This is a genomic window from Alicyclobacillus tolerans (assembly GCF_048984885.1).
GTDB lineage: Bacteria > Bacillota > Bacilli > Alicyclobacillales > Alicyclobacillaceae > Alicyclobacillus_I > Alicyclobacillus_I tolerans.
In genome coordinates this window covers 1,908,596-2,369,968 of the sequence record NZ_JBMGNK010000002.1, presented here as the reverse complement: position 1 = coordinate 2,369,968, position 461,373 = coordinate 1,908,596, and the positions used below count along the sequence as shown (strand labels likewise).

The window sequence follows — 461,373 nt, the reverse complement described above, 5'->3', positions numbered from 1 at the left end:
ATTCTAGACGTTACTAGAGAACATAAGGCAACGATTTTACTTACTTTTAATGCGGCCAAAAATTTAGTTGAAACTTTATCCAAGTTTTTGGATGGTGAAACAAAATGAAAGAAGTTACTAGTTCTCACAAGTCAAGAGATCGATATAGTGGATTTCAGCCTAATGATTGGGTAAGAGTGGAAGGAACAGTGGAGTTTTTGTATCGACTTCAAGGTGAGAGAGAAAATGGAGTTAGAGAAATTTTTGCCGGGAAATTAGTACAAGATGTAGGATTTAATCTTAAAGAATACGGACATAATGCCTCTCATATTACTGTTGAAAAACAGAATGTGGGTGAAGATATGTCAAAAAAATATCAAGTGATCCTTCACAAATGCGATGATGGATATACGGTGGAATGCCCTGAAATACCAGGATGTTTTTCGGAAGGCGATACAGAGGAAGAAGCGTTAGAGAATATCAAAGAAGCGATTAAAGGCTGTTTGGATGCAAGGGAACAATTAGGATATGAGGATAGGTTAATTGTTAAAACAATTGAGGTATAGGCATCATGCCAGAATACAGACAATTATCAGGCAAGGAAGTTTTTAATACTCTCTGCAAAAATGGTTGGAATCATATTCGCACGGAAGGTTCACACCATATCGTTTTCAAACATGGTTCTGGACCACCTTTTTCAATACCTATACACGGAAATAAAGAATTGAAAGTGGGTACTTTAAATAACATAATTAAAAGCACTGGACTTTCGAAAGAAGATTTTTATAAGTTTTTTGAATCCTAACCACCTTCGGGTGGTTTTTTTATTACACAGAAAGGTGGTGACAAGCATGGAGTACGCATTGCCAGGCGACATCCTTTTTTATGATCGCCATCCTGACTGGATTGACGATCTCATCATCACAGGGGAACGTCTTGAAGATGGATTGCACCGTATCGAAGCCTACCATGTCGCCGTAGCGCTCGACTCATATCAATGTGTAGCGGCTTTGGCACGAGGCGTATCAGTAACACCGATTGACTACGGGGTCATCACCATTTGCCGCCCGTTAAGTCAAAACGCCCAGACCCATCAGGCGCTTATGTGGGCTGAGTCCAAAGTCGGCACACCGTATGGGTGGCTAGGTATAGTGGATCAAGCGCTAAGGGATGTTTCGCACAACCTCATACATCTGCCGGATGCCTTGATCGAATGGTCGAATCAGAAATGGCCTTACTGCTCGATCTTTGCAACCGACTTTTTACAACGTGCAGGGTATGAGGAATTGCGTGATTTTCCACCGCCAAGCCCCGAAGACTTGTGGTTGGAGCTAAAGCAATTTCGCGTGGGGTAGGTGGTATGGGTGACAATTAGCGTGGAACAAGAGGGGCAGATGAGAAGAATGTCCGATGTAGAAAGGCTTGCCACGGTAGAAACGGAGATCAAGAGTGTACATGCTGCACTGCAAAAACTTCAAGAAAGCAACATTCGCATAGAAAACAAACTCGATAATTGGACAGAGTTGTTTTTGCCGAGGCGCGAATCAGAAGATAAATTTCGGATTCGTGACGAGCAAATCGCTCAAAACAAGTCAGAATTGGTACGTGTGGAGACAGAAACCAAAGCCGACTTGAATAAGTTAGAGACTCGCATTGAAACAGAAATTGCGCGTGTAGACAAAGACCTTGAAAACTTCAAGAGAGAAGTAGCGGAGAAGGCAGAGGATGATCGGATTGATAGACGAAGAAACCGCCCTCATTGGTTTTTGGTCGGTATCGGTTTAGGTTCTCTTGCCGTTTCGATGGGAGCCTTAATATACGCCCTTATCAAGGGGTGATAAAAAAAGGGGAGAAATCGCCGATGAAGACCTTTGTGGAAGCAAAATGCGTCTATGACTCGATCACGGATCGGATGCGTGAACTGAGCGTGGCACAGATAGAAGCCCTTCGAGAGATGCAGGAACTCTGCCCGCACGCAAACACCACTGTCATTCGAGACAGCGACTTTTTGCCTGACTTCCTTCGAGATGAAGACGAGGAACCTGTTCTCAAATGTAAGGATTGCGGAAAGGTTCTTCGACAATACAATTGACCAAAAGCTGTGTCGTTAAATTCAACAAAATTTCTATCACTGTTTCCGGCAACGCCAAGGAGATGATTGGAAGTGAACTTCATACGTAGAGTCAATGACTGGATAGCTCTCCGCATGACATTGATTTTTGGAACGATGTGGATGACCTATCTGTTTTTTATCTATGGTTTTTTACCACTTCTATTCCCGCAGCAAGAAGTCAATCTCCTTTACTGGAGTAATACCGTTCAGTTATGGAGTTTGCCACTTTTGATGGTCGGGACAAACCTTTTGGGTAAAAAATCAGAAGAACGTGCTCAACAGGATCATGAAATGATTAAGTCTGAATTTGAAGCTATCCGTAATCTCAATACAGCACTGCTAGAAGAACTAGCCGAAACCAAAGCCATGCACCAAGAACTCCACACCAAGCACACAGCCCTGTTGCATGCGGTTCAAGCCTTGATTGAAGGCGGTGAACAATTTGACTGATGTAGCGGAACATTTGCAAAAACGCAGCCTGCATGAAGTGGTCATCACTCCTGAACATGTACAAAGAACAGAATCCGAAGAATTTAGAAAGAATAAAGAGCGTCTAAAGCAAGACGGTCACTATCGCTGCTATGTATGTGGCACAGACCGAAATATTCAAATTCACCACCACGCCGTAGAGTGGAGCCTTGCATCTGTCGCGGACTGGGAAAAAGTAAAAGCCTATTGTGAGGAATTCGATCCTTTAGGGTATGGAAAACTCTTGCGAAACAAACCTATGTCTAGTCCTGATGACATTCGGAATTTGCTTCCGTTGTGTCAAGAGCATCATACAGGTGTGGATCATGCAGATGGGAACAGTGGTACAGGCATCCATTCGCTCACGTACCCTGTTTTTTTGATCCAGAAGCTTGCGAAAGAAAATGCCAATCCCGTTCCGCAGGATGGGGAAACAGCAGAAAAAGTTTTGGCTGATGTAAAAGAGGTGACTTCTTAATATGGCATGGCAAACTTATAAAAACACTGGCAAACCGTTGCCAACTTCACAATTTAACTTACGTTCTCAATTCGGTTCAATAGAAAACCAAGGACAAATAGGAGCATGTACAGCTTTCGCGACATTGCAATGTTTTGCAGCTATGAGGAAGAAACAAGGGTATCCGTGGGAAATTTTTAGTCCTTTAGCTGAATGGTACATGAGCAAGCAACTGTACGGTCAAAAGCACAACATCACCAACTATGTCGATGAAAACCAAGGTGTAACAGAGAATGATGCTCTAGAAGTTTTGTGTGTCGATGGCGTAATGCCGATGCAAGATGACCCGTGGAATGCTCAGGTGATGCAAGGGAACTGGGTGCAAGCGTTTCAAACACCACCACCTGCTGGAGATTGGATAACATCCATCAAACTACGACGCTCAGAAGTATATGAAATCCCTATTCCACTAAATTCACAACAGCCTTTATTGGATGTGCGAGACGCTTTAGCAAACGGGAATGCTGTTTTACTCTCAACGCTTGTTTGGGACAACTGGTTCAACCTCCCGCCCGATGGTATTATCCCTATGCCACCTGCCAATCAAGCAGCAGCGGGAGGGCATGAAATCAATATCATAGGTGATGACCCTGGCAATCAACGATTACTGATACTGAACCAATGGGGTGTAAATTGGGGTATTCAAGACGAGTTTGAGTTGTATGGTTGCGCATGGTTGCCGTATGAATACTTCTTGCAGTACACGGAAGCCCTCTATGTATTGATACCCGATGCAAGTGTTCCACCTGCGCCTACTCCGAAACCGTCGCCTAATCCCACGCCGAAACCGAATCCAACACCAACGCCTGACACGAATTATCTCCAAGGTGCAGACGTTTCGCAGTTTCAAGGTAACATCGACTGGAACCAAGTATCTAAGCACATTGACTTTGCGCTAATTCGAGCGCAGGTTGGACGTACCAATGTGGATGCAAATTTTGCTACAAATTACGCAAATGCCAAGCGAAACGGCGTGGTCAGAGGCGCATATCAATTTGCTTATCCCATCTACGACACAGCAACCGAATCTTACGCTGCCTATAAAGCAACTGTGCTTGCCAACGGCGGGTTTGAATTTCCTCCTATTGTGGATGTTGAGCAATCAGGCTGTGGAAATTTGACAAAACAGCAAGTAACACAATGGGCATGCGAATGGCTTACACAAGCCATCAGTGACTATGGACGCACTATCCTCTACAGCGATACAGATTTTTTCCAAAGTCATATAGACGTCACCCAATTACCAAAGGGCACACTGCTGTGGGTAGCGGAGTACGGCGTAGACAAGCCGTCTATTGAGCCTTGGACATTCTGGCAACATACAGATACAGGTACGATTGACGGAATTAGCGGAAATGTTGACCTAGACGCTTTCAACGGCAGTTTAGATGACTTGAAAAAAATCTGTGTGAAAGGAGAGAATCCAATGACTTTACAAACCGTGCATATCCAACTAAACAGCAAAGACTATGCCCTCGATGGTTACATGGTGAATGGGAATACGTGTGTCCCTTGGATGGTTCTGAAAGAGTTTTTGCCCGACCTCCAAGTCGAGTTTATCAACGCCACACCCTACAAAACTGACTATGCGGTTAATTTTGTGGCACAACCGCCTAAACCCGTAGACGAAAAGCCTGTAAAGGCAACCGTCACTTTAACATACGCAGATGGCTCTACTCAAACTCTCTAAAAATTGAAAGGGTGTATCAAATATGATATTCAATGGAACCGATTGGACAACCGTTATTAGTGTGGCAGCAGGTGCAGTTGTCACCATCTCATCTCTATGGAAAAAACTCGAACATAAAGACCCAAAACTAGCGCAAGATGTACCCCATGCCTTGAAAACCGTCCTTGATGATGGCGAAAAAATTGTAGCGGATTTGCTCAAGTCACCTTGGTTTGCTTCGGAAGCAGCGAAAGGAAAATTGGAACTGCATCACATCACCGACAAACTCAAAAATGCCGTAGTTGCTCAATATGCAGCACAGGGATTAGCAGCTTTTGGGGTTGAATTAAAAGATTTAAGTAATATCCAACGGGCCTCATTGCTCAGTTTCGTGCAGTCGCGATTGAAGGCTATCGGTGTAGATGTGACGCCAAGCGAAGCCAACGCTGCCCTGGAGATTGTGCAAACGGCGATTAATGCAACCCGTTCGTCGGTTGTGAAGTCGGCGGCTGAATTGGATCAGGCGTTGAAGGGTACGGAGAAGAAAGACGAAAAAGCGGTATCCTGAGTTGTCATGCTCCCATCTCACTACGAGATGGGGGCTGTTTAGGGAATCCGTCTACTATTTCTACTCAATCGTCATCATCAACTGGCCACAAATCCTCGATGTTCAACTCCGCAAATCCAGCTTCGCGCAAAGCCCTCACGATTCGGATAGCAACTCTTAGTGTAGGATAGTACCTCCCGTTTACAATCCGATTCATGGCCTCATTTTTCATTCCCACCTTTTCTGCAAGCCACGTCTGCTTGATGCCTCTATCGGTCAGAAACTGTTTCAAGTTAGTTTTCACTTCCATCCCACCACCACCTTACTGCAAGTATATTTCGTTTTTTTGTTGTCTATCAGTGCTTGTCAGGAATTTATATTGAACTTTTTTATCAATGGACAGGCAATTTTTGGGCAATAGCCCATATGCTTTACCATCAACAGCGCTAAGTTACGCTACGATGCGCAGGAAGGATGATTGTATGGCGGGTGAGCGGAAGTTTGTCTGGTTCAATACAGCGACGGAGTCTGACTTGTACGAGGAGGCGAATCGTATCCAATTCAGCACAGAAGTAAAGAAGTGGCTGCGTCAAAGAATTTTAGAACGCAAGAAAAGTGATCTTGAAAAATCTGAATCCTGCCAAAGGAATTGAACAGACGGGAGATGGTTGGATTTGTTGGAAAACCGTTTTGTATATTTCTTGCTTGAAAGAATAGAGGAGAGAGTCAATGGTCTGTCCGAAGATAGAGAGTTGACTATGTACGTCCAAGAACTAAGACTTGCACTAGATACTATCCTTGGCACAACAGAGGATCAACACCGCATACGTGGTGTAAAGAAGCCCAAGCGTAATGCAAGTACAAAAAGGAACGAACAACCTCGTTTTGATTCTGAAATAGAGGTGAATTTATGAAAACTAAAACAGCCGCCTTGATTGTTGGCGGCATCGTGGCAGGAACCATTACTGTCGGTGTTGTATCGCTGATGTGTTGGTCGATTGTACCCATGAGTATATGGGGCATCAGTTGTGGAGTCGTCGGTAGTCAGACAATGAATGTGTTGCGCTTTAGGTCGGGTCAACTACAGCCAGCCGTTCGTGCGATTACAGAATCATCCGAAAAAGTGATAGAGATGGCTCCCTATCGTAGAACCGACAGCACCACAGCACAATCCAGCAATCATGTTGAAAAGTAGAGGCATAGTATCATCTCCTTTAGTGGTTTTAACTTAGTCTCTCGGAATGAACGAGAAATATACACCGTGTGTGGAGGTGGGAGGAAGTTGAAAGAACCCAAAAGGCTAGATTGGACTGCATTCATGCGCGGCAAAGTGATGAGTCCTGAAAGTTATCTCGTCCAATCGTCCATTAAAGAAGGTCTGGTGATGATAGCAGCTATAGCTCCGCTTGTGGCCGCTGAACACCCAATGGTCGTCGAAGCTGCAACCATTGATAATCAAGTGAACAATATTAAATATTCAGAAGATGCGTCATGGGCAGACTACATTGTGCCGCTCATCAAACACCAGGCGCTCCCGTTAACCATTACGATGATATGCTGGGCTGGCCTGGAAATGATCATACGCAAACCAGCAAGTGCCTTGGATCGGGCGAAATGGGCCATCATTGGTTACGCAGGTATGCAATTTGTGATTCCGTTTGTGAAAGGTCTCGGACATAAGTTTGGTGATGTTTAATGCAGTGGAAAAATGTAACTGCTTGGTTCGGAAGTATCGATAACGCCCATCACAAGCCACACAACGGCATCGATATGGCAATGCCCACGGACACCCCAGTATACAGCATGGTGTCCGGAACGGTAGACCATGTTTTGCATGAAGGAAAAAAATCTTTTGGAAACAGTGTATGGATACGCGAACCAAACGGATACCGTGTCGTGTTTGGTCACCTAGATCGCGCGACTGTACATCCTGGAGAGCGTATCCATACGGGGGACTTGGTAGGACTATCAGGGAATACAGGTCAAAGCACAGGGCCTCATCTACACGTTGGCGTCATGGACGATCACGGCCGTTGGGTTGACCCAAAAAAATATTTTAGCGCATGGAACTGGGGACAACTCACAGCTAACAAGATAAAAAACGCCGAAGAGGATCAAGTGCTGGATCTGATTCATGATATTTTTTTGGCACTAGGAGAGGAAATCATGCACCTCATTGCTCCAGTTGCATTCATCTTATGTGCAATTTCCATGCTGTTTGTCATTCTTGGTTCTAAAAAGGCTCGGAGATGGTCACTATACAGCGGTCTTATTGCTGGGATCGTCTATAGGCAAGGGTGGTGAGTGGAATGACGTTGTTCCACGTCTCCAAGAACGACATGACATTATATCGCATCAAACCGGATCGAACAGTACGAAATATCCAAGGTCACACGTTCGCCAACGCCATGCATGATCTGTTTGAAATTTGGCACAAGCGAATCGGCTTTGGTCTGAAAAAGGGTATCACATATCAAGAATCGTGCCGTTTTTGGTGGATAACGGATATGTCTCTCCAAGGAATACGTTTTTATGCTGCTGCTCCCTCCGGAGAGATGTCGACCTATATGATGCACAGACTAGAAAGATACTATCCTCATGCGACTGTTGAAGCAGGCAATTGGCTTCCCGTGGATTCTGAACATACAGAATCAATGCAGTTGTCACTCGAACGGCACAATATCTTTTCGCTAGCCTATAAAATGAGTGAGGATACCGTCCCAATATCCGATGTTCTCAGTGTCATTCATGACTTTCGCGAAGATGATCGCGCGGTGATATCCTGTTGCTTTGAGCCTTATGATCGGATGGCTTGGTCGGATATCGCCAATCACGCTTACCAAGAATGGGAATCCGGCAAAACCCCCAAGCGTTTTACTTTCAAGGGAAGATTTCAACCTATGCAACTCTTGGAATGGGCGAACAACGTCCTGTACGAAGCTCATGAAGTGGTCTTAGGGATTGATGATAGCAGCGAAGAAGCAAGAAGAAAAGACAGAGAAAGAAATCGGAAACCACAAAAAGTTTCCGAAGTACACCATATTGAAAAAGTCGATGACACCACTCGCTCAAAAAGATCGCAGGCAACTTTCAAGGCTTGGATCAGGGTGTACGTTGCATGCAAAAACAAGGAACGCCGAAAGGTTCTGATGCGTGCTTTTGCGAATGCTTACACTGGGATGTCAGGCGACAATCGATTTGTAGCATCTAGATTGAATGCTTCCTCCATCCAAGAGGTCAATCACCTAAGACTGAATACAGCGACACTGATGCGTCTTGATCAAACTGTGCTCAGTGCAGGTGAAGTAGGCAAATTCATACAACTTCCGACGGCTCAGCTGCAAGACGAATACACAGAATATTTAGATTCGGTTGAACATCGTGAGGTGCAATTGTCGGGGGCACTTTTTGATCCATCCGGTATCTACATGGGGTGCACGACATTCAAAGGAGATACTAAATATGTTTATTTCCCGATTAGAGATCATGATGAACTTTGCCTGCCTCGTATCGTGATAGGAGGTATGGGGCAGGGGAAAACCAAGGGTACAGGTGCTAATTTTGCAGTGGAATGTGTGAAGAAAGGATACACCGTTTTTGCCATTGATGCGGCGAAAGGAGAATTAGGCGATCAAGTAGAGGGATGGTGCTCTAAAAATGGATATCAGGACTCTATTGTACGAATAAAATTCGGGCAACAACCAGTCGGATTGGACTGGTGTGAAATCAGCAACAGTAAACGTGCTGCGAATCAATTTTCGCAAGAAGTATTAGCCTTTTTTGATCGGCAAGGCGCGGATCCTGGCTTGGAAACAAAACGCTATATTCGGTTGGCTGCCAAGACGGTTGCGAGTATTGGAGGAAGCAGATTATCCGACATCACGAAGCTTTTTAACGATAAAGATCACTTGGCGATTATTATGAAAAAACTGCGCGAAGTCGGACGCGAAGACTTGGCTGACGAGTGGTTGCCGTTTGTGAAATTGACAGAGGGCATGCGAGGAAAAGTACTAGAACCTGTGCTGAATCGTCTTGATATTTTACTCGGCGATGACTACCTCAAATCTTGCATGGACTCTAAAAACTCTCTTGATATGCGCAAATGGATCGACGGAGGCTACGCTGTCATACTCGATGTTCCGAAAAACGAACTAGGGGAAGATGCGACAGATGTTTTATGCGCTTTGCTCGTCGCAAAAATTTGGTTAGCCACACTGAACCGAAAAGAGTCGAATGCCAATCCATCCTTTCTCATCATGGATGAACCGCATGTGTATATGTCGAGTGCTAAGCACTGGCGTTCTATGGTGGTCGAAAGCCGCAAATGGCGCTTAGGACTCATGTGGATGTTTCACGCTTGGGAACAGATACCGCGTGACCTGGCAGAGATTATCAAAGCCGCCGGCCCTCATTACACTCTGTATCAACCAAGTAAAAGGACTTTTCAAAGCTTAGCTGAAGAATCATCACCTTTCACACTAGAGGAAGCACTGAAAATACCTCGCCACTACGCCATCAATATCTGGCGAACCGGAGGGAAAATTGAGACGCCATTTTTGGCACAAATGCCTAAGCCTCCACTTGAAAATTAAGTAGGTATCGCACGCGTTGGACTGGCATTTTCTGACATACCTAAGCATATGCTGTGGGCAGGTGTAGCTGCTCCACAAGAACAAAGCTAGGGAAGTGTGCCTGTGTCTGACTTTGAACATCGATTAATGGAAGCTGCCGACCGTGTAAAGCAAGTCGAAACCGCGTATTATCGAGCGGTAACTGAATGGGAAGAAGCCAAGATGAATTGTGCTATTCGCGAGGCAGAGTTGATCGAGTGCGGAAAAATTAATATGAAAAATCCTGACACAAGAAACGCTGATCTGTGGAAGTATGCAAAAGAAGAAAGAAAGATGGTGCGTATTAAAGAGACTAAAGTGGATTCGCTCAAAAGTGAATTGCACTACAGGCAATCCGTCTTAAACATACTTTTAGTGTCTGCGAAACTGCACGGAGGTGTGGAATCAAAATGTTTGGAGCAATCTTAAAAATTACTCAATGGGCAACCAAGTTTCGGCCTGACGATCCGAATGTTTTGGAAAACTTACATGATCTATCGGATATTTTAGATGCCATAAGGCAGTCGATGGGGTGGTAAAGTGGGTATCATAAAAATGGCTGTGTATGATGGAATCAAAAAAGGGTTGCGACCTTTAGGAAGCAAAGCTGCAAATAAAACTGAGGAAGATGCAACCTTGAAAATCCTTCATGATGTCATGCAGCAGGCGAAAGCAAACAATGAGCAACTTATCCGCCAGGTCGACCATTTGATGCAGGCGCATGCAGATATCGCGAAAGTATTGCTGGAAGTTTTCAAAGAGATGCACGGGATGATGTAGGCGGTTCTACAAGTGATCTACAAGTGATCTACAAAACATCTACAAACTCTAATTGAACGCAACATCATGAACTAACTAAAAAACTGCATATATCAAAAATTTTTACAAATCCTGTTCTCTATTGATACTACGCATAGGATATATATAGTACAATAACGTCAATCCCTAATATATTTTCAATCTTACATGTCAAATGTTCTGTTGTAAGATTTGATGGATAGAAAGCAGGTGAATCATCCATGATTCACAAATCACTCAAGCTATTTTCCAGTCTAGCTTGGTTAGTGGGTATAGTGGGTATTCTGATGGCTATTCTTATGAGCGGTAATCTATTTAGGGTAGATCCTCTGCCTTTTTTGGTACTTGTGGTACTCTCTGTTTTTTTGGAGATGTGGCCAGTACAAATGGGAGATGTTCTCTCTTCGTTAATTATGGCTGTACCTCTTGGTATGGTTGCAGCTTTTAACGGGAGTTACGCCATCTGGATACCTGCAGTAGCTTTTTTCATTTCTGCTGTAGCCGTGCAACGACGTTCATCGAGTTGGCACGTGATTGTCTTTAATGTAGGGCAATATTGTCTCTCCAGTCTTGCGCTCGTGAAAGTGTTTCATGCCCTCATGCAAACCAATGAAGCGCCGCGTTCGCTAAATCTTCATGTTGCGTATGCTATGGCCATAGCTGGTATTGTGTTTATTCTGGTGAATCATCTTTTGCTCAATTTGTTGAGCAGCGCGATTCGTAAATTTTCTATTCGTTCAGCTTTGAAAATCATTGGCATTGATATCTTAAATTTAGCATTTGTGTATCCGTTTTCTATTTTTATGGTGCTTCTCCGTCCGCTGGGTAGCTGGCTTACAGTTGTCGCATTGATCCCTCTCGTGGTATTAGCTTATACACTGCGTACCCTGCGCATTTTAAAAGATATGCAAATGGTTCATGAGACAACTATACGTTTGACCAGCGAATTTGACTTGACAGAAATCGGTAAAGAAACTGCCCACGTTATCAAAAAATTATGTAACGCAGATGAAGTCGTTGTGTTTCAACTCAACATGCAGACGAATGTATTGGTTCCAATTGCGGTAAATCCAGAGCATCGCTTTCACAATTATATTGCTGTGGAGGAAAGTTCAACTGGCATCCCGCAAAGTTCTGGTGGTTTGATTTGGAGTGTACTGAATAGCCGTCAGCCTGTTTATGTACCTGATACTCGTAAAGATCAGCGTGTTCGCTGGATTGGTAATGATGGGCAACAGTTATTAAGTATGCTGGTGGTTCCTTTACATAGTCATGGCAAAGCACAGGGCGCTATTGTTCTTTATTCCAAAAGAACGTTCGCCTTTAAAAGTTCAATGGATTATGCTACGGCTCTCGGTGCACAGGTGTCGGTATTGATGGAGAACGCTCGCCTCTATCAAGAATTGAATGAGCGCTCAATTCATGACGAAGCCACTGGGCTTTATAACTACAGATATTTTTATCAACAACTCGAAAAACGTATGGCGTATGCTGTCAGTTCAAAAACTCCTCTATGTGTTTCTATATTAGATATTGATTTCTTTAAAAAATTTAATGATACTTACGGTCATTTGGCTGGAGATGTTGTGCTGCGTGAAGTAGGAAAGAAAATCGAAGAAATTGTTGGAGAATCCGCGCTTGTAGCCAGATATGGAGGCGAAGAATTTGCGCTTGTTTTACCTATGCCTTTGGCCGAAGCTTTTGAACTCATAGAGAAGATTCGTCGCGCTGTTGCAGGAATTGTTGTTGAGTATGGTGATTTTCAATTACAAGGGATTACCGTTTCCATTGGGTTGGCAGCCTATCCGGAACATAGTTCGTACGATCGCGATTTGTTGAGCAAAGCGGATTCAGCGATGTACTGGGGTGCAAAAAAGCGCGGTCGGAATCGTTCAGCTATTTATCTTCCTGAATTTGATAATCCGAATAATATCGATGGTTTAACGGGGCTTTATAAACATCATTTTATCAATATGCGTGTCAGTGAAATGATTGCGCAAGGAATTGTCCGCTGGGGCTTAGTTTGCATTGACATTAAAGATTTTAACTCGGTCAATACTCGGTTTGGATTTTCCACAGGAAATCAGGTACTCTATGATTTTGCTCAAAGGTTGCGCGATACTGTCCGCCACGGGGAATTGGCTTGTCGTTATGGCGGGGATGAATTTCTTCTATTGGTTCCTGACGCACAAATGAATGAAATGGAATCAATTGCTAACCGATTGGAAAATGTATTAACGCACGCTACTTTTGATGTTGCAGGCAATGTGGCTCTTCGATTGAAAATTAGTATGGCTTACCAATATATGAGTTCTCTTCATGAGTCCACTGAATTATTTGACGAAGTGGGTAGACAGTTTGCGCTCATCAGCAGTCATCTTCCTCTGGTGGGGGAGAGGTAAAATCGATTCGATCCCATAAAATCGTTCAGTCTTGCCATGAACTTACCCTTTCTCGGTCATACTAAAGGCTGGGGGGTAGTTTTTTGTGATGATAATGCCGATTTGGTTACTCATTGTACGAGTGGTCATTCTTTATTTTTTTGTTATGATTGCGCTTCGCATTATGGGTAAGCGTGAGATTGGTCAACTTTCAGTTTTTGATTTTGTTGTTTCGGTGATGATTGCTGAAGCATCCACATTGCCTATTGAAGACGGGAAAATTCCTTTATGGCACAGTCTCTTTGCAATTGCCCTTTTGGTGGCTTTGCAAATATCTGTTGCTTTTTTGCAATTATATAGTCATCGGTTTCGGCATTGGGTTGATGGAGAGCCTGCCATATTAATTAAACGTGGAGAAATTAATGATCAAGAAATGAAAAAAACAAGGTATACCATGCACGATTTACTCACACAACTGCGACAAAAAGGATATTTTAGCCCTTCGGATGTAGAGTTTGCCATTCTAGAAACTTCAGGAGAATTATCCGTTTATCCTAAACCGCATGCTCGACCAGTCACTCCAGCGGATTTGAAGGTTATAGGAGCAGAAGGCGGTGTACCTGTACCACTTGTAGTGGATGGACAAATAGTGGACAAGTCTTTGCAAACCTTATGTGTTGATGCCTCATGGGTGAAACAGGAATTAAAAAAAAGGGGTTTTTCGAAATTGGAAGAAGTCTTTTTTGCTGAGATTATGCAAGATGGCACTTGGTATATTGATGCTGCTTATTCCCAGGTCCCCTTAGACAGAAAAGGGAACCCAGGAGACTATCGTAGCTAATAATTGACCGATTTTTGGCAAACGTTTTACATTGTCGGTAGTGACAACACGCATGCCGCAAAGTAGAAGAAAATAGAGCAAAAATCCAGCAAATATCGCTAGCCAGAGCTTTCCGCCGACAGCGGTTGTGGTTCTTTTAGTGATGATTTCTAAGAATCCGTAAATGATCAACGAAGCGAAAATGGTTTTGAGCAAACTTTCTAGTCGCACTGGAAAACCAATTCTCCTGCCGACGCTGATCATATGCAGAATGGTGGTTACTACAATGGAAATGGTAACTGCGTATGCAACACCCATAATATTGAGATGGGGTTGACGAGCTAGAAAATAGATCATTCCGAGCCGTAAAATGCCCCCTATAATCGAGTTTCGCATAGCAATTCCAGCGTGATCGAGACCTTGTAAAATTCCGGTTAAGGGGGCTTGTAGATACAAAAAGAATCCAGCTGGTGCCATGACAGCAAGAATTTTTCCAACTTCTGCTTGGTGATAGATAGAAGCGCATAACGGTGTTGCAAACAACGCCAGCATGACAGAAGACGGAAAACCAACAATAGCAGTGGCTAAGAAACTTTGTGAAAGGCGCACGCGAACTCGTCTTAAATTTGAACCAGCAATAGCTTCGGAGACATTGGGGACTAAATTGGTTGCCAATGACCAAGTGAATACGGTAGGAAATAACAAGAGTGGAATAGCCATTCCGCTGTATTCCCCATATGCTGAGGTTGCTGCATGTGTTGTCATGCCTGCTTTCAAGAGTGCCCGGGTTACCAAAATAGGTTCCAAGGCAAAGATTGCCGAGGAAATGAGTCGACTTAATGTGACAGGAGCGGCAATTGCCGCCAATGAGCGCAGTGTTTGACGGACAGTCTCGCTGCTTCTGGCAGGAGCGTTTGGTAAAATTTGATTGATTCTTGCTCTTTTTTTCTGCTGAAAGATGAGATAGAGCAATCCTGACAATTCTCCGAATACCATTCCCATCATGGCTGCTGCAGCAGCAAATGGCAGGGAGAAACGAATAAAATAAGCAGCCAGTCCCCAAATGGTTAAAATACGAACAGTTTGTTCAATGATGGAGGCTACTGCAGTAGGAGTCATATCTTGAATTCCCTGGAAGTAACCGCGATAGATCGTTGCTATAGCAATGATGCTGACAATAGGAATCATGGCTAAATAAGATGGGTAAGCACGTGGGTCGGATAGCCAATGATGGAGTATGAAGTGTCTGGCAAACCACATGATGGCAGTAAAAATAATAGCCAGCACACCGATAACCCAGGAACTGACACGAATGATGCGTAAAATCCGAACGCGATCGCCCGCTGCTACAGCTTCAGCAACAAGTTTGGAAATGGCTATGGGCAAACCAGCGGTTACAAAGGTAAGGACCAGATTAAGCAACGGAAAAACGAGCTGAAAGAGGCCCATTCCAGATGCACCAATGAGACGCGTAAGAAAGATTCGATAGACGAATCCCATAATACGTGTCACCAAACTAGCTGCCATAAGCACGAGTGCGCCGTGCACAAATGTTTGGCGTTTCATGTTGTCGGCCTCCTTTGGCCTGCCCATGGAACGGTCGTTCATAGACAGAATATCGATACAAGCGTATGCCTGTCTGTTGACGGTTAGTCCAAGTGAATGTTCAGATGATTTGTTTGGTAGGAAATTTCACGGGAACGGAGAATCTAGCTGTGTGATAGCCTTTAGAAAATGGTCAGGATGGAGGTACAATGGGTGAATGAACAGGATGTGGATAGAGATGATTTTACAGCAGAAATTCAGTCCATTTGTCAAGTGAAGGTAGAGGAATTTACAGCCCTTGGCTATGAAAGTGTAAAAGTCAGAGATATTTGGCGTTGTGCAAAATGGCTGACGCGAGGAACGAATCGCCTGTATGCCTTGGTAGATGCTATTTTATCTATGCGCATAGACCAATTTATGAATTTTCAAATGGCGAATGCCTATCGAGGCATGTTGGATGAAAATGACGAAGAACACAACGAATCAAATAAACCGATGGTTTGACGATATTTAACAACCGCCATTATACTAAGGTCTGGAACTTTTGGCTCATCGCGAGGAGGACAAGCAATGAAATGGAGCCGTTTTGGCTCGTTTCTGCTGATTGCTGTAATAATTATTGGCCTGGCAGCAGGAACAACCATGAAACTGTGGCGGCAGATTCCACTTGGACTTGATTTAAAAGGTGGCATCAGTCTGCTCTATAAGATTGAACCTGTCAATAATGAACCACTGACACAAGCAGGTATTGAAGCAGCTTTACAAGCGGTGGAAACGAGAGTGAATTCTCTCGGTGTCAGTTCACCGCAAATTAATCTGGAAAACGGCAATGAAATTAGTGTCCAATTGGCGGGAGCTTTCAACCAGGCTCAGGCTGAGCAAATTATTGGCGAGACAGCAGTTTTGCAGATTTATGGAAACATTAAAATGGGCAAGGACAATAAGCCCGTTCCGGTGCCGGGGACGTTGCTCATCACTGGTAGAGATATGGAAAGCAATGCTACAGCCGGATTGGATAGCACAACAGGTCAACCTGTTGTAGACGTAACCTTTAAAAATAAAGCGTTATGGGCTAAAATTACTAAAGAATATCTTGGAAAAACAGTTTATACTTTCTTGAACGGAAACTTGATACAATCGGCAACCGTACAGAGTGTCATTGAAAACGGTCAAACACAAATTTCTGGTGTTGGAAGTATGCAACAAGCGCAACAATTGGCTAAAGAATTAAATGCAGGTTCACTTCCATATCCCTTAAAACAGATTGCCTCAACAAATGTGGGACCGCAATTGGGGGCTGCCTCTTTACGAGCAACCTTATATGCAGGCTTAGTTGCTATTGTCCTTATCTTCCTCTTCATGATTGCGATTTACCGGTTGGCTGGTCTGATTGCTGACATTGCGATTATTGCTTACGCTTATCTGACTTTACTTGTATTTGCTGGATTCCCAATTACTTTGACGCTACCCGGACTCGCGGCGTTGATACTTGGGATGGGTATTGCAGTCGACGCCAATATTATTACGTATGAGCGGATTAAAGATGAAGTGAGAAATGGTAGAAGTTTACAATCGGCTACCATTGCGGGTAGCAAGCGTGCTTTACGGACCATTCTCGACTCCAATGCAACAACTTTCATAGCAGGTCTTGTGATGTTCTGGTTCGGTCAAGGAGATGTTCGTGGTTTTGCCATTGCCTTAATGGTCAGTATCATTGTATCGCTATTAACGGCTGTTTTCTTGTCACGTACCATGTTGTTGCAATTGACAAAATCCAACCTCTTTAGAAACCCTGCTTGGTACGGCGCGCGCAAAGGAGGCGCTGGAAAATGAATGTGAAGTTTGATATTGTCCGCCGGCGCGCTTGGTTTTTTACGCTTTCTTCGTTGATTACAGTTGCAGGACTGATTGTGTTTCTCGTCTCCGGATTTAATCTTGGCACGGATTTTAAAGCTGGCTCGCAGGTGCAAATTCAATTGAATGAAAAAGTTCATACGGCAAAAGTGGATGAATGGCTGTCAGATGCTGGTCTACCGGTCGCTTCAAGCAATGTTACTGTAGCTGGCTTAAATGGAGAAACAGCGATTATTCGTTTTCCAGAGGTACTGACAAACCAGCAAATTAATACTCTTACGAATGACGTCACAAAAGTTTTTCCCAATGCTTTGCAGCCCCAAGTGAATACAGTCGATCCGTTTGTTGCCAATCAAACCTCTCGAAAAGCTGTTTGGGCTGTTTTACTGGCCTCGCTCTTTATAGTCATATATGTTGCGATTCGCTTTGAATATCGTTTTGCTCTTGCTGGAATTGTGGCTTTGCTGCATGATGCTTTTATAGTCATGTCAGTCTTTGCTTTATTTCGCGTAGAAGTTAATTTGACTTTTGTAGCGGCAGTTTTAACCATTGTTGGATATTCGATTAATGATACCATCGTTATCTTCGACCGAATCCGTGAGAACATGAAATTAACTCCGCCTAAAAGCTACGAAGAATTACAAGATCTGGTTAATCAAAGCCTTTGGCAGACTATGACTCGTTCGATTAATACGGTAGCGACTGTCTTAATAGCAGCGCTCATGTTGTTCTTCTTTGGTGGGCAGTCGATTCATGATTTTACGCTCGCGTTAATCGTAGGCTTGATAAGTGGTGCCTATAGCTCCATCTTTATTGCTGCACCACTTTGGGTCGTATGGCGAGGACGGAGTTATATTCGTAAGACACAGGTGGAATCTGCTTGAGTGGGACTACAGCAAGAATAGCGTGGATCAATACCCTGCTCAATATCTTGTTGACCTTTGGTAAAGGTATAGTTGGAGTCATTACAGGTAATGAAGCCATCATCGCCGACGCTGTTCATTCAGGTGCAGATGTAGTTGGCAGTGTAGCAGTCGTAGTAGGCTTGCGAATTGCTCGTAAACCGCCCGATGATGATCATCCGTATGGTCACGGAAAAGCGGAGTTAATTGCAGCTTCCATTGTTGCGGGCTTTTTGATAGCCGCTGCTTTGGAGGTTGCCTACTCCTCTTTGCGTTCCCTCTTTTTCCCTCCTATTCAACCAGATTGGTTAGCTGCTTGGACAGCGTTTATCTCCATGCTCGTTAAAGAAGCGATGTTCCAAGTCAATATCCGTATAGCTAAGAAAAAACGAAGTCAAAGTCTGATGGCCAGCGCTTATGACAATCGCTCCGATGTCTATTCATCTCTGGCCGCTCTGTTGGGTATTCTCCTTTCACTGTTGGGCCGCTATCTTCATTGGGTCTGGCTGATGCAAATGGATGGAGTGGCAGGAGCAGTTGTCGCGATTTTAGTTGTCAAAATGGCTTTGAAAATCGCTCGTGACTCCTTACAACCTTTAATGGATCGCGTGGTTCTTGAGGATGCCGATTTAACACCTTATCGGGAGTCGATAGAAAATTCAAGTGGGGTCTGCCATATTGACGATTTGCGTGTGCGCGATCACGGTTCATATGTGGTTGTAGATGTTGAGATTAGCGTGGATGCAAATCTCACAGTGGCTGAAGGGCATCAAATTGCCGCCAGTTTGCGTCAATCTATGAAAGCAAATTTTCCACGTATTTTGGATGTATTTGTCCATGTGAACCCGTATGTGGAAGGAGAAGAGGAACATGGACAGACTCATGATTGATGTTTATCAAGAAGTGAATGACAGAGAAGACAAGCTACTTTGGGTCAATAGTTCTGCTGATTCTGAAGAAATAGACAGGATTGCAGAACATTTTTCTGTACCGCATTTGCTCGTCGAACTATTGTGGAAACGTGGATTTCATACTTTATCGGAAATAGCTGAATTTCTTGCTGAATCTCCTTCCTACTCACCACCGGATGATTTTCTGGACATGAATTTAGCTTGTCAAATCATTGCTGAATGTATATCTAGTCATCAACCCATTGTGGTGGTTGGAGATTACGATGTGGACGGCGTAACAGCCTCGACTATACTGACCGATGCTCTAGAACGTCTTGGCGCAAAAGTGGTTTGTTGGATTCCGCATCGTGTAGAAGATGGATACGGTTTGCAAGTTAAGCATGTAGAGAAAGCTGTGCAATTGGAGGCATCGCTGCTTATTACTGTAGACAATGGAATAAGAGCAATAGAAGCTGTGAAAACAGCGAGATTATATCACTTGCCAGTCATTGTTACGGATCATCACGAACACGGTGAGGAACTACCCATAGCTCATGCTATAGTGCATTATATCCGGCATAGAAATGCCATAGTTGCCAAACGATTATCAGGAGCAGGTGTAGCATTAAAATTAGCTGCTGCATTACACAACGGCCATATCGAAAACGAATGGATCGCTTTAGCTTCACTCGGCGCACTTGCGGATGTAATGCCAATGCTTGGAGAGAACCGACGATTGATAAAGGATGGCTTACAGGTACTCTCTCAATGGTCTCATGCGGGTTGGCGTGCACTTCTGCATGTTGCAGGATTACCTGAAGGTGAGTCAATCACTCTCCAACAATTGCTTTGGCGAATGATTCCTCGTCTCAATGCAGCAGGTAGAATGGATTCAGCCGATATTGCATTTCGTTTGTTGCATCGACCAAGTTCAGAAGAAGCGAAGTCACTGGCGGAAACTATAGAGTCATTAAACCGAGAACGAAAGTCTTGGACAGAGATAGCTACCGCTGCGGCCATTGAGCAATACCAAAACCAACTGGAAAATGCTCGGGGCATTGTTGTGTGGGGAGAATGGCCGCTTGGAGTGGTAGGGATTGTGGCTGCTCGTCTTGCGGAAAAATTCCAATCACCAGCTATTGTATTTGCCAATAACGGCCAACATCTCTTGCGCGGATCCGGTCGTTCTTATGGAAATGATTCGCTGCTTGCCATTCTGGAATCCTGTCAGGAAACATTGCACCATTTTGGGGGACATGACTACGCTGTAGGCTGTGCTGTAGAACGCCATCAATTAGAGGCATTTCGGAGACAGTTTCAATCAACTGTAAAAAACCAGGCAAAAGATAGACATGATGTGCATTTCCCACTGACTAGTGATGGAAATCTTATGTTTCGTGAAGCAACGCCTGAACTTGCGCATTGGTTAACAAGGCTCCAACCCTATGGAAACGGTTTTAAATCTTTTTGTTTTTATATGGGACCTGTAGAGTTAATCGACATGCAGTGGATTGGTAAAGAACAGAATCATTTAAGATTTACAGTCCGTGATGAGGAAGCGACAATCGGTCAATGGATTTGGTTTCAAGCTCCTAAAATTTGCAATTCATGGCATACTGGTGATTGTCTGGGGGCTATCGTTGAAATTGTGGAAAATCAATGGCAAGGACAGAAGCGGGTACAAATACACGTTAAAAATGCTTGGCGTCATTTGCACCCTCTTCGTCGACAAGAAATCTCAAAATATTATCATTGGTTTTCTCAACAATCTCAGATTGACAAGCAAAATCTGCATCATTGGCAAAAAAAATTACCGCGTCTAAATCTTCTTATGTCTATCTTTTGCGAATTGGGATTTGCTGTTGAGGATGCGACTGCGTATTATAAGGTGCAAGTAGAGTCTGCTCGAAAAATCCGCGACTCGTTCATTTACCAACAACATCTCATCGAAAATATGGAGATTGTTGCTGATACAAGTAGTCTTTCATCTGCTAGATAATCAGGAAGACATTCGTTACCAAGTTTATGATTTTGGAGAGGGTATTATGCGATTTCGTGAAATGATTCGGGACATCCCTGATTTTCCAAAAAAAGGTATATTGTTTCGGGATATTACGCCTCTATTGGCTAATGGTTTGTTATATCAACAATCGATACAAACTCTGGCTGAGTTTTGCAACCAGTGTCAAGCGCAAATGGTTGTAGGTCCGGAGGCTCGAGGCTATGTCATAGGAGCTCCCCTTGCCGTCGTAACTGGTTGTGGATTTGCGCCTGTAAGAAAAAAAGGGAAATTGCCATATAAAACGAGATCGGCCAGTTATGCACTTGAATATGGAGAGGATACGTTGGAAATTCATGAAGATGCCATCATGCAGGGTCAACGCGTTTTAGTAGCGGATGACTTGTTGGCCACTGGTGGGACAATGAGCGCAACTATTGATTTGGTTCAACAATTAGGCGGTATTGTGGTTGGAGCGGCGTTTTTGATAGAACTAAAAGAACTTGGTGGACGGCAAGTTCTTTTGGACAAAATTCCTCAGTTGCCTATTCAGACATTGGTTCAGTACGATTGAAAGGGACAAATGGCAACGAGTCACCTGTAGACTCGCAAAGCGAGGAGGTTTCGGTGGATGGTAAGCGAAGAACGTTCACTGGACGATCTCTGTCATATTGTGTCGGCGTATAGTGAGGCGGATGAAGTTGAGACGATTCGTCGCGCTTACGAATTAGCGCGTAAAGCCCATGAAGGACAATTTCGCAAATCAGGAGAACCTTACATCACGCACCCGTTGGCGGTTGCAAACATATTAGCTGATTTAAAATTGGATGCAACTACAATTGTGGCGGGCCTGCTTCATGATGTCGTGGAAGACACACAAGTAACAGATGCAGATTTAGTGCAGCATTTTGGTGCGGACGTTGCAGCGCTAGTTGACGGTGTTACGAAACTGAAGCGGATTAAATTTGATTCTCGTGAAGAACAGCAGGCAGAGAATTTACGCAAGATGTTTCTAGCTATGGCACGTGATATTCGTGTACTGATTATTAAATTAGCCGATCGATTGCATAACATGCGCACACTTAAGTATCAACCTCCAGACAAACAGCTGCGTACAGCTCGTGAAACTTTAGAAATTTTTGCACCTCTTGCTCATAGATTGGGGATTTACACGGTTAAATGGGAACTTGAAGATATTGCTTTTCGATATTTAAATCCAGAGCAGTATTACAATATCGTGGAACTGATGGCGCAAAAACGTCAAGAGCGCGAACGATTTATTAATGAAGTGATAGACGTATTAAAACATAAGTTGGACGATCTCGATTTGAATGCTGAAGTTTCCGGACGGGCAAAACATATTTATAGTATCTATCGAAAAATGATTACCCAGAATAAAGAGTTTAACGAGATTTATGATCTGTTTGCTGTACGAGTAACGGTGGAAAGTATCAAGGATTGTTACGGCGTCTTGGGGCTGGTTCATACAATGTGGAAGCCAATGCCAGGCCGTTTTAAAGATTATATTGCCATGCCGAAAGCGAATATGTACCAAAGCCTTCATACAACGGTGATTGGTCCTCGGGGAGAACCGTTGGAAATTCAGATTCGCACATGGGAAATGCATCAGACAGCTGAGTATGGAATTGCGGCTCACTGGGTTTATAAAGAAGGAAGCGCCAGAGCGGAAGGCAAATTTGCTCAAAAATTAGCGTGGTTTCGTGAAGTGTTGGAGTGGCAGCAAGATTTTCGGGATGCTCAAGAATTTATGGAGACCCTTAAGATTGACTTGTTTGCTGACGAAGTGTTTGTTTTTACTCCTAAAGGGGACGTGTTTGATTTACCAGCTGGAAGTGTACCTATTGATTTTGCCTATCGTGTTCATACGGATATTGGCAATCGATGCATTGGAGCGCGTGTTAACGGGAAAATGGTTCCTCTTGACTATCGATTGCGTACTGGTGATATTGTAGAAATTTTGACCGCTAAAACAGGCTATGGTCCGAGCAGAGACTGGCTAAAAATCGTCAAATCTTCACAGGCGAAAAGTAAAATCCGGCAATGGTTCAAACGTGAGAAACGTGAAGAAAATATTGCTCGCGGGCGTGAAGCGATTGAGCGTGAATTAATTCGTCAGAGATTGGACGTCTCCTTATTAAATGGCTCATATTTAACGGATATCCTGCAAAAATTTTCATTTACTCGTGAGGAAGATCTCTATGCCGCAGTGGGCTATGGCGGACTGAGTGCAGGACATGTAGTTTCTCGCATCCTTGAGAAATTTCGTCGTGAACAACAGAGTAAAGATGTGGATTCTCTCACATTGGAGCGAAAAAATCGTGAACTTGTGAGTGAAATGGGAGTTCGAGTTAAAGGAATTGACAATTTGCTGATTCGCTTTGCAAGATGTTGTCATCCTGTACCGGGCGATGAAATTGTCGGTTTTATCACACGTGGTCGCGGAGTATCGGTACATCGTAAAGATTGTCCTAATGTACAACCGTTAGTTGCAGATGGTAATCGCATGCTCGAAGTCGAATGGGCATCAAGCCGAGATTGGTTTTATCATGTAGAACTTGAAGTCACGGCTATGGACAGGCATGGCTTGATTAATGAAATGATGAATGCTATAGCAGAAACCAAAACGGATATTATGGGCGTGAATGCTCGTGTAGACAAGAAAAAAATCGCTCATGTACATTTGGATTTAAGAATACGCAATCTTGATCATTTGCGTTCTGTTTCGGAACGTTTGAAAAGACTCAAAGATACGCTCTCTGTTGAACGTGTTACTCAGTAGAGAATTCAGGCAGGTGAGGAAAATTCAATGCGCATAGTCGTTCAAAGAAGCCGGGAAGCATGGGTGGATGTAAATAAAAATACAGTGGGGAGAATTCCTTTTGGCTTGGTTTTGTTAGTGGGTATTAAATCTGGAGATAGTGCTAAGGATGCAGACTATTTAGCTGAAAAAATTGTACATTTGCGCATATTTGAAGATGATGAGGGAAAAATGAATCGCAGTGTTTTAGATGTGGGCGGCGCTATTTTATCTGTATCACAGTTCACACTCTTTGGTGATGTTCGTAAAGGAAGACGTCCGAATTTTATGGCAGCGGCACAGCCGGATGAAGCCCAATCACTCTGGTTTTATTTTAACGAATTGCTGAAAGAATATGGGCTGCTCGTGGAAACGGGGCAATTCGGAGCCATGATGGATGTGCACCTTTGTAATGACGGTCCTGTCACTTTGTTGCTTGATAGTGAAAAATTATTTTAAAGAAGAGGCTAGGCTGTTGGTTTGTTTGAATGTATCCATGTATCGGGTTGATTTGGGTAAATGATGTCAAACAATTTCCACAACTTCGCCAAGCGTTGACAAGATTCGACTTTGTTCCATATAATAGAGCCATGATAACCTCTACAGTTCAGCAGGGGTAGCTCTAAAATTTGAGCTGCACCTTGTGGGGACTGTAGATTTTATTTTTTTAAGAAGGTATGATGAAGTCACTTTGATTATCATTGTTTTTTATATTAATGATGGGATGTACCAAGGGTGGATAGGAAGGTTGGCGAAAGATGAATCGTTGCGCCGTATTTATGGATGGTGGCTATATTGACAGTATACATAAGGGACTTGGCAGCCCGCAGATTGATTTTGTGCAACTGATTGAACGGACAACAGAAGATTGTCAATTATTAAGAGTATACTATTATAACTGTTTACCCTATCAAACTCAAAATCCGAGTCCAGCAGAAAAGAGTCTCGTCTCAAGTAAGCAAAGATTTTTTGCTGCTGTCAGCAAGCTTCCCTATTTCACAGTCCGTGAAGGAAAACTTGCTTATCGTGGGCAAGATAAAGACGGTCATCCCATACTTGAACAGAAGCGTGTGGATGTGATGTTGGCCACTGATTTGGTCATGCATTCAACGAAACATTTAATTACACATGCCATTTTAATCGCTGGTGACAGTGACTTTATACCTGCAGTTGAAATTGCCAAAAACGAAGGTGTGAGTATTCACTTATTTTCTGTTGGTGGTGTAAGCGCTCGCCCTCATGATGAATTGATTATGGCTTGTGATCGCCATACCATCTTGGCAAAGGAAGAGTATCTATCATTTGAGCGTCAGTCAGGCATTAAAAGTTGCTAGCTAGGGAACAGCTTTGCTATTCTTCCAAGCTCTGAGATTTTTCATTTGTATCAGATTGAACGTGTAGTGATGATTCAATTTTCTTATGAATCAGTCGATAACCATAAATACCTATTCCTATCACAATCAAGGCTGGCAATAAATAAATTTTCCAGTGTAAGCGAACCAGATTCCACAAGAAATCAATAACACTTCCGGCGGCTAGAAATGTAGTCGTCCAAACAATGGATGTAAGAAGAACCGCTGGAATAAAAACTCGCAGGCGAACTTTTTGAATACCGGCAATATAAGGTATAATATCACGCGCCACAGCAATAAAGCGTGATAGGATCAGAGTTGGCAACGTATAACGGCGAAACAGTGCTTCACTTTGCTCAAATCGTTTGGGGGTGATCAAGACATATTTTCCGTATTTCAAAATGACGGGTCTGCCCAGTATTCTGCCAATAGCGTAGGCAATCATCGATCCGCTGAATGTGCCCATTGTGGCTGCTACAATCATCCAGGGCAACTGTAAATGCAGAGCTCCGCTTTTCCATAAGGCACCGCTTGTAGTTAAAGTGGTCTCACCAGGAATAATCAATACCAAATATTCGAGCAACAACATGACGTAAAGAGCAAAGTAGCCGTATGTGTGAAGAAAATAAATAATTTCATGCAAAATTATAAAACCGCCTCTCAGGGTGATTCAAGAACTTTCTATCTCAGTATAGGATGGTTAAGAGATACCCACAATGCGTAAAATCAACAGTTTATAGACAACACGATAGTTGGAGGCTTTCACTCAATATAGTATCATGGGGTAAAGATAATTGTTCGAAAGGAGCTATTTCTTTGCATTCTTATTGGTTCCATATAGGTGCTTTTCCGGTACGCTCTTACAGTACCATTTTTGCTGCAGCATTTTTGCTTGGATTCGGCGTGACATTGTATTTTGTCAAAGCTAAAGGCGAACCGGGTGATGTGGAACATTGGTGGAATCTTGCACCGATTTGTTTGTTGGGCGGAATTATTGGTGCTCGTTTTTGGCAAGTCTTCTTCTTTGATTTCCCGTATTATGCTGCTCATCCTGGACAAATTCCACTTATCTGGCATGGGGGACTGTCGATTCAGGGCGGTATTGTAGGTGCTGTTCTTGCCGCCATGGTTTATCTGAAAAGATATCGATTGAATTTCTGGCGATTTGCCGATCTCGCTGCGCCTGGTATTCTTCTTGGACAGAGCATCGGTCGTGACGCTGATTTTATGAACGGGAGTGCCTATGGGGCACCAACTCACCAAGGATTTGGCATCGTTTTTCCGCCTGGAACTTTAGCTCACGATCAGTATGGAGCACAGCCTCTCTGGCCGGCTGTTATATGGGAAGGACAAGCTGATATTTTCCTTTTTGCCATTTTGTTGATTCTCTGGCAACGTAAAAAAGGGTGGCCACAGGGATTCTCGATTGCTTATTATTTGGTAACCTATAATATTGTACGCTTTTTTATGGAAATGTTGCGTGGTGATTCTCCAAGATATGCTCTTCATTGGGATGCGGCGCAATATACAGCCATACCCATGGTGGTCATTGGATTAGCCATTTGGATTTACGGATTTATGAAAAATCGCAAGCAGAAACAAAATGTCGAAGTCTAGAGTTGAAGTTTGAGTGTGGAGGAGGGGCTGAATTTTATGGATGCTTCGTCCCAGCCAAGTGGAGAACATTTGGATATCGTGAAAGATGAGCGCTATGTGTTCATGCTGTTGGAGGAACTGAAAAATTATGAATGGCTGGAGCGCTGTACACAAGTCGCTCTGGAAAGTAAGAGTATTATCGATATGATGCAACGTATCAAGGACTTGTTTTTTGAAAGATTTGAGTTTGACCGGTTTGGTATATTACTAGGGGCATTTCATCATCGTTATTGCGTCATTCATGAAGTGGTAACAAGAAACGGTTTACAGGCTCTTCCCTCGGGCTCGCTCATGATTGTGAAAAACACAGGATTAGAATGGGTTTATCAACAAAAGAAATTGCATTATAACCCAGATTTAATGGAGAATCAACAATTTATTGAAGATGAAACAATGTACAAATTAGGATTGCGGAGTATGGTCCGTATTCCCCTCATGTTTCAACAAGAAGTTTTTGGTGTCATGACCTTAAAAATTCAGTATCCCAACTTTTACTCACCCACAGAGTTGACATTAATGAACAAAGTAGCCCAACGTTTGAGTGGTATTTTATATTCAGCGCAACTTTATTACCAGATCCGTCGACAAGCTTACACTGATGCACTAACAGGATGTTATAATCGGCATTTTCTTACAGAACTTGAAACCTATACGACTCAACCACTCAATCCAAATGAAATTACTGATTACCTGGAAGAAAAAGTTGGAGTGGTGTTTCCTCCTTCAGAAAAACTGTCGCTTCTATTCATAGATGTCGATAGATTTAAAGATTATAATGACCGATTTGGGCACGCGGCGGGGGATGAATTATTGCGCCATCTTATCAGTGCCGTAAATCATTGGCTTGCCGATCGCGGTTTTACGATTCGTTTTGGTGGAGACGAATTTTTAGTTCTGCTACCTGGTTTAAATTTGGAGGATGTTTTGGATGATATTTCACGTTTACATGAGAATATTAACAATATAAGATGCATTCCAGATCTTCCTCTGCATGCTCAGCAAACGTCTCTTTCCATTGGCGGTACAGAAGGGGAATGGATGCGTTTAAAGGATTTAGTCAATGAAGCCGATCAACATATGTATGAACAGAAAAAAATCTCTCACAGGAATTTTCGTGATGAAAATATGGACGTTAATTGGGAATCACTATAAAAAATTTTTCAATGTCAAAGTGCATGACCTTATAGTGATTCCTCTAATTTATGCTTTGCTTTAAATTGATTAACTGCTCCGCATTCTGGGCATTGTAATTGTACACCTATTGGCAGATAGCCCTGTTCATCCAGATCTCCCGCAACTGTGAGGGTGGCGTGAATATCACGACCATGTCCTACGGTCCACTCACCACACAAATTCCCTACCCAGGCAATTGGATGCCTGCAAACATAGCAGGTGTGAAATGCGTGAATATCTCTCACTGTTTGTGATTCTCCTTCTCCTGATTTAATTTGTATCCTATTGCATCTGAATCCAATAAGGATGCAATGTATGGACTTCAAGGCAACTTTATAGGCTAATTTGCCCTACTAGGGGCAGAGATTATACCTTTTTTTTAACATGCAGGTATCTTACACTTTGGATTCAATTCGATTTTGCATGGTGCTCACAAATATCACAGGTGAAATTAATGCTGTAATGGCTGCAACTAGCACAATAGAATCAGCCACAGCGTGTGTGAGTTGATGGACAGTCACACCAATTTGTGCTGCTGCTGCAATCAGAGAGAGCCTAGCACAAAGCAGGCTTCCACCAGCTATCATATTGCGCCAGCCATAAGGTTTAACTAACCAAAGAGCAGGAATAATTTTGCTGGAAAATGCTAGAAACAGGAGTGTGGGCAAGAAAAGTAGTGCTGAAGAAGAATGGAACGTATCGAGATCAAAATCTAAACCTACGGATAAAAAAAATATAGGAATTAAAAAACCGTATCCAATACCGTGACTGTAGTCACGAATTTTGTCTTTATCACGACTTGGAAGAGCAGATACAAGCATCCCTACAAGAAAACTCGCCAATATAGGTTCTGCTCCTGTGGCTGTAGCAATAATACAAAGCAGGGCAAGTATTGCGAGTATTGCGCGTAAGCGATTTTTGGCATCACCAGCATATTTTCGAATATATGGTAGGCGTTGAATAACACGTAGTATTAGATACATCACCAAAGTCATGGGGAGTATAGCAAGCGTCATGAGGGTAGAAAATGCTCCATCTCCGGATAGTCTGCCAAGATATAAGGAAAGAATGACCATGGTCAGAAAGTCGGACAAGAGTGCACTCATGAGAATCGATTGTCCGAAATCTGTGTGAATCAGTTCACTTTCTTCCAAGATGGGCAATATGATACCTAGCGAAGTTGTTGAAAATAATAGGCAGAGAAAGTATGGATTGGCATTCATATGAAACCACTGAACCATACTTAAACACAACAAGTAAGAAAGTAACAAAGTTGAACAGTAGATGAGGATTCCTAATAGCATTGGATTGTTCTTTTGATTGTCCACTTTTGAGGGGAATTGCAAAAGACGCATATCCACTTCCATTCCAGAGATATACATCAGAAACAATAAACCAAAGTCGGCTAAATGATTGAGCCATTGCACATCATCTTCTGAGAGTGGTATCCATTGAGTTTGTAAAATAATCCCGAATATTAAATAAGATACAGTTACGGGAATGCGTAGTATGGGTAGACGACTGCTCAGCTGACTGAAGAGATAAGCAAAAAGTAAAATAATCAGAAATGAGTATAGTGTATGGTTCATAACTTGCCTCCTCAAGGAACAAGTTGAGAAAATCTATTCTCAATTCGGGTTCCATTATAGAGGTATGACAAGCTTTCTCATTTCATCACGAAGAAAATTTTACAAATGGTATGGGTGGGATGATCAGTTATTTAAAACTCTGTTTTTTATGAGTGAGGATGAGACAAGATACTCCATAGTTGTTGAACAATCATGCTACAAGTCATGAGAATAAATACAGGTCGAATGTATTTTACACCGTAACGGATGGCGATTTGAGAACCTGTCAGAGCACCGGCGATCATGCCTATACCTAATAAAAGCCCCCAACTATAAACAACAGTATGGGCATATGAAAAAAAAGCGAGAGCACCAGCATTGGAAGCAAGGTTAACTGATTTCGCATTTCCGGAGGCAGGCACATATTGAAACCCAAGTAAGACAAAACTAAGGATAAGAAAAGAACCGGTTCCCGGTCCAAAAAAGCCATCATAGGCGCCAATGATTAGAGAAGCGAGACATGCACCAAGAAAAGCGAATTTCTTTCCGTCTATATAGCTGTGAATGGAGCCAGCTTGGGGTTTGAAAAGAGTGTAAAGTGTTACAGCAATTAAAAGGATAATGACAAGTGGTCGTAAAAAATGTGGAGATATTTGATGTATAGCTGCAGCACCAAGCAGTGATCCAACAAATCCAAGAGGCATGAGCCACCGGACAAGTCTGAAATGGATATTACCGGTACGGGCATAATTACTAAAGCTGGTAATTGATGATAAAGTGCCAGCCAATTTATTTGTGCCAAGCGCTAAAGTAGGCGGCAATCCCAACACAATCAATGCAGGTAAGGAAATAAGTCCGCCTCCTCCGACTGAGGAGTCGATGAATGCGGCACAAAAACCGGCAAAGAGTAGTAACAGTGCATGAAAAAGAAAAAGATGCAAGGCCATCCTTCCTTCTTGTCGATTAACTTCAATTTTCTTTTATATCCTCTTTATTCTACTGATCTTGTCAATCTGTTGTGTAAAATAGCGTATGATTAAATTAAACGGAAAGGATTGATATTGAATGGGAAAAGATTGGTATTCAATGCTTGCGAGTTATTTTCCAGATGAAGAAATGAAGAAGAGAGCTCAATTTGAAGATTTGCTTGCTGAACACGATGCGTATTTTAAAAAGGAAACAGATGAGTACGTAGTTATATACGCTGAATTTAGAGATTTTATCTTTATCGATTATTTACTGGTTAAACCAAATATTCGTAGTAAGGGAGTGGGCAGTAAAGTTTTACAGGCATTTAAAAAGAAGCAGAAAATGATTTTACTTGAAGTGGAGCCTGAGAATGCAGAAGATGCTGACACGCTTAAACGAATACGGTTTTATGAAAAAAATGGTTTTCAAAAAGCAGAAAATATCGAGTATGTAAGAGAAACGGCAGATGGTAAACCCTTATATATGGATATCTATTATTGGAGTCCAGAATCACTTGACGAAAGAGAAATTCTTAATGCTATGACACGAATTTACAAGGAAATTCATAATTTCAAGTCCCACAAATACCAGCGTCGACCACAATTGGATCCTTCCGATGTATTGATCTGGAAAGAAGAAAATGGTTCGGAAATCCAGAAAAATCAGCTTTCTTAATCTTTTTGCTCTATAATATTTAAGATAGAACAAGGATTTCGTTTGAACGGGGGCGCTGGTTGCTTTGGCGGAATCAGAATTAACCATGCAGGAGACAAACCAAGCAGCTGCTGTTATTGACGCAGTTTGCAAACGAATTATAGGTCAGAAGCAAGTTGTCAAGGAAGCTTTTGCAGCCATTTTGGTCTCAGGTCATATTTTATTCGAAGATATACCTGGTACAGGAAAAACCACTTTAGCTAATACAATTGCCCGCGTTCTTGGTCTTTCTTTTCAGAGAATCCAGGGAACACCTGATTTACTTCCCAGTGATATTACTGGAACATTGGTACTCAACCCAACCCAAGGTGATTTTAGTTTTCGTAAGGGGCCAATTTTTACACAACTATTGCTGATGGATGAAATTAATCGCGCAACCCCGCGTACGCAATCTGCGTTACTAGAAGCTATGGCAGAAAGACAGGTTTCTGTGGATGGAGTGACCTACGCATTAGAGGCTCCTTTTTGCGTAATGGCTACAGCCAATCCGATTGAGTCACAAGGTGTTTTCCCTCTTCCAGAAGCTCAATTAGACAGATTTTTAGTTCAACTCAAACTTGGTTACGTAACTGCGGATGAAGAATTGGAAATGGTATTCCGTCATACTGTCCCACCTGTCATGCCTGAACCCATTCTATCAGCTATGGATTTACTAGAACTGCAAAATAAAGTTCAGAAAGTGAAAATTCACAGTGATGTACTTACTTATTTAGTTCATCTTTGTCGAGCAACACGGGAAGATTCTGAGGTGCTGCTTGGTGCCAGTCCGCGAGCAATTGTAGCGCTTTCGCATTTTGTGCGAGCTATGGCTTGGATAGAGGGCAGGGATTTTGTTACTCCAGATGATGTTCAAACTGCGATTAAGCCTATCCTTCGTCACCGGATTGTGTTTCGAAATTGGTCTTCCACAGATTCCGAAGAGCAATTCCAACAGTTTATCGACCGCATTGTCGACCATGTGCCTGTACCTACAGAATGGGAATATTCGGAGTGAGGTGGAAGGATGGTCTGGTACTGGATTCTTCCCATTCTTTTGCTCATTGCGCCATTGGTATGGCCTGGAATATGGTTTCGCAGGGTGCAATCCTCAATAGAATCCACTGCATCCATTACAAAGCGAGAATGTGCTGTGGGCGAATTTGTCCAGTTAGAAATCTGTATCCAACAACATCGAGGTTTACCGATTCCTTATTTGCACCTTACCTTACATGCACCAGAAGGAACGGCTTTTAATAAAGAAGGGGATATGCGGTATTTAGAATGGACTTCTTACCTTTTGCCAGGTCAACAGATCTCTTTTGTCTGCCAGCTGTATGCTATGCGACGAGGTCCTAAATCGTTACGAGATATCTGTTCTATAGAAATACATGAAGGTTTTGGACTGCGAAGATTTCGTTTGTCGCCCCATTTCCCGGAACAGCTTGGCGTATATCCTGATGCTGCTTCATCGCAGACGCTTCATTCCATATGGCAGGCGCTCACTGGAACTCGTATGACGCAGCGCTGGATACTGCCTGACGAGTCCCTGTTTAAAGATGTTCGTCCCTATGTTGCGGGTGATCCGCCCAAGTACTTTGCTTGGAAAACCATTGCTCGTACTGGAGATTGGTGGGTAAAGCAGTTTGAAACCACAACTTCAGAAGAATGGGTGGTTATCTTAAATGCTCAAATGCAGAATCCATATTGGATGGAGGCAGATACTCCTACCTTTGATAGACTCTGTGCATTATTGCTTGCCACTGTCTCTCAATGGCAGAGAGGAGAGCGTGGAAATTCTCTATTCTTCGCAAGTAATGCACTTCTGTCAAATTACCCTCAAAAACATTGGTATGGTTCTGTGACATATGGTCGATTACGCAGTCTGTTAGCTGTTCTTGAATCTTATCCTACCTGTTCCTTGATAGACGTTCTTCAGGAAGCTCGACGATTTTCAACTTCTCCGCGCACGCCTTGGCTGATTGTGGGTGCGTTTTTTTCTGCCGAACAGGAGCAATGGATGGAGGCTGAAAAGCGTCGCGGACGCCCCATCGAAATTATTAAATTACCAAGATGGAAAGAAGAGGTGGAAAATGATACGCCCATCACTGCGGAAAGATAGAATAGAGCAAAGAGGGAATGATTGTTTGCGAGAATCGAAGCAGGATCGATTGTCACAAGATCCATTTCGTTTTTCATGGTATTGGTGTTTGGTTTCTTTTATATTCCCAGCTATTTTAATTTATGTGATTTCTGAACAGTTTCATCATCAAGATTTGATCTTGTCATCCACTTTGTGGTTGTTTGGATTTTTATTGGTACTCGCTTGGACTAAGTTTTTGGCACCTCGTTCTATGCTGCCGATATTTTTAGTATTTGTTCTCGTTGCTTGCTTGATAGCTATTGTCAAAGATGTCTGGCTATCAATTGTATGGAATATTCTCCTGTTCTCTTTAGCTATTTTTCGTTATCGCCTTTCCATGACTACACGAGATTTACTTCGTCATAATCTTATACAATATTGGATAGATGCTGTGGCTAGCTTTTCAGTGCTTATATATGGATTGTCATTCCTCTCTTCTGTGTGGGCTATTCGCTGGCTGACGGCCATGATTGTTTTTCTTTTGCTGATGCGGCTAGTTCTTTCATGGAAATTGGCAGGGAGTTACTCAGAGAAACGATTTTTCATGTTAAAAACACTACTGCTCCTTGTTGTGGGTTGTGTATTCGTAATGGTTGTATTACCATTTGCGTTACTTTTTGTGATTGGCGGTTTGGGAGAAGCGACGCTCTATCTGCTGAGTCCATTATTAGAATCATTATTAGGAAAAATCTTCGAGATTTTTGGATTATTGGATCGTTTGAAAAGACATGCGTCTGTTTCGGAGCAGAACGCTCATCAAGCAAATAGCGTGATACATCCAACAGCTGCTTCTCCGTTATCGGAATGGACAGGAATTCTACTGCTTCTTCTTATTGCCATTTTTGCAATATGGCAGATTCGTAGATTTCTTCGTAAGCGTAAAGTTCCTCGTGAAAAAGTGCTTCCTGGTATGGTAATTACCAGAAGCTTGATTGACAAAGAGCGCCATCCCATGCCACGTTTTATGTCTACACAAGATAAACTCAGACTAGAACTTCAAAAGGCTATGAAATTGTATTTGCGCAAAAAGAGAAGATTTTCTTATTCTTGGACAGCGGCAAATTGGTATAAGGTACTCGGTGAAAGTGAAGAAAATTTTCAACTGCCCGATTTACAAGCTTACGAAAAACAACGCTATGATACTACTGGAGAGCCTTCCAATGAAAGCAAAAACCGTTTTACTTCCAATCCTCCGCTGTAACCGCCAAGTTTACCTTGAACAGCGATGACGCGGTGACAGGGAATGAAGATAGGCAATGGATTCGCTCCATTTGCTCTGCCGACTGCTCTATAGGCGCGAGGATGACCAATATTATGGGCAAGTTTTTGATAGGACCAAGTGTGACCATAAGGAATTTTCAGAAGGGTTTGCCATACTGATTTTTGAAAAAGAGTACCGTGCAAATCGTAATCGAGATCGAACACTACTCTTTTTTTATTAAAGTATTCTTTTAATTGTGTTTTGTATTTGTCAATAGGAAGACTATCATGTACCCATTCTGTTTTCCCCCAAATTTTTTCACAATACTCGTGAGCAGTGCTTTCTGCATCGGCTGGCAGGCATACGTAGCATAGTCCCTGTTGGGTAGCGTAGAGACGTATATCTCCTATGGGCGTATCAATGGTATCCCAATATATGGTGGTCTCCTTGGAACTCATGATGTTATTCACCTTTTTTGCTCTCCTTTCTGGGCAATCGATTCAGAAGCCATCAATATCGTTCGATAGACTTTATACCATTGTAAAAATAGAAAAGAAATCAAACTTGTTACGATGAATAAAATAATGGAAAAAAGAATGATTCTCTGAAATTGGCTTCCTGATAGTTGCAATGAGGTAATCAATAAAATATAACGCTCAGCAAACAGTAAAAGGGGAAGAATGGCTGATCCGCTTAGAAAATAAAGCGCCAACTTTCTCTGAACTTGGGGATAAAGGTGACTGAGTCTATCAAGTGCTAAACTTCCACTCACAACTAGCCGTATCCAGTAAGCGAACAATAATAACATGGCTGCCAGTCCAAGATAGAATGGCCATAGTGAAAGGTGGAGTGGTGAACGCTGTGAAAATGTTGAATCGTTCCATTTAGATAAATCGAGCACAAATGTATCTGGATTCGGATTTCCTAAGCCTTGACCAGGTCTCCATCTTGCATCTTTAAAGGCAGTATTTTTTACGGATATAGATGAAAAAGCGTGAGGGTCTTGAAGTGCTAGGTGATAAAGCAACGCATTGGCGTTTTTGGGCAAGTGGCGACCAGTATTTTCAACGTGTGCTGCATCGGCTAAAGCAAAGAGAGCTGCAAAAGTTGGCGTAGCCAACGATGTTCCTTCAACTCCCCCTAAAAAACCCCGTGAATCCGAGAGAATGACACCCGGGTTACCACCGAACCACACAACATCCGGTGTTTGTCGATACAGAAAAGGTTGTTTTGCAGCTTCTCGTTGCAAAGAGGATGCAAATGCAGTCCAAACTGCTGGACCAGCACCCTCCCAAGGTGCTACTTGCCATGTATGGTGTACAAACTGACTAGCGCCGACAATGACCATTTGTGGCGCAAAAACAGTTTCTGAAACATGTCCCGGCTGATCTCCAGAAGCTTGAAAAAACGGATAATGACTAGCGATCCATTGTAATACTTGTCGACTGCCAAATGTCCTTTCTTGAAGCAACGGGTTATGCGTCATCAGAGGCTGCAATCCCTGTTCTATAGATGAACTCACTACAGTCACATGTAACTTTTTAAATAAACTTTGCATAGTTGACAAGGTGAGTGGATGTTGAATGCCGGACTGGTGAATATCTACGATAAGTAATCGAGCTTTGGGGGCTACAACATGAGCCCATTCCGTATCTAAAAGTGTCTCTGCATTTGGGCGGATAATTTGTGATGAACGGTTTAAGTGAAGGAGCTTTCCATCTGTCCAAACATCAATCTGATTAGGGTATAGCAAGGATGGATCGGTAGAAGCAAAACTTTTACAGAAAGAGAGGTAAGAAGGCATGCTGAAATAACCATTGGTTTCAAATAAGGCAATGGTTTCACCTTTTCCAAAGTTACCAAGTTGCTGTGCCTTCTTCAAATGAACCAGTTGTATCCATTCGCTTGGTGTTAGACTGTTTTCATAAAATTGATTATGCTTCGCACCAGCAGCAGTTGGATAAGAAGGTGCTGCACTTACCCCTGTCCCTCCGCCGAAAACGCTTGGATTCCATAAATTGAGTCCATCGCCAAGAGCGCTGAAAATCCCAAAGCAAATCAGTACAACCAGATAAAATACACGCCATCGAGGAAACTTTCTCATTTCCGCCCTCCTGGGTCTGTTTCCTAAACTTTGTCCCAGCTTACTTCTCTATATTATAGCGTATCCAGAAGGTGGCTCAGGTTAGTCCATATTCATGACTTTTTCCATCTTGCAGAAGTGAAAGGACTACTTTTTTGCGGATTAAGGTAGGAAATACGCATTTTATGTCGAATTAGGCGTGCAGACCAAAAGGTCAGGAAGATATGAAGAGAAGATAGGAGTTGTGGTGTGTTTGCGTCGAGTGTCTCGCATTCTCTGCTCGGCGGTGGCAGTTCTGGCAATGTCCTTTTCAGCGCAAAAAATTGCCCAGGCTTCCTCGTTGACGCAGGAAAAAACGTTGTTGCAGGAGCTTCAGCAGCAATCCAATCAAACCTATCAACAAATTGCAAAGGAGAAAGTGAAAGAAACCGTACTCCAAAATAAACTCAGTGAATACAAAGATTCGTTACAGAATGTCCAGCAGGCTATTCTTCTCAATCAGCAGCAAATGAAAGATTTGCAGACAGAATTAATCAGTTTACAAAAACAAATCCATCAGAATGATATCAAGCTGAATACGTTTAAAAGCGACTTATACGCTAGATTGCGTTTGATGTATGAGAATGGCAACGTTCAGTATTTATCCGTTCTTTTACATGCAACAAGTTTTCAAGATCTGTTAAATCGATTACATGGATTAGAAGTAATTTCTCAAGAAAACCATGTGCTTTTGCAAGAAGTACAGACGATTGAAGCACGCTTGGCTGCCCAAAACGTTCAAAAATCTGAGAAACTCCACCAGTTAGTTCACAAACATGATGAATTGCTGACTCTGCAGCATACAGACGCGGTTCTTGCAGCAGATGAATCCACACTGTTGCATCAGACACAGAACCAGGTTCAGCAAGAAGAACAACAGCGAGGCTTGCTGGAGAGCCAGATTCATCTTACCCAGTCGCAAATTCAGCAGATTGAATTGCAAACAGAGGAAGCCAATCTGCTCATGCAAAATAAAAGTTATATTAATACAACCATTTCTAATATGCCTACGGGCAATGCAAGTGCGATTATTTCTTTTGCTGAACAGTTTTTAGGTGTCCCCTATGTATGGGGAGGCACTTCGCCAAGTGGCTTTGATTGTTCTGGATTTACTCAATATGTGTTGGCTCATTTTGGCATTCAAATAGAGCGCACTTCTGAAGAACAGTTTGCTGAAGGTATTCCGGTTTCTGAAAATAATTTGCAACCTGGAGACTTGGTGTTTTTTAGCACATATGCCCCTGGTGCCTCGCATGTAGGCATTTATATCGGCAACGGGTTGATGATTGATGCTCAAGATATGGGTGTTAGTATTGATAGTGTATTTAATTCCTATTGGGGACCCAAGTATCTTGGTGCCCGACAAATGTTTAAGTCATAGATTCAACCTTCAAAATAAGTATCAGCAACTTGTGTCCTCTATAATGATTAGACGAAGCAGCGGGAGAAAATGTTACATTCTCCCGCTTGCTTTTTGAATGAAACTGCCAGTTTTTTAAAACAGAAAGGAGCAAGGTGAGTTTATCGAAAGATTTCAGTATGCATGTACATCCAAGCATCAGTTGCGGTTTTTTGTCCTTGTAAAACACAATCTGGAATACCTACACCGCCATCGTAAGAAGCACCAGCTACCAGAAATCCTGGTGTATGAGTTGCTATGTGTTGCTTAAATGTGCGAATTCTCTCGCGATGCCCGACCAGATATTGTGGCATCGCTTCTTGCCAACGAGTTATATGTGTAAAGTATGGTGACGCCTGAATCCCCATTAAATCCTCTAAATCTCTGCGCACTTTTTGTAAGATTTGTTTGTCATCTAGTTCTAGAATTTCCTGTTGACCGCTTCTTCCCACATAACAGCGAATCAATGAAAATCGTCCTTGAGTAGTATGAGGCCATTTGCTAGATGTCCAAGTGGCAGCCGTAATCGCTCTATTTTCTAAACGTGGAACAACAAAACCAGAACCATCTAAAGAATGATTAAGTTGATCGGGTGTGTAGCCAAGTAAGATGGTAGCTGTGGAAACAGCAGGGACATTTAGCCATTGGTTGCTGCCGACTGGAAGTAGTTTGTTTGCCGCTTTGAGAAGATTTTGAGTATCCGTTGTCCATAAAACGCAATCAAATGAAAAATGTTCATAAGCAGTGGACAGTTCATAGCCACCTGTTTCTAGACGCTGAATTTCAAGAATCGGAGTACGGAGATGAAATTGAGCGCTGTCGGAAAGTACCTCGGAGAGCCTGTCAATTAAGGATTGTAAGCCGCCGCGTAACGTGATAAAGGCACTTCTTCCACTTGTCGAAGCAGTGGTAGGGTGAGCAGTTTTACGTAATCCTAAAATAACACTTCGATATTTTTTTTCTAGATCTGCAAACTGGGGAAAAGTAGCTTGTAAACTCAAATCGTCAACTCTTCCTGCATAAATACCTGCTAAAAGAGGCTCGCAAAGCGAGTCTGTCAATTCATCGCCAAACCTGCGTCGAAGAAAGTGACCTAGTGATTCGTCTGATGGGTCCTCGCGTTTAGGTAAAACGAGATCGGAAAAAACACGTGTTTTCCCGGCGGCAGACAGCAGAGGGGTTTCAAGGAAAGGTGTGAAATGAATAGGTATGCCCATTTGTGTGCCGCCTGGCATATGTACCAATTGTCCGTTTTTGACAATATAGGTTTGGCGAGCGTTTGGATTTTGTTCAATAATCTCGGATTCTAGCCCTAGGTCACGAATGAGCTGAACACCCGCTGGTTTCCGGGCCAACATGGAATCAGGACCGGCTTCGAGAACAAGATTTTGTTCACGATAGGTGAGAATTTTGCCTCCTAGTCGTGAAGAAGCCTCAAAAATATGACAATCTATTTCCTCTTTCGCCGCGTCCGCCAGCTTGAGCAGTTGGTAAGCGGCCGTCAGGCCGGTGATTCCACCGCCAACAATTGCAATTTTGCGGCGCATCAGGCTGTTTCATCTCCTTTATTTTCGCGTTCGCGCACGACTGCTGCCAGAGCTTTTAAAAATTCTCTATCATCGTTCATTTGATGAGTGCGTTCCAGTCGAATACCGAGTTGCGCAGCGAGTTGTTTGGCTTCAATGTCAATGTCGTAAAGTACTTCTAAATGATCGGCGACAAAACCTTGTGAGCAGGAGAGAACATTACGACAACCTGCTTTGGCAAGTTCGCGCAACTTGTCCAGAATATCCGGTCCAAGCCATGGTTCGCCAGTTTGACCGGCACTTTGCCAGGCAAACGTATAATGTTTGAGTTGTAACATACGTGCTACTGCTTCACCTGATTCTTTCAGTTGATCTGGATATGGGTCTCCGATTTGAAGGATTTTTTCAGGTAACGAATGAGCGGAAAAAATAGTGGTTACTTCTGCGTTGGAAGAAAATTTTTGCAACCCTTCGGCAACCCGGTTGGCTAAAACTTGCAAAAAAAGTGGGTGCATATGCCATGAATCAATAAGCCATAATTTTGGGCCACCCAGCGACGCGGAGGCTGTCAGGGCTGTTTTTTGGTATGAGCCGATGCTCATTGTTGAATAGTGAGGAGCTAGGACTATTCCCACGGCTTCTTCAATACCATCATGGTTCATAGCTTTCACGGCATCTTCAATAAAGGGAGACGTGTGTTTCAGGCCAATATAAGGTCGGACCTTTCGCCCACCATCAGCATTGAGTATCTCCGCTAAGCCATACGCTTGGCGTTCTGTTATGGCTGCTAACGGTGAAACGCCGCCTATGGCTTGGTAACGTCTTGTCAAATCATCTAACTGTTCTTGACTGGGTGGTCGACCGCGGCGAATGTGCGTATAATAGGGTAAAATCTCTTCTGCCGATCGCGGTGTTCCATAGGCCATTACCAACAAGCCTAACGCTTCATTTTTAGCCATTCGTGCCAACTCCTCTACTATTTTTTCTATTGAGAAGAAGATGTCAATTGTTGAGCAAGCCATTCCTCACTATAAGTGTGAACAAATTCTGTGAGTCTTTTTAAAATTTGTATGTCTACTGAAGGTCGCACACCATGTCCTAAGTTGAAAATATAGCCGGGGTGTCGTAAGCCTTCTTCCAGAAGTTTACGAGTTTCTGCTTCGAGTACGTTCCATGGCGCCTGCAATAGAGCAGGATCAAGATTTCCCTGCAGAGCAATTTTCGTTCCGAGTCTCTCACGAGCTCTACGAATAGGAACTCTCCAGTCTACACCAATGACAGACGCACCCGCATGTTGAAACTGAGTCAGCAATTCGCCTGTTGTGACACCAAATAGAATTAACGGTACACCAAGCGGACGTAATTCATCAAAAATGTGTTTCATGGTTGGGTATACATAAGTTTCATAAGCATCGGGAGACAGTGAACCGACCCAGGAATCAAATAACTGAAGAGCCTGCGCTCCTGCTTTGACTTGCGCCTTACCATAAAGGATGATCATCTCGCCAAGCTTGTCCATCAGCATTTTCCAAACATCCGGTTGGCTATACATGAGCCGCTTGGTTTCAATGTATTCACGCGATGGACCGCCTTCTATCATATAACTTGCCAATGTAAAAGGGGCACCTGTAAATCCAATCAGAGGAACATGTAATTGATGACGAAGTCGTTCAATGGTTTCCAATACATACCAAAGATCTTGGCCGGGTTCAAACAGACGTAAACGATTGATATCTTCCTTACTGCGAATCGGGGTTTCAATGACAGGACCAATATTTTCTTTGATTTCAAAATCTAATCCCATGGCACCAATCGGGATCATGATATCAGAAAACAAAATGGCAGCATCAACGCCCAATTTTTCAACAGGCATCCGTGTAACATCAGCACAAATTTGCGGACGTTGACAAATTTCTACTAGTGAGTATTGTTTGCGAATTTCTCGATAGTCGGCATCATAACGGCCAGCTTGGCGCATATACCAAACGGGTGCGCGTGAAACTGGTTCACGTACGCAGGCTTTGAGAAAAATAGAATTTGAGATAGACATCGAATTTTAGCTCCTCTAAAGAATTCCTCTTTTCGTTATACCGTTTGTAAGCAATGCTCCGCAACTTAAGGTATCTGACTTTATTCGTTTCCTCATCTGGTTTCGTCAAACTGTCATCTTTGTCTGGAGTGAATCCATCCAATCTTTTTACTTGCAGTTCTTTAGGAGATAAAAAAACATTTGCAGTCTGCAGCGGGCATTCTATAATAAAGGAAGAGGTTATCAGGCAAATTGTCTGAAGCATTCTGGTCATGATCCGGTGTGCCTACTTGAGGGCCCGCAAAGCGAGGAGGATTCCTATGAGTTTGGAATTGGATTTTTATGCAATGATGGTGCAGCCGATGCGGGATGAATTGACGCAGCTTGGCTTTCAAGAGCTTCGCAACGCACAAGAAGTGGACGAAGCTATGAAGGATAAACAGGGTACCATGTTGGTGGTGGTCAATTCTATTTGCGGATGTGCGGGTGGAATTGCTCGTCCAGCCGTTGCCCTAGCTTTGCAGAATGATAAAAAACCTGATCGTCTGGTGACGGTATTTGCTGGACAAGACAAAGACGCAACAGCACGTGCCCGTGAATATTTTGAAGGAATGCCACCATCATCACCGTCTATGTTTCTCTTCAAGGACGGAAAGTTAGTAGGAGTTTTACACCGCAGTAATATTGAAGGCAGCGATGCACATCATGTTGCAGCTCACTTAGTGGCTTTGTTTGACGAATATTGTGCCTGACACAACTTGAGCTTTCTCCATACCCATTGATATCCGATAGGGCGGCAGTTATGCCGCCTTTTTCTGTTGAGTGGTTTGGATAATGATTGGACAATTCCCTTCTATTGAACGTAAACTATAGGAAAAACAATGAGGTGACTATCAGTCTATGCGCGTTCTGGTCGCACCAGACTCTTATAAAGGTACTTTATCAGCCGTCACTGCAGCTGAACTAATGGCAAAAGCGCTGAAACGTGTGCAAAAAACAATGGAAGTTGATCTTGCACCCATGGCTGATGGCGGTGAAGGAACGCTGGAAGTTTTACAAAAAAAACTTCATGCTCAAGTCATTCGAATTCATGCAATGGATGCATTTGGAGAACCACACAGCTCGTATTATCTGATACAGGATCACACGGCCTACATTGAACTTGCCAATATCTGTGGTTATGTTCCTCTGAAGGGAAGTGAAAAAAGCAAATTAGAACGTGCCCTGCAGGCCAATACTTATGGGTTGGGCCAGGTCATTCTTGATGCCTTGATGCGTGGAATCACAGAGATTGTGCTCGCGCTTGGAGGAAGTGCATCGACGGATGGAGGTTATGGGTTGCTTGCGGCGCTCGGGGCGCAGTATCTAGATGATACTGATGATCGGCTTTCTGGTAAAGACGCACGAGAGCTTGAACGAGTACGAACCATTTCGCTCCAGGGAGTTCATCCGGCTGTCTACCATGTGAATTTCACAGTATTGGCCGATGTGCAAAATCCGTTGACAGGTATCAACGGTTCAGCTACTGTCTATGGCCCACAAAAAGGTCTTACTTCGCCTGAAGCGATTCAAAAAAGAGATATGGAATTGTCACGTTTTGCTAGTTTGTTGGAAAATAGTCTACATATCTCGCCGTTAGCGCAAGAACCTGGCATGGGTGCTGCTGGTGGAGCAGCTTTACCGTTATTTGCCTTCGGCAAGGCTACTCGTGTTGCAGGAGCGAATTATGTGGCAGAAAAACTGGAGATTCCTGATAGAATAATGAATGCGGATTTTGTGATTACAGGAGAAGGACAAGTAGACGCCTCTACCAGAGAAGGCAAAGTGCCTGCCTATATGGGACAGCTAGCCAGCCAAATGAATAAAAGTTGTGCTGTGGTTGCAGGACGTTTTGGAGAGGGGCATGAACGCCTTTTTGAATGCGGCGTCAGTTATATGGTAGAAGCTGCACCCACTCATAGTGAAGATGATTCCCCGGCGCTTCGCCTGCAACAAGCAGTCATTCAGGTAGCTCAAGAAATGATACGTGAGCTGGAACATAGTCAGCGCACTAAGAAAGGAGACCTCACACATGAGTAATGCACCGGTTACCTTGGATGGTTGGTATGTATTGCATGATTTTCGGAGTATTGACATTGCAAGATGGCAAGCGGCTTCTGCTGCTGAGAGAGTCAACGCATTAACTGGGTTTCATTCACTTATCCAGGAGTATGAGCGTGTCAATGAATCACAGACTGGAAGTTTTGGCATGTTTCGTGTTGCTGGGCATAAGGCAGATATACTACTATTGCATTTTCGCCCAACCATTGAAGAAATGATAGAAACAAAGGAACATTTGCAGCAAACCGCCATTGCCTCCTATCTTGAACCTGTTCATTCCTACTTATCAGTGGTTGAGCTAGGAGGGTATCTGGCCAAACCTGGGGTTGATGTAGAGACAGATCCCTATCTGCAGAGCAGGCTGAAACCAGCCATGCCAGACATGCCCTACCTTTGCTTCTATCCTATGTCGAAAAAACGTGAAGGACAAGATAATTGGTATACTCTTGACAATGAGGAACGTGTCCGCTTGATGCGAAGCCATGGCCAAATTGGCCGCGAATACGCGAATAAAATTAAGCAAATCATCAGTGGTTCTATGGGTTTCGACGATTGGGAGTGGGGTGTAACTTTATTTGCCCATGATCCGCTTGAGTTTAAGAAGATTGTTCAAGAGATGCGTTTTGATGAAGTCAGTGCAAAATACGCAGAGTTTGGACCCTTTTGGGTGGGGAAACGTACCGATGCTCCGACCATGGTCCAGGTATGGAGAAATATGCCGCAACGCATGATGGGTCGAAAAAATTTTGAATAAGGTAGATGATTTGCGTGAACCGTGTCATCCATTGGGAACAACCTTGGTTAAAAGTTGAGGATGCTCTGGGGCAGATTAAAAATATCTTCTGTGTAGGCAGAAATTATGTCGATCACGCAAAAGAACTCGGCAATGACGTGCCTGAACAACCCATGATTTTCGCCAAATCGACACATGCTCTGCATAGTGCCCACGAGCTTTTGCAGTTGCCTACAGATATGGGAAGTGTTCATCATGAGCTGGAGTGGGTGTTGTGGATTGATTCAGATATTCACTCGGCTGCAGATTTTCCTTCCGCTATTGGTGGTGTTGCGCTTGGACTTGATTTAACTTTGCGCGATGTTCAGAGTCGCTTGAAAGCGGCAGGACATCCTTGGGAGTTAGCTAAAAGTTTCCCACAATCAGCTGTGCTGACAGATTTTTATCAAGTGGAAGATTGGCAAGAATTGTTGCATACCTCTTTTTCATTAGTGCGTCAGGGTCAAATTCTGCAGCAAGGAAAAGCTGAGGATATGATCTTTGATTTTCCGACTCTGCTTGAGTACGTGGCCAGGTATTTTGGGCTGGCAAAGGGAGATATTCTGTTTACAGGTACACCAGCAGGCGTGGGGCCAGTGCAGCCTGGTGACGAATTGGAATGGCGTATCGCAGAGAAAACGATTGCCAAGACGAAGGTGCAAGAGAGGTAGTTCATGAGCAGAACACGGGGAATAGAATCGTATTTAGAGGCTGTATATATTTTGGAGAGCGAAGGAGAGGAACCTTTACCGTCCAAAGTAGCTGACTATTTGTCTGTAGCCAGGCCAACTGTCACGCAGACCATGCAACGGTTGACCGCTCTTGGATTGGTAGAAGCGGGGGACGGTAAGCCAATTTCTCTCACGGAAGAAGGTCGTCGACGGGCAGAGGCGATGGTTCGCCGTCATCGCCTTTTAGAACGTTGGTTAACCGATCATTTAGGTCTCGATTGGGCTGATGCTCATGTAGAAGCAGAGCGCTTGGAACATTCTATCTCTCCAATGGTGGAAACACGTCTTTTTGAATTACTTGGACGTCCGACTACTTGTCCACATGGAAATTTGATTCCAGGTACGGGTGCATCTAAAGTAGCAGGGATCCCCATTACAGATTTGGAGCCTGGAGAAGAGGCTGTTGTTGTAAGAATCATGGAACTTGCTGAAGAAGATCTTAATTTGCTGCGATATTTTCATCAATCAGGCGTTGTTCCTGGCGCGTTGGTGACTATGGAGCAGCCAGCCAGTCCTTATGACGTGGGAATTACTTTGGTCACTCGTCAACATCCAGGTGCCACTCCACAATACGCTTCTTTAAATCCGCAGGTTGCAAGACGAGTCATGGTGAAAAAGCAAACAGCCGAATAAGTTTTATGTTTTTCGCAAATGCTCCTCTCGTCTACAGTTGCGAGGGAGTGTCGGTATGAGAATTTATAAAGATCATCGCAAAATTGGTTGGCTAAGGCGGTTTGTTGCCGCCTTTAGCCTCATGATTTTTGCTCTCTTTTCATCAGGATTTTTATCTTCTTCTCAATACGCTGTTCATTCATCGTTGGTTCAAGCTGCCTCGCGTCAAGCGCGTGCAGAACGATTGCGCCCCCCCCATGTGAATGCGCGTGCAGCAATTGTTTACGATGCAACAGACGGACAAATTCTGTATGCTAAATCGGCTGACCATCCGTATTATCCGGCAAGTACAACCAAGTTGATGACGGCCATTCTCTTGGTCACGCATACACAGCCGGACGATCCGATTTATCTTGGTCCTAAAGCGGCTCGACAAGCCAAAGTGCGGCTTGGTGTCAAACCAGGCACCACCATGACATCTGATGAAGCGTTGCGAGCTATTTTGATGAAAAGCGCGAATGATGTGGCCTATGCTATTGCTGAGACAGTTGGTGGTTCTCAGGAAGGTTTTGCTCGCATGATGAATCTCAAGGCGCGCTTGATTGGCTGCCGTAACACCTCTTTTGTAACTCCAAACGGATTGCATGATGATGATCATCGTTCTTCAGCGCATGATATCGCTCTGATTTTAGCGGAAGCTATCCGTTATCCAAGAATTATCAATGCTATGCAAACCACGCATTGCACAGTAGCAGGGAAATCGGTGCAAAATGGAAATCGTCTAATATATGTAAAACAAGCTCCCTTTGGTGAAATCATTGGTGGTAAAACGGGATTTACTTCAAAAGCGATGTACTGCCTTGCTTTTGCAGTTCGTCAGCACGGCCATGTGCGAATTTCTGTGGTTCTTGGCGCTCCCCGTAAGAGCCTTATGTATTCAGAAACTCGACGTCTTTTGACTTGGTCTAATAAAATATTGCCATCTCCCAGTCGTTCATAGGGAATCGAGACAGGCTAAGAACACATACGCTTTGCTAAAGGCGCACTTGAACATTCGGGAATGGAGGTTCAGCATGTGCAGCGTTCAGTGGCAATTGCGTACGTGTTGTGGTTTTTTCTTGGATATTTAGGAATTCATCGGATTTATTGTGGAAGAGTTGGCAGCGGAGTCACGATGTTGATACTCTCAGTTTTGGGTACACTTACGGTAGGAGTTGGTATAGGTAGATTTTTACTTTTTATCGTAGGTGTGTGGTGGCTCATTGATTTATTTCTTACAGCGGGAATGGCTATGTCCTACCGAAAATAGAAATGGAGAGGCTGATGGCCGAGGGCAAGCTTTGACATACTGGCAACATAAGCTTGCCCTTCAAACATGAATTTGCTAATCTACAACACGGTAGTCTTCGTTGGAAAGGAGGCGTTACCGTGCTGAAAATTAGAGATGTTCAACTGGACAATCCTGTTATTCTTGCCCCCATGGCTGGTGTGTGCAATCCGGCTTTTCGCATATTGGCCAAGGAACTAGGAGCAGGGATGGTTTGTGCGGAGATGGTCAGTGATAAAGCGTTAGTTCATGGAAATCAAAAAAGCCAAAAAATGTTGACCATATTGCCAGATGAGCATCCTGTCTCTCTACAACTGGTAGGTTATGACAAGGAGTCAATGGTAAAGGCGGCTGAAATGGTTGGCGAAACGAATGCAGATATCATTGATATCAATATGGGTTGCCCAGTTTTGAAAATTTATAAAAACGGATCGGGCGCAGCATTAGCGCGTAATCCTGAATATGCCGCATCCATTGTCAAGGAAGTTGTGGAGCGGGTAAACAAGCCTGTAACAGTAAAGTTTCGCAAAGGTTGGGATGATGACCACGTCAATGCTGTGGAAGTTGCACTGGCTGTAGTTGAGGCTGGGGCGTGTGCGGTTACTTTGCATGGTCGCACTGCTAAACAGATGTATACAGGTTATGCAGATTGGTCTATTATTGCCAGTGTCAAACAGGCTGTCAATGTACCGGTTATTGGTAACGGAGATATTGCTTCGCCAGAAGACGCCTATCGTATGATGATGGAAACTGGATGCGATGGAGTCATGGTCGGTCGAGCTGCGCTTGGTAATCCGTGGATATTTAGAGAAATTGCACATTTTTTAGAAACTGGTCAAAAAATTGAAAAACCTGGGGTGGATGAACGCATAACAGTTGCCTTGCGCCATTTAGAATTGCTAGTGGCTGAAAAAGGTGAAGTTGTGGGTGTCAAAGAGATGCGTAAGCATGCTGCTTGGTATATCAAAGGTCTGCCCGGCTGTGCAGAAATGCGTAATTTTATTAATGAACAGACAACTTTAGCAGGCATGCGCAATACCTTATTGTCCTATCGACAGGAAATTCTGGCGGTAAGTTGAGTTGCTGATTTGCACATAAGGAAACCGCGACTCTTAAGAACTGCGGTTTTTTGTCAGTACGCCCTGCATTGGCGGGAATCTAGTGGTGTGAGAGGTTGGGGGGCTATGCGCCCCCTCCTACTCGATAGTCTTAATATACAACGCCAGGCGCAGTGGTTGCTGCAGCTGCAGCTGTGTAACCAGGAACCAAAAGGAAGAAGAGAACAAAGATAATCAAAAATACGACTGCCCATTGTGTATAACCACCAAATGCTCCATACATACTGATATCATCCTTTCTAAGTTTAGGTTTGAGGGTGAACAGCGACTCTGTGAAGAACTTTGGCGTTTACAAAGTATTCTTCGTTGTCGCAGAGTCTGGTATATAGTATGGAGAAGGTGTAGAGTTGGAGTGGGCGACGGCCTGCATCAGTTTAATTTCTACTCGTCGAGAGCTTTTCCCCTTGTTTCCCGGCCAAAGAACAGTACAATCAAAAAACCAAACAACGTCACTAGGAAGAACAACCCAAAGATATTCTCAAACGTAACGTGGGTGGCGAGCAGATAACCTGTCAAGAAGGGAGCCACTACCCCACCCAGTCGTCCGAAACCAGCTGCCCAACCCATTCCGGAAGCACGGGCGCGAACAGGAAACTGTTCAACAGTAAACACATAGGTACCGGCGAAGGCGGCCAGCATAAAAAAGGATAACAGTAATCCAAACAGAATTAACATGGCCGTTGATTGAGCAAAACCAAAACCGAGCGCAGATAGAGCAGCGAGCAACATAGCAGGCAATAATGTCCATTTTCTCCCGATTTTTTCGACAAGCCAAGCAGCGGTGAGATAGCCGGGAACTTGAGCAAGTGTCATAATAAGTACATATCCAATCGAGTGGACCAGCGAATAACCATGTAAGGCCATGACGGATGGCAGCCAAAGAAACATACCATAATAGGCAAAGTTCATGACAGCCCAGAGGATCCATGTGACCATGGACTGTTTGGCTAGATGTCCGCTCCAAATAAGACGAAATGTTTGTCTAATGTTTAGACGTTTTTCTAATTTTTGATATTTCGAGGTTTCTGGAAGCGCTCGGCGTAAAACAAGTGTGTAAAGTGCGGGAAGTGCTCCAAGTGCAAATACAATGCGCCATCCGAGTGTGGGTAAGACAAAAAAAGACAAGAGAGCAGCTACCAATGAGCCGACAGCCCAAAATGTTTCCAAATAAACCGCTCGACGAGCGCGTACTGATTCAGGAGACATTTCTACGACATACGTCGTCGCCACTGGTAATTCACCACCGAGGCCAAGGCCAACAAAAAAGCGTAGTACAAGAAAGATGCCAACTCCCATAGCCAAGGCAGAAAGTCCTGTAGCAAGACTGTAGATCAGCAAAGTAATCATAAAAAGCGATTTTCTTCCAAATCGATCAGCCATTGCTCCAGCCAATGCAGAACCTATTGCCATACCAATTAAGGACATACTGCCGAGTAATCCGGACATCGTTGGGGCCAAGTGCCAATTTTTCTCCAATGAGAGTAGAACATAGGAGAGCAGGCCAACGTCCATGGCGTCAAACAGCATACCAAGTCCAGAGACAGTAATCATTTTTCGAGCCGAAATGTTTGGAACGGCCAATCTTTCTGCCATATCCAGCATCTCCTTTCTGTAGTTTTCCGTCCCAACCGTTGGTCTATTACAGCGCATTTTGGCAAACGCATTGGGGGATATACCGTCATATGAATATTGGCTGAGAAACGTGATTTCTGCCTAAAGATAAAAATGCTGCACATGGTTGATAAGTAAGACGAAAAATGGTCGGAGATAAAGGAATGGATTCTTATGACTACAATTGAGTTGTGGATTGGCCCGGCCGGATCGGGCAAAACAGAAGAACTTGCAAGAGTTGCGGCTGAACAGCAGAACCAATTTCCGTTCGGTCCGCCTGTATACTGGATTACACCAACAGCAGTGGCCTTTGTGGCGGAGCAGCAGTTATTGTCCACAGTCAAAGCTGCAACGCGTGTCCAGGTATTGCCATGGGAGCGTTTTGTGGAGACATTATTTTTGCGATCCGGCAAAAAACCACCACGTTTCAATCAAACTGGACGACGGCTATTGCTGAGGCAGGTTTATGAGCAGGTAGCACCTTCGCTTCATCTGCTCCGTCGTGTGCAACCTTCTATTTCCTATCTTGATGCCATACTTGCAGTTTTTGAAGAGTTGACAGCATACGGCGCTCCATTGCATCGAATGGATGGCTGGTTAGAGTCGGCAGCGACTGAACTGGCATCTGTAAGTCATCGAGGTATGCGTCAACGAGGTCAATTGTTGCTTGATAAATTGCGTGAATTGACGATTCTCTATCGTGGATATCAGTCGGCTCTAAATCATTTGGGGGAAACTCAATTTTCAGAAGTGATTCCCTTAATAAAGGAAGCATCGTGGATACAAGGAGGAAAATTTTATTTTGACGGGTTTCTGGAATGGACACCAGCCATGCTGGCAGTGCTTCAGGAATTAGCGGAAAAAGCGGATGATATAGTCATCACCTTGCAAGGAGATGAACGTTTTTTCCTATCCAAAGAGGTACAAGCAGAGCTTGACAAAGTACGCAAAGGAGAAATTCCGCTGCACTCTCTGATGGATACCTTGCTTTCTATGCCAGAAGAAACAGCATGGCAATGGTTAAATCTACGTTCTTTGCTTTTAATGGAGGATGCCTTTACGGCAGAACGGGTGCGTTTTCGGTTTTTTTCTGATAAAGCTGAAAATCGTTTGGGTGAAGTGATGAGTTATAACAGCGTCGCAGAGGAATTGTACGCTGTAGCAGGTCGAATTTTACAACTTGCGGTGGAGAAGGACGCAAATTTTTCTGACATTGCCGTAGTTTTACCAAGAATGGATGAATATCAAGCGCAACTTGAAAGAATTTTTTCTTTGTTCCAGATCCCATACAACTTAGATGTTTTTTCTAAACTTTCTTCCCATCCTCTCGTACGCTATCTCATTTCATCTTTGCAATGCTTTCAATACGATTTCTCTTATGAATCCATGTTGAATTGGGGACCTGCTGAATTTTCCGGGATGAGTGACGAGATGCTGGATAGGCTCAAGAGTTACATCGAAACTTATCGTGTTTCTGGACAGGACATTTGGTTTTGTTCAGAACCTTGGCGGTTTGCATCCTTTCGAGAAAGTGTGAATAGAGAAGATTTTGCGGCTCAAGAAGATGCACGAATGGACGAGTTGCGCCGTAGAGTGGTTGAGAGGCTGACGCCGCTTGCCGTATTTCGTCAGGCTGAACTCACGCCACATCAAGCTGCGCTTGCCATTTGGGATTTTCTGAATACTTCTGGTGCAGGATCTGTGATGGCGCAATGGATTACGGAACCGAAAAGTACGGAAGAATTACAAGTTGCTAGCCAGCACGAACAAGCATGGGACAAGCTGATATCCTTATTGGATAATCTTCACGTTCTATCGACGGAACATCCAATTTCCAATTCAAGCTTGCAAACGATTCTCTTGACTCATTTGCAAGAAGAGCCTTTGGCTGGCATCCCTGCTGGGCTGAACCGTGTATTGGTCACAACATATGAGCGGGCACGTTCTTGGCGCAAACCCTATGTATTTGTACTTGGATGCCATCAAAAAAATCTACCTGCACAGCGAGATAAGCAAAAATTATTGCAAGATGAAGATCGTTTGCTCTTTTATCAACTCTTCCATCATTCGCTTGGCTGGACAAGTAAAGAACAAAGAATGGCAAGTCAGGAAGAAGCTTATCAATTGATGACCCGTGCGAGTTGCAAAACCACTTTTACATGGTCTCGTTTTACAGAGGATGGAAGTGAGACGAGCCTATCCAATTATCTTCATCCAGCATTCTGTAAAGCTTATTGTCATCTACAAATCGGCGTGACAAAAGCTGAAAAAGAACATGCGGATGTTGTTCAAACCATCTGGTTGACACCTAATGCCGCTCAAGAAAGATTGTTTCGTGAATTGAGTGCTGCGTCGCACGGAGAGTCTATAGGCAGTTTGCCGTCGCTTCTGGAATGGTATATTCAGCAATCTCCCGATGGAGAAACCGAAAAATGGCAGGGCTTTCGATTTCAACTGGCATCCAAAAACTTACCTGAGGAACTTATGGAAAAACTTTGCGGCAGTGTTTTGGAGACTAACGCTCACGCGATTGAAAGCTATTATGCTTGTCCCTATCAACACTTTTCTCGTTTTATTTTGCGACTTCCAGAACCTCGCCTTTCGCTATCACGGGATGCGCGCGAGCGGGGCAATCTGTTGCATGAAGTGCTTTCTGTATATACTCAAAAATTCACAAAGAGTCCGGAGTTGTGGCAATCACTGACCCGTGAACAATCCTTGTTTTTTATGGAAGAGACGTTACAACAAGTGTTGCATACCGCTCTTTATTCGGTATGGGAAAGTGAGCCGTTGAAGCAGGCAAACTTGCCGCATATTCGAAAGGTTTTAGAACTTGTTGCTGAATTGCAGTCTGAGGCTTCAAAGTACAGCTCTTTTAGACCGGTGTTGAGTGAAGCTTCGTTTGGTATGCCAAACGAAGCTGGAAGCATCATTTCTCCTTTACAAATTGTCGATGAGCAAGGTAGATTGACGAAAATTCGTGGTCGGGTCGATCGCGTTGAAGTAGATCCAGCACGTCAACTGTTTCGGGTTATCGATTTTAAAACCGGAAAGAAAAAAATGGATTTTAATTTATTTTTTCATGGTTTGCAATTACAGTTGCCACTTTATGGTCTGGTCTTGGAAAAAGCTAGTCAGGACTGGTGGAGTGAACCGCTTAGCTTGGCAGCCTTACATTATCAGCCACTTCATGTTGAGAGTAAATTATTGTGGGTTCCAGAAGATACGGCAAAAGCACGGCAGTCTGTGATTCAATCTTTGCGCAGTTCTGGTTGGATTAAAGGTGATAAAAAAGTAGTAGAAGCTCTTGACCGACGTTTGATGCAAGGTGCTGCTACCCCGCTGTTTACAAAAGTTATGACTAAAAAAGAAGAATTTGATCAACGTGCACCGATCTTTTTGGAAAATATGTGGGATTGGATGAAAGAGCATGCCATTGAGAAGGTCAGCGCTTTTTCTCGTGAAGTGCGGCAAGGGAGTGTGGCTGTGACGCCTTATCGTCTTCCTGGTGGTCAAATGGCATGTCGCTATTGCAATTTCCAGCCGCTTTGTCATTTTGAACCTCATCATCACGGAAATGTAGTGCGACGTTTAAGTCAAGTGACGAAATCTTCATTTTTCCTAGACGAAAATCAACAGGTCCTTGGGAAAGAGAGTGAAGCGGATTGAATTCCTGGTTACTGCCGTCTTTTACCACCCGTCAACTGCAAGCCATCACAGCTAAAGAAGGCGATACCCTGGTTTTTGCGGGAGCCGGATCGGGCAAAACTTCGGCGCTAGTGGAGCGAGTGCTTTATATGTTACTGAACGAACCGGAGATGAGTATGGAGAGAATGCTGCTCGTGACTTTTACAGAAGCAGCAGCGGAACAGATGAAGGCACGAATTGGCAAACGTCTGCAGGATTGTCTGCAAGGACCATTGACAACAAGTGAACGCCGCAAAGTCTTGCTCGCCTTGCGGCAGTTACCGTATGCGCAAATCTCCACTCTTCATGCTTTTTGTAACGAAGTCGTCAAGAAAAATTTTTTATTACTTGGTATTAGCCCTGATGTACGTTTGATGGACGAAGCTGAGCAACGTTATGTGTGGCATCAGACGGCGAATGTTGTGGTGGAAGACCAGTTGCAGAATCCGCCGGTGCAACTCCTCATAGAGTCTCTAGGTCTTCAAGCGGATAAGCTTGCTGAAGTCTTAATGGATTTGTATCGTTTGGCGGTCAGTCAACCTGAACCTATCGCTTGGTTGACGCGAATTCAAGAACAATTCGCTGCAGGTGAACAATTGGTAGATGAACCTTGGTTTAAAGATTTTTTTCAATGGGTAGCTGATGGTGTGGAAGAAGCTGGTATTTATTTACGCAAAGCATGCGATTTGGCGTCTATGGATGAATCTTTGCAGCGTTATCATGATTCTCTTGAGCAAATGCTCCTGCTTTGGCCCTCCTTGTCGAAGGCGCTTGCTGACAGGAAGATAGAGGACGTTTCTGCGTCTATCGAGGAAATGCTCAACCGTACTGGAAGACCGGCTGTCAGAGGAAGTGCGCCTTATATTGAAGAGATAAAACTGTTGCGCAATGAAGCTATGAGCTTATTGAAAAATCGTCTGGAATTGTTGAAGCGAGGCAGTATCGCACTTCATAGTGATCTGATGATTTTAAAACCAGCCGTAGACCAGTTGATCGATTTGACAAAGTTGTATGCTGAACGGCTTTGGAAAGAAAAGTTGATCTTGAATGTATTGGATTTCCATGATTTAGAACAATTAGCGTATCAGGTTTTAAGCAAATCGGATACCGCTGAGCGCCATCTTCTCCAGGAACAGTTTATTGCCGTGTTTATTGACGAATATCAAGACACGAGTCCTATACAAAATCAGATTCTCCAAGCGATTCGTCGGCCTGATGGCAACCTTTTTATGGTTGGAGATATTAAACAGAGCATATATCGATTTCGTATGGCAGAACCGAGTTTATTTCTGGAAGCTTTCACTGAAATGCGTCGTGATCGACCGTCGTCAGTGGTTTATTTGCAAGAAAATTTTCGCAGTCGAGTGGAAGTTGTAGAATTTGTGAACTGGTTGTTTCGTCATTTATTTCAAGAAGATACCGTAGGTTTTGTTTATGACGAACAGGCCGAGATGCGAGCGGCAGGTCAATATCCGGATGGTCAAGGTAGTGTAGAAATACATTTGATTGAAAATACTCATCAGCCAGAAGATCGAGAGGCAGACCAAGATGATGAAGAGGGATCTGCAGATTGGCAAGATCTTTTGAACTTTGAGAAGGAAGCTCATTATGTGGCTTGGCAAATTGCTGCCATGATTGGCAAAATCCCTGGACAAATGCCTTATAAAGTTTGGGACGGCGAACAGCAGCAGTTGCGAACAGCGCTTGCTTCAGATGTTGCCATTTTACTGCGTTCACCAAAGGGACGAACGGGCGCGCTGGTCGATGCGTTATTCAAATATGGCATTGCTGCACAAAGTGACGAACAAGAAAGTCAAAAAACTGGACTTGAGATTGTCTGGTTACATGCTTTAATGGCAGTTCTGGTCAATGCTCGCCGCGAGTTTGATCTCGCTGTACTCTTGAAATCGCCGTTTGTACGTTTACAGGATCAACAATTAGCGGAAATCAGGACGTTACCATTTCGCCATCTGACAGAAGCAGTTCGTCTGGCAGCTTCGGCGCAGGAATTGCCTGACGGTAGTCTAATCAGCGAGCAGACACGAAGTGACCTCAGGCGTTTTCTGAGTCAATTACAATCATGGCGTCATGCTTTAAAGGAACGTCCCTTTTCTAACGTACTTCGTCAAATTGTTGCCGAGACCAACTATCTCGAATATGTCCTTGGAATGCCTGATGGTACTTTTCGTGCTCAGCATGTGGAGGCTTTTCTGAAACGTGCTGATAAATTTGTTGAGGGGCATGCCGATCATCTTAGTGATTTTTTGGCTGTAGAGGAGCGTCTGCAAGGCATGGCTTCTCCATCGGTGACACAGATGGGTGAAGGAGAAAACAATGCGGTACGCATTCTCTCTATCCACAAAAGTAAAGGACTAGAGTTTCCAATTGTTTGGATTGCTGGGCTAGGCTCTGGTTTTAACCGTAAAGATTTAAAACGATCGCTGTTTTTGCACCGACACTATGGGATTGGTCCGCAGATGCGCGATATATTATCGATGCAACGCTGGAAAACAGCCGTCCATTTGGCTATGGAGCATCGAGAAGAGGCCGAGATGATGGCTGAAGAAGCGCGTATTTTATACGTTGCTATGACAAGGGCAAAAGAGCATTTGCGTATTTCTGGTTATTTACCTAAAAGTGAGAATCGTATAGCAGAGTTGTTGCTGCAATCTGAATCTAGCAGTTTCTCCTCCGCTTTTCGCCACGCAGCAAATATGGGGGAATGGTTTCTTTTAGCCTTTTGTCGAACTGCTTCCTTGCGAAATCTTGTCGAGAGGCAATTGGAACAATCAGGAGAAGCTAAGAGCATGCAGTGGGAGAATTTTAGAGTTAAGGTGATTCCACAGTCCTCTCTGGAATCCATGTTTGTCCATCAGATTGAAGAAGAAGGAAAAAATTCCAACCCGTCGTTGCGACTGAAGGATTCAGAGTCAGTGAGTGATTGGTTGCACCGCTTGAAAAGTCAGTTCACTGATAGGAATTCATTGACCGTTCGAGTGGTTGAACCGCCCCAATCGTTTGATTTTGCAGCCAAAATTTCCGCCACGGAGCTGCGGAGGTTGGTCCGACAGCAAGAACAAACACTTTCGAGTGGGAGAGCAGAGCAACTTTTAGCCAAACCCATTTTTGCTATGGATGGCACTATAAGTGGGCGCCATCGCGGTACAGCATTCCATCAAGTCATGTTGCATTTACCGTTTGCTGAAAAACTGTCAGAAGAGAAGTTGTGTGAAGTTTTAAATGATCTGGTGGTCGAGGGTAAAATCACAGAAGACGTACGTTTATCTGTAGATCTTTCGTCCATTCAACAGTGGTTGAACAGTGAATTGGCAACTCGGTTGCGTCACGCTGAAATCGTATTACGAGAGCAACCGTTTTTCGGCAAATTATCTCTTTTCTCTCAAGGCACTTCAGATGTAGATCCGTTTGTCATTATTCAGGGCGTGATGGATGTGTTGGCAAAAGATAAACGGGGTTGGTTTGTGGTGGATTATAAGACCGATCGCGTTCAAAAACAGGGTATACAACACTTGCTGAAAGACTATCAACCGCAGATTGAAGTTTATCGACGGATCGCCCAAAATGTAGTTGGTGAAGATGTTCAAGCTTATCTGTATTTCGTGGATGCAGCTGTTACATGGGAGGTACTGCCTATTTCACTGGAGCAGATGCTAGGAAGTGTTATTCTGAGAGAGGATATTTAGGTAAAACAGAGGACGACATCACATAAAATAGGGCAGACATGAAAAGTCCGCCCTATCCGTTCGTTGTCCTACGAGATGTTTGTGAGCCTCGGTTTAAGAAGAAGCAAGTTTTGTGCGCAACATCTCATTTGTAGAAATTTTGTCCTTTAAATCAGAAAGCAGACTTTCGGCAAGAGAAGGAACAGCCATAGCGAAGGATAGATTCGCGCGCAACCATCCTTCCAGGTTGCCAATATCGTGGCGAGTGCCCAGAAAAGGATAAGCTTCAACCAAATTTTTTTGCGCCAGAGTTTCAATGGCGTCTGTGAGTTGAAGTTCCCCTCCCAGTCCAAGCGGTGTCTCTTCAAGGATGTCAAAAATACTGGGTGGCAAGACATATCGTCCTAGTACAGCCAAATTAGATGGGGCATTATCGGAGTTTGGTTTCTCGATCACAGATTGCACGGCGAAAGTACCACTGGAAGGGTTGACGACTCCAGATGGTTTGACGATTCCGTATTTGGATACATCTTTCGCTGGCACTTGTTGCACACCAAGCAATGCCTTGTCGCCCTGTGTATAGTTAGATATCAATTGGGCAGTGACAGGCACTTCTGCCTGAATAATATCGTCTCCGAGGAGAACAGCAAACGGCTCTTGCCCAATGAATGATTTGGCGCAAAGAATAGCGTGTCCCAGCCCGAGTGGAGTTTTTTGACGCACATAATGGATGTCCACCATGTCTGAAATTTTTTTGACCTCTGTCAGCATGCTGGATTTTCGGCTTTGTTCTAAATGAAATTCCAATTCAGGAGAACGATCAAAATGGTCTTCAATAGCTTTTTTCGCTCTGCCAGTAATCAGCAGGATTTCTTCAATACCTGCGTAAACAGCTTCTTCAACAATATATTGAATGCATGGTTTATTCAGGATGGGCAACATCTCTTTTGGAACAGCTTTCGTTGCTGGCAACATGCGAGTTCCAAATCCGGCAGCAGGAATGACTGCTTTCCGCACTTTCATGCCCGCACACCTCCTTCGCGCATTAAAAAAATGAAGAAATTAATCCATGGATTGGTTGTTCATTTTGATATTCACTGAGCATCATTATACTGCACCAAAGACGTAACAGCTAATTCTAGGCACTTCGACATGATTGTGGAGAATCCTGCAATGGTAGTTTTTCATTCAATTCAATGGATACTCTGCGAGTTTTCAATTTTGAACTTCCATCAAAGGAGACAAAATAATGTCTGAATGGACATGGTTGCATCAATATTTTCCTATTGCTGATATAGAGTTGATGGGTCCACCCATTCCTGCCAAAGCGGCTAATGTTTTAGTCCGAACGGTACGACTAGTGAGTTCAGGGGAGGAACGTACATTTACAGTTCGTGTGGCCCCGCATCCAGTCGCTCCATTTCAACATCATCCCTGGATACAGTCATTTTCAGAAAATGAATTGTTATTCCCCGGAAATGCAGTGCGGGATTTTCGCATAAATATCTATAAAGATTTGAAGGAATTGCCGCCTTTTCGAAAATAATCAATCACAAATAGATAAATGTGACCTATAATATGATATAAATACTGGATCGACACGATATATTGTGTCATAATTAAATTGAGAAACAAATAGAACCATTGATGAATCAGGAAGGTGTGGATGCGCTCAATGAGGACGCAGCAATTGCAACCCGCTCAATTGGTGGAAGAGGCCATTCGCAGAAATGAAGGTGTACTTTTGTCGAATGGTGCACTATGCGCAGAAACTGGTCAATTTACCGGAAGATCGCCGAAGGATAAATATTTTGTCTCTTCTCCAGGTTTTAGTGCTCCTCCGGATATGCATCGGTGGTTATCTGAAGAGGTTTTTGAAAGTCTATTGCAACGAGCCATTCTTCACCTTGAAAATACAGGTGCGTATCAATTTGATGCGATTGTCAATCAGCATCCTAAATATGCGGTACCCATTCGCTTCTATACAGAATTTGCTTGGCATAATCTGTTTGTCCAAAATCTATTTTTGCCGGGTCAACCAGATGCGGAACCAGTCTATACGGTTTATGGTGTACCCAATATGAAAGCCAATCCAGAATCAGACGGTACTCAGTCTTCCACATTTATTGTGATTCATCCAGGTAAAAGAATTGTTTTAATTGGTGGTACAGAGTATGCTGGAGAATTGAAAAAATCCATTTTTACACTAATGCATCATGATTTGGTAAGCCGTGATGTACTTCCTATGCATTGTAGCGCATCGTTAGGTCAACATGGAGATGTAGCACTCTTTTTTGGTTTGTCGGGTACTGGAAAAACAACACTCTCCGCTCATCCTGAGCGCTCGTTGATTGGCGATGATGAGCATGGCTGGGGAGACGATGGTGTATTTAATATGGAAAATGGCTGCTATGCTAAGTGTATTGGATTGTCAGAAGAGAAGGAGCCGGATATTTACCGCGCCATTCGTTTTGGAACTGTACTTGAAAATGTGGTTTACGACGAATATCGCCATCCGCTCTATCATGATGATTCAAAGACGGAAAATACGCGCGCAGCCTATCCACTAGAATTTATCGAAAAATCTATTCCCGAACCGAGAGCAGGCCATCCAAGCGCTATTGTTTTCCTTTCTGCTGATGCAACGGGTGTGCTTCCCACAGTTGCTCGTTTGCAACCCGAAGATGTGAAACGCCATTTCTTGCTCGGATATACAAGTAAATTAGCAGGAACGGAGCGGGGGGTTACGGCTCCGGAACCTACCTTCTCTGCTTGCTTTGCAGCTCCCTTTATTACAGATTCTCCTAGTCGATATGCGCAAATGCTGATGGAACGTGTGCAACAGCACCAGGTTCCTGTTTATCTATTGAATACAGGCTGGCCTGGTGGCGGCATTGCACGCACAGGCAGAATGCCTCTCGTCAGTACACGCGCTATAGTGGATATGATCCTGAGCGGACAGTTAGCAAATGTGGAATACCGCCGAGACGATGATTTGATGATGGATATCCCTGTTGCTCTCGACGGTATTGAGTCGCGCTATTTACATCCTGAGGAAGGGTTTACAGATAGTGACGCCTACATGAAGGAAAAAACGAAGCTTGTTCAAGCGTTTCAATCTCGATTACAAACGCTATTGCCGAAAGGGACGGGAGAATGGACAGAGACAGGGCAATTGGCGTCTATCAAAGCTTAAATTTTGGCGGCTGAGAAACCTTGCATCACATGGAAATCCAGACCTGACAGCTTGGTTAGCTGCTGGTCTGGATTTTTCATTCAGTGTGCTATATTTCAGTGAGTGATTTTAGGAAAAGGCAAGAGGAAGAATTTGTATATTTACCCAACTTTCTTTCTTTAGCTGAGATTCTTGACTTTTCATGATAGCTTGACAGTCAGCTAAACCACGTACTAAGCCTGGTGACTGTTGTTCACTTGGCCAAACATGCCATACTCCGTCTATGATGCGTGCTTTAGAACGCAAAAAACGCACATGTGGAACAGATTTTAAATGAATATCTTCGGCCAGTCGCGCACGTGTTTCAAAAAGGTGGATTTGTTCGCTTTGGCTGTACAAAATGGCCGGACGAAGAAGCACATGGTACTGGATATACATAGCAGATGGATTGCCAGAAAGACCAATCAGTTTACACTGGTTCACTTTTCCTGCTACAAAGGGTCCACCTGGACGCATAAGCACACGAGAAATCGATAATTTGCCTGCTATATTTTCTAGAATGCTTGGTACAAAGTCAAAATCGCCTTTGGAAACACCGCCTGTTAGAATAACCCAATCTGACGTATGGGCGGCATTTTCAATCGCCTCTTGCAATTTTTCACGCTGGTCGGGAATGTGAGCGTGTCTTACAATGTGTGCACCGTCGGCCCGCAAAGCGTTTTCCAAAAACATGCCATTAGAGCCATAAATCTTTCCTGGTAGAAGCGGCGTTCCAGGTGAAATAAGTTCAGATCCGGTAGTGAGAATACTGACACGGGGCTTATGGAAAACTCTTACCCGTTCTTGACCAAAGGCTGAAAGAATGGCTAAGTGCTCAGCGTATAGGCGAGTGCGTGCCGGAATTAACAGTTCTCCAGGTTTGCCGTCCATCCCCGCGTTTTGAATGGATTCACCGCGAGCTGCAATCTCCAGTATACGAATCATATTTCCCTGTTCAAGCACTTCACACCATTCATGACGAACTACAGCAGCTGTTCCTTCAGGTATAGGTGCACCCGTCATAATTTTATAGCAAGTACCAGGTTGCAACTTCTCCGCCGGCCAGTCTCCTGCCGCCAATCGCCCCATCACTTTCAAAGGTTGATTGCCTTGTCGATCCGCTTCTGTGACTGCATAACCGTCCATCATAGCGCGGTGGAATGGAGGTACATGGGTCTGCGAGAAAACTTCTTCTGCTGTAATTCGCCCTAAAGCTTGAGCAATAGGTAGAGATTCCGCCTCATTTTGGCTGGAAGCTGCAAGTTCCAATATACGTTGTAAAGCTTCCTCATAGTCTATGGGAACCATTTTTGACATATCTATTCGTCCCCGAATTCAGTTGGATAAAATCTCTTCAATTCTCTCCAATGCGTCCGTTGGCAGAGTGCGTCCAACGGCTTTAACATTTTCTACAATCTGTTCAGGGCGCGACGCACCAATTAAAGCAGAACTTACGCTTGGTAAGCGCAGTACCCAAGCAATCGCTAATTGTGCTAAAGACATGCCCAGATCATTGGCGACCTGAATCAAAGACTCAATTTTCGCCAATTTATCCTCAGTTAAGTAGCGTTCTACAAAATGGCTCACTCGTTCCGTTGTGGCTCTTGAACCAGAAGGCAATGGCTGTCCTTTTCGATATTTTCCGGTCAATACTCCTTGGGCAAGTGGAGAAAAGACAACTTGTCCAATACCCGCTTCATCACAAACTGGAATGACATCAGATTCGATGTATCTCTGGAACATGTTGTAGACAGGCTGGCTCGCAGCTAGCTTATGTAAGCCGAGTTCTTTTTGGATGCGGCGTGCGTTTGCGATTTCCACGACGGGCCATTCACTGATACCAGCATAGCGGACTTTACCTGCTATAACGAGATCGTCCAGAGCACGAAGCGTTTCTTCTAAATCAGTGTTAGGGTCGAAACGATGGCAATACAAAATATCGACATAATCAACACCGAGAGACTTTAAGCTTTCATCGATTTGAGCCATAATATGCTTGCGGGACAATCCACTTTCGTTAGGGCGTTTGCCAATTGGAAAATAAACTTTGGTTGTGAGTACATAACTTTCTCTTGGATAAGGTCGCAACGCCTCACCCAGTACAACTTCTGCGGCGTGTGGCACAGAGCCGTAAACATTTGCGCAGTCAAAATGGTTAATCCCCTGCTCGTAGGCTTCTTTCACACAGGCCATAGATGCTTCACGTTCGGTGACAGTTCCGTATGTGAGCCAACTGCCAAGCGCAATTTCTGACACTTGCAAACCTGATTTTCCTAATCTGCGATACAGCAACGCTGACATCCCTCACTTTTGGGGTCAAACATGCTCAATGAGCGCTCGAACCCTCTTTTGAATAGGTCTCTATTTTAGGTATGAAAAAAGACCTTGTACTTATTTTAGCGAAGTTATGTAAGCAGGCGCAAACAAAAAACAGACTTCGCAACGGATTGGCACTTTGCGCATCAGCATGCCCTGTGGTAGTGTACTGGTGAAAAGAGGTAATCTACAAAAGGAGACAGGATAAATGGCTTCATCTTATCAACAACCACCAGCAATGCAACTTCAAGATGGCTCTCGATATGAAGCTCTCGTTAAAACGAATAAAGGTGAATTTACCATTGAGTTGTTTGCTTCGAAAACTCCTTTAACTGTGAATAATTTTGTTGCTTTGGCGCGGGACGGATATTATAATGGAGTAATTTTTCACAGAATCATTCGTGAATTTATGGTGCAAACAGGTGATCCGACAGGTACGGGAGCTGGTGGTCCAGGCTATCGCTTTCGAGACGAGTTGCCGCCTGTAGAACCTTATGGCCCAGGAATAGTGGCGATGGCCAATGCTGGTCCAAATACAAATGGCTCGCAATTTTTTATTTGTACCGGCTCTCAATGTCAACATTTAAACCGCCAACCGAATTATACGGTATTTGGCAAAGTCGTTCATGGCATGGATGTAGTGCTGAAAATAGCGGCTACACCTGTAAGACGATCTCGTTCAGGTGAAATGAGTGAACCGGAAGAAAAAGTCATGATGGAATCAGTGGAGATTTTGCAGTACGACGCTTGATGGGTTGCTTCTCACGCGACACCCTATGCGCAAGGTAGGAAACGTGAAGAGCAAGGAGATGAGGTAATCTGAGCAGAGTCGCATTTGTGACAAGCGGCGGCAAGGGTTTAGGTCATGCAACAGTTCGCTGTCTGTTACGGGCTGGTTTTGATGTCGCTTTTACATATGGCAAGAGTCGTAAACAAGCAGAAGAACTTGTTGCAGAAGCTGAATCTCTTGGCCGGCGGGCAATGATGATAGAAACGGATCTGTTTAGTCGAGCAGAGACGGTAGTAGCGGTACACAAAGCTATTCAGGCGTTTGACAGGATCGATGCCTTGGTTCACAATTTTGGTCCTTTTGTTTTTGAACGAATTCCCCTCTCTGATTATTCGGATGAGAGCTGGCAAAAGTTGCTCGATGGCAACTTGAGTAATTTTTTGTGGATTTATCGTGAGGTATTGCCTGGCATGCGGAGTCGAGGTTTTGGACGCATCGTCACGATTGGCTTTGCCGGTGCTAAAGATGCAGTGGGATGGCGTTATCGAGCGCCCTATGCGGCCATAAAGGCAGGTTTGGCATCACTGACACAATCGATTGCTCGAGAAGAACGACAAAATGGCATTACTGCCAACATGGTTTGTCCCGGAGATATTCGTGGGGCCAATAAAAGTAAGCTGATTGAAGAAGTGTTCGAATCAGATAATCCTTTAGCCCGACCGCCTGTGGGAGAAGATGTGGCACGTGTGATTGCTTTCCTTTGCGCAGATGAGAGTGCGCAAATCAACGGCACCATTACAGAAGTAACCGGAGGCTACGATATACTTGCCTATGATGATGGCACGGATGTAGTTACCGAAACCATTCAATATATCGAAGGAGATAAGGTTTGGGTGGTTCCTTGGCAGAAAACTGCCCATATAGAAGAAGTGATTAAGATTCCCAATCGCCTTACTACTTACAAACTGAAGTCAGCAGAGGGGATGTCTGGACAGTTTACAGCATACCAATTGCAGCCCGTGTAGAGATCCATTTCTGTGCAACGGCCATGCTGTCTTCGGCGAAAGCATCTTAAACATGAAGCAAATTCCCGAAAAGGCAAAGACTTTTTCGGAGCACCTGAAAAGAGGTGGCAACGATGGCCCATGCGGATACTCTACGGCGCTATTTTCCGGCTGTTCAGCAACAAGTCTATTTGAATACAGGCTCCAATGGCGCTCTGCCGGAAAGCAGCATACAGGCTATGCAGTCGGTGCTTGAATATTTGTTGCACAATGGTCGAAAGAATACGGTTTATACTCGTGAAGTACAGCGGGTTTCAAGTACCATTAAAGAAATGCTCGGTCAAATGTTGGATGTGCCGAGTCATAGTCTCGCTTTAACGGAGAGTACTACACATGGTATCAACATTATTCTTTGGGGCATAGCGCTGCAACCAGGCGATGAGATCATTGTGAGCGATTTAGAACATGAAGGTGTTCTGCTGCCACTCTTTGTCCAGCGGGATAGGCGTGGAGTGGTTATCAAACGCTTTTCAACTGCAGGAAGAAAAGAAGATTGGCTTCCATCGCTGACTCGTATGATTACTCCACGTACGCGAATGATAGTTGTTTCACATGTTACCCATCTGATGGGAAAGCGCTTGCCGGTTGAAGAAATTTCCAAAATTGCGCACGATCACGGTATCTATTTGTTGGTAGATGGTGCGCAGGGAGTAGGGGCAGAGAGAGTCTCCCTGCGTCAGATGGGCTGCGATTTCTATGTGTTTCCTGGGCATAAATGGTTGTGTGGTCCTGATGCAACAGGAGCCTTGTATATCCGACCTGACTTGCAAATTGAGATGTTTCAAACGTTTGTCAGTTCCTCGTCTTTGGCAGGCTCTTCGGCACAATCTTTTTCAGCTGACGGAAGCTATCTATGGGCAGAAGGGGCGGCGCGTTTTGAGCACTTGCATGCAGATTTACTTCGTTTGTCTGGGTTGCTAGAGAGTCTAAAAGTCATTCATATTCAAGCAGGACTCGATTTTATTCAAGCTCGCATTGCTGGATTGACATCTCGATTCATGGATGGATTATTGGAGCTCCCTGAATGGCAGATTCTTACCCCCAGAGATGCTCGAGCTGGATTGATTCACGTCCGGTTACCCAGAAATGTTTCTTTGGACGCTTTGCAACAGATGTTTCATCAGCGCGATATCGATGTCAAACTGTATGCGAAAGAACGAGTTTTGCGTGTAGCACCGTCTTTTTACAACAATGAAGACGATGTGGATCGATTCTTACATGCACTGTTTGAATTTACGGAAAGTAAATAAGACCATGTTTTTAGATGGCTACTCGTGAGAGAATTTTTTCTTACCTCGTTAGGCAGGTAAAGGACTGTGGGGGCTATTACCTGCCATTTGCGTCATTTTAAACGAACACATATTTCGTAGATTATTTTCGTCCCGGGTTGGATATCGAACTAAGTGCAATTGAACCGTTGTTTGTGCGACAGAAAATTTCTGTATGTGAAGAAGTATCGGATATTAGACGTTGAAAACGTACAGAGTTTTTAAACGCTCCTAGCTCTCTCTCAGCTGTAAATTCGGTTTCATCAAGTTGGATAGAACCTACAGATGTGCGCAGAGTGCCTGACACTTTGCCTTGATGATGTATACCTGAAATCTCTATTTTGCCGTTTTTGGTATTTGCAGTAAGATGTTCTGTTTTGGAATGAATGGAATCAAACAACTGGATACGACCATTAAAACTCTCCAATCGAATCTGTTCTGCATTTACACCCTGCAGTATAATCGCCCCGTTTAAAGTTTCTACATGCATGGTCTTTACATCGGTATTTAGCGCATCAATTGCACCGTTATGAGAGTGAATACGCAAATGCATTTCCACGTTTTTAGGTACAAAAATATCGATATGAGCACGTAAAAGTAAATTTTTATCACGAGTGTTGGCTAAACGCAATCGGCTAGAACTCTCTGTTTGAGTATTTTCCAGGCACTCTGCAAGATATGTTTTGGCATCTTCTTGAGTTGCCTGGCGCATAGTAGCATGGATATAGACACGCGAGTACGGCTCTGACCACCCCTCCACATGCACTTCTCCATTTTGCAGAGAGAAAGAGAGATCTTTTATGGATGGCGGCAGATGTAACTCATGAACGGCTTTGACGGTGTTTTGCCAAAATAGCCATTCTTCGCCCTGTTGTTCGATATTTCGCCGCAAGTCGGTCATAGAATCGGCAAGAATGGTTTTCAGTTGGGAACCCCACTGTTTCCATTCCTGTGTTGCCTTATCAATGTGTGTACTAAGAGGCGGCAGTGTGAAAGTGCGGACAGTTTTTTGATCGATTGCTTGCAGTAGACGATGTGCTTCATCGGCGTTGATTTTACCACTTTCGAGCATCTCGAGAATTTTCATGCGTTCTGAGTCGTGTTGAGCCATGTTCAGTTGTCTCTCCTCTCAGTTCTTCCAACGCTTCTTCAACAGTAACTTCACCGGCCTCCAGGCGTTCTAGAACAGATATGGTTTCTGTGGCCGGAAACGTTTGTTCTGAGGTCCAACCGAGATCTTTAAGAATTTGATCTAATCGTGATCGGACTGTTGGGTAAGAAATGTTTAATGATTTTTCTACTTCTCGTATGTTGCCACGACAGCGGAGAAATGTTTCCACAAAATGCAGTTGTTCTTCACGCAGGTTCCACAAAGGAGAGGCGTAAAAGTCTCCTTGAATGCGGGTTGCGCAATGAGGACAGGCGAGTTCTGTCACACGCAAACTGCCATGGCAGGCGGGACAGGATTTCGGCAAAGTGTACGGCATAGAATCCCTCCTGAAGAGATATTAACAATGTATTTAATAATATTCAATATCGTCATTGAATTTGTTTATAAATGACCCTGTTTAAAGTTTGTTTTTAAATGAATAAAAGCCAATTCGTCTAATTTGCCATAGTACAGTACAATGGAGAAGTAAATGATTGAAATTGAGTGAAAAAAGAGGGATAACTATGAGCGGTCAAAGAAACGTTTGGATTCTTAACGGAATGCGTACGCCGTTTGGCTCGTTTGGCGGCTCGTTAGCCACCGTGCGCGCTACTCAACTAGGTGTCATCGCAGCCAAAGCAGCATTGGAAAAAGCGAATGTGGAGCCGCAAGATGTGGATAACGTTGTCTTTGGCAGCGTTATTCAAACGGATGGTGGTTCAGCTTACCTAGCTCGCCATATTGGATTAGACGTTGGGGTTAAACAAACTGTACCTGCTTTAACGGTCAATCGTCTCTGTGGTTCAGGTTTGCAAGCGGTTGTTTCCGCAGCAGCGAGTATTCAGCTAGGCGAGAGTGAAGTAGCGCTTTGCGGCGGTGCAGAGTCCATGAGCCAGTCACCTTACGTCTTACGCCAGGCTCGTTTTGGTTATCGTATGGGTGATGCGAAAGCAGTCGATATGCTGTCGGAAATTTTGACAGATTGTCGAGGAGATTTACCTATGGGCATTACAGCTGAGAATCTTGCTGAGGACTATGGGATTACACGTGCAGAACAAGATGAATTTGCTCTTTTAAGTCAGGCAAGAGCTGCGCAAGCACAAGCAACAGGGCGTTTGGCTCAAGAAATTGTCGGTGTACCAGTTCATACGCGTAAAGGCGAGATGATAGTGGATCAGGATGAGCATATCCGTCCCGATACGACACTTGAGGCTCTTGGAAAATTGCGTCCTGCCTTCCGAACGGACGGTACGGTTACAGCGGGTAATGCTTCCGGCATTAATGACGGTGCAGCTGCTCTTTTAATCGCTTCAGATACGGCGGTGGATGCCCACGGATATCAACCGTTAGCCAGACTGGTAAGTACGGCAGTTGTGGGGGTCGATCCGTCACGCATGGGTATTGGTCCTGTGCCTGCCATTCAGCTTGCTCTGGAACGTGCAGAGTGGAGTTTGTCGGATGTTGATTTATTTGAGGTTAATGAAGCTTTCGCTGCTCAGTATTTAGCAGTCGAGAAAGCTTTACAACTTCCGCGTGACAAAACCAATGTAAACGGTGGTGCGATTGCATTGGGACATCCTGTAGGAGCGAGTGGGGCACGCGTATTGTTGACACTTATCCGTGAGCTTCAGCTTCGCGGACTCAAGCGTGGTGTTGCATCGCTTTGTATAGGCGGTGGGCAAGGGATTGCCGTAACTGTTGAACGCGTATAGAAGAAATTAGCCGTTTAGTACCCGGCGTAATCCTTTTGGATACAAATTGTTAAGTCGCCCCGGTACAGCCTTGGCAAAACCAAGGGGTACGGTATCAAGCCAGGTTAAAAGCAGGTACCCCCTTTGATTTGTAGAGATAGCCATGGCCTCTCCGCGTAAATAAGCCAGAGCTTCTTGCCCCGGTAAATCTAGAGACTTTGCAAATGCGCTAGGATGTGCGCCGCTTGCAAGAGCTTGGTGAGGTATAAGCTTTCCCTCTCGAAGATGCGCCAGGGCAAGACCGGGGCGCAAGGTTTTGACAGGGACTAAGGGTTTCGGCAATGGAGATTGGGAAAAGAGTACATTTCCCTGTTGGATGGGGAATCTCCATTCATCAGGTATGGATGCTTGCCAAGTTTCGTTAAGAAAGTCGAGCCATAGATGAGTCGAGTCCTTTGGGTTCGACTTTGTTTTTTCTCTTTGCGGTGATTTCTTTATAGAATGATTGAATGATGTAGTTTGAGACGGAGCTACTTTTTCTAAAAGAGCAATAAAATGTCCTTCTCCTGCTAGCAAATGAGGCCAGCATCGACGTACATGTTTGACAATGTCCGGATGAATACCGGGAATATCAAGCCCCAAACTCCAATTGGGTAAGTTGTTAATCGGCAATAAGCGTAAGGGAAAGTGTTTCAATAGCCAGTCTATCATCCACTCGTTTTCTATAGGGTTCAGAGTACATGTGGAGTAAACAAGTCGTCCACCAGGTTTGAGCAGTTTGACTGCTTCATGGAGGATGTTTTTTTGTCGTTCGGCGCATTTGGCAGGTAGTTCTGGATTCCATTCTTGGCGTGCCTCCGCAGATTTGCGAAACATTCCTTCACCAGAACAAGGTGCATCTACCAGAATAGCATCGAATATTTCTGGCCAAGCAGCAGCAAGAATCGAAGGATCGGATTGGGTAACGGTTGCCTGAACGCCACATCTTTCTAAATTTTCTGCGAGTACCGTGACACGTTCAGGATGTATTTCATTAGCGACTAACCAGCCACTCCCGTGCAATTTTTTTCCTATTGCTGTGGATTTACCACCAGGAGCTGCACACAGATCGAGAATCCATTCGCCTGGCTTAGGCTGCAGAACTTCAACAACGCCCATGGCTGACGGTTCTTGGACATAGAAGCAGCCAGTTTGGTGAACGAGGGTCTGACCTATCTTTACTTCTTCGGGGAGATAAAATCCATCTTTACACCAAGGAACCTGATTTTGTAGCCATGTTGTCAATTCGTCTGGTAAAGTCGGTAATTTTTCCATGGCATATATAGGGATTTGCTGATTTCCTAATGGCTTCTCAGCAGTTTCGATTTCAAACCGTTGCAAACGTGCTCCGCGAATGCGCGGCATATATAAACTTTGCGTAAAATCTTTGAGAAAATTCAGGGAAACATAAGGAGCTAACGTTTTTGTAAACGTTTGGATAACATCGTCCATTCTTAGTGGGAACCAACCTTTCTTTGGCTTGAGTATTTGTAGAAGACCTATTCTATCTCGTGAAAAACGACTTGTCTTCACCAAATGTGGCGTGTATCATGTTGCGGTAGATTTTAATACGCACCAATATGTACAAAGATTGTACACTTTCAAGATGAGTGAAATTGTTATCTTGTCGTCCGGAACGCTTTGTGAGAGGAGAATGCAGTATGTTGACTCAACCAACGCGTGAACTGGTTGTGGTTCCTAATCCACATCCAACGCGTGTTTATACGGTAGAAATGGACTGCCCGGAATTTACTACGCTTTGTCCTATGACAGGACAACCTGATTTTGCAACCATCTATATTCAATATCAACCTGGAGAACATCTGGTTGAACTCAAGTCGCTTAAACTTTATCTTTGGTCATTTCGAAATGAAGCTCACTATCACGAGGACGTGACCAACCTCATTCTAAACGACTTCGTGGCTGCTGCCAAACCGCGCTATGCCAAAGTGGTAGCAGATTTCACAGTGCGCGGGGGAATTCATACAAAAGTAACTGTGGAGTATTCAGAAACAAATTGATTGATATTGGGATGAATGAAAAAATTGGCCCCGATTCATCTGCTAAACGACTGAATCGGGGTTAAATTCATAGTTTTTACCTATCGATAAAGTACATGTTCAGTTCTCTTGCGGAGCATCAAGACTATACTCAGGTGGCCATGGATGATGGCGGACTATTGATTGAATGTGGTTCTGCTCATCAACAAAAACGACTTTGGCCTCCAGTGAATCCCATTCTTCATCGGAAATCCATGCTGTAGAAAGCACGATAATCGTATCACCCGGTTGAAAATGCCGAGCCGGAGGACCATTGAGGCAGACAGTACCAGCGCCTTCTGTACCTGGTATGGCATAAGTGTGCCAGATAGTTCCGTTTTGCAAATTAGTAATCTGAACCATTTCATGTGGGCGAATGTCGGCCGCTTTCATTAACAGCGGATCGAGCGTAATAGAGCCCATATAATTTAAATCCGCCTGTGTGACGGTAATTCGGTGTAGCTTGCCTTTGCAGACATGACGAAGCATGAAAATCCTCCTTAAAAAATAGGTTCACCGACAAAGTTGGCTTCTATTTACTGACTCTCCTCAACAACACTCCTCTGCATATACTGTGGCGATGTGACGGCTACGGTACGAAACGGAGTGTGGGTTCTCAATGCTCAACAATCAACCGGTGATTGGCGTTGCCACCACCACAGGATGCAGAAAACAAGCAGATGGTCACATTCGCCCCGCCTCTTTTTATTGTCAAATAGCTGAGCGGGCAGCCGAATATGGAACACAAGTTTGTTTGTTCGATCCGGCTCAAGCGTATTGGAAAGCAGAAAAAATGGAAGCTTATTTTCCTGTTTCAAAACGTGCACCCTATGGACATTGGAGCAAAAAAGAGGTTTCGTTGCCTAGTGTAATTTATGAAAATATCTTTGTCCACTTGAATATTCGCGGATATTCAGATGAACTGAGACGTCAGGCAACTTTGCGGGGGATACCTCTTTTTAATCCAGTATTGCCAGGCAAGTGGCGTATGGCGGAGTGGATGCGGTCGTCTGGTTTAGACAAATACATTCCAGAAACAGAAAAGTTGAAATCGACTGAACAATTGCTGGATCGTTTGCGGCATTGGGATACAGTTTACATCAAGCCGACAGGTGGATATGGGGGGGTTGGAGTCACTCGTGTCCGCAAATTGGGACACAATAGATTTGCCGTAGCTTGGGATCGTTCACAAGGAAGTATTGCGCAAGTGCGTAAAGAGATGGATGAACGCAAATTACGGGATTGGGTCACAACCCGACTTCGACGACCGCATCTGTTGCAGGAAGGAATTAATCTGTTAACGATTGAGCAACGGAAAGTTGATTTCCGTGTGGTTTTGCAGCGTAACTTGCAGGGGGAATGGAAATTGGTCGGTATCGTACCTAAGTGGGCGGCAAAGGATGGAGTGGTCACAAACGTCATTGCTGGCGGCGAACGCGTGTCTTTGCTTCAAATCCAAAATGCAGCACATGCAGAAGGAAAAGAAATTTCAATCCAACCTATGCAGCAGGCTGCCTTTGAAATTGCTCGGATGATGGAGAGAAAAAAACCTTTTATCGGCTTGGTAGGTTTTGATATGGGAATAGACGAAAAAGGAAATCCTTTGATGATTGAAATGAATCCCAAGCCTGCGCGTAGCTTGCTGGATTCAGGCATGCGGCGCAAAGCGGCGTTTCTTGCAGCGGAATTCGCCATTTATTTGAATAACCAGAAATGATTTATAAGTGAAATGGTTCGTAGGAAAGTCAAAACGTTGCTATAAGTTGTTATAATGAGTGAGCGCCAAACGGGCTCACTTTTTTGATACCCATTCTAGCGGTTAATGGAATCTGTAGGGACTTATGATTCAAATTGGGAGAATCGATTTTATGGACAATCGTCAGGCAACTTTACGATGGAAACAAGCGGTTCCTCGCGAATCGTATACGTTTGTAGCAGCGAGTCTTGTCAATTCTATTGGCTCATCGCTACTCTGGCCACTGATAACGATATACGTTCATAATGTGCTGCATCGCAACTATGCTGAAGCTGGCTTTGCTCTACTTTTGCAAGCGCTGATGGGGGTATTAGGCCAGTTTGTTGGTGGGGCGCTTTATGAAAAAGTTGGACCCAAACGTCTGATTGTAGGTTCACTTCTGATGACCGGTTTCGCCCAGTTTAGCCTGATATTTGCCAAGGCTTGGGTTCCTTATCTGATTGCGATGATGATCATAGGTTTTTTGAATCAGACAACGATGCCAGCCGTCAATGCGTTTGTTGGATTCCGTTGGCCACAGCATCGTAACCAGCTGTTTAACCTGATGTATGTGAGCAACAATATAGGAGTAGCAGTAGGTACTTCTCTGGCGGGCCTCCTTGCTTCTATTTCGTTTAATTTAACCTTTCTTTTCAATGGGCTTACTACCATTTTTTTTGCTTTATTTTTTTATCAATATCTACGCAAGCTTGGGCTTTCGCTCGATCAATTCATACCGTTCTCTGGGCAAGCTGGTGAACAAAGCAGTCTTTTCAGTTTGCTCTTAAACATGCGTCTCTATCTCTTTTTGGCTATTGGCAGTCTTTTGACGTATTTAGCCACATCTGCCTGGAATTCTGGTGCTGCTCCATATCTCAATCAACATGGGCAACCACCGAGTATGTATAGTTGGCTGTGGACTGTCAACGGATTGGTTATTCTTTTAGGTCAGCCCTTTACGTCCATGTTGAATCGTTGGCTCACCAAGTCACTGAATTCGCGACTGATTGCAAGCGCTCTATTTTACGCTTGCGGGTTTTCTGTCATATGGATAAGGCACTCTCCTTATATTTGGCTTATGATGGGGATGATTATAGCCACTTTTGGAGAAATGCTCATGAGTCCTGTTGTGCCTGCCATCATCACCCAGACGACTGGTCGCAATGCTGCTTTTTATCTTGGAGTAGTAGGTAGTGTGGGAACGGTTGGACGCTTGGTTGGACCGCCGTATTTTGGCTATTTGTTTGATCAAAAAGGAATTTCACCAATCCTTTTGGCGGCGACAGTCAGTTCATTGCTTGCCGCTTTCTCTTTTATAGTTTTTTCCTGGTGGCTAAAGCAGGGAACATATGCTGGCGAAGAGCAAAATATCCCGCAATCCATGTGAGTCATATCTAAAAGCAACGTATTTTTTGTCACAGAGAAGATGCTTCAAATCTGGGTTTTAGATTTACACTTTTATAAAGTATAGAAAAAAGGACAGAATGCTATCAAAATTGAACTATTTATTGCAAACAGTTTGAGCAACGTGATATAGCTTTGGCAATGGCTGGAGTAGTGATGACTCAGCAAATGGATTGGGTGCGTTAGGATGGTTTATCAATTTTGGAAACAAAACGTTGGATTTTGGAGACACAAGGTTCTTGTCTCTTTTTTGCTGTTTTTTGCAGTCGTCATTACGACGTTTTCTGTGCGTATTCCTGTTGCTTTGGCGGCAAATGGCACAAGCCTTTCAGCATCGGTGGGGTTTTCTGGTTATTTTGCAGAAGACGACTGGGTTCCTGTCACATTGCGCATTTCTCATCAAGGTCCTGCTGAATCAGCGGTATTAAAAGTGAGTATCAACCAATCTATGGGAAACAACACCAACGCTATAGGTACATTTCAATGGCCGATTGAATTACCGGCCAATCAGAACGTGATCAAACAAATCAGCCTGCCGGGAGATGTAGTCAATGGAGCTGAGGTCGATCTCGTTTTATACAACGGCAATCGTATCGCTTCCACGTTTTTAAGTGGAAATGCGCTCGGACATGTAGCTCTGGTCTCTGTAATCTCAGATTCTCTGCAAACTGCTGCTTATTGGACAGGCAGTAGCGATGGCGTGAATCCTGTACAGCCGGTTGTCGTCTCCCTTTCTACTTTTCCGGAAACTGCTGGCGCGCTAGGCGGAATTCGAGCTGTGGCTGCTTCCCCTGACTTATTGGCTAAACTTTCACAGGCTCAAACAGAGGCTTTGATTACATGGGTGCAACTCGGTGGACTATTGGTAGTGACTGGGACCCACGGTACCGCTTCAGACTGGCGAGGAATTTTACCCATTAAACCCGGAAAGGAAGAAAAAGTATCTGCGGATGGTCTGGGAGCTTTCACCAACACTATACCTCCTTCTGGGAATTTGACGGTTGCTGCGAATGGCATTTCTCGTTCAGCAGAGGAATGGGCGAGTGAAGGCAACACACCGCTTATTGCCAGTCGATTATTGGGACGTGGTGAGATTTGGCAGACTTCCTTTTCTCCCAATGAAGGAACTTTGCTCGCTTGGTCAGGGAATCCGGCACTTTGGACGACGATTTTACGCAACAGTACTCTTCCTGGGCAATCTGCTTTGGTGAAGCCTTTAAGTCCGAATGGAGTCTTGTCACTGACTTCAGTACGCGACGCTTTGTCGCCTATGCGCGTACCCTCGCTCAAATTTTGGGCTATGGTTTTTTTGCTTTATTTGTTGGTCATTGGCCCACTTCTCTTCACCTGGCTAAGAAAATCTGGAAGAGCAGCTTGGGCTTGGTTTTTTCTACCCTCTATTGCATTAGTTGTGACAGTTGGTATGTACACGTTTGGTTTGGCGATTCGTCCACCAGGATTGTTAAATGAGGCTGTTGGGGTGTTAGAGTTAACAGGTAATGGGATTGGGCAGGCGTATAGTATGCAAGCATTGATGTCGCCCTTTCGTAATCAGATGACCTTTGCTTTGCCGCCTGGGACTTTTGCGCTTACATTGGAACCGAGCAATAGTACGAATCTCAATACAAATTTGATCACGCACGAAGCAAATCATACTCTCGTAAGTTTTGGAACTTCACCTCGTTGGAGCGTGCGTTATCTTTATGCGGTAGATACACTTTCTAAACAAGGTAGTTTGAGCTGTACTTTATCTTCTTCCTTTGGACTGCTACTTGGAGCAGTAACCAATAATACCCCTTATCCATTACATGATGTCGCGCTTTTTTGGCAAGGCAGATTGTATAATCTGGGGAATTTTTCGCCCGGGCAGACCAAGAGTGTGGACCGCGCTGTAGAATCGGCACAAAATTACAGTAATTGGTTATTTGCTTATAGTAATTACAACCATACCATTACTCACAGTATTGGCAGGAGCCTGATTCAATTTGTCAGTTCTGAAAATTGGACAGACGATGATAGTTCGGGCAATATGGCTATGCTTATTGCCAGTACGAGTGCACGTATTCCTACATTGCCAATGGTGTCTAATCGACAGAAAGTGGCTTCAGCAGAAACACTTGTGCTCATTCGTCAATACACCACGGTTTCCACAGATTCGGGGGGGCCGTTTGTATGATACAAACCCAACATTTGACCAAGAAATTTGGCCGATTTACAGCGGTAGATAAGTTGAATTTATATGTACCAGAGGGAACAGTTTTTGGGTTGGTTGGTGAAAATGGCGCAGGTAAAACGACAACCTTATCTATGTTGGCTACATTGTCTACGCCAACATCAGGTAAGGCGGTTATCAACGGTTACGATGTGGTTCGCCATCCTTCGGATGTCCGCCGTTCCATCGGGTTTATGCCGGACAGCTTTGGTGTATATGACGATTTAAGTGTAGATGAGTATTTGGAATTTTATGCGGATTGTTACGCTGTACCGCGTGCTGTCATGCAAAAACGTCGGCAGGATTTATTAGAGCGAGTACAGCTTGTGGACAAGCGGCACACTTATGTCAACGCCTTGTCACGAGGTATGCAGCAAAGATTGGAAATTGCTAGATGCTTAATGCACAATCCACCCGTTTTAATTTTAGACGAACCTGCCTCAGGGCTTGATCCACGATCGCGTATTGAATTGCGCAGCGTACTCAAGGAACTAAAAGCATTGAAAAAAACGGTTGTTATTTCTTCTCATATTTTGTATGAATTAGCGGAGTTTGCGGATGAAATTGGTATTTTGCGACGTGGTCAAATTGCTGCAGTTGCGTCTGTGTCTGTCATGCTTCAACACAGTAGTTCACAACGTACGTTATGGATTGCCACCAAGTCCTCACAGCATGTACTTGAACAGGCTTTGCGCGATGTGCCAGAGGTGAGTTCGGTTACCTACTTTCCTGAAGGAGTAGAAGTTATCTACCAAGGTACACTTGAAGAGCAATCAGAATTGTTGCTTAAACTGTTGCGAAGGGGCGTCAGGGTAAGTCAATTTGCAGAACGGCCAACTGACATTGAGGCGTTATTTTTACGCCTCACCAGTGAACGGGAAGAAGGGGGGAGCGCATGAAAAATCCGATATTGCTGAAAGAGTTTCGACAACGTATGCGAACTTCCAGGGCGCCTATTGTAGTTACAGGATATGTGGCCAGTATGGGCATACTAACTTTTTTTCTTCTATACGAGAATGTACAGGGGCAGCTCTATCTTTTTCAGCCAGCGCGAAGTCAACAAGTCTTTACGATTCTCTCACTGATTCAGATGATTATTGTCGCTTTTCTAACGCCCGCTTTTTCGGCAGGGACAATAAGCGGTGAACGAGAAAGGAGAACATTGGCTGTTTTGTTGACCACGCCGCTTTCTCCTTTTTCCATTTTATTCGGAAAAATTATTGCTTCGAGCGCGCTTCAATATCTTCTTTTGCTGGCTTCTCTACCACTGTACAGTTTAGTTTTCCTGTTTGGTGGTGCTGTTCCGCAAGAAGTCCTGGCAGTGCTTGTTTTTCAATTGTTTACGATTTTTATAATTGCGACGATCTCGGTCATGTGGTCTACGGTTGCTTTGCGTTCTGGTTGGAGTACGGTGTTGTCCTATGCTACGGTCTCCTTTATGATTTTTATCACAGGCTCCATTGGCTTAGGGCTTCAATCTCTTGCTTCGAATCCGGTGGACGCTGATGTCGCTCGCTACGGACAGTTTTTTTTGTCGCTCAATCCGCTCTGGATTGAAGCTGAATTAGAGAATGCTGTACATTCTGGAAATGCAGAATGGGTGTTGTTTGTGATTTTTTATTTTGCTGTTGCCTGTTGTTTATTACCTTTTTGCATATGGCGCTTACGTCCTCAGTGGCTATGGCGTATTCCAGGCTTGACGAGGGTCAACGAAAGAAATTACCAATAAGAAGGAACCGTGATTAACTGCAGATTGATGAGTTCAAAAAGGTCTTTTTGTGATTCAAACCATCTGCTTCGGGAGGTTTAAGAATGCACAACCTGTTGGGGTGGATTTTGGGAATTATCGTCTTGCTTGTGTTGGTACTTGGTGTTGTCAATTTATCCATATGGCGTCAACGCGATACCCAACAAAAGCGTTCATCAGCGCGAGCGTACCCGTTAGAACATTCAATCAACAACGGAAATGTATGGCAGGAAAAATATTCAGTCCATCTTAACAAGGAAAAATCCAAAGATGAGCAAGGTATACATGCGGTATTACAAGCGGAGAAATTGTCGCCTGCAACGGTCATTGAAGAATCGGGCGACCTGGATGAATCCGCTTTAGTGTGCAAAAAATTGGCACGCATACCGGGCGTGTTAGGGTGGGTAATGGTTCGCAATCAGCGTGTCGTTGCATCCGATCGTCCTTATGATGATGCGCTGATGACCACACTTCGTCAGTATTGGATGGCGGCTCGACAATTGCGGAGAGAGTTGGGTGTCAGTATGTCCATGGAAGCCAGTTTGTTTGGTGCAGAAGGTGGCGTTCGTATTTTCTCAAAAGACAATCAGTGGATTGCTGTCATCGTTGAACCGGAGGTCGCATTGGATGATTGGCTATTTAAGGATTGGAATCGTTTGTCCTAAATCACGAATATCTTTGGTCTAGTTTGGTTCCTCCCCACGTAAAAATAATTGGGACAGGGCGTGGGGAGGGGAAAAAGTGACTGCAGTAACCACTCTGTTTGCGCTGGCGATGATATTGTTTGGGGCAGAACTGTTTACCAACGCGATTGAGTGGCTAGGCGTTAAACTTCAGCTTGGCCAAGGCGCAGTCGGCAGTGTATTGGCAGCCATAGGTACTGCTCTTCCTGAGACGGCAGTGCCTGTGACAGCCATTTTGTTTGGCACATCGAAAGAAGCGGCGGATGTAGGAATTGGCGGCATTCTTGGTGCACCATTCTTGCTCTCAACCTTAGGCTCCTTAGTCATGGCACTCGCTTTGCTCAGTTCCCGTAACCGAACTATTCGTTTACCCCTTTCGATTGAACAGAAATCGTTTATGCGTGACATGGGCTTTTTTATTTGTGCCTATATTTGCGCTATGGTTGCGGGATGTGTGCCGATTGTATGGGTACATCATCTGAGCGCGCTCTTGCTCGTGTTTCTATATGCTCTGTTTGTCTGGCGAACTTTGCGTGACAAACCCATAGCGTCCGAAGAAGAGCCTGATCTACACGCTTTGTACCTATCTTTTTCTAAAGATGAACCGAAACTTTCACATATTGTTCTTCAGGTATTTTTATCAATTGCTTGCATAGTGGGCGGTGCCCATTTTTTGACCAACGCGGTAGAACACATGGCAAGCGTCTGGAGATTACCCGCATTTGTTGTATCTGCTCTCTTGATTCCGCTTGCTACAGAGTTGCCGGAAACTTTGAACAGTGTGATGTGGATTCGCCGATCGCGAGATAGTTTGGCAGTAGGCAATATCACAGGTGCTATGGTCTTTCAATCCACTTGGGTGCCAGCACTGGGCATTTGGATGACACCATGGTCGCTAACAACAGACGCTCTTCTGACAGGTTCACTGACCTTGGCGGCTGCCGCTTTCTTATATGGCATGTATCGACTTTATGGCGGACTTTACGCCTGGATGCTCTGGATTGCCTCTATTTTCTATTTTGTCATGCCACTGCTGTCGATCCCGGTAGTACGTCATAGCCCGCACTGGTTCTTTATATTTGTCTTCATCATCATCTTCTTGCTCTTTTTGGCGTATGTTTCTTTTCGCAGGTCTACCAATCAGGAGATCGTGTAGTAAACTGAACATAAGGATACAAAAATGCGGCCTCAATGACGCATTTTATAAAGAATCGCATTTTATAAAGAATATTAAAAGAATGGCTAAAATGATTGTTCGCGAAGTGAGGGGTTCATTGTTTGACAGAGTTACACTGTATTACCTCGGAAAACGTGTCTGTCTTGGCGGTTAAGCATAGTCATCTTTTTTTATTGGCTGACGCTGATTGGTGTGAAGCGTCACAACTGTTTCGAAAAGTAGTGGACGAAGTTAGAAAAGAGTGTCCGGACCAATTTTTTTGGGCCCGCATTCAGGCGGATAAAGAGGAAGATTTTTGCAATCGCTACGGTGTTCAAGCTGTTCCAAGTCTACTGATCTTTCTTCAAGGTTCATTATTTCGCCGTATGGTTGGCTATAAAAGCAAAGAAGATTTGATTTCTCAACTTGCAGATGTCTGGATTCAATAAAAGGGCTGTTTACCATTAGGTGCACAGCCCATTCCCAGCATAAATAAAATCATTGTGTATTTTGCATAGCATGAAAGCTTTCATCCACCGCTTGCAATGTTTCTTCAATATCGGTTTCTGTATGGACAGCAGAAACAAACCAAGCCTCGTATTTTGAAGGAGCAATAAAAATTCCTCTTTGAATCAATTCGTGAAAAAATTGGGCAAATTTTACGCCGTCCGTCGCTTCAGCGTCTGCATACTGGCGAACAGGTTGAGAACCAAAAAAGATGGTAAAGGCTCCCCCCACACGATTGATTGTAATTGTTTCATGATAGTGATGGGCTAGTTCAAGAATACCTTGAGTCAATCGTTTGGCTAGGTCTTCCATTCTTTCGTAGATGCCTGGTGTTTTTAACACACTCAAACAAGCTAGACCCGCTTTCATGGATAAAGGATTACCTGCCATAGTACCTGCTTGATAAGCTGGACCGAGTGGAGCTACTTGATTCATGATATCGAGTTTGCCCCCATACGCGCCAATTGGCAGTCCGCCGCCAATAATTTTACCAAGTGCGTAGAGGTCAGCGTGAACCCCATAAAGTTGCGCTGCTGAACCGTAGTGGAAACGAAAACCTGTAATCACCTCGTCAAAAATAACCAAAGCGCCGTGTTGGTGTGATATGTCAATCACTTTTTGTAAATAATTTTCAGATTCAGGAGCTACAATACCAAAATTCCCTACAATGGGTTCCACTAAAACGGCAGCAATTTCCATTCCATGGCATGCAAGTGCTTTTTCCAGAGATGATAAGTCATTAAAAGGAACCGTAATAATTTCGGCCGCCGTATTTGCGGTTACGCCTGCACTATCCGGCACGCCTATAGAAGATGGGCCGCTTCCAGCAGCAACAAGCATAGCGTCAGAGTGTCCATGGTAACATCCAGCAAATTTGATAATTTTAGTTCTTCCCGTTACAGCCCGTGCTACACGAATGGTGGTCATGACTGCTTCTGTTCCGGAATTGACAAATCTCAGACGTTCTAAATCAGGAATCGCTTGACGCAGTGTTTCTGCAAATTCTACTTCTGCCGGGCAAGGTGTTCCATAAAGTATGCCGTCTTGAGTAGCTTTACGAATGGCGTCCATGACGACGGGATGAGCGTGACCTAGAATAGAAGGTCCGTAGGCAGCAAGGTAATCAATATACTCCTGTCCGTCAACATCGATAAAACGACTACCGTTACCCTTTTGCATGACAATAGGTGTTCCACCACCAACTGACTTAAAGGAACGCGATGGACTGTTAACACCGCCAAGAATACTTGCCGTTGCTCGTTCAAACCAAAATTTTGTCTGTGCTCGTTCGCGAGTAAGATGTGACACAATGATCCTCCCCAAAACAATTTACCAGCCCTCAGGCTATCACAATTTGCGGAGTTTGGGCAGACGATTTTATTGTTGTAACTTTCGTATGGCAATTTGCCGACTAGGTAAAACTTTTCTCAACCATACTTGGAATGGAGGAGGAGATGGTGACGAGAAAACTCGACAGCAAATGGCAGCAAGGTTTTCACGCCGCTGCAGAATGGAAGATGCAGACCTCCGATGAGCAGATGCAGAATCTTTCCTTTGGATTTTGTCAAAATATTCACGACAAAACAACAGAAGGAAGAGTGATGAAAAAATTAACAGCGATGACTATTCGTTGACCTTTGGAAACATTGACACAAGTATACTCGGATTCGTATAATCCCTTCAGACAACGTCCAGTAGGCGAGACGTTCACATGGATTTGCAACGAATGGCGGACGTGAACGCGGAAAACTTCAGGCCTTTTCGTCCCTGAACCATGTGTTCAGTCGATGGGAGGCTTTTTGTTGTTTTTCGCCTATCCAAAATACGTGAGAAGTCTTTTTCCCTGCAGGGCTCGTATTGCAAAATGAGGAGGCCGACCCATGCAAATTCAAAAACCACGCGGAACGTATGACTTGCTGCCTGGCGAAATTGAACTCTGGCAAGCATTTGAAAAAAATGTTCGTCGTCATTTTCATGTCGCTCATTACACAGAAATTCGTACGCCCATTTTTGAACATACCGAGTTATTTGTTCGCGGCGTGGGTGAAACAACAGACATCGTAGAAAAAGAAATGTATAATTTTGTCGATCGTGGTAATCGTTCTTTGACATTGCGTCCTGAAGGTACAGCGGGCGTAGTGCGGGCATATGTGGAGAATAAGCGTTATGGCAAGGTAGATTTGGACAAGCTGTATTACCTTGGCCCCATGTTTCGCTACGAGCGCCCACAAGGGGGCAGAACAAGGCAATTTTACCAGTATGGATGTGAAGTGCTTGGTTCAAACGCGCCAGAATTGGACGCGGAAGTGGTGCAATTGTCATACCGTATTCTGGCGGATTTTGGACTGCAGCATTTGCAAGTCGAATTAAATTCTGTCGGTTGTTCTGTCTGCCGACCACTGCATCGTGATGAGATGTTGGCCTTGGTGTTACCGCGACAGGAAGAATTTTGTTCGGACTGTCAGCGTCGTATGGAAAAAAATCCTTTGCGCATGTTTGACTGTAAACACGAAAATTGTCAACGGTTATTGACAGAACTTCAGGTACCTAGTATTGCCGAACGGTTATGTGCAGAATGTGCAGAGCATTTTACCACCGTACAAGAACATTTGACGGCTATGTCGGTCCCATATCAACTCAATGGAAAATTGGTGCGCGGTCTTGATTATTATACACGCACAGCTTGGGAAGTAACGACTGAAGGTAGCAGTACATTGGCTGGCGGTGGGCGCTACAACGGTTTGATTAAAGAACTAGGCGGGCCTGATATACCTGGAATCGGTTTTGCTGGCGGTATGGAGAGAGTCATTCAATTGGCTGTTGAGCAACAGGTATATGTGCCTGTGTCAGATTCGATAGATGTCTACGTTGCGGTTGCTGATGCTTCTGCCTCCCTGCCTGCTACCGAGCTTGTAGCTGCTTTGCGTGCTGAGGGCATTGCAACGGAAAGAGACTTCAACGGTAAAAGCTTGAAATCACAATTGAAAACAGCAGATCGGCTCCACGCTCAGTGGGTTCTGTTGCTTGGCGAACAAGAAGTGGCGAAAGGTGTAGTTGGGATGAAATCGCTCGCCAGCGGTGAGCAGATGGATGTGCCCGCAGACAAGGTTGTAGCGACAATCATCAACAGCCTGAAAAAGGAGAGGGCAAGCCAATGATTTCATCATCACCAGTAGAACGTACAGATTTTCCTCAAAGGACGCATTTTATAGAAGATTTGTTAGAAACTGTTGGCCAAACAGTTAAAGTAGCGGGTTGGGTTTCGCGCCGCCGGGATTTAGGAAGTGTCATTTTTATCGATTTGCGTGATCGAACAGGTACACTTCAACTTGTTTTCAATCGCGACTTAGGAACGCCCGAAGAAATGATGCAGTTAGCCGATACACTGCGCAATGAATTTGTTATTGCGGTTACAGGTTGCTTGGTAGAGCGTGACAAGCAGACCATCAATCCTAAAATCGCTACAGGCCATATTGAACTTGTTGTAAAAGAGGTACAACTGGTCAACCGCGCTAAGAATCCTCCTTTCTATATTCAAGAAGGTATTGAAGTTGATGAGCAGGTTCGCCTTAAGTATCGCTACCTGGATTTGCGCCGGCCTGAGATGCAGCGTACTTTACGCTTGCGCCACCATGTATTCAGCGCTTTTCGGGAATTTTTAAACCAACATGATTTTCTTGAAATTGAGACGCCTATGTTGACTCGCAGCACACCCGAAGGTGCGCGTGATTACATTGTGCCAAGTCGTTTGCAACATGGAGAGTTTTATGCTCTTCCACAGTCACCACAAATTTTTAAACAGCTTTTGATGGTGGCTGGGTATGAACGTTATTATCAAATTGCCCGTTGTTTCCGTGACGAGGATTTGCGTGCCGACAGACAACCGGAATTTACACAATTAGATATTGAAACTTCATTTTTACCCATGGACGATTTACTCAAAATGATGGAAGAGATGTTCGCCTATGTCTTTGCCAAGGTACTTGGTGTCAATTTAACCTTGCCGATGAAAAGACTTACTTATGCAGACGCCATGCGCCTTTATGGCTCGGATAAACCAGATCTGCGCTTTTCCATGGCTATGGTTGACGTTGAAACGTTTGCTCGAGAAAGCAGTTTGGAACCTTTCCACAAGGCCTTGGACAATGGCGGGATAGTTACTGCGTTGGTTGTTCCTGGCTGTGCTGCTTATTCGCGTAAGCAATTGGATGAATTGACGCAGTTTGTTAAAGACTATGGGCTTAGTGGGCTGGCTACCGTGGCTTGGCAGTCAGAAGGAATCAAATCGTCGATTCAAAAGTTTGTCACACCTGAACAATTGACCCGGCTCATGGATACGGTTCAAGCTAAGCAGGGCGATCTCGTTCTCATTGCAGCTGGTAAGGAGAAAACAGTACGTCAAGCAATGGGAGCGTTACGTCTTAAGCTTGGCCGTGATTTGTCGTTGATAGATGAGGGAGCTTATTGCTTCCTCTGGGTAGTGGATTTCCCGCTGTTCAGTTATGACGAAGAACTGGGTAGATACGTAGCCGAACACCATCCATTCACCATGCCTAAACGAGAGGACTTGCACCTTTTGGAAAATCATCCTGAGCACGTGCGAGCGCAGGCTTACGATTTAGTGCTGAACGGTTACGAATTATCTTCTGGATCCATGCGTATTTATCAAAGAGATTTGCAAGAACGTATGTTTCGGGCACTAGGATTTAGTGAGGATGAAGCGAGAAAACAGTTTGGCTTTTTGTTGGATGCTTTTGAATACGGTACCCCGCCGCACGGAGGAATCGCCTTTGGCCTAGACAGACTGGTTATGCTCATGGCAGGTGGTAAATCCTTGCGTGACTGCATTGCTTTTCCTAAAACCGCCAGTGCCACTGATTTGATGATGGATGCTCCGTCGCCTGCTACACCTGAACAGTTAGCAACACTTGGTATTTCTTTACGTAAAACTGTGAAGTAGATTAAAATTTACGTTAATCGGTTGCAAGCCCAACAGCTTCGTGTTAACATAAATCCACAATCGATATTGCCCTGCGGTGTACGTGATGCCCATTGTGTTTTGTTCCAACACTTTTTTAAACGGGAGTTCGGCGTCTCTACCGTAGTAATGCCTGCCTGCTGGTTCAGGACGCATGATGCGGATGAGCAGGACACCCACCTGCGAGAGCAGGATCAAAACCTCGGGTGACACGGCAGTTGCGGGGCGGATGACAGATACCATCAGCGAGACCGCTTGGTCTCGCTTTATATTATGTTTCATTACTGTTTACAGTTTTCAGATTGACGTCAGTTTAAGAAAAGGTATAAAGTTGACTTAATTACTAGGAATTTGTTTTCAGAAGTGGGGGAATTCAGTTCGTGATGGCAACCATTATTGATTTGCGCAGCGATACGGTGACAAAACCGACTGACGAGATGCGTGAAGCTATGTTGCGCGCAGAAGTGGGTGACGATGTCTATGGCGAGGATCCAACGGTAACTCAATTACAAGAAATGGCTGCGGAGATGCTGGGGAAAGAGGCGGCTTTATTTGTGACCAGTGGGACACAAGGCAATCAGGTTGCTATTGCGGCACAAGCAGGTCGAGGTGAAGAAATTATTGCCGAAGCAGAGTCTCACATTTTTTATTATGAAGCTGGGGCTGTAGCTGCAATAGCTGGAGCACAGTTGCGCCAATTGCCAGGTACGAGAGGTTCTTTGCTTCCGGAAAGTGTGGAGGCGGCCGTTCGTCCCCTGGACATTCATCAACCGCCAACACGCTTAATCTGCTTGGAAAATACGCATAATCGTGCTGGTGGAGCGATTTTGCCACTGGCTCATCTGCAGGGTGTGGCGAAAGTAGCTGAACGATATGGAATATCCGTACATATGGATGGAGCACGTTTGTTTAACGCCGCTGTAGCACTGGGGATACCTATACGGGAGATTGCTCAATATGCCGATACGGTGCAAGTTTGTCTATCCAAAGGTTTGGCTGCCCCCATTGGTTCAATCGTTGCTGGATCGACAAAATTTATAGAGGAAGCCCGTGTTTGGAGGAAACGGCTTGGTGGTGGTATGCGTCAAGCAGGCGTCATTGCAGCACCTGGTATGATAGCGTTACAGACGATGGTTGAAAGATTGGCTGTTGATCATGAAAATGCAAAGCGATTGGCGAATGGTCTGAAGAATTTGCCTGGATTGCGTGTGGATGTGGAAAGTGTAGAGACGAATATCGTATTGGTACAAGTTGAAGAGCATTTTCCTATCTCTGCGGAAGAACTCATTCGGAAATTAGCTGCTCTCGGCGTGCGTGTTTCTCAATTTGGGGCACAAACGATACGTATGGTTACGCATAAAGATGTTCTTGAAGAAGATATTGAAGACGTGATTGAACGCGTAACGAACTGTTTGGGAGCGATTTCTCCATGAATGATTTGTTTGCCATGGCCAGTGCTTCTTCAGCAAATCGAGAAGCACCGCTTGCCTATCGCATGCGCCCCCGCTCACTCGATGAAATTTATGGACAGCCAGAACTCACAAACAAAGAGGGTATTTTAGCAAAAGCGATTCGTGCAGATCGATTGATGTCGGTAATTTTGCATGGACCCCCTGGAACAGGAAAAACCTCCATTGCCCATGTGATTGCCAAATCGACTCGGTCTTCTTTTACTGAATTAAACGCTGTTTCTTCGGGTGTTCAGGATATTCGTCGAATTGTCGAGGAAGCTAAAGAAAATCGAGAACTTTATCAAAAGCGCACTTTGGTCTTCATAGATGAAATCCATCGTTTTAATCGAAGCCAGCAGGATGCTTTGCTGCCACATGTTGAGAGTGGCTTATTAGTTTTGGTAGGAGCGACTACAGAGAACCCTGCATTTGCAGTTAATGCTGCACTCCTTTCACGTTCCTTACTTTTTCAATTACGGCCGCTGGCAGAGAAAGATATGGAGCATTTGATTGATCAAGCACTTAAAGATGAAGAACGTGGGTTAGGCAGTTTGGGGATACGTATGGACAAAAAAGCGCAATCTATTTTAATTCGACTCGCCCACGGCGATGCTAGACGGGCTCTCAATACTCTGGAAATGGCAGCCGTTTCAGCTCATATGGATGAAGATGGTTTCGCAACGATTCGTGAATCGGATATTTTATCTGTGATGCAAGCTCCTGTCGTACTCTACGACCGCGCTGGAGATGAGCATTACGATACGATTTCTGCCTTTATCAAGTCAGTACGAGGCTCTGACGTGGATGCTGCAATGGTTTGGTTGGCTAAAATGATTGTCGCAGGGGAAGACCCTCTATTTATTGCACGGAGATTGATCATACTAGCTGTGGAAGATATTGGGGATGGAGATCCGTCTGCGCTTACTGTTGCAGTATCAGGATTGCATGCTCTGGAAGCTATTGGGATGCCGGAAGGACGGATTGTCTTAGCGCAGGTGACAGCTCATTTGGCTAAAGCTCCTAAATCCAATAGAGCTTATCGGGCTATTCAAGCCGCAATTGCTGATGTGAAAGCAGGTATACCGTTAGCAGTTCCTACACATCTGCGTGGTACAAGTTATGCAGGGGCGAAACGGCTTGGGCGGGGAGAAGGTTATCTTTATCCGCACGATTATCCGGGTCACTACGTCGAACAAAACTATTGGCCAGAAGGAATGTCCAAAAAAACTTATTATCCTGAATAAACCTTTTGCTCGAGGTAAATCGGCAGAGAATAGCGAGGCGAATCAAAAAGTGAAGATTTCTACCAAGGGTCGCTACGGGCTTATGTTGATGGTTGATTTGGCCGTTCATGATGATGGTCAACCTGTTTCCTTAAAATCAGTAGCCGAGCGACAAGGGCTGTCCGAACACTATTTAGAGCAACTGATTTTACCGCTGCGCAATGCTGGCTTTGTCCGTAGTGTGCGTGGCGCTTATGGTGGCTATCAATTGACCAAAGCCGCTAGCGATATTTCTGTTCTGGATTTATTTTCTCTATTGGAAGGACCTTTACAGTTTGCGGAAAAAGACATTGAGGATGGGCTGGGGCAGCTTTGGACGCGAATGGAACAAGCGTTGCAATCAGTTCTTGGCTCTCTTTCTTTGGCCGATCTCGTTTCTTTCCGGCAATCGGACGAGCACGGTTACATGTTTTATATATAAAAGCTCATTGATAGTGATATCTTATGGAGTGAGACGGAAATATGATTTATTTGGACAATGCAGCCTCTACCCCTATGCATCCTCATGTTATAGCCGCTATGCAATCAGCTATGGATTCACTGGCTGGTAATCCTTCGAGTGTTCATCAAATGGGACGCCAAGTGAAAATGCGCCTGACAGAAGCGAGAGAGCGGTTGGCCGATTGGCTTCATTGTCAGTCTACGGAAATCGTATTTACAAGCGGAGGAACGGAAGCCAATCATATGGCATTATTCAGCGCTTTTCTAGCTGGACGGAAAAGAACGGATCGACCTCATTTTCTAACGACAGCTATAGAACACCATGCGGTACTGGAAAGTTTGGAACTGATACAAGAGTTGGGGGCGGATATAACACTTTTGCCGGCCAGTTTGGGTGGTAGAATATCTGTAGATGCGCTTTTAGATGCCATACGCCCACAAACAGTTTGTGTCAGTTTAATGATGGTGAACAATGAATTAGGCAGCCGCTTGCCGGTAGAAGAAGCGGTTCAGAGAATCAAGTCGATTCGACCAGATATTCATTTGCACACAGACGCTGTCCAAGCGTTGCCCAATTTGCGTCTATCCCTATCTTCTCTTGGAGTAGATAGCGCTGCTTTCTCAGCACATAAGATTCACGGTCCCAAAGGAATTGGGGCGCTCTATATTCGCAAGGGACAACCCTTTTTTAGCAGTTTGCGCGGTGGGCAGCAAGAACGTAAGAGACGTGCGGGGACGGAAAATATTCTTGGGATTATTGGTTTTGCGGAGGCGGTGAAGATGCTTCGCGAAGAATGGGAGATTCGCCAGGAGAAATTATACCGTTTAAACCGACTCATGCGTTCTGTATTCCAACAAATTCCTGATTGTGAAGTTCTCAGTCCGGACGATGCTGTGCCTAGTATTTTATCTACAGCGTTCTCTGGTACAAGCAGTTCGACGATGCTCATGCAACTGGATTTGGCCGGTTTTGCAGCCTCCGCAGGATCAGCTTGTACAGCGGGAGTTATAGCGCAAAGTCATGTTTTATCTGCCTGCGGATACCCCGAGAACATTAGAAAAAGCGCCATCCGATGGAGTTTGTCTGCCATGAACACGGAATCTGAAATCGAAAAATTAAAAGATTGGTTGCAAGGACACTTTAAATCAAGTTGATTTTTCTATGAGTGCAAAATTTGCATTGCTTCCTGTGGCCAAGAAGTGTATGATAGTCATCGGGTTATCAATCGTTACTTTATATATATTTCGTGTATAGCAATTTTCATGGTTTGTATGTCTTTTTTAAAATTTCTGATTTTATTCTGTTTGCCTTGCGGATTTCTTGGTTATCTTGAGAAGTACATAAGGTAAAACGGGTTGGTAAATTTGACAGTTTCTGAAAAGGGGACCTGTTGGATGAGATGTCCACACTGTCATTGTAGAGATATTGGGAAAATTGGAGCTAGCCAATTTTATTGTTGGAATTGTTTTAAAGAGTTTAATGTATCCGGTGAAGAAGTCAAAGTATATGATGTCGCGGAGGATGGTTCGCTCGTCTCTGTTGAAGAAGCACTTGCGGAAGAGCTAGAGTATGGAACAGGCGCCTGAAAGGCGCCTGTTTGATTCAGATGGAATGGAAACATGCTGTTTCCGAATTACCTGCCGGATAGACCAATTCCGTACAAACCGAGTGCCGCTGCGGCTAGTCCAAAGAGCAATGAGCTGAAAACGTACAGGGTTGCTGCTCCATAACGCTCTTCACGGAGCATTGCGAGTGTTTCGTATGTAAACGTGGAAAATGTAGTATATGCCCCACACATGCCTACTCCTAGTATGAGCATAGGAATATCGCCAGCTTGTGGGAAATAGGCGTTTAACGACGAAGTAAACCAACCGAGCAAAAATGAGCCGCTTACATTGATGAAAAGTGTAGGATAAGGGAAGGTCAGGGTCCATCTCTCATTCATAACTGTAGCAATCCAGTAACGAAGCAATGCCCCTATGATGCCTCCAAAGCCCACATATAAAGCGTTCAAGCGTTTGTTCTTCCTTTCTTCTGTTGCCATTCTGCTAAAGCAAAACCAGCAAAAGCAAGTGCTGTACCGAGCAAGATAGAGAGCGCCACATAGAGCACCGATTCAAGCCATAAATCAGCAGTCCAAAGCGACCAAAAATTAATACAAAAAGTGGAGAATGTTGTAAAAGCTCCTACGATGCCTGTCCCTACACCCAGTCGGATTGACGCAGGGAAATGAACCTTACCGCTTGTCCATGTATAAAACCAAGCAAGAAAAAAACTGCCAACCAAATTAATGATTAAAACGTCTGCTGGGAAACCGTGTATGGTGCCCATCCATTCAGAGATTCCATAGCGCAGAATAGCGCCAATAAATCCACCTGCAGCAACTGCCAGAAAATTCAATTCTATTCACCCGCCCAGCTTGTCCCAATAGCTTACTCAGTTAGTATAGTGCAGAGCTTTCTTACGTACAAATAGTGCAGGACAAGGTTGCATATACTGAATAGTAGCTTCGTCTGTATGGGAAGGAGTATGCAGTTGAAAATTCGCCTGTCCCGATATACGCAAGGAGCATTAGCGGTATTGCTCACTCTGCTTTGTCTGTATCTATTAGGCCAATTACGTGGGTTTTTTAACGATATTTGGCTGGTTTTGCGAGCAGTTCTGTTTCCATTTCTGGCAGCATTGATTATTACTTATATTTTGCAACCTGTTGTGGGACTTTTAACAAGACGCAGGGTTCCCAAAAGTATGGCCATTTTAATTATTTATTTGTTCGCGACTATGCTGATTGTAGTGGCATTGTTGCATGCGGTACCAGCTGTAACTCGTCAAGCCAATCAATTAATGAACAATTTGCCCAGTATGATGAACAATGCGAATAGCTGGATTGATGAGATTATGCGGAGAAAGCAGTATTTACCGGATGCTTTGCGAGTAGGTATGGAAAATGCGTTAAATCAGGTGGAATCACGTGTGGCAAGCTGGTTCAGCAGTCTCTTTACGGTAGTCAGCGGCGTGGTCAGTACGGTATTTTCGCTCTTTCTTGTGCCGTTTCTCGTTTTTTATATGCTTAAAGACGGGCGGGGTATGGGGCGAGCCATTGTGAATCTTTGGCCGAAGGAAAAACGTGAGGAAGTACGTGAGCTGCTTGTGCGTGTGGATGAAACGCTGGGTCGCTACATACGCGGTCAGTTACTGGTTATGCTTGCAGTAGGGATTCTCACTTATATAGGCTATCTGATTGTGGGTATGCCCTATGCACTGATGTTGGCACTGTTTTTGGCCATTGCCGATATGATACCGTATATTGGTCCGTTTATTGGTGCTGCACCGACGATTTTGCTTGCTCTGCCGCTTGGCTGGCCCATGGTGCTCAAAGTGTTGCTTGTCAATGTCATTGTTCAGCAATGTGAAGGCAATTTTTTGTCCCCGCAAATCATGGGCAGAACGCTTTCCTTGCATCCCATGTCGATTGTGGCTGCTTTGCTTCTTGGCGGCGAACTCGGTGGTGTGTTAGGACTGATTGCGGCTGTACCGTTGCTTGCGGTAGGAAAAGTCATTTGGATGCAACTGCGGCCCCAACATTGACAGTACTCCCCAAAGTTCGTTACAATTTCGCCAATCTGATTTATCTGTGTGTCCTACTGGGGCAACCGCTAGATCCAATGATGATAAATGGTGAGCGATGCGGAAGAATCGATGGAAGCTTTGAGATTTGGTTCAGAGAGGACGTCCTTTTGGCTGTAAGTCGTCCCCAAATCGCTTCATCGTGCCACTTCCAAGCGCGTTAAAACGCCGGGTGCGCCCGTTATTGCGCGTATGAGTGACAGTGGAGCAGACAATATTTTGTTCACTGTAAGCAGGGTGGTACCGCGAGCGCCTCTCGTCCCTGACGGGTAAGGGCGCTTTGTCTATTTTATTGAAGGGTTAAAGGAGTGTTTGTATGAAGCCGTTGAGTGGGCAAACCATTCGCCAAATGTACAAGCAGTTTTTTGCGGAGCGCGGCCATCAGGTGATGCCAAGCGCCAGTTTAGTACCTTATGATGACCCAACACTGCTTTGGATTAACGCAGGTATGGCTCCTCTCAAACCCTACTTCGATGGAAGAGAGATACCAGAAAATCCACGTATTGTTTCATCACAAAAGTGCATTCGAACCAACGACATTGAAGAAGTCGGAAAAACAGCACGTCATCAAACTTTTTTTGAAATGCTCGGAAATTTTTCCTTTGGCGACTATTTCAAAACGGAAGCCATCACATGGGCCTGGGAATTTCTAACCCAACATTTAGATCTCGATCCTCAATTATTATCAGTCACTATTCATGTCGAAGATGAAGAAGCTTTTTCAGTCTGGCATGAAACTGTAGGACTGCCCACGGAACGAATTTATCGTGGCGAGGAGGATAACTTCTGGGAAATCGGCGAAGGCCCATGCGGACCTTGTTCAGAAATTTTTTACGATCGCGGTAAAGAATTTGGCTGTGGCTCTCCCGATTGTAAGCCTGGATGTGATTGTGATCGCTTTCTTGAAATTTGGAATCTTGTTTTTACACAGTACAACAAGGAATCAGACGGCAGCTATACGCCGCTTCCGAAAAAAAATATAGATACAGGCAGCGGTCTGGAGCGCTTAGCATCTGTATTGCAGCAAGTTCCCAATAATTTTGAAACGGATTTATTTAAACCGCTTCTCGACGCTACGAGTAAAATCGCCAATCGTGTTTACGGATCTGATCATGCTGCAGATGTGCATTTTAAAATTATTGCCGATCATGTACGTACCGTTTCCTTTGCTATAGCTGATGGCGTACTGCCAGGTAATGAAGGCCGTTCGTACATCATCCGCAGGCTATTGCGTCGAGCGGTGCGTAGTGGCCGCAGACTTGGGGTTGAACGTCCTTTTCTTTACCAATTGGCCAACGTTGTAGCTGACATTATGGGCGAGGACTATCCTGAAGTGCGTGATAAGCTCGACTTCATCATACGTGTGATTCGCACTGAAGAAGAGCGGTTTCTTGAAACACTCAGTGAAGGAGAAGCATTACTGGCAGATAAAGTGAAACAACTGGAAACCTCTGGAGAAACAGAACTGCCAGGAGAAGATGCTTTCATGCTCTACGATACGTTTGGATTTCCAATTGATTTGACGATAGAAATTGCAGCTGAACGAGGCATAACGGTCAACCGTGCAGCGTTTGAAGCTCTGTTAGAGGAACAGCGCGAGCGTGCACGTAACGCACGTCAGCAAACAGAGGGTATGCAGAGCGAACGAACCGAGATCGAACAAATTACTGAAGCGTCTCAATTTGTTGGTTACCAAACTCTGCGCGCGGAAGGTTCAGTTTTTGCTTTGCTTGCCAATGGCAGGCGTGTTGAACGGTTGGAAGCTGGGATGGAAGGATTGCTCTTTCTCAGCGTAACTCCTTTTTATGCTGAAAGCGGCGGCCAGGTGGCAGATGAAGGCACCATTACCACTACTACAGGCGCTGCACAAGTTGTAGCGGTAGCTAAAGCTCCGCATGGGCAGCATGTGCATACTGTTCGGGTGTTGACTGGCAGTTTGCAGATAGGTCAGTTGGCAATTGCCCAGGTCGATGAAGAGAGACGGCGCGAAACCGTCAAAAACCATACAGCTACGCATCTTCTGCACAAGGCTCTACGCCGCGTGCTGGGAACGCATGTCGCGCAGGCAGGTTCCCTAGTAGCTCCCGATCGATTGCGCTTTGATTTTTCTCATTTCGGGGCTATGACAGCTGAAGAAATAGAGATGGTTCAAGATTTGGTCAACCGCGATATTCAAGCGGATGGTATGGTTCATATTGAGGAAATGGATATTGAAGCAGCTAAAGCCAAGGGAGCTATGGCTCTGTTTGGTGAAAAATACGGTCAGCGTGTAAGGGTTGTCAGTGCGCTGGACAGTATTGAACTGTGCGGTGGTTGCCATGTGGCAAGGACAGGACTTATTGGTCAATTTATCATTCTGAATGAATCAGGTATTGGTTCAGGAGTACGCCGCATCGAGGCAGTCACTGGAAAGGCTGCTTATGAAGAGTTTAAACGTCAATCCAATCAATTGGATTATATTGCAAGTCTGTTAAAAGCAGGACGTCATGAATTGGTCGATCGCGTTTCGCGCATGCTCGAAGAGAAACGCAAGGATGAACGCGAACTGGAGTCGCTTCGAGCAAAATTGAGTCAAAATCAGGCGCAAGATTTATTGGCTGTGGTGAAACAGGTCGCTGGCGTACCTCTGTTAGCTGCGGCTGTGGAAAATAGCGATGGTGAAGCGTTGCGTCAAATGGTGGATTCTCTTAAAGAAAAAATGGATTCCTATGTGATTGTATTAGCTTCGGCACAAGGCGCTGATAAAGTGCATTGGGTTGCAGCGGTGTCTAAGGATTTGCAAACTCAGGGAGTGCATGCTGGTAAGCTTGTCAAGTCGGTAGCTCAAATTACAGAAGGCTCTGGTGGAGGGCGTCCTGATTTTGCCCAGGCTGGCGGCAAGAACGCGAGCAAGATAAGTACCGCATTGTCTAAAGTATCATCAATCCTTGAGGAGATGAAGGGAATTCGCGCTTAACAGTCGAATTGCTTAGACAAATCCTGCTGCTGATCAGTACGAGGGGGCTGGTCGGGCTAAAGAGTAGTGAGGTGTTGGTAGGTGGACGGGCAATTGGATGAAACCATGCGATTCCCCACCAAACGGGTGAACGCTGAGGCGCGTTCGGCGTTTCAGTTGGCATATCGAGCGTTGATTGAAAAAGGGTATAATCCAATATATCAAATATCTGGTTATTTAATTTCGGGAGATCCTGCGTATATCACCAGCCATCTTGGCGCTCGCAACGCTATTCGACGCATGGAGCGAGATGACTTGATTGAAGAATTGGTGCGCGCGTATGCGGAGATGGTTCAAGATGAGAGCACTCGGGATTGATTATGGTACAGAACGGATTGGACTTTCGCTCTCTGATCCAAGCGGTTTGATTGCCCAAGCTCATAGTGTATTGCAAAAACTTACTGACAAGGAAGCTATCTCCGCCATTGTCCAGCTTGTCCATGCTGAGCAGGTCGAGACGGCTGTGCTCGGCCTGCCTAGAAATATGAATGGCAGCGAAGGTGAATGGACCAAGAAGGTGCGCCAGTTTGGCCACCTTTTAGAACAGAATCTGTCAATCCCGCTCGTCTATATCGATGAGCGGTTAACCACTGTAGCGGCTGAAAGGACCTTGTTGGAAGCCAACATCAGCCGCAAACGCCGTCGCCAGGTGGTAGACGCTTTGGCAGCCACCCTTTTGCTGCAACAATATCTAGATTTTCGGTCAAGAAACGTTTAGTACGTTTTGTAGAAGGTTTTGCAACCTTCCAGAACTGACCTCTGGTAAGGAGAGTATGTAGTGAAAAAGAAACTGTCGTCCCGACTGCAACTGGCGGATATGAAGAAAAACCGACGACGTGCGGGGATGATTTTCTTGTTGCTTTTCGTCTTATTGCTGGCAGGCTATATTTGGATGCGTGAACAATTAGCCCCCGTCACGGTGACAAGCTCGCAGAAAAGAGTGTTTTTTCAGGTGAAACAGGGTGAGAGCCTGTCTCAAGTTGCCTTGCAACTTGAAAAATTGCATTTGATTCGCAATGCTTCCGCCTTGCTTTGGTATGTACGGCTATTTCAGCGAGATATGAATATTCAAGCAGGACAATATGCACTGGCTCCTTCTATGGGGAGTTTGCGCATTTTGACCCTATTGGAACAAGGCCAAATTACATTGCAGGTAGTCAAAGTTACTTTTCCAGAAGGGTTTACGGCTCGCCAGATGGCTGAACGACTCCAGGAAGATGGGATATGTTCGGCAAAAGCATTCATGCAGGCAGCCAATTCAAGTCAATATTCCGAATGGTTTGTGCGCTATATACCGAATAACCCGGAAGTTCATACACACTTAGAAGGATATCTGTATCCGAATACTTATGATTTTTATAAAGGTGAGCCAGCGCATCAAATTGTCAATGAATTGCTGCAGGAGTTTGGACGCGTGGTTACACCTGCCATGTATCAAGAAATCATTAAAGAAGGACAGACGTTGCCAGCGATTATTACAGAAGCATCATTAATTGAGAAAGAAGCCTATTTGGAATCGGATAAGCCTTTAATAGCCAGCGTGATCGACAACCGACTCAAACGAGGCATGCCTCTGCAAATTGACGCCACACTGGAATATGTTCTTGGTTATCGACAGCAGCTTACGGTAACTGATGAAAATGCACCTAGTCCTTACAATACTTATCTTCATAAAGGGTTACCACCTGGTCCTATTGCCAATCCAGGTATTGAATCCATTGAGGCTGCCATACATCCGGCGCATACCAATTATTATTATTATGTCGCAAAATTTAATGGTACAGGTGGTTCTTATTTTGCTAGCACATATGCTCAGCAATTAGCTAACGAGAAAAAAAGTCAAGAAAATTATCAGAAGTATATGGAGCATCATCAGTAGTCTACAAGGATTCATTGCATGAAAAGCTTGACGCTAGTTAGGACAATGCCAGCAGGCAGGTTTATTGTCCATTTCGCATAAGCTTGCACTGTGAGCGAATGCGGAGGTGACCATATGCCGGGAGTCATTGCTTTGCTGGCATTTCTTTTAAAAGATGTCTCACTGTTTGTTTCTCATGTCAAGAATCATACATTTCCCCAGCCCCTTTCTGCAGAGCAAGAGGCAGAGTTCATTAGGCGTATGGAAAATGGTGACGGAGAAGCAAGGAATCTGTTAATTGAACACAATTTGCGTTTGGTTGCCCATGTCGCAAAAAAATTTACAACGCGCCAAGAAGACGCGGATGATTTTATTTCCATAGGCACAATTGGTTTGATTAAAGCAGTGGAAAGTTACCATTCGGGTAAAGGAACCAAACTAGCCACGTATGCTGCTCGATGTATTGAAAATGAGATTCTTATGCATTTACGTTCTGTCAAACGGCACAGAAAGGATGCTTATCTCTCGGATCCAATCGGAACAGACAAAGATGGTAATGAATTGACCATTGCAGATTTGCTTGGCTCAGATCCAGATGCAGTGGTCGACCACGTTGATCTCACTTGGGAGAAACAAAAAATGTTCGAATTAATGCCAACCTTGCCCGAGCGTGAACGTGAAGTGCTTTGCAAGCGCTATGGTTTGCCGTATGGAGAAGAGAGGACTCAGAGAGAGATTGCACAAGAATTAGGAATCTCCCGTTCGTACGTGTCTCGAATTGAACATCGAGCTTTGACCAAATTGCATGAACGGATGCGGGGGAGCAAGACGAGGATCGAATAAACTCTGTTCTCATAAAGGAGGTTTTTCTCCTGTTAGAAAGTTTCAAGCCGGACGAATGGATTTCGTCCGTCTATGAATTAAATTTGGACAAACTACGAAAAAATGGGCGTCGACTTTTATTGTTTGATCTCGATAACACGCTTGTGCCTTGGAATCATCCTGATCTTCCAGAACCATTGATGCAGTGGCTTGAGTTAGCACGGAAACATGGTTTTGAGATTTGTATTCTCTCAAATAATAGCGGACCTAGGGTGAGGGAATTTGCAAAACGGGCTGGTGTGGCTTACATTGCAGATGCGGGAAAGCCGCAGACTGCTGCCTACTATGAAGCTATGAACAAGTTTTCCGCTTCGCCTGAGGAGACTGTGATGGTTGGCGATCAGTTGCTGACAGATATTCATGGTGGTAGAAAAGCTGGCGTCTATACCGTTCTCGTGTTGCCTATAGCTAAAAGTGAGTGGTGGGGAACACGGATCAATCGTCAAGTGGAAAAACTGATTCTCTACATGCTACACCGAAAATTTCGATTTTCATCACCTGTACAAAAAAAGGAGTTTCATGAATGAAAATATGCAGTGGCTGTGGGGCAGAATTGCAAATTCAGGATGAAAATGCGCCCGGTTACGTTACTTCATCTGCCTTTACGCGTGAGAATCCACTTTGTCGACGCTGTTTTCGCCTTCGGCATTACGGTGAATTTATTCGTGTTCAGTTGGGGGCAGACGATTATCGACAAGAAGTTTCGCGTATTCGGGAAGTTCCTGGACGAGTTTTGTATGTGTTGGATGTATTCGATCTGTCGGGTTCTATGATACCTGGTGCTGCGGATATTTTACGTTCATGCGAGGTTGATCTCGTTGTGAATAAAATCGATCTTTTGCCTCGTGAAGTAGTACCTGCACGTTTAGAGCACTGGATTCGCAGAGAAGTTGAAAAAACGGGAGTACAAGTGAACGGCGTCTTTTTTGTTTCAGCAGAAACTGGCAAAGGAATGAAAGAGATAAAAGAACATTTGGCACGAGTCCCAGAATCTATTATTTATGCTTTAGGGACAGCCAATGTAGGCAAATCAACTTTGCTCAATCGACTGATTCGAAATTCAAGAGAAGAATCCGTATTTACTACATCACGTGTACCAGGAACTACTTTGCGAATGGTAGGCCAAAAAGTTGAGATCGAAGGAAATACAAAACAAATTATGGATACGCCAGGACTTTTGCAAGGAACAAGAATCAGCGAATGGCTGTGTCCGAAATGTTTGAAGATTGCTGTGCCGCGTGCGCAACTGCGGCCCAGAATTTATCAATTAAGGCCAGCTCAGACGATTTTTCTTGGTGGGTTAGTACGATTTGATTTTGTATCGGGTGCGCCGCAGTCCGTGGTGTTTTATGTCAGTAATGAGTTGCCCGTTCATCGTACCAAGTTGGAAAGAGCCCCAGAGATTCAAGAACATCGGCATCAGGAAATTTTGAAAATTCCTTGTCGGGATTGTCAGGAGAATTATCCTTCGCTTCTCCCCCACAAGTTGGCTACACGTCGTATAGTTTCTGCGCTTTCATCCAATGTTCAAGTTTTGGATGTGCATGGAGTTGATCTGGTGTTGCCTGGTCTGGGATGGATTACTCTTTTTGGATCCCGCTTTGAAGGTACTCTCTGGTTGCCGGAAGGTGTGCCGCTCACGATTCGTCGCCGTTTCATTGGTGATATTAGCCGATTGCCCATTGAGAGGCGGAGCCAGCTTTCTCTACATCGTCAAAAAACCTTTACGTCGGCAACAGAAACTACTTTTCGCTCAGAAAGGATTCAAACACAAAGAAGAGATACGAGGAACAAGGCAGAGATTCGAAACAGATCGTTGAAACGAGGGAGAGACCACTGAACAAAAATCAAGAATATGCTTCAGCAGCTCGACTATTTGGCCTCATCGGTTATCCAGTAGCACACTCTGTTTCTCCACAAATGATGTCAGCTGCTTTTACCGCTATGAGTATAAAGGCGTATTATGTTCCGTATCCAGTTCATCCGGAGCGACTTGAAGATGCACTAAAAGGTTTGGCGGCTGCAGGATGCTTGGGACTCAATGTTACCATTCCGCATAAAGAAAGTGTTTTTGCCAGGGTTTCTGAAAGAACTGAAATTGCTCAAAAGGCTGGAGCAGTCAATACACTTCTTTGGGATGGTATGCAATGGATAGGTCATAACACGGATGTCGACGGTTGGTGGTCTTCGGTAAAGTCTGATTTTTCTATACAGGAAACGAAACGTGTGCTTTTACTTGGAGCAGGCGGTGCTGCGCGTGCGATTGTAACAGCTTTAGCGAAATATGCACCTGGAACGCGTGTGCAAATTACTTCTCCTTCTGGAAAAGCTGTAAACTGGATACACCCATTTTCTCGTCATTTAGAAGTAAACTTCGTTTCGTGGGCCAATCGCCATCAAGATTTAGACAGTTACGAATGGATTATTAATGCTACGCCTGTTGGGATGTGGCCCAATATAGATGAAAGCCCACTCGAACAGATAGATGGACTTCATGCTGGACAAATCGTGCAAGATATTGTCTATCGTCCGTTGCAAACGAAGTTTTTGCTGGACGCCAAGAAGCAAGGAGCCAAAGTTCTTGATGGCGTAACTATGTTGGCTGGTCAAGGGGCGGAGTCTTTGCAGTTTTGGCTGAGTGCTCCTGCACCATTATTGGAAATGGAAACAGCAGCGCGGCAAGCACTTTTATCAGACAATAGTCGTTCATCTAAATGATGATTTTTTGCGTATGTTATACTGAAGCGGAAAGAGGAGAGTCTTGTCAATGCTTGAAAAAAATCAGATAAAGTTTTTAAGAACGCTTGCGCAATCCTACAAACCAGTGGTTCAAGTAGGGAAAGGTGGAATTACCACAGGTGTGCTAGAACAAGTGGAAATGGCTTTGGAGGCACACGAATTGGTCAAAGTCACGTTGTTAGAAACAAGTCCTATTGAGCGGAACGAGGCGGCAGATGCTATAGCGGAAGCGACCGGATCGGAAAAAGTGCAAGTCATTGGCAGAACGTTTGTCTTGTATCGGAAATCTGACAAAGAACGTATTCTGTTGCCAAAGAACTAATGTCAAAGCGGATTGTTTTATTTGGTGGTACATTTGATCCGCCCCACATTGGACATCTGCTGATGGCTACGCTTGCCGCCGAGCAGACAGAGGCAGACGTTTGGTTTATGCCCGCTCCAGTTCCTCCGCATAAACAGGGGCAGGTTATGGCGTCTTTGGCGGATCGAAAAGATATGATTCGTCAATTGATTTCTCGATCGACAGGCTTATCTATCTGTGATATAGAGGAGTCATTGCGCGCTCCTTCTTATACAGTGGATACTTTACGCGTTCTGAGAGATAAGTATCCTGCGTATTCGTTCAGCTTTTTGATGGGAGCCGATAGTCTGGAGAATATACAGACTTGGAAAGAATGGGAAACCGTTTTGGCGATGACAGACTTTCTGGTGGCTGCTCGGGAAGGACATGATTTAACGCCTGTTTTTTCTGAATTAAGACGAGCTAGCTCTCATTTTCAATATTCGTTGCTGCGAATGCCTTTGGTGGATGTTTCTTCCACGTGGATTAGACAGCGTGTGATTGAAAAACTGCCGCTTTGTGGTTTGGTACCCTTCGCACTTGAAGAAAAGCTAAGAGAAATATATGTAAAATGATAAATTGGGATTTTATCTTTTGATGTGTTTACGCAAAGAGGCAAGAAGAAATGAGGGACGAAATATGACAGAGTTGGCGTTGCAACTCCAGCGCGCAGCACGGAAAGCGTTGAGCGATAGGCGCTTTCGTCATGTGCAAGGTGTGGTGGAGACGGCTGTCACTCTGGCAAGGCACTATCATTTGCCTGAAGAGAAGGCAGAATTAGCGGGTTGGCTGCATGATTTGGCAAGAGAATGGCCAGCTGAGAGACTTGCCCAAGAAGCAGAACAAATTGAAGTACCAAGTGGATTTGCAACAATTCCCATGTTGTTGCACGGACCTGTGGCTGCACATATGGGAAGGGTAGAATATGGAATTTTGGATGAAGATGTTTTGAATGCTGTCATCTATCATACGAGTGGTCGCATGGCGATGAGTGAATTGGAGAAAATTTTATTCATTGCCGATGCCGTCGAACCTGGTCGTTCTTATCCGGGAGTAGATTCTATTCGACAGTTAGCTTTTTCCGATCTCGATAGCGCTGTTCTGCGCTGCTTGGAGAGTTCCATTTTATATCTCTTGGAGCGTGGGGAACCTATTTTTCCTCTAACTGTCATGGCACGCAATGAGTATCTCATGTACACAAATAGTAAACCAAAAACTACAGCCGCAATGCCAAAACAGGGTGCTGTGGAGTGAAAATGAATGAAGGGAGATCATCCATGACCCATATGATGTTGTCCGAATTGGCTATGCAAGCTGCTCAAGCTGCGTCTGATAAAAAAGCGAAAGATGTTCTAATTCTTGATATTCACGAATTAACTCCTATGGCAGATTATTTTGTTATCTGTTCGGCCAATTCGGGAACGCAAATTCAAGCGGTCTCTAAAGCAATCAAAGATAAAATGGGTGAAAACGGTGTTTATTGTAAGGGTATGGAAGGTCTCGAAGATGCACGCTGGGTTTTAATGGATTTTGGGGATATTGTAGTTCATATCTTTCGTCCAGAAGATCGCGAGTTTTACCACTTGGAAAGATTGTGGGGCGATGCACCTGTTCTGAGCCTGGAAACAGAAGCGGAGTGATCGTCTTGGACGACAAAAGATTTTCTGTAGATTCCAGTCCATACACAGGGCTAGCTAATGTGTATGATGAGTTAACCGAAGATGATTTACCTGACAAATGGATAGGCTTTTTGGCACAGCAGCAACTTCTGCCAAATCCACCTGTCAGTTTGGGTGACTTAGGATGTGGTACGGGTGTTCTGGCTGTGCGGTTAGCTCAGCGAGGTTACCATGTAGTGGGTGTCGATAACTCATCTTCGATGCTTACATTCGCTCACCAACGAGCTATGGAAGAAAAAGTAAAAGTGCGGTGGTTGAATCAGGATATGCGTTATTTGCGTTGGCCACAAGGCCTTCCTGCCCCTGCTGGATTTCTGTGCACGCGCGATGCGTTGAATTATATGCCTAGTTGTGAAGATTTGCTTAAGCTATGTCATTGTGTGTATGGTTTGCTGGATAAGAATGGATGGTTTGCCTTTGATGTCCTTGGACCGATGCGTATCCAACAGCTGCAAGCAGGAGCATGGCATGTGGTTGATGATGAAATGGCCATTATTCATGCTACAGAAGTGGATGTAACTGGGAAAATATATCATGATGTTACAGGATTTCAAAGACTTCAAGGCAATAACTATCAGCGTTTTGATGAGCATCACATACAAATGTTTTATCCACAAAACGATATTGAAGGACTTCTTAAAGAAGCTGGATTCGCCAAAATTCTTGCTTTTGGAGATTTTGGTGAGTCTGAAATATCATTATCCGATCGTATGACGTTTGTTGCGATTAAAAAATAAGCGGATTATTTACAAAATTAATACCAATTCATACAAAACGAAACAGGAGCCACTGTTAACTCCTCGAATTCTAAACATGTAGTTTGTTCGGTATTTTTACGAAACCAGCGAACTACTAAAGAGATGGATAGTGGGGATAGCATGACAGCATCCTCACAGCGAGGAGGACAAACAGTGAGCAATCCATATGATTCATGGAATCAGGAAGATTCTCAATTCGATTGGCAAGTGTTGAAAAATCAATTATATCCAAATGAAGATTTATCTTTTACGCAAACAGAAACAGAATCCTCCGCAGTTCCTCTGCAGACTTCTTTGATTAAAAATTCTTATCCATCCCAAAAACATATTTGGTTGAAAAGAATATTTTGGATAGGTTTTCCGGTTGTTCTACTTTTTTTGGGATTCTGTATTTTACTGTCCAAACATTTAAATCAATATGGGGCTTTAGATGAATCATCAGCAATGAGTACAGCCGAGTCGTCTCCTACGAGTGCCATGATGGCTCGTCCAAACGAAGTAAATCCGCTGATGAAAATTGATGTCACAGGAGATGTCCGTCATCCAGGTGTTTATTCATTGCCATCCAGTGCCAGAGTAGAGGATGCTGTGAAGGCTGCGGGTGGATTTCTCCATCCGCAGGATTCGTCAATGCTCAATCTTGCAGAACAGTTAAGTGATGGTGAAGAAGTATTCGTACCTTCACCAAATGGACAGGGATTCGCTGGACAGCCATCCACTGCCTTTGTTGGAAACGCCCAAGTCCGTGTGCAGTCGATGGATAACTCAACGGTTGCTATTCATACTTCTCACAAAAAAATAGCTTTACCTGAGAATCCAGTTGATTTAAATACTGCAAGTGCAGCCTCACTGGAAACTGTTCCGGGTATTGGACCTACTCGAGCGCAAAGAATCATTGCATATAGACAGTTACATGGTGGTTTTAAAAATGTTTCCGATTTAAAAAATATAAAAGGAATTGGTGAAAAAACTTATGAAAAAATTGCTGAGTTCTTTAGTGTTCAATAATCATGTCTTTACGAATGACTCTCATGGATTGGCGATTAAGAGCAGGTTGGTTCGCTTTGATAAGTTCAGTTCTAGGAAGCGTCCTTGGGATACTTCATATCGTTCCTCTCCTTTATAGGTCTCTATTTGTCATCATGGCGTGCTTGTTGTTGATTATGATTCTGGCGTGGAAGTCAGGCTGGATGAATTCATTACCATGGTTGGCCTTAGCTTTCCTTTCTCTGTTCTTTTTTTCTGCAGGCGATTGGAGAGCGGAGCAAGTTTACTTACGATTTCCTACTACTTTATATGGAGAAAAAATAAGTTTCTTGGCTACTGTTCATCAACTCGAGGTTAAACGAAATTGGGAAATCATACATTTAATAGTTACGAATATTTCTAATTCAAATCGTGTTCAACGCGCATATTTTCAAGCAGTTTGGATTCCGAATCGAGAGGATAGACAACCTTATCAGATAGGTGAACAATTGCAGTTAGAGGGTACATGCTTTCCTGATAGAATAAGTTCAAAAGTAAAGTCAACCTTTCCTTCCAACGTGCTTGTCCAATTTTTGTATCCGCAATATGAACTACAGGCCACATTGGTACAATCACTAAGTATGAACCCTAAGCGTAACTTAGGTGTATCAATATTACAAAAATTGCAAAGTCTTTTCTATAACAATAGTCCACCCGCTATGCGTCCACAAGCTCGTATTTTGTTGGCGATGTTGGTCGGTTCACAAAATCTGTCCAAAAGTGAAAAAAATATATTTTTAACAGCAGGAATACCACATGTTATATCAGCAAACGGCATGAACGTGAAATTTTTAGTTCAAGTTTTATCGTTGTTGGAGAAATGGCTACTTCGCTTCATTCTTGTTCCTGTTTCTATCCGAATTATCGCGTTACTCTGCAGCGTTTGGATTTATACGATTATTTGCGGCAGCACAGCTTCTATGGTTCGATATTCCTTGATGGAAACTTATCGATTAAGTGGTGTTTGGGTTCATCGACAACCTTCTTCTACAGTGTCTTTTGTGCTTTCCTCCTGTTTTTTGATATGGATTTGCCCCAGTGTGGCATTTTCAAGCTCCTCGCTATTGTCATTTGCAGCATCTTATGGGATTCAAAAAGCTGTTCTGTTTTTCCCGAAACGTTATTCTAAAAAGAGAATTGGGCGTTTTAGAATCATGCATTATATTTATTGCAGCTTTTTGCTCGATCTTTTTGCTGAATTATATATTGACCCGCTCTGCTTAGAATTGTTTGGACAGTGGACTCCTTACGCATTATTGAGTAATTTGCTGCTCGTTCCCGTACTCCTCTGGTTTTTGCCCGTTTTGTATGCATGGATAGGAGTTTGTCTTTTAGCCTCCATCATGCCATTCTTTCATTCGGTTGCCTATGGTATGGGCTGTATACTCACTAAAGGTACACAGAAAATCTTACAAGTCATCAGCGTTTTTGGAAATGCACCTCATGCCATGATGCAGTTGCCAAGTTGGCCATTTTATGATTTATGTGCCTATTACCTGGCTCTTGAATGGTTGTTTATCATTTTGAGAAAAATTTTTCTGTCACCTCGTTAAGTTCATATCATTCTTGCCGGTTTTTATGTAGACGGTTGCGTCATGCATCTTCTGAGAAGCTCATGCCCTTAGGTATGGGGAGTGGTCACAAAATTGTAATGGTTTACAAACAACAGAGCATACTGCAAATGAAAGATGTATGCATTGTCGTATCGTCATCATTGCTCTTCACAGAATGAATTGTGATATAGTAGCTAATGGAGCATAACATAACTTTCTTTAATAAAGGGTAAGTTGGATATCCAGAATGGAGTTGTCTGAAGAATTATTGCTTCAAGGGTGAGTCTGACTTTGAGGAATTTGCTTTTTAGGCAGTGTCCTTTGGAGAAAAAATCATTTTTCAGATGACTCAACTCGGCAATCGAGATATCCTAGTTTTTGGTGTGCCAAAGAAGCGCACGCAGTCGGATGGAGGAGACAGAATGGCCAAAATTGTAATTTTGGGCGGCGGTTACGCAGGAATGATGGCAGCAACACATTTGGAACAATTAGGTGAGAGTTTCACTCTAGTGAATGCTCATGAATACCACTATCTCACCACGCTTTTACATGAAGCAGCGGGTGGACGTAGCGACGTCCATAACTATTGCATCCCAATTCGTGATATTCTTACGAAACGTACTTCTGAACTTGTAGTTGACAAAGTGAAAACTATCAATCGAGAAAATCGCACTGTTACACTGGAAAACGGCGAATTATCCTATGATTACCTTGTGTATGCGATAGGTTGGGTGCCTGAGTTTTTTGGAATTCCTGGGTTAGCAGAATATAGTTTGGGTATTCGTGACTTGGAAAGTGCTAAAGAAATTCGTCAACACATCGAAGAACGTTTCAAGAAATACAAAGAAACTCAAGATAGTCGAGATCTGCGAATTGTTGTTGGCGGAGCTGGATTGACAGGAATAGAATTACTTGGAGAATTGATGGAATTTTTGCCACAACTATGCCAACAGCTAGATATTGACTTCAGCTTAGTGGATGTTCAATGTATTGAGGCCATGCCTTCCATTTTGCCGCAAGTTGCACCGCCGTTACGTGATGTCGCAGCCAAAACGCTGACGGATAAAGGAGCTAAATTGCGCATTGGCATCAAAATTTTAAAAGTAGAGCCGAATAAAGTCATACTTGAAGGGGCCGATCCAGTAGAAGCTTCGACGATTATCTGGACAGGTGGAGTTCGTGCTAACCCGCTTCTTCAGGAACTTGGTTTTACCTGTGATCGCAGAGGCCGCGCTAAAGTGACGCCGTATTTACAATCAGTGGATGACGAGCGTATTTTTATCGGCGGTGACAGTGCTTGGTGTGACGATGAGCAAGGTCGCCCGCTGCCTCCGACAGCTCAAGTAGCGACACAAATGGGAACGACGATTGCCAAGAATTTACACGCTCTTGTTCATGGGCACAAAGAGGAAATGAAATCATTCCGTCCATCCCTCAAAGGGACACTGGCGTCTTTAGGTCGAGAAGTTGGCGTAGGTGACATGGGTGGTATTCCTGTTCGCGGAATGGTTGCTAGTTTGGCGAAAGAAGCTACAAAGGTGAAATATTTGTGGGAACTGGGTGGTATGCGACTTACTGCTGAGAAAACGCAGCAGGTTGTACAATTGTAAGTTATCAAGTCTTCGTTAATCATGAAGGAGTGACTGGTCTTGGCCGAGTAGCTGACCAGTCACTTTTCTATTCGTGGAGGGTGACCGGGTATGCGCTTCGGACAGGCTTATCTAGCTTTGGAAAAAGGAGAACTCTCTCCAGTTTATACGCTTTTGGGTCAGGATGGAGCGCTGGTTGATGCTTGGATCGAAAGAGTATATCAAAAATTAACAAAAAAGGATCAAGTTATGCGTTTGGATATCCAATTTGACGAGCAGGGAATCGATGAGATTTTAATGGCTGTTGATTCACCATCGCTTTTTGGAGACAGGACGTTGGCTGTGATTCGCCATTTCACCGGAATGCAGAGCGGGGGGAAAAGCAAGTGGGATTTTACAGAGCTAGAAACCTATCTCGAATCTCCCTCACATCATGCTCATTTAATTTTGTGTGTAGATGCTGATAAATTGGATGAACGTCGCAAATTAAGCAAATTACTCAAGCGCTATCCCATGATTCAATGTTATACGGAGAAAAGTTCGGAAAGGATAGAACTAGCGCGTATACTTGATGAACGGGCCAGACAGCTTGATCATCAAGTTGCACAAGATTTAGCTGAACGCGTGGAATCAGTAGGTCAATTTATTCGAGAATTAGATAAGATCTTTACTTTTTCTCATCATCATCCCATCACAATGGAAATATTGGCTGAATTAGCTGTTCCTCGCCTAGAAGACAACCTATTTGCTTTTGTTTCTGCAGTATGGAGCGGGCATTTATCCAAAGCTTGGGCTATTCGTCAAGAACTCGCACAACGCGGAATCGACGAATTTTCTCTGTTGGGTATGCTGGCTCGACAGATACGATTAATGTGGTATGCCAAAGTCGTGGGAACAAGCAAGAAGGCTGCAACAGAATTGGGTGTTCACCCTTTTGCACTGAGCAAAGCGGGGGAAGAGGCCGTCTATTGGGATCGTAAAAAATTAGAATCTTGCCTTGTCTCTATTGCTGATGCGGAATATTTTGTTAAGTCAGGTAGATGGGAGGCGGAGGGGGCTCTTCTTTGGGTTGTTTCCAGTCTTACTGTAAGTGTTGGGCAGATTAAACAGCCATACAATCGGGCACAGTAAGCATGGAAGGGGGTCTCAAGCATGGCTCGCCGACGTCGTAAACTGTTGGTTCCCGGTGCTCGTGAAGGATTGGAGCGCTGGTTGCAGCAAATGCAAGAACAACAACCCAACGATTTGCCATCTCACGATCACCATTTATCCGGGGCATCGACCAGACCGTCCAAGATTGGACATTCCACAAGAAGAACCACCATTTCAAGTGATAGTATGTTAGAACGGCTCGTTCAAGCGGCCAAAGAAGAGACCAGATTGACCGCAAGTGAAAATTTTGGACGGATGGATTAAAAATGAAAACGACCCTCTACAGGGTCGCCTTTGCGTTTTTTGCTCTTATTACGCCATGTTCTTTTCATAAGTGTTGAAGCGGCGGGTCAATCGCGACTTTTTGCGGCTCGCCGTATTGCGGTGAATAATCCCCTTGGTCGCCGCTTTATCCAGAGCTCGTGTGGCAATGCGCAAAGCTTGACGAGCTTGTTCCACATCGTTTTGCGAGAGTGTCACATCGAACTTTTTCAAAGTCGTGCGAAGGGCGGAACGCAGCGAGGCATTGCGCAAAGTGCGCCGCTTGGTGACGTGCACGCGTTTTTCAGCGGACTTGATGTTCGGCACAATCTCACCTCCTTCGCAACATGCATGCTTACAGACAGTCGTCAGCATACCATAGCCTTTACACTCGCGCAACTGAAGGAGAGAGATTTATGACAAAATCTATCCATAAACGCTTAGGAAGGCCGATATCCATATTGCCCACCAAACAGCGTTTAGCCTATAGTCCAAGGACCGATTTGGCTATTGAGGCACGCGAGATGATGGTTGGTAAACCCGCACCTATTGAAGGACTGGACGAATCAGAAGAACATTTAGAAGGAATAACGATTACACGTGTACATGTGAAAACCAAAGTTGCTGAACGAAAAATCGGAAAAAAAAAGGGTCGATATATTACACTCGAAGCTCCAGGGCTTCGTCGTCGAGATCCAGACTTACAGGAACGGGTAACAGAAGCTTTTGCAAATGAGTTAAAATCTCTCATTCAACTTCCCGAACGAGCTTCCATTCTTGTCATAGGTCTCGGTAACCGCGATGTAACGCCTGATGCACTAGGGCCACAGGTGGTGCAAAAGCTTTTTGTAACTCGGCATTTATTTCACTATATGCCACAAATACTGGGGGATGGCAAAGGATATCGTTCGGTCTCTGCGGTTGCGCCTGGCGTTCTTGGCATTACAGGAATTGAGACGAGCGAAATTGTTCAGGGGCTTGTAGAAAATATGCGCCCGGACGCAGTCATAGTCATTGACGCTCTTGCTGCCCGCTCCTTGTCTCGTGTTAATTCAACCATTCAGATTGCCGATTCTGGTATCCAACCTGGAGCTGGTGTGGGTAATCATCGCAAACCGATTAATCAAGAGACGCTGGGAATTCCAGTATTGGCTATTGGCATTCCTACAGTTGTGGAAGCGGCAACGATTGCTGGAGATACGATAGAATTGGTTTTGGAAGAGTTGCGTAGAAAAGTTCCAGGTAATGCGGCTAACGCCATTTTTGATAGATTTAACACTCGAGAGAAAGTAGATTTAGTTCGAGAAGTTTTAACCCCCGTTGGACACAATTTAGTGGTCACGCCCAAAGAAATTGATGAATTTCTCACAGATATGGCTAAAGTTGTAGCCCAAGGTTTGAACGTTGCCTTGCATCCAGCGATGACGCTTGAGGATGCTGCCCTCTTCATGCATTAATCCTAACTTAAGAAAGTTTTTCAAACCATCTTCATTAAAAAACGGCTCTGAGTGACGGCTGTCGACGCAGCCTTTCAGAGCCGTAGGGATAGAAGGATGGATGATTACAGTTTTTGAAGAATATTAGCAACATAATTTTGTGTCTCTGGAAAGGGTGGGATTCCTCCATAAGAATCAACCGCACCTGGACCTGCATTATAAGCTGCTAGCGCGAGTGCCGTATTCCCATGATATTGTTGCAATAATTGGGACAAGTATTTTGTTCCACCGAATATGTTTTGTTGAGGATTCAGTGGATTTTCTACACCCATTGCAGCAGCAGTGGAGGGCATTAACTGCATCAATCCCAAGGCACCCGCACTGGAAACAGCTGTTGGGTTCATTCCCGACTCCTGTTCAATGACTGCCTGAATCAAATTTGCAGGTACATTGTACATATCTGCAGCAGCTTGAATCGCCTTTTGAATGGATGCAACCGACTCTGATGAATCCAGCGAATCGTTGGCTGGGATAGGGTTGGATGAATTGAGTAAATTGGATATCGCTGCTCCATTGGAAGGAATCGCGGTAGACGCTGTATGACCTGTAGATTCATTCGCCAGCAAAGATTCTTCTATATCTGCCCATAGATTTTCATTGCTCATTTCAGATAACGGATTAGATGCCATCTCTAGGTTATCTATTGAATTGCTCAGTGGATCCAGATTTGTCGACATGACTGAAGTGTCAAGTCCGTACAGGCTGCTGTCTTCTGTGGCAGCATTCAGGGAGTCTTCAGCATTGAGTAGTCCGGGCAACGCATTGAGGTAGGCTTGAATGCTGTCCGTCAAATTGGTGAAAGAGTTTCCGCCGCCATTTTCGTTCATAGGTTGACTCGCATCCAACAACAAGGCTGCCGCATTAAGGCCACTCGAAAGATTGTCTGTAGAATAGCTGTTTTCCTCCATGCTGAGCAGTTCAGAGAGCAGGAGACTGGCAAAATCATTCTTAGCATTGGCAGCAGAATCAGAATTTGTTGGATAGGTATGGAATGAAGACGAATTGATTTTTGGCCTTGGCCGATCTACTGACAAAGGCAAACTGATATTTGACATTCTTTTCCTTCCTTCATTACCTCATAAATGCTTTTCCTACAATGAGTCAAATTTCGCTATTGGGTTCAGGTTTCCTTCTTACTTTTCCGTGACATCAGAAAATCTATGAATCTCGCAAATAGCTTGTCATAACTTTATAGATGTCCGCATACCTTTTTGACAAATGCAAGAGTATCAGGAGGAATCGTAAATGGTATCGGATCCGTCGTGGATAGCTATAAAACGCAAGTTAAAAACGTTAGTGGCAGGCGTTATTTTTACCACAATGTTTGTTGGTGCGGCAACTGCCGCTTTTGCTGGACTTGCGGCTAGCGTATCTGCGCTCGGCGGCGCTGTATCCCAACCGAGCACCTCTGTGACAGCTATGGCTAACCCTGTGCCAGAAACCAGTCCATCGTATGGCGCAAATTCAGGAAGCGATTCATGGGTAACACCTGATTTTTCTTCTTCTGCTCCTGCTTCGGTCAATATCACGCCCAGCAATGGTTCGACGAACTATGGACAAGGCGGTATAGGGTCTGTTGATGGACCTATCAGTCAGGCACTTGACCGCATGCAAAGCCCGCTTGGCAATGCGGTGGACAGTGGCGGAGCCTTTCTTGGCAATCGCGTACAGAACGGATTTGGTCAGATGCTGGCGAGTATTATCAAAACCCTCTTTTTAGAACAACCAGATCCAAGCAGTACACAAATGGGAGGCTGAAATATGGGCAATCATCTACTCCACGAACGCGGTCGCTGGCTGTTGCATGCAGTGCAAATTGAACTACTATCGGTTGGCTGGATAGCCGCAGAAGCAGCTTTATCTGCTGTGGCTGCTCATCAGAGCGGCAGTTTGTCTCTGTCAGCCATCAGTATGGACAGCGCCATTGAACTCATATCCGGTATGATTTTGGTTGTGCGTTTGTGGATAGAACTGCAGACTGGTCAAGTGCGAATCTCCAAGCGTGCGGAGCAAGTGGCCAGCGCTTTAGTCAGTGGTCTACTTTTTTTATTAGCCGCTTATATTGCGATTCGCGCTGGAGAAGATTTACGCACACACGCTAGCATCGAATTTACACCGCTTGGCCTTGCAATTACTGCAGCCTCTTCTGTCATTACACCTTGGTTTGCTGTTCAAAAACGTCGAATGGGCAGAGTGTTATGCAGTACATCACTGATGGGCGATGCAGCTTGTAACGTCGTCTGTACGTATATGAGCTGGATCGTTCTGGCCGATCTCGGTTTGCACTATCTTTTCGGGTGGTGGTTTGTCGATCCGATAGCTGCTCTATTTCTTCTCTACTTTATTGTACGCGAGGGATTGCATGCCGCTGAAGGTATCAAAACGGGTCAGCACGTTCATCATCATTAAATTGCAATCGGATCGGCCAAAACTGCAGGGTGATTGATTGCCATTTGTGCTATACTGTGCCGAGAGACGATGTGCCGCGCGTTGTACGCGGCCTATTTCATGCGGCGCCAAGGGAGGCAATGAATTTCCCATGCACGAACGCCAGTCGCGCATCAGGAATTTTTCTATAATAGCTCATATCGATCACGGTAAATCGACACTTGCCGATCGGATTTTGGAATATACCGGAACTGTTGCTGAACGAGAAATGCAAGATCAATTGCTCGACCAAATGGATCTGGAACGTGAACGCGGTATTACGATTAAGCTTCAGGCGGTTCGCATTGAATATCAGGCGGAAGATGGCAACACTTACGAATTGAACCTGATTGATACGCCAGGTCACGTAGATTTCACTTATGAAGTCTCGCGTTCGCTTGCAGCTTGCGAAGGTGCTCTGTTAGTAGTGGATGCGGCGCAGGGAATTGAGGCGCAGACTTTAGCCAATGTCTATTTGGCGCTCGAAAATAATCTGGAAATCCTCCCTGTGATTAATAAAATTGACTTGCCCAGTGCGGAACCTGAACGAGTTAAGCAGGAAATTGAAGATATTATTGGTTTGGATGCTTCTGAGGCCGTTTTGGCGTCAGCAAAAGCAGGGATTGGTATCCGTGAAATTTTGGAGCAGGTTGTCCAGAAGGTTCCTGCCCCAGCAGGAGATGACAGCCAACCTCTGCAAGCGCTCATATTTGACTCGCATTACGACTCCTACCGCGGTGTGATCGTCTATTTGCGGGTAGTTAACGGTGCGCTGCGAAAAGGGATGCGCGTACGAATGATGGCGACTGGAGCCACTTTTGAAGTCGATGAAGTAGGTGTTTTTCGACCTCGCATGACTCCTGTGGACGAGCTTTTAGCTGGAGAAGTTGGATATTTTGCGGCCAGCATTAAAAATGTTCGCGATACACGTGTAGGCGATACGGTGACGGAGGCTGACCGTCCGGCTAAAGAGCCGTTGCCTGGTTATCGCAAGTCCAATCCCATGGTCTTCTGTGGACTTTATCCTGTCGATTCTGCAGAGTACCAAGATTTGCGTGAAGCGCTAGAGAAATTGGAACTGAATGACGCGGCGTTGACTTATGAACCAGAAACTTCAAGTGCTCTTGGATTTGGTTTTCGTTGCGGGTTTTTAGGGATGTTGCATATGGAGATTGTGCAAGAACGTCTGGAGCGAGAGTACGGACTCACGCTGATTACGACCGCGCCTTCGGTGGTTTATCACGTCTATACTACGGATGGAAATCGCTTGGAAATTGACAATCCGAGTGAAATGCCAACTCCAGATCGGATCGAACGGATTGAAGAACCGTATGTGAAAGCTTCTATAATTGTCCCTAAAGATCATGTCGGGTCGGTTATGGAGTTGTGCCAGGAGAAACGTGGACATTTCAAAGACATGCAATATCTGGATGCTACACGTACCACGTTAATTTATGAACTGCCATTATCTGAAATTGTTTATGATTTTTTTGATCGCCTTAAATCGTCCACCCGGGGCTATGCGTCTTTTGACTATGAACTGAGTGGGTATCAAGCGTCCAATTTGGTGAAAATGGACGTGCTTTTAAATGGTGAAGCCATTGACGCGCTTTCCTTCATTGTTCATCGCGATAAAGCTTATCAGCGGGGGCGTGTGCTCTGCGAGAAATTAAAAGAACTGATTCCGCGTCAAATGTTTGAAGTGCCCATTCAAGCGGCGATCGGTCAGCGTGTGATTGCTAGGGAAACCATTCGCGCCATGAGAAAAAATGTATTGGCGAAATGCTATGGCGGCGATATTACGCGTAAACGCAAATTGCTTGAAAAGCAAAAAGAAGGTAAAAAACGCATGAAACAGGTAGGGAATGTGGAGGTGCCACAAGAGGCATTTATGGCCGTGCTGAAAATGGAGTGATGAACGTGTTTGCCAAGCAGGGACAAAAACGGCGGGATGCGATGTGGAGTGTCTGTCCCACATCTTTATATGTGCACATTCCTTTTTGTCAAAGCCGCTGTTTTTACTGCGACTTCAACACCTATGTAGCGCCACCCTCCCTTATGGAAAGTTATACGGAAGCGCTCGTTCAGGAATTGGCATGGCTGGGTAAAGAAGCTCAGCAACCGTTGCAAACGGTCTTTTTTGGAGGTGGAACGCCTACACGTCTGCCGATACCTTTGCTTAAGAAAGTGCTAGCGGCAGTCCGAGCCTATTTCCCGCTTGCGCCAGACGTTGAGTGGACCGTGGAAGCGAATCCCGGTTCGACGGATGTGGGAAAATTAGAAACATTATTGGAAGCTGGAGTCAATCGCATTTCGTTTGGTGCACAGACTTTCTCCGAACGGTTATTGATGTCGATTGGTCGCATTCATAATGTGGATGATATTGCTTCTAGTGTAGAACGAGCTCAATCTCTGGGCTTCCAACGCATCAATTTGGATTTAATGTTTGGGTTGCCAGAGCAAAGTAAAGCGGACGTTGAAGAATCGGTCAAATGCGCCTTATCACTTCATGTACGGCATATTTCTGCATATTGGCTGAAAGTTGAAGAAGGCACGCCTTTTTTTCAATGGCAAGCTGCCGATCAACTTCCCTTGCCGGGAGAAGATGCTGAAGCTGATATGTATGGACAGGTACGCGAACTATTAGAGTCAGCGTATCTGCGCCAATACGAAATTAGCAATTTTGCTGAACGAGGAGCAGAGGCGCGGCACAACCTGGTCTATTGGCGTAATGAACCTTTTTTTGCTGCAGGCGCGGGCGCGCATGGCAACGTGAATGGTACTCGCTATGAGAATGTTTCATCTCTGCTGGAATATTGCCAAATGGTTGCAAATGGACGTCTCCCGCATGCAAGCGCCATTTCAGAAACTTATGCCGAAGCTGCTGAGACGACGATGATTCTTGGTTTGCGATTGCGTGATGGAATTTCTTTGCGGCGGTTTGAAGAACGGTTTTCTGCAGTTCCACAACAGTTGTTTGGAGAAGTATGGGAATCTCTGTTCCAGCAAGGTTATCTGCAGCAAAAAGGCGATTTTGTTTCTCTACCTCTTCAGTATTGGGCGGTATCTAATGAAATTTTTGAGAAGTTTGTGGCGACGGTCACGGAAGATTGACAGAAGGCATTTACGTTGCTATTGTCAAAGAGTAACTTAGCACTCGAATAAATGGAGTGCTAACAAAGGAGGGTTGGCCATGTTATCACATCGACAGCGTTTAATTTTGCATGCCATTGTCGATGACTACGTGCGGTCGGCTGAACCTGTAGGTTCGCGGACACTCTCCAAACATCATGACATTCAATTTAGTGCTGCCACAATTCGCAACGAAATGGCGGATTTGGAAGAGTTGGGATATTTGGATCAACCGCATACATCGGCAGGCCGCGTGCCATCACAAAAAGGCTATCGTTTTTATGTGGACAATTTGATGGATGAACCGTCTGTTGACAGAAAAACTGTAGCCACATTGCGTTCATTGTTCGAGCAAAAGTTAAGTGAAATGGAACGTTTGATACAGCAGACAGCGCAGGTTGTTTCCCACATTACACAACAGACATCTGTCGTGCTTGGGCCACGTACTCATCAGGAACGTGTGCGAAAAATTGAAATGATACCGATTGCGCCAAGCCGAGCCGTGGTCATACTGGTAACGGACACGGGCCACGTTCAAGACCGACAAGTGCAACTGTCAGATGATGTAGCAGGTGAAGATATCGCTTCGCTTGTCAAGTTACTGAATGACAAGTTGGTTGGCGTACCCATTTCCCGTTTGCGATCTCGATTGCATCGTGTAGCTTCTGCGGAACTGTCCACACTTTTGGCGAGTTATGAGGACGCCTTGGCTTTTCTTGATGAATTGTCTGAAGCGAGCCAACGTTCGCATCAAGTATACATTGGTGGGGCTGCAAACATTCTGGCACAGCCGGAATTTCGCGATGTTGATAAAGTTCGCCCACTGTTTGAACTGTTTGAGCGAACAGAGGAATTGGGGAACTTGTTACCCAACGCGGAGCGTGGCAGTATTGGTGTGCGGATTGGCTCGGAAAACGTTGCGCTGCCTTTACAGGATTGTGCAGTGATTGGCGCTGAGTATAGAATTGGCAACGAGGTAGTCGGCCGTCTGGGTGTGATTGGACCAACGCGAATGGACTATGCAAGAATTGTCAAAGTACTCGATTACGCCGCCAGAGCATTGTCCAAACTGCTTACCGAACGAAATGATTTTGGAGGATAATCTGCACCAATCGTTCACTTGGCTAGCGTATTAAAATAGCAAGGTTGTGGAGGGAAGAGCGTGTCAGAAGAACAACAGCAAAATGACTTCGACGCTAGCGAGGAAAACTCGAATGATGAAAGAGTCGAAACCGCTGATGCTGTCCAATCTTCTTCGGAAGAACCGATAGAGGCGGGAAACGCATCCGGATTGGAAGAGGATTTACGGATAGCAGAAGAACCGGATATGTTGGGGAAATTGCAGTCAGAATTGGAGGAAACTCGCCAGCAGTTACTTCGCACCATGGCGGACTTTGATAATTTTCGTCGACGAGTTCGTCAAGAGCGGGAAGAATTAGTCAAATCAGCAGCCCGCACTTTACTGGCTGAACTCTTGCCAGTGCTTGATAATTTTGACCGCGCGCTTCCTGCTCTTGAGCAGGAAGGAGTTTCAGAGCAGGTTTCCACTGGCATTGGCATGGTTCATCGCCAATTGCAGACACTTTTGCAAAAGCAGGGTGTTGAACGAATGGAACCGTTGCACCAACCATTCAATCCAGAATTTCACGACGCCGTGTTGCAAGAAGCTGCTTCAGAGGAGTATCCGTCCGGAACGGTCGTCGAAGTTCTTCAGGCAGGTTATTTACTAAACGGCAAAGTATTGCGGCCGGCAATGGTTAAAGTAACCATGTAGTTAGACTCTCGACCGCCGCTTTTCTGCCGTTACATACATCAAATATAGTTGTTTATCTACCTTAGAAGAAGTTTAGGGTCATCAGGAGGGGTTTACGAATGGCAAAAGTAATAGGAATAGACTTAGGCACCACCAACTCGTGTGTCGCTGTTATGGAAGGCGGAGAAGCAGTGGTCATTCCGAATGCCGAAGGCAATCGGACAACGCCTTCAGTAGTCAGCTTCACGAAAGAAGGAGAACGCCTGGTTGGAGATGTGGCGAAACGTCAAGCCATCACCAATCCAGATCGAACGATTATCTCTATTAAGCGCCATATGGGTACAGATCATCGTACTGAAATTGACGGCAAATCCTATACACCACAAGAAATTTCAGCCATGATTCTGCAAAAACTGAAAGCAGATGCAGAAGCCTTTTTAGGCGAGAAAGTGAGCCAGGCCGTCATTACGGTGCCTGCCTATTTCAGTGACGCGCAACGTCAGGCAACGCGCGATGCAGGTAAGATTGCTGGTTTGGAAGTTTTGCGTATTGTCAACGAACCGACCGCCGCTGCTCTTGCTTATGGTCTTGATAAAGAAGGCGAACAAACCATTTTGGTTTACGATCTCGGTGGTGGAACGTTTGACGTTTCCATCCTCGAATTGGGGGATGGAGTATTTGAAGTCAAAGCAACCAGTGGTAACAATCGTTTGGGTGGCGATGACTTTGATGAACGGATCATCCAATATCTAGCGGATAGTTTCAAAAAAGAGTACGGCATCGATCTGCGTCAAGACAAGATGGCTTTGCAGCGACTGAAAGATGCAGCTGAAAAAGCCAAAAAAGAGTTGTCTTCGACGCTTACAACAACGATTTCTTTGCCGTTTATCTCAGCGGACGCTACAGGTCCCAAACATTTGGAAGTCAATTTGACACGTGCCAAATTTGAAGAAATAACGGCAGATTTAGTGGAGTCCACGCTCGGCCCAACACGCCAAGCCCTTTCGGATGCGGGTCTTTCGGCAAATGATGTTGATCGTGTGATTTTAGTAGGTGGCTCAACACGTATACCTGCAGTGCAGGAAGCCATCAAAAAATTGATTGGTAAAGAGCCGTCAAAAGGCGTTAACCCTGACGAGGTAGTAGCCGTGGGTGCTGCCATTCAAGCGGGTGTATTGACGGGTGAAGTTAAAGATGTTGTCTTGCTTGATGTAACCCCGCTATCTCTTGGCATTGAAACGCTGGGTGGCGTGTTCACGAGATTGATTGATAGAAACACCACCATTCCGACTTCGAAGAGTCAAATTTTCTCCACTGCGGCCGACAATCAGACATCTGTGGAGATTCATGTGCTCCAGGGTGAGCGGGAAATGGCGCGCGACAACAAGACATTGGGTCGCTTTACATTAACGGATATTCCCCCGGCACCGCGTGGTATTCCGCAAATTGAGGTCACTTTCGATATTGATGCTAATGGTATTGTCCATGTGTCAGCTAAAGACTTGGGAACAGGCAAGAGTCAGCGTATCACCATTACAGCTTCCAGCGGCTTGTCGAAAGACGAGATCGATCGCATGGTGCGTGAAGCGGAAGCCAATGCTGAAGCAGACCGTAAACGCCGTGAGGGAATTGAGAAACGAAACCAAGCGGACAGTTTGCTTTATCAAACCGAAAAGACCCTGAAAGACTTGGGTGACAAAGTTGACAGCGAGTTGAAGTCAGAAGCGGAAACCAAACTGCAAGCTTTGCGGGATGCGTTACAGGGAGAAGACGATGCTGCAGTGGATAAAGCTTCTCAGGAACTGACAGATGTTTTGCATAAACTGTCCACCAAACTCTATGAGCAAGCTGCTCAGTCGCAACAACAGAGTGGACAGGAAGCTGGAGACACTGACAAGAAAGATGACAATGTGGTTGATGCTGAGTACAATGAGGTAGATAACAACAAATAAACTTGTTCACAAATTCGCGTCTTCGCGCGGCCGTGCCTGCCACGCCGCGCGTTTACTTGTGGTTAGGAGAGGGGGTAGGTAGCCAGTGGATAAGCGCGATTATTACGAAGTCTTGGGCGTCTCAAAAACCGCGACAGTTGACGAGATCAAGCGCGCCTACCGCAAATTGGCCCGCCAGAACCACCCTGATGTCAATAAAAATGATCCAAACGCTGCCGAAAAGTTTAAAGAGTTGACGGAGGCTTATCAGGTTTTGTCCGATCCCGATAAAAGGGCGCGTTACGACCAGTTTGGTCATCAGGCTACTTCGGGAAATGGCGGTATGGGAGGATTTTCAGGTGCTGAAAATCCGTTTGGCGATTTTTCGGGTTTTGGCGATATTTTTGACATGTTTTTTGGTGGGCGGACTGCTCGCGGTCCACAGCGCGGAGAAGACTTGGAATATGAATTGGTGATTGATTTCGAGGATGCTGCCTTTGGCGTGGAAGAGGAAATCCAGGTGCCGCGCACAGAGACTTGCGATAACTGCGGAGGTACGGGTGCAAAGCCCGGAACAGAGACGCGGCGCTGCACAGCTTGTAACGGATCGGGCGAACAGCAAAACGTCGTCAATACGCCTTTTGGCCGCATGGTGAATCGTCGACCTTGTCCAGTATGCCACGGACGTGGCGTAATCATTGAACAACTCTGTCGTGAATGTGCGGGGCAGGGACGGAAAAGAGTTCGTCGAGCCATCCATATCAAGGTGCCGCCTGGTGTCGACAACGGCACGCGGTTGCGTATGCCAGGTGCTGGTGAAACGAGTCCGAGTGGCGGACAGCCAGGTGATTTGCATATTGTGATTCGAGTTCGACCTCACGAAGTGTTTGAACGCGATGGAACCAATGTTTATGTAGATGTGCCATTGACTTTTGTTCAAGCGGCGTTGGGCGATGAAATTGAAGTACCGACGCTGGATGGCAAAGTTAAATTGCGTATTCCAGAAGGCACGCAGAATGGTACGTCGTTCAGGCTTCGTGGCAAGGGAATTCCCAAACTGGGTTCACAGACCCAACGCGGTGATGAGCATGTGCGAGTTCATGTGATTACGCCTACAGGACTGAGTGAACGAGGCAAAGAGTTGCTCCGCGAACTGGGTCGAGAATTGGGAGAGTCGCCATCAGAGCAAACTCGCACGTTTGTCGATCGGATGAAAAGTTTTTTGGGTAATTCCTGATTCAATTTTGATGGATGCTCGCTGGGTCAAAGACTGCTAAAGACAGCCCTTGGCTGTTGGCGGGCAGTCTTTTTCTTCACTGATGATAGAGTGGGTGCAGACCTGGGGAAACGAGGGATAAAAATTGAAATGGTGGGAAATCAAGCAAACTGTCTCGCGCAACCAGGCGGATGTCATCAGTGCTCTCTGGTTAGAGATGCAGGATGTTCAAGGTGTGGCGGTAGAAGGTCGAACGGAAGACGAACCGCCCCATCCGGAGTTTGGTGAATGGTTTGATGAATCACTGTTGGAAACCGATCAACAGGTGGTTCGTGTTTATTTTCCGGAAACTTATAAAGAAGCAGATATTGCTGCGCTTGTTGCAGATGTTGAGCGTTCAGTTTTTCAGATTCTTTCTGAAGAAAGAAATGTGTTGAGTGAATGGTCGTTGGTAGATGAAGAAGAGTGGGCCGACGGGTGGAAGCATGAATATGTTCCTGTACCGGTTGGGCGTCGTCTGCTCGTTATTCCGAATTGGGATCAACATGTAGATACACAACGTGTCTCTGTTCGCCTTGAACCGGGAATGGCGTTTGGAACAGGCACACATGAAACCACTCAGCTTGCTATGGAAGCTCTGGAGCGAATTACACTTGCGGACAAGCGAGTGCTTGATGTAGGGTGCGGTACAGCGATATTGGCGATTACAGCTGCGAAGCTTGGCGCGAAAGAAGTTCAAGCTCTGGATGTCGATCCGGTGGCAGTCTCTGTAGCCAAGGAAAACGTGCGATTGAACGAAGTTCATGTAGAGGTTTCGCAAGGCGATTTACTAAAGGGTTTTTCAAAAGAAGTCCGCTATGATGTCATTGTGGCCAACATTTTGCGTGATATTGTCATTGAACTGATACCTGAAGCGCGTTCAAGATTGATGCCAGGCGGTTTGCTGCTTGTCTCGGGATTCGTCGAACAGCATGCTCCACAAGTCGAAGAAGCGCTTCTTCAAAGTGGTTTTCAAACTATCCATCGCTATCAAAAAAATGATTGGATACTGCTGGAGGCTTCTTACACGTGATGCCGCGTATTTTTATGCCTGAACAAGAATTGAAAATGGGACAAGTTTGGATGGTAGATGAGGCTCAAGCTCATCATTTTGTGCGTGTTCTTCGTGTGCGAAATGGCGAGCGTTTAGTTGCGGTTGTCCAAGGGGAGCCGTGGTTGTGCGAAATTGACGAGGCGCAACAGTCGCCGTTGCGATTGACGCTGCGTCCAATCTCCCGTTATCCTGGCCATGAGCCGCACATACGTTTGACTTTAGTACAAGGTGCGGCCAAAGGCGAAAAAATGGATGATATTTTTCAGCACATGACAGAACTGGGTGTCAGTCACTTCATAGCTTATCAAACAGAGCGTTCTGTGATACAACTGACGAAGAAAAGGCAAGAAAAAAGGGACAGATGGCAAAAAATAGTCAATGAAGCGGCTGCTCAGTCGCAAAGAGACATCCAGCCACTAGTAACAGTTGCCTGCTCGCGCAATGAACTGGAGCAACAGTTGCCGGATCGGGCAGAGGCGACATGCTTAGTGTGTGACGAGTTGCCACAGGGAAACAGCTTGGGAAAGGCAGTGGAGCATGAACTGAAATCTGGCAAACGTCATTTTGTCTTGTTTATTGGCCCGGAAGGTGGATTTTCTGACGCTGAACGGCAATGGTTTTACCATCAACTCGGTGCCATTGGTGTGCAGTTAGGACCGAGACAACTTCGCACGGAAACTGCTGGACTGGTAGCTGCGAGTATAGTCCTGCAACTTTCAGGTGACTTGGAGGGAAATTTGTGACAACGGTTGCGTTCCATACCCTCGGGTGCAAAGTGAACTTTTATGATACAGAAGGAATTTGGCATCGTTTTCAACAAGCAGGTTATCAACAAGTTCCGTTTACGGAACCAGCAGATGTGTATGTGATCAACACTTGCACAGTGACTCATCTGGGGGATCGCAAGTCTCGTCAAGCCATTCGCCGAGCGGTGCGCACCAATCCAGATGCTCTTGTGGTTGTGACAGGCTGTTATGCACAGATGGCGGCGAAGGAAATTGCGCAAATTCACGGTGTGGATTTAGTTGTAGGTAATGACCGCAAAATGTCTATTGTTGATCTCGTTGAACAAGTTCGCGCAGGAGATCAGCCGCTGATTGATGTTGGCAATATTTTGAAATCTAAAGAGTTTGAAGAAATGGATGTACCTTTTTTCCACGATCGAACTCGCGCCAATTTAAAGATCCAGGATGGCTGTAATCACTTCTGCACATTTTGTATCATTCCGCATGCTCGTGGGCTCATTCGCAGCCGTCAGCCAGAATCGGTTCTGGCTCAAGCGCGTAAACTGGCTCGTGCGGGGTATCGAGAAATTGTGTTGACGGGCATTCATACAGGCGGCTATGGAGAAGATTTGGACAACTATCGTTTAGCGGACTTGTTGCGGGATTTGGAATGTGAAGAGGATCTTTATCGCCTGCGTATTTCTTCCATTGAGGCCAGCGAGATTGATGATGCTTTGATTGAAGTTTTACAATCGTCGAAAAAAATCTGCAACCATTTGCATATCCCTCTACAGTCAGCAAGTGACACAGTATTGAAGCGCATGAATCGCCACTACCGTATGGCGGAGTATTTGGAGAAACTTGGTCATTTACGCACAGCACTTCCCGACTTGGCTGTTACGACGGACATTATTGTTGGTTTTCCGGGTGAAACCGATGAAGAATTTCAAGAAACCGTCGACTTTTTAACGCACCAGTCGTTCGCCCAGATACATGTTTTTCCTTATTCGCAGCGCAAAGGCACACCTGCAGCAAAATTTGCGCAGCAGGTTAATGAAGATGTGAAAGAAGAGAGAGTGCAGCGTTTAATTCAGCTTTCACGGGAGCTTACACAGAAATACGCGCAGGGTTTGTTAGGTGACTCCTTCGAAGTCATTCCCGAAGAACCGTGGTTGGAAAGCGGTTTGAATGAGAAGGAATTAACGCGCAAGGAAGACGGTCCTATGCTGGTGGGTCATGCAGCGAATTATTTGCGTATGGCCTTTACTGTTCCAGAGGGTATTCGAACGGAATCGCTCATCGGTGAGGTTTGTCGCGTGCGGCTTAGTGAAGCGAGATCGGACATCCAAATGGGACAATTTGAGGCGCAGGTGACTTTTGCGGCCTTGGATAGCGATGAAGAAGGGAGCTGTTCCGCGTGAAGCGTCTTCAACCAATTGAGCGGGCTGCTGGTGGGCTGGTGATTCGCAGAAAGAACGGTGAACGCGAGGTATTGCTGATTGACGACGCCTATGGGCACGTTGCTTTACCTAAGGGGCATTTGGAACCGGGGGAATCCTGGGAGGCGGCTGCGGTTAGAGAGATTGAGGAAGAGACGGGGATTCGCTCCAGACTAGTAGCTAGCCTTGGCCGTGTAGAATATCCAGTGATGCGTCATGGAATGACTATCCATAAAGAAGTGCGAATGTTTCTTTTGGAAGCGGATGATGCGCTTCAGGAACCGAGGCATCAGGCAGAGGAGATTCAATCCGCCTATTATTTGCCATGGGAAGACGCGAAGCAACTTCACGCAGAAAAAGGTTACATGAATTGGCATTGGATCTTTGACAAGGCTAAAGTGTTTCTGGATGGAGGGCAAATGCTTCGTCAGACATGGGACGACACCGAGCCAGACACGCAGTTGCGCGTCCATAAAGTGCGGCCGCTTGTGATTTCGTTGCTTGATTCTGTTGTAGAAGAAATTTCTGCGACTCATCCTGCCATCATGTCTGCTTATCTTCAGCGTGTCCGTCAATCGGTGAGCACTGAGACACCTCAGGATGCGCTGGCTAAAGTTCACCATGTTCTACAATCTTTACCTTATCCCACCGTTTCACGCGATGCGTTAAACACGATGATAGATCACACGTTGCTTCGTCCAGACGCTGGGCTGCTTGATGTACTCACCCTTTGTGAAGAGGCCAAAGAGCATCAGTTTGCAGCTGTTTGTGTTCAGCCCCGCTACGTTCGCGATGCAGTCGAAGCTCTAGCCGGATCGACCGTATCTGTTTGCACAGTGCTTGGATTCCCTCATGGTGCTGTGACTCCCGAGCAACTGGTATTTGAAACGTCACTTGCTTTAGCTTCTGGAGCGGAGGAATTGGATGTAGTTATTCCGTTTGGGGCTATGGTAGAAGATGATGTGCAAGCAGTGATGACTTCTGTCTCTGCCGTTGTCGAGACGGTGAATCGTTTAGCACCGCAGGCGATGGTCAAGGCCATTTTGGAGACGAGCGCTCTGACGGTCGATCGCGTTATGAAAGCTTCTATTGCGGCACTTGCGGCTGGGGTTGATTATATTAAAACATCTACCGGATTTCATACAGCAGGCGCTCATGGTCTTGATGTCTATATCATGCAAGCGTTAGCGTCGCCAGCAGGAGCGCACGTAAAAGCGTCGGGAGGCGTGCGTACCATGGAGGTAGCCAGTATGATGCTCAGTTTAGGTGTCGAACGGATTGGCACTTCTTCAGGAGTTCATTTGGTTCGGCAATAATCGTTCAATGAAACGGGCGTAAGTACGTGTGAATGGCCAAACCAACAGGGTGCTGAAGACATTAAACAGGGTATGGGCATTTGCTACCACTTGTTCCGGATGATGATCTAAACGCACAAGCCAACGGCTGAAGGGATGAATCCAAGGCCAAATTGCCAATACGCCAAATATGTTGAGCAAAACGTGAAACAGCGCAACCTGCACAGCAGCTCGTGACTGCCCAATCGAGGCTATGACCGATGTGAGACAAGTACCAATATTGGCGCCTAGAACAATAGCGATGGCTGATGTAAGTGATATGCTGGAATCGTGGACCAACGCCATGGTGACTAGGGTTGTAGCTGTACTGGATTGAAGTAATGTGCTGGCCAGTATGCCGCAAAGAATAGCACCTTCAAGATGGAAAGTGCTGTTACGTAAAAGTTCGGCAAAATATGGGCTTTTACTGAGGGGTGCTAGTGCGTTTTCCAACGTTTCCAGACCAAGATAGACGGCTGAAAAACCAACGGCGGCTAGAGCCGAGAATCGCCATTTGCGCTCACGCGAGAGTAAACCAAGCAGTCCAACCACGAGAGTAGGGTAGACCAACCAGCGCAGGTTTAACTGCATCATTTGTGGTGTTACTGTCGATCCGACGTTGGCGCCAAGCACGATACCAAGCGCTGAGCGAAAGGTTAAGCTTCCACTGGAAACTAATCCCACGGCGATGGCTGTGACAGCCGCGCTGCTTTGCATGAGAGCAGTGACTATAGTTCCTGTAAAAATACCACGTGTAGGGGTGCGGACGAGCTTTTCTAATAGATCTTCAACACGTTTACTTGCTAATTGGCGCAATCCATATCGCAAAGCCCAAAGGCCGGAGAGAAAGGCGCTAAGAGAAAAAAAGGCCAGCAAGAGATGAGAGATCATTTCTGATGGAGCCACCTCGCTTTTTAGGTCGATGGGCTTGTACCGCACGAGTTGCAGTTGCCGAAGAGACCTATTTTTGGTATCGGTATCAGGGTGGACAAAACGTTCTCTAAGAGAATTATGCTGGCAGATAAACTGTCATGTATTGAATTCGTGTTTGACACTCAAAAAAGCGCTATACTATAATACGCCTGATACGTCATTGCTTCGTGCCGGAGGGAGGGAGAAAGATGTCCGAAGTAAAGGTTCGTAAAAACGAATCGTTGGACAGCGCGCTTCGTCGCTTTAAAAAGGCGACGGCCCGGGACGGTGTCTTGGCGGAAATCCGCAAGCGGAAGCACTATGAAAAGCCGAGTGTGGCCCGCAAAAAGAAGTCTGAAGCCGCTCGTAAGAATCGTCGCAAATCTTATTGAGGAAGTGAAGACGTTCCATGGACTTGTCGGCTCGTCTAGCAGAAGATATGAAACAGGCGATGAAAGACAAGGACAAGGTGCGCCTGTCCGTCATCCGAATGATTCGCTCTGCTGTCAAAAATCGTGAAATTGAGCTGGGCAAAACGCTTGAGGAAAGTGAAGTCCAGGCAGTTATTTCACGTGAATTAAAGCAGCGTAAGGACTCCCTCCAAGCTTTTGAATCAGCTGGTCGAAGCGATTTAGTCGCTGAAGCCGAAGCTGAAATTGCTATTCTGACTGAGTATTTACCTAAACAGCTTTCAGAAGCTGAGATTCGTGAGATAGCAACCCAAGTGATGAACGAAGTTGGTGCCACTGGGAAAGCGGACACGGGTAAAGTGATGGGGCCATTGATGTCCAGGTTGCGTGGTCAGGCGGATGGGAAACTGGTGCAGAGCGTTGTCGCAGAATTGCTTAGTGGCAAAGAAGCCTAAGCTTCTCAAGACGCAGATATTCATCAGCGCCTGAAATTTGAAGAAATACCATAAAAAGAAATCTCTCTATTTTAAACCCGGATGTGTCTATCCGGGTTTTTGTTTTGTCTGTACCACAATAAACACAAGGGCAAGAATTTCTATTTTCTCTCGTCTCTCTGATATTCAAAAAGTGATAGTTAAGTGGACTCGGACATACTTTAAAGAATAGCGTTGCCGAGAAAGGGTGGTACGGTTGTCGCGTTGGACGCAAAAAATGAAGGGTGCTGCAACGGAATGGCTGTCTTTACCACAAGACGTTCTACTCGACGCAAGTAGAGTGACGTGCATCAACGCCTCTGAGATTGTCATTGAACGCCTAGAGTCGCTCCTTCATGTGTCAGCCAACGAGGTATGGTGTGATGTGGGAGATTACCAACTTAAGATTATAGGCAACGATTTCGAAGTGATTTTGCTTACAGCCAGCGAGATTCATATTCGAGGCGATGTTCAGGAAATGAAGTATATCAAAGGTGGCAAAGCAAGATGAAGAAGCCATGGCTAAAATGGTTCCCAGCAGGAAGTGTCATCCTGGAGTTGCGAGGCGAACGTCGTCAAGAAGTCTTGACGCTTCTCCATCGTGCAGGTGTGAAAGTTCGTTCTATTCAATTTTCTACCCATACGTTACGTCTACATCTGGACGTTCGGGAGATTGGTCTTTTATATACATTTTGCAGACGAACACAAGTGAAATTTCGAGTCCTTGAACGTCGTGGGGGAATTTTCATACTGCGCCGTCTTTGGCAAAGACGCGTATTTGCTGGTGGAGCAATTCTCTTTGTCTGCTTGCTCTATGGATTGTCACAAATGGTTTGGCGTGTAGACATTCAGGCTCCGAATGAAGCTATCTATGAATCGGTCCAAGAGGCTGCCCAAGATTCTGGGCTGTATGTAGGCGCATTTCAGCATCATTTGCCGCCACTTCTGCAATTACAGGAAGAGATTCGCCAACAGTCTAAAGATGTAGTGTGGGTTGGAGTGCGAATGGAAGGTTCTGTGGCTAAAATACAGGTCATTCCTAAAATTGAAGCCCCAAAGGCACTGAATCAGACACCTGTGAATATTGTGATTAGTAAACCGGCCGTCATTCTTCATGTATACGCCACACGCGGGCTAACGATGGTGAGGGATGGACAGACTGTTATGCCAGGCCAAGTGGCCATCAGCGGAACCCTGGCCGATGGAGCTGCGCAAGTATCCGCATCTGGAGATGTTCTGGGTGAAGTTTGGTACACCTCAATCGTTCAAGTACCTCTTAAAGTGTCTCAGGGCCGTCTGACAGGAGAATATGTTACTCGCTACTATTTACGGTCCGGTCAGTTTTTGCTGCGTGTATGGGGATTTAGAGAGCCAGACTATCATCATGTGCTCGATGTGCCGAGTCAGACAGATTGGCGCTTGGGTCAATATGTTTTGCCGATTCAATGGGAAACGGTACGTCGTTATGAAGTCTCTCCTAGCCTTCTCCTTAAATCACAGCAGAAAGCAGAAGCTGAAGCATTACAGTTAGCGCGATCGGACGTCGCCACACAAATTGGAGAAGAAGGGCATATTCTTGGTCAGACCGTTTTACACCGAAGAGTCGAGCGTGGTACTCTATATGAGACCATTCTTACAAGAACTGAGGAAAACGTCGGCGTTCCGGCTCCTATACCGCCAGTAACGTCAGGAGAGAATGGTTCTTCACCGTCAACTTCGAGTCATACATAAAGCAAATTGAGGGAGTGGCTCATCGATTGACCTCAGAGACGTCCATACGCAAATGGACATTTGCGAACAATGAAGAAGCTGTTATTGTGCTCGGACCTAATGATTTATTATTGGAACTTATGGCGCAAGCGTTCAAGGCACGAGTGACTACGCGTGGTACGGATATAACCTTTAGCGGCACATCAGAGGAAACAGAACGCATGATTGCCCTGATGCGTACGTTAACTCAACTTTCACATTTAGGAGTTCACTTGACGGACGCTGATTATCGGTATGCTATTGAACTCGCGTTACAGGATGAATTGGAAGAATTGATTCCCATTTACACGACTGAAGTAGCGGTCACTCATAAAGGGAAACCGGTACGTGTGAAGACGCTCGGACAACGGCGTTATGTTGAATATATGAAGCAGCAAGAAATTGTCTTCGGCATAGGACCGGCTGGTACGGGAAAAACCTATCTCGCGGTAGCTATGGCTGTCATGGCATTAAAAAAAGGTGAGGTCAAACGGATTATTCTCACCCGTCCAGCGGTTGAGGCGGGCGAAAAACTCGGATTTTTACCTGGAGATTTGCAGGAAAAGGTCGATCCGTATCTTCGCCCTCTGTACGATGCATTAAATGATGTCTACGGACTTGAACAAGTGCAAAGGGCTATGGAACGAGGTTTAATAGAGGTAGCTCCTCTGGCGTATATGCGAGGTCGGACGCTTGACGACTCCTTTGTCATATTGGATGAAGCACAGAATACGACTGTAGAGCAAATGAAGATGTTTTTGACCCGACTAGGTTTTGGCAGTCGAATGGTGATTACAGGGGATATTACCCAGATTGACTTAGCTGCAGGACGAGAGTCAGGTTTGGTTCAAGCCATTCGTGTTCTATCAGAGGTCAAGGGCATTGCATTTCACTTTTTTAGTCCGTCAGACGTTGTGCGTCACCATTTGGTTCAAAAGATTATTGAAGCCTATGATGCACATGCCAATCTATTGACGAAGACGCAAGGTGTGTAGAATGTCTTGCCAATAATGACTGACTGTTTCAAGATGTACTATAGTAGTCTTTGCGTAACAAGGAGATTGAGTGCATGACCACGTCCAAGTGGTATATGGTTTTGCGACGTATATTGGACAATCCAGATTTTCGAGCGTCCAAACGGATTCGCCTGGCCATTTATATGCTGATGGTCATTTTGGTGTACGCCATTCTTCTCTCTTCAGTGCTGCCTCCTAAATATCATCTCGCTGTGGGACAGGTGAGCCCGGTCACCATTCGTTCTCCCATCACCACAGTCAATACTCAGGCAACAGAAGAGGCGCGCCAAGAAGCTATGGCACACGTGCCCAAACAATATGTACAATCGCCTGCAGTATTAGAACAGGCTTTACAACAGATAGACGAGCTATATAATGCAGCGATTTCTGAATCCACAGATAAATCGCTCAGTCAGGCTCAACGTATCGAGTCGCTTCAATCTATTGCCCCTAAAGGGGTGTCGATGGCTACTTTACAGGCGCTTTCAACATTGTCCTCTCAAGATGTAGGCATCTTGCAGAGTGTTTCGGAACGCATTGTCAAAGAACTACTCGGGGTGCCTTTTTATTCTGACTCGCTTCAGCAGGCCAGTTTGTTGGTTGATCGGCAGATGCTCAATTACGACCTGAATCGTGTATCCCGTTTGATCGTGCAAAATGTAGTGAGCAGTGTGCTTAAACCTAACATGATTTATCAAAAGCAGGCTACCGAAGCTGCGCGTGAGGCAGCTGCCAAAAGTGTTGCCAATATAATGATTCATCAAGGCGATGTCATTGTAGCGAAAAATGGTATAGTCACCAACAGTGTCCAAAGTGAACTGATGGATGTAGGTCTTTACAGTGGTCATCCTAATTACGGCATTGTATTTGGTTTTGCTCTCTACGTTATCCTTTCTGTGGGTTTGCTTGCTGCTTACGTGGAAAGGCGAGATCCGCGTCGCAGGCTGGATAATTTAATGCTTTTGGTTTTACTGATTGTTTTTGTTCTCGTGTCCATTCTGATAGCTTTAACCAAGTCTGTCGTGGACAGCGGTCCTTCAGCAGCTCCTTTTTTGATGCCGATCTCGCTCGGTGCGATGCTGGTATCGGTTATGATGGACGGTTCATTAGCGGGGGTCACGTCATTTTATTTTTCTTTTTTGGTAGCGGCTGCTTTTGGATTTCAATTTGAATATGTGCTGTACAGCTTTATCGGTTCATTGGTAGGAGCCTATAGTGTGGGCCGTGTGACGAGCCGCAGTACGTTTATGCGTGCAGGATTTTTAGTTTCTGGTGTGAATGTGATAAGTGTATTGGCGACTCATTTTATGCAAATGGACAATGGTGCTTCTTTCCATGATTTATCTGTTCATTTGGGGTTGGCGCTTTTAAATGGCGTCTTAAGCGCAGTACTGGTTATGGGGATTTTACCGTTTTTTGAAACGACGTTCGGTTTGTTGACAGCGATTCGTTTGTTGGAACTATCAAATCCTAATCATCCCCTTTTGCGAAAAGTGTTATTGGAAGCGCCAGGCACATATCATCACAGTCTCATTGTCGGCAATTTGGCTGAAGCAGCAGCTGAATTGGTAGGAGCCGATCCGCTTATTTGCCGCGTTGGTGCGTATTATCACGATGTCGGCAAGACGAGACGGCCTATGTTTTTTGTAGAAAATCAGATGACCAAAGAAAATCCACACGAAAAGATTGCGCCAAGCCTTTCCCATCTCATCATCACTTCCCATGTGACGGATGGATTGGTCATGTTGCAGCGGGCAGGATTGCCGAAGCCAATTCAAGATATCTGTGCAACTCACCACGGAACGACGATTCTTTGGTATTTTTATAATAAGGCTAAAGAGATGGATAAAAACGGAACAGTACGGGTAGACGATTTTCGCTATCCCGGACCTAAACCTAAAACGCGTGAATGTGCAATTGTTATGATTTGTGATGCGATTGAAGCGGCTGTGCGCAGTATGGCGCGTCCTACTCCCAATCGCGTAGAAGGCGTTATTCGGAAAATAATCAAAGATCGTTTACAGGATGGTCAATTGGATGAATGCGACTTAACCCTGCAGGATTTAGATGTTATGGTCTCGGCGTTTATGAAAACACTGAAAGGGATCTATCATTCGCGAATTGAGTATCCGGATATCGATAAATTGCGTAAGGAAGTGGGAAAATGAGTGAGAATTCACTATCGGTCATTCTAGATGCAGAAGTTGCCGTTCCGGATGAGTTAATGCCGATTGAAGAGTATGTGGAGACTGTACTCATGGCTGCGGCCAAGCATTTGCATTGTTCGGGCGAGGTTTCGGTACTGTTGGTCGACAACAAGACCATTCATCAGTTAAATTTACAGTATCGTAATGTGGACAGGCCAACAGATGTCCTATCTTTTCCTCAGTTAGAGGGGGAGGATATCGGTGGTTTGCCTAACGAACCGATTTTACTGGGTGATATCGTCGTTTCTTTACCCATGGCTATTCAACAAGCAAAGGATTATAATCATTCGTTACGCCGTGAGTTTGGTTTTTTGCTCGTACACGGATTTTTGCATTTGTTAGGTTTTGATCACGGTTCAGAAGAAGAAGAAAAAGAGATGTTTGGCCTGCAGGAAGAGATTTTGCAAAGTCTCCAGCTGACCAGATGATACGAATGCCCATGTCATCGCATACACAGTTCAAAAACCGATCTTTCTTACATTCGTTAGAGATGGCCTATCAGGGCATCCTTAGCAATTTACGAAGAGAACGCAATATGCGCATTCATTTTTTTATTTTTCAGTTACTTTTGGTGTTTGATTTACTTATCCAGCCGACTTGGTGGCAAATCATTTTAGGGCTAATGGCGGCTGGTGGAGTTTTTGCTTTAGAATTGATCAACTGTTCTTTGGAGGCTGTGGTTGACTTACTGGTACAGCATCAATGGAATACTCTGGCCAAAGCTGCGAAAGATGCAGCGGCTGGTGCTGTGTTGGTCTTTGCTTTTATGGCGGCAATGCTGGCTATTGCCTTAGCTTTTGTGAATTGGCCATGGCGTTTAAATCTTATTTTTCATCCGCGCTTTTTATCTACCGGGCTTGTGCTGTTGACTGCTGTACTGAGTTGGATAACTTGGTTTGCCGCCGACAAGCAAAACCTAAAAAACGATGAAGTATGGACAGGAGAGTAATGTAAATGGCTCAAGAGCACCCTGCTTTTCGTTCCGGATTTGTGGCGATTGTTGGTCGTCCGAATGTCGGAAAGTCGACTTTACTCAATCAACTGGTCGGCAGAAAAGTAGCAATTATGTCCAATCGTCCCCAGACAACGCGCCATCAAATTCGCGGTGTAGTGACAACGGATAGTGGACAAATGATTTTTATAGATACTCCAGGTATCCATAAACCCAAACATCGACTTGGAGAAGCGATGGTAGAGACTGCCTTGGCAGCTCTTAGGGAAGTCGATGTTGTGCTCTTTGTAGCCGATATCACCAGTTCGCAAATCGACCAGGATAGACAGATTTTACAGCGTATGAAGGATTTAACAACACCTGTATTTTTGGTATTAAATAAAATTGATGCCGAAGAAAAAGGCAAAATTTTAAGCAAAATTGAGCAATATCAGTCGCTCTATCCTTTTGCCGAGCATATCCCTGTGTCGGCTAAACGTGGCACTCAATTAAATGTACTGACCGAGCAAATCATGTTCGTTTTGCCGGAAGGTCCAAAGTACTATCCTGATCATATGGTCACCGACCATCCAGAAAGTTTCCTCATTGAGGAGATGATTCGAGAAAAAGTAATCCATTTGACTCGTGAAGAAATCCCTCATTCAGTCGCAGTCGTTTTAGAACAAATGGAACAGCGTCCGAGAGGGACTTTATATGTTCAGGCAGTCATTTACACTGAGCGGGACAGCCAAAAAGGTATTTTGATTGGTAAACAGGGGGCTATGTTAAAAAAAGTAGGGGAGTTAGCCCGGGCTGAATTGGAAAGATTGCTTGGCAACAAGATGTATTTGGAATTGTGGGTCAAGGTCAAAAAAGATTGGCGTAATGATGATTCTGTCTTGCGCAGATTTGGTTTTGAGAATCTTTCTTGAATGTCCATCGGGATCGACAAATGGGCATTTATATAGAATCTGTGGTAATTGAGGACAGTATTGTTTATCAGCCTTCACCAGTTTACCAATGGATTCATAGTATATCCACACCCGTCCTCCACACCCTAACAACAGAAGCGTGTCACGTTTCCGACACCATCCCAATTTCATCAGAGGAGTTGAGTTCGGTTGCGGGATTTTACGTGGCAAATCTTCACGTTGACAGGTGATATTGACGCCTATTTGCTGTACAGGGATTTTACGCAAATACGGGATGTCAAAGATCAGGTTGAAGAAATAGGCTCAGAGTCCGAAGAGTAAAACTCTTGATTTCAAAACACATTGGAAAGCAGAGGGTGGTTCATTGTGCAACTACAATTGCCGGCAAGAGTGTTGCGCAGCCAACCTTATGGGGAGTCTCATGCTATTTTACAATTGCTTTCCGAAAGTGGCACGCTTTCTGCAATAGCTCGTGGCGCTAAAAAACCTCACAGCAAGCTTCGCGCTACTACGCATCTAGGGTCAAAATCCATCTATCAAATGCGTTTGGGTTCGGGGATGGCCACCATTTTGCAGGCAGAATTATTGGAGTCTCCCAAGGGACCACAAGTAAGTGTCGAAAAGGCAGCGTATGCTGCCTACTTTTCTGATCTCGTTCGTCTCTCTGTTCCTGAATACCCTAATGGCAACAAAGAACCTTTTCAGGTGCTCGATCGCATTTATGACCTGATGGAAAATTTAGACGAATCGGATATAAGCATGCTTGCCATGCTTTTGGAAGCTCGGGTCTTGCGCTGGTCAGGCGTCGCTCCTGATGTGGAATATTGCGGGATTTGTGGGGATTATTTAAATGAAGATAAGGTTGATGCTACTCACGGGTATGCAGAACGATTGGGGCAATTTCTCTGTCAGCGATGTTGGAATTCCAGGAATCCACATTCTGGTGAGCGGGCTATACCTTTGTCTGAAAAAGAGTTAAAAATTTTGCGCGCTCTAATGTGGGTCCCTATTCAAAGACTGGGCCATTTGTATCTATCCGCGCCTATTGTGCAAAATTTGCGGCGCATTGTCCGTTATCACCTTTCAGAATTTGCAGGAATTCGACCGAGATCGGCCAAAATACTTGAAGAAATTCTACTGCCTCTAGCTGAGGGTGATTTAGATAGATTAACTTCTAGCTTTAATTCTTCTCCATTGAGGAAAGAGGACAAGCCTTCTGGTGACTGAATTTTTTGCTGACAGTTTGCTGATTCGTCTGTAAACTTGTGAATAATTCGTTATACTTGCATTGATCAAGTAGTGTGTCAATCAAAACGGCGAGAAAAGAACGGGTTGTGATGGACTTGGAATTGACAAAGAGACAGTCTGCCATTGTTCGTTTGGTGAAGGAACGTGGACCTATTACTGGTGACCAGATTGCCGAAGCACTCTCTGTGGCCAAGGCCACTTTACGGCCTGATTTGTCTGTCTTGACCATGGCAGGCTATCTACAGGCGCGGCCCAGAGTTGGATACACATACACTGGGATGCCTGAACACAGCGAATTGGTCACGGTGCTTCACTCATTGCAGGTCAAGGATTATAAGTCGATTCCGGTTGTCCTTAGTGATAAGAATACGGTCTACGATGCAATTGTTACCATGTTTATGGAGGACGTTGGAACCTTAATAGTTGTTCGCGATGGTCTTTTGCAAGGCGTGGTCTCTCGCAAGGATTTACTGAAGGTCGCCATTAATGGTGGAGAAATGCAGAAAATTCCAATCCATTTGGTGATGACTCGAGTACCTCATGTTGTTACCATTTCACAAGAAGCGACCCTTTATGAAGCAGCCCATTTGATGGTTCATCACGAGATTGACTCGCTTCCTGTTGTCAGGACTGTGGAAGCTAACCAGTTAGAGGTTGTGGGTAGAGTTTCAAAAACCACAATTACCAAAGCGTTTGTAGAACTTGGAGAACCGTCCTCCCGTCAGAACCGTCATTCTGGCGCTCTCGCGGTAAGTCGCGTAGATGAGGAGGAGGAGTCTTAATGTCTGACAAGAATCCGGTTGTCTATCTGGTCTCAGATTCGGTTGGAGAGACGGCAGAGACAGTTGTCCGTGCGGCTGCTAGCCAATTTGACGGTGCTCATATTCAATTGAGGCGATTTGCGCATATTGATAGTGTGGGCTCTGTAGAAGAAATTGTCCGACGAGCTGAATTAGAAGGAGCGATTATTGCTTTTACGCTCATTTTGCCCGAATTGCGTACAGCGTTGAGAGAACAGGCAGCCCAGTACCGTGTTGAAGTTGTAGACATTATGGGGCCTATGGTTGAGGCGCTGGAAAAAGTATATGGATTTGCACCACATCTAAAAGCGGGTTTGGTCCATCAATTGGATGCAGATTATTTTCGTCGTGTGGATGCTATTGAGTTTGCAGTTAAGTATGACGATGGGCGAGATCCGCGCGGTCTGGAAAAAGCTGACATCATTATTGTGGGTGTTTCAAGGACTTCTAAAACGCCGTTGAGCATGTATTTAGCACATAAACGAATGCGTGTTGCCAATGTGCCGCTCGTTCCGGAAATTGCACCACCGGAAGAATTGTTTCGATTGGAAAATCCACAGCGTATTGTAGGCTTGACGATACGTCCAGAGGAATTGAATCGCATACGTCAAGCACGATTACAGGCACTTGGCCTGACACCGGATGCAAGTTATGCCAGTCCAGAGAGAATTGAGTTGGAATTGAAATATGCGGACGAAGTGATGAAGAGACTGGGTTGTCCCATTATAGATGTCAGTGATCGAGCTGTAGAAGAAACGGCGCTTTTGGTTTTGGATTTGGTTCATCGTCAGGGACAATTATGATGGATTGTCCTTGCTCTTTGTTGTAATTTTGCTGATTCCGAAGGGGGAGGAATCTGAGCGGATTGACCCCTTATGTTGGACATGGCTCCCGTTTCGACTTATCTAAAGCTGCACCTGAAATCAAGCTGTTTTGGCTCCGAATTCATCGGAATTTACAAGTATATTGGACACTTGATGAAGAACAAAGTTAAAAGGAATCCATGAGATGAGCAAAGAAAGTATACTCGCGCAGGATGAATCGGACTTATCCAAGAAGCAAACCAAACTCTTTGGGCAGAATGCTAAAAAGCGATTGCTGCGAAACTCAAGATAGAATTTAGATATAAATTCACAGGACTTTTCAATACACTTGTATAAGGTTTTGTCAAGAGAATTTTGAAAAAAATTTTTAAGGTTGGGCATAGTTGTTAAATTTCCTGCCCATGCTAAACGATGAGTACTAAAATAGCATGTTCAGCGGAAGTTTTCGAGCGGTCGAACTCGCCAAAAACTGACAAAGTTGATTTTTATGTCGAAGGAGGAAAATTATCGTCCTTTGTAGAATAGTCTTAAATGAGTACATCGTGGTATATTGCCGCGCAAAACTCGCGCAGCGTTCGGTAAAATGGCACGCCGCGGAGTGGGTGATGGTTGATGCAAAAGTTGCCGAACGAGTTTCTTGAAGAACTGCGGCAGCGAATAGACATAGTCGACATCATCTCAGAGCATGTAGAGCTGCGTAAGACAGGACATTCTTTTACTGGTCTGTGTCCATTTCATAATGAACGCACACCTTCTTTCTCTGTTTCACCCGATAGACAAATGTTTCATTGCTTCGGATGCGGTGCCGGGGGGACTGTTATTCGTTTTGTCATGGAACATGATGGTCTGTCGTTTATGGAAGCAGTTGAAGTGTTGGCAACTCGCGCTGGCATGAGTCTGCCTGCTGGTTTTGTTGTTGAACCAACTATTAACCAACAAAAAACCCAAATTAGAGAACGCCTTCTACAGGCTAACGAATTAGCAGCTAAATACTATACCCATATTTTAATGAATTCAGATGCCGGAGTGCAAGCCCTTAAGTATTTGAATGAGCGAATGATTCAGAGAACAACGGCTGTAGAATTCCAGCTTGGGTATTCGCCAAATCAAGCCAATATGCTGATGCGCTTTCTCAGCAGGCGCGGATATTCCCCGGAAGAATTGGAGTTAGCAGGTTTGATTGTGCGGGTTGGAGGCGAATGGATCGATCGCTTTCGACATCGTCTCATGATTCCAATTTTTGATATTCGCGGTCAAGTTGTTGGTTTTGGCGGTCGTGCGCTTGAGCCTGGTGTAAAGCCCAAGTATCTCAATACACCGGAAACGCTGATTTTTCACAAAGGTCATTTGTTATTTCAACATGGGAAAGTTCGAAAACAAATCCGTAGCAAGCGTCATGCCTATTTATTTGAAGGCTATATGGATGTCATGGCGGCTTGGCAAGCGGGAATTGATACGGGAGTCGCCAGTCTGGGAACTTCTTTGACACCAGAGCAAGCTAGATTGCTCAAGCGAGATTGTCATTTGGTAACGGTTGTCTATGACGGTGATGCTGCTGGTATCAGTGCTGCCAAAAGAGCTGTTGAAGTTTTTGAGACGGAAGGTTTGGAAGTAAGGATTGTGCAATTGCCGGATGGACGCGACCCTGATGAATTCATTCGTGAATTTGGCACAAAGGCATTTCATCACCAATTGCAGGTTAATGCTTTAACGCCATTGCAGTTTCTTACCCATTCATTGCGTACAACTGCTGATTTGCTCTCTTCCGCTGGCAGGCAGCAATATATGCGCCATGTAATGCAACTTTTGGCAGCGCGTGCTTCTCCCATCGAAAAAGAAGCAGAGTTGCGAAATTTGTCACAGGAATTCAATTTTTCTTTGGATTCTCTAAAGGAAGAAATGCGCATTATCGAGAAAAAAACGCATAGACAACATCGTAGGATTGAGAATAAGGAGACACTGCAGGTTAAACCTCTGGAAAAAGGGTTTATAGAGGCGGGACAACGAATTTTACAGTGGATGATGTTGGATAACGATGCGTTTGCGGAAATAGAATCGCATGCTGTAGATGAGCTTGCCACTCCGGAACAGACAGCTTTGTTAGCTCTTCTCTATCATTGGCGATTGACTTCTGAGACATCGATTGAGACGTTTGTCGATGAATTGGAAGAAGAAGATTTGCGCAAGTTGGCCTCTGCACTATTGATAGACAATTCGGTACCGTTCGATAAACGTATCTTGGAGGATTATTTGCGCACCATACGAAGCCATATACTGGAACGTTCTTATAAAGAAGCAATCGCTGAAGTTGTGCAGGCGCAACTTGCTGGAAATTCGGCGTTGGCTTTAGAGATAAAGAGTCGGGTCGATGCGCTTATGCGTGAGATGGAGGCTCTAAAGTCCACCCGCTTTTCGGTTGCTGTGAAAGGCGGGGACGAGGAGGCCAGGATGAGATGAAAGGAACGGAAGGAAAACTTCGTGATGAAGAATCTACCCAACTGTTGCAGTCCACAAAAGCAACATTGGTTGATGTCGGGAAAAAACGCGGTTGGTTGACATATGACGAAATTGGCAATCGTCTGGCGGAATTTGCTCTCTCTGCAGACGACATGGATGAGTTTTTTGATCAACTGGCTGAACATGGAATTGAAGTGGTGAATGAGCGTCAGACTGATGATGCTCGTGAATTGGGAGACGAATCAGACGACGATGAAGGTCCCAATCGTTCGGAATTAGAAGAAGAAGCGGACGAATCTTTTGATTTGAATGATTTGTCCATGCCACCGGGGATTAAAATTAGCGATCCGGTTCGTATGTACTTGAAAGAAATTGGGCGTGTTCCTTTGCTCTCTGCTGCTGAAGAAATTGAATTAGCTAAACGGATCGAGCAAGGAGACGAAGAAGCCAAGAGACGTCTTGCAGAAGCTAATTTGCGTTTGGTAGTTTCTATCGCCAAACGTTATGTAGGACGTGGCATGTTATTTTTGGATTTGATACAAGAAGGTAATTTGGGCTTGATTAAGGCTGTGGAGAAATTTGACTACAGCAAGGGCTATAAATTTAGTACGTACGCCACTTGGTGGATTCGCCAAGCCATCACGCGCGCTATTGCCGATCAAGCGAGAACGATTCGCATACCTGTGCATATGGTGGAAACAATTAACAAGTTGATTCGCATTTCTCGCCAACTGCTTCAAGAACTTGGTCGTGAGCCAACTGCTGAAGAAATAGCTGCAGAGATGGATATGACACCTGAAAAGGTGCGAGAAATCCAAAAAATTGCCCAAGAACCTGTTTCGCTTGAGACACCGATAGGTGAAGAGGACGATTCCCATCTGGGAGACTTTATTCCTGATGATGAAGCGCCTGCTCCTGCGGATGCAGCAGCATATGAGTTATTAAAAGAGCAATTGGAAGATGTGCTGGATACCTTAACAGAGCGTGAGGAGAATGTATTGCGCTTGCGTTTTGGTCTCGATGATGGGCGTACTCGCACTTTGGAAGAAGTTGGTAAGGTGTTTGGTGTCACGCGCGAGCGTATTCGGCAAATTGAAGCTAAAGCGTTGCGTAAATTGCGCCATCCTAGCCGCAGCAAACGTTTGAAAGATTTTCTTGAATAAACCATGAGCATGTCAGTGACTGTAAGAAAATGTCTCCTCAGATACTCAAGATGTCTGAGGGACTTTTTTGTTTATCATTGTGATTGTCATAAAAAGCGGATTGCCTATAGTCAGTAGGCAGTTTTAGGGTGAACTTGTCACGCAGTTATCAAGCTATCATCCTACAAAATGCAATCTTCAGTATTCTCCGACTTTATACCAACCTATTGCAAGCGCTTTCGTTTGATCGCTATAATTTCTAAGACAGAGTTTGGGAGGGATAGGAGTGGATTTTGACTTTACGCCAGAACAGAAAATGATTCGGGAAACCGTTCGTGATTTTGCACAGAGGGAAATCAAACCGATTGCAGCGGAATTAGATCGTACCGAACGTTTTCCGATAGAAATTTTCGAAAAGATGGGTAAACTAGGCTTACTTGGCTTGCCCATTCCTGAAGAGTATGGAGGATCGGGTGCTGATTTTATCAGTTACTGCTTGGCGCTTGAAGAACTTGGTCAAGCTTGTGCGGGAACAGCATTGAGTTATGAGGCACATATCTCTCTTGCATCGATGCCGATTTTACATTTTGGAACTGAAGAACAAAAGAAAAAATATCTTGTTCCTTTAGCGAAAGGCGAAGCACTGGGTTCCTTTGGTCTGACAGAGAATGGTGCAGGTTCCGATGCGGGTGGTACTAAAACGACAGCTCGCTTGGAAGGCGACGAATGGGTCATCAACGGTACAAAAATATATAATACCAATGGTGGATATGCCAAATATGTAGTACTTACAGCATTGACAGACAAAGAAAATCGAGGAATTAGTGCCTTTATCGTTCCTACAGATGCTCCAGGTTTTTCTGTAAGCAAAGCTTATGAAAAAATGGGAATGCGAGCTTCTAATACGGTTGAATTGATCTTGGAAGATGTACGAATTCCTAAAGAAAATTTATTGGGGCCCTTGCATCGTGGTTTTCGCCAATTTTTAGCCACATTGGACAACGGACGAGTTGCAATTGCCGCATTGGCCATTGGTATAGCCCAAGCCGCTTTTGATACGGCTTTGGAGTATAGTAAAAGTCGCGAACAGTTTGGTAAACCTATATCGAAATTTCAATCGGTTTCCAATAAATTGGCGGATATGGCCATGCATCTTGATTTGGCTCGCAATGCAGTATACAAAGCAGCTTGGTTGCATGATCAAAATCGTCCATACACCAAAGAAGCCGCATTTGCCAAACTTTTTGCTTCTGAAACCTGTACCCAAACTTGTCTTGATGCCATTCAAGTTCTTGGTGGTAATGGATATATGCGCGAATACCCCGTCGAGCGGCATTTGCGTGACGCCAAACTCATTGAAATTGGTGAGGGGACGTCTGAAGTACAGCGTCTTGTCATTGCACGCCAACTTGGGTGCTAATCAATTCTCTTAAAAAGTAAGATAAAGAGTGGACATTCTTTTGGACCGATTCTTTTTATTGAATCGGTCTATTTCTCGATTGTAGAGAATAACGTCTTAGCGTGTACAAAGAGATCGAAAAAAGGGGCTAAAAAGAAGGTGTAAGAATGTGGAAAACCATTCTATTCTTGTTGCTTCTATTCCTATGTGCTCCTTTACTGATTTATCGACTCCTAGCGATTATGGCAGAACAGTTATCGGCACAGGGGCGTAATATTCGGCCTGTTCCAGCAGATGTGGCTATTGTTTTAGGGGCTTTTACAGATGGTTATCGGCCATCTCCACCCTTGATTCGTCGATTGCACGCGGCTATAGACTTATATCGAATGGGGTATATGCAAGCTATTATAGTGAGCGGTGGGCGTGGTCAGGATGAAAAAGTCACAGAGTCACATTCCATGAAACGATTTCTTGTAATGAACGGCGTAGCGCCGCATGTTATTTTCGAAGAACACAAATCTTCCGATACCTGGGAAAATCTTCGCAATTCTTTGTTACTGATGAACAGCTTGGGATTTGCAGACGCCATTATTGTAACAAGTGATTATCATCTGCCACGGGCCCTTGCGGTTGCTAAAAAACTTTCTATTCCTGCCAGCGGGTATGCAGCGAAATCAGGCAAACAGGAGAGACGTTACGCTGTGCGGGAAATTTTTGCTCGTATTCAGTACACTCTCCTTCGAAAATCCTCCTGGACTTAATGTGCATTGCGGTTTTGATTGTCTTTCTTTCCTGAGTTACAATGCGCGTATGATGAATGAAGAACATAAACCTACGATTTCACTTTCTTATCGTCTTTCATGGCTATTGTCACGTATCCCATCTGAAGCAAGCTTGGTGGATGTAGGTACCGATCACGCTTTATTGCCGATTGCAGCTGTACAAATGGGTAGAATTCATACAGCTATTGCCTCTGATGTTGCGGTAGGGCCGGTCGAACGCGCTTGTAAGCAGATTTCACAGGCAGGCCTTACAGATCTCATTGACGTCCGTTTAGGAGATGGTCTCTCGACTGTACAACCTGGAGAAGTGGACACAGTGGTGATTGCCGGTATGGGAGGCTCGACAATAACAGAAATTCTCATGCAATCGCCCTCAGTTGTTGAACACACTCGAATGTTGCTGTTGCAGCCAATGAATGCATATTCTAAGCTCAGACAGTGGCTCTATCAGCATCATTTTTTTCTACAAGATGAGTCAATACTTAAAGAAGATGGCAGGTTTTATCAATGTATACAGGCTATACGCAATGAGTATGCATTTGATGTTGCTTATCAGTTATTTCCAGATGAGTGGGATAAACGGATGGCCTATCAATACGGACCCTTGAATTTACAGCGGCCAACCATAGACGTAGAACAATATTTGCAGGTTGAAATACAGAAATACCAGAACATTCTCCAACAAATGCCACACCCTAACTATAACATTTCGCATCTTCCTCGTTTCGAAACGGACAAGCGTCGTCAAGAATTGCTGGGTGATATGGAGTGGATCAAAAATTGGCAGGCAAAATTATCGAGTGAAAGAGGGGGATGATGCTTGGAAGTTCAAGATGTAATCCATGCTATGGAAGAAATCGCGCATCCAAACTGGGCATTGCCTAAAGATGTTATTGGTTTACAAATCGGCTCTCCTAAAGCAAAAGTGCAAAAAATTTGGATTGCTTTAGAAGCTCAACCATCCATCATTGTTGCTGCGGTTGAGGCTAAAGTGGATATGTTAATTACACACCACGCTCTTTTTTATCATCCGTTGCAAAAAATTTTGACTCATACGACTACTGGTCAAGCACTGGCAATTGCACTGTCAGCAAATTTGTCTATTTATGCAGCCCATACCAATTGGGATGTAGCTCCTGGTGGAGTTAATGACATTTTGGCAGAACATCTTGAACTACAGGATGTAGAGATTCTTGTTCCAACTGGCGTTACGGCTGAGGACAGAACTATCGGTCTTGGACGGATTGGTCAACTTTTGCAACCCATGACACTTCAACAGTTCGCTCAACGAGTGAAAGACAGAATGGGGCAAAGCGGCATTCGATTTAGTGGTTTGCCCGATCGAAAAATCGCTCGTGTAGCAGTACTGGGTGGTAGTGGTCGAGATTTTATGGATGTAGCTCTGGAAAAATCGGCTGACGTATTAGTGACGGCTGATATCAATCATCATGCAGCTGTAGATGCTACAGACGCTGGACTGGCGGTTGTCGACTGTACGCACGCAGCTATGGAACAGCTATCGCTTCCTGTGCTTGCCCAACGTTTGCAGGAATTAGTAAACCATATTGGCGAAGTAAAAATTGAAGTTCCTATAATTTCGGCCGATCCGTTTTATTGGATCTAAGTGTTTCCTCTGGAGGAATATTCGATGTATTGCGATGATCTGTTTTAATCTTTATACTTAATCATCTAGGCTGTAGAAGTAAGCTGGGCAATCGCCGATGCAGTGCCGAAAGGCCGCATGGGAGGAAAGTCCGAGCTCCATAGGGCAGGGTGCCGGATAACGTCCGGCGGGAGCGATCCTAGGGATAGTGCCACAGAAATGAAGACCGCCGATGGCTCTGTTAAGGGTACAGGCAAGGTTGCAACGGTGCGGTAAGAGCGCACCAGCAGCTTGGAGACAAGCTGGCTAGGTAAACCCCACCTGGAGCAAGACCGCATAGGAGTGCAAATGTGGCTGCCCGTCACGCACTCGGGTAGGTTGCTTGAGCTGGCTGGCAACAGTCGGCCTAGATAGATGATTGCTGCTCCACACGTGCGAGGCATTTCTTTGATTGTTTTGCACTTGACGAGAGTGCCGTTTGTAGCACCGGAGTACAGAACTCGGCTTACAGGCTTGCTTCTTGCAGTCTTCCAAACCCACAGGGCGAATGTCTTGTGGGTTTTTGGTATCTCTAAATAGAGTTTCAAATGGTTGTATGTTAATTTTTGTTTGTATGATGGGATGGGAGGATTATTGAATGAATGATCATTTGAAAATAAAGATTTTTTCACCAAACGAAGAAGAGGATCTGCGCTGGCTCAATCAACTGTGGCAAGTAGAATGGGGAGGTGAAGCCATGGTGAGTAGAGGTCATGTATTTTATCTTCATGACCTCCACTCGGTGATGGCTAAAGATGAAAACGGATATGTTGGTGCTGCTACATACCGTTTTGATATGGAGAATAATTGTGAACTTATGATCATTAATGCTCTTTCTCCAGCAAGCGGTGTTGGCACTCGATTACTTGCTGCTGTAGAACAAGAGGCTTCGCGCAGAGGGTGTCGGAGAGTATGGCTTATTACAAGCAATGATAACCTGGATGCACTGCGTTTTTATCAAAAGCGGGGGTATAGAATAACCGCTGTGTATCCTGGAGCCATTGACGAAGCAAGGAGCATCAAACCAACCATACCTTTAAAGGGCGATCACGATATTGAGATACACGATGAGATTGAATTGGAAAAGAGATTACTTTAAGGTCTGAGAGTTACATTTTCATTTTCGACTACCTCACTAACGTAAAGGCTGGAATTTTACGTTTAATTTAAGAAATTAACCCAAAATCTTTCAATCCTATATGGATTTCTTTCCTGAAAATAAAGCAAGTAGTTCTGTTACCTTTTTGCGTTTTTTTCCATCACAACTAATAAATCTTTGTACGTCAAAACTTGAAATTTCAGCTAAGGAATAGGCCTTTAGTGTAAAATCACTAAAATGGTTAGAGATGAGTACAGGAATTCCTTTTTTAGAAAGTTCTTCTGCAACTTTCGCTAAACGCAATTGCTCTTCTGGACCGAATCCATTAGCATGGTAACTGGTAAAGTTGGCTGTTTGGGAAATTGGTACATACGGTGGATCACAATAAATGACATCTCCCAATTCTGCTTGGTTCATTACTGATTCAAAGTCTTCTGAAATAAAATGAGCTGTCTGTGCTTTTTGATAAAATATGACCATTTCTTTGTATGGAAAATATGGTTTTTTATATCTTCCAAACGGGACATTATAATGACCGAATGAGTTATATCTGCACAAACCGTTATAACCGTGTCGATTTAAATAAAGAAACAATGCTGCTTTACGGATGAGGTCAGTTGTTTGATTAAATTCTTCCCTTAATTGATAATAAGCTTGGGGTGTATTATTTTCGTCGATAAATAACTGTTTGCATTCGTCGATAAAAGACAATCCATATTCTTTAAGTGTCATAAACAAGTGGATAAGGTCGGAATTCATATCATTAAGAATATTTTCTTTATAATCTGTATTAAGAAATACGGCAGCTGAACCCGCAAAAGGTTCAATTAAGCGTCGACCAGGCGGTAGAAGTTCTCGAATTTTATCCATGATGCGATGTTTATTTCCAGCCCACTTCAAAAAAGGTTTCATATACTCACTCCGCTCAGCCAAGCTGAATTACTATTTTCGAAAAAACCAGTGATTCATGGCTTGTTCAACAAGTTAACCCTAAGATGAAATTTTACCATTTTAGCAATAGCGATGATCATATAAACAATTTAAATAGTCAATTAAAAAATCATAGAGTACTACTGCATGATTGATTAACTCATTCTTGGCTCCGTAAACGAGTGTTACGGGGCTTTCTGTCACCCATTTTTTAATTTTATTTAGGGCTTCTTGGTGACTTAGACTAGTTGTTAATTCTTGATTATAGAGAATACGAAATTCAGAAAACCGTTGTGCAGGATTTTCATGAAACCATTTCCGTAATCTATCTGTTGGTGCAATTTCCTTTAGCCAAATGTCAACGTAAGCCTCCTCTTTTCGAATTCCTCGCGGCCATAATCGATCGATTAATATACGTGTACCGTCAGAAGGATCAGTTGGTATATAAATACGTTTTAAGTACAAGTTTTCATGTTTCATACCAGGCATAATCCTTTCAATTCATAGTTCATTACTGAAAAGATGATTCATAAAAAGGTAACACAACATATACAAAATTTCTGTTGTGAAGTAACCCATGGTCTCAAAGGAGCTTGCGTCAACATGTTACAATTTTTTGTGAGCGGATCGTCCAAATCGGTGACGAGCGAGGGAGTGAGTGGGAGTGTATATCCCAAAATCGTTTCAATGGCAAGATGAAGATGAAATTTCAGAGTTTATAACTCGTCATTCCTTTGCCTTACTTATAACTTCAGAGGACAATCATCCTCTTTGCACACATCTACCCATGTACTATGACAAAGATAAACAAATGCTGCTTGCGCATATGGCCAAAGCCAACTCTCAATGGAGAGCAATGGATGGTAGCCCTTGTTTATGTATCTTTTCTGGCCCGCATGCATTCATTTCACCGGAATGGTATGATCTTCCTCAATCGGTACCAACTTGGAACTATGTGGCTGTACATATTCAAGGAACCTGTCGGTTGGTTAAAGACGAAATCGAGTTAGAAGAAATTCTTGAAAAACTGATATATGCATATGAACCACATTCAAAACTTCCTATGGATTCTAAGCAGCATTATTATCAACAAATGATGAAAGCTATTGTAGGTTTTAAAGTTGAGATTGATTTAGTTGAAGGTTGCAAAAAATTGAGTCAGAATAAACCTTTAGCTGTTCAACAACGTGTAATTGAACAATTACAGGCGAAAAATGATTGGAATGACGTCCAAGTTGCTCGCTGGATGCAGAAAAATATTGTTCAAAAATAAAATCAATCTTCTTCAAATGACAGTGGGAAGGAATATCCTTATTATACGCGAAAGCCTATCCGTGTGTATGGATAGGCTCGCTAAGAATTATTTTCTAAACCAAAGGTTTTCCTTGCTTACTTCATTTGGCCGGATAATTGACTTTCTGCATATGCGACCAAACGTTTGGTGATTTCCCCACCTACGGAGCCGTTTTGACGTGAAGTCGTTTCTGCTCCGAGATTAACACCAAACTCATTTGCAATCTCCCATTTCATCTGATCCAGGGCACGGCTTGGTACGAGTTTTTCGTTGTTGTTTGCCATTTTCAGTTCCCCTTTCAAAAATGATTTTGGACTGCAAAGTTATTATGTGAGAAGTTTAGTTTTCTATACACAGATTAAAAAATCGAAGGGTGACAGATTTGATTCGATTGCGCGGACATCATCTTTTATGCATGCTTGGCTTTCGAGGAATGGGTTATTCAAAAGAATTCGTGGAGCATATGAAGAATGTTTATAACCAATTGAGAATAGAGCCACAAACAGAAGTACTTATTGTCACGGGACCAGATGAATTGTGTCATTATTTTCCTGATAATCAATGTTATCATTGTGAAGATAAAAATGTTGCAGATCGCGATCAACAGATTCTAGTTAAATTAGGATTACACTCTGGTCAAAAACTGGCTTGGCAGTCAGTTGAAAGTAGAATTCGTCAGCATATGCATCCTTCGGATATAGCCGTACTTTGTAGTACGTGCAGTTGGCGCTCCTATGGAGTTTGTGAAGAAGGAGTTCAAAGAATTAAGGAAGGTTATTCATTATTACCACTCCCGAAAAAGTCAGTTTGAAATCTGATTTTTTCATTTTTTAAGCATTCCAATCTTCAACGATTAATCATATGTTGAGCCGTTAATCGAAGTCGTTCTAACATAAATTCCTGAACAGAATGGTCTATCCCAATTTGATTGAGTGACTCTTCCATACAACGTATCCATTCGCTCGCATGAGCTTGAGTAATAGGATGTGCAAGATGTTTGGCTCTTAACATTGGATGACCATACATATTTGTATAAAGCGAAGGCCCTCCAAAAAATTGAGTCAAAAACATCAATTGCTTATCACGCACAGGTTTTATGTCTTCTGGAAATAGAGGACGTAGGAGTTCATTTTTTTGGACTTTTGTATAAAATATGTCAACCAGATTGGCTATTGTATTTTGACCGCCAATCGCTTCATAAATAGATTTAACTTCCATACTCCAATAAGCCTCCTGCTTTTTCATTCAACCGTATATAATTTTGCTGCAGTATGCAAATTATTGGTGAAACAAGACATAAAGCAATCCATTGATGTGCGAATTTTGATCCAGTCAGTATTCCTACAAAAATGAAAAGAGAGATTGAGAAAATACTGGTCAAGTTTAGGGGTTTTTTCGTATAATGGGTCTACATGATGAGAAAGATTGGTTAAAACTGGGGGAGACGGGAGGCAATCCATGCAATTGTGTGATTTAAGCTTGAGATATGTGGCTGGATTACTTACCGAACTTGAAAATAAACGTTTTGAGCGCCATTTACAGAATTGTGAAAAATGTCGGCAAGAAGTTGAAGAATATGTATCTTACCGTAATCTCATGATTCAAGAAAACAAGAATCAGCAAATTACAGAAACAGACACGCTACTTACTCATGCTAAAGTGTATGTATTTCCTCAACGGCACTTACAAAATCAATCTCGAATGGGTAAAATATTTGGTTTAAAAGCTCGTTCCTTTTTTATAAAAGTACCCCAATCTATTGCGGCTTTAATGGTAATTGCTGTTGCTTTCTTTTCATTTTGGGCACATCTGCCAGCCCATCAAGTGGTCGTCAAAGCTGAGGGAATTGTAACTCGAGAAGTACCTCATTCCGTAACGGTGAAATTTGATTCAGTTTTGAGTAAAGCTCATGAATTAGAAAATCGTTTGGAAAACTATAGACTTCTTTCTAACTATTTTGCAATGAAATTATGACAAAGTGTTTGTTAGCATAAAGTCCGAACCAAAAAACAGCCGAATCCTATTTAGGGTACGGGGGATACAATTTGGGGTGAATGCGCCAACGCGCATGGGCGACCTCCGTCCTAACCCGTCAACTAACCTCGGAGGCAAGGGGAGGACTTTATGAAAATAAAAGCAGCCTTATTGGCTTTAACATCCATTGCAGTATTTTTGCCTGCTACCAGTCAAATTGCAATGGCAAAAACTTATCATCGTACACCCATTTATTCGTTTTCCAGCAATAGCTACGTCAAATCTCAATTGGCGTATAACGGTCAACTACCTCCAGGAGTCACTTATCAGCCATCTGTTCAACCGTTAGCTGGAATTCACGCGACACCAGAAGAGAAGTTTCAAGCTATATTGACAGTAGCAGAAAGTAAGTTAGGTACTCCCTATCGATGGGGGCATAACGAAGATAGAGGTCAGTATGGCTTTGACTGCTCTAATTTTACAGCCTATGTTTATCATCATGCGCTCGGCTATGTTATGAGTGGAGCTTCGCAAGTACAATATCACGATGTAGGTTGGCAGGTACCTATTTCGGATATGCAACCTGGTGATTTGGTTATTTTTAACCATGGTGGTCATGTTGCGATTTATATTGGAAATGGTCAGATGATTGAAGAAGGCGGCGGTTTGGGTAAAGTAGGTATTGCACCTTTACATCCTGGAACGTATTGGTACAATCACATCACTACTGTCAAACGTATGTTTTAAAAGTGAAACTTTCTATAGGGCTTGTTCCTCTCGTCATCTTTAGATGACTTTAATATGTTGCCTTATGGATAAACAGGTTTTTTCTTTCTCCTGTTTACATTTGGCAGAACATATTACAGGGGGACAAGCCCTTTTTTTTATTCATGACTCCACAAGTTCTTCATAACCATCGGACAAATACTTCAACACCTAGAAGGCCACTTTTATTAATCTATGACGGAGAATAGGAATCGGGTGAAAGTGGTGTTTATCGATTGCTCAAAACTACTCAATCCAAATGGTTAACATTATCTACAGCCGCTGTAGGAGCCATCTATGCTGCAGGTTTTTTCTATACGGAACCGACAGTTCAGGCATTAAATCCACAGATCTTAGATCAAAAAAATGCAAGTGAGTCCAACAAGGTATTCCATCAAATGGGAAAAGAACATCACGAGACTAGGTCATTCCACAAAGCATTATCATCAACAACAACTTCTGCAAATCATCAAACATCAAATTCAGACAAGTCTCAACATAAGAGCGATAGCAGTTCTCTTTATAAGGACGGTATTTACCAAGGAGTGGGCACGAACGCTTATGGTAGCGTCGGTGTTTCTGTAACGATACAGAATGGAAAAATCACTCAAGTGCAGATCACTCAATGTACCACTCATTATCCACAATCCGTTATTGATCCGGTTTTACCAAACGAAGTTGAAGCTAAGCAGACGTGGCAAATTGATATTGTCTCTGGAGCCACAGCAAGTACTCAAGATTTTGCTATGGCTGTCTATCAGGCTTTGCAAGCTGCAAAGGCTTAAATGGAGGAATTTATCCTGAGCAAAGAACTTCAACTCTATCATCATCAAGTGCTTGCTTTAGGTACAAAAGTTGATTTTTGGGTTTCCATAGAGGGTAATTCATCTGAAGATGTTAGAAAAAATTTGCAACAAGCAATTTCAGTTTTCAACATCGTAGAGGAAACCTGCAGTCGTTTTCTTGAACACAGTGTGTTACGACGTCTTTCACAACAAATTGGTGAGGATGTTCAAGTACCTGTTCTATTATTCGAGGTTATCCAATTCAGTTTAGAATTGGCCAAGATGACTCATGGACGATTTGACCCGACCATAGGTGGATGGCTAGAGAAGGGTGGTTTTGTCACAAATTATTTGACAGGAAACAAATTGGATTTATGCGAAAACATAGATTTTAATGCTTCCTATCGTGATGTAAAGCTTGATGTGGAGAAAAAAACCGTTCGCTTAATGAAACCGCTCCTCTTGGATGTGGGAGCTACCGCAAAAGGGCTAGCACTTGATTTGGTAGTTCATTGTTTTTCTGAATATCCAGGATTTTGTATCAATGCTGGTGGAGATGTGATCGCCAGAGGTATACAACCTAATGGTGAGCCGTGGAAGATTTCTATTCGCAATCCGTTTTCTCCAGAAAAGAAAATAGGATATTTACTTTTTTCCGATGCTATGTCTGTATGCACTTCTGGAGGCTATGAACGTCTTAGTCCCGTTATTAAGGGAGAACATCACATCATCTCTGGAGTAGATAAACAATCTCCTCACCATGTAGCAAGCGCTACAGTTATGGCTCCAAATGCTATGTTGGCAGATGGTTTTTCCACGGTGATGATGCTCCTGTCCCCTCAAGAAGGATTCCTTCGTCTGGAAGAGGCAGGTATTGAGGGATTACTTGTTTTATCTGACGGAAGTGTGCAAATGTCTAAAAAAATGGAGGACTATTGGCATTGCGAAAAAACAAACGTGTTCCAAAACGAAAACAACAAGTAAATTTGCATTCATTAAAAAAATATATGTCTACTCCTAAAGGGACTTTAATGGTCATTCTACTCCTGTTATCTGTTAGTAACTTTTTAGCGAGTGGCTCATTGACGGGAATTTTTCATATACTGATTGCTATCGTTTTTGCAGTTTTTATCGATGGCATTGTAGCCATATGGCGTGCCTATCCGCGAAAATTTTCCGATGGAGCATGTATCAGTGGGTGGATTATTGGGTTGATTTTAGGAGTTCAAGAATCGATTTGGATTATTTTTGCAACTGTGACACTGGCTATGGTGTCAAAACATCTTTTAAGCCATGGTCGAAAACCTGTTTTCAATCCAGCAGCTTTTGCTCTATTATTGGCGGTTTGGTTTTGGGGGGCTCAGGAAAGTTGGTGGGGGGCGTTTTCAGTTCAATCATCCTGGTGGATGATCATTCTTATAATTACAGGTTTTTGGATGACCAATCGTGTTCGGAAATTTCCACAGGTCCTATCTTTTCTTGCTACTTTTTTTTCAGGAATGCTCATTCTTGCTATATTTCATTGGGGTTCTGTATCATTTACGCCTGCAGATGCTTTGCGACCGCCGTTTATTAACATGACGCTCTTTTTTACTTTTTTCATGCTGACAGATCCACCGACAACTCCGGGACGCAAAAAGTTACAAATTGTTTTTGGTTGCCTTTCCGCTACGTTAAGTATTTTAAGTATGTCCTTGTGGGGCGGGCAAATTTATTTACTGCTAGCTTTGTGTTCAGCGAATACCATTAAATTTCTCTTTGATCGAATACAAAAAAGAAGAAAAAACCATGTATTGCCTACTAAGAGTTTAGGTCTTTCTGAATAAGATTATCCTACTTTCTTTGTAAAGGTGGAGGGAATCATGGATGGATAACCTTCCCTTTTGGGTTTGGAGATTGTAAACATCAAGGCACCTCCTAGCAGAAAAATAAAACTTAGGATATAGAACCAAAATGCAAGCAATTCTATAAAACTCAGTGCTCCATAAATCAATTCATATTGACCCATATGAGCTGCATAGAGTAGAAACAAATCTCTAGCTATATAGATAATCACGGTGCTGAATAAGGCTCCTGCGCTCGCAGAGAGCCAAGGAGGGGGAATCGAAGGTAAAAGTCTGTAACATAGCAATGACGTTACAAATAAGAGTATCGGGAACAGGAAGAATGAGAACCAACGTAACCAAGAAAATGGAGCGGGAAGTGTGTGACCCACGACTTGAAATATTTGTACAGCGATACCAGATAATAAGGTAAGAAATAAAAGAACAAACATCATAACAAAGCCTATCAAATATTGCTTGATAAAAGAACGACGTCTACGAATGCCAGCCATCATGTCAAACGTTTGTTGCAAAGAAAGAAAACCACCTACGGATGTCCAAAACAATCCAATTATACTAAACCAACGTACCTCTTTATTAAGACGGTAGAGACGTTCAGAATTTAAATTAATGAGTTGTCTTAAATCAGGAATATTGGGGATATAGTTGGATAAAGTAGAGCCAATATTAGAAGCCACGTGTGGATCGGGAACTAACCAGATAGCTAACATGACAAGTAGCAAGAGAATAGGAATGAGTGAAGAAAATGCAAAAAATGCAAGTACAGCTGCAAAGGCAGGTACATTACCACGATTCATTATGGATAAGAGCTGTTTTAACCATTGCCAAATAGAATGCCACATAACTTCATCTCCCCATCATAGTATGAGTGGGAAGAGTAATTTTATTCAAAAAAATGAAAGGGGCTGTCCCAAAAGTCATTGTAGATGACTGGGGGATAGCCCCTTTCATTTTTTTATGAAGAAAAAGAATAACGCATTGAGAGCTAACTTGGATTTAGGATTGAACTGTACTGGAGTTCACACTGGTAATTGTTACTCCATCAGAGGAATTTCCATAAGTCGTGCTAGATGTACTTTCTGATTGCATTTCAATAATCAGTTTTGTATAACTGATTTCTGTTTTTTGCAAATGAAGAATGGTAGCTTGCAGTTGTGGGATAGCATCGTTCAAGGGCTGCTTAAAATTCCCAAGATCATCATGCTTGAGTTCAGCAATCTTTTCGTCAATTTTCCATAGTTGTTTCTGTGTCTGGTTATGCTCTTGGATAGCCAATTTCAACAGATTATAAGCGCTCATATTGCCCCATCCAGTCGAAAATGTATCCGTAAATTGATTTCGAGCTTGAATGAATTGTTGGAGCGGTGCAGCAATGGGGCCATGAGGACCTTTGGGACCGCGGAGCGGCATAGGTGGATGGAAGTTTATAAAATTTCTTCCTACCACATGCATGGCCTGCCAATAAGCTACAACAAGTTTCCAGGCGCTATCAGATTTGATTAGAATTTTCATGCGTTGTTCATTTAATTGTTTTAATTCTTGTTGTTGCTGAGGCAAAGAAAAATGGAAACTATCTAAAGTGGATTTGTCATTTTCTAAGTTTTGCTCGGTATTATATAAAGTATTGATTTGTGTATTTAAATCAGAAACCGTCGAAATAAGTTGGTTTACAGAAGTATTCGAGGAATTGCTTTGTACTTGACTCCATAGGGAAGCTTCTGTTTTACTGTTTGCTTCATATTGGGATTGAAAATGATTACTTCCATCAGCATAAGCGGTAATTCCAGAAAATGCAAGCGTTGCAACTGCTGCAGCCAAACCAATTGTTTTCTTTTTCATCATCTGCTAATCCTCCTAAATCATGTAATTCGATGATAAACTACTCTATCAATTCAACAGTATCTGTGTTCAATTAAAGGTTGCGTTGGTAGTCTTCTCTTTTTGAGGGTCGAGCAAAAAAAATGTCAAAAAAATCCCCGCTGTCTCCAACGAGGATTTTTTTGACATCTTAAGAAGTAAATCACTTATCTTATGTTAAACCTTCTATGAGAACAACTCTAGCGGGAGCAGCCTCAATTCCTTCAATATAAAGTGGAGCAGCAACCATAAAATATTCACCTGGTACAATGTGTGCTAGGCGCAAGCCTTCAATAATGACGATGTTGGCATCAAATAAAATTTTATGTGTTGGATGACCAGGCTGGCTTCGTTCAATCCCTAATCCATCTATTCCTACTCCAGCAATCTGTTTTTCGACCAAATATTGAGCACCCTGTTCGCTTAAGTATACAAATTCAGGATTAAATATCTCATCATTGGAATTAGCCGTATGAAACAGTAAAAAATCATCTTTTTCTGGTGAAATCGCTTGTAAATCGGAAACCTCAATCACTTTGTCCACATGTGTAAAATCTATCACACGAACTTTTCGTATTACTTGTTCTAAAGGCAAAGTGTCTATGCTATTCTGTCCAGCTAACATGTGAAGTTTAGCATCTACATGTGTACCTGTATGAGCATCCATATGTAATCTGGTTTCACGAACACCTTCACCATTGATAAAATTAGATGTAATTTCAAATTGAGGCCTTTTCTCATCTTTATTTTTGTATACAGCCATATCAGGGTAAATTCTCATAGAAATATCATGGATTTTCATGATTTTTTCCCTCCCGTAGTGTAGCCGTTTCTTTTTCTAAGCGAGCTTCCACAGATGCTGTTTCCTGTCCATAAACAGGCCACCAACGATGTCCCTCTTTTGCTAGCAAGTTATCTGCAGCTTCAGGGCCATGACTTCCCGCTGTATAATGATGAAGCGGCAAACGCTTTTCTGTGAAGGCTTCGGCAATCGGATCGACAAATTTCCAAGCAAGTGATACTTCATCCCAACGTGTAAAGAAAGTAGAATCTCCGCGCATGGCGTCATAAAAAAGACGCTCGTAAGCTTCTTGGGATGCATCAAGTGGCTGACTGAATTCCATGGCTACTGGCACGACCATTTCATCTGTACCAGGTCTTTTGGCGTTGAGTTGTATATACATACCTTCTACAGGATTGACACGAATGACAAGCAAGTTGGGGCCAAGATTGCCATCTTGATTAAAATATAAATGTTTTGGCATATCTCGAAACTGAATCACAATCTCAGTTGATTTGACAGAAAGACGCTTGCCTGTCCGAATATAAAAAGGTACGCCAGCCCAGCGAAAGTTATCTACATACAATTTGGCTGCTACGTAGGTTTCTGTCTCTGAAGAAGGATTTACATTTTTTTCTTGAACATAAGCAGGTACTTGTTGCCCATTCATGGTTCCAACGCCATATTGTCCACGTATCACATGATCTTTTACTTCTTCAGGTGAGAAACGACGTAGCGAGCGTAAAACTTTTACTTTTTCATCTCGAATGGCCTCATTTTTCAAACGGCTTGGTGGTTCCATGGCAATCATCATAACCATTTGCAACATATGGTTTTGAACCATGTCGCGTAACGCACCAGCATGTTCATAATAGGAAGCCCGGTCTTCTACGCCCACAGTCTCACTGGAAGTAATTTGGATATTGGAAATGGAACGGTTATTCCATACCGGTTCAAAAATGGAATTCGCAAAGCGAATGACTTCAATGTTTTGTACCATTTCTTTGCCTAGATAGTGGTCGATGCGGTAAATTTCGTCTTCTTCAAAAACGCTGCGCAATTCATTGTTTAGCGCTTCAGCAGAGGCGAAGTCGTGACCGAAAGGTTTTTCAATAATAAGTCTTCTCCAACCTTCAGTATGGGACAATCCACTTTCTTGTAAATTTTGTGTTACGGTTGCGAAGAAATCAGGTGCCATAGCCAGATAAAACAGACGATTTTTTGTATTCGAATGCGCTTCAATCTCCTCAACCATATTAACAAGCTTCTTATAATGGTCAAGATTGGAAGCATCTAGTTGGCAATAAAACATTTTTTTTGCAAAATCGTTCCAGGTGTCTTCCTTGGTTATGGATTTTGGAGCAAACTCACGCATAGCCTCTCTTGCTAGGGTGCGATATCCATGATCGTCGTAAGCTGAACGAGCCACATTTACAATTCTGGTGTCTGCAGGGATTTGTCCACGAAGATACATGTTGTAAAGGGCTGGAATTAATTTTCTCCTGGCTAAATCTCCTGTTGCTCCGAATAAAATAAACGTATGCGGTTCAATTTTGGATTCCTCATTCATCATTTGCAGCTTCACCTCTAGTCTTTCCATTCCTGATATACCATGCTATTGTACAGCAAGCATGGTTTTAATCCTATTCTGTAAGGTTGTAAAGGAGTTATTGTTTATTCAACGCAAGCTATAGGCAAGGTTATGGCCAGCGAACTTATATTTTCCATCCATGAACCGTGTGTAGATGTAACCATACGAACAGAATACCAACTACCAATAGCCCTCCTAAGATGGTTGCGTATAGCCATTTTAACGCAGTTTTCATCGGCAGCTCATCTCCTAAGAAAGTATTTCTATAGATAGAGGGGGATATACGCAAGTGCAAATTGAATCAGAAGCCACACAAACCCTGATCGATGTAGAGCCACAAAAAAGCCAGACTTGGATAGGAACCAGTGCCGTATTGACAGCAGCTATTTTTTGGGGGCTGTCGGGAACAGCTGCGCAAGTGTTATTTCAAACTTATCATGAGTCTCCTTTTACACTTGCAGTCATTCGAATGCTCGGCTCCGGCATTGTATTGCTTATCATGACCGCTTTTCAAAAAGGGATGCGCTTTGTATTTCTGCCATTCTTTCAACGCAATACTACAGTTTCTTTATTGATATTTGCTATTGTTGGAATGTTGGGTGTGCAGTTTTCCTATCTTTCGTCCATTCGCTACGGAAATGCGCCTACAGCTACGTTTCTGCAATATTTATGTCCAGCTATGGTCAGTGCCTATCTTTGGATCAGAGGTTCTAATAAGATGAACAAGATTCAATGGGCAGCTGTTGGATTGGCTCTGCTAGGTACGTATTTTTTGGTAAGAAACGGTCATCCTTACGCGTTTGCAGTTCCTTTAGATTGTATCGTGTGGGGCGTTATCTCAGCACTGACTTTGGCTTTTTATACAATCTATCCAGTACAGTTGCTTCATCGATTTGGTTCATTGCTTGTAACTGGTTGGTCCATGTTACTTGGTGGCCTCTGTTTGCTTATCATTCTGCCTTTTTTGTCTCTTTCTATACGCGTGGTGTGGCGACCCTTACCGCTCATGTTGCTTGGATTTGTAGTCTTTGCCGGCACTTTACTAGCTTTTTGGCTCTATATATTCAGCCTCACCCATCTGCAGCCACAAGTAGCCAGTGTTCTGGCATCTGCCGAACCGCTTTCTTCCGCATTAGCAGGTGTTTTCTTTTTGCAGTTACATTTTGCATTCACAGGTTGGTTGGGAGCATTCTGTATTTTAACTGCTGTATTCATTCTGCAAGTCTATCCATTTAGGAAAAATAGGAAGAGAAAGGTAAATTTTTAAGGTTTTACTCATTTTACGCCCAAATTGTATGTCATATGGGCTTTCACCATTTCATTTAGCGGTTGTTTGTTCATAGTGTGTAATAGCTCTGTCATGAAGGGAGGCCGCATGATGTACGGCGTATTTGGTGGATATACAAGTTGGGCGGTCGTATTTCTCATCATCTTTGTGCTGTTCTTCCTGCTCATCCCTGCTTACGGCGCTGCGGCGACGTATTAAAATTGTGGTGAAACAAAGATTAGTCTATCAACAGTGCATCCCCAATTCATCAAGATGATTTCATTTGTCCCCCGGAAGGAGTTTGATACTCTATTAAATCCTGACGGGGGTCTTATAGATTCCAATCTTTTTTAACCAATCTTAGGACAAGGTCCTAAATTGATAACCATCTTTCTTCCATTCATGTATTAATTTAGGTAGTATTTCCGCCGTATAGCGGCTTCCGGATACTCCATCGTGAAACAGGATAATTGATCCAGGATAGACATGACCATGTAAGGCGTGCCAAATATCCTCTTGGCTTGTAGCTTTCCAATCTTGAGAATCCACGTTCCATAACCTTACGGGATGACCCATTTTTTGTAGAAAATGAATTTCATTTTGTTCGATGTGTCCTCCTGGGGGTCGATAAAGAATTGGACGGATTCCCGATGCTTGATAAATAATTTGATCGGTTTTATGGACATCTGATTTTAATTCATCTAACGCCAATTGTACGATATCCTGGTGTCGATAACTATGATTGCCAATGGTATGTCCATCCCTGGCCATTTGCTTGACTAATTCGGGGTAGCGTTCGCATCGATAACCGACAACAAAGAAAGTGGCGTGAATATGTTCGACTTTTAACTCACGAAGGATGATGGGAGTATAACGTTCACTAGGACCATCATCAAAGGTTAAGTAAATGACAGGAGAAACTTTTTTTATTGAAGTTGCAGCCATTTCGGTAGGTATAGGGAACCAGCATATGGTTAGCACTGCTGCTAAACTAAAGCCGATAAGAGTATATGGCTTCTTCTTGGGAAGAAATTTTAAAATTTTTTGGATAAACGCACCCATAACCTTCATATTGCAATTTTCCTCACTTTAATTATCCATACAGATTATTTTAAAAAAGACTGTTCCTTACCATTTGTAAAAATTCAGTGATTCATGCAAAGGTCGTTATCCGTTTTGTATTTGATTTAGTTTTTTTTCTTTCTCGTGCTTTGTATGAGAAATCTTTGAATGATTCAATCTAATAAGTGTAACAAAATTCTTGTTTAGGCTCAGTTTAGTCAAGAAAAGGAGTGCATTTTAATGGAAAATCATCGAGATCGTTTATATCCTGAGATGGTTCCCATACCCTCTTCATGGTTTCCTAATTTGTGGGATGATAATTGGTTTAGCGGCTGGTCTTTTCACCATCCACGTCTGGATGTAACGGAGACAAGCAGAGAAGTAAAAGTTACAGCAGAGATTCCCGGGCTTGCTTCTAAAGATGATATTTCAATTGTGGTCCATCCTCGTGAATTGCAGCTTTCAGGAAAAGTACAGAGAGAGAGCAGCACTGAGTCAGATCGGACTCATCGTATAGAACGTTTTTACGGGACTTTTCAGCGTACCATTCCGCTACCTGCAGAAGTAGATGAATCCAGTGCAAAAGCAACTTATAAAAATGGTCTGTTGATGGTCACCATGACGAAACGTACTCCATCTTCAGGTCAACATAAAATTGATATCGAGTTTCACTAGTTCAAAAATTTTTGTAAATCATCCCGTTTGTTGTACCCTGTGAGAAAGTACAGCTTGTCTTTTGAGGCTAAAATAAGTGAGGGAAGTACAAACGGGATGAAGGAATTGGGTAAATTATTGATGATGGCAGGAAACTTTAAAAGAGAAGATTGTCTGGTGATTGGTGGCGGACATGTCGCAACACGCAGGATTGGTAAAATTTTGGATGTTGTCCGCCATATTACTGTAATTGCCCCAAACGTTACAGATACCATTGCAAAATGGGCTCAAAATGGCAGGTTAGTCTGGTTGGAAAGAGATTATTCTCCTGGTGATGAGGAGGGTTATTCTTTTATTATAGTAGCAACGAATGAATCTTCCGTGAATCTTGAGGTCGTTCATCGATTGCGTCATCACCATGTTTTTTTAAATGTGGCCGATCATCCAGAGGAGAGCAATCTTTGGTTTGTCAGCGAAGTGGACGTTTCGCCTGTTCGTATTGGCATTTCTTCCTCTGGATGCAATCCAAGTCTCTCTAAAAAATTACGAATAGCTCTAGAAGCTGATTTAGAAGATGGTGGAAATCGTTTTGTTCAATATTTACAATCAATTTACAACAAATCGAAGGATTAGACGCCGCGTGCTTCAGGATCCCATATCCATTTGTGAAGTTGCAGACTGACGCGCACTTGCTTTAAGTTAGTTTTCAGAAGTTTTTCTACGAGTCGTTTGGCAGACATAGAAGAAAACACAGGCGAGAAGAGCACTTTTCCATCGCCGATCTCGTTTTCAACGATATCTACGGCTCTTTCAAAATCGCGATCGTCAGCAATGACAAATTTTATTTCATCTCGTTCAGTTAGATATTGAAAATTACTCGTAAGCATTCGATGTTCCTCACCAGATCCTGGCAACTTATAATCCATAATGAAACGGATTTTTTGACCTAAAGGTTGAATTTCCTGACGAAGTTGAGCAAAAGGTGAGAGATCGATAGCTCCATTGGTTTCAATATGCACATCTGTTACATGAGGTATTTTAGCTAAAGCTTCGACCAAGGCGATAGATTTACGCCCATGCATCAATGGTTCACCACCGGTCAGGCAGAGCCAGCGGTTTTCAAAGGATGCTGCTTTATGGCAGATTTCTTTAATGGATGCAAAAAACACGGGTTTTTCAGGAGCGTAGCTATATTTGGTGTCACACCATTGGCAGCGTAAATTACAGTTATAAACACGCACAAAAGTTGTTCGTTCACCTGCTGCTGTACCTTCACCTTGAATCGTCTCGAAAATTTCTACCATCGGCAGTTGTAAATCGTTTAAGTCGCTATTTCTCAACTGTTCATCCGATTGATGATCGATTGTCAATTGATTATTCATTTATCATCCACTCTCTCCGCAGCTTTGCGCAACTTGTGGGAGTTTCATAGAGAACCAGCGATTCAAGTCTTAACCCTCTATCCCCAAACTGAACGTTCAAAGCATCTTCTAATTCTTCCCAGATCCACACAATCATATTTTCAGCTGTAGTGTTCATGGGTGGTAGTACTTCGTTAAGATATTGGTGATCAAGACGATTTTTGATGCGATTTGCAAAAAGCTCCTTTAATTCAGCAAAATCCATGACAATTCCACGCGGGTCTGGGATGCCGCTAATTTCGATTTGAAGAAGATAGGTATGTCCGTGCAGATTGTGGCATTTACCCATATACTCATGCAAATGATGAGCCGCATCAAAAGTAAAATGTTTTTCAATCGATACGCGTCGCTGATGATATCGTAATTGCTCTGGAAATATATCTTCATGCAAGGTTTGAATTTTTGGAGGTAAATGATAGTGAGTCATAAAAATTCTCTCCGTTTCGATCCGATTCAAATAGGATTCATAAAAAAGCAATGATAAAACTTATAGGTCATTGAGCAGGAAACAGTCACACCATACAAGAATACAACAGATAGATGTTTTGAGCCATGCGAAGCGGGGGTTATCATCCTTGCCAATTTATCATAAATTTTTAAGAAAACTGGTTCAAAATTATTTAGCCGGCTCTTTAATTGCAGTCTTGGGCGTGGGCGGTATTTTGATTTTTAGTACGCTGCGGATCTCTCTGTATGATGCCAAATGGATTGCGCTTACTCTATTTGTCAGTTTGCCGTTTATGTTTGGTGCGGAGTTCTTTGTTTTTCGCAAACATATGCGTCCGATTCGTAACATTTATAATTCAAAAGAAACCAACACCAAAGAACAATTTGAGCTGGCATTTATGCAACTGCATAAATTGCCAGCTTTGGCGGTTCGAAGAATAGCGGGTCCTCATTGGATGGGCATGGCTATACCTTCTGTCATTCTCACATTACTAGAAATCCGTTACTTTCACCTTACCTTACCAGTTTCCTATGTCTTGCTCGCATTTATTGGCTCTATGTTGGTAGCGAGCATGCACGCTATTATTGAATTTTTTCTGACCGCAGAAGCAATAACACCGATGCTGTCCGATTTACAAACTCGTGCTCAACATCAATTTGGGTTGAGTCTGTCTCTCGAGGGAAAAGTTCTGATAAGTGTGAAAACAAAGTATCGAAGTAGTGCTGTCTTAATTGGTGTATTTCCACTTTTTCTTTTCTCTTTAGCTACCCAGGTGCGCCTTGTCAATTCTACTTCTAATGGATCGCATGCTTACTGGCAGTGGGCTGTGGTGATTTTGGCAGTGGGAGTCGCTTTCTCAGTCTATAGTGCTTCCTTGCTTTCAAGAGTCGTACAAAATCCAATTGATGAATTACAGCAGAAAATGTCTGAAGTTCAATTGGGAAATTTAAAGATTCGCGCTATGGAGGCATACTCTGATGAATTTTCTCGTTTAGTAAAAGGTTTCAATCAGATGGTAGAAGATCTAGAGGCTAGAGAAATTCAAAATACTCTTCTGACGCAAAGTCTATTAACAACTTTAGCTGCTGCATTAGATGCGAGGGATCCTTACACTGCTGGTCATTCTCTGAGGGTTGCGGAATATTCGGTTGAAATTGGTAAGCGGATTGGTTTGTCGGAAACAGCATTGAAAGATCTACGGGAGTCCGGACTTCTTCATGATATTGGTAAAATAGGAATTCCTGATAGAATTCTCTTGAAAGATGGAAAATTAACTGATGAAGAATATGAAATCATGAAATCCCATCCGGTACTCGGCGAGACCATTTTAGCACAGGTTCAACCTCCGAATGCTATGGCCAAATTGTTGCCAGGTGTTCGATCACATCACGAACGATTTGACGGAAAAGGGTATCCAGATGGCTTAGCGGGACATGATATTCCCCAATTTGGCCGAATTATGGCTATTGCGGACGCATTTGATGCCATGACCTCCAATCGCCCTTATCGTAAAGGCATGCCTATACAAAAAGCTTTGCAGATTTTACAACAAGGATCTGGCACACAATGGGATCCTGAATATGTGTCAGTTTTTTTAGAGTGGGCAGTAGCCCAAGAAATAGAGAAAGTAAGAGAAACAGTTGCAAGCTCTGTTCAATAATCTTGGTGGGCAGGAATATTTACCCATGTTTCTCCCCAAGTTTGCACGGCTTTCATGACAGGTTCAAGCGCACGTCCTTTTTCGGTTAATTCATATTCTATTCGGACGGGAGTTTCAGGATATACATGGCGTACCAATATGCCTTCTGCTTCTAGTTCCTTGAATCTTTCCGCCAGCATACGATCACTCATGTTAGGAATCATGACGGAAATATCTTTGAAACGTTTTGGGCCGTCTAAAAGTACATTTATAATTAAACCTGTCCAACGTTTTCCGAGCAAAGAGAACGCATGTTCGAATTTTGGACACAAATTATGAGTCGTTTGCATAAATCATCATCTCCCAAGTTCTATTTTAACATATGCATTGTCTGAAATAGCAGTTCCTATGAACATAGACTCATTTGATTTTGGTTTATCGTAAAATTGAACTGTTATTCGTTTTGACTCAAAAAGATAACGTTTAGAATGGTGTTAAGCTATTTTCGAAAGTGAGGGACTCTAGCATGCGCATTTATACACGTGGTGGAGATTTAGGGAAAACAGCTTTAATAGGTGGAGAACGACGTTTTAAAGATGATGTGCGAATTGAAGCGTACGGTTCTGTCGATGAATTAGGGGCAAATTTAGCTTTTGCTGAATCTCTTTTGGATAGTCATTTGTTTAGTGATATCAAATCATTGATAGCTGAAATTCAGCAACGTCTGTGGGATGTAGGTGCTGACTTGGCAGCTCCGGAGAGTGCAAAAGATTATCAATTTCGTACACCTGATGGTGCTGCAGCAGAATTGGAACCTTCCATTGACAAGTATCAACAGGAAGCTGATAAATTGAGCAAATTTGTCATTCGCGGCGGAACGACAGAAGCTTCGGCTATGCATGTGGCATGCACCGTAGCAAGGAGAGCAGAAAGAAGAATTGTGGCACTGATGCATGTTGAAGAGATTCATCCTCCTACACTCAGATACGTCAATCGACTCTCTGATTTATTATTTGTGTTGGCGCGAGCTATTAACGTAAGGTTAGGAGAAAATGACGTTCAATATAAGAATTCAAAGATTGTTTTCCGAGAACCGAATTCTCGTGGAAAGATATCCAATAACGAAAAAGAGAGTCAAAATCAAGGATTACAGGAAGACGAACGGTCTTAAATTTGTCAACATTCTGGGCAAGCAGTTAAGATAGACAAGCGTCAATGTAGTCTATTCAGTTGCATAGGGAAAGGTGATCAATTTGCATAGTAAAAAAGTGGTTATGGTTACAGGTGGAACACGGGGAGTAGGGAAAGCGATTGCGAAGAGATTTGCACAAGAAGGCTGCGATTTGGTGCTAAATTTTCTGCGTAGTCGTAGTCAAGCAGAAGTCACTAAAAAAGAAATTGAGTCTCAGTATGGAGTAAACGTTCACTTGGTGAAATGTAATGTTGGTGATATAGAGAATGTAAGAAATTTATTTTTAGAAATTGATGAAACGTATGGTAGGTTGGATGTTTTTATTAATAACGCTGCTTCTGGAGTTTTACGTCCTCTTATGGAAATTGAAGAATCTCACTGGGATTGGACTCTTGATATTAATTCCAAAGCGTACTTGTTTGCTGCTCAAGAGGCTGCTAAACGTATGTCAGCCAACAATGGTGGACATATCGTTGCTATATCGAGTCTGGGTTCCACGCGAGTTTTGCCTAATTATGTGGCAGTAGGTGTTTCAAAAGCAGCGCTTGAAGCAATCACGAGATATTTGGCTGTTGAATTAGCTCCTATGGGCATTTCAGTAAATGCCGTCTCTGGTGGCGTGATTGATACCGATGCGCTTAAACATTTCCCCAATCGTGAGGAAATGCTTGCTTCAGGCGCACAAAATCCAACTGGTGCTATGGTTGAAACGACAGATATTGCAGAAGTTGTGTATTTTTTATGTACTCCTGCGGCTAAAATGATACGTGGGCAAACCATTGTGGTGGATGGCGGCATGTCATTGCTTGTTTAGGATTGGGGTTTGGCTGCCAATCGCATAGGGTAAGAATGCCTTCCATAAAAGGAAGGCATTCTCTGTTGAGGAATGAGTGGGTTTCTTAAATACTTCTTAGTTCATGACTATTCTTTACTGTGCGCGATTTCATCTTTAATTTCTTCTCTCATGCCATGAATGGCACGCTGACGACGGTCATTTTTAGCCTGTATGTCTTTGATGTCCTCAGTATGCATTTCCTCCTCATGAGCTTTTAAGAAGTCTTCTGCTTCCCGCATATTTTCTTGCGTGTTGCGGATAGCTTTTTGAAGGTGGAGGACATTGTCTGAGCGATTGTCAGGATGGGGATGTGTCAAATTCATTACGCTCCTTTCTTCATAAGCAGTAAAAGATTTTAAAAAGATTGCTGTCTGGTGCAATCGACTGTAGGATGGATTAAAAAAGCGGATTTATACTTCTTCTGTAAAACAGACATTCATAAAGAGGAGCGAATGATCATTGAAGCGTGATGCTGTTGAATCGGAAAGAAACAATAACGAAGAAGTTTCCTCGGTAGGTAATCGTTGGGTATTTGTGGTGATGTTTGGTGTACCGGGTTTGCTCTTTATTTTTATTGCTGTTCCAGTCATTATGGACGTATATAACATACATTCTTCACTTGCTAAGAACATCGTCGTATTTACCTTATTTGTCATTTTAATGTCTGTTTTGGTTACGGTTATCGTTAGAGGATATCGCAAAAGACGCAGTATGTAACTCAAGCATGTTCTGCATTTAATGCGGGATCCAATGAGGTTGGTGAATAAAACCAACAACTCGCCAGCCTAAAAAAAGAATAATAAATAAGCCAATAATGTAATAAAGAACACGTAAATTTCTTTGATGTTCTTTCTCTTTGTTTTTAGAAGGTTGCATGGAATTTCCTCCATTTCGCTAGCCCAATCGGTAACTATTCTCTGTAAATAAGAGTTTGTAACAAGACAAAGTGAATTATGTATGAAATTGAGATTGATAAAGAAAAACAGAGTACAATTCATCCAAATACATTTGGAAAAGTGTACTCTGTATTTTTATATTTTGATCTTTCATTTTTATTATTTGGTTCAAAAAGATTGACGTCCATACTTTTGAGAGAGATTTCTTGTATCCGTCTTTCTTATAAGTGAAGATTTGCTACCAACATTCCAGCGAACATAAGAACACCAAATCGAAATAATAGGTTTGCCGTACCTTTTACGGCGGCATGAAGTTTGGCGGGTTCGGTAAACTTAAAATATAACCTTGTTACAGCGTAAGCTGAAGGTACAGTCAGCAGAACTACAAGTGTCCAAGGTGTAAGTTGGTTTAATATGACTAACAGCAAGACCAACAAATAGGTTACCAAGAAAACACTCCCAAACAATAACCGACCGCGTTCTCGACCAAGCAAAATGGCAATGGTTTTCCGTCCGCCTACTTTGTCTTGATCCATGTCACGAATATTATTGGCCAATAAAATGGCGCCAATTAATAAACCAATGGGAATAGAAGCTACACTGGCTCTCCATGAAATACTGCTGGTTTGGATATAATAAGCAATGAGTACAATTGTGGGGCCCATGGCGATTGCAGCTGCAATTTCTCCAAACGGAGTATAGGAAAGTGGTTTAGGACCGCCTGAATAAAAATATCCTACCGCTATACACAGAATACCTACAATTGCCAGCCACCATGAGGTGCTAGCGCAAATATAGACGCCAAGCAGGAGTGCCAAAAGAATGGAACCCCATCCACAAGCCAAGACAATACGTGCGTCAATACCATCTCTTACAATCGTTCCTGCAATACCAACCATATGTTCGTCATCCAGTCCGCGCTTGTAGTCAAAATATTCATTGAACATATTGGTTGCCGACTGAATGAGCATAGAAGCAATAAGCATGGCAAAGAATAAACCCAAATGGGCAGAATGATGAGTCCAGGCTAAACCGCTGCCAACAATAACTGGAACAATAGAAGCAGTCAGTGTGAAAGGGCGAAATAATCTCCACCACACACCTAGACGCTCTCGAGTAAGCACGCTTACCCCCTCACTTTCATGTATCTTTACAACTTTTAAGTGTCTAGAAATCTTCGCGTGAAAAGATTACAGGCACTTTGTATGCGTTTCTATCCTAACAAATTCTATACCATTTCGACAGCCCTCTATATTCTTCAAGATAGATGCAACTTATTTTTTTGATTCTCCTATAGACAAGTTCTATAATAATCAATGAATATGAATAGCAGTTCGATTGATTATGAAAAAAATGGAATTCAAATGGAGGGTATAATCCAATGGTTTTGTCGAATTGGCAAACTGTACATAAATACCAGGACATTTTGTTTGAAAAAGCAGAAGGAATTGCCAAAATCACCATCAATCGTCCAGAAGTACACAATTCTTTTCGTCCTGAAACAGTATCTGAATTAATCGATGCTTTTACACGCGCTCGTGATGATGCGGAAATTGGAGTTATTTTATTTACTGGAAAAGGCGAAAAAGCGTTTTGCGCAGGTGGTGACCAAAGAGTTCGTGGGCATGGTGGTTATGTGGGCGACGATAATGTACCACGTCTAAATGTGCTTGAATTGCAGAGGCTTATTCGTTCTATTCCTAAAGCGGTAATTGCGGTTGTGGCAGGTTACGCCATTGGTGGGGGGCATGTTCTTCACTTGGTTTGCGATTTAACGATTGCTGCCGATAATGCCCGTTTTGGTCAAACCGGGCCAAAAGTAGGTTCATTTGATGCTGGTTATGGCGCCACTTTGCTTGCTAGAACGATTGGTACAAAAAAAGCTAAAGAAATCTGGTATCTATGCCGTCAATATTCCGCCCAGGAAGCTCTCGACATGGGTTTGGTCAACACGGTCGTGCCGCTCGATCAACTGGAAGAGACGGCGATACAATGGGCGAAAGAAATTTTGGAGAAGAGTCCCATTGCTATTCGCTTTTTGAAGATGGCGTTTAATGCAGATACAGATGGTTTAGCAGGATTGCAAATGTTAGCGGGTGACGCCACGATGCTGTACTATATGACTGAAGAAGCAAGAGAAGGGAAAAATGCGTTTTTAGAAAAACGCAAGCCGGATTTCTCTAAATTTCCTCGTCTACCATAAAGTTTCAAAAGTTGATTTTCTTTTGCTTTTTTCTTTGACAATGTTTAAAAAGACGTCCTGGTGAGGGCGTTTTTTTATCTAAGGAAGTGATGAGGATGTATTCTTCTATGCCAGATTGGCTGTCTAGACAAGCGCAGACGCAGCCTCACAAACAGGCGCTTATTGCCGATGATGTATCCTGGACTTATCATCAATTATTACATCATTCTTTGTCGGTTAAAACGATGCTGGTTAAAGCGGGTGTCGTTCCTCAAGATAGAGTCGCAGTGTATTGTCGCAAGGCTTCGAGCTTTGTACTCGCTGTTCATGCACTGATGCAGTCATCTGCAATTTTGGTGCCACTGAATCGCAAATTGCCATTGTCTGAACTCGCATTTCAAATTCAAGATGCCCAACCCTCGGCAATATTGGTTGATGCAGAGCAAAAGGAACAAGCAGAGCAACTGATGGAAGCAGTAGGTCTCCAACTACCAGTTCTCTTAATTGAAAACGGATTGAACGAAGAAGCGCATGTAGCTCGCCAATCCTTTCTTTTGACTGATAAACAAGCTATCATTTACACCTCAGGTACAACTGGTTTACCAAAAGGGGCAGTGCTGACATACCGTTCACAGTGGTTTAGCGCTGTTTCATCTGCGCTTCATTTTGGCTTGCAAAAAAATGATATTTGGTTGATGCCTATGCCACTATTTCATGTGGGAGGCCTTGCTTCCATCTTGCGAGCTGTTATTTATGGTAGTACGCTTTGGGCGCAAGATCGTTTTGTAGCTGCCGATGTGCTGGTTGCAATGGAGAATGAAAATGTGACTTTGCTTTCTCTTGTCCCCACTATGTTACAGGCTGTTCTTCAGGAAGCAGCAGGTCGTCCCATTGTCCATCATCTTCGCGCATTGTTGGTAGGCGGCAGTGGAGCACCGCCAGCCCTGCTTCAAAAAGCGTTGGAAGCGGGATTGCCCGTATGTCAAAGTTTTGGCATGTCAGAAGCTAATTCTACCGTAACGGTGACGCGTGACGAGCAGTCTCTGCTTTTACCTGGTTGTGCGGGACAGCCGCTCTCTTGTGTACAAGTTGCTATCTTTGATGAACAGGGAGAACAACTCCCACCCAATGCTTCAGGAGAAATCAGGCTTGCCGGTCCCACAATGTCAGAAGGTTATTGGAATCGACCGGAAGCGACTGATCAGGCGTTTCAAGACGGATTTTTTTGTACAGGCGATCTCGGTTGGATAGACGAAGAGGGACGACTTTTTGTTCTTGATCGGCGTAGCGATCTGATATTAGTGGGTGGCGAAAATGTCTATCCTGCAGAAATTGAACGCGTGCTTCGCGGGTGTGAGAAAATTGTAGACGTTGGCGTCATTGGAATCTCGGATGAAAAATATGGACAAGTACCCGCGGCTTTTATTGTTGTCAATGGACCGTGGACAGAAGCCGAATTTTATGAGTATGCAAAGCCACGATTGGCAACCTATCAATGTCCCAAAGTTGTTCGCTTTGTGGATGAGTTGCCAAGAAACGCTTCTGGGAAATTATTACGAAGGAAGTTGCGCGAACAATGGCAGATGTCAGAAGTACGTTAAATCTATTACGGATTCTGGAACAGTTGAGCCATTTAGTTCTTCAATTACAGACGTCGTTGCCTGATGAGGCGCGTAGCAAGCGATGGTTGGCTGTATCACTTGATAGCAGCGAACCGGATTGGCGTGAGTGGATACTTCAGTTAGAACAATCCGCAATAGAGTATCGTTATTTTTACGATCCAGTATTGAAACGTCATTTTTTGTCTGTTGGTTCGTTGAAAGAGTTTGCGATATGTGGAGAGAATCGTTTTCATGCTGTAGAACAAGAGTGGCAACGTTGGTTGCGGGATATTTGGCGTCCCAGTAACTGTCCGCTTTTTGTATTACCAGGCTTCTCGTTTGCGCCTCGTCATGAAAGCAAGGGATGGGTGGGGTGGCCTGATGCGCAATTGGTGCTACCCCAATTGTTGCTCATGGGAAACGAAACATCTTTTACTGCAGTTGGCCTCTTTGAACAACAGCAACCTAATTTTGTGCTAAGCGGTTACTGGCATAAGAAACCTGTAGAAGAACAACGTCTTACTGTAGATGCTTTGTTAGAAGAATTTCGCAACGCCGTAGAAAGTAAGAATGCCTGGGAGCGTCGAGTGCTCCATGCAACAGAAATTTTAAAGTCTCATGGTGACTTGGAAAAGGTGGTATTGGCTCGACTTTCTTTGCATGCCACTGAAACATTACCATCTACAGCATGGAAACTATTGCAAAAAGAATATCCAGACAACTTTCATTTTATCTTTCAACATCAAGGTATGACTTGGCTGGGAGCTTCGCCAGAACGATTGTTGACAGTGATGGGGAATCGTTTTTATGCGGATGCTTTAGCTGGTACGGAACGCAGGGGCAGGACTGACAAGGAAGATAAAGCCATGGGTCAAGCTTTGTTGAAAAGCCGTAAAAATCGCCAAGAACATGTAGCGGTTGTTCACTATCTGCAGGAGAAAATCCAGCATATATGCCATCATATTCAAATTCCAGATCTTCCTATATTAAAAAAACTGGCTAATGTACAGCATTTATACACTCCTGTAACAGCGGAGTTGTTAGATGGTGTTTCTCTAGCAGACGCTCTCAAAACCCTTCATCCTACTCCCGCAGTGGCGGGATTGCCCGTTTCAGATGCGCTTGCTTACATTCGTCAAGAAGAGCCATGGGCTCGAGGTTGGTATGCAGGTACTTTGGGATGGATGGATAGTGAAGGAAACGGTTCCTTCGCTGTAGCGCTACGTTCAGGGTTGTACCTTCATCGTTTTATTGCCGTGTTTGCTGGTGCCGGTATCATGTCGGATTCACTTCCTGAAGAGGAATGGAAAGAGACAGAGATGAAAATGTTGCCTATTCGTCGTGCGTTTGGCATATTTTGATGAGGTTAATGGAATGAGGAATGCTTCATGTCGACACAATATCTTGCTCTTGCCGCGTTCATTGATACATTGGCAGGACAAGGTGTAGAGCAAATAGTTATCTCTCCAGGATCACGTTCAGCTCCGTTGGCCATCCTTTTTGCAAGGAGCGGTCAATTTCGAATATGGACACATCTCGATGAACGTTCGGCAGGATTTTTTGCGCTTGGGCTAGCTCGTGCTTCTGGGAAACCGGTAGCTTTGCTCTGTACGTCAGGTACTGCTGTAGCCAATTATCATCCTGCCGTAGTCGAAGCGAAATATGGACAAGTTCCACTGCTTGTGCTTACAGCGGATCGACCTTCTGAATTGTGGCAGTCTGGAGCAAATCAAACGATTGACCAAGTAAAAATCTTTTCCTCAGATGCTAAATGGTTTGCCCAAGCTCCGCTTCCCGAAGATAGTGAATCGATGCAACTTGCTTTCCGCCATTTAGCCATGAGAGCTGTACAACATGCGAAAAGACTGCCTGAAGGGCCGGTGCATCTGAATTTTCCTTTTCGCGAACCGCTTCTGCCTCTAAAAGACGCTTTCTCCCATATCGAACCGTTTGATGCGCGTAAAGTATCCACAGGCTTTATCGTGCCTGCCGATGAGGAGATAGAATATTTTTCTGAGCTTCTTAAGCAATCTGAGCGTCCGCTGATCATCACAGGACCTATGTACAACGGGGAAGATGCCCGTGCTTTGGCAATTTTTGCCGCCCAAGCTGGAATACCTGTTTTGGCCGATGTTCTTTCCCAAGTAAGAAACTATGCTCATCAGGCTCCAATTCTTACCTATGGAGATTGGTTGGCTCGTTTTTGGAATTCCTCTCATTTACCGGCACCTGATTTAATCATTCGCGTTGGAGCGCCGCCTACCAGCAAAGCGATTGGACAGACGTTTTTGGCCAATCATCGAGTGACTCAGGTGGTACTTGATCCAACTGAGACCTATGCTGATCCGTTTTCGACAAGCTCGGTCTGGTTACCTGTTCGAATGTCGCAATGGATTGGCCATAGTGCTCTACAAGACGTGCAAAAGAGTGTTGTCCGTCAACATTGGCTTCATCAGTGGCTTGCTGCAGAAGAGCGGCTGGGCCGTATCTTGACAGATGTGATGTTGAATATGGCTGACGAAGCCAATAGTTTGTATGAGCCGTTGATTGCTCGAACGGCGGCTGAAGTATGGAAGTCAGCCATTTTTCTGGGCAATAGCACAGTTGTACGAGATTGGAACACATTCTCTGGAATTCTTCAATCTTCTTGGGTTTATGGAAATCGAGGGGCAAGTGGAATCGATGGCTTGGTCTCGAGCGCCCTGGGGATAGCTGCTATAAAAGGGCGAACATTATTAGCCCTCGGGGATATTTCGCTTTATCACGATCTGAATGGTTTACTGATGGCAAAATTGGAAGCTTTGCCGTTAACTATACTTCTCACTCATAATAATGGCGGTGGTATATTCCATGGTTTGCCACAGGCTGCTGAAGAGGATGTTTTTCCGCTTTTTGAAACACCGCATGGTCTTGATTATCAATCTATTCTTCAAACTTATGGCGGGAGCCATCAAGTTGTCTCTAATTTGCGAGAGCTAAGACAAGTCCTGATGTCGGACCATCAGAATCATTATCTCAATCTCATTGTAACGCATTCGGATGCTTCTGCCAGTCAGAAATGGCGTAATGAGCTATTTGCGCAGGCGCAGCAATTGCTAGAAGAGGTGAGAGAGAAATGGTAAATTGTTATAAGGAAAGAAAACGACTGAAAGTGCGCGGATGTACCTACAGGGTAGATGTGTTTAAAGTAGGAGAGGATTCTGATCGAGTTCCGCTTGTTTTATTGCATGGTTTCTCACTTTCTGGAAGAATATTTTCCTTTTTGGCTGAAAAGTTAAGCAAGAAAGGTCAAGTAATCACCATTGATTTGTTGGGGCACGGAGATACGGAAGCGCCATTACAAATTGAACGGTATCAAATGTCGGAGCAGGTAAAAGATTTGACGGAAATTTTTTATCAATTGCAGCTTACTTATCCAGTTTTGCATGGTTACTCGATGGGAGCTCGAGTCGCACTTTGCACAGCTGTTATGTCAGAACGTCATTTAAGTGGACTGGTGTTAGAAAGCGGATCACCCGGATTGTTCAATGCGGAAGAACGGGCAACGCGAAGAGAGAGTGATGAACAATTGGCTGTGCGGATTGAACGGGAAGGTGTGGATTCTTTTTCTGGACAGTGGGTTACGTTGCCGCTTTTCGCCACACAATCAAGAGCTGACCGTCAGCAGTTGGCTATTCAGGATAGCATTCGGCGTAACCAGAATGCTCTTGGCCTGGCGCATTCGTTGCGAGGCATAGGTACAGGCGCCCAGCCATCCATGTGGGATGAAATTTCTCGAATTTCCTGTCAAACATTGCTGCTAACAGGAAATGAAGATCAGAAATTTACGCATATAGCTGGTGAAATGCTCAAAAAAATACCGCAGGCAACACACCATGTTATTGAACAGTGTGGCCATGCGGTATATCTTGAGCAGCCTGAACAATGGCTGAAACAAATTGAAAACTTTTGGGCGGCCTGTTCCCAAGAGGGTAGAAATCTATGAATTTAAATCAAGCGTCAGGCTTGCTGATTTTTTTTATGTCCATCACGCTTATTTTATTTGCGGTTGCTAAGTTATCCAGATGGACTAAAATTCCTGATATAGTTTTTTTTCTAGTAGCGGGCATATTGATGGGCCCTGTATGGCATTGGCTTCAACCCACTCAAAATTCACTTTTCGTTTCAACCCTTTTTCAATTAGGGGCGGCTATCATTCTTTTTATAGGGGGTACAGAAATTCGTCTGAAAGTACTCCAAGGCATTTGGCCAAGTATAGTTTCTTCGGCTACACTCGGTGTAGTTGTGACAATGCTGGTCCTGGGGTTTGTCATACACTGCCTATTTCACATGCCGTGGATTCTGGCTATGTTAATTTCTTCCCTGCTTGCACCAACAGATCCGGCTACCATCATCCCAGTTTTTGAACAGATACCTATTCGGGAACGTCTTCGTTCAATGTTAGAGTCTGAGTCAGCATTCAATGATGCAACTGGAGCAGTGCTCTTTAGCATCTTGTTGACTTCTGCTTTATCAAAGAGTCATTTTTCTATAGGGCTTGCGGTATTTCAATTTATATGGCAGGCTTTCCTAGGAATTGCCATAGGTTTTTTCACATCAGGATTAGGGCGGTTTTTTCAGTTTCGCTTTCTGAGAAAGTCAAATGATGGTCGATCCGGTATAGATCACACTTGGCTCTCACTTTCCGTTTTTTTAGTGTCCTATTTGCTTGGTCAATGGATCAGTGGGACTGGGTTTATGGCTGTTTTTGTATCTGGAATTATTTGGTCAGACAAAGAAGTGTTGCCTTGGCGAGCTTCTGAAGATCGCGTTCAAACCACACACTCACATCTGCGTTTTCTGAGTCAAATTTTGCGGGCTTTTATCTTTGTTTTATTGGGAAGTGAGATATCATGGAGTGCTTTTTCCAGATATTTAAACGTCTCGATTATAATTGCTGTCACCTTAATTGTACTCGCTCGACCGCTTACGGTATGGTTCACAATCAGTTGGGATCCGTTAAGTCGTTGGCAGATGAAAGAACAGTTGTTTATGATGTGGGTAAGAGAAACGGGTGTGGTTCCTGTTGTTTTGAGTGGGATTCTGACGGAACATTCCCTTTATCCTAAAGACTGGGTATCGGCTGTGGTCTCTGTGGTTGTTCTTTTGACAGTCTTGTTACAAGCAACAACTACCTCCTTGGCTGCTCGAAAATTAAACGTCTTAGATGATCGCCGTTCGATGGCATGATGTAAGGTGATTTGGGAAAGTTGTATATGAAGTGACTGGAGAATTACAATACAAAGAGAAAGGTTTTTGATTGGGTGGAGGCGTCCTGCATGAAGGTTTTGCTCTTTACGGCCTCGTTTGGCGATGGACATAACCAAGCTGCTCGTGCAGTCCAGGAAGGACTTGAGCAAGAGGGTATCGCTGTTCATTGGGTGGATTATGTAGATTGGTTGCATCCTGCAGTACGCTCTTTTGCGAAATTTAGTTTGGTTCAAAGTGTACAAAAGATGCCGAGTCTTTACGGCTTATTTTATCATTCCATGTCCAGAATACCGCCATCGTCTACATTCCAACGCCGACTACATCATTTGGGTATTCGCAAGATGAGGCAGTGTTTGCGTCATGTAAAACCGGACGTAGTGGTCAGTACATTTCCGACCCCTATGGGTGTTCTTTCTGAATTGAAAGCAGCTAGAGTCGCTCAAGTCCCTTCGGTTGGCATTTTGACAGATTACACAGCGCATGGACAATGGGTCCAGGAGTATACGGACGTTTATTTTGTGCCAACAGAGGAAGTAGCGAATGAGTTGGAGCAACTCGGAGTGGATAGGGATAAAATCAAAGTATCTGGCATTCCGTTGCGCCGAAGGTTCTCCTCCGCTAATGTACAGAATTTATTAAAGCGCCGTATGGAATTAAGAGAGAAATTTGGTTTTTCACCCAATTTACCGCTGATTCTTTTATCCGGTGGTGGTGAAGGACTATTAGGTGATAGCGCGGAGTGGGAAGAAGCGATTCGCCAATCAGGATTGCAGTTTGCGATATTGTGTGCACATAATGAGCGTTTATTGCGCCGATATGGTGGTTGGCAAGATCAACGTGTTCAAGCGCTGGAATTTCGCAGTGATATAGAGGATTGGATGGCTGCTTCTGATTTGTTAATCACGAAAGCGGGTGGGCTAACCATTTCTGAAGCATTGGCCATGGAGTTACCTATGCTTATAGTTAAGCCAATTCCCGGTCAGGAGATTAAAAATACAGCATATGCTGAACAAATAGGCGCAGCAGTTCGTGTGGACTCAGTGGCTGAGGCAGTACGCTTTATTCAACATGTCGAGTTGCATCCTGAAAAATTGTCTAACATGCGGCTTGCAGCACGCTCAAGGCCTCAGTATGGGGGAGTAGAACAGATTGTCTCAGTGATTCGAGATTTAGGAGAAAGTCAGGGGAAATGGGATAAGCAAGCTTATCCTGGAATTTCTTAATTTACTCCAGTTAAGGAGAATCTGTTTCTGAACATGATAGGTTGGCTCATTTTAGGTCTTATTTTGCTCTTTTTATTTCTATATTCTGTCATGCCCAATCTAATGACACGGGTTTGGAAGATAGGGTGTATATACAGAGGATTTGCCGAACCAGTAGTCTATTTAACGTTTGACGATGGCCCACATCCTGAATATACACCGCAATTGTTAGATATTTTGCGCGAAAAGCATGTCCGGGCAACTTTTTTTGTCATAGCAGAGGCGGCCGACAGGTATCCAGATATTATTCGTCGAATGGTGTCGGAAGGGCATGATGTTGAAGTCCACGGGGACAGACATTGGTTTGTGCCTCTCTTACCGCCATCGTTGGCCAATCGGCAATGGCGTGGTGCTAGTCAAAAATTACAGCGCAAATTTTCCTTACAGACATCTTTTTATCGCCCAACATGGGGTTTGTGCAATCTTGCATCTTTCGTATCAATTCGCAAGAGTCATCATAAACTTGTCACATGGTCCATTATGGTAGGAGATTGGCGAAAGACTCCAGCTCAAACATTGGTTGAGCGAGTAGTAAGCCGCCTGCACAAGGGTGCCATTATCGTTTTGCATGACAACGATATAACGTTTGGTGCCGAGTTAGGAGCTCCTGTATCTGTCCTCGAAGCTATACCCAAAATTATTGAACAAACGGAGGACAAAGGATATCAGTTCAAGCCCATGCGGAGTTTATTGAAAGAAGAGGGCAAGCCATTGAGTATGCTATAAATGTTATCCCATCATTCATAGATGGATTCTTGATTACGTATTGCAGAGTATGAGGTTTGGGCAAGGAGGGGTAATCATGAAGAACCGCATATACCGTTCCATTTGGTGCGGCTGGGAAAAATTATTTCATATCGCTTTTCGGCTTAAAGAAATATCTCCAGATCAAGAATATTTATTTTACTACGCGAAACGGAGATATCTGGGGCGACGCTTTGAAGTGGACGGTATTACGGTTAAACCGTTTGATAAAGTAATCGAGCTTCACATCAATAATGATCGAATCAGTGAGATTCTATCTTCTGATAAAGATATGATGCCTATTGTACTGAGGCTTTTAAAGGAAGCGCATCGGTCTTTCCCTGCTCTTGCAGAACTGGTAAGTAGACCTGAATTTGATGACGCTGTTGCTCTTTATGGAATAACCTTTATCCATCGTGGTATTTCTCGGTTGGGCTTTAGTAATTATCCTATGCGTCCAGGATTCCCAAAGTGGATCACCAAATGGCATTTACGCAACGTATTTCGTATGGTAAATCCGCATGCGGATGAAATTCTAAGCAATCATGCCCAGGTTTTTGAACCCAAAATCGTCGCAGTTTCTAGGCAACATTTCGTTGCTTTGCATGGTATACAATCTAAATCCAACTCTGCTTCTGCGCCTGTAGCAGATCAGTGTTTAACTTGAAGCATTGGCAAAAATTCTCTTGTTGTACGCATCGTTTGGAGACGGTCATAGACAAGTGGCTGAATCTCTCCAGGAAGCATTTTTAGAATCTGGGCATGAAGTAGCCATGATGGATGGCTGGCGTTCAAGTAATCAGCTTTTGGCAAGCTGGAATGAACGCTTATATGAGTTTCTTACCAGCCATCTGCCATTCGTATATGGATGGTCATACGACTGGACTGAGAAATTATCCAAAGACAGTACGCTTTGGCGCTGGCTTTCCTATTTTTCTAAAGGTGCTGTTGTTGGGCTGATGCAAGAATGGCATCCGGATGCTGTAATTCAGCTGTTTTCGGATCAATCTCTCCGATATGTAAAACAATTAAATCCGCAGGTATTGGCATCCGTTTTGTTGACCGATTTTGCTTTGCATAGTCGCTGGTTTGTAAATGAAGCGGATTTCTTTTTAGTCGCTACACAAGAATTGGCGAATCGTGCTAAAAAAATTTATCGTCTACATCATGAGGTTATTCCGACGGGTATTCCAATTCGTCAGGCTTTTCAGCAGCATGCCAGCGGGTTTCCCTTTCCTGAACTTCTGGATAAACCTTATCTAGCGGTATTGACAGGTGGCCGTGGTGTCTTTCCACAGATTCTTCAGGTGGTACAAACTTTACATCGACAGTTTCCGCAGCATCGAGTGGTTGTGTGTTGTGGACGTAACGAGATCATGAGAAAAAAAATAGAAAATCACTTTTCTAACAATCCGCTTATCTTGAGCTACGGTTATTTACAAGAAATAAATAAACTCATGGAAAAAGCGGATTTTATTGTTACCAAAGCAGGTGGTGTGACGATTGCCGAATGTCTGGCTTGTGGCACTCCGATGTTATTTTATAAACCGTTACCTGGTCAAGAACGGAAAAATGCTATTTATATTGAAAAGACTGGGGGAGGCTGGATAGCAGAAAATCTTCAGACTTTAGCTGAGTCTTGCACGCATTTGACGGAAAAAAAATTACAAGCTGCTCGATCCGTTTTAAAGGAGCTTCAAGTATCCGATTCGGCTAAGCGGGTCGTTTACGAAGTGGAAGAACGTCTTCAAGGTAGACAAGCAGATGGAGGCTATGCTGCTAAAAATATCAAACGTGTTTAAATTGAAGTATAAATCCTGTTTTCATCTCTATATCTTACTACATCTATTCAAAGTTCTGGGAACTTGGAATGAATTTTAGACAATCTTGTACTGTGAGATCAATGATGCTGAAGGGTTGGGTGACACTTTGGCGGTACCATTTGACCAAGTAATATCCTAAAGAGTACCCAGCCCAAAGTGGTAAATGAGTATTTCCTCCGCCAAATAGAAGTGAGTCTGTATGCTCTCCAATTTCTGTGGTATGTAGTGAGTACAACGTGTGCCATAGATTTTTCGCGTTATCTTCTGCAAGAGTATTTACCCACGATCCATGGAATTCTTTACCCAGGACTTCCTCAACAAAGTGTTCTGCTAAACCTTCACGAATTATTTTTTCTAGCAGTGTTATATGGGCATGCCCGTTTTGCATAGCAGTTATTCGATAAAGATGATTGTATTCATGAACCAGCGTTGATTTTAGAGCACGTAGAGTTTCTTTTGCTGGAAACACGACTAAATGGAGGGTGTCTCCTTCCCAATTGGTCCAAGCCGAAACGCCCCCGAGTCGTTCCCGTCCAAACGTGTCATGTTCATTCATAGGAAACAATTGCACAAATATAGGTTTCCCCAAAGGATACTTATGGATGACCTCGATGAGCGTTTTTTGAATGAATGATTCGACACTATGAATCTTCATTTGGTGTAAAGCGTGACGAAAAGTTTCAAGAGAGGATTCCAACGGAATAAGGCCAAAATAGAGTAACTCGTCTACTTCTTCTTCAGTGAATTCGAAAATGGACATAAATGTGCTTTTTCGCTTTGAGATGGGTGCGATTTCACACGCATCAATCCATTGATGGATTTGCTGTAGACGAGGAACAAACTCTATGAGATCCATATTCCGTGTTCCTTCTTTCTTAACATGCAGGAATGATCATAATTTTCCGATTCACCCCTCTTGAGGGGTATGGGGTTACACTTTCGGTGTAAATGTACCGTATTGTCCAGAGTAATATAGTAATGGTAGTTTTTCTTCTTCAACGGTGGAAGACTCGATTTGTCCAAGAAAGATAACGTGATCGCCCCCGGCATATTCATGAACAACCTTACATTCCATCCGAACCAGAGCATCATTTAATAGTGGTACGCCTAGTTGCCCAATATAATGAGAAACGTTGTTCAATTTATCAGTATGTTTGCTGGCAAAATGCGCAGATAAATAAGCTTGATCTTCAGCCAAAATATTGACACCAAATACACCGCTTGTGCGAATAAGCTGGATGTTGTGCGATGTATGGTCTAGGCAGATGAGAATATAAGGTGGATTCAATGAAACAGAACAAAAAGCTGAAACGGTCATGCCGTTTCTCTCTTGGTCAGTAGCCATGGTTACAACAGTAACACCGCTTGCAAAACGACTTAATGATTGACGAAATAGAGCCGCATCAATCGGCACTATGCATCTTCCTTCCTCTCTATAAGCCAAATGTATCTCCTAGAGAGTGTAACAGATAAAGCGGCAGGATGACCAGCAAGCATACACTCCTGGTCAACTTACCGCAAATTTGCTTTGCAGATTAAATTACGATGGTTTGGCATCCTTCGCTAGGCAGGTGTAATTTAGCACCCGTTAGTTTTTGAACTTCCTCAACTGTATGGCCAGGAGCTAATTCCCGTAAAATCAATCCTTCTGTGCCCACATCGATGACTGCGTAATCCGTAATGATACGTTCAACCACTTGTTTTCCAGTAAGTGGAAGGGTGCAATTTTCAACAATCTTAAAATCGCCATTTTTGTTGACATGTTCCATAGTGACAATAACACGTTTAGCACCATGCACTAAATCCATGGCACCACCCATGCCTTTCACCATCTTGCCTGGTATCATCCAATTTGCCAGATCTCCGCGTTCAGATACTTCCATAGCACCTAAAATGGCTACGTCAATATGACCGCCGCGAATCATGGCAAAAGATTCAGCACTATCAAAAAAACATGCTCCAGGTACAGTGGTAACTGTTTCTTTGCCTGCATTAATTAATTCCGGGTCGATCTCGTTCTCCAGTGGATAGGCGCCTGTACCCAGTAAGCCGTTTTCTGAATGCAGTAGAATCTGAATGCCGGAAGGGATATAATTGGCCACCAAGGTAGGCATTCCAATGCCCAGATTCACATAATCCCCATCATGGATTTCTTTTGCTGCCCGTTGGACAATTTGATCACGAGTTAAAGCCATGTGTGAATCCTCCTATTTACAGGAACAATTTAATTTTAGATTAAAAAGAGAGTCAGTAGGATCCGTCAGTTAAGCTTGTCGAACCGTTCTCTTTTCAATTCGTTTTTGATAAGATTTTCCAAGAACAATTCGTTGTACATAAATGGAGGGAGTATGAATTTCATCCGGATCGAGCATGCCTGGTTCAACAATTTCTTCTACTTCCACAATGGTGACTTTACCGGCTGCAGCCATCATGGGATTGAAATTTCGAGCTGTTTTTCTATAGACGACATTTCCATATAAATCAGCTTTCCAGCCTTTAATGAGAGCAAAGTCTCCACGTATCGGCATTTCTAGAACATATTCTCGGCCATCGAAGACGCGAATCTCTTTACCTTCTGCTACTGTGGTACCCACGCCTGTTGGAGTATAGAAACCGCCAATTCCTGCGCCGCCTGCACGAATCCTTTCAGCGAGCGTACCTTGAGGAACCAATTCGACTTCCAATTCACCACTTAAAAATTGCTTTTCAAATGTCTTGTTTTCACCAACATAGGAAGAAATCATTTTGCGGATTTGTCGTTGCTGCAATAACAAACCGAGTCCCCAATCATCTACTCCGCAGTTATTGCTTACACAAGTCAAATGGCGTACTTGTTTCTTCCTTAAGGCTTCAATGAGGTTTTCTGGTATGCCTACGAGTCCAAATCCACCAACCAAGAGCGTTGCCCCATCGGAAATATCTGCAACCGCTTCTTCAGGGCTGGAAAAAATTTTATTCATGCAGAATGCTCCTTTCTGGAAAACAAAGCTTGTAAATCTGTCAAGCTATGTAAATTGAAAACAACGCAAATGAGAGCGCTTTCTAGATTGTAGCATAGAAATTTGTGCTTCTGGTATAGTGTTCTAGGTAGTACCAAGTTGAGGAGAAATAGAAGTACAGGAATAAAAAAGAAGATATGAATTAGGAAACGACAGCGGTATTTTGCGCTGTCGTTTCCTATTATAAATACATCTGAAACATTGCAAGGAGACACAAGTGCCACTTTTGGCGTCTATTTCGCATCTTTAGGATTTAGGATAAACTTGAAAGGTGAATCAACAAGTACTAGAGATTCATATGCAAATGGAAGGATAACCATCCTATGGTTCCAAGTACCAACATTGCACTTCCTGTCACTGCGACGCGTTCACATAATGTAAAAAACTTTTCTAAAGATGCCAATGGGTTTTTGGAAATCGGTTGATTTGAGCGTAACTTCATACGTTCCACTCCTTCTCTTACCTTGTTCCTAGTGTAACAGGTTTCTTAGTAATTTCCATTATCTATTGAATAGAAAATGTGACGGCTGTATGACGAGTTGCTTGAAAATACATTGAAATTTTCTGCATGGAAGGTAATGGATGGGTGAGAACTTGTGAATTGCTGCTTTAGTTTAGGTCAGATCGTTCACCGTAAACAATATAGATAACCCCTTCAGCAATATTTGTAGCGTGATCGCCCACTCTCTCTAAATAACGACCACAAAATGCAAGTGTCATAGCCTGTGAAGTCAATTCCGGAGTAAGGGAGCTAACATGAAACAAGCGCTCTACAACTTGTCGATATAAGTGATCTACCCGATCATCTTCAACGGCTAAACTTTTGGCACGTTCAGGATCATTATCGACATAAGCTTGTAAGGCTTCAGAAATCATAAAGTCAACAATTTGTCCCATCTCAGCGATTTCAGATGGGGGAGACGAGAGCTGTTGACCACTGAGACGAATGGTTGATTTGGATATATCCACAGCGAGATCGCCCATACGTTCTAAGTCAGATGCGATTCGCATGCCGGCCACAATGCGACGCAAATCGGTTGCAACTGGTTGTTGAGTAGCAATCAGTCGAATGCAGAGATCTTCAATTTCATGTTCCTGTCGATTGACTCGTTTATCTTCTTGAATAATTTCTTCGGCTAATTGTAAATTTCCATTTCTTAAGCTGCGCAAGCTACGTCTCAAGGCTTCCTGTACGTCTCCTCCCATGCGCAGCAATTTAAGTTTTAATTCTTTGAGTGCAATGTCGAATGCTTGACGCTGTTGCATAAATCGTCCTCCAGTAAAAATTCGCATGCCTGGCTAATAAGATTATTCACTTCTAGAGTGTATCACATGAAGAAATGTATCTAGCCACGCCTGTAAATATTTAGAATATATAAGGCTGATAAAATTCAAATTTTCATAACGCGAATTTCGACAGCTTCCGACTTTAAATCATGATATTCTCGAAAATGTGATTTTTAAAAGAGGAGTCGAATAACGTTTGCTCGATTTTCGTCACAGTCCCCAAACCAGTCCAATATTTTGGTGCCCTCATTGTCAGGAGCTTGTACCTGCAGAGTTTTCGGTTAAAATTATGAAAACTGTATATCGAGTGGAGAGAGAAGGAATTTTTCCTTTTGGAGTTTGTTACCATCATGCCAATGCAGAACAAATTCCCCTAAAACCTGCGCCAGAGGAGCGTGAAGAACGCGTGGTGGCACATGTCTGACAAAATAATGGAAGAAGATAAAGCACTTACAGCTATTCCTGCATATCGTCCGACTGGTCGATTTCGAAAAGCTGGAACATTGCTGGTTTTGCGCAATTCCTCGAGTGGACTACAAGTGTTAATGGAGAAACGTTCGCAAACCATGCGTTTTCTTCCAGGTTATCTAGCTTTTCCAGGTGGAACGGAAGATGAGCAGGATAGAATCATTGCTGAACAATATGCTATAGGCAGTCCCAGTGGTTATGAGGGTGGACGACTTTGGGCAATTACTGCCGTTCGTGAAACTTTTGAAGAAATTGGCTTGCTGACGGCTTTATCTATGCAAGGCTCAACAGGTCGAATAGATTCTTGTCCAGAGCAATATGCGTCAGTCGAGAAGAATTCTTCTTCATTGCTAGAATGGCTAAGATTCAATGAATATCAGTTGAATCTTACTCAATTGCGCTGTGTGGGACGTTGGATTGGTCCACACGGCCAGCCGGCACAGTTTGATACCTGGTTTTTTGCCATACACCACCAAGTTGATGAAGAATCATTTTCATATAATGAAGAAGTTGCAGAAGTTGGCTGGCAGACTGTAGAGCCATTAGTGAAAGAAATACACCATGGTTTGGTGAAGGTAGTTCCTCCCACTCGTGTTATGCTAGAGAATTTATCTCAGTTTGATACGGCTGAATCAGCCATGTCACAATTGACAGCGCACGATCCGACTTTATCAATGCTTGATTGGCTTGAGGATATGAAATAGTAAGGCTGGAGCAATCCAGTCTTGCTTTATGGATAATCTAGATTTACTCAGGATTTTTTATATTGGAAATTTGAATAGGATAGTGAGTACCTGGCAAACCTAAAATATATTTTGGAGGTTGGAGTCCTGAATAGCCTTTTAATTTGACAATCTGTTTTGTGTGAGTCATCAAATGACCATTCATCAAATTAATAGCCATGTATGCACCAGCTGAAGGTGACCCCAAAAGAATACTATCCCCAACAAAATGGAGTATATCAAATACTGGAGAAGGTCCCCAACCAAAATATACCGGTTGATGATTGTAACTGACTCCTACCGCTATGCCGTTCGGGATACTGTTGTAAAAATCCAAGATAAAAGTTTTGTGATGAAGTGTTCCAGTAAATGATTCAACTTTTTGGAATTTATTTCTATAGTAAGTAAGTTGAGTATGTTGATCTGTGTAGCCATTCGGTATAGCGTTGGGCATGCCTGAGTTAGTTATGAATTGAACATTTTTTCCTAAAAAAATATTTGTTTTTGTTGAGTTTATTGTAGATGATGAATTTTGATTGGCGGAATGACTGCTCTTGACTTGAGAAGAAACTGTTGTAGATTTTTGAGAATTTTTCACTTCATCTGTTTGGTTTTGCTGTTGAGGATTTGTCGATTTTGTTTGTGATGTTCCTATAGAATTAGCAGAAAGTGAAGAATCGCTGTGAATTGTCCCACACCCAGTCACAGCCAAACATGTCAGCGCAAGCGTGATTGCGCTGATTCCCCTCATTGCTCTACGCAAAACAACCACTCCCGGTTTTGATTTTCATTTTTTAGACGATCCTGATCCCGATTTTGTTACAGATGTATTCCAAATATTAACTATACACCTCCTTGGCAAGAGGTTAAACGTATCGTGATCGGGCTGTTTGTTAAGATGACTATATTGCACACTTGACGCAGTTGTTCAGGCTAAAAAACTTCTAATTTACATAGCTTAGCAACAACAAATATCGGAAGTTGAAGATTTCACTTACCTCTAAGTGATCTGCAATCTGCTGTGCATCCGCCGTTGCTCTCTCCAAATCAATTGGCAACACGAACAAAACACCATCAAATTTGTTTTTGACATAGAAACAAGACAATGAACATGAATAATCTGTAATTTTTATCTAAAAAATCCAGAATTAGGGTGGTTTCAACCTGCTTCAGGAACTATGCAGTTACTGCATGAGATTGGATTGTGAATATGATGCGGAATATTCGTAAAAACACTGATTTTTTAAAAACACCCTAACAATCTCCGATGAGGCACCTAACTGCATATCTCTCAGCGATACGGGTGTGAAGCCTGGCTCGTCTTCAGCAAGACTCGGATACGGCCCTGGCAGGCGGAGATATTCTTGCGCTTGACGATACGCACGCGCCACATCCGTAGGCCAAGGGAATCCCGTTTCTTTATTGGCTCTACGATAGTTCAAGCAAAGTTTAGACATGGGCGCGATGAACATTCTGGCGTTGCACGTCGTGCGCAGCAACGGGATGGAATACCTATGGCCGTACGCCATCTGGACGAAGCCCAAACGGAACACGCAGCTATTCCGCAACTTGATTGAGCCTGGCCCCCGATGTGAACGCTTTGTCCCGATACTTCCCAGAAACCTGATTCGGGAAGTCTATCCGCTGCTTATGGCACACTCATATGTAATCGTCAAGCTGCTCGAACAAAAGATCCAAACTTGAGCGTGATTGTTCTTGAACAGAGGCAAGGCATTACGCAATCTCATCGACGAATTTTGGCCAACACGATTGGAACTGGGGTGGTTTGATTCTGACAAATCCCAGTTATTGAGAGTAACTGCAAAACGTCTAAGGCTTAAATTACTGTTCAAAGCGTTGAGATTGGAAGATAATGTTTCTTTTTGGAATTTAGGACTAGGCGTAAAAAATAATTTTGTTGAGATGAACAGGCAACATGAATCGTTCCACATTCCATCTTGGTCATACATATCCAAACAAGCGTAATGGTTATTCGTATTTACACGACATTACCTTTTTTGAATTTATTTTCCACTTGTTTAGACGATCTCGATAGGATTTTTTTTCAAATACATTCTCCATCCATGATTAGCCCTGCCGACTTGGTCATGACATGCATACGATATTCTGTGAAAAAGGAAAGGTAGGCTGATAGAATGGCAAGTTATATTGAAATCGCTGTACTTCCAGGATCTATTCAAAATGATGCGTTTTATTTTACTTTAAATGTTAACGGTATAGATGTTCCTCATATGATTATGGATACAGGAGCGTTTGAGTTAACTTTCAATCAACAAATAGCAAATCAGTTAGGACTCCCCAATTTAGGATCCCTTCAAATTGGTGGTATAGGAGGCAATGCTAGTGCATATCAGTCAGAATGTAATCTAAACATAGGAGGCCAGAGTTTTTCTAATGTTCCTTGTATTGTTGATCCTACTTTCACAGACTCTGGTCTTTTTGGTTTAAGGTTTTTTGTGGATAATCAACTTGCACTTGCTTTAGATACGGTTAATCAATTACTACTCATCTTGTCACCTGCGGCATCTTATTAGTAGTACAAGGCTTAAACTGACTGATAAATCTTTCAAGCGCAATTCAATCTTTATGCGTTATAACCATCTTGTGACTCGAAAGAGCCTCATCCTAACCCCCTAAACATGGCTTAGCCCCGCGCTTGCGGGGCGTTTTTTTTTTGCGAGAGTAGAGTATTGAATAATTGAACATATCATAATTAATTATACTAGGAGTGATATAGTGATTTATTTTAGAAGAGATCATGATTGACCCATCGTCATGATCTCCAAAATTTACCCAAAGATAAAAAGGCTGGTGTTAAACATAAAACATATAAACCATAACGAGCCGTAATAAGTGAAAGCAATATACTTGCTATCGGAATCCCAACAGCAAGTATTCTTCTCCAGCTCATTTTCATGCTCAATCTTCCCTTTTATTTATTCATTACAGAAATGATGACAAGCGCTATAGCAAATAGTACAACAAAGATAATAGCACCTATGACTACAGGTTTATACGCATCGCCATCTTCAATTTTTCTGGGGGGTTTATTTTCATTTTCATATGAATTTTTATCTTTCGGCATTTGATGTCCTCCTGTGTAAAACGTATACAAAGTTATCATTGTTATCTAAATATATCTTTCTAATTCAATATGGCTCTATCCTGCCGCATTTTTTTCTTCAATATTTTTTATATAGAAATTCATGAAGAAAAGGCTCCCGGATATTTACTACCGGCAGCCTATTCTTTAATTGGCGTCTCAGGAGGGATTCGAACCCCCGACCCACAGCTTAGAAGGCTGTTGCTCTATCCAACTGAGCTACTGAGACAAACATACGCTAAGCATTATACACTCAAAAGATGAAAAATAGCAAGGTTGCGCGTTCTTTCAACCGAGTTGCATGAGTGGGAAGTGTATCATGTATCTCAAAACGTGATCGAGATTATGATTTTTATATTTTAATTTTTAGATTTATTTTGCCTTGATTCATAAGATGTTTGCGGGATATTCAGTCCATATGAAGTTGTGTGATAAAAAACCCTATTTAATTTAATTTTAATACTTTTATTGGTCAAATTTATTTTTAGTGTATTAATTATTTTGTGTAATAGATTTATTTACAAAAATGCAATATACGTGCGTGATTGGGAGTGATAATTTTGAGTTGATCAAATGAATTCAGAAAAGAGGAATCATCTTGAAACATGATTGTCATCAAACTGAAAGTCCAAAGAATGAATCTTGGAAAACAGAATTAAGACAATCATTTCGAACCAAATTAAGTCCTGAAATTGCTAAACTTGCTAAACAATCCGAAGCTATCGCAAGACAGATGTTACCTAGTATTCATGAATTAGATTTTAGTGGACTGCGTGAACCTTTTGAAGCAGGTAAAAATAATCAAGGAATTTATGGAATGGAAAGAATTTATGAAGATAGGGTGGTTTTAACACCTTATTTTGAATGTGCCGCGTATTGTCGCTATTGTTTTAAGAAAACTCGCACATTAGGTGGAGAAGCGAAAAGAATGACAGAGGCAGATATTGATCAAGCCATTCGTTATATATCCACAGATACTCGCATAAATACGGTACTTATCACGGGTGGTGACCCGTTTTTGGATTTTGATATGCTTGAAGAACTATTGAATCGTATAGAAGTTATTCCTCATATTCGAAATATTAGAATAGGTACCAGAAATATTCTTTTCACTCCCGAAAGTATTACTGATAACAGAATTGAGAGAATTGCTCGTTTTCAACGATTTCATTTAATGAATCCCAAAATGTCGAGATGTGTATCTGTTGGATTTTCATTAAATCATCCAGATGAGCTAACTCCATCTGTTATAGAAGCTTTAAGCATTTTTCACAGACACTCAGTCAGTATTAAAGGCCAGGTGGTGTTACTAAAGGGTGTCAACGCTGAAACCAGAATTATTCAAGAATTATCTAATCTCATGATTGCTAATCAGATTTCTCCATATTATGTATTCCATTGTATGCCAGTCATTGGAGCAAACCATTTTCGCACCTCAGTACAAAAAGGGATTGATATTCTTCGTGATTTAGCGCGATTTTCGGGAACAACTGCTTTTCAATACGTATATGTAACACCTGTTGGCAAGCATCGTCTAAATATTGATTCAAAACTAAACTATGTTTTTCGAGAAAATCAACGTTTGATTCGTAACCATACAGTCTATAAAGCAGCTGATTTTTTACAATTTTCTGGACAAAATTCTCTTCCTGTTGATCACGAAGTAGACAGTCAAGGATATATCATTTCTCATTATTTAGATGGAGATGATATGGAGGATGCTTGGTCATGAATAAAGCTATCGTTTTTATCGAAGTCGGTTCAATACTTAATCTCTTAAGCCGGGCAGATGCTGCACATAGGATGGGTTACCATACTATATGCGTGGTAGAGGTATATGAATACGAAAAATTTTGTCGCGAATATCATGTTGATAAGCAATCATATTTTGATGTTATCATACCAATAAATAATTTTTCCTATGAGAATTTGCTAAATATACTCTACAAATTGCAAAAAAATTGGGAGATAATCGCTGTTCACAATGTGGCTTCCTTATGCCATTCACAAGGGTATATAGCAGCAACTGTAGCATTATTGGCAAACGATTTAGGATTGCCCAATAAAAATCATTCGTCTATTATAGAATGTTCTAATAAATATTTAATGCGTGAAAAATTATATCAAATAGGTTTACAGGACAAGGACTATGCGTTGGTTACAAGTTTATCGGATTGTCTCATAGCTGCGGACTTCATTGGTTATCCGTTGATTTTAAAACCAGTTAATGGCTCAGCATCACATCTCATATTAAAAGCAGATAATAAAAGTGAATTTGTAGAAAATTACCAATATATGTGTCGTCGGATTGAAGAAGGAGGAAATCCTGGCCAATATAATTTTGCTCATAATTTCCAGTTGCCACGTAATCGTTCAATTTTTATGGATCCTAGAAATATGTTTTTAGTGGAGAAATATTTGGACGGTCCTGAAGTGAGTATCGAAATGATAGTCTTTCAAAATCAAGTGGTTCCACTTCTTATCCATGACAAAGTTATTTTAACAGAAGAGAGAAGCAAAGTATTAGAACATTTTTTAGTCACACCGCCTGATAGATTAAATCATGAGCAAATCGACGAGCTCTTAAATTATGCAGAGACGGCGATTGATAAAATTAAATTAAATCAATCATTTGTACATCTTGAAATGAGATATGATAAAAACAGTGGTCCTAGAATAATTGAAATAAATCCCCGTATAGGTGGGATGTTAGTACCTCAAAGTCTAAAAACTTATTATGGAATGGACGTTTCTGAATGGGAAATTCTTCTATGTACAGGTTCCTCAATCTCTATACCCGCCAAGATCGAACAGAAAAATAAATACGCTATGTTTACAATTTATCCAAATCAAGAAGGTGTACTGTTATCCATAGAAGGATTGGAGGAGTGCAGAACCAAGCAGGGGGTGGTGTACATTCATCAAGTTTACCCAAATGGAACACATGTTTATTGTCAAGATGAAGAAATGTTTCTTGTGGTAGGTTGGTTGCAAGGAAATTCAGTAGAGTTTTTAAAAGATTTATATCATGAGATCAATCAGAGGGTAAATATACGTATCGAAACAAATAGCTTGCATGAAATGATCTAGTAGACAAACTTATAAGAAAGAAAAATTCAACATTCTCTTACTTGAGTGTTTTGCAGAATTATAAAGATTTATAAGACAAGGAATTTGAAGGCATGAAAAAGTACTTCACCCCAATCTTCGAGAAGATTTCGAGTGACGAAATCAGAAATTTCCGAGGAGGGAAGTCCCATATGTATCTTCTTCAACCATCGCCTGCTTTTGTTTTTGGGGGGCTTGGAACTCCAACCGTATGCTTTCGAAGTTAAGAAAGCCGTCAACCCAAATGCACGAGATCTATCCATCGTGAAGCGATTCTACTTGCACTTTTGGTGGCTTCGCTTGAAGGAATAGCATCGGGATGGGACGTCGCGTTGCTCGATGGGCTATGACATGGATTATTGGGTGTGTGTTGGCATGAGCGAACCGCTGTAGCACGTTGTAATGCAAGGTTTCAGACGAATTTGACGGCGAATGATGTCCATGTCCGAGACATCCGCAAAGTAAAGATACACAGGCTTATCAATGCGATCGCGATACTCGCATCAGCACTAGCCGTAAACCAGATGGAACAACACAAGAAGTCTGCGTAAGCTAAAACAAGTTCATCTGATGAGAACAACATCGATTACCGGTATATGGAATATGCTTGCTGCCCTGGTCTCGTTCTTTTTTTCGCCTCTACCTAAACGACCATTCAGCAAAACGATCATATTGTCCACTATTTCAGCCTAACACTATCGATCTTTGACGTAAGAATCGTGATATAGTAATCGCAATGCTAGGTCGTTAGAGACTGATTGTTAAGTCTACAGAAGATAGCAGGGACATCCGGCTTATCCTAGTAGAAAGGGGAAAACCATGCCGTACGAAAAGGCTGAGGCTTATATAAAAAAACACCAGAACAGGATGCTTCAGGACTTGTTTAATTTTTTATCAATACCTAGCCTTAGTAAGGATAGCAAAGAGCGGAATGGTTTGTATGAAGCAGCTGAATTTTTATCGACTTATTTAAACTCAATAGGGATACCGATGGTGCGGTGGATTACGTTTGAGGATGCTGCCCCGATTATCTACGCAGAAAGACATCAAGGTTCACACTTGCCAACGATACTGATCTATGGACATTACGATGTTCAGCCGCCGGGAAAACTGGAGGAGTGGTGCAGTCCGCCTTTTGCACCGGAGATTCGTGGCAACTGTTTGTACGCACGAGGAGCTAGCGATGACAAAGGGCAACTGCTGACACATCTTCAAGCTCTGGAAGCCGTCATACAAACGGGTAGGGAATTACCCTTTAATATCAAGTTTTTGTTCGAAGGCGAAGAGGAAATAGGAAGTCCTGGTCTTCTTGCTTTGCTATCCCGCGTTCGTGAAGCACGATTTGTGGAAATTATCGATGAGCAGGGACGGGAACATACGTTAGATTTGCAGGCGGACGTAGTCGCCATTTCGGATACTCCATTTTTGCTTGAAAACCAACCTGCTCTGTGCATTGGTACGCGCGGGCTATGCGGAATTGAAATAACTGTACATGGTCCTGCGCAGGATTTGCATTCAGGTGGATACGGTGGACTGGTGGAAAATCCTCTACATGCCTTATCAGCGATGATTCACAGCTTGCACAATGTCGATGGAAGCATAGCGGTTAATGGTTTTTACAACGATATTGCATCAATCCCAAATGAGATCAGAAGTATCATACAGCAAACGTCTCCGTCAGAAGAACTTTTGCTACAACAACTGGGAGTTCCAGCATTATACGGAGAAGCTGGGTATACTCCGCTGGAGAGAATATGGATACGACCTTCACTGGAGGTTAATCGCATGTATGGTGGAGATATTGGCTCCTCTCCCCGTACCATAATTCCAAGTGTCGCCCATGCTACAGTCACGGTACGTCTAGCGTTAGGACAAAATCCGGCTCACATTGCTGATATCATTCAAAAGCACTTAATGAGTAAAGCTCCTTCAACGGTTCGAGTAAACACAAAGCTACTCGATCAATGCTGGGCATGGATGGCAGATGTTTCCCATACGGCCTACGCACACGCCTTACAAGCCTTAGCATATGGATTCGGCAAAGAAGCAACATTCATTCAAATGGGTGGCTCTATTCCAGTTTTAGCTCATTTTTCTGAGCACCTTCAGGCGCAGGTGGTTTTGCTGGGTTTTGGCTTACCCTCAGATAATATTCACTCTGCAAACGAGAACTTTTCTCTATCCCAGAGAGAACAGGGGCTGCGGACGCTTGTTGCTTATTATCAAACGCCTTGGCCGCCTGTAGAGAAAGGATCATGCCTGTGACCAGCTCATCTTCGGAAGGAATCCGCCAATTGGGTTTACGCGAGGGAAGTATCAGTTTTTGGGGAGCTTTAGCGATTTCCTTTGGTAATATGGCTCCCGCCGCTAGTGTACTGTTTTTACCTCAAGCCATGGCGCAGTTTACAGGAAGTGCGGTTCCTCTCGCGTTTGTCTTTGCTATGGTGGCTTCATTTTTGACCGCCGCATCGATTTTGCACTTTGCCAGACGCTTTGCCTCGGCTGGCGCAGCGTATGCATTCAATAGCTTGGCTTTCGGCAAGGTGCTAGGTTTTCTATCGGGATGGATGCTTGCATTGGCCTATGGGCTTGCTTTGCCGTCCAATTTACTCGTATTTGGCTATTTTGCTCAGGGTTTTACCCAACAAGTCTTCGGGGAACAGATTAGTTGGCTGATATTCTCTCTATGTGGCATCGTGGCTGTTACGTATCTGGTGATACGTGGGATACGCACCTCGGCGAGAGTAGACCTGTTCCTCATTATTGTCGAAACCGCTATTGTTCTAGGACTGGCTATAGCCATCATTGTTCAAGGCGGAGCAAATGGGAACACATGGGCAGTTTTCTCTCCATATCAGTCGCCTTCATCTTGGACAGGCATTATCTTCGGAATGTTGTATGGAGTCGGGGCATTTGCAGGATTCGAGGCATCCGCGACTGTGGCTGAGGAAACGAAAAATCGTTTTAAAGCAATTCCTGCGGCGATATTTGCGGCTCTCATTTTAGGCGGATTGCTATATATCGTTGTTTCCTATGCGATCGCGATAGGATATGGGGTCCACGGTGGAGGTCGGTTAGCGCATGCGACACTCCCCCTCAGTTCGTTAGCAATTCATTTTGTAGGGCAATGGATGGCACTCGTAGTTGACTTCGCAGGTATGATCTCTGCCCTTGGCATCTCGCTGGCGAGTGCAAACGCCAGTGCGCGTGTGTTATTTACCATGGGCCGTGACGGTGTGATACCCCGGTGGTTTTCTCATTTGCATCAGCGTTTCGGAACGCCGCACCATGCCGCCCTTATGTTAACCGGTGTATCTACCCTTTTACTGTTTGTCGTAAGCTTCGCTAAAAGTCCTTATCCGGCTGGATTCAGCTATTTGGTGGAAGCGTCCGACATTCTCGGACTTTCGCTGTATGTCCTGATTAATATTGCCTGGATTCGATTATGGAAAAAAGACCAGCATCATTTTCACATGGGTTGGTTGGTAGGGACTCTCCCATCTGCACTGGGGGCCATTGTTATGTTTATTCCACTTGTATCCACCATCTATCCCATTCCGGCTTGGCCACTCAATCTTGTACTTTATTTGACAGCGCTCTTTGTCTTGACTGGAGTCATCGTAGCCCTTTGGTTGAAGAAGAACAGGCCAGAAACGTTGACCCAAGCGGGGCAAGCTTCCGTATCCAGTGAATATTTATAAGACTAGCATTGGACAGTCGTATTTCTAAAGGCCATCGTTCAGGTAAGAGATGAATTTTGTAGTTTAGAGGCGATGTCCCCCAAAGTAATTTTGGCATCGGCTCTTAGGAATTGATCGAGGGATTATGGAGTTATACGGTATACCAATCACTGGTTTTTTAGCATGGATATTAAGAATTCTGTTCTTGTACTTTATGCCTTTGAAACGAAATGCTGTGCGTGTTGTTCTAGAGTTTTTTAGCACATTCATAACAGGTAGATTTCTCGTACCAGTACTGTCGAGTCGATTTCCAGAAAATCATACCATCTCAACGGTTTTGGACACCATATCATCCTAAAAAAGGATAAAGAATGAGGTTTCAACAGCCTGGGAGGGTGGAATACCTTCCTTTTGGTAGACTTCTGTGTAGAGTTGCTACATCAGTAATTCAAGGTTCACAGCCTGCATACGGTCAGAGTCGGTCGGAGAGGAATGGGAGTTCCCTGGCACGAGCAAAAGCAGCGTCAGCCACCGGTTCATGTCTGCCACGAAAAAGAAGTTGAAGTTTCTGCTGCCAACGGCGCTACGCTAAATGGGATGCTCTCGGTGCAAAACGCATGCCTGCAGACAAGAGACCATCGTCACGCCTTCGCTTGGAGATTCCGGTGGAAGAACTATCGCTAGAACGTGGCTAAATCTGACGCACTTGAAATCGGGGGTGGTAAAGCACAATGGAGGCTTTTCATCATGCGATTGATGAAGCGCAGAAATTGAAATCGACATTTCCTGAAAAGGGGTACTGAGACATACCCATCCACAATGAGCTTGAACTTGAAAAGTTGTTTTGAGCACTGGTTATTTTGCGATCCGTTTTTAAACCATGGACTACCTAGCCTGTTTTCTAATCAAGCTAGGTAGTCCATGGTCGTTATGATGACCGAGAGAATCTTCTATGTTTGCGCAATTTTCGCTGTTTACAGATTCTTTATCAAACGTTCACTTTGCCTTCATGGTTTCTTCACGGCGGTTTAACGAAATGGCAGTATTGTGTGCGTGAATTAGGAGCATGTCTTTGGCTTCCATATTCAGAGATTTAGTTTTGTGAAGATTGGGAGGGGATTATTCGGATGGATGGCACGGGGCTTTTTGAAAGGTTGGATCGGGCCAAGTTCAACAAGTTTCATCTCAAGTCCATTTTCACGACAGGTATGGGTGTGTTCACGGACGGTTATGACTTATCCTCTATCGGAATTGTGCTACCCTTGGTACTATTATCTTTTAACGTCAAAAGTCTGACTGGACTTGAAAGTTCTCTGCTGGCGGGTAGCGCTCTTATCGGTGCTGCATTAGGTGCGATTGTCTTTGGACTGCTCGCGAACAAAGGTCGAAAGACATTTTATGGACTTGATGTGTTAGTGCTTGCCTTAGCATCCTTGGCACAAGCGTTTGTCAGCAACGTACCCGAATTGATTGTCGTGCGGTTCATTTTAGGGATAGGGATTGGTGCGGATTATGTACTATCTCCTTTAATTATGGGTGAAAATGCGAATTCTCGAGATCGTGGAAAAAGTATCGCCATTGGTTTCGGACTGACGTGGGGAATTGGCGCTACATTTGCCGCCATTCTATACATGGTTTTACAGGTGTTTCATGCGCCGAATGCGCTCATTTGGCGCATTGTTTTAGGCTTTGGCGCGGTTCCTGCAGCTTCGGTCATTTACTTACGCCGAAAATTGCCAGAGACTCCTCGGTTCTTGGCGAGGATGAAAGGGGATTTTGCGGGGCTACAAGAGGTAGTCTTGCAAGTTACTGGCGGAGTGGCGAACAATGTTGTCAGTCGAGACAAGTTAGAAGATCGACAAGCAGCAAGATTCTATTGGGCTAAAAACCGTAAAAATATCTTTGCAGCGTGCGTGCTATGGTTTCTCTTCGACATTGTCGCGTATTCTGGAATTCTCTTTGGTCCGTCGCTTATCGCGAAGGGGATTGGCCTGACCGCCGGGAGTTTTCAACTGGTTATGGAGCTTGCATTTACCGTTCCAGGGGCCATTGTTGCCATTTTACTGATTGACCGTTGGGGGCGGAAACCACTCCAAGTTTTTGGGTTTATCGGTATGGCTGCCGCTTTAGGCTTGTTTAGTATGTTGAAGGGTGAGGCAACTGCCGTACCTTTAATCGGTTTGTTGCTGTATGGCGGACAAAACTTGATGTCTCAAGCTGGACCGGGTTCTGTCTCCGCTTCCGGTATGCTCGGGGTTGAGTTGGCGCCAACAAAGATTCGAAGCGTTGTTCAAGCAATTACGGTTGCTTCTGGTCGACTAGGGGCATCCTTAACAGCCTTTGTCTTCCCTGCTCTATTTCGAATCTGGGGTGAAGCAGTGGCAATTGGATTTTTAGCAACCTTGGCTGTTATTGCTGCAATCCTCACATTGATACTGCTGCCCGAAACCAAGCGGCGGACGCTCGAAGAAACTTCGAGAGAGGTGGATGACAATACAACATCGTTAACAGTTTCCATATCGACGGGCACCTAATTTGTGCACTGAGAAACTAATTCTGTTGATAGCAGACTGTGCCGTCTTTTCTCCCTGAGAGGAAATAGTTGTTTAACGGACGGCGCCGTGCTTTGAGGCGAAAAAATGGACTGATTAGACCGATGTGAATTAGAAGAGGTGAAGCCAAATGAACCGTACAATACGCCTTGCTGTCATGGGAGATGCGCATTATTGCAATGAAATTCCGAATGAGCATGCTTTCATACGCGATGCCTACTATCGACAGCTGTTTCGTGAATTTTTCACGCTGGATGCGGATGTACACATTCTTCTCGGAGATGTCACCCATTGGGGCAACCCACTAGAATGGGATTTTGTCCTGAGAACAACCTCTGAATTATCCAAACAATACGACCGCCAATTCCGTTTCATTCTGGGGAACCATGACACACTTCGTCAATCGAAAGAGGACGTTTTAAGGCAGACGGACAGCCCTCGCTATGCAGTGGATGAATTCCCGAATCTGCGCATTGTATATCTGGATACAACAAAAGAATCATCCTACGATAACTGGGGCGGCTTGGTAGACGAAGAACAACTCGATTGGTTAGATGAGATAAGCCGCTCCAAAAATCAATACACCATCGTCTGCGGGCATCATCCCATTGCACAGACTACAGCGGGATCTGACCACGAGATGATGTCCATTGACAACAGTCGAGAAGTGCTTCATAAATTAGCCAAACTGTCCCCAGAGGGGCTTTATCTGAATGGACACAATCATATTCACAGTGTTGTAAATGGAACGGACACCTTGCCCGGATGGACATTTGTGCAACATTCCGCAGTTTTGTCTGCTCCCGTATTTCGACGATACTCAGTATCGGACGAGGCGGTTCATGTAAGCAGTTATCATGCGGATCACGACTTATTGCGGCAGAGTGAGTTGTTTCGAGGATTGATACTTGGCTATGGCCACACGGACAAAGCGTATGGGACTTCGGAGATGATTTTAACAACTTTACCAAGAGCCAAGGATTAAACACGAAGCAAAGTTGATGATGTGACGGATAAGTGAACTGGCATTGACGAGTTTGCCAGTAGTTTGACTATCCAGTCTACCATGCTGCTAGGAAATAGCTCAAGTTCCCTTGAAATTTGTAAATCTACCAATGGGACAAAAATACCGATTAAAATCCGGACAAATTATGCATGTATTTTCACAATCGAACGAAACCGTATTGTATTTCAATTACGGTGGACAATGGCTTATTTTTGCTTCTCAAATGAACAAGAAACAAATAATAGAATTCGCAAACAGTATCAAGATATATCGTTACTTTAACTGAAAATTGAAGCAAAAATTTTAGACTGTCGAAAAAGACCACTCATAGCGCTCATTTTTCGACAGCCTTGGCGAGGGTTCATCACCTTCGCTTTTTCATATTCGCTGTTGGACAGCTTGGTATTAAGTCAATATAGCAGAAACTCCAGATTGGAAATATCTTCTTTCGTATTCAACTGGCGTTAGATAGCCGATGGATGAGTGTACCCGCTCCAGGTCTCGTAAAATCTTCGCTTCCGTCTTAAGGTTCCCGCTCCTGACGAACGGGGTAGAAGGATCCTCCTTGTATTTTGCCATCCATCCATACAACTTCTTTTGCGATATGCCCAGATCCCGAGCTACCTGGCTCGCCGGCTTCCTACTCTCGAAAGCCCATTGAACTGCATGACGTTTGAATTCCTTGTCGTACTTCTGTGTCATGTAGCTCACCCCGAATCGCCTTATTCCTACATTCTCGATTCGTTGTATCCACACTTTCAACGGAGCACCACCACGTTTCCATGATTCTATCCTGGCAAACTTCTCGATGTCTCTTATGAGTGCAGCCTGTTGACTCGTCTTTTTGTACGGCTTTTCGGTTCATGACAGGTCACCCTTTTGTCTCATGCTACAGGATTCTTAGCTGGATAACCTTGGACCAGTCAGCACGCTTTTGCGTCATGACATATTGGCATCTCTGCTACTCTTATCTACTTCATTAAAAGACAGCCTTTGCTTTTTGTCTATTTCCATACCTTCTGGGGATTTCGGCTTCACTTACGTTCAGCTTACTATCCATGACTAACCCCAGGGGGCTTACCTTTTTATTAAGGGTCTAGTTTGCCAAGGTCAGGTCGTATTTTCCAGAAAAGTACGACTGGAAAATCCACACCTTTCCCCTAACTTCATCCCAATCCCCAAGCATAGCCATGAACTGGTGTTACGAGTTTCGGGGCTAAACTAAATTTGACAATTCCATGCCCATCAACGCGATCGTGTTACTTGTATCAGTGCTAGAGTTGAATCATCTTGAACGACAGATGACGACAGTGTAAAAGAAATAATTGTTTTTATAACAAAAATATAGAATTTATACAAAGGCGTTCGAGAGACCAGCGTCTATTATTTGTAAGCCTGTTTTGCTGTCCTGCAATAGAGTTTATTTTTCGCTTCTAACAAAAATTTAATTCTGCAAAACGCTCAAATAGAAATCATGCAGGATTTTTGGTTTGTATAGTGTAAATAATTACTAGCTTATGATTTATATAGCAAGGAGCGCTTACATCGTGGATTTCTATGCGCATACTAGAGAAGACGGGCAATATCAAAAGTTAAAGGATCACCTTGAAGGGGTAGCCACTCTTAGCATGCGTTATGCAGAGGTTTTTGGAGTTGGATATTTGGGGTACCTAGCAGGGATATTACACGATATCGGTAAGTATTCTCATATATTTCAGAAGCGTATTAGGGGTGAACACGTTCGCGTTGACCATTCAACTGCAGGAGCGCAGTGGATTGTCAAAAGCGAAACCGTACGAGATTATTTGGGTACAACTCATTTAGATCGATATTTAGCCAGACTCCTTGCACATGTGATTTCTGGTCATCATGGCGGATTAAAGAATCATGGCACTGTTGCTGAAGAGGGAACTCTCTTAAATCGCCTAATGAAAAAAGATATTCCTTCTTGGTCATCAGCTTGGGAGGAAGTGGAAGTTGTTAAACAAGCATTTGATACAGAAAAAAATGCTCTTGTTCAGCGCTGGAACAGAGAATATCCTGCGTGGAGTTATCAATTTCTTGGTCGGATGCTCTACTCGTGTTTAGTTGATGCAGATTCGGTAGATACAAGAAATTATTGTAATCCAGTGGAAAATACAATGAGTAAAAGGCAAGCCCCATCTATTGCTGTTTTACAAATGAGATTTCGATCGTTTATGTCAGAAAAGCTTAAGCATGCCGCAGATACGCGAATTAATCAGTTACGCCAGCAAATTCTCTCAGCATGTGAACGACAGGCAAAACTTTCACCAAGAATGTTTGCTTTAACCGTGCCAACAGGTGGTGGTAAGACTTTGTCTTCATTGGCGTTTGCTTTAGAACATGCGCACCTATATGATAAACGGCGAATCATTTACGTCATTCCTTTTACAAGCATAATCGAACAAAATGCTCAGCAATTCCGAGAAGCACTCGGTCCAGATGCAGTGTTGGAACATCACAGTAACTTCAACTACGATGAATATCAAGAAAATTATGATCAAGACGAAATTAGGCGTCTGAAATTGAACACCGAGAATTGGGATGCACCTGTGGTGGTCACGACATCTGTACAATTTTTTGAATCGTTGTTTGCGAATAAACGCAGTAAATGCAGAAAATTGCACAATATTGTAAACTCAGTTATCATTCTCGACGAAGCACAGAGCATTCCAAGAGGGTATATGAAGCCCTGTTTGCACGCACTTGAAGAACTAATCGTTTCTTATCGATGCTCTGTTGTGCTTTGTACAGCAACTCAACCATCTTGGGCTGGTCTAGGTATACAAGTGACGGAGATCATGGATTACCCATCTCCTAACGAATTGGTGGAAGCTTTCAAACGTGTCGAAGTGCACGTATATGGCTGTAATACTGAGATTATCCCTGATCAGCAAATTGTTGAATGGATGAAGGATTCACTACAAGTCCTTTGCATCGTGAATACCCGTAGGCATTCAAAGCTATTGTTTGATCAGTTGAAGGAACGAGGTTTAGAGGGTGTCTATCACCTGAGCGGGCGACTTTGTGCAAAACATCGTTCTACTATTTTAAATGAAGTTCGCCAAAGGCTATATATGAAATTACCTTGCCGATTAGTTTCAACACAGCTGATAGAGGCAGGTGTAGATATTGATTTTCCAGTTGTGCTGCGTGCTTATGCGGGATTAGATTCGATTGCACAAGCGGCTGGACGATGCAACCGCGAGGGTCATGATAAGATTGGTATCGTGAGAGTGTTTTTTCCGGAACAACATGGAATGCCCTCAAGAGGTTGGATAAAGGAGACAGCTACGGAAGCACAAAACACGATTGAGTATTGCAAGCAACCCCCGTTGGCCTTGTCTTCCATCCAGAAATATTTTGAACGCATTCATGGCATAAGTGATGGTCGGATGGAACAGGTGACTGATTCGGAAGGGATTATGAGTCTATTAAAATCCAAAAACAGAAATTTTGAAATTCCCTACCAGGATATTGCAGATCGGTTCATGTTTATTGAAGAAAATATGCAAGCCGTTGTCGTTCCTTACGATCCGGTAGCTGAACATTTGATTAAATTGCTTGCTGAAGCACATTATCCGTTAAGTATATTGCGTCAATTACAAGCGTATGTCGTGCAAATTTATCAACATGAGTTGATAGAATACCAACGTCAGAATTTACTAAAGAATGTGGAAGGTGTATTGGTCCTAACTGACAAGTCTTACTACCATCCGCAGTCTGGGTTATTACAGGCAACTGAATTAACTGAAATTGAGACCCTCATATTTTAAGGGAGTTGATTAAATGGGCTATGGAATTGCTCTACGCGTATGGGGAGACTATGCATGTTTCACAAGACCAGAGATGAAAGTAGAACGAGTTAGCTACGATGTCATGACACCATCAGCTGCACGCGGTATCTTGGAGGCAATCCATTGGAAACCTGCGATACGTTGGGTAGTTGATCGAATTCACGTTTTGAATCCAATCCATTTTGAAAATATCCGTCGAAATGAGGTGGAATCAAAAGCTTCAGCTAGAAAAAAGGCGATTTATGTGAGTGAAGAGCGACAACAGCGCGCTTCTCTAATATTGAAAAATGTCCAATATGTCATTGAGGCACATTTTGAAATGACAGAACAGTGTGGAAAGGAAGATACCCCAGAAAAACACTACAACATATTTTTGCGACGCGCACGACAAGGACAGTGTTTCCATCGACCCTATCTAGGCTGTCGGGAATTTCCTGCAAACTTTGAGTTGTTGGGAGATAACAAAGATACTGATACCTACGAGAGCACAAATTTTGGTGAGATAGATTTGGGATACATGCTGTTGAACCAGACATTCCATGTGAATTCCAAAGGTCAAGTAGAAGAAATCATTCCTCATTTCTTTCGTGCACAGATGATTAATGGGGTTATCGAAGTACCCCCATTAGAGGAGGCAATCCGTTGATTTTACAGTCTTTATATCGATACCATCAGTTGCTTCAAGAAAGGGAAAGCGAAAATGAAAGCATACCAAGAGCAGAATATTCATCAGTAGACGTGTCATTTGAAGTACAGTTGAATGAGCATGGTCATGTTGTAGCAATCATTCAGCCGGAAAGTGCGGATGGGAAAATTAGTAAAATAAAACATGTTGTACCGAAGCAAGAGAAACGATCTTCCGGAATCAAACCATATTTCTTATGTGACAAACCAAGTTATTTATTTGGTGCGGCTTTACCGGAAGCCAAGCATGGATGGGCATACAGAGAAGCAATGAGAACGCTGTGGAAAGATGTGTTAAAACATATCAAGACGAAATCGCCTGATATTTTGGCATTACATTCTTTCCTGGAACTTTCATACGAGCAATTAGAAGAACAAATTAAACAACTAGCTGACAAGCCTTTGCTGAAGTCTTTAAGCAATGGGGGGCTATGCGTTTTAAAGTATGCACCTACTGGTCAGTTTCTTCACAAAAATCGTGATATTCAACTGGCGTGGGAGGACTATTACAACAGAGTAGCTGATAATGTAACCGAAAAACGTACTCTATTCACTTGTTTAATCACTGGTGAGAAGATGCAGACAGATCAAATTGCCCGACTTCATCCTAGTATTAAAAATATTGCTGGTGCCCAATCGTCTGGCGCTGCAATCGTTTCCTTCAATAAGGAATCATTTTGTTCCTATGGGAGGGAGCAATCTTATAATGCGCCAACTTCAAAGACTGCAACTGATGCCTACGGGTATGTTTTAAACAAATTCTTGTCTGATCCTGCTCACAGGGTGCGGATGAATGACACAACCGTTGTTTTTTGGGCAGAATCATTGGCCACAAAAGAGCAGGACTGGATGGCAAGCTTATTGCAGAATTTCGATGAGGATGCAGGTCAGTCTGATGAAGACAGTATCAGAACTCGAGTGAAAAGTGTTGTCACTCGCATTCGACAAGGTCAACATTTCAACGATACATTTGCGGATTTAAATAAGGATACAACATTCTACATATTAGGACTATCACCAAATGCTGCACGCCTATCCATCCGTTTTTGGTACACCGGAACTATAGGTGAACTAGGGGAACGTGTATGGCGACACTATCAGGATTTGTCTATCGTTGGATTGGAAAGAAGTCCAACCATTCGAGAATTACTCCGTGAAACCGCCATTGGGCACGATTGGAGTAATATATCTCCAAATATAGAGGGACAAATGATGCGTTCGTTTCTGCTTGGGTTGCCCTACTCACGATCTGTCTTTGCGCAACTTATGAATCGAATCCGTGCTGAAGGCGACGAACCAAAGAAGGGATTGTATAAAATCGGTGCAGTTCGCGCAGCTATGATTAAGGCATATTTACTTCGCTACTATCGTTTCAATAAAAATCCACTTGAAGGAGAGATTACAATGGAATTAAATAAGCAATCCAAGAGTATCCCCTATCATCTAGGCAGACTATTCGCGTGCTTGGAGCGCACACAGGAGAGTGCTTTAGGACAGAGCATTAACGCCTCCATCCGAGACCGGTTCTGGGGTGCAGCATCTGCAACTCCCGCCAATGTATTTCCTCGCTTACTAAGTCTGGCGCAGCATCACATTGCTAAGGACGAGAAATGGGGGAAAAACAATGACTACCGTATTCAGGAAGTAATGAATACGCTACCACCGCAGTTTCCTAAGCGGTTAACGTTGGAGGAACAAGGGATGTTTGCACTCGGATATTATCATCAACGTCAAGAATTCTTTACGAAAAAGGCAGAAAATTAATTTAAACTCTACGAATAGGGGGATTTATCAATGATCGAAAAAACACCTTTGGCAAAGCGGTATGAATTTGTTTTATTGTTTGATGTTGAAAACGGAAATCCCAACGGCGATCCCGATGCAGGGAATCTACCTCGGATGGATGCTGAAACTGGTTGTGGACTGGTTACGGACGTCTGTATTAAACGAAAGGTTCGCAATTATATTGAACTTGTAAAAGGCGGCGAACCGTCTTTTGATATCTATGTAAAAGAAGCCGTAGTTTTGAACAATCTCAACAAGGAGGCGTTCGAGAACAATCCAAATATTGAATTAAAAAAAGACAAATTGGAAGCAAAGAAAAAAGACGACCAACTGACACTCGCTCGCTGGATGTGTAATAAATATTATGATATTCGCACGTTTGGTGCTGTAATGACAATGGAGGTAAATTGTGGTCAAGTTCGAGGTCCAGTACAATTTAGCTTTGCAAAAAGTATCGATCCAATTTCTCCGCAAGAAGTTACAATAACACGAATGGCTGTCACAAATGAGAGAGACGCTGAGAAAGAACGTACAATGGGACGTAAAAGCATTGTCCCTTATGGACTCTACCGAATGGATGGTTTCATATCTGCACCGCTTGCACAAAAGACCAATTTTAGTGAGGAAGACTTAGAAATCTTATGGACCGCATTGTTAAATATGTTTGATCACGATCGATCTGCATCGCGTGGAAAAATGGCGACGCAGAAATTGATAGTTTTTGAGCACTCGTCATCTTTGGGAAATGCACCGGCACATAAATTGTTTAACTTAGTTAGTGTTAAACGGAAGTCAAACGTCGACATAGCTCGATCTTTCGACGATTATGATGTGACGGTAGGAAGTGTACCAGAAGGAGTGACCCTGATTGAAAAGTTATAGGATGTTCGGGCTATGGAGAAAGAAGAAGACTATCTCTCGATCTCGGGTATTCAACATTTCGCCTTTTGCCAGCGACAGTGGGCATTAATCCACATCGAACAACAATGGCAGGAAAATGTGCTAACTACGCAGGGACAACATGTACATGAGCGAGTCCATGATGAAAGATTCGACGAAACGCGTGGTGATCTGCGAATTGTGCGTTCCATACCTATAGTTTCTGAGAAACTGCGGGCACGCGGGATAGCTGATATGGTGGAATTTCGCCGTGCGGAAAAAAGAACGTCTCAAACAATTGTGTTGGATGGACGTGAAGGTTCTTGGACGGTCTGCCCAATTGAGTACAAAAAAGGAAAGCCAAAGTATGATGATAGGGACATTGTTCAACTATGTGCCGAGGCGATGTGCCTAGAGGAAATGCTGAGTGTCGAGATTCCAATTGGATTTCTCTATTACGCCGAGACTCGCAAACGAGAGCGTATTGAACTAACTACAGATTACAGACAGCGAGTTGAAACACTCTATAAAATGATGCATCACTATTATGATGCTGCGATAACACCTAAGGCTATCTATAAATCCCATTGTAAGCAGTGCTCACTTTTGGAACTATGCCAACCTAAATTAAGCACTGTAGGTGCAAAATCGGCTGTTAAATACATTATGAAACACATAGGAAGTGATGAAGAATAAGGCGGTTGCTGAATACACTCTATGTGACTTTGCCGGATGCTTATTTGAGGGCGAAAGGTGAGACACTCGTCATAAGTGCGAATGGCGTCAAAGAATTGCAGGTTCCAATATTAAACTTGGAGTCTGTCATCGTGTTCGGCTATAAAGGGGTAAGTCCAGACGCTATGCATCTGTGTATCGAACATAATGTTTCTCTTGTATTCCTAACACCGACTGGACAGTTTAAAGCACGTGTAACAGGTGCGACCAAAGGTAATGTACATTTACGGCGCACTCAATATCGTTGGAGCGACAATGAGGAAAAGTCACTGTTGCTAGCTCAGCGTTTTCTGTATGCTAAGATCTTCAATGCAAAGACATCAATTCAACGTACGCTACGTGATTATCCAGATCGTGTGAATGTTGAGCATCTTACAGCAACAATCACAGAGTTAAATCGACAGTTAGAAGAGGTGCGGAAAAGCAAATCTCTTGATTACCTACGTGGAGTGGAAGGTCTTGCAGCACGATATTATTTTTCCTGCATTCCCGAGCAAGTGTTAGTAAAAAAAGAGTGTTTTCCGTTTGCTGGTAGAGTAAAAAGGCCACCAACTGATCGTGTAAATGCATTGTTATCTTTTCTATACACATTATTGGCAAATGACACGACGCACGCACTCGAATCTGTAGGTTTAGATGCTCAGATCGGATTCTTGCATAGTGATCGTTCGGGTAGAAATAGCCTAGCACTTGATTTGATGGAGGAATTCCGAGTTTATTTGGCTGATCGTACAGCTTTAACATTAATCAATCGCCAGCAAATTTTACCTGACGACTTTATTCAGAAAGAATCGGGTGCCTTTATTTTAAAAGATGATGCACGCAAGACTGTGTTAATGGAATGGCAGCAGCGAAAGCGAGATGAGATTCGCCATCCGTATTTGGATGAAAAGGTACCCGTGGGATTACTGCCGTATGCTCAATCAATGCTGCTCTCACGGTATATGCGTGGGGATTTAGATGACTATCCTCCATTCTTCTGGAAGTAGTAGGTGATACGTGTAATGATGGTACTTATTACTTATGATGTTAGTACCAAATCCCAATCTGGACAAAGCAGACTGAGAAATGTAGCAAAATTGTGCGAAAACTATGGACAACGCGTGCAAAACTCAGTATTCGAGTGTTTATTGGATCCCCATCAGTTCGCTCAACTTCAGCATTCACTTAAAATTGCTATTAATCCGGAGACTGATAGCATAAGGTTTTACCATTTGGGCTCAAAGTGGCATGGGAAGGTCGAACATGTTGGAGCAAAACAAACGTTTGATCCAGAGGGTTTCCTTTCAATCTAATTACAGCCGCGAACTCTAGGTGTACATGAAAACTCGGAGGGTTCGCAAATGGGACTGTAATTAGGATATTGACTGCCTTAAGAAAAATGTTACTTCTTTTTTAGCGAATTTTATATAAGTTCGCGGAAATCGTATAGAAAACTCAAATTAAATACGTGTTTATTGGGCACGCTGTCGCCTGCTACACGCAGGCGTGGATTGAAACGGTTTCGGCGTGGGATTAGGCGACGGTTTCGGAGTCGCCTGCTACACGCAGGCGTGGATTGAAACATAAAGCGTGCTCGGTTCGTAAACTTCAGTCAAGTCGCCTGCTACTGTCAGCATAAGTTGTAAAATCCCCCCATTCTCTACCTGTAACCTGACAATCTCCTCGAAAGAAAGAGAATACTGACCAAAAATGGGGAGTTTTTTTGTGATTCACGAAATGAACCGTCGAGGAATGAAAATCTCAGTAAGTTATCATGAACGAGGCTCGGCTCCATGTCACAACCCGTAGGTTAGTTGGCAATACTTGTATTTGTGGAAACACCGATGCCAATCAGAGCTACATTGGGAGGGAGCAGATATTATGAAGGATAGTAAAAAGTATATTGGTTTAGACGTTTCAAAGGATTTTATCGCAGTGGCCATTGCAAATGAAGGGCGAGATCATCCTAGGTATTTAGGTCAGATTTCCAACAACCAAGAGTCGATTCGGAAGCTGTTTAAGAAATTGGGTGAGGGAGCGTTTGTCCAATCTACGAGTGTTAATTCGGTTGTGCTTCAAGTTCTTGCTCGTCTTATACTTGCGAACCGTCCGGCTCTTTAGCCCATTTTCCTGCATGATAACAGCCACTATCTTTTTAACTAATCCGTGACCTCAATACACGTAGTACTCGTGTAATCTTGGGGCTCGATAAAACCACCCAAAATCGCTTGTGACGTAAAAAGTCGAACTCCTAAACCGCGTCTTTCAGCTAAACCTCAATACGTGTAAAATTTCCAAAGAATAATCTCTACAACTCTTTCTTGGAAGCATTCAACGCCTGGAGCGTTTTGCTTGAGATGTTGTTTTTCCTTCAACCATTTCCACGGAGAACTAGAGGTTACGAAGGAAAATGATGCAGTTGGGATGCGCACGCAGGGAGCATTTTTACCGCGATGCCTATCGTATCTATCAAAAACTTTGGCCGTGTTATCAGCAATTGTTGCTTTAGACTAGGTGGTATAGGAGGATTATGGTGTTGCCTTGGTGGATGGGAGTTATGATCAGTTGGGGGGCTGTGTATGTTGTTGCAATCACATCTTGCAGTCTTGTTTGGCTGATGTTTCGACGAGTTCGTCAACATCACGAGACATACCGGATTGACACCCGTAAGTTGGACATAGCTCTCTTTTTCTAGCGTTTTCTTAGACTTTCACATTTTCTTTCGGTTTTAATCCGGTATCACAATGCTTTTTGTGAAACTCGACCGGCGATAAGTAGTGCAGGCTGGAATGCATCCTTCTTTCATTGTAATATTCCATGAATGAAACTACTTCCCGATATGCCTGTGTATAACTCTCAAATTCAAAGCGAGAAAAACAGTCATCTTCCAGTATCCTGTGAAAAGATTCGATATGAGCATTCATATTTGGTGTCTTTGGCGGTATCCGCTCATGCTCCAGCCCAAGTTGTTCACATGTGGATTCAAACAGGTGACTGACAAACTGTGGCCCATTGTCGGAACGAATTACAGGCAACTCGGATTTCCCGTATAATTTTCGTTTCCAGAGCGCACTTTTCAGTGTATTTGCAGCATCTGTAGCCTCGCAGCGCAACCCAATATGGTAGTCCACAATTTGTCTGTCATACACATCAATATACGACAGCACGAAGAAGAATCGATCTTCACCCGTAATATAGCCATACTTAATATCCACTTCGAACAATTGATTCGGACCCGTGATATCTCGGTTTCTAGCCAATTTCCGAGGATGCTTTTCCTTCAATTTGCGTTGTGGCTTAAGGATCTTCAATTCCTTGCAAAGCCGATATACCTTTTTCTTGTTGATAACCAACTGGTACTTTCTCTTTAATAAATAGGTTAACTTGAGATATCCATAGGCAAAACCATCTCCTTCTATTTCATTCATAATCCATTCCTTGGCCTGCTCGTCACTTACCTTGCTGCCATCTTGTGTATAGGTATATTCGGTTACAGGACGCCCTCCAGCAGTCGTTCTCGGCTGTGGTTCATGTGTCTGCTGATAGTAATAGGTGGACCTAGAAACCCCCACGATGCGCAGCACGATGGTGACTGAATACCCGGCTGTGATCCACTTGTGTGCAATAGCTATTTTATCCGCAAGTGAGGGTTGGCTTTTTTTAACAGGTCACGCAAAATGTGATTTTCGAGTGCCTGATCAGCTAATGCCTTTCGTAATTTATCATTCTCAGAAGCCAACTCTGAACGCTCTTCAACGACCTGTTGGTAATCATCTGAAGTGACATGTGTTGGTATACCTTTTGATTTTCCAGGCGTTATACCTGTCTTCTTAAACTCACGAGTCCATCTACCAACCATATTGGCATTTAGATCGTGCTTCCTTGCCACAATAGTAGGACTACCAGTTTCCAGACATTCCTGGACGATCTGTTGCTTGAACTGTGATGAAAATTTCCGTCGTTCCATAAAGACAACCTCCTGTTGCTTCTAGTCTCCTATACTTTAGAGAGGTTGTCCAACCTGATTTCGGGGCTTAAGAGATACAAAGCCTATATTCGATTGGTCTCTCCTTATATTGTGATTCCATTGAGTTGTTTTGCAATAGTAAAACTGCTCACACACTTCATATAAAAGCTTCCAATTCTAAAGTTTCTCCTGTAAACGATGTTACTCTATGATAATTGGCTGGTAAGAAGAACGTTTTTGGGGTGTCAGCAACGCATATTAATTTTATCATGAATGGTACGGTGGATCTTATACTCAGCGTGGCAAAGAAGATCACAAAAGAATTAGGGATGTCATTAGATAAATTGTGAGAGATAGTGTTTGAGTAAAGTACGGCTTTATCCTCTTTTACGCAGACACGACAACAAAAACGTATACGCAACAGGAATTCATCGAAGCGAATGACAGAGACGAGGCTATTCAGTTATTCTGTCGGAAGTATCAACTCACCGCGGATTCAGATGAAGGGAGTGCGGCGTGGTTTATCGGGAAAGACGGCGCGGCGTTGAGGTTTGGTGTTGAAGCGAGAACATAGGTCGGTGGAGGATGCGGATGACTGACAAGCATGAGTAGGACGAACAACTTTACTGCCCCATCTACAATTTCTCCAGGAGCGGAGAAACACGTGGATGTACACCGTTTTGTAGCAACTGCAGGTATAAAGGTGTTTGAACTTGACTTTTTTATAAACCATTTTTCTTTGCAATCTTCACCTAAATTTGTAATTGTGGCATACTATACTAAATTGATACTGTCAAGGAGGGCGCACGATTTGGTGACAAAGAAGTTGTAGTTATATGGGCTCCTTTCTCGTGATGCCTTGACAGAAATCTCCACCGATTGGGCAGATCAAGGCGTATTGCTATCGTCCAAGTGGCTGCTTTTGGGATTTGGTCGAAGCCTTTGGCCATCCTATAAGTCGCGCGATTTTGAGAAGAAGATCTCAATTAAAAGCTTTGAAGTGACTCAAAATCTGTTTTACAGATTTATCGAGTTTTCTTCAACAATGAATATTAAGGTTATTTCCATTACATTCACAGAAGATTTCTCTTAAGCCCCGTAATCAGGTTGGACAGACTCCCTGCTAGATAGCATACTAGAAGCAGCAGGAGGATGAGATAATGGAACGCCGGAATTTTTCAGCACAGTTTAAACAGCAGATCATTCAGGAGTGTTCTGAGACTGGGAATATTACCCTCGTCGCAAGAAAACACGACCTCAATGCAAACATGGTTCGCCGCTGGATTAAGCAGGTCAACGGTGTTGCGGGGAAAGCCAGCCCAAAGACAAGAGGCAACGTCACCAATGTCACATCTGAGGAATTACTTCAGTTGCAGGCTGAGCGTAAGGAACTGGCTTCAGAGAATGAACAGATGAAAAAAGTCATGGGCGAGCAAGCCCTTGAGATTTCTATCTTGCGTGACCTGTTAAAAAAACGCTCATGACCCTTCGGGACACAGGCTATGATGAAAATGGTCATGGCTTTTTTGTTTGCTAAGAATCTCGCATAATGGAGACGAATCCGACCAGTTCGGTTCTGCTTTGTGGTGGTTTGACCCCGATAAAAAAACTGAATGGACAACCCTCGAAGCACAGGATATTGGACCGAGAGTCCGAGTAAAAAATCTTCAATGTCGGGTTGTCTTCGGATTCATCATTCTGTGGGATGGAGGTTGTCATTCATGATGGAAGCCATTCTTGAGCGGTGTGCTGGGCTGGACGTACACCAGGAATCTGTAGTCGCCTGTGTGTTAACAGGCCCACTGGATCGCTCGCCCAAGTCTGAAATCCGGACGTTTGGCACGATGGTTGAGGATCTACTAGCGCTTGCAGATTGGCTCAACGAGAGTGGCTGTACGCATGTCGTTATGGAGAGCACGGGGGTCTACTGGAAGCCCGTCTGGAACGTGCTTGAAGCCTTTGATTTTGAATTGCTCCTCGCCAATGCGCACCACATCAAAAACCTCCCTGGACGTAAGACCGACATGAAAGATGCAGAGTGGATAGCCAAACTCCTTCGCTCTGGTCTCATTGAAGGTAGTTTCGTCCCTTCTCAAGAAACACGGGACCTGCGCGATCTGACTCGGTACCGGAAGAAGCTCGTACAGGATGCTACTTCCGAGAAAAACCGAATTCATCGACTCCTGCAGGATGCAAACATTAAACTGACTACGCATATGTCGGATATCTTCGGGGTATCCGGACGAATTCTGCTACAAAAGATTATGGACGGCGAAGTCATTACATTGGAGTTCCTAGAGTCGGAGATGAAGGGTGCACTACGGCATAAATCAGCCAAATTGCTGCAGTCACTGAACGGTCGCTTACGAAGACATCACCGAGATATGCTGCGATTTTCCTATGAACACCTGCAATTCATTGAGAAGGCCATTCTGGAAGTAGAGCAAGAGATACGCGCTCACATGGCGGATAAGCAGGAAGCTTTTGAACTCATTACGACCGTACCCGGAATTAATGCAAATGCGGCAGCAATCATCTTGGCTGAGATGGGTACCGACATGGAGCAGTTCGGCGGTGACAAACAATTGGCGGCATGGGCCGGACTCAGCCCAGGAAATCATGAGAGTGCAGGTAAAAAAAACGGGTTCGGTCCCGAAGCGGGAACAGTGCTCTAAAAGCAGTGCTTTGCGAATGTGCCTGGGCAGCAGCACGAACAAGAAATACCCGCCTGTCCGCCCGTTATTGGTTATGGGTCCGTAAGATGGGCGTCAAGAAGGCGCTTGTCGCTCTCGCTCATACTCTGCTTCGGATTGTGTACCACATCCTGCATCGTAAAGAACGGTATACAGAGCTTGGTCCAGATTATCTAGATAGTTTCAGGCAACGTAGTGAAGAACGTCGGGAAGCGGACATGATTCGTAGGTTGCAAGAGAAGGGATTCCAGGTATCTAAACCTTGATACCGATGCGAATATCCAGTCATTCCGCGAGACTGTAGTGACAGCCTCTATTTCCGTTCGTCCATATTCGATCGAGACTCTTCAGCTGATACGGACTCATTTTCGTAAAAAAGTAAACCCTCACCTGCGGATAAAGTAGCCATTGCGCACAAGTGGATCACAGCCGGACATTCAGTCACCTTCGTGCTGCGCATCGTGGGGGTCTCTCGGTCCACTTATTATTATCAACTGACACACGAGCCGAAGCCGAGAACGACTTCTGGAGGGCGTCCTGCGACCCAATATACGTATACGCAGGATGGAAGCAAAGTTAGTGACGAACAGGTCAAGGAATGGATAATGAACGCCGTAGCGGGAGATGGGTTTGCCTACGGATATCTCAAGCTGACCTACGTGTTAAAACGAGAGTATCAGTTGGTTATCAACAAGAAGAAGGTATATCGACTGTGTAAAGAGCTGGGGATTCTCAAACAGCAGCGGCAAATCAAGTCCAAGTATCCACGGAGATTGGCCAGAAATCGGGACATTATGGCACCGAATCAGCTCTGGGAAGTTGACATCAAATACGGCTACGTTCATGGTGAGGACAGATTCTTTTTCGTACTGTCATACATTGATGTATTTGACCGACAGACAGCGGATTATCATATTGGGCTTCATTGTGAGGCAACAGACGCTGTGGATACGTTAAAACGAGCACTGTGGAAACGTCGACTACTCGACAAATCTGTCTTACCCGTCATCCGTTCAGATAATGGACCGCAGTTTGTCAGCCTGGCCTTTGAGTCGACATGTGAACAACTCGGTATTGAGCACGAGAGAATACCGCCACGAACACCGAATATGAACGCACACATCGAGTCTTTCCACAGGCTTCTGGAAGACGACTGTTTGTCACGGTACGAGTTCGAAAGTTATGAACAGGCATACAAAGCAGTCGTAGATTTTATGGATTATTACAACAATCGGCGGCTGCATTCAAGCCTGCATTACCTGCCACCAGCCGAGTTCAACAAGCAACACTACGAGACTGGGCTAACGCCGAAGACAAATGTGAAAGAAAGTCTGAGATTACGCTAGAAAACGGGAGCTATGTCCAAACAACGGGTGTCAATCCGGATATTGAACGCAGACAAAAATTTCTTGAAGTATTGAGGTGTTGGGCTTGAAATATATCCATTACATTTTAGCAATCATATTAATTTTAAGTTTATCGGGGTGTACACCATCAGCTCAGATTAATCACAAAACTAATGATTCTCCCCACCCAACAATTTTTATCAAATCTAGTACTGGATATAATATACCCTCGACTATTAAAAACCCTATTCAAGCTGCAGAAGCTGCCATGACTTGGAAGTTATCTGACGGAGAAATCGTTCATGCGAATAATAAAAATATTATAAATGATATCAATATTGGCGATTTATCTATTGTTAGAATACAGATTCCAAAAATTTATCCTCAAAATATTGACTACATATTAATACTAGAATATACAAATCAGAAGTGGATATTAAGAGGAGTATTAGGTACTATACTTCAAAATCCAGCACCTAATAATGAACTAGCAAACCCCTACGCTAACATGATGTATTCGCTAGCAAATGCATATAAGGTAGGACATTTTGCAGAATTCTATACACCGAAAATTTTAATTAATATAGCTCAAGTTCCCTTGAATTTTGTAAATCTACCAATAGGACAAAAATACCAATTAAAATCCGGACAAATTGTGCATGTATTTTCACAATCGAATGAAACCATATTATATTTCAATTACGGTGGACAATGGCTTATTTTTGCTTCTCAAATGAACAAGAAACAATTAATAGCATTCGCAAACAGTATCAAGATATATCGTTACTTTAACTGAAAATTGAAGCAAAAATTTTAGACTGTCGAAAAAGACCACTCATAGCGCTCACTTTTCGACAGCCTTGGCGAAGGTTCATCACCTTCGCTTTTTCATAACTGCTGTCTGTACTTTTTCATTACAGGCATCTGTTGATGGCTTGCCATATGTGTGGCTTGGCTTTTCTTTCAGACCGTGTTTTGGGTGAGGCAAAAAGCGAATTGGGGAATGTTACGAAGGGTAGGTATGAGAGAGTCTGGGGAAATATCTCCGACCGCTTGTTCTCTTGAATTCGCTGGCTGTTTTCTGGCTGGTGCTCATCATTACCTTATGTGTTTTGGTGGTATTGGGCGATTTTTTCTTGATGCCGTGGGCTTTGGCTAGTCTCATTAACAGAATATATTTGCCTGACAAATTCCATGTTTCGGATGAAAAATGAAGGACACTGAGAAGTCGATGAATGGCGAAGCTCACGCGAGCTTCGCCTCTTTCATTGCTACAAGGGCCACTTGAATCAAAAAAGCCGTTGACACCCTCTTGTTGTCGAGCGATAATGCTCAACGATCTTGAATAGAAATAAATTCTAAAAAAGATATTTATTTCTTTTTATGAAGGGTGCGTGGGTGTCGTGGGACGTGGGGATGCAATAGAAACGAGGCACTGGCGATCCGATCAGCCGATGGTTGTTGTAACTTCTGCAGAGTCAACACATTCACGGTGGAAGGTGTTGGTGCAACTGGCCATAGCGGGGGTGATGGTCAGTTTGGCAGGGACATCGTTGGCCTTTGGCATCGTGAATTTGTGGAGCCGCCAATTACCCTCGCATCCACGAACCGTTACCGTCACGGTAGAGCCAGGGGATACGTTGTGGGGCTTTGCGAACGGTATGATCCCAACCATGTGATGGCGGCGTTTTCGTGGATGACGATGCGGTACAAGGATTTGCAGACGGGCGAGATAGTGAAAGTGCCGGTGGTCCACTGAACAATTCATTATTTGTACTAGAAATGTTATGAATGCTGTTTCACAACACGATTTATCCGCTCTTCTTTCTTTGTTTGAAATGGGAGACAAACGAAGAGAGTAATGAAATCACTTTTGAACATTATCCCAAAACGTCAAGTTTGAGGCGCGTTGTTTATTGAAGAAACGGATATAAGAACTGAATCAGACTGTCATCAGTCATATGCATAAGGATTAAATTGTTGAATTTAATGGTTATTTTGCATCAGGGCAGAAGTATTCAAGAAGATAGTTTGTATAAATTACCATGATAGAGTATGTCACCTTGGGTTTTATGCCTTCGTCTATACTCTTGAACATCATTCATTGACCACAAGAATTCAAAGGGAGACGAAGCATTTATGAAACATAAGGCAGGATTGCTGGGGAATATTACTGTTGGTGCTGTTTCCGCACAGGCGCCTATGCCTGTTGTTACCCGTGTAACGACGTTTGCTGAATATGCACCAACTACTATACAGATGGTTTGCGGATTAACGCTTACACCAAAGCACGTAGTATCGAACGACCCATGGATTGGAAAACCAACAAGTTGGGTTCCAGTATATTACTTGCAAGTAGAACTAAAATCCGTTTGGTGTCCAAAGAACATGGAACGGAAATACGCTAGATATTTCTTCTATACGGAATACGCGGATGGCAAATTTTTCTCGAGCACCTCAAACGGGGACACCGCCTACGGGTGAAATGCAATTTTCGATTGTTGGAAATCAGGATGACTTTGTTTGGGCACCAAAGCTTGTAGCAAATGATCCCACAACTAAAACACAGACAACATACATTCCTGTTTACTACGCAAATCTTTTTCTCCAACAGTGATTACTGATGGGGGTGTCGTGGACTAAAACAACTTAGAGCATGGCAACACAGAACGAACCATTAAAGATAACGATTAGCTCTGCATCAACTACAGCAAGAGTTGGGCAATCCGTCACCATTTCAGGGACTGCATTGCTAAAAAATGGTGTAGGTGCTCCTGATACTCAGCTAGGTGTCATGGGATTAGACCAACCAGGTGAAACATTAAATGGTAGGGTTGCAGTGACGGACACACATGTACATTTTTCATATACAACTTCGATTTCGTCAGCAGGGACCTATACTGTGACTTTCTTGGATTACAACGTTTCGTCTCAACCGATTAAGATTGTAGTAAAGTAATTTGGCGCTTGGAGCCACATCTTCGTGGCACCTTTTGCACATAAGAGGGCTGATGCCGAAGAAGGATTCTCCCTCATGTTTGCATAAATATCTAAACAGGGATTTACTGGGTTATGTCGTTAGCGGGCAGGAACACGCAAGAATACTCCATTGTTGTGCATAAACACTCCAAAAAGTGGAGTGTCACTTCATGAGACGTAAGTTCGTCTTATTGGTGTGAACAATAAGGAGAGATTTTTAAATGAATTACAAACAATGGATAACTGTTGGATTGACATTAAGCTTTGTTGGAATGGTAGCAGGGTGCGCTACTGGAAACAGTTCAATTCATGAGACGAATAATTCTGTGTCAACAAATTTAACTGGGCATGCAACAAACAATATTGCTCAACAAACGAATGGCACTACGGTGAACAACAATACGAGCAACACTAGTACCTCAAATTCACCAGGTAATAAAGCGATCTCAAATTCTTCTGGTTCTGGGACGACTCCATCTGGAGGTAATGGACCATCCTTAAATTATCTTGCTTATACGAATAGTCAATTGTCTCAAATTTGACAAACAGCTAAAACTCAAGGTATTAAAACGCCATATGCATTAACCAAAAGTGCAGGAGACAGTGGCGTATATAAACTTGTTCAAGTATCGGGGAAAAATAACGTCATGAAGCTGGCGTATGAAAATATTACTGTCTATGAAGCAACTTACTTCGATAACATCAGCAACGCACTTCAAGCATTGGCAAAAGGAAATAAGATGGATCAAGAAAATAGTTTGACACTCAGTAATGGAAAAAAAGCAGGGTGGTGGAAAATCACGTATGGGTCAGGAAATATAGTTTATATCCTGACGGTACAGATGAATAAAACATGGATTGCGTTGATGCCACCAACTTCACAGACTCCTCATAAACAACTCATATAGGCAATTGCGACAACTCTTACACCAGATTCATCAATTTCATAGCGGAAGTGTCAAGAACGGGAGGCGATTTTTTTACCTTCCGTTTTTGCGGATAAGAATGCGAATATACAGTATGTTCGCCCGCTCGTTTTCGTATAATTATTCGCAAACGAGGAACTGAACGAAATGCGGCTATCGGGCAGCTAGAATGAGGGAGAAAACGAAAGAACATTGAGAGATGTTAACTGAAGAAAGATTGACTATCAACCAGTTAGAACTGATTGCAAGAAGCTCCTTGGGAGCTTTTTCGTGTTTCAATGTGGTATTACGCTCCATAAAACATTCTGTGATGAATTGCCATGTATTTTTTCAAGACTTGAAAACTATATTGGGTGTTTTCTCGTTTATATAGATGAAGGGGGATTGATATGCAACAATCGGACGAAGCACTTGTTGCTGAAATCAAATGTGGTAGTCAGTCCGCCATGGAAGTGCTCATTCGTCGCCACTATAAGTTGGTATTTGCGGTTGTTTATCGAAAGACGGGTAATTATCACTTGGCGTGCGATTTGACCCAAGACATTTTCATCAAGGTGGCTGGAGGGATTGGTCGTTATACTGGAGACGGGAAGTTTAAGAATTGGCTCGTCACCATTGCCTATAACCACTGTACAGACTACTTCAGAAGTCCTCGAAGTCGTCATCAAAATCAAGAGACGTCTGTTCCAGAGAATATTCCAGATGAACGAATGAACGTGATTCGCTTATTAGAGAAAGACGATGAGCGACAAAGGGTGAAAGATGCTTTGATGGGGTTGCCTGAGTACCAGCGTGATGCCATCGTACTAAGTTATTATCAGGACATGAAAATTAAAGACATTGCCAACGTTATGCAGTGCAGCGATTCAACTGTAAAATCGAGGCTGCATCAAGGGCTCAAGAAGTTGCGGAAGTTGTTAAACGGGGGTGATGAACATGACACAACACGAAACCACTCGTGAATGGGAAGAGTTGTTTAAGGAAAACGGCGACCAGGTGGATGTCAACCAATTAAGTCGTATGCTCGACAAATTCACGGTCGATTTCCCGCCTGAACATGTCATTCAAAACACCATCGACCAAGCTGTTTTTCACGTACTACAGCCTCGTGAGGTCACGGCAGTACCACTGTTTAAACGTATATGGGGGATTGTGTCGTTTCAAACAGAATATGTTGCCAAGTGGTTTTGGTTGGTCAGTGCATTGATGTTCCTGTCGGGATACCTGATCACAGCCAGTTGTGGATATAACCCATACAAGATCATCATCATCTTGTCTCCCTTGCCGTTTATTCTTGGCATTCTTGAACTCTTTCGCAGTGTGGACAGTGGTATGTCGCAAATTGAATTGACGTGCAAGACATCGCTTCCACAAACACTCATGGCACGACTCACAGTCCTCGGCATCTACAACATCGTCCTCAACACCGCGATGTCTGTTGGATTATCATGGCTGGTTGGAATGGACCTATGGCGCGTCGTACTTTTCTGGTTTGTCCCGTTCACATGGATTTCTGCTGTAACACTGTATCTCTCGACAAAGTTTCGTGGCAGGGCTTTGGTACCAGTGGTCGCATTGGTCTGGTCGATATCCGTGGCGCTTGCCTTTTCAAATCCAAGCGTTCTCTCCTTCCTTTTGTCACTGAATGACGTGATGTTTGTCGTGTTGTCTGTGCTTGGACTAGTACTGTTTGCAAGTCAAATAAAACTGCTTTATGTCCGTTTTAAAGGGGGTCTCTTGGTTGAAATTACAGATTGAGCAAGTTTCAAAAACATATAAGGGGGAACAAGCGTTATCGAACTTCACCGTGGAGTTGACCGAAGGCGTTCACGCACTCCTCGGTCCAAACGGAGCAGGCAAAAGTACACTGCTGAAAATCATCGCAGGAGTACTGAACCCATCTTCAGGGCATGTTTTCGTGGACGGAGAAGATACCATTCGCATGGGAGAACGTTATCGCGAGCTTCTTGGTTATCTTCCGCAACACTTTGGTCTATATAAGAACTTCACCGCAGAACGCTTTTTACTGTACATTGCGGCACTGAAGGGCCTGGACAAGCGTACGGCTTTACAGAAAGTGACTGAGGTGTTACAGGAGGTCAACCTGGAGAATGTGAGGCACACCCAGCTTCGCAAATTCTCAGGTGGCATGAAACAACGTATGGGTATTGCACAAGCGCTTTTGAATGATCCAAAAATCCTCATCGTCGACGAACCAACGGCAGGGCTTGATCCGAAGGAACGGATTCGTTTTCGGAACGTCCTTGCATCACTTGCGGGAAACCGGATTGTCCTTTTCTCGACCCATATCATTTCCGATGTGGAGTATGTCGCGCAGGATATTCTCTTGGTGAAAGACGGGCACTTGGTAGGTTATGGCGCACCCGAGTCGTTGCTGTCTCAAATGCAAGGGCACGTTTGGCAGGTGTCTTGTTCACAAAACGAGGTTGCCAAGTACCAAGGGTCATTTCAGATCGCAAACATGGGTCGCATTAAAGACAGGATAGAACTTCGTATCATTGCTGGTGACAAACCTGTCCCTCACGCGGTGGCTGTGAACCCGACACTAGAGGACCTGTATTTGTTTCATTTTGGAGAGGAGGCGGTGAGCGATGGAACATCTGTCAATCACGCGATTTGAGCTGTATAAATTGTTTTCACGGAAGAGCATTTGGATACTACTTACAATCATGCTTGTAGGACTAATCTTGCCATTACAACTTCTTATTGCTTCAACAAATCACCCACCAGTGTACCAAGCAACACCGCCAACTAAACAGCAGTTACAGCAAGCGAAAACTGACCTGCCGATCGTCCAACAAAAGCTTCAAAACAGTCATGTCGGTAGCTTAGTGTACTGGGATTTATGGCATGAATATCAAAGGGACCAAGCCATCGCCTCGTCGTATTCAGGAACAGCGGTTGCCACAAGGATGTATTCGCTCCAGGAATCCATGGCTCACCTTAAAGCAAGTGGACAGATGGGTTTTGCTTACCGCGCTAACAAACTGGAGTACGACATGCTCAAGAACCTACCATTTATCGGTGGTGGAATGTATAACGGGGGCGGGGCGATGATGATCGATTTCTTCAAAACTTATGGCTTTATCATCTATGCGGCAATGATCCTCATCGGCTTGGCGCCCATTTTTTCGGAGGAGTATGCTAGTGGGACAGACAATTTTTTGTTGACCGCAAAAAGGGGAAAACGACAACTGGTCTCTGCGAAAGTAAAAGCGGCGCTGCTGTATTCTGTGGTCATTGGATTTATTATTGAAGTTTGGAATCTGGGCTTGAATGCACTCCTGTTTGGTACTCAGGGCTTAAATTACCCAATTCAAAGTATTCCATTATACAGCGCACCATTCCACTTGACTATCCAGCAGTATATCCTTGTTGCTATTGCAATATTTCTGTTTGGTGGGGTGAGTTTTTCTTGCATAGTGCTACTGGTGTCGGCACTCAGCCGTATGACACTCATTTCGTTTGTCATTTCGACAGGAATTTTTGTGTTGCCCGAACTGATTTCGAAGGTAATTCACCAATTCTGGTCGGGAACACTTTTGAATTTCAGTTATTCTGGATTGCTTCAGGTCTCACGACTGTACTATCATTTTCTGGCTTACAATGTACTTGGACATCCTGTACTGTATCCGATCTTAGTCTTCCCGATCTTCATCGTAATTTCACTAATTGTCACACGCCTTGTGTACGTGGCGTATGGACGACATCAGGTCGTCTAAAGCATGGTTCGTAACAGGAAGTTCGGGCGTTCAATAATCGCCCTTTAAGTGTATCTACTCATCTTACGTAGATATGTGGTAGGGAAGCTATTGCAGTAACAGGTGTGAATATTTAGGATGTTCGCCAGCTCATTACCGTATAATTATTTTCAGACGAGGAACTGAACGAAATGCGGCTATAGGGCTATATGATGCTGTGAAATTTATACAATAAATAGTTGGTTTTTGGAAGCATAGGATGAATCGAATTACAATCGAAAGTACACGATTGCTGGATTAAGTGTCACTCTATTTATACTTTGTGGATGCGGAAATACGCCAGCTTCAAACTCAAATGCTACCAACAAGGTTGCTGGCATTACAGTGAATTCATCGCGGTCACTAGGCAGCGGACTTTCGTCAGATAACGGTAATGATTTGTCCACTTATCTAACAATCAATGTTCAAAATACGTAATCCAATCCTTTGTTTAAGACAATCCTGACGTTACCAAATGGAAAAGTCATGAATCCTAACCAATCTGTTCGTTGGAAAGACATACTCGTCCAGCTCATTGTTACAAATTTGATCCCGCTTTCAAATGGTGGATACGGAACGGTAATCGGCAATCACTCCACTGTCATCAATCACGAATACGTATCAAGTTCGGCTGGCAAGGCGTTACTTGTGTTTAACAAACGGACACAAACAGCGGCCTCACATTCTAATGAGGCAACTTATGAATATTGGGCAATTGTTAACGGTAGCCAATACACTTATGCCGTCGAGGGTACGGTTGTCGGTAATGCAAACAGTGCGAAGAATGAATTTATACAACTTTTACATCACTGGAAAGTACCAAAATCCTAGTTGAAAAACATATCACAAATACTGAAGAGCGATATTGGCTTGCTTAATAGCCACCAACTTGTGTCAGGAACAAACACTGCAAGAATGATGTGTATGAACATGTAGTAGTCTCTTTGCAGGTCTTTTTGCGCTCTCGGGCCGGAATCTGCAATTAGTGTCTTATATTTCTTCTGAGTATAAAACACATTCAAAAAGTAGATTGTAATCAGATGTGGACTTACTCCGTATAACATTTTGTGACATCACGAGGAGGTACTAATATGACGAGTTATAGGAAATGGGCAACAGCGGTTGTGGCATTGACCATCATGGGGGGTGTAGCAGGCTGTGGTACAAGCGGAGGAGCTAGTCCAGGATCGAATGCAACAAACAGCACAAAAGGTGTAGCACCATCCAATAACACAGTCGCAAACAGAACTGCTGGAGCAAACAACGCAACCACAAATACATCAGCACCGTCCAGTAATACCGCGACAACGAATACGACGAAAAGCACCGTCGCTTCGATGGTTTCAGTCACGATTCCTCTCACAGATGGACAATCAACCACATCTATGAGTTTCAAGGTTCCATCTGGATGGGTTAAGCAAAAAGTGGGTCAAGGAGATGCCAGCGGATATGCTTGGGTAAATCCACATGACTCAAACCAACAAATTGACCTGATTACATCTGGTAATATCGGTGCAATTAAAAACTATACAACGGGACAATGGGATGTCACAGGAATATTCGGTCACGGAACGAAAGGTATTAGTTGGATAGGTGTTTCATCCGATAAGTTGACTGGGAGTTTCATCGATACCACGGGAGTAAATCCCTATGCAAAGAGCGAGCAGACGCCATATACGGGATACGGTAAAGCATTCATTGTACAAAGTCCGAATCCATTTTCGGTATTTGTCGTGGCTTGGGGGTTGCCGCTCCATGCTGACACAGTGCTACCCACCATTCACCTGCATGAAACAGTTTATGTGTTCTCCCAGGCGATGCTTGAAGAGATTTATGCTGTGAAATACTTTAGTTCAGTGGGACCCATCATTCCGCCTCAGAATGTGGCAAACGATGTGAACAAATGGGCTCCTTATGTATCGATGAGCATGATGCCTTATGCACCTGCATCCGAACAAGTCTTAGACAAACAATTAATTCAAAATATCGAAGGTCCAATGACACTGCTAAAGAGCTTACCTGGATATACGTTGCATCACGATCAATTGCCATCAGGCAGTCGGACGTACTGGTATCCATCCAATAACAAATTTCCGACATGGGTGGATCCAAGGCCCCAGCAAATAACTAAATAGCCGTTTACCGTGACAAGCGTGAATGGCGACAACAAAGTACCATGGGTAATCTCAAAACAAGACATCCAATTCTCAAAAGGAATGGGTCTTTAAGCTGGATTAGTTCTTGAATTATCGGATGCAAAAATTCAAGTTCCCTGAGCCATCTGTTGTATGATTATACGGTGGTGTATACTTTCGGAATCTTGCGCAATCGAAGCAGTATAGTCTCACAACGAACATGTGTTGAACTTGGTTGGTGTGAAGGCTTCGGTCGCTTAATTCAGTTATAATACTGGTACACTCATTTATGGAAGTAGGCGAAGGGTATGGCGATGTCGAAAAAGCTTGTTCACGAAGCAGCGAATCAGTTAAGGACGATTTTCTACAAGCTCAACTTAGATAGTCGAAAGATCACAGTCGACTTATACAATGAAACCGTTGAGTCAGAGGATGATTACGCTGTTGATGACATTCTTGAGTCTGCTGGAATTCTAACGCCTGAAGAGGATCGACAACTCGAAGAGACGGTATGCCAAATGCGCGAGGGTGACTGGGATTAAGTTCCATTGGCAGATATCTACTGGACACAAATATTGCCATCGCCGTCTTGGCTAATGAGTTCATTGTCATGGATTTTGTTAGGCAGGCATCGAACGACATGATGCCATTATTTTTTCTCCGTGATCACTGAATGTGAGGTTTTTAGTAGTATATCGTCGGATCAGAAGTTACACGGTTAGCAACTCTATAATAAGCGGCGCTGCATAGACGTTACTTCCACAATAGCTCGAACTGCAGGGAGTTAAGGCGCGAACAGCGAGACAAAGCAGAAAACTAAAAACTCCTGATGCCCTAATCATAGCAACTGCTATTGATGATGCTCAATTAGGACTTGTGTCACGGGATTTTGACATGGAGTTTATTAAAGGTGAACTGAACGTCCTGGTTGTTCGGTTGTAAAATGCATGTTCTTCGTCACCTCCGGAATTCATTGGATTTATTCTCTTCTTCCACCTCAAGCAATATTAAAGTGACAACTAGATGTCCCATCCAACGTATGAATATACAGCCTGGCTGAGGGACCCCTCCTGATGCTCTCAGGCCGCAATGTGCAATGAATATCTTCTCGGAAAAGAGGAGAATTTGATGAGTGATGATTGGAAGAAAGATAGGTTTGGAGCCATTGAACGAAATGAAAATCCAATGATTCTTACTAGAATGAAAAGTGGTTATGCAGTAATCGGGGATACTCAATTTCTTCCTGGATATTGTGTACTATTGGCGTATCCCAAAGTTGCTTCTCTTGAAGATTTAAGTTTAGAAGCCAAAACAGACTTTTTGCGAGATATGAGTTTGTTGGGAGAAGCGGTTCAGTTCGTGTGCAATCCGAGGCGAATGAATTATTCCATCTATGGAAATTCTGATGACTTCCTACATGCTCACGTCTTTCCAAGATATGATTGGGAACCAGAAGAAAGAAAACCTTATCCTGTTTGGCAGTATCCAAGAGAAATGTGGGTCTTGCCAGCGGTACAATATTGTGAAGAAAAGCATTTATCTTTGCGTCAACAAATTGCAACGAAACTTACCTCTTTGATTGCGAAGTGCAATTCTAATTAGTGGCCCCTGAAAAAGTCGTCGTTTGCGGCAATAAAAAAGGAATCGCAAGACCTGGTGGTGAAGTGGTTGTTGTCGAGACAAACACGCGCCAATCGGGGTATTTTGCAAATTCCTTTGCCTGAGAGTTTCGTCATTGCACCCCGGGATTCCTGTTAAGGAGTGCTGGAAAATGCTACGGACTCACCAGAGTTAGACGACGCTTTGGGATACCATCTTGCTGGAATCGCTGCTCAAATTGCCGGCAGAACTGGAATATATCGATCAAATCCTGAATGACGAGCGGTTTATGGCTTCGTTCCTGGAGAACTTCAACTCTTCCATGGGTCGTCCGACGGTCCCGGTACAAACCTATTTGCGCCTCATGTACCTGAAGTTCCGTTACCAGCTAGGATACGAATCTCTCGTTCAAGAAGTCAGCGACAGTATCGCATGGCGGCGTTTCTGTCATATCGCAATCGACGGGAAAGTGCCGGATGCCAGTACGTTCATCAAGGTCAGGAAGCGGTATGGTGAGAATATCATTGAGCAAGTGAATGAACTGTTAGTGAAGAAGCTTGATGAGCAGAAAATCATCCGTCATCGCAAGTTGTATACGGATACCACGGTGGTCGAATCGGACATCCATTACCCAACGGATGCAACGCTTCTTCAGGATGGCGTTCGTGCCATCACCGGGACAGTCAACCGCATTCGTAAACTGGCATTGCACGCAACAGAGAGTTTCGTTGATCAGACGGATGCGGTAAAGAAAAAGATACTAGCGTTTGCAAAGGTACTGCGCCGCCGGATGAGCCAATCCTGGGATGCGATCAACCAGATGACTCAAGAGGTTGTGGACATCACACAGAGTGTGTTGCAGCAGGCTGAGTCGGTGATTAAGAAGTTACATCAGACAAAGAAGCCGTTGATAGAGGCGCAAAAGGAAAAGCTGCAATCCCTTGTAGACAAGACAAAACAGTTGATCGACCAGGCGAAGCAAGTCATCGATGGAAATCGAATGATCCCGTACCGTCTCATCAGCATTCATGACCCGGAAGCTCGGCCGATCAAAAAAGGCAAACTCACCAAGAAAGTTGAGATCGGGTACAAAGTTCGTATCGATGAGACAGAAAGCGGATTTGTGACCGGATACGCCGTCTATACAGGCAACCCATCCGATGACGATCTGCCTATTCCGGCTGTACAGCATCATCAAGAGGTATTCGGTTCAGTGTCTCATGCGGTGGCCACGGATCGGGGGTTCAGCAGTCGCAACAATGAGCAGATGTTGAGAGAAGAACTGGGCATTCATCACGTGAGCACACCATTCCGAGGCAAAAAGAGCAAGTGAAGGACGGAGATCGAAAGGGAGCCTTGGTTCATAAACCTACAGAGATTCCGAGTAGGTGGCGAAGCCAAAATCGGGCTGCTGAAGCAAAAGTACGGACTGGGCCGGTCCCGATTCCGAGGCCACTCGGGCACATCGACGTGGGTTGGATACGGCATCCTGGCCCACAATCTAAGGAGAGCGGTCCAAGTAACCCAGTAATTGGGGATTGAATGTGCGAAAAAGAATAGTCATCCCACAAAAAGTCCTATTTCAGCTACCCCGCAGGGTAGAGGTAAACTCAAACAACGACTTTTTCAGGGGCCACTAATTAGGTTGTGATTTATCCGCCGGATGCGTTGCCCTTCTTTCTTGTATTGTAAATTTGATCATTGCGTAGCAGCGCATCGGCCAAGCGGATGAACTTTCACGCTCCTCGCCCTTCGGGCTGTAGGTGCGAGTTCAGCTACACTGCCCAACTGCAACAACTATCTTGCTGAAAATTCTTTAGTAAGACGACTCTAAAAACACTATACGAGGAGGAAATAACGTGCTAGAACAGCGTGAGACGGATCGTCGGATGTCTGGGCTGCTGGGTGAAGTAGAGACGGTTGGTATATTGCCTGTCCCGGACAACGAGCGAACTATGTCCTCTGGCAAAATGACTATTGTATGGCTGATGGCTTCGGCGTCCGCTACGACGCCGCTCATTGGTTCGTTGCTGTTTCATTTTGGACTCACGGATATGGTTCTTGCCATCCTACTAAGCTTTCTCATCGGTCTTGTACCCGCGGGACTTTTTTCGGAAATGGGTCGTGAGGTACCGTTAACAGGTTTAATTGTCGCCCGCAAAAGTTATGGAACTTTGGGCGCGTTCTTGTTCTCTGTCCTATTTTCGTTTGTGAATATGGGTTGGTTTGGATTGAATACCGCTGTAGCTGGTGAAACCTTGGCCGCAATCACACACATGCAAGGTTCGCTGTGGTTTTGGATTATCGGAGCTGTTCAAGTGATTTTGGTGATTTTCGGCATGAAGTGGCTGGAATATTTCTACCGATACACCTCTGTAGTACTGCTCGTATGCTATGCGCTGTTGGTCTATCTGTTGTTCTCTCGCTATCACGTCGCTATGCCCCATGCCACAGAGGCCATGCAATGGGGCGCAGCCATCACAACGGTCGTCACCTTTTCGATTTTAGCTTGGACCTACAAAGTCTCCACAGTGTCCCGATTCGCCATTCCGGCATCTAATCCCAAAGCACGTATCGCTTTTTTCTTATCACCATCCGTGGGCATTATGGCATCCGTTTTGGTGATGGGACTCATGGGGATGTACTCACAGCAAGCTACCGGAAATTGGAATCTGGCTCTTCTTGGTTCCAACGCTCCTGTTTGGGGAGTATTTGCAGCGGTAGGCGTGGCTTTGGCTATTATTCACACGAACGCGATGAACCTCTATCCGTCGACGGTTGATCTACTAGTGGCACTGAATACTTTTCGAAAGCCCAGTAAATGGGATCAACCCATTGCTACCATTGTTTTGGGCTTTTTCAGTACAGTGCTGGCGATTTTGGGTATTTTAAACCATGTTCAAGGGTTTCTTGATGTCATAGGTGATGTCATTATCCCCTTTACATTCATTATGATCGTGGACTGGGTCTGGGTACAGAAAAAGAAAACGCCAGCGTCAGCCTTCTTTGAACGCCCGCGTACCCCACGCGAATGGTGGACATGGCCGTCCATTGTCTCCTTTGTTGTAGGATTAGTTATTAGCATTTGGGGCGGAGATTGGTTTCCCAACCTCTTCTCTGCGGTGTTACCCTTACCAGTAGTAGGAGGATTAGTTGGATCTGTTGTATTCGTCATTTGGGAACTTCCACGCATCCGTTCCTTGCCTCAGACAATAGAAAAGCAACAATAAATGACACATGGGTGGGTGGTCATACCACTAGAAATGATGATCTTCCTTCATGAAAGAAGGGGTTGCACTCAAGTTCACCTCCTTGAAGGGATACTACCGCCTTATGAACACAATGAAGACCATACGCAAGCGCGTGACACATCTGCCAGGACATCATCTTACTTAAAATCGACGAGTTATCCTTGTATCATGGACATCAGATGTTTCATTTAGGTGAGTTATCATGAACGAAGCTCGGCTCCACGTCACAACCCGTAGGTTAGTTGGCAATACTGGTATTTGTGGAAACACCGATGCCAATCAGAGCTACATTGTGAGGGAGGCGATATTATGAAGGATAGCACAAAGTATATTGGTTTAGACGTTTCAAAGGATTTTATCGCAGTGGCCATTGCAGATGAAGGGCGAGATCATCATAGGTATTTTGGTCATATTCCCAACAACGAAGAGTCGATTCGTAAGTTGTTTAAGAAATTGGGTGAGGGAGCGTTTGTCCAATCTACAAGTGTTAAACCGGTTGTGGTATTAAGTAAATAGGTTGGACAGACCAAACAGAGAATGTCTAAGTATTCAGTTTTGTACCACTTAACCTGATTAGCCAGCCGCCTTGAGTATCATTTGGTCATACATGGAGTGTATTGAACTGGCGTTTTGTAGCCGATTGACGAGTGAATCCGCACTCGGTTGTACCAAAGATCGATGTATTCCCAGATGTCTCGCTTTGCCCTTGCCCTTGTTTCATATGTTTCAAGATGAATTAGCTCCCGCTTAATGACACTGTGGAACGACTCGATGCAAGCATTATCGTAACCATTGCCTTTGCGGCTCATGCTGCCGATCATCTGGTATTCCTTCAACTTGTCCCGGTATTCCCTTGACGCATACTGACTTCCACGGTCCGAGTGATGCAGTACACCATCATCCGGTTTTTCACGCTTATAGGCTTGCTCTAACGCAGCCATGACGAGTTCCTTCGTCATCCGTGAATCGGCTTTCCACCCAACAATTTTCCGTGTGAATAAGTCCATGATGCTTGCAACATATAGCCATCTTTCGGTGGGCCAAACATATGTGATATCCGACATCCAGACCTGATTTGGACGCTCTGCTTGGAATGTCTGGTTAAGCACATGGTCATGCACCGGGTGGTTGTGTTTCGAATGGGTGGTCGCCTTGTATTTGTGTACGGTACGACTTTTTAGCCCGTTCTCACGCATCATTCCAGCCACTGTTTTCTGACCAACTCGACATCCTTCTGCATGGAGAATCCGTGTAATTTTCGGACTCCCGTATCATCGCCGAGAGGACAGAAAGATTTGATGAATGCGTTTTGTAAGCTTGCGACATCGCTGTTTGCGTTCGCTATCTGGGCGTTTGAGCCATGCATAGTACCCGCTTCGAAATACCTGCAGCACTTTGCACATCCTCTGAACCGAAAACTCGAATCGATGGTCGTAGATGAACTGATATCTTATTTCCGGTCGTTGCTGAAGATGCGCACTGCGTTTTTTAAGATTTCTATTTCCTCTCTCAGCTCACGGTTCTCACGCTCTACATCCCAAGTCGCTTGGGCTTGGGGCTTCAAATTCCCACTGCCAACAAAGGGATGTTTCGGATCGCTTTTATATTGAGCAATCCACCCATAAAGCGTCATTGAAGTCATAACCAGATCCCGTGCCACTTGTGAGGCTGTCTTCCCCTCCTCCAACACCAACTTCACCGTATTCAATTTAAAAATCTCAATCATATCTACGTTCCAACACAGACACCTCAAATCGATGATTTACTTATTTTCACATTCTCGATTTGCTGTGTCCACCATTAGAGCCTAACATCTATCCTTTCTCGCTCGTTTTCTTGAGTTTACTGGCTGTTTTCTAGCTGGTGCTCATCATCACCTTATGTGTTTTGCTGGTATTGGGCGGGAGCTCTTTGATGCCTTTGGTTTTGGCCAGTTTCATCAACAGAATATTTTTCGCTGTGTTCTGTTTAATTGTGAATTTTCAACGCAAGAAGGAAAATCTAATTTCGTGTAAAATCGTAGGATAGACATTAAGAAAGAAGGAATGGATATGTCATTCAGGTTTTCTGGTATTGACCACGTCCAACTTGCTGCTCCTGAAGGGTGTGAAGCCGAAGCACGCAAGTTTTTCGTTGACCTGTTAGGTTGGGAAGAACTCCCCAAACCTGAACCCCTTTGTAAGCGTGGCGGTGTATGGTTCCAATGCGGCTCTCACCAGGTACACATCGGTGTGCAAAAGGACTTTATTCCTGCAACTAAAGCACATCCTGCTTTTCACGTTGAAAACATCAGCGAGTTGCGGGATTACCTGTTGCAGAAAAACGTGAATGTAATTGATGACGACGCTCGTGCAGATGAAGGCGTAAAACGTTTCTATCTGAACGATCCGTTCGGAAACCGCCTTGAATTCTTAGAATGGCTCTAAGCCGGGGTTTCGACTTTCAACAGATTCCGACCCTATAACACTCGGCATGGCAAAGCAAATCAGGTCCACGTTCTCCTGTGTCATGCGACACGTAGAAAACCAACGTCTTGACCTTGGAGTATCGGCTTTGTACAAACAGCGCAAATTCCTGTGTGAACTGCGTGCTTGTACTGAGCTTTTTATTGTCGATGCCAGGACATGGCAAGGAACCAACACGCCCATGTGCCACTGGAAATCGCTCGGGGCGTGTCAATAAACGCGAACCATGTTATGTAGTTGTCGAGGTGCTTGGTTGCAACGCCACAAAAGTGTTGCCTCCAACCGTTCAAGAGACTGTGTTAGGCGTTGACGTTCTGAATGTGGTACACACCTCTTGTGCGTTTATTCTTACTTTCATTTTAGCCTAACAGAGCATTTAATTTTAAAGTTTAAAGATAACAACAACAAGAACGGATAGAGAGAGTAGCAAAATAACAAATAACCATTGAAGATAGGCACGTAGAGCACGAGATGTATTTGCACCAGAGACTGTGATTTCTTTACTGGTATTCGTTAACATAAATAGACTGATGAGAACTACCAGAATGCCGACACCACCCATATATTGAACCCAAAATTGAGATAACTTGTCATGAGGAATCAAAAATAATAAGGGTACGCCTCCTAGGAGCAAAAACCCAGCACCTATATGAGTAATACGAGTGATGTTACGCACAACAACATGTAATACTTGCGATTTTATCGTATTGGATTCTCGACGCATGAAGAATAAAAGCAAACCTATCGTCGCTAATCCACCTAGCCACAAAATAATACCCACAATATGAAAAAAGAAAAATAGATGCGACATGGTTAAACTCACCTCTCAGCAAAAATTGGATATGTCTACACCATCAAACAACGTTACAGAATGAAAGACTCGTCATACTATTTATGGCGAACCAATGGGGAGTGTACGGTTTTAAAAAATTTTTTCAGATATGAAAATTCAATTTTCCATACTTCTGGTTTAGTCCAACCAACCAGCATGAAAAGTGCTACTAATGGCGCACTATTGACGTCAGTTCCCATGCCTCCAAGCACACCAAAGTCTTGTCCAAACCACCATATCAAAAAAAGTATCGTTAAAGAAAAACTGAGCAATATAGCTCGTCTTACAGGTAGAATGGCTAGAATAGCAACAAGAAGCATAGCTCCAGATGTAATTCCATTGACCCATGCGGTATGCGCAACAGACATATTCATAAACCAATGAATCCCATCTACAACCCAATAAGGTTGAGGATCAAGTGTCTGAATCATACTAGATAAGCTGTTTTTCCATGTTTCAGAATTCCAGCCACCATTGATAGGAGCTAATTGCCATAGTGCGGCAATGAACCAAAAAATGGCTATTATCCACTGCAAACCACGGTAAAACTCTACATTTTTCCAATAACGAATCGGTAAAAGCAGTAATATGGCCGCAACGACGTAAAAAATGACACCCCCGGGTGATCCTTGTAAAAGGAATGAGCTCCCTGCTGCAAAGGTGTTCCCAAAACCTTCACCATAAATCCAAACCATGATACCCCAAATTATAGAAGCTCCAAGAGCTGTAAAGCCAATCCAATTTCTGCGATTCAATATGAGCAGAATGCCAATGTACAGTTGGATCATAATAGATTCCACATTGCTCGTTACCGGATCACTCGCCCATCTGTTCATCAATGCTACATCTGAAGGACGAAAAAAAGGAATCTGTACTTGATAGGCACTTTCTAAAATATCCGTCACAAAATCATGTGTAAACATCATGGGTTGCATTTGTAAGAATCCTGCGACTAACCAGAAAAAAGCTATGCCGTACCATAATAGTTGATATGGGAGAGGTAAGGAAATTTTTTTATTGTGTAATCGTTTATCTACCTGTAACAACTTATCCGTTTCTAATTTTGCATCTTCTGTTAAACCTTGTGCTCTGTCAAATAAAACCATTTGATGAATCAACCGTTTGGCCAATTGGTAAATCCCTGCGGCAAAGACACATAACAATGCGGAAACAATTAAGACATTACTGAGATATTGGTAAGGTGAAACTGGACCTCCCATGCCCACGTTTTGCCTTCCTCCCTATTTTTCTTTTAAAAGTTTTGACTGCATTCTATAACTTTTAAACTTTTAAGAAAGTGTGGGTAGGGGAATTTCAAACATTTTTCAATTTGTTATGTCGCATTTGTGAAGGCTTTAGGTTGTTAAAAAATTTTGGCAGCTTGGGCAGAAGAAGTTGAACCTTCGTTTTTTCTTTGTGAGAAAAGAAAACGAGTTGGCGGGATATGACGGCGGGTGGATGTGAGCGAGTCTCGGGATATCTAGCCTATCGCCCGTTATCTTGAGCTTACTGGCTGTTTTCTGGCCGATGCTCATCATCACCTTATGTGTTTTGGTGGAATTGGGCAGGTTTTCTCTGATGCCTTGGGTTTTGGACAGTTTGGTATTAAGTCAATATAGCAGAAACTCCAGTTTGGAAATATCTTCTTTCGTATTCAACTGGCGTTAGATAGCCGATGGATGAGTGTACCCGCTCCGGGTCTCGTAAAATCTTCGCTTCCGTCTTAAGGTTCCCGCTCCTGACGAACGGGGTAGAAGGATCCTTCTTGTATTTCGACATCCATCCATACAACTTCTTTTGCGATATGCCCAGATCCCGAGCTACCTGGCTCGCCGGCTTCCTACTCTCAACTGCATGACCTTTGAATTCCTTGTCGTACTTCTGTGTCATGTGGCTAACCTCGAACCTCCTTATTCTTACATTCTTGATTCGTTGTGTCCACACTTTCAACCTAGCACCATTATCTCTTCAAAAAGTCCTGATGCTAGAGGCGTAATCATTCAATGGGATTTCAATCAATGTGGCTCATACTGTGTTGGTGGAAGCGGGGTGGTAGATAAGACGTCTCGTTTCGCGTCAATCAATCGCAGTCGTCTAGGACGCATCATTTGAATGGAGGATACGTAAAAGATGAGGATTAGAATGTCTAAGAAAACTCTTATAGGTTCTGCCGCTGTAGTGGCTACGATGGGTCTGGGAACTTCGATGGTGTTGGCTGCTACGAATGCTGGACATACCGCATCTTCCTCGGCAAAAGTGTCCATGGTGGCGGGTAGCATGCAGTCCTCCACGGGCACTCAGAGCCAGGCATCTCTTTCTTTTGCACCGCATTGGCGCATGGGCCCCATAGGGACGGGGATGCAGGGGATAGCTAAGGATTTAAATCTCAGTCCATCTACTCTGCAGACGGATTTGAAGTCTGGGAAAACGTTGGCGCAAATCGCGGAGAGTCAAGGTGTCTCTTCTGCCCAACTGATTTCTGAATTGGAGAGTGCTGCGAAAGCGAAATTGGATGACCAGGTCTCGAGTGGAAAGATGACCAGTGCCAGAGAAAGTGACATCTTGTCCCGAATGGACAAGAGGATTAGCAACTTCGTGAATGGCAAAATGCCCACTTGGGGCTCACATGCCACACATGCTTGGGGCGCTCGGTCCTAAAGCTGGACCGGATCGGCCCAGTCATACATGAAACAATAGTGCATGGCGCGAGACCATCGCGACTCTTTGACCGTCATCGTCTGTCGATGCGATTTAATGGATAGAAGAATGGAACAAGGCTCCAGCCGTTGTGGGCTGGGGCATTGTTACGAAGCGCGTAAAAGGGGAGCCATTCAGGAATGTTTTGTATATCGAACGCCCTTAGCCTGCTTGGCAGGGATTTTGATTGGAGCGATTGGACAAAAAATAGACGATGGACACCAATATAAACGCAAACTTCGATAGCAATGGCGATGTCCCCGAGAACATGTGTGAGCAACAAGTGTAAATTTCCCTTTATCATGATATGCCCCCCAATCTGGATTTCTTCTTCCCACTATAAATTAATGTTTTCTTCTATTTACTCTCTCATTCTCACGATTACGCACCTTGACAATTTGAGAGGGATTGCCAGAATGCTAGATGTGCCAATTTTCAAACGGATACTCCGTGGCAGGAACAGAGATTGGCGTTAATTTACCAATACATGGAACATAATGATGTTCGCACCTTTGGATGTCCACACGTTCCCTTGCGGTTTACCCTCCCATGTCACACTGGGTCTATGCCCTCACATTCCTTCGTTCTACCTCTCAAGGGGTGGATGCCGTTTCTTGCTCCTTTGCTGGGTCGTTGCCCTTATGGAATAGTTACTACGGCTTATCCGTGCTTTCGTTTGTCTTGGTCTTTCATCGTGTCTCACAAGCGAGTAAGTTGAAGTACGAGTTTGAATCAGTTAAGCAGCCATCTGTAGTTGGGACTTCCGAAGCGGTCCCAGTAAATCTTCAGAGTTGTACGGTACTTGCTTTGTCCCCAATGTGTGCAGGACACGAATGAGCTTTCCACACAGCGCAATGAGCGACTGTTTCTTCTTCAAGGGATTGCATGTTCGTGTCGTATAGTAATGGTGCAAAGCCTTGAACTCTGGATTCGTAGCTACCATCGGTAATATCGCTCGGAATAGAAGTGCCCTCAGCCGTGAGCGTCCACGTTTAGAGATGCCAGTTTTCCCTTTTCTCTTGCCAGAGCTGTTTTCTTTCAAATTGAGTCCAGCAAGCCGAATGATCTGCTGCCCATGGTCATATCCCTGAAGGTCACCGACTTCAGCCAGGAAGCCAGCAAGTGTCGTTACACCCATCCCTGGTACACTCAGCATCTCGTCAGTGCCTGGAATCTGGTTGAGCAGTTGCTCCACCTGAGCCATGATTTCGTCACGTTGCCGAGTGAACATGTCGTATTGCTCCAGTAGAGCCGTCAGTTCCAACCGAGCAGCCTTGAGTCCCTCTTTCAGACCAATGGACTTTTCAGCGGCTGTTACGAGCCGTTTTGCTCGCTTTATACCGACAGCCCGTTTCACACCGCCACTTTTCCACTGGTTCACAATCTCACTGGCGCCTAGTAAGACGAGGTCCTGTGGAAACGGAGACTCACGCAGTGTAATGAGAGATGCCTTGCCTTCCCAATCCTTGAACACCTGGGTGTATTCCGGAAAGAACCGGTCGAGCCAGTTCTGTATCCGCCGCTGCACCTGACCTAGATTCACCATAACCTTTTCCCTCAGGTTCATGAGGATTCGTAAATCCGCATAGACACCTGTTGGGAGTTTGGGCTCGGTGTACTTGCCGTCCTTCACGAGATTCGCAATGACCTTAGCATCCTTGTAGTCGTTCTTCGTCGGCGAGTTATCCTCCAACTCTTTGCTCTTGTTGACGTGATGCGGATTCACGAGCACGAATCGAACGTTCAAGTCTTGAATGAAGGCACCTAACGGGAACCAGTAGTGTCCGGTCGGCTCAACGCCAAAGACGACATCCGTCTTGCCGTGCAGCCGTTGCAACTCCGTCATCCACGTTACGAGTTTCGTCAGACCCTCATCGTCATTGCTAAAAACGCACTCTCTACCGAGCTCAATTCCACGAAAATCAATGGCTCTCGCTACATGCGTTTGCTTCGCAATGTCCGCTCCCACAATGATGGTAGCGTCGGTAATTTGTTGGATTCGTTGATTTTGCTTCTGTTGCATCTTATACTTCACGTTGAGCGTCCTCCTCAATTAGGGAATGAATGTCCTGCATTCGGAACCCAGCATACAGGAGGCGCTCTTTTTGTTTCAAACCCGAAATTAATTCATTACAGGAATGGCTCCTTTTTTATCATTCTTTCCAGAATTACGAGTTTATTAAATCATCTAGAATGATACTGCTCCATTAACCTGGCTTACGGCCAACTGGAAGTGTCGCTGCCGCTTCTGGTTCACCATGATTGGTGCTGGATTGCCTATGGACTCCCTCGTCGCTGGTTGCATATTGCAGCTTATGAAGCCGTCTGCGAAAATGGCGTTAGAGGCGAAGGAATTTTGTTGATAGCGATGGTCATTATGGCGGTTCTACCATTTTGCACGATACGGTAGACTGAACGTTAGGGAGGTCGGTGGCCCATCCCATGTCTCAGCTTCACACGTTTACAAAGGGAGTGTCTGCTCATGTAAGGACGAGGAGGGACAACCGGTTTGGTGTACAGACGCTCGGGGTAGGTATAGGACCGACGGTGTATGGATTGGGCAGGCGTACGAGCGTACGCCTCTTCCAGAGGTGACGGCCATGAGTGGTTATCACATCCGAGAAGGAAGTTCAAGGAAGAGAGGGGACGGACAATGAGCAAGTGGATCTGCGTGACCTGCGGAACACAATATCCAGAACGTGATACTCCGCCCGAACACTGTTCCATCTGCGAGGATGAGCGGCAGTATATTGGACTCGGAGGGCAAAGATGGACGACATTGGAAGAGATGAAGGCAACCGGATACCGGAATGCTTTTTACGAGCACGAACCGCACTTGTGGGGTCTTGAAACGGTCTCCGAGTTCGCGATTGGCCAGCATGCCAAACTGATCCGTACACCGCACGGGAACATCTTGTGGGACTGCATCTCATACATCGATGACGTGACGGTTGATCTCATTCGGGGTATTGGCGGCATTCAAGCCATCGCCATTTCACACCCCCACTTCTACTCTTCCATGGTGGAGTGGGCAGAGCGATTCGATGCACGGATCTATCTCCATGCTCGTGACAGACGGTGGGTGATGTATCCGAGCGACCGAATCGAATTTTGGGATGGTACGCAAGTTGAGTTGAACCCGGAGGTAACATTGGTTCACGTGGGTGGACATTTTGCCGGATCGACGGTGCTGCTCTGGAAGTCTGGTGCGAATGGCAAAGGCGTTCTCTTAACAGGCGACACGGTTTCTGTGTCGGCAGATCGCCGCTGGGTGTCGTTTATGTATAGCTTCCCGAATCGGATCCCGTTGTCTGCGGTGATCATGAAGGGTGTCCGGAGCAGGCTGGAACCACTGTCGTTTGACAGGCTGTATGGGACGCAGGCTGATTCGGTGGTTGAATATGACGCCAAGGGTGTCGTGATACGTTCAGTAGAGCGGTATCTTGATGCGTTGAGAAGAACTGAGGAGCGCTGAAACATCGGATTTGAACGTTGAGTTCCGTGGCCTAGACGGTAGTAGGACCAACAACGGATCAGAGAATATACCACTTTGCCGATGGTTCAATCTCAGTGTGGTCGTACGCTGGTTCCTGAAGAAGGCCAGAAACATGATGACTGTGTACGCCGCTTATCTGTTGGTACAGTGGTGAATTCAGCTGACGTAGGTCCAATGCACGTTCGCTTAGGAATACCGAAAAACGAGAAAGTGATAGAACATGAAAATTAGGCCACAGGAAGGTGACGAAGCGTGATCGAGATTAAGAAAGCACGGCAAGAGCATGTGGAAGGCATTTGTCGTGTCTGTACGCTCGCAAACTGGGATACGTACGGATAGATACGCCCCGCATCATACATCCAACGAATCGTGGAATATTTTTACAATCTCGAGCGGGTAGCACAGGAAATGCGGAACGGTCAGTATTGGTTTGCTGTCGACGGAGATATGGTCGTTGGTGCAGGTGGAGTGGGTGTCCGTCGCAAAGGGAAATAAGAAGGGTATTCCGTTCTACGAATCTCGAGGTTTCAAGCTGCAAGGCGAGCGAAAGGCTTACGCCTCATTGGAAGAAGAGAATTATGTCTTGTTGCGATATTGCCGACGGATCTAATCATAAAGATTGTTTCGAAGGAGGCGTGAATGTGATAAAGGGATTGTACGAAGCGCACTTGCCGGTTATCGACATGGAGAAGTCTATAGAGTTTTACCATGGGCTTGATTTGGAACTAGCATATCAAGGTCCACGAGTCACATTCTTTTGGATTGAGAAGGGCAAGAGTTGGCTCGGGCTCTGGTTATCGGAACATGCTAAAACACCATACCATCCATCCATTCGACATGTGGCTTTCTACGTGGAGTTAGAAGACCTGAAACGTGTGCAGAAATGGTTGAGAACTCGGGGAATTCAAGCCCGTGAGGCCTTCGGTGTATCCGGGGAAGATCAACCCCTAATCCTCTGCAATGATACTCATTACCATGCTGCCATATACTTTGATGATCCGGACGGGAACTCATTGGAGTTCATCACGCCGCTCAAACTGGACGCCGAGGATGTGGTTTATCATGATGGTATGACACTCAAACAGTGGCTTAATGCCAACCATTTGTAAAGCGGGTGGCTAGGTATGATGCAGATGGGAACACTCTACGAGGCACATCTAGTGGTTCGAAACTTGGAGAGATCGGCTCAGGCAATCCGGAGTAGAAGTAACAGGGTTTGAAGACGATTCAAGTGAACCTTGCGTTCACTGCTGGGTTCCGGCGGTATCGGTGTATTTTTCGGATCCAGATGGCCATGCGCTAGAACTCATCTCTGTTTTACCAGACAATCCTAAACCAGAATTCGGTGTCGTTTCGTGGTCGAAGTGGCGAAGCATCCATCCGCAGAAATGAAGGAGGACGAAACAGATGGACCTTGGACGTGCGTATCTGGACGCTGCTTTGGAAAATTTCCGGAATATGAAGAGAACTGCTGAGCGTGCGATCGAACAACTCAGCCTGCATGAGCTGCACTGGGCCCCTAATAATGAGTCAAACAGCATTGCGCGTATCGTCAAACACGTGGCAGGCAACATGATGTCGAGATGGACAGATTTTCTCACGACGGACGGAGAGAAGCCGACCCGCAACCGGGATAAAGAGTTTGAAGGTGGATATGCATCCCGTGAAGAGATGATGACGGCTTGGGAAGCGGGATGGGAGAAACTGTTTCAGGCGGTTGGCTCTCTCGAACCGGAGGACTTGCTGAAGATCGTGACCATCCGTACACAACCGCACACCGTTGTCCAAGCAATTGAGCGGCAAGTGTATCACCTCTCGTACCATACAGGTCAGATTGTGTACCTGGCCAAGCAAATCCGGAGGGCGGACTGGCAGACGTTGACCATTCCTCGTGGAAAGTCACAAGAATATCTGGAGAACATGGTGAATCGGTTCGGTAAGAAAGACGAATAGAGCGGGGAGGGTTGCGGTTGGGTTATAGATGAGTTGCTTGAGGAGTGTGAGCGTTTAATAGTACACTGCGAGGCTATCTCAGTTATCTACAATGAATTTTGGGACAGCCCCATTACCAATCAACTAGCAATTCATAACACAATACTCCGCGGGGGATGGTCGGCATTCTAAAGAATGCAAACGGACGTTACTTGTCCTTACTTAGTGAATTTCCGGAAGTATCCATATTTGTGCTGTGATGTTCTTTCCTCTTTGCTTTAAGGACTCCGACACTCAGACCGAATAGTGCTAAAATCACTGGATAAAGTAACAAAGTGCCGAATGACCCCGCAAATATTAGGCAGCAAATCACTGTACCTAATCCAAAAATCGCTGCAAAGATGTTGCGAACAAGCCTAAGATAAGCAATTACGCTGAATAGATATAGCAAAAAAAAGTTTTGTCCGGAGAGAGAAAACATTTCATGTAGAGGCAGTAACCCTATCCCATGAATAACAACGATGAGGATAAACGTGGATACGGTAATCAAGATGGATCGTCTTGGGATACGCGCCTTTGGATCAACATGGGCCAGAAATTTCGGCAAAAATCCTTCTCGTGCAGATGAGAATAAAAGTCGAGACGAGGCCCAGGTTGCTCCATTGAGATTGGCCATAATAATGAGCACGCCGATGACTGAGACCACCTCACCGCTCCAGCCACCAAGTACGTTTGCCAGAATGGCCGCAATCGGGGCTTCCACTGTTCGTGGATTGTGTGGGGATAGTGTCCACTGAATAGCAAACGCGATGCCGAGATACAGAAGTACCACTAGTATAAAACTCACGATTACGGCAATTGGGAAATCACGTTTTGGATTGCGGAATTCCTCCCCCATGAAGGACAGCATTTCCCAACCCGTGAATGCAAAGAACACCATGCCGAAGATAGGAGATGCCTTCAGCCAATCTTGAGGTGCAGCTATTGCGTTCGGATGGGGATGAGCAAAAACCAATGCGACGACCGCCACTGCCGCTAAAACAATGACCAGACCATACGATAAAATCTGCTGCGTCATTCCAGACAACTGTGTACCCAGGTAGTTCAATACACCTGCAAATACGAGTAATCCGACTGCGCAGAGAATGATACCGAGCTGTCCCAAATGAAAAAGGTATCCTAAATAGTTGGCCCCCGTCAGGGCAATACCAGGGATTCCGAGAAAGAAGGCTCCCATAAGGACTACTTCGGTGATGCCACCTGCGATTGAACCGAATGCCGTGCGCACAAATCCAGCCACACCGCCGGCACTCGGATAACGGGATCCTAATGTTCCAAAAATAAAGAGTAAAGGAATAACAATGAGGGCATCGACAACCCACGCGTAGACAGCTTTGTTTCCTGCCTGAGAATAGGCAAGGCCGGGCAAAACCAAAAGCCCAGCCCCAATGACAATTCCCATTGCTAAAGCAACGGCTCGACCTATATTCAATGTTTGCGCAAGTTCTCCGCTGCGTTTTTCTGATTCCATGGAACTCACCTGCTTCGCAATTTATTTGATGGAGATTACGTAAAGACAACCTTTCTCTCCAGCTTTGGATGCATGTAAGGTGTTAACCGGTAGATATAAACGATCTCCGGAAGTACACACGTAATCGTCTTCACCAAGGTGAAATGTGATGCTTCCGCTGACAATGAGCAAAATTTCATGGGTCGGGTGTGTATGTTTAGCATGATGGCGTTCCGGGGTATCGCGCTGGACTTCCACTGACCCTGTTTCCGGAAGTAAGCTATAGACAGCGGCCTCCAAAGAAATTGGGATTCCCTCTTCAATACCACGAAATACACGTCGTGGTTGAAAAAGTAGGACTAAGGATTTGCCTGAATTTCTACTTGCGCGTTGACGATAGGCAGGCGCTGAACTGAAAACAAACATGGGTTCTCCCGAAAAACAATATTCCCAACGAGGGTGCTCTGGATCTTGGGGCACGTCCTCAGTCCATGTTTTGGATCATTTCTATGCAAACATTGTAAAAGGTCCCAAAATAACATGGGAATTCAGCGTCTAAAACTTTACTCCGAAACACCTCTTATTCTTGTATGAACCAGTTCGGTATGTTCTTGACTGTGGCAATTTCCTTCCATGTCCATAAAATCGGATCATCCAACTTCGTTGCCTCCTTTGGTTGTTTTCAAAACAACAAAAACAAAATCGTGTTGAGATTTATTGCAGCAAGAGTCACTACTACTATGATAAAGATTGGGTTATGATGTTTACATACGATAGATTTAATACATACAATCGGATAATTCGATTGGAAGGGTATATATGGATTTCAAACAACTTCACACTTTCACCGTTGTTGCCAAAGAACAAAATATTACTCGTGCTGCGAAAATTCTAAATTACTCGCAATCTAGTGTATCTGGACAAATTCAGGCATTAGAACGAGAGCTAGGCGTTCCTCTTTTTGATAGGTTAGGAAGAGGTGTTTTGTTGACTGAGGAAGGAAGAAGAATTCTCGTACATGTACAAAATCTGTCGTACATTGAACAACAAATCAGAGCGGTTGCGTTTGGGCATGATGAACCATGTGGTACTTTGGCTGTAGGCGCACCAGAAAGTATAATTGCCTATCGACTTCCAAAAGTTCTGCTTAAATTTCGTGAGCGTTATCCAAAAGTACAGTTAAGATTTCAACCTGGCGCATGCTCGGAACTTCGAACCGGATTAGAACGTGGAGAAATTGATGTTGCACTTTTACTCGAAGCACCGGTACGTGCAGAAAATCTAATCACAGAATACTTGATTGAGGAACAGATTGTACTCGTATCAGGCCTTTCACATCCGCTAACAACTATAAAGTCAATTCAAGAAGGCGATTTGGCTAATCAAGTGTTCCTCATGGTGGAATCAACACGTGGAGGTTGGAGCTATCGTGAGATATTTGAAAACCAAATGATCCAATCACATGTATTTCCTTTGCAGCGTCTTGAATTTTCAAGTGTTGAGGCGATTAAACAATGCGCCATATCGGGGGTTGGAGTTGCTCTATTACCGGAAATCACGGTTCGAAATGAGGTTGCGGAAGGGAAACTAGCGGTCTTACATTGGACACCTATCCGGCTTTCCACTCAGCTTGCGTGGAACAAACATCGATGGATGTCCTCCGCTATGCAGGCATTTATGCGGATCATTCGGGAGACTGGAATTGAAAACTGACTTCCTACCAAGGGTTTTCGTTACCACGTATACACCACTTAAAGCATACAAAAAAATGTCAAGGTTCCTTGTGTTGCAGGAGAAAAGCCGTTGTAGAATATTTGTAAGACAGGGTTAATATTTGCGTTCTGAGGCGTCTTTCATCACGCGAAAGAGCGACGAACCCTATTCAGCAGGTGCAGGCTCGGAACGATAAGGCTGTTTGTTGACAGAGGGGTTCATCTTAATTCAATCGTCTGTGCTCGCCGGCTTCCTACTTTCCAAAGCCCATTGAACTATATGAAGTTTGAATTCCTTTTCATATTTCTGTGTCATGTAGTTCACCCCGAATTGTCTTATTCGTACATTTTCGATTCGTTGTATCCTCTATGTCAGCCTAATATCAGTGCATACGCATGTGCAAAGTAGGGTTTCTCTTGGAGGAATAGATGCTCTTCATTTTGTCGCTCAGGTCACTGTGACCTGAGAACCGAAGCGCAGTGCGTATGGTTTGCAAAATTATTGCGTGAAATGCCTTGGTTAAATCTTGTATGAGAAGTTACATAATTGAGTCGTAATGCTCGATACGATGGGAAAATAGACACTTTAGGTCGATTAATTCGTTGAGTAATTAATCCAACAATTTTAATTTTGAATGGAGGCGTTGTATTGTCAAAGATATATTTAATTCACGGACTTATGGGAACATCTATTTTACACTTTAAAAATCAAATTCAAGCCTGGTGCGTGAGCCATGAAGTTATTGCATTGGATTTGCCAGGTCACGGTAAAAATCAATTTGAAGCTCAAGATCCTTTCTTCCAATCTGCTCTAGGTTGGGTGAGTGAACAAATTCAAATGCAAGGAAAAGGTCATATCGTTGGTTTGTCTCTTGGTGCATCGGTAGCAATACATTTTGCATTGAGGATTCCAAAACTTTGCGAAAGCATAGTACTTACTGGTTACGCTCCTGCAATCCCTACACATATGACAGGAATTATGAAAGAACAATATGAAGCATTTCTCAACATAGAGGAAAATAATCCTGAAGTGGCGCGAGAGTTTATGAGATTACATGGAGAAAATTGGTATCAAACGCTAAAAGCTGTACTTAAAGATTTTACATTCAACTATCCTACGGTCACTTTTGAGCAAATTCAAAAGCTAAATGTTCCTACGCTCGTCTTAAATGGTTCCAATGAGAAGCATGAACGTGATGCTGTTTTCGAAATGGCGAATTCAAACAAGATTATTCAGGCAGGACTCATTCCTGGGGCGGGACATACGGCTAACATGGAACGTTCTGAAATATATAACCTTGTCGTGCAAACCTTCTGGGATAACATGAATTTAATTGATTCTGTTCAACCAAACTAGAGAACATGTTATAGCGTAAAGGGGTCCCCCTTTTAGTCAGGATCTGCGAGGAGCAACGCATGAACATACACTCTTCGTTACCTACTGATTCTGTCATTAACGGGTCCGTTATGCAGAATGGTGATTCAATTAAAATTTCACTTAGGACACAGCTTACGTGGGACATGTGACAATGATCGAAGAAAGTAAGCTGTTATCCATTGAAATGAAATAGTGGCCGGAGAGGAAGACTACTGCACATGGGAAATCTTGAAGACGGCGACCTCAGATTGAGACCGCTTGACATCGAATCCGACGTACCATTCGCACTCGACTGGTACCAAGACCCGGACGTTTTACGCAATTCCGAGGGAGAAGGAACTGAGCCGTACAATCAGGAAACGGTTGAACGTATGTATCGGTATTTGTCTGAGCACGGCGAACTTTACATCATTGAAGTTCAGGAAAGCGGGGTTTGGAAGCCCATTGGGGATGTTGCGCTGTGCCCGGACATGGTTCCTATCGTGATCGGCAACATCCTTTATCGGGGCCTTGGGCTAGGTCGACGGGTCATCCAGATGTTAATCGATCGGGCAACTGCTCTAGGGTGGGAACGCCTCGTCGTAAGTAAGGTATACAGCTATAATCGTCGTAGTCTACGGATGTTCGAATCTGTTGGATTCCGCCGCGTAGCGGAGTTCCAAGATGACAAGGGGAGGACGTGTGTCAAGATGGAATTGAAGCTCGGACAGAAGGAAGGATGTCGATGTGAGCAGTGATTGGGCCGTGCTGAACATAACGGAGGTGAGTAGAAAATCCCAGCTAGTGTGGCGATCGGTACCGGATAAATGATTGAAATAGAAACTTTACGAAGCGGCTCTGTCGATAGGTGAAAAAATTCGCCAGATGTGGACGGCGCAAGTGTATTACCACGAAGCACTGGTGTATGGTGAGTCAATATCTGTTCATCGTGAACCTTGTGAGGGCCGGCCTATCTTGAGTGCGTAGGCTGAATTAGAATGATCATTGCCCCATTCTGAGCGATTTGTCAATTACATACAGATTTTGCGAGATGAAGACCTGGCCACTCGAATGATCGACTGGTCAAATGTCGGGTATATTCGAAGTACGGGCGATATGTTGACCAGAATTCCCTGGCACGTGGCTGTACATACCGTACAGTTTCTACAATACATGAGGATGGCAGGGCTTTAACGACCAAATATACGGGATGAGACGTTTCAGACTCGTAGCAGTCTTCTGTCGCATACGGGGTGCGAATATTCAGAGCCAGTGCCAAAATTAAATAATTGCCGTTACAACAGGTATCTTGAATGTAAGATACGACTCACTTTATTTCGCCAAAGAAAAACGGAATGATCAGAGAACTTTATTACAGGCGTTTCAGAGAGTCCATGGGTCTATCCAAGTCATGTGAATTGTATGTTTATCGATAGTATTTGAATGTTTATACAAGGTAAATCATGGTGGATGAAAATCGTCGAGTTGGTGCTAGATATAAATACGCCACGGAACCCTCTTTTGGTAGAATTAAGTCGACCAAAACCCATTCACAACAAAGGAGAAGCTCCATGGCGAAATCCAGTATATCACAACACGCGCAATCTGGTTTGGTTCCTTTCCCCTTGATTCCCCGTCAATGGGAACAGTATATGGATGTTCCGTTTGTTATCCCCGCACTGACTTTCCCTTGGGACATCTTTCGAAATATTGAGCAGGAATACTACTGGCATCTATATGACTCGTTGCGTGAGGAACGGATAAATCGGTCGGACGGAACCAGCAACGTCACCAACTCTGCTCTTGGGCTAGAACTCCCCACACCAATGGAACAGGCGGTTAATACGTCGACAGTCACGCGAAGTCGTTCAGGCCGCAAGCCTCACGACTTTATGCCTATGATGCGGGCGTTCGAGTTGGCCCGATTGCTATACGTTGAGAGCATGGCTGAGAGTGTCTACCTACAGGTTCGCTCCAACCCGTTGTTTGCTGAAGCTTGCGGGTTTACAGGCAAACTCCCCAGTTACCGCTCGTTTGCCCGCTTCGACGAAATCATGACAAACTTCGGATTATGGGATAAGGCTCGACGGCTGGTCGTTGCGTTCAACCTGAAGCAGGGTGTGTTAGAGGTTGAGGATACCTTGGTCGCCGATACAACGCATGTTGAAGCGGAGGCGACCTACGGAAAACAGATGAAAACCTGTCGCCACAAAGAAGACTGTGATTGCCCTGCCGTCCCCACGGACGATAACGTAGGCATTGTTCGTAAGAGTAACGCCGTATCCTACATTGGCCACAAAGTTTCGTTACTCAGTGGCGCCAAGGGACAACTTCCACTCACCCGAGAAGTGTGCAAGGGAGAGGAATACGATGCCTTTACCTTGCTACCTACACTTGAGCGATTCAAAGCTGAGTTTGAGGAACAGGTACAGTCTGTGCAATATGTACTTGCCGATGGGATTTACCAGAGTCCAAGGAACCAGCAGGCAACAAGGGATGTACTTGGGGCAAAACTGGTTGCTCCCATTAATCCCAGGGGTCGCCAGGACAAACCGAGCGATGTCCGTGGAATTGATATGATTGACCGCTACGGGGTGCCACATTGCATTGCTGGACACAAGATGGAGTTAAAAGGATCCGACCTCAAAAAGGAGCAGTACATATTCACGTGTCCAGTTCACAATCCTCAGGCGAAACAGAAAGGGCTTGTCTGCCCGCACCACAAACACATCCAGTGCTGTAGCGGTGCCACCCAGGGTCGGGTGCTTCGGGTTGATTTTGAGACAACACCTCAGGTAGACCCTGAGTTCCCACAGCACAGCCGTACATTCGATACGTTGTATGACGCCCGTACAGGGATTGAGCGAATTATTGGGATGCTGAAAGATGGATACAGTTTACGGCGTGTGCACAAACGTGGACGTAAGGCGGTAGAGGCTCACGTTGACCAGTGCATGCTCTGTATGCATGTGATGGCATACTGCGCCTACACTCAAACTGGAACAGTAAACCGCGGGTGGACACGAAGTCGACTGAAGCGGGCTCAATGACAACAGCCATCACAAAAACCTTGATTGGCAGACCTTATCCACAGTTTTCGTGCGTCCATTTTGCCAATGACGAACATATCCACAGTCATGGAGCAGAATCACAGTGAGTTTCCTCTAATTTTGGACGATTAGAGTTTACTTCTCGTTGCTCCGTTTGACAACGAAAGCAATTTTGGCATCGGCTCTCAGGATGTTCGCCCGCTCATTTCCTTATAATTATTCGCAGACAAGGAACTGAACGCAATGCGGCTCTCGGGCTGGAAAATGCAATTACCTCTTCAGAGCATAAAATGGCTCCAAAAAGTGGATTGTAACCAGATGCCTACTCATTACGTCTACGTAATGAAGTAGTTTGTTGACACAAGCGATCACGGCGACCTTGTGAGGTTTTCCTTTCTCACGCTTTCTATCGTAGAAGGCTTTGAGTCTTTGACTATCGGATTTCCGCAAGCTACAAAGAACAGCGACGAACAACGAATGCCGTAGTCTGCTTGAACCGCGCTTGGTGATGCGGTTTATGGTGGCTGTGAATTTACCGGAAGAAAATACGCTTGTGTCTACACCAGTGAAAGCTACCAGTTTTTTGTTGATTAAACCAGTCTATCTCTCCGATTTCGGAAATGATCGTTGCCGCGATTTTTCCGCCTATACCGGGGATGGACTGGATAATCTGATATTGTTTAATTTCCATCGCGAGAGCATCTATCTTGTTTTAAGGGTGGATAGATGCTCTTGGTATTGAAGAAGCATCTGGATATACATTTCAAGGCTAAACAGCTGGCTTTGTAAGCGTGGACTCAGAAACGGATTCCGCTTAGCCGAAGCAACGATTTTTGCCGCTCTTTCAGATGCCCAACGTGGCGAACGACTCGGGCATAGTTTTGAGACCCGGTCAACTAACTTGGTCTCCTCAACGGCAAGCACCGATTCTGCTGTCGGGAAATCCCAATAAGACGCGTAATGAAACTTTTGAGTACAAGTCGCCAAATACACCTCTGAATTCCGGAAACACCTAATCCAACACCGCCATCTCCTCACCTTAGAATTCACCGGCAGCCCCTATCCATCTCGCAGTTGATAGCTTCGCTTGTTATACGGGATCATCGTCCCAATCAGCTTCAAACATGCTTCCACGAGTAGGGGGTGAACATTTTAGCGCACGGGTTCAAAGACCCACGGGCAGCTCCGTTCGACCCGGCTACCGTAGTAATAAACTTCTATAATTAAAGAGGTCAACCAGAATTTCTGACTGACCTCATAATACGAAGGGCAGCTTAGCCCGACAAGGACTGGAATATTGAGGAAGGTTTTATGATGTTTGCAAAGAATTAAGAAGACCAAAAGTTGATGATTGGATGTGCAGACTATGCAAATAGTGAAACCTTCTAAGTTGTCGTTCGGTGATACAGTTGGTATCGTTTCCCCTGCCTCTGGCGTCGCCGCATTTTGTCCGAAAAGACTACGACGTGGCGTTAATTGTCTTGAGAACATGGGGTTTAATGTGTTGCTTGGAGAGCACTGTGCAAAACACACAGGTCACACTGCAGGAACTATTGATGAGAGACTATCCGATCTGCATTCAATGTATCGTAATAACGATGTCAAAGCCATTATTACAGCAATTGGAGGATACAACTCCCACCAGTTACTCGATGAACTTGATTATGAGCTGCTCAGGAAGAATCCGAAAATACTACTGGGCTACAGTGATATTACGGCATTGCAACTCGGAATCTTTTCTCAGACAAGAATGGTTACCTACATGGGACCAGCAATTCTTCCTCAATTTGGTGAGTTCGGTGGACTTTTTGATTACACCCGAAACAGTTTTGAGGACATTCTGATGAATTCGGCAAGCGAACGACAGACCCTGCGACCATCAGAGAGTTGGACGGATGAAAGCCTAAAATGGGACATTGAAGATAATCGACAAAGGGCATTACAAGCATCCACGGAATGGAAGATTCTAAAACATGGAGAAGCAATAGGACGGATCATATCAGGAAATATGAGTACGCTACTACTTTTGGCGGGCACGAAGTATTGGCCGGATCTAACTGGTGCCATCCTTTGTCTTGAAGATGATGAAACAACCAACCCAGCAATCATCGACCGATATCTGATTCAATTGAGACATATGGGCGTTTACGAACAGATTTCCGCGTTGATTGTTGGACGTTTCCCGACTCAAACGAGTTTCACCGAAAGTGACCCGCTAGAAAATGTGCTTACAATTGCTACACGAGGATATTCGTTTCCCATAGTTTATGACGTCGATTTTGGTCATACTGACCCTATGATGATTTTGGCTAATGGGGTGTTGGCAAGACTTAATGCCATTGAAAATATTGAGTTTGGGTATATGGAGTCTACCGTATTAGAAAGATAAACTTACGTGTTTGCTATGAGACTAAAGGGAGCAAAAATTCAAGTTCCTTGAGCCAACCCGTTGTATGATTATACAGTGGCGTACAATTTCGGTATCTTGCGCAATTGGGCAGAAGAACTCCATAAGGGATCCTTTAAATGAACTAATTAGAGCGGCAGGGGCGAGGTGACTCCTGAGTGAAGATTTTTAGGTTTGGTCGTGAAACGGGAAAAACGATTGCTCATTTTGATTCGAATTTTGTAATGTCACGAATTTTGACTTCTGATAACTCTGCACACATAGGATGCATGTACCTCGAACCAAACGGAATTGTCGGCTTTCACGAAGCGTCTTGCCCACAATTGCTCCTTGTTGTAAGTGGGAACGGATGGGTTCGCTGTGACGCAGATGAGCTAGTTCCTGTCGGAATTGGCGATGCGGTGTTTTGGGACCAGGGAGAATGGCATGAGACCAAGACGCACGCTGGATTGACCGCGATTGTTGTCGAAGCGGATGTCCTTAATCCGGCACAATTTATGCCGCTCAGGAAATAGCTATTCAAGCCACAAAAGTAAATGTCACAAGTCGGTTGAATTGCATGAACATGCAGCCCTGGTCGCCAGAGGCTTATTGCACATCAGGGCAGAAGAATTGAATAGCACCACAATCAAAAACTCTGGGAGCAATCGTTATAAACATCACTCGAACAACAGATTTCGAATTGATTGTACGCTTGAATAAGCCCATACACGAATTACATGCTTTTATGTATCCTCAATATTTCAGGGAATATCACTTCGAGGCGATTCGGGATTCCTTTAAGAAGTTAGTAAAGGACAATTCGTTTGTTTTTCTGCTTCTGGAGGATGAGAATGAATCGTTTGGATATGCATGGGTGGAGTTGAGAAATTACTCTGAAACAGTGTTTACCAAAGCACGGCAAGCATTGTTTGTCCATCAAATCAGCATAGTGAATGACCAAAAACGGCGGGGACATGGAACAGAGTTGATCAAACACATATACGACATAGCTCGAGAACAGGGCATCGAAACAGTGGAATTGGATTTCTGTGCTAACAATGAAGTTGCAAAGAACTTTTACAGCAAACAAGGATTTAGTGGCTACCGTGAATTTGTGTGCAAGCGTGTCTGAGCATTTGAGAACTTGGGGCGGTATACATGAAACTTGAATCCAAGATTGCATGAACATGCAGGGTACCAAAGTTACTGCTTGCGTCGCAACCGGGCAGCTCTGCGCAAGTACTGTGCGGCAAGGAGGTCTTGCTGGTGTCTTTGTTCTCCGCCTTTAAACGCCTTAAGACCTTGCTCGACGCTGAACGATCAGACGTAGATTGGGCTTTAACAGGGAGTTTCGCTTTCTATTTGCGATGTATCGGTTTATGATATTGATATTTAAACTGATGACACGGGTGCATACGCTATCGGACAGGTGTTAGAGAACCATGGATTTGAGTGCTTAGAACCTGTTCACTATAAACAGTCTGACAGCATTCGGTCTCACTTTGGGTATTTTCGGTTTGACGATGTTGCCGTGGAAATAATGGGCGATATAGAGAAATCAACTCCAGACGGTAAATGGAAGAGCACGCCCCCTTTAACGTCTCTGATTGAGACTGTGGTCTGGGAAGGAGTGTATCTACCAGTATTGAACTTGGAATATGAGTATCAAGCCTATGAGTTGATGGGTCGTAAGGAAAAGGCAATGGTACTTCGAGAATGGCTCGATTGGAAACAATGTAATAGTCCAGGATCAACCAACGGCGGTGAATGAATATGCAGATCACTTGTCGTGGTCGTTGTAGGACTTTCGGGAAGAAGAATTCAATAAGAACGCAATCAAAATTTCCCGGCGAAGTGGGTCAAATTAAATCCAGCGTTGACATGAGTGACCAAACACCACAAAGAGAACAAGAAATCGTTTTAAGGGGCACGTGATGAGCCGATTTAAGAAGTCTATATTTTCGAATAAACGGTTTTTATCTCTACTGAGTGGGCAAGGAGTGTCTTACTTTGGCGATTCGATTGCTTCTGTGGCACTACCCATCCTCATTTTAACTGTGACTGGGTCGGGCTTCCTCATGGGCTTGGTTGGAGCATTGGAAGTTGCTCCTCTGTTCATCGTAGGTTTACCAGCGGGTGTTTGGGTAGACCGAAGGAATCTCGCAGTAGAGTGATGCTCCTTACGGACTTTGGCAGAGCTGTCTTGATGGCTTTGATTTCTATTGCGTCATGGGTGCATATGCCGGTAATACCGGTCGTTGTATTTGTGGCAATAATGAGTGGGGTTTTGACTGTGTTTTTTGGTGCAGCCTACACCGGGATGATTCCACGTATCGTTGCACCAGAACAACTTGGTCGTGCCAACGGTTATTTTGAAGCTATCGAAAGTGCGGCGTATGCTCTCGGTCCGTCCCTAGCTGGTATATTAACATCAAAGATTGGTCCGTCTAACACCATAGGATTAGATGCACTATCCTTTGTATTTTCGGCGTTATCGATTATGAGAAATGCGAACTTAAAAAAACGCTCATGACCCTTCGGGACACAGGCTATGATGAAAATGGTCATGGCTTTTTTGTTTGCTAAGAATCTCGCATAATGGAGACGAATCCGACCAGTTCGGTTCTGCTTTGTGGTGGTTTGACCCCGATAAAAAAACTGAATGGACAACCCTCGAAGCACAGGATATTGGACCGAGAGTCCGAGTAAAAAATCTTCAATGTCGGGTTGTCTTCGGATTCATCATTCTGTGGGATGGAGGTTGTCATTCATGATGGAAGCCATTCTTGAGCGGTGTGCTGGGCTGGACGTACACCAGGAATCTGTAGTCGCCTGTGTGTTAACAGGCCCACTGGATCGCTCGCCCAAGTCTGAAATCCGGACGTTTGGCACGATGGTTGAGGATCTACTAGCGCTTGCAGATTGGCTCAACGAGAGTGGCTGTACGCATGTCGTCATGGAGAGCACGGGGGTCTACTGGAAGCCCGTCTGGAACGTGCTTGAAGCCTTTGATTTTGAATTGCTCCTCGCCAATGCGCACCACATCAAAAACCTCCCTGGACGTAAGACCGACATGAAAGATGCAGAGTGGATAGCCAAACTCCTTCGCTCTGGTCTCATTGAAGGTAGTTTCGTCCCTTCTCAAGAAACACGGGATCTGCGCGATCTGACTCGGTACCGGAAGAAGCTCGTACAGGATGCTACTTCCGAGAAAAACCGAATTCATCGACTCCTGCAGGATGCAAACATTAAACTGACTACGCATATGTCGGATATCTTCGGGGTATCCGGACGAATTCTGCTACAAAAGATTATGGACGGCGAAGTCATTACATTGGAGTTCCTAGAGTCGGAGATGAAGGGTGCACTACGGCATAAATCAGCCAAATTGCTGCAGTCACTGAACGGTCGCTTACGAAGACATCACCGAGATATGCTGCGATTTTCCTATGAACACCTGCAATTCATTGAGAAGGCCATTCTGGAAGTAGAGCAAGAGATACGCGCTCACATGGCGGATAAGCAGGAAGCTTTTGAACTCATTACGACCGTACCCGGAATTAATGCAAATGCGGCAGCAATCATCTTGGCTGAGATGGGTACCGACATGGAGCAGTTCGGCGGTGACAAACAATTGGCGGCATGGGCCGGACTCAGCCCAGGAAATCATGAGAGTGCAGGTAAAAAAAACGGGTTCGGTCCCGAAGCGGGAACAGTGCTCTAAAAGCAGTGCTTTGCGAATGTGCCTGGGCAGCAGCACGAACAAGAAATACCCGCCTGTCCGCCCGTTATTGGTTATGGGTCCGTAAGATGGGCGTCAAGAAGGCGCTTGTCGCTCTCGCTCATACTCTGCTTCGGATTGTGTACCACATCCTGCATCGTAAAGAACGGTATACAGAGCTTGGTCCAGATTATCTAGATAGTTTCAGGCAACGTAGTGAAGAACGTCGGGAAGCGGACATGATTCGTAGGTTGCAAGAGAAGGGATTCCAGGTATCTAAACCTTGATACCGATGCGAATATCCAGTCATTCCGCGAGACTGTAGTGACAGCCTCTATTTCCGTTCGTCCATATTCGATCGAGACTCTTCAGCTGATACGGACTCATTTTCGTAAAAAATCCGAGAAGAACAACCTCAGCATGTAATGTGGAGAATAGGTAAACACAGTTAGTCAAAGGCAGGGGTGATGGTGTGGCAGAATTATATATTGTTCGGCATGCTCAAGTGAATATAGACTTCAGCGTTCCGTCCGCTGGTTGGCACATTTCAGAAGATGGCATTAGGGCAACCAGAGAATTGGTGCTCAGTGAGAATTGGAGCGGAGTTATACTTGCCCCAAAGTCAACCCAGACAGAAGGGATGGGTTAAGATGAAGTAGAGGTGTTTGTGATGCTGGGACGTAAGTGGACAGTGGATGAAAAAATAAACATCGTCCTCGAGGGCATGATGCCTAGTGCAAATATTAGCGAAGTATGTCGGCAGCATGGCGTGGCCCAGAGTCTTTATTACAGGTGGCGTGAAGCGTTCCTGTCTGGTGGGCGGGCTGGACTTCAGTCCGGACCCTCTACGAGGGAGCAGGAGTTGGAGAAGGAGTTGCAGGAGGCTAGGGCTAAGATCGGTGAGCTTACGATGCAGGTGGATGTGTTGCGAAAAAAATCGAATTGGGGCCGGAAGTAAATAGCCGTTCTTTGGTCTGTCAGCTCGCCAAAGAAGGGTTCCCGGTCCCAGTGATTGCAAAAGCGTTAGGGCTGAATCGGACGTACTGTTACAGCCTATTGAAGCCGTATGTGCCAAAACCGAAGCGGCCTCCTGTGGATAAGAAGGTTGTGGTTCATCAGTGGATTCGGAAACTGTGCGAAGAATTCCCCACGTACGGATACCGGCGAATCCAAGTCATGCTGCGCCGCCGATACAACTTGCGGGTGAACCATAAACGGGTGTATCGGCTGATGAAGGAAATGGGGCTGCTGGTGAAAACCCAGAAACGGGGCGCTTCACGAGCGAAACGGCGAGGGAAAATACCAGTCACCAGGTCCAACGAGCATTTCCAGTGCGACATGACGAAGGTGTGGTGCGGGAAAGACGGATGGGGTTATCTGTTTGCCGTGATTGACGCTTATGACCGGGAGATTGTGGGGTACTCATTTTCCCGGTTCTGCCGTACGGAGGACTTGCTGAATGCTGTAGATATGGCGCTGAATTATCGTTTCCCAAGCGGCGTTCAAGGTGCCGGTTTGACGCTTCGAACGGACAATGGCTGCCAGATGACGAGTCGACGGTTCATCGAAGCGATGAAGGTCTGCCAAATCAATCACGAGCGGACGGGGTACAACAACCCTGATGCTGACGGATACATCGAGCGATTCTTCCGGTCACTGAAAGAGGAAGAAGTCTGGCTGCAGGAATACAACAGCTTTGCCGAGGCGAAAGCGGCAATTGAATCGTACATTCACTTTTACAACACGGACCGACCACACTCCGCACTAGGTTATCGCTCGCCTTTGGAATTTAGAAATTGGCAAAAGAAACGGAACGCAGCGTGAGACGGTTTTTATCTGAATTGCATTTCTCTCTTAAAAGCCATCCCATCTGTCTTGACAAAATCGGGTTCACTACGGAGTTTATCGCATATACCACAGCCCTGAACCAAAGGCAGTTGCGACCGCCGACATTATCAGTGAAATGACAGGTATTCCGACCAGTGTCATGGATGAGCTCCACGAGCTGCGCATTCCAACTATACAGCCCACTGAGGAGTTTATTCGAAGAGTCGGTGCATATCTGGAAGGCTTCCCTGACCCCGAGTTTGAAGAGTGGGCACAAGCGACGGAACGCATTGTTGGCTGCGTTCGTAGGATCACGAATGAAGCAAATGGATGCTCTATCGCGATGGTTTCACATGGGAGAATCTTGACTGTACTTTTCAGTTACTTGTTCAAGCGACGAATGACAGTGAAGGAATGGCAGTCTATCAAATTACCCGATCTGTCTGTTATTGATCTCGAGGCGTGGACCGTAGAGAGAGGATTTTTCTCGAACATGAACGTTTGAGCGTGCGGAATGTAAGAAAATACAACGCTGATTTGCGACAACTGAGTCGCGTAAGAAGCAGATTAGTCGAATTTGGGAAAGAGGAGAGAACCTGAGTGACTTAGTTCAAAATAACGTTTGGAATTGTCAAATTTAGTTTAGCCCCGAAACTCGTAATACTGGTCTATGGCTACGCCTAGGGAGTGTGAGTGAAGTCAAGGGAAAGGTGGAGATTTACCAGATGACATCATAGGTGCCGGTATAGCCGTGGAACAGTTGCAAAGCCAAAAAGATGCGGTACGTTCCATAGTCTTTGTTTTCTGCGCGAATCTGACGGATCTTCGCCAAAAAATCATCGTATGTATAGGGGCTGTTCTGTGTACGCAGCCAGCGATAGTAGCCAGCTTTGCTGACCCGCAAAACCTTACACATTTCCTTCATGCTGTGCTTGACTGCGTCTTTTGTCTTTAGAATCCCTATAAAACGAAACAAGTCTCGTGCAGTTACCTCTTTTTCATTCTTTCCAGAATTACGAGTTGATTGACTCAACTAAAATGATACTGTTCCACAGCCAGGGATGCACTTCCTCAGTACTGGCTTTGTAAAATGGCTTTAGCGCCGCTGTCACGGGCTTGTAGTCATGATACGACACGTACTTGAGCGAATGGCGAATCTGGTGAACGACGTATTTCTGGAATATCGGACTTGGGATAACAGGCTGCGATCGCTTCACTGAACCCAGTCAGGTTGTCGACGCAAGTGATGAGAATATCTTCTAAGCCTCGGCTCTTCAGTTCGTTGAGAATGCTCAGCCAGAACTTCGCAGATTCATTTTCACCGATCCAGATACCAAGTACCTCCTTTTGTTCTTCAAGGTCAATACCTACAACCATGTAGGCGGCTTTGTTTAACACTTGGTCATCCTGCTTCACTTTGTAGTGGATAGCATCCAGAAACACTACTGCATACACACTCTGTAGTGGCCGGCTTTGCCATTCCTTAATCATTGGGAGAAGCTTGTCCGTGATGTTTGAGATGAGTGTGGGCGATACGTCTAGTCCGTACAATTGGTGAAGATGGGCCTGAATGTCTCTGGTGCTGACACCCCGTGCATACAAGGCAATAACCTGTTCCTCGATGCCGACAGTGTTGGTCTGATTCTATTTAATGATTTCAGGCTGAAATTCGCCTTGCGGTCTCTGGGGACTGAAATCTCTACGTCGCCGTATTCGGAGGTAAGGGTCTTACGGCTATGTCCGTTGCGGCTGTTGTCCGTCGTCTTGTTTTTGGTGTCGTGCTTAGCGTAAAACCCAAGTGAGTATCCAGCTCGGCCTCGAGCATTCCTTGCATCGTGCTGGCGAACAAATCTCGCAGTGCGGCTTGCACATCTTCCGTGGGCTTCAGGTCATTCTTCTTGATAAACTGCTTTAAGAATCCCTTTGAAACCTTCGTCATTTTAATGCCCTCCCAATCTGTTACTCCCGTTAAGGAATTAGGAGTTTACACAAAATTATTGACAGACCCGATTCAACATTCTTTTACCTATTACCTATCTTCTATCTACCTATTTATGTTTTTGGTTCTCCATGGTAATCTTAAAATAGATTGGCATTCTAGTAGATGAAAATTTATACTGGCAGATCGAATTAAGCAAAAACGGAGCGTGAATGAATGGAAAGTTCTTTTCGTCAAAAAATATTATTTGGTATTCGTACAAAATTAATTTTATTAACAGTCATTTCATTGCTGATTAGTGCACCTATTTCTACATTTATTGAGCATGAACTGCGTTATGGACTGGGATTGCATGTCAGCGCACAAGCTGGGACTCTCATCAATACGGCCATCAGTATTATTGTGACAACCATTTTAATTGCTATCTCTTTTCAATTTATCGTAATTCGCAATATACATAAAATTATAGAAGTGGTTAGTCGTTGGGCAAAAGGAGATTTTCGGCATAGAGTCGCCATTCGTTCAAAAGATGAGTTGGGAAGATTGTCCGTACATATGAATGAAATGGCCGATGAGATTAGTCGTTTGTTACAAGCTGTACAATCGGCGTCTAACCAAGTGGAGAGTGAAGCGCAAAGCGTTCAGTCAGTTGCTTCTGAAAACGCTAAAGCGGCTGAGCAAGTTGCTTTAGTGATCCAGGAGGCATCCGTAGACGCAGAGCAACAATATCAAACTATGGCAATTACAGAAAAAAGTGTTCAAAAAATGATTGAAGGTTGTAAGCAGATTGAACTAGCTATGAACCGTGTGAACGAAGTTGTCGATCGCACTGTGGAAGCGACTGGACAAGGGCGCTCTAATACGGAATCTGCTGTTTTAGAAGTGCATAAAGTTGCGGAAGATATTAAACAGTTAGGTGTTGAAATTTCTCGCTTATCGAATGATGTTTCAGAGATCCATCGCATTACCGAAATGATTTCCAATATTTCAAAACAAACAAATCTACTATCATTAAATGCTGCTATCGAAGCATCACGTGCTGGTGAATTAGGGAGAGGCTTTGCTGTAGTAGCTACAGAAGTAAGAAAATTAGCAGATGATACTTCCGGCGCTACCGAAAAAATCAGACAGATGGTGGAAGCATTATTAGAAGCTGTACAGCGCGTAGTTCAAGTTGCTGCTAATTCAGCCAATAAAGTCGTAGAAAGTGTACAAGTTGTAGAACATTCATTGAACGTATACGGTGAAATCGAAAATGTTGTACATTCTCTAGAATCTGTTGTTGATGATGTATCGGAAGAGACTGTCCTACTAGTCAACAGAGCAGAAGAAACACAAAAACAAATCGAGTCTATGGGGATATCGGTAAAAGAAACGACGGAACGTTTGCAAGCCATTGCTGCAACTACTCAGGAACAACTTGCCAGTACAGAAGAGGTATCTGCATCATCTGCTTCGCTGACCGATACATCTCAGGTGCTGGCTAATCAAGCGAGATTGTTTATTGTTTAATAAAATATGATTTGTCGAAAGTTCTTGAATCCATATTAATTATGATAAATGAGCAGAGCACTGTTTGTTAAGAATAGGAATTCTTGCCTTTTGCCTGTTTTACATGGTAGAATGTCAATCGTATCTTGACTGAATCATGTTCTGATTTCTAGGAAATGTCAGTTCAACTTGACTGAACTGCATAGGTTGTTAGGAGGACTATTTTTTATGACCGCAAAATGGGAAAAAACCGGCACAAATGTCGGTGTTCTTGAAGTTGAATTGCCGAGCGAAGAATTTGGAGCGGCTTTAGATGTTGCTTTTAAATCAGTGGTTAAACGAGTAAACGTTCCAGGTTTCCGCAAAGGCAAAGTGCCAAGAAAAATTTTTGAAATGAAATTTGGAGTGGAATCGCTCTATCAAGATGCGGTTGATTACTTGTTGCCACGCGCCTATGACGTTGCAGTCAAAGAGACTGGTATTTTTCCCGTAGATAGACCATCAGTAGATTATTTACAAGCTGAACAAGGTAAACCTTTTGTATTCAAAGCGACTGTAGTGGTTAAGCCGGAAGTTACTCTTGGCGAGTATAAAGGGCTTGAAATTGAAGATAAAAAGTTTGAGGTTACAGATGAATCACTTCAAGAAGAGCTTGATAATATTCGCTCCAGCCATGCTCAGATTGAGGTGGTAGAAGACGGTGAAGTCGAAAAGGGCGACACAGTCAGTATTGATTTTCGAGGAACAGTCGACGGTGAACCCTTTGAAGGTGGGGAAGCTGAAAACTTTCAGTTAGAGATAGGTTCGGGCATGTTTATTGCTGGTTTTGAAGATCAGTTGATAGGCATGAAACCAGGTGAGACTCGGACAATTCAAGTCACATTTCCTGAAGAATATCATGTCAAATCGTTGGCTTCGAAGCCTGCCGAATTTGAAGTTGTATTACACGATATTAAACGCAAAGTACTTCGAGAATTAAACGATGAGTTTGTTCAGGAAATTAGTGATTTTCAAACAGTGGATGAATTCGTGGCAGATTTGAAAGAGTCTTTGGAAAAACGTGCTGAAGCTGACAGGGAACGCTATCTGGAGGATGAAGCAGTAACTAAAGCCACTGAAAATGCTGTCATTGATTTACCAGAAGTGATGGTTGAACATGAAATTGACCATCAGGTTGACAATTTTGCTCGTCAGTTACAGTATCAACAAATTCCGCTAGATGCTTACCTTGAATTTACAGGTACGAGCATGGAAGAGTTGCGTGCTCAGTTTAAAGAAGGCGCTGAAAAACGAGTTCGTATTGAACTTGTTTTAGAGGAAATTGCCAAGCAGGAGAGTTTAGAACCGACTCCTGAAGATTTGCAGTCTGAGCTAGCCAAAATTGCAGAGCAAGCTAACATGGAGATAGAGCGAGTTCAACAATTGATGAATCTTCGCGATCCTGGGTTGCAAAATATGCGCCATGATTTAAGAAACAGCAGGGTGGCTAAGTTTCTTGTGGAAAATAGCAAATTGGTTTGATGTTGGGTATAATATGGAATACGAAGTTAGATGTTGAGATAAGGTATAGTTCGGACAAGGCACGTTAACGTGCCTTGTCTTGTCAAAAACAGAGGTTTTCTTTTTTGGAGAAGGAGGGGTATACATGAGTTTAACACCCATCGTTATTGAACAAACCAGTCGAGGAGAACGTTCTTACGATATATATTCCAGGCTTTTGCGAGATCGAATTATCTTGCTGGGTACACCGATTGATGACTATGTTGCAAATTCCGTAGTTGCTCAGTTACTGTTCTTAGCTGCAGACGATCCTGATCGAGATATTCAATTGTACATTAACAGTCCTGGTGGTTCGGTTACAGCGGGTCTTGCTATATATGATACAATGCAACACATAAAACCTGCAGTATCCACAATGTGCATTGGCATGGCCGCCAGTATGGGTGCATTTCTTTTGGCGGCTGGCGAAAAAGGTAAGCGATTTGCGTTGCCGAATGCTGAGATTATGATCCACCAACCGTTGGGAGGAGTTCAAGGTCAGGCATCAGATATAAAAATTCATGCCGATTGGATACTCAAAACCAAGGATAAGCTGAATAGTATATTGGCAGAAAGAACAGGACAGCCCATTGAAAAAGTTGAACAAGATACAGACCGCGACAATTTTCTGTCTGCTCAAGAAGCCAAGGCGTACGGTTTAATCGACGATGTCATTCAACATGGCAATGTGTAAGTGAAAAAGTTGGTCGATTTGCCGTAAAGGAGGGAACGCGCCGTGTTTAAGTTTAACGAAGAAAAAGGACAACTGAAATGTTCGTTTTGTGGAAAAACACAGGAACAAGTAAGGAAACTAGTGGCAGGACCAGGAGTATACATTTGCGACGAATGTATTGAACTTTGTAATGAAATTGTTGAAGAACAGTTAGGTGAAGATGAAGAATTCGAATTAAAAGACGTTCCCAAACCGACTGAAATTAAAGCGATTCTTGATCAATACGTTATTGGTCAAGAGAGTGCTAAACGATCTTTGTCTGTGGCGGTTTACAATCACTATAAACGCATAAATATGTCGAATGGTAAGTCGGATGATGTGGAACTTTCTAAATCTAATATTATGTTGCTTGGTCCGACTGGTAGTGGTAAAACTTTATTGGCTCAAACTTTGGCGCGAATCCTGAATGTTCCCTTTGCAATTGCGGATGCGACATCCCTAACTGAAGCTGGATATGTTGGTGAAGATGTAGAAAATATCCTACTTAAACTGATTCAAGCGGCTGACTATGATGTTGAAAAGGCTGAGCGGGGCATTATTTATATTGATGAAATTGACAAAATTGCCCGCAAGTCTGAAAATCCATCGATTACTAGAGATGTTTCTGGTGAAGGTGTACAACAAGCTTTGTTAAAAATTCTTGAAGGTACAGTGGCAAGCGTTCCACCACAAGGTGGTCGCAAACATCCTCATCAAGAGTTTATCCAAATTGATACAACTAACATTCTCTTTATTTGCGGTGGAGCATTTGATGGCATAGAGCCAATCATTAAACGCCGTCTTGGTCGTAAGGTCATTGGTTTTGGCTCTGTAGAATCTGCTAACCGTCATCTTGACAATGAAGATATACTGACCAAAGTTTTGCCAGAAGATCTTTTAAAGTTTGGTCTGATTCCAGAGTTTATCGGTCGTCTTCCCGTCGTCACAACATTGGAGGCGTTGGATGAAGAAGCGCTTAAGCGGATTTTGACCGAGCCGAAAAATGCCTTGGTCAGACAGTTCCAGAAGCTTCTTGAATTAGATGGAGTAACTTTGGAATTCCAAGATGACGCGTTATCTGTTATTGCTAAAGAAGCAATTAAACGCGGTACGGGCGCTCGTGGTCTTAGAGCCATTATTGAATCCATAATGTTGGATGTCATGTATGAGTTGCCTTCACGTGAAGATGTCCAAAAATGTGTCATCACTCGCGAGGCAGCACTTCACGAACAACGTCCTCTGCTCATTGGTAAGGATGGAAAAACCATAAAAGTTTTTCGCAAATCAGAAGAAACAGCTTAAATCATTAATTTTAATTAACAAGTTTTGGGAAGCATTTTTGCTTTGGCATTTGTTGCAAGTATCTTTTGCAGCAAATGCTTTTTTGCGTTTATTGGCAATTTCTCCAGGCAATAATGCTCATATTGCTTCATGAGTGTTTGCTGCCATGGGAGGATGCGAGATGAACATGACGATTTTGGCTGGTATTCAAATTTTTTTCGCTATTGTGATAGGACTATATTTCTGGAATTTACTCAAAAGTCAAAATCAAAATCGACATGCGGTAGAGCGAGAGTCAAAAAAAGAGTTAGCTCGATTAAAATCGATGCGAGAAATTTCTCTCTCTGAACCACTTTCGGAGCGGACGCGACCTTCATCGATTCAAGATATTATAGGTCAAGAGGAAGGATTAAAAGCATTACGGGCAGCTTTATGTGGACCTAATCCCCAGCATGTGATTATCTATGGCCCTCCTGGCGTTGGCAAGACAGCTGCTGCACGAGTCATTTTGGAAGAAGCCAAGAAACGAGCCGAATCTCCATTTGCTGAAGATGCAAAATTTATTGAACTCGACGCAACCACAGCTCGTTTTGATGAAAGAGGAATTGCTGATCCGTTGATTGGCTCCGTTCATGATCCGATTTACCAAGGTGCAGGTGCCATGGGTATAGCAGGCATTCCTCAGCCAAAAGCTGGGGCAGTAACCAAAGCTCATGGTGGCATGCTTTTTATTGATGAAATTGGAGAGTTACATCCAATTCAAATGAACAAATTATTAAAAGTTTTGGAAGATCGTAAGGTTTATTTGGAGAGTGCGTACTACAGTAGTGAAGATCACAATATTCCTGCACACATTCATGATATTTTTCAAAATGGGTTACCAGCGGATTTTCGCTTGGTTGGAGCAACAACGAGATCGCCCGAAGAAATTCCTCCTGCCATTCGTTCTCGCTGTATGGAAATATTTTTTCGCTCTCTGAGTCGGCAAGAAATTGCTGAAGTAGTTTCGCGAGGATTTGAAAAACTGAATATGATTGCAGAAAAGCCTGTAATCGATGAAATTTCCAATTATGCAACAAATGGCCGTGATGCTGTAAATATTGTTCAGATTGCAGGAGGAATGGCATTAACAGAAAATCGCACGCAAATTACCTTGGAAGACGTTCAATGGGTTATTCGTTTTACACATATGTCTCCTCGGCCTGAGAGAAAAATTAACCCACATCCGCAAGTAGGGGTTGCTCATGGTTTGGCAGTGTATGGGCCTTCTTCAGGCATGTTGCTTGAAGTGGAAGTCGTAGCTGAAAAAAATAGGGTTGGACATGGTAAAGTGACAGTGGGAGGTTTGGTGGAAGAAGAAACCATTCGTTCACGGAGCGGTAGCATGCGACGTAAATCAATGGCTATTGGTTCGATGGAAAATGTATTGACTGTTTTGCAGAGAATCTCTGGACTCCATCCGTTTTCTTACGATTTGCATATTAATTTTCCTGGCGGAGCGCCGGTAGACGGACCAAGTGCTGGAATTACTATGGCTGTAGCTGTATGTTCTGCGATTACCCGTATTCCTGTTTTGAATACGGTGGCAATGACTGGGGAACTCTCTATTCGAGGATTGGTTCGTCCGGTAGGTGGTGTGCCTGCCAAAATTGAAGCAGCGAAGGAAGCGGGAGCAGAAGTCGTGCTTATTCCAAAAGAGAATTGGCAAGAGATATTTCATAATATGAATGGCATTAAAATTGTGCCAGTCGAGAAACTGACGGATGTGCTCAAGCTTTCACTGGTTGGTGGAGTGGAGATGGATTGGGAAAAACGAATTCTTACGGAATCAAGTTCTAACCCATCCGTATCCATAAATCACTCCTCTGTGTCGTTCTAATTTGGATTGCTAAGCTAAGCAGAGTACAATACTAGTAGGTTAGTGGGAGAGCAACTCGGGGGTGACTCAGTGGCAACAAAATCAGAAAAAAAACAACTCGTTTATCCATTGCTCCCATTGCGTGGATTACTCGTTTTTCCAACCATGGTTTTACATTTTGATGTAGGGCGAGAAAAATCCATCAAAGCTCTGGAAAAATGCGCCATGACGAGTAACCAATTGCTGTTGTCTTCACAGGAAGACGGTCAAGTCGATGATCCGACAGAGGAAGATCTGTTTCATATAGGTACTTTGGCTAAAGTAAAGCAGATGATGAAACTGCCTAATGGTACAATTCGTGTTTTGGTAGAAGGCATCGCTCGGGCACGAATTCATCGTTTCACCAAAACGGATGAATGGTTTGAAGTTGAGGTTGCTGTTCAAGAAGAACAGGATTTCTCTAAATCCAACGCTGAATATCAGGCTCTCATGCGTTCTGTTTTGCAGCAGTTTGAACAATATTTGAAATTATCCAAAAAGGTCGACCAGGAAGCTTATTCAAGCGTTGTAGATATTTCCGATCCTAGTCATTTCGCTGATGCCGTGGCTGCTCATCTGCCTCTTAAAATTCGTGAGAAACAGCAGCTATTAGAAGAACTCGATGTAATGAAAAGACTGGAAAAACTGTTGCAGATCCTTTCGGATGAGAGAGAAATTCTGGAATTGGAAAGAAATATTCACCAACGTGTTCGCAAACAGATGGAAAGAACACAAAAAGAGTACTATTTACGCGAACAAATGAAGGCCATCCAAAAAGAATTGGGCGATCGTGACAGCCGTTCTGCAGAAGTTGAGGAATTACGCCAACAGTTGGAGCAAAAAGAGATGCCGTTGTTGGTAAAAGAAAAAGTGGAGAAAGAACTCGAACGTTTAGAAAGAATTCCTCAGGCATCAGCAGAAGGTACGGTCGTCCGTACTTATCTGGACTGGCTGCTTGCCTTACCGTGGATAGAGACGGCTCAACAGCGTGTTGATTTGCGTCGTGCTGAAAAAGTTCTTAACGAAGAGCATTATGGGTTGGAAAAAATTAAGGAGCGTATTTTGGAGTTCTTAGCCGTACAAAGATTATCCGGAAAAATGACAGGACCGATTATATGTTTGGCTGGACCACCTGGTGTAGGCAAAACTTCTTTGGCGCGGTCTATAGCCACAGCCTTAAAACGTCCATTTGTTAGAGCCTCTCTTGGCGGTGTACGAGACGAGGCGGAGATTCGCGGTCATCGTAGAACCTATATTGGCGCCATGCCGGGAAGAATTATTCAGGGCATGAAATCTGCAGGCGTTAAGAACCCTGTGTTTCTATTTGACGAGATCGACAAAATGGCAAATGATTTTCGTGGAGATCCTAGTTCGGCGTTGCTTGAAGTACTTGATCCGGAGCAAAATCAAACATTCTCCGATCATTACATCGAGATACCTTTTGATTTGTCCGACGTCATGTTTATCACAACAGCCAACAATGTATACCAAATTCCTGGTCCACTCCGCGACCGTATGGAAATTATTCAATTAAGTGGCTATACAGAATTGGAAAAATTAAATATTGTCAAACAGCACCTTTTGCCTCGCCAAAAGGAAAAACATGCCCTTAAAGCCGATCAGATGCGAATTTCAGAAGATGTACTTTTAATGCTGATACGACACTACACGCGGGAAGCTGGTGTCCGTCAGTTGGAGAGGGTAGTGGCGGCTGTTTGCAGAAAGGTTGCTCGTAGAATAGCTTCAGGTGAAAAAAAACGAATAACAGTGCAAACGAAAACGATAGAGGATTTTCTTGGTCCCCCGATATACCGATATGGAGCACAGGAAGAAGAAGACCAAATTGGCGTTGTCAATGGACTCGCATGGACAGAAACAGGTGGAGATTTGCTTTCTGTAGAAGTGTCTGTTGTACCGGGCAAAGGCAAGCTGGTCTTAACAGGCCACTTAGGTGATGTGATGCGCGAAAGCGCACAGACTGCCTTTTCTTATGTGCGTTCGCGAGCTGGTCAGTTTGGCTTACAACATGATTTTTATGAAAATGTCGATTTGCATGTGCATGTTCCGGAAGGGGCGATTCCGAAGGACGGACCTTCTGCTGGTATCACCATGGCTACCTGTCTCATCTCAGCTTTAACAGGCAGACGTGTACGTCGGGATGTTGCTATGACAGGAGAAATTACTTTGCGAGGTAGAGTTTTGCCGATTGGTGGATTGCGTGAAAAATCTTTAGCCGCGCACCGTGCGGGTATTCGTCATGTCATTCATCCGTTGGACAATGTTAAAGATTTACGCGATATACCACAAGTGGTTCGTGATGAGATGGAATTTCATGCTGTTAAACATATGGACGAAGTTGTGGCTTTAGCTTTTGTTGAACCTTTTCCTCTTGAGGAGTTTGAAGGGTTTTACCCGACCGACAAAATGCCCGATATTTTAAGAAATACGTTCTCTGGAGAAGGAGCTCACCAATGAAAATTCGTAAGGTGCAATTTGAAATCAGTGCAGTCCGTCCCGAGCAGTGGCCTCAGGACGGACTTCCTGAGTTTGCTTTCATTGGGCGTAGCAATGTTGGCAAGTCTTCTTTGCTCAACCGTTTGCTCAATCGAAAATCGCTGGCACGAGTATCTCAACATCCCGGCAAAACTCAACAGATTAACTTCTATAATATTAACGATACTTTACGTTTTGCCGATTTACCTGGCTACGGTTATGCCCAGGTTTCCAAAACACAACGGGCTGCGTTTCGTAAATGGATAGTTCAATATTTAGAAAAAAGAGAACCTATAACCAGAGTGTTGCATCTGGTAGATATTCGACATGAACCCAGTGTGGATGATCGCGATTTTCACCGTTTGTTACTGGAGTTACAACACCCAGTTTTAGTGGTTGCTACAAAGTTGGATAAAATCGCCAAGAGGGATATAGCCAAGCACATTCAGCAAATTCGCACGGGCTTGCAAACTCCTAATCCTATACTTTCTATATCGAGTGAAAAGAACATGTATATTGATGAACTCTGGTCTGTTTTGGAAACTGATTTGACTGCTCATGAAAGTGAATTAAGTGATAATGAATAAAACATTGAAATGTAAAGATGATAGATAGGAAATTGACGGATCGCCATGAAGATGACACATTTATTGCGCCAATGATTATCCATAGGTTGCTATAATTATCTTATAAAAAGCCAATGCGGGAGGTGACCACCTGCATGCAGATTGTTGTGATTGGTTTAAATCATCGTACGGCTCCTGTCTCCCTTCGAGAGAAAGTGAGTTTTGATAAAGATGCCCAAAAAACTGCGTTGTTGCGGATGAAAGATACCCGTTCCTTGTTTGAAACGGTGCTTGTCTCCACCTGTAACCGCACAGAAATATATACATTGACAACGTCAACGAAAGCAGCACGTGATTTTGTCATTCGTCTTTTGGCTCAACATTCGGGTCTTGCGACGGAAGAAATAAAAGACACACTATATACTTTCGAAGGTCCGCAAGCAGTACAACATGCAATGGAGGTAGCTTGCGGTTTGGATTCTATTGTACTGGGTGAAACACAGATATTAGGACAGGTCAAAGAGGCTGTGGCGCTTGCTGCAGAAATTGGTACGATTGGTTCGTTCTTGAAGCAGATGTTCCGTTATGTTGTAGAAGTAGGAAAACGAGCACAATCGGAAACCATGATTGGACAAGCGCCTGTTTCTGTTGCTTCAGCGGCCATTCAACTGGCTGAAAAGATTTATGGTTCATTACGTGGACGGAGTGCCTTGATTCTTGGCGCTGGTACCATGGCTCGCATAGCCGCTGAGCATCTGTCGGCTCATGGTGTCAGTCAGATGTATATTGCTAATCGGACCCTTACCAACGCGGAAGAATTGGTTCGTCGTGTAGAAGCTAAAATTGTTCCATGGGAACAATTGCGACACTTTGTTGGACGGGTAGATGTAGTGGTGGCAGCAACTGGCGCAGGAAGGCCAATTATTACTGAAAATATGTGGACCTCCATTCGTACAGGGCGCCACGGTCGGCAAACGCTCTTGCTCGATTTAGCGATTCCGCGTAATATTGATTCGTCACTTTCTGGGCATTCGGATGTTTTTTTGTATGACGTAGACGATTTACAACAAGTTGTGGATGTGAATATGGAGGAGCGACGGCGTCAAACGCGCGTGGTGCGTGAAATGATCGATTCCAGTTTATTAGAGTTTGACGAATGGATTTCGTCTCTATCCGTCGTACCCGTGATTACCGCTATTCGTGAAAAAGGTGTGCAAATTCAAAGCGATGTTATGGAAAGTTTAAAGCGAAAACTGCCGCATTTGAGTGAGAAAGAAATTCAAATTTTGCAGAAGCACACCATGAGTATTGTCAATCAACTTTTGCGCGATCCGATTCATGCTATGAAGGATATGGCTGTTCAGAGTGATCCTGCTTTTTCGCCGGAGGCACTGGCTCAACTGTTTGGTATTGAATTTATCAGTCAGCCGCATCCGGAGAGGGAGATGCTGACGTCGTACAAAATGTCGGAGTTTATGGGCAAATGGCGATCTCTCATGGCTGAAAAAATGTCTGGCTCAACCGTAGGCAGTTCAGTTTATAGGAGCTAATCGTGAATGGCTACCCGCGCTGTAATCGACAGCACGATGTTTTTTTATGCACTTAGTTTATTTTTTTACTTCATGGATGTTCTTGAATCTAAAAGGATTTTCAATCGACTGGCTGTCGTCTTGTTGTTTATGGTTTTTATTGGAGAAACATCTCTGTTAATAGCGCGTTTTATTCAACTCCAATCAGCACCAGTATATAGTCGGTTTGACAATCTGTTGCTTATTTCTTGGTTGATTTTAGTGGTTGCTCTGGTGGTCGACACATTTTATCGTGTCGGCTTATTCATTTTTTTTGCAAATTTGGTTGCTTTTTCGTTTGTTATTTTTGCGAGTTTTGGTCCTTTCAGTCCGGGTATCATACCGCATGGCCGTCCGGACTTGCTTATTTTCCACATCTCTCTTGCACTTGTCAGTTACGTTTTTTTTTCAGTCGCCTTTGTGTTTTCTGTCATGTACCTTGTTCAGTATCATCTTTTGCGAAAGAAAAGTTTTAACCACTGGTTTTTAAGATTGCCGGGATTAGAGCACTCATCACGTACAGCGAGATGGTGCAATCGTGTTGGCTTTACTCTTTTGCTTATCTCCTCGTTGTTGGGTTTCTTGTGGGGGAAAATTGTACTCAATCTTTGGATATGGGACTCTCCAACACCTATGGCTACTCTTGTGTTGTTACTTTTCTATGCATTGACGTTTTGGCTGGAAATTCGTCGTTCATTACCCTTGCATGTGCTACATCGATTGTATGTAGTTTGCTTTATGGTTTTACTTATCAATTTTTTGCTGATTGGTCGTTTTGGGGGTTATCATTAGACCGTGATGAAAAAGGATGTGTGTTTAATTGCGAATGATTCGAGTGGCTTCAAGAAAAAGTTTATTGGCAATGACGCAGACGAGACAAGTTATTCAACAGCTTCAATCTTTTTTTCCAGACACTGAATTTCAAATCATACCTGTCGTTACGCAAGGAGATAGAATTCTTGATGTTTCACTTTCTAAAATTGGTGGCAAGGGATTGTTTGTTTCTGAAGTAGAGCAGCAATTGCTCCAAGAACAAGCGGATATGGCTGTGCACAGTTTAAAAGATGTACCAGCAGAATTGGCAGATGGTTTAGTCATTGCTGCTTATCCGAACAGGGTGGATGCCCGGGATGCCTTAATTACTAAAAAAGCCAATGCTATTCATAATCTTCCCCAAGGTTCTGTCATAGGTACATCCTCGTTACGCCGTATGGCTCAACTTAAACATTTGCGAAATGATTTACAAATCAAATTGTTGCGCGGCAATATTGATACGCGGCTTAACAAATTAGAAAGCGGAGAATACGACGCTATACTGTTGGCAGCAGCCGGACTGATTCGAATGGGGTGGGAAGACCGTATCACGGAACGTATCGACCCTATGCATATACTTCCAGCAATAGGGCAGGGAATTCTGGCTGTGGAATGTCGAGATCAGGATAGTTCACTAAAAGAAATGTTGCAGTCTCTCCACTGTCGACAAACGGAACAGGTAGCGCTTGCAGAAAGAGCCTTGCTTCACTCACTTAACGGTGGATGCCAGGTACCTATCGCAGGATATGCGGAATGGCAAAATGGAACCTTGGTCTTGACGGGTCTTGTGGCTTCTGAAGATGGGGAAGTAATTTATCAGGTCAAGGAATCATTATCTAGCAGAATGTCTCCGGTCGATCTCGGTCAAATGGTGGCAAAGAAGTTGCTTGAGAAAGGGGCAGATCAGATTTTGCAAAAGTATTCCTGAAGGTGGAGTGGGGGAGGTGGCGATGTTGACCACAGAGCGAGTGGCAGTTCTGACCAGAAGTTCTCCAGGACTTGAGAAAACAGCTCGTCAGCTTGTAAACTATGGCATTCAAAGTATTTTACTCCCCCTGACTCAAACCGTGTCGGTCGATGACGAGTCGCAAAACTCGTGGATTCGAAATAAGCCAGAAATTCAAGGAGTATGCCTCACATCAGTAACTGCGGCTCGCCTTTTCAAAGCATGGTTACATAAGCATTCTGCCCTTTTCCCATTCTTGCCTGCTTGTTACTGTATTGGTCAAACCACTTGGAAAACGGCTCTTGATTGTGGACTTGTAGCTTACTGGCGAGAGAATATCCATACTGGATATCAACTGGCGGAATGGCTTGATAAACTGACTTCACCATCCAAGGGGATATGGCTTTATCCCTGTGCTCGACAAACTGCAGGTACTCTTGAACGAGAATGTGAACGCCGTGGTATACGGCTGGCGAAATTGGTTCTATATGAAACAGTCCCGCGAATCCCCAATAAAGCAGAGTTGCAAGAAATTGCCCGCTTTCATCGACCGGTTTGGGTGTTTCACAGTCCTTCTGCAGTTAAAGTGTATATAAATCATGTCCAGCCGCTACTCAAACAATGGCAAATGGAAGAGATTCAGGCTGTTGCGATCGGCACTACTACAGCTGATGCTATAAGGAAAACGGGGATTCAACTGGCAGCAATAGCTTCAGAGCCCAATGACGAATCATTAGTGTCGGCCATAGGTTCAGTCCAAGATCTGAATTCTTCATAAATTTTTTCATGTATAAAATGGCTATTTTTCAGTGTGTCGCAATCTATAAAAGAGGTGAATTTGGATGAATAACTTTCAGAGACATCGTCGTCTACGGACTAGTGCTCAAATGCGTCGCTTGATTCGAGAAACAACGGTCAGTATCAATGATTTTATTTTGCCAGTCTTTGTTCAAGAAAATTTGACAGGTAAGGAAGAAATCACGGCAATGCCTGGCGTCTACCATTATGGACTGGATGAATTCAGGAGATTGGTTGTGGAAATCGCAGAAAAGAACATTCCTGGCATCATTCTGTTTGGCTTGCCAGCCGAGAAAGACGAACAGAGCTCGAGTGCTTACCATCCTAAAGGTATTGTTCAGGAAGCTATTCGCGCTGCGAAAATGGAAGTTCCTGAATTGCTTGTGATGACAGATGTTTGTCTTTGCCAATATAATCCGGCAGGTCATTGCGGTTTCATTCGCAATGGAAAGATTGTCAATGACGAAAGCCTGCAGTTGATTGCTCAAACTGCTCTATCCCACGCAGAAGCTGGTGCTGATGTGGTTGCCCCGTCAGATATGATGGACGGTCGTGTACAGGCTATTCGCTCGCTTTTAGATGAAAATGGTTTCCAAGATACAGCAATTCTATCTTACGCTGTCAAATATGCTTCCGCTTTTTACGGTCCATTTCGTGAAGCTGCCCATTCTGCTCCATCGTTTGGTGATCGTAAAACGTACCAGATGGATCCTGCCAATGTTCGTGAGGCTATGCGTGAAGCCGAGTCTGATCTTCGTGAAGGTGCTGATATGCTTATGGTAAAACCAGCTCTGTCTTATTTGGATGTCACCGCTAAATTACGCTCGTCCACTCAAGTCCCTATAGCGACTTACAATGTTTCGGCTGAGTACAGTATGGTGAAAGCTGCGGCGCAACAAGGTTGGATTGATGAACGTGCCACTGTAATGGAAATGTTCACATCTTTTAAGCGAGCTGGTGCTGATTTTATTTTGTCCTATTTTGCACTATCGGCTGCTGATTGGTTAAAAGAAGAATAGAAAAGAGGGAATCGAGTGGATAATGATGGGATCCTTCAAATGGAAAAATCAGAAAAAGCGTTTCAAGAGGCTGTCAAATGGCTACCTGGTGGGGTAAATTCACCCGTTCGAGCTTTTTTGGCTGTTGGTGGAAACCCAATCTATATTCGTCAAGGAAGCGGACCGCATATTGAGAGTTTGGATGGTCATTCGTATATTGATTACCTATTGTCTTGGGGGCCTTTGCTATTTGGACATGCTCATCCGCGCATTAAGGCAGCTGTAACTGAGGCTTTGGAAAAAGGCACCTCCTTTGGCCTGCCAACGATTGCCGAAACAGTGATGGCGCAAAAAGTAAATCAACTGATGCCCGCAGTGGAAGTTGTTCGCATGGTCAACAGCGGAACAGAGGCGACGATGAGCGCACTGCGTTTAGCGCGTGCGTTTACGAAAAGAAATATCATTGTTAAATTTGAAGGATGTTATCACGGTCACTCGGATGCACTTTTGGTTAAAGCCGGATCGGGCGTGGCTACTCTGGGTTTGCCAGATAGCCCTGGTGTACCGGAGGGAATCGCTCACTATACCGCTACAGTACCCTATAACCAAGTGGAAGCCTTACAGGAGCTTTTTGCTCAAATGGGTGAACAGATTGCTGCAGTTATTGTGGAGCCTGTGGCTGGCAATATGGGTTGCATCCTGCCCCAACCTGGGTATCTGGAAGAATTGCGGCGATTGACTGAAAAATACGGTACTCTACTTATTTTTGATGAGGTGATGACGGGGTTTCGCGTAGCTGCTGGAGGCGGCCAAGAACGGTTTGGTATCCGTCCAGATTTGGTAACACTGGGGAAAGTAATTGGTGGCGGTCTTCCGGTAGGCGCCTATGGTGGTAGACGGGATATCATGGAATGGGTAGCGCCCAATGGCCCTGTTTATCAGGCGGGTACTTTATCTGGTAATCCTCTTGCGATGGCTGCAGGCATTGCGGCACTTACCATGATTGAGGAAGAAGCGCCCAATGGTTTGTATAGCAAGATGGAACAATACGGGCAGCAAATCGTTTCAGTTTTTTTACAGGCTTGTCAAGCCAAAGGCATTCCTGCATACGGCCACGCCATTGGAGGAATGTTTGGATTGTTTTTCAATGAAGGAGCAGTGGTAGACTATCAGTCTGCAGCTCAGTCCGACAAAAAAATGTTTGCACAATTTTTCCATGCATTACTCAAACGAGGTGTACTTTTACCACCGTCACAACTGGAGTCTTGTTTTCTTTCCGCAGTTCACGGTCAAGAAGAACTATCAAGAACTTGCGAGGCTGTTGACAGCGCAATTCGTTCGTTTTAACTGCAGAACGTCCTTCGCTTATCCATGTGTGTGAACGCTGCTGTAAGGACATAAAAGCATATCCCACTTCATAAACATGCAGGGAGAGACCTGCTGTTTAAGGAGGGGTATTAGGCGATGCAGAATCAGCAAACACCCATGATTTCCGTAGCCATAGACCAAGAAGTGTTTATGGATAGTGTTCGCGAAGGAGACAGAGTGGAGGACGCTACTGTCGCAACGGAAGTTATTTCTTTCGATCGCGTTGAAGATACTTATGTGCTCGAAGGCGCTATCGTTTTTGCGGGGTACTTGGCGTCCCAAGAAAAGGGCAAGTCATCAGAGGGAAAGAACACTCAAATTGTCATGGATGACGATCCGGTCATTCATGTCCATCATCGTTTGCCCTTTATTTTAAAAGTTCCAGTCCATGCTCAACCGAATGGTGTTCTGAATGTAAAAAGCAGACTTGCTGGTTGGAAATTAGATGTATCGGGAGATTCTTGGCTTCGTGTACAAGGGAATTTACAAATTGCCGGTCTTGTGGATAAAGGTGGATATCATTTCCAATGTGGTGCACAAGAGATTGGCGATTTATGGGTATCTTTGCCGGATCGGCCTCAATCGACACATGTAAACGAACTGTCAAGTCAAGGTATGAAAGAGACGAATGCATGGGTTGGAGAGTTTCGGGGAGAAACGGAAGCCTCTGAGTCCGAGAGTTTGATGTCAGACACAGTAAGCAATGTTGAATCTGACACATTCGCGGAGCAATCCTTCAACGCGCAGGACCAGGGTCAGGACACACCATTTCCTGTACGCGGTATGGAGGATCCTGAGGAAGCGGGGGACAGTGCTGAACGGTTGAATAGAGTCACCCTTGAGACGGAGCAATTGAGTGAAGCGCGTGCAGGGCATGGCTTGCAAATACAAGAAGATGTCAATGAGTCCAAAGAAAGCAGGGGCAATAAGGAAAATCAAACACCAAGTGATATAAACAGCTCTGCTGATTCTACGGTTCTTGGTGCTGCCGCAGAGTTAGAAGCGCTTGACCGTTTTGTGGTGAGTGATACGGAAGAACAAAAGCCGCTGGCCGAGTATTCGTTTGAGAATCAGTTGAGTGAAAAACAAGAAGCTCAATTCGAGGAAAAAGATGCTGTTTCCTTCTCTGCTTCGCGAGCCTTTTCTGATTCTGGTTTTCACGCCAATCTTGCCTTCAGTAAAGATGCAGGGCGTATCCAACAGACTCGCACGGAGCCGGTAGTTGAGCCTTCCCCTGCCAATGGAGCTTTTCAGGAACCGGAGAAGTCTTTTGAACGTTCTATGGATAATAAAAGTCTTTGGTCGTTTGTCGATTTCAATGCTCCCGAAAGGTTTTATACCTTACGCTATGTTGTAGTCGAGGAAGGCGAGACGCTGCAAATGGTGGCCGATCGCGTTGGCGTCTTGAAAAGTGAAATGATTCGTGTCAATCGTTTGGAAACAGAAGATATTTGGGTGGGTCAAACCCTTCTTATACCGGACACCCCGATACGTTTGGCAAACGTGCAAAATTTTTAAGAATGATGCTCTGAAAAGAATAACTTCGATAGCGAACATCAGCATAGTGATTTCTCCTATGCCTGATGTTTTTTTGCCAACAAAGTTAAATATCTATTCAACCTGGCTATGGTGCCCCAATAAAAGTAACTGCAAAGACAATAAAGAGAAGCATAAGAATCAAAAGGTCCAGTGTATTGGGCCAAATTAAAGCGCGAAAGAAAAGTAGCATGATGGCTGCTGCCAACATTAATTTGACAAAACGTGCCAGCATGATAAACAGACCCATGCCAACCACCTCCTGGCGAAATCTTATCTGGATAGCTCGTCTTAGCTCGTCGAATATATACTTTGCGTATGATATATATGCAAATAGGTGAGCATGTACCCCTTTTTTTCGCATAAAATTGGACATGTAGAACAATATTCGCTAGACTTGCCTTTCTGAGCTTTGCTAGAATGGGCGACAGGATTGAGAGGAGAGATGGGGTAATGGCGAATTCGTGGATGGATGGAGGCACTTGGAGAGGCTTCCATATTCGATATCTTGCCATCTTATCTGTGTCGTTTGCTGTTTTACAGGCAGTCGCTTATTATACAGTTCATTATCCGCTCATGTTTAGTTCAGAGTTTGCCATGATTCTCATGATGTGGCTCATTATTCCGCGTTTGACAGAACGTCGATTGGCCAATACGTTTGCGGGTGTCACAACTACGTTTCTGCTTGGATTGATTTTGCAGTTTACAATTGGTCTGGAAATTACGGAAAAAGGTGGTATATGGTATACTTTAGGGCAAAATTTGCTGATTTTCGTCGTCGCCTTGGCACTCAGTTATCTCTATTTACGCGTTTCCATATGGAGCGACAGAAAAAAAGCAGAGTTAGAGAAACGCCGGGCAGAAAAATCATCAAGCGCTCAGACAACTGTAGCACCCGTCCGTGTTCATCGAATTAAGAAACGCCGCCATCCTGGACGGCGCAAAAAGTAAAGTCATACAAAAAGATGTCATGAAGGTTTGACAAAGTCTTGTTTGTTCTCGTATGATAGAGCAACCAAATTCAATTTCGGATAAAAAGCGTTGATGAGAAGGAGTAAAAACGTGTAACCGTTCAGAGAGAGAACCATTAGCTGGAAGGTTCTTCGGTAGCCGTTTTGAACGTCGTCTCTGAGCTGCTATAGCCGGGTCATACCCGTTATCAATGTCGAGTGTCCTAAGATTGCGTTTTTCTTTCTTGGGAAATTCAGGTGGTAACGCGGAAGAAGCCTTTCGTCCTGAAGGACGAAAGGCTTTTTTGTGTCCAGAGCAGCGACGAAAGAAATGAGTCATTCTATAACATGAACGGAGGGTTTCTTATGCAAAATTCATCATCCACAGAAAAGTTCTCACAAGAAATGAACAAGCATTTTCAACCACAGGAAGTGGAGCGTGAAATTTACGCTGAGTGGGAAAAGTCAGGAACTTTCCAAGCGGATAGTAGCTCACCTCATCCTGCGTTTTCCATGGTGATTCCACCTCCCAATGTCACAGGAGTGCTCCATCTAGGTCATGCCTGGAACCATACATTGCAAGATATTCTGGCTCGCTATCATCGTATGCGAGGTAAAGATGTGCTTTGGTTGCCTGGAACTGACCATGCGGGCATTGCTACGCAGACACGTGTGGAAAAAATGTTGATGCAAGAGAATGGGCAGTCTCGTCACGATATTGGCAGAACGGCGTTTGTAGAAAAAGTTTGGGAATGGAAAGACAAGTACGGATCGGCCATTACTGAACAAATTCGCCGTCTTGGGGATTCGGTAGACTGGAGTCGAGAACGCTTCACGATGGATGAAGGTCTGTCTCAAGCGGTGCGCACCGTTTTTGTGGAACTTTATCAGAAAGGTTTAATATACCGCGGTAACCGCATCATCAACTGGTGCTCCAGATGCGGCACAGCACTTTCTGACATTGAAGTAGAGCATATTGAATTACCGGGAAAACTTTATCATATCCGCTACCCCTTGAAAGACGGTTCAGGTGAAGTGGTGATTGCTACAACACGTCCTGAAACATTTTTTGCGGATGTAGCTGTTGCTGTCCATCCAAATGATGAACGGTATAGTTCCTTGATTGGCAAAACGGTTATTCTGCCTTTAAGTGGTCGTGAGATTCCTATTTTAGCCGATCCGATTGTCGATCGAGAGTATGGTACAGGCTGTGTGAAAATTACACCAGCGCATGATCCAAACGATTTTGAAGTGGGACTCCGTCATCAATTGCCCCAGTTGCAATGTATCGGATCGGATGGAAAATTGAATGAACTGGCTTTGGAGTTTGCTGGACGTAATGCATTAGAAGCACGCCAAGATGTTGTGGATGTACTGCGCAAGCAGGGCTATCTGCTTCACGTGACTGATATTGTGCATGCTGTGGGTCACTGCAGTCGTTGTTCTACAGTGGTCGATCCGCTTCTTTCTTTGCAGTGGTTTGTGCGTATGCAAAACTTAGCCGATCCAGCGTTGCAGTTTGTCCATCGTGGAGAATTACAATTTGTCCCGGCTCGATTTGAAAAAGTTTTTGTGCATTGGTTGGAAAATGTTAAAGATTGGTGTATCTCCCGGCAGCTTTGGTGGGGGCATAGAATTCCTGCTTGGTATTGTGACGACTGTGGCGGTACGACAGTTCAACTGGAAGATGCTACATGTTGCGGGCATTGCAAGAGTACCCATATCCATCAGGATGAAGATGTATTGGATACGTGGTTTTCTTCAGCACTCTGGCCTTTTTCTACTTTAGGCTGGCCAGATACAGATACGCCGGATTATCAGAAATATTATCCGACTAGTGTTTTGGTGACCGCCTATGACATTATCTTTTTCTGGGTAGCACGGATGGTATTTATGGGATTAGAATTCACCGGCCAGATGCCGTTTCAAACCGTTGTTCTTCACGGTCTGATTCGCGACTCTGAAGGTCGAAAGATGTCGAAAAGTCTTGGCAATGGTGTCGATCCGATAGAAATTATAGAGCAGTATGGAGCAGATACGTTGCGCTTTTGTCTAGCTACTGGCACGTCACCGGGCAACGATCAGCGTTTTAGTATGGAGAAAATTGAAGGCAGCCGCAATTTTATGAATAAGTTATGGAATGCTGCTAGATTCGTGCGCATGAATTTATCCGATAGTTTTCAAGCAAGAACCATTGAATGGGATAAACTGGATATTGCCGATCGATGGATATTGCATCGTCTGGCCAAAGCGAATAAAAGTGCTCAGAGATTACTGGAAGAGTTTGAGTTTGGCGAAGCAGCACGAGTACTCTACGATTTTGCTTGGGATGATTTTTGTGATTGGTATATAGAAATGGCTAAAATCTCGCTTTATGGAGAGGCCATTGTCGATAAGGAACGAGTACAGACAGTTCTGTACGAAGTCCTGCAACAACTGTTACAAATGCTTCATCCTTTTATTCCATTTATTACAGAGGAAATTTGGTCTTACTTGCCACAAAGAAACGGTCAGTTGCTTGTTGCGTCCGATTGGCCGCAAATACAGCAGGCGTGGATCGATGATACTTGCGATACATTGATGGGTTCCATTCAAGAAGCGATTCGCAGCGTGCGAAATATTCGCAGTGAACGCAATATTCCGCCGAGCAGGGAGATTTCCCTTCTTATCCGGCCGCTTTCGGTTGAAGCAATGGAACGCTTTCAGCAGGGCCAATACTATATCCAAAAGCTTTGTCATGCGTCACAATTAGAAAACAAAATGGATATAGAGCCGCCTTCGCAGGCTATTGCACTGGCAGTATCGGGTGCAGAAATATTTATTCCTCTGGCTGGATTGATTGATTTGGCGGCGGAAAAAAATCGACTTGAACAAGAGAAGCGTCGTTGGCAACAGGAAATAGAGCGGATCGACAAAAAATTTAGCAATCCTAATTTTCTTGCTCGTGCACCTCAAGAAGTTGTAGAAGCTGAGAAAATCAAAAGAGAGGATTATGAGGCTCGATTGTCAGCAGTGGAAGAGCGATTGCGTGCAGTGGCTGCAATGGAGCAGTAGAAAGGAGAACGATTCTTGGCAGAAGAAAGTATAGAAGCGTGGCTTAAAGGCAGGCAACGCTTTGGCGTTCGGCCTGGTTTGGAGCGAATGCAAAAACTGCTAGAAGAATTGCATCATCCTGAGCAAGGACTGCAGTTTTTGCATATCGCTGGAACAAACGGAAAAGGTTCAGTTGCAGCAATGCTGACTTCGTTGCTCATGGCCAATCCTACCCATCTTGTTGGTACATTTACTTCGCCTTCTTTTGATGGTTATCGGGGAAGGTTTACGCTACAAAAGCAGCCTGTAGACGAAAAGAATTTTTTTCGATTGGCTCAGCGTGTCCGCACGGCTTGTGAACGGGTAGATGGGGACGATCCGTTAACAGAGTTTGAGGTTCTGACGGGCATGGCTTTACTTTATTTTGCAGAGCAGCAAGTTTCACATGTCGTATGGGAAACAGGTCTCGGTGGACGTTATGACTCCACAAATGTAGTGAAACCGCTGGTTACCTGTATAACAAATGTAGGCATGGATCATGTGGAAATACTGGGTCCCACTCTGCGGCATATTGCCTATGATAAAGCTGGCATTATAAAATCGAACGTCCCGATAGTCACCGCTGCGCAGGATGTTGCGTACCGTGTGATAGAAGCGATTGCGCAGCAACAAACAGCCCCATTAATTCGTGTAGGACGTGATGTGGCTGCCATATTGGAAAAGATGGAACTGCTGGGACAGCGGCTATTTTACAGGGGATTGCATTGCGATATAGGGGGCATTTTTTTGCCGTTACACGGCGCCCATCAAGTTGAAAATGCAGCAGTAGCGCTGGCTATGCTGGAGTCCATCGGGTTGCTGCCTGATGCGCATGCACTGCGTGAAGCTATGAGCCGTGTCTCGTGGCCAATGCGCTTTGAGGTGCTCCAATGGCAGAATCGAACTTTTATTTTAGATGGAGCACATAATCCAGAAGGAGCAGCGGCCAGCTTGAAAACCATGCTTGCTTGGTTAGCGAGGTGTGGTAGAGAGAATGTTGAATGGACATTGGTCTTAGGAATTCTTTCGGATAAAGAAATTGATCGAATGATTGATATTTTGGTGCCGGATGCTGCAAACGTGATAGTGACTGCACCGCAAACCAGCCGAGCTTTTGCAAAAGAACATCTAGCTGATAAGATTCGTGAAAGGTATCCGTCGAAATCTGTCGAAGTAGCTATATCAATTCCTGCAGCGATGCAGCGAGCTGTCAACCTAGGCGAGTTCGCGTTGGTTTGCGGCTCCTTGTATACGGTTCATGAAGCGAGGCATGCTATTTTTAACTAACTGGATAGTGTTGGGCAATTTCTGCAGATGGGATGGTGATGCGCGTGAAATCGTTCAAGCACGTGCATTTTGTGGGCATTGGCGGCTATGGAATGAGTGCGATTGCGCGAGTATTAATGGATATGGGATTTGAAGTGTCCGGTTCAGATGTTTCCAGACAGGAATTGGCTGTACGCTTAGAGGAGCGGGGAGCCACAGTTTTTTATGGCCATCGTGCAGAGCAGGTGGCGGGTGCAGACGTCGTAGTTTACAATACCATGATTGCACCAGATAATGTGGAACTAATGGAAGCCAAAAGGCGGGATATTCCGGTCTTGCATCGGTCGGAAATGCTCGCGCGGCTGATGGAAGACCGGATGGGGATCGCAGTCACTGGAGCACATGGGAAAACAACAACTTCCTCTATGATTGCTTATATGATGGAACGGTGCGAGTGTGAACCTACATTTGTCATTGGTGGGGTTGTAAGCAACCTGGGAGAAAACGCACGTGCTGGCTGTGGAAACTATGTGGTAGCAGAGGCTGATGAAAGTGATGGCTCTTTTCTTCATTACCATCCCCATATTGCAGTCGTTACTAACGTAGAGCCAGATCATCTGGAACACTATGGCGGGGATTTTTCAAATCTCTTGAATGCGTATCAACAGTTTGTGTCGCAAATCCAGTCAAATGGTTTACTGGTTACTTCGGCGGAAGACCCGCATATGCAGAAGTTCGCGGCAAGCGCGCCCTGCCGAGTGGTTACTTTTTCAGCTAATCCAGATTCACAAGCAAATATTACTGCTCATTCGATTCATCTGATCGATCGCGGTAGTATTTCAGAAATCAGATTAAATGGAGAAGTGCTGGGTACACTGAGGTTACAATTGCCAGGTATTCATAATATTATGAATGCCATGGCTTGCCTAGCGGTTGGGTTGGAAGCTGGTTTAACGTTTGAAAAAATGGCGCAAGCCCTCTCTGAGTTTCATGGTGCCAAACGTCGATTTCAAGTTATTGGGGATGTACAAAATATTCTTATTATTGACGACTATGCTCACCATCCAACAGAAATACGTGCTACCATTGCAGCGGCTCAAGCAACCAAGCGTCGAATTGTAGCCGTTTTTCAACCGCAAAGATATACAAGAACGTATTTCCTCTTTGATGCATTTTCGCAAGCGTTTAGTGGTGCGGATGAGGTGGTCATAGCAGATATTTATTCTCCGGCCGGTGAGAGGAGAATAGAAGGTGTCACGGCTGAACGCTTGGTAGAACAGATTCGAGTCAAAAGTAATCCATCTGTCCGTTTTTTAAAAACAAAAAATGAAGTACTCCAGTATTTGTTAAGTACGGTGCAACCCGGAGACTTAGTTTTAACCATGGGGGCAGGTGATATATGGCAAGTTGCCCATCGACTGAGCGAAGCACTAAAAAGCAATCCAAGTGAAGCAAGAGCATTGGTTTAGTTTTTATACAGAAACAGTCTGTCCATTTAGACTTTGTTAGAACAAGCTTTAGTGCATAAGCAAAGAGAGTCGCTTTCATCAAACGGCTCTCTTTTTATTGTTTCTTAAATTATTTCGCAAAAATGTATTTCATTATTTAATGTCGCCAATTTTTTCTCTGTTTACGATAATAAACTGCTTTGGAAAACCAGTAATATGCAAATGCAATCAAAGCCAGCAAGATAGCTATTTTAATAAAGAAAGCCAAAAATATAGATAGAACGCCAATGGCCAGTATAGCGATTAATCCCCAGACCAGATAATAAAAAAACGGCATTCTTTCATCCCCTTTTTAATGCTCTGACTCTATTCTACCATAGTTTGTCCAATCCATCGTTTTGAAAACAGGTGGAAAAGTCGAATTTGACGAAAATGTGTTGAGATATGTTTTTTCGGGGGTGGTTTGGCTGCATTGTAAACTCGTATTTTTTCTGTATTTTAAATCTTTTGTTATTTTTATACTGGGATCTTTGATAGGTTTGTTTTGTATAGCAGTTGGAGAAAAACTGGTTCAACATTCTGCTGCATCTCTTGTAGATAGCTCTAAACATGTCATTCATCAATTGAAAAGTTCATTCTATTATCCTATGTGGATATTGGCATATGCTACTCTGGCTGAAGCTTTATGGATAGAAATTTCCACCACAAAAGTTTATATCATCAAATTTTTGATTTATTTCATCTTTATTGCATTTTTATTCGTTTTGGCAAGCGGTGATAGAATCAATTATTCTATTTCTGCTCCACTTTCTATACTCGCGTTTCTAGTATTTTTTGTTTTGATGATTTTTTTACTTCATATTTCGTTTTTGCTGGAAATCATCTCTGCCATTTTTGGTTTTTTTCTGATTCTTATTTTAATTTTATTGAGCGGAAGAAAAATGGGATTTGGCGATGCGTTGATATTTCTCAATATAGGGACGGTATGTGGGATAACAGGTTGTTTATGGATATTATCTCTTGCCTCCTTCTTTGGTTGCATTATCTGTATTCCTTTGTTGTTTGTAAAAAAATTGAATCCCAAAACAGCTATACCTTTTGTTCCTTTTATCACTGCAGCGACAGCTTTTTGGATGCTCTTGGGACAACAAATCACTCATTGGTATATTTCAATTCTTTGAAATAGAGGTGTGTTATTTGAATATCCTTGAGTTATTGGAGAAGGCTGTCCTGCACAACGCATCCGATATTCATTTGAGTGTAGGTTCTCCGCCGATATTACGCATTCAAGGCATGCTGGTTGCCATTGAACGTGAGTTAGAGTCGGACGACATCCGTTCTTTTGCTAAGTTGATTATGACAGAAGAGCAGTTAGCTAAGTTGCAAAAGGAAAAAAATATCGACATGCTTTTTAGCCTTCATGATAAGTTTCGATATCGTATAAATGCCTATATACAACGAGAACAACTTTCACTTGCCATCCGTATTATACCTAGTCAAATACCGAGCTTGTCCGAGATGAATATGCCTAAAATTTTTTTACATCTTTGCCAACTTAGTCATGGTCTTGTTATTGTTACGGGTCCTACAGGATCGGGTAAATCGACGACACTCGCTGCAATGATCCAGCATATTAACCAAACCCAGAAGAAAAAAATTATCACTTTGGAAGATCCTATCGAATTTCTCTATTCACATATGGGATGTCTCATTGAACAGCGAGAAATAGGAAGAGACACGAACAGTTACGCGGATGGACTAAGGTCAGCTTTGCGCCAAGATCCAGACATTTTGTTGCTGGGTGAAATGCGTGATATCGAAACTATGGCTACAGCTATCACTGCAGCAGAGACTGGCCATTTGGTTTTCACTACTTTGCATACTCCAGATGCGACGAGTGCTATTGAAAGAATCATTGACGTGTTTCCCGCTATACAGCAACAACAAATAAGAGTTCAATTAGCTAATATTCTGCAAGCAGTGATTGCGCAAAAACTATTTCGTGGACCAGACAAGCAACGTGTCGCTGCCTATGAAATTCTCATCGGTAATACGGCTGTTGCCAACTTGATTCGACAAGAAAAAGTTCATCAAATACGGTCGATTATGCAAACTTCTCGTGAAGAAGGAATGCAAACCATGGAAATGCATATTCGTGAATTACTAGAAAAGCAACAAATTTTTTTCGAGGCTGATAGGGTTGCTATGACAACTTTCGGCAAACTTTTTAAAGACCGTCCGTTATGATGAATAGCAATCAAGCTGTTTGTACAACCGAGTTGAGGGATTGCTTACTAAGAGATAGTAACCTTTATCTGGTTTGCACTTTGTCCCTGATATAGGTATACTAACACCCAATGTGGCTCTGAATATCACCCTTTTCTCGGTATATCCATGAGAAGAGGTGGTGGAGTGCGTATTCCAAAGTCTAAAGTACTGTACTCATTCCTCGGCGCTACAGCAATGTTGGTTTCGCTTGGCACAGTGGCGAGCGCAAAAGTTCCGGGAAAAGTTACAGTGGATGACAATGGGCAACGCATTGTGTTTCAAACAGAACATCAAGAATCAGTTGCTTCTTTTTTAAGAGAACATGGTTATCAATTGAATCATCATGATTGGGTTCAGCCTGGATTGAGTACCCCTGTACAACCAGGCATGGTTATTCAAATTGAAACTCCGGCTGTGGTGAAAATTGATAATCAAGGGCATTGGCAAACTGTATGGACTTTTGGGCAAAATGTTGACGAAGTTTTGGAAATGGATCATATCCATCTTCAGCCTGGTGATAAAGTATCTCTACCTTTGTCACAACCCATCGTCAACCATAGTGAAATTGTTATACAAAAAGACCAGCAGAAAATATATACAAAATTACAAGAGATACCATTTCAGACCATACAACGGCGAACACAAAAATTATTTGTTGGGCAAACGCAGGTGCTGTCGTACGGTGTGAAAGGGTTGCTTCAAGTGAAGACAATCCGTAATTTTGTAAATAATAAGTTGGTCAGTGAACATGTTGAACGTAAATGGATTCGTCAACCCCAATCAAAAATTGTTTTGGTTGGAACTTCTCCTCAAACCTATGAAGTGTCGAGCAGAAGTTATTCTCCTGGCATGTTTAGTGGTGAAATTACCGTTTTAGCCACGGCATATGTAGAAGGAGGGGTCACCTCAACTGGGTGGCTCGCTAGACCGGGTGTGATTGCGGTCGATCCGAATGTCATACCCTATGGCACGACACTTTATATCCCGGGAATTGGGGTTGTGCATGCAGAGGATACAGGTAGTGCTATTGTTGGCTATCATATAGACATTTGTATGGCCAATGCCGCCTTGGCGGACGCGTGGGGGGCGCGGACAGTAACTGCCTATATTCTTAACTAAAGATTTTTTGAGATTGGGTGAGCGGAGTCACGTAAAACTGAACCAGATGAAAAAGTAGCCTTTCAAGGCTACTTTTTCATTCTATTTTTAGATGGTTTTTCATAGAATGTCCTATCTTTCAAAATAGATACCAGTCAATTTGGATAGGTAAAAAAAGGGGATGGACATCTATGGAGAAGCCTTCCTATCAAAAATCGAATTACGCATACGGCACTTTAGTTCGAGTGGGCGGAGAAGAATGGGTTGTAGCTCAACAAAATGGGCTTCCAATTGAAGAAAATGAAATCGAATCGGATAAGAAAGACAAAAAAATCGACCAAGTCAATGCAAACCAGCCACCTGTCTTAAAACCAATTCATATATTCCGCGCAGCTAATCCAGTAGAGTATATGCATCATAAATCTTTTCATCAAACGTTTCATTCTCATAAAAATAGTAAATTCGGAGATTGGCTAAAGCAATTATTAAATCGTCAAATTCATTTTTTTTTATCCTCAAAAGAAAAATTTCAGCTTGGAATGATTACAGGTCTCATTTTTGGATGTATGATTCTCATCTGGAGTCATATCATCCAGTATCATTCTATAAATCGCGTTGAGACAGAACCTGCTGCATCACAAGAAGTGCCAGTTTTACAAACAGGTCATCATTCATTATTGCAATTTCCTGGTTTTACAGTATGGGCAATGGAATATACTGGTCAACATCAAAAACAAGTGAAGGGCATCGGTTTATCCACAGAAATACACTTTACAGATGGCAGCAGACAATATCATACATTGGACATGGCTTTGGAGCCAACACCACTGTTGTCCGAAGAACAAAAATTAGAAAAATCTGATATTCCTGTTAAAATTGAATTATTAACTGTACCTATTCGTACAATTCCCATACTTCCACAATCCAGTTTATCTTTAAATAAACAAGCAGAAAAAGATATAAATATGGAGAATAGTCTAATTCTTTCCTTGTTGGCGCATGTAGAGGATGGAGAAAATATGAACATTGTCGATACAACGTATAATCATTGGCTTACCGAACGTTTAAATAATTATCAAATTCAAACTACAGGTTTGCCCATACAAATCATAAAAGTTAATCAATATCTAGAATTGGCATATCGAGCTAGTTTGGAGAATGAACGTATAGCAGCTCAAAAAGACTTAATGAAAGCATTTCAAATCTGGATACCTATTAACTCCTACAAATAAAATTGCATAGAAAGATAGTTTTAAATAAAGTTCATAAAGTTGCATATATCAATTAAAATAATGAAGAATCATGTTACCTTTCTTTATTGTGGACCTAGTATGATTTCTCTACTCTGTGTTTACCAGTTGATCAGAAGGCGAGGAATCAGGGTGGAAGGTCCCAAAAAAATGAATTTCCCAAGTAAAGATCAACCACGTGAAAGACTTATCCTACATGGTCCAGAATCATTAAGATCAGATGAATTGTTAGCCATTATTCTACAGGTTGGTCATCGTGATTGTTCTGTGTTCGACTTGGCTAAACAAATTTTAGAAGCCGTGGGTGGTATTCAAGGTCTTATTGATGTTAGACTTGAAGAATTGACGAAGCTTCATGGAGTTGGAAGGAATAAAGCTTTGCAAATTTGTGCTGCTGTAGAATTAGGGCGAAGAGTCATTGCTCCACCTTCTGAAGTGTATCCTATTATTCGCAGTGCGGAAGATGCTGCCAATTTAGTTATGGAGGAATTGCGATACCTAAAGCGAGAACATTTTGTTACACTTTATTTAGATACGAAGCACAGACTCATGGCTAAGGAAGTTTCGTCTATTGGAAGTCTGGATGCCTCCATTGTTCATCCTCGAGAAATTTTTATGCCTGCTGTAAGGAGAAGTGCTTCAGCAATTTTATGCATGCATAATCACCCAAGTGGAGATCCTACACCAAGTAAGGAAGATATATGCGTTACACAGCGCTTGGATGAGGTCGGCAGAATATTAGGTATTGAATTGCTCGATCACATTATTATTGGCGATGGTCGATTTTGCAGCTTGAAAGCAAAGCATCTAATATGATTTATTAAAATGTATGTGATTTGGGTATGATGGGCTGGGAATTGTTGAGAGGGGTTTGTTGACCGATGTTTTCAGTGCGAGATATGGGCGTTGATTTGGGTACAGCCAATACGTTGGTTTATGTAAAAGGTAAAGGAATTGTACTAAGAGAACCTTCTGTTGTTGCTATGAGAACGGATACTGGTGCGATTGAAGCTGTAGGTACTGAAGCCAAGCAGATGATAGGCAGAACGCCGGGAAATATAGTCGCTGTTCGGCCATTAAAAGATGGTGTCATTGCTGATTTTCAGACTACATCAACCATGTTGCGTCATTTTATTAGACAGGCCATGAAGACAAAGTCCAATTGGTCAGGAAAGCCGCGTGTAATGATTAGTGTGCCATCTGGGATTACAGCTGTTGAAAAGCGTGCAGTAGAAGACGCAGCTCTGGAGGCGGGAGCAAAAGATGCGCAAACGATTGAAGAACCCATGGCAGCAGCTATTGGGGCGGGATTGCCTGTGGGTGAACCGACCGGTTCGATGGTTGTGGATATAGGCGGTGGAACAACCGAGGTTGCCATTATATCACTGGGCGGAATAGTAACAAGCCGTTCTATACGCGTTGCTGGCGATGAATTGGATGAGGCTATCATACAGTATATTAAAAAGTCTTATAATTTAATGATTGGCGAGCGTACTGCTGAAGAGCTAAAGATTCAAATTGGCACGGCTATACCCGGACTGGAAGAAGGTCAAATGGATATTCGCGGTCGTGATTTGCTCACAGGTTTGCCAAAGAATTTTACTGTTAATGCAAAAGAAATTGGCGAAGCACTTTCGGATACCGTTTCTTCAATTATTGAGGCGGTTAAAGTTACTTTGGAAAAATCACCTCCTGAATTAGCGGCGGATATTATGGATCGCGGAATCGTTCTTACTGGTGGAGGGGCGCTCTTACGCCATTTGGATAAACGACTTTCAGATGAGACGGGAATGCCGGTTGTCGTTGCAGAAAACCCATTAGATTGCGTTGCTGTTGGAACAGGAAAAGCGCTTGACAATTATGATGTTTATCGGAGAAGAAGCGCAATGATGCGAAAGGCTCAGGGTAGGGCATAATTCCAAGTTTAAGGCGCAATAGATAGGATGTGGGATTCGGGTGTCCCGGTTATTTTCCAGCAGAAGATTATTCGTTTTATTGGTGAGCATCATTTTGCTAATTGTTCTGGCTGGTATTACTCTGGGTGGAACGGGAAGAATAGCCAATTTTCCTGAACAAATTATTATGAATACAGAGAGTGCTGTATCCGGGTTAATTTATCAACCTGTAAGTCAGGTGACTTCCTTTTTTTCTGGGTTAAGTAATTTACAACAACTATATCAGCAGAACGCACAGTTGAAGAGCGAGCTACAAAATTACGAAAGCATTCAATCACAACTGGTGGATTCTAAAGCTCAAATTCAACAATTAGAGAAAATGTTAGGTTATAAACAGACGATAAATCAGTCTATGTCACTTGTTCCTGCTGATGTAACGGGTCGAGATCCTTCAACATGGAATTCTGAGTTGTTGATAGATGCTGGTCTTAATCAAGGGGTAAAACCTGATATGTCCGTAGTATCTCCAGATGGTAGCTTGGTAGGTCGTGTATCTGTCGTTTCGAGTAATAGTGCCAAGGTAGTTCTCATTACAGATACACAATTGGGGGATGGAGTTTCTGCATTTGTACAAACTTCTTCTGGTCAACAACCTTTTGGGATCGTAGTTGGTTCGACTCGGATTGCTGGTCAATTACAGATGAGCTTTTGGGCTCCATTGATTCAGGTGTCAGTTGGAGAGAAAGTGGTAACGTCTGGACTCAGTGATATATATCCTAAAGGCATATTGATAGGTACGATTTCAAGCGTACAGACAGGACCTCAAGGTTCAGCCCAAAGTGCAACGATTATTCCTGCGGCTAATTTAAATTATCTACAGCACGTTTTTGTTGTTACAAAAACAAAAACGATTGGGGAAACATTAAAATGAAAATTTTTGTAACTTTTATCGCGTTATGGATAGGATTGATACTTCAGTCCACTGTTTTTCAAATCCCGCCTTACAACGCGATTCAGCCCGACTTTGTTCTTGTCGGGCTTGTTCTTGTAGCGCTTATGAGGGGAACGAAACCCGCACTGTTTTTAGGGTTGCTTTTAGGTTTGATTCAAGACGTAGTATTTGGTTCATTTATTGGCCTTAATGCTTTTGCTCTCGCAGTCATAGCTTATTTTGCTGCTGCTGCATTTGCACAATTTATGCACAAGAATATAACCATAACTTTTTTGGTCACCCTATGTTGCAGCTTTATTGATGTTTGGTTAACTTTTGGGTTTACACGCATGTTCGGTGTAACAGCTTATAGTTGGATTACTGTAATCTACCAATCTCTTGAACAAATGTTAATAAATGGTATATTGGTTCTTTTGCTTTATCCTTTAGCAATAAAATTTTTGGCGATTTCTGCTGACAATCACTATGGCAAAGTTCCTGATGGAGAATGATAAGTTCTATTTCTATGATTTTATTTTGGCAATATTCCATTTGGAGCAGGAGTTAATTTTTTAATAGCGAATTCTTTTCGCCGGGCTATTGTATAAATGGGGGAGTGTATTTGCTGCTGGAAAGCGAAAGACTTTCAAACGGCGAACGGGCTACAGTAACACTTAAAGGAACTAAGGAAGGTTTATTGTTGCTTTTAGACGATCAAGCTGAACTTAGTCGTTTGCTCGAAGATTTGGATAGTTTACTTAATGGTGAAAAAAAATCGTTTTTTTCTGGGCCGGGTGTAGCCATCTCTATTGATTATGGCAATAGGCAATTATCTTCTGAACATGATTATGAATTAATTAAAATATTACATTTGTTAATGGAGAAAGACAATTTATTCATAAAAGAATGGGGACCATCCACTTTAGCCAAACGCTCTCTTTTTGAAAATCAGAAAACGAATGTTCGTCAGACACTTTGGAAAGGAACGATACGTGCAGGACAAAAAATGGTTTTTGATGGTGATGTAGTTATTATTGGGGATGTGAATCCTGGCGGTGAAGTGCAGGCTACGGGTGATATATACTGTTTGGGACGTTTGAGAGGAATTGCTCATGCAGGAATCTTGGGCGATTGGTCAACTATTATTGCAGCTGCAGAATTTTCTCCTATGCAAATTCGTATTGCGGACATGATGAGCAGCGCCCCAGAGAGCCCGAAAAGAGCTTTAAAAACGACTATGGAATTTGCTTATCTCAGTGAAGAGGGAATCGCTATTGATAAACTCGATACTTTGCATAATTGGACGATGAAAGTTCGGTTAGAGAAAGAACACTCTCAGTAATTTCAGGAGGTTTGAATTTTTTGGGTACTTCAATCGTTGTAACTTCCGGAAAAGGTGGCGTTGGAAAGACCACAACTACCGCCAATATTGGTTCGGCGTTGGCGTTGCTTGGCAAAAGTGTTGTGTTGATAGATGCAGACATAGGTTTGCGAAATTTAGATGTTGTACTAGGTTTAGAAAATCGAATTGTTTACGACATTGTGGACGTTGCTACGGGAGACTGTCGGTTAGATCAGGCTCTCATTCGTGATAAACGTTTTGACCATCTGTCCCTGTTACCCGCTGCTCAAACGAAAGACAAGTCTGCTTTAACCGTCGATATGATGAAAAGTTTAGTCATGAAACTAAAGGAAGACTTTGATTTTGTCATTATAGATTGTCCTGCAGGTATTGAATTAGGATTTAGGGTAGCCGTATCTGGAGCTGATCGGGCTATTGTTGTCACGACTCCCGAAACCCCGGCAGTACGCGATGCTGATAGAGTTATTGGTCTGCTAGAAAATGAAGGAGTCTTGACGCCAAAATTGGTTGTCAACCGTATTCGTCCGCAAATGGTTAAACGTGGAGAAATGCTTGATATTGATGAAATCGTTCAAGTACTAGCTATTGATTTGCTGGGAATTGTTCCGGATGATGAAGCCATTATCAGCAATGCCAATAAAGGTGAACCAACCGTTATAAAACCGGATTCCAAAGCATCTATGGCCTATCGCAATATTGCTCGGCGCATGCTTGGTGATTCCGTACCACTGATGGTTTTGGAAGAGCAACGTGGGTTATGGGGTAAATTTAAAAAAGTATTTGGTAGTAAATCATAAAGTTATACATAGATTTACCTCTAGCATCATACTTTTGTCTTGAAAACAAAAGGAGATGCTGCATGATGTTAAAATCCAGTAACTCATTTTTCAAAGATCGTCTGAATCGTTTGATATCGAAAAAAAACAAAACTGAAGATTTCTATGAAGAAAATCCATTTGCCATTTCACCTCATGAAAATTCTAATGTCGAATCGAGTTCGCCAAGCCAGTTACCGAAACGTTGGGTTGACGAGTCATTGTCTCCTTATGGATTTGCGGACGATCACGGTGGTTTGCAACAAATGGATTCTCCTACATGGAGAAAAGTAAGTCGAGGTTTTGGAAAACAAAATCGTTTTATCCCCAAATCTGTGAGTTCAAATCTTTCTTTAAAGAAGAAAGATGCTCGAGGCTTAAATCATCCTCTATTTATTTGGAAAATATTCGGATCGCTTGCGCTTGTTTTAGCAGGTATCTATTCCTTACAAATGCACAATACCACCTCCAATCGTTTACATCTAGGTTATCAATGGGCAATGAGTAATGATGAAACAAGTAAAGTTATGCCGTTTTTGGATAAATTGGCTCAACAATTACGCATTCAATTGCCAAGCTTTGGTGTACAAGCTGCAGAAAAATTGCATGACCCCGTTTCTGGCGTCCTTGTTGCTGACTATTCGAATGCTCATCCTGAAATTTGGATACAGACGGTACCGGGAGCTGTAGTTGATGCAGCGGGTTCGGGTAATGTGGTTGCAATTTCTAAAGATGGTAAGGATGAATTGGTGGAAATTAATAACGGAAGCTTTGGGTATTCTCTTTATGCGGGTTTAGCAAATGTGACTGTAAAAATTCATCAGTATGTCTATGCAGGACAAATTATAGGTCATATGCCTGCAAATAGTAGTCAACCTGTATTAAGGTTTTCAATGTTCAAAAACGGACAATTTGAAAATCCGCATCAATGGATAAAATTTTAATGAATAGTACAAATTATCGAGGTCTTTCTATGCTGACAAGATTGAACTGTATCATGCGAAAAAAAAATATCATTCATATTCACCCACTTTTTGCCATTATGATTTTGTTGGCCATTCCAAGTGGATTTGTTATACAAGCATTGATGCTTTTTGGGATTGTTTTATTGCATGAGTTTGGTCATGTCATTGTGGCTAAAAAGTATGGATATGAGATTGATAAAATTACTTTGCTACCCTTTGGTGGAATGGCAGAGCTAAAAGATCAATCTATTGGATTTCATCCCAGGCGCGAATCTTCAATTGCTATTGCAGGCCCTGCTGTAAATATTCTGCTCATTCCAATCGGATATATATTCACCCGATCTCCGCTATTCTCTAGTTATTGGAATTCGTTTTTTTTAATCAATTTTTGGATATTCATGTTCAATATGTTACCTGCTTTACCGCTTGATGGAGGGAGAATTATCCGAGCAATCCGGGCGAGAGAAATAGGATATGAACATGCGACAAGGGAGGCATATCAAATGGCGATTATCTTGTCGGTTCTCCTGTTCTGTTTTTCCGTGATTACTTTTGTAGTTGGTAAACCTCATCTGGGAGCGTTTATGCTGGCAATTTTTCTGTTTGTCGGGGCACTTACAGGGCGAAAAAAAGTGCGCCTAGAAACTATGCAATTTTTAAGAAATAAACATCAAAATTATCCAGTTACTAATTCTATTACCTCATTAGCAGTATCTGCATCCGCAAGTGTTAGAGATGCAGCACTGCGCTGTAGCCCCGATCGTTATATGTTATTTTACGTTCTTGGAGATACTGGAGAAATCATGGGTATGATAGATGAAAGTGAAATCGCTACTGCAGTATTTCGCGGAGATTGGATGAAATCAATGGAAGAATTATTAAAAGAATTAGTTCGTTAGATGAGTGTACAAATACCATACAGTATGTGCAATTGCATTGTTTTTTGATTTTTGTTATTCTATAAAGAGTGCTTGCTATACGCACATGCCGCTTGTGAAAGGTTAAAATGCATTTAGGCAACCTTAGCAGCGAGTTCTGAAAACAGAGGTGCTTTATGTACGCAATCGTGGAATCTGGAGGAAAACAGTTTAAAGTTGAGGAAGGGCAAACTATAACGGTTGAAAAATTACCAGTTGAAGTTGGCCAAACGGTACTTTTGGATAAGGTGTTTTTAATTCAAAACAATGGACAGCTTAAAATTGGCACACCTTATGTGGAAGGCGCAGTTGTTAAAGCTGTTGTGGAATCTCACGGTAAAGATAAAAAAATCATTGTTTTTAAATATAAAGCTAAAAAGAATTATCACAAAAAACAAGGTCATCGTCAGCCCTTCACGAAATTGAAAATTGAAACCATCCAGGGTTGAGTATTTGTGATTAAAGTTTTTGTTCGTACTTCCAATCAACAAGTAGTGAGTTTTGAAATCCATGGACATGCAGGGTTTGATGTAAATGGCAAGGATATTGTATGTGCTGCAGTTTCTGTTTTAGCCTATAATTGCATTAACTCTTGTGAAGTCTTAGCAGGAACAGCATTACATGTGACAGATACTGGACAGAAGATGTCAGTTTCTATTCCTCAAAATGTGAGTAAAGAAGTTTGTCTTCTTATATCTTCGTTTGTCTTGGGTATTGAACAAATTTGTCAGCAATATCCAGAATATGTTCAAATCTATTCAATTGAATCCTAGTATTGTAGGATGGGAGTGTTTTCGTGATGTTGTTAATGAATTTGCAAAGATTTGCTCATAAAAAAGGTGTTTCAAGTACCCGTAACGGTCGAGACAGTGAATCGAAGCGTCTGGGTGTTAAACGGGCAGACGGTCAATTGGTGACGGCTGGGAGTATTTTAGTTCGTCAACGTGGTACTAAAATTCATCCTGGCACGAATGTTGGTATTGGTAAAGATGATACCTTATTTGCAAAATTAGAGGGCAAAGTTAAGTTTGAGCCATTTGGCCGAGGGAAAAAGAAAGTAAGTGTATATCCTGTTTTAGAAACAGTGTCGGCTCAAAACTAACCTATAATTCAATAGGTAGAGTAGACAGTATCAGATGAGGAATCGAGCTTGGCCTTTAAAGGCCAGGCTTTTTTTGGAGGAGCCCGCTTTGCAGGATAAACTATCTTGGTTTCGTGGTCATCGCCATGAAGTGCTCAATAAACTTCAATTGATTCGCGCTTATATGCAAATGAACCGTTTAGAATCTGCTTTGGAGCATATCGATCAATTGTCGATTTGGTTGCGTTCTTTATCAGAGTTACAAAATTCTCAAATTCCCGGTCCTGTTATAGAAGTTTTTGCAGAATGTTCCTACCTTCAATGTGAATTTATTTCACAAATTAATGAAGTGACTCATCTTTTTGGATTGGATACCTTGATCTGCACGCTTATAGAATTAAATAATTTTGCAAATCAATATTTGCATAAACCTCTTACGATAAAAACAAAAAAGAGCCTGGATACACTTCAACTATTCTTTATATTACCTATGAAGTTACAATACGAATATTTAGAGTGGATAAAAGAAATGGAAATTAAATTATCGAAATTGATGCAACCGTTGTTTCATGTTCAATTTGAATGAAAGGGTGTAACTGATGTTTATTGATCAAGCTAAAATTTATGTAAAAGGTGGAGACGGTGGTGATGGTATCGTCAGTTATAGAAGAGAGAAATACGTACCTTTAGGGGGGCCAGCAGGTGGAGATGGGGGACGTGGTGGAGATGTTGTATTTATAGTTGATGAAGGATTAAGGACATTGATTGATTTTAAATATCAAAAACATTTTAAAGCTAAATCAGGTGAGCGAGGTAAGCCGAAAAATCAACATGGAGCTTCAGCAGATGATTTTATAGTTAAAGTTCCACCGGGAACAGTTATCAGAGATTTAGATACCAACGAATTTCTTGGCGATCTTGTTCATCATGGCCAAAAACTAGTTGTTGCTAAGGGAGGCAGAGGGGGTAGAGGCAATACACGATTTGCTTCCGAGAGTAATAAAGCACCTGATATGGCCGAAAAAGGAGAGCCGGGACAAGAAAGATGGATTGAATTAGAATTGAAAGTACTTGCAGATGTAGGATTGATAGGTTTTCCGAGTGTGGGGAAAAGTACATTGTTAAGTAAAGTCTCTGCAGCTCGTCCTAAAGTTGCGGCATATCCATTTACTACGTTAACCCCAGAATTGGGTGTCGTTCGTTTAGATGAGGGAAGAAGCTTTGTTATGGCCGATTTACCTGGTCTAATCGAAGGGGCGCATGAAGGACATGGATTAGGTTTGGATTTTTTACGCCATATTGAACGTACTCTTCTTCTGATTCATGTGATCGATATGGCTGCAATGGAAGGAAGAGATCCGATCTCTGACTATGAGATTATTCAACATGAATTAAAATATTATCATAAGCACCTTGAAGACAAACCACAAATTGTGGTTGCTAACAAAATGGATGTACCAGATGCTCAAGAACATCTTCAAAAATTCCTTCATCGTTATCCTGATCTTCAGGTTTTGACGGTTTCTACATTAACTGGTGAGGGATTAGACAAGCTGCTAAATATGACTTATGAAAATCTTCAAGTGATTCTTAATCAACGTAAAGAAGAAGAGAAACTTCAAGAGAATCAACCTTCTGAAGAGAAAAAAATCTATCGTTTTGAAGAGAACAAAAAATTTGAAATTCGTAAAGAAGGTAACCGATATATTGTCATAAGCTCTCAACTGGAAAAAATGATAAAAATGACAAATTTTTCACAACAAGATGCTGTTTTTCGCTTTCAAAGAATAATGAAACTACAGGGTGTAGATGAAGCTTTACGCCAAAAAGGTGCACAAGATGGTGACACAGTCCAAATTGGAGATATGGAATTTGATTTTGTGGAATAATGTTGCTGAGCCTAATTGGTGGAAATATATTTCTTCAAATGTATTATATTACTTGTGCTCGAATTTCCCGAGGGAATCGGCTGGTTTTCTTGTTCGGGATTTGAATGGCGAAGTATGTTTTTTTCCTATTCCTGTATTTTCAAGTTCCGATCATTTCTATTGGGATGTTGAAAAATTTGTACCTTTACTTTATTTTTTTCATAAAGAAAAATATGAGATTATGGCAACAGTACATTCACACATTGGTGACAAAGCTCCTGCACAAATGTCCACTGCAGATCATCTTCTGCATGAGTGGGCATCTTTTCATGTCCTCGTTTCTATTTTTCACTCACGATCTACGGAATATTTTGTGAAATTCTATAGTTCTCAAGAATTTATATTTAATAATAAATTGTAAAAAGGAAATTAAATGAGATGGACGAATTATACCAGCGTTAGGATTGAATGAGACTGGTCAGGTGAAGAAAATGAGGCAGGACGTCCAATCTGTTATAGCTGTACAATCCATACTCGACACCGCTTTACTATGGAATGTCAGTGATGTTCATCTGTATTTAGAAAATGAAGTACTTAAAGTTTCATTTCGGATGAGGGGAACAATCCATCCATTTCAAAGCTGGTTACAGGAAGGTTCTTTAATGGTACGCAGAATTAAAGCTTTAGCCAAAATGGATTTGACGGATCTTAGAATTCCTCAAGATGGAGTTTTTGAGTGGGATGATGGTATTAGAAAATGTTCTGTCAGAGTCTCCAGTATACCAACAGTATCTGGAGAATCTATAGTATTAAGGTTATTTCAATCCAGTTATCACCCTTCTTCCTTTGAGAATCTTGGCATGTCTCCAAAGATCTCGGAATCATTGAAAAAAATACTAAATAAGGAAGATGGGCTTATTTTAATAGTGGGACCCACCAATTCTGGGAAAACCACTTCCCTCTATACAATGACGCATTATTTATCACAATTAGGTAGAAGTGTTGTCAGTCTTGAACATCCTGTCGAATACCGAATGAATGACTTGAAGCAAATCGAAGTCAGAGAAAGATCAGGAATGACTTTTGAAATGGGAATCACTTCATTATTAAGGCAAGATCCTGATGTTTTAATGATAGGTGAAATTAGGGATCCATTGACTGCGAATATGGCTATCAGAGCTGCTTTAAGTGGGAGAATGGTTTTATCGACTACTCATGCGCGGGATGAAATAGGTGCAATTGCACGATTACATGAGTTGGGCATCTCTAAATCGTTTATTTCTGAATTATTAATTGCTATTTTAATTCAAAAATTAGTTTCTATAGAATGCCGAGAATGCAAAGGCAGTGGTTGTACTATTTGTCAGTATAGCGGTATTGAGAGAGAGCGAAAAGCAATTTTTCAACTTTCTGAGATCAATGCTATGCAAAGATCATTGATTTTAGATAATGAAATGTGGACGGAGTTGCGTCGACAATGGAACAACCCATAGAAACATTCTTTAGATTTAAAAAGAAACAAGGCAAACGACTGAATGATCATCAATTAAAAGATTGGGCGCAATTGCTTGACTCAGGAATTTCAGTGACTGAATTAATAGAACTATTTTCTGCAACAAATAACTCTCCGTACGTAGCCAGCCTTTATAAGGGAAATAAATTGTCTGATTTTTTGAGAGATAAAATTCCTTCTCTTCAACTTTCAGTTATCGAAATCGCTGAAAATACAGGAAATTTATCTTCTGTATTAAAGTCAATTTCTGAACGGATGCAAGAAAAACGCGAGTTAAAAAATGAGATTATTAAAAAGTTAATTTATCCACTGTTTTTATGGTTAATGGTTGTTGTTTTTTCAATCATCGTAAAAAAATTCATTTTACCTTCTTTTTTATCACTTTATATGCAATATACACGTCATTCAATCATTCGGTGGGAGTACATTGTCCTAGATTTTCCAAGTATCTGTTTGTTTGCTGCTGTAATTGGATTTCTATTGTCTTTCATCTGTTTTTTGATAAATCGATATCTACAGTTGGATTGGTTGCAAATGTCCATTCCAATTCCATGTCGTTTCTGGCTGATTTTAAATCAAAATATATTTTTAGTAGAGAGTATCACAGAATTAATTTCAGCTGGAGTACCCTTTGTCGATTCTCTTGAAAAATTATCATTTATGTCTAATATACCTTTTTGGTGTAGAAATCGTTGTAAATATATGCTTAAGCATATTCTGCTTGGCAATTCAATTGGAGAAATATTTAGTAACCATAATTATTTTGATCCTTTTCTTCAATACAGTATTAAATTGGGAGAGAAAACAGGTGACCTGGTCTTTTCGTTATTAAATTACAAAAATCAAAGTAATTTGAAAAGAAAAAAGATTTTAGATAAAATTCTTCACTCTATTGAACCCGCAATGACTCTTTGGATGGGATGCAATTTAGGATTAGTTGTCTATTCTACATTTATGCCTATGTATAAATTGATAAATCAAATGAGTATGCATTTTCCTATTCATTAAAACAGGGGTTGGTGATTTAGAAAATGAAAAATCTAAAAAGCGTCGTATTTTGGGAATTTCGTGGTTTTACGTTGCTTGAGTTAATGGTTTCAGTATTTATTATGGCTGTTATGATTGCTGTCGCAGCTCCTCAATTATTAGAAGCCGGGAAAAAAGCAGAATATACTGCACTACTTCAAGATGAACAGGTAATTCAATCTGCACTGTCTGAGTATCAATTGATGAATTATTCATTTCCTACAGGAAATACTCAACAACAATTACAAACCCTTGTAAGTGCTGGATTGCTCAATAGCGTGCCTGTCGATCCTTGTGGAGGTCAGTTTATTATTAATGACGGCAATGGAAACTCTGTCACAGTAACTTCAACAGATTCTCTATCGAATTCCTGACAAAGGAGATTGATAGTATTGATGTATGACGTAAACATTCAAAAACGCCTTATTTTTCATGGTTTTACATTGCTTGAAATCATGGTTTGGCTTTGTGTAGTTTCACTATTCTCATTCTTAGCCATACCAAAGATGCTCAATACTTTTAACCACGTTTTGTTAGAAAATAATCTTTTTAAGCTGTCAGATATTTTATCCGAGTCACAACTACTTGCCACGGAAAATAAAAAACCAGTAATTTTTACTTTTGCTCCATTTTCAGCTGAATATTGGATATATCAAAATGGACCTATACAAGGTTGGACTCCATTAGATCCAGGAGTAAGCTATCGAGATGGAATTCTCTCGCTTTATTCAAATCGAATTATATATAAGGCAGATGGAAGTTCTACCATAGCGGGTGTAATTCGGTTGAAGGCAGGAAACTCAACGGGAAATGTAAATCTTTATATGGGAAGCGGATTAGCTGTTAATCCAGATGGCGCATTATGACTTTTCTAGAATCGATTTTAATTTGGATATTAACTTCATGCAGTGCTTTCATATCTTTGTTCAGTTTAAATTATACATTACAAGCTGAGCGAACAGATCATGACCAAATTCAGTTGATGACCTCCTCCATTCAACTTATTTCTAAATTCGAAAAATCAATGACTCTATCAACTGTAAAGAGCTATAACTCTTGTCAATCTATAAATACCAGTTCAACTGTAAAATGGGTTTTTGAAGCATGTCATATTTGTGATGGGGTTTCATGTGAAACTTTTGATTTCCCGACTTAAACAAATTCAAAATCTTATGCAATTAGAGTCAGTAGGGTTTGTACTATGGGAGACAATGACTTCCATTTTTATCAATACAGTGCTGTTTATTTCCATTGTTTCTGTAATTTTAGCACTTCTACCGGGATGGAAAAATATTCAGAAAATAGATACGGATACTATTGATAGTTTATCTATACAAAGAATTTTCGGTCTTGATATGGAAGAAGCGAGTCAAGTAATTTTAGGTCAAAATGAACTACTGCTTAGTTTAGAAAATGGCTCAGTCGTTCGATATAGATTAAATGATAAAAACGAGCTGATTAGAATTAGCAACTATGGTGGTGTTGAGGTTGTTGCGCTTGGATTACGGAGCTTTACAGCAGAAATCGAAGGTAACAAAATTATTCTGGGATATAGCTTCGACTGTCAAAATCACCATCTTGAATTTCTTGATTGGAATAAAATATTTAATCAGGAATAATTCCAAATCAACTCATTGCTTCATGGGGTTCAATTCATTTATTGTCATGTTATTTTGTTTTCTTGCATCGGTACTTTCTGCTGGAATGGTTTCAAGTGCACTTTTTATCATCAAGAGCCATTCCTGTAATGAATTAATTTCGGGTTTGAAACAAAAAGAGCGCCTCCTGTATGCTGGGTTCCGAATGCAGGACATTCATTCCCTAATTGAGGAGGACGCTCAACGTGAAGTATAAGATGCAACAGAAGCAAAATCAACGAATCCAACAAATTACCGACGCTACCATCATTGTGGGAGCGGACATTGCGAAGCAAACGCATGTAGCGAGAGCCATTGATTTTCGTGGAATTGAGCTCGGTAGAGAGTGCGTTTTTAGCAATGACGATGAGGGTCTGACGAAACTCGTAACGTGGATGACGGAGTTGCAACGGCTGCACGGCAAGACGGATGTCGTCTTTGGCGTTGAGCCGACCGGACACTACTGGTTCCCGTTAGGTGCCTTCATTCAAGACTTGAACGTTCGATTCGTGCTCGTGAATCCGCATCACGTCAACAAGAGCAAAGAGTTGGAGGATAACTCGCCGACGAAGAACGACTACAAGGATGCTAAGGTCATTGCGAATCTCGTGAAGGACGGCAAGTACACCGAGCCCAAACTCCCAACAGGTGTCTATGCGGATTTACGAATCCTCATGAACCTGAGGGAAAAGGTTATGGTGAATCTAGGTCAGGTGCAGCGGCGGATACAGAACTGGCTCGACCGGTTCTTTCCGGAATACACCCAGGTGTTCAAGGATTGGGAAGGCAAGGCATCTCTCATTACACTGCGTGAGTCTCCGTTTCCACAGGACCTCGTCTTACTAGGCGCCAGTGAGATTGTGAACCAGTGGAAAAGTGGCGGTGTGAAACGGGCTGTCGGTATAAAGCGAGCAAAACGGCTCGTAACAGCCGCTGAAAAGTCCATTGGTCTGAAAGAGGGACTCAAGGCTGCTCGGTTGGAACTGACGGCTCTACTGGAGCAATACGACATGTTCACTCGGCAACGTGACGAAATCATGGCTCAGGTGGAGCAACTGCTCAACCAGATTCCAGGCACTGACGAGATGCTGAGTGTACCAGGGATGGGTGTAACGACACTTGCTGGCTTCCTGGCTGAAGTCGGTGACCTTCAGGGATATGACCATGGGCAGCAGATCATTCGGCTTGCTGGACTCAATTTGAAAGAAAACAGCTCTGGCAAGAGAAAAGGGAAAACTGGCATCTCTAAACGTGGACGCTCACGGCTGAGGGCACTTCTATTCCGAGCGATATTACCGATGGTAGCTACGAATCCAGAGTTCAAGGCTTTGCACCATTACTATACGACACGAACATGCAATCCCTTGAAGAAGAAACAGTCGCTCATTGCGCTGTGTGGAAAGCTCATTCGTGTCCTGCACACATTGGGGACAAAGCAAGTACCGTACAACTCTGAAGATTTACTGGGACCGCTTCGGAAGTCCCAACTACAGATGGCTGCTTAACTGATTCAAACTCGTACTTCAACTTACTCGCTTGTGAGACACGATGAAAGACCAAGACAAACGAAAGCACGGATAAGCCGTAGTAACTATTCCATAAGGGCAACGACCCAGCAAAGGAGCAAGAAACGGCATCCACCCCTTGAGAGGTAGAACGAAGGAATGTGAGGGCATAGACCCAGTGTGACATGGGAGGGTAAACCGCAAGGGAACGTGTGGACATCCAAAGGTGCGAACATCATTATGTTCCATGTATTGGTAAATTAACGCCAATCTCTGTTCCTGCCACGGAGTATCCGTTTGAAAATTGGCACATCTAGCATTCTGGCAATCCCTCTCAAATTGTCAAGGTGCGTAATCGTGAGAATGAGAGAGTAAATAGAAGAAAACATTAATTTATAGTGGGAGGAATCAGATGTTTATGAATACTTTTGCTGTTGAGACAGAAGCTCATCTATTAACAAACAAAATTCTTCAAGATATACGTGCAGGAGATACTCGTTTTCCAACTGAATTTGAAGTTGGGAAGTATAATTTTCAGATTCGAGTTATCAAAGGAAATTCTACTCAAATCATAACCATGGTTAGGTCTCCTTTTGCCAATACTGCGGTAGGAGTAGTGTATAATCAAAATGGGTATGTACAGCCTTTGCCGTATTCATGCAGTTGGCAAGAAAATTGTTAAAAGGGAGTTCACGTCGTGAGTACATTGCCTATCGCATTGGTGGGGATGATGGGGTCTGGAAAATCTACAATTGCCAAAAAAATTTCATATAAACTGAATGTTCCTTTTCAAGATTTGGATGATCTTATTACTTCCGAAATTGGCTGTTCCATTCAAGTTTTTTTTCAGAAATATGGTGAAAGAACTTTTCGACAGATTGAAGCCAGGTTATTTCAACAAATTTCCAAACAAACTGACTCTCCATTGATTTTGGCAACAGGCGGGGGGGTCATAATTGATGAAGAAAATCGAAAATATCTTAAACGTAATTGGTGGAGTGTGTATCTACAGACTTCTCCATACATTCTCGTCAAACGTTTAAAAAAAGAAGTAGATTCTCGGCCTCTATTAAATGAAAATATCCATGATACGTTAGAACAAAAAATACATGACATTTTAGAAACCAGACACCCCTTGTATTTAGAAGTGGCCTCCTTTATAGTGGATACCTCTTCTCTGAGTGTAGAAGAGGTTTGTTCGTCAATAGTTGCTGAATATCAAACTTAAGGGAGATTTTGGGTATGAGCGGGTTTAAATCTTTTGGTGATTCTGTCCCTGAAAAATGGAAAAAAGCTTCCAAACAAAAGGGAAAAACTCTGAATGTAAATTTGATTAGAAAACATATTCCAGAATTGGATAATTGGGCGTTGACAGACCAAGAGATCATTCATGAATCCATTATTTTATTGGAGCATATTAAACAACAAAAGATTTGTCAGAACTGTACAGGATACACTCAATGTCAGAAGGAAGGAGATATGAAAGGTTTTATACACAAATTACGTCGCTATGGAGGACAAATTGTTTCTGTTGCTGAAAGATGTGAACCCTATCAAGAGCATGAAAAAGCTCGAATTGTTCAAGAATGGAGTTCAATCATAGGCATCCATATTCAAGACAAAGAATACACTTTGGATAATTTTCCTTTGGAGCAAAAAAATCGATACTTAAAATTATTCCAATATTGTATTCGTTTTGCTAATGAGTATCATGTGAAAAATTCTTATCTTCAGGGAGTATATGTTTTTGGTTCTCCTGGTGTAGGTAAAACACACTTGGTGTTGGGTGTATTTAATCGATTGCAAGAGCGCGGAATACCTTGTCTTTTCTTAAGATCAGACTCTATTTTTGATAGAATGCGTCATCTCATCTCTGAAGATAAAGATCTCGAGCCGTTTATAGAGGCTTGTTGTAATGTGCCTGTTTTAGCTATTGATGAATTTGCTCAAGAAAGAGCTAATGATTTTACTATGGAAAAACTGTTTAGAATTATAAATTATAGATTTCATGCCAAACTGCCTACTTGGTTTACTTCTAATTTTTCTCCCCCAGACATTTATAAGCGTGGTGGAGCCGATATACAGGAGTCTGTAGCTGCTTTGAGAAGCAGAATCTTACAAATGTCTCGCTTGGCTAAAATAGAAGGAGAAGACTATCGCCAAAAGAATTTGAAATCATTAACATAATCTTAAGATGATGGGAGACCTATGAGTGCCATTTGTTCAATTATAATATCAATTGTTGGATAATACAGTTCGCTTAAGGATTTCAATTTTCTTTCATGTTCTATCTTAATTGAATCTAGTTTTTCTAAATCGGCATCTTCTAGTAAACTGTTATAATATAAATTGATATGTGCTTGTTCTTGTTCAAGGCGTGCAAGAGATTTTTCCGCCCAATCAGTTGGTTGTTGTTTGACTAGAAATTCTAAGTAAGTTTGCAGTGCTTGAAATCCATCGATTAACGACATACGCAATCGATAAAGTAATTTTTGTGGGCTTATAGGGTTCATTTCAATATGACGAATCTTGTTATAAAATTCATCTACAATTTGACCATTTTCTAGGCAAATTGCTACAGACCACAATTTTTGTTCCGACATATCACAACGAAATGTGAACATTCCATTCATCATTAACCAGGGAATTAAGATTTTGCTCCCTGACAAATTTTTGGGTGCAACAATAGCAAATGCTCCTCTTTTTTTAACACTGGCCAAAATTTTATCTAATAAAAAAGAACCGTAATCCACTAATTGTGCTTTAGGTGCCTGGTACATCCATCGTTCTGCAGGGCTTATAGAAAGTGAGACTATTTTTTCGTCGTGTTCGACCTTCATGCGTTGATTTTCTTTTTCTAAAGTAGGTTGATCAAAGGCCATACGCAGAACTGTTGGTTCTGGTTTTTGGCCAGTTGTTTCTATCCACATCCAATAAAAAGGTCTAGGATTCAACTCTTTGTCTACATCAGTAGGTAATTGTACCTCTCGATAGGAATCTTTTTTTAAGAGTGTTGTTGCATGGACAGCTTGAAAATAACGGTCGACAAAATCTAAACGTATTTTTGCATTTTTTAGGTCTTGTAAAGAGGCAACCACTATTTTCAACTCTCTTTCGTTGGGATACTTGAATTCATAAGCTGAAGTTGCTCTTGCATCTCTCTATCATTTTGGGAAGTCATTGCAATTTCTAATAATTTTTTCTCCCACTGAGGATTTTTACTTAAAATGGTATCTGTTTGCCCAATTACAGTTTGAAACATATGAATCTTCTCATGCAATAATTTAACGATGTGTTCTTCTAAGGTGCCATAAGTTGTGAGATGATGAATATAGCAGGGTTTTGTTTGTCCAAGTCTATGAATGCGGCCGATCCTTTGTTCTAAACGCATTGGATTCCATGGCAAATCGAGATTAATCATATAGTTGCAAAATTGCAGATTTATCCCTTCTCCTCCTGTTTCTGTTGCAACTAAAATTTGCGCACGATGCTCAAATAGGTCCTGCATCCAATCTTTTTTGCTTTTTTTGAATCCCCCGCGAAACGAAACTGCAGGAATTCCTTCTTTTTTAAGACGATAGAGCAAATAATCCTGTGTTGCTCGGTATTCTGTAAAAATGACGCATTTACTATTTTGCATGGTACGCAAAAGACTAAGCACCTTTTCAGCTTTGGTATAGGTTTGAATACGACCACCTAATTCCAGAAGATGCATGGCCTCTTCTTGGCTCATGAAAGTATTTGAGCGTTTCATCATTTTTTCAATCGATATCATGGCAGCGTAGGGAGAACTGCAAATTTCTCTTAATAAAGTTAGAATTGGCAAAGTTGAAATATGTTTTTCTGTCCTGTACTGGTATTCTCTTTTCATATAATCTTGTACAGCTTGATAAAAGTCTCGTTCTTGAGGATTTAAATCCAACGACCAGATTTTTACATGACGTGGAGGGAGTTGTGTATTTCCGTCCTCTCTACGGTTTCTAATCATCACTTCTTTGACTGAATTTTTTAATTCAGCGGGATTCTTGGCAATTCTCTTTTGACTTACATGTTGTTTGAAAAAATCTTCTTTTTTTCCTAATTGTCCAGGACGAAGCAAAGTGATGAGAGCATGCAGTTCATCCAATTGGTTTTGAATAGGTGTTGCAGTGAGCAGAAGCATGTATTTCGAAGTAATACGGTTAATAGTATCCCAATTTTTAGTTTTTCTATTTTTTAATTTATGAGCCTCATCAATGATAATCATGTCCCATGTTTCTGCGAGAATCAGGCTACGATGAGGTTCTCGCTTTGCGGTATCAAGAGAGGCTACGATAATATCTGCCTGCCAGTCATCTACTCTACGTTGAGCTACGGCTTGAATTCTGAATTTTTCAGCCAGTTCTCTCGTCCATTGAAGAACAAGTGAAGTCGGCACGAGAAGAAGAACTTTTTTTGCCAATCCTCGTAACAAATATTCTTTTAAGATGAGTCCAGCTTCTATTGTTTTTCCAAGTCCTACTTCATCAGCCAAGATGGCTCGTCCACGCAGTTCAGACACGACACGTTGTGCTGTTTTAAGTTGATGAGGAAGTGGTTGAAACCCAAACGTATGGTCAATCGCTAATAGTTTTTCAAAGGCAGGGACTAGGGAATTTTGTGTGGCTTCATAAGCCAGTTGAAAAATGTCCCATGAACGACTTTCAATATTGCCAAGAGCAGAGGTTTGTATGTATGCTGTAAACGCGTCAAATTTCTCTTTGTTCTTCCATGCCAATTGATATTTGTTAGACGAACATGCAGACGTTTCTACGGGTTTCTGAGAAGCGTTAAACATACATTGCCTCCTGATAGGTAATGGCCAAGTATGGTCTTATGGTGTGCTAAAACTTGGATCTTCATGCATGTTCAATCGAGAGAAGTATAGGGTTTTTTATTGGATTTGGAGGTGGTAACTTGTCGTTAAAAAAAACGCCCTTATATCCGCTGTATTCTCAACTTGGTGCTCGTACCATTGAGTTTGGTGGATGGGACATGCCTGTGCAATTCGTTGGTATTCTGGATGAGCATGAAGCTGTTCGGAATAAAGCTGGATTATTTGATGTATCCCATATGGGAGAATTTGAAGTTGTGGGACCAGATGCACGAGCTGCCATTCAATATTGGGTCACCAATGATATTTCTAATTTGTCAACAGGTCATGCAATCTATACTCCTATGGTTTATCCGGATGGTGGAACTGTCGATGATTTGCTTGTCTACTGCTTAGAAGAGAACAAATTTTGGCTAGTTGTTAATGCTGGAAACCGCGAGAAAGATTTTTCATGGATCGAGCAGAATAAACAATCCTTTCAAGTTGAAATTCGTGATATTTCTGATCAGATTGCTTTACTTGCCTTACAAGGACCAGCTTCACATGATATTTTGGCTCATTTCAACAGTGAACTGATTCACCTTAAACCTTTTGAATTTGTAGAAACGAATTTAGGCGGTTTTCCCTGTCTGGTATCAGCTACAGGATATACTGGCGAACTTGGTTTTGAAATTTATGTTCAGGAAAACTATGCTACAAGCCTTTTTTCGGAAATTCTGAAAATTGGCCAACCTTACGGACTTATACCGGCAGGTTTAGGTGCGCGAGATACATTGCGATTAGAAGCTCGCTTGCCACTTTACGGACATGAGTTAAGTCAGGATATAACCCCTATAGAAGCTGGATTAAAAGCTTTTGTTAAATTTGATAAGGGCGACTTTATTGGTAAGGAAGCTTTGTATAAACAATGGGAAAGCGGTCTGAGTAGAAAAATTGTTGGATTGCGGATGATTGGCCGTGGAATACCGAGACAAGGTTACTCTGTTTATGCTAAGGATAGTCAGGAAGTGATTGGTTTTCTTACTTCAGGAACACAATCACCTACATTAAAAACGCCTATTGGTTTAGCCATGCTTGATATGGCATACACAGCTATCGGGACACAGGTTGAGGTGGAAATTCGCGGCCGTAAAGTTCTCGCTGAGGTTATTAAAACGCCTTTTTATCGTCGACCGTCGACACAGACTAGCGTAAAGTGAGGTTGTCTATTTTGGAAAAAACATTCAGTTATCTTCCGCATACTGTGGAAGATAAAAGAAAGATGTTAGATTTTTTAAACTTACAAAGTACTGACGATTTATTTAATGATATACCTCGCGAAATTTTACTGAATCGATCGTTAGATCTACCAGATGCGATGTCGGAACTTTCCTTAGAACGTCATATGTCACGATTGGCTGGTAAAAATCAAGATACCAGTAAATTGGTCTCGTTTCTTGGGGCAGGCAGTTATGAACATTATATTCCGAGCGTTGTAGACAGTTTGATAAGTCGTTCTGAGTTTTACACTTCTTATACACCTTATCAACCAGAAATAAGCCAAGGAATGTTGCAGGCTATTTTCGAGTACCAAACCATGGTTTCTGAAATTATGGGAACTGAAATTGCGAATGCCTCCATGTATGATGGTCCGACAGCTTTGGCGGAAACTGGAATTGTAGCGTGTTCCCATACTCGTCGAAATCGACTTCTTGTAGCCCGTTCGGTGAATCCAGAATATCGAAAAGTACTTGCAACATATGCGGCCGGACAATCTATTGAAATTGTTGAAATTCCTGAAAATCAGGGAAATATCCAAATAGAGACTTTGAAAAATTTGCTTGACTCGTCAGTTGCGGGGGTCATATTACAATATCCCAACTATTTTGGCACGTTGGATGACATTCGTTCGATTGCTGAAATGGCACACTCTCAAGAAGCATTGTTGATTGTAGTGACCTATCCTATAGCGATGGGGTTATTGACTCCGCCAGGTCAACTTGGTGCAGATATGGTGATGGCAGAAGGGCAATCACTGGGCAATGCGATGCAATATGGTGGACCTTATTTGGGGATTTTAACGGCTCGCAAAGATTTGATGAGAAAGCTGCCAGGAAGAATGGTGGGCCAGACCAAAGACACAGACGGTAGAAGAGGCTTTGTGTTGACATTGCAGGCGCGTGAGCAACACATTCGACGTGATAAAGCATCAAGTAACATTTGTTCTAATCAAGCTCTAAACGCTTTGGCCGCTACAATTTATCTCTCCTATATGGGACCGCAAGGATTGCGAGACGTGGCTTACCAATGTCATCAAAAAGCAGCTTATTTGCGAAGTCGTTTAAAGAGTTTGTCAGGTGTTGAGGTATTGACCGGTGAAAAGTTCTTCCACGAATTTGTCATTCGATTGAACCGATCAGCTGACGAAGTGGAAAAGGCAATGTTAGAAAAAGGGTTCCTTCCTGGGGTTAGGCTTGAAAATGAATATGAAGATATGAAAAATTGTTGGCTCATTGCTGTTACAGAAATGCGCACAAAAGATGAATTAGATGGATATATCAGCGCGTTGCAGGAGGTACTTGACTGATGGAATACAAAAATGAACAAATCCCGCTTATTTTTGAACTTGGTCAAGCGGGAAGAAAGGCTTATACGCTACCTGAGTTAGATGTTCCAATTACTGAGGATGATGCGCTGGTCGATTGTATTCGTCAGCATCCGCCGCGCCTGCCTGAATTAAGTGAAGTTGATGTGGTTCGACATTTTACAGCTTTATCCAAACGAAATCATGGGGTTGATTCGGGCTTTTATCCATTGGGTTCTTGTACAATGAAATATAATCCGAAGCGCAATGAACGATATGCGCGTTTTCCAGGCTTTTCCCAGATTCACCCTTTTCAGCCTGCTTCAACAGTCCAGGGAGCCTTGCAACTGATGTATGAACTTCAACACGATCTCGCTGAAATTACCGGAATGGATAGTGTATCGTTGCAACCGGCAGCAGGGGCTCAAGGTGAATGGACGGGGCTCATGATGATTAAGGCTTATCATGAATCTCGTGGTGAGAAGCGAGATAAAGTCATTGTTCCTGATTCTTCACACGGGACCAATCCTGCCTCTGTTACTATGGCAGGTCTTAAGACCATTACAATTCCATCCAATGATGATGGAAGTGTCAATTTAGAAATTTTACGTGAAGTTGTGGGTAGTGATACAGCAGCTTTAATGTTGACCAATCCAAGTACACTCGGTCTCTTTGAAACCCAAATTTTAGAAATCTCTAAAATTGTTCATGATGCAGGTGGACTTCTCTATTACGACGGAGCAAATATGAATGCTATTTTAGGCTATGCCCGTCCTGGGGATATGGGATTTGACGTAGTGCATCTCAACCTTCATAAAACCTTCTCTACGCCACATGGCGGAGGTGGACCAGGTGCTGGACCGGTAGGGGTTAAGAAAAAACTGGAGCCCTATTTACCTAAGCCGGTTCTTGAAAAAAACGAAGAAAATGGGGATTATTTCTGGAATTGGGAGAGGCCTGAATCGATTGGTAAAGTCAAAGGCTTCTACGGTAATTTTGGCATTCTTGTTAGAGCTTATGCTTATATCCGAACGATGGGCCCTGATGGATTAAAAAAAGTTTCAGAATCTGCAGTGCTCTCAGCCAATTACCTGCTTAAGCGGTTGTCTGAAGCTTATGAAGTGCCCTTTCAACAAACTTGCAAACATGAATTTGTACTGTCAGGTTCCAAGCAGAAAGAGCATGGTGTCAGAACACTTGATATTGCTAAACGTATTCTTGATTTCGGTATGCACCCACCAACCATATATTTCCCACTCATTGTAGACGAGTGTCTGATGATCGAACCAACGGAAACCGAATCCTTAGAAACGCTTGATGATTTTGCCAATGTTCTCTTACAAATTGCAAAAGAAGCAGAAGAAAATCCTGAATTGGTCAAGCATGCTCCCTATACTACAGTAGTGAGTCGACTGGATGAAGTCACCGCCGCACGCAATCCTATTTTGCGGTATGAATTTACGGCATCTACAGAAGGTAGAGAATCATTGCTATGATCAGATCGCTAACCATTACCAGATGAATTATTATTCTGCCGCCATGATCTGGCGGCAGAACTCATCAAGGGTTTGGAAATTCTTCATTCAATACATATTCAGCAGTTGTGTTCATATTTAAAATATTCCAGTTTCCATTCGATCCTGAAATGCGTGAAATGCTGGTATTCAGAATGTATGGAAGATCTTTTGCTCCTAGACTTTCCAATACCATACGTATGGCTCCACCATGGGTAACAAACCAGATGATCGATTCATCAGGAAATTGTTTAGCTATGGCATCTATAGCTTGAAAAAGTCTCTCTTGCAGTTGTTGGTCTGTTTCTTCATCAGGTACTCCCTGTGGAAATCGATTTGGAATTTCGTCAAAAGGGATGCCTTCAGCTGAGCCTTTACATCTTTCGCGCAGACGTTCATCTACTTGAACAGGCAATCCGTGCGGTTCAGCCAATATTTCGGCAGTTCGTTTTGCTCTTTGCAAATCACTGCTGTAAATCGCTTTAGGTGAGATAGATTTAAGATAGTCTGCTAATTTTTCAGCTTGCTTTAAGCCATTTTCATTTAAGGGAATGTCGGCCCAACCTTGTACACGTTGGTGAATGTTCCAATCAGTTTCTCCATGGCGAATCAACCAGATTTCCATGCAATGACTCCTTTATGATTTTGTTTTTTGTCATCTTCAAAGCACTGTTCTGAGAATTTGTGTTCAAGTAGTTTCAGTATATCAGTTGATTGTGCTACAATATCAGCGATTTTGTCGACGACAGATTGATACGGATTGAAGGTGATTTCGCGATGCATCCACAGGTCTTGTTATTGAATGGACCTAATTTAAATCGACTCGGACAAAGAGAACCGCATATTTATGGTACAACTACCTTGTCTGATGTGGAAAATCGCGTTCGAGCCATAGTAGAGCGCCACGGGCTACATTTGGTTTCAAAGCAGTCTAATCATGAAGGCGATCTGGTCGATATACTCCAAGAAGAAGCGCCAGACTCTGTTGGTGCTATTATCAATCCTGGAGCTTTGGCTCATTACGGATATGCATTGCGAGATGCCGTGGTCGACGCTGCAATTCCGGTCATTGAGGTGCACATTTCCAATGTCCACAAGAGGGAGCCGTTTCGACACCATCTGGTATTGGCAGATGTAGTCGTTGGACAAATTGTGGGTCTTGGCATTCAGGGGTATCTCTTGGCTGCAGAATTTCTTTGCGCCGAGTGGTCTCGCAAGTCAGCGTCCAAATCATTTTAAATGAGTCCATTTCGATTTTATAGAACGGAGGAACAATGAATGATTTCAAGTAATGATTTTCGTCCTGGCACGACTATTGAATACGATGGAGATATTTATCGAGTCATAGAATTTTTGCACGTTAAGCCTGGTAAAGGTGCAGCGTTTGTTCGAACTAAGCTGAAAAATGTCAAGACTGGCGCTGTGAAAGAACAGACCTTCCGGGCTGGTGAGAAAGTGCCGCGTGCCCGCATTGAAACACGCGAAATGCAGTATTTATACAATGACGGTGACTTGTATACGTTTATGGATACGGAATCATACGAGCAAATTACAATTCCTAAGTCACAGTTAGAATATGAGTTAAACTTTTTGAAAGAAAATATGAATTGCTATGTTGTTCTGCATGAAGGGCAATCCATCGGTATCGACCTGCCTAATACTGTGGAACTGGAAGTTGTGGAAACAGAACCTGGCATTCGTGGCGATACAGCTACGGGTGGTAGTAAGCCGGCCAAAATGGAGACAGGCTATGTATTACAGGTTCCCTTCTTCATTAATCAGGGTGACAAGTTAATCATTGATACACGTTCTGGACAATACGTATCCCGCGCTTAAATTCTCCCTTCAATGTTCAATCTTTGTTTGGTATGACACAAGGTACCCATGATGGTTGCATGGGTTACCTTGATGTTTTACCAATAGTCATCCATTCGCTTTTCTCTTGATTAAGCTGAATACGAGCATCATGCATAATAAAAAAATAATTAAAAATACAACAATCCACCGAACGAGTACGGATACCTCCAAGGTATGTCCTCCTTTCCTGAAGGTCTCACGCTCTTTCTATACAATGCAAATTGAAAAGAGATTGTGCCGGATTTAGAGCTGTCAGTCATAGCTGCCTAGACGTGTCCATATATATGGACACATCAGGGAGGCTGTTTTTGTGAATGCAGGTAATTCTTCCGAAAAAGTAGTGGATTGTCTCAATGTTTTGCGTATCCTGTGTCCACCGCCACTCTACCAACTTTTCTGTCAGATTCCTGAGACGGTGCTTCAACAGTTAGAAGAAGTACGCTTTCGTCAACATGCCCCCTTGCAACTTTGCCTAGCTCAAGAAGACTGTTTTCTGAACGAGCGTGGAAAGGTTGTGAAAGATTGGCGAGAGGGATTGGTGGTTTCGGAAGATTGGTTACAACGTATGGTTCAGTCGGCTACCCAGTCATCCCTGTACGCTATGGAAGAAGACATCAAAAGAGGATTTTTGACGTTGCCTGGGGGACATCGCCTAGGAATTGCAGGTCGGGCTGTGCTATCGGAAACAGGTTCACTTCGCTCCATTCGTAACATTACTTCATTGGCGCTGCGTATTGCTAAAAGTCACATTGGAGCAAGCCGTGTATTGGCTCCGTATATTTCAATATCCAAACACAGGGTCCCTAGCTTGCTTCTTATCTCACCACCGCAGTGTGGCAAAACAACATTGCTTCGAGATTTGGCTCGTGCCTGTTCGCAAGGAGAATATCAACTTCCTGCTCAAAAAGTTGTCGTGGTGGATGAACGTTCAGAATTAGCAGGAATCGTCGAAGGGATGCGTACGTTCGATCTCGGTCCACGGACAGATGTATTAGATGGCTGTCCAAAAGCTGAGGGAATGATGCTTGCCATTCGTTCACTTTCACCTCAAGTACTGGTGACTGATGAAATTGGTCGTATGGAAGATGGTCAAGCGATTCTAGAAGCTGCCTACGCTGGAGTTACTGTCTTTGCTACCGCCCATGCTGCTTCATTGGAAGAGTGGCGAATGCGTCCAAGTATGCGTCCGCTATTTGAGCAGCAAGCATTTTCCCGCTATGCAGTCATTAGTCGTCGTCGTGGTCCAGGTACTCTGGAAGCCGTCTACGATGCAAACGGAAAAACGCTCATCGTACCACGCTGAACCTAGGGGGTGGTGCAGATAGGAATCCAGATGATTGGTTCTATTTTGACACTGACAGCCACCTCGGGTATTGGCTTTAGTGTAGCGCGTTCCTATCGTGATCGACCTAAGCAAATCGCGCTCTTGGCGCAGGGATTGCGTCTGTTGCGTCAAGAAGTTGAATTTGCTCAAGTACCTTTGCCTTTGGCGTTGTCACATGTTGCTGATTTGCTGCCCAAACCTGTTAATCTTCTTTTTCGGCAAATGGCAACCAATTTAGAGGAACAGAAGAATGCTGGCGAGGCCATCGATGAGGCTATTGTCAGTTTCGAGAAAAAACTGGCCATGCAAAAAGAGGATTATGAACCTCTGCGGACACTTGGGGCAGTGGTAGCCACAGCCCATCGCACTCACCTTGCCAGAGAATTGGACACAGCACTGATTCGCTTGCAATCGCTCGAAGAGATAGCAGAAACGGATCGGCGAAAAAACGAAAAAGTTTGGCAATATTTGGGCGTTTTGGTTGGGGTAATGATTGTCATCATGATGTCCTAATCTTTGTAACGGCAAATCGGGAGAGGGGTAGTGGGATGTCCCCTGAAATGAGAGCAGTATTTCAAATATTTGGTGTTGGCTTTGTGGTCGCTTTGATGAATACGATTTTGCGCCATGCAGATAAAGAGGAATTTGCGCAATGGACCACTTTGGCTGGTGTGGTAGCCGTACTTGTGGTGGTTGTGGGATATGTCGATCATCTCTATCAGGAAATTACTCGTGTTTTTTTGAACACCCAGTAGGTGGTGCGAACGCGTGCACATCATGCAACTAGTCGGATTTGGGCTCTCAGCTACCATTCTGGCCACTGTGCTGCGTTCTTACGCTCCGCAGTTTGCCATGCTCGTAGCCCTTTTAGCGGGCATTTTGCTGTTTACGAGCGTGATTCAGAATATCTCGGTTGTCCTTGATATGCTACGTGGGTTGTCGAGTAGTGCGCATATCGATTCTGGTTTTTTTTCAACGGTTTTAAAAATTATTGGCATCGCTTATATCGTGGAGTTTGCTGGACAAGTTGCTCGAGACGCTGGAGAAGGTGCATTGGCTAGTAAAATTGAATTGGCTGGGAAAATAAGTATTGTCATTTTGGCTATCCCAATCGTCAATGATGTAGTTCAGTCGCTCATGCACCTGTTGCCACAGTGAACTATCCCAACCTCCCATCTCTATCGCATCCAGCTTGCCAGGCGAGGAGGTATTGTCCATGTCAGTGTCTTCTCTACGCCGAATATCACTGCTTGGCCTTTCTATCCTCATCTGTATTGGGTTGCAGGCTTTAGGTTACAAGGTCATGGCCGATCCGCTTACAGAGACTGCAGCGCAAACTATTCATCAAGCAGCTCTTGCCCAAATAGATAAATTGCCTACGGATAGTCTGGATCAATTTTGGCGGAATCTGATGAGCCAATATAACGGATATCTTCCTGATATCCAGGGAACATCGTTGCTTCGAGCTGTGTTTGACGGTGGATTTCATCCCAGCCATTTGCTGGCGGGACTGTCGAAATATTTCTTGGATGCTGTGCTCGATCACGCTCGACTGGTGGGTGGAATTCTTATTTTGGCGGTACTCGCTTCAGTATTAGAAACAATGCAGACAGCGTTTGAGCAGAAAGCGGTCAGCCAAATTGCCTATGCAGTGATCTTTTTGGTGCTTCTTGTCCTCGCCATCGGTTCATTTACTGAAGCAGTGGGTACAGCCAAACACGCGATTGAAACAATGGACCATTTCATGCTTGCAACCATTCCTTTGGCAGTAGCGTTGCTTGCAGCATCAGGTTCAGTAGCCACGGCTGCCTTTTTCCAGCCTATGATGCTTTTTGTTGTTCATTTGATAACGAATGTTGTTTTTTTTCTTATTTTTCCACTTATTTTCTTCAGCGCGATTCTGGATGTAACAAGTTCGTTGTCCACTCGTTATTCATTAACGCGATTAGCCGCTCTTCTACGTATGACTGGGTTAGCTATGCTCAGCCTTTGTATGACGACGTTTCTCGGGGTTGTGACGGTTCGTGGCATTGGCAAAGGGATTGTGGACGGCGTCACGCTACGAGCTGTGAAGTATTCGGTCGGGACTTTTGTTCCCGTCATTGGTAAAGCAGTGGCGGATGCCTCGGAAACCGTTCTTAGTGCCTCGCTTTTAGTCAAAAATGCTGTAGGAATGACAGGACTTTTACTGATCGCTTTGATTGCGATTTTCCCCGCACTCAAATTGCTTGCTATGGCTTTTATCTATAGCGGTAGTGCGGCCTTAATGCAACCGCTTGGCGAATCAGCTATTTTAGATTGTCTCGCGACATTGGCGAAGTCTTTGTTGCTTGTATTTGGATGTGTACTTGCAGTAGCCCTGATGTTCTTTTTGGCAATTTGTATCTTACTGGCATCAGCCAATGTGGCGGTGATGATGGCGTGACACTGCTTGGAGCCTGGCTGCGCAGTCTGGTTTCTATAGTTTTGTTGGCTGTTTTTACAGAACTTTTGTTACCAGAAGGATCCATGCATCGATATGTGCGCATGGTTTTCGGCTTGGCAATTATTGCTGCCATGCTGCAACCGATAGTGCCTATGTTGCAGGGTCACTGGAGTCAGGATTTTGAACGCTCAGCCATTCGGTTATTGAGCGGATCGGATTCATCTTCAGAAAATACCGCGTGGACAACTCTGCAGACCCATGAAGTGAAAAATGAACTCTCTACACAGACTGAGGAAGATGCCAATCAACTTTTAGCTGGTGAATTACATCAAGCTATCCAATCTCATTTTCAAATAGATGATTTGCAAGTCGGGATCAGTGGGGCTACTGGTGGTCAACCGTCGGTCAATATTGTTGGTTGGCCTCCTTCAATTTCTAAATCTGCCTTGAAAGCTTTTATTATCCATTGGATGGGTCAGCCGAATGTAACAATTCATTTTGCGGATTGAAGGAGCGGGGGAGAACATATGGATTTCAAGCCCATTCAAAATCAAAAGATTTTGCTGGCTATTGGTGCGTTGGGAGCCCTGCTGCTTGTGATGGGTAACTTTTGGCATCATCAGTCCAGCAACGCTGCGAATGCAACCGGGACAGCCGCTCAGTCAGCGAATGTAACGCAAAATCCACTACAACCAACTTCTTCGCAAAATAACAATCTGTTTACTGAAGAGCAACAGCTCGACAGTACTTTAACGAATATTTTGGGGCAAATTTCCGGGGTCTATGGTGTTCATGTCATGGTGAACCTTCAAGCTTCCGATCAAGTCCAGTTTGCAGAGAATACTCAATCCAGTTCTTCAACAACGCATCAAGGGCAAAGTGTCACGAGTACGCAAACCAAAAACGACCAGATTTTTACCACCCATAATAGCGATGGTTCGGAGACACCTGTTGAAGTGACGGAAAGTGCGCCTCAGGTTGAAGGTGTATTAGTTACCGTAGCAGCACAAGATTTTATTCTAGCAAAATCAGAAATCATTAACGCAATTACGAATGTGTTGGACGTGCCTGCATATAAGATAAGTGTGGAGCCTCAAAAGCTTGGCTAGTGATAAAATTGGGAGGTATGAATGAATGGTAAAAAGACAGACAGTATGGCTGTCCACAATGATGGTCCTATCCCTGATGTTGATTGGCTACTACACGATGAATAATCCAACAGAAACAACGAATGCCTCATCTCCTTCAGTGACAACTACTGTAGGAACACCTGATAGTGCAAGTTCATCCACCAGTCCTTCTCTCAATGCAAGCAGCAGTCAAAGCACTTCTGAGTCTAGCGTTGATTTCTTTGTGGCAACCCAGACCCAAGTAGATAAAAACATGTCTGAGACGTTGGACAATCTTCGCTCAGTCATAGCCAACAGCAACGCCTCTACAGAACAAATCGGATCTGCCGAAGACCAAATCAAACAGTTAATGGACCTAAAAGGACAGATGGCCAACGCGGTTGATGCCGTCGAAGGTGCAGGTTATAAAGAGTGTGTAGTGGTACCCGATGCAAATGATAAGTTTACTGTCTATGTATCAGCCAAGAAACTTTCTGCTGACGATGCGGTGCAAGTGATGAATCTGGTTGCTCAGCAACTTGGAGTGCCAATGACCAATATCATTGTGACTCCGCATGCGTAATCAGTTATTATGCAGTTATCTATCGTTCCAGTGGGTCAGAAAATTCCCGGAGTCATGGTTCCGGGAATTTTTTCTGTGCACAGGATTTAATATAGTCTTTCGCTAGTTGATGAGTCTGATAACAACCTTGTGCTATACTAGGAAAAGTGCACAATGAGGGATGAAGGAGTGAACGTTCGGGTGTTAAAAATTGGTGAAATCCGCGAGTTGATTCGACTCTTGGATGAGACAAGCATTCATGAACTTAAAATTGAAACAGATACAATGAAAGTGTTGATGAAGAAAGCGGATGCAACGACGGTAGCAGTTCCTGCAAGTGTAGAGAATAGTTCTACGCGATCGACCGTTGTATACGCAGAACCTAAAACACCAGAAAGCCAGCCAGTACCATCTGCTCCAGTTCCAGTTTCTCAATCAGACACCAAACCAACGCAAGAGAATGTTGGAGAACAGGAGGGTCATTTCATTCGTTCGCCAATGGTAGGTACTTTTTATAGAGCACCTGCGCCCGAATCTCCACCGTTTGTTGAAAAAGGGAGTAAGGTAGATCCTAAAACGGTTGTTTGTATTGTTGAAGCGATGAAACTCATGAATGAAATTGAAGCCGATGTAAAAGGTGAAATTATTGAAATATTAGCTGAGAATGGACAACTTGTAGAATATGGACAACCACTCTTTCGAGTACGTCTAGTCTAAGGGGTGGCGTGATGTTTAAGCGAGTGTTGATAGCCAATCGTGGAGAAATTGCAGTGCGCATCATCCGTGCATGTCAGGAATTGGGGATCGAGACAGTAGCCGTCTATTCTGAGGCTGATCGCAATGCAATGCATGTGATGCTCGCTGATGAAGCTTATTGCATTGGACCTGCACCTTCAAAATCGAGCTATTTACATATACCCAGTCTGATTTCTGTCGCTACATTGACGGGTGTCGACGCTATTCACCCGGGTTATGGATTTCTTTCTGAGAATAGCGATTTTGCCGAAGCTTGTGAGGCGTGTGGAATAACTTTTATAGGGCCAAGCGCGTCTGCTATCGAAGCGATGGGAGACAAATCGATTGCCAAAACGACCATGAAACGTGCTGGCGTACCCACTGTTCCGGGGAGCGACGGATTGATTCAAAGTGAAGAAGAAGCCATTGAGATTGCTAGACAAATTGGCTATCCAGTCATTATTAAAGCAACGGCTGGTGGTGGCGGTAAAGGAATTCGCATTGTAAAAGATGAAGCTTCTTTACGCCAAGCCGTGCTCACATCGCAGCGTGAAGCGGAAGCCAACTTTGGCAATGGTGGTATTTACCTGGAAAAGTATATAGAACGGATGCGTCATGTGGAAATTCAAATTATGGCGGATCGACATGGGAATGTCATTCATTTGGGTGAACGAGATTGTTCTGTGCAGCGCCGGCTGCAAAAATTGGTAGAAGAAGCACCTTGTCCCGTACTTACAGAAGAGAAACGAGAAGCGATGGGGAAAGCTGCTGTAGCGGCTGCTAAAGCGGTTCAATATGTAGGTGCTGGTACCATAGAATTTATTTATGCCGACAATGGTGAATTCTATTTCATGGAAATGAACACGCGGATTCAAGTAGAGCACCCTGTTACAGAATGGGTTACAGGGGTCGATCTTGTTCGTGAAATGATTTTGGCGGCAGCAGGAGAGCCGCTGAGTGTCAAACAAGAAGACATTCAATTAAAAGGTCATGCGATTGAATGTCGGATTAACGCAGAAGATGCATATCGTAATTTTATGCCTTCTCCTGGAACGATAACAGAGTACTGGCCACCTGGTAGTATCGGTGTTCGAGTTGACAGTGCGGTGTATCCGGGGTATACGGTACCCCCTAATTATGATTCAATGATTGCTAAACTGATTGTCTGGGCGCCTACTCGTGAACAAGCGATTATGCGTATGCGAAGAGCTCTTTCGGAATATCGCATTGAAGGTATCAAGACGACTTTACCTTTCCATGCAGCACTTATGGAAAATGAAAAATTTGTGCAAGGTGATGTAACCACAAGGTTTTTGGAAGAAAACGACATTCTTCCGAAACCGATGGATTGAAGAAAGATGACAATCTCTCTTTTCCGCATTCATCATCATAATGGGTAATAGGGTTGAAAATCCTGCTTTTCAATGATGAGTGACTTCGGTAGAATGGGCATAAGTTATATGAGGCTCGTCATACAATCTAGGCGAACTGACGAAGGGGGAGTGGCGAGAATGCAAGATATGAGTTATTCAGCGTCAGAACTTGGGAAAATTCAAATTGCGGATGAGGTATTGCAGATTATAGCTGGATTGGCAGCGAGTGAAGTTCCGGGTGTTGCAGGTATGAGCGGCTCGTTTGCAGGTGGATTGACGGAGTCGTTGCTTGGTCGGAAAAATTTGAGTAAAGGTGTAAAAGTACAGTTTTTACAGGAAGATAGAGCATGTGCTATAGACGTTTCGGTTGCGCTACAATTTGGAGTTAGTATTCCTGATGTAAGCTATCAAGTTCAGGAGCGAGTTAAGCAAGCGGTAGAAAGTATGACGGGCTTACAAGTAGAGTCAGTGCACGTCCATGTTGTGGGTGTTGTTTTCCCGAACGATAAAGAACGCGAAGGGGAAAACGCGGCGACAAATGAGAAACGTGCTTTGCGTAGCATGTAATTCAGTCATGCGGCTCAACGGGGGGATACTGTGAGTATTTTGGATAGAATCTTGCTAGTATTATTGTCGATCGGTTCGGCATTGGCAGCAATCGCCATCGGTGTATATGTCTTAGGATATGGTATGGGAGCAAACGGTTGGTTTTCGTTGGCCACTTTGTACCCGGCGGATATCTATATCATTGTTGCCGCAGTTCTCCTCTTGTTGCTTGCCATACGCTTTTTATTCTACAAGACTCTTCATACGACGCAAGAATATCTTGAATTGTCTGGTCAGCATGGGATTATTCGCATATCTTATGAAACTATTGAACAGTTGGCCAATCGGACGGGCAAATCTATCCGTGGCGTGCAAGAGTTTGAAACACGTGTGCGTCAAACAGGAGATGGCATAGCGCTTTTTACACGCGTTAAAGCGTTGCCAGACACAGAATTGCAGACACTGTCCGAACAAATTCAGTTGGCAGTCAAAGAGTATGTAGAGCGTATAGCGGGCGTCCATGTTGCCAATGTAGGAGTTAACGTTGTCCATATTGCTGGACAAGGTGTCAAAGGTGCGAAAGCGTGGGTGGAGTGAGCCATGCCCGTATGGAAACAGTGGCTAATTAAAATTTGGACAATGCAGCGTAGATGGCTAGGTTTTTGGGCTGGCTGTCTATTGTGGTTTCTTTGGATGATTTTTGGTTTTTGGTCTATGATACTGTTGCTCGTGTTAGCAGCGTTAGGTTTTGCGGTGGGGCGTATTCTGGAAGAGCGGCAATCATGGAGGAAGATTTTAGATAAGCTACTATCGGATCGTTATATGGAGTGAAGACGTTGACTAGACATGAAGCGCGAGTCATTGCTTTACAGTCTTTGTATCAAATTGAAATTGGCCAGGCGCAAACCATGCAGGCAATAGCTTATGCGGTTGGCGAGACAAAAGTGTCAGATGAAGAAATGCAATTTATTCAACAGTTAGTGTTTGGGGTCGTCAATCATCAACAAGAGTTGGACGAGTTGTTGGTGCGCTCCTTGGAAAATTGGTCTCTAGACCGACTGGGTAAGGTTGAATTATGTATTCTTCGTCTCTCAGGATACGAATTGGTGTTTGACAATACTACAGAAGTTCGCATTGTCATCAATGAGGCGGTCGAACTGGGAAAAGAATTTGGTGCAGAAAACTCCGGTAAGTTTATTAACGGTGTGTTGGCAAAACTCGTACCAGCTGCCGAGGCGATGCGCAGTTGAACGAAGCTTGGTACCTTGGGATTGACACGAGTAACTATACAACTTCCATATTGGCTCTGTCCGAAGCGGGTGAAATTTTAGCGGAAAGTCGCAAGATTCTTCCAGTGGAATCGGGCAAGGTAGGTCTGCGCCAAAGTGAGGCGCATTTTCATCATCTGCAGCAATTTCCTACTTTATTTCAGCATCTTACCTATCAACTCAGTTCATTAGTGTCTCTTTCAGCATGTCGTGGTATTGGTGTTTCTATACGACCGCGTCCATTGGCTGTCTCTTATATGCCGGTTTTTCAAGCGGGCTGGTCGATTGCCTGCACTCTAGCTGCTGCTTGGGGGAATCTTCCAGTTGTTAGAACTTCCCATCAAGAGAATCATCTTGCCGCAGCTGAGTATTTTATTTCTAGAAAATCTAATGACTCGCCTTATATTGCCGTACATTTATCTGGTGGGACATCAGATGTTCTTCTGGTCAAAAAAAATCGATTTGGCTACCGGATTGAAACTCTGGGGGAAGGTGCAGATTTGCATGCAGGGCAATATGTCGATCGCGTTGGCACAGCTATGGGTCTACCTTTTCCCGCTGGCCCTCATATAGAAGCGCTGGCTGAGTCTTCTGCTTGGTCGAATGAAAACTCTCTTTTTTCTATACCCTCTTCTGTTCGTGGATCAAGTATGAGTTTTTCTGGTCCGTGTGCGGCAGCTTTGCGAGCTCTTGACAACGGTGTGGAGACAGGGATAGTAGCACGTGCTGTCGAATTGTCGATAGCCAATGCGGTCATTAAAGCAGTCAGTCACGGCATACAACTTCATCCTGAAGTGGAAGAGGTTGTTATAGCGGGAGGGGTTGCTGCCAATCAAACCATTCGACAGCGTATCGAGTATCGTCTTAACAAACAGTTTAAAAATTTTCATGTGTATTATGCGCCTGTATCGTATAGCTCTGATAACGCACTTGGTACAGCAATGATTGCCAGGAATTTTATACAAAAGAGATAATCCGTCTTTCCATCATATTTATAAAGACCTGTATTGGATGAGTGGAGGGAATCGAATGAATCATTCACTGGAAGGAAATCAAGAAATTACGGATATTCTGATTGTAGGTGGCGGCCCAACTGGTTTGTTTGCAGCCTTTTACTGTGGAATGAGGGAGGCTACCTGCAAAATTATCGATAGTTTGCCGGAACTGGGGGGTCAATTAGCCACTCTTTATCCTGAAAAATATATCTATGATGTTCCCGGTTTTCCAAAAGTATTGGCCAGAGAACTTGTTAATCAATTAAAAGAACAAGCGTTACAATTTCAACCGGGTATCCATTTGGATGAACGAGTAGAAGATTTAACAAAAAATGAAGATGGTGTCTTTGAACTTAAAACGAATAAAACTGTGCACCTGGGTAAAGCTGTTATTCTTTGCGCAGGCATAGGTGCATTTACACCGCGTCCGTTACCCGGTGAACGGGCGCAAGCGTTTGAAGGGAAAGGTGTGTATTATTACATCGATCACCTGGAACGATTCCGTGAGCAAACTGTACTGGTAGTTGGCGGTGGAGACACAGCGCTCGATTTTGCTCTCATGCTGGAAGGCGTAGCGAAAAAAGTCTATTTAATTCATCGACGTGGAGAATTTCGTGCCCACGAAGAGAGTGTCAAACAGTTACAGGCATCTGGAATAGAAGTGATGACTTTTTGTGAACTGTCTGCTCTCTATGGATTGGAACGTCTGGAACGTGTTGATGTTGTGAATAATCAATCCAAAGAGATTTATCAATTAGAAGTCGATGCTGTAGTCAGTGGTTTGGGATTTTCTGCATCATTGGGACCTATTGCCAATTGGGGATTGGACATTGAAAAGAACGAGATCAGAGTAAATACAAAAATGGAAACGAATATACCCGGTGTTTACGCGGCTGGCGATATTGTTACTTACCCAGGTAAAGTCAAGTTGATTGCCACCGGATTTGGCGAGGCGCCAACAGCGGTCAACAATGCTAAGACTTATATTGATCCAAAATCAAAACTAAGCCCGGGACACAGCAGTAATCGTAAAGAATAGTGTTTCTCTGGTTTGAAAGGTGGCTCTTATGGCAATTATCCTGGATGGCAAGACGATAGCGAAGAAACTGGAAGCTGAATTAGCAGCATATTCCCGAATCCGTGAAATCCGTTTAGATGTCATTTTAGTAGGTGACAACTTAGCTTCGGCAACCTATGTTAGAAATAAACATCGAGCGGCAGAACGTGTTGGTATGCAGAGTGTTATCCATACTTTGCCTGTGCACACAAAATCTGAAGAGATTGAGCAACTGATTGAAGAGTTAAACAGTAATGAGGAAGTGGATGGGATATTGCTGCAATTGCCACTTCCTGAGCAGTTGAATAGTGAAAAGTTACTGGATAGTATTCATCCAATGAAAGATGTGGATGTGTTTCATCCGGAAAATGCTGGACTAGCCTATCTGGGTCGACCGCGCATCTGGCCATGTACTCCATCGGGCATCCTTCGTCTCTTGCATGAATATGAAATTGACATTGTCGGTAAACATGCTGTTGTGGTTGGTAGAAGCAATATTGTGGGTAAACCTATGGCTGCTCTTCTGCAACATGCGAATGCCACTGTGACTGTGTGTCATCGTATGACGAAAAGGTTGCAAGATTTCACACGGCAGGCAGATATTCTCGTTGTAGCTGCTGGTTCTCCCGGTTTGATAGGTAAGGACGATATTAAACCTGGCGCTGTTGTGATTGATGTTGGCAGTGAGTTTGTCAACGGGAAATTGACAGGAGATGTAAGGTTTGCTGAAGTTGAGCCCATAGCCTCTGCGATTACGCCAGTTCCTGGTGGTGTAGGTCCGTTAACCATTGCCTCACTTTTGTCCAATACGGTGCGCCTGGCTTCGTTGCGAAGAGGGTGGGCGAATTGAGTCAACAGGTGGCACAATCTATTTTGACGGTTGCTCAATTAAACCGCTTCATTAAATTCCAAATAGAATCGGATCCTAATTTTAAATCGTGTTTGGTTTCAGGTGAGATTTCTAATTTTAAATATCATACCAGCGGTCATATGTATTTTACTTTAAAAGATGAAACAAGTCGTATTCGGGCTGTAATGTTTCAGGGAAGAAATCGCTTTTTGAAATTTCGCCCAGAAGATGGGATGAAAGTAATATGTCAGGGCAGTGTAGGAGTATTTGAACGAGATGGACAATATCAACTCTATATAGATACGATGCAACCGGATGGATTGGGAGATTTGTATATCGCCTTTGAACAACTTCGTGATCGGTTGCAGAGCGAAGGTTTGTTTGCTGAAGGTCGAAAAAAATCTCTTCCTTCGTATCCGAAACGAATTGGTGTGGTCACTTCTCCTACCGGTGCGGTAATTCGAGATATTTGTACAACCATACAGAGGCGTTTTCCTTTAGCTCAAGTTATTCTATCGCCTGCTTTGGTACAAGGCCCAGAAGCTGCTCCTACACTTGTTTCTGCTCTTTCTCGACTGGAAACTATGAATCCAGTCGTAGATGTCATAATTATCGGCCGTGGTGGAGGTTCTCTGGAAGAACTGTGGCCTTTTAATGAAGAAAGCGTGGTTCGAGCGGTAGCCAATTGTCCTATACCTATTATTTCTGCTGTGGGACATGAAACTGATGTCACGCTCTGCGACTTTGCCGCAGACATTCGTGCGGCTACACCAACTGCTGCTGCTGAATTGGCTGTACCTGATAAACAGGAGTTGCAAGAATGGCTTGATGAAGTTTTGTTCCGATCGCGACAAATTGTCAGACGTAAAGTGGTGGATTCTCGTCGTACCCTGTTGCAATTAACTACACGTCCAGTATTATCACGTCCAGAGAGTCTGGTTGACCGAAGACGTCAAGCTGTAGACTATCTTGAAAATCTTCTTTCTCGAAATATATCTCGTCCCTTACAACGGGCAGACAAGCAATGGCAGATTTTGCGTGATCGCTTGCAAAAGGTAATGCCCCAAAAGAGGATTGCCGATGAAAAAACAGTATTGTTGCATTTGGAACAAAAAGTGGGTCAATTAGCAGAAAGAAAATTACACCGTTTGAATATAGAAATTGAAAGATTAACCTCTTCCTTAGTTGCTTTAAATCCAATGGCTGTTCTTCAAAGAGGTTATTCTATTCTGAGACGAGAGGATGGCAAGGTCATTACCAAAAAAGATGATTTGCCAATCGGAAGTTACGGTCAGGTGCAATTGGCGGATGGGAGTATTAGGGTTCGTAGAGAGGATGACTGGGTAGATGAACAAATCAGACTTGACATTTGAGTCAGCTATGAAGCAACTCGAAGAAACCGTCAGGCATTTGGAATCAGGAGAATTGTCCTTGGCAGATTCCATTCAGCGTTATAAGGACGCAATGGATTTGGTCAAGTATTGCCGTGAACAATTGAATGAAGCTGAATTTCAAATTGAACAATTAAATCCTTCCGGTGAAGCAGCGAATTCTGAAGATTAGAGGGATGGTCGTGACCCAAGGTTGGGTAAATACTTGGATTGAAGCCATACAAATACACTTGCAAAGAATAGTTCCCGATTCGTCTCATGTGCTGCATCATTCCATGCGTTATAGTCTACTTGCGGATGGGAAACGCATTCGGCCCTTGCTTGCTCTTGCCACTGGCAGGGCATTTGGCGTCGCAGAAGAAAAAATGCTTGACGCTGCTTGTGCATTAGAGTGTATTCATGCGTATTCATTAATTCATGATGATTTGCCATGTATGGATAATGACGATTTACGCCGTGGCAAACCTACGAATCACAAGGTTTTTGGTGATGCTATGGCGCTTTTGGCTGGCGATGCGCTACAAACTGCAGCATTTTCTTGTATCAGTCGTTCTACAAGTTTTTCTGCCGAAATTCGTATACGCATGATCTCGCTTTTAGCTGAAGCGGCTGGCCATCAAGGCATGGTACTTGGACAAGCAGCTGATATGGAAGCTGAGCAGCAGCTTGGCGAAATGACAATGGAAAAGTTGCGTTTTATTCATACTTATAAAACTGGTAAATTGTTGCAAGCTGCGATTGAAATGGGAGCCATTGCCGCTGAAGTCTCTGATTCTCAATATCATTCTTTACATCAGTTTGCTTGCCATTTAGGGTTGGTTTTTCAAATGGTAGACGATTGGTTAGATGTTGTTGGGGATACTGCCGTTATGGGAAAAATGGCAGGAAGTGACCAAGAACATGGCAAATTGACCTATCCTGCGCTGATTGGCATTGAAGCAACCAAACAGGCGATAGAAACTGAAGAACAGCTTGCTCTTCAATCGTTACATGCAATAGATGCTGATACTTCTTTACTTGAGAATTTGCTGTTTTTAGTCACACGAAGGAATCGATAGTTTCACTGAATTCTATAATGCGAGTAATGATTATTATATTATCCAGGAACAGGATATCTGTGATGTTCTATGATTGTATTGCCAATTGCCCACTGAATTGGTGAGGAATTAAAAAAAACAAAAGATACTACAAAAACTGTGGTATACTAATCACACGAACGGGTGGCGCAGTATTCTAGTCAACCGCCCACTCTTGAAGACGGGGCTAAAAATCCGTCAAAGGGCACATCGATGAAGTTCCTGGTGTTGGCTTGAGGCGCCCAGCCTTGGGCTGATGCTGGGAGTTAAGAAAGTTGGGAGACCCGCAATGGCATGCGGACGTTAGCCCAGCTTTCGCGGAGGCCTAAGTGCGTGGCTCGCAATTAAAGGGGTTACGGCTTGGGGTATGAACCTGCATGCGGAGGCAATCTGTGTGCAGTGTAGCCTGCCTTGAGTGGTATTGAAGGATTCTGGGAAACAAGCTGTTATCCTCGGCCAAGGAATAACGGCCCGTGCCAGATGAAATCCATACTGCAAAAGAGGCTAGAGAGTGGCCTTCCGGTTGTTGCGGAAAACGCCTAGACTGTTCGCTTGGCGTGGCACCTTGAGGATTATAGTGTGGACTAAGTGGTAATCTAGTCTGGCCTTCGGCGACGCGGCCAATGCGCGTTGAAAGGGAAACCGTCATGGCGGCGACGCTGTGATACGTGCATGGGAAAACCAACTGGACCTAAGCCACAGCGTTTACTCAAGGTGCTGCCACCCGCTGGATGTTTCTTAGGGTGGGAAACAGTCTTTGAAAAAAAAATCGCGGCGTGTACCTTTGCGCTTTGCACTTACTATAGCAGCTATTACATTGCCGCTTGGCGCCTTATTTGACACTTCTACCATAGCTTTAAATCGTATGCCCTGGTACATAGGACTTATTGTAGTTCTAATTATTGTGTTAATCGGGGTTTTTTTTGATATGCTGGGGTTAGCTGCTGCCGCAGCTCGAGAGACGCCTTTTCATGCAATGGCTTCCAAAAAAATCTTTGGAGCTCGTAAGGCAATTGTAATTGTGCGCAATGCTGAAAAAGTTGCCAGCATATGTTCCGATGTCATTGGCGATATTGCTGGAGTTTTAAGCGGTGCTGGAGCGCTGGCTGTCAGTGTGCAACTAATGAAAGAAATTTATGCATATGGTTGGTATAAAGAGGCAATTTCCATCGTCATTACCGCCCTGGTCACCGCGTTGACAGTAGGCTGGAAAGCAATTGGAAAAACCATTGCCATTCAGTCACCAACGCCGATTGTATTATTGGCGGCAAGAAGTTGGGAGACGGTCTCCTTTTTGTTTGAAAAATCAGGTAAACTTAAATCTCGCAAGTCATTAAGGTCCAAAATGGACAAGAAACGGGGGCAGCACTAGATGTTGGAAAACATCAATAGCCCGGAAGATCTCAAAAGACTGGATGACGAGCAACTCAATCAATTGGCTATTGAGATTCGACAATTCTTGGTTGACACAGTCTCCAAAACAGGAGGTCACTTTGGTGCAAATCTGGGAGTTGTTGAATTGACTCTGGCTTTGCATAAAGTCTTCAATAGTCCAAAAGACAAATTGGTATGGGATGTTGGTCATCAGGCTTATGTGCATAAAATCCTTACTGGCCGCAAAGAAGGTTTTGCAAAGTTACGCAAACTTGGTGGGATGGCAGGTTTTCCTAAACGAGAAGAAAGTAAGCATGACGCTTTTGGAGTAGGGCATGCAAGCACATCGATTTCTGCAGCTCTTGGTATGGCTATTGCCCGTGATTTGGATGGTGCTGCTTATCATGTTGTTTCCATTATTGGCGACGGTGCCTTGACGGGCGGCATGGCTATGGAAGCATTAAATCACGCTGGTCATTTAGGAACTAATTTACTGGTTATCTTGAATGATAATGAAATGTCAATTGCAGAAAATGTGGGTGCTGTTTCTAAATACTTAACTCGTTTGCGCAGTGATCCGACATACTCTAAAGCAAAGGCAGAGATTGAGCAATCCTTGCTTAGATTACCTGCTATTGGAGCGAAATTGACAAAGACATTGGAAAAAATTAAAGATTCAATGCGCTATTTGATGGTGCCGGGGCATTGGTTTGAGGAATTTGGATTTAAGTACTTAGGACCTATTGATGGACATCATATAGGCGAATTGGTCCATACTTTGGAAGATGCTAAAAAAATGAACGGACCAGTGCTTATACATGTCATTACGGAAAAGGGTAAAGGCTATGCTTCGGCTGAGAACGCTCCGGACAAATGGCATGCTTGGCCTTCTTCGGCGAAAGCTAGTGGTGCGCCATCTTATACAAGCGTATTTAGTCAAACTTTAATCGAATTAGCCAAACAAGACGAACAAATTGTAGCTGTTACTGCAGCTATGCCTAGTGGGACGGGGTTAGATAAATTTTCTGCTGTTTTTCCCAAGCGTTGTTTCGATGTAGGAATTGCTGAACAACATGCCGCCACGTTTTGTGCGGGCTTAGCAACAAGTGGGAAAAAACCGGTTTTTGCTGTATATTCCACATTTCTGCAACGTGCATATGACCAAGTCATTCATGATATTGCCATTCAAAATCTTCATGTTGTTTTTGCAATCGACCGTGCCGGTTTGGTTGGGCCTGATGGAGAAACACATCAAGGAGCTTTTGATCTCAGTTATTTGCGGGCTATACCTCATTTAACTGTGATGATGCCTAAAGATGAAAATGAACTTCGACACATGTTATATACGGCGCTCCAGCTTAACGGACCTGTAGCTGTGCGCTTCCCGCGTGCAGATGGTCTTGGCGTACCGTTTGATCCACAGTTTCAACTGATACCAGTAGGTGCATCGGAAATCCTTCGTGAAGGCAGAGAATTAGTGATTTATGCGCTTGGCCCGATGGTTGCAGTTGCCATGCAGGCTGCTGATCGGTTGTATGCTCAACATGGTATCTCTGCAAAAGTGGTTAATATGCGTTTTGTCAAACCACTCGATGCAGAGGAAGTAGTAAAAAATGCTCGTCTAGGGATTCCTGCTCTCACAGTCGAAGAAGCTGCATTAGCAGGCGGAATGGGTAGCGCTATACTTGAAGTATTGGCAGATGAACATCTCGAAGTTCCTTTAACCAGAGTTGGCTTGCCAGATCGTTTTATTGAGCATGGCAGTCGAGAAGAGTTACTTAAGCAAGTGGGCCTAGATGTAGATACATTGGTCGATCACGCTCTTCTCCTTGTGAAGGATGCAAAACGCTCTCGTCATCTGGCAAGGGGTTGAAAGATTGACTGAATCAAAACAAAGACTGGATATATGGCTTTATCAAAATCAGCTATTTCCAAGCCGTGAGGCGGCGCGGCGAGCTATTATGGCTGGTTGGATATTTGTAAATGGAGAACGTGCAGAAAAAGCAGGTACTCTCGTTCGAGAAGGTATGCAAGTAGAAGTTCGCGGTCAGCATAATCGATATGTGAGTCGGGGCGGACTGAAATTAGAAAAAGCACTGCGGGTTTTTGACATTTCTTGCGAAAAAATTACAGCGCTGGATATAGGTGCATCCACTGGCGGATTTACAGATTGTTTGCTTCAACATGGAGCGGACAGAGTCTATGCACTTGATGTGGGCTATGGTCAATTGGATTGGAAATTGCGTCAAAATCCCAAAGTGGTTGTCCTTGAACGTACCAATTTCCGCCATGTTGATAAAAAATTATTTGATCCTTTGCCCCAAATGGTCGTTATGGATGTTTCTTTTATATCAACACGCTTGCTTTTTCAAAAAATCAACGAGATCGTTCAAAAACCGGGCATTATAATTTCACTAATTAAGCCTCAATTTGAGGCTGGTCGTGAATTTGTGGGCAAGGGAGGAATTATTCGTCAGCCGGATGTTCACCGACGAGTTTTATTGGACATGCTGGAAAGTGTCAATCAAATGGGTTGGTCCTGTCGGGGGCTGGACGTTTCTCCAATCACTGGAGGGGACGGTAATATAGAATTCCTTGCCTATTGGTATACAGAACCGGGTTTTCAAATTTCCCTTCATGTAGACGATGTGGTTCATAGAGCTTGGCATGAACTAAAACCAGCCCTGTCGGACAATATACGCCCGGAAAGTTGAGGCTTTCTTTGACTTGTCCAGTTCAGACAGTGCTTTGCGTGGTCACCCATCCATCGTGAGGAATTATTTACTTTCGAACGGTTATACAATTTTGTATACTCGGCCCATGGCTCGTCTTAAGGGGTATTGGGATAGAGTTTTTTTTGAAGAACAATATGAAGTGAATTTCATTGTTCGTAAGAACGGTAAAGTATATGCTGTTCATGTAACGGCAAATGAGTTATCCAATCAACCCAACCAACAGGATTTGATGCAGCAATGGTTCCCGATTTTTGTAATTTTTCACGTTCAAAGTATTCTCCTGATGAATCTTCATGACGAAAGTGTTATAGAGATTGATTTTGAAATAAGAAAACCTATTTACGTGCGTCAAAAGCAACTTTTACTCAATGCGGGGATATTATTTACAGGTATTTTGATAGGAATCATGCTGGGTTTTCATAGTCTGTAAACCATGAATTTCATGTGAAAGAGTTTGTGTGGGGCTGTCTGGAGGTCAATCTGTATGCGAACAGCGCTATTGCTATACAATCCACAAAAACGCCAGGCTTGTACAATTCAGGAACGCTTGCATCAACAGTTGGAGATGAATGGTTTTCAAGTTTGTTCTTTTCAGTCAGACGATTCACAAACTATTTTGCAGACCATCTCCGAAATCTCTGCCATTGAGGTTGCTTTTGTTCTTGGAGGAGATGGAACTCTTTTATCAGTTGCAAGGATGCTAGCCCCAGCCAATATACCTATTTTAGGCATTAATGTGGGTCATTTAGGTTTCCTGACGGAATCTGATCCGGACGGAATTGAAGAAGCTGTGCGACGTATTCGTGATCGGGAGTATGACTTGGAAGCACGGATGATGCTTTCTGCTGCAGTTTTACGTGAAGAAAAAATGGTTCAGGAGCTATTGGCTTTGAATGATGCTGGGGTGGCAAAGGGCTCCTACGGTAGAATGGTCACGATACATACATATGTGGACGGTGTTTATGTGGATACCATTCGCGGTGATGGCATGATTGTATCCACACCTACAGGTTCGACTGCTTATTCTCTTTCTTGTGGAGGTCCTATTGTTACACCACATCTTGAGGTATTTTTATTGACGCCCATTTGTCCTCATACTTTGTTTTCCCGCCCGTGCGTGATGGATAGTCAACAGGAAATTTTGCTGGAAGTTGAAGCATCGCACAGTGACTTTGAGTTGACAGTGGATGGACAGGTCAGTGTTCGATTACATTCAGGAGATTGTGTTCGCATTCGTAAGGCAGTCTGCTCAACGACACTCATCAAATGGCGAGATCGAGAATTCTTTACGGTTTTGCGCAAAAAATTGCGAGAACCCCATTCTCACTTGGACCGAAAGGATGACTAAGCGGTGCTGGTGTCACTCACAGTCGAACATTTGGCGTTAATTGAGAAAATGGAATTGTCTTTTCAGGAAGGCATGACTGTGATTACAGGTGAAACGGGAGCTGGAAAATCAATTCTGCTTTCTGCCATTGCGCTCGTATTGGGTGGAAGAGCTTCTTCTGACTGGGTTGCCAAAGACTCTCCAGAAGCGTATGTAGAAGCGGTATTTCATCTTGATCCATCCCATAGGGATTGGACGGGCATTCTGGAAGAATGGGATATTCCTATTGAAGATGAATTGATTCTGACCAGGCGACTCTTTCATAACGGGAGAAGTGTATGCCGCTGTAATGGACGAAATATCACGGTATCTGCCCTGCGAGAAATCGGTTCTCAACTTGTATTGCAGAATAGTCAGCATGAACAACAGGCGTTGATGGAAGCACAACATCAGTTAACGCTTCTTACCCGTTTTGCTCATTTAGAAGAAGATCTGACGCGTTTGAAAAACGCGTTTAATCGCTGGAAAGAAGTGCGTGACAAGCGCTTAGAGTTATCACAAAAAAGTTTGGAGCGTTTGAGTCGATTAGATTTGTTGCAGTTTCAGATGCAGGAGATCGATGCTGTTTCCCCAATTTCAGGAGAAGAAGAATCTTTATTCGAAGAAAGAATGAAATTACAATCTTTGGACAAATTAAAGTCGCTATCTGAAGAAGTGGATTCTCTCCTCAAGGGAAAAGAAGGATATTCAACAGGTGTTTTAACAGATCTCGCTAAAGCAGTGCAACGTTTGGAAAACGGCTTACGGATGGACGGGCAATTGCAAGAGACTCTGGATTTTTTACAAACAGCCCTTATTCATGTAGAAGAAGCTGGACATGCTTTGGATGCCTATCAAAATTCACTTGAATTTCAACCAAATCGTTTAGCAGACGTGGAAGATCGCTTGATTCAATTACGTGGATTGATGCGTAAATACGGTACTTCGATTGATGAAATATGGGCTTATCGTAATCGGATTGAAGAAGAAGTTAAACAATTAGAAAACTTTGATGAGAATTTGGCGAGTTTGGAACGAGAAGAGGAACAGGCATGGCATGATTTAAAAATAGAAGCTGATTTGTTGAGCAACAAACGTAAGCAGGCTGCCGACAAACTAGCGTCTGAAGTTACAGTCATTCTGAAGGAATTAGACATGCCAAGCGCTCAATTTATAGTAAATATTAGAAAAAAAGAGATCGTAGGAGCTGATGGACAGGATGAGGTTTCCATTCTTTTTTCAGCAAACTCGGGTGAAGATCTCAAACCTCTCGTGAAGGTAGCTTCGGGTGGGGAATTATCGAGGGTTTTGCTGGCTTTGCAAACCGTATTTGCGGAGGTTGAGCCTGCAGAACTGTTGATTTTTGATGAGATTGATACAGGTGTGAGCGGATATGCCGTAGATAAAATGGCTCGCCAACTTCAGGAACTGGCGAGACACAAACAAGTGATTTGCGTAACTCATTCTCCTCAAATAGCTGCTTCCTCTGGACAACATCTTTTGATTGAAAAAAGGCAATTTGAAAACCGTACCATTTCTGTAGCGTCGATCCTTTCTATAGAAGGTCGTATTCAAGAACTGGCACGTTTACTCGGTTCCTCATTGGCAGATAATACTGCTCAGGAACATGCCAAGGCTCTTCTGCAAAGTTATGACAAAGTATAGACAAGTCTCGCCGACTTTGGAGCAATTTTTACATCATATTGCCCACTCTTCAGGGAAAATTACTTATCGAGCGATACATCGGAGGTGTTGTTAGAAAAGGGGGAACTGAGATGCCGTACCGCACAATTGCCAAATGGGTTGTCGTAGCAGGTGCAAGCATCATAGGTGTGAGCAGTATGTTAGCCCACCGTTCATATCCTATCGATATGCTTCATCATCAAGACGATTCAAAGCTTTATACTGTGCAAAATCATCAAACCACTTTTCAAAGCGAGCCAAGCCAAGTGCTGCCCTCTCAATCTACAGGTATTGTGGCCGCTGAACTTACCTCCAGTGGTAATAAAAATTATATTGAGCAATCAGCAACAGATTCTCCATGGCAGAAGTGGACCAACTGGTTACCTTGGAAAAAACAAGAGGTTCACTTTGGACCGCGATCGTACGTAGAAGTCGGAGGGGAATCAATAGGTATACGATTGCAGTCAGATGGGGTATTGGTCATCGGGTTTCAAGATTATGGTTCACGAAAATCTCCAGCACGTTTTACAGATTTGGAGATTGGAGATGTCATACAGTCTATCAATGGACATCCAGTTCACTCCACACAGGATTTAACATCACAGTTAATCAGGCCTATGTTTGATATAAAACTTGGTATCATTCATCAAAAGAAGTCAAAAACGATTCATATCCATCCTTATTTAGACAATCATCAGCGTCCTCATTTAGGTATTTTCGTACGTGACAAAGCCAGTGGTGTTGGAACATTGACTTACTATAATCCGGCAGAACACAGACTGGGTGCGCTTGGACATACCATTACAGATGTGGATACTGGACAGCCTATTGAGGGGCGTGGATTGGTATTTGCTGCAAGAATTACTGGGATTGTAAAAGGGCAAATCGGTCATCCTGGTCAAAAGCGTGGGGAATTCTCCTCCCATTCTCATCCAATTGGCAAAATAGATCAAAATAATGGTTATGGTGTATTTGGTGAATGTCAGCCCAATGGAGCAATTGGACCGTTGTTACCGGTAGCTTATCCAAACGAGGTTCACACAGGTGAAGCAACTTTATGGACGGTGCTTGAGGGAAACAAGATTGAGAAATTTAAAGTGGAAGTTGAAAAGGTATCCGCTTGGCAAACCATGCAAACCAAGAGTCTGGTTTTACATGTGGTTGATCCGCGACTTTTACAGGCTACAGGTGGTATTGTACAAGGAATGAGCGGAAGTCCGCTAACCCAAGATGGAAAACTAATTGGCGCTGTAACTCACGTATTTGTCTCAGATCCGACTCGTGGCTATGGTGTTTTAGCAACTTGGATGATGCATGCAGATGGAGAAGATCTACAGTCAAAGCTAACGGGATAAATTTGAATTTGTCATGTCGGAAGATGTCGATTTGAATGGAATTCTCACGAAAAGTATTACGCAAGAATTGGCAGGAACCTTTCCCTGTTTGTCGAAAAAGTTTCACAGCGAACGCAGGGGGGTTTTCTGGTGGCAATTAGTGTATTGATTGCGGACGATAATAGGGAATTTGCAGATTTGCTAGCTGAGTTCTTATCTACTCAAAACGATATGAATGTAACTGGTGTCGCCTATAACGGCACAGATGTTTTAGAATTGGTCCGAGAACAGGCGCCTGATGTCATTGTTTTAGATATTATCATGCCTGTGCTTGACGGTATTTCCACAATTGAACGGCTTTCTGAACAAAACCATCAAAAAATGCCCAAGATTATTATGCTGACTGCATTTGGACAAGAACATGTGACCAGACGAGCAGCAGAATTAGGTGTCTCGTACTTTATCCTTAAGCCATTTGATATGGCGACGCTTGCAGAACGGATACGTCAAATCGTTTACTCCTCGAATGCACCTGTGGCAGCTACAGTTTCATTTGCTCCCATGTCGGCTACTCCGTCAATTAGCGGATCGACTGTTGCGAAAAAATCTGTAGATGCCCAAATCACGCAGATCATTCACGAAATTGGTGTTCCTGCTCATATCAAAGGTTATCATTATCTTCGTGAAGCAATTGGTATTGTCTATGATGATGTTGATATCCTCGGTTCTATTACAAAAATTTTGTATCCAAGAATTGCCGAGCGCTATAAAACGACACCTTCTCGAGTAGAACGAGCTATCCGTCATTCTATTGAAGTTGCATGGGGGCGCGGGAATATGGATGCCATTCGAACGGTTTTTGGCTATACCGTAAGCGCTTCGAAAACAAAGCCGACAAATTCGGAGTTTATTGCCATGATAGCTGATAAATTAAGGATGGAGCATAGAGTAGGGTAAAAGTTTGTCTTCATTCATAATGACTCGAAGATTACAAATTTAAAGCCAATCGCTTTTTGGTAAGATGGAAGTGTGAAAATCTTTACCAAAAGGCGATTTTTGTATTTGTATAGTTGGAGTGGTTGTAATGTTATTCGAAAAAGACTTGCTGTCTGTAAGATTATTAACAATGCAAGATTACCCTCTGCTGGTCAAATGGCTTTCTCAATCACAAGTTCTCGAATTTTACGAAGGTAGAGATCAATCCTATAATATGGCTAAAATTTCCAGGTTATATGGGTCAAAAAACCTCCGTGGAATAACAGCTTGCATAGTTGAATATAGAGGAGAAAATATTGGCTATGTCCAGTTTTACGCTTTACCCGATCAACAAAAAAATGAATATGGGTTACGTAAGGAAGAATTGATTTATGGTATAGATCTATTCATCGGTGAGACTTCTTTTTGGAATCGGGGCATAGGTACTTTATTAGTGACATCATTGGTGCAATATCTAGAATGGGATTGCAAAGTTCATCGAATTGTGGCTGATCCGTTTGAATGGAATGTAAGAGCTATCCGCTGTTATGAAAAAGCGGGTTTTCGTAAATGGAAGTATTTACAACATCATGAAATTCATGAAGGAACCTGGCAAAACAGTTGGTTAATGATGTATTCTTCTGCAAAGTGATCTGCAAAGAATAGAGAAAAAGCATCTCAGGAGGCAGACTGATGGAGGATATTCGCTATCCAATCGGAAAATTTGTATTCGTTGAAAATGTAACAGAATTGGATAGGGGGAAGTGGATTCAAGATATTGTTGAAGCACCTTCCAAACTGAATCATGCTGTTGAAGGATTATCAGGAGAACAGTTGGACATACCCTATCGTGATGGAGGCTGGACGATTCGACAAATTGTCCATCATTTGGCTGAAAACGATATGTTAGTGTATGCAAGATTTAAGAGCGCTTTAACCGAAGATAATCCACAAATCATGGCGGTCAAAGAAAACTTATGGGCAGAACTTCCTGACGTTCATGTGCCCATTGCTTCATCGTTGCAGTTGTTTACATTGATTCATGAACGTTGGTCCATTTTACTCAAAAATATGTCTGATAAAGATTTTACACGTACTTTTGTCCATCCTGTAAGTGGGGTGTGGGACCTAAATAAAGCGCTCGGTGTTTATTCTTGGCATAACAGACACCATATAGCACAAATTATTAATTTGCGGGAAAGAATGGGTTGGTAAATTGTTTCTCTCTCGTTGCTGGGGTGGAATGAATTTTAGATCAATAGCACATTTGACATGATGGATGACACAATTTATCTATAAATATGCCAAGTTCCGCTCGTCCATGTGGACGAATATCGTGATGTCCAAATCCTTCCTTCGCGTAGAGTGTAGATGACCACAAACCAGTTTTGTGGAAATTCACTCTATAGGAGGAGAGTAGACATGGTGACTCGTGCGCATGTCACACCATATGTGGGGCAGCGTGTAGTTGTTCGCACTCATAATGGAGCCATCCATCACGGTATCCTGCATTCCGTCACTAACGATGGAATCTACCTGCGCCCTTTGCGTGGTCAATGGCAGCCAGCCAATTGTCAAGAGCAAGCACAATACGAAGTCTTAACCCGCAAGAACGGATCGCAGGAAGACGTTGAAGAAGCATGGTGGCCATTCTTTTTCTTGCCCTGGCTTGCTATAGCTGCATTTTGGCCATGGGCTTGGTGGTGGTAAGTTCTGCTTTTGTATGAAGCACCAACTTTTCCTCATGGTAGCCGGCTCCCTTCGAGCCGGCGTTACTCATATATCATCTGCTAAATTTACGGTGAGGGATTTGAACTTAGGATGCTGAACCAGGCTTCAGCACGTACAGTGTGAGTGTCCTTCTACCAAAATCCAACGCCTCTTGTTCGGTAGCCATACAGATGTCTATTCGATCTCCCTGAATAGCGCCTCCCGTATCGGCAGCAATTAAGTCTCCAAATCCAGGGATATAGACCACCGAACCGAGGGGGATGACAGACGGATCGACCGCGATAACGCCTGGTTCAGCAGGTCTTCCTGTTGCAGTAATTCCGCCTGCAACGTATGCCGTAGCAACCACCGTTAAAGTTTCGGCACTTTGCAAATTATTGCTGCTTCTCGTACTGAGCGTACTTTCAGGATTAGATTGATTGTAAGTTTGGGATTGAATAGGTGGTAAAACTGGAGCAATCCCTTCTAAGAGAACACGGGGAGTTGGGGGGCGGATGGTTTGAACGTGTTCGGCCTGTTGCAACATACGACCATCTAAAAAAACGCGCACCTGTTTAATCTCAGCAATGCCTTCTTCGCCAGAGTGCAAGACGTGGTATTGACCTACTGGCAAACGAGTTGTTTTTTCTATAAAGGTTTCAAATGGTAATCTTCGTTTGCTGATGGTGGTTACCACATGTTTTTGCATAAACCGATGGTCTGTATGAAGACTTGTCATGAACGATTTTTTAGAGTTTTCTTTTTTTTGTAATCTAATTTTTAGCCATTGTGATTTATTTTGCGCCTGTAAATTAGAATTTTCATTATTGATATAAATTGAATTCGCTTTCGGAAACAGGGTAGTAGTTTCCTGATGAGAAGCAGGAACCAATGTAGTAGCTCCATCGGCAATCAGCGAGGCAATCAGAGCTGAAATGGTTACCGGCATCATACCTGGCTTAAGCAATTGCTCACCCCTATCGAAAAATAATGAATTGGATTGGCTGGTTTGTCATTCAGACTATGCACCAGCCTCTCTTTTCATGACAGAGTTTTTACCGTATCTTTAGGTTTGCAGTTCTCGTTTGGGAAAAGAGGCACAATACATATGAATAAACCTATAGCTTTGATTTCTTTAATCCTAGTTACATTGGTTTGGGGAGTAACATTTACTTTAACGAAATCAGCACTTTCGGATGTACCTGCCCTGCCACTTTTGGCGATCCGCTTTCTATTAGCTAGTTTTTGTATGCTGCCCTTCGTGTTTTGGAAACGTGACCTGCGAAAACAAATGAATTGGCAATCGACGTGGATAGGTGCAGGAATTGGTCTGGTATTAATGCTTGGTTATGCCTTGCAAACTTTTGGACTAGAGACTACTTCACCCGCAACAAGTGGCTTTTTGACAGGACTTTCAGTGGTCATGGTACCGTTTATCAGTTCGGTTATTCAGAAAAAAAAGAGAATGGGTGTCCGTGTCTGGGTGGGAACATGGTTCGCAGCAGGCGGTTTATATCTACTTTGTGGACCAGGATTAATTCATATGCAACCTGGCATCCTGGAAGGTTTATTTTGTGCGTTGTTTATGGCGTTACAAATCGTCATGGTAGAAAAGGCAGCCCCTTTCATCTCACCTCTCTATCTGGCTTTTGTTGAAATTGCAACCATGTCAATTTGTTTTTCAATATACTCCTTTTTGGTCTACCCTCATTCAGTATGGAATCTGGCAAATTGGTTGCAGCCCAAAGTGGTTATTTCTCTGCTTGTCAACGGCATTATGGGTACCTCTATTGCTTATTGGATTCAAAATGTTGCTCAACGTTATTTGAGCGCTTCTCAATCTGCAGTTATTTTTACGTTAGAACCGGTATTCGCTGCTCTTGTGGCTTGGCTTTTAGATCAGCAGAAGTTAGGTTTCTTCACATGGTTCGGAGCTTTTTTCATTTTGCTAGGCATGTGGTTGAGCGATACTTCCATTCGATGGAAACTAACATGGAAAAATCATGATGAAATCAGTCAATGAGGTAGAAAAATGATAATGTTTATATAAAAAATGGTAATCAAGTAAATTATTTTAGAATGAATTCAATAATTTTTTATGTTAGCTTGTTAGTAATCTTCTGCTTCAAGCCGAATCGCTGATAGCAGCGTACGGGGGATTTTCAGTATGAAGGTGCGGGAATGATGCAATTGCCCGATCGCCTTCTAGGGGTGAATCCAAATTTGGACAGGCGTACTCGATCGCCTGAACCCGACAGCTAACCTCGGAGGCAATTCTCGAGAGGGAGTCGTTTACACATTATGTTGAAAAAACAATTTTTAAAGAAGCGAACTTTGCAAATCGCTGCTCCGGTCGTAGCAGTATCTTTTTTTGCGGCCACACATATGACGGTTGCCCATGCAGATACGATGTCAACGTACACCGTACAAGCAGGCGATACATTATGGAAAATTTCTCAAGCCTACCATATCTCTCTAGCTTCATTGGAAGCAGCTAATCCTCAGGTCACTCCGCGCGATATGTTGATTGGCACAGTACTGAATTTGCCAGTCTCAAGCCGTACATCTTCTTCTATTGTGGCCAACACCAACCAAATAAATTCAAGTTCATCTCCAACCGCAAATGCTGATGATTCAGAGGCTACGTACAATAGTAATCTATATTGGTTAGCCCATTTAATTTCTGCTGAAGCTCAGGGTACCCCGCTCAATGCTCAAATTGCAGTGGGGGATGTTGTCTGGAATCGTATGCAAAATCCAGATTACCCAAACACTGCTTATGGGGTAATATTCCAGAAAACGAACGGTTATGCGCAGTTTACTTGTACCACGAACGGTTTTATCTATCAGACTCCTGTGGCTAGCGCTTGGACCGCTGCCGAAGATGTGTTGGACAACCATGAAAATCTAGTACCTAATGCGTATGTTTTTTATAATCCATCCAAAACCGCTTCTAACAGTTGGGTCTGGGATCAACCAACCATTGAACAAATTGGGCCGTTTATTTTTGCACAGTGATGATTTTGTAGAAAGCCATCACTGGTTAGATTTTTAAAAAGTTTATATTTTATTTGCTAAACTTATATAACAGAAAATTTTAAATAATAAAATAAAAAAGAGGTGCATTTTGTGAAAAACAACAGATTTGCCAAATGGTTTTGGCAAGGCGCTGGCGTCTTGGCAGCTGCATCAACAGTTCTCGCCTTTGTTCAGCCAAACGAAGTTTGGGCTGCAAATCTGTCGTCCAATTCCAGCGAATATGTAGAGACGAATCACGGTTGGGTAGACATGTTTCGCTCACCATCTATCTATTCTCCTGTGGTAGGTAAATTAGAATTATCGGAGCAAGCACCGTTGGTAAAAAAATATAACAACTACTGGTATGAGGTTGATTGGCAAGGTCAAGATGTTTTTTTGACCACGAGTAGCAGGTTTGTCCATCTGGTAACAACCGATAGTACTCAAACAGTTGCTCCTTCTTCAACAAACACTGCATCATCGGATCTTTCAGCAAATACGACTGTAAACACAAATGGATTGAGTTCTGCAACCTCTCCTTCGTCATCTTTGCCAGAGTGGAAAATAGAGGCTAACAAAGTGATTGCTGTAGCCCGTACCCAACTGGGTGTCCCTTATTGGTGGGGGCATCAGGTTCCTGGTGTAGGTTTTGACTGCTCAAATTTTACGGCTTGGGTTTATCGGACTGCTCTTGGCATCCGCTTTTCATCGTCGTCCGTATATCAACGTTATCATGTAGGAACACCTGTTCCACTGTCGCAAATTCGTGAAGGAGATTTGCTTTTCTTCCGAACAGCCAATAACCCGACAGGTGGAGGACATGTGGGGATTTATGAAGGTAACGGAATGCTCATTGAAGAAGGTGGGGGATACGGAAAAGTAGTCCAAGTTCCACTGTATTCGACTTGGTTTGGGCATGCTTTAGTTTTTGCTCGCCAGGTCATTCCTAACTCCTAACCAGATGTTTGTCAATCGGGCGAATGTCCATGGCATAAATCTGGACTGCTACGTACTGTAAGAGCAGAAACCGCTCAAGGGAGGTGCTCTTAGATGTACGGAGTATTTGGAGGATATACTCGCTGGGCTGTAGTATTTCTCATCATCTTTGTGCTCTTTATCCTGCTCGTGCCCTATTCGGTAACTACCTGCACCACAACACCGGTTGCGTAATTTAACAATTTTTACAAATTCAGAACAAAAAACTGTCCCTGCAGGGGCAGTTTTTTGTTTCAAAACAGGAAGGACAATGAGAGATTTGCTGAACAGTTTGGAATTCCTTAATCTATTGATGAGACGTTTCTCATCACTTCCGTCTGAAAAGGAGATCCGTTCATGATTTTTCTTGTTGATCTTCCCCAACCGTTTGATTGGGACGCTACCATAGAGCGGTTTGCCGTTCGAGAAGATATTACAGTCCATGTTCAGGACCATACGCTCATTCGTACTTTTTGGACGGGAAATAAACCCATTGTTTACCGTGCTTCCGCAGTCAAAAGCCGCTGTATGGATAGTGTGTTGAAGATAGAGACCAATCGCAACCTTTCTTATCAAGAACAAACAGAATTGAAGGCACATTTGGCACTCACACTCAGTTTTACAGACGACGTAGAAGCGATGTATGAGACATTGCAACATACACCTGCAGCCATACTTTTTGAACGCTTTCGCGGGTTGCGTCCAGTACACGATCCAACGCTTTTCGAATCGCTCATCCGTACCATCATCGGGCAACAGTTAAACACTAAATTTGCTGCCACTCTTGTGAATAGGCTGGTTCGATTAGCGGGTGATCACGTTGAAAATCCATTTGTAGAAGAAATTTTCACTTTTCCAGCCGCAGAATCCTTATTGCGATTTTCTGTGGATGATTTACGGCAAATACAATTGAACAATCGCAAGGCCGAGACAATACTCAGCATTGCTCGAAGTGTGGTTGAAGAACAACTGCCGCTTGAAAAATGGCGTGGTATTTCTCGCGAGGAGTGGTTTGAGCGTTTACTGCCGGTGAAGGGAGTGGGTTTCTGGACAGTGGAGTGTCTGCTGCTTTTTGGGGTGGGAATGCTTGATGAATGGCCAAGCGCAGATGTGGGATTGCAGAAGGGTCTTGCCAATCTTCTTATTTTGCCGGATCGTCCCAATCTTGATGAAACCAAGCGACTCGGTGAGATGTTTGCTCCTTTTCGCAGTTATGTCACTTATTATGTATGGCACAGTTTACGTCATCCATTACCAGGCCATACGTCAAATAGATAAATGGGTGTTTAAGTTAGGAATATTTTAGAAATCCATTCAAGGAGGAGACCACCTATAATCGAAACAATAAAAGAGACAACTGCTCGTAATATCGTATAGGGAACTCCAAGAAAAGGAAATTCAGCAGGTATGCGTGGTAAAGAGACAAGCTGCCAAGATGTAAGAAAACTGAAAACCGCCCCTGGAGCTGCTTTGGCGTTTAAAAGTCCAGCGGCTAAAGGATAAACTGCCCAGCGCGATCCGGTTCCCATCAGTCCAAAAAGTGCTCCTATGATGATTCCAGACAATCCACTTTGTGGTCCAAGAAATCGGGCAATGACTTTTGTATCTATAACCTGAGAAATGAGACCTGCGATAAACATGGATACAAGCATCCATGGCATCGCTTGAATCAACATGGATAAACTGGATTCTACACCATCATGAGCCAATTCAGGTTTGTAGAACATAAGAATAGTGTAAGTGCCAATAGTACACAGACCTACTGTCAGCAGGATTCTGTCCAAATTTTATCGCCCCCTCCTACCCTACCCTCAAGTTACCACTTTCTGTAAATTATTGATCATGCTTGTCCATATTGAAGGTTGTGAAAATGGCAATGACCAAACAGCTACTCCAGCCAAACCGTCGTTATTGACAAGTTGAAGCTTGTCGGAAAATGTCTGTTGATTGGCATACCATACTTCTTCGGTTCCACCATTGACTGGATATTGAGCATACATAAGATCGAGACTTGGCTGATATTCGGATTTGGCTTGATGTTCAGCAAGAATCGAAGCAACACTGTCAAGTCCAACGGCTTCGCTGTTCACTGCCTGTCCATTGACCACTGTCCAGAAACGTGTGTACATGGGTATACCAAGCAAGAGCTTATCCGCAGGAACTCCTGTATCCAGTAAATCATTGACACAGCTTTTCACCCAGGGCATATCTGCTACAGGACCAGGTGTTGGATCGGCTGCCCAATGTTCATCATAGGCCATGAGAATCAGTTGATCGCTCACATCTGCCAAGCCGGCATGAAAGTAAGCGGAGTTGTCAACTAGCGGTACAATATCTGCCGTCACATCAACTGATAAATCAACATGAATGGCTTGAAGATTTTTGTGTAAGCGAGCTACAAATGTTGTGTAAGCAGATTGATCGGAGTCATCCAAGTTTTCAAAATCAAGATTAATGCCATTTAGTTGATTTTGTTTGGCAATTTGGACAAGTTGCTGTATACATCTCATTTCACTGGCTTTACTAGATAAAAATTGATGAGTCATATTGGCAAGAAATTGATTGTCAAAAAGCGCCCAAACTTGTACATGATGCTGATGCGCATACTGAATTACGGCGGGATTCACTTGACTGCTCACCTGGCCGGAAGCGTTTTGAAGTTCCAGCCAGCTTGGAGATACAACATTCATTCCTGGATTATCTTTAATGAGCATGTCACTTTCATAGGTGGATTCAGCGGGCATCCAACCTAAAGCAATTTTGTGAGAGACCGATTGCCAGTTTGCTATAGAAGATAGTAGTGGTGACTGTGTTCCACCTCCTGATTCTTGAAATGTGGAAGGAGTCGAAAAGTAGGCGTCTTCCAATTCAACTTCCGGATGAAGAAACGGCATATGTGTTGTTTCTGCTAACCAAGTTGGAAATGTTTTTAGAAAGTTCCCCAGCGGCATGTTCTCCGCATTATTTTCTGTATCGGTTGTTCCAATCCATTCATTGAGTAACGCGTCTCCAAGGGTTGTGGTACTCCAGTTTGAACCTGGATTGTCAAAGCTTTGGTTCAATGCACCGTCTAAAGCAACCATGCCCCATAGAAAACTGCCTGCGGCAATTGCAGCAAGCAACGCACGGCGTGCTTTTTTTCGCCGCTTTTTTAACTTGCGCATCCGCCATTCTCCTATCTATTGAACTCTTTATCTCTTGTCTATCTGCTGTATTCTATGAGACGAGTTTTGTAATTAGAAGATTTATAGAAAAGTTTTTTCGATATTTGCCTCATTGAATAGAATGCTTTGCTGGCGTATCATAAAAAAGAGCAGAATATACCCATCTTTACGTTTCATCATTATCCGCTCGTACAAAACGAGCAAGAGGAGGGGCGGCAATGGCAACTGTTCAATCTTCACAGGCTTTGGAAGTTCACTGTTTGCCTGTGCCAACCGGATTTGCTGTTGGTGATATGAATGCCTATCTTCTACAGCGCGCAGACGTATATGTGTTGGTGGATAACGGACCACGGCGTCAAGAATCACTGACGGCATTAGAAAAAGGGCTTAGAGAGCACGGTATCTCATCTTTTTCGGAATTGTCCGCACTGGTGTTGACACACGGTCATGTCGATCACGTTGGATTAACTCGGAAAATTGCCGAAGCTGGCGTTCCCGTCTATGCGCATCCCGGTGTGTCCAGCTGGTTGGATGGCTGGGAAGGAGGGCATATTTACCGTACGCGGTTTTACGAAGCACTTTATCAACGCTGTGGGATGCCACAAAATTATCAAGAAATGGCTCAAAAAGAATTTTTTTTATTACAAAAATTGAACGACCGGTCGGTAGTTGATGTCCCGGTTCATGACGGAATGACTTTTGAGTGGCTTCCGGAGTTTCAGTTTATAGAGGTTCCAGGTCATGCTCAGGCTGCTATTGCGCTCTACCATCCAGAAGAAGAAATGATGATCATTGGCGACCAACTTATTGCCCGAATATCATCCAATGCCTTGGTTGAGCCTTTACCGGGAGAAGCAGACGGCTTTCTAGCAAAGCGTAGTAAGTCTTTGCTTGATTACAGAAACAATTTGAAATGCATACAAGGAATGAAACTTCGTACTGTTTATCCAGGCCATGGAAACGTGATTGACAATCCACGCGATCTGATTGCCAAAAGACTTGAGGAACAGGAGAGTCGAAGAGATAAGGTTCTGCAAATGGTTCGAACCAAGCCGATGCAAACAGCTTGGGATTACGCTGCTGCTTATTTTCCACATCGGCTTGATCAACCTAGCTTAATTCTCTCCGAAATACTAGGTTATCTGGATTGGTTAGTCGTGGATGGGGAGATTCACATCGTTGAAAAGCAGGGTGTTGAGTATTTTTATTGCTCGCGTACCTGAATTTTGCAGACTTTATTCTGGATTCTCTTTCCACTCGGTTTGTCCATCCGAAAAAAATTCTTTTTTCCATATAGGAACTTCTTTTTTTAATCGATCAATCAGCGTCTTGCACACTGTGAAAGCAATATCACGGTGGGCGGACGCTGCGGCACATATCACGGCTGTTTCTGTGGGTACAAGTGTTCCCACGCGATGCCAAGCCAGGGTTTTGACACCAGGATAGGTGGTTTCCAACTCTTCACCAAGTCGATGCATTTGTAAAAGAGCCATATCCTTGTATGCCTCGTATTCTAATTTCTCCGTTCGTCTATCTCCAGTCCACTCTCTTACTGTGCCAGAAAACAGTACAATTCCTCCGAATTTAGGATCCTCAAGTAATTGATAGGCTTTTGACAAGTCAAGCGGTTCATCTGTCACCTGATAGTAAGGTGAAATTATTTCTATTTTTCCTGATCCCCCGCCAACTGGTGGAATCCATGCTATTTCATCTCCGTCTTTCAATAAAGTGCTATCTTCTGCGTACGACTCATGGAGAGCCGCAGCTGCTCTATGTAAATCCTGCTGGAGTTGAGGGAAAATTTTCGTGAGTTCAGAACGGACATCAAGAATTTGGGCATTTTCAGGCAACTCGATCCAGCACTCGTTGGTTTGAGCTAGTTCACGTAATCGGGCGAAAAATAGAACTTTGATTCGCAATGAGAGGTCACTCCTTATATGGAACGGTTTTACCGGTTCCCATCCTGTCAATTTTTCATGTATGCTTAACGGAGACTCTATGAAGCTGATTCATAAGAAACAGTGTAAAGTTTAACTGTTGAATTGCCAACTAGACAAATCAAATAATATCCATAGCATAATGGAGAGATTAGAGTGACCAAAGAAACTCAAACGGATCGTCCCATTCAATTGACTCATTTTGACGCTGAAGGTCATGCACATATGGTCAACATCAGCAGTAAATCTACCACTGCAAGGCGTGCAGTTGCGCGTGTTGAAATTTTCATGCAAGCAGAGACGCAGAAACTCATAGAAGAGGGAGGCTTAAAAAAAGGGAATGTCCTTTCAGTGGCAGAAATTGCAGCTGTGATGGGTGCCAAACAGACGGCACAGATGATTCCTCTTTGCCATCCAGTGCCTCTTGAGCATGTTTCGGTACGACATGAGTTTTTAGAACCGCTAGAAGGTCAATCACGCCTGCAAATTGAGGTGGAAGTGGCAGCAACCTATCGAACAGGGATTGAAATGGAAGCTTTGCATGCTTGTTCAGTGGCAGCCTTGACCGTTTATGATATGTGTAAAGCAGTCGATCGCGCTATGACCATTGAACGGCTTCGGGTTGTATATAAATCAGGTGGGAAAAGTGGCACGTTTGAAGCAGAATAACCTCACAAACGATAAAGAATCACAAGTTTTCAGAGTAGAGTATAGGCAACGAGGTTCTTACTGTTAGAAGTTTCTTTTTTTAATAGAACAATTTTCTCAAACTGAGTTTTTGAAAGATGGGGGTACACACATTGAATCTGATTGTGCTAGGAGCAGGCCAAGGAGGAGAAAAGGTTTTAAAAACTTTGGCTGAATATCGAGATTTACAGATTCTCTGTGTTGTGGACAAACGTCCAGAGGCGCCTGGCATGTTACTTGCCGAGCAACTTCGTATTCCAACTGCGCCCGATGTTGATAGTGCTTTACAACAGGTGCAAGGACAAATAGACGTCATTTTGGAAGTTACAGGTCATACCGAAGTGTACATGCGTCTTCTGGAACGTTTTCCAGAACGACCCATTGTAGTGCCTGCTTCTGCTTTGCAGTTTTTTATGCTCATCATGTCAGAAAAGGAACGATTGATTGCTTCTGCACGTACTCGGCAACGAGATCTGCAGAGAATTCTCAATGCTACGCAAGATGGCATGATCGGTATTGATGCGGGAGGAAGAGTAACTCTTTGCAACGCTGCTGCAGAACGCATGCTGGGTGTTTCTAGTGCTACTATGCGCGGCAGAAAGGCACATACCTGGATACCCCTTGAAGTGTATGAACCTATTCTCCAAGGTAAGGATAGCCCAGTCACTCAGATGCGTTCTCAAGCTGGTACAGATCTCGTTGTTCATGCCTTGCCAATGGATGATGAGACTCTTCAACGTGCTGGAGCCTTAGTTGTATTGCGGGATGTGACGGAAGTACACCGTTTGGCCGCAGAAGTCACCAATTTGCGAGAAGTGCAGCAGTTGCTTGAGGCCATTATACAAAGTACTCAGGACGCTATTTCGGTTGTCGATCAAAACGGCATTGGATGGATGATTAACCCAGCCTATACGCGTTTGACAGGCCTTCCGCCAGAACGTGTGATTGGCCAGCCTGCCGAAGTAGATATTGCCGAAGGTGAAAGTATGCACATGCAAGTGTTGAGAACAGGGCAAGCTGTCCGCAACGTGCCACTGAAAGTCGGTCCTCTGCGCAAAGAAGTGATTGTTGATGTTGCTCCGATTTGGGTAGGGAATGAATTGCGCGGTTCGGTCGGTGTCATTCACGATGTATCGGAAATCAAGCAATTGACAGATGAGTTACAACGGGCTAATCGACTTATTCGTTCCTTATCTGCTAAATATCGTTTCGAAGATATTGTCGGTTCGAGTCAGGCGGTTATTCATGCTATCGACCAGGCGCGAAAAGCGGCGGCTACTTCTGCCCCAGTTTTATTGCGCGGCGAACCAGGGACGGGCAAAGAATTGTTTGCACACGCTATACATCAAGAAAGTCAGCGTGCGAAAGGTCCTTTTGTGCGTGTCAATTGTGCTCTCTTTTCTGAAGAAATGTTGGAGATTGAGTTGTTTGGACTGGAAGAAGGAGCATCTTCCAGTTTGTTGCGGGGGAGAATCGGCCTTTTAGAAGAAGCTTCTGGTGGGACCTTGTTTCTTGACGAGATCGGCGAAATGAGTGTTTCTACTCAAGCCAAACTGTTGCGTGTGCTGCAGGAGAAAGAACTGGTTCGCGTGGGAGGGACGCGACCGATTGCGGTTGATGTGCGCTTGATTTCTGCTACTCATCTGCATCTAGAACAGGCAGTTGCAGCTGGACGTTTTCGTGAGGATTTGTATTACCGAATCAATGTTATTCCTATTTTTATTCCACCCTTAAGATATCGTAAGGAAGACATAGAGGAGTTGGCTAAAGCTATATTACAACGACAAAATCAAGCTTTCGGTCGGAATGTGGACGCAATTTCGAAAGATGCTTTGCAAGCGCTTATACGCTGGGATTGGCCTGGGAACGTAAGGGAACTCGAAAATGTTTTAGGTCGAGCTATGATGTCCGTAGGATACAGTGAAACGACACTATCAGCGCATCATTTGCCGCCTCTTGGGTTTTCTGTTCAAGAATTGGCAGGAGAAACAGGCGAGAGTGGCTATTTGCCACGCCAAGGAACACTGAATGAACGTATGCAAATGGTTGAGCAGGCAATTTTGCGTGAAACACTTTCAGCAACAGGTGGCAATAAGACAGAAGCAGCTAGGCGTCTCGGTATTTCCGTGCGTACTCTGTATTACAAATTGGAAACGAGCGAAAAGAGATAATCCTATTTGCATTTCGTGAAAACGCTTGCTTGCGTGTTTTTGCAGACTGTGCAATTTATTTCATGTTTTTAGCTTCTATGGATTGCTCAAAAAAAACAAACTCCCAGCATCAAAATGAATCGACTATACTCATGAATGTCATAGAGTCGCTGGGATGAGCAAGCGATTCTTGTAAAGGATGGAGAGACTTTCATTACAGGAGGACTTATACAGGATGGAAATTTTTCAATATCTGCAAACTTACGATTATGAACAGGTTGTATTCTGTCACGATGAAGCTTCAGGGTTAAAAGCAATTATTGCGATACACGATACTACCCTTGGTCCAGCGCTTGGTGGTTGCCGTATGTGGCCTTATGCTACAGAGGAAGAGGCTATTCTTGATGCGTTGCGTTTGGCGCGAGGCATGACTTACAAGGCTGCCGCCGCCGGGCTGAATCTGGGCGGAGGCAAGACGGTTATTATTGGTGATGCCAAAAAGGATAAGAGTGAGGCGCTTTTTCGCGCATTAGGAAGATACATTCAGAGCCTGAATGGCCGTTATATTACTGCAGAAGATGTCGGCACAACAGAAGCAGATATGAATTTGATTCATATGGAAACCAAGTATGTAACGGGCATTTCAAAAACTTATGGTTCGAGCGGGAACCCGAGTCCTATGACTGCGCTCGGAGTCTTCCGTGGCATGCAGGCGACAGCCAAATTGGCCCTTGGTAGTGACGATTTGGCAGGTAAGACAGTCGCCATTCAAGGATTGGGTAGCGTTGGTTATGCTTTGGCCGAAATGGTCAAAGAGGCAGGTGGTCATCTGGTAGTTACAGACATAAACGAGGATGCGCTAAAACGTGCTCAAAACGAGTTGGGTGCAAAGGTAGTTGGCATTCAGGAAATTTTTGAAGCAGATTGTGACATTTTGGCGCCCTGTGCACTCGGAGCAGTATTGAACGACCATACTCTACCGCTTCTAAAATGCAAAGCTATTGCCGGATCGGCCAACAATCAGCTAGCTGAGACTCGTCACGGTGATTGGCTTCATGAACGCGGTATTCTTTATGCGCCGGATTATGTTATTAATTCAGGCGGCGTGATTAATGTGGCAGATGAACTGGAAGGTTATTCTGAAGAACGTGCGAAGAAACGCGTGGAAGGGATTTACAATATCATGCTTGAGCTTTATGAAGTCTCTCGTCGTGAGCATATCCCATCCTATCAGGCTGCAGACCGCATGGCAGAAGCTAGAATTGAACAGATGCGTCGCGTGAGAAGCACATTCCTGCCTCATCAAAGTACAGTCTTGCACAAGTAACAGCAGTGGAAGGAGAAAAAAGCATTGGCTGAGCAGTCTTTTGACTTAGTAGTATTGGGAGGCGGTACGGGAGGCTATGTGGCGGCTATTCGTGCCGCCCAGTTAGGCCTTTCAGTAGCCATTGTTGAGAAAGATAAACTTGGAGGTACATGCCTGCATCGCGGTTGTATTCCAAGCAAAGCACTATTGCGTAGCGCAGAATTGTTTGCGGATGTAAAAAACGGAGAAAATTACGGCGTTAGTGCAGAAAAAGTTTCGTTTCATTTAGAACATGCGATGGCACGTAAACAGTCTATTGTAGAAAAGTTGCATCGCGGCGTGGAATTCTTAATGAAAAAAAATCAAGTGGAAGTCATACACGGGTATGGTCGATTAATGGGACCTTCCATATTCTCTCCGCAGGCTGGTGCTGTACGTGTGGAAAATGGTGAAGAGTCACAGATTTTGACGCCTCGCTTCACCCTCATTGCTACGGGCTCAAGTCCAAGAGCTTTACCTGGCCTTCCTTTTGACGGGAAACTTGTGCTTTCTTCGGATGATGCGTTGCAGTTTGAACGACTACCTAACTCGATTCTGATTGTCGGTGGCGGAGCTATAGGCGTAGAATGGGCATCTATGCTTTCGGATTTTGGGGTTCAAGTGACATTGTTGGAATTTTTGCCGCGGCTTTTGCCTCAAGAGGATGAAGAAGTCAGTCGCGAGGTGGAGAAAATTTTGAAAAAACGCGGCGTTGCTGTTCAAACGGGTGCAAAAGTGATTCCTGATTCTTTTCGCAAGCAAAATGATGGAATGGAAATTCAGTACGATCTCGATGGTCAACAAATTTCTATTCAAGCGGATTGTATGATGGTGGCTGTAGGTCGTTCTGCCAATGTTGACAATCTTGGTATTGAGGCAACAGAAATCGAGATTCAACGCGGTGTCATTCAAGTAGACGAGCACTATCGTACACGTGAACACAATATTTTCGCTATTGGCGATGTGATTGGTGGCTTGCAACTTGCGCATGTAGCGGCTCACGAAGGTATTCATGCTGTAGAAACTATGGCAGGATTGCACACGCACCCTCTGGTCTACCGCAACATTGCGCGTTGTACATACAGTAGGCCGGAAGTAGCTTCAGTTGGCTGGACTGAGAGTGAGGCCAAAGAAGCTGGCTATCAGTTGAAAATTGGTAAGTTTCCTTTCTCGTCGATTGGAAAAGCGCTGGTTCACGGTGAAGCTGAAGGATTTGTCAAAATGATAGCTGACCGTGAAACCGATGATTTGTTAGGTGTGCATATTGTTGGACCTCATGCCACTGATTTGATTTCCGAAGCAGGTCTAGCTCTTTTTGTCAACGCGTCTGCATGGGAAATAGGGAATATGATACATCCGCATCCAACACTTTCTGAAACTTTAGGTGAAGCTGCATTGGCTGTGGATGGATTGGCGTTGCATATGTGATCAAAATGACCAAAACCAGCGCTTAGCATGCTGGCTTGCGTTAAATACGATCACTTCTTTGGGTGATCAATCTAATAATCGAGATGCATAGGGAAGGAGCTACTCTCATGGCAACGCTTACAAACCATCGGGAAGTAGGCTTGAGCGATGAACAAGTTTTATTGATGTATGAAAAAATGCTCACAGCAAGAATGCTGGATGAAAGACTTTGGTTGTTAAACCGAGCAGGAAAAATTCCGTTTGTGATTTCATGCCAAGGTCAAGAAGGCGCACAAGCAGGAGCAGGTTTTGCCTTGCGCCCTGGAGTGGATTTTATAGCGCCTTATTATCGAGATCTCTGTCTGGTCTTGATTTTTGGTCATACGCCGCAAGACGAGTTACTCGCGGCATTCGCCAAAGCCGGTGATCCGAACAGCGGCGGACGCCAAATGCCAGGTCATTATGGGGATCATAAATTAAATATTTTTACTGGCAGCAGTCCGGTCGGTACACAGATTCCTCATGCTGTAGGAGCGGCGTTAGCTGCTAAAATGAGAGGCCATGACCAAGTAGCGTTTACTTCTTTTGGAGAGGGAACGAGCAACCAAGGAGATTTTCACGAAGCAGCAAACTTTGCTGGTGTACATCGACTACCCGTGATTTTCTTCTGTGAAAACAATCAATATGCCATCTCTGTTCCTTTGAATCGACAGGTTGCTTGTGAGAATGTAGCAGATAGGGCTGGCAGTTATGGGTTTCCGGGGGTCACGGTAGATGGTATGGACCCAATCGCTGTTTATCAAGTCACCAAAGAAGCGGTGGAACGCGCCAGGAAAGGCGAAGGTCCTACGCTGATTGAAGCGAAAACATACCGTCTGGTTCCCCATTCTAGTGACGACGACGATCGCTCATATCGTACGCGAGAAGAAGTGGCGAAAGCCAAAGAAGGAGATTCGCTAGAGCGTATGCGGAGCTATTTAGAAGAGATGGGATTATTGACTGCCGAGCAGCATGAGATGTTGACAGAACGCATCAGCAAAGAGATCAATGCGGCTACAGAATATGCGGAAGCTGCGCCTGCTCCAGAAGTTTCCACGCTCTTTGCGCACATTTATGCCGAGGAGGGGAAATAAATGGCTGTCAAACAATTTATTGAAGCTATACATGATGCGCTGCAAGAAGAAATGTCTCGTGATGAGCGAGTATTTGTGTTAGGTGAAGATGTAGGGTTGCGTGGTGGTGTTTTTCGAGTTACGGCCGGTTTGATTGAACAATTTGGTGAACAGCGTGTACTCGATACACCCCTTGCAGAGAGCGCTATTGTTGGTGTCTCGATTGGTGCGGCGGCCAATGGGTTGCGTCCGGTAGCAGAAATTCAGTTTGCAGATTTTATTATGCCTGCAGTCAATCAGATTCTATCGGAAGCGGCTCGCATTCGCTATCGTTCCAATGGTGATTGGGATTGTCCAATAGTTATTCGCGCTCCATTTGGTGGCGGTGTGCATGGTGCGTTATATCATTCGCAAAGCGTAGAGGCTTTGTTTACTCATACGCCAGGTTTAAAAGTGGTTATTCCCTCAACACCTTCAGATGCTAAAGGATTGTTGATCAGTGCTATTCGCGATCCAGATCCTGTACTTTTCTTCGAACACAAACGATTGTATCGACTTGTCAAAGAAGAAGTGCCTGAGGAAGCTTATACTACTCCGATTGGAAAGGCAGCAGTACGTCGCGATGGTGACGATATCACCGTCATTTCATATGGTCTTGCCTTGCATTTTGCATTACAGGCAGCGGAACAACTTGCTGCAGAAGGCATATCTGCACATGTCCTTGATTTACGGACATTGCGCCCTCTGGATGAGGAGGCTATTTTAGAGGCTGCTTCGCGGACAGGAAAAGTTTTGATTGTACATGAAGACAACAAAGTTTGCGGTGTGGGCGCGGAAGTATCTGCTCTCATTGCCGAACATTGTCTTTTCGAACTGGATGCGCCTATTGCACGCCTGTGCGGACCAGAAGTGCCAGCCATGCCTTTCAATGGTAATTTGGAACGGGAATACATGCTCTCACCAGCTAAAATTGCTGATGCTATGCGTAAACTGGCTAAATTTTAGGTTGTTGAAACGAGGAGGTTTTAGGATTGGATGTAAAAATGCCGCAACTGGGGGAGAGTGTGACAGAAGGTACCCTGGGACGTTGGTTAAAACAGGTGGGCGATCCGGTTCGAAAATACGAACCCATTGCTGAAGTCATTACTGATAAAGTCACTGCTGAGGTTCCTTCTGATGTAGATGGAAGGATGGCTGAACATTATATAGCTGAAGGAACAACTGTAGCTGTCGGAACGCTGATCTGTAGAATTGAGACGTTGAATGAGGAGAATACTGGCAGTCAACCTACCAGTTCTTCTGTTCCAGCGGATTTACCTTCGAAAGCTTCTTTGACAAGTTCCTTGAATGAAGAGCGGCATCAAGTAGAAAAGAAAGCTAATAGCCGTTCGTTGGGAAGATACTCACCAGCCGTTTTGCGGTTAGCTGAAGAACATCAAGTCGATTTACGGCAAGTCATGGGCAGCGGTGAAGGTGGAAGAATCACACGAAAAGATGTTCTCGCTTTTATTGAACAGGGAAGTCAACCGTCCATGGCTATTCCTGAAATCAAACAGACAGAACTCTCTTCTGCTGTTCCGTCTTCAGCTAAAGCTCCAGAGCACAGTCAACCCGCAGCAGCGCAGGCAAGAGCAACAGAAAATGGTGACTATACCGTTTTGCCTGCAACTCCCATTCGCCGTACGATTGCTCGGAGAATGTTGGAAAGTAAGCGCACTGCTCCACATGCTTGGACGATGGTGGAAGTGGACGCAACCTCCTTGGTACGTTATCGAGATCGGCAGAAAAAGGGGTTTGTTGAACGGGAAGGTGTGTCTCTAACGTATTTACCGTTCTTTATTAAAGCTGTGGCAAATGCGCTTCGCCAGTATCCAATGCTCAATGCTGCATGGGTAGATGATGAGATAAGGCTGATGAAAAATATTCATATTTCCATAGCGATTGCTACCGATGATGCTCTTGTGGTTCCTGTTATTCATCATGCGGATAGACTGAGTGTAACAGGAATTGCACATGCACTAAACGACTTGGCAACGCGAGCTCGAAATGGCAAGTTGACGATGGCCGATATGGAAGGCGGCACGTTTACGGTCAATAACACCGGAGCATTCGGTTCCATCTTGTCGCAACCGATTATCAATCAGCCTCAAGCTGCGATTCTATCCGTTGAATCGATTGTCAAGCGGCCCATGGTGATGGATGACGATATGATTGCCATTCGTCATATGGTGAATCTTTGTTTGTCACTCGATCATCGTTTGTTGGACGGATGGGTAGCCGGTCAATTCTTGAAAGCGGTCAAAGAACAAGTTGAACAGGCAGGCGAACATTTGACGCTTGGATGAGTTGCCAGGATTGGCCCCAAAGCCGCTTGCGGCGAGTTGGGGCTTTCTTTGCATTTGATGCAGTTTGGTCTACACTTAAAGTAGTCCCAAGCTAAGAAATTTCGCGTTCCGCTTTCGAAAGAAAGTTGTGACGTTGCCAAAAGAAAGAGGGAGTGGCCCATATGCAGTCAAAACTGGCAGAAAAACAAGCTGAAAAAGAACGTATCATGCGCGAACAAGCCATGTCCCGGCCAGAGTGGCTTAAAATTAAGCTCAATACGGGAGAAGAGTATCAAGAGCTGAAGCGACTGATGCGTTCCAAATCGTTGCACACAGTTTGTGAAGAAGCCCGTTGTCCCAATATTTATGAATGTTGGACGCATCGTACGGCTACCTTTATGATTCTCGGTGAGACTTGTACACGTGCTTGTCGATTTTGCGCTGTGCACAGCGGTAAACCGACAGAACTCGACTTACAAGAACCTGAACGGGTAGCTGAAGCTTGTGTGCAAATGGATTTGCAGCATGCCGTGGTAACATCAGTTGCTAGAGACGATTTAGCTGACGGTGGAGCTTCTATCTTTGCCGAAACGATTCGCGCCATCCGTAGACGTTTGCCCACATGCGGTGTGGAAGTATTGATTCCAGATTTTCTAGGGAATTGGGATGCGCTGGCTACCGTTTTAGACGCTTCGCCTGACATTCTCAACCACAATATAGAGACGGTTCGCAGATTATCAGATAAGGTACGCTCCAAGGCGAAATATGACAGAACTTTGGAACTGTTGCAGCGTTCTAAAGAACTTCGTCCGGATATTCGAACCAAGTCAAGCATAATGGTAGGTCTTGGAGAGACAGTGGATGAAATTTTAGAAACGCTGGACGATTTACGTGCAGTTCAAGTTGATATTGTTACGATTGGCCAGTATTTGCAACCGACAAAAAAACACTTATTGGTGGAAAAATTCTATACTCCCACTGAATTTTTACGTTTGCGCGGCGAAGGTTTGGCACGCGGTTTTGCTCATGTGGAATCTGGACCTATGGTGCGCAGTTCTTACCACGCTCATGAGCAGGTATTACGTGCGGATGGAATGCCTATTCAATCCCTCAAAGAATCAGCTTCCTCGCAACTTTAATTTGTAGGAGGGGTGAGGATGAGTCAACCGACGACAGTAAATTGGATTTCATTAGGACGTATGGATTATGATGAGGCGCTGGCAATTCAGATGAGTCAACGGGATGCGCTGCTTGCCATGGAAGGCGGCGCGCAGACCGTTTTTACTGTGGAACATCCACCCACAATTACGATTGGTCGAAACGGATCGGCCGCAAATATTGTTGCTTCCGAAGCAGAACTACAGCGTCAAGGGTTTACGATTCGAGAAGTAGACCGGGGCGGTGATGTTACCTATCATGGTCCAGGCCAACTGGTGGTTTATCCTGTTTTGCACCTGGGTCCATTTGGTAACGATGTGTCGCTGTTTGTACGACGGTTAGAGGAAATGGTCATACAAGCCCTCGCTGAAGAAGGGATGACGGCAACACGACTGGAAGCCTATCCAGGTGTTTGGCTGGGAGATAAAAAAATCTGTGCTGTAGGCGCAAGAGTGAAGCGACGCGCCAATGGTGAGTTTGTCACTTCTCACGGCATCGCACTCAATGTGGCTACCAATTTGGCTCACTTTCAAACCATTATCCCTTGTGGCATTCAGGATAAAGGAGTAACTTCAGTCGCTGAAGAATTGCAACAGGAAGCTTCTGTAGAAATATGGGAAGAAAAACTGCGCCGCCATTTTGAACAACAGTTTTCTGCACGAACAGAGACGGTTGATTGGTCTTGCGAAAGGGAGAGTCGGGCATGAACTTCCAAGAATCCAAAAACGCCTGGGAGAAAAAAGTAGAAACCGAGATAGGAAAGCGACCTGAGCGTCGCAAAGAATTCCATACTTCTTCCGATATCCCTGTGGAACGACTGTACACTCCCAACAGTGAAGAATCTACCCCTGATGCTTATTTAGAGAAACTTGGCTTTCCGGGTGAATTTCCGTATACGCGCGGAATCCAGCCAACGATGTACCGTGGAAAATTTTGGACAATGCGCCAATATGCAGGGTTTGGTTCTGCTGAAGAAACTAACCTGCGGTTTCGTTATTTGCTGGAACAAGGGCAGACAGGATTAAGCACCGCTTTCGATTTGCCTACACAAATTGGTTATGATGCTGACGATCCGTTTGCGCGCGGTGAAGTGGGTAAAGTAGGAGTCTCGATTTCCTCGCTGCTCGATATGCAGACCCTGTTTGCCGAAATTCCGTTGGATGCAGTGAGTACATCCATGACCATTAATGCTCCTGCTTCAGTGCTGTTGGCCATGTATCTTGTGGTTGCTGAACAGCAAGGCGTTGCGTGGAATAAAGTGTCAGGGACCATTCAGAATGATATTTTAAAAGAGTATGTGGCGCGGGGCACCTATATTTTTCCTCCCAAGCCATCTATGCGTCTAATTACCGATATTTTTTCTTTCTGTTCCAAGGAAGTGCCAAACTGGAATACCATTTCTATCTCTGGCTATCATATTCGAGAAGCCGGATCGACAGCTGTTCAAGAAATTGCTTTTACATTGGCGAACGCGATTGCTTACGTTGAGGCAGCCTTGGCTGCTGGTTTGCAAATTGACGAATTTGCTCCTCGTCTTTCATTTTTCTTTAATGCACACAATAATTTTTTTGAAGAAATTGCGAAATTCAGAGCTGCACGGCGCATGTGGGCTCATATTATGAGGGATCGGTTTTCTGCTAAGAACTCTAAATCTATGCAATTACGTTTTCATACCCAGACAGGTGGAAGTACGCTAACTGCTCAACAGCCGGATAACAATATTGTTCGGGTTACCGTGCAAGCGCTTGCCGCAGTACTTGGGGGAACACAGAGTTTGCACACCAACAGCCGCGACGAAGCATTGGCGTTGCCGACGGAAGAATCAGCTCGTATAGCTCTTCGTACTCAGCAAATTCTTGCCTATGAAAGCCATGTGGGAGACACGGTTGATCCGCTCGGTGGGAGCTACTACATAGAAGAACTGACGGATGAGTTAGAGAGAAGGGCTACACAATATTTGGATTATATTGAGCAGATGGGTGGAGCAGTTTCTGCCATTGAGCAGGGATATATGCAAAAAGAGATTCATCACGCCGCTTATTTGACGCAGCGGGAGATTGAACAGGGAGAACAAGTGGTGGTTGGTGTCAATCGATTTACTGTGGAAAACGAATCCACTCCTGAACTGTTGCGTGTGGACTCCAAACTGGGTGCCATACAGGCTGAGCGTCTGGCCAAATTGCGCCAAGAAAGAGCTCAAGAACCTTGGGCGAAGGCGCTGGCGGATTTACGTAGCGGAGCTGAAGGGGATGCCAATTTAATGCCGCTTATTCTTCAGGCTGTACGCTCATATGCAACGATTGGTGAAATTTGCAACACTTTACGAGATGTTTTTGGAGAGTATCGTCCCCCTATTTATTGATTCTGAAGAGAAAATGGAGGCGAGAACAGCTTGGATGGTTTGGAACGACCGATTCGTGTTTTAATTGCCAAGCCCGGTCTGGATGGTCATGATCGCGGTGCGTTGGTGGTAGCTCAAGGGCTGAGAGATGAGGGAATGGAAGTTATCTACACAGGCTTGCGGCAAACTCCAGAAGCCATTGCTGCTGCAGCCGTACAGGAAGATGTGGCTTGTGTGGGACTTTCTTCGTTGTCTGGAGCCCATTTGGAACTGTTTCCAGAAGTGGTTCAAGCGCTTCGTGCACGTGGAGCAGACGATATTCTGGTGATTGGCGGCGGAATCATTCCTGATGAGGATATCAATGCTCTAAAAAATGCTGGCATTGCTGAAATTTTCACTCCAGGTTCCAGCATCAAACAAATGGCGGATTATATTCGTCAACATGCGCGAACCGCTCAGTTGCCAGCTTTAGCTTCTTTTGTTGAAGGACTCGATCATATAGGTATTGCCGTCAATTCGCTGACTATAGCTCAGAAGTTGTATAAAGATCAGCTTGGAGCCAAAGAAATTCATCATGAGGAAGTTGTGGAACAGGGAGTGCGGGTCAGTATTCTTCGTATGGGCCAGACCGAGATCGAACTGCTTGAACCCTTACATGAAGAGAGTCCTGTAGCACGCTTTCTGGCCAAACGCGGTTCTGGGGTTCACCATCTTGCCTATCGAGTAAAGGATATTCAAGCTGCTTTGCAAGCGGCGAAAACTGCAGGTTTTCGTTTGATTGATGACCAACCTCGTCGTGGTGCACATGGCAAGTGGGTAGCCTTTTTGCATCCGTCCTCTATGCAAGGTGTTCTCACAGAACTATGTCAGCCAAGGGAGGATAGGCAGTCATGATGGAACGAAGATTGAGTGAATTGACCGATCGTCGCCGCAAACTGGAGCTCGGTGGGGGCGATCAGCGCATCTTGCAACAACATGAAAAAGGAAAGTACACCGCTCGTGAACGAATAGAATTATTGTTGGATAAAGGTTCCTTTCGCGAGATTTATCTGTTTGCCCATACGCGTTCGTCCTATTTAGGTATGGATAATATTGAAGCTCCAGGGGAAGGTGTTGTGACCGGGTATGGAACGATAGACGGACGTACAGTCTATGTGTTTGCCCAAGATTTCACTGTCTTTGGCGGAGCCCTTGGTGAAGTGCATGCTAAAAAAATTGCGAATCTCATGGATTTAGCTGCTCAAAATGGAGCTCCTATGATAGGGTTAAACGATTCAGGAGGGGCACGCATACAAGAAGGCGTGGTTTCACTGGACGGGTATGGTCATGTGTTCTATCGAAATGCCTGTTATTCTGGTGTTATTCCACAAATTTCCGTAATTATGGGGCCTTGTGCTGGCGGTGCTGTCTATTCCCCGGCCATTACCGATTTTATTTTTATGGTCGAAGGGACAAGTCAGATGTTTATTACGGGACCTAAAGTCATTCAGACTGTGACCGGAGAACAGATTTCTGCTGAAGAACTTGGTGGAGCCAAAGCCCAGGAAGCTTACAGTGGTGTCGCTCACTTTTCTTGTCCGACTGAAGAAGAAACGCTTTCGCAAGTGCGCAAGTTGCTGAGTTTTTTGCCAGCTTCTTATCGAGAGAAGCCTCCTCGGAAACCTTTTCATGGAAGCTTGGAGATGGATGACTCCATTCTGGAGATTGTTCCTACCGAGGGTATGAAAGTATATGATGTCAAAGATGTGATTGAACGTTTAGTGGATGACGGAGATTTTTTTGAAGTGCAAAAATTGTTTGCCAAAAATGCAGTGATTGGTTTTGGGCGGATTGGCGGCAGTGTAGTAGGAATCATTGCGAATCAGCCTAAACATATGGCAGGCGGTTTAGATATTGATTCATCAGATAAGATTTCTCGTTTTATACGATTTTGTGATGCCTTTCAAATTCCCCTTATTACACTTGAAGATGTAACAGGCTACATTCCAGGTGTCAAACAGGAGCATGGTGGAATTATTCGGCACGGCGCGAAAATTCTATACGCCTATTCTGAGGCAACTGTTCCCAAAATTACAATTATTCTGCGTAAAGCATATGGCGGTGCGTATGTTGCAATGAACAGTAAAGCTATTGGGGCCGATCTCGTTTATGCTTGGCCAGCCTCTGAAATTGCTGTCATGGGTCCAGAAGGTGCTGCCAACATTATCTATGCTAAAGAAATTGCTGCCTCAGACAATCCGGCAGAGACAAAGGCACGACGTATTCAAGAATATCGCGATCACGTTGCAAATCCTTATGTGGCGGCTGGTGCAGGTATGGTTGATGATGTTATAGATCCCCGCGACACCCGTCGATTGCTTTATGAGGCGCTTGTTCTTTTGGAAAATAAACAAGTACAACGTCCTTTGCGCAAACATGGCAACATACCGCTTTAAGGTCATACGTACAATAGGAGGCGTTGTCTATGTCGACTCATACACATAAAGATGCTGTTTTGCATACATTTTTAGATCTTGTGCAGATTGCTAGTCATTCACTTCAAGAACAAGGAGTATTTGCATATTGCAAAGAGAGACTGGAAAAAATGGGATTATCCGTTCGAGAAGATAGTGCGGGTGAAAAATTAGGGGGGCAATGTGGTAATCTCATTGCCACTTTGCCTGCCAACGATTCTACTCGACCTAAAATTTTATTGATGGCGCATATGGATACGGTACAACCAGGGCAGAACGTGAAACCTGTCGTTCGTGATGAGGTTATATACAGTGACGGATCTACCGTGCTTGGAGCGGATGATAAAGCGGGCATCACCGCTATCTTGACAGCGCTTGAGCGGATTATACAAGAGAATTTACCGCATGGCCAGATTCAGGTGTTATTGACCATTGCTGAAGAAATAGGACTGCAAGGTGCTAAAAACCTGGACTTTTCTCTGATTGACGCTGATTGGGGTCTTTCTCTTGACACAGGAGGAGCACTAGGAACGCTGCCTGTAGCTGGTCCTGCACAAGCTAAATTTGAAGCCCAGTTTATAGGCCGCAGCGCTCATGCAGGAGTAGCTCCAGAACGGGGAATATCAGCCATTCAGGTAGCTGCAAAAGCAGTGGCGAATATGCCTCATGGGCGTATTGATGATGAAACAACAGCCAATATCGGTTCTTTTGAAGGCATTAGTCCGACGAATGTTGTCGCGGAGAGAGCCAGATTATTGGGTGAAGTTCGAAGTCGAAACAAGGAAAAATTACAGCGTATGCTCCAGCAGATTGAGGAAATTTTTGATACCGTTGCTAAAGAGCATGGGGCCAAGTTGGAATTTGAACAGCGTCTGATGTATGAAGGATTTCGTTATCCTCCAGAACATCCTGCTCGCCAGAGAGTGGAGCGTGCTCTACGTCTGGCCGGATTTGAACCCAATCCAGTAGAGGTTGGCGGAGGCAGTGATGCAAACATTCTTTCCATGCATAAGTTGCCCGTGCTAAACATTGGTATTGGCTATGAAGATATTCATACAACTCAGGAACATATTCAATTATCCGATATCATGTCAGCTTCCGAAGTGGCCGTTGTTTTTTGCACAATGGAGTAAACTGATTCAGGTTAATTGGAGGGAGAACCATCGTTGGATGACTGGACAGACTCTCCGCAACATCAGGATAGCAGTTTGGTGGAGACAACGGTTGATGAAACTACCCTTTATAGCGGGCGTATTCTTCAACTACAAAAACGCAAAGTACGCTTGGCCAATGGACGGGAAGCGTCTCGGGAAGTTGTTATACATCCAGGTGCAGTAGCAATTGTTGCCGAACCAGAAACTAATTATCTTATTCTGGTTCGACAATTTCGCAACGCTCCTCATGAATTGCTTTGGGAACTGCCAGCAGGGAAATTGGATGCTGGAGAAGAGCCTTCTATAGCAGCTTGTCGAGAATTACGCGAAGAAACGGGATACACAGCAAAATCGATTGAATTATGGCATTCTTTTTACACATCTCCCGGCTTTGCGAATGAGAAAATATGGTTATATTTTTCTCGTGATTTAGTCAAGTCTCAACAACAACTGGACGAAGATGAATTGCTCCATATGCATTTCTTTTCTCGTGATGAAGTTGCTGAAATGTTAAAAACAGGCGCACTAACGGACGCTAAAACGCTCATTGGAGTTTATCGATGGTTGATGCAAGGTTCTAGTAAAAAGTCATAGAGTCGCCTTTATCCACATAGAGTGAAGCAGGACATAACTTTGCTCACTGCTTCTCTCTAGCGTGGAATGGGGGCAATTCGAGATGATCGGGAATCTTCTTTTACGAAGAAAAGGAAGAGTTGATTGGCTCCAAGAAAGCATTCAACTTTTGCAAAAATTACAGAGAAAGCATGGCTCAGCCTTATTATTTCTACTGGCCATTGCTGTAACGGGTCTATTCTTTGGCGGTGTGGTTGCAGGACAAATTCCGCATCCTGAGCAAATGATTCTTGACAATCGGCTACAAAATCTCATTTCAGATGTCACAAATCATCAGTTGGCGAGCAGCAAGGAACTGTTATGGCAACGTTTAAGTGCGGATGGACGTCTGTTGGCGTTACTCTGGTTGCTTGGATTATCCATCATTGGTATACCTATTATTATTCTTTTACTTTTTCTGCGTGCTTTCTCAACGGGTTTCGCCATTGGTTACACTATACTTCATTTTGGTGTCAAAGGGCTATGGATTGCCATGCTAGGCATTTTTTTGCACGAATTTCTCGCATATTCTACTTTACTGGCTGCTGCTTTAACAGCGATTCGTTTTTCCAAGACAATTCTCATTCAGAAAATCCAGTTGAGCGACTTAATTGTCCGTGCTCTGCGATTTACGGGATACTTTATTGTATATCTGGGTGGTTTGGCCATTGCTGATTGGGTACAAGCCAGTGTGGTGCCTCATTTACTGGCAAGCCTGTTTTGAACAGGAGGGATTTTCATGCAACACGCTCGCTTTACGCATCGAAACGAAGGCTTTATCTGCGCCCATTGTGGGGTCGATGTACCACCTTCCACCTCAACTTGTCGAAACCATTGTCCAAATTGCCTTTATTCTGTACATCTTGACAATTTTCCCGGCGATCGCGCTGCAAACTGTAGAGGCTTGATGGAGCCTATCGAGATCATCCAACATTCCAAAAAAGGATGGCAAGTGGTTCATCGTTGTCAACGTTGTGGACATGAAAGTCGAAACACGCTCCATTTTGACGATCCGTTGGCTGCTGATTCATTTAATCGAGCACTGGAGTTGATGAGAAAGGGGCCATCTATATGATCCAACGTCTGTCGTCACTTTGGAGTTTTCTACGAATTTGTTTGTTCTTTTTTTCAATGGCGTTGCTTTTTCATTGGATGGTCTCCATATCTATAGCATGGCGGCATTCTTACCAACTTCCCACGCCTCTTCATCCTCCTTATATTGCTGTGTGGACGCGTACGGACGTACCTACATTCGATTTTATGTTCAATCAATTCCTACAATCGTGCCTCTCTTTTTTCCGATTTGGCAATTGACAACTATACTGTATGGAAGTGTCCTGAAAGTGCAGGACTCTTCATTTATTTATGGAATCATTTTTATGAGGCAGAAAGAAAAAGAGAGTTGGAGAACGATTAAAGGAGTCATATTGATGCATAGCTTGGTAGAACAGTTTATCAATTATTTGTCTGTAGAACGTGGACTGTCTATGAACACGCTGGAATCGTATCGAAGAGATTTAGCAGGGTTTCAGCGTTTTATGGATCAGAAGCTCAAATTGAGTTTGGAAGATGCATTAGAAGAGCATCTACAGGCATATTTAGTGGAATTGACTCAATCGGGGAAAGCCTCTTCCACCATATCAAGAAACATTGCATCAATTCGCTCTTTTTATCGATTTCTGGCCAGTGAAAATCGACAAGTGAAAAATCCCGCTCAGCGCATTGTTTCGCCTAAAATGGAGAAACGCTTGCCGAAGGTGCTCACAGAGCAGGAAATTCGGCTCCTACTGGAACAACCTCACGTTCATACTCCGGCTGGATGTCGAGACAAGGCCATGTTGGAGTTACTTTACGCTACAGGGTTACGCGTGAGTGAATTAATCAATATGAATCTGCATGATGTTAATTTAAGCGCTGGTTTTACGCGTTGTTTAGGAAAAGGGAAAAAAGAACGTATTATCCCAGTTGGTGAGATTGCTCAAAAAGCTTTGCATCGATATATTCACACGGCTCGTCCTCAATTGTGCAAAGAATCTTCTTCTAGCGCGTTGTTTCTCAATCAACAGGGTAAACGAATTTCTCGCCAAGGATTTTGGAAAATTCTTAAAAAATATGCGTATTCTGCAAAAATTTCTGAAGAAATCACACCTCATATGCTCCGACACTCCTTTGCCACTCATCTTCTCGAGCATGGAGCCGATTTAAGGGCTGTTCAGGAGATGTTAGGACATGCTGACATTTCCACTACACAAATTTATACACATGTAACGCGATCACGCATGAAAGAAGCGTATTTATTGGCCCATCCAAGAGCATGAATACGTCTATCGAAAATTGATGGAAAGTAACAAACGGGGAGTTGTAGGGATGACGTCAAAGAAACGATGGATATGGATTGTTTTGGATAGCGTCGGCTGTGGTGCGGCACCTGATGCTAGTCATTATGGGACATCAGATGAAATGTCTAATACATTAGCCCATATTGCACAGGCGAAGGGCGGATTATACGTACCTAATATGGAAAAGTTGGGGCTTGGAAATATATTGGAAATCGAGGGTGTAAAACCAAGCCATCAACCAACCGCTTATGGAAGAATGCAGGAAAAGTCCCATGGTAAAGATACGACTAATGGCCATTGGGAATTTGTAGGTGTTGTGCTGGAGCAAGATTTACCGGTATATCCGAATGGTTTTCCAAATGAGATTATTCAACCTTTTGAAGCATACGTGGGCAAACCCGTACTCTGTAATCGTCCTGCCTCAGGCACGGAGGTTATTGAAGAGTATGGTGCTATTCATATGGAAACAGGTCGACCCATTGTTTATACCTCAGCAGACAGTGTTTTTCAAATTGCGGCGCATGAGGAAATCGTCACTGTCCAACAGTTGTATGATTGGTGCGAGAAAGCTCGCGCTTTATTGACCGGACCTCATGCTGTCGGCCGTGTGATTGCGCGACCCTTCATTGGTAAACCTGGTGCTTTTCAACGTACGCATCATCGAAAAGATTTTTCCTTAAACTTTGGCCATACGGTCCTTAATTCCTTACAAACTGCAGGTTGGGATATTATTGGTATCGGAAAAATTTACGATATTTATGGTGGTTCGGGTATCAGTAAGGGAATTCATACCGATAACAATGAAGATGGAATGAAAAAATTACTGCAGGCTATGCGTGAATATTCTTCCGGGCTACTTTACATCAATTTGGTTGATTTTGATTCTCTCTATGGTCATCGCAATAATCCTATTGGTTTTGCACAAGCGGTAGAGGAGTTTGATCGTTGGCTGGGAAAGGTACTTTCAACCATGCAGGATTCGGACGTTCTTTGCATTACAGCCGATCACGGTTGTGATCCGACGACGCCTGGAACAGATCATTCCAGGGAATGGGTACCGCTTTTGGTGTATCACAAGCAGATGAACCAGTTACATTCGCTTGGAGATCGCTCGACGTTCGCTGACTTAGGTGCTACGGTTGCAGAGTTTTTTGGTGTTTCATTGCCGGAGATTGGAGAAAGTTTTTGGAAATCAATTCAAGATGAAGCGATGTTTTAAAAGTATGGTTTTGCCGTTCTCTCTCATACTGAAGTACAAGGAGGGGATGAGCATGCCGAATCATGTAAAATGTGCAGTTGAAGAATGTTTATATAACCAAAATTCAGCTTGTTCAGCAGAGGAAATAGAAATACGAACTAATGGAAATCCTATTGTAGGAACATCCAAAGGTACGATGTGTGAAACTTTTATTTATAAAGATTATCGTGGGCATGGACGAGATGCCTACCATGCGCATCAAGAGTCACAACACTCCTAGGAAGCACTCTTTAATGAACCCTCCAGTATATCAGGAGGGTTTTTTATTTTTCCGTATCATATTCACACGATGGACGAGCAAACTATACGCTAGCCAGAGTCTCTTGTAACTGGACATCATGATGTCAAAGAAAGGAGCAGACAACTATGTCAGAGAAGAAACAGCAATTATCTGGAGTCAAAAAGTTGGCTGTTTTCAGTTGTCTCGTTCTGCCAATTTTCTCCTTTGTTGAACCGCCTCTTATCCAGGCATCTTCGTTATCTCAATCTGCATCCACGTATCATGTTCAAAAGGAAAAAAGTTCTTCAAACGATGATCACCAAGAAATTCAATTAGCTGCTCATGCTCGATCAGCAGTTTTAATGGAAGCTTCTACTGGCAAAATATTGTTTGCCAAAGATGAGCATGAACGATTGCCAATGGCCAGCATTACTAAAATCATGACAATGTTGTTGATTATGGAAGCTATTGACAATGGTAAACTGAAACTCACGGACAAAGTAAAGGCAAGTGAATATGCCGCGAGCATGGGAGGTTCGCAAATCTTTCTCGAACCTGGAGAAGAAATGACTGTTTCTGACATGCTCAAGGGGATTGCCATGGCTTCAGCAAATGATGCTTGTGTGGCAATGGCGGAGCATCTGTGTGGAACATCAGATGCTTTTGTACAAAAAATGAACGAGAGAGCATCTCAGTTAGGCATGAAAGATACTCATTTTGTTAATTGCAATGGATTGCCTGCCGAGAACCATTATTCATCAGCCTATGATATTGCTCTCATGTCACGCGCCTTGCTAAATCACCCGGAAATTACGAAATGGACATCTGTATATAGTGATTATTTACGAAAAGACAGTGCGAAACCTCTTTGGTTGGTTAATACCAATAAGTTAGTCAAGTTTTATGAGGGTATGGATGGATTGAAAACGGGATACACAGCAGAAGCCAAGTATTGTTTGTCGGCTACTGCCAAGAAACAAGGTTTGCGCATGATAGCTGTTGTTATGGGAGAACCCAAAACGACCGTACGTAATGCTGAAGTTACTGCAATGATGAATTGGGGATTTAGTCAGTATGAATATAAAGCTCTGCACGCTGCCGGTAGTACAATTACTCAGGTGGATGTGAAAGGTGGTAAAGAGAAAAAAATAAATGTCATGGTATCTAGAGCAGTAGGTTTAGTTACTGAAAAAGGTAAGCGTCCTGACATAGATGAAAAAATCATCATACAGCCTTTACAGGCGCCAATTAAAAAGGGTCAAAAGGTAGGCGAATTAGTGGTTGAAGAGAATGACCATGTTGTGGATAAAGTAGCTCTTTTAGCTGCAACATCGGTAGAAAAAGCGTCATTGTCCTATCGACTTGGCCGCTCCCTACGTTCATTCTTTTCATTTGGGCAATCTTGATTGTCGAACCATCTCAGTTGTTGACGAATGAGCACAAAAAATATTATTTCTAAGGCAATATGTAATGAGTAACTTGAAAGTATGATCAACTGTAGAGAGGGGTTTCCACAAAAGTCATTTTAGGAAACTTTTGAGGTAACCCCTCTTTTCATACAATATTTGAATTGTATGCGTACTCTTTTCTGATTCAAACGAGTAATTTCTCACGAAGAATACTGTTAGCCAGCTGAGTAGCAATGGTCATCATGCTGGACTGATCCCCTGACCATTTCTGAGTCCAAATCGCTTGATGGTGTTTTAATTCAGTAAACTGCGGCAAATCATTGCTGTCCACCTTTTCAAGAGAAACATCTAAATATTCTAAAGCTGTTTTATAATCTTGTTTTGAGGCTGCAACGCGAGCCAAAATAAAGTTTGCCTGTATTTGCAGTGTTATATTTTGACCGTCTTGTTGAAGAGCCATTTGTGTATCTTCAACAGCATTCTCCAATTCACCAAGAGCAAAATACGACTCAGCTCGCTCTATATATGCTCCGGCCAATCGAATGTTGTCTCTCGGAAATTCTCGCAGGTCAATTAATTGTGAACAATAGTCAATAGCCTGGCGATATTGTTTAGCACATCTCAAAATATAGGCTTGATTGATCTGGCATTGACGCATGCCTCTCAATTGTCCAGACTTTTCATATGTCTGAATAGCTTTTTCATTGAAAATCAGTGCATTTTCAAAATCCATAAGTTCTGTGTAAGTATAGGCTAATCCGTGATATGCACGAGCCATATCATTTGTAGTTCCATATTCTTCAGCAAGTTGCGTCATCCGCAAATAAGCTTCATGCGATTGTTGAATATCACCGCGATCGAGATAAAGTCGAGCTAGATTACCATATATCTTCATTTCTAGTGGCATATGCAAGGAAGGATGTTGTGCAAGCATTTCACTGGCACGAGTCCAGTACATTAGTGATAATTTTTGACGTTTTCTGCGTCTTTCCAAATTGCCAAGATGAAAATAAGCATGTACAGCCGTCGCAATATCATTTTTTTCCACTGCAAAACGAATGACTTCTTCATAAGCCATAGAAGCATCTTCCAGTTGTTCTAGCTGAACATAGCATTCTGCAAGTAATTGAAATATACTCTCTAATTTGGCGTTATTTTCTTGAAATGCAGAAAGTTCTTTCAATATAGGAACGGCTTCTTCATAACGTTCTTTGTCCACCAATGAACGAGCTTTTCGGAGGCGCTGTGTCAGATCGGTGGTTGTAGTACGTTCTACATGAAATACACTAAATGGTACTCCTAATCGCTCTGCTAATTGTTCCAAAACTTTTGCAGAAGGAGTAGCTCTATTTGATTCAATTTGGCTTATCATGCTTGGTGTGACAATATTTTGACTTAATTCTTGTTGGGTCATACCTTTCTCACGACGCAAGTTGCGAATCGTTTCTCCAATGCTCGCCATACTCTGCCTCCATTAAATTTTCCTATATTGTACTATAAAAATATGTATCTCGCTCAACGGGAAATTGTCGGATTCAGACGAATTCTTAGAGCTTTTGTCGGCTTGCAGGATTCTTGCTGATGACTTAAGAATTGTTTGCCTGAATCAACAACATGCAGAGAGGGCGGACGTTGGTGTCATTGCAAACCACAACCATATCCGGAGTGCTCGTTGCTCGTTTACAGGGAGAACTCGATCATCACGCTGTAGAAAAAATTAGAGAAGATATTGAACAGACTGTACAGCAAGAGGGTATCAATCGCCTTGTCCTATCTTTCGCCGACATTCACTTTATGGATAGCAGCGGGATTGGACTTGTTTTAGGCAGATTGCGTACCATTCAAGCTCTTGGTGGGAAAATGGCTCTTTGTGAAGTGCAAAACAGTTTACAGAAAATTTTTGAGATGTCTGGTATTTTAAAAGTATTAAAACTGTTCCCTAGCGAACAAGAAGCGATTGAATACGTGAGGGGAGAGTAATATCAGTGACAGAATACCTTCAGGAAAAAGTACATGTTCAAAATTATATTCGCATGCAATTTCCTAGTTGTTCGGCTAACGAGTCTTTTGCCAGAGTAGCTGTCGCCTCTTTTGTCGCTCAACTTGATCCAACCTTAGAAGAATTGACAGAATTAAAGACTGCAGTTTCTGAAGCGGTGACGAACGCAATTATTCATGGCTATGAAAATTCGTTTGGTGAAATACGAATAGAGTGTTCTTTATATGACCAGACTGTAAAAATCACTATAGAAGACGATGGGGTAGGAATTGAAGATGTCGATATGGCTAGGCAACCCCTCTATACTTCCCGTCCCGAACTAGAAAGAAGTGGCATGGGATTAACAATTATGGAAAGTTTTGTGGATCGTATGGAAATTCAGTCTGAGCCAGGCCAAGGTACGCGAGTGACGCTGGTAAAAAGCATGGGAGGTCAAAAAACCTCTCAACGTCCTTCTTAGGAGTCGGCAAGAGATGGAACAACCAAAAGATAAAACAAAAAGAAATGCAAAGCTGGCGGATGAAGAAGTACGTCAGTTGATACAGAATAGCCAAGCAGGAGATCAAAATGCTCGAGACGAGTTGGTTTTAAGCAATCAGCGTTTGGTATGGGCTGTTGTACAACGTTTTCTCAACCGTGGTTACGAGGCGGACGATTTGTTTCAAATTGGTTGCATAGGACTTATGAAGGCTATTGATAAATTTGATCTGAGTTATGAAGTCAAATTTTCTACTTATGCTGTACCTATGATTATTGGTGAAATTCAACGTTTTCTTCGCGATGATAGTACAGTTAAAGTAAGCCGTAGTCTTAAGGAAACTGCTAAACATATTCGTCATGTCAAAGATGATTTGGCTAAAAAACTTGGCAGGCAACCCCATATCACTGAAATTGCTGAAGAAATGGGTTTAGATCCAACAGAAGTTGTGTTTGCTCAAGAGGCTTTACGAACGCCGGCTTCCATTCACGAAACTGTTTTTGAAAACGATGGAGATCCAATTTATTTAATGGATCAAATAGCGGACGATGAAAATCATGAATGGTTTGATAAAATCGCATTACATGAAATTCTGAATCGCCTGCCAGAAAGAGAAAGATTCATTGTATATATGAGATTTTTTCGTGATAAAACACAATCTGATGTTGCAGAAGTTTTAGGAATTTCCCAGGTGCAAGTGTCTCGGTTAGAAAAACGAATACTCCAGCAGATACGAATGCAATTAGAATGATACGATGGACAATCTTTATGCAAGGCGAGCGTAGGCTCGCTTTTTTTGTTGCATCCTTTTGCGTAAAGCATCGTGAAATGGGAAATCTAATGCTGTTTAGAAAGAACAAGTCATGACTAGTATTTGTTTTTTGATTCCAACATAAAGGAGATGAACTATGTTTTGACAACGGCAAGCAAAAACGAACAAAAAGCTTATCAACAAACCATCAAAAAATATCGTCCCGCCAAACCCATGGGTAAAAACATGATTCGAGCTTTTTTGGTAGGGGGATTGATTTGTGAGATTGGACAGATCGTGCAATGGTTTTTCGTCAAATTTGCACATTTTTCAATCCAAGATGCGGGTAACCCAACAGTAGCAGTCATGATCTTTTTAGCTGCTTGTTTGACAGCTTTAGGGGTATACGACAAATTTGCGGGATGGGCAGGTGCCGGATCGGCCGTACCTGTTACTGGTTTTTCAAATACGATGACTTCTGCAGCCATGGAACATCGTGCAGAAGGGTGGGTAGCCGGCGTAGGTGGGAATATGTTTAAGCTCGCTGGACCTGTCATTGTGTATGGTGTGGTTTCTGCCTTCTTTGTATCCCTTATTCGTTATCTTTGGATTCATCTTGTTTAAAGGAGCCATTCCTGTAATGAATTAATTTCGGGTTTGAAACAAAAAGAGCGCCTCCTGTATGCTGGGTTCCGAATGCAGGACATTCATTCCCTAATTGAGGAGGACGCTCAACGTGAAGTATAAGATGCAACAGAAGCAAAATCAACGAATCCAACAAATTACCGACGCTACCATCATTGTGGGAGCGGACATTGCGAAGCAAACGCATGTAGCGAGAGCCATTGATTTTCGTGGAATTGAGCTCGGTAGAGAGTGCGTTTTTAGCAATGACGATGAGGGTCTGACGAAACTCGTAACGTGGATGACGGAGTTGCAACGGCTGCACGGCAAGACGGATGTCGTCTTTGGCGTTGAGCCGACCGGACACTACTGGTTCCCGTTAGGTGCCTTCATTCAAGACTTGAACGTTCGATTCGTGCTCGTGAATCCGCATCACGTCAACAAGAGCAAAGAGTTGGAGGATAACTCGCCGACGAAGAACGACTACAAGGATGCTAAGGTCATTGCGAATCTCGTGAAGGACGGCAAGTACACCGAGCCCAAACTCCCAACAGGTGTCTATGCGGATTTACGAATCCTCATGAACCTGAGGGAAAAGGTTATGGTGAATCTAGGTCAGGTGCAGCGGCGGATACAGAACTGGCTCGACCGGTTCTTTCCGGAATACACCCAGGTGTTCAAGGATTGGGAAGGCAAGGCATCTCTCATTACACTGCGTGAGTCTCCGTTTCCACAGGACCTCGTCTTACTAGGCGCCAGTGAGATTGTGAACCAGTGGAAAAGTGGCGGTGTGAAACGGGCTGTCGGTATAAAGCGAGCAAAACGGCTCGTAACAGCCGCTGAAAAGTCCATTGGTCTGAAAGAGGGACTCAAGGCTGCTCGGTTGGAACTGACGGCTCTACTGGAGCAATACGACATGTTCACTCGGCAACGTGACGAAATCATGGCTCAGGTGGAGCAACTGCTCAACCAGATTCCAGGCACTGACGAGATGCTGAGTGTACCAGGGATGGGTGTAACGACACTTGCTGGCTTCCTGGCTGAAGTCGGTGACCTTCAGGGATATGACCATGGGCAGCAGATCATTCGGCTTGCTGGACTCAATTTGAAAGAAAACAGCTCTGGCAAGAGAAAAGGGAAAACTGGCATCTCTAAACGTGGACGCTCACGGCTGAGGGCACTTCTATTCCGAGCGATATTACCGATGGTAGCTACGAATCCAGAGTTCAAGGCTTTGCACCATTACTATACGACACGAACATGCAATCCCTTGAAGAAGAAACAGTCGCTCATTGCGCTGTGTGGAAAGCTCATTCGTGTCCTGCACACATTGGGGACAAAGCAAGTACCGTACAACTCTGAAGATTTACTGGGACCGCTTCGGAAGTCCCAACTACAGATGGCTGCTTAACTGATTCAAACTCGTACTTCAACTTACTCGCTTGTGAGACACGATGAAAGACCAAGACAAACGAAAGCACGGATAAGCCGTAGTAACTATTCCATAAGGGCAACGACCCAGCAAAGGAGCAAGAAACGGCATCCACCCCTTGAGAGGTAGAACGAAGGAATGTGAGGGCATAGACCCAGTGTGACATGGGAGGGTAAACCGCAAGGGAACGTGTGGACATCCAAAGGTGCGAACATCATTATGTTCCATGTATTGGTAAATTAACGCCAATCTCTGTTCCTGCCACGGAGTATCCGTTTGAAAATTGGCACATCTAGCATTCTGGCAATCCCTCTCAAATTGTCAAGGTGCGTAATCGTGAGAATGAGAGAGTAAATAGAAGAAAACATTAATTTATAGTGGGAGTGTATCATCGTGTCCAAGTTGGGAGCGCAAACCTGGGAATTCCAACGTCCTCCTGTGCTCATTTCTACTGGGACGGTGGCTGGCAAATTAGAGAGTGAAGGCCCAATTGGCCATCTATTTGATGTCAAACACAGTTCTGATAGAGTAGAAAATCTTACATGGGAACAGTCGGAGCAAGTATTTTTTCAGGAGGCGGTCCATGTTGCTTTACAAAAAGCCAACCTTTTGCCTCAACAAGTGGATGTGATGGTAGGGGGTGACTTAAGTGCGCAACTGACCTCATCCTATTTAGGGCTAAAACAATTTTCTGTTCCCATACTCGGTGTCTATAGTGCTTGCGCTTCCATTTGTGAATCGCTATTTTTGGCCAGTTTTCTCGTAGAAAATGGGTTTGCCAAAGTGGCTGTTGCCGGAACATCTAGTCATACAAGTGCGGCTGAACGTCAGTTTCGCTATCCAACAGAATACGGTGTACAAAAACCGCCTACTGCACAGCGAACCGTCACTGGAAGTGGTGTAGCCATTCTTGGCGATTCACCAGCGGCTGCCCTTCCTATTCGCATTACCCATGCCACAGTTGGAAAAGTAATGGATTACGGGATTAGTAATCCCTGGGAAATGGGAGCTGCTATGGCACCAGCCGCTGCACATACGTTGACTACTCATTTTAAGGATACCGGACGTTCTCCAGCTGATTACGACTGCATAGCTACGGGCGATCTCGGTCATATTGGTCACCAAATTCTCCGCAAGTTGCTAGCTGATGAAGGTTACACTCATCTGACTCAACTAACCGATTGCGGAATACTGATTTTTGATCCTAATCAACCAGAAGTGTTTTCTGGTGGCAGTGGTGGTGCGTGTTGCTCTCTTGTAACTTTTTCGCATCTTATTGACAGAATGATAGATGGTCAATACAAACGGCTCTTGATTAGTGCTACCGGCGCTTTGCTGTCTACAATAAGTGCCCAACAACATGAGACAATTCCAGGAATTTCACACGCTATCGCGTTTGAACGTATAGAGGAGGAAGAATTGAAATGAGCCCATGGATTTTTCTTACAGCCTTTGTGGTCGGTGGATTGATTTGTGTGGTAGGGCAGCTCATTCTCGATTTGACGAGTTTAACTCCTGGACATGTCATGGTCATTCTTGTTATAGCTGGTGCTGTATTGGACGGATTTGGACTGTATGATCCACTCATTAAATTTGCTGGAGCAGGAGCTACGGTACCTATTACATCGTTTGGGAATGCTCTTGTACATGGTGCGCTGCTTGAAGCATCAACGCACGGACTGGTTGGCATTATCACAGGCATATTTGAAGTGACAAGTGCAGGAATTTCAGCCGCTATCATTTTTGCTTTTTTGGCAGCGGTGGTGGCGAAACCGAGGGGATGAGAAATCGACAGAGAAAGCGGCGCGTCATTGTAGTCACAGACGGCGACTCCATGGCTTTAAGAGCTTTAAAGATGGCGGCCAAACAGACTGGCTGCCGATTGATTTCAAGGAGTGCTGGAAGTCCAACTCCGCTCTCAGGTCCAGAAATCGTACATTGGATCCAGAGGGCTCAATCAGATCCAGTTATTATTATGTTTGACGACAATGGTAATCAATTGGACAATACTGCAGAAATCTCTATGTCGTATGTCTTGTCTCATCCCAGCATAGAAGTTATTGGTGTGTTGGCAGTTGCTTCGAATGCTCAGAGTCAGCAAGGAATTCAGGTTCATTGTTCGGTTACCCCAGATTTGCGCATTGTAACGAGTGCGGTGAATAAAGAGGGATGGCCAACACAAAGGTTTAATCTAAAAGGTGATACAGTAGACATATTAAGAAAATTCTCTATACCTATGATTGTCGGTATAGGTGATTTGGGGAAAATGCATGGAAACGATGCACCAGCCAAAGCGTCTCCAGTGACCACTAAAGCGATTCAACTTATATTAAAGACGCAACAAAGCCCACAGCATTCCTGCTTTGAACACATAGAATAAATCGGAATCGTTGGGAGGTGTCAGTATCGTGATATCCATGCTTATGTTTTTACCACGACTGTTTCGTTACTTTGGCATGTTCCAAAGTTTTATGGGTTTTGTTCGACCGCTATTTCCCCAAATGAAAAGAATTTTACGTCCTTCTTCTGCTGCAGCATGATGAGTTATATCCAGTATGTGATGAAAATGTGGACTTTTGCAGCCCCTGTCACATTAAAAATATAATGATATAGAAAGAAGGCAGGGGGAGAGTTGAATGACTTCACAAACGCCAATGAGCCTGCTTGCGCCACAAGAAAAGCAAATGCATGTGGCGCAAAAAGGACAACTTCGTTATATGCGTTTTGGTTTGAATGGGGGCTGGCAAGGAGCACTTTCTCTTCGTTTTCCAACTCGTCCTGTATTTCCATATCAACGTGCATTTGAATATCTCTCTGCCTCTCTCAAACGTTCTCCGCATCGTTTTCTTTCACTTGGTGTTGGGACAGGCACTGCGTTAGCCACTATCCAACGTCTATATCCCCAAACACTTTTGTATGGTGTTGATATCGTAGGGGAAGTGATAGAAACAGCTATCCAGCATTTTCAGGCTCCAGATCACTCAGCATGTCAATATTATCAATGTGATGCTATCCAGTTTGTCGAACAGACCCAACTTCGTTTCGATTTCATTTTTGTAGATGTTTATCTGGAGGATAGAATTCATCCAATTATTATACAATCGTCATTTCTTGATGCTTTAGAACGAATCCTCAACAATAAGGGAACTGTAATTTTTAATTTGATTGCTAAAACTCCACCAGTCTACCCTTATACTTTGTTTTTAAAATATAGCCAGACTTTGTTTAGAAGTCGTATATGGCTGCCTGTTGGCATGCCTTTCATTGAAGGAAACTTATTATGCGTACTATCCAAAGATGCAAACCCTTTTCAATTTCATTCAGACTATCTTAGAAATATAAGATCTAGAGCGAATTTTTACTATAATTGGTTTGATCAATTAGAGTGTAAGTTGTGGATGCATCGATTACAAATTTTGAATTCATAATCATCATTTTTGTAAAAAAAAAGCCGACAGTTTTAGACATATCGGCTTATTAAATACCTTGAATATTTTTAGATACTACGCTTGATGAGTTAGAAATATTGATATTTTTGGCCATACGGCGAGCTTGCAGACGACAAAGCATAATACTGATTTCATAGAGAGCCATCATAGGTGTTGCCACACTCAAATGAGAAACAAGTTCTGGTGGACTGATGAGTGAGGCAAATACAATAATTGCAAAATATGCATATTTTCTCATTTTCGATAGCATTCTTGGTGTAACAACATGAATTCTTGTAAGAAACAAGAGCGCTATTGGCATTTCAAAAATCAAACCAAAAGGCAATGTTAAATTGACCAAAAAAGAAAAATATCGATGAGCAGTCATCACGACTATGAAATTTTCAAATGACAGTTGAAGCAAGAAATGTAATACAATTGGAAAAACAACGAAATATGAAAATGCTACTCCTCCTAAAAACATCAGGAACGCAAAAGGGAGCATGGTCATGGCTGCTCTGCTTTCTTTAGGCGATAGGGCGGGTTGGATGAATTTCCACAATTGATACAAAATAAATGGCAATGACATGCCCAATGACCCAAATCCAGCAATCATAAAGTAAATTTGAATAACGTCTCCTGGGCCAAGAACAGCAAGTTTAACATGGCCCAAAGGAGCTTCTAGAACAGAGAATATTTGGTGGACAAAGACAAGAGAAAGGATAAAAAACAGCACAACCAAAATGAGTGAATAGACGACTCTGCGACGTAATTCGGAAAGATGTTCAACTAGCGTCCATTCATTGTCCATTATTCATTCGACACCTTGGACTCAGTGTGAATTATATTTTCTCCCATATCTTCTGTTGGTTTTACAGTTGCCGCAGCAGTCGTAGCAGAAACTTCTACGGTTTCTTCGTCGCCAGTCAGTCCTTTGGTTGCTGATTTAAATTCCTTTAGCGTTTTGCCCATTGACCTTCCTAACTCCGGCAATCTTTTCGGACCAAATACAATTAGTGCAAAAAGAATAATCAGTATAAGCCCAGGAACACCAATATTTGATAACATCAGAATCTCTCCCTATTTAAAATTTGTGTGGAAGATTCTCCGGACTCTTGAATTGGAGTCCGGAGAAAGAAAGTGGAATGAATTAGTTAGGATTATAGACACCACTGACTACATTTTGAATTTGTGACTGAGTTGGTAACCAAAATGGTCCATCAGGATTACTGTCGTTTTTAGATAAGAACGGAATGAGCGCTTTAGCTACATCCGCAACAGTAGAACCTTTTGGGGGAGCTTTTTCGAGTGAAATGTTATTTGGAACACTTTCATTGGTAATCACTCTGCCCAGAACTCTATGTTCCGCTTCAACTCCCATGATCTGACCAGCTAACTGAGCAAGGTCATTCCGGCCATTGCTCGCAAATTGATATATAGCTGCAAGATAAGCTTCAATAAATGCCGTTTCCAAAGCTTCAAGAACAGCTGCAAAGGTTTGATCACTTGTAAATGTTCCTTTTGGAAAATAAAATTTCGGGTTATCTCCTGCAACGGATTTTGCTCCAGCTCCAGAAAGAATTTGCGCATGAATATTTTCTTCGTCTAGCGCTGCTCGAAGATAGGGCTGGTTGTCTTGATTGTTGGTGACTGGCAATGTAGCTGCATTCATAACACCATTGTAGTAAAATGTAGTTGCGAGTTGTTCTGCCGTTAAGGCGAGATTAATAATTTCTTGTGTGGGTTCGGCGGTAGCTGCAAAAACTTTGGTTGGTCCGGATAAAATGGGTTCAGCCAATCCTCCAAGAGTTACAGCAGCTCCCATGAACCCTGCTTTTTTGAGAAATTCTCTGCGAGTTGTACGGCTTTCAGTCAATTTTTTCACCTCATCTGTGAGATTTGTTTGATTTCGCCTCTATATACGTAGCCTGCCAAATAAAAGATCACGCAAAACCATAAATTTAAAAATTTTTTAGTAAGTCTCTTAGAATAGACTCAGATCATTTTGATAAATAATTTCAAAACGGAGGGTGCTTCACATCGTTATTTTGGGTGTAACCTCACCGGCTAATATTGCGAGCGTTGCGGATAAGTACGAAGTATGTCAAAATTCTTTAGAATGCTATTCGGATTGGAGTTATGCAAAGAGGTGCATGAATTCTTATTTTATGGAAGATAAAGTCCTAATTGAGAAAACAGGAGCGGCGGCATGGTAGAAACTTGTTCAGATGGCGAACTATTAAAAAGAATAGCTAATCGAGATCGAACCGCTATGGAAGTTCTTTATGACCGCTATGAGCGACTGTTATACAGTTTTGCGAGAAAAGCCGTTCCCGATGATTTTGTTGCGGAAGAAATTGTTCAAGATGTGTTTATTAAAGTATGGGGTGCTGCGCATACCTATGATGAACGTCAAGCTAAATTGACAACCTGGCTTTTGACCATAGCAAGGCGTACCGCTATTGATCATGCAAGAAAGCGGCAAAAATTGATTCATTCATCGACTAATGATGAAGTATTACAAATACTACCTGATGATACTAAACAACCGTACGAGTGGACAGAAGTGCTCGCTTTGCGTCAAACAATTCAAGATGCGCTTAATGAATTGCCTGGTGATCAAAAACTTCTGATTGAACGTATATACTTACAAGGCCTATCGCAACGTGAAATGGCCGAATTATTACAACTTCCCATAGGTACGGTGAAGAGCAGAATTCGTTTGGGATTGGCTAAATTAAAGGATAAATTGACAGCAACCGGATGGGAGGTGACACCATGAACGAACAGCAGGTGTGCTCTCTTCGGGAGTTATACGTGTTAGATGGTTTAACTAAAGAAGAGCGGCAAATGTTTGAAGAGCATCTGACAAATTGTAAAGAATGTCAAAATGAAATCAGTTTGTTGATGCCGTTGAAAGATTGGTTGCTATATGATTTTGAAATGGCTATGCCACCTAAGGATATGAAGCAGAGAGTTTTGAAAAATGTTTACGATGCCATAGATAATGAAGAAGGAACAGAAACTGTAGTTCTATCGAGTCATCAGATAAACGATTTGAAAGAAATTACGTCCGTATTACCTGATCAAACATCTAATGACTCTGATCGTGAAAAGTTTGGGAAAATAAATGATGGTCATCGAATTCCTATAACTTCTGGTTTTGGAAAGTATCGAAATAGATACCGTTGGTTTATACCCATGACGGCAGCGGCTGTGCTATTCATTGTGTCAGGCATTGTCTATTATACTGAAAATCCAGTTTTCCAAAATCGATCCCAATTGACTGATAGAAATCCTTTGGGTCAAATGACAGAGGCGATACAATTAAAGGCTACTGCGCAATTTAATACCACTAGTGGGCAAGCTTTGATAGAGAATGGACAGATGGGCAGGAGTCTTTTCATCCATTTTTCTGGGTTACAACCGGTATATGGTTCTCAGGTTTATCAAGTATGGTTGATTAAAAAAGGTCAACCTCCAGTTTCACTGGGTGTTTTTACACCCAATTCACAAGGTAAAGCTATTTTTGCAAGTTTGATCCCATTCAATGAGACCTTTCAAACTGTTGGCATCACTCTTGAACCTAGAGCTATAGATAAAACGCCCAAAGGTCCATTGGTACTATTGGGGAGTATTTCTGTTTAATTCTATATGATAAATTGAAATTTGATTTGGACCTATGTCTTTTCTGTAGTGAAGTAATTTCCAATTTGTTTTATTGGCTTGAGAATTTTTTGACTATGGAGGCGACAATACATTTTAGCTAATCTAACTCAGCCGCTATTTATTGTACAAATTTTTATCGTGCTGGCTAGCTTAGTCGTCCACGAATTCAGTCATGCCTTGGTTGCTGATCTGCTAGGTGATCATACAGCTCGCCTGGAAGGTCGATTGACCTTGAATCCATTAGCACATTTACAACTTGTTGGACTTCTGCTGATGTTATTTGGGCCAATAGGTTTTGCCAAGCCAGTGCCTTTTAATCCTTCTAATCTCAAGCATCGTCGGTTAGGCACGATTTTAGTGGCAGCTGCAGGTCCATTTTCTAATTTCTTACTGGCATTGATCGCCTTAATCATATGGCAATGGGTTCTGTTTGACCCTTATTCAATGTTAGGACAAATTATTGAATTGATTGCACTGGTGAATGTCAGTCTGTGTCTCTTTAATCTTATTCCCATTCCCCCTTTGGATGGGTCACAAATATTGCGTAATTTATTTCCTGATTCAACGCAAAAGTGGTTTTATAAGCTTGATTTTTATGGTCCCTTTATTTTAATAATTCTTTTTTTAATTCCTTCAGTTATCGATAATTTTTATATCCCACTCATTAACGAAATTGTAGGGTTGTTATCTCAAGCAGTCGCGAGGCTTTGAAATAAATATGATATATCAATGAGAGAAATAGCTATGGGAGTACAAAGGCATGTTATGTTTTAAGGTAAGCAGCAGTTTTGGATGAAAACGAGTTCGAGAAACAAAAAGCAAGGACAGTTCGTCGATAAAGCGAGGTTCTTTTTATGGAATCGAGTGAAGGTGTCTATATTTTAAGTATTGGTGATTTTAATGGACCGCTCGATTTACTTTTGCATTTAATCCGCAAACAAGAAATTGATATACACAATATACCCATCGTTCAAATTACAGAGCAGTACATGGCCTATCTTGATACCTTACCTGACAGCTACTTGGAACAAGCTAGTGAATTTGTGGTTATGGCAGCCACATTATTAGCCATTAAAAGTCGCATGCTCCTGCCAAAAAGCAAAAAACAAGATGAAGATGAAGAAGAAATGGATCCACGCGCTGAGTTGGTGGAACAGTTGATTGAATATGAGAAAATTAAAATAGCATCGGAATTATTGAAAGAAAAACAGCTTCTTCGTTCGGATTTATTTGGTCGGCCAGCTACCGACTTATCTCCTTATGCACCTGAGCATTTGCCTCCTTTATCTGAAATGAGTGCTTGGAAACTATTTGAGGCTATGCGCCAATTATACCGACGTAGGCCTAAAGATAAACCCGTAGCTGCAATTCGCGCTTATGTTGCTCGGGTTGAAGATGTCATTGAAGAAATAAAGGAGAAATTACTGCGATTGCAACACTGTACATTGCGTGAGCTTATGTACAATGTCTATTCGCGTAGCGAATGGGTAGCTTATTTTTTAGCGTTATTGGAATTAATGCGCTATCAACAAATTTATTGTTACCAATCAGAACTTTTTGGCGATATTACTATTATTTCAAAATTATCAGATGAGAGTTTGCAAACTATGGCTGAAACAGCAACAACTTCAGAAACTAAAAATGGAGGTTAAGATGCTCATTAATTTGATCTCTGCGATTGAAGCTATTTTGTTTGTTGCTGGAACAGATGGACTCAGTACGGAAGAAATTGCTGATATATTGCAAATACCTCAACAAGAGGTAATTGCTTCTTGTAGACAATTGCAATTAAAATTACAACAACCAGAATCAGGAATACAGTTGATTGAGAGTGCAAACACTTGGCAATTGGCAACAAAACCTGAACATGCACTTTACTTACGAAGAATGGCGGATACTCCTATTGCTACTTCATTATCTTCCGCTGCTTTAGAAACATTGGCTGTAATTGCCTATCAACAGCCCATAACGAGATCGCGTATAGAAAAAATACGTGGGGTAAGTTCGGAAAGAGCGATTCAAACATTGCTACATCGTTTATTAATTCGTGAAGTTGGGAGAGAAGAAGGACCAGGAAGGCCTATTTTATATGGTACGACGGATCACTTTTTAAAAACATTCGCTATTTCTTCTCTAGAAGAACTACCTGAATTGCCAATTACAGATCGTGATGAAACGACTCTACTCTTTGAGAGAGAGAGTCATGTACCTCAAGAATAAAATTTAGATTCTAATTTCAGGCGTATAGTAGGCAGGGGCTTGACACAAACTTTAGTTGTCCAAAAAGGTGGGCGATGATTTGTGTTAGGCGCTATTTTTTTTATTGTTGCTGGACTGGTTGTATTTGTTCTAATCATAGCCGTTCTTCCTATACGTTGTACACTTCAGTTTATGCGCACTGGACATGATGATGAGGGTATAGTAACCATCAGTCTTCTTTTTGGTCTGATTAAAATTAGGCATCAACTTTTGAAAATCCAACCTAAAGTAACGCATCATGGACCAAGTCTTCATGTCGAAGGACACAAGAACGGCAATCATGCTACAGAGCATTTTTCTCTAGAAGAGATTTTTAACTTTATTGAGAATATTCCTCAATGGAGTCATTTTGCTCGTGTCTGTCTAAAAGAGCTTAAACCGGTATTGCGCAGAATCAAGATTTTGACTTTTCATTTCAAAGTTGCCATTGGTTTAGAAAATGCTATGTACACTGGGGTTTTAACAGGATTTTCATGGACAGTATTGTCTCTTGTGACTGGAGAAATGTCTAAAATGTTCAGGCTCATGGTAAAACCGAAAATTCAAGTTGAACCTGTGTATCACCGAAATTCTTTGGAACTATCCGCGAAAGGCATATTTTCAATTTCCACAGGGCATGCTATTGTCGCTGCGATTCGTTTCTTTTTTGTTTGGAGGAGGATGAAAAGTTCATGGAGCATCCCATTCAAGGATTAATGCAAACCGCCATGGCCAATATAAGAGAAATGGTCGATGTCAATACTATCATTGGCGATCCCGTTGAAACACCAGATGGTACCGTTATTTTGCCAGTCTCTAAAGTGGGTTTCGGGTTTGCTGCTGGCGGCAGTGAATTTTCTGTAGATCACGATCGCGGCCATGTATCCGATGATGACAATTTACCATTTGGCGGTGGCTCAGGTGGTGGAGTGTCTATTACTCCCATTGGGTTTCTTATTGTTCATGGCAACCAAGTCAGGCTCTTATCTACTGACAACGAAAATCAACTTTACGATCGACTTATGGATATGGCTCCAATTGTTATGGAGAAAATTCAATCAATGTTTAAAGGCTCTTCGAATAAAAATCAAGGTAAATCTGATCAAACCCCGGTTGTTTGATAAATTTCGGTCATGCCTGTCCCTCTGTAAGCATACTTTCAATCAAAGGATATGCTGCACGGGGGGATACGCATGATTGATTTTATTTGGCTTCTTTTGTTTCTGGTTGGAATTGGAACTGCTTTACTAACTGGTAAAATGCCTGCTGTCTCAAGTGCTATTCTGACTGGAGCAGAACATGGTGTAGAGCTTTGTTTTGGTCTGATAAGTGTTATTGTTCTTTGGATGGGATTAATGCATATTGCAGAAAAAGCTGGAGCTATTACTTTTCTGTCGCGATTAATGAGGCCGGTGGCCAAAAAAATATTTCCATCCGTTCCTTCTGACCATCCAGCTATGGGAGCTATCTTAGCGAATATGAGTGCAAATATACTTGGGATTGGTAATGCTGCGACACCACTTGGGTTGCGCGCTATGAAAGAATTACAAGATCTTAATACAAAAAAAGATACTGCAAGTGATGCAATGTGTACGTTACTTGCTGTCAATACAGCAAGTATTACTCTGATTCCAACCACTGTTATTGCCATTCGCATGCAATTGCATGCACAGCACCCCACCTCTGTCATTGGACCTACTTTACTAGCAACTTTTATTGGCACTATAGCTGCTTTAATCTTTGATAAAATATTTCGATCCTGGTCACGTCGTTCCGGGAGATGGGTATAATGCAACAATTTTTCATACAAATTTCCGAATGGTTACTCCCTATTTTAGTTTGCACTATTCTAATTAGCGGTTTTATTCGACGTGTTCCTTTATATAATACGTTTGTCGAGGGAGCTAAATCGGGTTTTGCCACTGCGGTTAAACTTATTCCTCATCTAGTTGCTATGATGGTTGCTGTTCAAGTTTTTAGTGCTTCAGGAGCTATGGGAATATTGATTCATTGGTTAACCCCAGTCTTAAGCATTTTACATATTCCTCCCGAAGTGGCTCCGCTTGGTTTGCTCCGTCCGATTAGCGGACAAGGAAGTCTCGCTATGATGATCCAGGTACTGAAAAGTAAAGGACCAGACAGTACGACGGGAGTATTGGCTTCGACTATGCAGGCAAGTACAGACACTACGCTCTACATTTTAACAGTTTATTTCGGCAGCGTAGGAATTCAAAAGTTTCGTTATGCACTTATAGTAGGGCTTTTATCTGATTTGGTTGCCATTGTGGCTAGTGTGTTTGCAGTGCATGTTTTTAAATAAGAGTAAAGGATATCATTTTCAAGTCAGTTTATTTCTTGTCAAGCCACTCCTTGAAAAAGCGTGGAAATGCGTGTAATTAGGGTATAATGACTCCATGTCCCATAGAAATGGAGATATTCATACATGGAAGAGCGATTACAAAAAGTCTTGGCGTCCGCAGGAATTGCTTCAAGAAGAAAATGTGAAGAGTATATTCTATCTGGTAGGGTGGCCATTGATGGAAAGATTGTTAAGGAATTGGGAACCAAAGTCGACCCAATGATTCAAGAAATCACAGTGGACGGACATCCAATTGCTGCAGAACCTAAAATATCTATTCTGTTGCACAAACCTACTTCGCGTATTTCCTCTGTTACCGATCCAGAGGGAAGAAAAACAGTTATGGAGAAGATATCATCATTGCCTTTTAGACTTTATCCCGTAGGAAGGCTGGATTATGATTCTAGTGGTTTATTGCTACTTACAAACGATGGGGAATTAACTCATAAACTTCTTCATCCAAGTCATCATATTGGCAAATTATATCGAGTGACAGCTTTAGGTATGGTGGATAAAAAAATTGTAAGAAATTTGGAGCAGGGAATTGAGCTGGAAGATGGCGTAACTGCTCCAGCAAAAGTCTGGGCTTTGCGTCAGCATCCTAAAGAATCTGTTGTAGACATAGAAATTTTCGAAGGAAAAAACCGTCAAATTCGACGGATGTTTGAGAAATTGGATTTACCCGTCAAACGTTTAAAAAGAATAGCATTTGGTCCTCTCAAGTTAAATGATTTAAGAGTTGGACAATGGAGATTTTTAGATGAAAAAGAATGGGGAGACATTTATAGAATTTGCAATTTACCCATACCTGACTATCCTAAAGAAATCATTCAAACTTATAAACTTGCTTCGGAGCGACGTATAAGAAATTTGCAAAATCAATCAGATAAGAAAAAGGGCAATGGACAAGCCCAAAGAAATAAGACTTAGAACGAAACCAGTCGAGATGTTACATCATTAAATAAAAATTTCGAGACGGGGGATGAGCATGCCACAGAAACCGCGTATTCTGGTGGTGGACGACGAAGAACGAATACGTCGCTTAGTAAGAATGTACCTCGAGCGTAGTGGTTTTGAAATTATTGAAGCAGATAATGGTAAAGATGCGTTGGAAATTGCACTTAATGAACCGTTGTCTCTTATTATTTTAGATCTTATGTTACCTGAAATGGACGGGCGTGATGTATGCACTCAGGTTCGCCAACATGCTGAGACGCCTATTATGATGTTGACTGCGGCAGGGGATGAAATGAGTCGAGTACATGGTTTTGAAATTGGAGCAGACGATTATGTCGTTAAACCTTTTTCTCCTCGCGAGCTTGTCATGAGAGTGAAGGCACTTTTAAAAAGGTCTGGAGAGACTGAATTTTTCAAGGCGGACTTACAACAAACTCTTTCTTTTCCGGGGCTTTTAATTCATATCGATGCACGGCGTGTAGAAGTCGAAGGAAAAGAAGTGAGTTTGACTCCAAAAGAGTTTGATTTACTTGTGTATATGTCTCAGCGGCCTGACAAAGTTTTTAGTCGTGAAGAATTACTTAGAGATGTCTGGAATTATCAATTTTATGGTGATCAAAGAACTGTAGATACTCATGTAAAAAGATTACGCGAAAAACTTGGACAACTTTCCGAAAGAGTTAGCCATTATATTGTAACTGTCTGGGGAGTAGGATATAAATTTGAGGTTATCGCGTGATTAAGAACAGTATTGTTTTAAAACTTTGGCTGACGATTGTTGGTATGGTTGTCGTGGTGCTTGTGTTGTTATCTGTTTTGCTACAACAATTTTTTGCAACATATGTGGAAGATAATCAATCCTCTTCCCTTATTCATTGGACTTTATCCATCTCTGATGAACTACAGAAAAACGATAATCTAGAACATTTATTATTATCGAAAAATCTTCTCAAAAAAGTTCAAAATGCGGAAATGAGTTATACGCCTTCTTTAAAAGAGAACAATGCATTGGACAAGCAGTTTCGTTCACTGAGCACATCAGAACGCTATCAACTTCAATCGGGTAAACCCATTATTATTCGACAAATTGGAAATGGTTCACCCCAAATCACGATTTACGATTTAGTAAAAAGGCCTGGTCAAAATCCTGGCCTGCTTGCCGTTTCACAACAAATGAGTGTATTAGATGCTCCGCTTGACCATATGCGTAATCTCATACTTTTTGATGTATTGTTGGGTGTGTTTTTGGCTACTGGATTAGCTTTTGTAGTCTCAAAGAATCTTTCTAAACCACTTGTTGAAATGAACCATGCAGCCGAATTGATGCAATCAGGTGATTTTAAGCATCGAGTCAATGTTGTGACCAGTGATGAAGTTGGACGTTTGGGAAGTACATTTAATGCAATGGCTGCTCAACTCGATCACACCATTCATGCACTTTCAATGGAAAGAGATCAACTGAGCACCATTCTCCAATCCTTGCAGGATGGTGTGATGGCAACCAATACCTTAGGACAGATAACATTAGCCAATCTTCCAGCATTGCGAATTTTACGTCAGATGTCACTTTCAGAGAGAGGAATTGTAGATGTCTCACAGTTGCCAGATGCCATGCAAAGCCTCTTACAAGCTGTGCAGAATCATGGCGAATCAATGAGCCGTGAATGGCTATGGCAAGATAGGAATATTCTTTTACATGTCATCCCTCTAAGAGAACCGGACAGTCAACTGGTACGTGGGACATTAACAGTTCTCAGGGATATTACTGAAGAACGACAAATGGATTCTCTCCGGAAAGATTTTTTAGCCAATGTTTCACATGAATTAAGAACACCACTAAGTATGCTGCAAGGTTATAGTGAAGCTTTGTTAGACGAATTGGATAATGATCCAGAAATGCGTCGTGAATTAGTACAAATTATTCACGAAGAAGCTATGCGCATGAAAAGATTGGTTAACGATTTGCTGGATTTAGCTTCACTCGAATCGGGCCAATTTCAAATGAAATATGCACCCGTAGAGATCAATTCATTAATTAAAAAAGTATCAAGAAAATTTTTCACCTTATCCTCAGAAAAGGGAGTATCTTTACAAGTTCATTTATTTGACAGACCCATTTTACTTGAGGCAGATAAAGATCGCTTAGAACAAGTATTTACTAATCTTTTGGATAATGCGTTTAGGCATACAGAAAAAGGTAAAATCGAAATTTCTATCGAAACAGAGACGCATTATGTCTATATACAAGTTAAAGATACAGGTAGTGGTATACCTCCTGAGGACGTCCCATATGTTTTTGAACGCTTTTATAAAGCAGACAAAGCTCGTACACGTTCTGCAGGAGGGACTGGATTAGGACTTGCAATTGCTCGATACATTATTGTAAAGCATGGTGGAGAAATTATTGTTAAAAGCGCACTTCATGTTGGAACTACATTTACAGTTGTATTACCCTTAAAACGGCAAGTAACTGAAAATAGAATATAAATTGAAATCAATTTACAAGAAAGAAGAAATCACAAAATGGCTTGGATATATCTAAGTAAATTGTATGACACCAGATTTCAGGCTTCTTGCCTAGTGGCCAGAATTGTAGATCAACCTAATCATCAGTTACTTTCGTATTTTCCACCTCGCTACGTAGGTATTTTTCAAACGCAGCGAGGGCGCTACGGTGTTAAAGTCTTATTGTGATCATTCATTATGTTTTGATTTATAAGTAAATTTCTGAACAAGTAAATCAATAATTAATGATATAAACTCAGATTCTTCTTTTGGAAGAATACTCATTTGCTGTGCTGCTTCTAAATAGGGAGCAGCTTCTTCATTCAAAATTAAATTTTGAATTTCTACCGGCCAGTCTTCTGTTGATTCTAAAATCTTAGGCATTTTTAGTTCCTTCGTGTTATCACATAGTGCGGTTAAGGGTACTCCTAAAGCATTGGCTAATCTTTTGGCGTATTCCAATGAAGGTTGGCGAATATCCCTTTCGAGAGAAGAGATATGTGGTGTAGATATACCTGAACGAAGCGCTAATTCTTGTTGTGACCAATCTCTTTGTTGTCGAATTCGACGTATACGATAACCAAAAGAATCTTTCAATCCAATTCCTCCATTTTAAGTAATTTTGCCTTACAACGATAATATATTGAACATTATCGGATTTGTAAAGTATGGTTCAAATATAAATATAAAATTATGAGTGAGTGATGGATGCTTGATTTATGATTTGAGTCACAAAGATTGGGTTGAAGTAGCGAAAAATATCAAAATGCTGCTGTTAAAGGCTAATTTTCCAGTGTGTATAACTGGTGCAGGAATTAGCGTAGCGAGTGGTTTGCCTGTAAATGAGATGAATTTTCAGGGCAAAACAGTACATCAATTATTTTTAAAAGATTTTTGGAGAAGAGAACCTGAGAGGTATTTTGATTTTTATTATCAAATTTTCTTCGAATGGAAGAAAGCACTGCCAAACAATGCTCATCTATATCTCCATAAAAAAAATTTCAAAATTATTACACAAAACATTGATGGACTTCATTTTGAAGCAGGTTCAAAAAATGTAATAGAAATTCACGGTAATTTAAGAGAGTTACGATGTGAAACTTGTGCTATAATTCTAAAATCTGATTTTCTTAAACATCATGGTTTTAATTGTCCAAATTGCAAACAAATTTTAAGACCTGGCTTTGTATTTGTTGGTGAAAAAGTGAAAGGAGTTTCTCTTGCAACCCATTGGATATGCCAATCTGATTTGTTACTGATTATTGGAACTGAAATGGATGCGTTACCTATTCGATATTTCCCTAAAATAGCCACCACAAAACAAGTACCTGTTATTTGGATTAATCAAAATTCCGAAACAATAATACCTTATTTATGCAAATAAAGTAAATTGAGGTATTTTATAATAAACAAAAAAACTCATGATATCAGTTTCATCAATTGAAAGCTATCTTGATAGTAGACACACTATAATTTACCTATTTCCATTTTGAATAAACTTAGCTATAATCTAATCAGACTTTCCCATATCCTTTTTCCTCGCCCCCTAATCTGGTTGGTTTACCAAGGGGGCGTTGGCTTTATGGTTTGAGAGAATTTGGTTTAAAAATATGGCAAGCATGCGGAGGAAAGAGATTGACATTTTACGCATTCCTAAGTGACCAAAGTAGGAAATCTAAAATGGCTCGATATTTATTTGACGATTTGTGGTACAACTCAACCCCTCAGCAAAGACTGTCAGTTTCATCTGTTGAGGGTTATAATGTCTTCCAGGGAATTTCTTTGTCTGTGGATGATAGACAGAAAGTATTAAACTTGCATCTTAAAGATGAATATCTAAGTCCTTATTTAAAAACGAATATGAATTTATTTCATCTATTAATGATGGATGAACAAGCAGATATCAAGTTTTTTAAATTGGAAAATGGATGGCTATTTGAATTTGATGGAATACCTGCTGGACCCAAACCTTTTGGTCAACAAAAATACGATACTAGATAATATCTTGTTTGGGTGAAAAAGTTTTTATCTGATAGGAACTTTTATATTTATAAATACATTATGAAAGATGGGTTGATAGTTCTGTATCATTCTGCATCTGGTGTTTATTATAATTTAAAACTAGTTCCCAATGAGCCTGTTGATTATTACATCAAATTAAGTGAATCTGAAATTCATTTAAATAAATTGTTAGGTCGTACTATCCGTATGAAGATTACGGGGGAAATGTTTTGTATTCATTGCCATAGAAAGGTAAAAAAACTATACAACAACGGATATTGTTATCCATGTTTTGTGAGTTTAGCAGAATGTGATTTATGTGTATTAAAGCCAGAGACTTGTCATTTCCATCAGGGAACATGCCGTGACGAGAACTATGCTTTGAATCATTGTATGATACCCCATTATGTTTATCTTTCATATACTGATAAGTCAAAAGTTGGATTGACAAGGGCTGGTAGGGAGTTGGCGAGATGGATGGAACAAGGAGCGATTGCTGGTAAGTTACTTTGCTCTGTCTCTACTCGTAAAGTTGCTGGTGAAATTGAACATTTATTGACTGAATATGTGGCGGATAAAACCAATTGGAGAAAGATGATTAATACGCATTTCATAGACGAAGATGAATTTGCTTCTACATATCAACTGCTTTTTGAAAAAATAAAGATATTAAATATAGATGAGATTGAGATGGTCAATCATTCCCGATGTTATCGTTTTTTTTATCCCATGGATCCGCTATATTCACAATCCAAATTGCCAGTTTCGCCTGCTTCGTTAAAAGAAAATGAAGAATTTGAAGATACACTTATTTCCCTGAAAGCACATTATTTAATTTTTAAAAACTGCGTTATCAATATGAGAAGATATCAGGGATATATGATAAACGTGAGTTATTAACTTGAAACTTTTTTGCTTCAAATTAACTTAAGTTCTTCTATGATTTTTTTTAAAAGTTCCTGATTAGATGAAGCGCTCATGATATCTCCTTCCAGTAATACATAACTACACTCAGAACAGGTTTCACAAAACCCCAAACAATCATAGGTAATCGTTGTTATCCAATTTTTTTCCTCTATTGTTTTGAGTTCCTGTTGTAACAGGGTTACAGCAGGGTTAGATATACATATTTCGAGCAATTTATTAAATTCCATTTTAAGAAAATCTCCTTTGAAAAAATAATTCTCAGAACATATCATAATTTCTGATTCATAGGGAATATTATGGCCGGGAGGCGATTTTTTTGTCATGGCTGTATTATTCTAAACTTTTTCAATCTCAATCCGTAGCTCATTATTTTGCATTACAAATGCAAAATGAGTCCCTTCATCATCAGCAAAGAAAAGTCGAAGTTCGAAAAACGAGATCAGGAAAATATGCTGTGCGAGCAAAAATTTATAATGAAATTTCTTAATATGCAAAATAAAGTAACAGAGACTGAATAAGTTGTCTCAAAAAAAGTCACTTCTTTGATTATAATACATAAAGTTTGATCACAGGAATGTGTCTTGCCTCATACGATCCGTTAGTCTTTGTTTTTACTGACGGTGAGGTGACATTTGATGCAGAAAAAAAAGCCTCTTAATCGTTCAAAGTTAAAGAATGGACCAGCTCGCCAAAATCCTGATTTCGTATCCATCATAAATAAATGGAGCCGCTCTGTATTTGGTATTGAAGTAGTTCAAATACAAAATTCCTCTCGTCCATTTCAGTTTTTCGGCCCTTTTGGACAGCTTCCTGAACGTTCCTATTCAAGTGTAAATATTGGTACAGGGTTCTTGGTGCATGCTAATGGATATCTTTTAACTAATGAACATGTTGTCCATGGTGCTAATCGAGTAATATTGCGAGCTGTAGATTCAAAAAAAACACTTACAGGCACGGTTGTTTCTACCGATGAAGAACATGATATTGCGTTGCTTCATTGTCAAGCACTCCAGGATAAATATCCTGTGTTAGAGATTGCCCAAATGAAAGACATATCTGTTGGACAATGGGTACTTGCTTTTGGTTCTCCACTTGGATTGGACAATACGGTGACTGTCGGCATCGTAAGTGCCAAAAATAGACCCTTATCCATTGGTGAACGTCATTATGAAAATTTAATCCAAACAGATGCGGCTATAAATCGTGGTAATAGTGGAGGACCATTACTCAATTTGCAGGGCAAAGTTATTGGAATGAATACTGCAGTCTCACAAAGTTCACAAGGTATTGGTTTTGCGATACCCGCCGATATTCTAAGAACAGTATTAAAAAAATTAATGCCTGTTGATTGAAAATCTGCTGCAACTTTAAATGATTGATTATGTGTGTTTTTTAATGAATTGCATGTGAACAGGAGTGATCAGTATATGAATTATCACGAAGCATTAGCTGAGTTAAATGTTTCGCATGCGCATCCCGGTGGGAAATATTCAACCGATCAATGGATTTCATATATAAACCCAACTGCAGGGCTTAAAGTTTTAGATGTAGGATGCGGAACCGGTGCAACAGCTGTTTTTCTGGCCAAGCATTATGGATGTAGTGTTACAGCTCTCGATATAAGATCTAAAATGTTAGAAAAATGTAAAATTAGAGCAAATCAAGAAGGGGTAGATATCGATATTCAAATGGGTGATATTGAAAATTTGAAGTTTGATAATGACACTTTCGATGTCGTTTTATGTGAAAGTGTATTAGTTTTTGTCAAACAACAGAAGGCTTTGATAGAAATATATAGAGTTCTTTCTGAAAAAGGTAGGTTTGTAGATGTCGAGATGGTTTTAACTATGCCCGTTAATCAGGAATGGAAACAAACAGTTTTTGAAACCTACGGAGCAAAAAATGTTTGGGATAAAAACGGTTGGATACAGCTTTTTCAGAAAGCAGGATTTAAAAAGACCAAAGTTTTATTCATGCAACCTCTTCGTTCAGTTGTTCAATCTACTAACTATTCACAGACACTTGACTTAAATAGCAGTATGGGTAAGGCCATAAACCAACAGGCATTAAGCGTTATCCGGGAAAATGCAGAGTGGATGGAAAAATATTCTCATACCATTGGTTACGGTATTTTTGTTTCTAACAAGTAAGCTTAAATTCTATAGTTTCGTACCCTAGGCAACCAGATTTTCCTTGATAGATCTGGATAAATGGTTGATAAACTGTTCAACAGTCCTGTCGATAACGTTGTCATTTTGGATATCTGCCGTATTCGTGATGGATTTTGGCCATTCGAGCAGTAGACACATGGCGTCAGGGAACCGGATGTTATTGAGTTTGTCAAGGCAATCGAAGAAGAGCGCCCCTATCGTTCTTGGGTCTTGCTCGTCCCGTGTCGAGTTTTCAGTATGATGTACTTCGTGAAAAATATGTGGTGTGGGCAAACATTTGGTCGTATGTGCGCCCCTGCAGTTCCTTTGCCAATCGCAGATTGGATTACTGATCTTGAAAAAACACTCAATGTCCCATCGCTTGAAGTAGATGCGAATCATTTCGTCATCTGACAGGTTTACAACTGCGGAAAGAAGTTTGAGCCATTGACGGGAACAGTCCCTGTCTCGTACAAACACCATCTTGATAGGGATTGGGTTGTTATTCTCATTTTGACCAATGGCGACAATCACGGAAGCAAGGATTTTCTCCCGCCCATAGCGCTTTCTCTTTGAGCGTCAAGCGGCGTCCTTCGTGTTCGTAGCCAACTTTAGGCAACGCTTTGAGCACATGCACACCACATGATCTAATGGTCTAATGCCTTGAGGATGACTGCTGGATACGCAAACCAAAATGTCGAATAGCAAGTGTTTTGCGGTAATCTCATGGCTCGTGCCTGGGCCAGCAATTCAAAGAGAGCATCTGTTGCCTTTTGCATGCACTCTTTCTAACGCCTATAACCGCAAGTACGATTGTCGATGGAATCTTCCATATCACGGAGGCGGTTGCGCTCATTCTCAGAACTGAGCAACGAAAAGGTAAGTGGTGCAAAGGAATTCCTATCCGCTTAGCAGAAAATGAGGGTGTTTTTTGCTTTTTTATCGTATAGAATCCCAAGTTGTACCGGCGCATTACCGGATTAAATCGGGTGTGAGACTTGAGTTAGATATTTAATTTTACGGGGCTAAAATCTAAGTAGTCAGCACTTGTTAGGCGATATTCTATACCATTTTTAAAACCCTCAAAAGCATATTGATGTGCTTGAGCATGAAGATGACCATATATACATAAATCAATATTATTTTTTTCTAATAATTCAGTAATCTCCGTGGAATCACCATTCGAGCTTAATGGCGGATAGTGAAGCATCACCATTTTTTTTGGGCAATTTTTAGGTGCAGAAAGCAAGGATAATTTTAGTCTCTCCACTTCTCGAGCGTATAACCTTATATCATCTGATGTTGTTTTGGGATGTGAGGGTAATTGCCATCCTCGAGTACCACAAATACATAGATCGTCGATTAACATTGAATCATTCTGAATAGCGAATACATTCCTTGGTAATATGGATCTTACCTTTCCGATACCATTCCACCAATAATCATGGTTTCCTTTAATTAAAATTTTTTTTCCTGGTAATGTACCGAGCCAATTCAAATCTTCTTGTACTTCATCTAAAGTCATTGCCCATGATATATCACCTGCAATTAATACTAGATCTTCATGATGAATATGCTCGATCCAGTTTGCTTTAATTTTTTCCGCATGATTATCCCAACAATCCCCAAAAATCCCCATGGGTTTTTCTGATGAAAAAGATAAATGTAAATCTGCAATGGCAAATACATTCACGTGTTAGTTCTCCTTAATGATTTATTCTAAAATCAGCTTTTGATATTGTTTTTTTTACTATTCAATCTGGTACTTGAACTTGCGAATCATCTATATTTTAAATGGTGATTACATGGAGCGTTGGACTTCAGAACAAAGTCTCATTTTAAATCAACCTATTCAAAATACAGTTATTTTTGCTGGTCCGGGAAGTGGTAAAACAACTGTATTTACTGCTTTTCTTGCTCATCAGCTTGATAATAGACAAATTTATTCCGATCAAACAATGGCTGTAACGTTTACCCGGAAATCCGCTCAAAGCATGATGTCAAAATTAACAGGTCAAATTCAACACAAACAACTGTTAAAAAAATTACGAATTGGAACTTTTCATGGTCAATTTTTCAGATTTATACTCCCATTTGTCAAGGAAATGCCAGTTCTCTTAAAATCGCATGAAGAACGAAAACTTATTGAGAGTGCACTTCGAAAATTATTGCCTATTAGTCAACCTTTTTCCACTCAACTTATAGATGACGCTGTACAAATCATCATGCGTATGAAAAGTCGATATCCCATTCATGGAAATTCTCAATTCGAGATGGATCTATTGGAAATGTATGAAAAAAATAAAAGTGTAGAAAAACGATGGGACTTTGAAGATATTTTGCTCTTTAGCCTATTTTTATTCACACACTCTAAGTCATTTCAAGATGTCATGAGAAAATGGGAATTCATCATGGTTGATGAGTTTCAAGATACAAATAACATTCAGTGGCATGTTTTGAATGAATTAATCAAAATTTCTGACGCTAAGCTTTTTGTAGTTGGTGATGATGACCAAGCCATATATTCATTTCGGGGATCATCCAGTTACTGGTTGCTCCATTTGGATGAGCTTATTCCTAATACGTCTAAATATTTTTTGCAGTATAATTTTCGTTCAGATATAGATATCTGTAAATATTCATCGAATATTATCGAAAAACAAAGTCATCGATCTGAAAAAATTATGATTCCAACAAGCTCCATGTATGGTAATTGTGCGGCCGTCACAGTTAAGAATGAAGAAGAAGAGTATTATTTTATTGAAAAACTGCTTTTGCATTTTTTTAGTTTAAAAAAGAATATGAGCATAGCTATTTTAGCTCGAACACGAAGAGAATTGATACCATTTATAAAACTGATTCCAAAATACTATAGTCGGCATTTTTATCTGACAGTTTGTACGTTTCATGAAGCAAAAGGACTGGAGTGGGATGTGGTTTTCTTACTAGGAGCCGTAGAAAAGAATCCATTTCTGCGAAATGTGGATTCTCATATTCTCATCCCAACTAGAGATAATCAAAATTTAACGAGTGAAGATGATGAAGAGCGGAGGTTATTCTTCGTCGCGTGTACAAGAGCAAAACATGTTTTAATTACTTTTTTTCCACAATGTTATGGTGGGAAAAAAATGAACATTTCTCCTTACCTTCTCGAAAGTCAAATGTCCATTCATTGAAGACAATTTCAATTATTAAAACTTGAATTTCTAAGGTGAGTGGACTGTAAAATTTTAAATCCATCTGATACAAGGGATTTGAAGGCATGAAAAAGGACTTCACCCCAACCTTCGAGAAGATTTCAAGTGACGAAACCAGAAATTTCCGAAGAGGGAAGTCCTATTTGTATCTTCTCCAACCATCGCCTGCTTCTGTTTTTTTGGGGCTTGGCTCTCCAACCGTATGCTTTTGAAGTTAAGAAAGCCGTCAACCCAAAAGCACAAGATCTATCCATCATGAAGCGATTCTACTTGCACTTCTGACGGCTTCGCTTGAAGGAATAGCCAAGGTAAAGATACACATGCTTATCAACGCGATCGCGATACTCGCATCAGCACTAGCCGTAAACCAGATGGAACAACACAAGAAGACTGCGTAAGCTAAAACAAGTTCATCTGATGAGAACAGCATCGATCACCAGTATATGAAATATGCTTGCTACGCTGGGCTTGTTCCTTTTTTCGCCTCTACCCAAACGACCATTCTGCAGAACGATCAGGTAAAAAAAGGATTACAAAAAGGGGTTGCAAAAAAGTTTGGAGGGAGGTAAGATAGTCGCTGTCGCTGCAAGAGGGGACGCGAAAGAGAGCCTTGGCAGCGAGAGAACCTTGAAAACTAAACACGCACAAGAATCACCAAACGCCAGAGAAGAAGTGCCCGAGCTCGAGAGAGCGAGGGAGAAGGAATCAGACATTGAGAGTTTGATCCTGGCTCAGGACGAACGCTGGCGGCGTGCCTAATACATGCAAGTCGAGCGGGTATCGAAAGATACCAGCGGCGGACGGGTGAGGAACACGTGGGGAATCTGCCTAACAGACCGGAATAACGCCTGGAAACGGGTGCTAAGGCCGGATAGGCGCATGAGGCGCATGCCTGATGCGGGAAAGGATGCTAGGGCATCGCTGAGAGAGGACCCCGCGGCGCATTAGCTAGTTGGTAGGGTAAAGGCCTACCAAGGCGACGATGCGTAGCCGACCTGAGAGGGTGACCGGCCACACTGGGACTGAGACACGGCCCAGACTCCTACGGGAGGCAGCAGTAGGGAATCTTCCGCAATGGGCGCAAGCCTGACGGAGCAACGCCGCGTGAGCGAGGAAGGCCTTCGGGTTGTAAAGCTCAGTCAAGGGGGAAGAGCGGCAAGGAGAGGGAATGCTCTTTGCGAGACGGTACCCCGAGAGGAAGCCCCGGCAAACTACGTGCCAGCAGCCGCGGTAATACGTAGGGGGCAAGCGTTGTCCGGAATCACTGGGCGTAAAGGGTGCGTAGGCGGTTCTGCAAGTCTGGGGTGAAAGGCCAGGGCTCAACCTTGGGAATGCCTTGGAAACTGTAGGACTTGAGTACTGGAGAGGCAAGGGGAATTCCACGTGTAGCGGTGAAATGCGTAGAGATGTGGAGGAATACCAGTGGCGAAGGCGCCTTGCTGGACAGTGACTGACGCTGAGGCACGAAAGCGTGGGGAGCAAACAGGATTAGATACCCTGGTAGTCCACGCCGTAAACGATGAGTGCTAGGTGTTGGGGGGTACCACCCTCAGTGCCGAAGGAAACCCAATAAGCACTCCGCCTGGGGAGTACGGTCGCAAGACTGAAACTCAAAGGAATTGACGGGGGCCCGCACAAGCAGTGGAGCATGTGGTTTAATTCGAAGCAACGCGAAGAACCTTACCAGGGCTTGACATCCCTCTGACGATACCAGAGATGGTAGGTCCCTTCGGGGCAGAGGAGACAGGTGGTGCATGGTTGTCGTCAGCTCGTGTCGTGAGATGTTGGGTTAAGTCCCGCAACGAGCGCAACCCTTGACCTGTGTTACCAGCACGTAGAGGTGGGGACTCACAGGTGACTGCCGGCGCAAGTCGGAGGAAGGCGGGGATGACGTCAAATCATCATGCCCCTGATGTCCTGGGCGACACACGTGCTACAATGGGCGGCACAACGGGAAGCGAGAGAGCGATCTGGAGCGAACCCCTGAAAACCGCTCGTAGTTCGGATTGCAGGCTGCAACTCGCCTGCATGAAGCCGGAATTGCTAGTAATCGCGGATCAGCATGCCGCGGTGAATCCGTTCCCGGGCCTTGTACACACCGCCCGTCACACCACGAGAGTTGGCAACACCCGAAGTCGGTGGGGTAACCCGAAAGGGGGCCAGCCGCCGAAGGTGGGGTCGATGATTGGGGTGAAGTCGTAACAAGGTAGCCGTATCGGAAGGTGCGGCTGGATCACCTCCTTTCTAGGGAAGAGAGAGGGGTTTGGTGGAGAGGCGTGCGTGTTTAGTTTTGAGGGTTCTCGGGAGAGAACTTAGCGAAAGCTACTTATGCCTTGAGAGAGGGATAAGCTCGAAGGACCTTGAGAACTGAATCAGCAAGAGGGAAGCAAGGTGAAGGTAGAAAGGGCGCACGGAGGATGCCTAGGTGCCAGGAGCCGAAGAAGGACGGGGCGAACACCGAAATGCCTTGGGGAGCTGTACGCGAGCGAAGATCCAGGGATGTCCGAATGGGGGAACCCACCGGTCGTGATGGGCCGGTACCGCTATCTGAATGTATAGGATAGACGGAGGGAACCTGGGGAACTGAAACATCTCAGTACCTGGAGGAGAAGAAAACAAGAGTGATTCCGCAAGTAGTGGCGAGCGAACGCGGAAGAGCCTAAACCATGATGGTGGAGAAGGGGACCCCCGTTGCCATCATGGGGTAGAGGGGATGCGCAGCCAGGCAGGGTCTTGCCTGGGCCGAAGGAGACAAGGGAGCCAAACGACATGGGAAGGTCGGCCAGAGCGGGTGAGAGCCCCGTAGGCGAAGCTTGTCGAGGGAGGTAGCGCAGGCCCCAAGTACCGCGGGACACGAGGAACCCCGTGGGAATCCGGGAGGACCACCTCCTAAGGCTAAATACTCCCTGGCAACCGATAGCGGAGAGTACCGTGAGGGAAAGGTGAAAAGAACCGCGGGAGCGGAGTGAAAGAGAACCTGAAACCGTGTGCTTACAAGCAGTCGGAGTCCGAAAGGATGACGGCGTGCCTTTTGTAGAATGAACCGGCGAGTGATGGTGATAAGCGAGGTTAAGGCAGGGAAGCCGGAGCCGAAGCGAAAGCGAGTCTGAAGAGGGCGAGAAGTTGATTGCCATCGACCCGAAACCGGGTGAGCTACCCCTGGTCAGGGTGAAGTGCGGGTAACACCGCATGGAGGCCCGAACCCACCGGCGTTGAAAAGCCGGGGGATGAACTGGGGGTAGGGGAGAAATTCCAATCGAACCCGGAGATAGCTGGTTCTCCCCGAAATAGCTTTAGGGCTAGCGTCACGGATGAGGGACGGAGGTAGAGCACCGATGGGGTGCGGGGCCCGACCAGGGTTACCAAGCTCCGTCGAACTCCGAATGCCGTTTCATTGAACCGTGGCAGTCAGACTGCGAGTGCTAGAATCCGTAGTCAAGAGGGAAACAGCCCAGACCAACAGCTAAGGTCCCCAAGGGTGGTTAAGTGGGAAACGATGTGGCGGTGCATAGACAACCAGGATGTTGGCTTAGAAGCAGCCATCATTGAAAGAGTGCGTAATAGCTCACTGGTCGAGTGACGCTGCGCGGAAAATGTAACGGGGCTAAACCACACACCGAAGCTATGGCTGTGGGAAGACCACAGGGTAGGGGAGCGTTCCATAAGCGGAGAAGCCTTCTTGAGAGGGAAGGTGGAGGTTATGGAAGTGAGAATGCCGGTATGAGTAGCGAAAAGAGGGGTGAGAATCCCCTCCGCCGAAAGCCCAAGGTTTCCTGGGGAAGGATCGTCCACCCAGGGTTAGTCGGGACCTAAGGCGAGGCCGAGAGGCGTAGTCGAAGGAGAACGGGTTGAGAATCCCGTACCAGATGGATTTGCATGACTGAAGGGGTGACGCAGGAGGCTAGAGCGAGCGGCCGGATGGAAGAGGCCGTCCAATCCGCAAGGGGGTCGCGCAGGGAAAACCGCGCGGCGAGAACTCTGAGCGGTGATGGGGAGGGAAGAAGAGTACCGAAGCGCTCGAGGTCACACTGCCAAGAAAAGCCTCTAGGGAGAATGCATCTGCCCGTACCGGAAACCGACACAGGTGGGCGCGTGGAGAACACGGAGGCGCGCGGGAGCACTCTCGTTAAGGAACTCGGCAAAATGGCCCCGTAACTTCGGGAGAAGGGGCGCTCTGAAGAAGAGCCGCAGTGAAAAGGCCCAAGCGACTGTTTAGCAAAAACACAGGTCTCTGCGAAGCCGAAAGGCGAAGTATAGGGGCTGACGCCTGCCCGGTGCTGGAAGGTTAAGAGGAGGGGTGAGGGCGAGAGCCCGAAGCTCTGAATTGAAGCCCCAGTAAACGGCGGCCGTAACTATAACGGTCCTAAGGTAGCGAAATTCCTTGTCAGGTAAGTTCTGACCCGCACGAAAGGCGTAACGACTTGGGCGCTGTCTCAACGAGAGACCCGGTGAAATTGTAATACCTGTGAAGATGCAGGTTACCCGCGGCTAGACGGAAAGACCCCGTGGAGCTTGACTGTAGCTTGATATGGGAGACGGGCATGTCATGTACAGGATAGGTGGGAGACACAGAAGCATGGGCGCCAGCCTGTGTGGAGTCGATGTTGGGATACCACCCTTGAGATGCTAGTCTTCTAACCTGGCACCCTGAATCGGGTGTGGGGACAGTGTCAGGCGGACAGTTTGACTGGGGCGGTCGCCTCCTAAAAGGTAACGGAGGCGCCCAAAGGTTCCCTCAGCGCGGATGGAAACCGCGCGGGGCGTGTAAAGGCACAAGGGAGCTTGACTGCGAGACGGACAGGTCGAGCAGGGACGAAAGTCGGGCTTAGTGACCCGGTGGCACTGCGTGGAAGGGCCATCGCTCAACGGATAAAAGCTACCCCGGGGATAACAGGCTGATCTCCCCCAAGAGTCCACATCGACGGGGAGGTTTGGCACCTCGATGTCGGCTCATCGCATCCTGGGGCTGAAGTCGGTCCCAAGGGTTGGGCTGTTCGCCCATGAAAGCGGTACGCGAGCTGGGTTCAGAACGTCGTGAGACAGTTCGGTCCCTATCTGCCGTGGGCGGAGGATACGTGAGAGGGTTCGTCCTTAGTACGAGAGGACCGGGATGAACCGACCGCTGGTGGACCAGTTGTCCTGCCAAGGGCACAGCTGGGTAGCCAAGTCGGGGAGGGATAAGCGCTGAAAGCATCTAAGCGCGAAGCCTGCCTCAAGATAACGTATCCCATTCCGTCAAGGAAGGAAGACCCCTTATAGACGATAAGGTAGATCGGTCCGGCGTGGAAGCGTCGTGAGGCGTGGAGCGGACGGATACGAATCGGTCGAGGCCTTCACCAAGGAAAATCCCTCTTGCTGAGACAGTTGGAAAGGGAAGAAGAGTCTGGTGACCATAGCGGAGGGGATACACGCGTACCCATCCCGAACACGACCGTGAAGACCTCCAGCGCCGAGCATACTTGGGGTGAAGACCCCTGGGAACCTAGGTCGTTGCCAGGCGATTTATTTTACTTTATATTTGGTTGTAAATAAATTTTTATTATGATAGAGTTTTCTTTGCTATTTCTTGCGGGTGTGGCGGAATTGGCAGACGCACCAGATTTAGGTTCTGGCGGGAGACCGTGGGGGTTCGAGTCCCTTCACCCGCACCAGTAAAATAAGCATTGTACAACCTTTTATAAAGCCTACTTCGCACATGGAAGTGGGCTTTTCATCTGAATAATATTATCTAACAGTAAAGATTCAGGAATTCTCCTGTTAATATTGATTCGAATATTTTTGTAAAATCACCTTGTAACTGTCCTCTATTCATTGTTATCATTTTCATAATCAATCCAGCTTGGGAGTGGGCACAAATGAGCGTAACAATATATGATGTTGCCCGTGAAGCCAATGTCTCAATGGCAACTGTTTCTCGAGTCATCAATGGTACGGCTGTTGTTAAGGAAGAAACCAAAAAACGTGTACAAGATGCTATTGAACGTCTTGGATATCGACCTAATGCAGTTGCTCGAGGCTTGGCCAGCAAGCGTACACGAACTATTGGAGTTATTGTGCCTGACGTCTCAACTGCCTTTGTAGCTGAAATTGTTAGAGGTATTGAAGATATCGCTAATATGTATAATTACCACATTATTTTAACGAATTCAGATGCCGATACCCATCGAGAGGTCTCTTTAATCGGAACCATGTGGGAAAAACAAGTCGATGGTATCCTATATATGACAAATATTTTAAATCAAGAACACATAACTGCTTTTGAACAAGCTGAGATCCCAGTAGTTTTATGTGCAACTGAGGATCCAGAAAAAAGAATTCCATCTGTAAATATTGACAATCGTAAAGCTGGTAGTGATGCTGCAAATTATTTAGAAAAGAAATCTTGTCAGAACATAGCTATTGTTTCACCGGATATTGGAACATCTTTAATTGCTGATCACCGTATTGAAGGTGTACGAAAAAAATTAGGAAATAAGTGTACTTTTATTCATGTGGGGAAAGGGAAATATGAGCAGGCTTTGCCTATTCTAAGAAATATATTTCAAAATAAAAATTATGATGGTGTCATCGCTATGAGCGATGAATTAGGATTGGCATCTGTGCATGCTATTCATGATAATGGATTTCAAGTACCTCATGATGTACGCATCATTGCTTTTGATAATACAAGACTAGCTACAATGGTACGTCCAGAATTGACTGTTATTGCTCAGCCGATGTACGATTTTGGGGCTGTTTCTATGCGTCTGTTGACAAAAATGTTATTAGATGAGCCTGTAGATACCTATAATGTTATATTGCAACACAATATTATTGAACGACAATCGAGTTGATTTTTTTCGTTTAAATAATGCAGAAAGTAAAATGAAACAAGTTTAAAAAGATCGGTGTATTTGTTTAAGAATTAACAGTTTTAAGACCTGCATCGATTTGAAAGTGAGGGATAATGAACATGAGAGTCGAGCGGATCGCCAAAGATAAAGTACGAATATTTGTAAGCTATGAAGACTTGGCTATGCGTGGTATTGAAAAAGATGAATTGTGGAAAAGTGGAAAAAAAGTACAGGAACTTTTCTGGGATATGATGGAGACGGCATACGCAGAAGTAGGTTTTGAAGTATCTGGGCCTATTGCCGTTGAGGCCTTTACCATGCCTGCTGAAGGCGTGGTAATTATTGTCACCCGAGTTCCTGCTGTACCTAATATTACTGAAGATGATCCCGATCTTGAAGACGAGGATTTTGAAGACCCATTTTATAGTTTTCCAATATTGGCTTATCAATACAGTGATTTTGAAGACGTATTAAGCTTGGCTTTTGCAACTGCGAAAGATGATGTTAAGTGTTCTTTATTTTCATATGAGAATGCTTACTTTGTCGTTTTAGATGAAATAGAAGAGTTTGATAAAAACCCCAATATCCATTCAGTGCTTTGTGAATATGGTGAGCCTTCTAGCTTAACCAGGGCATATCTGGACGAATACGGAAAATGCATTTTTCCTGAAAAAGCTCTAGAAAATTTAAGAAATTCTTTTCTCTAAAAAATTTTTCATTAACGGCCATGAAAGCAGTAATGACTTTCATGGCTTTTTGTAGGAAAATACGATTGTATATTTTATTAAAGGGGACTTATTGTGAGTACAAAAGACGTATCCATCCAAGAAAAACAAGAAAATTTAAATGTTCTAGAGTCAACTCAACAGGTTTTTTTAGAAGCTCTCAAAAAACTTGGTTATACTCAAGAAATGTACGAGCTCTTAAAAGAACCTTTACGAATCTTGAGTGTTCGTTTTCCTGTAACTATGGATGATGGAAGTGTTAAAGTTTTCACTGGATTTCGAGCTCAACATAATGATGCAGTCGGACCTACGAAAGGTGGAATACGTCTTCATCCTGATGTTACTCAAGATGAAGTTGTAGCACTTTCAATGTGGATGTCTGTAAAATGTGGTATAGCCAATTTACCTTATGGTGGAGGTAAAGGTGGAATTATTTGTGATCCTAGAGAAATGTCTTTTTCAGAAATTGAACGTTTAAGTCGAGCTTATGTGCGGGCTATCAGTCAAATTGTTGGACCTGCTAAAGATATTCCAGCTCCAGACGTCTTTTCAAACTCTCAAAATATGGCTTGGATGTTCGATGAATATTCTCGAATTAAAGAATCTGATTCTCCCGGATTTATTACAGGTAAACCGACGGTTTTAGGTGGGAGCTTGGGGAGAGAACGCGCTACTGCACGAGGCGTGGCAATATGTATTGAAGAAGCTTGCAAAGTTAAATCCATCCAAATTGAAAAAGCTCGTGTTTGCATTCAAGGGTTTGGAAATGCAGGAAGTTATTTAGCTAAGTTCATGCATGATATTGGTGCCAAAGTCGTTGGTATTTCAGATGCGTATGGTGCTCTTTATAATGAAAAAGGGTTAGATATTGATGAGTTATTAGAGAGAAGAGATTCATTTGGGAGCGTTACAAAATTATATAGAAATACTATTAGTAATCGTGAATTATTAGAATCAGAGTGCGATATTCTGGTGCCTGCAGCTATTGAAAATCAAATAACCTTAGAAAATGCAGATAAAATTAAGGCATCTATTATTGTGGAAGCAGCAAATGGCCCCACAACTATGCCTGCAACAGAAATTTTAGACAAAAAAAATGTGCTGATTGTTCCAGATGTTCTTGGAAATTCTGGTGGTGTCATTGTTTCTTATTTTGAATGGGTACAGAATAATCAAGGATTTTATTGGACAGAAGAAGATATTGATCAAAAATTAAAAAATTTAATGCAAAAAAGTTTTCATACGGTATATTCTACTGCTCAAAAGTTTAAAGTGAATATGAGGTTGGCTGCCTATATTGTTGGAGTTAAACGTATGGCTGAAGCTGTTCGGTGGAGAGGATGGATTTAAGATTCAATCCGTCATCTAAAATTGTTCATTGAGTGTTTGATAAGCTATCGAAGTATTTTTTATTTCTGTCTATTTTAATGTATATTTGAATCTTAGCATCCATCAAACTTTGAGTTTAGAAAATGGAGGTTAAATCGTATGTCACTGGAGACACTCACTTCTGAAGGAGTGAATGAAGAAGTGGTGGTTCAAAACCAGAGAATTAAAGTTCATATTCGTTGTAAAAAATGTGGTGAAACTTTTATTTTAAGAGGAGTAAGAGATTCAAAAGGCAATATAGAGACGGGCTTTAAGCGTTGTTTATGCGATAATGAGAATGATTTTGAAATAGAATTATTACATTAATTGCTTTAAGCATTCATAGATGTAGATGCGAAAAAATACGACATGTAAGATTCAATTCATTGAATAATGATAGATGTTCCTATATAGCATTCATTTCAAAACATAGTTGAAAATGTGATCTAAGTTATTATGCTCATTCGTCTTAATTTTGAAAATGAGCATAATAACTTTTTTATTTTGGGATATTAAAGGCATCATTTCTCATGAGGAGAGAATTCTGATGTCTAAAGTTCATTATCAATATGCAACGATTCTTGCTGTAGTATCAGTGGCTGGATTGTGCGCTTTAATTTGGGGATTAAGCGAATATGACAAAAACTTGTCTTTGCAGTCTCAAATACAAACAAAAACACATGCTGAAATGGCTCAAGCGGCTTCAGACGTAAAAAAGCTTCAAACTGCTTCTCTAGAAGCGCAAATTTTTGCTACTAAAACTGATTTTCAGCAATCTCTTCCTGTACTTTTACAACATAGTAGTCAAGTTCAAAATGATTTTGAAAGGCTTAGTCCCTATCAAAGTTGGGTTGGAGATCAGCTGCCAACAGTAAAGAAAATGAATGAAACTATTTCTGTTTGGATGAAAAACCAGTCCAATCCATCTCGAAATGATACAGAGAGCACATTAACAGATTGGGAACTAAAAACAGACAATTGGTACAATAAATTAGAAAAATCAACGGATACTCCTGTTTTCAAAGCAAACTTAATTGACTCGTATTTTGCAAAACCAGTAAATAACGCATTCAACCATTTACGCAATTTGTATCAAAATAGAGTCGCAGTAAAAAATCAGCCTATTCAAGCTGATATTGAAAAAATGGATAACCATGATGAAGTGGCCAAACAGCGAATCCAGCAATTTTTTTCTACTCGCTCTGTCTCAAAAGTAACTCCAGTTTTCCATCAATCCGGTGTAAATGGAGTAATAACGACCTATACTGCAGAAATTGATGGTCAGCCTGCTTATATTATTTTCAATTCTTCTCAAGAGATTATAGGTTTTTCTAAGGAGAATTTGCCTGTTGGGAAAATAAGTTTAACTTTAGAACAAGCCAAAGAAAAAGCTATTTCATTTCTAAAGCACTTGAGTCCAGGAATTTATACAGAAGTACATGCTCAACAATTGGGTAAAATAGGGTACCTTACTTATTCACCTGTTCAAAATCAGAAAACAGTTTTGGGAGAAACAATTACAGTAAAGGTAAATTTAACTGATGGCCAGATTTGGGGATTTGTAAATCATTCGAATAATCAACATGTGAAAATGTCGGAAGGACCTATTCCGTTTATGGATACACAAACTAAGTTTAACCCATCTTTTCATGTTAAAATGACAACTCCCGTAGTAATAAAAAATACTGAAAATCATTGGATTTCTGGAATAGCTGTTTACGGTACTCTTCATGGACATACTTTCCGAGTCATTATAGACAGTAGAAATCAGAAAGTATTAGATATTCAGCACTTATCCTAACGTTCAATTTTCTTTAAATGCATGTACCCAAGATGACTATATTTTGTATAATGACATCATGCTTTTATGAAGGGGGGAGGCATGTGTCATTATTCACAGTAGGTCAGCTTGTTCATATTTCATTAATGCCAAAAAGTGAAGTGTACTATAAAACAAATATTTTTGAAATGGATGAAAAATATTTTTATGCAAGTGCACCTTTGAATCATGAAAAACATGAATATTTAAGAGCAAATATTGGACAATCGTATTTTTTTGAATACCACTCACAAGATGGGGCCCTTTGCAGATTTGATTCGGTTTTAATGGATTATACTCAAATTCCAGTTCCAACGTGGAAGTTTCAAATACCGGAGACTCATAAAATTTCACGTGAACAGAGAAGGGAATTTGTTCGCGTTCCAGCTGATATTCCTGTAAAAGTCAGATGGATGAACGGCAATGATAAGCATAGTGCTGATGTATATTCAAGAGATATTAGTGGCGGTGGCATGGCAATTCTCATTCCTAAAAACGTGTACTTTCAATTAGGTCAACAAGTTTATATCCAATTTAAATTACCCAATTATCATTCTGAAGTTATGCTTGCTGCAGAGGTTACTCGAGTTAGTGAACGAAATGACCGAGGATATGCATCTGTTTCATTACAATTCCTTGGATTGCGTGAGGGAATTCGTCAAAAAATCATTCAGTACACATTTTCCAGGCAAAGAATGATAAAGTGAGTGGGCTTGTCAAACGTTCACTTATGTGGAGTTGTTTTATTTGAAAGATACTCTTAATCAATCACAAAAAAAGTTTATGAAAATTGCAATTGACGGACCTGCTGGTGCCGGGAAAAGCACTGTAGCTAAAGCAGTAGCAGAAAAAACAGGATTTTATTACTTAGACTCTGGGAAAATTTATAGAGCTTGTACCTGGGTTTTAGTTAATAATCAGTTACATATGAGCGATCTCGATAAACTTTTGCATCAACTTCATTCAGGAAATCTAGAAATTGTGCAGCAAGGGCAAGAAGGAGTCACTGTTTACTTTGAAAATCATAAACTAGATGACGAGCTACGTACCCCACAAATTAATGATCTTGTCTCGACAATTGCTTCACAACCTAAGATAAGAGAATATGTGACAAGTGTATTGCGGCATTTCTCATGCCATCATAATGTAGTAATGGATGGAAGAGATATCGGTACTGTAGTCTTTCCTGATGCGGATGTCAAAATCTATTTAACTGCTGATCAACGTATTCGTGCCCAGAGACGAGTTGAAGAATTAAAGACTTCAGGCATACTTAGTACGGTTGATGAGGTTGAGAAATCTATTGTCAAACGCGACTTCCAAGATCAAACACGCACGCATTCACCACTCCAAATTGCAGATGATGCTGTCGTCATTAATTCAACCTATTTGTCCGTTCAAGAAGTTGTAGAAAAAGTAATTCGTTTAATTAGTCATGCAAATTCTCAGGAGGGAAACCATTGAGCGCTGGACAGTATAAGCCCCCTATTCCGTATCCGCTTTACTGGTTCTGTCGTCTCATTGTATCACTTTTTTTTCACTCCCTTTTTCGAATAGAAATTATAGGATCAGAAAAAATTCCAGATGGTTCGGTTATCTTAGCCAGTAACCATATCAATAACTTAGATCCTCCTTTATTAGGAATAACCACAAAAAGACATTTAATGTTTATGGCCAAGGCGGAATTGTTTAAATATCCCATTCTTTCGTGGGGGCTCAAATTATTAGGTGGGTTTCCGGTTCGACGTGGAGAGAATGATAAAAATGCCATGCGTTACGCCATTCAAATCTTACAACAAGGTGCATGTCTAGTTATTTTCCCTGAAGGTCATCGTTCCATGTCAGGCCGTCTTGGTAAACCAATGCCAGGAGTTGGTCTGATTGCCAAACGTTCTGAAGCTGCTATTGTGCCTATAGCAATATCTGGAAAATATAAAATTTTCCATAAAATAACCGTTCGCTATGGAGATCCTATTTTTATTGAACCATCACAATCCAGTCAAGAAATTGCAAATAAGATTATGGAAAATATCAGTGAACTTTTAGAGAAATAAAATACCTGCCAAACCTCCATATTAGAAAACTTGCATTAAACAAGTTACAATAAAAATACAGCATTGCTCGACGTGTTTCTGTGGGCGATAATGGGAAACATAGCAATGGCTTCTCTCAATCGTTCTCTGTCGTTTGGCGCAACTAAATCAGTTTGGGTAGATGGTATATGTAAGAGCCGTTGTCCTTAAACGTAGAGATGTGCTCCTGTGTGAGCGAAGAGAAAAAGCCTTTTACTGCACAGAAGCGTTGTAAAAAGCTTTGCGAGTTGAGGAGAATCGGGGAGGCAAGTCAGTATGTCAGAGGATTTACAGCAAATGTTGACTGAATCAAATCTACAGGTAGGCGATTTGGTCACCGGCGAAGTTGCATCCATCGATTCGAATGGAGTCACTGTGCATTTGGAGCATGGGTTTGAAGGTTTTGTCCCCATTCGAGAACTTTCCGTCTTGCCGGTAGAAGACGCCTCTACAATCGTTTCGATTGGCTCTAAAGTGAATGCCGTTGTTAAGAATATCGATCGTGAAAGCGGTCAAGTGACTCTTTCTAAACGTCTTGCGGACAGTCGAGAAGCATGGGACAAACTACAAAATGCGTTTGCGAATCAAGAAACGTTAGAAATCACTGTTCACGATGTTGTCAAAGGTGGTTTAGTGACTGACGTTGGAGTTCGAGGGTTTATTCCGGCTTCTCTGCTAGACACTCGTTTTGTTGGTAATCTAGAGGAGTATAAAGGCCAAACTTTACAAGTTAAAATTGCAGAGATTGATCGCGATAACAACAAACTTATACTTTCACGTAAAGCTGTTTTAGAAAACGAGCAAAACCAAAAAGTACAAAAAGTGATCAGTGAATTACATGAGGGGGATATTCTAGAAGGTGTTGTTCAACGTCTAACATCTTTTGGAGCTTTTGTGGACATTCATGGAGTCGACGGTTTGGTTCATATTTCGGAATTGTCCTGGAACCATGCTGATCATCCTTCAGATGTTGTTAACGAAGGACAAACAGTGAAGGTTAAAGTATTGAAACTAGATCCGGAAAAGGGAAAAATATCACTCTCCATTAAGCAAGCAGAGCCCGATCCGTTTGAAAAATATGCAACAGAGCTTCAAGTTGGCAGTGTGGTCAATGGAGTTGTAAAACGTGTTGTTGACTTCGGAGCATTTGTTGAATTAAAGCCTGGGCTTGAAGGATTGGTTCATGTTTCGCAAATCTCCCATCAACGAGTCAATCATCCGTCCGACGTTTTACATCCGGGTGATAAAGTAGAAGTAAAAATTCTTGGTGTGGATTATGAACGTAAGAGGGTTTCGCTTTCTATCAAGGACGTTCAAGAGAGGCCTGTTGTATCCAAAAAAGATGTAAAATCTAAACCTTCTGCACCAGCAAACAAAGAGTCGGAGAGTGTAACTGGTACAGGCGCAACGTTAGGAGATTTGTTTGGCGATCTATTCAAAAAAGGAAACGATTAATTTTTAACTCTCTAATATCATGGGGCTGTCCCAAAAGTCATCGTAGATGACTGAGGGATGGCCCCTCATTATTGACGACATGGTCTTTAATTGCGATAATGACGGAATGAATAAAAAGATTGGAGTGTACAGCGTGCCTCGTATACAATCTGTGAAGCCGGGTTCGTTAGCAGAAGAACTGGGCTTGGAAACAGGCGATGAACTGTTACGAATTGGAGAAACACAAATTCGTGACTTAGTTGATCTTCAGTTTGCGATGGCAGCTGAAGAAATAGAGATTGAAATAAAAAAGCCGGACGGAGAAACTTGGATTTTTGAAATTGAAAAACACTATGATGAAGATCTCGGTGTGGAATGGGAACATCCAACTGTAGATCGTGTAAAACTGTGTCATAACAAATGCGTATTTTGTTTTGTTGATCAAATTCCAAGTAATATGAGGCAAACTTTAAATGTTCGGGACGATGACTATCGATTGTCATTTTTACATGGGAATTTCGTCACTTTGACCAATGTTAAAGAAGAAGATTTACAAAGAATAGCAAAATTAAAAATGTCTCCACTCAACATTTCCGTTCATACAACCAATCCAGATCTTCGAGTTCGAATGTTAGCTAATAGACGTTCTGGTGAAATTTTAAATCAGATTGCTTTTCTTGCTGAGAACGGAATTGAAATGAATACTCAAGTAGTATTGTGCCCAGAATGGAATGACGGACCAGAATTGGATCGAACCATTAAAGATTTGTCACAGTTTTATCCACATGTCCGAACTTTGTCGGTTGTACCTGTTGGACTGACCAAGCATCGTCGCGGGTTACACAAATTAAGAGGTTGTACGCCTGATGAGGCAAGGACCGTAATCGAACAGGTCAGCAATTGGCAAAAACTTTTACGACAAAAATTAGGAGTTTCTTTTGTTTATGCGGCTGATGAACTTTATGTAATGGCTGATAGAACTGTACCAGAAGCAGACTATTATGACGACTTTGGACAGACCGAGAATGGTGTTGGAGTTATTCGTACTTTTTTAGAAGAAGTCAAAATAGCAGAGAAAAAAATTCAAAACATATCTATTTGTGAGAATCGAAAAGTTGGCGTTATAACCGGTATTTCCGCTAAAAAGGTTATTCAGCAAGAGTTGGATCGATTATTTAACAATCAATTTCATTATGAAGTTTTACCTATTGTCAATGATTTTTATGGACATAATGTAACAGTTACAGGTTTATTGACTGGAACTGATATTGTTGCTCAATTAAAGCAAAAGGTCGCTCATTTGGATACAATTTTGCTTCCAGATATTATGTTGAAAGACGATGCAGATATATTTTTGGACGATATGACGGTTGAAGATGTTCGAGATTCGCTGGAGATTCCTATTACTATTGTACCGGCTACAGGTATTGGGTTGTTATTGGGGGTAATCGGAGAGACACAAAGTTTGCCTCCACGTAGACGCTATGAAACCACTTTGCAGTCTGAATCCATCGCTCATAATCGTTCTGTTTCTTAACGAAAGTCCTAGTTTGGATTGAATTATTTTTGTACTGGAAGGTCAATAGCTCAAAGAGTACATTGACCAGGTGGTAAGTGAGGATGGATGATATTGAACATGCCCATGGTAGCTATTGTCGGACGAGCTAATGTAGGAAAAAGTACACTCTTTAATCGCTTGATCGGCCAACGATTATCCATAGTGGAAGATACACCTGGGGTAACAAGGGATCGATTGTATGCTGAAATGGAGTGGAACGGAAAATCATTTCAGTTAATTGACACTGGCGGAATAGAGCTAAGCGAAGAAGATGAGTTTACGAATCTGATTCGCATACAGGCTGAGTTGGCCATTGATGAGGCTGATGTCATCATTTTTTTAGTAGATGGCCATGATGGATTGGTAGAGACTGACAGAGCAGTAGCAGACTTGCTTAGAAAATCAAAAAAGCCAACTATACTGGCAGTAAACAAGCTCGATCATCCAACTCATCATATGCATCGCTATGAATTCTATGAATTAGGTTTTGGCGATCCAATTGCAGTGTCTGCTGAACACGGTTTAGGTACGGGAGATATTTTAGATGCTGTTGTCTCTGAATTTCCTGAAGAAGAGAATGCAGAAACAGGTGATCATGATACTTTACGTATAGCTTTTATAGGACAACCCAATGTGGGTAAATCTTCACTTGTAAATGCTCTTTTAGGTGAGAATAGAGTCATGGTGAGTGACATTGCAGGCACAACAAGAGATGCAATTGATACTTTCTTGGAATTTGAAGGGAACCAGTTTCAACTTATCGATACAGCCGGTCTCAGAAAAAAAGGTAAAATATATGAGAATATCGAAAAATACAGTATGTTACGTGCCATTCGAGCACTTTCCAGAGCTGATGTTGCCATGGTGGTGATTGATGGTAAGAAGGGAATTACAGAGCAGGACAAAAGAGTTGCAGGCTATGCATTGGATGCAGGATGTGCCATTGCAATGATTGTAAATAAATGGGACATTGTTGAGAAAGATGATAAAACAGCACATCAATTTACTCAAAAGATTCGTACGCAGTTTCCGTTTATGAGATGGGCGCCTGTTCTATTTGTCTCAGCCAAAACCGGACAACGAGTGACCAAGATTTTATCTCTTGCATCGGACATAGCTAATTACCATTCTATGAGAATTTCAACTTCTACTGTTAACCACTTATTACAGGAAGCCATGGTAGCCGTTTCGCCTCCAAGTGACAAAGGAAGGCGTTTAAGAATTTATTATGGAACTCAGGTTTCAGTTAAACCACCTACTTTTGCACTCTTTGTTAATGACAAGGAATTAATGCATTTTTCTTATGAACGTTATTTAGAAAACCAGTTTCGTGAAGCATTTGGCTTTGAAGGGACACCCATAAGGTTTTCGGTAAGGAACAAAAATAAAGATAAAGATTAAAAATTTTAGATTTACTTTCAAAAGAATGGGGGGATGATACATGGGATGGTTAGCTATTTTAATTGCCTATCTTCTTGGTTCTATATCGGTAAGTACTTTGATGGTCAAAGCAGTAAAAAAGGTAGATATTCGAAATTATGGCAGTGGGAATGCCGGAGCAACCAACACATTGCGTTTATTGGGATGGAAATATGGAGTACTTGTACTTCTTCTAGATGCTTTCAAAGGTGTGCTGGCTGTCTGGATAGCTAATCTACTTGGACACGGGCAACCCATTTATGATTATCTCAGTGGATTGTCCGTTATTCTAGGTCACAATTGGCCTCTCTATTTTGGATTCCGAGGTGGTAAAGGAATTGCCACAACTATTGGTGTATTTCTATGTTTATTGCCGTTAGCAACTTTAATTTCAGGATTTATCGCAATAGTGATTATCTTTATGACTCGCTATGTATCTCTTGGTGCAATTGTATTTGTAGTTCTTTCTCCAATTTTTTTAGCGCTTTTGTCGCATAAAACCGGGGCATTGTTATTTGCTTCAATTGCAGCTGTACTTGCGATTATTCGTCATAGGGAGAATTTAATTCGACTGGTACAAGGCAGGGAGAGAAAATTATTTGACCATCATGCTTGATGACCAACTGCCAAATCGTATAGCAGTCATTGGAGCAGGCAGTTGGGGAACAGCGATTGCCCATACGTTAGCTAAAAAGAATATGGAAGTTACACTTTGGGCGAGAAACGAAAGTATAGTAAATGAAATTAATCAATCAAAATGCAATTCTAAATATTTGCCAAATTGTTTATTGCATCCTAATATCCATGCAACAACTTCTTTACAAGAAACTGTGGACGGTAGCCCATATGTCTTTTTAGTCGTTCCATCAGTTGCGGTGCCTCAGATCGTAGCTTCACTACAGTCTTTTGCATATTCTCCAATGACCATTGTTCACGCTATAAAAGGCTTTATTCAGCCGCATGAAGATAGAGTAAGCTTGTATCTTCAAAAAAAGCTTGCTGTGAATGAACAACAAATTGCTGTCATTGGAGGGCCAAGCCATGCTGAAGAAGTCGTTCGCTCAATGCCAACAACTCTTGTCGTTTCCAGTCCAAGTAAAAATACCGCTCATAAACTTCAAGATATGCTCATGTCCAATTATCTTCGTGTATACACGAATCCAGATTGGATCGGCATTGAAATAGCGGGTGCACTGAAAAATATCATTGCTCTTTCCGTTGGCATGGCGGTAGGTTTAGGATTTGGCGATAATGCAAAAGCTGCCATTATGACAAGAGGTTTGGCTGAAATTGCTCGTTTGGGTATTGCTATGGGAGCTTCACCTCTAACATTTTCTGGGCTCGCTGGCGTAGGAGACTTAATAGCTACCTGCATTAGTGAACACAGTAGAAATTTCCGTACAGGACGATTGCTTGGACAAGGTATGACCTTGAAACAAGCAGTAGAGGCTCAAGGTATGGTTGTAGAAGGAGTACGAGCTACAGAGGCTTGTTTAAGATTGGCCAGTCAATATCATATTGAAATGCCGATTACTGAAGCAGTAGCCGCAGTGCTCTTTGAAGGCAAACAGCCTAAACAGGTAGTATCGCTTCTTATGGATAGAGATAAAACAACCGAGATGGAAGAATGGGTACTCTCAAGTGAAAATACGAGTTGGCGTTTTGTATAGCATGTTTTGAAAAGAGATATCTTTTTCTTAACCAGTTTGACAAGGTGATAGATTTCAAACAGTGTTCTTGTTACACTGATGCTGTTTGCATATATTTTGTGAATGGAGGAACAGTTAAATGAGCCATGTTCCAGAATCCCTGAGATATTCTAAAGAGCACGAGTGGGTCAGAGTAGAAGGAAATCTGGTCTACATAGGAATCAGTGATTTTGCCCAAGATGAACTAGGTGATATCGTTTTTGTGGAACTTCCGGATAAAGGAAGTGAATTGAAAGCTAACGATACTTTTGGGACAGTAGAATCTGTCAAAACAGTCTCTGACTTATTTGCGCCTGTCAGTGGAAAAGTCGTCCAAATTAACGAATCATTGAATGACTCGCCTGAACTAGTAAATGAAAGTCCTTATGAAAAGGGCTGGATGATTGCAGTAGAAATGAGTAACCCAGATGAATTAAACCAATTGTTAAGCGCGTCTGAATACACGGATCATATTCAAGGTTAAGGATATTGTAAGCATTCAGCACAGATCGAATTTATATCATTGAAAAGGTTTGACCTGGAATTCTTTGTTGACTTTCGGGTTAAACCTTTTTCTCTCCTCTTATAGCTCCTAAGTTCTGAACTGGACATCCTCCGCATAGTATGAACAATAAGTCGACCTGGCAACTATCTGCATATCAGCGGGCCGCTCGCATATACATGTACTGTCCTACTGAGTATTGGACATCCACGGAGGGATTGTCAGTGGCTCGGGGCGGTTTGTACGGGCGAAGCAATCTGCGCCGGTCATCTTGAGGAGGGAGAAGCGTGGAAAAATTCGACGTATTCAGGGACATAGCTGAGCGGACTGGGGGAGATGTCTATCTCGGCGTCGTCGGCCCCGTGCGCACTGGAAAGTCCACTTTTATTAAAAAATTTATGGAATTAATTGTTCTTCCCAACATTAAAGAAGATAGTGATAGGCTCAGAGCTATTGATGAACTACCACAAAGTGCAGCAGGGCGAACCATTATGACCACGGAACCGAAATTTATTCCCAATCAAGCGGTAGAAGTTTCAGTAGCCGAGGGGTTGGATGTCAATATCCGCATTGTTGATTGTGTGGGATATGCTGTTGAAGGTGCTCGCGGTTATGAAGACGAGAATGGACCGAGAATGGTAACAACACCTTGGTTTGACGAGCCTGTAGCCTTTCAGGAAGCTGCCGAAATCGGTACTCGAAAGGTCATTGCCGACCATTCAACCATTGGTATTGTTGTTACTACAGATGGTAGCGTAGCAGAAATTCCTCGTGAAAATTATATTGAAGCAGAAGAACGCGTTGTTGAAGAATTAAAAGAACTGGGGAAACCATTTGTTATCCTTGTGAATTCGTCCAATCCAGAGCATCCAAGAGCACAGGATCTTAAAGCGGAGCTGGCCATCAAATACGATGTACCTGTCATTGCTCTCTCCTGTGCAACGGTAACTTCTCAAGAAATTTACAATGTTCTGCGTGAAGCATTGTATGAATTTCCTGTTAAAGAAGTAAATGTGAACCTGCCCAATTGGGTCATGGTCTTAGATGAAGAGCATTGGCTACGCAGACAATTTCAGGATTCTGTTCATGAAACCATTCAAGATATTCGTCGTATTCGAGATATCGATCGAATTGTTGAACAATTCTCTACGTATGAGGTTATTTCCTATGCCGCATTGTCTCATATGGATATGGGGCAAGGTGTGGCAGTTATTGAGCTATCAGCTCCAGACGAATTGTACGATCGCGTTTTAACTGAAGTTGTGGGTGTGCAAATTACTGGACGTGATCAACTCCTTAAAATGATGCGTGATTTTGTCCATGCCAAAAAAGAGTACGATAAAGTAGCTGAAGCTTTGCGTATGGTTAAATTAACAGGATATGGAATTGCTCCTCCTTCTTTAGAAGAAATGACTTTAGATGAGCCTGAGCTGATTAAACAAGGCTCAAGATTTGGAGTGAGACTAAAAGCAACCGCTCCATCGATTCATATGATTCGTGTAGATGTGGAAAGTGAATTTGCACCAATAGTTGGGACAGAAAAACAATCCGAAGAGCTAGTTCGATATTTGATGCAGGATTTTGAACAAAACCCACTTAAAATTTGGGAAAGTGATATTTTTGGCAAATCTTTAGCGGCTATCGTTAGAGAAGGAATTTCCGGAAAACTATCCTTGATGCCTGAAAATGCTCAATACAAATTAAAAGAAACATTACAAAGAATCATCAACGAAGGTAGTGGCGGCTTAATCGCGATTATTCTCTAAATACAGTTTCACTTTTGACCAGGAGGCAAAATAAAGTTTTGCCTTCCTGGTCCCACATTTGCTTGAATTGCAATTTACAGACAAACCTAGTATAATGATTTTCAGTGTCAATTACGGGATGTGGCGCAGCCTGGTAGCGCGCTACCTTGGGGAGGTAGAGGTCCCGGGTTCAAATCCCGGCATTCCGACCAATGAAACCAGCGTTCTTGGCGCTGGTTTTTCGTTTATGAATACAAATTCTCATATTTGATTTTGTGTTATCGTGATCAATCTAAAACCATAGCAATTTTATTTTGACGGAGATGAGATAATGGGAAGTTCAATGGAACAAGGGGATTATTTTGTCATCCGAGCTCTTGAAAATGGTGTTCAAGTTTTTGGAATGACACGTGGACAAGAAACAAGATTTCATCATTCGGAAAAATTGGATAAAGGTGAAATTATGTTGGCTCAATTTACCGAACATACATCAGCCATCAAGATAAGGGGTAAGGTAGAAGTATACACCAAACATGGAACAATTCTTCCACTTGGCAACACTTCTTCTCTGCAGGAAAAAGGATAAAAGACTTTGATACTCATAAGCCTTATGCTTTAGGGGATATGATATGGAAACTGACGTCAATTGCAGAGAAGACGCATGAGGGTGTGCTATAATCTCACTGAGCGTGGATGAATGACAGGTGTTCTAGGTGCAAGGAGATGACTGAATGCCCAGAGAAATAAGCGAGCGATATCTCTCTGTAGCGCAAAAATTTTACCGAGAGATAGAGCATCCATATTTAAAAACAAATCAAGTGCTGCAAACTCCTAGCCGATTTCATTTTGAAGTGGGTTTGGGCATTCTGAAAGCAGCTTCTGTACCGGAACACCAGTGGGATCTTATACTGACCGCTTTACTATTGTTGCAAAAAGGTCTCTCTATGCATGATGAGATTGATGAGAAAATCAATCGCACACGACAGTTAACGATTTTGGCTGGTGATTTTCATAGCAGTCAATATTATCGATTAATTGCTCAAACTGGCGAGTTTCCACTGATGGATTTACTAGCTGTCTCAGTGGCGGAAATGAATGAAGCAAAAATGACTTTGCTTATATCTCAACAGAAATTATCTTTAGAAGAACAAAAACAACTACGAATCATTATTGAAGGCAGGTTGCTTGAAGCTTTAGCAGAGTACTATTTACGACATGAAACACATTGGAAATCTGACATTCGCTCACTTGTCGAAGCTTATATACTGCATACTGACATTGAGTTTAAAAAGTTCAATTTACGTCCGGCTCACTTACGACAGGCATATGATTGTTTGACCAACATTTTGGACAGAGTCTGGGCTCATTCGCCCATCTCCTTGGACGATCCATTGCATGCTTTACTGATGGATTATATTCAGCCCATTCAGGAACTCCTTGAAGTTAGACAATGGGTGGAAGGAAGTTCTTAAAATGAAGACGAACGTCTCGAAAGCAGATTATGTACATGAAGTTTTTTCTCAAATTGCTGATCGCTACGATTTTATGAATTCCGTTTTAAGTTTTCAACAACATCATTTATGGCGACGTTTTACCATGAAAAAACTCAAAATTCAACCAGGTGCCCAGGTTCTTGATGTGGCGGCGGGGACTGGCGCATGGACGTTTTCGCTAGCTGAGGCTGTAGGACCAAAAGGAAAAGTCATTGGACTGGACTTTTGCAAGGAAATGCTGGATGTGGGCAGAGAAAGAAAAATAAAAATGGGGCAGCGGGCTAACCATATCGAATTTATTGAAGGCGATGCCATGCAGTTGCCATTTCCAGATAACTCATTTGATGCGGTAACTATTGGTTTTGCCTTAAGAAATGTACCTGATATACATCAATGTTTACGTGAAATGAGAAGGGTAGTCAAACCTGGAGGTCATGTTGTTTCGCTGGAATTGTCAAAGCCGGAGTCAACTTATTTTCGAAAACTTTATTATTTTTATTTTTATAACATCCTTCCTAAAATAGGCTATCTTGCAGTGGGAAAAAAGGCACCCTACGCATGGTTGCCAGAATCACTTACCAATTTCCCTAATCGTCTCGAGCTGGAACATATTTTTCACGAAGTTGGATTGGTCAATGTGAAAAGTTATGCTTTAACGGGTGGAATTGCAGCTTTACACATGGGAGAGAAAGGGGAGGAACCGAATTCGATCTAACGGATGGTTGTTCGGTCCGCGAAAGCGAGGGGATTGTGTTTGCTAGAATTTGTCTCCGTCTATAGCCGTTATCAGTCTCAACTAAACAAGGTAGAAAAACGTTTGCAGTTTGAAGTTGCCTCAGTTCAGCAAGATATTCACTCAGCAGCTTCTACATTATTAACGGCAGGCGGCAAACGAATTCGTCCCCTATTTACCTTGATTTGTAGCCAACTGGGTAAGCCTCATCAATACTGGGATGAAATTGAGCGTGTGGCTTGTGCATTAGAACTTATTCATATGGCAACTCTCGTTCATGATGATGTAATTGACCATGCGGATCTGCGTAGAGGTAGTCCTACTGTGCGATCACGTTATGGTAATCTAGCAGCTATGTATGTGGGAGATTACCTGTTTGCTAAAGCTATTTCGCTTCTTAGTGGGATCCAGAACGCTCGAGTACACTTTGAATTGTCGAATGCCATTGTTAAATTATGCAAGGGTGAAATTGAACAGATTCGGGATTTGTTCAATTGGGATCAAACACTTCATAACTATCTGCGAAGGATCGAAAGAAAAACAGCTTTGCTGATATCGGTCAGTTGCTCACTTGGTGCCATCGTATCAGATGCACCAGAAAGAGATATTTATTTGTTACGCAAATTTGGTTACTGGACAGGAATGGCGTTTCAAGTCATTGATGATGTTCTGGATTTTTCTGGAGAACAAAGTACTGTAGGAAAACCAGTTGCTGGAGACTTGCGTCAAGGTAATTTAACACTCCCAACTTTGCTCGCCAGAAGAAAATCAGATGGCAAACGTTTAATGAAGTTGGTTCGTCCTGAAATGACAGCTACAGATGCAGACGAGGCCATCGATATCGTACGTCAGTCTGGTTGTATTGAGGAAGCTAGAAACTTTGCAAAACTTTGTATGGAAAAAGCGATTGTATATTTAGATCAAATTACGGACTTGGATAGTCGAAATGAATTACAGATCGTCGCTCAATTTGTAAATGAAAGGTTATTCTAATCTATAACACTATCAATCAGTACCCATATTTCATGTGTACCATCTTAAATCTTCCGTAAAACTTGCAGTTATTACGCTACTGACTTACAATACGGAGCGGTATATCACCCAGCTAAGGAGCTGATAAAGGTTGGCCATTGAAAAAACGTTTGTCATGATTAAACCAGATGGAGTCCAACGTGGTTTAATTGGAGAAATTGTCGGACGCTTTGAGAAAAAAGGGCTAAAATTGGTAGCTGCTAAATTGCTTGCTGTGGACAGCAAAACCGCAGAAGCTCATTATGCAGAGCACAAAGAACGTCCATTCTTTGGAGAACTCGTTTCTTTTATTACTTCATCGCCAGTTTTTGCTATGGTTTGGGAAGGAGAAAATGCCGTATCGGTTGTACGCTCCATGATGGGCAAAACGAATCCGGTAGATTCTGCTCCTGGAACTATTCGCGGTGATTTTGGATTGTCTATTGGAATGAATATCATCCACGGATCGGACAGCGTGGAAAATGCCAATCGAGAAATAGGGTTATGGTTTGCGGAGAATACGTTAACCTACAGTAAATCGGGAGACGTTTGGATTCAGTAAATTTCTGCTATGTACCTTTGCGATTGTCTCATGTTTTGGCATCATATTATTTGGCCATTTTATGAGGCAATCGCGGATTGATTTTTAAAAATTGCTCAATCTGTAATTGTTGTTTTACCACAGCTTGAACGCCAACCCGAACTGATTGGATCATCTCTGTAAACTTCCACGTTTTAATTTTTGCAAAATCAGGTTCAATAACCAATACATCTCCAGAATTAACCACATCATTATCGATAGATTCTCTAAGGAGAATTTCAAATGATCTCGCCAAAACATCCACAAAAGTTGTTAAGTACTCTCGATATTGTAATTTATATAAATTTATAGCGAGAATATGAGTACACCCGCTTTCCCGTAAAGCCTGTACAGGAATATAGTGGCGCATAGCGCCATCTGCTAAAAGATACTCGCGAAAGGGTACTGGGCTAAAAATAGCTGGTAATGCACAGGAACCTAGTAGACATGCTGGCAGTTCCTCCTGATGAATGGGTAAAGCACGTGGGAGTTGGGGAATACTGACGTTCGAAGGTTCTATTCTCATGATTACCGGATCGCCCGAAAGTAAGTCTGTGGCAACAAATAGAACTGGAATTCGGCATTCTCTTCCAATAAGCAATTTATGAAAATATTTTTTGAGTTTGTTGCCGTGGATGAGACCGCGTGGGTATACTTGAATTAATCTGTTCCGATGAGGAATAGCGTGAAAAAATGTTGACATCACTGCCGACGTAAGAGGGAAACCGTAGTCTAAAAGCTTATAGCCAGGAAATTGTTGGATAAGATGCTTCAATTCCTGATCACGATAACCATACGCATAGAGAGTTGCCACAATGGAACCAGCGCTTGTTCCAGCGAGGTGATGGGGGCGTATTCCCATTTCTTCTAGTGCAGAAAGAACGCCAATATGAGCTGCAGCTTTTAAAGTGCCTCCACTTAGTGCAATGCCAATGACTGGATTGGACATGTTTGGAACACCTCTGTGTCATTAAGATAGCGACAATCTCTCGATGCTAGGCAGCGAGTGTATATAGGAGAGTTGGTTTTAATTTGGAAGATGATTTCGAGCAATTTATTCGTGAATTTTATCATTTGACGGGCCTTGATTTAGCCATGTATAAAAGACAACAAATGCAAAGAAGACTTGCCGCCTGGGGAGAACGATTAGGATACTCCACATTTCAGGAATTATCCCATGCAATACATGAAAATCCTAGCCTGATTCACACACTGCTCGATAAAATGACAATTAATGTATCAGAGTTTTTTCGCAATCGTGATCGATGGAATTCACTGGCCAGTCATTTGAGTACGTTAAGTTCTGGATCCAGACTCCAAATATGGAGTGCAGCGTGTTCTACTGGTGAAGAACCATATACCATTAACATCCTTTGTAAGGAACATTTAAAAATTGATACCCGTATTTTAGCGACAGATATCGACGAAGATGTATTACAAAAAGCGAACGAAGCAAAATATCAAGCTTATCAAGTCCGGGAATTTAACCAACAAGAATTAAATCGATATTTTGACTATGGTGAAAATGTATTCACTTTAAAAAAAGAATATAAGGAAGGTATCGTTTTTAAAAAACACAATCTTTTATCGGACACATATCCTTCAAACATCGACTTGATTGTATGCCGAAATGTTTTGATTTATTTCACTGAGGAAGCGAAAGATCTTATTTTGCATCGTTTTTCTCAATCCCTTAAGAGTGGTGGCCTGCTGTTTTTAGGAAGCACTGAACAATTGATGCAACCATTTACCTATCAATTGAAGTCCATCGCACCCTTTTTATATCAAAAAATGTAAATTCGCAATCTGTAAAATATTTCTTTTTGTATAAGCATCGTTCTCCTGTATCATCATAACCTTGTTCAGTTTTACAGAGGAAAGGGGGGCGATTTCGTGACCAAAGAGCAGAACTTCTCTGCTTCTCCAAATTCTGCTTTACCTGAAAACGAAACATATCAGGATTCTGTCCTCGATGCCATTGATCGGCTTCAAGAAGATGGTGGAGTGTCTCCTGAAATTTCGCACAGACCTCCTCAACACAAAGTCAGAATTCCGAAAGAAAAGTAAATTTTACTGGGCAGGCGTCTTATAGACGCCATTTTTTTGTTCTTTTGACTAACTTCGGACACGCTAGAGATGATGGCAATGAATTCATTCTGTATAATAGATAGGTCTTAAATGCTCTGTTTGCCTCATTCGAGAAAAGGAGTCGATTGTCTGATATGACTGAATGGATGAACCGTCCAGTGAACGATCCGTCCTTTTCAAAATTGATCATTCCGGCGCAGAATGTTGCTTGTGTCGAAGATGCTAATTCGGCTGAGCACGCTCTGCTCGTTCTCATTAAATCCAGATATTCATCGATACCTGTATTGTCTCGAAAAAATCAAGTCGTGGGTACAATTAGCAAAACCATCATTCTTGATCATGTTCTCGGTCTGGAAAGAATTGAAGTAGAACGTCTTTCCACGATTCAAGTGGGACAAATTATGTCGAAAGAGATTCACGAGATTCGCTTGGAAGACAGTTTACGCAAAGCTATCCAATTAGCTATTCAAACGCCATATTTATGTATAGTTCAAAACGGTCTCTTTCACGGGTTAGTGACACGTAGAGCTTTGTTAGCTTACATAATTGAACAAACCAAAATACCTGCTCCAACAAGATCGGCTGAAAAGGTGTGACGTTCTATGACACGCCGTGCGCAATTGGGTTACAGTCTAGTGAGTCTAGTATGTTTGCTTGCCCTGTCGCTCGGAGCCATGGACTTCTATTATCACAAAATATTTCCGATTGCTCGTGCTGTCCAATTAGCCGCTGAGAGAAAAATGATTCGTTACCATGTGCATCCTTTAACTTACAGTGAAATTCCGAGTTTTTATCGAGATGCGGTCATTGCAACAGAGGATAGGAGATTCGCTTGGGATCCTGGCATCGATCCTGTTGGCATATTACGGTCGTTTATTGTTGATGTAGAGAAAGATGGTTATGTAGAAGGAGGATCAACAATTACTCAACAGCTGATTGACAATACCATCTTGCATCATCGAAAAACGATACCTTATAAAATTCATCAAGCCTTAGATGCCATTGGTCTCTATGATACGATGTCTAAAAAAGAGGTTTTCCAATTATATGCAAACGTTATTTATTTTGGTCACGGTGCTTACGGGTTATATAATGCGTCAGAAGTGTATTTTCATTTACCCCCGAATCGTTGTAATTTAGGTGAATTGGCCATGCTGGCTGGTTTACCCAATGCACCTAGCGTATATGACCCTTTTAAATCCATGCGTTTAGCTCGTTTACGAGAAAGTATAGTTCTCGAGAATATGGTCGATGATGGTCTGTTGAGCGTAAAGCAAAGCCAGACAGTCTATGCACAACCCATTCGATTAGCCACTCTACAATAGATATAAGCAACTTTAGGTTGGTTTTGGCCAATCCCTATGATACACTTTCTCATTGAAGTAAGTCCTTTTATATTAAATATCGATTTGTCGATCATTTCTTTGAGAAATGTGACATGATATTGAAGGGGAGAATACACATGGACGTAAAACTTCCTCAATTAGGTGATACTGTACAAGAATGTTTGGTCACCTCATGGCTGAAGCAAATTGGCGACTCTGTAACAGAAGGAGACGGTTTGCTAGAGGTTACTACTGACAAAGTGACGATTGAAGTACCTGCTGAGCATTCTGGGATTCTAAAAGAACAGTTTGTCAAAGTGGGCGATCGCGTTCTTACTGATCAATTGATTGCCCGAATTGAGTCTTTAATATGAATTTAACAAACCATGTTCTCAAATAAATTTATCCATCAAATGAAAAATATATTGAAACAAAAAACCTCCATTCACTGACAAGCGAATAAGGAGGTTTTTTGTTTTATTGCTTCTTCGTTTTTCTTCCTTCTCTAATCTACAGAACCATCTACCTTTCTGTTTAATCTTCCAATCTCCCAATTAAAAAATTTGCAAATATGGACTAGTTTTAGCTTGTCCAGCGTATGCATGAAAATAATCCAACAAACAGGAAAGGAAGATGAGTTTGCGAACCCGCACAACTTCTCTGGTGCTATGGTGCGCCATGTTTCTCTGCCTCCTGTGGCTGTTTTTTCCCCAGACTCAACGCCCAACAAATAACGGATCAGTTCGAGAAGAAAAAACATCGAGCATTTTGATTCCAGAATTACATATAGCAAATCTTGAATGGCCATTTCAGGCTCATTTAACAATAAAGGAAAAGGGAAATATTTCTATACCTCATTCTTCGATTTATAGTGAGAACAGTGTATTCTTTGAGCCTAAAAATTTAGTTTTGAAGAGAAAAGTGATGCAAAATGCAAAGCAAATTTTTAATCATCCTGCTTTGATAAGATATAAGGTAGAGTCTGGCGACACGCTCTGGTCTATCTCAACCATTTATCATGTTCCCATTCAAACTATCGAGATGGATAACGGTCTCGATTCAACCACCATTTATCCTGGACAAGTTTTGCTCTTGAATCACCCGCGGTTGGTTCCATTAGAAATTCCTTCCACACTAAAAAATGTACCACGTAATTTGTTGCCAATTTATATGCAAGCTGCGGCAAAGTACCATATCCCTTGGACCATACTAGCAGCGATTCATAAAACCGAAACTGATTTCTCCACTGCTGGATTTATTGAGTCTTACGCTGGTGCGATCGGTCCAATGCAATTTATGCCAGCCACTTTCGCTGAATTTGGTGTCACTGCCCCGGGTCAAACGGGAGCACCTAATATCCACAATGTAGAAGATGCAATTTATTCTACTGCCCATATGCTTTCCGTATGTGGATTTGATCATAATCCATGGCAAGCAATTTGGGACTATAACCACTCTACCTATTACGTCGATCATGTATTGACGCTAGCTAACTTCTAATTGCGAATTCTTTCTTACATCAAGATCATTTGGCTCAAAAAAACATAACCAGAGATTGAATGAACTTATCGAGATCGGCAAAACTGGGAGGGATGGAATTATGGAGTAAGGAGGCCTGAAACTTGAATTTGTTTCAGACGCAGTCAGATGATGATTTATCTGCAGAGTGGTTGAATCATTCGCCATCTTTAAGAAAACTTATGAAAAGCATTGAATACTGGGATACTCGTGAGCGTTTTATGGCTGAGAATGCACTTGCAAGCCTTTGGGCAGCTAAACATGTCAGTCCTATTCAGACAGATTTGGTGATTTTAAAAAATGGGCAATTATTCGGGCTCATGACAGGTCACCTTTGGCCCAGTCAAAAACTTTACTTTATAGAGTACATTGCGGTAGCAGGGAAATCGACATCTGAACAACATTTCTATCGAATGCGGCTAGTTCGCGAAGCTATTGATTGCAGTCAGGAGCATGGTTTTCACGGCTGGGTAGGTTGTTCACCAGATCGTTCAGATATACGAATATGGAAAGATTTAGGATTTTTCGATCACGGTGACTTGATTTATCGTCGCATGGGTTATTTTTTGCAGTAACCCGCATACTCTTCAATAACAACATGAGCGGTACAAGTGCTTGCTTCCTAATGATCATGTGGGATATACTATAGATTGATTGAATTGAAGATGCGGATGTAGTTCAATTGGCAGAGCGTCAGCTTCCCAAGCTGAATGTTGCGGGTTCGAGTCCCGTCATCCGCTCCAGAAAAGACAAGGCTTCCGAGATGTTTATCGGAAGCCTTTTTTCGTGTAGAATCTACAAATTCACTACAAACTTAATTTTCGGATTCCAGCAATTGAGAGAATTTATCAACCGCTGAAGAAAATCAAGAATGAATATTTTCAAACTTGCGTTTATGCTCTTCAATTTGTTGAAATGCCTGTTCTGGCAATGATTTTTCTCCTCCAATAAGACGAGCTTTTAATATCAATTCTGCTCCTTCGTCAAGTGTGGCGAGCAACTGTGCCGTTTCTACAGGAGATTTTCCAAACGCTAAAACTCCGTGATTAGCTAGAAGGACAGCAGAAATGCCTGGTTTTAGTTTTACCGCTTCAACTATTCCATTCACGGACGCATTAGAACCTCGAGGTGCCCATTTAATAACAGGTGCTGGTTCAGTCATTCCAAACCGCATAAGTGGTTCGTACACTACCGGAATAGGTTCGTGTGCAATGGCAAAAGCTGTTGCATTTGGGGCATGCGTATGAATAATGCCACCTACCGATTCTCTCGCTCTATATACAGCAGCATGCATTTGTATAATTTCAGCTTGAGCTGGCATAACTTCGCTTTCCAGAACTGTTCCATCTGTACGAATGACCGCAAAACTATCTTCATCTAAATTTGCAACATTCCCACCGCGTGTCATGAGCATAGTGTCTGAGGATAGCCTAGCAGACAAATTCGCATGAAAACCCCGGAACATAAGACCTGCATCACGAAGTAAATTTGCGGCATTGATGATGTTTTGTTTACTTTCTTGAATATCCACCATGTATAACCCTCCCTTGTGTTAATGATATCATACTGTATATTACAGTATATTATTTTGATGTCAATAGATAATTCATTTATAAGTAAAAATTTAGATAAAATTAACTGTTGAGTATATATGCAACTTCAATTATACTGTTTAACACAGTATGATTTCTTTTCAAATTGTATAGAGAGGGATTTTAATGGCAAAAGATACTAGTTTACCAGGGAAACAAAATCGTCATTTACCAGCTTTTATTTTGTTGTTTTTATCAAAAGAAGATACACATGGTGGTGCTCTTTGGAACAGAATGAACGAAATGATGCCGGCTAACTGGGGAATTGATAGTGGAGCGGTGTATCGTGTTTTACGTGATTTAGAAGAACGTCAATGTGTTACATCTTATTGGAATACAGAAGATACTGGACCAGCTAAACGTATTTATCATATAACTCCTATAGGATTAGATGAATTAAAAATGTGGTACGAGGACATATGTTTACGAAAAAAAAATCTGGATTTTTTTATACATGAGTATGAATCCTTGAATAGAATCCACGAGTTCAATGGAGAGAAAAAAGAGTGAAACAAGTATCCGAACAGACATATCAATCTTGGTATAGATGGATTATATTTACTGTTGTTGTGTCGGGTACATTTATGGTGAATGTAGACAGCAGTATTATGAATGTTGCCCTGCCGGTTCTTGAAAAAGATTTTCATACAACGCCACAAGTTTTACAATGGGTGATTTCTGCATACTTACTTATGATTACAGGAATTTTACCGATTATAGGAACTCTATCAGATAGATTAGATAGAAAAACTGTTTTTTTAACAGGTATTGGTATATTCACTTTCGGTTCTTTACTTTGCGCTTTCTCTGAAAGTATTTTACAATTGATAGTTTTTCGAATTTTCCAGTCTATTGGCGGCGCTATTATTATGGGAAATGTTATGTCCATTGTTTCGTATATATTTCCGTCAGGTGAACGAGGTCGGCCATTGGGTTTGGTTGGAAGCGTTGTAGCAGCTGGAACCATTGTCGGACCTTCCTTAGGTGGTTTTTTAATTTCTTCGTTTGGATGGCGATCTGTATTTTTAGTGAACTTGCCAATAGGTGCAATTTCGTTTATTGCAATAATTTTTGTATTAATGTCCATTCGTAGCAACCAAGCGAAAAATTCATTTGACGTGATAGGAGCTAGTTTATATTTTTTGGCCATTATTTGCTTACTACTGTTTATGTCGGAAGGTTCGACATGGGGGTGGGATAGCCTGGTCAGTTTTGTGACGATAACCATCTCCATTATCTCGTTTCTATTTTTGATTAGGCGAGAAATATCGATAGAACATCCTATAATTCAAATTTCATTATTTCGTTCAAGCGCATTTTCAATTGGTAATTTTACTGGATATATATCCTATATCATGATGATGTTTCCGGGAATTTTACTGCCTTTGTATATGCATCAAGTATTACATATCTCTGAATCTCATATTGGATTTCTTCTTACACCACAGGCTGTTTGCATGATTCTCTTTTCTCCAATCGGGGGATGGTTAGCTGATAAATATGGAACACATGGTCCAGCGATGATAGGATTATTATTCGCAACACTAGGACTCGGATTTATGTCAATGTTTCATATCCATACATCCTATTTAAATATTGTGATCGCGCTATCCTTATTTGGCATTGGAATTGGTTTATTTACATCCCCTAATAATGTTGCTGTACTTGAAAGTGCACCACTCGAAAAATCGGGAATTACAGGTAGTTTAATGGCTACCGTACGGAATTTTGGAAGAGTTTCAGGCGTAGCTTTATCTGTATTATTCTTACAACTATCGGGAAATCATTTGTATACGACTCAAGGATTTATTCACGCCACATCCTTTTCATTTACCATGGGGTTCTTTATAGGAATACTAGGGATACTACTTACTTTAATTCGGTTGATCATTCAACGTAAATTACGTGCGTTATGATAATGTCAAATCATTTTTTGTCTAGTAAGATTATTAAAGTAAAACATCCATCCAAATTTTCAAACTTGTAGCTAATATAAGTGCAGCAAGTATGAATCGAAGCCATCGGGTATTCATGTGTTTACTGATTCGAGCTCCTAGGGGAGCACCGAGTATACTTGCCCAAATCATAATAAGGGCTGGACCTAGTAAAACATCACCAGTAGAAAGTTTTCCTATGGTTGTACCAATAGAAGAAATGAGCGTTATAGCTAAAGAAGATGCTATGGTGACTCGCGTTGGAATTCGTAGAACGACAAGCATAATAGGTACTAAAATAAATGCGCCTGCCGCACCTACAATTCCACACAATATGCCTACTATAAATGAAGCTATGACAGCAATGGAACGCTGAAAGGTAATTTCTGTTACAGGAATTTCTTCTAATTCTTTGTTCGAGAAAAACATCATTATGGCAGCTACAGTGGCTAAGGAAGCATAGATAATATTGATCGTCGATTCAGGTAAAAATTTAGCTCCGAATGCCCCAATAAAACTTCCAATAAGGATGGCGCTACCCATGTATGAAATAAGCTTCCAATGGAGGAAATTCCCTTTTCGATAAGCCCATACTCCGGATCCTGCTGCAAATAATACCTGAACTGCACTGATGCCAGATACCTGGTGAGCTGTAAATGCTGCAACTCCCAGTAAAGGTGGTATATAGAGCAATAGTGGGTACTTGACAATTGAACCACCAATACCAAGCATTCCTGAAATAAACGAGCCTACCAATCCAATCGTTAAAATGGTAACAAAAGTAGCTAAACTCATAAACACATCCCCTAACAACATGAATAAAGTAGATATTTGTTTATATGCTCAGCTGGACAAGATTATACGTGTAGGGGTATATAGGATGGGCGACCATCGGTATATGGATATGGATTGATGCCATTTTGCACTTGGCTTATCATTGAGTTATTCAGAGATTGGGGAAAGTAGTCAGGTTTAAACCATTTTGCCTGGATCACTCAGATAAGGGGGAATGGAGAGCATTGCTGAAAGGCTCAGAGGACTTGGAGTTACAGTGACATTGAACACATACACTTCATCTTTTCTTCAAATAAAAATAACAACTACGATAAGCAGAATCGTCGACGGAACAAATCTCATGAGTACACCGATATGAAATCCAGTTACTTCCTTAGTAAAAATGTCTGAAATGAACGACAAATTTGTTTTGATTTTTTTACATAAGCAGACATTGCATCAACACTACATTTGGATAAATCAAAGAATACGGTTGATTGAAAAGTTTATTGTATTTGAAAATGACATGCTTTGCTGAGTTACCCTTACAACTTGTTATATTCTTGGCACGAGAATTGCTGATACATTGGTATGTAAGTCAATTATGGAAAGGATTGACGATCATGAGTTCAGCACAAGTGAGTTCAATTGGGGAGTTTCGTGTCCCAAGCGTGGTCTATTCAGGAATCGGATCGCTGGAGAAACTGGGAAGTGTAGTATCGAATCTTGGATCACGGGTGTTGGTTGTAACGGACAAGATTATGATGGATTTAGGACATGTTGAACGAGTTTCAACCCTCTTGAAACAATCCGGTCTGGAATACACGGTGTATGCAGGTGTGAACGCAGAGCCGACAGACATACATGTCGAAGAAGCACTAAGTGAATTTATCCAGCATCATTGCGATTTGGTCGTTAGTATTGGTGGTGGCAGTTGCATAGACGCAGCCAAGGCAGTCGCCGTTATGGCTGTTCACGAAGGTTACATTGGACAGTACATGGGGAGTAACAAGTTGTTCGATAAAACGCCAATACCTTTGATTGCAATTCCGACCACAGCGGGAACCGGATCGGAAGTAACAAGCGTTACGGTTATCACTCATACAAAAGCTGATATTAAGATGATGATTCGCCAACCGGAACTGATTCCATACGCGGCTATTGTCGATCCGTTGCTCACCATTTCGTCTCCACCTCAGGTGACAGCTGCTACGGGAATTGATGCGCTTTGCCATGCGATAGAGGCGTATATTTCAAAGCGGAGACATCCTCTCACTGATACGTTAGCTATGTCGGCAATTCAAAAAATTGTTAACCACATCGAAAGAGCCTATGTCAATGGTGAAGACCTCGTGGCTCGTGAAGCCATGTCCATTGCAGCGATGGAGGCGGGTATGGCATTTACCAATGCTTCAGTTTGCCTCGTGCACGGTATGTCTCGTCCCATCGGAGCAGTTTTTCACGTTCCGCACGGTGTATCGAACGCAATGCTGCTGCCAACGGTTTTGGAGTATTCGAAAGATGCTTGTACAGATCGACTTGCAAATATTGGCCGAGCGCTGAATCTCGGAGATGAGAGCAGTTCTGACGAAGATGTAGCCAACAGTACCGTTCAACACGTGTCGCAGCTTTGTGCAAAGTTGGATATTCCCAACATGAAACAATGGGGCATTGATGAAAACGAGTTCATAAAGACTCTAGACAAAATGGCTACGGATGCAATTGCAAGTGGAAGTCCGGCAAACAATCCGAAGGTACCTTCTCATGAAGAGATTGTACAACTCTACAAATCGGCTTATGCAATGGACTTTTCTTTTCAATGAAGAAAACTCGCGCGTAAGTTTGCAGGAGTTGTTTGAAGATACATTATATAAGATACCCATTTGGGAGGTAGTGGACATATGACAAAATCGTCAACAGAAATTAAGACCCTCAAGAACTATATAGGCGGTCAGTGGATAGAGGCACAGACTGAGAAATATGAGGACGTACCGAATCCCGCAACAGATCAAACAATAGCCCGCGTTCCACTTTCGACCCCAAACGACATTGATATGGCTGTCAAAGAGGCGACTAAAGCTTTTGCGGTTTGGAGTAAAACACCTGTTCCCAAACGAGCTCGAATCCTCTTTCGGTATCAACAACTGCTGGTTGAGCACTGGGACGAACTCGCTCGCCTCATCACCGTTGAAAACGGCAAAAGCTATAAAGAAGCCTATGGAGAGGTGCAACGCGGTATTGAGAATGTAGAGTTTGCTGCTGGTGCTCCAACACTGATGATGGGGGAACAGTTGACGGAAATTGCATCTGGGCTCGATTCTGCCATGTATCGTTATCCGGTTGGTGTTGTCGCAGGGATTACGCCGTTTAACTTTCCAATGATGGTTCCATGCTGGATGTTTCCGCTTGCCATTGCTTGCGGCAATACCTTCATTCTCAAACCGTCCGAACGGACACCAATGATGGCGCAGCGTCTTGTGGAACTGTTCAACGAAGCAGGACTTCCGCAAGGCGTCCTCAATATTGTTCACGGTGCTCATGACGCCGTAAATGGTTTGCTGGAACACAAAGGTATCAAGGCAATTTCCTTTGTCGGATCGCAACCTGTTGCAGATTATGTCTATAGAACGGCTGCACAAAACGGAAAGCGGGTGCAAGCTTTAGCGGGTGCAAAGAATCATACGATTGTTCTTCCGGATGCCGATCTCGATTTGGCTGTAGAGCAAATCATTGGTGCAGCCTTTGGTTCTGCTGGGGAGCGATGCATGGCTTGTTCCGTAGTTGTTGCAGTAGGAGATATTGCAGATGAGCTTGTTTTTAGACTCAAGGAAGCATCGGATCAGATCCGGATAGGAAATGGATTGAATGAAGAAGTATTCTTGGGTCCGTTAATTCGTGAGAGTCATCGTCAAAAAACTCTCGGCTACATTGAATCTGGCGTGAAACAAGGGGCTCAGTTGGTGCGCGATGGTCGTTTAGACAGTGTCGAAGAAAATGGATATTTTGTAGGTCCTACCATCTTCGATCAAGTCAGTACGGAGATGACGATTTGGAAAGATGAGATTTTTGCACCGGTACTTTCCGTTGTGCGCGTCAACACGCTCACCGAGGCGATTGAATTGACGAATCAATCCCGGTTTGCCAATGGTGCCTGCATTTTTACTGATAGTGCAAGTGCGATTCGGCAATTTCGAGAAGAAATCGATGCTGGTATGCTTGGAGTCAACATCGGGGTACCTGCACCGATGGCATTTTTCCCGTTTTCTGGTTGGAAAGATTCGTTCTATGGTGACCTTCACGCAAATGGCAAGGACGGCGTCAATTTCTACACCAGGAGAAAAATGGTGACTGGGCGAATGTAATCCTTTGGGACATTAACACACTATTCGAATTCAATTTAAAGTTTTTATAGGATTGGGTAGCAGGAAATTAGCTGACTTATAATGATGGAAGATTACACAATCCTTTGATGCTAATCTTCATAAAACGACTCCGACCAGTTGATAACAAACGGCCGGAGTCATTCTGCAATTTAACAATTTAAGCCCCTTCAGTCGCTTGTGGAGTCCGGAGCCACACACCCTGCAGCCAGAACAGTGCAATGGCAGCAAGAACAACACCGCCAATCATGAATAGAAAGCCGTCATTGTACGAATGTGTCGCAGATACAATGCCGTCGATGATAAGCGGTGCAATAAAACCCCCAATCTGACCTCCGAAGTTCACAAAACCGGTAAATGTACCGCGCAAACTGTCGGGCAAAAGATCAAGTGCAACACCCCAAATTGGACCAAAACCACCATAAAGGAAGAAAGCAGCGGCACAGAGTCCGACCACACTTCCATCAACAGTACCTGTAGTATACGCAATGTATAGTGATACGCCCGCTATCAAGTAGCTAATCGCAATCATGGTGGCACGGAAGCGGTACAACAGTTTGTTGCCAAGGAAGCCAAGAATGACAAGTCCTAAAAATCCAAACCAGTAGGGTAAAGAGGCATCTACACCGAGTGCTGAAAGCGTTATATGGCGTGCCTGACTTAGGTAGGATGGCATCCATCCCAGGAATCCCCAGAATGCGATATTAAAAAATAAATAGGCAAAGAACGCAAGCCAAATCATCGGATATGCCAAGACATCAGACCATGTTGCATGCAGTCCTTTACGATTTATGATTTCGGTATGCACGATACCTTCTGAAGGTTTGTGTGGAATCAGGAAGGAAATCAAAATGGCCATGAACACGCCCGGAATTATAAACCAATAGAACATGCCATGCCAACCGGCTACTTTAAGTAGCCAGACGGCTAACGGAGCCACAATAGCCGGACCTAGGGCAATAGATGTCAAAAAAAGCCCGTTTGCAGCTGACCGCTGTTTCGATGGAAAAAAGTCTCCAATTAATTTGAATTGAGCGCCATTTTCGAGACCTTCCCCAACGCCAAACAGAACTCGGACAACAATCAGAAATCCAACGGACATGGCCATACCTGTCATGCCTGTGAAGATGGACCACCAAATGAGTGCAATCACAAGTAATTTCTTAGCACCAATTTTATCAGCGAGAATACCGCCCGGAATTTGTAAAATGGCATAACCAAATGTAAATGCGGATAAGACTGCTCCGAAGGCCACTGGACTAATGTGCAATGCCTTTTGAATGGTAGGACCTGCAATTGAAATGTTGATTCGGTCCAAATAAGCCACAAACATCATACTCTCATGAGCTAATGAGAATGTAAGATGATGTAACATTCACAGGTTGTATGGCGTCTATATAGAGAGGTGATTGAAATGTCCAAATTATTGTTTATTTTCAGTTTGATGCTGTCGTTGTTACTGACTGGTTATGGTCAGCTTCCACATGTTGTTGCAAAAAAAGGGGCACAATGGGTGCCATTTACTAGAACAAAAGATATTCAACATGTTTACGTAGTTTATGGATTGGCAGCAAGGTCATATAGTCCTAAAAAACAATCAAAGACAATAGCCCAGATAGAAAACTGGTTAACTAAGACTCAACCTGTATCCATACAACTTCCGCCACCTCCCAATCCGCCCATCATAACAAACGCAAATACAAATCCTGCAAAACTAGTATTGCAGTTATCCTCTAAACAGCAAATTTTGATTAGTCCTGCATACTATATGTCGGGACATTCACAAGAACCGAAAGCGTTGTATCACTTTGTGAGTGGCGTGATTTCGTACCAGATTAAAAATAAAACTCTCTATTTTAAGGACAAAGATTTGTATAACTGGCTAAAAAACAACCAATGGAAAAATGAATTTAGCACCAATTAAATCAATGAGTTTTGTGAATTTTCTGTTACTCTCGGTTGCTGATCACGAAACAGGTATAGTAACGGATATAGGTTGTGAATTGCATTTGGGTTACAAGGTGTTCTGCTTGAACCAGTTGTAGGAAACGTAGTTGAACGTGTTCCATACCAATATATTGATCGCTACGGATGTGTTGTTTGGTATCGTGTTTATGGAAAATTCCACTGCTTTACGCAGTACACGCATTACTCATGCTGGTGTTTTTTTAACTTGTTCTTGTCGCAGGGTGTTTAACTCCATGGACCAATGTTAGTTGGATAGTTGTTATTCCACTCCTTGTTACAGAAGATGAGTTGGTTCTTGCCAACTCGATTATTGAAACGATTTGGAAAGGCGCTTCATTGCGGAATCCTCTTTCTGAAAGACTTTTGATTGCGTGAATTGTGGCAACTGTTGCAGTTTTCGTTGATGGAGTATTGTTTTGGGTAACCACAGGCTACCTTGTTGTACAAAAAATCCTGAATATGAATAAGCAGATGAAGACCATGGATTCAAAACTGTAACTAGCGGATTGCTGCTCAAGACAACATTTCACAAACGGCTAAACGGACTCTTCAGCATGCCTTTTGGCAAATTGACAAATTGTCTTAGCGGTGGTTTTGCTTTATTTTGATGGTGCTATCCATATAACAAAGGTTTAGATTAGAAAGAGGAGTGTGTATGGGAATAACTTTTACCACACTCCTCAAGCAGTCGAAAAGGGTTATAGAAACATTTTTCTATTAAAATAAATTTTTAATACTCATGTTCAACTTTACAGATGCGAGTTCGGAATTTTTGATACCATATAGATTTTCCTTTTGATTTTGCAAACTGATGAAAAGCGTTTCGACTCCAGGCTTCGATGGAAGCAAGAGAATCCCAGTAGGAAACAATAATTCCAAGTTCATCTTCAGCGCTCTCTATTCCAAGAAATCCTTCTTGTTCAGATGCAGCTTGAATAATCTCTTCTGTCATTTCATGGTATCCACTTAAATCCTCACCGGGAACAACCGTTAGGATGACGGAATAGTAGGGGGGCCTAGGTGTATTTGAAACAATGGTTTTTGACTTTGTCATCATACTGTCTCCTTTCCTCATCTCAATAAGTTTAATGTCGTTCTTTCATGTGCGTGGCCACATATTCAGCATCGACGATAAATAATCGTCTAAACCAAAGCAATAAAGGACTCAACACGACTAAACCTAACAATAATACGAGGAGTGTCGAGCGAAACATTAAAGAATTTGAAGACGATGATTGAAAGGTTAAATATGGGTATAACAGATACGGAGCATGAGCAATAGCATAACCAAGTTGAGATAAAACAACTTGTGCCAAGGCCAATCCAAGTTGCCATAAAGCTCTCATATTTGATATTTTTCGATCGCGTCGAGTAGAAAGAATCAAACTGTAACTGAGTAAAAAGGCGAGGAGAGATCCTACCATTAAAAATATAAAAGTTGGGTGGCGTAATCCATTTTCCATCAGATGCATGCCGTGTGGAGTAGGATAAAATAGAGCACTGGCTCCTAAAAACAGACTAACAGATCCTATCCATCGAGCGCCGGAAACAAAGCGATAATAAGCGCTCCATTGTTCTGCCTGCTGAGCATAGCGTGCAAGAAAAAGTGCAGAAAGGTAAAGGGATAGAGCTACACCAAAGGCCATATATAGGTATACAGAAATACTTGTAAAAAACATTTTGACATGAAATATCAGATGACCGTCAATAAGGCTTATATACCCTCCTTGTGAAAGAGGAAGTAACGCAATAAACATGCCAGGCAGCAAAAGGCCTGTCAAACCAGAAACAAATAGGGTATGCGTTTGAAACCGTTGAGAAGCATATCCAAACTGTAAGTAAGCTCCACGTAAGGATAGTAAAATTAATAACAGGGTAGCAGGAAGGGCAAGTATTGTGCCGTAAGTAAATGCAGCTTTAGGAAATAATCCTACTAAGGCAACCGGAATGACAATCAGAAAGGCATTAATTAATTCCCAAGTTGGTGATAGGTATGTCGATGCTACTGATTCCGCATATGCAAATCCTCTCATATGAAAAAACCATCGCCAAAAACTTGAACCAAAATCTATAGCCCCTAGAATAGAGTAAACAAAGACCAGCAGCCAAAAAAACCATGCTCCCATAATCAGAATGGTCATGCTTTCACGCCCTTTGTAGCAGACGTATGGATGAATGATTCAGATGGCTCGGACTCACAAACAGTGTGTTTCTTAAAATAGACGCGCAGTGACCAAACGGTTGCTATGAGAAGCACTGTAAAAAGAGCCATAAACCCACCAAACATCCAGCCGATTCCAGGGGCAGTAGTAACTGCTTCTCTGACAGTCATCAGATTGTAGATAATCCAAGGTTGTCGTGCCTCTTCTGCAAAAATCCAGCCGTCTTCAATGCCAGCCATAGCTAAAAATCCAGAAAAAACGATAAGTTTTAGAAACCAGCGTGCAGAAAGTAAGTTGATCTTCTTCCATTTAAAATAGAAATAAATCATAGAAAGAAGAATACAAAAGGTTCCTATACCAACCATAGCATCAAACATGAGGTGAACAGGGATGAGATCTGGCCAGGTCCATCTTGCAAAAGCATCCAATCCTATTACAGGTCTATTAAAGTGCATGGTTGCAAGCCAGCTCAAGAAGCCAGGGATAGGAATTCCACCTATAATTTTTTGCTGATGCACGTTGACTATACCGCCGATGACCAAAGGCGCGTAACGGGTTGTATGAAACAACCCTTCTGCTGCAGCTAATTTCTCAGGTTGATAAGTGGCCATCATTTTCCCGGATGCATCTCCAAAAAAAGCCGTTAAAATTCCTGCTATCCCACCAACCAACATAGTGAGAGTTAAATTCTGCCGGTGATAACGTTGTTCAAACTCACTCAATCCCTTTTTCAGTAGAGATACAGCGGCAACTGCAGCAAAGACAAAAGCTACGGCCATATAAGCCGATGTTAATACGTGACCTAGTTCTTCTGGCATGGATGGGTTAATCATAGCTTTCCAGGGATTAGCGTATAATATTTTTCCGTTATCCCATTTTATACCTGTCGGTGTATTCATAAAGGCATTGACATCCGTAACTAAAAGTGCAGATAGCGCCGCACCAATAGAAACTCCAAGACTAGCAAAAATCCGTGTACGTTGACTAATTTTATCAGCGCCATAAACATAAATAGCAAGGAATAGTGATTCCATAATAAAAGCGAAAATTTCCAATTCAAAAGGGATGTTAATGATTTGTCCGACAACAGCCATAAACTTGGGCCATAGAACGGAGAGCATAACTGCTACTGTTGTACCCGTTACAATACCAACACCTACCAGCAAAACAGCCACACGAGTAAGTCGTTTGGCAAATAGTTGATAACTTGTGTCCTTTTTTTTGGCAGCCATTATTTCAGCCAAAAAAATTAAAAATGGAATTCCCACACCAAGCGTAGCGTAAGTAATATGATAGCCTAATGTTACACCGAATAAAGTTCGTGCAAGGGTTAAATCAGACATACTCGTCACACTCCTCTTTGCTTATCCAGCATATTCATTGTAGCTCTGAGGAGAAGTTTCAGGATATCAGGGAAGTTCCTGATATACGTACAGAGTTTAAATTACATGAGTAATGTGGAGTCGGAATGGAGAATCGGATCAATCGATGGACACTATACATTAGGTTTGAGGATGTGAAGAAGGATCATCCAGGAAGAGAAGAGATTCAATATATCCATTTTTTAAGGCATAATTGACAAGTTCAGCACGTGATTCTAGATTTAGTCTTTTCATAATATTAGAACGATGTGTTTCTACTGTTTTGACGCTAATATGAAGTCGTTTAGAAATTTCCTTATTAGTAAATCCATTGGCTAATAAAATCAAAACTTCTGTCTCTCGAGGAGAAAGTTCATGGAAAAAATTTTCTGCCTTGGATTTGTGCAAAATTCGATTGATTGTCTCTTGAGATAGACGTTTGGGTAAATAAGGATTCCTAACCGTACCCTTACGCACAGCTTCTAAAATTTCAGTACTATCATCGTGTTTAAACAATATCCCATCTACTCCAGCAGCTAGCATACGTTCAACGTGTATATCATCATCAAACATCGTTAACATGATAATGCGAATTTGAGGAGACATTTCACGAATGTGTCTTGCAGCCGTAATCCCATCTAGACCGAGTGGCATATGAACATCCATTAAAATCACGTCAGGAGATAATCGCTCAGCTAATATAAGAGCTTCATCGCCAGAAGTTCCTTCTCCAACTACAGTAATATCAGATACTCCTTCAAAAATAAGACGCAGTCCTTGTCGAACCAGTGTATGATCGTCCACTATAACCACTTTTATAGTTCCCATTCAGTGTCATCCCTTTTTTATGTTTATTTTTATTTTGAAAAAGTTGAAATTAAGAAAGTATCATTGGATTCGGAAATTGGACTTCTATCTTTGTACCCTTTCCAGGTAACGAATCTATGTTCCATTCCCCCTGTAATGCGGACACGCGTTCTTTGATGTTCTTTAAACCGTATCCTGTACTATTTTTGATTTTGTCCATATGAAATCCCATACCATTGTCGAAAATAGTCACTTTACACATATGATTGCAAGAGAGAGAAATAGAAATTTGAGTCGCTTTTCCATGTAAAATAGCGTTATGCAAAGCTTCTTGTACAATGCGATATACGTGTACGGCACTTCGATTTAAATCATCGTGAATCCAGTTGTTATCAATCACAACTTTTATTTCGCGTCGATGGGACGACATTTGTTCAGCTAGCATGCGAATGGCTGCTGTAAGTCCAAGGTCGTAAAGAACAGCAGGATATAAATCTCGAGACATAGCTCGTACTTCGTCTGAGCATAACTTCACTTGTTTTCTAATTTCCTCAATTCTCTTCTGAAGATGGATTGGAGCATTTCGTTTGAGATGGTCCAGACTTAAATCAATGCCATATAAAGTTTGTGAAATACTGTCATGTAATTCTTGAGAAATTCTTTTTCTCTCTTCTTCTTGTACTTCCAAGGTTCTTTGATTTAATTGAGCTCGTGTTTCCAATTCCTTTGCTTGACGCTCAATAGTAACATCCCGAATGGTAATCACCATATCACGTGAAGAAGTATTATTAGGAGTGGACAAAAAAGTTCTACTCATTCCAACAGGTACAAAAGTACCCATTTTAGTTGGTAGATCGGATTCAAAATAACTTTGCCTAGGTTGACTGGCTAAAAAACATCTTTCTTCTCCTGGTTCCACTTTTCTCTGCTGGCAATATAAGCAATATGGAATGATATCTCCAACTTCCCAGCCTGTCATACGTGTGGCCGAAGGATTAATAAATACAATAATTCTTTTCTTATCCATGACTATAATTCCATCGTTCAATAAATTAAATAGTTCTCGAAGTCTAGAATTCTCGTCTTCGATGCTAGATTTCATAGGACACACTCCAATATGATAAATTCCAATATCTATGAATTAGATTAAATTCTATCCTATTTTTCATAAGAACATAATCAGAGTTTTCTCTGATGTTTTATAACTTGCTTTCATCATACACTCTGCTCATGAGAGGAGAGTGTTTTTTTGACGGCCATTCAAATTTTTCTTGCTGTGTTGTCTGGAGGAATTGTTGGATTTGCTTTAGGATTGCTCGGTGGTGGGGGATCCATCTTAGCTGTTCCACTATTGCTTTACGTAGTAGGAATTGGCGATCCACATGTGGTCATTGGTAGTACAGCATTTGCAGTTGCTGTAAATGCATTTTTAAATTTGATACCTCACGCTAGACACCAACATGTAAAATGGAAAATTGCAGTACAATTTGCTATTCCAGGTGCAATTGGAGCCTATGCTGGTTCAGCCGTAGGCAAATGGGTACCTGATAAACAAATTTTATTTTTGTTTGCGATTCTAATGATTATCATGGCTATTCGAATGATTGTGCCCAAAAAACATCAGGCGGAAGATACTTTACATGTTCAAGATCAAGCGAATGTTTTCAAAATCATCATGATTGGGATGGCCGTAGGTTTTACATCAGGATTTTTTGGTATCGGTGGTGGTTTTCTCATTGTTCCTGGTCTAATGTTTTCGGCAGGTTTACCAATGATTGATGCTATTGGCTCTTCACTCTTCTCAGTTGGAACTTTTGGACTAACTACCGCTATAAATTATAGTATTTCAGGCCTTGTCAACTGGTGGGTTGTCATAGAATACATCGCAGGCGGAATGGTGGGAGGAATTGTTGGAACCGTTTTAGCTTCTCGACTCAGTTCAAAACGTCGAACTTTAAATTATATCTTTTCTGGTGTGGTTTTTGTGGTCGCCATCTATATGTTGGTATTAAATGCACAAGCCCTGCACCTTTGAACATTGTATTCTATGGTTTAGAAAAGAGCACCTCATTATTTATGAAAATAATCTGATTAAACTAAACATTTGAAACTCACGAACAATCAGGGATTTCCCTGATACAGAATTGGCATGATGAGGTGTACGTTATTCAGTAAAGACATCTTGCCATACTTTAACGCTATTCGTAATACCCTATCCTGTATTTAATCTGAAAAAAATCATTAGAATGGAGTGAAAGCGTATGCATTACAAAATTGCCATTGTAGGCGGCGGCACTGGAGGAATTAGTGTAGCAGCAAGATTATTGCGAGAAAACAAGGGGATTTCTGGGCAGGTTGCTATTATTGATCCCGCTACAAAACATTATTATCAACCTCTATGGACGCTGGTTGGAGGTGGTGCTGCTCAGCGTGAAGTAACGGAACGCGAAGAAGCTTCGGTCATTCCTGAAGGAGCTGTTTGGATTCAAGAGGCAGTTAAAGAATTCCTTCCTGAAAATAATCAAGTCATCTTAGATTCTGGAAAATCTCTTTCATACGACTATCTGGTGGTCGCTGCTGGTATTCAAATTGATTGGCATAAAATTAAAGGTCTCAAAGAATCGATAGGCAAAAATGGAGTATGTAGTAACTATTCGTATGACTATGTCAACAGCACTTGGGAAAGTTTGCGTAATTTTAAAGGTGGAAACGCAATATTTACAGCCCCCAATACACCAATTAAGTGTGGTGGAGCTCCACAAAAAATCATGTATTTAGCTGACGATTATTTTCGGAAGAACAAGGTACGCAGTAAGTCGAAAGTTATGTTTGTGTCTGGCGGAGGAACTATTTTTGGCGTTAAAAAATATGCTGATTCGTTAAATCAAGTGATAGCGCGCAAAGAGATTGAAACACATTTTAAACACAATTTAATAGAGATTCGTAGTCAAGAAAAGATAGCCGTATTTGAAAACTTAGATACCAAGCAGCATGTTGAAATGTCTTATGAAATGATTCATGTAGTTCCGCCCATGAGCGCTCCTGATTTTATCAAATCCAGTCCTCTGGCAAATGCAGATGGTTGGGTAGATGTAGATAAATTTACCTTACAGCACAATCGATTTAAAAATATATTTGGTATCGGAGATTGTACGAGTTTACCCACTTCGAAAACAGGGGCAGCGATACGCAAACAAGCTCCCGTTCTTGTAGCTAATCTTCTTAGCCTTATGCAGAAACAACCCGTGGTGAAGGAGTATAACGGTTATACTTCTTGCCCTTTAGTTACAGGCTATGGAAGCCTCATTCTTGCTGAATTTGACTACAATAATGAACCCTATGAAACTTTTCCGTTTGATCAAGGTAAAGAAAGATGGAGTATGTATTTACTCAAAAAGGAATTACTTCCCGTCATCTACTGGGATGGCATGCTTAAGGGATTGATGTAAAAGAAAGTCATGGAGAAAGGAGGGGACTTCATGTCAGTTGAACAAGAGGTTACACGTAGAACTCAAGATTCATTGACAGACATTCTGTCTAATCCAGAAATTCAATCAAGCCTTGTCAAGGCTTTGGAAAAGCTACCAAACATAATGGAGAAATATGATGCTCTTGACCGCATGCTATCTTTTGCAAATGAAGTTTTTAAAGACGGAGATTCCATGGATTATCTTTTGAGTGGAATAAAAACAGACTTACCACCAATTCACCTCAATCGAGATACGCTTGAATCTGCGTTCATTTTGCTAGACAAACTGCCAAAACTAGCAAAATATGTCCAACAGATGGAACTGGCAATAGATATTGTAGAATCTTTTGTCACAGATAAACAGTCGATAGAGTATTTAACAAATGGAATCAATGACATCGTAGAACCGTGGCGTTCTAAAATTCAGGATGGTGTCTCTATTGTAAAGGAAGCCCAACAAAGAGCAGCTAAAGATCAATCAACGCTGTCTGTATTCTCGCTGATGAAATTAGTAAAAGATCCTACTATGCAAAAAGGGTTGCATATCATAAAGGAAATTTTGACTGTCATAGGGGAGCGCAATGTATCGTCTCAAAATAAGTAGTTCTTGCACTTTATGATTTCACATTTTCAAGAGAATCGGAGTGAGTTGAACATGCTACTGAAATATTTTTATGATGAAAAGTTAGCGCATGCCTCTTATGTAGTGGGGTGCCAAGCCACAGGAGAAGCGATAGTTATTGATCCTGCACGTGATGTCAAGCCCTACTTAGAGCTAGCCCAAAAAGAAGGTGTACGAATCGTAGGTGCTACGGAGACGCACATTCATGCTGATTTTATCTCGGGTGCACGCGAATTAGCTGCAAGAACAGGGGCTACCTTATATCTCTCCGATGAAGGTGGAGAAGGCTGGCGATATGAATTTCTAGAAGAATATCCTTCAGAAAAATTGAAAGACGGTAGTCAATTTAACATTGGAAATATTCGTTTTGAAGTTATGCATACGCCCGGTCATACTCCTGAACATATTTCATTTTTAGTAACCGACGGTGGATCAAAGGCGACTGCGCCTTTAGCCATTTTTACAGGGGATTTTGTTTTTGTGGGAGATGTAGGAAGACCGGATTTGTTGGAAAAAGCTGCCGGACAAAAAGGTACATCTGATGCATTGGCAAGAAAAATGTTTCAATCTCTTCAGAGATTCAAAACATTGCCCGATTTTATCCAAGTGCTACCTGCTCATGGTGCGGGCAGTGCATGCGGAAAAGCTCTTGGTGCGGTCCCTTCAAGTACGGTTGGCTATGAAAAAATGGTCAATTGGGCATTGCAATATGATAACGAGGAAGATTTTGTACAGGCGTTATTAACTGGCCAACCTGAGGCACCCAAGTATTTTGCCATGATGAAAAAACTAAATAAAGAAGGACCACCTTTATTGTCAGATATCAATGAGCCTAAGATAGAATCCACAGATGGACATAAGGTGAATGATTGGCTGGAAAAAGGTGTAGTTATTGATACCAGACCATCTAAATTGTTTGCTGAACGTCATTTTCCAGGTACTTTGAATATTCCATTTAATAAATCTTTCGTGAATTGGGCAGGATGGCTCATTTCCTATGATGTTCCTATTTACTTACTCGCCAGTGAAAAGCAACTTCCAGAAGTGTTAGAATCTCTTCAGTCGATTGGACTGGATCATGTCGTAGCCGCAATGGATCCTAAAGTCATCCATGAATCGGGATTGAACATGGAATCATACGAAAATGTTGATCCAAAATTAGCTAAATCTCGAGTTTTAAGTGGTGAAGTACAGGTATTAGATGTCCGAAACCTAAATGAATGGGATGAAGGACATATGTCGGAAGCTAAACACATTATGCTGGGACATTTAGATGAACGTCTCCATGAGCTTTCGTCAGATAAACCCATCCTTGTCCATTGCAAGAGCGGCGGAAGATCGGCAATAGCAGCTAGTATATTGCAAGCCAAGGGCATCAAGAATGTTCAAAATCTATTGGGCGGATATGATGAATGGGTTCGAACAAATTAAGGTGTAAAGATTGCGATCACTGAGGTGAATAGATAAGGCTGTCCCAACACGTGATCTGTATCCTCTGAGAGTTCAGAGGGAATGTCAGATTAACCAAGGGACAGTTCTTTTTTATGAATGGATATGGATTGTGCTTTTGTGGTATAATAACCTCACGATACTATACAGGGTATAAGTATAAAAATAGAAATCTTATTGAGGGAGAATTCGCTATGAGACATGTCGATGTATTAATAGTAGGTGGAGGAGTAGCTGGATTAAGCTGTGCACTCTTTACAAGTAAAGCGGGACTCTCAACGCTAGTCATAGATAACGAAGATTCACAAATCTCTGATGTTAAACAAATTTGGAATTTCCCAGGAATTGTTGAAGGAATATCCGGAGAGGAATGGCTGAGTGCAGCTCGTCATCAAGTTCAAAAATATGGTGGGCAGTTTCTGACTGGTCAGGTTACATCCCTAGATGTACATAGCCCAATAAAAAAAGTCTTCTTGGAGCCTAACAAAATTTCCACAAATTACGAGTGGGAAAATCCTATTACCACAACATATCTGGTCTTGTCTGTTAATTTGGGTTATCAATTACTGGAAGACGCAGGATTCTCACTGGCTGTGAATGAACACGTTCCCAGCCGTAAAATTCGATATGTAGAAGGTGTCCAGTACAATGGCCGTACTCATATTGCAAATGTGTATATTGCTGGACTCTTAGCTCATTTGCCCAGTCAAACGGTCATTGCTTCTGGACAAGGTGCTTTTGTAGGTATACAAATTGCAAGTCAACATTTAGGCAAAGCTTTTATGTGGCATGATTGATTAATAGGCCCCACGAATCCATGGTTGGACTTGTATGCGATAGAACTCTCTTAGGCGCTGGTGTTCTTCTTTTGAAAAAGAGGGTACCTTTAATGATTTTAAATTATCTTCCACTTGAGCTGTAGTGCGAAACCCAGGTATAGCGCATGTTACTGCGTCAAAATCAAGAATCCAGCGCAATGCAGCTCTTGTCATATTGCCTCGATTTTCAGCAATCCAACGCACTTGTTCCGCCAATTCCACACCTTTTACAAATCCTAACCCTGCAAAAGTTTCGCCCACATTAAATTTTTCCCCATGTTCATTAAAGTTACGGTGGTCATTTTCTGAAAAACGATGTTCTGGGGTGAACTTCCCGGTTAATAACCCACTGGCTAACGGCAGGCGCGCTAAAATGCCCACACCCTTTTGCTTGGCGAGAGGAAACAAGGATTCAATTGGTTTTTGACGAAAAAGATTAAATATGACCTGCAAAGCTTTGGCATTCGAATGTTCTATTGTATAAATTCCTTCTTCGACAGTCTCTACACTTACACCGTAATATCGTATTTTTCCTTCATCCATCAATTTCTCCAATACCTCAAAAACTGATCCATCTTTTAAAATAAACATGGGGGGACAGTGAATCTGGTAAATATCCACATAGTCCCTTTTTAACCTTCGCAAGCTTCCTTCTAAATAATGGCGAATGGATGTTTCCGAATAGGTAGCAGGATTTAAAATATCACCGGATCGACAAAATTTCGTAGCTATATGGATATTGTGCTCTTTTCCCTGCGTAGCTTTGGCAAGCAATTCTTCACTGTGTCCCATACCGTATACATCAGCTGTATCAAAGAAATTCACACCAGCATCCATGGCTGCTTGCAGCGCGCGCAACGCTTCAATATCGTCAGTATTTCCCCAATCTCCACCAATCGTCCATGTTCCAAAACTGATTTCGCTCAATTGAAGCGACGTATGACCTAACGCACGATAGTTCATTAGATAAACACCTCATTCTCTTTGTTATTGGAACAAGCGAAAGTCAACGAATCAACGAACGTATAAATTTTGATTTACAGTAAATGTTAAAGTTAATTTCTTGAAAGGAGAAGATTCAAATTCATATCCAACGTGCAGTTGAAATAGCCTCATCGCCTGATATGGTGCATGTCACTTGCCAAGGTGTTCCTATCTACATTCAACACGTAGACGAAAAAAATGAAATGTGTCGAGTTTATCCTCTCGATCAGCCGAACAATGAACGGGACGTTCATGTTTCAGCACTTGAAGAACATCGTGGTTAACGATTCTATCCAAAAGCTGTCACCCAGATGTTTTCTTCTTCTGGGAGACAGCTTTTTTGTGTTCTGAAGAAGGCATCCTCTTGTCCAAAGACCCTTTCACCCGCTACAATGCACAGAAACGAAAGTAGGTGAGAAACATGAAAATAGAGTGGATTGTCAAGGAAAACGAACAAGGAAGGCGCTTGCAATCTATTCTGGAAAAATCTTTAGGTGTTTCCCACCGATTGATGCGCACGCTCCGCGATGAGAATAGAGTGTGTGTAAACGGACGATTAATGAAATTTTATGAACAAGTCTACCAAGAAGACCATTTTGAAGTCATTTTACCGGAAGAATCTGCTAGTGTTCAACCTGAAGCTTTGCCCATCGATGTTTGTTACGAAGATCCGTACATTCTTGTGATAAATAAACCGGCAGGACAATTATCACATCCATCCGCTCGTGAGAGAAACAAATCTGCATTAGCAGCAGCCGGTCATTATCTTCTGTCTGAACACTTAGTGCCCCATTGTGTACACCGTTTGGATAGAGACACTTCCGGTTTGCTATTGCTTGCCAAGCACGCGCATATTCATCACTTATTTGATCTGTTAGTAAGAAATCATCAACTGAAAAGATCGTATATGGCTATTTGTTATTTTCCCAGCCATCTGTCGCTACACCAATGGTATACCATTCAATCGCGGATTGCCCAAAATCCAGAACGTCCTTCAAAGAGAATCGTTCAAGAAGAAATGGGCCAAGAAGCTATTACTCATTTTTTTATACTTGCAAAAACGCAACAAGCTGCTTTGGTACAGCTTGAACTGGAAACCGGTCGAACTCACCAGATTCGTCTACATATGGCGAGCGTCCGAATGCCTCTCATAGGCGACAGGGACTACGGTCAACTTTCCCTGAACGATGATGAGAGTTCTTTTTATACAAAGATGGCCAGTCGCCAAATGCTGCACGCCTATCAACTCGCTTTTTTTCATCCTATTCTAGAAAAATCAGTATGCGTCACTGCTGAACCTCGTTCAGAGATGATAGAACTATGGGAATGGCTTGGCGGATCGAGTAAAGAAATAGAGACAAAAAATTGCGTACAATTTGATACGAATGATAAAGTAAATTTATTGACAGGAGAGGAGTGAGCAACTCGAATTGATGAAACATGTGGATACACTCATTCGCTTATTAGAAGAACATGGCGGACCTGGTTTTGAAGAGGAAGTCGCCAAAATTGTGGAATCTGCAATGCGTACATATACTTCCAAAATTGAACGGGATACTCTGGGGAATTTGATTGCTACCGTAGAGGGTCAATCAAGTGGAAGACGCCCTCGGGTACTGCTCTCTGCACACATGGATGAAATCGCACTGATGGTAAGCCTCATTGACAAAGGTGGTTTCTTGCGTGTTGCGCAAACTGGAGGTTTTGATCCCAGGACGCTCGTTGGTCAAGAAGTGGTGGTGCACGGAAAAAACAAGCGTTGGCATGGAATTATTGGCAGCAAACCACCCCATTTGCAAGCGCCAGACGAACAAAAAAAAGCTGCTCCATTAGAAGATCTTTTTATCGATTTAGCTATGCCAGAAGAACGAGTGCGCTCGGAGATCCGTGTGGGCGATCGCGTTACGTTGCATCGCAGTGTTATGCCCCTGCTTCATCATCACTACAGCGGAAAATCACTGGATAATCGAACAAGCGTAGCAGTCATACTGGAATGTCTGGAGGCATTAAAAAAATACCACCATCAGGCAGATGTCATTGCTGTTGCTAGTGTTCAGGAAGAAGTAGGTGTTCGAGGAGCAACGACAGTGGGGTACGGCCAGGCTCCTGACGTAGCCATTGCCATTGATGTGACATTCGCTGACATGCCCGGACAGGCATCTGACTTCAGTTACAAAATTGGTAAAGGACCAGCCATAGCCAAAGGACCTAACATCCACCCTAAAGTATTCCAGGATTTAAGTGAAGCTGCGAAGGCAAACAACATTGACTATCAATTAGAATTATCACAAGGTCCCACAGGTACCGACGGACGGGCATTTCAAATTACGAGAGAAGGAATTGCCACAGGGCTGGTTGGGATAGCTATTCGCTATATGCATACCTCTGTTGAAACAGGCAGCTATCAAGATATTGTCGATTGCGGTAAGGTACTGGCCGAATATATAGCGCAATTAACTTGGGAAAGAGTGGAGGACTACTCATGCTACTAAAAAAATTGACTGAAGCTATGGGACCCTCCGGTTACGAGAATGAAATTCGTAATGTCATTCGCAGTGAAGTGACTCTGTCGCACAATCACATTTTCACGGATGTTCTAGGCAATCTTTTTGTACAGCAAAACCAAGATGCTCAAGGTCCACATATTATGATTGACGCACATATGGACGAAATTGGCTTAATGATTGTTCATGTGGAGGAAAACGGCTTACTTCGTTTCCGTCCAATCGGTGGTATTGACCCCCGTGTTCTCGTTTCAAAACCTGTTGTCATTGGAGATAGCAAACACTTTGGCGTGATTGGCAGTAAGCCGATTCATCTGCAAAAACCGGAAGAACGCCGGCAGCCACTCGGTTGGGATCAACTTTACATCGATATAGGTGCTTCTTCCAAAGAGGACGCTCTTTCTGTTGTGCAACCAGGAGATGTAGCCGTATTTGCGACAACTTATGGAGAAATGGGAGAACGAGCAGCGAAAGCAAAATCGTTTGACGATCGCGTTGGTTGCGCGTTGTTGGTGGAAACGATGCAAAAAGAATGGCAGTTGAGACTTTCTGGAGTGTTCGCTGTACAAGAAGAAGTAGGGCTGCGAGGGGCTACAGCCGCAGCGTATCGATTGAAGCCTGACATCGCTATTGCTCTGGAAGGCACTGTTTGTTTTGATGTCGTTGACGCCCCGGCACACAATCAAGCCACACAACTTGGCAAAGGACCTGCCCTTACTTTGCAAGATGGCCTCACCCTGCCAGATCGACGTTTTACGGAGTTCATGATTGCCACCGCAGAAAAATATAACATCCCATGGCAATATCGACGCGTTAAAGGCGGTTCAAACGATTATGGAGCCATTCAAAAAGCCCGAGAAGGTGTGATTGGTGGCGCTATATCTGTACCTGTCCGCTATATTCATGCGCCTGCACAAATTATTTCACTCGAAGACTACCAAGCAGCCTTACAACTCCTTACATCAATTCTGACTGAAATTCAGGAAGGAAGATGGCATTCATGAAAAATATCATCAAGCAATGGTCGGAGATGGTTATTCCTGCTGGAAGTGAAGCGGCGCATTTACCAAGCGTTCTTGCCACCTTTAAAGACATAGCAGATTCAACAGAGATTGACAGGCTCGGCAACGGGATTGTACGAAAAAATGGTGTTGGGCCGCATGTGGCGCTCGTAGCACACATAGATGAACCTGGAATTATGGTCAATCATATAGAAGAAAACGGCTTCCTTCGCTTTCTTACCATTGGCTCGCTGGAGGCCAAGCAGCTGATAGGGCAACACGTTCGATTTACCAATCAGACGCGCGGCATAATCGGTTGCGAAATGAAAGACGCTAATACCTCTTTAAGTGTTGACGATCTGTATATCGATCTCGGTGTGGATTCAGCAGAAGAAGCCTACCATCTTGCTCCCATAGGCATTTCTGCTGTACTGGATGTTCCCTTTGCTGAACTGGGTGAACATCGTTTGTCGGGACGCGCGTTGGACAATCGTGCAGGTTGTGTAGCTGCAGCAGATGCATTCCGTCAATTGGCTGACGAAGGTAGACAGGTTACTCTCGTTTTCAGTGCCCAATCAGTAGTGGGGGCACGCGGTGCCAAAACGGCTGCTTTCGCTCTTCAACCCGATCTCGTTTTGGTGATTGATAGTGCTCCAGCTGGAGATATGCCAAAAGCAAAACGTATGGATTTGCGTCTAGGTCATGGACCTGCGTTAAAAATCATGGACGGAACCGTCATAACCCCATTACGTGTCAAAAATGTTTTGCAAGATGCTGCTGAAACTCTTGGCATTAACATTCAGCATGAAGTGTGGCCTGGAGGACAGTCGGATGCAGGACAAATTCATTTGTCACAAGCAGGCTTAATGGTAGGTGGTCTATCGATTCCGACACGCTATACTGGCCAGTTGTCGCAAGTGATTGATGTTCGTGATGTCGAGTCACTCGTCAAATGGGCTGTTGCGGCAGCCAATCAGTGGAAGGCTTAGACAGGAGGGCAAATAGTGCTTCGTTACCTGACAGCAGGAGAATCTCATGGACCTGAATTGACAGTGATTGTTGAAGGCATGCCTAGCCGTGTGCCAATTCAAAAAGAAAAGATTGATGAACAGTTGCGTCGACGCCAACAGGGATATGGACGCGGTAGACGAATGCAGATTGAAACAGATACGGTTGAAGTAACGAGCGGTATTCGTTTTGGAGAAACATTAGGTTCGCCGATTACCATGCGAGTTGTCAATCGCGATTTTAAAAACTGGACAGAAAAAATGTCTGTATGGGGAAATCATCCAGAAAATTTAAAAGAAGTTACTCGCCCACGGCCTGGGCACGCTGACCTTGCCGGAGGTTTAAAGTACGATCACGAAGACTTGCGCAATATCCTGGAACGAGCCAGCGCTAGAAACACAACCACCGTCGTGGCCGCTGGAGCTTTGGTTAGACAATTGTTGGAACTCTTTAAGATAGAAATTACAGCTCATGTAGTGGAAATTGGCGGTGTAGTAGCCAAACCGGATACACTCGATTTTCAACAATTAATAGATGCTGCTGACCGTTCTCCTGTGCGAACAGCTGATCAAGTGGCTGAAGCCAAAATGATTGCTAAAATTGATGAAGCCAAAGAGCGTGGTGACACGGTTGGCGGGATTTTTGAGATTATTGTACGCGGTTGCCCACCTGGACTTGGCTCTCATGTGCATAACGACCGCAAATTAGATGCCCAATTAGCTGGTGCATTAATGGGTATCCAAGCCATAAAAGGTGTTGAAATTGGTCTTGGTTTTGAAGCAGCGCGGAGATTTGGTTCACAAGTACACGATGCCATTGTTTATCAGGCTCCACGTTATCTGCGTCCTTCGAATGGAGCAGGTGGCATAGAAGGCGGGATGACAACCGGTCAGGATATTGTCATCCGCGTGGCCATGAAGCCGATTTCGACGCTCTATAAACCCTTGGCCAGTGTTGATATGAAAACGAAAGAAGTGGAACTGGCAGCGGTGGAGAGATCAGATCACTGCGCAGTTCCTGCTGCATCGGTTGTTGGTGAAAATGTAGCGGCTTTTGTTATTGCGGATGCATTTTTACGCAAATTTAGCGGCGACTCTTTGCGTGAAATCCAAGCGCAAGTCGCGGCATACCAATCCATGGTGGAAAAACGATGATGAAACTCGAGGTGCGAAGTAAAAGTCGCCATTATCCTGTTTGGATTGGCGAACAGTTACTGGAACGCTGTGCTGAATATTGGCCTTCTGGGGAAAAGAAGCCCGGGAAAATTGTTGTTGTGACCGATCATCATGTGGTTTCGACACGAAAAACTCAAACTTTTCTCGAAACCTTGCAACAAATGGCTGAGACTCATTTGCTGACCGTGACAGCTGGAGAAGCTAGTAAGTCTCTGGAAACAGCTGAAACGATATATAGTAAACTGGCTCAATTACAAATTCGTCGGGAAGATATGCTGGTTGCTTGGGGGGGTGGTGTGGTAGGAGATCTGACTGGATTTGTAGCCGCTACTTATCTGCGAGGGCTGCGTTATATCCAAGCTCCGACCACATTGTTAGCCCATGACAGTAGTCTGGGAGGCAAAGTTGGCGTCAATTTAAAGTATGCTAAAAATTTAGTCGGATCTTTTTATTCCCCTGTTGCTATCTGGTACGATGTTGAAATGCTAGAATCCCTATCTCAGCGAGATTGGGCGAGTGGTATGGCAGAAGTGATCAAACACGCCATTATCGGATCGGAAAAACTGTTTACTGAGCTTTACCAATCTCCGTACCGCAGCTATCCGGGAGGTGCGGCCTCCATAACCATGCTCAGTCAAGCTATGCAAGTAAAAATTGACGTGGTTGAAGCGGATGAACAAGAGGCAGAATGGCGTATGGTTCTCAATGCGGGACATACGATTGGCCATGCCGTAGAAGCCAAAAGCGAATACCGCTGGTCTCATGGAGAGGCCATATCGATTGGGTTAGCTGTAGAATCCTATTTGGCAAAGCGATTAGGGTTGCTCAGTGAAGATGATAAACAAAAAATCATTGAATGCTTGGAGCTGCATGGCTTACCAACTCAGGACAAGGGAATGGCCTTTGATGAATTGATTCCTTATCTTCAACTGGATAAGAAAAACTCTCAGGACGGTTGGACTTTTGCTTTACCAGAACGGATTGGCCAAGTAAGAATTATAAAAAATATAGATAAAGACCTGGTCAGGTTGGCTTGGCAGGATAATGAGTCTCGCTGATTGAGCAGACCCTAGAATACCAAGCCGCGTGTCCCATGTGAGAGGAGAGAACAGAATATGAAAGTACGGGGTATTCGAGGGGCTATTTGCGCAAGTGAAAACTCACCCTTAGCAATTCACACGGCTACTCGCGAATTGGTAGACACCATTGTAGAACTTAATGAAATTGACGTAGATGATGTGGCGAGTATTCTTTTTACCATGACCGCCGATCTGACAGCCGCCTTCCCGGCAGAAGCGGTCCGTTCGCGTCCTGGTTGGCAGTGGGTTCCTCTCATGTGCGCGACAGAATTGCCGATTGAAAATAGCAAGAGCCGCTGTATTCGGGTTTTGATGCACGTCAACACGCATAAAACCCAAGAAGCATTGCAGCACGTGTATTTAGGTGAAGCTATTGTATTACGGCCCGATCTCGCTCAAAAAAACGTCTAAGGAGAAACCTGCCTGTTGACGCATAGGATAATTTTGCGTATGATCGCAAGAAAGGATTTTACGTTTTTTACGAATATACCAGTAAGCCGTCTTATAAGGACGGCAGCCTACAGTGAAGTATAGACGAGTCGAGTGTGGATTTGAGGAGAGTTGAGTGGAGCAGAGCGATGTTTCTTCGTCTTTTGGCGAATGAATCAGCGTAAAAGTGCGTTCATGGAGAAGATAGTTGCCGACATTAAGGCAGCTTAATAGGCCATTGACCGTGCATCCACAGGTTAGGTTGAATCTCCTCCTAGCTTGTGGGTGTTTTTGCTTTTGCGCCGAAACGCAAACCGTCTTCATGCTTCACCACTCTTGCTCCTAATGTATTCTCAAGAGGAGTTGAGTGGAGATGTCTCAATCGTTGGTTCAAGACATTCTGCAACGTTTAACAAAAGGGGAAACATTATCTTTTCCGCTTGCTGAAGCTTTTACACAAACGCTTATGCAAGGAGAAGTAACGGAAATTCAAACCGCTGCCGTCCTGACAGCTTTAGCTATGCGCGGCGAAACTTCTGATGAAATTGCAGCATTTGCTAGCGCCATGCGCTCGCACAGCCTGCGCATAACAGCCCCAGAAAACGCAATAGACACTTGCGGTACAGGCGGAGATGGACGGAATACGTTTAATATATCGACTGCAGCAGCTATCGTAGCTGCCGCCGCAGGTGTTCCCGTTGCTAAACATGGAAACCGGAGTGCTACCAGTCGCAGCGGCAGTGCCGACGTTTTAGAACAGTTAGGGGTCAGTGTGACACTAGAACCTCATCAGGCAGAGTACTGCTTAAACGAAGCAGGAATTTGTTTTCTTTATGCGCGTACGTACCATCCTGCCATGAAATACGCTGCAAAACCTCGCCAACAGCTTGGTTTTCGGACGATTTTCAACATTCTAGGTCCGCTGACCAATCCAGCTCATGTCAAGCGGCAGGTCATTGGAGTTTTTAAAGCCGATCTCGTTCCCATAGTCGCAGAAGCCCTGCTGAAACTTGGCAGTGAACATGCACTCGTAATGCATGGCAGTGATGGATTGGATGAGTTCACATTGTCTGGAGAAACTTTGGTAGCTGAACTGTGTGCCGGCAACATTCGTAACTATACGCTGACACCAGAAGAAGTAAGTTTGCCAAGAGCTGATGTATCCGAGTTAGTGGGCGGGGACGCTGCTGATAATGCCCGAATGATGTTGGATGTGTTTGCGCAACAAAGGCCAGGAGCCATATTGAATGCTGTTTTATACAATGCAGGCGCCGCTTTGTACGTTGCTGGACAATCAAATTCCATCCGAGAGGGTGTCGCTGTCGCTCAACAAATTTTGAAAAGCGGTGCAGCCTTAGCGAAACTTCAGCAACTCGTGCAATCTTCGCAAGATGCACAGACAATGGGTAAAGCAGAGGAGGGGATCATCTCGTGAGCAGTTTTCTGGAAGAAATTTTGCGTGTAAAGGAACAGGAAGTAACTGCATTGCCGGATCGACCCACTTTTGAGAGAAACATTACCCTAAAACCAAGCCTGCGAAAACGACTGCTTGAATCTGATCATTTGCAAATTGTTGCTGAATTTAAAAGAGCCAGTCCATCGAAAGGCATTATAGCTGACACACTGCTACCTGTAGAACGTGCCAAAAGATACGAAGACGCTGGAGCAGCAGCAGTTTCAGTTTTGACAGATCAAACCTTTTTTCGCGGATCGCTTCAAGATTTACGGGAAATTGCTGAGTCTGTCCAAATACCTGTACTGCGGAAAGACTTTATCATTTCAGAAAAACAGCTTCGGGAAGCTCATGCAGCTGGAGCGGATATTGTTCTTTTGATTGTTGCTGCTTTATCTTCCGAGCGTCTGGCAGAATTGCGCCATTTTGCGGCAGAATTAGGCCTGGAAACACTCATTGAAGTTCACAATGAACGCGAACTTGAAACCGCTTTGGCTGTTGAACCTGATATTCTAGGTATTAACAATCGAAACTTGCACACTTTTGAAGTCTCCTTGCAAACGACCGAACAATTGATGACGCAAATTCCTTCATCCATACCTGTACTGTCAGAAAGTGGTATGGCGACCCCGGATGACGCTCAAAGAGTAGCTATTGCCGGAGTGAGTGGTTTGTTAATTGGTGAGACGTTGATGCGTCAAGGGGACGCTCAACTGCCAGGCGTTTTACGAGGATTTCAAGTCAAACGATTTCCGCTTGTCAAAGGGTCTTATTGATGATTCGACCTAAAGTTAAGATATGTGGTTTGAAAGCAGGAGACAATTTGGATTTTGCGCAGCATCCGCTGGTTTCCCATATAGGTTTTGTTCAAGTCCAAGCCAGCCGACGCTATATTGATCCGGATGACGCAAAAGTTATGGTGCAAGCGTTAGAACATCAAGTTCAAGCTGTAGGTGTTTTTGCCAATCAATCGGTTGATGAAGTCATAGAACGCTGCCATAGAGCAGGTTTTACAGTAGCCCAGTTACACGGTCAGGAATCTTTGCAAGATTCTGAGGAAATTCGTAGACATGGACTGCAGGTCTGGAAGGCCATATCGGTGTCCACCAGTGATTCATCAGGACAAGTGCAGGCTGCTATAGAGCATTACCGTTCAGCGACAGATGCCTTGCTTCTTGACGCGGCAGCTCCCAATTCAAGTGAGGGCGTTACGGGTGGCTGGGGAAAATCTTTTGACTGGCATCTGCTCCCTCAGATATTGCGTTTTTTTCCTGGCGATCCGATTTGGATAGCAGGGGGTTTACGGCCTGACAACGTATCACATTTACTCTCCGTGACCATTCCTTATGGACTGGATGTGTCTTCAGGAGTCGAGATCGGCGGTAGAAAATCTTCAGAAAAAATTGCTGTTTTTTTAGAAAGGGTGAACTCGTTTGTCCATACCAACAAACTTTCCTGACGCCGCTGGTCGATTTGGTCCGTTTGGCGGACGATATGTTCCAGAAACACTCATGGCTGCCTTACACCAGTTAGAAGCCGACTTTCATCGTTTGATGGCAAGCAACGATTTCCGCAAAGAATTGGACTATCATCTACGCACCTATGCAGGGCGTCCATCCGGACTTTATTATGCTGAAAATCTGAGTAAAAGTCTGGGTGGCGCGAAAATTTATTTAAAACGTGAAGATCTGAACCATACAGGAGCACATAAAATCAACAACACAATAGGCCAGGCACTGCTCGCTTTACACACAGGAAAAAAAAGGATTATTGCTGAAACAGGAGCTGGACAGCATGGGGTAGCATCTGCCACAGTAGCGGCTAAATTCGGCTTATCCTGCACGGTTTTCATGGGCGAGGAAGATATGCAGCGCCAGGCACTCAACGTATTTCGCATGCGCATGCTGGGAGCAGAAGTCGTGGCAGCCACTTCAGGTACGCGCACACTCAAAGATGCGACCAACGAAGCCATCCGTCACTGGGTCGAACATGTGGAGGACACGTATTACATTATTGGTTCGGTTGTAGGCCCTCACCCTTATCCACAAATTGTGCGCGATTTCCAAAGGGTGATTGGCGACGAGACAAAGCAACAAATTCTCGAATTGGAAGGTCGTTTGCCCAATCGGATTTACGCGTGT

General features: G+C 43.2%; 480 protein-coding genes, 4 tRNA genes, 3 rRNA genes, 2 other RNA genes, 7 pseudogenes, 2 riboswitches and 1 other annotated feature (2 of these 499 only partly in view). Of the genes and pseudogenes, 401 read left to right on the top strand and 95 right to left on the bottom strand.

What is annotated here, in order from left to right:
• The 10 genes from ACOJUR_RS12015 to ACOJUR_RS11970 all read left to right on the top strand — a co-directional run.
• Nucleotides 1-108, top strand: partial view of a hypothetical protein gene (locus ACOJUR_RS12015; RefSeq protein WP_420950099.1) — the 3' end only. Its footprint begins 207 nt before the window's first position; only the last 108 of its 315 coding nucleotides appear in the window; the start codon falls outside the window, past its left edge; its stop codon occupies nt 106-108.
• On the top strand, nt 105-545 hold the full coding sequence (locus ACOJUR_RS12010; RefSeq protein WP_420950098.1) for a type II toxin-antitoxin system HicB family antitoxin: 441 nt from the start codon (nt 105-107) through the stop codon (nt 543-545). The genes ACOJUR_RS12015 and ACOJUR_RS12010 overlap by 4 nt, the downstream gene beginning before the upstream one ends.
• Before the next feature lie 5 nt (nt 546-550).
• Nucleotides 551-784, top strand: coding sequence for a type II toxin-antitoxin system HicA family toxin (locus ACOJUR_RS12005; RefSeq protein ID WP_420950097.1), 234 nt, complete (start codon nt 551-553; stop codon nt 782-784).
• 46 nt (nt 785-830) lie between these two features.
• On the top strand, nt 831-1,334 hold the full coding sequence (locus ACOJUR_RS12000) for a hypothetical protein (RefSeq protein ID WP_420950096.1): 504 nt from the start codon (nt 831-833) through the stop codon (nt 1,332-1,334).
• A gap of 9 nt (nt 1,335-1,343) precedes the next feature.
• On the top strand, nt 1,344-1,817 hold the full coding sequence (locus ACOJUR_RS11995; protein ID WP_420950095.1) for a hypothetical protein: 474 nt from the start codon (nt 1,344-1,346) through the stop codon (nt 1,815-1,817).
• 23 nt (nt 1,818-1,840) lie between these two features.
• Entirely contained in the window at nt 1,841-2,071 is a 231-nt protein-coding gene (locus ACOJUR_RS11990) for a hypothetical protein (RefSeq protein WP_420950094.1), read from the top strand.
• Nucleotides 2,072-2,143: 72 nt separating this feature from the next.
• Nucleotides 2,144-2,542, top strand: coding sequence for a hypothetical protein (locus tag ACOJUR_RS11985; protein WP_420950093.1), 399 nt, complete (start codon nt 2,144-2,146; stop codon nt 2,540-2,542).
• Nucleotides 2,535-3,038, top strand: coding sequence for an HNH endonuclease (locus tag ACOJUR_RS11980; protein WP_420950092.1), 504 nt, complete (start codon nt 2,535-2,537; stop codon nt 3,036-3,038). The genes ACOJUR_RS11985 and ACOJUR_RS11980 overlap by 8 nt, the downstream gene beginning before the upstream one ends.
• Before the next feature lies 1 nt (nt 3,039).
• Complete coding sequence (locus ACOJUR_RS11975; RefSeq protein ID WP_420950091.1) at nt 3,040-4,767, top strand: GH25 family lysozyme; 1,728 nt, start codon at nt 3,040-3,042, stop codon at nt 4,765-4,767.
• A 22-nt stretch (nt 4,768-4,789) separates the two neighbouring features.
• Nucleotides 4,790-5,314, top strand: a complete 525-nt coding sequence (locus ACOJUR_RS11970; protein ID WP_420950090.1) for a hypothetical protein — start codon at nt 4,790-4,792, stop codon at nt 5,312-5,314.
• Between the two features lie 64 nt (nt 5,315-5,378).
• Here ACOJUR_RS11970 and ACOJUR_RS11965 read toward each other — a convergent pair whose 3' ends face one another.
• Entirely contained in the window at nt 5,379-5,603 is a 225-nt protein-coding gene (locus ACOJUR_RS11965; RefSeq protein WP_420950089.1) for a helix-turn-helix transcriptional regulator, read from the bottom strand.
• Between the two features lie 85 nt (nt 5,604-5,688).
• Between ACOJUR_RS11965 and ACOJUR_RS11960 the strand changes: the two genes are divergently transcribed.
• The 11 genes from ACOJUR_RS11960 to ACOJUR_RS11910 all read left to right on the top strand — a co-directional run bounded on the left by ACOJUR_RS11960 (nt 5,689) and on the right by ACOJUR_RS11910 (nt 13,923).
• Nucleotides 5,689-5,946, top strand: coding sequence for a hypothetical protein (locus ACOJUR_RS11960; RefSeq protein ID WP_420950088.1), 258 nt, complete (start codon nt 5,689-5,691; stop codon nt 5,944-5,946).
• Nucleotides 5,947-5,961: 15 nt separating this feature from the next.
• The gene (locus tag ACOJUR_RS11955) at nt 5,962-6,207 is read left to right on the top strand and encodes a hypothetical protein (protein ID WP_420950087.1); all 246 of its coding nucleotides are present in this window, start codon (nt 5,962-5,964) and stop codon (nt 6,205-6,207) included.
• The gene (locus ACOJUR_RS11950) at nt 6,204-6,488 is read left to right on the top strand and encodes a hypothetical protein (RefSeq protein ID WP_420950086.1); all 285 of its coding nucleotides are present in this window, start codon (nt 6,204-6,206) and stop codon (nt 6,486-6,488) included. The genes ACOJUR_RS11955 and ACOJUR_RS11950 overlap by 4 nt, the downstream gene beginning before the upstream one ends.
• 87 nt (nt 6,489-6,575) lie before the next feature.
• The gene (locus tag ACOJUR_RS11945; RefSeq protein ID WP_420950085.1) at nt 6,576-6,989 is read left to right on the top strand and encodes a hypothetical protein; all 414 of its coding nucleotides are present in this window, start codon (nt 6,576-6,578) and stop codon (nt 6,987-6,989) included.
• Nucleotides 6,989-7,597: a M23 family metallopeptidase gene (locus ACOJUR_RS11940; protein ID WP_420950084.1), complete on the top strand. Its 609-nt coding sequence runs from the start codon at nt 6,989-6,991 to the stop codon at nt 7,595-7,597. The genes ACOJUR_RS11945 and ACOJUR_RS11940 overlap by 1 nt, the downstream gene beginning before the upstream one ends.
• Nucleotides 7,598-7,602: 5 nt before the next feature.
• Nucleotides 7,603-9,885 carry a type IV secretory system conjugative DNA transfer family protein gene (locus ACOJUR_RS11935; RefSeq protein WP_420950083.1) on the top strand — a complete coding sequence of 761 codons (2,283 nt, stop codon included), beginning with the start codon at nt 7,603-7,605 and terminating at the stop codon, nt 9,883-9,885.
• Between the two features lie 102 nt (nt 9,886-9,987).
• Nucleotides 9,988-10,332 (top strand): hypothetical protein, encoded by a 345-nt coding sequence (locus ACOJUR_RS11930; protein ID WP_420950082.1) that lies wholly within the window; start codon nt 9,988-9,990, stop codon nt 10,330-10,332.
• A complete protein-coding gene (locus ACOJUR_RS11925; protein WP_420950081.1) occupies nt 10,314-10,442 on the top strand; it encodes a hypothetical protein in 129 nt (42 codons plus the stop codon). Before ACOJUR_RS11930 ends, ACOJUR_RS11925 begins: the two co-directional genes overlap by 19 nt.
• Nucleotide 10,443: 1 nt before the next feature.
• Nucleotides 10,444-10,683, top strand: a complete 240-nt coding sequence (locus ACOJUR_RS11920) for a hypothetical protein (protein ID WP_420950080.1) — start codon at nt 10,444-10,446, stop codon at nt 10,681-10,683.
• A gap of 239 nt (nt 10,684-10,922) precedes the next feature.
• Entirely contained in the window at nt 10,923-13,103 is a 2,181-nt protein-coding gene (locus ACOJUR_RS11915) for a sensor domain-containing diguanylate cyclase (RefSeq protein ID WP_420950079.1), read from the top strand.
• Nucleotides 13,104-13,191: 88 nt separating this feature from the next.
• Nucleotides 13,192-13,923, top strand: a complete 732-nt coding sequence (locus ACOJUR_RS11910; protein WP_238413723.1) for a DUF421 domain-containing protein — start codon at nt 13,192-13,194, stop codon at nt 13,921-13,923.
• On the opposite strand, the gene spoVB is transcribed toward ACOJUR_RS11910, so the two are convergent.
• Complete coding sequence (gene spoVB, locus ACOJUR_RS11905; RefSeq protein ID WP_420950078.1) at nt 13,885-15,468, bottom strand: stage V sporulation protein B; 1,584 nt, start codon at nt 15,466-15,468, stop codon at nt 13,885-13,887. The genes ACOJUR_RS11910 and spoVB overlap by 39 nt on opposite strands.
• Nucleotides 15,469-15,660: 192 nt before the next feature.
• Here spoVB and ACOJUR_RS11900 point away from each other — a divergent pair, with 192 nt between their 5' ends.
• The 10 genes from ACOJUR_RS11900 (at nt 15,661) to ACOJUR_RS11855 (ending at nt 25,244) form a co-directional block, all read left to right on the top strand.
• Nucleotides 15,661-15,951: a post-transcriptional regulator gene (locus tag ACOJUR_RS11900; RefSeq protein WP_165611914.1), complete on the top strand. Its 291-nt coding sequence runs from the start codon at nt 15,661-15,663 to the stop codon at nt 15,949-15,951.
• Between the two features lie 66 nt (nt 15,952-16,017).
• A complete protein-coding gene (gene secD, locus ACOJUR_RS11895; RefSeq protein WP_072872679.1) occupies nt 16,018-17,280 on the top strand; it encodes a protein translocase subunit SecD in 1,263 nt (420 codons plus the stop codon).
• Nucleotides 17,277-18,185: a protein translocase subunit SecF gene (secF, locus tag ACOJUR_RS11890; protein ID WP_072872678.1), complete on the top strand. Its 909-nt coding sequence runs from the start codon at nt 17,277-17,279 to the stop codon at nt 18,183-18,185. The genes secD and secF overlap by 4 nt, the downstream gene beginning before the upstream one ends.
• Nucleotides 18,182-19,093 (top strand): cation diffusion facilitator family transporter, encoded by a 912-nt coding sequence (locus tag ACOJUR_RS11885; protein ID WP_238413661.1) that lies wholly within the window; start codon nt 18,182-18,184, stop codon nt 19,091-19,093. The genes secF and ACOJUR_RS11885 overlap by 4 nt, the downstream gene beginning before the upstream one ends.
• Nucleotides 19,074-21,092, top strand: a complete 2,019-nt coding sequence (recJ, locus tag ACOJUR_RS11880; protein WP_420950077.1) for a single-stranded-DNA-specific exonuclease RecJ — start codon at nt 19,074-19,076, stop codon at nt 21,090-21,092. Before ACOJUR_RS11885 ends, recJ begins: the two co-directional genes overlap by 20 nt.
• A gap of 46 nt (nt 21,093-21,138) precedes the next feature.
• Nucleotides 21,139-21,666: an adenine phosphoribosyltransferase gene (locus ACOJUR_RS11875; protein ID WP_072872761.1), complete on the top strand. Its 528-nt coding sequence runs from the start codon at nt 21,139-21,141 to the stop codon at nt 21,664-21,666.
• A 57-nt stretch (nt 21,667-21,723) separates the two neighbouring features.
• Nucleotides 21,724-23,892: a RelA/SpoT family protein gene (locus tag ACOJUR_RS11870; RefSeq protein WP_203115313.1), complete on the top strand. Its 2,169-nt coding sequence runs from the start codon at nt 21,724-21,726 to the stop codon at nt 23,890-23,892.
• A 27-nt stretch (nt 23,893-23,919) separates the two neighbouring features.
• Nucleotides 23,920-24,369, top strand: coding sequence for a D-aminoacyl-tRNA deacylase (gene dtd / locus ACOJUR_RS11865; RefSeq protein ID WP_072872674.1), 450 nt, complete (start codon nt 23,920-23,922; stop codon nt 24,367-24,369).
• Between the two features lie 184 nt (nt 24,370-24,553).
• Nucleotides 24,554-24,709 carry a hypothetical protein gene (locus ACOJUR_RS11860; RefSeq protein ID WP_420950076.1) on the top strand — a complete coding sequence of 52 codons (156 nt, stop codon included), beginning with the start codon at nt 24,554-24,556 and terminating at the stop codon, nt 24,707-24,709.
• Complete coding sequence (locus tag ACOJUR_RS11855) at nt 24,669-25,244, top strand: NYN domain-containing protein (protein ID WP_072872673.1); 576 nt, start codon at nt 24,669-24,671, stop codon at nt 25,242-25,244. Before ACOJUR_RS11860 ends, ACOJUR_RS11855 begins: the two co-directional genes overlap by 41 nt.
• A gap of 16 nt (nt 25,245-25,260) precedes the next feature.
• Here the strand turns inward: ACOJUR_RS11855 and ACOJUR_RS11850 are convergent, their stop codons facing one another.
• Complete coding sequence (locus ACOJUR_RS11850; RefSeq protein WP_420950075.1) at nt 25,261-25,905, bottom strand: DedA family protein; 645 nt, start codon at nt 25,903-25,905, stop codon at nt 25,261-25,263.
• A gap of 173 nt (nt 25,906-26,078) precedes the next feature.
• On the opposite strand from ACOJUR_RS11850, the gene lgt reads away from it, so the two are divergent.
• Nucleotides 26,079-26,879, top strand: coding sequence for a prolipoprotein diacylglyceryl transferase (gene lgt / locus ACOJUR_RS11845; RefSeq protein WP_420950074.1), 801 nt, complete (start codon nt 26,079-26,081; stop codon nt 26,877-26,879).
• 36 nt (nt 26,880-26,915) lie between these two features.
• The gene (locus tag ACOJUR_RS11840; RefSeq protein WP_420950073.1) at nt 26,916-28,070 is read left to right on the top strand and encodes a sensor domain-containing diguanylate cyclase; all 1,155 of its coding nucleotides are present in this window, start codon (nt 26,916-26,918) and stop codon (nt 28,068-28,070) included.
• Nucleotides 28,071-28,099: 29 nt separating this feature from the next.
• Here the strand turns inward: ACOJUR_RS11840 and ACOJUR_RS11835 are convergent, their stop codons facing one another.
• From ACOJUR_RS11835 to ACOJUR_RS11825, 3 genes are all read right to left on the bottom strand, one after another.
• Nucleotides 28,100-28,336 carry a hypothetical protein gene (locus tag ACOJUR_RS11835; RefSeq protein WP_083573966.1) on the bottom strand — a complete coding sequence of 79 codons (237 nt, stop codon included), beginning with the start codon at nt 28,334-28,336 and terminating at the stop codon, nt 28,100-28,102.
• A gap of 150 nt (nt 28,337-28,486) precedes the next feature.
• Complete coding sequence (locus ACOJUR_RS11830) at nt 28,487-29,680, bottom strand: cation:proton antiporter (protein ID WP_420950072.1); 1,194 nt, start codon at nt 29,678-29,680, stop codon at nt 28,487-28,489.
• A 146-nt stretch (nt 29,681-29,826) separates the two neighbouring features.
• Nucleotides 29,827-30,600: a TSUP family transporter gene (locus tag ACOJUR_RS11825; RefSeq protein ID WP_238413662.1), complete on the bottom strand. Its 774-nt coding sequence runs from the start codon at nt 30,598-30,600 to the stop codon at nt 29,827-29,829.
• A gap of 124 nt (nt 30,601-30,724) precedes the next feature.
• On the opposite strand from ACOJUR_RS11825, the gene ACOJUR_RS11820 reads away from it, so the two are divergent.
• From ACOJUR_RS11820 to ACOJUR_RS11805, 4 genes are all read left to right on the top strand, one after another.
• The gene (locus ACOJUR_RS11820; protein WP_072872666.1) at nt 30,725-31,303 is read left to right on the top strand and encodes a GNAT family N-acetyltransferase; all 579 of its coding nucleotides are present in this window, start codon (nt 30,725-30,727) and stop codon (nt 31,301-31,303) included.
• Between the two features lie 64 nt (nt 31,304-31,367).
• Nucleotides 31,368-32,336, top strand: a complete 969-nt coding sequence (locus tag ACOJUR_RS11815; protein WP_420950071.1) for an AAA family ATPase — start codon at nt 31,368-31,370, stop codon at nt 32,334-32,336.
• A 9-nt stretch (nt 32,337-32,345) separates the two neighbouring features.
• On the top strand, nt 32,346-33,440 hold the full coding sequence (locus tag ACOJUR_RS11810; RefSeq protein WP_420950070.1) for a DUF58 domain-containing protein: 1,095 nt from the start codon (nt 32,346-32,348) through the stop codon (nt 33,438-33,440).
• A gap of 25 nt (nt 33,441-33,465) precedes the next feature.
• Nucleotides 33,466-34,662 carry a hypothetical protein gene (locus tag ACOJUR_RS11805; protein ID WP_420950069.1) on the top strand — a complete coding sequence of 399 codons (1,197 nt, stop codon included), beginning with the start codon at nt 33,466-33,468 and terminating at the stop codon, nt 34,660-34,662.
• On the opposite strand, the gene ACOJUR_RS11800 is transcribed toward ACOJUR_RS11805, so the two are convergent.
• Complete coding sequence (locus ACOJUR_RS11800) at nt 34,596-35,132, bottom strand: methylated-DNA--[protein]-cysteine S-methyltransferase (RefSeq protein ID WP_420950068.1); 537 nt, start codon at nt 35,130-35,132, stop codon at nt 34,596-34,598. The two genes, ACOJUR_RS11805 and ACOJUR_RS11800, sit on opposite strands and share 67 nt — an antisense overlap.
• A complete protein-coding gene (locus ACOJUR_RS11795) occupies nt 35,129-36,766 on the bottom strand; it encodes a hypothetical protein (protein WP_203115322.1) in 1,638 nt (545 codons plus the stop codon). The genes ACOJUR_RS11800 and ACOJUR_RS11795 overlap by 4 nt, the downstream gene beginning before the upstream one ends.
• Nucleotides 36,767-37,007: 241 nt before the next feature.
• On the opposite strand from ACOJUR_RS11795, the gene ACOJUR_RS11790 reads away from it, so the two are divergent.
• The gene (locus tag ACOJUR_RS11790) at nt 37,008-38,165 is read left to right on the top strand and encodes a C40 family peptidase (protein WP_238413724.1); all 1,158 of its coding nucleotides are present in this window, start codon (nt 37,008-37,010) and stop codon (nt 38,163-38,165) included.
• Nucleotides 38,166-38,305: 140 nt separating this feature from the next.
• Here ACOJUR_RS11790 and hemG read toward each other — a convergent pair whose 3' ends face one another.
• From hemG to hemE, 3 genes are read right to left on the bottom strand one after another with little or no spacing between them, the layout of a single operon-like run.
• On the bottom strand, nt 38,306-39,730 hold the full coding sequence (gene hemG / locus ACOJUR_RS11785; RefSeq protein ID WP_306952747.1) for a protoporphyrinogen oxidase: 1,425 nt from the start codon (nt 39,728-39,730) through the stop codon (nt 38,306-38,308).
• Nucleotides 39,730-40,668, bottom strand: coding sequence for a ferrochelatase (gene hemH, locus ACOJUR_RS11780; protein ID WP_203115326.1), 939 nt, complete (start codon nt 40,666-40,668; stop codon nt 39,730-39,732). The genes hemG and hemH overlap by 1 nt, the downstream gene beginning before the upstream one ends.
• 26 nt (nt 40,669-40,694) lie before the next feature.
• The gene (gene hemE, locus ACOJUR_RS11775; RefSeq protein WP_420950067.1) at nt 40,695-41,759 is read right to left on the bottom strand and encodes a uroporphyrinogen decarboxylase; all 1,065 of its coding nucleotides are present in this window, start codon (nt 41,757-41,759) and stop codon (nt 40,695-40,697) included.
• A gap of 299 nt (nt 41,760-42,058) precedes the next feature.
• Between hemE and ACOJUR_RS11770 the strand changes: the two genes are divergently transcribed.
• The 8 genes from ACOJUR_RS11770 (at nt 42,059) to dusB (ending at nt 48,359) form a co-directional block, all read left to right on the top strand.
• Complete coding sequence (locus ACOJUR_RS11770; RefSeq protein WP_072872658.1) at nt 42,059-42,490, top strand: BrxA/BrxB family bacilliredoxin; 432 nt, start codon at nt 42,059-42,061, stop codon at nt 42,488-42,490.
• Between the two features lie 148 nt (nt 42,491-42,638).
• Nucleotides 42,639-43,817 (top strand): glycerate kinase, encoded by a 1,179-nt coding sequence (locus ACOJUR_RS11765; protein WP_072872657.1) that lies wholly within the window; start codon nt 42,639-42,641, stop codon nt 43,815-43,817.
• Entirely contained in the window at nt 43,810-44,592 is a 783-nt protein-coding gene (hemQ, locus tag ACOJUR_RS11760) for a hydrogen peroxide-dependent heme synthase (RefSeq protein WP_072872656.1), read from the top strand. Before ACOJUR_RS11765 ends, hemQ begins: the two co-directional genes overlap by 8 nt.
• 14 nt (nt 44,593-44,606) lie before the next feature.
• Nucleotides 44,607-45,281 (top strand): fumarylacetoacetate hydrolase family protein, encoded by a 675-nt coding sequence (locus ACOJUR_RS11755; protein ID WP_242650214.1) that lies wholly within the window; start codon nt 44,607-44,609, stop codon nt 45,279-45,281.
• A 3-nt stretch (nt 45,282-45,284) separates the two neighbouring features.
• On the top strand, nt 45,285-45,974 hold the full coding sequence (locus ACOJUR_RS11750) for a metal-dependent transcriptional regulator (protein WP_072872655.1): 690 nt from the start codon (nt 45,285-45,287) through the stop codon (nt 45,972-45,974).
• 55 nt (nt 45,975-46,029) lie between these two features.
• Nucleotides 46,030-46,953, top strand: a complete 924-nt coding sequence (locus ACOJUR_RS11745; protein WP_242650213.1) for a D-alanyl-D-alanine carboxypeptidase family protein — start codon at nt 46,030-46,032, stop codon at nt 46,951-46,953.
• Nucleotides 46,954-47,028: 75 nt separating this feature from the next.
• Nucleotides 47,029-47,262, top strand: a complete 234-nt coding sequence (locus ACOJUR_RS11740; protein ID WP_072872654.1) for a TM2 domain-containing protein — start codon at nt 47,029-47,031, stop codon at nt 47,260-47,262.
• A 119-nt stretch (nt 47,263-47,381) separates the two neighbouring features.
• Complete coding sequence (dusB, locus tag ACOJUR_RS11735; RefSeq protein WP_072872653.1) at nt 47,382-48,359, top strand: tRNA dihydrouridine synthase DusB; 978 nt, start codon at nt 47,382-47,384, stop codon at nt 48,357-48,359.
• A gap of 130 nt (nt 48,360-48,489) precedes the next feature.
• On the opposite strand, the gene ACOJUR_RS11730 is transcribed toward dusB, so the two are convergent.
• Both ACOJUR_RS11730 and ACOJUR_RS11725 read right to left on the bottom strand, forming a co-directional pair.
• Complete coding sequence (locus ACOJUR_RS11730; RefSeq protein WP_255567416.1) at nt 48,490-48,621, bottom strand: hypothetical protein; 132 nt, start codon at nt 48,619-48,621, stop codon at nt 48,490-48,492.
• Nucleotides 48,622-48,779: 158 nt separating this feature from the next.
• On the bottom strand, nt 48,780-49,991 hold the full coding sequence (locus ACOJUR_RS11725; protein ID WP_238413667.1) for an MFS transporter: 1,212 nt from the start codon (nt 49,989-49,991) through the stop codon (nt 48,780-48,782).
• A 192-nt stretch (nt 49,992-50,183) separates the two neighbouring features.
• Here ACOJUR_RS11725 and ACOJUR_RS11720 point away from each other — a divergent pair, with 192 nt between their 5' ends.
• Both ACOJUR_RS11720 and ACOJUR_RS11715 read left to right on the top strand, forming a co-directional pair.
• Nucleotides 50,184-53,678, top strand: coding sequence for a PD-(D/E)XK nuclease family protein (locus ACOJUR_RS11720; RefSeq protein WP_420950066.1), 3,495 nt, complete (start codon nt 50,184-50,186; stop codon nt 53,676-53,678).
• Nucleotides 53,675-57,400, top strand: a complete 3,726-nt coding sequence (locus ACOJUR_RS11715) for a UvrD-helicase domain-containing protein (RefSeq protein WP_420950065.1) — start codon at nt 53,675-53,677, stop codon at nt 57,398-57,400. The genes ACOJUR_RS11720 and ACOJUR_RS11715 overlap by 4 nt, the downstream gene beginning before the upstream one ends.
• 93 nt (nt 57,401-57,493) lie before the next feature.
• On the opposite strand, the gene galU is transcribed toward ACOJUR_RS11715, so the two are convergent.
• Nucleotides 57,494-58,402: a UTP--glucose-1-phosphate uridylyltransferase GalU gene (gene galU / locus ACOJUR_RS11710; protein ID WP_072872650.1), complete on the bottom strand. Its 909-nt coding sequence runs from the start codon at nt 58,400-58,402 to the stop codon at nt 57,494-57,496.
• A gap of 226 nt (nt 58,403-58,628) precedes the next feature.
• On the opposite strand from galU, the gene ACOJUR_RS11705 reads away from it, so the two are divergent.
• Both ACOJUR_RS11705 and ACOJUR_RS11700 read left to right on the top strand, forming a co-directional pair.
• Nucleotides 58,629-58,925 carry a hypothetical protein gene (locus ACOJUR_RS11705; protein WP_420950064.1) on the top strand — a complete coding sequence of 99 codons (297 nt, stop codon included), beginning with the start codon at nt 58,629-58,631 and terminating at the stop codon, nt 58,923-58,925.
• A gap of 129 nt (nt 58,926-59,054) precedes the next feature.
• Entirely contained in the window at nt 59,055-60,575 is a 1,521-nt protein-coding gene (locus ACOJUR_RS11700; protein WP_165611913.1) for a phosphoenolpyruvate carboxykinase (ATP), read from the top strand.
• 108 nt (nt 60,576-60,683) lie between these two features.
• On the opposite strand, the gene ACOJUR_RS11695 is transcribed toward ACOJUR_RS11700, so the two are convergent.
• Together ACOJUR_RS11695 and ACOJUR_RS11690 are read right to left on the bottom strand one after the other, a co-directional pair.
• Nucleotides 60,684-61,910 carry a molybdopterin molybdotransferase MoeA gene (locus ACOJUR_RS11695; RefSeq protein ID WP_420950063.1) on the bottom strand — a complete coding sequence of 409 codons (1,227 nt, stop codon included), beginning with the start codon at nt 61,908-61,910 and terminating at the stop codon, nt 60,684-60,686.
• Nucleotides 61,911-61,928: 18 nt separating this feature from the next.
• Nucleotides 61,929-62,885, bottom strand: coding sequence for an aldo/keto reductase family protein (locus ACOJUR_RS11690; RefSeq protein WP_306952774.1), 957 nt, complete (start codon nt 62,883-62,885; stop codon nt 61,929-61,931).
• A 232-nt stretch (nt 62,886-63,117) separates the two neighbouring features.
• Here ACOJUR_RS11690 and ACOJUR_RS11685 point away from each other — a divergent pair, with 232 nt between their 5' ends.
• The 3 genes from ACOJUR_RS11685 to ACOJUR_RS11675 all read left to right on the top strand — a co-directional run bounded on the left by ACOJUR_RS11685 (nt 63,118) and on the right by ACOJUR_RS11675 (nt 65,953).
• Nucleotides 63,118-63,660, top strand: coding sequence for a peptidylprolyl isomerase (locus ACOJUR_RS11685; RefSeq protein WP_203115334.1), 543 nt, complete (start codon nt 63,118-63,120; stop codon nt 63,658-63,660).
• 86 nt (nt 63,661-63,746) lie between these two features.
• Nucleotides 63,747-64,664 (top strand): SDR family oxidoreductase, encoded by a 918-nt coding sequence (locus ACOJUR_RS11680; RefSeq protein WP_420950062.1) that lies wholly within the window; start codon nt 63,747-63,749, stop codon nt 64,662-64,664.
• A 113-nt stretch (nt 64,665-64,777) separates the two neighbouring features.
• A complete protein-coding gene (locus ACOJUR_RS11675; RefSeq protein ID WP_072872643.1) occupies nt 64,778-65,953 on the top strand; it encodes an aminotransferase class V-fold PLP-dependent enzyme in 1,176 nt (391 codons plus the stop codon).
• A 121-nt stretch (nt 65,954-66,074) separates the two neighbouring features.
• Here the strand turns inward: ACOJUR_RS11675 and ACOJUR_RS11670 are convergent, their stop codons facing one another.
• Together ACOJUR_RS11670 and ACOJUR_RS11665 are read right to left on the bottom strand one after the other, a co-directional pair.
• The gene (locus ACOJUR_RS11670) at nt 66,075-67,082 is read right to left on the bottom strand and encodes an SHOCT-like domain-containing protein (protein WP_420950061.1); all 1,008 of its coding nucleotides are present in this window, start codon (nt 67,080-67,082) and stop codon (nt 66,075-66,077) included.
• On the bottom strand, nt 67,027-67,458 hold the full coding sequence (locus ACOJUR_RS11665; protein WP_072872641.1) for a DUF2089 domain-containing protein: 432 nt from the start codon (nt 67,456-67,458) through the stop codon (nt 67,027-67,029). The genes ACOJUR_RS11670 and ACOJUR_RS11665 overlap by 56 nt, the downstream gene beginning before the upstream one ends.
• A 187-nt stretch (nt 67,459-67,645) precedes the next feature.
• On the opposite strand from ACOJUR_RS11665, the gene ACOJUR_RS11660 reads away from it, so the two are divergent.
• On the top strand, nt 67,646-68,833 hold the full coding sequence (locus tag ACOJUR_RS11660; protein ID WP_306952782.1) for an acetyl-CoA C-acetyltransferase: 1,188 nt from the start codon (nt 67,646-67,648) through the stop codon (nt 68,831-68,833).
• A gap of 6 nt (nt 68,834-68,839) precedes the next feature.
• Here ACOJUR_RS11660 and ACOJUR_RS11655 read toward each other — a convergent pair whose 3' ends face one another.
• Nucleotides 68,840-70,303: a methyltransferase RsmF C-terminal domain-like protein gene (locus ACOJUR_RS11655; RefSeq protein WP_420950060.1), complete on the bottom strand. Its 1,464-nt coding sequence runs from the start codon at nt 70,301-70,303 to the stop codon at nt 68,840-68,842.
• 209 nt (nt 70,304-70,512) lie between these two features.
• Between ACOJUR_RS11655 and queF the strand changes: the two genes are divergently transcribed.
• A complete protein-coding gene (gene queF / locus ACOJUR_RS11650; protein WP_072872638.1) occupies nt 70,513-70,872 on the top strand; it encodes a preQ(1) synthase in 360 nt (119 codons plus the stop codon).
• 99 nt (nt 70,873-70,971) lie between these two features.
• Here the strand turns inward: queF and panD are convergent, their stop codons facing one another.
• Nucleotides 70,972-71,379 carry an aspartate 1-decarboxylase gene (gene panD, locus ACOJUR_RS11645; protein WP_072872637.1) on the bottom strand — a complete coding sequence of 136 codons (408 nt, stop codon included), beginning with the start codon at nt 71,377-71,379 and terminating at the stop codon, nt 70,972-70,974.
• Between the two features lie 130 nt (nt 71,380-71,509).
• Between panD and ACOJUR_RS11640 the strand changes: the two genes are divergently transcribed.
• The 8 genes from ACOJUR_RS11640 to ACOJUR_RS11605 all read left to right on the top strand — a co-directional run bounded on the left by ACOJUR_RS11640 (nt 71,510) and on the right by ACOJUR_RS11605 (nt 80,276).
• Nucleotides 71,510-72,607 (top strand): YheC/YheD family protein, encoded by a 1,098-nt coding sequence (locus tag ACOJUR_RS11640; protein ID WP_420950059.1) that lies wholly within the window; start codon nt 71,510-71,512, stop codon nt 72,605-72,607.
• 151 nt (nt 72,608-72,758) lie between these two features.
• Nucleotides 72,759-74,012 (top strand): MFS transporter, encoded by a 1,254-nt coding sequence (locus ACOJUR_RS11635; RefSeq protein WP_072872635.1) that lies wholly within the window; start codon nt 72,759-72,761, stop codon nt 74,010-74,012.
• Between the two features lie 204 nt (nt 74,013-74,216).
• Nucleotides 74,217-76,205 carry an FAA hydrolase family protein gene (locus tag ACOJUR_RS11630; protein WP_083573961.1) on the top strand — a complete coding sequence of 663 codons (1,989 nt, stop codon included), beginning with the start codon at nt 74,217-74,219 and terminating at the stop codon, nt 76,203-76,205.
• Entirely contained in the window at nt 76,202-77,140 is a 939-nt protein-coding gene (locus tag ACOJUR_RS11625; RefSeq protein WP_072872634.1) for an ABC transporter ATP-binding protein, read from the top strand. The genes ACOJUR_RS11630 and ACOJUR_RS11625 overlap by 4 nt, the downstream gene beginning before the upstream one ends.
• Nucleotides 77,137-77,970, top strand: coding sequence for an ABC transporter permease (locus ACOJUR_RS11620; RefSeq protein ID WP_072872633.1), 834 nt, complete (start codon nt 77,137-77,139; stop codon nt 77,968-77,970). Before ACOJUR_RS11625 ends, ACOJUR_RS11620 begins: the two co-directional genes overlap by 4 nt.
• Before the next feature lie 83 nt (nt 77,971-78,053).
• Nucleotides 78,054-78,653: a hypothetical protein gene (locus tag ACOJUR_RS11615; protein WP_420950058.1), complete on the top strand. Its 600-nt coding sequence runs from the start codon at nt 78,054-78,056 to the stop codon at nt 78,651-78,653.
• 76 nt (nt 78,654-78,729) lie between these two features.
• Nucleotides 78,730-79,827, top strand: a complete 1,098-nt coding sequence (locus tag ACOJUR_RS11610; protein ID WP_420950057.1) for a sodium:calcium antiporter — start codon at nt 78,730-78,732, stop codon at nt 79,825-79,827.
• Nucleotides 79,828-79,949: 122 nt separating this feature from the next.
• A complete protein-coding gene (locus ACOJUR_RS11605; RefSeq protein WP_420950056.1) occupies nt 79,950-80,276 on the top strand; it encodes a thioredoxin family protein in 327 nt (108 codons plus the stop codon).
• 49 nt (nt 80,277-80,325) lie between these two features.
• On the opposite strand, the gene ACOJUR_RS11600 is transcribed toward ACOJUR_RS11605, so the two are convergent.
• Nucleotides 80,326-81,642 (bottom strand): glutamate-1-semialdehyde 2,1-aminomutase, encoded by a 1,317-nt coding sequence (locus ACOJUR_RS11600; RefSeq protein ID WP_420950055.1) that lies wholly within the window; start codon nt 81,640-81,642, stop codon nt 80,326-80,328.
• Between the two features lie 149 nt (nt 81,643-81,791).
• Between ACOJUR_RS11600 and ACOJUR_RS11595 the strand changes: the two genes are divergently transcribed.
• The 9 genes from ACOJUR_RS11595 to ACOJUR_RS11555 all read left to right on the top strand — a co-directional run bounded on the left by ACOJUR_RS11595 (nt 81,792) and on the right by ACOJUR_RS11555 (nt 90,074).
• Nucleotides 81,792-81,968 carry a hypothetical protein gene (locus ACOJUR_RS11595; RefSeq protein ID WP_420950054.1) on the top strand — a complete coding sequence of 59 codons (177 nt, stop codon included), beginning with the start codon at nt 81,792-81,794 and terminating at the stop codon, nt 81,966-81,968.
• 246 nt (nt 81,969-82,214) lie between these two features.
• Nucleotides 82,215-83,492, top strand: coding sequence for a histidine--tRNA ligase (gene hisS, locus ACOJUR_RS11590; RefSeq protein ID WP_306952803.1), 1,278 nt, complete (start codon nt 82,215-82,217; stop codon nt 83,490-83,492).
• On the top strand, nt 83,489-85,294 hold the full coding sequence (aspS, locus tag ACOJUR_RS11585) for an aspartate--tRNA ligase (protein WP_420950053.1): 1,806 nt from the start codon (nt 83,489-83,491) through the stop codon (nt 85,292-85,294). Before hisS ends, aspS begins: the two co-directional genes overlap by 4 nt.
• A 65-nt stretch (nt 85,295-85,359) precedes the next feature.
• A non-coding RNA gene (gene ssrS / locus ACOJUR_RS11580) (6S RNA) lies at nt 85,360-85,543 on the top strand.
• 152 nt (nt 85,544-85,695) lie between these two features.
• Nucleotides 85,696-86,745 (top strand): low-specificity L-threonine aldolase, encoded by a 1,050-nt coding sequence (gene ltaE / locus ACOJUR_RS11575; RefSeq protein WP_306952927.1) that lies wholly within the window; start codon nt 85,696-85,698, stop codon nt 86,743-86,745.
• Complete coding sequence (locus ACOJUR_RS11570) at nt 86,742-88,007, top strand: replication-associated recombination protein A (protein WP_420950052.1); 1,266 nt, start codon at nt 86,742-86,744, stop codon at nt 88,005-88,007. The genes ltaE and ACOJUR_RS11570 overlap by 4 nt, the downstream gene beginning before the upstream one ends.
• Before the next feature lie 49 nt (nt 88,008-88,056).
• Nucleotides 88,057-88,467, top strand: coding sequence for an RrF2 family transcriptional regulator (locus ACOJUR_RS11565; protein ID WP_420950051.1), 411 nt, complete (start codon nt 88,057-88,059; stop codon nt 88,465-88,467).
• Between the two features lie 41 nt (nt 88,468-88,508).
• Nucleotides 88,509-89,642 (top strand): cysteine desulfurase family protein, encoded by a 1,134-nt coding sequence (locus ACOJUR_RS11560; RefSeq protein ID WP_306952808.1) that lies wholly within the window; start codon nt 88,509-88,511, stop codon nt 89,640-89,642.
• A 240-nt stretch (nt 89,643-89,882) separates the two neighbouring features.
• Nucleotides 89,883-90,074 carry a hypothetical protein gene (locus ACOJUR_RS11555; protein ID WP_072872624.1) on the top strand — a complete coding sequence of 64 codons (192 nt, stop codon included), beginning with the start codon at nt 89,883-89,885 and terminating at the stop codon, nt 90,072-90,074.
• A 47-nt stretch (nt 90,075-90,121) separates the two neighbouring features.
• Here ACOJUR_RS11555 and crcB read toward each other — a convergent pair whose 3' ends face one another.
• Both crcB and ACOJUR_RS11545 read right to left on the bottom strand, forming a co-directional pair.
• The gene (gene crcB, locus ACOJUR_RS11550; RefSeq protein ID WP_165611911.1) at nt 90,122-90,502 is read right to left on the bottom strand and encodes a fluoride efflux transporter CrcB; all 381 of its coding nucleotides are present in this window, start codon (nt 90,500-90,502) and stop codon (nt 90,122-90,124) included.
• Nucleotides 90,499-90,888, bottom strand: coding sequence for a fluoride efflux transporter FluC (locus ACOJUR_RS11545; protein WP_072872622.1), 390 nt, complete (start codon nt 90,886-90,888; stop codon nt 90,499-90,501). Before ACOJUR_RS11545 ends, crcB begins: the two co-directional genes overlap by 4 nt.
• A gap of 135 nt (nt 90,889-91,023) precedes the next feature.
• Between ACOJUR_RS11545 and ACOJUR_RS11540 the strand changes: the two genes are divergently transcribed.
• From ACOJUR_RS11540 to ACOJUR_RS11450, 19 genes are all read left to right on the top strand, one after another.
• Entirely contained in the window at nt 91,024-92,076 is a 1,053-nt protein-coding gene (locus tag ACOJUR_RS11540) for an AI-2E family transporter (protein WP_238413671.1), read from the top strand.
• 355 nt (nt 92,077-92,431) lie between these two features.
• The gene (alaS, locus tag ACOJUR_RS11535; RefSeq protein WP_420950050.1) at nt 92,432-95,071 is read left to right on the top strand and encodes an alanine--tRNA ligase; all 2,640 of its coding nucleotides are present in this window, start codon (nt 92,432-92,434) and stop codon (nt 95,069-95,071) included.
• A gap of 105 nt (nt 95,072-95,176) precedes the next feature.
• Entirely contained in the window at nt 95,177-95,428 is a 252-nt protein-coding gene (locus tag ACOJUR_RS11530; RefSeq protein ID WP_072872751.1) for an IreB family regulatory phosphoprotein, read from the top strand.
• Nucleotides 95,409-95,828 (top strand): Holliday junction resolvase RuvX, encoded by a 420-nt coding sequence (gene ruvX / locus ACOJUR_RS11525; protein ID WP_420950049.1) that lies wholly within the window; start codon nt 95,409-95,411, stop codon nt 95,826-95,828. Before ACOJUR_RS11530 ends, ruvX begins: the two co-directional genes overlap by 20 nt.
• A gap of 60 nt (nt 95,829-95,888) precedes the next feature.
• A complete protein-coding gene (gene mltG / locus ACOJUR_RS11520) occupies nt 95,889-96,989 on the top strand; it encodes an endolytic transglycosylase MltG (RefSeq protein WP_420950048.1) in 1,101 nt (366 codons plus the stop codon).
• A 114-nt stretch (nt 96,990-97,103) separates the two neighbouring features.
• A complete protein-coding gene (sigK, locus tag ACOJUR_RS11515) occupies nt 97,104-97,811 on the top strand; it encodes an RNA polymerase sporulation sigma factor SigK (protein WP_072872618.1) in 708 nt (235 codons plus the stop codon).
• Nucleotides 97,808-98,377 carry a YqeG family HAD IIIA-type phosphatase gene (locus tag ACOJUR_RS11510; protein ID WP_083573958.1) on the top strand — a complete coding sequence of 190 codons (570 nt, stop codon included), beginning with the start codon at nt 97,808-97,810 and terminating at the stop codon, nt 98,375-98,377. The genes sigK and ACOJUR_RS11510 overlap by 4 nt, the downstream gene beginning before the upstream one ends.
• Nucleotides 98,374-99,690 (top strand): ribosome biogenesis GTPase YqeH, encoded by a 1,317-nt coding sequence (gene yqeH / locus ACOJUR_RS11505; RefSeq protein ID WP_072872616.1) that lies wholly within the window; start codon nt 98,374-98,376, stop codon nt 99,688-99,690. The genes ACOJUR_RS11510 and yqeH overlap by 4 nt, the downstream gene beginning before the upstream one ends.
• Nucleotides 99,663-100,568 carry a shikimate dehydrogenase gene (aroE, locus tag ACOJUR_RS11500; RefSeq protein WP_341350421.1) on the top strand — a complete coding sequence of 302 codons (906 nt, stop codon included), beginning with the start codon at nt 99,663-99,665 and terminating at the stop codon, nt 100,566-100,568. The genes yqeH and aroE overlap by 28 nt, the downstream gene beginning before the upstream one ends.
• Nucleotides 100,569-100,617: 49 nt before the next feature.
• Nucleotides 100,618-100,911, top strand: coding sequence for a ribosome assembly RNA-binding protein YhbY (yhbY, locus tag ACOJUR_RS11495; RefSeq protein ID WP_072872614.1), 294 nt, complete (start codon nt 100,618-100,620; stop codon nt 100,909-100,911).
• Complete coding sequence (gene nadD, locus ACOJUR_RS11490; protein ID WP_072872613.1) at nt 100,911-101,504, top strand: nicotinate (nicotinamide) nucleotide adenylyltransferase; 594 nt, start codon at nt 100,911-100,913, stop codon at nt 101,502-101,504. Before yhbY ends, nadD begins: the two co-directional genes overlap by 1 nt.
• A gap of 64 nt (nt 101,505-101,568) precedes the next feature.
• Entirely contained in the window at nt 101,569-102,183 is a 615-nt protein-coding gene (gene yqeK, locus ACOJUR_RS11485; RefSeq protein ID WP_072872612.1) for a bis(5'-nucleosyl)-tetraphosphatase (symmetrical) YqeK, read from the top strand.
• A 32-nt stretch (nt 102,184-102,215) separates the two neighbouring features.
• A complete protein-coding gene (gene rsfS, locus ACOJUR_RS11480; RefSeq protein WP_072872749.1) occupies nt 102,216-102,569 on the top strand; it encodes a ribosome silencing factor in 354 nt (117 codons plus the stop codon).
• 5 nt (nt 102,570-102,574) lie between these two features.
• Nucleotides 102,575-103,345: a class I SAM-dependent DNA methyltransferase gene (locus ACOJUR_RS11475; RefSeq protein ID WP_420950047.1), complete on the top strand. Its 771-nt coding sequence runs from the start codon at nt 102,575-102,577 to the stop codon at nt 103,343-103,345.
• A 174-nt stretch (nt 103,346-103,519) separates the two neighbouring features.
• Complete coding sequence (locus tag ACOJUR_RS11470) at nt 103,520-104,374, top strand: ComEA family DNA-binding protein (protein WP_420950046.1); 855 nt, start codon at nt 103,520-103,522, stop codon at nt 104,372-104,374.
• Between the two features lie 2 nt (nt 104,375-104,376).
• Complete coding sequence (locus ACOJUR_RS11465) at nt 104,377-105,945, top strand: ComEC/Rec2 family competence protein (RefSeq protein WP_420950045.1); 1,569 nt, start codon at nt 104,377-104,379, stop codon at nt 105,943-105,945.
• A gap of 314 nt (nt 105,946-106,259) precedes the next feature.
• Complete coding sequence (locus ACOJUR_RS11460; protein ID WP_083573953.1) at nt 106,260-107,555, top strand: NAD(P)/FAD-dependent oxidoreductase; 1,296 nt, start codon at nt 106,260-106,262, stop codon at nt 107,553-107,555.
• Nucleotides 107,556-107,645: 90 nt separating this feature from the next.
• Nucleotides 107,646-108,665 carry a DNA polymerase III subunit delta gene (gene holA, locus ACOJUR_RS11455; RefSeq protein WP_420950044.1) on the top strand — a complete coding sequence of 340 codons (1,020 nt, stop codon included), beginning with the start codon at nt 107,646-107,648 and terminating at the stop codon, nt 108,663-108,665.
• Between the two features lie 21 nt (nt 108,666-108,686).
• Nucleotides 108,687-108,950: a hypothetical protein gene (locus ACOJUR_RS11450; RefSeq protein ID WP_072872607.1), complete on the top strand. Its 264-nt coding sequence runs from the start codon at nt 108,687-108,689 to the stop codon at nt 108,948-108,950.
• A gap of 48 nt (nt 108,951-108,998) precedes the next feature.
• Here ACOJUR_RS11450 and rpsT read toward each other — a convergent pair whose 3' ends face one another.
• On the bottom strand, nt 108,999-109,274 hold the full coding sequence (rpsT, locus tag ACOJUR_RS11445) for a 30S ribosomal protein S20 (RefSeq protein ID WP_072872606.1): 276 nt from the start codon (nt 109,272-109,274) through the stop codon (nt 108,999-109,001).
• 89 nt (nt 109,275-109,363) lie between these two features.
• Here rpsT and gpr point away from each other — a divergent pair, with 89 nt between their 5' ends.
• The gene (gene gpr, locus ACOJUR_RS11440) at nt 109,364-110,404 is read left to right on the top strand and encodes a GPR endopeptidase (protein WP_203115353.1); all 1,041 of its coding nucleotides are present in this window, start codon (nt 109,364-109,366) and stop codon (nt 110,402-110,404) included.
• Between the two features lie 104 nt (nt 110,405-110,508).
• On the opposite strand, the gene ACOJUR_RS15995 is transcribed toward gpr, so the two are convergent.
• Nucleotides 110,509-111,498: a lytic transglycosylase domain-containing protein gene (locus ACOJUR_RS15995; protein ID WP_476692317.1), complete on the bottom strand. Its 990-nt coding sequence runs from the start codon at nt 111,496-111,498 to the stop codon at nt 110,509-110,511.
• Nucleotides 111,499-111,688: 190 nt separating this feature from the next.
• Here ACOJUR_RS15995 and ACOJUR_RS11430 point away from each other — a divergent pair, with 190 nt between their 5' ends.
• The 12 genes from ACOJUR_RS11430 to deoC all read left to right on the top strand — a co-directional run bounded on the left by ACOJUR_RS11430 (nt 111,689) and on the right by deoC (nt 125,475).
• Nucleotides 111,689-112,201 (top strand): hypothetical protein, encoded by a 513-nt coding sequence (locus ACOJUR_RS11430; RefSeq protein WP_072872605.1) that lies wholly within the window; start codon nt 111,689-111,691, stop codon nt 112,199-112,201.
• A gap of 3 nt (nt 112,202-112,204) precedes the next feature.
• Nucleotides 112,205-112,852 (top strand): cation efflux transmembrane domain-containing protein, encoded by a 648-nt coding sequence (locus ACOJUR_RS11425; RefSeq protein ID WP_072872604.1) that lies wholly within the window; start codon nt 112,205-112,207, stop codon nt 112,850-112,852.
• 130 nt (nt 112,853-112,982) lie between these two features.
• On the top strand, nt 112,983-114,785 hold the full coding sequence (lepA, locus tag ACOJUR_RS11420; protein WP_072872603.1) for a translation elongation factor 4: 1,803 nt from the start codon (nt 112,983-112,985) through the stop codon (nt 114,783-114,785).
• Nucleotides 114,785-115,984: a radical SAM family heme chaperone HemW gene (hemW, locus tag ACOJUR_RS11415; RefSeq protein ID WP_420950549.1), complete on the top strand. Its 1,200-nt coding sequence runs from the start codon at nt 114,785-114,787 to the stop codon at nt 115,982-115,984. The genes lepA and hemW overlap by 1 nt, the downstream gene beginning before the upstream one ends.
• A 79-nt stretch (nt 115,985-116,063) precedes the next feature.
• Nucleotides 116,064-117,104 (top strand): heat-inducible transcriptional repressor HrcA, encoded by a 1,041-nt coding sequence (gene hrcA / locus ACOJUR_RS11410; protein WP_072872602.1) that lies wholly within the window; start codon nt 116,064-116,066, stop codon nt 117,102-117,104.
• Between the two features lie 60 nt (nt 117,105-117,164).
• Complete coding sequence (gene grpE, locus ACOJUR_RS11405; protein WP_306952837.1) at nt 117,165-117,776, top strand: nucleotide exchange factor GrpE; 612 nt, start codon at nt 117,165-117,167, stop codon at nt 117,774-117,776.
• A gap of 98 nt (nt 117,777-117,874) precedes the next feature.
• Nucleotides 117,875-119,707 carry a molecular chaperone DnaK gene (gene dnaK, locus ACOJUR_RS11400; RefSeq protein WP_420950043.1) on the top strand — a complete coding sequence of 611 codons (1,833 nt, stop codon included), beginning with the start codon at nt 117,875-117,877 and terminating at the stop codon, nt 119,705-119,707.
• Between the two features lie 85 nt (nt 119,708-119,792).
• Nucleotides 119,793-120,923, top strand: coding sequence for a molecular chaperone DnaJ (gene dnaJ / locus ACOJUR_RS11395; protein ID WP_072872599.1), 1,131 nt, complete (start codon nt 119,793-119,795; stop codon nt 120,921-120,923).
• 124 nt (nt 120,924-121,047) lie between these two features.
• Entirely contained in the window at nt 121,048-121,974 is a 927-nt protein-coding gene (prmA, locus tag ACOJUR_RS11390) for a 50S ribosomal protein L11 methyltransferase (RefSeq protein WP_203115355.1), read from the top strand.
• Nucleotides 121,974-122,738 (top strand): RsmE family RNA methyltransferase, encoded by a 765-nt coding sequence (locus ACOJUR_RS11385; protein WP_238413726.1) that lies wholly within the window; start codon nt 121,974-121,976, stop codon nt 122,736-122,738. Before prmA ends, ACOJUR_RS11385 begins: the two co-directional genes overlap by 1 nt.
• Nucleotides 122,735-124,141, top strand: a complete 1,407-nt coding sequence (gene mtaB / locus ACOJUR_RS11380; protein WP_420950042.1) for a tRNA (N(6)-L-threonylcarbamoyladenosine(37)-C(2))-methylthiotransferase MtaB — start codon at nt 122,735-122,737, stop codon at nt 124,139-124,141. The genes ACOJUR_RS11385 and mtaB overlap by 4 nt, the downstream gene beginning before the upstream one ends.
• Nucleotides 124,138-125,475, top strand: a complete 1,338-nt coding sequence (gene deoC / locus ACOJUR_RS11375) for a deoxyribose-phosphate aldolase (RefSeq protein WP_420950041.1) — start codon at nt 124,138-124,140, stop codon at nt 125,473-125,475. Before mtaB ends, deoC begins: the two co-directional genes overlap by 4 nt.
• Here deoC and ACOJUR_RS11370 read toward each other — a convergent pair.
• Nucleotides 125,449-126,384 (bottom strand): Na/Pi cotransporter family protein, encoded by a 936-nt coding sequence (locus ACOJUR_RS11370; protein ID WP_072872594.1) that lies wholly within the window; start codon nt 126,382-126,384, stop codon nt 125,449-125,451. The genes deoC and ACOJUR_RS11370 overlap by 27 nt on opposite strands.
• 230 nt (nt 126,385-126,614) lie before the next feature.
• Here ACOJUR_RS11370 and rpsU point away from each other — a divergent pair, with 230 nt between their 5' ends.
• From rpsU to ACOJUR_RS11265, 21 genes are all read left to right on the top strand, one after another.
• Entirely contained in the window at nt 126,615-126,797 is a 183-nt protein-coding gene (rpsU, locus tag ACOJUR_RS11365) for a 30S ribosomal protein S21 (protein WP_072872593.1), read from the top strand.
• A gap of 17 nt (nt 126,798-126,814) precedes the next feature.
• Nucleotides 126,815-127,270, top strand: a complete 456-nt coding sequence (locus ACOJUR_RS11360; RefSeq protein WP_072872592.1) for a GatB/YqeY domain-containing protein — start codon at nt 126,815-126,817, stop codon at nt 127,268-127,270.
• A 235-nt stretch (nt 127,271-127,505) separates the two neighbouring features.
• A complete protein-coding gene (locus ACOJUR_RS11355; protein ID WP_072872591.1) occupies nt 127,506-127,799 on the top strand; it encodes a YabP/YqfC family sporulation protein in 294 nt (97 codons plus the stop codon).
• Nucleotides 127,796-129,019, top strand: coding sequence for a sporulation protein YqfD (locus tag ACOJUR_RS11350; RefSeq protein ID WP_203115356.1), 1,224 nt, complete (start codon nt 127,796-127,798; stop codon nt 129,017-129,019). Before ACOJUR_RS11355 ends, ACOJUR_RS11350 begins: the two co-directional genes overlap by 4 nt.
• Nucleotides 129,020-129,045: 26 nt before the next feature.
• Nucleotides 129,046-130,032 carry a PhoH family protein gene (locus ACOJUR_RS11345; protein ID WP_238413675.1) on the top strand — a complete coding sequence of 329 codons (987 nt, stop codon included), beginning with the start codon at nt 129,046-129,048 and terminating at the stop codon, nt 130,030-130,032.
• 74 nt (nt 130,033-130,106) lie between these two features.
• Nucleotides 130,107-132,221, top strand: a complete 2,115-nt coding sequence (locus ACOJUR_RS11340; protein ID WP_203115357.1) for an HD family phosphohydrolase — start codon at nt 130,107-130,109, stop codon at nt 132,219-132,221.
• Entirely contained in the window at nt 132,218-132,688 is a 471-nt protein-coding gene (gene ybeY, locus ACOJUR_RS11335) for an rRNA maturation RNase YbeY (RefSeq protein WP_420950040.1), read from the top strand. Before ACOJUR_RS11340 ends, ybeY begins: the two co-directional genes overlap by 4 nt.
• On the top strand, nt 132,685-133,209 hold the full coding sequence (locus tag ACOJUR_RS11330; protein WP_420950039.1) for a diacylglycerol kinase family protein: 525 nt from the start codon (nt 132,685-132,687) through the stop codon (nt 133,207-133,209). Before ybeY ends, ACOJUR_RS11330 begins: the two co-directional genes overlap by 4 nt.
• A 5-nt stretch (nt 133,210-133,214) precedes the next feature.
• Nucleotides 133,215-134,123 (top strand): GTPase Era, encoded by a 909-nt coding sequence (gene era, locus ACOJUR_RS11325; RefSeq protein WP_072872586.1) that lies wholly within the window; start codon nt 133,215-133,217, stop codon nt 134,121-134,123.
• Nucleotides 134,124-134,312: 189 nt separating this feature from the next.
• Entirely contained in the window at nt 134,313-134,444 is a 132-nt protein-coding gene (locus tag ACOJUR_RS11320) for a YqzL family protein (RefSeq protein ID WP_072872585.1), read from the top strand.
• A 45-nt stretch (nt 134,445-134,489) separates the two neighbouring features.
• Nucleotides 134,490-135,350 carry a DNA repair protein RecO gene (recO, locus tag ACOJUR_RS11315; RefSeq protein WP_420950038.1) on the top strand — a complete coding sequence of 287 codons (861 nt, stop codon included), beginning with the start codon at nt 134,490-134,492 and terminating at the stop codon, nt 135,348-135,350.
• Nucleotides 135,351-135,460: 110 nt separating this feature from the next.
• The gene (gene ccpN / locus ACOJUR_RS11310) at nt 135,461-136,153 is read left to right on the top strand and encodes a transcriptional regulator CcpN (RefSeq protein ID WP_278247820.1); all 693 of its coding nucleotides are present in this window, start codon (nt 135,461-135,463) and stop codon (nt 136,151-136,153) included.
• Entirely contained in the window at nt 136,153-136,974 is an 822-nt protein-coding gene (locus ACOJUR_RS11305) for a pyruvate, water dikinase regulatory protein (protein ID WP_420950037.1), read from the top strand. Before ccpN ends, ACOJUR_RS11305 begins: the two co-directional genes overlap by 1 nt.
• Before the next feature lie 633 nt (nt 136,975-137,607).
• Nucleotides 137,608-139,452 (top strand): DNA primase, encoded by a 1,845-nt coding sequence (gene dnaG, locus ACOJUR_RS11300; RefSeq protein WP_203115360.1) that lies wholly within the window; start codon nt 137,608-137,610, stop codon nt 139,450-139,452.
• Entirely contained in the window at nt 139,449-140,615 is a 1,167-nt protein-coding gene (gene rpoD, locus ACOJUR_RS11295; RefSeq protein WP_072872579.1) for an RNA polymerase sigma factor RpoD, read from the top strand. Before dnaG ends, rpoD begins: the two co-directional genes overlap by 4 nt.
• Before the next feature lie 265 nt (nt 140,616-140,880).
• Complete coding sequence (locus ACOJUR_RS11290) at nt 140,881-142,014, top strand: acyl-CoA dehydrogenase family protein (protein ID WP_420950036.1); 1,134 nt, start codon at nt 140,881-140,883, stop codon at nt 142,012-142,014.
• 146 nt (nt 142,015-142,160) lie between these two features.
• On the top strand, nt 142,161-142,754 hold the full coding sequence (locus ACOJUR_RS11285) for a YdcF family protein (RefSeq protein ID WP_072872577.1): 594 nt from the start codon (nt 142,161-142,163) through the stop codon (nt 142,752-142,754).
• Nucleotides 142,755-142,803: 49 nt separating this feature from the next.
• A complete protein-coding gene (locus ACOJUR_RS11280) occupies nt 142,804-143,592 on the top strand; it encodes a tRNA (adenine(22)-N(1))-methyltransferase (protein WP_420950035.1) in 789 nt (262 codons plus the stop codon).
• A 3-nt stretch (nt 143,593-143,595) separates the two neighbouring features.
• Nucleotides 143,596-144,399 carry a Nif3-like dinuclear metal center hexameric protein gene (locus tag ACOJUR_RS11275; RefSeq protein WP_420950034.1) on the top strand — a complete coding sequence of 268 codons (804 nt, stop codon included), beginning with the start codon at nt 143,596-143,598 and terminating at the stop codon, nt 144,397-144,399.
• Between the two features lie 75 nt (nt 144,400-144,474).
• An RNA gene (gene rnpB / locus ACOJUR_RS11270) (RNase P RNA component class A) lies at nt 144,475-144,902 on the top strand.
• Nucleotides 144,903-145,015: 113 nt separating this feature from the next.
• Nucleotides 145,016-145,516, top strand: a complete 501-nt coding sequence (locus tag ACOJUR_RS11265; protein WP_420950033.1) for a GNAT family N-acetyltransferase — start codon at nt 145,016-145,018, stop codon at nt 145,514-145,516.
• Between the two features lie 96 nt (nt 145,517-145,612).
• On the opposite strand, the gene ACOJUR_RS11260 is transcribed toward ACOJUR_RS11265, so the two are convergent.
• On the bottom strand, nt 145,613-146,449 hold the full coding sequence (locus tag ACOJUR_RS11260; protein ID WP_420950032.1) for a Dam family site-specific DNA-(adenine-N6)-methyltransferase: 837 nt from the start codon (nt 146,447-146,449) through the stop codon (nt 145,613-145,615).
• Nucleotides 146,450-146,527: 78 nt separating this feature from the next.
• Complete coding sequence (locus ACOJUR_RS11255; RefSeq protein ID WP_420950031.1) at nt 146,528-146,926, bottom strand: DUF488 domain-containing protein; 399 nt, start codon at nt 146,924-146,926, stop codon at nt 146,528-146,530.
• A 184-nt stretch (nt 146,927-147,110) separates the two neighbouring features.
• Here ACOJUR_RS11255 and ACOJUR_RS11250 point away from each other — a divergent pair, with 184 nt between their 5' ends.
• A complete protein-coding gene (locus tag ACOJUR_RS11250) occupies nt 147,111-147,719 on the top strand; it encodes an FMN-binding negative transcriptional regulator (protein WP_420950030.1) in 609 nt (202 codons plus the stop codon).
• Nucleotides 147,720-147,835: 116 nt separating this feature from the next.
• On the opposite strand, the gene ACOJUR_RS11245 is transcribed toward ACOJUR_RS11250, so the two are convergent.
• On the bottom strand, nt 147,836-148,024 hold the full coding sequence (locus tag ACOJUR_RS11245) for an alpha/beta-type small acid-soluble spore protein (RefSeq protein WP_072872568.1): 189 nt from the start codon (nt 148,022-148,024) through the stop codon (nt 147,836-147,838).
• Nucleotides 148,025-148,113: 89 nt separating this feature from the next.
• Between ACOJUR_RS11245 and ACOJUR_RS11240 the strand changes: the two genes are divergently transcribed.
• Nucleotides 148,114-148,551, top strand: a complete 438-nt coding sequence (locus ACOJUR_RS11240; RefSeq protein WP_420950029.1) for a DUF1284 domain-containing protein — start codon at nt 148,114-148,116, stop codon at nt 148,549-148,551.
• 35 nt (nt 148,552-148,586) lie between these two features.
• Here the strand turns inward: ACOJUR_RS11240 and ACOJUR_RS11235 are convergent, their stop codons facing one another.
• On the bottom strand, nt 148,587-148,958 hold the full coding sequence (locus ACOJUR_RS11235; RefSeq protein WP_072872566.1) for a globin domain-containing protein: 372 nt from the start codon (nt 148,956-148,958) through the stop codon (nt 148,587-148,589).
• Nucleotides 148,959-149,198: 240 nt separating this feature from the next.
• On the opposite strand from ACOJUR_RS11235, the gene ACOJUR_RS11230 reads away from it, so the two are divergent.
• The 5 genes from ACOJUR_RS11230 (at nt 149,199) to ACOJUR_RS11210 (ending at nt 153,090) form a co-directional block, all read left to right on the top strand.
• A complete protein-coding gene (locus tag ACOJUR_RS11230) occupies nt 149,199-149,714 on the top strand; it encodes an anti-sigma factor family protein (protein ID WP_420950028.1) in 516 nt (171 codons plus the stop codon).
• 27 nt (nt 149,715-149,741) lie between these two features.
• Nucleotides 149,742-149,863, top strand: a riboswitch (cyclic di-AMP (ydaO/yuaA leader).
• A gap of 1 nt (nt 149,864) precedes the next feature.
• Entirely contained in the window at nt 149,865-150,461 is a 597-nt protein-coding gene (locus ACOJUR_RS11225) for a C40 family peptidase (protein WP_072872564.1), read from the top strand.
• A gap of 254 nt (nt 150,462-150,715) precedes the next feature.
• The gene (locus ACOJUR_RS11220) at nt 150,716-151,264 is read left to right on the top strand and encodes an FMN-binding protein (protein WP_420950027.1); all 549 of its coding nucleotides are present in this window, start codon (nt 150,716-150,718) and stop codon (nt 151,262-151,264) included.
• The gene (locus ACOJUR_RS11215) at nt 151,265-152,248 is read left to right on the top strand and encodes an FAD:protein FMN transferase (RefSeq protein ID WP_420950026.1); all 984 of its coding nucleotides are present in this window, start codon (nt 151,265-151,267) and stop codon (nt 152,246-152,248) included.
• On the top strand, nt 152,206-153,090 hold the full coding sequence (locus ACOJUR_RS11210; protein ID WP_420950025.1) for an RnfABCDGE type electron transport complex subunit D: 885 nt from the start codon (nt 152,206-152,208) through the stop codon (nt 153,088-153,090). Before ACOJUR_RS11215 ends, ACOJUR_RS11210 begins: the two co-directional genes overlap by 43 nt.
• A gap of 2 nt (nt 153,091-153,092) precedes the next feature.
• Here ACOJUR_RS11210 and ACOJUR_RS11205 read toward each other — a convergent pair whose 3' ends face one another.
• The 4 genes from ACOJUR_RS11205 to zwf form a co-directional block, all read right to left on the bottom strand.
• Nucleotides 153,093-153,950: a YihY/virulence factor BrkB family protein gene (locus ACOJUR_RS11205; RefSeq protein WP_420950024.1), complete on the bottom strand. Its 858-nt coding sequence runs from the start codon at nt 153,948-153,950 to the stop codon at nt 153,093-153,095.
• A 154-nt stretch (nt 153,951-154,104) separates the two neighbouring features.
• A complete protein-coding gene (locus ACOJUR_RS11200; RefSeq protein ID WP_420950023.1) occupies nt 154,105-154,950 on the bottom strand; it encodes a hypothetical protein in 846 nt (281 codons plus the stop codon).
• A 187-nt stretch (nt 154,951-155,137) separates the two neighbouring features.
• On the bottom strand, nt 155,138-155,767 hold the full coding sequence (locus tag ACOJUR_RS11195; protein ID WP_072872558.1) for a cyclase family protein: 630 nt from the start codon (nt 155,765-155,767) through the stop codon (nt 155,138-155,140).
• The gene (gene zwf / locus ACOJUR_RS11190) at nt 155,754-157,319 is read right to left on the bottom strand and encodes a glucose-6-phosphate dehydrogenase (protein ID WP_072872557.1); all 1,566 of its coding nucleotides are present in this window, start codon (nt 157,317-157,319) and stop codon (nt 155,754-155,756) included. The genes ACOJUR_RS11195 and zwf overlap by 14 nt, the downstream gene beginning before the upstream one ends.
• Nucleotides 157,320-157,626: 307 nt before the next feature.
• Here zwf and ACOJUR_RS11185 point away from each other — a divergent pair, with 307 nt between their 5' ends.
• Nucleotides 157,627-158,604, top strand: a complete 978-nt coding sequence (locus ACOJUR_RS11185) for a DMT family transporter (RefSeq protein ID WP_420950022.1) — start codon at nt 157,627-157,629, stop codon at nt 158,602-158,604.
• Nucleotides 158,605-158,697: 93 nt separating this feature from the next.
• Nucleotides 158,698-158,823 carry a hypothetical protein gene (locus ACOJUR_RS11180; protein WP_420950567.1) on the top strand — a complete coding sequence of 42 codons (126 nt, stop codon included), beginning with the start codon at nt 158,698-158,700 and terminating at the stop codon, nt 158,821-158,823.
• Nucleotides 158,824-158,964: 141 nt separating this feature from the next.
• Here the strand turns inward: ACOJUR_RS11180 and ACOJUR_RS11175 are convergent, their stop codons facing one another.
• Nucleotides 158,965-159,666 (bottom strand): polysaccharide deacetylase family protein, encoded by a 702-nt coding sequence (locus ACOJUR_RS11175; protein ID WP_420950021.1) that lies wholly within the window; start codon nt 159,664-159,666, stop codon nt 158,965-158,967.
• Nucleotides 159,667-159,906: 240 nt separating this feature from the next.
• Between ACOJUR_RS11175 and ACOJUR_RS11170 the strand changes: the two genes are divergently transcribed.
• Nucleotides 159,907-160,341, top strand: coding sequence for an Hsp20/alpha crystallin family protein (locus tag ACOJUR_RS11170; RefSeq protein ID WP_420950020.1), 435 nt, complete (start codon nt 159,907-159,909; stop codon nt 160,339-160,341).
• A gap of 96 nt (nt 160,342-160,437) precedes the next feature.
• A complete protein-coding gene (locus ACOJUR_RS11165) occupies nt 160,438-160,953 on the top strand; it encodes a precorrin-2 dehydrogenase/sirohydrochlorin ferrochelatase family protein (RefSeq protein ID WP_072872555.1) in 516 nt (171 codons plus the stop codon).
• Here ACOJUR_RS11165 and ACOJUR_RS11160 read toward each other — a convergent pair.
• Entirely contained in the window at nt 160,950-161,702 is a 753-nt protein-coding gene (locus ACOJUR_RS11160; RefSeq protein WP_072872554.1) for a 7-carboxy-7-deazaguanine synthase QueE, read from the bottom strand. The two genes, ACOJUR_RS11165 and ACOJUR_RS11160, sit on opposite strands and share 4 nt — an antisense overlap.
• Entirely contained in the window at nt 161,695-162,168 is a 474-nt protein-coding gene (gene queD, locus ACOJUR_RS11155) for a 6-carboxytetrahydropterin synthase QueD (protein WP_420950548.1), read from the bottom strand. The genes ACOJUR_RS11160 and queD overlap by 8 nt, the downstream gene beginning before the upstream one ends.
• A 148-nt stretch (nt 162,169-162,316) precedes the next feature.
• Here queD and ACOJUR_RS11150 point away from each other — a divergent pair, with 148 nt between their 5' ends.
• A complete protein-coding gene (locus tag ACOJUR_RS11150) occupies nt 162,317-163,849 on the top strand; it encodes an HD domain-containing phosphohydrolase (protein ID WP_072872552.1) in 1,533 nt (510 codons plus the stop codon).
• On the opposite strand, the gene ACOJUR_RS11145 is transcribed toward ACOJUR_RS11150, so the two are convergent.
• Nucleotides 163,843-164,178: a winged helix-turn-helix transcriptional regulator gene (locus tag ACOJUR_RS11145; RefSeq protein ID WP_072872551.1), complete on the bottom strand. Its 336-nt coding sequence runs from the start codon at nt 164,176-164,178 to the stop codon at nt 163,843-163,845. The two genes, ACOJUR_RS11150 and ACOJUR_RS11145, sit on opposite strands and share 7 nt — an antisense overlap.
• A gap of 176 nt (nt 164,179-164,354) precedes the next feature.
• Between ACOJUR_RS11145 and ACOJUR_RS11140 the strand changes: the two genes are divergently transcribed.
• Both ACOJUR_RS11140 and fabL read left to right on the top strand, forming a co-directional pair.
• On the top strand, nt 164,355-164,999 hold the full coding sequence (locus ACOJUR_RS11140) for a cob(I)yrinic acid a,c-diamide adenosyltransferase (RefSeq protein WP_072872550.1): 645 nt from the start codon (nt 164,355-164,357) through the stop codon (nt 164,997-164,999).
• 82 nt (nt 165,000-165,081) lie between these two features.
• Nucleotides 165,082-165,834, top strand: coding sequence for an enoyl-[acyl-carrier-protein] reductase FabL (gene fabL / locus ACOJUR_RS11135; RefSeq protein WP_420950547.1), 753 nt, complete (start codon nt 165,082-165,084; stop codon nt 165,832-165,834).
• A 107-nt stretch (nt 165,835-165,941) separates the two neighbouring features.
• Here fabL and tlp read toward each other — a convergent pair whose 3' ends face one another.
• Entirely contained in the window at nt 165,942-166,178 is a 237-nt protein-coding gene (gene tlp, locus ACOJUR_RS11130; RefSeq protein ID WP_072872549.1) for a small acid-soluble spore protein Tlp, read from the bottom strand.
• A 136-nt stretch (nt 166,179-166,314) separates the two neighbouring features.
• On the opposite strand from tlp, the gene ACOJUR_RS11125 reads away from it, so the two are divergent.
• Complete coding sequence (locus tag ACOJUR_RS11125) at nt 166,315-166,572, top strand: hypothetical protein (protein WP_072872548.1); 258 nt, start codon at nt 166,315-166,317, stop codon at nt 166,570-166,572.
• Nucleotides 166,573-166,590: 18 nt separating this feature from the next.
• Here the strand turns inward: ACOJUR_RS11125 and ACOJUR_RS11120 are convergent, their stop codons facing one another.
• Together ACOJUR_RS11120 and ACOJUR_RS11115 are read right to left on the bottom strand one after the other, a co-directional pair.
• Nucleotides 166,591-166,731, bottom strand: a complete 141-nt coding sequence (locus ACOJUR_RS11120) for a hypothetical protein (protein ID WP_165611909.1) — start codon at nt 166,729-166,731, stop codon at nt 166,591-166,593.
• 241 nt (nt 166,732-166,972) lie between these two features.
• A complete protein-coding gene (locus tag ACOJUR_RS11115; protein WP_083573944.1) occupies nt 166,973-167,875 on the bottom strand; it encodes a 1,4-dihydroxy-2-naphthoate polyprenyltransferase in 903 nt (300 codons plus the stop codon).
• A gap of 257 nt (nt 167,876-168,132) precedes the next feature.
• On the opposite strand from ACOJUR_RS11115, the gene menB reads away from it, so the two are divergent.
• From menB to ACOJUR_RS11065, 10 genes are all read left to right on the top strand, one after another.
• Nucleotides 168,133-168,954, top strand: a complete 822-nt coding sequence (gene menB / locus ACOJUR_RS11110) for a 1,4-dihydroxy-2-naphthoyl-CoA synthase (protein ID WP_072872546.1) — start codon at nt 168,133-168,135, stop codon at nt 168,952-168,954.
• A gap of 95 nt (nt 168,955-169,049) precedes the next feature.
• Nucleotides 169,050-170,534 (top strand): o-succinylbenzoate--CoA ligase, encoded by a 1,485-nt coding sequence (gene menE / locus ACOJUR_RS11105; RefSeq protein WP_420950019.1) that lies wholly within the window; start codon nt 169,050-169,052, stop codon nt 170,532-170,534.
• The gene (locus tag ACOJUR_RS11100) at nt 170,510-171,895 is read left to right on the top strand and encodes an isochorismate synthase (protein ID WP_420950018.1); all 1,386 of its coding nucleotides are present in this window, start codon (nt 170,510-170,512) and stop codon (nt 171,893-171,895) included. Before menE ends, ACOJUR_RS11100 begins: the two co-directional genes overlap by 25 nt.
• Before the next feature lie 27 nt (nt 171,896-171,922).
• Nucleotides 171,923-173,656 (top strand): 2-succinyl-5-enolpyruvyl-6-hydroxy-3-cyclohexene-1-carboxylic-acid synthase, encoded by a 1,734-nt coding sequence (gene menD / locus ACOJUR_RS11095; RefSeq protein WP_420950017.1) that lies wholly within the window; start codon nt 171,923-171,925, stop codon nt 173,654-173,656.
• A complete protein-coding gene (gene menH, locus ACOJUR_RS11090) occupies nt 173,650-174,519 on the top strand; it encodes a 2-succinyl-6-hydroxy-2,4-cyclohexadiene-1-carboxylate synthase (RefSeq protein WP_420950016.1) in 870 nt (289 codons plus the stop codon). Before menD ends, menH begins: the two co-directional genes overlap by 7 nt.
• Nucleotides 174,516-175,763 carry a cation:proton antiporter gene (locus tag ACOJUR_RS11085; RefSeq protein ID WP_072872541.1) on the top strand — a complete coding sequence of 416 codons (1,248 nt, stop codon included), beginning with the start codon at nt 174,516-174,518 and terminating at the stop codon, nt 175,761-175,763. The genes menH and ACOJUR_RS11085 overlap by 4 nt, the downstream gene beginning before the upstream one ends.
• Nucleotides 175,764-175,852: 89 nt before the next feature.
• Nucleotides 175,853-177,007 carry an MGDG synthase family glycosyltransferase gene (locus ACOJUR_RS11080; RefSeq protein WP_203115375.1) on the top strand — a complete coding sequence of 385 codons (1,155 nt, stop codon included), beginning with the start codon at nt 175,853-175,855 and terminating at the stop codon, nt 177,005-177,007.
• A gap of 33 nt (nt 177,008-177,040) precedes the next feature.
• Nucleotides 177,041-177,772, top strand: coding sequence for a polysaccharide deacetylase family protein (locus ACOJUR_RS11075; RefSeq protein ID WP_420950015.1), 732 nt, complete (start codon nt 177,041-177,043; stop codon nt 177,770-177,772).
• A 76-nt stretch (nt 177,773-177,848) separates the two neighbouring features.
• Nucleotides 177,849-178,457 (top strand): YkoP family protein, encoded by a 609-nt coding sequence (locus tag ACOJUR_RS11070; RefSeq protein WP_306952895.1) that lies wholly within the window; start codon nt 177,849-177,851, stop codon nt 178,455-178,457.
• A 55-nt stretch (nt 178,458-178,512) separates the two neighbouring features.
• Nucleotides 178,513-179,592, top strand: a complete 1,080-nt coding sequence (locus tag ACOJUR_RS11065) for an MGDG synthase family glycosyltransferase (protein ID WP_420950014.1) — start codon at nt 178,513-178,515, stop codon at nt 179,590-179,592.
• Between the two features lie 43 nt (nt 179,593-179,635).
• On the opposite strand, the gene ACOJUR_RS11060 is transcribed toward ACOJUR_RS11065, so the two are convergent.
• From ACOJUR_RS11060 to phoU, 6 genes are all read right to left on the bottom strand, one after another.
• Complete coding sequence (locus ACOJUR_RS11060; protein WP_420950013.1) at nt 179,636-180,469, bottom strand: DUF2268 domain-containing putative Zn-dependent protease; 834 nt, start codon at nt 180,467-180,469, stop codon at nt 179,636-179,638.
• 75 nt (nt 180,470-180,544) lie between these two features.
• The gene (locus ACOJUR_RS11055; protein WP_420950012.1) at nt 180,545-181,027 is read right to left on the bottom strand and encodes a flavin reductase family protein; all 483 of its coding nucleotides are present in this window, start codon (nt 181,025-181,027) and stop codon (nt 180,545-180,547) included.
• A 121-nt stretch (nt 181,028-181,148) separates the two neighbouring features.
• A complete protein-coding gene (locus ACOJUR_RS11050; RefSeq protein WP_072872534.1) occupies nt 181,149-181,808 on the bottom strand; it encodes a CoA transferase subunit B in 660 nt (219 codons plus the stop codon).
• Between the two features lie 69 nt (nt 181,809-181,877).
• Nucleotides 181,878-182,573 carry a CoA transferase subunit A gene (locus ACOJUR_RS11045; RefSeq protein ID WP_072872533.1) on the bottom strand — a complete coding sequence of 232 codons (696 nt, stop codon included), beginning with the start codon at nt 182,571-182,573 and terminating at the stop codon, nt 181,878-181,880.
• 325 nt (nt 182,574-182,898) lie between these two features.
• Nucleotides 182,899-183,054: a hypothetical protein gene (locus tag ACOJUR_RS11040; protein ID WP_165611907.1), complete on the bottom strand. Its 156-nt coding sequence runs from the start codon at nt 183,052-183,054 to the stop codon at nt 182,899-182,901.
• Nucleotides 183,055-183,221: 167 nt separating this feature from the next.
• A complete protein-coding gene (gene phoU, locus ACOJUR_RS11035) occupies nt 183,222-183,878 on the bottom strand; it encodes a phosphate signaling complex protein PhoU (protein ID WP_072872532.1) in 657 nt (218 codons plus the stop codon).
• A gap of 217 nt (nt 183,879-184,095) precedes the next feature.
• Here phoU and ACOJUR_RS11030 point away from each other — a divergent pair, with 217 nt between their 5' ends.
• Complete coding sequence (locus ACOJUR_RS11030) at nt 184,096-184,323, top strand: hypothetical protein (protein WP_420950011.1); 228 nt, start codon at nt 184,096-184,098, stop codon at nt 184,321-184,323.
• Nucleotides 184,316-185,071: an NUDIX hydrolase gene (locus ACOJUR_RS11025; RefSeq protein WP_420950010.1), complete on the top strand. Its 756-nt coding sequence runs from the start codon at nt 184,316-184,318 to the stop codon at nt 185,069-185,071. Before ACOJUR_RS11030 ends, ACOJUR_RS11025 begins: the two co-directional genes overlap by 8 nt.
• A 43-nt stretch (nt 185,072-185,114) precedes the next feature.
• Here the strand turns inward: ACOJUR_RS11025 and ACOJUR_RS11020 are convergent, their stop codons facing one another.
• Together ACOJUR_RS11020 and ACOJUR_RS11015 are read right to left on the bottom strand one after the other, a co-directional pair.
• A complete protein-coding gene (locus ACOJUR_RS11020; protein WP_420950009.1) occupies nt 185,115-185,852 on the bottom strand; it encodes a hypothetical protein in 738 nt (245 codons plus the stop codon).
• Nucleotides 185,853-186,273: 421 nt separating this feature from the next.
• Entirely contained in the window at nt 186,274-186,531 is a 258-nt protein-coding gene (locus ACOJUR_RS11015; protein WP_420950008.1) for a hypothetical protein, read from the bottom strand.
• 714 nt (nt 186,532-187,245) lie between these two features.
• Between ACOJUR_RS11015 and ACOJUR_RS11010 the strand changes: the two genes are divergently transcribed.
• Nucleotides 187,246-187,644, top strand: a complete 399-nt coding sequence (locus ACOJUR_RS11010; RefSeq protein WP_420950007.1) for a retroviral-like aspartic protease family protein — start codon at nt 187,246-187,248, stop codon at nt 187,642-187,644.
• A gap of 398 nt (nt 187,645-188,042) precedes the next feature.
• Here ACOJUR_RS11010 and ACOJUR_RS11005 read toward each other — a convergent pair whose 3' ends face one another.
• Both ACOJUR_RS11005 and ACOJUR_RS11000 read right to left on the bottom strand, forming a co-directional pair.
• Nucleotides 188,043-188,195 (bottom strand): hypothetical protein, encoded by a 153-nt coding sequence (locus ACOJUR_RS11005; protein ID WP_165611906.1) that lies wholly within the window; start codon nt 188,193-188,195, stop codon nt 188,043-188,045.
• A gap of 170 nt (nt 188,196-188,365) precedes the next feature.
• Nucleotides 188,366-188,442 (bottom strand) — tRNA-Arg (locus tag ACOJUR_RS11000).
• A 369-nt stretch (nt 188,443-188,811) separates the two neighbouring features.
• Here ACOJUR_RS11000 and ACOJUR_RS10995 point away from each other — a divergent pair.
• The 6 genes from ACOJUR_RS10995 to ACOJUR_RS10970 all read left to right on the top strand — a co-directional run bounded on the left by ACOJUR_RS10995 (nt 188,812) and on the right by ACOJUR_RS10970 (nt 198,538).
• On the top strand, nt 188,812-189,945 hold the full coding sequence (locus ACOJUR_RS10995; RefSeq protein ID WP_072875182.1) for a KamA family radical SAM protein: 1,134 nt from the start codon (nt 188,812-188,814) through the stop codon (nt 189,943-189,945).
• A complete protein-coding gene (locus tag ACOJUR_RS10990; RefSeq protein WP_420950006.1) occupies nt 189,942-191,303 on the top strand; it encodes an ATP-grasp domain-containing protein in 1,362 nt (453 codons plus the stop codon). The genes ACOJUR_RS10995 and ACOJUR_RS10990 overlap by 4 nt, the downstream gene beginning before the upstream one ends.
• A gap of 837 nt (nt 191,304-192,140) precedes the next feature.
• Nucleotides 192,141-193,586, top strand: coding sequence for a dipeptidase (locus tag ACOJUR_RS10985; RefSeq protein WP_420950005.1), 1,446 nt, complete (start codon nt 192,141-192,143; stop codon nt 193,584-193,586).
• Nucleotides 193,577-195,022, top strand: coding sequence for an APC family permease (locus ACOJUR_RS10980; RefSeq protein WP_072875185.1), 1,446 nt, complete (start codon nt 193,577-193,579; stop codon nt 195,020-195,022). The genes ACOJUR_RS10985 and ACOJUR_RS10980 overlap by 10 nt, the downstream gene beginning before the upstream one ends.
• Nucleotides 195,023-196,128: 1,106 nt before the next feature.
• On the top strand, nt 196,129-197,535 hold the full coding sequence (locus ACOJUR_RS10975) for an MFS transporter (RefSeq protein ID WP_420950004.1): 1,407 nt from the start codon (nt 196,129-196,131) through the stop codon (nt 197,533-197,535).
• Between the two features lie 148 nt (nt 197,536-197,683).
• The gene (locus ACOJUR_RS10970) at nt 197,684-198,538 is read left to right on the top strand and encodes a metallophosphoesterase family protein (RefSeq protein ID WP_420950003.1); all 855 of its coding nucleotides are present in this window, start codon (nt 197,684-197,686) and stop codon (nt 198,536-198,538) included.
• A 426-nt stretch (nt 198,539-198,964) separates the two neighbouring features.
• Here ACOJUR_RS10970 and ACOJUR_RS10965 read toward each other — a convergent pair whose 3' ends face one another.
• Nucleotides 198,965-199,261 carry a transposase gene (locus tag ACOJUR_RS10965; protein WP_420950546.1) on the bottom strand — a complete coding sequence of 99 codons (297 nt, stop codon included), beginning with the start codon at nt 199,259-199,261 and terminating at the stop codon, nt 198,965-198,967.
• Nucleotides 199,262-200,106: 845 nt separating this feature from the next.
• Here ACOJUR_RS10965 and cas3 point away from each other — a divergent pair.
• The 8 genes from cas3 to ACOJUR_RS10925 all read left to right on the top strand — a co-directional run bounded on the left by cas3 (nt 200,107) and on the right by ACOJUR_RS10925 (nt 208,563).
• Nucleotides 200,107-202,356 (top strand): CRISPR-associated helicase Cas3', encoded by a 2,250-nt coding sequence (cas3, locus tag ACOJUR_RS10960; protein ID WP_420950002.1) that lies wholly within the window; start codon nt 200,107-200,109, stop codon nt 202,354-202,356.
• Between the two features lie 13 nt (nt 202,357-202,369).
• A complete protein-coding gene (gene cas5c, locus ACOJUR_RS10955) occupies nt 202,370-203,023 on the top strand; it encodes a type I-C CRISPR-associated protein Cas5c (RefSeq protein WP_420950001.1) in 654 nt (217 codons plus the stop codon).
• Nucleotides 203,020-204,825 (top strand): type I-C CRISPR-associated protein Cas8c/Csd1, encoded by a 1,806-nt coding sequence (cas8c, locus tag ACOJUR_RS10950; protein ID WP_420950000.1) that lies wholly within the window; start codon nt 203,020-203,022, stop codon nt 204,823-204,825. The genes cas5c and cas8c overlap by 4 nt, the downstream gene beginning before the upstream one ends.
• Nucleotides 204,826-204,855: 30 nt before the next feature.
• Complete coding sequence (cas7c, locus tag ACOJUR_RS10945) at nt 204,856-205,728, top strand: type I-C CRISPR-associated protein Cas7/Csd2 (RefSeq protein ID WP_420949999.1); 873 nt, start codon at nt 204,856-204,858, stop codon at nt 205,726-205,728.
• Between the two features lie 12 nt (nt 205,729-205,740).
• Nucleotides 205,741-206,421, top strand: coding sequence for a CRISPR-associated protein Cas4 (gene cas4 / locus ACOJUR_RS10940; RefSeq protein ID WP_420949998.1), 681 nt, complete (start codon nt 205,741-205,743; stop codon nt 206,419-206,421).
• Entirely contained in the window at nt 206,418-207,449 is a 1,032-nt protein-coding gene (gene cas1c / locus ACOJUR_RS10935) for a type I-C CRISPR-associated endonuclease Cas1c (RefSeq protein ID WP_420950545.1), read from the top strand. The genes cas4 and cas1c overlap by 4 nt, the downstream gene beginning before the upstream one ends.
• A gap of 15 nt (nt 207,450-207,464) precedes the next feature.
• Nucleotides 207,465-207,755 carry a CRISPR-associated endonuclease Cas2 gene (cas2, locus tag ACOJUR_RS10930; protein ID WP_072875484.1) on the top strand — a complete coding sequence of 97 codons (291 nt, stop codon included), beginning with the start codon at nt 207,465-207,467 and terminating at the stop codon, nt 207,753-207,755.
• A gap of 568 nt (nt 207,756-208,323) precedes the next feature.
• A complete protein-coding gene (locus tag ACOJUR_RS10925) occupies nt 208,324-208,563 on the top strand; it encodes a hypothetical protein (RefSeq protein ID WP_420949997.1) in 240 nt (79 codons plus the stop codon).
• 581 nt (nt 208,564-209,144) lie between these two features.
• Here ACOJUR_RS10925 and ACOJUR_RS10920 read toward each other — a convergent pair.
• A protein-coding gene (locus tag ACOJUR_RS10920) for an IS3 family transposase (RefSeq protein ID WP_420949004.1) occupies nt 209,145-210,409 on the bottom strand; the annotation gives its coding sequence in 2 pieces (ribosomal slippage) (nt 209,145-210,088 and nt 210,088-210,409; 1,266 coding nt in all).
• A 1,160-nt stretch (nt 210,410-211,569) separates the two neighbouring features.
• On the opposite strand from ACOJUR_RS10920, the gene ACOJUR_RS10915 reads away from it, so the two are divergent.
• From ACOJUR_RS10915 to ACOJUR_RS10845, 15 genes are all read left to right on the top strand, one after another.
• Nucleotides 211,570-211,893 (top strand): transposase, encoded by a 324-nt coding sequence (locus ACOJUR_RS10915; protein WP_420949996.1) that lies wholly within the window; start codon nt 211,570-211,572, stop codon nt 211,891-211,893.
• A 237-nt stretch (nt 211,894-212,130) separates the two neighbouring features.
• Entirely contained in the window at nt 212,131-213,084 is a 954-nt protein-coding gene (locus ACOJUR_RS10910) for an IS110 family RNA-guided transposase (RefSeq protein WP_420949053.1), read from the top strand.
• Between the two features lie 86 nt (nt 213,085-213,170).
• Nucleotides 213,171-213,368, top strand: coding sequence for a hypothetical protein (locus ACOJUR_RS10905; protein ID WP_306955528.1), 198 nt, complete (start codon nt 213,171-213,173; stop codon nt 213,366-213,368).
• A 141-nt stretch (nt 213,369-213,509) separates the two neighbouring features.
• Complete coding sequence (locus tag ACOJUR_RS10900; RefSeq protein WP_420950544.1) at nt 213,510-214,448, top strand: IS3 family transposase; 939 nt, start codon at nt 213,510-213,512, stop codon at nt 214,446-214,448.
• An 85-nt stretch (nt 214,449-214,533) separates the two neighbouring features.
• Entirely contained in the window at nt 214,534-215,244 is a 711-nt protein-coding gene (locus ACOJUR_RS10895) for a hypothetical protein (RefSeq protein ID WP_420949995.1), read from the top strand.
• 607 nt (nt 215,245-215,851) lie between these two features.
• Entirely contained in the window at nt 215,852-216,127 is a 276-nt protein-coding gene (locus tag ACOJUR_RS10890; RefSeq protein ID WP_420949994.1) for a hypothetical protein, read from the top strand.
• A gap of 460 nt (nt 216,128-216,587) precedes the next feature.
• Complete coding sequence (locus tag ACOJUR_RS10885) at nt 216,588-216,932, top strand: hypothetical protein (RefSeq protein WP_420949993.1); 345 nt, start codon at nt 216,588-216,590, stop codon at nt 216,930-216,932.
• Nucleotides 216,933-217,104: 172 nt separating this feature from the next.
• Entirely contained in the window at nt 217,105-217,407 is a 303-nt protein-coding gene (locus ACOJUR_RS10880) for a hypothetical protein (RefSeq protein WP_072874699.1), read from the top strand.
• A gap of 241 nt (nt 217,408-217,648) precedes the next feature.
• Entirely contained in the window at nt 217,649-217,969 is a 321-nt protein-coding gene (locus tag ACOJUR_RS10875) for a hypothetical protein (protein WP_072874700.1), read from the top strand.
• 105 nt (nt 217,970-218,074) lie between these two features.
• Nucleotides 218,075-218,335, top strand: a complete 261-nt coding sequence (locus tag ACOJUR_RS10870; protein WP_072874701.1) for a hypothetical protein — start codon at nt 218,075-218,077, stop codon at nt 218,333-218,335.
• Nucleotides 218,336-218,742: 407 nt separating this feature from the next.
• Nucleotides 218,743-219,315, top strand: a complete 573-nt coding sequence (locus ACOJUR_RS10865) for an RNA polymerase sigma factor (RefSeq protein WP_420949992.1) — start codon at nt 218,743-218,745, stop codon at nt 219,313-219,315.
• Complete coding sequence (locus ACOJUR_RS10860; RefSeq protein ID WP_420949991.1) at nt 219,290-220,111, top strand: hypothetical protein; 822 nt, start codon at nt 219,290-219,292, stop codon at nt 220,109-220,111. Before ACOJUR_RS10865 ends, ACOJUR_RS10860 begins: the two co-directional genes overlap by 26 nt.
• Entirely contained in the window at nt 220,095-220,994 is a 900-nt protein-coding gene (locus ACOJUR_RS10855) for an ABC transporter ATP-binding protein (RefSeq protein ID WP_420949990.1), read from the top strand. The genes ACOJUR_RS10860 and ACOJUR_RS10855 overlap by 17 nt, the downstream gene beginning before the upstream one ends.
• Nucleotides 220,966-222,096 (top strand): hypothetical protein, encoded by a 1,131-nt coding sequence (locus ACOJUR_RS10850; RefSeq protein WP_420949989.1) that lies wholly within the window; start codon nt 220,966-220,968, stop codon nt 222,094-222,096. The genes ACOJUR_RS10855 and ACOJUR_RS10850 overlap by 29 nt, the downstream gene beginning before the upstream one ends.
• 504 nt (nt 222,097-222,600) lie before the next feature.
• The gene (locus tag ACOJUR_RS10845) at nt 222,601-222,945 is read left to right on the top strand and encodes a hypothetical protein (RefSeq protein WP_420949988.1); all 345 of its coding nucleotides are present in this window, start codon (nt 222,601-222,603) and stop codon (nt 222,943-222,945) included.
• 268 nt (nt 222,946-223,213) lie between these two features.
• Here the strand turns inward: ACOJUR_RS10845 and ACOJUR_RS10840 are convergent, their stop codons facing one another.
• A complete protein-coding gene (locus ACOJUR_RS10840) occupies nt 223,214-223,465 on the bottom strand; it encodes a hypothetical protein (RefSeq protein ID WP_420949987.1) in 252 nt (83 codons plus the stop codon).
• A 34-nt stretch (nt 223,466-223,499) separates the two neighbouring features.
• On the opposite strand from ACOJUR_RS10840, the gene ACOJUR_RS10835 reads away from it, so the two are divergent.
• The 6 genes and pseudogenes from ACOJUR_RS10835 (at nt 223,500) to ACOJUR_RS10810 (ending at nt 229,615) form a co-directional block, all read left to right on the top strand.
• Nucleotides 223,500-224,249 (top strand): hypothetical protein, encoded by a 750-nt coding sequence (locus ACOJUR_RS10835; RefSeq protein ID WP_420949986.1) that lies wholly within the window; start codon nt 223,500-223,502, stop codon nt 224,247-224,249.
• A gap of 314 nt (nt 224,250-224,563) precedes the next feature.
• The gene (locus ACOJUR_RS10830; RefSeq protein ID WP_420949985.1) at nt 224,564-224,791 is read left to right on the top strand and encodes a hypothetical protein; all 228 of its coding nucleotides are present in this window, start codon (nt 224,564-224,566) and stop codon (nt 224,789-224,791) included.
• Between the two features lie 586 nt (nt 224,792-225,377).
• Nucleotides 225,378-225,851 carry an HIT family protein gene (locus ACOJUR_RS10825; RefSeq protein ID WP_420949984.1) on the top strand — a complete coding sequence of 158 codons (474 nt, stop codon included), beginning with the start codon at nt 225,378-225,380 and terminating at the stop codon, nt 225,849-225,851.
• Nucleotides 225,852-226,062: 211 nt separating this feature from the next.
• A pseudogene (locus ACOJUR_RS10820) lies at nt 226,063-227,379 on the top strand (ISNCY family transposase).
• Between the two features lie 328 nt (nt 227,380-227,707).
• Nucleotides 227,708-229,078, top strand: coding sequence for a purine-cytosine permease family protein (locus tag ACOJUR_RS10815; RefSeq protein ID WP_420949983.1), 1,371 nt, complete (start codon nt 227,708-227,710; stop codon nt 229,076-229,078).
• A 330-nt stretch (nt 229,079-229,408) separates the two neighbouring features.
• On the top strand, nt 229,409-229,615 hold the full coding sequence (locus tag ACOJUR_RS10810) for a hypothetical protein (RefSeq protein WP_420949982.1): 207 nt from the start codon (nt 229,409-229,411) through the stop codon (nt 229,613-229,615).
• 77 nt (nt 229,616-229,692) lie between these two features.
• Here the strand turns inward: ACOJUR_RS10810 and ACOJUR_RS10805 are convergent.
• Nucleotides 229,693-230,838 (bottom strand): annotated as a pseudogene (locus tag ACOJUR_RS10805) (IS3 family transposase).
• A gap of 312 nt (nt 230,839-231,150) precedes the next feature.
• Between ACOJUR_RS10805 and ACOJUR_RS10800 the strand changes: the two are divergent.
• On the top strand, nt 231,151-231,525 hold the full coding sequence (locus ACOJUR_RS10800; RefSeq protein WP_072874711.1) for a VOC family protein: 375 nt from the start codon (nt 231,151-231,153) through the stop codon (nt 231,523-231,525).
• Nucleotides 231,526-231,773: 248 nt separating this feature from the next.
• Here the strand turns inward: ACOJUR_RS10800 and ACOJUR_RS10795 are convergent.
• From ACOJUR_RS10795 to ACOJUR_RS10780, 4 genes and pseudogenes are all read right to left on the bottom strand, one after another.
• Nucleotides 231,774-231,899: pseudogene (locus ACOJUR_RS10795) on the bottom strand (IS1595-like element ISDess1 family transposase); the annotation flags it as partial.
• Between the two features lie 47 nt (nt 231,900-231,946).
• The gene (locus ACOJUR_RS10790) at nt 231,947-232,375 is read right to left on the bottom strand and encodes a hypothetical protein (RefSeq protein ID WP_420949981.1); all 429 of its coding nucleotides are present in this window, start codon (nt 232,373-232,375) and stop codon (nt 231,947-231,949) included.
• 77 nt (nt 232,376-232,452) lie between these two features.
• Nucleotides 232,453-233,622, bottom strand: a complete 1,170-nt coding sequence (locus ACOJUR_RS10785; RefSeq protein ID WP_420949980.1) for a hypothetical protein — start codon at nt 233,620-233,622, stop codon at nt 232,453-232,455.
• Nucleotides 233,623-234,001: 379 nt separating this feature from the next.
• The gene (locus tag ACOJUR_RS10780; RefSeq protein WP_420949979.1) at nt 234,002-234,286 is read right to left on the bottom strand and encodes a transposase; all 285 of its coding nucleotides are present in this window, start codon (nt 234,284-234,286) and stop codon (nt 234,002-234,004) included.
• Nucleotides 234,287-234,538: 252 nt separating this feature from the next.
• Between ACOJUR_RS10780 and ACOJUR_RS10775 the strand changes: the two genes are divergently transcribed.
• Nucleotides 234,539-235,054, top strand: coding sequence for a hypothetical protein (locus ACOJUR_RS10775; RefSeq protein WP_420949978.1), 516 nt, complete (start codon nt 234,539-234,541; stop codon nt 235,052-235,054).
• 42 nt (nt 235,055-235,096) lie between these two features.
• A complete protein-coding gene (locus tag ACOJUR_RS10770; protein WP_203115381.1) occupies nt 235,097-235,339 on the top strand; it encodes a hypothetical protein in 243 nt (80 codons plus the stop codon).
• A 490-nt stretch (nt 235,340-235,829) separates the two neighbouring features.
• Here the strand turns inward: ACOJUR_RS10770 and ACOJUR_RS10765 are convergent, their stop codons facing one another.
• Complete coding sequence (locus tag ACOJUR_RS10765) at nt 235,830-237,116, bottom strand: IS110 family RNA-guided transposase (RefSeq protein ID WP_420950494.1); 1,287 nt, start codon at nt 237,114-237,116, stop codon at nt 235,830-235,832.
• A 630-nt stretch (nt 237,117-237,746) separates the two neighbouring features.
• Here ACOJUR_RS10765 and ACOJUR_RS10760 point away from each other — a divergent pair.
• The 4 genes from ACOJUR_RS10760 to ACOJUR_RS10745 all read left to right on the top strand — a co-directional run bounded on the left by ACOJUR_RS10760 (nt 237,747) and on the right by ACOJUR_RS10745 (nt 240,542).
• Nucleotides 237,747-238,568 (top strand): MBL fold metallo-hydrolase, encoded by an 822-nt coding sequence (locus ACOJUR_RS10760; protein WP_420949977.1) that lies wholly within the window; start codon nt 237,747-237,749, stop codon nt 238,566-238,568.
• Between the two features lie 81 nt (nt 238,569-238,649).
• On the top strand, nt 238,650-238,820 hold the full coding sequence (locus tag ACOJUR_RS10755) for a hypothetical protein (protein ID WP_420949976.1): 171 nt from the start codon (nt 238,650-238,652) through the stop codon (nt 238,818-238,820).
• A gap of 404 nt (nt 238,821-239,224) precedes the next feature.
• Nucleotides 239,225-239,698: a VOC family protein gene (locus ACOJUR_RS10750; RefSeq protein ID WP_420949975.1), complete on the top strand. Its 474-nt coding sequence runs from the start codon at nt 239,225-239,227 to the stop codon at nt 239,696-239,698.
• A gap of 298 nt (nt 239,699-239,996) precedes the next feature.
• A complete protein-coding gene (locus ACOJUR_RS10745; protein WP_420949974.1) occupies nt 239,997-240,542 on the top strand; it encodes a DinB family protein in 546 nt (181 codons plus the stop codon).
• 187 nt (nt 240,543-240,729) lie between these two features.
• On the opposite strand, the gene ACOJUR_RS10740 is transcribed toward ACOJUR_RS10745, so the two are convergent.
• The gene (locus ACOJUR_RS10740) at nt 240,730-242,052 is read right to left on the bottom strand and encodes an APC family permease (protein WP_420949973.1); all 1,323 of its coding nucleotides are present in this window, start codon (nt 242,050-242,052) and stop codon (nt 240,730-240,732) included.
• A gap of 21 nt (nt 242,053-242,073) precedes the next feature.
• Nucleotides 242,074-242,517: pseudogene (locus ACOJUR_RS10735) on the bottom strand (cupin domain-containing protein); the annotation flags it as partial.
• A 333-nt stretch (nt 242,518-242,850) separates the two neighbouring features.
• Between ACOJUR_RS10735 and ACOJUR_RS10730 the strand changes: the two are divergent.
• The 4 genes from ACOJUR_RS10730 (at nt 242,851) to ACOJUR_RS10715 (ending at nt 248,150) form a co-directional block, all read left to right on the top strand.
• Entirely contained in the window at nt 242,851-243,744 is an 894-nt protein-coding gene (locus ACOJUR_RS10730) for a LysR family transcriptional regulator (RefSeq protein ID WP_420949972.1), read from the top strand.
• Between the two features lie 648 nt (nt 243,745-244,392).
• Nucleotides 244,393-245,100: an alpha/beta fold hydrolase gene (locus tag ACOJUR_RS10725; protein ID WP_420949971.1), complete on the top strand. Its 708-nt coding sequence runs from the start codon at nt 244,393-244,395 to the stop codon at nt 245,098-245,100.
• Nucleotides 245,101-245,369: 269 nt separating this feature from the next.
• Nucleotides 245,370-245,858, top strand: a complete 489-nt coding sequence (locus ACOJUR_RS10720; RefSeq protein ID WP_420949970.1) for a GNAT family N-acetyltransferase — start codon at nt 245,370-245,372, stop codon at nt 245,856-245,858.
• A gap of 813 nt (nt 245,859-246,671) precedes the next feature.
• Nucleotides 246,672-248,150, top strand: coding sequence for a transposase (locus tag ACOJUR_RS10715; RefSeq protein WP_420948996.1), 1,479 nt, complete (start codon nt 246,672-246,674; stop codon nt 248,148-248,150).
• 270 nt (nt 248,151-248,420) lie between these two features.
• Here ACOJUR_RS10715 and ACOJUR_RS10710 read toward each other — a convergent pair.
• Nucleotides 248,421-249,162, bottom strand: a pseudogene (locus ACOJUR_RS10710) (transposase); the annotation flags it as partial.
• A 354-nt stretch (nt 249,163-249,516) separates the two neighbouring features.
• On the opposite strand from ACOJUR_RS10710, the gene ACOJUR_RS10705 reads away from it, so the two are divergent.
• From ACOJUR_RS10705 to ACOJUR_RS10650, 12 genes and pseudogenes are all read left to right on the top strand, one after another.
• Complete coding sequence (locus ACOJUR_RS10705) at nt 249,517-250,539, top strand: S66 family peptidase (RefSeq protein WP_420949969.1); 1,023 nt, start codon at nt 249,517-249,519, stop codon at nt 250,537-250,539.
• A gap of 176 nt (nt 250,540-250,715) precedes the next feature.
• Complete coding sequence (locus tag ACOJUR_RS10700; protein ID WP_420949968.1) at nt 250,716-251,072, top strand: cupin domain-containing protein; 357 nt, start codon at nt 250,716-250,718, stop codon at nt 251,070-251,072.
• A 101-nt stretch (nt 251,073-251,173) separates the two neighbouring features.
• Nucleotides 251,174-251,671, top strand: a complete 498-nt coding sequence (locus ACOJUR_RS10695) for a GNAT family N-acetyltransferase (protein WP_420950543.1) — start codon at nt 251,174-251,176, stop codon at nt 251,669-251,671.
• A gap of 276 nt (nt 251,672-251,947) precedes the next feature.
• Nucleotides 251,948-252,310, top strand: a pseudogene (locus ACOJUR_RS10690) (nucleotidyltransferase domain-containing protein); the annotation flags it as partial.
• Nucleotides 252,311-252,473: 163 nt separating this feature from the next.
• Nucleotides 252,474-252,713, top strand: coding sequence for a hypothetical protein (locus ACOJUR_RS10685; RefSeq protein ID WP_420949967.1), 240 nt, complete (start codon nt 252,474-252,476; stop codon nt 252,711-252,713).
• A 32-nt stretch (nt 252,714-252,745) separates the two neighbouring features.
• Nucleotides 252,746-253,072 (top strand): MFS transporter, encoded by a 327-nt coding sequence (locus ACOJUR_RS10680; RefSeq protein ID WP_420949966.1) that lies wholly within the window; start codon nt 252,746-252,748, stop codon nt 253,070-253,072.
• A 237-nt stretch (nt 253,073-253,309) separates the two neighbouring features.
• Nucleotides 253,310-254,263, top strand: a complete 954-nt coding sequence (locus tag ACOJUR_RS10675; RefSeq protein ID WP_420949053.1) for an IS110 family RNA-guided transposase — start codon at nt 253,310-253,312, stop codon at nt 254,261-254,263.
• 86 nt (nt 254,264-254,349) lie between these two features.
• A complete protein-coding gene (locus ACOJUR_RS10670; protein ID WP_306955528.1) occupies nt 254,350-254,547 on the top strand; it encodes a hypothetical protein in 198 nt (65 codons plus the stop codon).
• A 185-nt stretch (nt 254,548-254,732) separates the two neighbouring features.
• The gene (locus ACOJUR_RS10665) at nt 254,733-254,909 is read left to right on the top strand and encodes a hypothetical protein (RefSeq protein WP_420949965.1); all 177 of its coding nucleotides are present in this window, start codon (nt 254,733-254,735) and stop codon (nt 254,907-254,909) included.
• A 21-nt stretch (nt 254,910-254,930) separates the two neighbouring features.
• The gene (locus tag ACOJUR_RS10660; RefSeq protein WP_370541913.1) at nt 254,931-255,218 is read left to right on the top strand and encodes a transposase; all 288 of its coding nucleotides are present in this window, start codon (nt 254,931-254,933) and stop codon (nt 255,216-255,218) included.
• The gene (locus ACOJUR_RS10655; RefSeq protein ID WP_420949964.1) at nt 255,203-256,084 is read left to right on the top strand and encodes an IS3 family transposase; all 882 of its coding nucleotides are present in this window, start codon (nt 255,203-255,205) and stop codon (nt 256,082-256,084) included. The genes ACOJUR_RS10660 and ACOJUR_RS10655 overlap by 16 nt, the downstream gene beginning before the upstream one ends.
• Nucleotides 256,085-256,169: 85 nt before the next feature.
• Complete coding sequence (locus ACOJUR_RS10650; RefSeq protein WP_420950542.1) at nt 256,170-256,592, top strand: histidine phosphatase family protein; 423 nt, start codon at nt 256,170-256,172, stop codon at nt 256,590-256,592.
• A 213-nt stretch (nt 256,593-256,805) separates the two neighbouring features.
• Here ACOJUR_RS10650 and ACOJUR_RS10645 read toward each other — a convergent pair whose 3' ends face one another.
• From ACOJUR_RS10645 to ACOJUR_RS10635, 3 genes and pseudogenes are all read right to left on the bottom strand, one after another.
• Nucleotides 256,806-257,120, bottom strand: a complete 315-nt coding sequence (locus tag ACOJUR_RS10645; RefSeq protein ID WP_420949963.1) for a hypothetical protein — start codon at nt 257,118-257,120, stop codon at nt 256,806-256,808.
• A gap of 89 nt (nt 257,121-257,209) precedes the next feature.
• A pseudogene (locus ACOJUR_RS10640) lies at nt 257,210-257,814 on the bottom strand (IS256 family transposase); the annotation flags it as partial.
• Complete coding sequence (locus ACOJUR_RS10635) at nt 257,787-258,026, bottom strand: hypothetical protein (RefSeq protein WP_420949962.1); 240 nt, start codon at nt 258,024-258,026, stop codon at nt 257,787-257,789. The pseudogene ACOJUR_RS10640 and the gene ACOJUR_RS10635, both read right to left, overlap by 28 nt.
• 216 nt (nt 258,027-258,242) lie before the next feature.
• On the opposite strand from ACOJUR_RS10635, the gene ACOJUR_RS10630 reads away from it, so the two are divergent.
• The 14 genes from ACOJUR_RS10630 to ACOJUR_RS10565 all read left to right on the top strand — a co-directional run bounded on the left by ACOJUR_RS10630 (nt 258,243) and on the right by ACOJUR_RS10565 (nt 276,014).
• Nucleotides 258,243-259,538: a methyl-accepting chemotaxis protein gene (locus ACOJUR_RS10630; RefSeq protein WP_203115387.1), complete on the top strand. Its 1,296-nt coding sequence runs from the start codon at nt 258,243-258,245 to the stop codon at nt 259,536-259,538.
• A 207-nt stretch (nt 259,539-259,745) separates the two neighbouring features.
• Nucleotides 259,746-261,038, top strand: a complete 1,293-nt coding sequence (gene tig, locus ACOJUR_RS10625; protein ID WP_203115388.1) for a trigger factor — start codon at nt 259,746-259,748, stop codon at nt 261,036-261,038.
• 124 nt (nt 261,039-261,162) lie between these two features.
• The gene (clpP, locus tag ACOJUR_RS10620; RefSeq protein ID WP_072874735.1) at nt 261,163-261,750 is read left to right on the top strand and encodes an ATP-dependent Clp endopeptidase proteolytic subunit ClpP; all 588 of its coding nucleotides are present in this window, start codon (nt 261,163-261,165) and stop codon (nt 261,748-261,750) included.
• 42 nt (nt 261,751-261,792) lie between these two features.
• Nucleotides 261,793-263,070, top strand: coding sequence for an ATP-dependent protease ATP-binding subunit ClpX (gene clpX / locus ACOJUR_RS10615; protein WP_072874736.1), 1,278 nt, complete (start codon nt 261,793-261,795; stop codon nt 263,068-263,070).
• A 160-nt stretch (nt 263,071-263,230) separates the two neighbouring features.
• Nucleotides 263,231-264,928, top strand: a complete 1,698-nt coding sequence (lonB, locus tag ACOJUR_RS10610) for an ATP-dependent protease LonB (protein WP_420949961.1) — start codon at nt 263,231-263,233, stop codon at nt 264,926-264,928.
• 69 nt (nt 264,929-264,997) lie between these two features.
• The gene (gene lon, locus ACOJUR_RS10605; RefSeq protein WP_420949960.1) at nt 264,998-267,421 is read left to right on the top strand and encodes an endopeptidase La; all 2,424 of its coding nucleotides are present in this window, start codon (nt 264,998-265,000) and stop codon (nt 267,419-267,421) included.
• Complete coding sequence (gene yihA, locus ACOJUR_RS10600) at nt 267,418-268,026, top strand: ribosome biogenesis GTP-binding protein YihA/YsxC (protein ID WP_072874739.1); 609 nt, start codon at nt 267,418-267,420, stop codon at nt 268,024-268,026. The genes lon and yihA overlap by 4 nt, the downstream gene beginning before the upstream one ends.
• A gap of 134 nt (nt 268,027-268,160) precedes the next feature.
• Nucleotides 268,161-269,555, top strand: coding sequence for a glutamyl-tRNA reductase (hemA, locus tag ACOJUR_RS10595; RefSeq protein WP_420949959.1), 1,395 nt, complete (start codon nt 268,161-268,163; stop codon nt 269,553-269,555).
• A 6-nt stretch (nt 269,556-269,561) separates the two neighbouring features.
• On the top strand, nt 269,562-270,365 hold the full coding sequence (gene ccsA, locus ACOJUR_RS10590; RefSeq protein ID WP_083574308.1) for a cytochrome c biogenesis protein CcsA: 804 nt from the start codon (nt 269,562-269,564) through the stop codon (nt 270,363-270,365).
• Between the two features lie 28 nt (nt 270,366-270,393).
• On the top strand, nt 270,394-271,314 hold the full coding sequence (gene hemC, locus ACOJUR_RS10585; protein ID WP_420949958.1) for a hydroxymethylbilane synthase: 921 nt from the start codon (nt 270,394-270,396) through the stop codon (nt 271,312-271,314).
• 22 nt (nt 271,315-271,336) lie between these two features.
• A complete protein-coding gene (locus tag ACOJUR_RS10580; protein WP_420950541.1) occupies nt 271,337-272,110 on the top strand; it encodes a uroporphyrinogen-III synthase in 774 nt (257 codons plus the stop codon).
• A gap of 64 nt (nt 272,111-272,174) precedes the next feature.
• Complete coding sequence (gene hemB, locus ACOJUR_RS10575; RefSeq protein ID WP_072874743.1) at nt 272,175-273,149, top strand: porphobilinogen synthase; 975 nt, start codon at nt 272,175-272,177, stop codon at nt 273,147-273,149.
• A gap of 39 nt (nt 273,150-273,188) precedes the next feature.
• Entirely contained in the window at nt 273,189-274,475 is a 1,287-nt protein-coding gene (gene hemL / locus ACOJUR_RS10570; protein ID WP_420950540.1) for a glutamate-1-semialdehyde 2,1-aminomutase, read from the top strand.
• Between the two features lie 117 nt (nt 274,476-274,592).
• Nucleotides 274,593-276,014, top strand: a complete 1,422-nt coding sequence (locus ACOJUR_RS10565) for a LysM peptidoglycan-binding domain-containing protein (RefSeq protein ID WP_420949957.1) — start codon at nt 274,593-274,595, stop codon at nt 276,012-276,014.
• Between the two features lie 106 nt (nt 276,015-276,120).
• Here ACOJUR_RS10565 and ACOJUR_RS10560 read toward each other — a convergent pair whose 3' ends face one another.
• Complete coding sequence (locus ACOJUR_RS10560) at nt 276,121-276,282, bottom strand: hypothetical protein (RefSeq protein ID WP_165612008.1); 162 nt, start codon at nt 276,280-276,282, stop codon at nt 276,121-276,123.
• Nucleotides 276,283-276,485: 203 nt separating this feature from the next.
• Between ACOJUR_RS10560 and ACOJUR_RS10555 the strand changes: the two genes are divergently transcribed.
• The 4 genes from ACOJUR_RS10555 to murC all read left to right on the top strand — a co-directional run bounded on the left by ACOJUR_RS10555 (nt 276,486) and on the right by murC (nt 282,789).
• Nucleotides 276,486-276,983 (top strand): hypothetical protein, encoded by a 498-nt coding sequence (locus ACOJUR_RS10555; protein WP_072874745.1) that lies wholly within the window; start codon nt 276,486-276,488, stop codon nt 276,981-276,983.
• Nucleotides 276,984-277,064: 81 nt separating this feature from the next.
• Nucleotides 277,065-277,273, top strand: a binding site (T-box leader).
• Between the two features lie 75 nt (nt 277,274-277,348).
• A complete protein-coding gene (locus ACOJUR_RS10550; RefSeq protein WP_420949956.1) occupies nt 277,349-280,036 on the top strand; it encodes a valine--tRNA ligase in 2,688 nt (895 codons plus the stop codon).
• A gap of 15 nt (nt 280,037-280,051) precedes the next feature.
• Nucleotides 280,052-281,341 carry a bifunctional folylpolyglutamate synthase/dihydrofolate synthase gene (locus ACOJUR_RS10545; protein ID WP_420949955.1) on the top strand — a complete coding sequence of 430 codons (1,290 nt, stop codon included), beginning with the start codon at nt 280,052-280,054 and terminating at the stop codon, nt 281,339-281,341.
• Between the two features lie 44 nt (nt 281,342-281,385).
• Complete coding sequence (murC, locus tag ACOJUR_RS10540) at nt 281,386-282,789, top strand: UDP-N-acetylmuramate--L-alanine ligase (RefSeq protein ID WP_420949954.1); 1,404 nt, start codon at nt 281,386-281,388, stop codon at nt 282,787-282,789.
• A 136-nt stretch (nt 282,790-282,925) separates the two neighbouring features.
• Here the strand turns inward: murC and ACOJUR_RS10535 are convergent, their stop codons facing one another.
• The gene (locus tag ACOJUR_RS10535) at nt 282,926-283,105 is read right to left on the bottom strand and encodes a hypothetical protein (protein WP_072875275.1); all 180 of its coding nucleotides are present in this window, start codon (nt 283,103-283,105) and stop codon (nt 282,926-282,928) included.
• Between the two features lie 100 nt (nt 283,106-283,205).
• Here ACOJUR_RS10535 and ACOJUR_RS10530 point away from each other — a divergent pair, with 100 nt between their 5' ends.
• From ACOJUR_RS10530 to zapE, 27 genes are all read left to right on the top strand, one after another.
• Nucleotides 283,206-283,949, top strand: coding sequence for an A24 family peptidase (locus ACOJUR_RS10530; protein WP_420949953.1), 744 nt, complete (start codon nt 283,206-283,208; stop codon nt 283,947-283,949).
• A gap of 16 nt (nt 283,950-283,965) precedes the next feature.
• On the top strand, nt 283,966-285,015 hold the full coding sequence (locus tag ACOJUR_RS10525; protein WP_420949952.1) for a type IV pilus twitching motility protein PilT: 1,050 nt from the start codon (nt 283,966-283,968) through the stop codon (nt 285,013-285,015).
• 165 nt (nt 285,016-285,180) lie between these two features.
• Nucleotides 285,181-286,155, top strand: coding sequence for a ubiquitin-like domain-containing protein (locus tag ACOJUR_RS10520; protein ID WP_420949951.1), 975 nt, complete (start codon nt 285,181-285,183; stop codon nt 286,153-286,155).
• A 224-nt stretch (nt 286,156-286,379) separates the two neighbouring features.
• Nucleotides 286,380-287,366, top strand: a complete 987-nt coding sequence (locus ACOJUR_RS10515) for a hypothetical protein (RefSeq protein WP_420949950.1) — start codon at nt 286,380-286,382, stop codon at nt 287,364-287,366.
• Between the two features lie 144 nt (nt 287,367-287,510).
• Entirely contained in the window at nt 287,511-288,200 is a 690-nt protein-coding gene (radC, locus tag ACOJUR_RS10510) for a RadC family protein (protein WP_370541562.1), read from the top strand.
• Nucleotides 288,201-288,265: 65 nt separating this feature from the next.
• On the top strand, nt 288,266-289,300 hold the full coding sequence (locus tag ACOJUR_RS10505) for a rod shape-determining protein (RefSeq protein WP_072875270.1): 1,035 nt from the start codon (nt 288,266-288,268) through the stop codon (nt 289,298-289,300).
• 40 nt (nt 289,301-289,340) lie between these two features.
• Nucleotides 289,341-290,210: a rod shape-determining protein MreC gene (mreC, locus tag ACOJUR_RS10500; protein ID WP_420949949.1), complete on the top strand. Its 870-nt coding sequence runs from the start codon at nt 289,341-289,343 to the stop codon at nt 290,208-290,210.
• On the top strand, nt 290,207-290,722 hold the full coding sequence (gene mreD / locus ACOJUR_RS10495) for a rod shape-determining protein MreD (RefSeq protein ID WP_203115403.1): 516 nt from the start codon (nt 290,207-290,209) through the stop codon (nt 290,720-290,722). Before mreC ends, mreD begins: the two co-directional genes overlap by 4 nt.
• A 104-nt stretch (nt 290,723-290,826) precedes the next feature.
• Nucleotides 290,827-291,552 (top strand): septum site-determining protein MinC, encoded by a 726-nt coding sequence (locus tag ACOJUR_RS10490; RefSeq protein ID WP_083574396.1) that lies wholly within the window; start codon nt 290,827-290,829, stop codon nt 291,550-291,552.
• 20 nt (nt 291,553-291,572) lie between these two features.
• Entirely contained in the window at nt 291,573-292,370 is a 798-nt protein-coding gene (gene minD, locus ACOJUR_RS10485) for a septum site-determining protein MinD (protein WP_072875266.1), read from the top strand.
• A gap of 65 nt (nt 292,371-292,435) precedes the next feature.
• Nucleotides 292,436-293,332, top strand: coding sequence for a peptidoglycan DD-metalloendopeptidase family protein (locus ACOJUR_RS10480; RefSeq protein ID WP_420949948.1), 897 nt, complete (start codon nt 292,436-292,438; stop codon nt 293,330-293,332).
• Nucleotides 293,333-293,385: 53 nt separating this feature from the next.
• Nucleotides 293,386-294,252 (top strand): M50 family metallopeptidase, encoded by an 867-nt coding sequence (locus ACOJUR_RS10475; protein WP_165612040.1) that lies wholly within the window; start codon nt 293,386-293,388, stop codon nt 294,250-294,252.
• Nucleotides 294,253-294,407: 155 nt separating this feature from the next.
• Nucleotides 294,408-294,719 carry a 50S ribosomal protein L21 gene (gene rplU / locus ACOJUR_RS10470; RefSeq protein ID WP_072875263.1) on the top strand — a complete coding sequence of 104 codons (312 nt, stop codon included), beginning with the start codon at nt 294,408-294,410 and terminating at the stop codon, nt 294,717-294,719.
• Between the two features lie 6 nt (nt 294,720-294,725).
• Nucleotides 294,726-295,043 carry a ribosomal-processing cysteine protease Prp gene (locus ACOJUR_RS10465; protein WP_072875262.1) on the top strand — a complete coding sequence of 106 codons (318 nt, stop codon included), beginning with the start codon at nt 294,726-294,728 and terminating at the stop codon, nt 295,041-295,043.
• A 26-nt stretch (nt 295,044-295,069) separates the two neighbouring features.
• A complete protein-coding gene (gene rpmA, locus ACOJUR_RS10460; RefSeq protein ID WP_072875261.1) occupies nt 295,070-295,372 on the top strand; it encodes a 50S ribosomal protein L27 in 303 nt (100 codons plus the stop codon).
• 88 nt (nt 295,373-295,460) lie between these two features.
• Entirely contained in the window at nt 295,461-295,937 is a 477-nt protein-coding gene (locus ACOJUR_RS10455) for a Spo0B domain-containing protein (protein ID WP_420949947.1), read from the top strand.
• Nucleotides 295,938-295,950: 13 nt separating this feature from the next.
• Nucleotides 295,951-297,240, top strand: a complete 1,290-nt coding sequence (gene obgE, locus ACOJUR_RS10450; RefSeq protein ID WP_306954451.1) for a GTPase ObgE — start codon at nt 295,951-295,953, stop codon at nt 297,238-297,240.
• Nucleotides 297,224-297,640 carry an MPN domain-containing protein gene (locus tag ACOJUR_RS10445; protein WP_238413688.1) on the top strand — a complete coding sequence of 139 codons (417 nt, stop codon included), beginning with the start codon at nt 297,224-297,226 and terminating at the stop codon, nt 297,638-297,640. The genes obgE and ACOJUR_RS10445 overlap by 17 nt, the downstream gene beginning before the upstream one ends.
• 70 nt (nt 297,641-297,710) lie before the next feature.
• On the top strand, nt 297,711-298,712 hold the full coding sequence (locus ACOJUR_RS10440; RefSeq protein ID WP_238413728.1) for a GspE/PulE family protein: 1,002 nt from the start codon (nt 297,711-297,713) through the stop codon (nt 298,710-298,712).
• Complete coding sequence (locus tag ACOJUR_RS10435) at nt 298,697-299,740, top strand: type II secretion system F family protein (RefSeq protein WP_420949946.1); 1,044 nt, start codon at nt 298,697-298,699, stop codon at nt 299,738-299,740. The genes ACOJUR_RS10440 and ACOJUR_RS10435 overlap by 16 nt, the downstream gene beginning before the upstream one ends.
• Nucleotides 299,741-299,763: 23 nt before the next feature.
• Nucleotides 299,764-300,132 carry a prepilin-type N-terminal cleavage/methylation domain-containing protein gene (locus tag ACOJUR_RS10430; protein ID WP_072875255.1) on the top strand — a complete coding sequence of 123 codons (369 nt, stop codon included), beginning with the start codon at nt 299,764-299,766 and terminating at the stop codon, nt 300,130-300,132.
• 18 nt (nt 300,133-300,150) lie between these two features.
• Nucleotides 300,151-300,624 carry a hypothetical protein gene (locus ACOJUR_RS10425; protein WP_420949945.1) on the top strand — a complete coding sequence of 158 codons (474 nt, stop codon included), beginning with the start codon at nt 300,151-300,153 and terminating at the stop codon, nt 300,622-300,624.
• Nucleotides 300,625-300,876: 252 nt separating this feature from the next.
• Entirely contained in the window at nt 300,877-301,377 is a 501-nt protein-coding gene (locus ACOJUR_RS10420) for a hypothetical protein (RefSeq protein WP_420949944.1), read from the top strand.
• 236 nt (nt 301,378-301,613) lie between these two features.
• Nucleotides 301,614-302,900, top strand: coding sequence for an IS110 family RNA-guided transposase (locus ACOJUR_RS10415; RefSeq protein ID WP_420950494.1), 1,287 nt, complete (start codon nt 301,614-301,616; stop codon nt 302,898-302,900).
• A 412-nt stretch (nt 302,901-303,312) separates the two neighbouring features.
• Complete coding sequence (locus ACOJUR_RS10410; RefSeq protein ID WP_072874169.1) at nt 303,313-303,582, top strand: hypothetical protein; 270 nt, start codon at nt 303,313-303,315, stop codon at nt 303,580-303,582.
• A 15-nt stretch (nt 303,583-303,597) separates the two neighbouring features.
• Complete coding sequence (locus ACOJUR_RS10405; protein ID WP_083574220.1) at nt 303,598-304,128, top strand: shikimate kinase; 531 nt, start codon at nt 303,598-303,600, stop codon at nt 304,126-304,128.
• A 14-nt stretch (nt 304,129-304,142) separates the two neighbouring features.
• A complete protein-coding gene (gene zapE, locus ACOJUR_RS10400; protein WP_203115411.1) occupies nt 304,143-305,087 on the top strand; it encodes an AFG1/ZapE family ATPase in 945 nt (314 codons plus the stop codon).
• Between the two features lie 2 nt (nt 305,088-305,089).
• Here the strand turns inward: zapE and ACOJUR_RS10395 are convergent, their stop codons facing one another.
• Both ACOJUR_RS10395 and ACOJUR_RS10390 read right to left on the bottom strand, forming a co-directional pair.
• Nucleotides 305,090-305,998, bottom strand: coding sequence for a YqhG family protein (locus ACOJUR_RS10395; protein ID WP_420949943.1), 909 nt, complete (start codon nt 305,996-305,998; stop codon nt 305,090-305,092).
• A 5-nt stretch (nt 305,999-306,003) separates the two neighbouring features.
• Nucleotides 306,004-307,656 carry a DEAD/DEAH box helicase gene (locus tag ACOJUR_RS10390; protein WP_420950539.1) on the bottom strand — a complete coding sequence of 551 codons (1,653 nt, stop codon included), beginning with the start codon at nt 307,654-307,656 and terminating at the stop codon, nt 306,004-306,006.
• Nucleotides 307,657-307,835: 179 nt separating this feature from the next.
• Between ACOJUR_RS10390 and gcvT the strand changes: the two genes are divergently transcribed.
• From gcvT to gcvPB, 3 genes are read left to right on the top strand one after another with little or no spacing between them, the layout of a single operon-like run.
• Nucleotides 307,836-308,951: a glycine cleavage system aminomethyltransferase GcvT gene (gene gcvT, locus ACOJUR_RS10385; RefSeq protein ID WP_420949942.1), complete on the top strand. Its 1,116-nt coding sequence runs from the start codon at nt 307,836-307,838 to the stop codon at nt 308,949-308,951.
• An 11-nt stretch (nt 308,952-308,962) separates the two neighbouring features.
• Nucleotides 308,963-310,318 (top strand): aminomethyl-transferring glycine dehydrogenase subunit GcvPA, encoded by a 1,356-nt coding sequence (gene gcvPA, locus ACOJUR_RS10380; RefSeq protein WP_420949941.1) that lies wholly within the window; start codon nt 308,963-308,965, stop codon nt 310,316-310,318.
• Nucleotides 310,318-311,811: an aminomethyl-transferring glycine dehydrogenase subunit GcvPB gene (gene gcvPB / locus ACOJUR_RS10375; protein WP_072874172.1), complete on the top strand. Its 1,494-nt coding sequence runs from the start codon at nt 310,318-310,320 to the stop codon at nt 311,809-311,811. The genes gcvPA and gcvPB overlap by 1 nt, the downstream gene beginning before the upstream one ends.
• 64 nt (nt 311,812-311,875) lie before the next feature.
• On the opposite strand, the gene ACOJUR_RS10370 is transcribed toward gcvPB, so the two are convergent.
• A complete protein-coding gene (locus tag ACOJUR_RS10370) occupies nt 311,876-312,454 on the bottom strand; it encodes a histidine phosphatase family protein (RefSeq protein ID WP_072874173.1) in 579 nt (192 codons plus the stop codon).
• Between the two features lie 152 nt (nt 312,455-312,606).
• On the opposite strand from ACOJUR_RS10370, the gene aroQ reads away from it, so the two are divergent.
• The 33 genes from aroQ to ACOJUR_RS10205 all read left to right on the top strand — a co-directional run bounded on the left by aroQ (nt 312,607) and on the right by ACOJUR_RS10205 (nt 339,574).
• Nucleotides 312,607-313,068 carry a type II 3-dehydroquinate dehydratase gene (gene aroQ / locus ACOJUR_RS10365; RefSeq protein WP_072874174.1) on the top strand — a complete coding sequence of 154 codons (462 nt, stop codon included), beginning with the start codon at nt 312,607-312,609 and terminating at the stop codon, nt 313,066-313,068.
• A 39-nt stretch (nt 313,069-313,107) separates the two neighbouring features.
• On the top strand, nt 313,108-313,665 hold the full coding sequence (efp, locus tag ACOJUR_RS10360; RefSeq protein WP_072874175.1) for an elongation factor P: 558 nt from the start codon (nt 313,108-313,110) through the stop codon (nt 313,663-313,665).
• Between the two features lie 331 nt (nt 313,666-313,996).
• A complete protein-coding gene (gene spoIIIAA / locus ACOJUR_RS10355) occupies nt 313,997-314,989 on the top strand; it encodes a stage III sporulation protein AA (protein WP_083574224.1) in 993 nt (330 codons plus the stop codon).
• A 12-nt stretch (nt 314,990-315,001) separates the two neighbouring features.
• Nucleotides 315,002-315,523, top strand: a complete 522-nt coding sequence (locus tag ACOJUR_RS10350) for a hypothetical protein (RefSeq protein ID WP_129583580.1) — start codon at nt 315,002-315,004, stop codon at nt 315,521-315,523.
• A gap of 47 nt (nt 315,524-315,570) precedes the next feature.
• Nucleotides 315,571-315,765, top strand: coding sequence for a stage III sporulation protein AC (spoIIIAC, locus tag ACOJUR_RS10345; RefSeq protein WP_238413689.1), 195 nt, complete (start codon nt 315,571-315,573; stop codon nt 315,763-315,765).
• Between the two features lie 22 nt (nt 315,766-315,787).
• Nucleotides 315,788-316,168 carry a stage III sporulation protein AD gene (gene spoIIIAD / locus ACOJUR_RS10340; RefSeq protein WP_306954537.1) on the top strand — a complete coding sequence of 127 codons (381 nt, stop codon included), beginning with the start codon at nt 315,788-315,790 and terminating at the stop codon, nt 316,166-316,168.
• A gap of 58 nt (nt 316,169-316,226) precedes the next feature.
• Nucleotides 316,227-317,435 (top strand): stage III sporulation protein AE, encoded by a 1,209-nt coding sequence (gene spoIIIAE, locus ACOJUR_RS10335; RefSeq protein ID WP_072874179.1) that lies wholly within the window; start codon nt 316,227-316,229, stop codon nt 317,433-317,435.
• Nucleotides 317,432-317,944 carry a stage III sporulation protein AF gene (gene spoIIIAF, locus ACOJUR_RS10330; RefSeq protein ID WP_420949940.1) on the top strand — a complete coding sequence of 171 codons (513 nt, stop codon included), beginning with the start codon at nt 317,432-317,434 and terminating at the stop codon, nt 317,942-317,944. Before spoIIIAE ends, spoIIIAF begins: the two co-directional genes overlap by 4 nt.
• A gap of 18 nt (nt 317,945-317,962) precedes the next feature.
• On the top strand, nt 317,963-318,544 hold the full coding sequence (locus ACOJUR_RS10325) for a hypothetical protein (protein WP_203115419.1): 582 nt from the start codon (nt 317,963-317,965) through the stop codon (nt 318,542-318,544).
• A gap of 25 nt (nt 318,545-318,569) precedes the next feature.
• Complete coding sequence (locus ACOJUR_RS10320; RefSeq protein ID WP_072874182.1) at nt 318,570-319,127, top strand: SpoIIIAH-like family protein; 558 nt, start codon at nt 318,570-318,572, stop codon at nt 319,125-319,127.
• Between the two features lie 168 nt (nt 319,128-319,295).
• Complete coding sequence (gene accB, locus ACOJUR_RS10315; RefSeq protein WP_420949939.1) at nt 319,296-319,823, top strand: acetyl-CoA carboxylase biotin carboxyl carrier protein; 528 nt, start codon at nt 319,296-319,298, stop codon at nt 319,821-319,823.
• An 8-nt stretch (nt 319,824-319,831) separates the two neighbouring features.
• A complete protein-coding gene (gene accC, locus ACOJUR_RS10310) occupies nt 319,832-321,193 on the top strand; it encodes an acetyl-CoA carboxylase biotin carboxylase subunit (RefSeq protein ID WP_072874184.1) in 1,362 nt (453 codons plus the stop codon).
• A 159-nt stretch (nt 321,194-321,352) separates the two neighbouring features.
• The gene (locus tag ACOJUR_RS10305; protein ID WP_072874185.1) at nt 321,353-321,781 is read left to right on the top strand and encodes an Asp23/Gls24 family envelope stress response protein; all 429 of its coding nucleotides are present in this window, start codon (nt 321,353-321,355) and stop codon (nt 321,779-321,781) included.
• Nucleotides 321,782-321,811: 30 nt separating this feature from the next.
• Nucleotides 321,812-322,357 carry an alkaline shock response membrane anchor protein AmaP gene (gene amaP, locus ACOJUR_RS10300; RefSeq protein WP_420949938.1) on the top strand — a complete coding sequence of 182 codons (546 nt, stop codon included), beginning with the start codon at nt 321,812-321,814 and terminating at the stop codon, nt 322,355-322,357.
• Between the two features lie 3 nt (nt 322,358-322,360).
• Nucleotides 322,361-322,591 (top strand): DUF2273 domain-containing protein, encoded by a 231-nt coding sequence (locus ACOJUR_RS10295; protein WP_072874187.1) that lies wholly within the window; start codon nt 322,361-322,363, stop codon nt 322,589-322,591.
• A gap of 5 nt (nt 322,592-322,596) precedes the next feature.
• The gene (gene nusB, locus ACOJUR_RS10290; RefSeq protein ID WP_420949937.1) at nt 322,597-323,010 is read left to right on the top strand and encodes a transcription antitermination factor NusB; all 414 of its coding nucleotides are present in this window, start codon (nt 322,597-322,599) and stop codon (nt 323,008-323,010) included.
• Nucleotides 323,007-324,002, top strand: coding sequence for a Kae1-like domain-containing protein (locus tag ACOJUR_RS10285; RefSeq protein WP_420949936.1), 996 nt, complete (start codon nt 323,007-323,009; stop codon nt 324,000-324,002). Before nusB ends, ACOJUR_RS10285 begins: the two co-directional genes overlap by 4 nt.
• A 55-nt stretch (nt 324,003-324,057) precedes the next feature.
• Nucleotides 324,058-325,062 (top strand): NAD(P)/FAD-dependent oxidoreductase, encoded by a 1,005-nt coding sequence (locus ACOJUR_RS10280; RefSeq protein WP_420949935.1) that lies wholly within the window; start codon nt 324,058-324,060, stop codon nt 325,060-325,062.
• A 28-nt stretch (nt 325,063-325,090) separates the two neighbouring features.
• Complete coding sequence (locus ACOJUR_RS10275; protein WP_203115422.1) at nt 325,091-325,930, top strand: bifunctional 5,10-methylenetetrahydrofolate dehydrogenase/5,10-methenyltetrahydrofolate cyclohydrolase; 840 nt, start codon at nt 325,091-325,093, stop codon at nt 325,928-325,930.
• Nucleotides 325,927-327,303, top strand: a complete 1,377-nt coding sequence (xseA, locus tag ACOJUR_RS10270; protein ID WP_420949934.1) for an exodeoxyribonuclease VII large subunit — start codon at nt 325,927-325,929, stop codon at nt 327,301-327,303. The genes ACOJUR_RS10275 and xseA overlap by 4 nt, the downstream gene beginning before the upstream one ends.
• Nucleotides 327,278-327,493 carry an exodeoxyribonuclease VII small subunit gene (xseB, locus tag ACOJUR_RS10265; RefSeq protein ID WP_072874193.1) on the top strand — a complete coding sequence of 72 codons (216 nt, stop codon included), beginning with the start codon at nt 327,278-327,280 and terminating at the stop codon, nt 327,491-327,493. The genes xseA and xseB overlap by 26 nt, the downstream gene beginning before the upstream one ends.
• Before the next feature lie 10 nt (nt 327,494-327,503).
• Nucleotides 327,504-328,379 (top strand): polyprenyl synthetase family protein, encoded by an 876-nt coding sequence (locus ACOJUR_RS10260; RefSeq protein ID WP_306954414.1) that lies wholly within the window; start codon nt 327,504-327,506, stop codon nt 328,377-328,379.
• Between the two features lie 775 nt (nt 328,380-329,154).
• Nucleotides 329,155-329,769, top strand: a complete 615-nt coding sequence (locus tag ACOJUR_RS10255; protein WP_072874195.1) for a CNNM metal transporter family protein — start codon at nt 329,155-329,157, stop codon at nt 329,767-329,769.
• Nucleotides 329,770-331,644, top strand: a complete 1,875-nt coding sequence (gene dxs, locus ACOJUR_RS10250) for a 1-deoxy-D-xylulose-5-phosphate synthase (protein ID WP_420949933.1) — start codon at nt 329,770-329,772, stop codon at nt 331,642-331,644.
• 4 nt (nt 331,645-331,648) lie between these two features.
• A complete protein-coding gene (locus tag ACOJUR_RS10245; protein ID WP_420949932.1) occupies nt 331,649-332,485 on the top strand; it encodes a TlyA family RNA methyltransferase in 837 nt (278 codons plus the stop codon).
• A gap of 13 nt (nt 332,486-332,498) precedes the next feature.
• The gene (locus ACOJUR_RS10240; RefSeq protein ID WP_420949931.1) at nt 332,499-332,936 is read left to right on the top strand and encodes a hypothetical protein; all 438 of its coding nucleotides are present in this window, start codon (nt 332,499-332,501) and stop codon (nt 332,934-332,936) included.
• A gap of 54 nt (nt 332,937-332,990) precedes the next feature.
• Nucleotides 332,991-333,854 (top strand): NAD(+)/NADH kinase, encoded by an 864-nt coding sequence (locus ACOJUR_RS10235; protein WP_072874199.1) that lies wholly within the window; start codon nt 332,991-332,993, stop codon nt 333,852-333,854.
• 3 nt (nt 333,855-333,857) lie between these two features.
• Entirely contained in the window at nt 333,858-335,537 is a 1,680-nt protein-coding gene (gene recN, locus ACOJUR_RS10230) for a DNA repair protein RecN (RefSeq protein ID WP_420949930.1), read from the top strand.
• A gap of 110 nt (nt 335,538-335,647) precedes the next feature.
• Entirely contained in the window at nt 335,648-336,910 is a 1,263-nt protein-coding gene (gene spoIVB / locus ACOJUR_RS10225; RefSeq protein WP_420949929.1) for a SpoIVB peptidase, read from the top strand.
• 126 nt (nt 336,911-337,036) lie between these two features.
• Nucleotides 337,037-337,846 (top strand): sporulation transcription factor Spo0A, encoded by an 810-nt coding sequence (gene spo0A, locus ACOJUR_RS10220; protein WP_420950538.1) that lies wholly within the window; start codon nt 337,037-337,039, stop codon nt 337,844-337,846.
• Between the two features lie 127 nt (nt 337,847-337,973).
• Nucleotides 337,974-338,516 (top strand): GNAT family N-acetyltransferase, encoded by a 543-nt coding sequence (locus ACOJUR_RS10215; protein ID WP_420949928.1) that lies wholly within the window; start codon nt 337,974-337,976, stop codon nt 338,514-338,516.
• A 41-nt stretch (nt 338,517-338,557) separates the two neighbouring features.
• Complete coding sequence (locus tag ACOJUR_RS10210) at nt 338,558-339,079, top strand: YfiT family bacillithiol transferase (protein ID WP_420949927.1); 522 nt, start codon at nt 338,558-338,560, stop codon at nt 339,077-339,079.
• A 207-nt stretch (nt 339,080-339,286) separates the two neighbouring features.
• Nucleotides 339,287-339,574, top strand: coding sequence for an LSm family protein (locus ACOJUR_RS10205; protein ID WP_203115430.1), 288 nt, complete (start codon nt 339,287-339,289; stop codon nt 339,572-339,574).
• 106 nt (nt 339,575-339,680) lie between these two features.
• Here the strand turns inward: ACOJUR_RS10205 and ACOJUR_RS10200 are convergent, their stop codons facing one another.
• A complete protein-coding gene (locus tag ACOJUR_RS10200) occupies nt 339,681-340,541 on the bottom strand; it encodes a G5 and 3D domain-containing protein (RefSeq protein ID WP_420949926.1) in 861 nt (286 codons plus the stop codon).
• Nucleotides 340,542-340,682: 141 nt separating this feature from the next.
• Here ACOJUR_RS10200 and ACOJUR_RS10195 point away from each other — a divergent pair, with 141 nt between their 5' ends.
• The 4 genes from ACOJUR_RS10195 (at nt 340,683) to ACOJUR_RS10180 (ending at nt 344,845) form a co-directional block, all read left to right on the top strand.
• Nucleotides 340,683-341,597, top strand: coding sequence for a DMT family transporter (locus ACOJUR_RS10195; RefSeq protein WP_420949925.1), 915 nt, complete (start codon nt 340,683-340,685; stop codon nt 341,595-341,597).
• 95 nt (nt 341,598-341,692) lie between these two features.
• A riboswitch (cyclic di-AMP (ydaO/yuaA leader) is annotated at nt 341,693-341,863 on the top strand.
• 12 nt (nt 341,864-341,875) lie between these two features.
• Nucleotides 341,876-342,592 (top strand): cell wall hydrolase, encoded by a 717-nt coding sequence (locus ACOJUR_RS10190; protein WP_420949924.1) that lies wholly within the window; start codon nt 341,876-341,878, stop codon nt 342,590-342,592.
• Nucleotides 342,593-342,703: 111 nt separating this feature from the next.
• On the top strand, nt 342,704-343,549 hold the full coding sequence (locus ACOJUR_RS10185) for a C40 family peptidase (RefSeq protein ID WP_072874208.1): 846 nt from the start codon (nt 342,704-342,706) through the stop codon (nt 343,547-343,549).
• A 375-nt stretch (nt 343,550-343,924) separates the two neighbouring features.
• Nucleotides 343,925-344,845, top strand: a complete 921-nt coding sequence (locus tag ACOJUR_RS10180) for a DNA-3-methyladenine glycosylase family protein (RefSeq protein ID WP_203115434.1) — start codon at nt 343,925-343,927, stop codon at nt 344,843-344,845.
• 8 nt (nt 344,846-344,853) lie between these two features.
• On the opposite strand, the gene ACOJUR_RS10175 is transcribed toward ACOJUR_RS10180, so the two are convergent.
• Both ACOJUR_RS10175 and ACOJUR_RS10170 read right to left on the bottom strand, forming a co-directional pair.
• Nucleotides 344,854-345,351 carry a permease gene (locus ACOJUR_RS10175; protein ID WP_072874210.1) on the bottom strand — a complete coding sequence of 166 codons (498 nt, stop codon included), beginning with the start codon at nt 345,349-345,351 and terminating at the stop codon, nt 344,854-344,856.
• 27 nt (nt 345,352-345,378) lie between these two features.
• On the bottom strand, nt 345,379-346,731 hold the full coding sequence (locus ACOJUR_RS10170) for a glycosyl hydrolase family 18 protein (protein ID WP_420949923.1): 1,353 nt from the start codon (nt 346,729-346,731) through the stop codon (nt 345,379-345,381).
• Nucleotides 346,732-346,949: 218 nt separating this feature from the next.
• Between ACOJUR_RS10170 and ACOJUR_RS10165 the strand changes: the two genes are divergently transcribed.
• Nucleotides 346,950-347,954 (top strand): MBL fold metallo-hydrolase, encoded by a 1,005-nt coding sequence (locus tag ACOJUR_RS10165; RefSeq protein ID WP_420949922.1) that lies wholly within the window; start codon nt 346,950-346,952, stop codon nt 347,952-347,954.
• Between the two features lie 12 nt (nt 347,955-347,966).
• Here ACOJUR_RS10165 and ACOJUR_RS10160 read toward each other — a convergent pair whose 3' ends face one another.
• Nucleotides 347,967-348,650 (bottom strand): molybdenum cofactor biosynthesis protein MoaE, encoded by a 684-nt coding sequence (locus ACOJUR_RS10160; RefSeq protein WP_083574228.1) that lies wholly within the window; start codon nt 348,648-348,650, stop codon nt 347,967-347,969.
• Nucleotides 348,651-348,824: 174 nt separating this feature from the next.
• Here ACOJUR_RS10160 and moaC point away from each other — a divergent pair, with 174 nt between their 5' ends.
• From moaC to ACOJUR_RS10060, 20 genes are all read left to right on the top strand, one after another.
• Nucleotides 348,825-349,337 carry a cyclic pyranopterin monophosphate synthase MoaC gene (gene moaC, locus ACOJUR_RS10155; RefSeq protein WP_072874214.1) on the top strand — a complete coding sequence of 171 codons (513 nt, stop codon included), beginning with the start codon at nt 348,825-348,827 and terminating at the stop codon, nt 349,335-349,337.
• A 131-nt stretch (nt 349,338-349,468) separates the two neighbouring features.
• Nucleotides 349,469-351,526, top strand: coding sequence for a sigma 54-interacting transcriptional regulator (locus ACOJUR_RS10150; protein WP_420949921.1), 2,058 nt, complete (start codon nt 349,469-349,471; stop codon nt 351,524-351,526).
• Nucleotides 351,527-351,740: 214 nt separating this feature from the next.
• Entirely contained in the window at nt 351,741-352,832 is a 1,092-nt protein-coding gene (locus tag ACOJUR_RS10145) for a Glu/Leu/Phe/Val dehydrogenase dimerization domain-containing protein (RefSeq protein WP_072874216.1), read from the top strand.
• 24 nt (nt 352,833-352,856) lie between these two features.
• Nucleotides 352,857-354,278, top strand: coding sequence for a dihydrolipoyl dehydrogenase (lpdA, locus tag ACOJUR_RS10140; protein ID WP_420949920.1), 1,422 nt, complete (start codon nt 352,857-352,859; stop codon nt 354,276-354,278).
• A gap of 107 nt (nt 354,279-354,385) precedes the next feature.
• Nucleotides 354,386-355,390 (top strand): thiamine pyrophosphate-dependent dehydrogenase E1 component subunit alpha, encoded by a 1,005-nt coding sequence (locus ACOJUR_RS10135; RefSeq protein ID WP_072874218.1) that lies wholly within the window; start codon nt 354,386-354,388, stop codon nt 355,388-355,390.
• Nucleotides 355,391-356,374 carry an alpha-ketoacid dehydrogenase subunit beta gene (locus tag ACOJUR_RS10130; protein WP_420949919.1) on the top strand — a complete coding sequence of 328 codons (984 nt, stop codon included), beginning with the start codon at nt 355,391-355,393 and terminating at the stop codon, nt 356,372-356,374.
• A gap of 38 nt (nt 356,375-356,412) precedes the next feature.
• Nucleotides 356,413-357,714 carry a dihydrolipoamide acetyltransferase family protein gene (locus tag ACOJUR_RS10125; RefSeq protein WP_420950537.1) on the top strand — a complete coding sequence of 434 codons (1,302 nt, stop codon included), beginning with the start codon at nt 356,413-356,415 and terminating at the stop codon, nt 357,712-357,714.
• A 161-nt stretch (nt 357,715-357,875) separates the two neighbouring features.
• A complete protein-coding gene (gene lipA / locus ACOJUR_RS10120; RefSeq protein WP_072874220.1) occupies nt 357,876-358,832 on the top strand; it encodes a lipoyl synthase in 957 nt (318 codons plus the stop codon).
• A gap of 18 nt (nt 358,833-358,850) precedes the next feature.
• Nucleotides 358,851-359,558, top strand: coding sequence for a lipoyl(octanoyl) transferase LipB (lipB, locus tag ACOJUR_RS10115; protein WP_420949918.1), 708 nt, complete (start codon nt 358,851-358,853; stop codon nt 359,556-359,558).
• On the top strand, nt 359,555-361,213 hold the full coding sequence (locus ACOJUR_RS10110) for an acyl-CoA mutase large subunit family protein (protein WP_420949917.1): 1,659 nt from the start codon (nt 359,555-359,557) through the stop codon (nt 361,211-361,213). Before lipB ends, ACOJUR_RS10110 begins: the two co-directional genes overlap by 4 nt.
• Nucleotides 361,214-361,243: 30 nt before the next feature.
• The gene (mce, locus tag ACOJUR_RS10105; RefSeq protein ID WP_370541550.1) at nt 361,244-362,086 is read left to right on the top strand and encodes a methylmalonyl-CoA epimerase; all 843 of its coding nucleotides are present in this window, start codon (nt 361,244-361,246) and stop codon (nt 362,084-362,086) included.
• Nucleotides 362,083-363,627, top strand: a complete 1,545-nt coding sequence (locus tag ACOJUR_RS10100) for an acyl-CoA carboxylase subunit beta (RefSeq protein ID WP_370541551.1) — start codon at nt 362,083-362,085, stop codon at nt 363,625-363,627. Before mce ends, ACOJUR_RS10100 begins: the two co-directional genes overlap by 4 nt.
• A gap of 29 nt (nt 363,628-363,656) precedes the next feature.
• Nucleotides 363,657-364,778, top strand: a complete 1,122-nt coding sequence (locus tag ACOJUR_RS10095) for a M20/M25/M40 family metallo-hydrolase (protein ID WP_306954372.1) — start codon at nt 363,657-363,659, stop codon at nt 364,776-364,778.
• A 33-nt stretch (nt 364,779-364,811) separates the two neighbouring features.
• Entirely contained in the window at nt 364,812-365,393 is a 582-nt protein-coding gene (locus ACOJUR_RS10090; protein WP_165611981.1) for an NUDIX domain-containing protein, read from the top strand.
• Nucleotides 365,394-365,475: 82 nt separating this feature from the next.
• Nucleotides 365,476-366,135 carry a stage II sporulation protein M gene (locus ACOJUR_RS10085; protein ID WP_420949916.1) on the top strand — a complete coding sequence of 220 codons (660 nt, stop codon included), beginning with the start codon at nt 365,476-365,478 and terminating at the stop codon, nt 366,133-366,135.
• Nucleotides 366,136-366,150: 15 nt separating this feature from the next.
• Nucleotides 366,151-366,486, top strand: a complete 336-nt coding sequence (locus ACOJUR_RS10080) for an RNHCP domain-containing protein (RefSeq protein ID WP_306954366.1) — start codon at nt 366,151-366,153, stop codon at nt 366,484-366,486.
• Between the two features lie 355 nt (nt 366,487-366,841).
• Nucleotides 366,842-367,729 carry a site-specific tyrosine recombinase XerD gene (xerD, locus tag ACOJUR_RS10075; protein ID WP_072874264.1) on the top strand — a complete coding sequence of 296 codons (888 nt, stop codon included), beginning with the start codon at nt 366,842-366,844 and terminating at the stop codon, nt 367,727-367,729.
• A gap of 49 nt (nt 367,730-367,778) precedes the next feature.
• The gene (locus ACOJUR_RS10070; protein ID WP_072874225.1) at nt 367,779-368,969 is read left to right on the top strand and encodes a phosphopentomutase; all 1,191 of its coding nucleotides are present in this window, start codon (nt 367,779-367,781) and stop codon (nt 368,967-368,969) included.
• 52 nt (nt 368,970-369,021) lie between these two features.
• Nucleotides 369,022-369,228, top strand: a complete 207-nt coding sequence (locus tag ACOJUR_RS10065; protein WP_072874226.1) for a DUF1540 domain-containing protein — start codon at nt 369,022-369,024, stop codon at nt 369,226-369,228.
• 146 nt (nt 369,229-369,374) lie between these two features.
• Nucleotides 369,375-370,634, top strand: coding sequence for a D-alanyl-D-alanine carboxypeptidase family protein (locus ACOJUR_RS10060; protein ID WP_420949915.1), 1,260 nt, complete (start codon nt 369,375-369,377; stop codon nt 370,632-370,634).
• 187 nt (nt 370,635-370,821) lie between these two features.
• Here the strand turns inward: ACOJUR_RS10060 and ACOJUR_RS10055 are convergent, their stop codons facing one another.
• Nucleotides 370,822-372,099, bottom strand: coding sequence for a helix-turn-helix domain-containing protein (locus ACOJUR_RS10055; protein WP_420949914.1), 1,278 nt, complete (start codon nt 372,097-372,099; stop codon nt 370,822-370,824).
• Nucleotides 372,100-372,272: 173 nt separating this feature from the next.
• On the opposite strand from ACOJUR_RS10055, the gene spoIIAA reads away from it, so the two are divergent.
• From spoIIAA to ACOJUR_RS10005, 10 genes are all read left to right on the top strand, one after another.
• Complete coding sequence (gene spoIIAA / locus ACOJUR_RS10050) at nt 372,273-372,617, top strand: anti-sigma F factor antagonist (protein ID WP_420950536.1); 345 nt, start codon at nt 372,273-372,275, stop codon at nt 372,615-372,617.
• Between the two features lie 53 nt (nt 372,618-372,670).
• On the top strand, nt 372,671-373,096 hold the full coding sequence (gene spoIIAB / locus ACOJUR_RS10045; RefSeq protein WP_072874266.1) for an anti-sigma F factor: 426 nt from the start codon (nt 372,671-372,673) through the stop codon (nt 373,094-373,096).
• Between the two features lie 13 nt (nt 373,097-373,109).
• A complete protein-coding gene (gene sigF / locus ACOJUR_RS10040) occupies nt 373,110-373,865 on the top strand; it encodes an RNA polymerase sporulation sigma factor SigF (protein ID WP_072874229.1) in 756 nt (251 codons plus the stop codon).
• Nucleotides 373,866-374,015: 150 nt separating this feature from the next.
• Nucleotides 374,016-374,489, top strand: a complete 474-nt coding sequence (gene spoVAC / locus ACOJUR_RS10035) for a stage V sporulation protein AC (protein ID WP_072874267.1) — start codon at nt 374,016-374,018, stop codon at nt 374,487-374,489.
• A 124-nt stretch (nt 374,490-374,613) separates the two neighbouring features.
• Nucleotides 374,614-375,900, top strand: coding sequence for an IS110 family RNA-guided transposase (locus tag ACOJUR_RS10030; protein WP_420950494.1), 1,287 nt, complete (start codon nt 374,614-374,616; stop codon nt 375,898-375,900).
• A 414-nt stretch (nt 375,901-376,314) separates the two neighbouring features.
• Nucleotides 376,315-377,349: a stage V sporulation protein AD gene (spoVAD, locus tag ACOJUR_RS10025; protein WP_420949913.1), complete on the top strand. Its 1,035-nt coding sequence runs from the start codon at nt 376,315-376,317 to the stop codon at nt 377,347-377,349.
• Nucleotides 377,346-377,705 (top strand): stage V sporulation protein AE, encoded by a 360-nt coding sequence (spoVAE, locus tag ACOJUR_RS10020; protein ID WP_072874230.1) that lies wholly within the window; start codon nt 377,346-377,348, stop codon nt 377,703-377,705. The genes spoVAD and spoVAE overlap by 4 nt, the downstream gene beginning before the upstream one ends.
• Nucleotides 377,702-378,301: a stage V sporulation protein AE gene (locus ACOJUR_RS10015; RefSeq protein WP_420949912.1), complete on the top strand. Its 600-nt coding sequence runs from the start codon at nt 377,702-377,704 to the stop codon at nt 378,299-378,301. Before spoVAE ends, ACOJUR_RS10015 begins: the two co-directional genes overlap by 4 nt.
• A 28-nt stretch (nt 378,302-378,329) precedes the next feature.
• The gene (locus ACOJUR_RS10010) at nt 378,330-378,461 is read left to right on the top strand and encodes a hypothetical protein (RefSeq protein ID WP_255567434.1); all 132 of its coding nucleotides are present in this window, start codon (nt 378,330-378,332) and stop codon (nt 378,459-378,461) included.
• Between the two features lie 96 nt (nt 378,462-378,557).
• The gene (locus tag ACOJUR_RS10005; RefSeq protein WP_420949911.1) at nt 378,558-379,349 is read left to right on the top strand and encodes a spermidine synthase; all 792 of its coding nucleotides are present in this window, start codon (nt 378,558-378,560) and stop codon (nt 379,347-379,349) included.
• Between the two features lie 49 nt (nt 379,350-379,398).
• Here the strand turns inward: ACOJUR_RS10005 and tatC are convergent, their stop codons facing one another.
• The 3 genes from tatC to ACOJUR_RS09990 all read right to left on the bottom strand — a co-directional run bounded on the left by tatC (nt 379,399) and on the right by ACOJUR_RS09990 (nt 381,234).
• Nucleotides 379,399-380,160 (bottom strand): twin-arginine translocase subunit TatC, encoded by a 762-nt coding sequence (gene tatC / locus ACOJUR_RS10000; protein WP_072874233.1) that lies wholly within the window; start codon nt 380,158-380,160, stop codon nt 379,399-379,401.
• Nucleotides 380,160-380,417 carry a twin-arginine translocase TatA/TatE family subunit gene (locus tag ACOJUR_RS09995; RefSeq protein ID WP_072874234.1) on the bottom strand — a complete coding sequence of 86 codons (258 nt, stop codon included), beginning with the start codon at nt 380,415-380,417 and terminating at the stop codon, nt 380,160-380,162. The genes tatC and ACOJUR_RS09995 overlap by 1 nt, the downstream gene beginning before the upstream one ends.
• 82 nt (nt 380,418-380,499) lie before the next feature.
• Complete coding sequence (locus ACOJUR_RS09990; protein ID WP_129583582.1) at nt 380,500-381,234, bottom strand: ferritin-like domain-containing protein; 735 nt, start codon at nt 381,232-381,234, stop codon at nt 380,500-380,502.
• A 324-nt stretch (nt 381,235-381,558) separates the two neighbouring features.
• On the opposite strand from ACOJUR_RS09990, the gene ACOJUR_RS09985 reads away from it, so the two are divergent.
• From ACOJUR_RS09985 to ACOJUR_RS09930, 12 genes are all read left to right on the top strand, one after another.
• Nucleotides 381,559-382,131: an RNA polymerase sigma factor gene (locus ACOJUR_RS09985; protein ID WP_072874236.1), complete on the top strand. Its 573-nt coding sequence runs from the start codon at nt 381,559-381,561 to the stop codon at nt 382,129-382,131.
• Nucleotides 382,128-382,997, top strand: a complete 870-nt coding sequence (locus tag ACOJUR_RS09980) for an anti-sigma factor (protein ID WP_072874237.1) — start codon at nt 382,128-382,130, stop codon at nt 382,995-382,997. Before ACOJUR_RS09985 ends, ACOJUR_RS09980 begins: the two co-directional genes overlap by 4 nt.
• Before the next feature lie 159 nt (nt 382,998-383,156).
• Complete coding sequence (locus tag ACOJUR_RS09975) at nt 383,157-383,729, top strand: site-2 protease family protein (protein ID WP_129583583.1); 573 nt, start codon at nt 383,157-383,159, stop codon at nt 383,727-383,729.
• Between the two features lie 143 nt (nt 383,730-383,872).
• Nucleotides 383,873-384,670, top strand: a complete 798-nt coding sequence (locus ACOJUR_RS09970; RefSeq protein WP_420949910.1) for a segregation and condensation protein A — start codon at nt 383,873-383,875, stop codon at nt 384,668-384,670.
• Between the two features lies 1 nt (nt 384,671).
• Nucleotides 384,672-385,238 carry an SMC-Scp complex subunit ScpB gene (gene scpB, locus ACOJUR_RS09965; RefSeq protein ID WP_203115447.1) on the top strand — a complete coding sequence of 189 codons (567 nt, stop codon included), beginning with the start codon at nt 384,672-384,674 and terminating at the stop codon, nt 385,236-385,238.
• An 81-nt stretch (nt 385,239-385,319) separates the two neighbouring features.
• Nucleotides 385,320-385,973 carry a DUF2953 domain-containing protein gene (locus ACOJUR_RS09960; protein ID WP_072874240.1) on the top strand — a complete coding sequence of 218 codons (654 nt, stop codon included), beginning with the start codon at nt 385,320-385,322 and terminating at the stop codon, nt 385,971-385,973.
• Entirely contained in the window at nt 385,949-386,377 is a 429-nt protein-coding gene (gene ytfJ, locus ACOJUR_RS09955) for a GerW family sporulation protein (protein ID WP_072874241.1), read from the top strand. The genes ACOJUR_RS09960 and ytfJ overlap by 25 nt, the downstream gene beginning before the upstream one ends.
• A 72-nt stretch (nt 386,378-386,449) precedes the next feature.
• Nucleotides 386,450-387,046 carry a nucleoside recognition domain-containing protein gene (locus tag ACOJUR_RS09950; protein ID WP_072874242.1) on the top strand — a complete coding sequence of 199 codons (597 nt, stop codon included), beginning with the start codon at nt 386,450-386,452 and terminating at the stop codon, nt 387,044-387,046.
• The gene (locus ACOJUR_RS09945; protein ID WP_420949909.1) at nt 387,046-387,576 is read left to right on the top strand and encodes a spore maturation protein; all 531 of its coding nucleotides are present in this window, start codon (nt 387,046-387,048) and stop codon (nt 387,574-387,576) included. The genes ACOJUR_RS09950 and ACOJUR_RS09945 overlap by 1 nt, the downstream gene beginning before the upstream one ends.
• 123 nt (nt 387,577-387,699) lie before the next feature.
• Nucleotides 387,700-388,545, top strand: coding sequence for a pseudouridine synthase (locus tag ACOJUR_RS09940; protein ID WP_420949908.1), 846 nt, complete (start codon nt 387,700-387,702; stop codon nt 388,543-388,545).
• Nucleotides 388,546-388,603: 58 nt separating this feature from the next.
• Nucleotides 388,604-389,311 (top strand): response regulator transcription factor, encoded by a 708-nt coding sequence (locus ACOJUR_RS09935; RefSeq protein WP_072874245.1) that lies wholly within the window; start codon nt 388,604-388,606, stop codon nt 389,309-389,311.
• The gene (locus ACOJUR_RS09930; protein ID WP_072874246.1) at nt 389,308-391,059 is read left to right on the top strand and encodes a HAMP domain-containing sensor histidine kinase; all 1,752 of its coding nucleotides are present in this window, start codon (nt 389,308-389,310) and stop codon (nt 391,057-391,059) included. The genes ACOJUR_RS09935 and ACOJUR_RS09930 overlap by 4 nt, the downstream gene beginning before the upstream one ends.
• Before the next feature lie 207 nt (nt 391,060-391,266).
• Here the strand turns inward: ACOJUR_RS09930 and ACOJUR_RS09925 are convergent, their stop codons facing one another.
• Nucleotides 391,267-391,674 (bottom strand): helix-turn-helix domain-containing protein, encoded by a 408-nt coding sequence (locus tag ACOJUR_RS09925; RefSeq protein WP_072874247.1) that lies wholly within the window; start codon nt 391,672-391,674, stop codon nt 391,267-391,269.
• Between the two features lie 100 nt (nt 391,675-391,774).
• Here ACOJUR_RS09925 and ACOJUR_RS09920 point away from each other — a divergent pair, with 100 nt between their 5' ends.
• The 3 genes from ACOJUR_RS09920 (at nt 391,775) to ACOJUR_RS09910 (ending at nt 393,978) form a co-directional block, all read left to right on the top strand.
• Entirely contained in the window at nt 391,775-392,461 is a 687-nt protein-coding gene (locus ACOJUR_RS09920) for a Sir2 family NAD-dependent protein deacetylase (protein WP_129583585.1), read from the top strand.
• Between the two features lie 203 nt (nt 392,462-392,664).
• Nucleotides 392,665-393,078 carry a hypothetical protein gene (locus ACOJUR_RS09915; protein ID WP_420949907.1) on the top strand — a complete coding sequence of 138 codons (414 nt, stop codon included), beginning with the start codon at nt 392,665-392,667 and terminating at the stop codon, nt 393,076-393,078.
• 12 nt (nt 393,079-393,090) lie between these two features.
• The gene (locus tag ACOJUR_RS09910) at nt 393,091-393,978 is read left to right on the top strand and encodes a DUF2797 domain-containing protein (RefSeq protein WP_420949906.1); all 888 of its coding nucleotides are present in this window, start codon (nt 393,091-393,093) and stop codon (nt 393,976-393,978) included.
• 17 nt (nt 393,979-393,995) lie between these two features.
• Here ACOJUR_RS09910 and ACOJUR_RS09905 read toward each other — a convergent pair whose 3' ends face one another.
• Nucleotides 393,996-394,328, bottom strand: a complete 333-nt coding sequence (locus ACOJUR_RS09905) for a DUF1450 domain-containing protein (RefSeq protein WP_420949905.1) — start codon at nt 394,326-394,328, stop codon at nt 393,996-393,998.
• Here ACOJUR_RS09905 and ACOJUR_RS09900 point away from each other — a divergent pair.
• From ACOJUR_RS09900 to ACOJUR_RS09890, 3 genes are all read left to right on the top strand, one after another.
• Nucleotides 394,322-394,492: a hypothetical protein gene (locus ACOJUR_RS09900; RefSeq protein WP_165611985.1), complete on the top strand. Its 171-nt coding sequence runs from the start codon at nt 394,322-394,324 to the stop codon at nt 394,490-394,492. The genes ACOJUR_RS09905 and ACOJUR_RS09900 overlap by 7 nt on opposite strands.
• Nucleotides 394,493-394,640: 148 nt before the next feature.
• Nucleotides 394,641-395,357 (top strand): S1C family serine protease, encoded by a 717-nt coding sequence (locus ACOJUR_RS09895; RefSeq protein WP_072874248.1) that lies wholly within the window; start codon nt 394,641-394,643, stop codon nt 395,355-395,357.
• A gap of 75 nt (nt 395,358-395,432) precedes the next feature.
• Nucleotides 395,433-396,155 (top strand): class I SAM-dependent methyltransferase, encoded by a 723-nt coding sequence (locus ACOJUR_RS09890; protein ID WP_420949904.1) that lies wholly within the window; start codon nt 395,433-395,435, stop codon nt 396,153-396,155.
• 24 nt (nt 396,156-396,179) lie between these two features.
• On the opposite strand, the gene ACOJUR_RS09885 is transcribed toward ACOJUR_RS09890, so the two are convergent.
• Nucleotides 396,180-396,689, bottom strand: coding sequence for a hypothetical protein (locus tag ACOJUR_RS09885; RefSeq protein WP_420949903.1), 510 nt, complete (start codon nt 396,687-396,689; stop codon nt 396,180-396,182).
• Nucleotides 396,690-397,158: 469 nt separating this feature from the next.
• Nucleotides 397,159-397,848 (bottom strand): metallophosphoesterase, encoded by a 690-nt coding sequence (locus ACOJUR_RS09880; protein WP_420949902.1) that lies wholly within the window; start codon nt 397,846-397,848, stop codon nt 397,159-397,161.
• A 112-nt stretch (nt 397,849-397,960) separates the two neighbouring features.
• On the opposite strand from ACOJUR_RS09880, the gene ACOJUR_RS09875 reads away from it, so the two are divergent.
• The 26 genes from ACOJUR_RS09875 to ndk all read left to right on the top strand — a co-directional run bounded on the left by ACOJUR_RS09875 (nt 397,961) and on the right by ndk (nt 424,314).
• Nucleotides 397,961-399,331, top strand: coding sequence for a UvrD-helicase domain-containing protein (locus ACOJUR_RS09875; protein ID WP_420949901.1), 1,371 nt, complete (start codon nt 397,961-397,963; stop codon nt 399,329-399,331).
• 729 nt (nt 399,332-400,060) lie between these two features.
• A 16S ribosomal RNA gene (locus ACOJUR_RS09870) occupies nt 400,061-401,596 on the top strand.
• Nucleotides 401,597-401,742: 146 nt separating this feature from the next.
• A 23S ribosomal RNA gene (locus tag ACOJUR_RS09865) occupies nt 401,743-404,692 on the top strand.
• A 42-nt stretch (nt 404,693-404,734) separates the two neighbouring features.
• Nucleotides 404,735-404,851 (top strand): 5S ribosomal RNA (gene rrf / locus ACOJUR_RS09860).
• The 16S, 23S and 5S rRNA genes sit together here with 1 tRNA gene alongside, the layout of an rRNA operon.
• Nucleotides 404,852-404,920: 69 nt before the next feature.
• Nucleotides 404,921-405,003 (top strand) — tRNA-Leu (locus ACOJUR_RS09855).
• A 204-nt stretch (nt 405,004-405,207) separates the two neighbouring features.
• Nucleotides 405,208-406,185, top strand: coding sequence for a substrate-binding domain-containing protein (locus ACOJUR_RS09850; RefSeq protein WP_420949900.1), 978 nt, complete (start codon nt 405,208-405,210; stop codon nt 406,183-406,185).
• Nucleotides 406,186-406,304: 119 nt separating this feature from the next.
• Nucleotides 406,305-406,892: an adaptor protein MecA gene (locus ACOJUR_RS09845; protein ID WP_072875248.1), complete on the top strand. Its 588-nt coding sequence runs from the start codon at nt 406,305-406,307 to the stop codon at nt 406,890-406,892.
• A 93-nt stretch (nt 406,893-406,985) separates the two neighbouring features.
• A complete protein-coding gene (locus ACOJUR_RS09840) occupies nt 406,986-408,260 on the top strand; it encodes a Glu/Leu/Phe/Val family dehydrogenase (RefSeq protein ID WP_420949899.1) in 1,275 nt (424 codons plus the stop codon).
• 138 nt (nt 408,261-408,398) lie between these two features.
• Nucleotides 408,399-408,605: a hypothetical protein gene (locus ACOJUR_RS09835; RefSeq protein ID WP_072875246.1), complete on the top strand. Its 207-nt coding sequence runs from the start codon at nt 408,399-408,401 to the stop codon at nt 408,603-408,605.
• A gap of 220 nt (nt 408,606-408,825) precedes the next feature.
• Entirely contained in the window at nt 408,826-410,079 is a 1,254-nt protein-coding gene (locus ACOJUR_RS09830) for a PepSY1/2 domain-containing protein (protein WP_306955666.1), read from the top strand.
• A gap of 83 nt (nt 410,080-410,162) precedes the next feature.
• The gene (locus tag ACOJUR_RS09825) at nt 410,163-410,804 is read left to right on the top strand and encodes a flagellar brake protein (RefSeq protein WP_072875244.1); all 642 of its coding nucleotides are present in this window, start codon (nt 410,163-410,165) and stop codon (nt 410,802-410,804) included.
• A 40-nt stretch (nt 410,805-410,844) separates the two neighbouring features.
• On the top strand, nt 410,845-411,561 hold the full coding sequence (gene cmk, locus ACOJUR_RS09820; RefSeq protein ID WP_083574388.1) for a (d)CMP kinase: 717 nt from the start codon (nt 410,845-410,847) through the stop codon (nt 411,559-411,561).
• Entirely contained in the window at nt 411,558-412,151 is a 594-nt protein-coding gene (locus ACOJUR_RS09815) for a lysophospholipid acyltransferase family protein (RefSeq protein ID WP_238413695.1), read from the top strand. Before cmk ends, ACOJUR_RS09815 begins: the two co-directional genes overlap by 4 nt.
• A 294-nt stretch (nt 412,152-412,445) precedes the next feature.
• Nucleotides 412,446-413,624: a 30S ribosomal protein S1 gene (rpsA, locus tag ACOJUR_RS09810; protein WP_072875243.1), complete on the top strand. Its 1,179-nt coding sequence runs from the start codon at nt 412,446-412,448 to the stop codon at nt 413,622-413,624.
• 133 nt (nt 413,625-413,757) lie between these two features.
• The gene (locus ACOJUR_RS09805) at nt 413,758-415,140 is read left to right on the top strand and encodes a DUF512 domain-containing protein (RefSeq protein WP_420949898.1); all 1,383 of its coding nucleotides are present in this window, start codon (nt 413,758-413,760) and stop codon (nt 415,138-415,140) included.
• A gap of 93 nt (nt 415,141-415,233) precedes the next feature.
• Nucleotides 415,234-416,562 carry a ribosome biogenesis GTPase Der gene (der, locus tag ACOJUR_RS09800; protein ID WP_083574391.1) on the top strand — a complete coding sequence of 443 codons (1,329 nt, stop codon included), beginning with the start codon at nt 415,234-415,236 and terminating at the stop codon, nt 416,560-416,562.
• Nucleotides 416,563-416,602: 40 nt separating this feature from the next.
• Nucleotides 416,603-417,196, top strand: coding sequence for a glycerol-3-phosphate 1-O-acyltransferase PlsY (gene plsY / locus ACOJUR_RS09795; RefSeq protein WP_072875240.1), 594 nt, complete (start codon nt 416,603-416,605; stop codon nt 417,194-417,196).
• Complete coding sequence (locus tag ACOJUR_RS09790; protein WP_420950535.1) at nt 417,189-418,250, top strand: NAD(P)H-dependent glycerol-3-phosphate dehydrogenase; 1,062 nt, start codon at nt 417,189-417,191, stop codon at nt 418,248-418,250. The genes plsY and ACOJUR_RS09790 overlap by 8 nt, the downstream gene beginning before the upstream one ends.
• 118 nt (nt 418,251-418,368) lie before the next feature.
• Complete coding sequence (gcvH, locus tag ACOJUR_RS09785; protein WP_072875239.1) at nt 418,369-418,752, top strand: glycine cleavage system protein GcvH; 384 nt, start codon at nt 418,369-418,371, stop codon at nt 418,750-418,752.
• A gap of 305 nt (nt 418,753-419,057) precedes the next feature.
• Nucleotides 419,058-420,536 (top strand): stage IV sporulation protein A, encoded by a 1,479-nt coding sequence (spoIVA, locus tag ACOJUR_RS09780; RefSeq protein ID WP_072875238.1) that lies wholly within the window; start codon nt 419,058-419,060, stop codon nt 420,534-420,536.
• 114 nt (nt 420,537-420,650) lie between these two features.
• A tRNA-Pro gene (locus tag ACOJUR_RS09775) sits at nt 420,651-420,727 on the top strand.
• A gap of 119 nt (nt 420,728-420,846) precedes the next feature.
• Entirely contained in the window at nt 420,847-421,101 is a 255-nt protein-coding gene (gene mtrB, locus ACOJUR_RS09770) for a trp RNA-binding attenuation protein MtrB (protein WP_072875237.1), read from the top strand.
• A gap of 145 nt (nt 421,102-421,246) precedes the next feature.
• Nucleotides 421,247-421,987: a heptaprenyl diphosphate synthase component 1 gene (locus ACOJUR_RS09765; RefSeq protein ID WP_203115456.1), complete on the top strand. Its 741-nt coding sequence runs from the start codon at nt 421,247-421,249 to the stop codon at nt 421,985-421,987.
• 1 nt (nt 421,988) lies between these two features.
• Entirely contained in the window at nt 421,989-422,723 is a 735-nt protein-coding gene (locus ACOJUR_RS09760; RefSeq protein WP_203115457.1) for a demethylmenaquinone methyltransferase, read from the top strand.
• Nucleotides 422,724-422,762: 39 nt separating this feature from the next.
• On the top strand, nt 422,763-423,734 hold the full coding sequence (locus tag ACOJUR_RS09755; protein ID WP_238413696.1) for a polyprenyl synthetase family protein: 972 nt from the start codon (nt 422,763-422,765) through the stop codon (nt 423,732-423,734).
• Nucleotides 423,735-423,870: 136 nt separating this feature from the next.
• Complete coding sequence (ndk, locus tag ACOJUR_RS09750) at nt 423,871-424,314, top strand: nucleoside-diphosphate kinase (RefSeq protein ID WP_072875250.1); 444 nt, start codon at nt 423,871-423,873, stop codon at nt 424,312-424,314.
• A 46-nt stretch (nt 424,315-424,360) separates the two neighbouring features.
• Here ndk and ACOJUR_RS09745 read toward each other — a convergent pair whose 3' ends face one another.
• Complete coding sequence (locus ACOJUR_RS09745; protein ID WP_072875233.1) at nt 424,361-425,281, bottom strand: patatin-like phospholipase family protein; 921 nt, start codon at nt 425,279-425,281, stop codon at nt 424,361-424,363.
• Between the two features lie 83 nt (nt 425,282-425,364).
• Between ACOJUR_RS09745 and ACOJUR_RS09740 the strand changes: the two genes are divergently transcribed.
• The 5 genes from ACOJUR_RS09740 (at nt 425,365) to ACOJUR_RS09720 (ending at nt 428,119) form a co-directional block, all read left to right on the top strand.
• Nucleotides 425,365-426,129 (top strand): CheR family methyltransferase, encoded by a 765-nt coding sequence (locus ACOJUR_RS09740; RefSeq protein WP_306955676.1) that lies wholly within the window; start codon nt 425,365-425,367, stop codon nt 426,127-426,129.
• Nucleotides 426,130-426,225: 96 nt separating this feature from the next.
• Nucleotides 426,226-426,399, top strand: coding sequence for a hypothetical protein (locus ACOJUR_RS09735; protein ID WP_165612039.1), 174 nt, complete (start codon nt 426,226-426,228; stop codon nt 426,397-426,399).
• A 155-nt stretch (nt 426,400-426,554) separates the two neighbouring features.
• A complete protein-coding gene (cbpB, locus tag ACOJUR_RS09730) occupies nt 426,555-427,016 on the top strand; it encodes a cyclic-di-AMP-binding protein CbpB (protein WP_420949897.1) in 462 nt (153 codons plus the stop codon).
• A 6-nt stretch (nt 427,017-427,022) separates the two neighbouring features.
• Nucleotides 427,023-427,745 carry a transglycosylase domain-containing protein gene (locus ACOJUR_RS09725; RefSeq protein ID WP_420949896.1) on the top strand — a complete coding sequence of 241 codons (723 nt, stop codon included), beginning with the start codon at nt 427,023-427,025 and terminating at the stop codon, nt 427,743-427,745.
• Nucleotides 427,746-427,882: 137 nt separating this feature from the next.
• Complete coding sequence (locus ACOJUR_RS09720; protein ID WP_072875229.1) at nt 427,883-428,119, top strand: biotin/lipoyl-containing protein; 237 nt, start codon at nt 427,883-427,885, stop codon at nt 428,117-428,119.
• A 180-nt stretch (nt 428,120-428,299) separates the two neighbouring features.
• Here the strand turns inward: ACOJUR_RS09720 and ACOJUR_RS09715 are convergent, their stop codons facing one another.
• Entirely contained in the window at nt 428,300-428,425 is a 126-nt protein-coding gene (locus tag ACOJUR_RS09715) for a hypothetical protein (RefSeq protein ID WP_255567418.1), read from the bottom strand.
• Between the two features lie 229 nt (nt 428,426-428,654).
• Between ACOJUR_RS09715 and ACOJUR_RS09710 the strand changes: the two genes are divergently transcribed.
• From ACOJUR_RS09710 to ACOJUR_RS09700, 3 genes are all read left to right on the top strand, one after another.
• Complete coding sequence (locus ACOJUR_RS09710) at nt 428,655-429,245, top strand: lytic murein transglycosylase (RefSeq protein ID WP_420949895.1); 591 nt, start codon at nt 428,655-428,657, stop codon at nt 429,243-429,245.
• A gap of 122 nt (nt 429,246-429,367) precedes the next feature.
• Nucleotides 429,368-429,838 (top strand): hypothetical protein, encoded by a 471-nt coding sequence (locus ACOJUR_RS09705; protein ID WP_306953711.1) that lies wholly within the window; start codon nt 429,368-429,370, stop codon nt 429,836-429,838.
• Nucleotides 429,839-429,930: 92 nt separating this feature from the next.
• A tRNA-Gly gene (locus ACOJUR_RS09700) sits at nt 429,931-430,006 on the top strand.
• 122 nt (nt 430,007-430,128) lie between these two features.
• Here ACOJUR_RS09700 and ACOJUR_RS09695 read toward each other — a convergent pair.
• Nucleotides 430,129-430,797: a class II aldolase/adducin family protein gene (locus ACOJUR_RS09695; RefSeq protein WP_420949894.1), complete on the bottom strand. Its 669-nt coding sequence runs from the start codon at nt 430,795-430,797 to the stop codon at nt 430,129-430,131.
• A 184-nt stretch (nt 430,798-430,981) separates the two neighbouring features.
• On the opposite strand from ACOJUR_RS09695, the gene ACOJUR_RS09690 reads away from it, so the two are divergent.
• Both ACOJUR_RS09690 and ACOJUR_RS09685 read left to right on the top strand, forming a co-directional pair.
• Nucleotides 430,982-431,365: a PadR family transcriptional regulator gene (locus tag ACOJUR_RS09690; protein ID WP_420949893.1), complete on the top strand. Its 384-nt coding sequence runs from the start codon at nt 430,982-430,984 to the stop codon at nt 431,363-431,365.
• A complete protein-coding gene (locus ACOJUR_RS09685) occupies nt 431,362-432,771 on the top strand; it encodes an MFS transporter (protein WP_072873238.1) in 1,410 nt (469 codons plus the stop codon). The genes ACOJUR_RS09690 and ACOJUR_RS09685 overlap by 4 nt, the downstream gene beginning before the upstream one ends.
• A 33-nt stretch (nt 432,772-432,804) precedes the next feature.
• On the opposite strand, the gene ACOJUR_RS09680 is transcribed toward ACOJUR_RS09685, so the two are convergent.
• The gene (locus tag ACOJUR_RS09680; protein WP_072873237.1) at nt 432,805-433,584 is read right to left on the bottom strand and encodes a sulfite exporter TauE/SafE family protein; all 780 of its coding nucleotides are present in this window, start codon (nt 433,582-433,584) and stop codon (nt 432,805-432,807) included.
• Nucleotides 433,585-434,186: 602 nt separating this feature from the next.
• Here ACOJUR_RS09680 and ACOJUR_RS09675 point away from each other — a divergent pair.
• Both ACOJUR_RS09675 and ACOJUR_RS09670 read left to right on the top strand, forming a co-directional pair.
• Nucleotides 434,187-435,386 carry an iron-containing alcohol dehydrogenase gene (locus tag ACOJUR_RS09675; RefSeq protein WP_420950534.1) on the top strand — a complete coding sequence of 400 codons (1,200 nt, stop codon included), beginning with the start codon at nt 434,187-434,189 and terminating at the stop codon, nt 435,384-435,386.
• A gap of 78 nt (nt 435,387-435,464) precedes the next feature.
• Nucleotides 435,465-436,925 (top strand): CoA-acylating methylmalonate-semialdehyde dehydrogenase, encoded by a 1,461-nt coding sequence (locus ACOJUR_RS09670; RefSeq protein ID WP_420949892.1) that lies wholly within the window; start codon nt 435,465-435,467, stop codon nt 436,923-436,925.
• A 178-nt stretch (nt 436,926-437,103) separates the two neighbouring features.
• On the opposite strand, the gene ACOJUR_RS09665 is transcribed toward ACOJUR_RS09670, so the two are convergent.
• Nucleotides 437,104-438,318 carry an MFS transporter gene (locus tag ACOJUR_RS09665; RefSeq protein WP_420949891.1) on the bottom strand — a complete coding sequence of 405 codons (1,215 nt, stop codon included), beginning with the start codon at nt 438,316-438,318 and terminating at the stop codon, nt 437,104-437,106.
• 69 nt (nt 438,319-438,387) lie between these two features.
• On the opposite strand from ACOJUR_RS09665, the gene ACOJUR_RS09660 reads away from it, so the two are divergent.
• Nucleotides 438,388-438,867, top strand: a complete 480-nt coding sequence (locus tag ACOJUR_RS09660; protein WP_420949890.1) for a hypothetical protein — start codon at nt 438,388-438,390, stop codon at nt 438,865-438,867.
• A 351-nt stretch (nt 438,868-439,218) separates the two neighbouring features.
• On the opposite strand, the gene ACOJUR_RS09655 is transcribed toward ACOJUR_RS09660, so the two are convergent.
• The 6 genes from ACOJUR_RS09655 to ACOJUR_RS09630 all read right to left on the bottom strand — a co-directional run bounded on the left by ACOJUR_RS09655 (nt 439,219) and on the right by ACOJUR_RS09630 (nt 444,343).
• On the bottom strand, nt 439,219-439,428 hold the full coding sequence (locus ACOJUR_RS09655) for a hypothetical protein (protein WP_420949889.1): 210 nt from the start codon (nt 439,426-439,428) through the stop codon (nt 439,219-439,221).
• 213 nt (nt 439,429-439,641) lie between these two features.
• Nucleotides 439,642-439,965: an antibiotic biosynthesis monooxygenase family protein gene (locus ACOJUR_RS09650; RefSeq protein ID WP_203115464.1), complete on the bottom strand. Its 324-nt coding sequence runs from the start codon at nt 439,963-439,965 to the stop codon at nt 439,642-439,644.
• A 31-nt stretch (nt 439,966-439,996) separates the two neighbouring features.
• A complete protein-coding gene (locus ACOJUR_RS09645) occupies nt 439,997-441,052 on the bottom strand; it encodes a cytochrome d ubiquinol oxidase subunit II (RefSeq protein WP_203115465.1) in 1,056 nt (351 codons plus the stop codon).
• Complete coding sequence (locus ACOJUR_RS09640; RefSeq protein ID WP_072873230.1) at nt 441,049-442,416, bottom strand: cytochrome ubiquinol oxidase subunit I; 1,368 nt, start codon at nt 442,414-442,416, stop codon at nt 441,049-441,051. The genes ACOJUR_RS09645 and ACOJUR_RS09640 overlap by 4 nt, the downstream gene beginning before the upstream one ends.
• Nucleotides 442,417-442,575: 159 nt before the next feature.
• Nucleotides 442,576-443,262: a response regulator transcription factor gene (locus ACOJUR_RS09635; RefSeq protein WP_203115466.1), complete on the bottom strand. Its 687-nt coding sequence runs from the start codon at nt 443,260-443,262 to the stop codon at nt 442,576-442,578.
• Nucleotides 443,263-443,311: 49 nt separating this feature from the next.
• Complete coding sequence (locus ACOJUR_RS09630) at nt 443,312-444,343, bottom strand: sensor histidine kinase (protein WP_072873228.1); 1,032 nt, start codon at nt 444,341-444,343, stop codon at nt 443,312-443,314.
• A 147-nt stretch (nt 444,344-444,490) separates the two neighbouring features.
• Here ACOJUR_RS09630 and ACOJUR_RS09625 point away from each other — a divergent pair, with 147 nt between their 5' ends.
• The 5 genes from ACOJUR_RS09625 (at nt 444,491) to ACOJUR_RS09605 (ending at nt 449,578) form a co-directional block, all read left to right on the top strand.
• Nucleotides 444,491-445,276: a sulfite exporter TauE/SafE family protein gene (locus ACOJUR_RS09625; protein ID WP_420949888.1), complete on the top strand. Its 786-nt coding sequence runs from the start codon at nt 444,491-444,493 to the stop codon at nt 445,274-445,276.
• 226 nt (nt 445,277-445,502) lie between these two features.
• Complete coding sequence (locus ACOJUR_RS09620; protein WP_420949887.1) at nt 445,503-446,690, top strand: FAD/NAD(P)-binding oxidoreductase; 1,188 nt, start codon at nt 445,503-445,505, stop codon at nt 446,688-446,690.
• Between the two features lie 30 nt (nt 446,691-446,720).
• Complete coding sequence (locus tag ACOJUR_RS09615) at nt 446,721-447,314, top strand: helical membrane plugin domain-containing protein (protein ID WP_072873226.1); 594 nt, start codon at nt 446,721-446,723, stop codon at nt 447,312-447,314.
• Nucleotides 447,315-447,365: 51 nt separating this feature from the next.
• Complete coding sequence (locus ACOJUR_RS09610) at nt 447,366-448,763, top strand: MBL fold metallo-hydrolase (RefSeq protein WP_203115469.1); 1,398 nt, start codon at nt 447,366-447,368, stop codon at nt 448,761-448,763.
• A gap of 212 nt (nt 448,764-448,975) precedes the next feature.
• On the top strand, nt 448,976-449,578 hold the full coding sequence (locus ACOJUR_RS09605; RefSeq protein WP_420949886.1) for an NAD(P)/FAD-dependent oxidoreductase: 603 nt from the start codon (nt 448,976-448,978) through the stop codon (nt 449,576-449,578).
• On the opposite strand, the gene ACOJUR_RS09600 is transcribed toward ACOJUR_RS09605, so the two are convergent.
• A complete protein-coding gene (locus ACOJUR_RS09600; RefSeq protein ID WP_420949885.1) occupies nt 449,579-450,562 on the bottom strand; it encodes an aldo/keto reductase in 984 nt (327 codons plus the stop codon). It lies immediately after the preceding gene.
• Nucleotides 450,563-450,675: 113 nt separating this feature from the next.
• Between ACOJUR_RS09600 and ACOJUR_RS09595 the strand changes: the two genes are divergently transcribed.
• From ACOJUR_RS09595 to trpB, 12 genes are all read left to right on the top strand, one after another.
• A complete protein-coding gene (locus ACOJUR_RS09595) occupies nt 450,676-450,867 on the top strand; it encodes an H-type small acid-soluble spore protein (protein WP_420950533.1) in 192 nt (63 codons plus the stop codon).
• Between the two features lie 137 nt (nt 450,868-451,004).
• Nucleotides 451,005-452,003, top strand: coding sequence for an RluA family pseudouridine synthase (locus ACOJUR_RS09590; RefSeq protein ID WP_420949884.1), 999 nt, complete (start codon nt 451,005-451,007; stop codon nt 452,001-452,003).
• A 13-nt stretch (nt 452,004-452,016) separates the two neighbouring features.
• Nucleotides 452,017-453,075: a M20/M25/M40 family metallo-hydrolase gene (locus ACOJUR_RS09585; RefSeq protein ID WP_072873250.1), complete on the top strand. Its 1,059-nt coding sequence runs from the start codon at nt 452,017-452,019 to the stop codon at nt 453,073-453,075.
• Nucleotides 453,066-454,091, top strand: a complete 1,026-nt coding sequence (locus tag ACOJUR_RS09580; protein WP_420949883.1) for a M42 family metallopeptidase — start codon at nt 453,066-453,068, stop codon at nt 454,089-454,091. Before ACOJUR_RS09585 ends, ACOJUR_RS09580 begins: the two co-directional genes overlap by 10 nt.
• Nucleotides 454,088-455,077, top strand: a complete 990-nt coding sequence (locus tag ACOJUR_RS09575) for a zinc-binding metallopeptidase family protein (protein ID WP_072873219.1) — start codon at nt 454,088-454,090, stop codon at nt 455,075-455,077. Before ACOJUR_RS09580 ends, ACOJUR_RS09575 begins: the two co-directional genes overlap by 4 nt.
• A gap of 15 nt (nt 455,078-455,092) precedes the next feature.
• The gene (gene aroC, locus ACOJUR_RS09570) at nt 455,093-456,250 is read left to right on the top strand and encodes a chorismate synthase (RefSeq protein ID WP_420949882.1); all 1,158 of its coding nucleotides are present in this window, start codon (nt 455,093-455,095) and stop codon (nt 456,248-456,250) included.
• Nucleotides 456,247-457,329 carry a 3-dehydroquinate synthase gene (aroB, locus tag ACOJUR_RS09565; RefSeq protein WP_420949881.1) on the top strand — a complete coding sequence of 361 codons (1,083 nt, stop codon included), beginning with the start codon at nt 456,247-456,249 and terminating at the stop codon, nt 457,327-457,329. Before aroC ends, aroB begins: the two co-directional genes overlap by 4 nt.
• A gap of 57 nt (nt 457,330-457,386) precedes the next feature.
• A complete protein-coding gene (aroH, locus tag ACOJUR_RS09560; RefSeq protein ID WP_072873216.1) occupies nt 457,387-457,761 on the top strand; it encodes a chorismate mutase in 375 nt (124 codons plus the stop codon).
• Between the two features lie 391 nt (nt 457,762-458,152).
• Nucleotides 458,153-459,214: an anthranilate phosphoribosyltransferase gene (trpD, locus tag ACOJUR_RS09555; protein ID WP_420949880.1), complete on the top strand. Its 1,062-nt coding sequence runs from the start codon at nt 458,153-458,155 to the stop codon at nt 459,212-459,214.
• Nucleotides 459,211-460,008: an indole-3-glycerol phosphate synthase TrpC gene (gene trpC / locus ACOJUR_RS09550; protein WP_420949879.1), complete on the top strand. Its 798-nt coding sequence runs from the start codon at nt 459,211-459,213 to the stop codon at nt 460,006-460,008. The genes trpD and trpC overlap by 4 nt, the downstream gene beginning before the upstream one ends.
• Complete coding sequence (locus ACOJUR_RS09545; RefSeq protein WP_420949878.1) at nt 460,008-460,691, top strand: phosphoribosylanthranilate isomerase; 684 nt, start codon at nt 460,008-460,010, stop codon at nt 460,689-460,691. Before trpC ends, ACOJUR_RS09545 begins: the two co-directional genes overlap by 1 nt.
• On the top strand, nt 460,672-461,373 hold the 5' portion of the coding sequence (gene trpB / locus ACOJUR_RS09540) for a tryptophan synthase subunit beta (protein WP_420950532.1). It continues 516 nt past the right edge of the window; 702 of the gene's 1,218 nt are visible here — the first part of the coding sequence; the start codon lies at nt 460,672-460,674; its stop codon lies off the right edge, out of view. Before ACOJUR_RS09545 ends, trpB begins: the two co-directional genes overlap by 20 nt.

Coding starts and splice junctions, on each gene's coding strand:
- ACOJUR_RS12010 (WP_420950098.1), top strand. CDS start 105: ATGAAAGAAGTTACTAGTTCTCACAAGTCAAGAGATCGATATAGTGGA.
- ACOJUR_RS12005 (WP_420950097.1), top strand. CDS start 551: ATGCCAGAATACAGACAATTATCAGGCAAGGAAGTTTTTAATACTCTC.
- ACOJUR_RS12000 (WP_420950096.1), top strand. CDS start 831: ATGGAGTACGCATTGCCAGGCGACATCCTTTTTTATGATCGCCATCCT.
- ACOJUR_RS11990 (WP_420950094.1), top strand. CDS start 1,841: ATGAAGACCTTTGTGGAAGCAAAATGCGTCTATGACTCGATCACGGAT.
- ACOJUR_RS11975 (WP_420950091.1), top strand. CDS start 3,040: ATGGCATGGCAAACTTATAAAAACACTGGCAAACCGTTGCCAACTTCA.
- ACOJUR_RS11970 (WP_420950090.1), top strand. CDS start 4,790: ATGATATTCAATGGAACCGATTGGACAACCGTTATTAGTGTGGCAGCA.
- ACOJUR_RS11965 (WP_420950089.1), bottom strand. CDS start 5,603: ATGGAAGTGAAAACTAACTTGAAACAGTTTCTGACCGATAGAGGCATC.
- ACOJUR_RS11960 (WP_420950088.1), top strand. CDS start 5,689: ATGGACAGGCAATTTTTGGGCAATAGCCCATATGCTTTACCATCAACA.
- ACOJUR_RS11950 (WP_420950086.1), top strand. CDS start 6,204: ATGAAAACTAAAACAGCCGCCTTGATTGTTGGCGGCATCGTGGCAGGA.
- ACOJUR_RS11940 (WP_420950084.1), top strand. CDS start 6,989: ATGCAGTGGAAAAATGTAACTGCTTGGTTCGGAAGTATCGATAACGCC.
- ACOJUR_RS11935 (WP_420950083.1), top strand. CDS start 7,603: ATGACGTTGTTCCACGTCTCCAAGAACGACATGACATTATATCGCATC.
- ACOJUR_RS11925 (WP_420950081.1), top strand. CDS start 10,314: ATGTTTGGAGCAATCTTAAAAATTACTCAATGGGCAACCAAGTTTCGG.
- ACOJUR_RS11915 (WP_420950079.1), top strand. CDS start 10,923: ATGATTCACAAATCACTCAAGCTATTTTCCAGTCTAGCTTGGTTAGTG.
- ACOJUR_RS11910 (WP_238413723.1), top strand. CDS start 13,192: ATGATAATGCCGATTTGGTTACTCATTGTACGAGTGGTCATTCTTTAT.
- spoVB (WP_420950078.1), bottom strand. CDS start 15,468: ATGAAACGCCAAACATTTGTGCACGGCGCACTCGTGCTTATGGCAGCT.
- secD (WP_072872679.1), top strand. CDS start 16,018: ATGAAATGGAGCCGTTTTGGCTCGTTTCTGCTGATTGCTGTAATAATT.
- secF (WP_072872678.1), top strand. CDS start 17,277: ATGAATGTGAAGTTTGATATTGTCCGCCGGCGCGCTTGGTTTTTTACG.
- recJ (WP_420950077.1), top strand. CDS start 19,074: ATGGACAGACTCATGATTGATGTTTATCAAGAAGTGAATGACAGAGAA.
- ACOJUR_RS11875 (WP_072872761.1), top strand. CDS start 21,139: ATGCGATTTCGTGAAATGATTCGGGACATCCCTGATTTTCCAAAAAAA.
- ACOJUR_RS11870 (WP_203115313.1), top strand. CDS start 21,724: ATGGTAAGCGAAGAACGTTCACTGGACGATCTCTGTCATATTGTGTCG.
- dtd (WP_072872674.1), top strand. CDS start 23,920: ATGCGCATAGTCGTTCAAAGAAGCCGGGAAGCATGGGTGGATGTAAAT.
- ACOJUR_RS11855 (WP_072872673.1), top strand. CDS start 24,669: ATGAATCGTTGCGCCGTATTTATGGATGGTGGCTATATTGACAGTATA.
- ACOJUR_RS11840 (WP_420950073.1), top strand. CDS start 26,916: ATGGATGCTTCGTCCCAGCCAAGTGGAGAACATTTGGATATCGTGAAA.
- ACOJUR_RS11830 (WP_420950072.1), bottom strand. CDS start 29,680: ATGAACCATACACTATACTCATTTCTGATTATTTTACTTTTTGCTTAT.
- ACOJUR_RS11820 (WP_072872666.1), top strand. CDS start 30,725: ATGGGAAAAGATTGGTATTCAATGCTTGCGAGTTATTTTCCAGATGAA.
- ACOJUR_RS11810 (WP_420950070.1), top strand. CDS start 32,346: ATGGTCTGGTACTGGATTCTTCCCATTCTTTTGCTCATTGCGCCATTG.
- ACOJUR_RS11795 (WP_203115322.1), bottom strand. CDS start 36,766: ATGAGAAAGTTTCCTCGATGGCGTGTATTTTATCTGGTTGTACTGATT.
- hemG (WP_306952747.1), bottom strand. CDS start 39,730: ATGCGCCGCAAAATTGCAATTGTTGGCGGTGGAATCACCGGCCTGACG.
- hemH (WP_203115326.1), bottom strand. CDS start 40,668: ATGGCTAAAAATGAAGCGTTAGGCTTGTTGGTAATGGCCTATGGAACA.
- hemE (WP_420950067.1), bottom strand. CDS start 41,759: ATGTCTATCTCAAATTCTATTTTTCTCAAAGCCTGCGTACGTGAACCA.
- ACOJUR_RS11770 (WP_072872658.1), top strand. CDS start 42,059: ATGAGTTTGGAATTGGATTTTTATGCAATGATGGTGCAGCCGATGCGG.
- ACOJUR_RS11765 (WP_072872657.1), top strand. CDS start 42,639: ATGCGCGTTCTGGTCGCACCAGACTCTTATAAAGGTACTTTATCAGCC.
- hemQ (WP_072872656.1), top strand. CDS start 43,810: ATGAGTAATGCACCGGTTACCTTGGATGGTTGGTATGTATTGCATGAT.
- ACOJUR_RS11750 (WP_072872655.1), top strand. CDS start 45,285: ATGAGCAGAACACGGGGAATAGAATCGTATTTAGAGGCTGTATATATT.
- ACOJUR_RS11745 (WP_242650213.1), top strand. CDS start 46,030: ATGAGAATTTATAAAGATCATCGCAAAATTGGTTGGCTAAGGCGGTTT.
- ACOJUR_RS11730 (WP_255567416.1), bottom strand. CDS start 48,621: ATGTATGGAGCATTTGGTGGTTATACACAATGGGCAGTCGTATTTTTG.
- ACOJUR_RS11725 (WP_238413667.1), bottom strand. CDS start 49,991: ATGGCAGAAAGATTGGCCGTTCCAAACATTTCGGCTCGAAAAATGATT.
- ACOJUR_RS11720 (WP_420950066.1), top strand. CDS start 50,184: ATGACTACAATTGAGTTGTGGATTGGCCCGGCCGGATCGGGCAAAACA.
- galU (WP_072872650.1), bottom strand. CDS start 58,402: ATGAAAGTGCGGAAAGCAGTCATTCCTGCTGCCGGATTTGGAACTCGC.
- ACOJUR_RS11705 (WP_420950064.1), top strand. CDS start 58,629: ATGTCTGAATGGACATGGTTGCATCAATATTTTCCTATTGCTGATATA.
- ACOJUR_RS11700 (WP_165611913.1), top strand. CDS start 59,055: ATGAGGACGCAGCAATTGCAACCCGCTCAATTGGTGGAAGAGGCCATT.
- ACOJUR_RS11695 (WP_420950063.1), bottom strand. CDS start 61,910: ATGTCAAAAATGGTTCCCATAGACTATGAGGAAGCTTTACAACGTATA.
- ACOJUR_RS11685 (WP_203115334.1), top strand. CDS start 63,118: ATGGCTTCATCTTATCAACAACCACCAGCAATGCAACTTCAAGATGGC.
- ACOJUR_RS11675 (WP_072872643.1), top strand. CDS start 64,778: ATGGCCCATGCGGATACTCTACGGCGCTATTTTCCGGCTGTTCAGCAA.
- ACOJUR_RS11670 (WP_420950061.1), bottom strand. CDS start 67,082: ATGGCTCAACACGACTCAGAACGCATGAAAATTCTCGAGATGCTCGAA.
- ACOJUR_RS11665 (WP_072872641.1), bottom strand. CDS start 67,458: ATGCCGTACACTTTGCCGAAATCCTGTCCCGCCTGCCATGGCAGTTTG.
- ACOJUR_RS11660 (WP_306952782.1), top strand. CDS start 67,646: ATGAGCGGTCAAAGAAACGTTTGGATTCTTAACGGAATGCGTACGCCG.
- ACOJUR_RS11655 (WP_420950060.1), bottom strand. CDS start 70,303: ATGGACGATGTTATCCAAACGTTTACAAAAACGTTAGCTCCTTATGTT.
- queF (WP_072872638.1), top strand. CDS start 70,513: ATGTTGACTCAACCAACGCGTGAACTGGTTGTGGTTCCTAATCCACAT.
- panD (WP_072872637.1), bottom strand. CDS start 71,379: ATGCTTCGTCATGTCTGCAAAGGCAAGCTACACCGAATTACCGTCACA.
- ACOJUR_RS11640 (WP_420950059.1), top strand. CDS start 71,510: ATGCTCAACAATCAACCGGTGATTGGCGTTGCCACCACCACAGGATGC.
- ACOJUR_RS11635 (WP_072872635.1), top strand. CDS start 72,759: ATGGACAATCGTCAGGCAACTTTACGATGGAAACAAGCGGTTCCTCGC.
- ACOJUR_RS11630 (WP_083573961.1), top strand. CDS start 74,217: ATGGTTTATCAATTTTGGAAACAAAACGTTGGATTTTGGAGACACAAG.
- ACOJUR_RS11625 (WP_072872634.1), top strand. CDS start 76,202: ATGATACAAACCCAACATTTGACCAAGAAATTTGGCCGATTTACAGCG.
- ACOJUR_RS11620 (WP_072872633.1), top strand. CDS start 77,137: ATGAAAAATCCGATATTGCTGAAAGAGTTTCGACAACGTATGCGAACT.
- ACOJUR_RS11615 (WP_420950058.1), top strand. CDS start 78,054: ATGCACAACCTGTTGGGGTGGATTTTGGGAATTATCGTCTTGCTTGTG.
- hisS (WP_306952803.1), top strand. CDS start 82,215: ATGCAAATTCAAAAACCACGCGGAACGTATGACTTGCTGCCTGGCGAA.
- aspS (WP_420950053.1), top strand. CDS start 83,489: ATGATTTCATCATCACCAGTAGAACGTACAGATTTTCCTCAAAGGACG.
- ltaE (WP_306952927.1), top strand. CDS start 85,696: ATGGCAACCATTATTGATTTGCGCAGCGATACGGTGACAAAACCGACT.
- ACOJUR_RS11570 (WP_420950052.1), top strand. CDS start 86,742: ATGAATGATTTGTTTGCCATGGCCAGTGCTTCTTCAGCAAATCGAGAA.
- ACOJUR_RS11560 (WP_306952808.1), top strand. CDS start 88,509: ATGATTTATTTGGACAATGCAGCCTCTACCCCTATGCATCCTCATGTT.
- ACOJUR_RS11555 (WP_072872624.1), top strand. CDS start 89,883: ATGAGATGTCCACACTGTCATTGTAGAGATATTGGGAAAATTGGAGCT.
- alaS (WP_420950050.1), top strand. CDS start 92,432: ATGAAGCCGTTGAGTGGGCAAACCATTCGCCAAATGTACAAGCAGTTT.
- ACOJUR_RS11530 (WP_072872751.1), top strand. CDS start 95,177: ATGCGATTCCCCACCAAACGGGTGAACGCTGAGGCGCGTTCGGCGTTT.
- ruvX (WP_420950049.1), top strand. CDS start 95,409: ATGAGAGCACTCGGGATTGATTATGGTACAGAACGGATTGGACTTTCG.
- sigK (WP_072872618.1), top strand. CDS start 97,104: ATGCCGGGAGTCATTGCTTTGCTGGCATTTCTTTTAAAAGATGTCTCA.
- yqeH (WP_072872616.1), top strand. CDS start 98,374: ATGAAAATATGCAGTGGCTGTGGGGCAGAATTGCAAATTCAGGATGAA.
- yhbY (WP_072872614.1), top strand. CDS start 100,618: ATGCTTGAAAAAAATCAGATAAAGTTTTTAAGAACGCTTGCGCAATCC.
- nadD (WP_072872613.1), top strand. CDS start 100,911: ATGTCAAAGCGGATTGTTTTATTTGGTGGTACATTTGATCCGCCCCAC.
- yqeK (WP_072872612.1), top strand. CDS start 101,569: ATGACAGAGTTGGCGTTGCAACTCCAGCGCGCAGCACGGAAAGCGTTG.
- rsfS (WP_072872749.1), top strand. CDS start 102,216: ATGATGTTGTCCGAATTGGCTATGCAAGCTGCTCAAGCTGCGTCTGAT.
- ACOJUR_RS11465 (WP_420950045.1), top strand. CDS start 104,377: ATGTCTTTACGAATGACTCTCATGGATTGGCGATTAAGAGCAGGTTGG.
- holA (WP_420950044.1), top strand. CDS start 107,646: ATGCGCTTCGGACAGGCTTATCTAGCTTTGGAAAAAGGAGAACTCTCT.
- ACOJUR_RS11450 (WP_072872607.1), top strand. CDS start 108,687: ATGGCTCGCCGACGTCGTAAACTGTTGGTTCCCGGTGCTCGTGAAGGA.
- gpr (WP_203115353.1), top strand. CDS start 109,364: ATGACAAAATCTATCCATAAACGCTTAGGAAGGCCGATATCCATATTG.
- ACOJUR_RS15995 (WP_476692317.1), bottom strand. CDS start 111,498: ATGTCAAATATCAGTTTGCCTTTGTCAGTAGATCGGCCAAGGCCAAAA.
- ACOJUR_RS11430 (WP_072872605.1), top strand. CDS start 111,689: ATGGTATCGGATCCGTCGTGGATAGCTATAAAACGCAAGTTAAAAACG.
- ACOJUR_RS11425 (WP_072872604.1), top strand. CDS start 112,205: ATGGGCAATCATCTACTCCACGAACGCGGTCGCTGGCTGTTGCATGCA.
- lepA (WP_072872603.1), top strand. CDS start 112,983: ATGCACGAACGCCAGTCGCGCATCAGGAATTTTTCTATAATAGCTCAT.
- hemW (WP_420950549.1), top strand. CDS start 114,785: ATGAACGTGTTTGCCAAGCAGGGACAAAAACGGCGGGATGCGATGTGG.
- hrcA (WP_072872602.1), top strand. CDS start 116,064: ATGTTATCACATCGACAGCGTTTAATTTTGCATGCCATTGTCGATGAC.
- dnaK (WP_420950043.1), top strand. CDS start 117,875: ATGGCAAAAGTAATAGGAATAGACTTAGGCACCACCAACTCGTGTGTC.
- ACOJUR_RS11385 (WP_238413726.1), top strand. CDS start 121,974: ATGCCGCGTATTTTTATGCCTGAACAAGAATTGAAAATGGGACAAGTT.
- ACOJUR_RS11370 (WP_072872594.1), bottom strand. CDS start 126,384: ATGATCTCTCATCTCTTGCTGGCCTTTTTTTCTCTTAGCGCCTTTCTC.
- rpsU (WP_072872593.1), top strand. CDS start 126,615: ATGTCCGAAGTAAAGGTTCGTAAAAACGAATCGTTGGACAGCGCGCTT.
- ACOJUR_RS11360 (WP_072872592.1), top strand. CDS start 126,815: ATGGACTTGTCGGCTCGTCTAGCAGAAGATATGAAACAGGCGATGAAA.
- ACOJUR_RS11350 (WP_203115356.1), top strand. CDS start 127,796: ATGAAGAAGCCATGGCTAAAATGGTTCCCAGCAGGAAGTGTCATCCTG.
- ACOJUR_RS11340 (WP_203115357.1), top strand. CDS start 130,107: ATGACCACGTCCAAGTGGTATATGGTTTTGCGACGTATATTGGACAAT.
- ybeY (WP_420950040.1), top strand. CDS start 132,218: ATGAGTGAGAATTCACTATCGGTCATTCTAGATGCAGAAGTTGCCGTT.
- ACOJUR_RS11330 (WP_420950039.1), top strand. CDS start 132,685: ATGATACGAATGCCCATGTCATCGCATACACAGTTCAAAAACCGATCT.
- era (WP_072872586.1), top strand. CDS start 133,215: ATGGCTCAAGAGCACCCTGCTTTTCGTTCCGGATTTGTGGCGATTGTT.
- ccpN (WP_278247820.1), top strand. CDS start 135,461: ATGGACTTGGAATTGACAAAGAGACAGTCTGCCATTGTTCGTTTGGTG.
- ACOJUR_RS11305 (WP_420950037.1), top strand. CDS start 136,153: ATGTCTGACAAGAATCCGGTTGTCTATCTGGTCTCAGATTCGGTTGGA.
- dnaG (WP_203115360.1), top strand. CDS start 137,608: ATGCAAAAGTTGCCGAACGAGTTTCTTGAAGAACTGCGGCAGCGAATA.
- rpoD (WP_072872579.1), top strand. CDS start 139,449: ATGAAAGGAACGGAAGGAAAACTTCGTGATGAAGAATCTACCCAACTG.
- ACOJUR_RS11285 (WP_072872577.1), top strand. CDS start 142,161: ATGTGGAAAACCATTCTATTCTTGTTGCTTCTATTCCTATGTGCTCCT.
- ACOJUR_RS11280 (WP_420950035.1), top strand. CDS start 142,804: ATGATGAATGAAGAACATAAACCTACGATTTCACTTTCTTATCGTCTT.
- ACOJUR_RS11265 (WP_420950033.1), top strand. CDS start 145,016: ATGAATGATCATTTGAAAATAAAGATTTTTTCACCAAACGAAGAAGAG.
- ACOJUR_RS11255 (WP_420950031.1), bottom strand. CDS start 146,926: ATGAAACATGAAAACTTGTACTTAAAACGTATTTATATACCAACTGAT.
- ACOJUR_RS11245 (WP_072872568.1), bottom strand. CDS start 148,024: ATGGCAAACAACAACGAAAAACTCGTACCAAGCCGTGCCCTGGATCAG.
- ACOJUR_RS11235 (WP_072872566.1), bottom strand. CDS start 148,958: ATGGAAGTTAAATCTATTTATGAAGCGATTGGCGGTCAAAATACAATA.
- ACOJUR_RS11230 (WP_420950028.1), top strand. CDS start 149,199: ATGCAATTGTGTGATTTAAGCTTGAGATATGTGGCTGGATTACTTACC.
- ACOJUR_RS11225 (WP_072872564.1), top strand. CDS start 149,865: ATGAAAATAAAAGCAGCCTTATTGGCTTTAACATCCATTGCAGTATTT.
- ACOJUR_RS11215 (WP_420950026.1), top strand. CDS start 151,265: ATGGAGGAATTTATCCTGAGCAAAGAACTTCAACTCTATCATCATCAA.
- ACOJUR_RS11205 (WP_420950024.1), bottom strand. CDS start 153,950: ATGTGGCATTCTATTTGGCAATGGTTAAAACAGCTCTTATCCATAATG.
- ACOJUR_RS11200 (WP_420950023.1), bottom strand. CDS start 154,950: ATGATGAAAAAGAAAACAATTGGTTTGGCTGCAGCAGTTGCAACGCTT.
- ACOJUR_RS11195 (WP_072872558.1), bottom strand. CDS start 155,767: ATGAAAATCCATGATATTTCTATGAGAATTTACCCTGATATGGCTGTA.
- zwf (WP_072872557.1), bottom strand. CDS start 157,319: ATGATGAATGAGGAATCCAAAATTGAACCGCATACGTTTATTTTATTC.
- ACOJUR_RS11180 (WP_420950567.1), top strand. CDS start 158,698: ATGAAGGGAGGCCGCATGATGTACGGCGTATTTGGTGGATATACAAGT.
- ACOJUR_RS11175 (WP_420950021.1), bottom strand. CDS start 159,666: ATGGGTGCGTTTATCCAAAAAATTTTAAAATTTCTTCCCAAGAAGAAG.
- ACOJUR_RS11170 (WP_420950020.1), top strand. CDS start 159,907: ATGGAAAATCATCGAGATCGTTTATATCCTGAGATGGTTCCCATACCC.
- ACOJUR_RS11165 (WP_072872555.1), top strand. CDS start 160,438: ATGAAGGAATTGGGTAAATTATTGATGATGGCAGGAAACTTTAAAAGA.
- ACOJUR_RS11160 (WP_072872554.1), bottom strand. CDS start 161,702: ATGAATAATCAATTGACAATCGATCATCAATCGGATGAACAGTTGAGA.
- queD (WP_420950548.1), bottom strand. CDS start 162,168: ATGACTCACTATCATTTACCTCCAAAAATTCAAACCTTGCATGAAGAT.
- ACOJUR_RS11145 (WP_072872551.1), bottom strand. CDS start 164,178: ATGCAAACGACTCATAATTTGTGTCCAAAATTCGAACATGCGTTCTCT.
- ACOJUR_RS11140 (WP_072872550.1), top strand. CDS start 164,355: ATGCGCATTTATACACGTGGTGGAGATTTAGGGAAAACAGCTTTAATA.
- tlp (WP_072872549.1), bottom strand. CDS start 166,178: ATGAATTTGACACATCCCCATCCTGACAATCGCTCAGACAATGTCCTC.
- ACOJUR_RS11120 (WP_165611909.1), bottom strand. CDS start 166,731: ATGCAACCTTCTAAAAACAAAGAGAAAGAACATCAAAGAAATTTACGT.
- menB (WP_072872546.1), top strand. CDS start 168,133: ATGGTTTTGTCGAATTGGCAAACTGTACATAAATACCAGGACATTTTG.
- menE (WP_420950019.1), top strand. CDS start 169,050: ATGTATTCTTCTATGCCAGATTGGCTGTCTAGACAAGCGCAGACGCAG.
- ACOJUR_RS11100 (WP_420950018.1), top strand. CDS start 170,510: ATGGCAGATGTCAGAAGTACGTTAAATCTATTACGGATTCTGGAACAG.
- menD (WP_420950017.1), top strand. CDS start 171,923: ATGTCGACACAATATCTTGCTCTTGCCGCGTTCATTGATACATTGGCA.
- menH (WP_420950016.1), top strand. CDS start 173,650: ATGGTAAATTGTTATAAGGAAAGAAAACGACTGAAAGTGCGCGGATGT.
- ACOJUR_RS11085 (WP_072872541.1), top strand. CDS start 174,516: ATGAATTTAAATCAAGCGTCAGGCTTGCTGATTTTTTTTATGTCCATC.
- ACOJUR_RS11080 (WP_203115375.1), top strand. CDS start 175,853: ATGAAGGTTTTGCTCTTTACGGCCTCGTTTGGCGATGGACATAACCAA.
- ACOJUR_RS11075 (WP_420950015.1), top strand. CDS start 177,041: ATGATAGGTTGGCTCATTTTAGGTCTTATTTTGCTCTTTTTATTTCTA.
- ACOJUR_RS11070 (WP_306952895.1), top strand. CDS start 177,849: ATGAAGAACCGCATATACCGTTCCATTTGGTGCGGCTGGGAAAAATTA.
- ACOJUR_RS11060 (WP_420950013.1), bottom strand. CDS start 180,469: ATGGATCTCATAGAGTTTGTTCCTCGTCTACAGCAAATCCATCAATGG.
- ACOJUR_RS11050 (WP_072872534.1), bottom strand. CDS start 181,808: ATGGCTTTAACTCGTGATCAAATTGTCCAACGGGCAGCAAAAGAAATC.
- ACOJUR_RS11045 (WP_072872533.1), bottom strand. CDS start 182,573: ATGAATAAAATTTTTTCCAGCCCTGAAGAAGCGGTTGCAGATATTTCC.
- ACOJUR_RS11040 (WP_165611907.1), bottom strand. CDS start 183,054: ATGAAGTTACGCTCAAATCAACCGATTTCCAAAAACCCATTGGCATCT.
- phoU (WP_072872532.1), bottom strand. CDS start 183,878: ATGCAACAGCGTCAAGCATTCGACATTGCACTCAAAGAATTAAAACTT.
- ACOJUR_RS11025 (WP_420950010.1), top strand. CDS start 184,316: ATGTCTGACAAAATAATGGAAGAAGATAAAGCACTTACAGCTATTCCT.
- ACOJUR_RS11010 (WP_420950007.1), top strand. CDS start 187,246: ATGGCAAGTTATATTGAAATCGCTGTACTTCCAGGATCTATTCAAAAT.
- ACOJUR_RS11005 (WP_165611906.1), bottom strand. CDS start 188,195: ATGCCGAAAGATAAAAATTCATATGAAAATGAAAATAAACCCCCCAGA.
- ACOJUR_RS10990 (WP_420950006.1), top strand. CDS start 189,942: ATGAATAAAGCTATCGTTTTTATCGAAGTCGGTTCAATACTTAATCTC.
- ACOJUR_RS10985 (WP_420950005.1), top strand. CDS start 192,141: ATGCCGTACGAAAAGGCTGAGGCTTATATAAAAAAACACCAGAACAGG.
- ACOJUR_RS10980 (WP_072875185.1), top strand. CDS start 193,577: ATGCCTGTGACCAGCTCATCTTCGGAAGGAATCCGCCAATTGGGTTTA.
- ACOJUR_RS10975 (WP_420950004.1), top strand. CDS start 196,129: ATGGATGGCACGGGGCTTTTTGAAAGGTTGGATCGGGCCAAGTTCAAC.
- ACOJUR_RS10970 (WP_420950003.1), top strand. CDS start 197,684: ATGAACCGTACAATACGCCTTGCTGTCATGGGAGATGCGCATTATTGC.
- ACOJUR_RS10965 (WP_420950546.1), bottom strand. CDS start 199,261: ATGACACAGAAGTACGACAAGGAATTCAAACGTCATGCAGTTCAATGG.
- cas5c (WP_420950001.1), top strand. CDS start 202,370: ATGGGCTATGGAATTGCTCTACGCGTATGGGGAGACTATGCATGTTTC.
- cas7c (WP_420949999.1), top strand. CDS start 204,856: ATGATCGAAAAAACACCTTTGGCAAAGCGGTATGAATTTGTTTTATTG.
- cas4 (WP_420949998.1), top strand. CDS start 205,741: ATGGAGAAAGAAGAAGACTATCTCTCGATCTCGGGTATTCAACATTTC.
- cas2 (WP_072875484.1), top strand. CDS start 207,465: ATGATGGTACTTATTACTTATGATGTTAGTACCAAATCCCAATCTGGA.
- ACOJUR_RS10925 (WP_420949997.1), top strand. CDS start 208,324: ATGAAGGATAGTAAAAAGTATATTGGTTTAGACGTTTCAAAGGATTTT.
- ACOJUR_RS10915 (WP_420949996.1), top strand. CDS start 211,570: ATGGAACGCCGGAATTTTTCAGCACAGTTTAAACAGCAGATCATTCAG.
- ACOJUR_RS10910 (WP_420949053.1), top strand. CDS start 212,131: ATGATGGAAGCCATTCTTGAGCGGTGTGCTGGGCTGGACGTACACCAG.
- ACOJUR_RS10905 (WP_306955528.1), top strand. CDS start 213,171: ATGGGCGTCAAGAAGGCGCTTGTCGCTCTCGCTCATACTCTGCTTCGG.
- ACOJUR_RS10885 (WP_420949993.1), top strand. CDS start 216,588: ATGAAACATAAGGCAGGATTGCTGGGGAATATTACTGTTGGTGCTGTT.
- ACOJUR_RS10880 (WP_072874699.1), top strand. CDS start 217,105: ATGGCAACACAGAACGAACCATTAAAGATAACGATTAGCTCTGCATCA.
- ACOJUR_RS10875 (WP_072874700.1), top strand. CDS start 217,649: ATGAATTACAAACAATGGATAACTGTTGGATTGACATTAAGCTTTGTT.
- ACOJUR_RS10870 (WP_072874701.1), top strand. CDS start 218,075: ATGAAGCTGGCGTATGAAAATATTACTGTCTATGAAGCAACTTACTTC.
- ACOJUR_RS10865 (WP_420949992.1), top strand. CDS start 218,743: ATGCAACAATCGGACGAAGCACTTGTTGCTGAAATCAAATGTGGTAGT.
- ACOJUR_RS10860 (WP_420949991.1), top strand. CDS start 219,290: ATGACACAACACGAAACCACTCGTGAATGGGAAGAGTTGTTTAAGGAA.
- ACOJUR_RS10850 (WP_420949989.1), top strand. CDS start 220,966: ATGGAACATCTGTCAATCACGCGATTTGAGCTGTATAAATTGTTTTCA.
- ACOJUR_RS10845 (WP_420949988.1), top strand. CDS start 222,601: ATGAATCCTAACCAATCTGTTCGTTGGAAAGACATACTCGTCCAGCTC.
- ACOJUR_RS10835 (WP_420949986.1), top strand. CDS start 223,500: ATGAGTTTCAAGGTTCCATCTGGATGGGTTAAGCAAAAAGTGGGTCAA.
- ACOJUR_RS10830 (WP_420949985.1), top strand. CDS start 224,564: ATGTCGAAAAAGCTTGTTCACGAAGCAGCGAATCAGTTAAGGACGATT.
- ACOJUR_RS10825 (WP_420949984.1), top strand. CDS start 225,378: ATGAGTGATGATTGGAAGAAAGATAGGTTTGGAGCCATTGAACGAAAT.
- ACOJUR_RS10810 (WP_420949982.1), top strand. CDS start 229,409: ATGAAGGATAGCACAAAGTATATTGGTTTAGACGTTTCAAAGGATTTT.
- ACOJUR_RS10800 (WP_072874711.1), top strand. CDS start 231,151: ATGTCATTCAGGTTTTCTGGTATTGACCACGTCCAACTTGCTGCTCCT.
- ACOJUR_RS10790 (WP_420949981.1), bottom strand. CDS start 232,375: ATGTCGCATCTATTTTTCTTTTTTCATATTGTGGGTATTATTTTGTGG.
- ACOJUR_RS10780 (WP_420949979.1), bottom strand. CDS start 234,286: ATGACACAGAAGTACGACAAGGAATTCAAAGGTCATGCAGTTGAGAGT.
- ACOJUR_RS10775 (WP_420949978.1), top strand. CDS start 234,539: ATGTCTAAGAAAACTCTTATAGGTTCTGCCGCTGTAGTGGCTACGATG.
- ACOJUR_RS10770 (WP_203115381.1), top strand. CDS start 235,097: ATGGCGCGAGACCATCGCGACTCTTTGACCGTCATCGTCTGTCGATGC.
- ACOJUR_RS10765 (WP_420950494.1), bottom strand. CDS start 237,116: ATGCAACAGAAGCAAAATCAACGAATCCAACAAATTACCGACGCTACC.
- ACOJUR_RS10760 (WP_420949977.1), top strand. CDS start 237,747: ATGAGCAAGTGGATCTGCGTGACCTGCGGAACACAATATCCAGAACGT.
- ACOJUR_RS10755 (WP_420949976.1), top strand. CDS start 238,650: ATGGTTCAATCTCAGTGTGGTCGTACGCTGGTTCCTGAAGAAGGCCAG.
- ACOJUR_RS10745 (WP_420949974.1), top strand. CDS start 239,997: ATGGACCTTGGACGTGCGTATCTGGACGCTGCTTTGGAAAATTTCCGG.
- ACOJUR_RS10740 (WP_420949973.1), bottom strand. CDS start 242,052: ATGGAATCAGAAAAACGCAGCGGAGAACTTGCGCAAACATTGAATATA.
- ACOJUR_RS10730 (WP_420949972.1), top strand. CDS start 242,851: ATGGATTTCAAACAACTTCACACTTTCACCGTTGTTGCCAAAGAACAA.
- ACOJUR_RS10715 (WP_420948996.1), top strand. CDS start 246,672: ATGGCGAAATCCAGTATATCACAACACGCGCAATCTGGTTTGGTTCCT.
- ACOJUR_RS10705 (WP_420949969.1), top strand. CDS start 249,517: ATGCAAATAGTGAAACCTTCTAAGTTGTCGTTCGGTGATACAGTTGGT.
- ACOJUR_RS10685 (WP_420949967.1), top strand. CDS start 252,474: ATGAGCCGATTTAAGAAGTCTATATTTTCGAATAAACGGTTTTTATCT.
- ACOJUR_RS10680 (WP_420949966.1), top strand. CDS start 252,746: ATGGCTTTGATTTCTATTGCGTCATGGGTGCATATGCCGGTAATACCG.
- ACOJUR_RS10675 (WP_420949053.1), top strand. CDS start 253,310: ATGATGGAAGCCATTCTTGAGCGGTGTGCTGGGCTGGACGTACACCAG.
- ACOJUR_RS10670 (WP_306955528.1), top strand. CDS start 254,350: ATGGGCGTCAAGAAGGCGCTTGTCGCTCTCGCTCATACTCTGCTTCGG.
- ACOJUR_RS10660 (WP_370541913.1), top strand. CDS start 254,931: ATGCTGGGACGTAAGTGGACAGTGGATGAAAAAATAAACATCGTCCTC.
- ACOJUR_RS10635 (WP_420949962.1), bottom strand. CDS start 258,026: ATGACGAAGGTTTCAAAGGGATTCTTAAAGCAGTTTATCAAGAAGAAT.
- ACOJUR_RS10630 (WP_203115387.1), top strand. CDS start 258,243: ATGGAAAGTTCTTTTCGTCAAAAAATATTATTTGGTATTCGTACAAAA.
- tig (WP_203115388.1), top strand. CDS start 259,746: ATGACCGCAAAATGGGAAAAAACCGGCACAAATGTCGGTGTTCTTGAA.
- clpP (WP_072874735.1), top strand. CDS start 261,163: ATGAGTTTAACACCCATCGTTATTGAACAAACCAGTCGAGGAGAACGT.
- lonB (WP_420949961.1), top strand. CDS start 263,231: ATGAACATGACGATTTTGGCTGGTATTCAAATTTTTTTCGCTATTGTG.
- yihA (WP_072874739.1), top strand. CDS start 267,418: ATGAAAATTCGTAAGGTGCAATTTGAAATCAGTGCAGTCCGTCCCGAG.
- hemA (WP_420949959.1), top strand. CDS start 268,161: ATGCAGATTGTTGTGATTGGTTTAAATCATCGTACGGCTCCTGTCTCC.
- ccsA (WP_083574308.1), top strand. CDS start 269,562: ATGGCTACCCGCGCTGTAATCGACAGCACGATGTTTTTTTATGCACTT.
- ACOJUR_RS10580 (WP_420950541.1), top strand. CDS start 271,337: ATGTTGACCACAGAGCGAGTGGCAGTTCTGACCAGAAGTTCTCCAGGA.
- hemB (WP_072874743.1), top strand. CDS start 272,175: ATGAATAACTTTCAGAGACATCGTCGTCTACGGACTAGTGCTCAAATG.
- hemL (WP_420950540.1), top strand. CDS start 273,189: ATGGAAAAATCAGAAAAAGCGTTTCAAGAGGCTGTCAAATGGCTACCT.
- ACOJUR_RS10565 (WP_420949957.1), top strand. CDS start 274,593: ATGCAGAATCAGCAAACACCCATGATTTCCGTAGCCATAGACCAAGAA.
- ACOJUR_RS10560 (WP_165612008.1), bottom strand. CDS start 276,282: ATGGGTCTGTTTATCATGCTGGCACGTTTTGTCAAATTAATGTTGGCA.
- ACOJUR_RS10555 (WP_072874745.1), top strand. CDS start 276,486: ATGGCGAATTCGTGGATGGATGGAGGCACTTGGAGAGGCTTCCATATT.
- ACOJUR_RS10550 (WP_420949956.1), top strand. CDS start 277,349: ATGCAAAATTCATCATCCACAGAAAAGTTCTCACAAGAAATGAACAAG.
- ACOJUR_RS10535 (WP_072875275.1), bottom strand. CDS start 283,105: ATGCCGTTTTTTTATTATCTGGTCTGGGGATTAATCGCTATACTGGCC.
- ACOJUR_RS10505 (WP_072875270.1), top strand. CDS start 288,266: ATGTTTTCAGTGCGAGATATGGGCGTTGATTTGGGTACAGCCAATACG.
- mreD (WP_203115403.1), top strand. CDS start 290,207: ATGAAAATTTTTGTAACTTTTATCGCGTTATGGATAGGATTGATACTT.
- ACOJUR_RS10480 (WP_420949948.1), top strand. CDS start 292,436: ATGTTAAAATCCAGTAACTCATTTTTCAAAGATCGTCTGAATCGTTTG.
- ACOJUR_RS10475 (WP_165612040.1), top strand. CDS start 293,386: ATGCGAAAAAAAAATATCATTCATATTCACCCACTTTTTGCCATTATG.
- rplU (WP_072875263.1), top strand. CDS start 294,408: ATGTACGCAATCGTGGAATCTGGAGGAAAACAGTTTAAAGTTGAGGAA.
- rpmA (WP_072875261.1), top strand. CDS start 295,070: ATGTTGTTAATGAATTTGCAAAGATTTGCTCATAAAAAAGGTGTTTCA.
- obgE (WP_306954451.1), top strand. CDS start 295,951: ATGTTTATTGATCAAGCTAAAATTTATGTAAAAGGTGGAGACGGTGGT.
- ACOJUR_RS10440 (WP_238413728.1), top strand. CDS start 297,711: ATGAGGCAGGACGTCCAATCTGTTATAGCTGTACAATCCATACTCGAC.
- ACOJUR_RS10435 (WP_420949946.1), top strand. CDS start 298,697: ATGGAACAACCCATAGAAACATTCTTTAGATTTAAAAAGAAACAAGGC.
- ACOJUR_RS10430 (WP_072875255.1), top strand. CDS start 299,764: ATGAAAAATCTAAAAAGCGTCGTATTTTGGGAATTTCGTGGTTTTACG.
- ACOJUR_RS10420 (WP_420949944.1), top strand. CDS start 300,877: ATGGGGTTTCATGTGAAACTTTTGATTTCCCGACTTAAACAAATTCAA.
- ACOJUR_RS10415 (WP_420950494.1), top strand. CDS start 301,614: ATGCAACAGAAGCAAAATCAACGAATCCAACAAATTACCGACGCTACC.
- ACOJUR_RS10410 (WP_072874169.1), top strand. CDS start 303,313: ATGTTTATGAATACTTTTGCTGTTGAGACAGAAGCTCATCTATTAACA.
- zapE (WP_203115411.1), top strand. CDS start 304,143: ATGAGCGGGTTTAAATCTTTTGGTGATTCTGTCCCTGAAAAATGGAAA.
- gcvPB (WP_072874172.1), top strand. CDS start 310,318: ATGGAATACAAAAATGAACAAATCCCGCTTATTTTTGAACTTGGTCAA.
- ACOJUR_RS10370 (WP_072874173.1), bottom strand. CDS start 312,454: ATGGAAATCTGGTTGATTCGCCATGGAGAAACTGATTGGAACATTCAC.
- aroQ (WP_072874174.1), top strand. CDS start 312,607: ATGCATCCACAGGTCTTGTTATTGAATGGACCTAATTTAAATCGACTC.
- efp (WP_072874175.1), top strand. CDS start 313,108: ATGATTTCAAGTAATGATTTTCGTCCTGGCACGACTATTGAATACGAT.
- spoIIIAC (WP_238413689.1), top strand. CDS start 315,571: ATGAGAGCAGTATTTCAAATATTTGGTGTTGGCTTTGTGGTCGCTTTG.
- spoIIIAD (WP_306954537.1), top strand. CDS start 315,788: ATGCAACTAGTCGGATTTGGGCTCTCAGCTACCATTCTGGCCACTGTG.
- spoIIIAE (WP_072874179.1), top strand. CDS start 316,227: ATGTCAGTGTCTTCTCTACGCCGAATATCACTGCTTGGCCTTTCTATC.
- ACOJUR_RS10325 (WP_203115419.1), top strand. CDS start 317,963: ATGGATTTCAAGCCCATTCAAAATCAAAAGATTTTGCTGGCTATTGGT.
- ACOJUR_RS10320 (WP_072874182.1), top strand. CDS start 318,570: ATGGTAAAAAGACAGACAGTATGGCTGTCCACAATGATGGTCCTATCC.
- ACOJUR_RS10305 (WP_072874185.1), top strand. CDS start 321,353: ATGCAAGATATGAGTTATTCAGCGTCAGAACTTGGGAAAATTCAAATT.
- ACOJUR_RS10295 (WP_072874187.1), top strand. CDS start 322,361: ATGCCCGTATGGAAACAGTGGCTAATTAAAATTTGGACAATGCAGCGT.
- ACOJUR_RS10280 (WP_420949935.1), top strand. CDS start 324,058: ATGAATCATTCACTGGAAGGAAATCAAGAAATTACGGATATTCTGATT.
- ACOJUR_RS10275 (WP_203115422.1), top strand. CDS start 325,091: ATGGCAATTATCCTGGATGGCAAGACGATAGCGAAGAAACTGGAAGCT.
- xseB (WP_072874193.1), top strand. CDS start 327,278: ATGAACAAATCAGACTTGACATTTGAGTCAGCTATGAAGCAACTCGAA.
- dxs (WP_420949933.1), top strand. CDS start 329,770: ATGTTGGAAAACATCAATAGCCCGGAAGATCTCAAAAGACTGGATGAC.
- ACOJUR_RS10235 (WP_072874199.1), top strand. CDS start 332,991: ATGCGAACAGCGCTATTGCTATACAATCCACAAAAACGCCAGGCTTGT.
- spoIVB (WP_420949929.1), top strand. CDS start 335,648: ATGCCGTACCGCACAATTGCCAAATGGGTTGTCGTAGCAGGTGCAAGC.
- ACOJUR_RS10215 (WP_420949928.1), top strand. CDS start 337,974: ATGTTATTCGAAAAAGACTTGCTGTCTGTAAGATTATTAACAATGCAA.
- ACOJUR_RS10210 (WP_420949927.1), top strand. CDS start 338,558: ATGGAGGATATTCGCTATCCAATCGGAAAATTTGTATTCGTTGAAAAT.
- ACOJUR_RS10205 (WP_203115430.1), top strand. CDS start 339,287: ATGGTGACTCGTGCGCATGTCACACCATATGTGGGGCAGCGTGTAGTT.
- ACOJUR_RS10195 (WP_420949925.1), top strand. CDS start 340,683: ATGAATAAACCTATAGCTTTGATTTCTTTAATCCTAGTTACATTGGTT.
- ACOJUR_RS10190 (WP_420949924.1), top strand. CDS start 341,876: ATGTTGAAAAAACAATTTTTAAAGAAGCGAACTTTGCAAATCGCTGCT.
- ACOJUR_RS10180 (WP_203115434.1), top strand. CDS start 343,925: ATGATTTTTCTTGTTGATCTTCCCCAACCGTTTGATTGGGACGCTACC.
- ACOJUR_RS10170 (WP_420949923.1), bottom strand. CDS start 346,731: ATGCGCAAGTTAAAAAAGCGGCGAAAAAAAGCACGCCGTGCGTTGCTT.
- ACOJUR_RS10165 (WP_420949922.1), top strand. CDS start 346,950: ATGGCAACTGTTCAATCTTCACAGGCTTTGGAAGTTCACTGTTTGCCT.
- ACOJUR_RS10145 (WP_072874216.1), top strand. CDS start 351,741: ATGGAAATTTTTCAATATCTGCAAACTTACGATTATGAACAGGTTGTA.
- ACOJUR_RS10135 (WP_072874218.1), top strand. CDS start 354,386: ATGGCAACGCTTACAAACCATCGGGAAGTAGGCTTGAGCGATGAACAA.
- ACOJUR_RS10130 (WP_420949919.1), top strand. CDS start 355,391: ATGGCTGTCAAACAATTTATTGAAGCTATACATGATGCGCTGCAAGAA.
- ACOJUR_RS10125 (WP_420950537.1), top strand. CDS start 356,413: ATGCCGCAACTGGGGGAGAGTGTGACAGAAGGTACCCTGGGACGTTGG.
- lipA (WP_072874220.1), top strand. CDS start 357,876: ATGCAGTCAAAACTGGCAGAAAAACAAGCTGAAAAAGAACGTATCATG.
- lipB (WP_420949918.1), top strand. CDS start 358,851: ATGAGTCAACCGACGACAGTAAATTGGATTTCATTAGGACGTATGGAT.
- ACOJUR_RS10110 (WP_420949917.1), top strand. CDS start 359,555: ATGAACTTCCAAGAATCCAAAAACGCCTGGGAGAAAAAAGTAGAAACC.
- ACOJUR_RS10100 (WP_370541551.1), top strand. CDS start 362,083: ATGATGGAACGAAGATTGAGTGAATTGACCGATCGTCGCCGCAAACTG.
- ACOJUR_RS10095 (WP_306954372.1), top strand. CDS start 363,657: ATGTCGACTCATACACATAAAGATGCTGTTTTGCATACATTTTTAGAT.
- ACOJUR_RS10085 (WP_420949916.1), top strand. CDS start 365,476: ATGATCGGGAATCTTCTTTTACGAAGAAAAGGAAGAGTTGATTGGCTC.
- ACOJUR_RS10080 (WP_306954366.1), top strand. CDS start 366,151: ATGCAACACGCTCGCTTTACGCATCGAAACGAAGGCTTTATCTGCGCC.
- xerD (WP_072874264.1), top strand. CDS start 366,842: ATGCATAGCTTGGTAGAACAGTTTATCAATTATTTGTCTGTAGAACGT.
- ACOJUR_RS10070 (WP_072874225.1), top strand. CDS start 367,779: ATGACGTCAAAGAAACGATGGATATGGATTGTTTTGGATAGCGTCGGC.
- ACOJUR_RS10065 (WP_072874226.1), top strand. CDS start 369,022: ATGCCGAATCATGTAAAATGTGCAGTTGAAGAATGTTTATATAACCAA.
- ACOJUR_RS10060 (WP_420949915.1), top strand. CDS start 369,375: ATGTCAGAGAAGAAACAGCAATTATCTGGAGTCAAAAAGTTGGCTGTT.
- ACOJUR_RS10055 (WP_420949914.1), bottom strand. CDS start 372,099: ATGGCGAGCATTGGAGAAACGATTCGCAACTTGCGTCGTGAGAAAGGT.
- spoIIAB (WP_072874266.1), top strand. CDS start 372,671: ATGCAATTTCCTAGTTGTTCGGCTAACGAGTCTTTTGCCAGAGTAGCT.
- sigF (WP_072874229.1), top strand. CDS start 373,110: ATGGAACAACCAAAAGATAAAACAAAAAGAAATGCAAAGCTGGCGGAT.
- spoVAC (WP_072874267.1), top strand. CDS start 374,016: ATGAACTATGTTTTGACAACGGCAAGCAAAAACGAACAAAAAGCTTAT.
- ACOJUR_RS10030 (WP_420950494.1), top strand. CDS start 374,614: ATGCAACAGAAGCAAAATCAACGAATCCAACAAATTACCGACGCTACC.
- spoVAE (WP_072874230.1), top strand. CDS start 377,346: ATGAGCCCATGGATTTTTCTTACAGCCTTTGTGGTCGGTGGATTGATT.
- ACOJUR_RS10015 (WP_420949912.1), top strand. CDS start 377,702: ATGAGAAATCGACAGAGAAAGCGGCGCGTCATTGTAGTCACAGACGGC.
- ACOJUR_RS10005 (WP_420949911.1), top strand. CDS start 378,558: ATGACTTCACAAACGCCAATGAGCCTGCTTGCGCCACAAGAAAAGCAA.
- tatC (WP_072874233.1), bottom strand. CDS start 380,160: ATGGACAATGAATGGACGCTAGTTGAACATCTTTCCGAATTACGTCGC.
- ACOJUR_RS09995 (WP_072874234.1), bottom strand. CDS start 380,417: ATGTTATCAAATATTGGTGTTCCTGGGCTTATACTGATTATTCTTTTT.
- ACOJUR_RS09985 (WP_072874236.1), top strand. CDS start 381,559: ATGGTAGAAACTTGTTCAGATGGCGAACTATTAAAAAGAATAGCTAAT.
- ACOJUR_RS09980 (WP_072874237.1), top strand. CDS start 382,128: ATGAACGAACAGCAGGTGTGCTCTCTTCGGGAGTTATACGTGTTAGAT.
- ACOJUR_RS09970 (WP_420949910.1), top strand. CDS start 383,873: ATGGAATCGAGTGAAGGTGTCTATATTTTAAGTATTGGTGATTTTAAT.
- scpB (WP_203115447.1), top strand. CDS start 384,672: ATGCTCATTAATTTGATCTCTGCGATTGAAGCTATTTTGTTTGTTGCT.
- ytfJ (WP_072874241.1), top strand. CDS start 385,949: ATGGAGCATCCCATTCAAGGATTAATGCAAACCGCCATGGCCAATATA.
- ACOJUR_RS09950 (WP_072874242.1), top strand. CDS start 386,450: ATGATTGATTTTATTTGGCTTCTTTTGTTTCTGGTTGGAATTGGAACT.
- ACOJUR_RS09945 (WP_420949909.1), top strand. CDS start 387,046: ATGCAACAATTTTTCATACAAATTTCCGAATGGTTACTCCCTATTTTA.
- ACOJUR_RS09940 (WP_420949908.1), top strand. CDS start 387,700: ATGGAAGAGCGATTACAAAAAGTCTTGGCGTCCGCAGGAATTGCTTCA.
- ACOJUR_RS09935 (WP_072874245.1), top strand. CDS start 388,604: ATGCCACAGAAACCGCGTATTCTGGTGGTGGACGACGAAGAACGAATA.
- ACOJUR_RS09905 (WP_420949905.1), bottom strand. CDS start 394,328: ATGACAAAAAAATCGCCTCCCGGCCATAATATTCCCTATGAATCAGAA.
- ACOJUR_RS09895 (WP_072874248.1), top strand. CDS start 394,641: ATGCAGAAAAAAAAGCCTCTTAATCGTTCAAAGTTAAAGAATGGACCA.
- ACOJUR_RS09890 (WP_420949904.1), top strand. CDS start 395,433: ATGAATTATCACGAAGCATTAGCTGAGTTAAATGTTTCGCATGCGCAT.
- ACOJUR_RS09875 (WP_420949901.1), top strand. CDS start 397,961: ATGGAGCGTTGGACTTCAGAACAAAGTCTCATTTTAAATCAACCTATT.
- ACOJUR_RS09850 (WP_420949900.1), top strand. CDS start 405,208: ATGAGCGTAACAATATATGATGTTGCCCGTGAAGCCAATGTCTCAATG.
- ACOJUR_RS09845 (WP_072875248.1), top strand. CDS start 406,305: ATGAGAGTCGAGCGGATCGCCAAAGATAAAGTACGAATATTTGTAAGC.
- ACOJUR_RS09835 (WP_072875246.1), top strand. CDS start 408,399: ATGTCACTGGAGACACTCACTTCTGAAGGAGTGAATGAAGAAGTGGTG.
- ACOJUR_RS09830 (WP_306955666.1), top strand. CDS start 408,826: ATGTCTAAAGTTCATTATCAATATGCAACGATTCTTGCTGTAGTATCA.
- rpsA (WP_072875243.1), top strand. CDS start 412,446: ATGTCAGAGGATTTACAGCAAATGTTGACTGAATCAAATCTACAGGTA.
- plsY (WP_072875240.1), top strand. CDS start 416,603: ATGGGATGGTTAGCTATTTTAATTGCCTATCTTCTTGGTTCTATATCG.
- ACOJUR_RS09790 (WP_420950535.1), top strand. CDS start 417,189: ATGCTTGATGACCAACTGCCAAATCGTATAGCAGTCATTGGAGCAGGC.
- gcvH (WP_072875239.1), top strand. CDS start 418,369: ATGAGCCATGTTCCAGAATCCCTGAGATATTCTAAAGAGCACGAGTGG.
- mtrB (WP_072875237.1), top strand. CDS start 420,847: ATGGGAAGTTCAATGGAACAAGGGGATTATTTTGTCATCCGAGCTCTT.
- ACOJUR_RS09765 (WP_203115456.1), top strand. CDS start 421,247: ATGCCCAGAGAAATAAGCGAGCGATATCTCTCTGTAGCGCAAAAATTT.
- ACOJUR_RS09760 (WP_203115457.1), top strand. CDS start 421,989: ATGAAGACGAACGTCTCGAAAGCAGATTATGTACATGAAGTTTTTTCT.
- ACOJUR_RS09745 (WP_072875233.1), bottom strand. CDS start 425,281: ATGTCCAATCCAGTCATTGGCATTGCACTAAGTGGAGGCACTTTAAAA.
- cbpB (WP_420949897.1), top strand. CDS start 426,555: ATGACTGAATGGATGAACCGTCCAGTGAACGATCCGTCCTTTTCAAAA.
- ACOJUR_RS09725 (WP_420949896.1), top strand. CDS start 427,023: ATGACACGCCGTGCGCAATTGGGTTACAGTCTAGTGAGTCTAGTATGT.
- ACOJUR_RS09720 (WP_072875229.1), top strand. CDS start 427,883: ATGGACGTAAAACTTCCTCAATTAGGTGATACTGTACAAGAATGTTTG.
- ACOJUR_RS09715 (WP_255567418.1), bottom strand. CDS start 428,425: ATGGCGCACCATAGCACCAGAGAAGTTGTGCGGGTTCGCAAACTCATC.
- ACOJUR_RS09695 (WP_420949894.1), bottom strand. CDS start 430,797: ATGGTGGATATTCAAGAAAGTAAACAAAACATCATCAATGCCGCAAAT.
- ACOJUR_RS09690 (WP_420949893.1), top strand. CDS start 430,982: ATGGCAAAAGATACTAGTTTACCAGGGAAACAAAATCGTCATTTACCA.
- ACOJUR_RS09680 (WP_072873237.1), bottom strand. CDS start 433,584: ATGAGTTTAGCTACTTTTGTTACCATTTTAACGATTGGATTGGTAGGC.
- ACOJUR_RS09675 (WP_420950534.1), top strand. CDS start 434,187: ATGAGTTCAGCACAAGTGAGTTCAATTGGGGAGTTTCGTGTCCCAAGC.
- ACOJUR_RS09670 (WP_420949892.1), top strand. CDS start 435,465: ATGACAAAATCGTCAACAGAAATTAAGACCCTCAAGAACTATATAGGC.
- ACOJUR_RS09665 (WP_420949891.1), bottom strand. CDS start 438,318: ATGTTACATCATCTTACATTCTCATTAGCTCATGAGAGTATGATGTTT.
- ACOJUR_RS09660 (WP_420949890.1), top strand. CDS start 438,388: ATGCTGTCGTTGTTACTGACTGGTTATGGTCAGCTTCCACATGTTGTT.
- ACOJUR_RS09650 (WP_203115464.1), bottom strand. CDS start 439,965: ATGACAAAGTCAAAAACCATTGTTTCAAATACACCTAGGCCCCCCTAC.
- ACOJUR_RS09645 (WP_203115465.1), bottom strand. CDS start 441,052: ATGACCATTCTGATTATGGGAGCATGGTTTTTTTGGCTGCTGGTCTTT.
- ACOJUR_RS09640 (WP_072873230.1), bottom strand. CDS start 442,416: ATGTCTGATTTAACCCTTGCACGAACTTTATTCGGTGTAACATTAGGC.
- ACOJUR_RS09635 (WP_203115466.1), bottom strand. CDS start 443,262: ATGGGAACTATAAAAGTGGTTATAGTGGACGATCATACACTGGTTCGA.
- ACOJUR_RS09630 (WP_072873228.1), bottom strand. CDS start 444,343: ATGAAATCTAGCATCGAAGACGAGAATTCTAGACTTCGAGAACTATTT.
- ACOJUR_RS09620 (WP_420949887.1), top strand. CDS start 445,503: ATGCATTACAAAATTGCCATTGTAGGCGGCGGCACTGGAGGAATTAGT.
- ACOJUR_RS09615 (WP_072873226.1), top strand. CDS start 446,721: ATGTCAGTTGAACAAGAGGTTACACGTAGAACTCAAGATTCATTGACA.
- ACOJUR_RS09610 (WP_203115469.1), top strand. CDS start 447,366: ATGCTACTGAAATATTTTTATGATGAAAAGTTAGCGCATGCCTCTTAT.
- ACOJUR_RS09605 (WP_420949886.1), top strand. CDS start 448,976: ATGAGACATGTCGATGTATTAATAGTAGGTGGAGGAGTAGCTGGATTA.
- ACOJUR_RS09600 (WP_420949885.1), bottom strand. CDS start 450,562: ATGAACTATCGTGCGTTAGGTCATACGTCGCTTCAATTGAGCGAAATC.
- ACOJUR_RS09590 (WP_420949884.1), top strand. CDS start 451,005: ATGAAAATAGAGTGGATTGTCAAGGAAAACGAACAAGGAAGGCGCTTG.
- ACOJUR_RS09585 (WP_072873250.1), top strand. CDS start 452,017: ATGAAACATGTGGATACACTCATTCGCTTATTAGAAGAACATGGCGGA.
- ACOJUR_RS09580 (WP_420949883.1), top strand. CDS start 453,066: ATGCTACTAAAAAAATTGACTGAAGCTATGGGACCCTCCGGTTACGAG.
- ACOJUR_RS09575 (WP_072873219.1), top strand. CDS start 454,088: ATGAAAAATATCATCAAGCAATGGTCGGAGATGGTTATTCCTGCTGGA.
- aroB (WP_420949881.1), top strand. CDS start 456,247: ATGATGAAACTCGAGGTGCGAAGTAAAAGTCGCCATTATCCTGTTTGG.
- aroH (WP_072873216.1), top strand. CDS start 457,387: ATGAAAGTACGGGGTATTCGAGGGGCTATTTGCGCAAGTGAAAACTCA.
- trpD (WP_420949880.1), top strand. CDS start 458,153: ATGTCTCAATCGTTGGTTCAAGACATTCTGCAACGTTTAACAAAAGGG.
- ACOJUR_RS09545 (WP_420949878.1), top strand. CDS start 460,008: ATGATTCGACCTAAAGTTAAGATATGTGGTTTGAAAGCAGGAGACAAT.